Origin of the sequence: Cytobacillus citreus (assembly GCF_018343665.1) — a bacterium.
GTDB lineage: Bacteria > Bacillota > Bacilli > Bacillales > Cytobacillaceae > Cytobacillus > Cytobacillus citreus.
The window spans coordinates 265,924-727,296 of the sequence record NZ_JAGYPM010000001.1 but is presented as its reverse complement, the minus strand read 5'-3'; the positions used below and the strand labels follow the sequence as shown (position 1 = coordinate 727,296).

439 protein-coding genes, 2 tRNA genes, 6 pseudogenes and 1 riboswitch (1 of these 448 only partly in view) are annotated in these 461,373 nt (G+C 36.0%); of the genes and pseudogenes, 83 read left to right on the top strand and 364 right to left on the bottom strand.

What is annotated here, in order from left to right:
- Window positions 1-281: 281 nt before the first annotated feature.
- The 131 genes from KHA94_RS03635 to KHA94_RS02985 form a co-directional block, all read right to left on the bottom strand.
- Window positions 282-836 (bottom strand): outer spore coat protein CotE, encoded by a 555-nt coding sequence (locus KHA94_RS03635; RefSeq protein ID WP_213100768.1) that lies wholly within the window; start codon window positions 834-836, stop codon window positions 282-284.
- A 378-nt stretch (window positions 837-1,214) separates the two neighbouring features.
- The gene (locus KHA94_RS03630; RefSeq protein ID WP_213100767.1) at window positions 1,215-1,643 is read right to left on the bottom strand and encodes a YlbF/YmcA family competence regulator; all 429 of its coding nucleotides are present in this window, start codon (window positions 1,641-1,643) and stop codon (window positions 1,215-1,217) included.
- Window positions 1,644-3,188, bottom strand: coding sequence for a tRNA (N6-isopentenyl adenosine(37)-C2)-methylthiotransferase MiaB (miaB, locus tag KHA94_RS03625; protein ID WP_213100766.1), 1,545 nt, complete (start codon window positions 3,186-3,188; stop codon window positions 1,644-1,646).
- A 464-nt stretch (window positions 3,189-3,652) separates the two neighbouring features.
- Complete coding sequence (locus tag KHA94_RS03620; protein ID WP_213100765.1) at window positions 3,653-4,519, bottom strand: 2-oxoacid:ferredoxin oxidoreductase subunit beta; 867 nt, start codon at window positions 4,517-4,519, stop codon at window positions 3,653-3,655.
- Window positions 4,520-6,256: a 2-oxoacid:acceptor oxidoreductase subunit alpha gene (locus KHA94_RS03615; protein ID WP_213100764.1), complete on the bottom strand. Its 1,737-nt coding sequence runs from the start codon at window positions 6,254-6,256 to the stop codon at window positions 4,520-4,522.
- A 300-nt stretch (window positions 6,257-6,556) separates the two neighbouring features.
- Window positions 6,557-6,817 (bottom strand): stage V sporulation protein SpoVS, encoded by a 261-nt coding sequence (gene spoVS / locus KHA94_RS03610; protein WP_009791522.1) that lies wholly within the window; start codon window positions 6,815-6,817, stop codon window positions 6,557-6,559.
- A 585-nt stretch (window positions 6,818-7,402) separates the two neighbouring features.
- Window positions 7,403-8,200: a TIGR00282 family metallophosphoesterase gene (locus tag KHA94_RS03605; RefSeq protein ID WP_213100763.1), complete on the bottom strand. Its 798-nt coding sequence runs from the start codon at window positions 8,198-8,200 to the stop codon at window positions 7,403-7,405.
- Between the two features lie 101 nt (window positions 8,201-8,301).
- Entirely contained in the window at window positions 8,302-9,870 is a 1,569-nt protein-coding gene (gene rny / locus KHA94_RS03600; RefSeq protein WP_213101277.1) for a ribonuclease Y, read from the bottom strand.
- A gap of 319 nt (window positions 9,871-10,189) precedes the next feature.
- Window positions 10,190-11,230, bottom strand: a complete 1,041-nt coding sequence (gene recA / locus KHA94_RS03595; RefSeq protein ID WP_213100762.1) for a recombinase RecA — start codon at window positions 11,228-11,230, stop codon at window positions 10,190-10,192.
- Window positions 11,231-11,766: 536 nt separating this feature from the next.
- Window positions 11,767-13,020 (bottom strand): competence/damage-inducible protein A, encoded by a 1,254-nt coding sequence (locus tag KHA94_RS03590; protein ID WP_213100761.1) that lies wholly within the window; start codon window positions 13,018-13,020, stop codon window positions 11,767-11,769.
- Window positions 13,021-13,097: 77 nt separating this feature from the next.
- Window positions 13,098-13,676 carry a CDP-diacylglycerol--glycerol-3-phosphate 3-phosphatidyltransferase gene (gene pgsA, locus KHA94_RS03585; RefSeq protein WP_213100760.1) on the bottom strand — a complete coding sequence of 193 codons (579 nt, stop codon included), beginning with the start codon at window positions 13,674-13,676 and terminating at the stop codon, window positions 13,098-13,100.
- Window positions 13,677-13,917: 241 nt separating this feature from the next.
- Entirely contained in the window at window positions 13,918-14,823 is a 906-nt protein-coding gene (locus tag KHA94_RS03580; RefSeq protein ID WP_213100759.1) for a helix-turn-helix domain-containing protein, read from the bottom strand.
- Window positions 14,824-14,841: 18 nt separating this feature from the next.
- Window positions 14,842-15,636, bottom strand: a complete 795-nt coding sequence (locus tag KHA94_RS03575; RefSeq protein WP_213100758.1) for a DUF3388 domain-containing protein — start codon at window positions 15,634-15,636, stop codon at window positions 14,842-14,844.
- Window positions 15,637-15,840: 204 nt separating this feature from the next.
- Window positions 15,841-16,101, bottom strand: a complete 261-nt coding sequence (locus KHA94_RS03570; protein ID WP_213100757.1) for a DUF3243 domain-containing protein — start codon at window positions 16,099-16,101, stop codon at window positions 15,841-15,843.
- Window positions 16,102-16,204: 103 nt separating this feature from the next.
- Window positions 16,205-16,927 (bottom strand): elongation factor P 5-aminopentanone reductase, encoded by a 723-nt coding sequence (gene ymfI / locus KHA94_RS03565; RefSeq protein ID WP_213100756.1) that lies wholly within the window; start codon window positions 16,925-16,927, stop codon window positions 16,205-16,207.
- A gap of 227 nt (window positions 16,928-17,154) precedes the next feature.
- On the bottom strand, window positions 17,155-18,444 hold the full coding sequence (gene yfmH / locus KHA94_RS03560; protein WP_213100755.1) for an EF-P 5-aminopentanol modification-associated protein YfmH: 1,290 nt from the start codon (window positions 18,442-18,444) through the stop codon (window positions 17,155-17,157).
- Window positions 18,445-19,722 carry an EF-P 5-aminopentanol modification-associated protein YfmF gene (gene yfmF / locus KHA94_RS03555; RefSeq protein WP_213100754.1) on the bottom strand — a complete coding sequence of 426 codons (1,278 nt, stop codon included), beginning with the start codon at window positions 19,720-19,722 and terminating at the stop codon, window positions 18,445-18,447.
- A gap of 363 nt (window positions 19,723-20,085) precedes the next feature.
- Window positions 20,086-21,036, bottom strand: coding sequence for an ABC transporter permease (locus KHA94_RS03550; RefSeq protein WP_249365360.1), 951 nt, complete (start codon window positions 21,034-21,036; stop codon window positions 20,086-20,088).
- Between the two features lie 9 nt (window positions 21,037-21,045).
- Window positions 21,046-22,095 carry an ABC transporter permease gene (locus KHA94_RS03545; RefSeq protein ID WP_213100752.1) on the bottom strand — a complete coding sequence of 350 codons (1,050 nt, stop codon included), beginning with the start codon at window positions 22,093-22,095 and terminating at the stop codon, window positions 21,046-21,048.
- Window positions 22,088-23,623: an ABC transporter ATP-binding protein gene (locus tag KHA94_RS03540; RefSeq protein ID WP_213100751.1), complete on the bottom strand. Its 1,536-nt coding sequence runs from the start codon at window positions 23,621-23,623 to the stop codon at window positions 22,088-22,090. The genes KHA94_RS03545 and KHA94_RS03540 overlap by 8 nt, the downstream gene beginning before the upstream one ends.
- A 291-nt stretch (window positions 23,624-23,914) precedes the next feature.
- Window positions 23,915-25,021 carry a BMP family lipoprotein gene (locus tag KHA94_RS03535; RefSeq protein ID WP_213100750.1) on the bottom strand — a complete coding sequence of 369 codons (1,107 nt, stop codon included), beginning with the start codon at window positions 25,019-25,021 and terminating at the stop codon, window positions 23,915-23,917.
- A gap of 76 nt (window positions 25,022-25,097) precedes the next feature.
- Window positions 25,098-25,823 carry a GntR family transcriptional regulator gene (locus tag KHA94_RS03530; protein WP_213100749.1) on the bottom strand — a complete coding sequence of 242 codons (726 nt, stop codon included), beginning with the start codon at window positions 25,821-25,823 and terminating at the stop codon, window positions 25,098-25,100.
- Between the two features lie 484 nt (window positions 25,824-26,307).
- Window positions 26,308-28,647, bottom strand: coding sequence for an FtsK/SpoIIIE family DNA translocase (locus KHA94_RS03525; protein ID WP_213100748.1), 2,340 nt, complete (start codon window positions 28,645-28,647; stop codon window positions 26,308-26,310).
- A 154-nt stretch (window positions 28,648-28,801) separates the two neighbouring features.
- The gene (locus KHA94_RS03520; protein WP_213100747.1) at window positions 28,802-29,014 is read right to left on the bottom strand and encodes a YlzJ-like family protein; all 213 of its coding nucleotides are present in this window, start codon (window positions 29,012-29,014) and stop codon (window positions 28,802-28,804) included.
- Window positions 29,011-29,760, bottom strand: a complete 750-nt coding sequence (locus KHA94_RS03515; RefSeq protein ID WP_213100746.1) for a ClpP family protease — start codon at window positions 29,758-29,760, stop codon at window positions 29,011-29,013. The genes KHA94_RS03520 and KHA94_RS03515 overlap by 4 nt, the downstream gene beginning before the upstream one ends.
- A 342-nt stretch (window positions 29,761-30,102) precedes the next feature.
- Complete coding sequence (locus KHA94_RS03510) at window positions 30,103-31,770, bottom strand: ribonuclease J (protein WP_275950855.1); 1,668 nt, start codon at window positions 31,768-31,770, stop codon at window positions 30,103-30,105.
- 417 nt (window positions 31,771-32,187) lie between these two features.
- Window positions 32,188-33,054 carry a 4-hydroxy-tetrahydrodipicolinate synthase gene (gene dapA / locus KHA94_RS03505; protein WP_213100744.1) on the bottom strand — a complete coding sequence of 289 codons (867 nt, stop codon included), beginning with the start codon at window positions 33,052-33,054 and terminating at the stop codon, window positions 32,188-32,190.
- A gap of 23 nt (window positions 33,055-33,077) precedes the next feature.
- Window positions 33,078-34,322, bottom strand: coding sequence for an aspartate kinase (gene dapG, locus KHA94_RS03500; protein ID WP_213100743.1), 1,245 nt, complete (start codon window positions 34,320-34,322; stop codon window positions 33,078-33,080).
- Window positions 34,323-34,496: 174 nt separating this feature from the next.
- On the bottom strand, window positions 34,497-35,546 hold the full coding sequence (asd, locus tag KHA94_RS03495) for an aspartate-semialdehyde dehydrogenase (protein WP_213100742.1): 1,050 nt from the start codon (window positions 35,544-35,546) through the stop codon (window positions 34,497-34,499).
- 136 nt (window positions 35,547-35,682) lie between these two features.
- Window positions 35,683-36,282 (bottom strand): dipicolinate synthase subunit B, encoded by a 600-nt coding sequence (gene dpaB / locus KHA94_RS03490; protein ID WP_213100741.1) that lies wholly within the window; start codon window positions 36,280-36,282, stop codon window positions 35,683-35,685.
- Window positions 36,279-37,181, bottom strand: coding sequence for a dipicolinic acid synthetase subunit A (gene dpaA / locus KHA94_RS03485; RefSeq protein WP_213100740.1), 903 nt, complete (start codon window positions 37,179-37,181; stop codon window positions 36,279-36,281). The genes dpaB and dpaA overlap by 4 nt, the downstream gene beginning before the upstream one ends.
- A 187-nt stretch (window positions 37,182-37,368) precedes the next feature.
- A complete protein-coding gene (locus tag KHA94_RS03480) occupies window positions 37,369-37,611 on the bottom strand; it encodes a YlmC/YmxH family sporulation protein (RefSeq protein ID WP_213100739.1) in 243 nt (80 codons plus the stop codon).
- A 513-nt stretch (window positions 37,612-38,124) separates the two neighbouring features.
- Entirely contained in the window at window positions 38,125-39,360 is a 1,236-nt protein-coding gene (locus KHA94_RS03475) for a M16 family metallopeptidase (RefSeq protein ID WP_213100738.1), read from the bottom strand.
- Between the two features lie 39 nt (window positions 39,361-39,399).
- Complete coding sequence (locus tag KHA94_RS03470) at window positions 39,400-40,383, bottom strand: polysaccharide deacetylase family protein (RefSeq protein ID WP_213100737.1); 984 nt, start codon at window positions 40,381-40,383, stop codon at window positions 39,400-39,402.
- Between the two features lie 161 nt (window positions 40,384-40,544).
- Window positions 40,545-42,665 carry a polyribonucleotide nucleotidyltransferase gene (pnp, locus tag KHA94_RS03465; protein WP_213100736.1) on the bottom strand — a complete coding sequence of 707 codons (2,121 nt, stop codon included), beginning with the start codon at window positions 42,663-42,665 and terminating at the stop codon, window positions 40,545-40,547.
- Between the two features lie 234 nt (window positions 42,666-42,899).
- Window positions 42,900-43,169 carry a 30S ribosomal protein S15 gene (rpsO, locus tag KHA94_RS03460; protein WP_057769914.1) on the bottom strand — a complete coding sequence of 90 codons (270 nt, stop codon included), beginning with the start codon at window positions 43,167-43,169 and terminating at the stop codon, window positions 42,900-42,902.
- Between the two features lie 120 nt (window positions 43,170-43,289).
- Entirely contained in the window at window positions 43,290-44,243 is a 954-nt protein-coding gene (ribF, locus tag KHA94_RS03455) for a bifunctional riboflavin kinase/FAD synthetase (RefSeq protein WP_213100735.1), read from the bottom strand.
- A gap of 34 nt (window positions 44,244-44,277) precedes the next feature.
- Complete coding sequence (gene truB, locus KHA94_RS03450) at window positions 44,278-45,195, bottom strand: tRNA pseudouridine(55) synthase TruB (protein ID WP_213100734.1); 918 nt, start codon at window positions 45,193-45,195, stop codon at window positions 44,278-44,280.
- A 72-nt stretch (window positions 45,196-45,267) separates the two neighbouring features.
- Window positions 45,268-45,633: a 30S ribosome-binding factor RbfA gene (gene rbfA, locus KHA94_RS03445; protein WP_213100733.1), complete on the bottom strand. Its 366-nt coding sequence runs from the start codon at window positions 45,631-45,633 to the stop codon at window positions 45,268-45,270.
- Window positions 45,634-45,650: 17 nt separating this feature from the next.
- Window positions 45,651-45,932, bottom strand: coding sequence for a DUF503 domain-containing protein (locus tag KHA94_RS03440; protein WP_082625184.1), 282 nt, complete (start codon window positions 45,930-45,932; stop codon window positions 45,651-45,653).
- Window positions 45,929-48,133 (bottom strand): translation initiation factor IF-2, encoded by a 2,205-nt coding sequence (gene infB / locus KHA94_RS03435; RefSeq protein WP_213100732.1) that lies wholly within the window; start codon window positions 48,131-48,133, stop codon window positions 45,929-45,931. Before infB ends, KHA94_RS03440 begins: the two co-directional genes overlap by 4 nt.
- A gap of 19 nt (window positions 48,134-48,152) precedes the next feature.
- A complete protein-coding gene (locus tag KHA94_RS03430) occupies window positions 48,153-48,455 on the bottom strand; it encodes a YlxQ family RNA-binding protein (protein ID WP_213100731.1) in 303 nt (100 codons plus the stop codon).
- Window positions 48,452-48,736 (bottom strand): RNase P modulator RnpM, encoded by a 285-nt coding sequence (rnpM, locus tag KHA94_RS03425; protein ID WP_213100730.1) that lies wholly within the window; start codon window positions 48,734-48,736, stop codon window positions 48,452-48,454. The genes KHA94_RS03430 and rnpM overlap by 4 nt, the downstream gene beginning before the upstream one ends.
- Before the next feature lie 15 nt (window positions 48,737-48,751).
- Window positions 48,752-49,882 carry a transcription termination factor NusA gene (gene nusA, locus KHA94_RS03420; protein ID WP_213100729.1) on the bottom strand — a complete coding sequence of 377 codons (1,131 nt, stop codon included), beginning with the start codon at window positions 49,880-49,882 and terminating at the stop codon, window positions 48,752-48,754.
- Between the two features lie 70 nt (window positions 49,883-49,952).
- Window positions 49,953-50,426, bottom strand: a complete 474-nt coding sequence (rimP, locus tag KHA94_RS03415) for a ribosome maturation factor RimP (protein WP_213101276.1) — start codon at window positions 50,424-50,426, stop codon at window positions 49,953-49,955.
- 349 nt (window positions 50,427-50,775) lie between these two features.
- Complete coding sequence (locus KHA94_RS03410; RefSeq protein ID WP_213100728.1) at window positions 50,776-55,098, bottom strand: PolC-type DNA polymerase III; 4,323 nt, start codon at window positions 55,096-55,098, stop codon at window positions 50,776-50,778.
- A gap of 272 nt (window positions 55,099-55,370) precedes the next feature.
- Window positions 55,371-57,074, bottom strand: a complete 1,704-nt coding sequence (locus KHA94_RS03405; RefSeq protein ID WP_213100727.1) for a proline--tRNA ligase — start codon at window positions 57,072-57,074, stop codon at window positions 55,371-55,373.
- A gap of 147 nt (window positions 57,075-57,221) precedes the next feature.
- Complete coding sequence (gene rseP / locus KHA94_RS03400) at window positions 57,222-58,499, bottom strand: RIP metalloprotease RseP (protein ID WP_213100726.1); 1,278 nt, start codon at window positions 58,497-58,499, stop codon at window positions 57,222-57,224.
- Between the two features lie 292 nt (window positions 58,500-58,791).
- Entirely contained in the window at window positions 58,792-59,934 is a 1,143-nt protein-coding gene (locus tag KHA94_RS03395) for a 1-deoxy-D-xylulose-5-phosphate reductoisomerase (protein WP_213100725.1), read from the bottom strand.
- A gap of 66 nt (window positions 59,935-60,000) precedes the next feature.
- Window positions 60,001-60,789, bottom strand: a complete 789-nt coding sequence (locus tag KHA94_RS03390) for a phosphatidate cytidylyltransferase (protein WP_213100724.1) — start codon at window positions 60,787-60,789, stop codon at window positions 60,001-60,003.
- Window positions 60,790-60,809: 20 nt separating this feature from the next.
- Window positions 60,810-61,586 carry an isoprenyl transferase gene (locus tag KHA94_RS03385; RefSeq protein ID WP_213100723.1) on the bottom strand — a complete coding sequence of 259 codons (777 nt, stop codon included), beginning with the start codon at window positions 61,584-61,586 and terminating at the stop codon, window positions 60,810-60,812.
- A 345-nt stretch (window positions 61,587-61,931) separates the two neighbouring features.
- The gene (gene frr / locus KHA94_RS03380; protein WP_213100722.1) at window positions 61,932-62,489 is read right to left on the bottom strand and encodes a ribosome recycling factor; all 558 of its coding nucleotides are present in this window, start codon (window positions 62,487-62,489) and stop codon (window positions 61,932-61,934) included.
- On the bottom strand, window positions 62,489-63,214 hold the full coding sequence (pyrH, locus tag KHA94_RS03375; RefSeq protein ID WP_213100721.1) for a UMP kinase: 726 nt from the start codon (window positions 63,212-63,214) through the stop codon (window positions 62,489-62,491). The genes frr and pyrH overlap by 1 nt, the downstream gene beginning before the upstream one ends.
- Before the next feature lie 179 nt (window positions 63,215-63,393).
- Complete coding sequence (tsf, locus tag KHA94_RS03370) at window positions 63,394-64,275, bottom strand: translation elongation factor Ts (protein WP_213100720.1); 882 nt, start codon at window positions 64,273-64,275, stop codon at window positions 63,394-63,396.
- Window positions 64,276-64,469: 194 nt separating this feature from the next.
- Window positions 64,470-65,171 carry a 30S ribosomal protein S2 gene (gene rpsB, locus KHA94_RS03365; protein WP_213100719.1) on the bottom strand — a complete coding sequence of 234 codons (702 nt, stop codon included), beginning with the start codon at window positions 65,169-65,171 and terminating at the stop codon, window positions 64,470-64,472.
- A gap of 146 nt (window positions 65,172-65,317) precedes the next feature.
- Complete coding sequence (locus KHA94_RS03360; protein WP_213100718.1) at window positions 65,318-65,938, bottom strand: hypothetical protein; 621 nt, start codon at window positions 65,936-65,938, stop codon at window positions 65,318-65,320.
- 9 nt (window positions 65,939-65,947) lie between these two features.
- A complete protein-coding gene (locus KHA94_RS03355; protein ID WP_213100717.1) occupies window positions 65,948-66,265 on the bottom strand; it encodes a hypothetical protein in 318 nt (105 codons plus the stop codon).
- A gap of 36 nt (window positions 66,266-66,301) precedes the next feature.
- Complete coding sequence (locus KHA94_RS03350) at window positions 66,302-67,657, bottom strand: DUF342 domain-containing protein (RefSeq protein WP_213100716.1); 1,356 nt, start codon at window positions 67,655-67,657, stop codon at window positions 66,302-66,304.
- 33 nt (window positions 67,658-67,690) lie between these two features.
- Entirely contained in the window at window positions 67,691-68,452 is a 762-nt protein-coding gene (locus KHA94_RS03345; protein WP_213100715.1) for a FliA/WhiG family RNA polymerase sigma factor, read from the bottom strand.
- Window positions 68,453-68,569: 117 nt separating this feature from the next.
- A complete protein-coding gene (locus tag KHA94_RS03340) occupies window positions 68,570-69,067 on the bottom strand; it encodes a chemotaxis protein CheD (RefSeq protein WP_213100714.1) in 498 nt (165 codons plus the stop codon).
- Window positions 69,060-69,701 (bottom strand): chemotaxis protein CheC, encoded by a 642-nt coding sequence (locus KHA94_RS03335; protein ID WP_213100713.1) that lies wholly within the window; start codon window positions 69,699-69,701, stop codon window positions 69,060-69,062. Before KHA94_RS03335 ends, KHA94_RS03340 begins: the two co-directional genes overlap by 8 nt.
- 4 nt (window positions 69,702-69,705) lie before the next feature.
- On the bottom strand, window positions 69,706-70,176 hold the full coding sequence (locus tag KHA94_RS03330; RefSeq protein ID WP_213100712.1) for a chemotaxis protein CheW: 471 nt from the start codon (window positions 70,174-70,176) through the stop codon (window positions 69,706-69,708).
- 48 nt (window positions 70,177-70,224) lie between these two features.
- Entirely contained in the window at window positions 70,225-72,285 is a 2,061-nt protein-coding gene (locus tag KHA94_RS03325) for a chemotaxis protein CheA (RefSeq protein ID WP_213100711.1), read from the bottom strand.
- Between the two features lie 20 nt (window positions 72,286-72,305).
- Complete coding sequence (locus KHA94_RS03320; protein ID WP_213100710.1) at window positions 72,306-73,397, bottom strand: protein-glutamate methylesterase/protein-glutamine glutaminase; 1,092 nt, start codon at window positions 73,395-73,397, stop codon at window positions 72,306-72,308.
- Between the two features lie 8 nt (window positions 73,398-73,405).
- Window positions 73,406-74,272: a MinD/ParA family protein gene (locus KHA94_RS03315; protein WP_213100709.1), complete on the bottom strand. Its 867-nt coding sequence runs from the start codon at window positions 74,270-74,272 to the stop codon at window positions 73,406-73,408.
- A 1-nt stretch (window position 74,273) separates the two neighbouring features.
- The gene (flhF, locus tag KHA94_RS03310; protein WP_213100708.1) at window positions 74,274-75,419 is read right to left on the bottom strand and encodes a flagellar biosynthesis GTPase FlhF; all 1,146 of its coding nucleotides are present in this window, start codon (window positions 75,417-75,419) and stop codon (window positions 74,274-74,276) included.
- Window positions 75,416-77,452, bottom strand: coding sequence for a flagellar biosynthesis protein FlhA (gene flhA, locus KHA94_RS03305; protein ID WP_213100707.1), 2,037 nt, complete (start codon window positions 77,450-77,452; stop codon window positions 75,416-75,418). The genes flhF and flhA overlap by 4 nt, the downstream gene beginning before the upstream one ends.
- Before the next feature lie 271 nt (window positions 77,453-77,723).
- Window positions 77,724-78,809 carry a flagellar biosynthesis protein FlhB gene (gene flhB / locus KHA94_RS03300; protein WP_213100706.1) on the bottom strand — a complete coding sequence of 362 codons (1,086 nt, stop codon included), beginning with the start codon at window positions 78,807-78,809 and terminating at the stop codon, window positions 77,724-77,726.
- 3 nt (window positions 78,810-78,812) lie between these two features.
- Window positions 78,813-79,589, bottom strand: coding sequence for a flagellar biosynthetic protein FliR (gene fliR, locus KHA94_RS03295; protein ID WP_213100705.1), 777 nt, complete (start codon window positions 79,587-79,589; stop codon window positions 78,813-78,815).
- 4 nt (window positions 79,590-79,593) lie between these two features.
- A complete protein-coding gene (fliQ, locus tag KHA94_RS03290; RefSeq protein ID WP_213100704.1) occupies window positions 79,594-79,863 on the bottom strand; it encodes a flagellar biosynthesis protein FliQ in 270 nt (89 codons plus the stop codon).
- A gap of 17 nt (window positions 79,864-79,880) precedes the next feature.
- Window positions 79,881-80,546, bottom strand: coding sequence for a flagellar type III secretion system pore protein FliP (fliP, locus tag KHA94_RS03285; protein WP_213100703.1), 666 nt, complete (start codon window positions 80,544-80,546; stop codon window positions 79,881-79,883).
- Window positions 80,543-81,199, bottom strand: coding sequence for a flagellar biosynthetic protein FliO (locus tag KHA94_RS03280; RefSeq protein ID WP_249365283.1), 657 nt, complete (start codon window positions 81,197-81,199; stop codon window positions 80,543-80,545). The genes fliP and KHA94_RS03280 overlap by 4 nt, the downstream gene beginning before the upstream one ends.
- Before the next feature lie 28 nt (window positions 81,200-81,227).
- A complete protein-coding gene (locus KHA94_RS03275; protein WP_213100702.1) occupies window positions 81,228-81,590 on the bottom strand; it encodes a response regulator in 363 nt (120 codons plus the stop codon).
- A 21-nt stretch (window positions 81,591-81,611) separates the two neighbouring features.
- Complete coding sequence (gene fliY / locus KHA94_RS03270; protein WP_213100701.1) at window positions 81,612-82,880, bottom strand: flagellar motor switch phosphatase FliY; 1,269 nt, start codon at window positions 82,878-82,880, stop codon at window positions 81,612-81,614.
- Entirely contained in the window at window positions 82,867-83,868 is a 1,002-nt protein-coding gene (gene fliM, locus KHA94_RS03265) for a flagellar motor switch protein FliM (protein WP_213100700.1), read from the bottom strand. The genes fliY and fliM overlap by 14 nt, the downstream gene beginning before the upstream one ends.
- Before the next feature lie 46 nt (window positions 83,869-83,914).
- Window positions 83,915-84,340, bottom strand: coding sequence for a flagellar basal body-associated protein FliL (gene fliL / locus KHA94_RS03260; RefSeq protein WP_213100699.1), 426 nt, complete (start codon window positions 84,338-84,340; stop codon window positions 83,915-83,917).
- On the bottom strand, window positions 84,327-84,548 hold the full coding sequence (locus KHA94_RS03255; RefSeq protein WP_213101274.1) for a flagellar FlbD family protein: 222 nt from the start codon (window positions 84,546-84,548) through the stop codon (window positions 84,327-84,329). Before KHA94_RS03255 ends, fliL begins: the two co-directional genes overlap by 14 nt.
- A 53-nt stretch (window positions 84,549-84,601) precedes the next feature.
- Window positions 84,602-85,807, bottom strand: a complete 1,206-nt coding sequence (locus KHA94_RS03250) for a flagellar hook protein FlgE (protein ID WP_213100698.1) — start codon at window positions 85,805-85,807, stop codon at window positions 84,602-84,604.
- A 74-nt stretch (window positions 85,808-85,881) separates the two neighbouring features.
- Complete coding sequence (locus KHA94_RS03245; RefSeq protein WP_213100697.1) at window positions 85,882-86,271, bottom strand: TIGR02530 family flagellar biosynthesis protein; 390 nt, start codon at window positions 86,269-86,271, stop codon at window positions 85,882-85,884.
- A gap of 15 nt (window positions 86,272-86,286) precedes the next feature.
- Window positions 86,287-86,925, bottom strand: coding sequence for a flagellar hook assembly protein FlgD (gene flgD / locus KHA94_RS03240; protein WP_213100696.1), 639 nt, complete (start codon window positions 86,923-86,925; stop codon window positions 86,287-86,289).
- Window positions 86,926-86,937: 12 nt separating this feature from the next.
- Window positions 86,938-88,230 carry a flagellar hook-length control protein FliK gene (locus KHA94_RS26445; RefSeq protein WP_213100695.1) on the bottom strand — a complete coding sequence of 431 codons (1,293 nt, stop codon included), beginning with the start codon at window positions 88,228-88,230 and terminating at the stop codon, window positions 86,938-86,940.
- A gap of 28 nt (window positions 88,231-88,258) precedes the next feature.
- On the bottom strand, window positions 88,259-88,870 hold the full coding sequence (locus KHA94_RS03230; RefSeq protein ID WP_213100694.1) for a MotE family protein: 612 nt from the start codon (window positions 88,868-88,870) through the stop codon (window positions 88,259-88,261).
- Between the two features lie 8 nt (window positions 88,871-88,878).
- Window positions 88,879-89,322, bottom strand: a complete 444-nt coding sequence (fliJ, locus tag KHA94_RS03225) for a flagellar export protein FliJ (protein ID WP_213100693.1) — start codon at window positions 89,320-89,322, stop codon at window positions 88,879-88,881.
- A gap of 5 nt (window positions 89,323-89,327) precedes the next feature.
- Window positions 89,328-90,647 carry a flagellar protein export ATPase FliI gene (fliI, locus tag KHA94_RS03220; protein WP_213100692.1) on the bottom strand — a complete coding sequence of 440 codons (1,320 nt, stop codon included), beginning with the start codon at window positions 90,645-90,647 and terminating at the stop codon, window positions 89,328-89,330.
- Window positions 90,648-90,649: 2 nt separating this feature from the next.
- Complete coding sequence (gene fliH, locus KHA94_RS03215; RefSeq protein ID WP_213100691.1) at window positions 90,650-91,432, bottom strand: flagellar assembly protein FliH; 783 nt, start codon at window positions 91,430-91,432, stop codon at window positions 90,650-90,652.
- The gene (gene fliG, locus KHA94_RS03210) at window positions 91,416-92,432 is read right to left on the bottom strand and encodes a flagellar motor switch protein FliG (RefSeq protein ID WP_213100690.1); all 1,017 of its coding nucleotides are present in this window, start codon (window positions 92,430-92,432) and stop codon (window positions 91,416-91,418) included. The genes fliH and fliG overlap by 17 nt, the downstream gene beginning before the upstream one ends.
- A gap of 12 nt (window positions 92,433-92,444) precedes the next feature.
- Window positions 92,445-94,037, bottom strand: coding sequence for a flagellar basal-body MS-ring/collar protein FliF (gene fliF / locus KHA94_RS03205; RefSeq protein ID WP_213100689.1), 1,593 nt, complete (start codon window positions 94,035-94,037; stop codon window positions 92,445-92,447).
- 347 nt (window positions 94,038-94,384) lie between these two features.
- Complete coding sequence (gene fliE / locus KHA94_RS03200; RefSeq protein WP_213100688.1) at window positions 94,385-94,693, bottom strand: flagellar hook-basal body complex protein FliE; 309 nt, start codon at window positions 94,691-94,693, stop codon at window positions 94,385-94,387.
- A 13-nt stretch (window positions 94,694-94,706) separates the two neighbouring features.
- A complete protein-coding gene (gene flgC, locus KHA94_RS03195) occupies window positions 94,707-95,165 on the bottom strand; it encodes a flagellar basal body rod protein FlgC (protein ID WP_213100687.1) in 459 nt (152 codons plus the stop codon).
- Between the two features lie 2 nt (window positions 95,166-95,167).
- Window positions 95,168-95,563, bottom strand: coding sequence for a flagellar basal body rod protein FlgB (gene flgB / locus KHA94_RS03190; protein ID WP_213100686.1), 396 nt, complete (start codon window positions 95,561-95,563; stop codon window positions 95,168-95,170).
- Between the two features lie 401 nt (window positions 95,564-95,964).
- Window positions 95,965-96,744: a GTP-sensing pleiotropic transcriptional regulator CodY gene (gene codY, locus KHA94_RS03185; protein WP_213100685.1), complete on the bottom strand. Its 780-nt coding sequence runs from the start codon at window positions 96,742-96,744 to the stop codon at window positions 95,965-95,967.
- A 100-nt stretch (window positions 96,745-96,844) separates the two neighbouring features.
- Window positions 96,845-98,254 (bottom strand): HslU--HslV peptidase ATPase subunit, encoded by a 1,410-nt coding sequence (gene hslU, locus KHA94_RS03180; RefSeq protein WP_213100684.1) that lies wholly within the window; start codon window positions 98,252-98,254, stop codon window positions 96,845-96,847.
- Between the two features lie 18 nt (window positions 98,255-98,272).
- Entirely contained in the window at window positions 98,273-98,815 is a 543-nt protein-coding gene (gene hslV, locus KHA94_RS03175; protein WP_213100683.1) for an ATP-dependent protease subunit HslV, read from the bottom strand.
- Between the two features lie 173 nt (window positions 98,816-98,988).
- Window positions 98,989-99,891 carry a tyrosine recombinase XerC gene (xerC, locus tag KHA94_RS03170; protein WP_213101273.1) on the bottom strand — a complete coding sequence of 301 codons (903 nt, stop codon included), beginning with the start codon at window positions 99,889-99,891 and terminating at the stop codon, window positions 98,989-98,991.
- Between the two features lie 55 nt (window positions 99,892-99,946).
- Complete coding sequence (gene trmFO, locus KHA94_RS03165; RefSeq protein ID WP_213100682.1) at window positions 99,947-101,260, bottom strand: FADH(2)-oxidizing methylenetetrahydrofolate--tRNA-(uracil(54)-C(5))-methyltransferase TrmFO; 1,314 nt, start codon at window positions 101,258-101,260, stop codon at window positions 99,947-99,949.
- A 171-nt stretch (window positions 101,261-101,431) separates the two neighbouring features.
- Window positions 101,432-103,507, bottom strand: coding sequence for a type I DNA topoisomerase (gene topA / locus KHA94_RS03160; RefSeq protein ID WP_213100681.1), 2,076 nt, complete (start codon window positions 103,505-103,507; stop codon window positions 101,432-101,434).
- An 858-nt stretch (window positions 103,508-104,365) separates the two neighbouring features.
- On the bottom strand, window positions 104,366-105,235 hold the full coding sequence (dprA, locus tag KHA94_RS03155) for a DNA-processing protein DprA (RefSeq protein WP_213100680.1): 870 nt from the start codon (window positions 105,233-105,235) through the stop codon (window positions 104,366-104,368).
- A gap of 90 nt (window positions 105,236-105,325) precedes the next feature.
- A complete protein-coding gene (sucD, locus tag KHA94_RS03150; RefSeq protein WP_213100679.1) occupies window positions 105,326-106,228 on the bottom strand; it encodes a succinate--CoA ligase subunit alpha in 903 nt (300 codons plus the stop codon).
- A 23-nt stretch (window positions 106,229-106,251) separates the two neighbouring features.
- Window positions 106,252-107,412: an ADP-forming succinate--CoA ligase subunit beta gene (gene sucC / locus KHA94_RS03145; RefSeq protein WP_213100678.1), complete on the bottom strand. Its 1,161-nt coding sequence runs from the start codon at window positions 107,410-107,412 to the stop codon at window positions 106,252-106,254.
- A 250-nt stretch (window positions 107,413-107,662) separates the two neighbouring features.
- On the bottom strand, window positions 107,663-107,950 hold the full coding sequence (locus tag KHA94_RS03140) for an EscU/YscU/HrcU family type III secretion system export apparatus switch protein (protein ID WP_213100677.1): 288 nt from the start codon (window positions 107,948-107,950) through the stop codon (window positions 107,663-107,665).
- Entirely contained in the window at window positions 107,947-109,611 is a 1,665-nt protein-coding gene (locus tag KHA94_RS03135; RefSeq protein WP_213100676.1) for a hypothetical protein, read from the bottom strand. Before KHA94_RS03135 ends, KHA94_RS03140 begins: the two co-directional genes overlap by 4 nt.
- A 12-nt stretch (window positions 109,612-109,623) precedes the next feature.
- Entirely contained in the window at window positions 109,624-110,403 is a 780-nt protein-coding gene (locus tag KHA94_RS03130; RefSeq protein WP_213100675.1) for a ribonuclease HII, read from the bottom strand.
- Window positions 110,404-110,602: 199 nt separating this feature from the next.
- Window positions 110,603-111,469 (bottom strand): ribosome biogenesis GTPase YlqF, encoded by an 867-nt coding sequence (ylqF, locus tag KHA94_RS03125; protein WP_213100674.1) that lies wholly within the window; start codon window positions 111,467-111,469, stop codon window positions 110,603-110,605.
- Between the two features lie 48 nt (window positions 111,470-111,517).
- Entirely contained in the window at window positions 111,518-112,069 is a 552-nt protein-coding gene (gene lepB, locus KHA94_RS03120) for a signal peptidase I (protein ID WP_213100673.1), read from the bottom strand.
- 359 nt (window positions 112,070-112,428) lie between these two features.
- On the bottom strand, window positions 112,429-112,773 hold the full coding sequence (gene rplS / locus KHA94_RS03115) for a 50S ribosomal protein L19 (RefSeq protein WP_057769817.1): 345 nt from the start codon (window positions 112,771-112,773) through the stop codon (window positions 112,429-112,431).
- Window positions 112,774-112,913: 140 nt separating this feature from the next.
- Window positions 112,914-113,654 (bottom strand): tRNA (guanosine(37)-N1)-methyltransferase TrmD, encoded by a 741-nt coding sequence (gene trmD, locus KHA94_RS03110; RefSeq protein ID WP_249365281.1) that lies wholly within the window; start codon window positions 113,652-113,654, stop codon window positions 112,914-112,916.
- Window positions 113,651-114,169, bottom strand: a complete 519-nt coding sequence (gene rimM / locus KHA94_RS03105; protein WP_213100672.1) for a ribosome maturation factor RimM — start codon at window positions 114,167-114,169, stop codon at window positions 113,651-113,653. The genes trmD and rimM overlap by 4 nt, the downstream gene beginning before the upstream one ends.
- A 12-nt stretch (window positions 114,170-114,181) precedes the next feature.
- Window positions 114,182-114,568, bottom strand: coding sequence for a YlqD family protein (locus tag KHA94_RS03100; RefSeq protein WP_213100671.1), 387 nt, complete (start codon window positions 114,566-114,568; stop codon window positions 114,182-114,184).
- 152 nt (window positions 114,569-114,720) lie between these two features.
- The gene (locus KHA94_RS03095; RefSeq protein ID WP_057769809.1) at window positions 114,721-114,951 is read right to left on the bottom strand and encodes a KH domain-containing protein; all 231 of its coding nucleotides are present in this window, start codon (window positions 114,949-114,951) and stop codon (window positions 114,721-114,723) included.
- An 11-nt stretch (window positions 114,952-114,962) separates the two neighbouring features.
- Window positions 114,963-115,235 (bottom strand): 30S ribosomal protein S16, encoded by a 273-nt coding sequence (rpsP, locus tag KHA94_RS03090; RefSeq protein WP_066289128.1) that lies wholly within the window; start codon window positions 115,233-115,235, stop codon window positions 114,963-114,965.
- Between the two features lie 109 nt (window positions 115,236-115,344).
- The gene (gene ffh / locus KHA94_RS03085; protein WP_213100670.1) at window positions 115,345-116,706 is read right to left on the bottom strand and encodes a signal recognition particle protein; all 1,362 of its coding nucleotides are present in this window, start codon (window positions 116,704-116,706) and stop codon (window positions 115,345-115,347) included.
- An 11-nt stretch (window positions 116,707-116,717) separates the two neighbouring features.
- Window positions 116,718-117,050, bottom strand: a complete 333-nt coding sequence (locus KHA94_RS03080; protein ID WP_213100669.1) for a putative DNA-binding protein — start codon at window positions 117,048-117,050, stop codon at window positions 116,718-116,720.
- A 147-nt stretch (window positions 117,051-117,197) separates the two neighbouring features.
- The gene (locus KHA94_RS03075) at window positions 117,198-119,984 is read right to left on the bottom strand and encodes a VWA domain-containing protein (protein ID WP_213100668.1); all 2,787 of its coding nucleotides are present in this window, start codon (window positions 119,982-119,984) and stop codon (window positions 117,198-117,200) included.
- Entirely contained in the window at window positions 119,968-121,734 is a 1,767-nt protein-coding gene (locus tag KHA94_RS03070; RefSeq protein ID WP_213100667.1) for a vWA domain-containing protein, read from the bottom strand. The genes KHA94_RS03075 and KHA94_RS03070 overlap by 17 nt, the downstream gene beginning before the upstream one ends.
- A 9-nt stretch (window positions 121,735-121,743) precedes the next feature.
- Complete coding sequence (locus KHA94_RS03065) at window positions 121,744-122,610, bottom strand: DUF58 domain-containing protein (RefSeq protein WP_213100666.1); 867 nt, start codon at window positions 122,608-122,610, stop codon at window positions 121,744-121,746.
- On the bottom strand, window positions 122,610-123,614 hold the full coding sequence (locus tag KHA94_RS03060; protein ID WP_213100665.1) for an AAA family ATPase: 1,005 nt from the start codon (window positions 123,612-123,614) through the stop codon (window positions 122,610-122,612). Before KHA94_RS03060 ends, KHA94_RS03065 begins: the two co-directional genes overlap by 1 nt.
- A 5-nt stretch (window positions 123,615-123,619) precedes the next feature.
- Window positions 123,620-125,188: an AAA family ATPase gene (locus tag KHA94_RS03055; protein ID WP_213100664.1), complete on the bottom strand. Its 1,569-nt coding sequence runs from the start codon at window positions 125,186-125,188 to the stop codon at window positions 123,620-123,622.
- A 4-nt stretch (window positions 125,189-125,192) separates the two neighbouring features.
- The gene (locus KHA94_RS03050) at window positions 125,193-126,038 is read right to left on the bottom strand and encodes an ABC transporter permease (protein ID WP_213100663.1); all 846 of its coding nucleotides are present in this window, start codon (window positions 126,036-126,038) and stop codon (window positions 125,193-125,195) included.
- Window positions 126,035-126,970, bottom strand: a complete 936-nt coding sequence (locus KHA94_RS03045) for an ABC transporter ATP-binding protein (protein WP_213100662.1) — start codon at window positions 126,968-126,970, stop codon at window positions 126,035-126,037. The genes KHA94_RS03050 and KHA94_RS03045 overlap by 4 nt, the downstream gene beginning before the upstream one ends.
- Complete coding sequence (locus tag KHA94_RS03040) at window positions 126,967-129,354, bottom strand: hypothetical protein (protein ID WP_213100661.1); 2,388 nt, start codon at window positions 129,352-129,354, stop codon at window positions 126,967-126,969. The genes KHA94_RS03045 and KHA94_RS03040 overlap by 4 nt, the downstream gene beginning before the upstream one ends.
- A gap of 194 nt (window positions 129,355-129,548) precedes the next feature.
- On the bottom strand, window positions 129,549-130,538 hold the full coding sequence (gene ftsY / locus KHA94_RS03035; RefSeq protein WP_213100660.1) for a signal recognition particle-docking protein FtsY: 990 nt from the start codon (window positions 130,536-130,538) through the stop codon (window positions 129,549-129,551).
- Between the two features lie 104 nt (window positions 130,539-130,642).
- On the bottom strand, window positions 130,643-134,209 hold the full coding sequence (gene smc / locus KHA94_RS03030) for a chromosome segregation protein SMC (protein WP_213100659.1): 3,567 nt from the start codon (window positions 134,207-134,209) through the stop codon (window positions 130,643-130,645).
- 53 nt (window positions 134,210-134,262) lie between these two features.
- Window positions 134,263-135,003, bottom strand: coding sequence for a ribonuclease III (gene rnc / locus KHA94_RS03025; protein ID WP_213100658.1), 741 nt, complete (start codon window positions 135,001-135,003; stop codon window positions 134,263-134,265).
- Between the two features lie 535 nt (window positions 135,004-135,538).
- Window positions 135,539-135,772, bottom strand: a complete 234-nt coding sequence (locus tag KHA94_RS03020; protein ID WP_213100657.1) for an acyl carrier protein — start codon at window positions 135,770-135,772, stop codon at window positions 135,539-135,541.
- A 169-nt stretch (window positions 135,773-135,941) separates the two neighbouring features.
- Complete coding sequence (gene fabG, locus KHA94_RS03015) at window positions 135,942-136,685, bottom strand: 3-oxoacyl-[acyl-carrier-protein] reductase (RefSeq protein ID WP_213100656.1); 744 nt, start codon at window positions 136,683-136,685, stop codon at window positions 135,942-135,944.
- Window positions 136,682-137,629, bottom strand: coding sequence for an ACP S-malonyltransferase (gene fabD / locus KHA94_RS03010; RefSeq protein ID WP_213100655.1), 948 nt, complete (start codon window positions 137,627-137,629; stop codon window positions 136,682-136,684). The genes fabG and fabD overlap by 4 nt, the downstream gene beginning before the upstream one ends.
- 37 nt (window positions 137,630-137,666) lie before the next feature.
- Window positions 137,667-138,659: a phosphate acyltransferase PlsX gene (gene plsX / locus KHA94_RS03005; protein ID WP_213100654.1), complete on the bottom strand. Its 993-nt coding sequence runs from the start codon at window positions 138,657-138,659 to the stop codon at window positions 137,667-137,669.
- Window positions 138,643-139,245, bottom strand: a complete 603-nt coding sequence (gene fapR, locus KHA94_RS03000; protein ID WP_213100653.1) for a transcription factor FapR — start codon at window positions 139,243-139,245, stop codon at window positions 138,643-138,645. Before fapR ends, plsX begins: the two co-directional genes overlap by 17 nt.
- A 472-nt stretch (window positions 139,246-139,717) precedes the next feature.
- Window positions 139,718-141,751: an ATP-dependent DNA helicase RecG gene (gene recG, locus KHA94_RS02995; protein ID WP_420828141.1), complete on the bottom strand. Its 2,034-nt coding sequence runs from the start codon at window positions 141,749-141,751 to the stop codon at window positions 139,718-139,720.
- Window positions 141,752-141,873: 122 nt separating this feature from the next.
- On the bottom strand, window positions 141,874-143,556 hold the full coding sequence (locus KHA94_RS02990) for a DAK2 domain-containing protein (protein WP_213100652.1): 1,683 nt from the start codon (window positions 143,554-143,556) through the stop codon (window positions 141,874-141,876).
- Between the two features lie 18 nt (window positions 143,557-143,574).
- On the bottom strand, window positions 143,575-143,937 hold the full coding sequence (locus KHA94_RS02985; protein ID WP_213100651.1) for an Asp23/Gls24 family envelope stress response protein: 363 nt from the start codon (window positions 143,935-143,937) through the stop codon (window positions 143,575-143,577).
- Between the two features lie 300 nt (window positions 143,938-144,237).
- On the opposite strand from KHA94_RS02985, the gene rpmB reads away from it, so the two are divergent.
- Window positions 144,238-144,426 (top strand): 50S ribosomal protein L28, encoded by a 189-nt coding sequence (rpmB, locus tag KHA94_RS02980; protein WP_057769765.1) that lies wholly within the window; start codon window positions 144,238-144,240, stop codon window positions 144,424-144,426.
- Between the two features lie 252 nt (window positions 144,427-144,678).
- Here rpmB and spoVM read toward each other — a convergent pair whose 3' ends face one another.
- From spoVM to KHA94_RS02895, 17 genes are all read right to left on the bottom strand, one after another.
- On the bottom strand, window positions 144,679-144,759 hold the full coding sequence (spoVM, locus tag KHA94_RS02975) for a stage V sporulation protein SpoVM (RefSeq protein WP_057769763.1): 81 nt from the start codon (window positions 144,757-144,759) through the stop codon (window positions 144,679-144,681).
- A gap of 97 nt (window positions 144,760-144,856) precedes the next feature.
- The gene (locus tag KHA94_RS02970) at window positions 144,857-145,504 is read right to left on the bottom strand and encodes a thiamine diphosphokinase (protein WP_213100650.1); all 648 of its coding nucleotides are present in this window, start codon (window positions 145,502-145,504) and stop codon (window positions 144,857-144,859) included.
- Window positions 145,505-145,630: 126 nt separating this feature from the next.
- Window positions 145,631-146,290: a ribulose-phosphate 3-epimerase gene (gene rpe / locus KHA94_RS02965; protein ID WP_213100649.1), complete on the bottom strand. Its 660-nt coding sequence runs from the start codon at window positions 146,288-146,290 to the stop codon at window positions 145,631-145,633.
- 2 nt (window positions 146,291-146,292) lie between these two features.
- Window positions 146,293-147,174 carry a ribosome small subunit-dependent GTPase A gene (rsgA, locus tag KHA94_RS02960; protein WP_213100648.1) on the bottom strand — a complete coding sequence of 294 codons (882 nt, stop codon included), beginning with the start codon at window positions 147,172-147,174 and terminating at the stop codon, window positions 146,293-146,295.
- 48 nt (window positions 147,175-147,222) lie between these two features.
- The gene (pknB, locus tag KHA94_RS02955; RefSeq protein WP_213100647.1) at window positions 147,223-149,172 is read right to left on the bottom strand and encodes a Stk1 family PASTA domain-containing Ser/Thr kinase; all 1,950 of its coding nucleotides are present in this window, start codon (window positions 149,170-149,172) and stop codon (window positions 147,223-147,225) included.
- Window positions 149,169-149,924, bottom strand: a complete 756-nt coding sequence (locus tag KHA94_RS02950) for a Stp1/IreP family PP2C-type Ser/Thr phosphatase (protein ID WP_213100646.1) — start codon at window positions 149,922-149,924, stop codon at window positions 149,169-149,171. Before KHA94_RS02950 ends, pknB begins: the two co-directional genes overlap by 4 nt.
- 4 nt (window positions 149,925-149,928) lie before the next feature.
- The gene (gene rlmN / locus KHA94_RS02945) at window positions 149,929-151,014 is read right to left on the bottom strand and encodes a dual-specificity RNA methyltransferase RlmN (RefSeq protein WP_213100645.1); all 1,086 of its coding nucleotides are present in this window, start codon (window positions 151,012-151,014) and stop codon (window positions 149,929-149,931) included.
- A gap of 3 nt (window positions 151,015-151,017) precedes the next feature.
- On the bottom strand, window positions 151,018-152,364 hold the full coding sequence (gene rsmB / locus KHA94_RS02940; RefSeq protein ID WP_213101270.1) for a 16S rRNA (cytosine(967)-C(5))-methyltransferase RsmB: 1,347 nt from the start codon (window positions 152,362-152,364) through the stop codon (window positions 151,018-151,020).
- A 2-nt stretch (window positions 152,365-152,366) separates the two neighbouring features.
- A complete protein-coding gene (gene fmt / locus KHA94_RS02935) occupies window positions 152,367-153,317 on the bottom strand; it encodes a methionyl-tRNA formyltransferase (protein WP_213100644.1) in 951 nt (316 codons plus the stop codon).
- Entirely contained in the window at window positions 153,314-153,799 is a 486-nt protein-coding gene (def, locus tag KHA94_RS02930; protein ID WP_213100643.1) for a peptide deformylase, read from the bottom strand. Before def (KHA94_RS02930) ends, fmt begins: the two co-directional genes overlap by 4 nt.
- A 128-nt stretch (window positions 153,800-153,927) precedes the next feature.
- Window positions 153,928-156,342 (bottom strand): primosomal protein N', encoded by a 2,415-nt coding sequence (priA, locus tag KHA94_RS02925; protein WP_213100642.1) that lies wholly within the window; start codon window positions 156,340-156,342, stop codon window positions 153,928-153,930.
- Entirely contained in the window at window positions 156,339-157,547 is a 1,209-nt protein-coding gene (coaBC, locus tag KHA94_RS02920) for a bifunctional phosphopantothenoylcysteine decarboxylase/phosphopantothenate--cysteine ligase CoaBC (RefSeq protein ID WP_213100641.1), read from the bottom strand. Before coaBC ends, priA begins: the two co-directional genes overlap by 4 nt.
- A gap of 337 nt (window positions 157,548-157,884) precedes the next feature.
- Window positions 157,885-158,106, bottom strand: coding sequence for a DNA-directed RNA polymerase subunit omega (gene rpoZ / locus KHA94_RS02915; RefSeq protein WP_057769741.1), 222 nt, complete (start codon window positions 158,104-158,106; stop codon window positions 157,885-157,887).
- 3 nt (window positions 158,107-158,109) lie between these two features.
- Window positions 158,110-158,724, bottom strand: coding sequence for a guanylate kinase (gmk, locus tag KHA94_RS02910; protein ID WP_213100640.1), 615 nt, complete (start codon window positions 158,722-158,724; stop codon window positions 158,110-158,112).
- Between the two features lie 9 nt (window positions 158,725-158,733).
- Window positions 158,734-158,997: an extracellular matrix/biofilm regulator RemA gene (gene remA, locus KHA94_RS02905; protein WP_213100639.1), complete on the bottom strand. Its 264-nt coding sequence runs from the start codon at window positions 158,995-158,997 to the stop codon at window positions 158,734-158,736.
- Window positions 158,998-159,057: 60 nt separating this feature from the next.
- A complete protein-coding gene (locus tag KHA94_RS02900) occupies window positions 159,058-159,930 on the bottom strand; it encodes a YicC/YloC family endoribonuclease (protein WP_213100638.1) in 873 nt (290 codons plus the stop codon).
- Between the two features lie 183 nt (window positions 159,931-160,113).
- On the bottom strand, window positions 160,114-162,792 hold the full coding sequence (locus tag KHA94_RS02895) for a calcium-translocating P-type ATPase, SERCA-type (RefSeq protein WP_213100637.1): 2,679 nt from the start codon (window positions 162,790-162,792) through the stop codon (window positions 160,114-160,116).
- Between the two features lie 261 nt (window positions 162,793-163,053).
- Here KHA94_RS02895 and KHA94_RS02890 point away from each other — a divergent pair, with 261 nt between their 5' ends.
- On the top strand, window positions 163,054-164,766 hold the full coding sequence (locus KHA94_RS02890; RefSeq protein ID WP_213100636.1) for an Rqc2 family fibronectin-binding protein: 1,713 nt from the start codon (window positions 163,054-163,056) through the stop codon (window positions 164,764-164,766).
- 429 nt (window positions 164,767-165,195) lie between these two features.
- On the opposite strand, the gene pyrE is transcribed toward KHA94_RS02890, so the two are convergent.
- From pyrE to spoIIGA, 24 genes are all read right to left on the bottom strand, one after another.
- A complete protein-coding gene (pyrE, locus tag KHA94_RS02885) occupies window positions 165,196-165,834 on the bottom strand; it encodes an orotate phosphoribosyltransferase (RefSeq protein WP_213100635.1) in 639 nt (212 codons plus the stop codon).
- Entirely contained in the window at window positions 165,831-166,547 is a 717-nt protein-coding gene (gene pyrF / locus KHA94_RS02880) for an orotidine-5'-phosphate decarboxylase (protein ID WP_213100634.1), read from the bottom strand. The genes pyrE and pyrF overlap by 4 nt, the downstream gene beginning before the upstream one ends.
- A gap of 2 nt (window positions 166,548-166,549) precedes the next feature.
- The gene (locus tag KHA94_RS02875) at window positions 166,550-167,461 is read right to left on the bottom strand and encodes a dihydroorotate dehydrogenase (protein ID WP_213100633.1); all 912 of its coding nucleotides are present in this window, start codon (window positions 167,459-167,461) and stop codon (window positions 166,550-166,552) included.
- The gene (locus KHA94_RS02870; protein ID WP_213100632.1) at window positions 167,458-168,237 is read right to left on the bottom strand and encodes a dihydroorotate dehydrogenase electron transfer subunit; all 780 of its coding nucleotides are present in this window, start codon (window positions 168,235-168,237) and stop codon (window positions 167,458-167,460) included. Before KHA94_RS02870 ends, KHA94_RS02875 begins: the two co-directional genes overlap by 4 nt.
- Entirely contained in the window at window positions 168,234-171,446 is a 3,213-nt protein-coding gene (gene carB / locus KHA94_RS02865) for a carbamoyl-phosphate synthase large subunit (protein ID WP_213100631.1), read from the bottom strand. The genes KHA94_RS02870 and carB overlap by 4 nt, the downstream gene beginning before the upstream one ends.
- Complete coding sequence (locus KHA94_RS02860) at window positions 171,425-172,531, bottom strand: carbamoyl phosphate synthase small subunit (protein ID WP_213100630.1); 1,107 nt, start codon at window positions 172,529-172,531, stop codon at window positions 171,425-171,427. The genes carB and KHA94_RS02860 overlap by 22 nt, the downstream gene beginning before the upstream one ends.
- Window positions 172,528-173,814: a dihydroorotase gene (locus KHA94_RS02855; RefSeq protein ID WP_213100629.1), complete on the bottom strand. Its 1,287-nt coding sequence runs from the start codon at window positions 173,812-173,814 to the stop codon at window positions 172,528-172,530. The genes KHA94_RS02860 and KHA94_RS02855 overlap by 4 nt, the downstream gene beginning before the upstream one ends.
- Complete coding sequence (locus tag KHA94_RS02850) at window positions 173,777-174,715, bottom strand: aspartate carbamoyltransferase catalytic subunit (RefSeq protein ID WP_213100628.1); 939 nt, start codon at window positions 174,713-174,715, stop codon at window positions 173,777-173,779. Before KHA94_RS02850 ends, KHA94_RS02855 begins: the two co-directional genes overlap by 38 nt.
- A gap of 164 nt (window positions 174,716-174,879) precedes the next feature.
- Entirely contained in the window at window positions 174,880-176,172 is a 1,293-nt protein-coding gene (locus KHA94_RS02845) for a solute carrier family 23 protein (RefSeq protein ID WP_213100627.1), read from the bottom strand.
- A 223-nt stretch (window positions 176,173-176,395) separates the two neighbouring features.
- A complete protein-coding gene (gene pyrR, locus KHA94_RS02840) occupies window positions 176,396-176,938 on the bottom strand; it encodes a bifunctional pyr operon transcriptional regulator/uracil phosphoribosyltransferase PyrR (protein WP_213101269.1) in 543 nt (180 codons plus the stop codon).
- Window positions 176,939-177,174: 236 nt separating this feature from the next.
- Complete coding sequence (locus KHA94_RS02835) at window positions 177,175-178,080, bottom strand: RluA family pseudouridine synthase (RefSeq protein ID WP_213100626.1); 906 nt, start codon at window positions 178,078-178,080, stop codon at window positions 177,175-177,177.
- Window positions 178,052-178,585 (bottom strand): signal peptidase II, encoded by a 534-nt coding sequence (gene lspA, locus KHA94_RS02830; RefSeq protein WP_213100625.1) that lies wholly within the window; start codon window positions 178,583-178,585, stop codon window positions 178,052-178,054. The genes KHA94_RS02835 and lspA overlap by 29 nt, the downstream gene beginning before the upstream one ends.
- Window positions 178,586-178,676: 91 nt before the next feature.
- Window positions 178,677-178,964 carry a hypothetical protein gene (locus KHA94_RS02825; protein ID WP_213100624.1) on the bottom strand — a complete coding sequence of 96 codons (288 nt, stop codon included), beginning with the start codon at window positions 178,962-178,964 and terminating at the stop codon, window positions 178,677-178,679.
- 197 nt (window positions 178,965-179,161) lie between these two features.
- Window positions 179,162-181,933, bottom strand: a complete 2,772-nt coding sequence (ileS, locus tag KHA94_RS02820) for an isoleucine--tRNA ligase (RefSeq protein ID WP_213100623.1) — start codon at window positions 181,931-181,933, stop codon at window positions 179,162-179,164.
- A 615-nt stretch (window positions 181,934-182,548) separates the two neighbouring features.
- Window positions 182,549-183,064 carry a DivIVA domain-containing protein gene (locus tag KHA94_RS02815; protein WP_213101268.1) on the bottom strand — a complete coding sequence of 172 codons (516 nt, stop codon included), beginning with the start codon at window positions 183,062-183,064 and terminating at the stop codon, window positions 182,549-182,551.
- A gap of 114 nt (window positions 183,065-183,178) precedes the next feature.
- On the bottom strand, window positions 183,179-183,952 hold the full coding sequence (locus KHA94_RS02810; protein WP_213100622.1) for a YlmH family RNA-binding protein: 774 nt from the start codon (window positions 183,950-183,952) through the stop codon (window positions 183,179-183,181).
- A 108-nt stretch (window positions 183,953-184,060) separates the two neighbouring features.
- On the bottom strand, window positions 184,061-184,324 hold the full coding sequence (locus KHA94_RS02805) for a YggT family protein (RefSeq protein WP_213100621.1): 264 nt from the start codon (window positions 184,322-184,324) through the stop codon (window positions 184,061-184,063).
- A 6-nt stretch (window positions 184,325-184,330) separates the two neighbouring features.
- Complete coding sequence (locus KHA94_RS02800; protein ID WP_213100620.1) at window positions 184,331-184,786, bottom strand: cell division protein SepF; 456 nt, start codon at window positions 184,784-184,786, stop codon at window positions 184,331-184,333.
- 19 nt (window positions 184,787-184,805) lie between these two features.
- Window positions 184,806-185,483: a YggS family pyridoxal phosphate-dependent enzyme gene (locus KHA94_RS02795; protein WP_213100619.1), complete on the bottom strand. Its 678-nt coding sequence runs from the start codon at window positions 185,481-185,483 to the stop codon at window positions 184,806-184,808.
- Window positions 185,484-186,311 (bottom strand): peptidoglycan editing factor PgeF, encoded by an 828-nt coding sequence (pgeF, locus tag KHA94_RS02790; protein ID WP_213100618.1) that lies wholly within the window; start codon window positions 186,309-186,311, stop codon window positions 185,484-185,486.
- A gap of 165 nt (window positions 186,312-186,476) precedes the next feature.
- Window positions 186,477-186,737 carry a YlmC/YmxH family sporulation protein gene (locus tag KHA94_RS02785; RefSeq protein WP_213100617.1) on the bottom strand — a complete coding sequence of 87 codons (261 nt, stop codon included), beginning with the start codon at window positions 186,735-186,737 and terminating at the stop codon, window positions 186,477-186,479.
- Window positions 186,738-186,922: 185 nt separating this feature from the next.
- The gene (sigG, locus tag KHA94_RS02780; protein WP_213100616.1) at window positions 186,923-187,702 is read right to left on the bottom strand and encodes an RNA polymerase sporulation sigma factor SigG; all 780 of its coding nucleotides are present in this window, start codon (window positions 187,700-187,702) and stop codon (window positions 186,923-186,925) included.
- A 553-nt stretch (window positions 187,703-188,255) separates the two neighbouring features.
- Window positions 188,256-188,975 (bottom strand): RNA polymerase sporulation sigma factor SigE, encoded by a 720-nt coding sequence (gene sigE, locus KHA94_RS02775; protein ID WP_057769686.1) that lies wholly within the window; start codon window positions 188,973-188,975, stop codon window positions 188,256-188,258.
- A 72-nt stretch (window positions 188,976-189,047) separates the two neighbouring features.
- Window positions 189,048-189,992: a sigma-E processing peptidase SpoIIGA gene (gene spoIIGA / locus KHA94_RS02770; protein WP_213100615.1), complete on the bottom strand. Its 945-nt coding sequence runs from the start codon at window positions 189,990-189,992 to the stop codon at window positions 189,048-189,050.
- 312 nt (window positions 189,993-190,304) lie between these two features.
- Here spoIIGA and hmpA point away from each other — a divergent pair, with 312 nt between their 5' ends.
- Entirely contained in the window at window positions 190,305-191,534 is a 1,230-nt protein-coding gene (hmpA, locus tag KHA94_RS02765) for an NO-inducible flavohemoprotein (RefSeq protein ID WP_213100614.1), read from the top strand.
- Window positions 191,535-191,595: 61 nt separating this feature from the next.
- Here the strand turns inward: hmpA and ftsZ are convergent, their stop codons facing one another.
- The 24 genes from ftsZ to KHA94_RS02645 all read right to left on the bottom strand — a co-directional run bounded on the left by ftsZ (window position 191,596) and on the right by KHA94_RS02645 (window position 218,126).
- Window positions 191,596-192,735, bottom strand: coding sequence for a cell division protein FtsZ (gene ftsZ / locus KHA94_RS02760; protein WP_213100613.1), 1,140 nt, complete (start codon window positions 192,733-192,735; stop codon window positions 191,596-191,598).
- Window positions 192,736-192,822: 87 nt separating this feature from the next.
- Window positions 192,823-194,112, bottom strand: coding sequence for a cell division protein FtsA (gene ftsA, locus KHA94_RS02755; RefSeq protein ID WP_213100612.1), 1,290 nt, complete (start codon window positions 194,110-194,112; stop codon window positions 192,823-192,825).
- Between the two features lie 167 nt (window positions 194,113-194,279).
- Window positions 194,280-194,642 carry a small basic family protein gene (locus tag KHA94_RS02750; protein ID WP_213100611.1) on the bottom strand — a complete coding sequence of 121 codons (363 nt, stop codon included), beginning with the start codon at window positions 194,640-194,642 and terminating at the stop codon, window positions 194,280-194,282.
- Complete coding sequence (locus tag KHA94_RS02745) at window positions 194,642-195,376, bottom strand: DUF881 domain-containing protein (protein WP_213100610.1); 735 nt, start codon at window positions 195,374-195,376, stop codon at window positions 194,642-194,644. The genes KHA94_RS02750 and KHA94_RS02745 overlap by 1 nt, the downstream gene beginning before the upstream one ends.
- A 61-nt stretch (window positions 195,377-195,437) precedes the next feature.
- Entirely contained in the window at window positions 195,438-196,172 is a 735-nt protein-coding gene (locus tag KHA94_RS02740) for a DUF881 domain-containing protein (protein ID WP_213100609.1), read from the bottom strand.
- Window positions 196,120-196,911 (bottom strand): cell division protein FtsQ/DivIB, encoded by a 792-nt coding sequence (locus tag KHA94_RS02735; protein ID WP_213100608.1) that lies wholly within the window; start codon window positions 196,909-196,911, stop codon window positions 196,120-196,122. The genes KHA94_RS02740 and KHA94_RS02735 overlap by 53 nt, the downstream gene beginning before the upstream one ends.
- A gap of 375 nt (window positions 196,912-197,286) precedes the next feature.
- The gene (gene murB, locus KHA94_RS02730; protein ID WP_213100607.1) at window positions 197,287-198,195 is read right to left on the bottom strand and encodes a UDP-N-acetylmuramate dehydrogenase; all 909 of its coding nucleotides are present in this window, start codon (window positions 198,193-198,195) and stop codon (window positions 197,287-197,289) included.
- 66 nt (window positions 198,196-198,261) lie between these two features.
- Window positions 198,262-199,365, bottom strand: a complete 1,104-nt coding sequence (murG, locus tag KHA94_RS02725; RefSeq protein WP_213100606.1) for an undecaprenyldiphospho-muramoylpentapeptide beta-N-acetylglucosaminyltransferase — start codon at window positions 199,363-199,365, stop codon at window positions 198,262-198,264.
- A 255-nt stretch (window positions 199,366-199,620) separates the two neighbouring features.
- Window positions 199,621-200,721, bottom strand: coding sequence for a stage V sporulation protein E (gene spoVE, locus KHA94_RS02720; RefSeq protein WP_213100605.1), 1,101 nt, complete (start codon window positions 200,719-200,721; stop codon window positions 199,621-199,623).
- Between the two features lie 104 nt (window positions 200,722-200,825).
- Window positions 200,826-202,178 (bottom strand): UDP-N-acetylmuramoyl-L-alanine--D-glutamate ligase, encoded by a 1,353-nt coding sequence (gene murD, locus KHA94_RS02715; RefSeq protein WP_213100604.1) that lies wholly within the window; start codon window positions 202,176-202,178, stop codon window positions 200,826-200,828.
- A complete protein-coding gene (mraY, locus tag KHA94_RS02710; RefSeq protein ID WP_213100603.1) occupies window positions 202,179-203,153 on the bottom strand; it encodes a phospho-N-acetylmuramoyl-pentapeptide-transferase in 975 nt (324 codons plus the stop codon).
- Window positions 203,150-203,611, bottom strand: coding sequence for a hypothetical protein (locus tag KHA94_RS02705; RefSeq protein WP_213100602.1), 462 nt, complete (start codon window positions 203,609-203,611; stop codon window positions 203,150-203,152). Before KHA94_RS02705 ends, mraY begins: the two co-directional genes overlap by 4 nt.
- 1 nt (window position 203,612) lies before the next feature.
- The gene (locus tag KHA94_RS02700) at window positions 203,613-205,073 is read right to left on the bottom strand and encodes a UDP-N-acetylmuramoyl-L-alanyl-D-glutamate--2,6-diaminopimelate ligase (RefSeq protein ID WP_213100601.1); all 1,461 of its coding nucleotides are present in this window, start codon (window positions 205,071-205,073) and stop codon (window positions 203,613-203,615) included.
- 198 nt (window positions 205,074-205,271) lie between these two features.
- A complete protein-coding gene (locus KHA94_RS02695) occupies window positions 205,272-207,188 on the bottom strand; it encodes a stage V sporulation protein D (RefSeq protein ID WP_213100600.1) in 1,917 nt (638 codons plus the stop codon).
- Window positions 207,189-207,377: 189 nt separating this feature from the next.
- Window positions 207,378-209,621, bottom strand: a complete 2,244-nt coding sequence (locus KHA94_RS02690; RefSeq protein ID WP_213100599.1) for a penicillin-binding protein — start codon at window positions 209,619-209,621, stop codon at window positions 207,378-207,380.
- Window positions 209,621-209,986: a cell division protein FtsL gene (ftsL, locus tag KHA94_RS02685; RefSeq protein ID WP_213100598.1), complete on the bottom strand. Its 366-nt coding sequence runs from the start codon at window positions 209,984-209,986 to the stop codon at window positions 209,621-209,623. The genes KHA94_RS02690 and ftsL overlap by 1 nt, the downstream gene beginning before the upstream one ends.
- A gap of 41 nt (window positions 209,987-210,027) precedes the next feature.
- Entirely contained in the window at window positions 210,028-210,960 is a 933-nt protein-coding gene (gene rsmH / locus KHA94_RS02680; RefSeq protein WP_213100597.1) for a 16S rRNA (cytosine(1402)-N(4))-methyltransferase RsmH, read from the bottom strand.
- A 30-nt stretch (window positions 210,961-210,990) separates the two neighbouring features.
- Window positions 210,991-211,422, bottom strand: a complete 432-nt coding sequence (gene mraZ, locus KHA94_RS02675; RefSeq protein WP_213101267.1) for a division/cell wall cluster transcriptional repressor MraZ — start codon at window positions 211,420-211,422, stop codon at window positions 210,991-210,993.
- Window positions 211,423-211,772: 350 nt separating this feature from the next.
- Window positions 211,773-213,407 (bottom strand): bacillithiol biosynthesis cysteine-adding enzyme BshC, encoded by a 1,635-nt coding sequence (bshC, locus tag KHA94_RS02670; RefSeq protein WP_213100596.1) that lies wholly within the window; start codon window positions 213,405-213,407, stop codon window positions 211,773-211,775.
- A gap of 154 nt (window positions 213,408-213,561) precedes the next feature.
- On the bottom strand, window positions 213,562-213,957 hold the full coding sequence (locus KHA94_RS02665) for a DUF3397 domain-containing protein (protein ID WP_213100595.1): 396 nt from the start codon (window positions 213,955-213,957) through the stop codon (window positions 213,562-213,564).
- A gap of 2 nt (window positions 213,958-213,959) precedes the next feature.
- Window positions 213,960-214,865, bottom strand: a complete 906-nt coding sequence (locus tag KHA94_RS02660) for a 2-dehydropantoate 2-reductase (protein WP_213100594.1) — start codon at window positions 214,863-214,865, stop codon at window positions 213,960-213,962.
- Window positions 214,866-215,003: 138 nt separating this feature from the next.
- Window positions 215,004-216,545 (bottom strand): acyl-CoA carboxylase subunit beta, encoded by a 1,542-nt coding sequence (locus KHA94_RS02655; RefSeq protein ID WP_213100593.1) that lies wholly within the window; start codon window positions 216,543-216,545, stop codon window positions 215,004-215,006.
- Between the two features lie 12 nt (window positions 216,546-216,557).
- Entirely contained in the window at window positions 216,558-216,770 is a 213-nt protein-coding gene (locus KHA94_RS02650) for a biotin/lipoyl-containing protein (RefSeq protein ID WP_213100592.1), read from the bottom strand.
- 12 nt (window positions 216,771-216,782) lie between these two features.
- Complete coding sequence (locus tag KHA94_RS02645) at window positions 216,783-218,126, bottom strand: acetyl-CoA carboxylase biotin carboxylase subunit (RefSeq protein ID WP_213100591.1); 1,344 nt, start codon at window positions 218,124-218,126, stop codon at window positions 216,783-216,785.
- 323 nt (window positions 218,127-218,449) lie between these two features.
- Between KHA94_RS02645 and KHA94_RS02640 the strand changes: the two genes are divergently transcribed.
- Window positions 218,450-218,923: an N-acetyltransferase gene (locus tag KHA94_RS02640; RefSeq protein ID WP_213100590.1), complete on the top strand. Its 474-nt coding sequence runs from the start codon at window positions 218,450-218,452 to the stop codon at window positions 218,921-218,923.
- A gap of 84 nt (window positions 218,924-219,007) precedes the next feature.
- Here the strand turns inward: KHA94_RS02640 and KHA94_RS02635 are convergent, their stop codons facing one another.
- From KHA94_RS02635 to KHA94_RS02620, 4 genes are all read right to left on the bottom strand, one after another.
- Window positions 219,008-219,601, bottom strand: coding sequence for an RsfA family transcriptional regulator (locus KHA94_RS02635; protein WP_213100589.1), 594 nt, complete (start codon window positions 219,599-219,601; stop codon window positions 219,008-219,010).
- 101 nt (window positions 219,602-219,702) lie between these two features.
- The gene (locus KHA94_RS02630) at window positions 219,703-220,461 is read right to left on the bottom strand and encodes an enoyl-CoA hydratase/isomerase family protein (RefSeq protein WP_213100588.1); all 759 of its coding nucleotides are present in this window, start codon (window positions 220,459-220,461) and stop codon (window positions 219,703-219,705) included.
- Between the two features lie 265 nt (window positions 220,462-220,726).
- A complete protein-coding gene (gene rpmF / locus KHA94_RS02625) occupies window positions 220,727-220,900 on the bottom strand; it encodes a 50S ribosomal protein L32 (protein ID WP_003348855.1) in 174 nt (57 codons plus the stop codon).
- Window positions 220,901-221,037: 137 nt separating this feature from the next.
- On the bottom strand, window positions 221,038-221,562 hold the full coding sequence (locus tag KHA94_RS02620; RefSeq protein WP_213100587.1) for a YceD family protein: 525 nt from the start codon (window positions 221,560-221,562) through the stop codon (window positions 221,038-221,040).
- Window positions 221,563-221,744: 182 nt separating this feature from the next.
- Between KHA94_RS02620 and KHA94_RS02615 the strand changes: the two genes are divergently transcribed.
- Window positions 221,745-222,959: a nucleotidyltransferase gene (locus tag KHA94_RS02615; protein ID WP_213100586.1), complete on the top strand. Its 1,215-nt coding sequence runs from the start codon at window positions 221,745-221,747 to the stop codon at window positions 222,957-222,959.
- A gap of 254 nt (window positions 222,960-223,213) precedes the next feature.
- Here KHA94_RS02615 and KHA94_RS02610 read toward each other — a convergent pair whose 3' ends face one another.
- Window positions 223,214-224,230 carry a SepM family pheromone-processing serine protease gene (locus KHA94_RS02610; RefSeq protein WP_213100585.1) on the bottom strand — a complete coding sequence of 339 codons (1,017 nt, stop codon included), beginning with the start codon at window positions 224,228-224,230 and terminating at the stop codon, window positions 223,214-223,216.
- Window positions 224,227-225,018 carry a patatin-like phospholipase family protein gene (locus tag KHA94_RS02605; RefSeq protein WP_213100584.1) on the bottom strand — a complete coding sequence of 264 codons (792 nt, stop codon included), beginning with the start codon at window positions 225,016-225,018 and terminating at the stop codon, window positions 224,227-224,229. Before KHA94_RS02605 ends, KHA94_RS02610 begins: the two co-directional genes overlap by 4 nt.
- Before the next feature lie 340 nt (window positions 225,019-225,358).
- On the opposite strand from KHA94_RS02605, the gene ylbJ reads away from it, so the two are divergent.
- On the top strand, window positions 225,359-226,582 hold the full coding sequence (gene ylbJ / locus KHA94_RS02600) for a sporulation integral membrane protein YlbJ (protein WP_213100583.1): 1,224 nt from the start codon (window positions 225,359-225,361) through the stop codon (window positions 226,580-226,582).
- A gap of 188 nt (window positions 226,583-226,770) precedes the next feature.
- On the opposite strand, the gene coaD is transcribed toward ylbJ, so the two are convergent.
- The 3 genes from coaD to KHA94_RS02585 form a co-directional block, all read right to left on the bottom strand.
- Entirely contained in the window at window positions 226,771-227,253 is a 483-nt protein-coding gene (gene coaD / locus KHA94_RS02595; protein ID WP_213100582.1) for a pantetheine-phosphate adenylyltransferase, read from the bottom strand.
- An 11-nt stretch (window positions 227,254-227,264) separates the two neighbouring features.
- Window positions 227,265-227,813 carry a 16S rRNA (guanine(966)-N(2))-methyltransferase RsmD gene (rsmD, locus tag KHA94_RS02590; protein ID WP_213100581.1) on the bottom strand — a complete coding sequence of 183 codons (549 nt, stop codon included), beginning with the start codon at window positions 227,811-227,813 and terminating at the stop codon, window positions 227,265-227,267.
- Between the two features lie 375 nt (window positions 227,814-228,188).
- Window positions 228,189-229,610 (bottom strand): stalk domain-containing protein, encoded by a 1,422-nt coding sequence (locus KHA94_RS02585; RefSeq protein WP_213100580.1) that lies wholly within the window; start codon window positions 229,608-229,610, stop codon window positions 228,189-228,191.
- Window positions 229,611-229,827: 217 nt separating this feature from the next.
- Here KHA94_RS02585 and KHA94_RS02580 point away from each other — a divergent pair, with 217 nt between their 5' ends.
- Entirely contained in the window at window positions 229,828-230,217 is a 390-nt protein-coding gene (locus KHA94_RS02580; protein ID WP_213100579.1) for a DUF7147 family protein, read from the top strand.
- Between the two features lie 281 nt (window positions 230,218-230,498).
- Here the strand turns inward: KHA94_RS02580 and KHA94_RS02575 are convergent, their stop codons facing one another.
- From KHA94_RS02575 to KHA94_RS02555, 5 genes are all read right to left on the bottom strand, one after another.
- Window positions 230,499-230,774 carry a YlbG family protein gene (locus KHA94_RS02575; RefSeq protein WP_213100578.1) on the bottom strand — a complete coding sequence of 92 codons (276 nt, stop codon included), beginning with the start codon at window positions 230,772-230,774 and terminating at the stop codon, window positions 230,499-230,501.
- 447 nt (window positions 230,775-231,221) lie between these two features.
- Window positions 231,222-231,665 (bottom strand): YlbF/YmcA family competence regulator, encoded by a 444-nt coding sequence (locus KHA94_RS02570; RefSeq protein ID WP_275950854.1) that lies wholly within the window; start codon window positions 231,663-231,665, stop codon window positions 231,222-231,224.
- Between the two features lie 53 nt (window positions 231,666-231,718).
- Window positions 231,719-232,150, bottom strand: coding sequence for a carbohydrate-binding protein (locus KHA94_RS02565; RefSeq protein ID WP_213100576.1), 432 nt, complete (start codon window positions 232,148-232,150; stop codon window positions 231,719-231,721).
- Between the two features lie 388 nt (window positions 232,151-232,538).
- Entirely contained in the window at window positions 232,539-232,778 is a 240-nt protein-coding gene (locus tag KHA94_RS02560; RefSeq protein WP_213100575.1) for a YlbE-like family protein, read from the bottom strand.
- 21 nt (window positions 232,779-232,799) lie between these two features.
- A complete protein-coding gene (locus KHA94_RS02555) occupies window positions 232,800-233,201 on the bottom strand; it encodes a YlbD family protein (protein ID WP_213100574.1) in 402 nt (133 codons plus the stop codon).
- A 164-nt stretch (window positions 233,202-233,365) separates the two neighbouring features.
- On the opposite strand from KHA94_RS02555, the gene KHA94_RS02550 reads away from it, so the two are divergent.
- Together KHA94_RS02550 and KHA94_RS02545 are read left to right on the top strand one after the other, a co-directional pair.
- Entirely contained in the window at window positions 233,366-233,857 is a 492-nt protein-coding gene (locus KHA94_RS02550; protein ID WP_213100573.1) for a PaaI family thioesterase, read from the top strand.
- Window positions 233,858-233,872: 15 nt separating this feature from the next.
- A complete protein-coding gene (locus KHA94_RS02545) occupies window positions 233,873-234,229 on the top strand; it encodes a hypothetical protein (RefSeq protein WP_213100572.1) in 357 nt (118 codons plus the stop codon).
- A gap of 69 nt (window positions 234,230-234,298) precedes the next feature.
- Here the strand turns inward: KHA94_RS02545 and KHA94_RS02540 are convergent, their stop codons facing one another.
- The 3 genes from KHA94_RS02540 to KHA94_RS02530 form a co-directional block, all read right to left on the bottom strand.
- Complete coding sequence (locus tag KHA94_RS02540; protein WP_249365278.1) at window positions 234,299-235,216, bottom strand: CAP domain-containing protein; 918 nt, start codon at window positions 235,214-235,216, stop codon at window positions 234,299-234,301.
- 451 nt (window positions 235,217-235,667) lie between these two features.
- A complete protein-coding gene (locus KHA94_RS02535) occupies window positions 235,668-236,099 on the bottom strand; it encodes a CBS domain-containing protein (protein WP_213100571.1) in 432 nt (143 codons plus the stop codon).
- Between the two features lie 4 nt (window positions 236,100-236,103).
- Window positions 236,104-236,751, bottom strand: coding sequence for a CAP domain-containing protein (locus tag KHA94_RS02530; protein WP_213100570.1), 648 nt, complete (start codon window positions 236,749-236,751; stop codon window positions 236,104-236,106).
- Between the two features lie 243 nt (window positions 236,752-236,994).
- Between KHA94_RS02530 and KHA94_RS02525 the strand changes: the two genes are divergently transcribed.
- The gene (locus KHA94_RS02525) at window positions 236,995-237,354 is read left to right on the top strand and encodes a YugN family protein (protein WP_213100569.1); all 360 of its coding nucleotides are present in this window, start codon (window positions 236,995-236,997) and stop codon (window positions 237,352-237,354) included.
- Between the two features lie 523 nt (window positions 237,355-237,877).
- On the opposite strand, the gene KHA94_RS02520 is transcribed toward KHA94_RS02525, so the two are convergent.
- The 7 genes from KHA94_RS02520 to cyoE all read right to left on the bottom strand — a co-directional run bounded on the left by KHA94_RS02520 (window position 237,878) and on the right by cyoE (window position 244,812).
- Window positions 237,878-238,345 (bottom strand): DUF420 domain-containing protein, encoded by a 468-nt coding sequence (locus KHA94_RS02520; RefSeq protein WP_213100568.1) that lies wholly within the window; start codon window positions 238,343-238,345, stop codon window positions 237,878-237,880.
- 250 nt (window positions 238,346-238,595) lie between these two features.
- Entirely contained in the window at window positions 238,596-239,501 is a 906-nt protein-coding gene (gene ctaG, locus KHA94_RS02515; protein WP_213100567.1) for a cytochrome c oxidase assembly factor CtaG, read from the bottom strand.
- Between the two features lie 173 nt (window positions 239,502-239,674).
- The gene (ctaF, locus tag KHA94_RS02510) at window positions 239,675-240,010 is read right to left on the bottom strand and encodes a cytochrome c oxidase subunit IVB (RefSeq protein ID WP_213100566.1); all 336 of its coding nucleotides are present in this window, start codon (window positions 240,008-240,010) and stop codon (window positions 239,675-239,677) included.
- Between the two features lie 4 nt (window positions 240,011-240,014).
- On the bottom strand, window positions 240,015-240,644 hold the full coding sequence (locus KHA94_RS02505; RefSeq protein ID WP_213100565.1) for a cytochrome (ubi)quinol oxidase subunit III: 630 nt from the start codon (window positions 240,642-240,644) through the stop codon (window positions 240,015-240,017).
- A complete protein-coding gene (ctaD, locus tag KHA94_RS02500) occupies window positions 240,644-242,518 on the bottom strand; it encodes a cytochrome c oxidase subunit I (RefSeq protein WP_338030682.1) in 1,875 nt (624 codons plus the stop codon). The genes KHA94_RS02505 and ctaD overlap by 1 nt, the downstream gene beginning before the upstream one ends.
- A gap of 26 nt (window positions 242,519-242,544) precedes the next feature.
- Window positions 242,545-243,624, bottom strand: a complete 1,080-nt coding sequence (gene coxB, locus KHA94_RS02495; RefSeq protein WP_213100564.1) for a cytochrome c oxidase subunit II — start codon at window positions 243,622-243,624, stop codon at window positions 242,545-242,547.
- A 249-nt stretch (window positions 243,625-243,873) separates the two neighbouring features.
- On the bottom strand, window positions 243,874-244,812 hold the full coding sequence (gene cyoE, locus KHA94_RS02490; RefSeq protein WP_213100563.1) for a heme o synthase: 939 nt from the start codon (window positions 244,810-244,812) through the stop codon (window positions 243,874-243,876).
- 616 nt (window positions 244,813-245,428) lie between these two features.
- Between cyoE and KHA94_RS02485 the strand changes: the two genes are divergently transcribed.
- The gene (locus KHA94_RS02485; protein WP_213100562.1) at window positions 245,429-246,406 is read left to right on the top strand and encodes a COX15/CtaA family protein; all 978 of its coding nucleotides are present in this window, start codon (window positions 245,429-245,431) and stop codon (window positions 246,404-246,406) included.
- 351 nt (window positions 246,407-246,757) lie between these two features.
- Here the strand turns inward: KHA94_RS02485 and pyc are convergent, their stop codons facing one another.
- The 4 genes from pyc to glsA all read right to left on the bottom strand — a co-directional run bounded on the left by pyc (window position 246,758) and on the right by glsA (window position 253,295).
- Window positions 246,758-250,198: a pyruvate carboxylase gene (gene pyc / locus KHA94_RS02480; protein ID WP_213100561.1), complete on the bottom strand. Its 3,441-nt coding sequence runs from the start codon at window positions 250,196-250,198 to the stop codon at window positions 246,758-246,760.
- A gap of 192 nt (window positions 250,199-250,390) precedes the next feature.
- The gene (locus KHA94_RS02475; protein WP_213100560.1) at window positions 250,391-251,593 is read right to left on the bottom strand and encodes an FtsW/RodA/SpoVE family cell cycle protein; all 1,203 of its coding nucleotides are present in this window, start codon (window positions 251,591-251,593) and stop codon (window positions 250,391-250,393) included.
- Window positions 251,594-251,990: 397 nt separating this feature from the next.
- Entirely contained in the window at window positions 251,991-252,272 is a 282-nt protein-coding gene (locus tag KHA94_RS02470) for an Fpa/YlaN family protein (RefSeq protein WP_213100559.1), read from the bottom strand.
- A gap of 93 nt (window positions 252,273-252,365) precedes the next feature.
- Window positions 252,366-253,295 carry a glutaminase A gene (glsA, locus tag KHA94_RS02465; protein ID WP_213100558.1) on the bottom strand — a complete coding sequence of 310 codons (930 nt, stop codon included), beginning with the start codon at window positions 253,293-253,295 and terminating at the stop codon, window positions 252,366-252,368.
- Between the two features lie 129 nt (window positions 253,296-253,424).
- Between glsA and KHA94_RS02460 the strand changes: the two genes are divergently transcribed.
- The gene (locus KHA94_RS02460; protein WP_213100557.1) at window positions 253,425-253,922 is read left to right on the top strand and encodes a peptidyl-prolyl cis-trans isomerase; all 498 of its coding nucleotides are present in this window, start codon (window positions 253,425-253,427) and stop codon (window positions 253,920-253,922) included.
- A gap of 87 nt (window positions 253,923-254,009) precedes the next feature.
- On the opposite strand, the gene KHA94_RS02455 is transcribed toward KHA94_RS02460, so the two are convergent.
- A complete protein-coding gene (locus KHA94_RS02455) occupies window positions 254,010-255,338 on the bottom strand; it encodes a PhoH family protein (protein WP_213100556.1) in 1,329 nt (442 codons plus the stop codon).
- 195 nt (window positions 255,339-255,533) lie between these two features.
- On the opposite strand from KHA94_RS02455, the gene KHA94_RS02450 reads away from it, so the two are divergent.
- Window positions 255,534-256,133, top strand: a complete 600-nt coding sequence (locus KHA94_RS02450; RefSeq protein ID WP_420828131.1) for a YhcN/YlaJ family sporulation lipoprotein — start codon at window positions 255,534-255,536, stop codon at window positions 256,131-256,133.
- Between the two features lie 59 nt (window positions 256,134-256,192).
- On the opposite strand, the gene KHA94_RS02445 is transcribed toward KHA94_RS02450, so the two are convergent.
- Window positions 256,193-256,648: a pyridoxamine 5'-phosphate oxidase family protein gene (locus KHA94_RS02445; RefSeq protein WP_213100555.1), complete on the bottom strand. Its 456-nt coding sequence runs from the start codon at window positions 256,646-256,648 to the stop codon at window positions 256,193-256,195.
- 185 nt (window positions 256,649-256,833) lie between these two features.
- On the opposite strand from KHA94_RS02445, the gene KHA94_RS02440 reads away from it, so the two are divergent.
- The gene (locus KHA94_RS02440) at window positions 256,834-257,034 is read left to right on the top strand and encodes a YlaI family protein (RefSeq protein WP_213100554.1); all 201 of its coding nucleotides are present in this window, start codon (window positions 256,834-256,836) and stop codon (window positions 257,032-257,034) included.
- 189 nt (window positions 257,035-257,223) lie between these two features.
- Here KHA94_RS02440 and KHA94_RS02435 read toward each other — a convergent pair whose 3' ends face one another.
- The 3 genes from KHA94_RS02435 to typA are packed head-to-tail and all read right to left on the bottom strand — an operon-like array spanning window position 257,224 to window position 259,717.
- A complete protein-coding gene (locus KHA94_RS02435; RefSeq protein WP_213100553.1) occupies window positions 257,224-257,514 on the bottom strand; it encodes a hypothetical protein in 291 nt (96 codons plus the stop codon).
- Between the two features lie 15 nt (window positions 257,515-257,529).
- Window positions 257,530-257,850, bottom strand: a complete 321-nt coding sequence (locus tag KHA94_RS02430; protein ID WP_213100552.1) for a YlaH-like family protein — start codon at window positions 257,848-257,850, stop codon at window positions 257,530-257,532.
- 28 nt (window positions 257,851-257,878) lie between these two features.
- Window positions 257,879-259,717 (bottom strand): translational GTPase TypA, encoded by a 1,839-nt coding sequence (gene typA, locus KHA94_RS02425; protein ID WP_213100551.1) that lies wholly within the window; start codon window positions 259,715-259,717, stop codon window positions 257,879-257,881.
- Window positions 259,718-259,898: 181 nt separating this feature from the next.
- Between typA and KHA94_RS02420 the strand changes: the two genes are divergently transcribed.
- A complete protein-coding gene (locus KHA94_RS02420; RefSeq protein WP_213100550.1) occupies window positions 259,899-260,084 on the top strand; it encodes a YlaF family protein in 186 nt (61 codons plus the stop codon).
- 47 nt (window positions 260,085-260,131) lie between these two features.
- On the opposite strand, the gene KHA94_RS02415 is transcribed toward KHA94_RS02420, so the two are convergent.
- Both KHA94_RS02415 and KHA94_RS02410 read right to left on the bottom strand, forming a co-directional pair.
- Window positions 260,132-260,932 carry an inositol monophosphatase family protein gene (locus tag KHA94_RS02415; protein WP_213100549.1) on the bottom strand — a complete coding sequence of 267 codons (801 nt, stop codon included), beginning with the start codon at window positions 260,930-260,932 and terminating at the stop codon, window positions 260,132-260,134.
- A 309-nt stretch (window positions 260,933-261,241) separates the two neighbouring features.
- Window positions 261,242-261,436: a hypothetical protein gene (locus KHA94_RS02410; RefSeq protein ID WP_213100548.1), complete on the bottom strand. Its 195-nt coding sequence runs from the start codon at window positions 261,434-261,436 to the stop codon at window positions 261,242-261,244.
- A gap of 196 nt (window positions 261,437-261,632) precedes the next feature.
- On the opposite strand from KHA94_RS02410, the gene KHA94_RS02405 reads away from it, so the two are divergent.
- On the top strand, window positions 261,633-262,253 hold the full coding sequence (locus tag KHA94_RS02405) for a YktB family protein (protein ID WP_213100547.1): 621 nt from the start codon (window positions 261,633-261,635) through the stop codon (window positions 262,251-262,253).
- 167 nt (window positions 262,254-262,420) lie between these two features.
- Here KHA94_RS02405 and KHA94_RS02400 read toward each other — a convergent pair whose 3' ends face one another.
- The gene (locus KHA94_RS02400; RefSeq protein ID WP_213100546.1) at window positions 262,421-262,690 is read right to left on the bottom strand and encodes a UPF0223 family protein; all 270 of its coding nucleotides are present in this window, start codon (window positions 262,688-262,690) and stop codon (window positions 262,421-262,423) included.
- Between the two features lie 38 nt (window positions 262,691-262,728).
- Window positions 262,729-263,688 carry an NAD(P)H-dependent flavin oxidoreductase gene (locus KHA94_RS02395; RefSeq protein ID WP_213100545.1) on the bottom strand — a complete coding sequence of 320 codons (960 nt, stop codon included), beginning with the start codon at window positions 263,686-263,688 and terminating at the stop codon, window positions 262,729-262,731.
- A 407-nt stretch (window positions 263,689-264,095) separates the two neighbouring features.
- Here KHA94_RS02395 and KHA94_RS02390 point away from each other — a divergent pair, with 407 nt between their 5' ends.
- On the top strand, window positions 264,096-265,565 hold the full coding sequence (locus KHA94_RS02390; protein ID WP_213100544.1) for an aminotransferase class I/II-fold pyridoxal phosphate-dependent enzyme: 1,470 nt from the start codon (window positions 264,096-264,098) through the stop codon (window positions 265,563-265,565).
- Between the two features lie 197 nt (window positions 265,566-265,762).
- Here the strand turns inward: KHA94_RS02390 and KHA94_RS02385 are convergent, their stop codons facing one another.
- Entirely contained in the window at window positions 265,763-265,903 is a 141-nt protein-coding gene (locus KHA94_RS02385) for a GapA-binding peptide SR1P (protein WP_213100543.1), read from the bottom strand.
- Between the two features lie 240 nt (window positions 265,904-266,143).
- Complete coding sequence (locus tag KHA94_RS02380) at window positions 266,144-266,443, bottom strand: DUF3055 domain-containing protein (RefSeq protein ID WP_213100542.1); 300 nt, start codon at window positions 266,441-266,443, stop codon at window positions 266,144-266,146.
- A gap of 154 nt (window positions 266,444-266,597) precedes the next feature.
- Here KHA94_RS02380 and KHA94_RS02375 point away from each other — a divergent pair, with 154 nt between their 5' ends.
- Both KHA94_RS02375 and KHA94_RS02370 read left to right on the top strand, forming a co-directional pair.
- Window positions 266,598-267,035 (top strand): DUF1885 family protein, encoded by a 438-nt coding sequence (locus KHA94_RS02375; RefSeq protein ID WP_249365276.1) that lies wholly within the window; start codon window positions 266,598-266,600, stop codon window positions 267,033-267,035.
- Window positions 267,036-267,126: 91 nt separating this feature from the next.
- Entirely contained in the window at window positions 267,127-267,468 is a 342-nt protein-coding gene (locus KHA94_RS02370) for a hypothetical protein (protein ID WP_213100541.1), read from the top strand.
- 38 nt (window positions 267,469-267,506) lie between these two features.
- Here KHA94_RS02370 and KHA94_RS02365 read toward each other — a convergent pair whose 3' ends face one another.
- The 6 genes from KHA94_RS02365 to KHA94_RS02340 all read right to left on the bottom strand — a co-directional run bounded on the left by KHA94_RS02365 (window position 267,507) and on the right by KHA94_RS02340 (window position 274,835).
- Entirely contained in the window at window positions 267,507-267,749 is a 243-nt protein-coding gene (locus KHA94_RS02365) for a hypothetical protein (protein ID WP_213100540.1), read from the bottom strand.
- A 314-nt stretch (window positions 267,750-268,063) separates the two neighbouring features.
- Window positions 268,064-269,473: a dihydrolipoyl dehydrogenase gene (gene lpdA / locus KHA94_RS02360; protein WP_213100539.1), complete on the bottom strand. Its 1,410-nt coding sequence runs from the start codon at window positions 269,471-269,473 to the stop codon at window positions 268,064-268,066.
- Between the two features lie 3 nt (window positions 269,474-269,476).
- Window positions 269,477-270,778, bottom strand: a complete 1,302-nt coding sequence (locus KHA94_RS02355) for a dihydrolipoamide acetyltransferase family protein (protein WP_213100538.1) — start codon at window positions 270,776-270,778, stop codon at window positions 269,477-269,479.
- Window positions 270,779-270,906: 128 nt separating this feature from the next.
- A complete protein-coding gene (locus KHA94_RS02350) occupies window positions 270,907-271,884 on the bottom strand; it encodes an alpha-ketoacid dehydrogenase subunit beta (protein ID WP_213100537.1) in 978 nt (325 codons plus the stop codon).
- 3 nt (window positions 271,885-271,887) lie between these two features.
- Window positions 271,888-273,003, bottom strand: a complete 1,116-nt coding sequence (gene pdhA, locus KHA94_RS02345) for a pyruvate dehydrogenase (acetyl-transferring) E1 component subunit alpha (RefSeq protein ID WP_213100536.1) — start codon at window positions 273,001-273,003, stop codon at window positions 271,888-271,890.
- A gap of 1,166 nt (window positions 273,004-274,169) precedes the next feature.
- Window positions 274,170-274,835, bottom strand: a complete 666-nt coding sequence (locus KHA94_RS02340; protein ID WP_213100535.1) for a YkyA family protein — start codon at window positions 274,833-274,835, stop codon at window positions 274,170-274,172.
- Window positions 274,836-275,065: 230 nt separating this feature from the next.
- On the opposite strand from KHA94_RS02340, the gene KHA94_RS02335 reads away from it, so the two are divergent.
- Window positions 275,066-275,218, top strand: a complete 153-nt coding sequence (locus KHA94_RS02335) for a YjcZ family sporulation protein (protein ID WP_213100534.1) — start codon at window positions 275,066-275,068, stop codon at window positions 275,216-275,218.
- Between the two features lie 566 nt (window positions 275,219-275,784).
- Complete coding sequence (gene def / locus KHA94_RS02330; protein ID WP_213100533.1) at window positions 275,785-276,339, top strand: peptide deformylase; 555 nt, start codon at window positions 275,785-275,787, stop codon at window positions 276,337-276,339.
- 66 nt (window positions 276,340-276,405) lie between these two features.
- On the opposite strand, the gene KHA94_RS02325 is transcribed toward def (KHA94_RS02330), so the two are convergent.
- Both KHA94_RS02325 and KHA94_RS02320 read right to left on the bottom strand, forming a co-directional pair.
- Window positions 276,406-277,176: a Cof-type HAD-IIB family hydrolase gene (locus tag KHA94_RS02325; RefSeq protein ID WP_213100532.1), complete on the bottom strand. Its 771-nt coding sequence runs from the start codon at window positions 277,174-277,176 to the stop codon at window positions 276,406-276,408.
- Window positions 277,177-277,210: 34 nt separating this feature from the next.
- Complete coding sequence (locus tag KHA94_RS02320; protein ID WP_213100531.1) at window positions 277,211-278,104, bottom strand: DMT family transporter; 894 nt, start codon at window positions 278,102-278,104, stop codon at window positions 277,211-277,213.
- Window positions 278,105-278,588: 484 nt separating this feature from the next.
- Between KHA94_RS02320 and KHA94_RS02315 the strand changes: the two genes are divergently transcribed.
- Window positions 278,589-278,801 (top strand): DNA-dependent RNA polymerase subunit epsilon, encoded by a 213-nt coding sequence (locus KHA94_RS02315; RefSeq protein ID WP_213100530.1) that lies wholly within the window; start codon window positions 278,589-278,591, stop codon window positions 278,799-278,801.
- A 3-nt stretch (window positions 278,802-278,804) separates the two neighbouring features.
- Window positions 278,805-280,472: a ribonuclease J1 gene (gene rnjA / locus KHA94_RS02310; RefSeq protein ID WP_213100529.1), complete on the top strand. Its 1,668-nt coding sequence runs from the start codon at window positions 278,805-278,807 to the stop codon at window positions 280,470-280,472.
- Between the two features lie 166 nt (window positions 280,473-280,638).
- Here the strand turns inward: rnjA and KHA94_RS02305 are convergent, their stop codons facing one another.
- The 11 genes from KHA94_RS02305 to KHA94_RS02255 form a co-directional block, all read right to left on the bottom strand.
- The gene (locus KHA94_RS02305; RefSeq protein WP_213100528.1) at window positions 280,639-281,298 is read right to left on the bottom strand and encodes a potassium channel family protein; all 660 of its coding nucleotides are present in this window, start codon (window positions 281,296-281,298) and stop codon (window positions 280,639-280,641) included.
- Between the two features lie 242 nt (window positions 281,299-281,540).
- A complete protein-coding gene (locus KHA94_RS02300; protein ID WP_213100527.1) occupies window positions 281,541-281,732 on the bottom strand; it encodes a hypothetical protein in 192 nt (63 codons plus the stop codon).
- A 13-nt stretch (window positions 281,733-281,745) separates the two neighbouring features.
- Window positions 281,746-282,984 (bottom strand): LL-diaminopimelate aminotransferase, encoded by a 1,239-nt coding sequence (locus KHA94_RS02295; RefSeq protein WP_213100526.1) that lies wholly within the window; start codon window positions 282,982-282,984, stop codon window positions 281,746-281,748.
- Between the two features lie 284 nt (window positions 282,985-283,268).
- Complete coding sequence (locus KHA94_RS02290; protein WP_213101262.1) at window positions 283,269-283,508, bottom strand: helix-turn-helix domain-containing protein; 240 nt, start codon at window positions 283,506-283,508, stop codon at window positions 283,269-283,271.
- The gene (locus KHA94_RS02285; RefSeq protein ID WP_213100525.1) at window positions 283,509-285,329 is read right to left on the bottom strand and encodes an ABC transporter ATP-binding protein; all 1,821 of its coding nucleotides are present in this window, start codon (window positions 285,327-285,329) and stop codon (window positions 283,509-283,511) included. It abuts the gene before it with no gap.
- A gap of 11 nt (window positions 285,330-285,340) precedes the next feature.
- The gene (locus KHA94_RS02280; RefSeq protein ID WP_213100524.1) at window positions 285,341-287,095 is read right to left on the bottom strand and encodes an ABC transporter ATP-binding protein; all 1,755 of its coding nucleotides are present in this window, start codon (window positions 287,093-287,095) and stop codon (window positions 285,341-285,343) included.
- A gap of 165 nt (window positions 287,096-287,260) precedes the next feature.
- On the bottom strand, window positions 287,261-287,716 hold the full coding sequence (locus KHA94_RS02275) for a TlpA family protein disulfide reductase (RefSeq protein ID WP_213100523.1): 456 nt from the start codon (window positions 287,714-287,716) through the stop codon (window positions 287,261-287,263).
- An 89-nt stretch (window positions 287,717-287,805) separates the two neighbouring features.
- A complete protein-coding gene (locus KHA94_RS02270) occupies window positions 287,806-288,354 on the bottom strand; it encodes a peroxiredoxin (RefSeq protein ID WP_213100522.1) in 549 nt (182 codons plus the stop codon).
- 555 nt (window positions 288,355-288,909) lie between these two features.
- Complete coding sequence (locus KHA94_RS02265) at window positions 288,910-289,815, bottom strand: LysR family transcriptional regulator (RefSeq protein WP_213100521.1); 906 nt, start codon at window positions 289,813-289,815, stop codon at window positions 288,910-288,912.
- Window positions 289,816-289,992: 177 nt separating this feature from the next.
- The gene (gene cbpB, locus KHA94_RS02260) at window positions 289,993-290,439 is read right to left on the bottom strand and encodes a cyclic-di-AMP-binding protein CbpB (RefSeq protein WP_213100520.1); all 447 of its coding nucleotides are present in this window, start codon (window positions 290,437-290,439) and stop codon (window positions 289,993-289,995) included.
- Between the two features lie 575 nt (window positions 290,440-291,014).
- A complete protein-coding gene (locus tag KHA94_RS02255) occupies window positions 291,015-291,251 on the bottom strand; it encodes a YkuJ family protein (protein WP_213100519.1) in 237 nt (78 codons plus the stop codon).
- Between the two features lie 244 nt (window positions 291,252-291,495).
- Between KHA94_RS02255 and KHA94_RS02250 the strand changes: the two genes are divergently transcribed.
- The gene (locus tag KHA94_RS02250) at window positions 291,496-291,732 is read left to right on the top strand and encodes a glutaredoxin family protein (protein ID WP_213100518.1); all 237 of its coding nucleotides are present in this window, start codon (window positions 291,496-291,498) and stop codon (window positions 291,730-291,732) included.
- Window positions 291,733-291,800: 68 nt separating this feature from the next.
- Here KHA94_RS02250 and KHA94_RS02245 read toward each other — a convergent pair whose 3' ends face one another.
- The 4 genes from KHA94_RS02245 to fadH form a co-directional block, all read right to left on the bottom strand.
- On the bottom strand, window positions 291,801-292,445 hold the full coding sequence (locus tag KHA94_RS02245; protein WP_213100517.1) for a DUF3993 domain-containing protein: 645 nt from the start codon (window positions 292,443-292,445) through the stop codon (window positions 291,801-291,803).
- Window positions 292,446-292,895: 450 nt separating this feature from the next.
- Window positions 292,896-294,113, bottom strand: coding sequence for an EAL domain-containing protein (locus KHA94_RS02240; RefSeq protein WP_213100516.1), 1,218 nt, complete (start codon window positions 294,111-294,113; stop codon window positions 292,896-292,898).
- Between the two features lie 272 nt (window positions 294,114-294,385).
- On the bottom strand, window positions 294,386-295,804 hold the full coding sequence (gene aspA, locus KHA94_RS02235) for an aspartate ammonia-lyase (protein ID WP_213100515.1): 1,419 nt from the start codon (window positions 295,802-295,804) through the stop codon (window positions 294,386-294,388).
- A gap of 198 nt (window positions 295,805-296,002) precedes the next feature.
- Window positions 296,003-296,767: a 2,4-dienoyl-CoA reductase gene (gene fadH / locus KHA94_RS02230; RefSeq protein WP_213100514.1), complete on the bottom strand. Its 765-nt coding sequence runs from the start codon at window positions 296,765-296,767 to the stop codon at window positions 296,003-296,005.
- 310 nt (window positions 296,768-297,077) lie between these two features.
- Here fadH and KHA94_RS02225 point away from each other — a divergent pair, with 310 nt between their 5' ends.
- Entirely contained in the window at window positions 297,078-297,944 is an 867-nt protein-coding gene (locus KHA94_RS02225; RefSeq protein ID WP_213100513.1) for a metallophosphoesterase, read from the top strand.
- Window positions 297,945-298,148: 204 nt separating this feature from the next.
- Here the strand turns inward: KHA94_RS02225 and KHA94_RS02220 are convergent, their stop codons facing one another.
- Both KHA94_RS02220 and KHA94_RS25825 read right to left on the bottom strand, forming a co-directional pair.
- A complete protein-coding gene (locus KHA94_RS02220) occupies window positions 298,149-299,828 on the bottom strand; it encodes an EAL domain-containing protein (protein WP_249365274.1) in 1,680 nt (559 codons plus the stop codon).
- Complete coding sequence (locus tag KHA94_RS25825; RefSeq protein ID WP_249365273.1) at window positions 299,828-300,271, bottom strand: PAS domain-containing protein; 444 nt, start codon at window positions 300,269-300,271, stop codon at window positions 299,828-299,830. The genes KHA94_RS02220 and KHA94_RS25825 overlap by 1 nt, the downstream gene beginning before the upstream one ends.
- A 295-nt stretch (window positions 300,272-300,566) precedes the next feature.
- Here KHA94_RS25825 and KHA94_RS02215 point away from each other — a divergent pair, with 295 nt between their 5' ends.
- Window positions 300,567-301,031: a YkyB family protein gene (locus tag KHA94_RS02215; protein ID WP_213101261.1), complete on the top strand. Its 465-nt coding sequence runs from the start codon at window positions 300,567-300,569 to the stop codon at window positions 301,029-301,031.
- A 56-nt stretch (window positions 301,032-301,087) separates the two neighbouring features.
- Here the strand turns inward: KHA94_RS02215 and KHA94_RS02210 are convergent, their stop codons facing one another.
- The 3 genes from KHA94_RS02210 to KHA94_RS02200 form a co-directional block, all read right to left on the bottom strand.
- The gene (locus KHA94_RS02210) at window positions 301,088-301,993 is read right to left on the bottom strand and encodes a chemotaxis protein (RefSeq protein ID WP_213100512.1); all 906 of its coding nucleotides are present in this window, start codon (window positions 301,991-301,993) and stop codon (window positions 301,088-301,090) included.
- A 119-nt stretch (window positions 301,994-302,112) separates the two neighbouring features.
- Entirely contained in the window at window positions 302,113-302,586 is a 474-nt protein-coding gene (locus KHA94_RS02205) for a DinB family protein (RefSeq protein WP_213100511.1), read from the bottom strand.
- 156 nt (window positions 302,587-302,742) lie between these two features.
- A complete protein-coding gene (locus KHA94_RS02200; RefSeq protein ID WP_213100510.1) occupies window positions 302,743-303,279 on the bottom strand; it encodes an RDD family protein in 537 nt (178 codons plus the stop codon).
- Window positions 303,280-303,649: 370 nt separating this feature from the next.
- On the opposite strand from KHA94_RS02200, the gene KHA94_RS02195 reads away from it, so the two are divergent.
- Window positions 303,650-303,853, top strand: coding sequence for a hypothetical protein (locus KHA94_RS02195; protein WP_213100509.1), 204 nt, complete (start codon window positions 303,650-303,652; stop codon window positions 303,851-303,853).
- Window positions 303,854-303,913: 60 nt separating this feature from the next.
- On the opposite strand, the gene KHA94_RS02190 is transcribed toward KHA94_RS02195, so the two are convergent.
- The 6 genes and pseudogenes from KHA94_RS02190 to KHA94_RS26195 all read right to left on the bottom strand — a co-directional run bounded on the left by KHA94_RS02190 (window position 303,914) and on the right by KHA94_RS26195 (window position 306,942).
- Window positions 303,914-304,090, bottom strand: coding sequence for a hypothetical protein (locus KHA94_RS02190; RefSeq protein WP_213100508.1), 177 nt, complete (start codon window positions 304,088-304,090; stop codon window positions 303,914-303,916).
- A gap of 59 nt (window positions 304,091-304,149) precedes the next feature.
- On the bottom strand, window positions 304,150-305,028 hold the full coding sequence (locus KHA94_RS02185; protein WP_213100507.1) for an NAD(P)-dependent oxidoreductase: 879 nt from the start codon (window positions 305,026-305,028) through the stop codon (window positions 304,150-304,152).
- A 546-nt stretch (window positions 305,029-305,574) separates the two neighbouring features.
- Window positions 305,575-306,039, bottom strand: coding sequence for a hypothetical protein (locus KHA94_RS02180; RefSeq protein ID WP_213100506.1), 465 nt, complete (start codon window positions 306,037-306,039; stop codon window positions 305,575-305,577).
- Window positions 306,040-306,266: 227 nt separating this feature from the next.
- A pseudogene (locus KHA94_RS02175) lies at window positions 306,267-306,467 on the bottom strand (hypothetical protein); the annotation flags it as partial.
- A 146-nt stretch (window positions 306,468-306,613) separates the two neighbouring features.
- Window positions 306,614-306,784, bottom strand: a complete 171-nt coding sequence (locus KHA94_RS02170) for a hypothetical protein (protein ID WP_213100504.1) — start codon at window positions 306,782-306,784, stop codon at window positions 306,614-306,616.
- A gap of 32 nt (window positions 306,785-306,816) precedes the next feature.
- On the bottom strand, window positions 306,817-306,942 hold the full coding sequence (locus KHA94_RS26195; protein ID WP_275950853.1) for a hypothetical protein: 126 nt from the start codon (window positions 306,940-306,942) through the stop codon (window positions 306,817-306,819).
- A 145-nt stretch (window positions 306,943-307,087) separates the two neighbouring features.
- On the opposite strand from KHA94_RS26195, the gene KHA94_RS02165 reads away from it, so the two are divergent.
- Window positions 307,088-307,471, top strand: a complete 384-nt coding sequence (locus tag KHA94_RS02165; protein ID WP_213100503.1) for a hypothetical protein — start codon at window positions 307,088-307,090, stop codon at window positions 307,469-307,471.
- Between the two features lie 51 nt (window positions 307,472-307,522).
- On the opposite strand, the gene KHA94_RS02160 is transcribed toward KHA94_RS02165, so the two are convergent.
- Both KHA94_RS02160 and KHA94_RS02155 read right to left on the bottom strand, forming a co-directional pair.
- On the bottom strand, window positions 307,523-307,897 hold the full coding sequence (locus KHA94_RS02160) for a cbb3-type cytochrome c oxidase subunit I (protein ID WP_213100502.1): 375 nt from the start codon (window positions 307,895-307,897) through the stop codon (window positions 307,523-307,525).
- 152 nt (window positions 307,898-308,049) lie between these two features.
- Window positions 308,050-308,244, bottom strand: coding sequence for a hypothetical protein (locus tag KHA94_RS02155; RefSeq protein ID WP_213100501.1), 195 nt, complete (start codon window positions 308,242-308,244; stop codon window positions 308,050-308,052).
- 356 nt (window positions 308,245-308,600) lie between these two features.
- Here KHA94_RS02155 and KHA94_RS02150 point away from each other — a divergent pair, with 356 nt between their 5' ends.
- Complete coding sequence (locus tag KHA94_RS02150; RefSeq protein WP_057774006.1) at window positions 308,601-308,789, top strand: YkvS family protein; 189 nt, start codon at window positions 308,601-308,603, stop codon at window positions 308,787-308,789.
- 267 nt (window positions 308,790-309,056) lie between these two features.
- Here the strand turns inward: KHA94_RS02150 and KHA94_RS25820 are convergent, their stop codons facing one another.
- Window positions 309,057-309,167: a DUF6254 family protein gene (locus KHA94_RS25820; RefSeq protein WP_338030681.1), complete on the bottom strand. Its 111-nt coding sequence runs from the start codon at window positions 309,165-309,167 to the stop codon at window positions 309,057-309,059.
- Window positions 309,168-309,320: 153 nt separating this feature from the next.
- Here KHA94_RS25820 and KHA94_RS02145 point away from each other — a divergent pair, with 153 nt between their 5' ends.
- Window positions 309,321-309,932 (top strand): CPBP family intramembrane glutamic endopeptidase, encoded by a 612-nt coding sequence (locus KHA94_RS02145; protein WP_213100500.1) that lies wholly within the window; start codon window positions 309,321-309,323, stop codon window positions 309,930-309,932.
- A gap of 163 nt (window positions 309,933-310,095) precedes the next feature.
- Complete coding sequence (locus KHA94_RS02140) at window positions 310,096-310,782, top strand: hypothetical protein (RefSeq protein WP_213100499.1); 687 nt, start codon at window positions 310,096-310,098, stop codon at window positions 310,780-310,782.
- Window positions 310,783-310,931: 149 nt separating this feature from the next.
- Here KHA94_RS02140 and KHA94_RS02135 read toward each other — a convergent pair whose 3' ends face one another.
- On the bottom strand, window positions 310,932-311,975 hold the full coding sequence (locus KHA94_RS02135) for a YkvI family membrane protein (protein WP_213100498.1): 1,044 nt from the start codon (window positions 311,973-311,975) through the stop codon (window positions 310,932-310,934).
- A 215-nt stretch (window positions 311,976-312,190) separates the two neighbouring features.
- Between KHA94_RS02135 and KHA94_RS02130 the strand changes: the two genes are divergently transcribed.
- A complete protein-coding gene (locus KHA94_RS02130; protein ID WP_213100497.1) occupies window positions 312,191-314,341 on the top strand; it encodes an ATP-dependent Clp protease ATP-binding subunit in 2,151 nt (716 codons plus the stop codon).
- Window positions 314,342-314,440: 99 nt separating this feature from the next.
- Here the strand turns inward: KHA94_RS02130 and KHA94_RS02125 are convergent, their stop codons facing one another.
- Both KHA94_RS02125 and KHA94_RS02120 read right to left on the bottom strand, forming a co-directional pair.
- A complete protein-coding gene (locus tag KHA94_RS02125; RefSeq protein WP_213100496.1) occupies window positions 314,441-316,135 on the bottom strand; it encodes a M3 family oligoendopeptidase in 1,695 nt (564 codons plus the stop codon).
- Window positions 316,136-316,261: 126 nt separating this feature from the next.
- Entirely contained in the window at window positions 316,262-316,711 is a 450-nt protein-coding gene (locus KHA94_RS02120) for a MarR family winged helix-turn-helix transcriptional regulator (protein ID WP_213100495.1), read from the bottom strand.
- A 201-nt stretch (window positions 316,712-316,912) separates the two neighbouring features.
- On the opposite strand from KHA94_RS02120, the gene KHA94_RS02115 reads away from it, so the two are divergent.
- The 3 genes from KHA94_RS02115 to KHA94_RS02105 all read left to right on the top strand — a co-directional run bounded on the left by KHA94_RS02115 (window position 316,913) and on the right by KHA94_RS02105 (window position 320,456).
- Entirely contained in the window at window positions 316,913-318,412 is a 1,500-nt protein-coding gene (locus KHA94_RS02115; protein WP_213100494.1) for an ATP-binding protein, read from the top strand.
- 310 nt (window positions 318,413-318,722) lie between these two features.
- Window positions 318,723-319,955 (top strand): MFS transporter, encoded by a 1,233-nt coding sequence (locus tag KHA94_RS02110; RefSeq protein WP_213100493.1) that lies wholly within the window; start codon window positions 318,723-318,725, stop codon window positions 319,953-319,955.
- Window positions 319,956-320,111: 156 nt separating this feature from the next.
- Complete coding sequence (locus KHA94_RS02105) at window positions 320,112-320,456, top strand: hypothetical protein (RefSeq protein WP_213100492.1); 345 nt, start codon at window positions 320,112-320,114, stop codon at window positions 320,454-320,456.
- 193 nt (window positions 320,457-320,649) lie between these two features.
- Here the strand turns inward: KHA94_RS02105 and KHA94_RS02100 are convergent, their stop codons facing one another.
- Window positions 320,650-320,934, bottom strand: a complete 285-nt coding sequence (locus tag KHA94_RS02100) for a ferredoxin family protein (RefSeq protein ID WP_213100491.1) — start codon at window positions 320,932-320,934, stop codon at window positions 320,650-320,652.
- 409 nt (window positions 320,935-321,343) lie between these two features.
- A complete protein-coding gene (locus tag KHA94_RS02095) occupies window positions 321,344-321,541 on the bottom strand; it encodes a hypothetical protein (RefSeq protein ID WP_213100490.1) in 198 nt (65 codons plus the stop codon).
- Window positions 321,542-321,653: 112 nt separating this feature from the next.
- Between KHA94_RS02095 and KHA94_RS02090 the strand changes: the two genes are divergently transcribed.
- Window positions 321,654-321,965, top strand: a complete 312-nt coding sequence (locus tag KHA94_RS02090; protein ID WP_213100489.1) for a hypothetical protein — start codon at window positions 321,654-321,656, stop codon at window positions 321,963-321,965.
- 103 nt (window positions 321,966-322,068) lie between these two features.
- The gene (locus KHA94_RS26190; RefSeq protein WP_275950852.1) at window positions 322,069-322,215 is read left to right on the top strand and encodes a helix-turn-helix domain-containing protein; all 147 of its coding nucleotides are present in this window, start codon (window positions 322,069-322,071) and stop codon (window positions 322,213-322,215) included.
- 216 nt (window positions 322,216-322,431) lie between these two features.
- On the opposite strand, the gene KHA94_RS02080 is transcribed toward KHA94_RS26190, so the two are convergent.
- Genes KHA94_RS02080 through KHA94_RS02065 form a run of 4 tightly spaced genes read right to left on the bottom strand, consistent with a single transcriptional unit; the run spans window position 322,432 to window position 325,885 of the window.
- Complete coding sequence (locus KHA94_RS02080) at window positions 322,432-322,716, bottom strand: ferredoxin family protein (protein WP_057774024.1); 285 nt, start codon at window positions 322,714-322,716, stop codon at window positions 322,432-322,434.
- Window positions 322,716-324,011: an FAD-dependent oxidoreductase gene (locus KHA94_RS02075; protein WP_213100488.1), complete on the bottom strand. Its 1,296-nt coding sequence runs from the start codon at window positions 324,009-324,011 to the stop codon at window positions 322,716-322,718. Before KHA94_RS02075 ends, KHA94_RS02080 begins: the two co-directional genes overlap by 1 nt.
- Entirely contained in the window at window positions 324,004-325,032 is a 1,029-nt protein-coding gene (locus tag KHA94_RS02070) for an electron transfer flavoprotein subunit alpha/FixB family protein (RefSeq protein WP_213100487.1), read from the bottom strand. Before KHA94_RS02070 ends, KHA94_RS02075 begins: the two co-directional genes overlap by 8 nt.
- A gap of 31 nt (window positions 325,033-325,063) precedes the next feature.
- Complete coding sequence (locus KHA94_RS02065) at window positions 325,064-325,885, bottom strand: electron transfer flavoprotein subunit beta/FixA family protein (RefSeq protein ID WP_213100486.1); 822 nt, start codon at window positions 325,883-325,885, stop codon at window positions 325,064-325,066.
- 436 nt (window positions 325,886-326,321) lie between these two features.
- Between KHA94_RS02065 and KHA94_RS02060 the strand changes: the two genes are divergently transcribed.
- On the top strand, window positions 326,322-327,056 hold the full coding sequence (locus tag KHA94_RS02060; RefSeq protein WP_213100485.1) for a ZIP family metal transporter: 735 nt from the start codon (window positions 326,322-326,324) through the stop codon (window positions 327,054-327,056).
- A 471-nt stretch (window positions 327,057-327,527) separates the two neighbouring features.
- Here KHA94_RS02060 and KHA94_RS02055 read toward each other — a convergent pair whose 3' ends face one another.
- The 5 genes and pseudogenes from KHA94_RS02055 to KHA94_RS02035 form a co-directional block, all read right to left on the bottom strand.
- Window positions 327,528-327,785, bottom strand: coding sequence for an aspartyl-phosphate phosphatase Spo0E family protein (locus KHA94_RS02055; RefSeq protein ID WP_249365271.1), 258 nt, complete (start codon window positions 327,783-327,785; stop codon window positions 327,528-327,530).
- A 268-nt stretch (window positions 327,786-328,053) separates the two neighbouring features.
- Window positions 328,054-329,907: a PAS domain-containing sensor histidine kinase gene (locus KHA94_RS02050; protein WP_213100484.1), complete on the bottom strand. Its 1,854-nt coding sequence runs from the start codon at window positions 329,905-329,907 to the stop codon at window positions 328,054-328,056.
- A 223-nt stretch (window positions 329,908-330,130) separates the two neighbouring features.
- Window positions 330,131-331,927: a methyl-accepting chemotaxis protein gene (locus KHA94_RS02045; protein ID WP_213100483.1), complete on the bottom strand. Its 1,797-nt coding sequence runs from the start codon at window positions 331,925-331,927 to the stop codon at window positions 330,131-330,133.
- 342 nt (window positions 331,928-332,269) lie between these two features.
- Window positions 332,270-334,564 (bottom strand): thiamine pyrophosphate-dependent enzyme, encoded by a 2,295-nt coding sequence (locus KHA94_RS02040; RefSeq protein WP_213100482.1) that lies wholly within the window; start codon window positions 334,562-334,564, stop codon window positions 332,270-332,272.
- Window positions 334,564-335,566, bottom strand: a pseudogene (locus KHA94_RS02035) (2-oxoacid:acceptor oxidoreductase family protein). The gene KHA94_RS02040 and the pseudogene KHA94_RS02035 overlap by 1 nt, the downstream one beginning before the upstream one ends.
- Window positions 335,567-335,921: 355 nt before the next feature.
- Between KHA94_RS02035 and KHA94_RS02030 the strand changes: the two are divergent.
- Window positions 335,922-336,962: an acyltransferase family protein gene (locus KHA94_RS02030; RefSeq protein ID WP_213100481.1), complete on the top strand. Its 1,041-nt coding sequence runs from the start codon at window positions 335,922-335,924 to the stop codon at window positions 336,960-336,962.
- Window positions 336,963-337,056: 94 nt separating this feature from the next.
- A tRNA-Arg gene (locus KHA94_RS02025) sits at window positions 337,057-337,130 on the top strand.
- 72 nt (window positions 337,131-337,202) lie between these two features.
- Here KHA94_RS02025 and KHA94_RS02020 read toward each other — a convergent pair.
- Window positions 337,203-337,391 carry a hypothetical protein gene (locus KHA94_RS02020; RefSeq protein ID WP_213100480.1) on the bottom strand — a complete coding sequence of 63 codons (189 nt, stop codon included), beginning with the start codon at window positions 337,389-337,391 and terminating at the stop codon, window positions 337,203-337,205.
- Between the two features lie 779 nt (window positions 337,392-338,170).
- Between KHA94_RS02020 and KHA94_RS02015 the strand changes: the two genes are divergently transcribed.
- The 5 genes from KHA94_RS02015 to KHA94_RS01995 all read left to right on the top strand — a co-directional run bounded on the left by KHA94_RS02015 (window position 338,171) and on the right by KHA94_RS01995 (window position 340,578).
- Window positions 338,171-338,359, top strand: a complete 189-nt coding sequence (locus KHA94_RS02015; protein WP_213100479.1) for a hypothetical protein — start codon at window positions 338,171-338,173, stop codon at window positions 338,357-338,359.
- Between the two features lie 238 nt (window positions 338,360-338,597).
- On the top strand, window positions 338,598-339,149 hold the full coding sequence (locus KHA94_RS02010) for a putative glycolipid-binding domain-containing protein (protein WP_213100478.1): 552 nt from the start codon (window positions 338,598-338,600) through the stop codon (window positions 339,147-339,149).
- 122 nt (window positions 339,150-339,271) lie between these two features.
- Window positions 339,272-339,427 (top strand): hypothetical protein, encoded by a 156-nt coding sequence (locus KHA94_RS02005; RefSeq protein WP_213100477.1) that lies wholly within the window; start codon window positions 339,272-339,274, stop codon window positions 339,425-339,427.
- 217 nt (window positions 339,428-339,644) lie between these two features.
- On the top strand, window positions 339,645-340,154 hold the full coding sequence (locus KHA94_RS02000) for a GNAT family N-acetyltransferase (RefSeq protein ID WP_213100476.1): 510 nt from the start codon (window positions 339,645-339,647) through the stop codon (window positions 340,152-340,154).
- A gap of 88 nt (window positions 340,155-340,242) precedes the next feature.
- Window positions 340,243-340,578 (top strand): L,D-transpeptidase, encoded by a 336-nt coding sequence (locus tag KHA94_RS01995; RefSeq protein ID WP_057774044.1) that lies wholly within the window; start codon window positions 340,243-340,245, stop codon window positions 340,576-340,578.
- A gap of 162 nt (window positions 340,579-340,740) precedes the next feature.
- Here the strand turns inward: KHA94_RS01995 and KHA94_RS01990 are convergent, their stop codons facing one another.
- The 3 genes from KHA94_RS01990 to KHA94_RS01980 are packed head-to-tail and all read right to left on the bottom strand — an operon-like array spanning window position 340,741 to window position 343,646.
- Window positions 340,741-341,460 carry a LutC/YkgG family protein gene (locus KHA94_RS01990; protein ID WP_213100475.1) on the bottom strand — a complete coding sequence of 240 codons (720 nt, stop codon included), beginning with the start codon at window positions 341,458-341,460 and terminating at the stop codon, window positions 340,741-340,743.
- A complete protein-coding gene (locus KHA94_RS01985) occupies window positions 341,457-342,887 on the bottom strand; it encodes a LutB/LldF family L-lactate oxidation iron-sulfur protein (RefSeq protein ID WP_213101258.1) in 1,431 nt (476 codons plus the stop codon). The genes KHA94_RS01990 and KHA94_RS01985 overlap by 4 nt, the downstream gene beginning before the upstream one ends.
- Before the next feature lie 42 nt (window positions 342,888-342,929).
- The gene (locus tag KHA94_RS01980; protein ID WP_213100474.1) at window positions 342,930-343,646 is read right to left on the bottom strand and encodes a (Fe-S)-binding protein; all 717 of its coding nucleotides are present in this window, start codon (window positions 343,644-343,646) and stop codon (window positions 342,930-342,932) included.
- A gap of 204 nt (window positions 343,647-343,850) precedes the next feature.
- Here KHA94_RS01980 and KHA94_RS01975 point away from each other — a divergent pair, with 204 nt between their 5' ends.
- Complete coding sequence (locus KHA94_RS01975) at window positions 343,851-345,611, top strand: B12-binding domain-containing radical SAM protein (RefSeq protein ID WP_213100473.1); 1,761 nt, start codon at window positions 343,851-343,853, stop codon at window positions 345,609-345,611.
- 24 nt (window positions 345,612-345,635) lie between these two features.
- Here the strand turns inward: KHA94_RS01975 and KHA94_RS01970 are convergent, their stop codons facing one another.
- Both KHA94_RS01970 and KHA94_RS01965 read right to left on the bottom strand, forming a co-directional pair.
- Entirely contained in the window at window positions 345,636-345,779 is a 144-nt protein-coding gene (locus tag KHA94_RS01970) for a hypothetical protein (protein ID WP_213100472.1), read from the bottom strand.
- Window positions 345,776-345,940 (bottom strand): hypothetical protein, encoded by a 165-nt coding sequence (locus tag KHA94_RS01965; RefSeq protein ID WP_213100471.1) that lies wholly within the window; start codon window positions 345,938-345,940, stop codon window positions 345,776-345,778. Before KHA94_RS01965 ends, KHA94_RS01970 begins: the two co-directional genes overlap by 4 nt.
- A gap of 164 nt (window positions 345,941-346,104) precedes the next feature.
- Here KHA94_RS01965 and KHA94_RS01960 point away from each other — a divergent pair, with 164 nt between their 5' ends.
- Window positions 346,105-346,461, top strand: coding sequence for a DUF3905 domain-containing protein (locus KHA94_RS01960; RefSeq protein WP_420828140.1), 357 nt, complete (start codon window positions 346,105-346,107; stop codon window positions 346,459-346,461).
- Between the two features lie 131 nt (window positions 346,462-346,592).
- Here the strand turns inward: KHA94_RS01960 and KHA94_RS01955 are convergent, their stop codons facing one another.
- Window positions 346,593-347,960, bottom strand: a complete 1,368-nt coding sequence (locus tag KHA94_RS01955) for a TrkH family potassium uptake protein (RefSeq protein WP_213100469.1) — start codon at window positions 347,958-347,960, stop codon at window positions 346,593-346,595.
- A 229-nt stretch (window positions 347,961-348,189) separates the two neighbouring features.
- On the opposite strand from KHA94_RS01955, the gene KHA94_RS01950 reads away from it, so the two are divergent.
- The gene (locus tag KHA94_RS01950; RefSeq protein WP_213100468.1) at window positions 348,190-348,390 is read left to right on the top strand and encodes an alpha/beta-type small acid-soluble spore protein; all 201 of its coding nucleotides are present in this window, start codon (window positions 348,190-348,192) and stop codon (window positions 348,388-348,390) included.
- Between the two features lie 87 nt (window positions 348,391-348,477).
- Here the strand turns inward: KHA94_RS01950 and KHA94_RS01945 are convergent, their stop codons facing one another.
- The 6 genes from KHA94_RS01945 to KHA94_RS01920 form a co-directional block, all read right to left on the bottom strand.
- Complete coding sequence (locus KHA94_RS01945; protein ID WP_213100467.1) at window positions 348,478-349,644, bottom strand: anti-sigma-I factor RsgI family protein; 1,167 nt, start codon at window positions 349,642-349,644, stop codon at window positions 348,478-348,480.
- Window positions 349,641-350,387, bottom strand: a complete 747-nt coding sequence (sigI, locus tag KHA94_RS01940; protein ID WP_213100466.1) for an RNA polymerase sigma factor SigI — start codon at window positions 350,385-350,387, stop codon at window positions 349,641-349,643. Before sigI ends, KHA94_RS01945 begins: the two co-directional genes overlap by 4 nt.
- Before the next feature lie 299 nt (window positions 350,388-350,686).
- Window positions 350,687-351,925, bottom strand: a complete 1,239-nt coding sequence (locus tag KHA94_RS01935) for a DUF5667 domain-containing protein (protein WP_213100465.1) — start codon at window positions 351,923-351,925, stop codon at window positions 350,687-350,689.
- A 365-nt stretch (window positions 351,926-352,290) separates the two neighbouring features.
- Window positions 352,291-355,566, bottom strand: coding sequence for an efflux RND transporter permease subunit (locus KHA94_RS01930; RefSeq protein WP_213100464.1), 3,276 nt, complete (start codon window positions 355,564-355,566; stop codon window positions 352,291-352,293).
- 360 nt (window positions 355,567-355,926) lie between these two features.
- A complete protein-coding gene (nhaC, locus tag KHA94_RS01925; RefSeq protein ID WP_213100463.1) occupies window positions 355,927-357,324 on the bottom strand; it encodes a Na+/H+ antiporter NhaC in 1,398 nt (465 codons plus the stop codon).
- 266 nt (window positions 357,325-357,590) lie between these two features.
- Window positions 357,591-359,171, bottom strand: a complete 1,581-nt coding sequence (locus tag KHA94_RS01920; protein WP_213100462.1) for a peptide chain release factor 3 — start codon at window positions 359,169-359,171, stop codon at window positions 357,591-357,593.
- 176 nt (window positions 359,172-359,347) lie between these two features.
- Between KHA94_RS01920 and KHA94_RS01915 the strand changes: the two are divergent.
- Window positions 359,348-359,565 (top strand): annotated as a pseudogene (locus KHA94_RS01915) (metal-dependent hydrolase); the annotation flags it as partial.
- A 109-nt stretch (window positions 359,566-359,674) separates the two neighbouring features.
- Complete coding sequence (locus KHA94_RS01910; protein WP_249365269.1) at window positions 359,675-360,082, top strand: YkvA family protein; 408 nt, start codon at window positions 359,675-359,677, stop codon at window positions 360,080-360,082.
- Between the two features lie 219 nt (window positions 360,083-360,301).
- Here the strand turns inward: KHA94_RS01910 and KHA94_RS01905 are convergent, their stop codons facing one another.
- Window positions 360,302-360,868, bottom strand: coding sequence for a cell wall hydrolase (locus KHA94_RS01905; protein ID WP_213101257.1), 567 nt, complete (start codon window positions 360,866-360,868; stop codon window positions 360,302-360,304).
- A gap of 345 nt (window positions 360,869-361,213) precedes the next feature.
- Between KHA94_RS01905 and KHA94_RS01900 the strand changes: the two genes are divergently transcribed.
- Window positions 361,214-361,549: a hypothetical protein gene (locus tag KHA94_RS01900; RefSeq protein ID WP_213100460.1), complete on the top strand. Its 336-nt coding sequence runs from the start codon at window positions 361,214-361,216 to the stop codon at window positions 361,547-361,549.
- Window positions 361,550-361,609: 60 nt separating this feature from the next.
- Here the strand turns inward: KHA94_RS01900 and KHA94_RS01895 are convergent, their stop codons facing one another.
- Both KHA94_RS01895 and KHA94_RS01890 read right to left on the bottom strand, forming a co-directional pair.
- A complete protein-coding gene (locus KHA94_RS01895; RefSeq protein ID WP_213100459.1) occupies window positions 361,610-362,221 on the bottom strand; it encodes a hypothetical protein in 612 nt (203 codons plus the stop codon).
- Window positions 362,205-362,732: an RNA polymerase sigma factor gene (locus KHA94_RS01890; protein ID WP_213100458.1), complete on the bottom strand. Its 528-nt coding sequence runs from the start codon at window positions 362,730-362,732 to the stop codon at window positions 362,205-362,207. Before KHA94_RS01890 ends, KHA94_RS01895 begins: the two co-directional genes overlap by 17 nt.
- A gap of 819 nt (window positions 362,733-363,551) precedes the next feature.
- On the opposite strand from KHA94_RS01890, the gene KHA94_RS01885 reads away from it, so the two are divergent.
- Window positions 363,552-367,907, top strand: coding sequence for a S8 family peptidase (locus KHA94_RS01885; RefSeq protein ID WP_249365267.1), 4,356 nt, complete (start codon window positions 363,552-363,554; stop codon window positions 367,905-367,907).
- Between the two features lie 144 nt (window positions 367,908-368,051).
- On the opposite strand, the gene KHA94_RS01880 is transcribed toward KHA94_RS01885, so the two are convergent.
- From KHA94_RS01880 to KHA94_RS26185, 5 genes are all read right to left on the bottom strand, one after another.
- Window positions 368,052-368,180 carry a YjcZ family sporulation protein gene (locus KHA94_RS01880; RefSeq protein WP_213100457.1) on the bottom strand — a complete coding sequence of 43 codons (129 nt, stop codon included), beginning with the start codon at window positions 368,178-368,180 and terminating at the stop codon, window positions 368,052-368,054.
- Window positions 368,181-368,217: 37 nt separating this feature from the next.
- The gene (locus KHA94_RS01875; RefSeq protein WP_213100456.1) at window positions 368,218-368,328 is read right to left on the bottom strand and encodes a YjcZ family sporulation protein; all 111 of its coding nucleotides are present in this window, start codon (window positions 368,326-368,328) and stop codon (window positions 368,218-368,220) included.
- Window positions 368,329-368,888: 560 nt separating this feature from the next.
- Window positions 368,889-370,418, bottom strand: coding sequence for a flotillin family protein (locus tag KHA94_RS01870; protein WP_213100455.1), 1,530 nt, complete (start codon window positions 370,416-370,418; stop codon window positions 368,889-368,891).
- A gap of 15 nt (window positions 370,419-370,433) precedes the next feature.
- Window positions 370,434-370,958 (bottom strand): NfeD family protein, encoded by a 525-nt coding sequence (locus tag KHA94_RS01865; protein WP_213100454.1) that lies wholly within the window; start codon window positions 370,956-370,958, stop codon window positions 370,434-370,436.
- Between the two features lie 2 nt (window positions 370,959-370,960).
- On the bottom strand, window positions 370,961-371,095 hold the full coding sequence (locus KHA94_RS26185) for a hypothetical protein (RefSeq protein ID WP_275950851.1): 135 nt from the start codon (window positions 371,093-371,095) through the stop codon (window positions 370,961-370,963).
- Between the two features lie 224 nt (window positions 371,096-371,319).
- Here KHA94_RS26185 and KHA94_RS01860 point away from each other — a divergent pair, with 224 nt between their 5' ends.
- Complete coding sequence (locus KHA94_RS01860) at window positions 371,320-371,625, top strand: hypothetical protein (protein ID WP_213100453.1); 306 nt, start codon at window positions 371,320-371,322, stop codon at window positions 371,623-371,625.
- A gap of 413 nt (window positions 371,626-372,038) precedes the next feature.
- Here KHA94_RS01860 and KHA94_RS01855 read toward each other — a convergent pair whose 3' ends face one another.
- The gene (locus KHA94_RS01855) at window positions 372,039-372,773 is read right to left on the bottom strand and encodes a protein-glutamine gamma-glutamyltransferase (protein ID WP_213100452.1); all 735 of its coding nucleotides are present in this window, start codon (window positions 372,771-372,773) and stop codon (window positions 372,039-372,041) included.
- 184 nt (window positions 372,774-372,957) lie between these two features.
- Between KHA94_RS01855 and KHA94_RS01850 the strand changes: the two genes are divergently transcribed.
- The 3 genes from KHA94_RS01850 to KHA94_RS01840 all read left to right on the top strand — a co-directional run bounded on the left by KHA94_RS01850 (window position 372,958) and on the right by KHA94_RS01840 (window position 374,073).
- The gene (locus KHA94_RS01850) at window positions 372,958-373,194 is read left to right on the top strand and encodes a helix-turn-helix domain-containing protein (protein WP_213101255.1); all 237 of its coding nucleotides are present in this window, start codon (window positions 372,958-372,960) and stop codon (window positions 373,192-373,194) included.
- Window positions 373,195-373,350: 156 nt separating this feature from the next.
- Complete coding sequence (locus KHA94_RS01845; RefSeq protein WP_213100451.1) at window positions 373,351-373,716, top strand: hypothetical protein; 366 nt, start codon at window positions 373,351-373,353, stop codon at window positions 373,714-373,716.
- Window positions 373,717-373,878: 162 nt separating this feature from the next.
- Window positions 373,879-374,073 carry an alpha/beta-type small acid-soluble spore protein gene (locus KHA94_RS01840; RefSeq protein WP_213100450.1) on the top strand — a complete coding sequence of 65 codons (195 nt, stop codon included), beginning with the start codon at window positions 373,879-373,881 and terminating at the stop codon, window positions 374,071-374,073.
- Window positions 374,074-374,220: 147 nt separating this feature from the next.
- Here the strand turns inward: KHA94_RS01840 and KHA94_RS01835 are convergent, their stop codons facing one another.
- Window positions 374,221-375,618: an FMN-binding glutamate synthase family protein gene (locus KHA94_RS01835; protein ID WP_213100449.1), complete on the bottom strand. Its 1,398-nt coding sequence runs from the start codon at window positions 375,616-375,618 to the stop codon at window positions 374,221-374,223.
- 158 nt (window positions 375,619-375,776) lie between these two features.
- Here KHA94_RS01835 and KHA94_RS01830 point away from each other — a divergent pair, with 158 nt between their 5' ends.
- The 5 genes from KHA94_RS01830 (at window position 375,777) to KHA94_RS01810 (ending at window position 381,058) form a co-directional block, all read left to right on the top strand.
- Window positions 375,777-376,520: a YqjF family protein gene (locus KHA94_RS01830; RefSeq protein WP_213100448.1), complete on the top strand. Its 744-nt coding sequence runs from the start codon at window positions 375,777-375,779 to the stop codon at window positions 376,518-376,520.
- A 240-nt stretch (window positions 376,521-376,760) separates the two neighbouring features.
- Complete coding sequence (locus KHA94_RS01825) at window positions 376,761-378,299, top strand: spore germination protein (protein WP_213101254.1); 1,539 nt, start codon at window positions 376,761-376,763, stop codon at window positions 378,297-378,299.
- A gap of 28 nt (window positions 378,300-378,327) precedes the next feature.
- Window positions 378,328-379,539, top strand: coding sequence for a Ger(x)C family spore germination protein (locus tag KHA94_RS01820; RefSeq protein WP_213100447.1), 1,212 nt, complete (start codon window positions 378,328-378,330; stop codon window positions 379,537-379,539).
- Window positions 379,539-379,760 (top strand): hypothetical protein, encoded by a 222-nt coding sequence (locus KHA94_RS01815; protein WP_213100446.1) that lies wholly within the window; start codon window positions 379,539-379,541, stop codon window positions 379,758-379,760. The genes KHA94_RS01820 and KHA94_RS01815 overlap by 1 nt, the downstream gene beginning before the upstream one ends.
- A 176-nt stretch (window positions 379,761-379,936) precedes the next feature.
- On the top strand, window positions 379,937-381,058 hold the full coding sequence (locus KHA94_RS01810; RefSeq protein WP_213100445.1) for a GerAB/ArcD/ProY family transporter: 1,122 nt from the start codon (window positions 379,937-379,939) through the stop codon (window positions 381,056-381,058).
- Window positions 381,059-381,226: 168 nt separating this feature from the next.
- Here the strand turns inward: KHA94_RS01810 and KHA94_RS01805 are convergent, their stop codons facing one another.
- From KHA94_RS01805 to KHA94_RS01795, 3 genes are all read right to left on the bottom strand, one after another.
- On the bottom strand, window positions 381,227-382,366 hold the full coding sequence (locus tag KHA94_RS01805) for an amidohydrolase (RefSeq protein ID WP_338030678.1): 1,140 nt from the start codon (window positions 382,364-382,366) through the stop codon (window positions 381,227-381,229).
- Between the two features lie 361 nt (window positions 382,367-382,727).
- On the bottom strand, window positions 382,728-383,162 hold the full coding sequence (locus tag KHA94_RS01800; protein ID WP_213100443.1) for a hypothetical protein: 435 nt from the start codon (window positions 383,160-383,162) through the stop codon (window positions 382,728-382,730).
- Between the two features lie 75 nt (window positions 383,163-383,237).
- Entirely contained in the window at window positions 383,238-384,215 is a 978-nt protein-coding gene (locus KHA94_RS01795; RefSeq protein WP_213100442.1) for an amidase domain-containing protein, read from the bottom strand.
- Between the two features lie 457 nt (window positions 384,216-384,672).
- On the opposite strand from KHA94_RS01795, the pseudogene KHA94_RS25815 reads away from it, so the two are divergent.
- Both KHA94_RS25815 and KHA94_RS01785 read left to right on the top strand, forming a co-directional pair.
- Window positions 384,673-384,732: pseudogene (locus KHA94_RS25815) on the top strand (hypothetical protein); the annotation flags it as partial.
- A gap of 2 nt (window positions 384,733-384,734) precedes the next feature.
- Window positions 384,735-384,977, top strand: coding sequence for a hypothetical protein (locus KHA94_RS01785; RefSeq protein WP_213100440.1), 243 nt, complete (start codon window positions 384,735-384,737; stop codon window positions 384,975-384,977).
- A 56-nt stretch (window positions 384,978-385,033) separates the two neighbouring features.
- On the opposite strand, the gene KHA94_RS01780 is transcribed toward KHA94_RS01785, so the two are convergent.
- The 7 genes and pseudogenes from KHA94_RS01780 to KHA94_RS01750 form a co-directional block, all read right to left on the bottom strand.
- Window positions 385,034-386,215, bottom strand: coding sequence for an NAD(P)/FAD-dependent oxidoreductase (locus KHA94_RS01780; RefSeq protein WP_213100439.1), 1,182 nt, complete (start codon window positions 386,213-386,215; stop codon window positions 385,034-385,036).
- A gap of 40 nt (window positions 386,216-386,255) precedes the next feature.
- On the bottom strand, window positions 386,256-386,699 hold the full coding sequence (locus KHA94_RS01775) for a helical membrane plugin domain-containing protein (RefSeq protein ID WP_213100438.1): 444 nt from the start codon (window positions 386,697-386,699) through the stop codon (window positions 386,256-386,258).
- A 351-nt stretch (window positions 386,700-387,050) separates the two neighbouring features.
- Window positions 387,051-388,337, bottom strand: a complete 1,287-nt coding sequence (locus tag KHA94_RS01770) for an MFS transporter (RefSeq protein ID WP_213100437.1) — start codon at window positions 388,335-388,337, stop codon at window positions 387,051-387,053.
- Window positions 388,337-389,686 carry an alkaline phosphatase family protein gene (locus tag KHA94_RS01765; protein WP_213100436.1) on the bottom strand — a complete coding sequence of 450 codons (1,350 nt, stop codon included), beginning with the start codon at window positions 389,684-389,686 and terminating at the stop codon, window positions 388,337-388,339. Before KHA94_RS01765 ends, KHA94_RS01770 begins: the two co-directional genes overlap by 1 nt.
- A gap of 174 nt (window positions 389,687-389,860) precedes the next feature.
- Entirely contained in the window at window positions 389,861-390,487 is a 627-nt protein-coding gene (gene nadD / locus KHA94_RS01760) for a nicotinate (nicotinamide) nucleotide adenylyltransferase (RefSeq protein WP_213100435.1), read from the bottom strand.
- Window positions 390,488-390,547: 60 nt separating this feature from the next.
- Window positions 390,548-390,892, bottom strand: a pseudogene (locus KHA94_RS01755) (nicotinate phosphoribosyltransferase); the annotation flags it as partial.
- A 76-nt stretch (window positions 390,893-390,968) separates the two neighbouring features.
- Complete coding sequence (locus tag KHA94_RS01750; protein ID WP_213100434.1) at window positions 390,969-391,520, bottom strand: cysteine hydrolase family protein; 552 nt, start codon at window positions 391,518-391,520, stop codon at window positions 390,969-390,971.
- Window positions 391,521-391,829: 309 nt separating this feature from the next.
- Here KHA94_RS01750 and KHA94_RS01745 point away from each other — a divergent pair, with 309 nt between their 5' ends.
- The gene (locus tag KHA94_RS01745) at window positions 391,830-392,654 is read left to right on the top strand and encodes an aldo/keto reductase (RefSeq protein WP_213100433.1); all 825 of its coding nucleotides are present in this window, start codon (window positions 391,830-391,832) and stop codon (window positions 392,652-392,654) included.
- Between the two features lie 116 nt (window positions 392,655-392,770).
- On the opposite strand, the pseudogene KHA94_RS01740 reads toward KHA94_RS01745, so the two are convergent.
- The 4 genes and pseudogenes from KHA94_RS01740 to KHA94_RS01725 all read right to left on the bottom strand — a co-directional run bounded on the left by KHA94_RS01740 (window position 392,771) and on the right by KHA94_RS01725 (window position 398,573).
- A pseudogene (locus KHA94_RS01740) lies at window positions 392,771-395,354 on the bottom strand (efflux RND transporter permease subunit).
- A gap of 602 nt (window positions 395,355-395,956) precedes the next feature.
- Window positions 395,957-396,691 carry an amino acid ABC transporter ATP-binding protein gene (locus KHA94_RS01735; RefSeq protein WP_213100432.1) on the bottom strand — a complete coding sequence of 245 codons (735 nt, stop codon included), beginning with the start codon at window positions 396,689-396,691 and terminating at the stop codon, window positions 395,957-395,959.
- An 18-nt stretch (window positions 396,692-396,709) separates the two neighbouring features.
- Window positions 396,710-397,477: an amino acid ABC transporter permease gene (locus KHA94_RS01730; protein WP_213100431.1), complete on the bottom strand. Its 768-nt coding sequence runs from the start codon at window positions 397,475-397,477 to the stop codon at window positions 396,710-396,712.
- Window positions 397,478-397,724: 247 nt separating this feature from the next.
- Window positions 397,725-398,573, bottom strand: a complete 849-nt coding sequence (locus KHA94_RS01725; protein WP_213100430.1) for a transporter substrate-binding domain-containing protein — start codon at window positions 398,571-398,573, stop codon at window positions 397,725-397,727.
- 182 nt (window positions 398,574-398,755) lie between these two features.
- Window positions 398,756-398,937, bottom strand: a riboswitch (Lysine riboswitch).
- A gap of 482 nt (window positions 398,938-399,419) precedes the next feature.
- Here KHA94_RS01725 and KHA94_RS01720 point away from each other — a divergent pair.
- The gene (locus KHA94_RS01720; protein ID WP_213100429.1) at window positions 399,420-400,652 is read left to right on the top strand and encodes a benzoate/H(+) symporter BenE family transporter; all 1,233 of its coding nucleotides are present in this window, start codon (window positions 399,420-399,422) and stop codon (window positions 400,650-400,652) included.
- Window positions 400,653-401,095: 443 nt separating this feature from the next.
- Here the strand turns inward: KHA94_RS01720 and deoC are convergent, their stop codons facing one another.
- The 5 genes from deoC to KHA94_RS01695 form a co-directional block, all read right to left on the bottom strand.
- Window positions 401,096-401,746, bottom strand: coding sequence for a deoxyribose-phosphate aldolase (gene deoC / locus KHA94_RS01715; protein WP_213100428.1), 651 nt, complete (start codon window positions 401,744-401,746; stop codon window positions 401,096-401,098).
- Window positions 401,747-401,814: 68 nt separating this feature from the next.
- Window positions 401,815-403,290: an aminotransferase class I/II-fold pyridoxal phosphate-dependent enzyme gene (locus KHA94_RS01710; RefSeq protein ID WP_213101252.1), complete on the bottom strand. Its 1,476-nt coding sequence runs from the start codon at window positions 403,288-403,290 to the stop codon at window positions 401,815-401,817.
- A gap of 40 nt (window positions 403,291-403,330) precedes the next feature.
- Entirely contained in the window at window positions 403,331-404,074 is a 744-nt protein-coding gene (gene hemQ, locus KHA94_RS01705; RefSeq protein WP_213100427.1) for a hydrogen peroxide-dependent heme synthase, read from the bottom strand.
- Window positions 404,075-404,531: 457 nt separating this feature from the next.
- The gene (gene pdxR, locus KHA94_RS01700) at window positions 404,532-405,989 is read right to left on the bottom strand and encodes a MocR-like pyridoxine biosynthesis transcription factor PdxR (protein ID WP_213100426.1); all 1,458 of its coding nucleotides are present in this window, start codon (window positions 405,987-405,989) and stop codon (window positions 404,532-404,534) included.
- A 144-nt stretch (window positions 405,990-406,133) separates the two neighbouring features.
- Window positions 406,134-406,328, bottom strand: coding sequence for a hypothetical protein (locus KHA94_RS01695; RefSeq protein WP_213100425.1), 195 nt, complete (start codon window positions 406,326-406,328; stop codon window positions 406,134-406,136).
- 431 nt (window positions 406,329-406,759) lie between these two features.
- Here KHA94_RS01695 and qoxA point away from each other — a divergent pair, with 431 nt between their 5' ends.
- The 4 genes from qoxA to qoxD all read left to right on the top strand — a co-directional run bounded on the left by qoxA (window position 406,760) and on the right by qoxD (window position 410,567).
- A complete protein-coding gene (qoxA, locus tag KHA94_RS01690; protein WP_213100424.1) occupies window positions 406,760-407,671 on the top strand; it encodes a cytochrome aa3 quinol oxidase subunit II in 912 nt (303 codons plus the stop codon).
- Window positions 407,672-407,739: 68 nt separating this feature from the next.
- Complete coding sequence (gene qoxB, locus KHA94_RS01685; protein WP_213100423.1) at window positions 407,740-409,680, top strand: cytochrome aa3 quinol oxidase subunit I; 1,941 nt, start codon at window positions 407,740-407,742, stop codon at window positions 409,678-409,680.
- A gap of 3 nt (window positions 409,681-409,683) precedes the next feature.
- Entirely contained in the window at window positions 409,684-410,280 is a 597-nt protein-coding gene (locus tag KHA94_RS01680) for a cytochrome (ubi)quinol oxidase subunit III (protein ID WP_213100422.1), read from the top strand.
- 2 nt (window positions 410,281-410,282) lie between these two features.
- Window positions 410,283-410,567 carry a cytochrome aa3 quinol oxidase subunit IV gene (gene qoxD, locus KHA94_RS01675; protein ID WP_213100421.1) on the top strand — a complete coding sequence of 95 codons (285 nt, stop codon included), beginning with the start codon at window positions 410,283-410,285 and terminating at the stop codon, window positions 410,565-410,567.
- Window positions 410,568-410,603: 36 nt separating this feature from the next.
- Here the strand turns inward: qoxD and KHA94_RS01670 are convergent, their stop codons facing one another.
- Window positions 410,604-410,849, bottom strand: coding sequence for a hypothetical protein (locus KHA94_RS01670; protein ID WP_213100420.1), 246 nt, complete (start codon window positions 410,847-410,849; stop codon window positions 410,604-410,606).
- 816 nt (window positions 410,850-411,665) lie between these two features.
- Here KHA94_RS01670 and KHA94_RS01665 point away from each other — a divergent pair.
- Complete coding sequence (locus KHA94_RS01665) at window positions 411,666-413,618, top strand: N-acyl-D-amino-acid deacylase family protein (RefSeq protein WP_213100419.1); 1,953 nt, start codon at window positions 411,666-411,668, stop codon at window positions 413,616-413,618.
- 210 nt (window positions 413,619-413,828) lie between these two features.
- On the opposite strand, the gene KHA94_RS25810 is transcribed toward KHA94_RS01665, so the two are convergent.
- Entirely contained in the window at window positions 413,829-414,182 is a 354-nt protein-coding gene (locus KHA94_RS25810; RefSeq protein WP_249365266.1) for a DUF6597 domain-containing transcriptional factor, read from the bottom strand.
- Between the two features lie 145 nt (window positions 414,183-414,327).
- Here KHA94_RS25810 and KHA94_RS01655 point away from each other — a divergent pair, with 145 nt between their 5' ends.
- Window positions 414,328-414,741 carry a VOC family protein gene (locus KHA94_RS01655; RefSeq protein WP_420828130.1) on the top strand — a complete coding sequence of 138 codons (414 nt, stop codon included), beginning with the start codon at window positions 414,328-414,330 and terminating at the stop codon, window positions 414,739-414,741.
- A gap of 283 nt (window positions 414,742-415,024) precedes the next feature.
- Here the strand turns inward: KHA94_RS01655 and KHA94_RS01650 are convergent, their stop codons facing one another.
- On the bottom strand, window positions 415,025-415,396 hold the full coding sequence (locus KHA94_RS01650; protein ID WP_213100418.1) for a hypothetical protein: 372 nt from the start codon (window positions 415,394-415,396) through the stop codon (window positions 415,025-415,027).
- A gap of 149 nt (window positions 415,397-415,545) precedes the next feature.
- Window positions 415,546-416,466, bottom strand: a complete 921-nt coding sequence (locus KHA94_RS01645) for a c-type cytochrome (RefSeq protein WP_213100417.1) — start codon at window positions 416,464-416,466, stop codon at window positions 415,546-415,548.
- Between the two features lie 653 nt (window positions 416,467-417,119).
- Here KHA94_RS01645 and KHA94_RS01640 point away from each other — a divergent pair.
- The gene (locus KHA94_RS01640; RefSeq protein ID WP_213100416.1) at window positions 417,120-417,869 is read left to right on the top strand and encodes a tyrosine-type recombinase/integrase; all 750 of its coding nucleotides are present in this window, start codon (window positions 417,120-417,122) and stop codon (window positions 417,867-417,869) included.
- Window positions 417,870-418,008: 139 nt separating this feature from the next.
- Here KHA94_RS01640 and KHA94_RS01635 read toward each other — a convergent pair.
- From KHA94_RS01635 to KHA94_RS01610, 6 genes are all read right to left on the bottom strand, one after another.
- Window positions 418,009-418,080: transfer RNA gene (locus KHA94_RS01635), tRNA-Val, on the bottom strand.
- 56 nt (window positions 418,081-418,136) lie between these two features.
- Window positions 418,137-418,841 carry a hypothetical protein gene (locus KHA94_RS01630; protein ID WP_213100415.1) on the bottom strand — a complete coding sequence of 235 codons (705 nt, stop codon included), beginning with the start codon at window positions 418,839-418,841 and terminating at the stop codon, window positions 418,137-418,139.
- Window positions 418,842-418,845: 4 nt separating this feature from the next.
- A complete protein-coding gene (locus KHA94_RS01625) occupies window positions 418,846-419,661 on the bottom strand; it encodes an ATP-binding cassette domain-containing protein (protein WP_213100414.1) in 816 nt (271 codons plus the stop codon).
- Window positions 419,662-419,828: 167 nt separating this feature from the next.
- The gene (locus KHA94_RS01620; protein WP_213100413.1) at window positions 419,829-421,784 is read right to left on the bottom strand and encodes a TRAP transporter permease; all 1,956 of its coding nucleotides are present in this window, start codon (window positions 421,782-421,784) and stop codon (window positions 419,829-419,831) included.
- Entirely contained in the window at window positions 421,771-422,304 is a 534-nt protein-coding gene (locus tag KHA94_RS01615; RefSeq protein ID WP_338030675.1) for a DUF1850 domain-containing protein, read from the bottom strand. The genes KHA94_RS01620 and KHA94_RS01615 overlap by 14 nt, the downstream gene beginning before the upstream one ends.
- 257 nt (window positions 422,305-422,561) lie before the next feature.
- Window positions 422,562-423,575 carry a TAXI family TRAP transporter solute-binding subunit gene (locus tag KHA94_RS01610; RefSeq protein WP_213100412.1) on the bottom strand — a complete coding sequence of 338 codons (1,014 nt, stop codon included), beginning with the start codon at window positions 423,573-423,575 and terminating at the stop codon, window positions 422,562-422,564.
- Window positions 423,576-423,960: 385 nt separating this feature from the next.
- Here KHA94_RS01610 and KHA94_RS01605 point away from each other — a divergent pair, with 385 nt between their 5' ends.
- The 3 genes from KHA94_RS01605 to KHA94_RS01595 all read left to right on the top strand — a co-directional run bounded on the left by KHA94_RS01605 (window position 423,961) and on the right by KHA94_RS01595 (window position 425,904).
- Window positions 423,961-424,686 carry an alpha/beta hydrolase gene (locus KHA94_RS01605; protein ID WP_213100411.1) on the top strand — a complete coding sequence of 242 codons (726 nt, stop codon included), beginning with the start codon at window positions 423,961-423,963 and terminating at the stop codon, window positions 424,684-424,686.
- A 276-nt stretch (window positions 424,687-424,962) separates the two neighbouring features.
- The gene (locus KHA94_RS01600; protein WP_213100410.1) at window positions 424,963-425,475 is read left to right on the top strand and encodes a YjcG family protein; all 513 of its coding nucleotides are present in this window, start codon (window positions 424,963-424,965) and stop codon (window positions 425,473-425,475) included.
- Window positions 425,476-425,481: 6 nt separating this feature from the next.
- Window positions 425,482-425,904 (top strand): GNAT family N-acetyltransferase, encoded by a 423-nt coding sequence (locus tag KHA94_RS01595; RefSeq protein ID WP_213100409.1) that lies wholly within the window; start codon window positions 425,482-425,484, stop codon window positions 425,902-425,904.
- Window positions 425,905-426,140: 236 nt separating this feature from the next.
- Here KHA94_RS01595 and KHA94_RS01590 read toward each other — a convergent pair whose 3' ends face one another.
- On the bottom strand, window positions 426,141-426,416 hold the full coding sequence (locus KHA94_RS01590; RefSeq protein WP_213100408.1) for a hypothetical protein: 276 nt from the start codon (window positions 426,414-426,416) through the stop codon (window positions 426,141-426,143).
- Window positions 426,417-426,570: 154 nt separating this feature from the next.
- Here KHA94_RS01590 and KHA94_RS01585 point away from each other — a divergent pair, with 154 nt between their 5' ends.
- Window positions 426,571-428,874, top strand: coding sequence for a UvrD-helicase domain-containing protein (locus KHA94_RS01585; protein WP_213101250.1), 2,304 nt, complete (start codon window positions 426,571-426,573; stop codon window positions 428,872-428,874).
- 327 nt (window positions 428,875-429,201) lie between these two features.
- On the opposite strand, the gene spoVIF is transcribed toward KHA94_RS01585, so the two are convergent.
- The 6 genes from spoVIF to KHA94_RS01555 all read right to left on the bottom strand — a co-directional run bounded on the left by spoVIF (window position 429,202) and on the right by KHA94_RS01555 (window position 433,366).
- Entirely contained in the window at window positions 429,202-429,456 is a 255-nt protein-coding gene (spoVIF, locus tag KHA94_RS01580) for a sporulation-specific transcription regulator SpoVIF (RefSeq protein WP_213101249.1), read from the bottom strand.
- Window positions 429,457-429,913: 457 nt separating this feature from the next.
- Window positions 429,914-430,270: a stage V sporulation protein AE gene (gene spoVAE / locus KHA94_RS01575; protein WP_213100407.1), complete on the bottom strand. Its 357-nt coding sequence runs from the start codon at window positions 430,268-430,270 to the stop codon at window positions 429,914-429,916.
- 19 nt (window positions 430,271-430,289) lie between these two features.
- Window positions 430,290-431,306 carry a stage V sporulation protein AD gene (gene spoVAD / locus KHA94_RS01570; protein ID WP_213100406.1) on the bottom strand — a complete coding sequence of 339 codons (1,017 nt, stop codon included), beginning with the start codon at window positions 431,304-431,306 and terminating at the stop codon, window positions 430,290-430,292.
- Window positions 431,306-431,782 carry a stage V sporulation protein AC gene (spoVAC, locus tag KHA94_RS01565; protein ID WP_213100405.1) on the bottom strand — a complete coding sequence of 159 codons (477 nt, stop codon included), beginning with the start codon at window positions 431,780-431,782 and terminating at the stop codon, window positions 431,306-431,308. Before spoVAC ends, spoVAD begins: the two co-directional genes overlap by 1 nt.
- Before the next feature lie 15 nt (window positions 431,783-431,797).
- Complete coding sequence (locus KHA94_RS01560; protein WP_213100404.1) at window positions 431,798-432,271, bottom strand: sporulation protein; 474 nt, start codon at window positions 432,269-432,271, stop codon at window positions 431,798-431,800.
- A gap of 738 nt (window positions 432,272-433,009) precedes the next feature.
- Window positions 433,010-433,366 (bottom strand): DUF1360 domain-containing protein, encoded by a 357-nt coding sequence (locus KHA94_RS01555; protein ID WP_213100403.1) that lies wholly within the window; start codon window positions 433,364-433,366, stop codon window positions 433,010-433,012.
- 129 nt (window positions 433,367-433,495) lie between these two features.
- Between KHA94_RS01555 and KHA94_RS01550 the strand changes: the two genes are divergently transcribed.
- Window positions 433,496-433,996, top strand: a complete 501-nt coding sequence (locus tag KHA94_RS01550) for a CotY/CotZ family spore coat protein (RefSeq protein WP_213100402.1) — start codon at window positions 433,496-433,498, stop codon at window positions 433,994-433,996.
- 105 nt (window positions 433,997-434,101) lie between these two features.
- Here KHA94_RS01550 and KHA94_RS01545 read toward each other — a convergent pair whose 3' ends face one another.
- The 4 genes from KHA94_RS01545 to mgtE form a co-directional block, all read right to left on the bottom strand.
- Window positions 434,102-434,689: a CotO family spore coat protein gene (locus KHA94_RS01545; RefSeq protein WP_213100401.1), complete on the bottom strand. Its 588-nt coding sequence runs from the start codon at window positions 434,687-434,689 to the stop codon at window positions 434,102-434,104.
- A 136-nt stretch (window positions 434,690-434,825) separates the two neighbouring features.
- Complete coding sequence (fabI, locus tag KHA94_RS01540; RefSeq protein ID WP_213100400.1) at window positions 434,826-435,596, bottom strand: enoyl-ACP reductase FabI; 771 nt, start codon at window positions 435,594-435,596, stop codon at window positions 434,826-434,828.
- A 135-nt stretch (window positions 435,597-435,731) separates the two neighbouring features.
- Entirely contained in the window at window positions 435,732-437,594 is a 1,863-nt protein-coding gene (locus KHA94_RS01535; protein WP_213100399.1) for a monovalent cation:proton antiporter family protein, read from the bottom strand.
- Window positions 437,595-437,663: 69 nt separating this feature from the next.
- Window positions 437,664-439,007, bottom strand: coding sequence for a magnesium transporter (mgtE, locus tag KHA94_RS01530; protein ID WP_420828139.1), 1,344 nt, complete (start codon window positions 439,005-439,007; stop codon window positions 437,664-437,666).
- A 472-nt stretch (window positions 439,008-439,479) separates the two neighbouring features.
- Here mgtE and prpE point away from each other — a divergent pair, with 472 nt between their 5' ends.
- Window positions 439,480-440,214: a bis(5'-nucleosyl)-tetraphosphatase PrpE gene (gene prpE, locus KHA94_RS01525; RefSeq protein WP_213100398.1), complete on the top strand. Its 735-nt coding sequence runs from the start codon at window positions 439,480-439,482 to the stop codon at window positions 440,212-440,214.
- A gap of 98 nt (window positions 440,215-440,312) precedes the next feature.
- Here prpE and KHA94_RS01520 read toward each other — a convergent pair whose 3' ends face one another.
- From KHA94_RS01520 to KHA94_RS01505, 4 genes are all read right to left on the bottom strand, one after another.
- Window positions 440,313-441,197: an RluA family pseudouridine synthase gene (locus KHA94_RS01520; RefSeq protein WP_213100397.1), complete on the bottom strand. Its 885-nt coding sequence runs from the start codon at window positions 441,195-441,197 to the stop codon at window positions 440,313-440,315.
- A gap of 20 nt (window positions 441,198-441,217) precedes the next feature.
- Entirely contained in the window at window positions 441,218-442,012 is a 795-nt protein-coding gene (locus KHA94_RS01515; protein WP_213100396.1) for an NAD kinase, read from the bottom strand.
- Between the two features lie 41 nt (window positions 442,013-442,053).
- A complete protein-coding gene (gene yjbM / locus KHA94_RS01510) occupies window positions 442,054-442,683 on the bottom strand; it encodes a GTP diphosphokinase (protein WP_213100395.1) in 630 nt (209 codons plus the stop codon).
- A gap of 556 nt (window positions 442,684-443,239) precedes the next feature.
- Window positions 443,240-443,611 carry a UPF0738 family protein gene (locus KHA94_RS01505; RefSeq protein WP_213100394.1) on the bottom strand — a complete coding sequence of 124 codons (372 nt, stop codon included), beginning with the start codon at window positions 443,609-443,611 and terminating at the stop codon, window positions 443,240-443,242.
- 181 nt (window positions 443,612-443,792) lie between these two features.
- Between KHA94_RS01505 and KHA94_RS01500 the strand changes: the two genes are divergently transcribed.
- The 4 genes from KHA94_RS01500 to KHA94_RS01485 all read left to right on the top strand — a co-directional run bounded on the left by KHA94_RS01500 (window position 443,793) and on the right by KHA94_RS01485 (window position 446,732).
- On the top strand, window positions 443,793-444,383 hold the full coding sequence (locus tag KHA94_RS01500) for a CYTH domain-containing protein (RefSeq protein WP_213100393.1): 591 nt from the start codon (window positions 443,793-443,795) through the stop codon (window positions 444,381-444,383).
- A 15-nt stretch (window positions 444,384-444,398) separates the two neighbouring features.
- Window positions 444,399-445,037 carry a lytic transglycosylase domain-containing protein gene (locus KHA94_RS01495; protein WP_213100392.1) on the top strand — a complete coding sequence of 213 codons (639 nt, stop codon included), beginning with the start codon at window positions 444,399-444,401 and terminating at the stop codon, window positions 445,035-445,037.
- A gap of 403 nt (window positions 445,038-445,440) precedes the next feature.
- Window positions 445,441-445,848 carry a globin domain-containing protein gene (locus KHA94_RS01490; RefSeq protein WP_213100391.1) on the top strand — a complete coding sequence of 136 codons (408 nt, stop codon included), beginning with the start codon at window positions 445,441-445,443 and terminating at the stop codon, window positions 445,846-445,848.
- A complete protein-coding gene (locus tag KHA94_RS01485) occupies window positions 445,845-446,732 on the top strand; it encodes a ClpXP adapter SpxH family protein (RefSeq protein ID WP_338030673.1) in 888 nt (295 codons plus the stop codon). The genes KHA94_RS01490 and KHA94_RS01485 overlap by 4 nt, the downstream gene beginning before the upstream one ends.
- A 485-nt stretch (window positions 446,733-447,217) precedes the next feature.
- Here the strand turns inward: KHA94_RS01485 and pepF are convergent, their stop codons facing one another.
- The 6 genes from pepF to KHA94_RS01455 form a co-directional block, all read right to left on the bottom strand.
- A complete protein-coding gene (pepF, locus tag KHA94_RS01480) occupies window positions 447,218-449,035 on the bottom strand; it encodes an oligoendopeptidase F (RefSeq protein WP_213100390.1) in 1,818 nt (605 codons plus the stop codon).
- A gap of 155 nt (window positions 449,036-449,190) precedes the next feature.
- The gene (locus KHA94_RS01475; protein WP_213100389.1) at window positions 449,191-450,384 is read right to left on the bottom strand and encodes a competence protein CoiA; all 1,194 of its coding nucleotides are present in this window, start codon (window positions 450,382-450,384) and stop codon (window positions 449,191-449,193) included.
- 134 nt (window positions 450,385-450,518) lie between these two features.
- Window positions 450,519-452,036 (bottom strand): cardiolipin synthase, encoded by a 1,518-nt coding sequence (cls, locus tag KHA94_RS01470; RefSeq protein ID WP_213100388.1) that lies wholly within the window; start codon window positions 452,034-452,036, stop codon window positions 450,519-450,521.
- A 104-nt stretch (window positions 452,037-452,140) separates the two neighbouring features.
- Window positions 452,141-452,806, bottom strand: a complete 666-nt coding sequence (mecA, locus tag KHA94_RS01465; RefSeq protein ID WP_213100387.1) for an adaptor protein MecA — start codon at window positions 452,804-452,806, stop codon at window positions 452,141-452,143.
- A 505-nt stretch (window positions 452,807-453,311) separates the two neighbouring features.
- The gene (gene spxA / locus KHA94_RS01460; RefSeq protein ID WP_213100386.1) at window positions 453,312-453,707 is read right to left on the bottom strand and encodes a transcriptional regulator SpxA; all 396 of its coding nucleotides are present in this window, start codon (window positions 453,705-453,707) and stop codon (window positions 453,312-453,314) included.
- Between the two features lie 711 nt (window positions 453,708-454,418).
- A complete protein-coding gene (locus KHA94_RS01455) occupies window positions 454,419-454,994 on the bottom strand; it encodes a GNAT family N-acetyltransferase (RefSeq protein WP_213100385.1) in 576 nt (191 codons plus the stop codon).
- Window positions 454,995-455,151: 157 nt separating this feature from the next.
- Here KHA94_RS01455 and KHA94_RS01450 point away from each other — a divergent pair, with 157 nt between their 5' ends.
- On the top strand, window positions 455,152-455,337 hold the full coding sequence (locus KHA94_RS01450) for a hypothetical protein (protein ID WP_213101246.1): 186 nt from the start codon (window positions 455,152-455,154) through the stop codon (window positions 455,335-455,337).
- Window positions 455,338-455,616: 279 nt separating this feature from the next.
- Here the strand turns inward: KHA94_RS01450 and KHA94_RS01445 are convergent, their stop codons facing one another.
- The 5 genes from KHA94_RS01445 to KHA94_RS01425 all read right to left on the bottom strand — a co-directional run.
- A complete protein-coding gene (locus KHA94_RS01445; RefSeq protein WP_213100384.1) occupies window positions 455,617-456,552 on the bottom strand; it encodes an ABC transporter ATP-binding protein in 936 nt (311 codons plus the stop codon).
- Between the two features lie 2 nt (window positions 456,553-456,554).
- Window positions 456,555-457,622, bottom strand: coding sequence for an ABC transporter ATP-binding protein (locus KHA94_RS01440; RefSeq protein ID WP_213100383.1), 1,068 nt, complete (start codon window positions 457,620-457,622; stop codon window positions 456,555-456,557).
- A 201-nt stretch (window positions 457,623-457,823) separates the two neighbouring features.
- Window positions 457,824-458,741 (bottom strand): ABC transporter permease, encoded by a 918-nt coding sequence (locus KHA94_RS01435; RefSeq protein WP_420828138.1) that lies wholly within the window; start codon window positions 458,739-458,741, stop codon window positions 457,824-457,826.
- 3 nt (window positions 458,742-458,744) lie between these two features.
- Window positions 458,745-459,680, bottom strand: coding sequence for an ABC transporter permease (locus KHA94_RS01430; RefSeq protein ID WP_213100381.1), 936 nt, complete (start codon window positions 459,678-459,680; stop codon window positions 458,745-458,747).
- Between the two features lie 92 nt (window positions 459,681-459,772).
- On the bottom strand, window positions 459,773-461,373 hold the 3' portion of the coding sequence (locus tag KHA94_RS01425; protein WP_213100380.1) for a peptide ABC transporter substrate-binding protein. 46 nt of this gene lie beyond the right edge of the window; 1,601 of the gene's 1,647 nt are visible here — the last part of the coding sequence; its start codon lies beyond the right edge, outside the window — the gene reads right to left on this strand; its stop codon occupies window positions 459,773-459,775.

The window sequence follows — 461,373 nt, the reverse complement described above, 5'->3', positions numbered from 1 at the left end:
CTAGACATTCGTCCCTAGGAGCCGCAACTAGCCAAGCTTGTGACCTCGAGGTCGACAAAAGCGCGACGTCCTCCCAAAAGCTTCTCTTTTGGTCGTGCGATGTGTCGCTTACGAAGCTTTCCTTGTCCTTTCGCATTGTCGACACTAGTACGTCTTGTACGTCGGAGGTAGGCCCTGGAGCTGAACGTAGATAAACTATATCTCAAGTTATCAACAGATAGCGAAAATTATAATTTCCTATACAACAAAGAAAAAACTAGGAAGCAAACCTCCTAGTTTTTCTATTCCTCTTCGTCTCCAACTAAGAAATCAGGATTCAAATCTTCAAATTCCTCATCATCGACATCTAATCCCCACTCATCATCATCATCATCATCACAATCGCATTTTCCATGATGAACAGACACGCATACCTTTGTTTCTCCGATGACTTCAACGAGGAATTCTCTCTCTACATGAACGATGATTTTATTTCCGTTAGGGGAAATGACACATTCACTGCAGTTTGGCTGTTGTAATACGCGTGCGATTACCTCATGATCATCTAAACAATCCGGGTCACGGTATTTTAGTTTAATGACATCTTTATATTCAACACGTTCAGTAACAACTTCTGTTTTTGTGTTATTGTCTAAGGAATACCAAACGTTAATGTCATAAGTGCCGCAAACTTCGACTGTTTTCCCGACCTTTTTCGCCTCGTACTTATGGTTTATTATCCAGCAGCCAAGAATGCTTGAAGGATTGTGTTTAGGGCAAATCGTATGATTGGACTGCGTAAACTTCCGTCCTTTCGCTACGACCGCTTTGGTTATAATCTCTCTGTATTCTCCCATTGCGAGCGAACCTCCTCATTCATTTTCATTTCATCCTATGCGGGATATTAGACTAGTGTGCGATAATTCTTGATGAATGTTAGGTAAATGTATTAGCATAATTCATAATATGCATTTTCAGGGCAATTGTTCCGGTCTGTAGGTTACTGTCCTTTATTACATTTTAAAATGGTATTCAAAGTATTAAAGAGTTCGTAAAAATATGTGTTTGTCCTAAATCAAATGCCGATACAGCTCGGCCACTTATAAATATAATAAAATTAGAAATAAAATATGGCCTCCACAACCCAAACCAAGGCCACATTACCTCCTTTTTTATATATTAAAAGAACCCTGGGACTGATCATCAGTCCCAGGGTTCTTTTATTAATTATTCTTTTAATGATGTGAACAGCTGCTATTTTTTATTTGTGATCCCGTTTCTCCGCTCAATAAGTTTCCAGCTGTAGAAGTAATGATTTCATCTGTTACCGCGTTTGAAATTGCAGATGCTACTAATTGCAGCAATTCATTTACTTCTAATTGAGATTGTTTAAATTCCTGAACAACTGGAATTTCATCTAATTCATTTTGGAGTGCTTCAATTTTATCTTCTGTCTTTTTTAATGCTTCTTGTTTTCCAAAATGCTGCAGGTTTACAGCTTGCTTTTGTAATCCCTTAATATTAGAAATAGTTGAACGAACCTTCTCGTTTTCTTGAATTTGAGCTTCAGCACGTTTAAAAAAATCTACTTCTTCCGTTTCAGCAATCATTTGTGCAAGCTCCTTTGCACCGGCAACGATATCGTCCTTTGTATACTTAGCCATCTACTCCACCTCTACAGCATCTAATTCTTCAATCATTTCTCCGTTTAATGACCATGTTTTAGCATCAGTAATTTTTACTTTTACAATCTTTCCAATTGCAGATTTCGGTCCAATGAAGTTTACAAGCTTATTTTTTCTAGTATAGCCTGCTAACACTTCAGGATTATTTTTACTTTCACCTTCTACTAATACTTCTACGGTTTTATCTTGATATTTCTTCATTGCCTCAGCAGAAAGCTCATTAACAATAGCATTCAGTCGCTGTAAACGTTCCTTCTTCACTTCCATTGGAACATTGTCCTGCATTTTAGCTGCTGGTGTACCCTCACGTGGAGAATAAATGAATGTATAGGCAGATTCATAGCCTACCTCACGATATAGTGACAGCGTTTCTTCGAATTGTTCCTCTGTTTCATTTGGATAGCCGACAATAATATCTGTTGTAAATGACGCATTTGGAATCGCAGCCTTGATTTTTCTAACAAGTTCTAAATATTGCTCTCTTGTGTATTTACGTGCCATGATTTTTAGAATATCAGTAGAGCCTGATTGAACTGGCAGGTGAATATGCTCCAATAGATTGCCGCCTTTAGCTAATACTTCAATAAGGTGATCATCAAAATCACGTGGATGGCTCGTAGTAAAACGAATTCGAGGGATATCAATCTTACGAATCTCATCCATTAAATCACCAAGACCATACTTCATATCTTCAATGTCTTTTCCATATGCATTCACATTTTGACCTAGAAGAGTTATTTCTTGATAGCCTTGAGCTGCTAATTGTCTTACCTCTTGAATAATATCTTCTGGCCTGCGGCTCCGCTCTTTACCGCGTGTATATGGAACAATACAGTACGTACAGAACTTATCGCAGCCATACATAATATTAACCCATGCCTTAATATTACCTCGACGTACCTTTGGAAGATTTTCTATAACATCTCCCTCTTTTGACCATACTTCAACGACCATTTCTTTCGACAAATAGGCTTCATGTAAAATATTTGGCAAACGGTGAATATTATGAGTTCCAAAAATCATATCTACTTGAGTGTAAGTTTTTAATATTTTATTAACAACCGATTCTTCTTGTGACATACAACCACAAACACCTATTAATAGGTCTGGTCTTTCTCTCTTCAAATGCTTTAAATGGCCGAGCTCTCCAAATACCTTATTCTCGGCATTTTCACGAATCGCACATGTATTTAATAAAATGACATTTGCATCGTCTACCGTATCTGTAAGCTCATAGCCAAGTGCTAAAAAGATACCAGCCATTACTTCAGTATCATGTTCATTCATTTGACAGCCATATGTGCGGATATAAAATTTGCGTTTATTTCCCATACCTCGGAATTCTTCTGGGATATTAAAATCTTTCTGATACTTCACTTCTTCTTTTCCGCGTTTTTTCGCGTCTTTTAATGAAGGTGGTGTATAAACCGATTCAAAATATTTACTGTAATCCTTTTCGGATTTTTTGTCCGATGGATTTGCAGTAGTCACTTGTTGTCCTTCAACTCTTTGTTTTTCATTCATATTTTGATCCCCTTTCTTTATTAATGGCCTAAGAGAATAAACATATATATTCACTTTTTTTATTAAAGTTCGTTATTGGGAGAAGAAAGTTATACACATTATAATAGTATATAGCCTTTACGCTTTTAAAACAATAGAAAACCTGTTACAAAGCCTCTAAACAGTCCCTTTTACTTCTTTTTCTAAACAACCCACAATTCATAAGCTTATAAGAACTTTATCGTTTTGTACGTGATAACAATCACTCTACTAAAAAGATCACAAAAGAAAATTATACATTAGAAAAACTTGGCGAATGCCTTAGTTTTCCTTATGCGATCTTATTAGCGGATATTTAATTGAACACACACTTCACTTTAGTACGTTAATAAACTTAAACATTCCTATTAGCTAAAAAGAAGAAGCCTAAAATTGAGGCTTCTTCTCATAGTATTTCATGCACCGTTAGGACGGAGCACAATTTCTTACATAAATTCTTCCACTAATTTATCAAAGTATGTTTGATCTAATTTAAGATCAGCTTGAGTTAATGGCGTTTCTGAATAACCTTTTAACAGTTCTTGATATGATTTACGCTCAGTATCTTGATAAATTAATCCTGTTACTAAGCCGTTATGCTTCATTAATGTTTGCATTGCCATTGCACGGTTAGAAGAATCATACCCTTCAATATCGCTAAGCTTAGTTAAATTCTCTTTAAACCAATCATATGTATTAACTTTATTGTAAGTTACACATGGACTGAAAACATTAATTAAAGAGAATCCGTCATGTTTTATCCCTTCTTCAATTAATGCTGTTAAATCCTTAAGATCAGTAGAGAAACTTTGAGCTACAAAGGTCGCACCTGCTGTTAATGCCATTTCCATTGGGGCAATTGCTTGCTCAACTGAACCTTCAGGAGTTGATTTTGTTTTGAAACCAGCTGCTGACCGAGGTGAAGTTTGACCTTTTGTTAATCCATAAATTTGGTTATCCATTACGATATAAGTAATATTCACATTACGACGAATCGCATGAATTGTATGACCCATACCAATTGCAAATCCATCACCATCACCACCAGAAGCGATAACAGTTAAATCACGATTTGCCATTTTCACTCCTTGAGCAATTGGAAGAGAACGGCCATGAATACCATGTAAGCCATATGAATTAATATAACCGGAAATACGTCCTGAACATCCGATACCTGAAATCACAGCTAGATTGTCAGGCTCTAGACCAACATTTGCAGCCGCACGCTGGATTGCCGCTTGCACAGAGAAGTCTCCACAGCCAGGGCACCAGTTTGGTTTTACATTATTTCGAAAATCTTTAAATGTTGCCATTTAGAACAACTCCTTGCAATTTGTGTAAATTTCTTGTGGCAAGAATGGATTTCCGTCGTACTTTAATAATTTTTGAATCTTCTCAGCATGTCCGACATTCATCTTCATAATATTTGCCAATTGCCCAGTTGCGTTGTTTTCAACAACAACAATCTTTTTAGCAGATTTTACGAGCGGCAGTAATTCTTCCGTTGGGAACGGATGAATTAAACGTACTTGTGCATGGTTAACTTTTAATCCATCTTTTTCAAGTCGACCTACAGCTTCCTCTATTGCACCACGTGTTGAGTTGAAGCCAACAATTAATATATCTGACTCTTCATGTGGAGCATTTTTATAAACCGGTGTATTGAATTTAATATTTTCAATCTTACGGAATCGCTTATCCATTTGTGCTTTACGGTTTGCAGCAGATTCTGATGGCTTTCCTGTTTCATCATGCTCAACACCTGTTACATGGTGAATTCCATTTTTCATACCAGGAATTACTCGTGGAGATATGCCATCTTCTGTTACTTCATAACGCTTAAAGTAGCCCTTATTTTCAACTTCTGGTAATTCACCTGTTAAAAGCTTACCACGGCGAATTTCAATTTGATCAAATTCTAGCGGCTCAACAGTTTGCTTACCTAAAGAAAGCTGAAGGTCAGATAGGACAATGACAGGACATTGATACTCTTCTGCAAGGTTAAATGCTTCTGCTGTATCATAGAATGCTTCTTGAACAGTACTTGGTGCTAAAACAATCTTTGGAATTTCACCATGAGTACCGTAAATCATTGCCATTAAGTCAGATTGCTCCTGCTTTGTCGGCATTCCTGTTGAAGGACCGCCACGCTGTGTATCAACTATTACTAATGGAGTTTCTGTGATACCAGATAAGCCTATTGCCTCCATTTTCAATGATAAACCAGGTCCTGCCGATGCAGTTAGAGCACGTACTCCACCATAGTTTGCTCCAATTGCCATTGTAACTGCAGCAATTTCATCTTCAGTCTGAATGACTGCTCCGCCCAGTGGAGGCAGCTTTGCAATTAAATATTCCATGATTTCTGAAGCTGGTGTAATAGGATATGCAGCCATGAAACGGCAACCTCCAGCAAGAGCACCTAAAGCAATTGCATCGTTACCAATCATGAACAAGCGTTGCTTGCCATCCGCTTTTTCAAGCTCCATTAATTCTGCAGTATCTCCAAGATTTTCTTTCATAAAATCAAAGCCCGCTTTTACGGCTTCCATATTTTTATCAACAACTTGTTGTCCTTTTTTGCCAAATATCTCTTGAACTACTTCTTCAAATACGCTAATATCTAAGTTCAGCACTGCGCAAGTTGCACCAACAGCAACCATGTTTTTCATAAGGGATGTCCCGAGTTCAGTTGCTAAATCTGTAAATGGAACTGCATACATTTTAGCCTCTGTATCTTCAGACTTAATAGGACTGAATTTTGCATCAGCAATGATAACACCTTTATCATGAAGTTCCTTATAATTTAAATCGATTGTTTCTTGATCAAATGCTACCAAAATATCAAGGTCGTCTGAGATGGACCTAACTTGAGTAGTGCTTACACGGATCTTATTGTTTGTATGACCGCCTTTAATACGAGATGAGAAATGGCGGTATCCATACAAGTAGTAGCCTAACCGGTTTAACGCGATAGAGAATATTTCTCCAGTGCTTTCTATACCTTCACCTTGCTGCCCGCCAACTTTCCACGAAAGTTGATTGATCATGACTTACACCCCTTTGGATACGTTAAAAAGATATGTAAAAACGTTTAATTTAAATAAGTGTAGCACTCATTCAAAATAATAAAAAAGGCAATATGTAAAAATTTTGATTGGGTACTAAACGCTTTCAATTCTAGACCTAAGTCTTAAAAAAAGCAACCCTTTCCGACTAATTATTGGCGAAAATGTGAATATTTTATGTTTAATAAAAATATAATAATTAAGTTGACTATAATTGTTCCTATCTAAAAAAAACCTGTTTGCTATATTTGCAAACAGGCCCCTATTAATCATCTCATTACATCATCTAGGTTCCACAATCAGCTTTATTGCTGTTCGTTCTTCCCCATCAATTTTAATATCTGTAAATGCTGGGATACAAATCAAATCCACTCCGCTAGGCGCTACAAATCCTCTTGCGATAGCTACTGCCTTTACCGCCTGGTTTAATGCACCTGCACCAATCGCCTGGATCTCAGCTCCGCCTCTTTCGCGCAAAACACCTGCAAGCGCACCTGCTACAGAATTAGGATTAGATTTTGCTGAAACTTTTAATATTTCCATTCCTAGCTCCTCCTTGTTTTATCCCTCCCGCATGTTCATAACCTAGCCGCTCCCTTTCCTTTGATTTGCAGACTACAATGCAACAAAGAAATAAACTGAAAACCACAGGCAAAGGTAACAAGCAACTTTGTATAGCTTTTTTGGAAATGAACATATTAGGTATATATCATTCCATTGCTACTATATTCAGTTTTTTATTCACATATTCCGGCTTGGACAAAATAAAGGAGGAAACATAAAAAAAGCCTAAAAGCTTTCGGATAATATAAGGACAATTGCTTTTGCGATAATTATTCCCAGAAGCTTTCCTTTGTGCTCAGCCTCTGGCAACAAAAAAAGTCTAAAAGGTGTTCTTTACCTTGCAAGGAGGCTTGATCGAAATGTGTAGAAGAATGATTAGCGTGACAGCAAAAGACGTGCCCTGTAAGAAGACGTTCTTTGTCTTCTGGAAGAGATGGCTAGACTTTCGTCGCTAGTGGGGGATAAGGGCGTCCTATGGCAACGTCTATAGGAAGACCTGTACATCGGCCCCCACTGATTAAAGTTTCACTTTATCATTTTCGACAAATGGACTTTTCTGTTCTTTTATGAATAAAATGGATGGTCTTCATTAATTAATATTCGTTCTATTCTTTTTGCTTTACCTGTTTTATTGTCTATATCTATTAATGCAGCACTCAATTGTGCACGGCCCTCTTTAGGGACTTCAAACCTCACAGGCATACTCGTTAAGAATCTTTTTATCACAGCATCTCTTTCAACACCCAGAATCCCATCATACGGACCTGTCATGCCTACATCAGACATAAAAGCTGTACCCTCTGGCAAAATACGATTGTCGGCTGTTTGAACATGCGTGTGCGTTCCAACTACTGCAGATACTTTACCATCCAGATACCATCCCATTGCCTGCTTCTCGCTTGTAGCTTCAGCATGGAAGTCTACAAAAATAAAAGGCGTTCTTTTTCTCGCTTCTTGTACCAATTCCTCTGCTTTTCTGAAAGGACAATCGATAGCAGGTAAAAAAGTTCGTCCTTGAAGACTAATAACGGCAATTTCTTCTGCATTGTATTTTAAATATACAATTCCCTTCCCAGGATTTCCTTCCGGGAAGTTAGCGGGGCGAACTAAATATTTAGCTTCATCTATAAATTCAAATATTTCCTTATTATCCCAAGTGTGATTACCTAATGTTACAGCTTGAGCACCAGTTTCTAAAAAGCCTCGATAAATCTTTTCCGTTATTCCCTTTCCACCTGCAGCATTTTCCCCATTAATGATCGTAATTTGAGGACGATACTTTTCCTTTAGCTTTGGAACATATTCCTTGACCATATCACGACCCATGGAGCCTACTACATCTCCTACAAATAATATATTCATGTGTTTTTCCCTTCATCGTTTATTTCTTGATTGTTTCATACACCCATTAATTATTTTATTTCCTTTACTCAAAAAAATAAAGCGATGCTCAGTGCACCGCTTTATTTTGCATATTCCACTGCTCGTGTCTCACGAATAACCGTTACTTTAATATGTCCTGGATAATCAAGCTCTTCTTCTATCTTTTTCCTTATATCTCTTGCTAGACGATGTGCTTCAAGATCATCGATTTGCTCTGGTTTTACTAAGATACGAATTTCTCGGCCAGCTTGAATAGCAAATGATTTTTCTACACCCTCATAAGATTCAGAAATTTCCTCAAGCTTTTCAAGGCGTCGAATATAGTTTTCAAGAGTCTCTCTTCTTGCTCCAGGTCTCGCTGCAGACAGTGCATCAGCTGCAGCTACTAAAACTGCAATAATTGAAGTCGGCTCAGTGTCCCCATGATGTGAAGCAATACTGTTAATGACAACTGGGTGCTCTTTATACTTCGTCGCAAGCTCAACCCCGATCTCAACATGGCTTCCTTCGACTTCATGGTCGATCGCTTTTCCAATATCATGGAGTAAGCCTGCACGACGTGCTAACGTTTCATCTTGTCCCAATTCAGCAGCAAGAAGTCCCGATAATTGAGCTACTTCCATTGAATGCTTTAATACATTCTGGCCATAACTTGTTCTAAATTTAAGTCGACCTAGAATTTTAATGAGATCTGGATGAAGTCCATGAACACCAACTTCAAATGTTGTCTGTTCCCCAATTTCACGGATATGCTCATCTACTTCTCGACGGGCTTTATCAACCATTTCTTCAATCCGCGCAGGATGAATACGTCCGTCCTGAACAAGCTTGTCTAAAGCTAAGCGGGCAGTTTCTCTGCGAATTGGATCAAATCCAGATAAGATGACTGCTTCTGGAGTATCGTCAATAATGAGATCAATTCCTGTTAGTGTTTCTAGCGTTCGGATATTTCGGCCTTCTCTCCCGATGATCCGACCTTTCATCTCATCATTAGGAAGATTGACAACTGAAACGGTTGTCTCCGCAACATGATCCGCTGCGCATCGTTGGATTGCCAGTGACAAAATATCTTTCGCCTTCTTATCGGCTTCCTCTTTCGCTCTAATTTCACTCTCTTTGATCATTAACGCGACATCATGAGCCACTTCCTGCTCGACTCGCTCCAAAATGATGGACTTTGCCTCTTCACGAGTTAAGCCCGAGATGCGTTCCAGCTCAGCTTGTTGTGCTCGTACCATCTCGTCCACTTTGCTTTCCATCTCTTCAATATGCTGTTGTCTTTTGTTAAGAGAATCGTCCCTCTTCTCTAAAAGTGTTTCACGTTTATCTAACGTTTCATCTTTACGATCAAGATTTTCTTCTTTTTGTAGTAAACGATTTTCTTGTTTTTGAAGTTCATTTCTTCGATCACGAATTTCACGCTCCGCTTCAGAACGAAGCTTGTGAATCTCATCCTTTGCCTCTAGCAAAGCTTCTTTCTTTAAAGCTTCTGCTTCACGGTTTGCATCGTCCAAAATATAATCTGCAGAATCTTTGGCTCCTGCAATCTTTGCTTGAGCAATGGACTTACTAACAAAATAACTAACAACTGCACCGACGAATAGGCCAAGCAAACTGGAGATGATGATTGCTAATATTAACTCATCCATCATTTCACCTCCTCTTGCTATGAACTTGTTTGTATTACGTTTCTAAAGTGTCGGCATGTATATTGTCCTTTCAACATACAGCGCAAAGGCTTTTCAACGTTTTTTCATTCATTATAAAATGTAAAATATACATTTTTAATTGTAAAGGTGTGGAATTTCATTGTCAAGGCTTTGTCGATTTAAGCATTGCTATATGACATGTTTCCTTTAAATAGTTTAAGTTAAGCAACTCTAATCGATAAAGGTCTAATCCCAGTTACGCAAAAGTCAAATAAAAAAGCAAAGCTGCTTCTCAATTGCGGCTTTGCTTTAATCTCAATTAATCAATAAGTTTAAATTCCTCTTGCTCTTCATCACCGCTAATAACCATTTCACCATCAAGGCCATAGTGATCACGAATTTGCTTTTGAATTTGTAAGCGAATCTCAGGGTTTTCCTTAAGAAACTGCTTTGCATTTTCACGCCCTTGACCTAGGCGCTCTTCATTGTAGGAATACCACGAACCGCTCTTTTGAACGATGTCTAATTCAGATCCTAAATCAATAATTTCGCCTTCCTTAGAAACTCCCTCACCGTACATAATATCCACTTCAGCTACACGGAATGGAGGAGCAACCTTGTTCTTGACAACTTTAATCTTCGTTTTATTACCTACCATTTCAGTACCTTGCTTTAATGCTTCTGCACGGCGCACTTCAAGACGGATTGTAGAATAGAATTTAAGCGCACGTCCCCCTGGCGTTGTTTCTGGATTGCCAAACATAACTCCTACTTTTTCACGAATCTGGTTAATAAAAATAGCAATCGTTTTTGATTTATTAATAGCTCCTGATAGTTTTCGAAGGGCTTGTGACATAAGACGTGCCTGTAAACCGACATGAGAGTCACCCATTTCCCCTTCAATCTCTGCCTTAGGCACGAGAGCCGCAACAGAGTCAATGACAAGAATATCTACTGCACCGCTTCTTACTAGTGCTTCCGCTATCTCTAAAGCTTGTTCACCTGTATCAGGTTGAGAAAGCAATAATTCATCAATATTTACGCCAAGCTTTTGGGCGTATACCGGATCAAGTGCATGTTCAGCATCGATAAATGCAGCTTGTCCACCTGATACTTGAACTTCTGCAATGGCATGTAAGGCAACGGTTGTCTTACCTGAGCTCTCTGGGCCATAAATTTCAATTATACGGCCTCTTGGATAACCCCCAACTCCTAGTGCAGCATCTAGTGCAAGAGAGCCACTTGGAATGGTGGAGATTTTCCGATCCGTTTGTTCTCCAAGCTTCATAATTGAGCCTTTACCGAATTGTTTCTCTATTTGTTTTAACGCCATTTCAAGTGCGGCTTGACGATCACTCATTAATTCTTCCTCCTTTATAATAACCAAAACCTCTTTGATAACTTTTGGTCTCAATTCCTAACTTAACTATAACTGTTTTTATCTTGTTTGTCGAGAATAAATTCGAACATTCATTCGTCTTTTTTTATCTAATAAAGAACCAAAAATATAAAAATCTCTATGAAAAATGGTATTTTTAAAGAAGAATGTTTTTAAATAATAACAAATCCATTTAAAATCTGAAAACGGGAAATGATCAAAGGAATATATTATTAGAAAAACTTGGCATTCGCCAAGTCCTTTTTGGCAAATGCCTTAGTTTTACTTATGCGATCTTATTAGCAGATATTTAATTAAAAACACACTTCACTTTAGTACGTTAATACACTTTAACCTTCCTATTAGCTTAGAAAAACTTGGTGTTCGCCAAGTCCTTTTTGGCGAATGCCTTAGTTTTACTTATGCGATCTTATTAGCATATATTTAATTGAACACACACTTTACTTTAGTACGTTAATAAACTTAAACTTTCCCATTAGCTAAAAAATCAGAATGCCTTATTTCGCACTCTGATTTCTTTTCAAACTCTTAATTAAAAGGTAGCATCCATATTTTACACTTCTTGTACGAATGGATTCTCTCGTCCCACCAAAATGAAGTTCTTCTACCTGAACCGTTTGCCCTTTCATGAAAATTCCGATATAAACAGTTCCTATAGTCTTTCCTTCGATTTGATCTGGTCCTGCAACCCCAGTAAAGCTAATGCCGATATCAGAATTCATTAATTTGGAAACTTTTTCTGCTAATTCTAAAGCACACTGTGCGCTTACGACGCCTTCTTCCTTAATTGTCTTTTCAGAGACATTTAGAACATTTGCCTTTACTTCATTCGTATAGCAAACAACTCCGCCCTTGAGAATAGCACTTGCACCTGGTATAGATGTAAATTCCTGCTGAAACATTCCTCCCGTTAAACTTTCCGCACAACTAATCGTTAGTCCTTGGTCATTTAATAATTTTATGGTCTCATTCATGAGGGATGTATCATCATAACCATAAAAATAATTACCGACACGGGATAGAATTGCTTCCTCTGTTTCATCTAATAACTGCAGTGCAGTTTCCATTTGATTATGTTTAGCAGTCAATCTTAGGGTAACCTCTCCATCCGAAGCAAGAGGTGCAATGGTTGGATTGCTTTGAGAATCTATCAAATCCTCAATTTCCGTTTCCAACATCGCTTCACCTATACCGAAAAATCTTAATACCCTAGAAACAATTACATCCTCATCATGAAGCTTTGTACGAAGGATGGAATAGCCATATTTTAAAAACATCGGTTCCATTTCTTTAGGCGGCCCTGGAAGAAGCATATACAAAAGATTATCAGCATCTAGCAGCATCCCTGGGGCCATACCATGCTCATTTGGCAACACTTGCGAATCTTCTAAAATAATTGCTTGCTTCTTATTATTCTCTGTCATTATTCTATTGGAACGTTCAAAATAAAGTTCAATTTGCTGTAATGCTTGTTCATCCATTATAAGTTGCTTGTTTAAATGGCGAGCAATTGTTTCTTTTGTCAAATCATCCTTTGTTGGACCTAATCCTCCAGTGAAAATAATAAGATTAGAACGACTTTCAGCAATTTCTATGGTGTCCTTAAGACGTTGGGGATTATCTCCAACAACTGTATGATAGTAAACATTTATCCCTAGTTCAGCAAGCTGTTGTGATAGAAAACGCGCATTTGTATTGACGATCTGGCCTAGTAATAATTCAGAACCAACAGCAATGATTTCTGCATTCATCGATACGCCACCTTACTAAAAATTGATTATTACTCATGATCAAAACTTGATCGAGACAGAAATGACTTAAACTATATTTATTTTGAATTAACGAAAACTTGCTTATTTTTCACAAAATAATCCCAGCCAGACCATATGGTAAAGAACATCGCAATCCAAAGGGCAATATCTGCAAATGGGATTGAAAACATTTCGAAAATAATATTATGTAATAGCAGTGCAGAAATGGCAACAATTTGTGCCCATGTTTTAATTTTCCCTAACATATTAGCGGCAACTACCTCGCCACCTTCTGCAAGGAGAAGACGCAGTCCAGTTACAGCAAATTCTCGGCTAATGATAATGATAACGATCCAAGATGGTGCAGACCCTAACTCAACAAGGACAATCAATGCTGCTGAAACAAGCAGTTTATCAGCAAGTGGATCAAGAAACTTTCCGAAGTTTGTAACAAGGTTAAGCTTCCTTGCGTAATGGCCATCGACCCAATCTGTTGCAGCAGCAAAAATGAAAATTATAGCTCCAACCAGATGTGTAACAGGAAGAGTAGTACCTAATAATGAAATCTCTCCCCAATTAAAAGGAACGAGCATCACAATCAAAAAAAGCGGGATTAAGCAAATTCTTGAGATAGTTATTTTATTTGGCAAATTCATGATTTTCCTCCGTATTCGTTTAAAGTGAAACTTCAGCCAGTGCAGGTTTTCCTCACAAAGGACATGATATTGGCGACTTCGTGTAATTTTATGTCTTCATTCTCACTGGATGCTAGTTGAACTATTTAGGCCATTATGTGTTGTTGACCTCTACTGGGAATTTTTGTTCTCTCAATTTCTTGATGTAAATCTTACAGCCGGTTAATCTGCGATAAAGCGAAAATAGTCATCAAAATGATGACTATTCATTGCTCGGTAAGTAGCGAATGGTAATTTCCTGTGTGACAGATTGAGCCGGATCGATGGCAAACTTAATTTTTTCTTCATTAATATAAATTTCGGTCTCAGTCGATTTACCAACTTTAATAACGGCTTCAGTTTCATTCGAAAAATCAAAGGTTTGACTCTCATTGCCACCTTTAGTTAGCGTTCCTTGAAAGAATGATGCACCCTTTTCGTTAGCAATGCTAACCCATGTTTCACCTGTCGACGCTACTTTTAATTCGAACTTATCAGCATTTCCTAATTCATAGACGGTTTTTCTTCCGCTTGATTCTGCAACCGATATTTCCTGTTTAGGAGGTTCTACTTCAGTTTCCTCTGTAACTTCATCTTTTGAACTATTATCTTCTTCGATTGTTTCATTTTCTTTAGTCTTTTTATCGGAATCTTTAGCGAAGTCTTTCGATACTTCTATTTTTACTTCTTCGTTCCCTTTATTATCAGAAGTGTCTATTCCAGAATCATTGCTATCTTTCTGGATGTAAAAATACCATAATGCAGCGGCAGCACCAATGACAAAGAGTGCAATTAATAATTTCGGAAGAATATCAAATACTTTCGAATTACCTGAAGAAATATTTTTCCGAGATTGAACTCTTGAAATCTTTTCTGGAATATCCTCATTAATCGTTGACGGAATATCAGATTTATATTGTTCAAAAATCTCTTCTGGCTGCAATCCTACCGCTTCTGCGTATTGTTTAATAAATGCCCGTACGTAGAATTGCCCAGGCATCATACTATAGTTTCCTTCTTCAATGCCAATTAAATAACGTTTTTGTATCTTTGTAGCAACTTGCAAGTCATCAAGACTCATATTTTTAGCCAATCGGGCTTCTTTTAGCCGATTACCGAGTTCTGTCAATTTATAACACCTTCCAACTCACGAAAAATCAAAGCCTCCAAAATCAGACTCGGAGAGCATTCTTGTTTTATCAACAATATCATATTTTATTTCTTCTTCAGGGTCATTGCGTAGTTCAATAATATAATCAAAATCTTCAATAGAATACTCCGTATTTTCAACAAAAATATCAGGGTGTTCTACTACTTTCACAGCATTCATATGCATAATTTCACGAATAAGCTGCCAATGACGTTCATTTGCTCGTCTTGAAGATACTATTCCATCAATTATGAACAAATTGTTCTCATTATACTCATCATGAATCAATTGGCTGCGAATCGTCTGTTTTAAAAGAGTGGAAGAAACAAACAACCATCTCTTATTTGCACATACACTTGAAGCGACAATCGATTCTGTTTTTCCGACACGAGGCATTCCTCTTATTCCTATTAGTTTGTGTCCTTCTTGCTTAAATAATTCTGCCATAAAGTCAACTAATAGTCCAAGCTCGTCCCTTACAAATCTGAATGTTTTCTTATCATCTGCATCTCTTTGTATGTATCTTCCATGACGAACAGCAAGGCGATCCCTCAATTTTGGTTCACGCAATTTAATTAATTTTATTGTATCCATTGTCTGTAAAATAGACTCTAAACGAACGATTTGTTCATTGTTTTTTGCTAGTATAAGCAATCCCCTTCGGCCTTCATCGACACCATTAATTGTTACTATGTTAATTGAAAGCATTCCTAAAAGGGAAGAAATATCACCAAGCAAACCAGGTCGGTTCTTTTGAATTTCGTACTCTAAATACCACTCTGTTTTACCCAATAAACCCCACCCCTTTAGTTCCGTTCTTCTTTAGCTTTTTTACTTCAATAGAACCAACGAATTGACCTCAATATAAATACCACTTTTATAATATATGATTTCATAAAAAGATGAAAGGAAAAACAGTCTCGATAACGTAAAAAAGTAAATTATTCATATTCAACTGAAAAAAGAGAGGGGCTTCCTCTCTTTTTCTTTCCTATATTATTGTTGTATACCGTTGTTCTCGACAAGTTTTACCATTACACTTGCAATTGCCATTTGTTCATCTTTATCCGCAACGGACCATAGATCAGAAAGAACTCTTTGTTGTTCATTTTTCGGATCCACTTGCTTGGCTAAGTAATCACCGATTTGATAAGCAAGTTGATTAACTATTTCTTTATTCATTCCTTGCTGCTGTCCCTGATCTAAACGATCACCAAGGAAGTCTTTCCACTGCTGCCAATTATCAACTACAGACATGAATTATCCTCCTTTAAAAAACTGTGTTGTACACCACTGTACATAGTTATTTTGTTTATTAGAGAGAAAAATATTCATGCTTTATATTTGCTATATGTCTATTTTATGTATACCATCCACCGTTAACAGCAAGTACTTGACCAGTTATATACGATGATTTTTCCGATAAAAGAAATGATACGGAATCAGCTATATTCTCAGGAGAGGCAAGTCTGCCCATTGGTATTTCGTTCTTAATCATGTCTAACTCCTCAAATGAAAAGCCCTTCATCATTGCTGTTTGTACCGCACCAGGAGCAACAGCATTCACTCTAATACCATTAAAGGCCAGCTCCTTGCTTAGCGCCTTAACAAACGCAATTTGAGCCCCTTTAACAGTTGAGTATGCCACTTCACAAGCAGCTCCTGTTTGCCCCCATATGGAGGAAATAACGATAACATTGCCACTCCCTTTTGACAACAATTTTGGGATGAGCTGCTTCGTAAGTAGCAGCGGGGTCGAAACATGTAGATTAATTAAAGATTCAGCTACATCATCCTCAAGTTCATATAAAAGACCATAGTGACTTACTCCGCTATTATGAATAATTGCATCAAGAGAAAAAATATTTTTTACTACCTTTTTATATCCTTTTTTGGAAGACAAATCTGCTTGAATTGGTATATATTCTCCTCCAAAAGGTTCAAGGCGTACCAAGAGATCCTCTATAGCCTTGTTATTCTCGTGATAATGTAGATACAAATGATAACCTTCCTCCGCTAATTTAACTGCAATTGCTCCCCCTATTCCACCGCTCGCTCCAGTTATTAATACATGTTTCTTCATATCTCCCACTCCATTTTTCAATTGACTAAGAAATGCGCGAACATTCAAGGAAAATTACCCCTTCGTTGAGAACTCGCATAAGCTTTCCTTATGGTGCTATTCAATATCCAACTCAAGAAAAGCTATTCTTAGTTTTAAAGAAATAAAGCGCCATAAAAGGCGCTGTTCATTTTTAGCAATTTGTATAAGAATAACTTAGCCAAACGCAAAGTTTTTTTATTTACATTTTATCTTTTAGGCACAACTTGACAAACCGTAAATCTGTTTTCAGATAAAAGCTCATTTGCAGCGACTTCAATATCTTCTAACGTTATTCCTTCTAGAGTTGGAACAACATCAAATAAATTCATTTCATTAAAAGCATATCTTGTAAACTGGTTAGCAATGTATTCAGGAGAATTAATGGCGCGAAGGAAAGCACCAATTTTTTTCTTTTTTGTTCTCTCTAAACTTTCATTCGTAATAACACCATTCTCTTTCCCTTTTAATAGGATACACTTTAGAGAATCTGCTAATCGGTCAGGATCACCAGTGTCTCCACCGACCATTGCAAAACCAAAGCCAGCTTCCTGGGTATAATCGTACGAAAACGAGTCGTCAATTAATCCTTCATTATATAAGAAGCTATAATGATCAGAGCTTTTTCCAAACAATATATCAAGCATAACATTTAAACAAAGTTCCGTCTTCAGCATTTCGTCTCCAGTTTGATTAACATTCTGCGCCTTTACACCTACTAAACATTTTGATGTTTGGACATTCATTTGCAGGACTTGTTTTTCCTCTGCAACGACTACTGGCTCTTCTTCAAAAAGGCGTTTGATTTCAGGCAATTCCTTATATTCCTTTTTCGCTTGGTTACCCTTAACAAGATTCATTATTTGAACTGGTTCGATTGGCCCGACGATAAATAATAGCATATTGCTCGGATGATAAAACGTATGGTAGCACTCATAGAGCATATCTTTCGTAATATGAGAAATCGAATCAATCGTCCCAGCAATATCAATTTTCACAGGATGATTTTTATACATGTTTTGAATCAATCCAAAATACAGTCTCCAGTCCGGATTGTCGTCATACATTGTGATTTCTTGCCCAATGATTCCTTTTTCCTTCTCAACCGTTTTTTCTGTAAAATATGGCTCTTGAACAAAATCAATTAAAGTTTCAAGATTTTTTTCTACATTCGATGTACTTGAAAATAAATACGCCGTTCTCGTAAAGGAAGTAAATGCATTCGCAGATGCACCTTGCTTACTAAACTGCTGGAAAACATCACCATCTGCCTTTTCAAAAAGCTTATGCTCTAGAAAGTGAGCGATTCCATCAGGAACCTTTACATTTTCTTCCTTACCCGGTGGGAGGAAATGATTATCGATCGAACCATATTTTGTTGTAAAGGTCGCATATGTTTTGTTAAAGCCAGCTTTCGGAAGAATATACACATCTAGACCATTTTCAAGGTTTTCATAATACAATTCTTCCTGCAGCTGATCGAAAGTGATTTTTTCCATTTATTTATCCTCCTTTCCAGTTAAAAAGTAAATGGTATCTAAAGTTACTTTACTTGCAACTGCAACAATTTCGTCCTTGGTAGCGCTATCCATTTTCTCCATCCAATCATTGATGGTTACATCTTTCTTGGAAACTACATTATGATATAGAATTTCTACTATCCCTCTAGCCGTATCAATCGTCTCAAGCAGCTGATTTTTAATAACTGCTTTTGTCTGCACAATTTCATTCTCTGTAAAGTCCCCATTCTTCATTGCTTCCATTTGCGCATTGATAATACTTATAGCCTGATCATAATTTTTATTCTCAATGCCAGACATAACCATCATTAATCCTTTATGGCTCTCTAGTCTACTTGAAGCATAATAGGCGAGACTTGCTTTTTCCCTTACATTAATAAAAAGCTTTGAATGAGAGAACCCTCCAAATATTCCATTGAATACTTGTAATGCAAAGTAATCTTCGTCTCCATATACCACATTTGTACGATACCCAATATTAAGTTTTCCTTGCTTAACATCCTGCTCTTCTTTCACTTCATGAACATTATTTTTCCTACTGTAGTTTGAGGAGCTGATACTTTGAGGACTACGATTATTAAACTGCAAAAGCTCCTGAGCAAAAGACTCAACTTCCTTTTCATCTACATCCCCGATGACATAAAGATCCAATTCATCTTGATTTAAAGCATTTTTAAAATATTGATACAGATTTTCAGCGGTGATATGATCAACTGAATCCTTGTCACCATGTACATGTAGAGAATAGGGTTCCTCTTCACACATTTCTTGAATTAGACGAAAGTTTGAGTAACGCATTTTATCGTCAAAAACGGACTGAATTCTTTGCTTTAATGTTCTTTTTTCCTTCTCCACCGTCTCTAAATCAAATGAATCCCCTTGAACATTAGGCTTTGTTAAAATTTCCGCTAAAAACTGAAATGCTTTTTTCAACAGAGCTGTAGTGTCAGCTAAAAACTTTTCGTTTGCTACTTCCATTGAAAAACTGATAATATGATACTCGCCTTTTTTTGCTAAATCCACAAAAAGAGTTGCTCCATAAAGCTCATCTAAATACGATCTAAGCTTTCCAGTAGTTGGATAGCTTTCACTATTGCTTTGTAAAACATAGGGTAATAAGGCTCTTAAGGTTACCGTTTCTTTATTTAATGGCGCTTTCATTTTCCAAACAAGTGTATTCGTTTTATATTTATCCGTATTAACAACATGGAGCTTATAACCATTCATTGATTTAACAGATTCTGATAATAAATCCATTTTCTATCCTCCCTGCAATATACGTATTTTATGTAACGTCTTCAAAGGTTATTGTCTACAATCTCCTTTGAATTAATCATATTCTAACTATAACCTGCCCTATTTCTTATTTTCAAGTTAAGAACTGGAATGAAAGAACAAATGCGCAAGCGCCTTGCTCACCTCCGACAAGCACAAGACGAGCCTCACGGAAAGGTGTTCTTTACCTTTCTGGGAGGATTGGCTTGTGACCTCGAGGAGGTAGGCGCTGGAGCTGAACGTAGATAAACTATATCTCAAGTTTTCAACAGATAGCGAAAATTATAATTTCCTATACAATAACAAAAAAGACCTCTATTGTATTTTAGAGGTCTTTTTTGACAATTACCTATTCCCTTTTATATACGGAGCGCCTAATGCTTTAGGTGCATCCGCACGTCCGATAAATCCTGTTAATGCAAGAATAGTCAGGACATATGGTGCAATCAATAAATAAAAATTCGGTATATTTTCTAAGAATGGTAAGCTTGAACCAATAATACTTAAGCTTTGTGCGAATCCGAAGAACAATGCAGCCCCCATCGCACCTAGAGGATGCCATTTACCGAAAATCATAGCTGCAAGTGCCATAAATCCTTGTCCGCTAATCGTCGCGTGGCTGAAATCAGAAGTAATGGATTGAGCATAAACTCCGCCACCAATACCGCCAAGTGCACCAGATAGAATAACTGCAATATAACGAATCTTTGTTACATTAATTCCCATTGTGTCAGCTGCCATTGGGTGTTCCCCAACTGCACGTAACCTTAATCCGAATGGTGTTTTAAAAATAACATACCAAACAATAAAAGCTACAATAATTGCCACAAAGGACGTATAATACGTGTTTGAAAAGAATATTTCCCCAATTACTGGGATATCACTTAAAAAAGGAATATCAACCTTGTGAAAAGATTTTTGAATTGCATCTGTTTGACCTTTTCCATAAATAAATTTGACAAGGAATAAGGACAATCCAAGCGCTAATAAGTTAATAGCTACCCCAGAAACAACCTGATCAGCTCTAAATGTTATAGATGCCACAGCGTGAAGAGCAGACAAGAGAGCTCCTACAACCATGGCTGCTAATAATGAAATCCATGGGGTTAAGTCTCCGAAAGTATCTGCAAAGGTTAAATTAAAAACAATTGCAGTAAAAGCGCCAATAACCATTAACCCTTCCAAACCAATGTTAACAACTCCGGAACGCTCTGAAAAGGTTCCTCCTAATGCAGTGAAAATAAGTGGTGCAGCCCAAAGCATTGTTGAAGATACGATGATAATCAGAAGGTTCATGATGTCCACTTATTTCACCCCCTTCTTCTTGCTAAGTCGTTCTATAAAAATACGGATCATATAGCTTGCTCCAACGAAGAATACGATTAAAGCAATGATAATATCGACAAGCTCATTTGGAACACCTGCTTCAAGTGGCATGTTTAAAGCTCCCACTTTTAAAGAACCAAAAAGGAGTGCAGCCAATACAATTCCGATAGGAGCACTACCACCCAATAGGGCGACTGCTATTCCATCGAATCCAACCCCAGTAAATCCGCCCCTAACCGGTGAATATCCAAATGTCCCCAAGCCTTCCATAGCACCGGCAAGTCCAGCGAATGCACCAGAAATGACCATTGATAGAATAATATTTTTTCGAACATTCATACCAGCATATTCAGAAGCATGCTGATTAAAACCAACTGCCTTTAATTCATAGCCCAGTGTTGTTTTTTGCAGAATAAACCACATGATAAATACACAGATGAGCGCGATAACGATTCCCCAGTGTAAACGAGAATAATCTGTCAATCCTTCAAGAAAAGGTGATCTTAATGAAGCTGTATCATGAATGTTTGGTGTTCTGTCACTCTTATCTGATAATACGGTTCTTATGAGATAATTTGATAAATGTAAAGCGACATAGTTAAGCATAATCGTTACGATAACTTCATGAACTCTGAACCTAGCTTTCAAAAAGCCAGGAATAAATGCCCAAAGTGCTCCAGCCGCAGCACCAGCTAATACAGCTAATGGCAAGTGAATGATTTTCGGAAGATCGAAGGCAACTCCGACCCATACCGACGCAAGCCAGCCAACAATAAGTTGACCTTCTACTCCTATATTAAATAGTCCAGTTTTAAATGCAAACCCTACAGCAAGTCCAGCAAGAATATACGGTGTTACCTGTCGAATGGTTTCGCCAATATAGTAAATATCACCAAATGCTCCTTCAATAAGGGCGACAAATGCTGCACCAGCATCATAACCCGTTACAAGCATGATAATTGTACCGACAAGCATACCGAGCACAACTGCAAGAACAGGAACAATGAGATTTTTAAAACGATTAGACATTTGCTTCTTCACCTGCTTCCTTCCGTTGAGAACCGGCCATTAATAACCCTAATTCTTGCTCGGTCGTTTGTTTTGGATCTAAAATAGCTACTATTTCACCTTCGTAAATAACAGCAATACGATCGCTTACATTCATGATCTCATCAAGCTCAAAGGATAAAAGCAATACAGCTTTTCCATGATCACGCTGCTCAATTAGACGTTTATGAATAAATTCAATGGCTCCAACGTCAAGTCCACGAGTTGGCTGTGCAGCAATTAACAAGTCAGGATCTCGATCAACCTCACGACCTATTATCGCCTTTTGCTGATTCCCACCCGATAACGCTCTTGCTAAAGTGAATTCACTCGGAGTTCGAACATCAAATTCTTTAATTAGGCTATTCGCTTTCTTATAAATTTCCTTGAAATTCAAGACACCTTTATTTGAAAATGGCTTTTGATAATAAGTTTGCAAAACCATATTTTCTCCAATTGGAAAATCAAGCACTAGTCCATGCTTATGACGGTCTTGTGGAATATGCCCCACTCCAGATTCAGTTACTTTTCTAGGTGAGATATTTCGTATATCCTTTCCATTGATCGTAATTGAACCGCTTTCAGATTTACGCAACCCTGTAATCGCTTCTAATAATTCAGTCTGACCATTTCCATCTATCCCTGCAATACCAACGATTTCTCCAGCCCTAATTTGGAGATTAAGTCCTTTTATTGCAGGCAAGCCTCTGGAGTCTTTAACATGAAGATCTTGAATATTTAGAACATTTTGTTTCGGATCTGCTGGTATTTTTTCAGTTTTGAATGTAACTTCTCGACCAACCATCAAGCTTGCTAACTCATTTGGATTTGTTTCACTAACATTTACTGTACCAATCCCAACACCTTTACGAATAACCGTCACTCGATCACACACTTCCATAATTTCTTTTAACTTATGTGTAATCAGAATGATGGATTTACCTTCATTAATTAATGTCTTCATGATTTGAATGAGTTCATGTATTTCCTGAGGTGTTAATACAGCAGTTGGTTCATCGAATATTAATATTTCAGCACCGCGGTAAAGAGTTTTTAGTATTTCTACTCTTTGCTGCATTCCAACAGATATGTCTGAAATTTTTGCATGAGGATCAACAGCAAGTCCATATTTCTCAGAAATTTCATGAACCTTTTTCTCTGCTTTTTTAATATCAATTTTTCCGCCACTCGTTGTCTCTTTTCCTAAAATAATGTTCTCAGTAACTGTAAATGGCTCAACTAGCATAAAATGCTGATGCACCATTCCAATTCCTAAATCGTTAGCAATATTAGGATTCGTAATTTTAACTGATTCGCCCTTTACACGAATTTCCCCGTTTTCCGGCTGGTATAAACCGAAAAGAACATTCATCAATGTTGATTTACCCGCACCATTTTCACCTAATAATGCATGAATTTCACCTTTTTTCAGTTGCAGGGTAATGTTATCGTTTGCAACAATCCCCGGAAACTCCTTACGGATATTGAGCATCTCAATTACATATTCCATCTTTTTTCACTCCTAGCTCAAAATAAAAGGAAACATTTAGCAGTAAGATGTCAGACCTTTATGATAATTAAAACTTAGTAATAAACAAAGTAGTTAAGCTTTAAATAAAACGGTCTTAATTGCGTGACCCTTATTTCATTATTTAAATAAAATCCTAAGTGAAATGCAGAACGTATTCTACATTTCAATTAAGTTTTTATTTACCAAATTATAATCAGCTAAATTTCTAATGTAAAAAAAGGAATAAGGGGCCGGTTTATCAAACCCGCTTATTCCTTTATTCATTTCTTATTATTCAGCTTTGAAGCTTTTTAGTTCTTCTTTTGTTCCAGGAACAGTGATATCTCCGTTCTTGATCTTCTCTGTCCACTCATTTACAGCTTTTTCAATGTCAGACTTATTACCAACCTCTTCATTTAGAGGGGCTAAGCTAACACCATCTTCAGCCAAACCATAAGTCAATGTTTCTCCGCCAGGGAAGTTACCAGCCTTAGATTTTTCTGAAACATCGACTACTGCTGTTTTTACACCCTTCATTGCAGAAGTTAAGATTACATTATGTTTTTTGCCATCGACTTCAACTACACCTTCAGTAGATTGGTCTGAATCAACACCAATTGCCCAAATTTCTCTAGAAGGATCTTTTTTCTTAAGATCTTTTGCTTCTGTAAATAATCCATTTCCAGTTCCGCCAGCAGCATGGAAGATTACGTCTACACCAGAAGAATACATTTGTGCAGCAGTTGTTTTACCAAGCTCAGCTTTATCAAATGCACCTGTATATTTAACATTTACTTTAATATCAGGATTTACTGCTTGAACTCCAGCAAGGAAACCACTTTCAAAACGCTCAATAACTGGAATTTCCATTCCGCCAATGAAACCAATTTTATTTGTTTTGGTTGCTTTAGCAGCGGCAACACCTGCTAGGAATGAAGCTTCCTGCTCTTTAAACATAATACTAACAACGTTTGGCTGATCTACAACACCATCGATGATACCGAATTGAGTATCTTTTTGCTGACCAGCAATTTTATTAATATCTTCTTCCATTAGGAAGCCAACACCAAATACTAGATTAAAGTCTTCGCGTGAAAGTTTGTTTAAGTTAGTAGAATAGTCAGCATCAGATTTAGATTGAAGATAATCAAAGCCGCCTTTTCCTTTTTCCATTCCATTGTTCTTACCAAACTCTTGAATACCTTCCCATGCAGATTGGTTAAATGATTTATCATCAACCCCACCTACATCTGTAACCATGGCAACAGAGAATTTACTTTCTTTGTCTCCTCCGTCAGCCGTACCTCCTTCTTTCTCTTCGCCCTTTCCACAAGCTCCTAAAATCGTTCCAGCAGCTAGCACAAGTGACAGCGCTAAACCAAATTTACGCTTTTTCAAAATATGTACCCCCTAAGTTTTTTATCATTTTAGTAGAAATCCTTTAAGAGTCTTTTTGTCTAGTTCCATGAACTTTTTATATTCTTTTTCTTAAGACATGGAAGCTGAACTTATCGGCTCTAAAGTAGTTGACCGAATAAAGAATGGCCTCATCCGTTTCGTCGAAATGCATTTGCTTTAATACAAGCAATGCCGTTTCAGGATCACATTCCAGAATTGGGGAAACTTTTTCATGGTAGCCAATTGGCACAATTTGGGCAATAGCATAGGTGATTTTTCGATTTGCTTTGACTTTAAGAATATCGAATATTGATTCCTGTTCTCTAGAAAATGTATCAGCAAGAATTCGATTTGGGATTTTATCGATACAATAAACAACAGGCTCACCATTTGCAGTTCTTACCCTTTCGATTACTACGATTTCCTCATCCGTGGAGCATGAAAAACGGCGGATATCCTCTTCGGTCGGAGCCATTGTTGCTGAGCTCAAGAAAATGGTCCCAGGTTTCATACCTGCTTGCAATATCATGTCAGTGACACTATTTAATTGCTCGATACCTGATGAAAATAAAGGCCTAGCATTCACAAATGTTCCAACACCATGGCGGCGAATGATAACGTTTTCTTCTTCAAGAATACGAAGGGCCTCCCTAAGAGTTGCTCTGCTTACTCCTAGCTGTTTAGCAAGATCAAATTCTGAAGGGAGTTTCTCTTTTTCTTTATAAACACCTTTCTCTATATCTTGCTTTAAACGATCGATCACTTGTAAATATAAATGTCTGTTATCTGACTTTATTGACATGCAGGTTCCTCCAACTAATTTTCTCAGAGACATCAGACCTCTGATGTTCAATCATTCCTACTAATCGAAAATACTATACCATTTTTCACTCAATAATGAAATAGTATTTATCGAAAAGTACCAAAAACGTAAGAAGAATTCGATAAAAATTTGAATCATTATACCTATTAATTATTATTCCTTCATTCATCTAGAACTAGGATTCTTTATTATTTTCATCAAACTTTTGGTCGTGCGATGTATCTCTGACGAAGCTTTCCTTATCCTGTGGCATTCTCCCGACTAGGACATCCTCGTAAAAGCTATCGCTTTTCCTTCGTGCGATGTTAATCGCTATCGAAGCCTTCCTTGTCCTGTCCGTCGTACTTAATTCCTAAAATTGACAACTAATCGGATCATCTTCTGTGCTGGCAATTTATACTTTCTTAACGTGAAATGAAAGACCCATCCTAAGACGGGTCTAATGAATAAATATTCATCCAAATTAAGAACTTGCTTCTTCAGAAGGTTTTCCTAATAAAACAGCTCTTGGCTTGCTGCCTTCATAAGGGCCAACAATTCCCCTAGCCTCCATCTCGTCAATAAGCCTTGCTGCTCTTGTATAACCAATTCTAAATCTACGCTGAAGCATGGAAACAGAGGCAGTTTGCATTTCCAAAATGAGTTCCACCGCTCCATCGTAAAGATCGTCATCCACTTCAGTCATCGTTTCCGGAATATCATCAGGGATCATTTCTTCTTGATATTGTGCTTTTTGCTGATCAATAACAAAATTTACGATCTCTTCAACTTCCTCATCTGACAAAAATGCCCCTTGAATCCGAACAGGTTTGGACGCACCCACTGGGAGAAATAACATATCCCCTCTTCCGAGTAATTTTTCAGCTCCTCCCATGTCTAGAATGGTTCTAGAATCAGTTGCAGAGGATACAGCAAAGGCAATTCGGGATGGAATATTAGCTTTAATGACTCCAGTAATTACGTCCACAGATGGACGTTGTGTGGCGATGATTAAATGAATTCCAGCTGCACGAGCCATTTGTGCTAATCTAGTAATAGCGTCTTCAACATCTGAGGATGCTACCATCATTAAGTCAGCTAGCTCATCTACGATTACGACAATAAAAGGCAATAGCGGCTGCTGGCCATCCTCTGTTTCATTATGCCTTTTCACATATTCATTATAGCCTTCAATATTTCTAGTCCCAGTATGAGAGAATAATTCATATCGTCTTTCCATTTCATTTACAACTTTTTTTAATGCTTGTGAGGCTTTTTTAGGATCGGTTACAACAGGTGCTAATAAGTGAGGGACACCATTATAAACATTTAATTCTACCATTTTGGGATCAATCATCATTAATTTGACCTCATGTGGCTTAGCCCTCATTAAAATACTTGTGATAATGCCGTTAATACATACACTTTTTCCACTTCCTGTCGCACCGGCAACTAGGAGATGCGGCATTTTATTTAATTCTGCAAGTACAGATTCACCCGTAATATCACGTCCGAGTCCAATCAATAATTTCGAGTCAGGTTTTTCATATTGAGTCGCCTCAATAACTTCCCTTAAAGAAACCATTGCTACCTCTGAATTTGGAACTTCAATTCCAATTGCTGATTTTCCAGGAATCGGTGCTTCTATACGAATGTCCTTTGCCGCTAGTGCTAATGCTAAGTCATCATGTAAACTGACAATTCTACTAACCTTAACCCCAACATCAGGATGAACCTCATATTTAGTAACGGCAGGTCCAAGGTGGACCTGAGTTACTCTAGCTTTCACGCCAAAACTATGAAAAGTTCTTTCTAACTTTGCTGCATTAGCATGAATCAACTCATATTCTCCACTTTGGTCTGTTTTCCGCGGAAGCTTTAATAAACTAATAGGTGGCAATTCATAATCTATGTTTTCAATTTCAGTAAATGTTATTGGTGGTTCTGAATCAGATTCCACATCAGTTTTCTTTGCTACTTTCGTTCGATTTACAGACTCACCCTGACTTGATTCATGGTAAGCTTTCTCAGCAAAACTAGATATGATTGGCTCATGCTTTTGTTCTTCGATTTCTTCACTAGCTCTATTTATTTTAATAACAGGTTCCGTTTGATTCTCTTCCACTGCTTTAATTCGTGGTTCTTCAAGCCGGGCTTGTCTATTAGATTTTTTTTCCTTTCTATTTCCTTTCCACTCTGTTAAATCATTTTTAAATCCAGTCCATTGCCTTTTACAAAAATTCCAAGTTGAACTTAGTATTTTACCTAATGCCTCACCAAATGTTTTTCCAGTTAACAGGATAAACCCTATAATAATGAGAACCATTGAAATAATTTTTGTTCCCGCGGCATCAAATAAATAATAAAATAATGCAAACAAAATGGCCCCGATCATCCCGCCGCCTAAATCCTTTGTACTTGTTTCCCCATTTACCTCCATCCAGAACAGCTCCCATGTGTTTGCAACCACACTGGGATCTTGAAATTTCCCTCCGTTAGACAGCAATTGAAAGAGTGTTACATGGCTTAGTAATAGTAATGAACTTACAATAAGATAGATCCCAATTAATTTAGTGCTAAGAAAAAAGGGAACCGTTCTTTTCCACATTAAATAGACTGCAAAAACAACTACACCCACTAAGCCCAACATGTACCATTCTCCCAAGAAAAAACGGAAGAAAAACACCGCGGCTTTCCCAACAGCACCTAGCTCTGCCATTGCAATAGCAGCAAAAGCAATGAGCGCGAGTCCAAGTAACTCATACTTTATTGTTGTCTTAATATTTTCTTTTTTCCTAGATTGTCTTCTCTTTTTTTTGGCCATTTAATCACCTTTAATTATCTGCTTATTCCCATCTTAAACAAAAGATGAACGAAACATGCATTTGAATTTGAATAATGATTATCGAAAGAATAAAGCAGCCATATTTTGGCTGCCTGGAAGTTATGTCTATTATAACACATTGCATGTAGCACTGTTATGCTAATGTAATTTTTGCACCTGGAAAACATGTTGCACTCATAAAGTGAACTGGATTGCTGCTCATTACACGAATGACTGTACAGGTTTGCCCCTCATCCATTTGTACTAATAGTGGAATCCCTTCATAAGTTATCAGCTTCTGTCTATTAAATTCACTTGGTTCAGTTTGGTAAATCAGCTCTTGTGGCATCATTGTATAAAGAATCATTGGACGATCCCTTCATTATTCTTCTTATTAATTTCTATCAGTTCATTTAACTTTTTCATTGCTGGACCGATTCCCCCAACACTATCAATTAAGCCAAACTCTACAGCATCTTTGCCAACAACGTTCGTTCCAATATCTCTTGTTAAATTTCCTTTAGCAAACATTAATTCTTTAAAAACTTCTTCAGAAATATTAGAGTTCTTTGTGACGAAATTAATGACCCTTTCTTGCATTTTATCTAAGTATTCAAATGTTTGTGGAACACCAATGACTAGGCCAGTAAGCCTTATAGGATGAATAGTCATTGTTGCGGTTTCTGCGATAAAGGAATAGTTACAGGAAACAGCGATTGGAACACCGATCGAGTGCCCTCCCCCTAATACAATCGAAACGGCTGGTTTTGATAAAGATGAAAGCATTTCCGAAATCGCTAATCCTGCCTCTACATCACCACCAACTGTATTTAATATGACTAATAACCCTTCTATGTTTGGGTTTTGTTCGATTGCAACAATTTGTGGAATTAAATGCTCATATTTCGTCGTTTTATTTTGAGGAGGCAGCTGAAGATGTCCTTCTATTTGGCCAACAATTGTTAAACAGTGTATTTTCGAATCCTGAGAAAGCTGGGGGACATTCGTTTGACCTAGCTGCTGAATCTTATCAATTAAACTTGATGATTGCCCTTCCTTTGGCTTTTCCTGCTCTTCATTCTCAGAGCCGTTTTGTCTTAAATCATCATTCATTGCTGGATGCTCCCTTCAAGCCATATTTACCTCATAGGCAATAATAATAATTACCGGGAAGATATATCCCATTTGGATCACGCTTTTCTCACTTCATTTATAAAATCTAAACCATAAAAAGCCATATAAAATTAGTATGAGTCTTCTTGAGCATTTTCATTCGGAAAGTCATTTTATTAAGAAAAAGGCACGCGCCTTTGGGTACAATCAAAGAACAAATTGTCCCAGAAGTTTTAATTGTGGAGATTACATCTCTTCTCACTTAATAAAAAATATCCTTTATCCCTGTAAAAATCAAAAAAAAAACAGAACAGCTAGTAGCTGTTCTATTTTTGAGCAATTTTATACTTCCATAATGATTGGAAGTATCATTGGTCTACGCTTTGTTTTATCAAATAAATATTGATTTAAATCATCTCTCATATCCTGCTTAATACAAGACCAATCAAATGACTCTTTAGTAATACTTCTTTCTACAATTTCACGAACTCTTTTCGTTGCCTCCACAAGAAGTTCTTCTGATTCTCTAACATATACAAAGCCCCTTGAAATTATTTCAGGCCCTGCTGATATTTTCTTTTCTTTTTTACTCAAAGTTACTACAACTAGCAGGATACCATCTTGCGAAAGAAGCTTCCTATCCCTTAAAACAATATTTCCTACATCCCCTACACCACTGCCATCGATAAGGATATTTCCAGAAGGAATTCTGCCAGATGGACGGATCCTTCCATCCTTAATTTCTGCAGCTTCACCTTTTTCTAGAATGAATATTTGATCCGCAGATAAACCACATTCTTTTGCTATCTTTGCATGGGCTTTTAACATCCGAAATTCTCCATGAACCGGTATGAAGAATTTTGGATTCATTAAATTAATCATAAATTTCAGTTCTTCCTGACTGCCATGGCTTGATGTATTAAATGTACCTTTTCCAGAAATAACTGATGCCCCTGCACGATACAGCTTATCAACTGTCTTAAAAATAAGAACCTCACTGCCTCTAAGAGGTGTTCCTGCTAATATGACCGTATCCCCGTTCTTAATATTAACTTGTTTATGTGTCTGCTTAGCCATTTTTTGTAAAACTTCAATTGGTTCCCCTTGCGATCCAGTTGTCAATATAACGATTTCATCGTCGGGATATTGATTAATTTCTGAGATTGGGATAACTAGATCTTCAGGTACATGCAAGTAACCCAGTTGAAGAGCTATGTCATATGCCGTTTGTGAAAATTTCCCGACCACTGCTACCTTCCTGCGACTTTTATAGGCAGAATCAAATATATGCTGAATTCTTATTAAATCAGATGCAAAGGATGCAGCAATTATTCTTCCAGCTGCATGACAAAATGCATCTGTGACTTGACTCACTACTTTGGCTTCAGATTGAGTATATCCTGGCTTTTCCGCTTCAGTACTATCAGATAGTAAACAGAGAACACCTTCTTCCCCAATTCGAGCCATCTTGCCTATTTCAGGTTTATAATTAGAGGTAGCTGCTTGATCAAATTTAAAATCACCTGTGTATACGATAATTCCTTCAGAAGTATGTATACAAATACCAACACTATCAGGAATACTATGCGTTGTGTGAAAAAAAGACACTTGTGTAGATTGAAATGAAATATTCGAATCAGAATTAACTTCGATTAAATTTGCTTGTCCTTTAAATTCTTGCTCCTTCATTTTTGCTTTTGCTAAAGCAAGTGTTAATTTCGTGCCATAGACAGGAACATGAAGTTCTCTTAAAATATATGATAATGCTCCAATATGATCTTCATGACCATGTGTCAAAAAGATACCTTTTACCTTATCTTTATTTTGAGTAAGATACGTGAAATCAGGTATCACGATATCAATTCCGAACATTTCGTTTTCTGGGATCATAAGTCCTGCATCTAAAACAAATATGTCCCCATCTACTTCCACAAGGTACATATTTTTGCCGAACTCTCCTACTCCCCCCAGTGCCATTAACTTGATGCTTTCGTTCTTTCTATTGTTCAATTTTAATTTCCTCCTACATTCAGTTGGGCCGACCATAGATCAGTTACCAATATTATACTTGAAGGAAGAAAACCATGACAAGAAGAAAAGCGGAAGCGCCTCGCTCACCCTCGACAAGCATAAGACGAGTCGGCTAGAAGGTTGCTTTTTAACCTTCTGGACGAATTGGCTTATGACCTCGAGGGGGTAGGCGCTGAAGCTGTTCAAGAAGAAAAGCGGATGGGGCCTGCTTATCGGCGACAAGCATAAGACGAGCCTCTCAGAAAGGTGTTCTTTTCCTTTCTGGGAGGATTGGCTTATGACCTCGAGCCGATGGCACCAGAAGCTGGTCAAGAAGAAAAGCGGATGGGCCCAGCAATCAGCTACATGGAAAAGCCAATCAGAACTAAAACTGATTGGCTCCATTGAATTCTTTTTCTAAATAATAAGTGCTGATAAAGTTTTTCTTTCATCCTCTGTTAACGGAACTAATGGTAAACGGACTGAACCAACATCAAATCCTTTAAGTTGAAGAGCTGTTTTAATTGGTGCTGGGTTAGGTGCTGTGAAAAGGCCTTCCATGATTGGTAAAAGCTTCTGATGCAGTTTTGCAGCTTTATCAGTTTGACCTTCCAAAAATGCCTGAACCATTTCTAGAAGCTCATTTCCTATTACATGAGAAGCAACAGAAACTACACCTTTTCCACCTATTGCCATAACCGGAATCGTTAATCCATCATCACCGCTGTATAAAAGGAAATGGTCTTCCGTTTCTGCGATAATTTTTGCCATTGTATTCAAGTCGCCGCTTGCTTCCTTGACAGCAATAATATTGGGAATTTTAGAAAGTCGAATAATCGTCTCTGGGGAAATATTAACTGCAGTCCTCCCAGGAATATTATAAACCATTATTGGCAGTTTGGTATTTACAGCAATTTCCTTAAAGTGCTGATATAGCCCTTCTTGATTTGGCTTATTGTAGTAAGGTGCAACAACCATAATCGCGTCAACACCAATTTGTTCTGCCTTTTTCGTTAATTCAATTGAAGCGTATGTGTCATTGCTGCCTGTTCCTGCTATAACTGGAATTCTATTATCAACTATTTTCACAACATGCTTAAATAATGCCAATTTTTCCTCTTTCGATAAAGTAGGAGATTCACCAGTTGTTCCTGCAACAACAAGGGACTCAGTTCCATTTTCAATTAAATAATTTATTAGCTGTGTCGTTTTTGGAAAATCAATATGTCCCTTTTTATCAAATGGGGTAACCATCGCAGTTGAAATCCGGCCAAATTGAATCATTACTACACTCCCTTTACTTAACTTTATATATCAGTTTTCTCGTACAAGGAATGATCTTTTTCTAATTGAAATGTATCATGTAAAGCATTTACCGCTTTAATTAGATCATTTTGCTTTACTAGCACCCAAATGGTAGTATGACTATCTGCAGATTGTAAAATTCTTATTTCTTGTTCAGATAATGCTGTTACAATTTTGGATGCCACTCCTGGTACACCTTGCATGCCAGCGCCAACTACTGAAACCTTTGCACACTCCTTCTCTACTAATGGATTATGGCCTAAGTCTTTCAAAATTTCAATTGCTCTATCCGTCATTTCTTCAGTTACTGTATAATTAACACCATTCGGATAAATATTGATAAAGTCCACGCTAATTCCTTCATTTGCCATTGCTTTAAATACTTCTGCCTGCAAATTATATTGATCCTTTTTGGCCTGAACCTTAATTTGTGTGATGTTGGAAAGATGGGCAATTCCTGTTACAATTCGTTCTCTAAAATCTATCCCTCTTCGTTCTTTATTTAATGTTGTAACGAGAGTACCTAAGTGATCACTATAAGTTGAACGAATTCGAATTGGGATCTTCGCCTGCATAGCCATCTCCACTGCACGTGGATGAATAACCTTTGCCCCCTGATAGGCCATATTGCACACTTCTGTGTAAGTAACAACAGATAAAGGACGGGCATTTTCTGCAATACGAGGATCAGCTGTCATGATACCATCAACATCCGTAAATATATCAATCCATTCTGCATTTAATGCAGCACCTAGAGCTGCGGCAGAAGTATCACTTCCACCTCTCCCTATCGTCGTCACATCCCCATTTTTGGCAATCCCCTGAAATCCCGCAACAACAATGACATCATATACTTCAAGCTCTTTAAATAACCGATCACATTTCATATCAATAATTTTTGCATTTGTATGCTCATTATTAGTCCGAAAGCCTGCCTGTGCGCCAGTTAAAGCTGTAGCATGAATCCCATTTTCTAAAAGCATATTCGTAAAAACAATACTAGAAATGACTTCTCCACAAGATAGTAAAAGATCACTTTCTCTTTTATTGATCATCGTTTTTTTTGTTTCAATCAAGGATAGAAAAGTATCAGTTGCATAAGGATCACCTTTTCTACCCATGGCTGATACAACAACTACTACCTTACCCCCATCAGACAATGCTTTTTTAATATGCTTTAATGCATATGCTCGACTTGCCGCATCACGAACAGACGTGCCCCCATATTTTTGTACAATTATTTTCATTGCTACACCTCTATAAAAATCTCTTCTTTGTAATAAATGAAGGGGCGGAGCTTTGCTATATATAATAAACGCATCGAATAATTCTGATTAAAAGGTAGCTTAGATATTGTTAATTACTGCTTGGCTACGCTCACACCACCAAAGAAATTGTATGCTTAAATGGAACCTATCATCTTACTTTACTAAACCAAGATTAATTAAACTCTCTGCAATTTGAACAGAGTTCCATGCTGCTCCTTTCAGTAGATTGTCAGATACGACCCACATGTGAAATCCTTTTGAATTATCTAAATCCTTACGAATCCGACCAACAAAAACATCACATTTTCCTACACAATCTGCGGGCATTGGATATATTTGATTTTCTGGATCATCCTGTAAAACAATTCCTGGTGCATTTTTTAACAATTCTTTAATTTCTTGAGAGCTCACTCCTTCTTCATTCACTTCAAAATAGATTGATTCGGAGTGACCAGTTGCAACAGGTAATCGAACACAAGTAGCGGCTACCTGAAGTTCAGGAAGATGCATGATTTTCTTCGTTTCATTAATCATTTTCATCTCTTCAAAAGTAAATCCGTTCTCGTCGAATTTATCAATTTGTGGAATAGCATTAAATGCTATTTGATAATGTTTTTTATCTCCTTTTACAGGAAGAATGGCTGGTTCATATGGCTCTTCATTTAATATCGCTTTTGATTGCTCTTTGAGTTCTTCAACTGCAGCAGCACCTGATCCTGACACAGCTTGATAAGTAGAAACAATCACTTTTTCAAGACCGAATTTTTGACGGATAGGCTCTAGTGCAACGACCATTTGTATGGTCGAACAGTTAGGATTCGCGATGATTCCTTTATGATTATGGATATCTCCTTCATTCACTTCAGAAACTACAAGAGGAACATTTTCATCCATTCTGAAAGCACTCGTATTATCGACAACAATGGCTCCATGTGCAACCGCATGCCGTGCAAATTCTTTAGATACACTTCCTCCAGCACTGAATAGAGCAATATCCACGTCTGCAAAACTTTCAGACGTTGCTTCCTGTACGGTTAGCTTTTCACCTTTATATCGAACTGTATTTCCTGCTGAACGGGCAGAGGAAAGTAATGTTAACCTCGAAATAGGGAAATCCTTTTTCTCTAATGATTGTATCATTTGTTGACCAACTGCACCTGTAGCGCCTAATACTGCAATATGATATCCTTTTTTCTGTTCCATTAATACATTCCCCTCTCAATTAAATATATTTTTCTAGCAAAAAGCACAATAAAAAACTTAATGAATTTTCTTATAATAGAATCCATTTTAACATATTCGTTCTTTAAAGTAATAAACTTTTGCTAGAAAACAGGGGTTACATTTCGTCTTTATATTTTTCAACAATAACTGGCTGTAACTGCCTGCCATTAATGGCTGATTCAATTGTTTCAGTGAGTGCAGTCATCCTTGCAACCATAGAATTCGGCTTCTTTACAGGGTCATCTTGGCCAAACGGAATAAAGTAAATGTTTTTTGTTGCCATTAGTCTCATTAAATTTACTCCATTTAATCCAAGCGCATCATTTGTTGACATTCCTAAAACAACAGGCCTCTGATTTCTTAATGTTGCTTTAGCTGCCATTAAAACCGGGGAATCTGTCATGGCATTAGCAAATTTACTCATGGAATTACCTGTTAATGGTGCAATGACCATACAATCCAATGGTATTTTTGGACCTAGAGGCTCTGCTTTGACAATCGAGTCAATCACTTTATTCCCTGTCAAATCTTCAATTCTTTGAACCCAATCCTCACCTTTTCCAAATCTTGTTTCTGTACTTTTCACTGTAAACGTTACAACCGGAAGTACCTCAGCTCCTGACTGAACAAGCTTCTCAATTTCTGGGAACACCTCATCATACGTACAATGTGACCCTGTTAGACCAAAGCCGATACGTTTTCCTTTTAAACTCATTTTTTATTCCCCTTTCGGATCTTCATATCATCTTGTATTAGCTGAGAAAGAACTTTCGCTAATATTTTCCCTGCTGTTTTCGGAGCAACAATTCCAGGTAATCCAGGGGCAAGCAGAGCCTTGATTCCCCTTTTTTCTGCATATCTGAAATCTGTTCCCCCAGGCTTTGAGGCTAGATCGATAATTAATGTATGAACAGGCATCTTTGCAATAACAGAGGACGTAAAAACCAAATGAGGAATGGTATTAATGCAAATATCTGCGTCTTTAATTTCATTTTCTAAATCATTCAAATGAAAAGGGTTCAGCCCCATTTCAGTTATCCTTGCAATATGTTCCGTTTTCCTTGCACCTACTTTTACTTTTGCTCCGAGTGCATCAAAGATTCTAGCCACACTCATTCCTACTCTTCCTAAGCCAAGAACTGTAATGTTTGATCCATGGATGGTTATATCAGTATGCTGAATAGCCATCATAATAGTTCCTTCTACTGTTGGAATTGAATTATAGATAGCAACATCATCACGTTCAAATAGATTAACGAGTCGCCTATTTGCTTGTTTTGTAATACTATCTAAATATGAATTGCTAATACCAGAGTAAATTGTACAATGTGGAGGTGTTTCCAATAGCATCTCTTTTCTCAATATCACCTTTTCATTTGAAAATATCGTTTCTATTTGACCATCTAGACTTGTACCCGGCACTGGTAATATAACAACATCTTTATTTGAAAACTCCACTTCATCTATTTTTTCTTTGACAGCCCCTGTAAAGGCATGGTCTAATTGTTCAAAGCCAATTAATGAAAGCTTGGCATCCAATTCGGTTAAATTCCGAATGATTTCTAACTGCCTCGCATCACCGCCGATGACAGCGATTTGTACGTCTGTTAGCATGAAACCCTCACCTTCTTCTAAAGAATGAACAGGTATTGTTTTTATTAACTACTTCAACATCTTATGTATGTTAGCGTAATTCGGTGAGCTTTCCACAAAAAGAAAAGGGATGCCTCAAAGTCATTAAATAGACTTGCGAGACAGCCCAAAACGGATTATCTATTCAATTAAGGATTAATATAATTGATTACTCCTCCTCCGGCATATCTAAAATAATCATATCTGATCCAATTTTTTTTATATGACTCCAAGGTACTCTTATTTCTTCACCCTGTCTCTTGAGTCCAAACCATTTTAAAGATGGGATGACTAATGATTGTATTTGTCCACTTTTTTCATTAATTTCAAGGTCAGTCTGACCCAAAACCCCTAATCTTTCTGCTCTCTTTACATCGACGATTTCTTTTCCGCTTAGTTCGCTAAGTCTCATCCTTATCCCCTCCATTCCTCCTCCTCTATATATTCATATCATTGAAAAAAAGCTTTTATACTAAGAAAAACATAATCTCCTTCGGAACAATCTAAGTTCAGATTGTTACTGCGAAGATTATTCACAGCACTTTCCTTAGCGGTCACACATTCGTCCTGTACGTCGTAGCTAGATATTTCCCATACTAGGGAAAAGATATACTTTAAATTTAGGCAATGTTAAACTTCTCTGTTGATTTCCGTTTCAGGCACTAAAGCGTAGCGTGCGGTCCGGAAGCCTCCTCGTCGCTATCGCTCCTGCGGGGTCTCCCTTTGACTCGCTTCTCCCGCAGGACGTTGAATAATCGACCCCGAATAAACACCGCACGAAGGAAATGCGAATGCATTTTCGAGGATCTCGCGCCTGCAGCGAGAATCAACAACAAAATAGCATTATCAACACTACGCTTTAACACATCCTAAATTTAAAAATAAAAACAGCCTATAAAATCATATAGACTGTTTCAATTTATATTTATATATTTTTCGGTAATTCTCCATTAGGACTAATAAGGGCAATTGAATAGTTTTCTGTAAATATTGAATTTGCCACTTTATCCACACCTTGTTTCGTAACTGTATCGATTTGTTCAAGAATTTCATCTAAAGATCGATGTCTTCCAAGTAGAAGCTCATTTTTCCCGTTTCTGCTCATTCTGCTATTTGTACTTTCCAAACTTAGCATAAGACTTCCTTTTAGCTGCTCTTTACTATTTTTTAATTCTTTTTCTGTAATGCCTTCTTTTTTCAAAATTCTTAGTGTTTCCTGCATTGTGTCGAATAAAACATCTAATTGCTTAGCTCCTGTTCCACCGTAAAGAGTCACCATCCCAGTATCTTTGTAAGCTGAGTGGTAAGAAAAAACAGAATACGCGAGACCTCTTTGCTCCCTGACATCTTGGAATAAACGACTACTCATACTGCCGCCAAGGATATTATTCAAAATAATTAAGTTATACATATTATCATGTCCAACTTGAAGACCCTCGAAACCAATACATAAATGAGCTTGCTCTGTTTCTTTTTTTCGAACAATGCGATTAGCGTGGAATGTAGGGTTTTGTGCTACGTTTTCGTGTTTTCCACCCTCATAAGAACCAAAATATTTATCAACTTCACGAATGAAGGAATCGGAAATATTCCCAGCAATTGAAACGACCACTTTATCAGGCGTGTACATATTATGAACATATTCCTTAAGTTTATCTCCATTAAATGTATCTAATGTTTCTTCAGTACCTAAAATAGGGTAACCGAGAGGATGATTTTCATAGACCGCCTTACTAAGTAGATCATGTACTATATCATCAGGAGTGTCCTCATACATTTTTATTTCTTCAAAGACGACATTTTTCTCTTTATTTAATTCTTCTTTTACAAAGGTAGAATTAAAAAACATATCGGCTAATACTTCAAGTGCAAAATCTGCATGAGTATCAAGAACTTTTGCATAATAACAAGTATATTCCTTTGATGTAAAAGCATTCACTTGACCGCCAATGCTGTCAAATGATTCGGCAATCTCTCTAGCAGTCCTTGTTTTAGTACCTTTAAAAAACATATGTTCAAGAAAATGAGAAATCCCGTTATTCTTAAGATTCTCATCGCGAGACCCCGTCCCAATCCACACACCAATCGCGACAGAACGAACGGTTGGTATATTTTCTAATACGACTCTTACTCCATTTGGGCATGTATATTTCTTAATCAAATAATTTCCTCCTGTTCCTATCACAAAGCGAGAATCTAGTTAGTTTCTTTCATTATTACCTTTTCCCAAATTATAATAATCTATCGTTCTTTCGGAGCTTAAAAGTTCCGATACGGTTCCGATTTGTAAATTTCTTTGCTTTAGCAGCAAAATTAATTGATCTAATGATTTTGCTGTAGGATCTGTTGGGTGCATTAAGATCATGGACCCATTGTCAACCTTACTCATGACACGATTCAATAATTGTTCAGGAGTTGGCTTTCTCCAATCTACTGTATCTACTGTCCACATCACTGTTCCTAGGTTTTCCTCAGCTGCAATTTGGACGGTTTCATTTCTATAACTTCCACTTGGGGGAGCAAACCACTTTATTGGTTTTTCAGTTATTGCCTTAATCACTTCATTTGTTTTCTGTATTTCTTCCCTTGTTTTGCTAGACGATATTATCTCCATATTTGGGTGTGTAAAGGAATGGTTGCCAATTTCATGTCCAGCAGCCTCAATCATTCTTGCTAATTCGGGGTTATTTTGAGCCCATCTTCCTTCTAAGAAGAAGCTAGCAGAAACATTATGTTTTTTCAGCGTTGCTAACATATCCGTTAAATATTCATTTCCCCATGCAACATTTATTAAAAAACTAACCATTTGTTTTTCTGGATGACCTTTATATATCGGATTAGGCGGCAAATCGCTTAAATTAATTTTTGGTTTTACTTGCTGAAAAACCAATTTTTCCTCATTAAATATCCCATTTTGCTTCATTTTTTTATAAGAAGCATCTATATCTACTTGTAATCCATTAAGTCCGGGAATCGCTTTCCAGACTCGATCAATTTTTGCATCTTGGGGTGGAATATAATAATCTTCAGATTTATTTTCAATTTCTTTGTATAATACATCTTTTTCCTTCATTACAAAAACAGAATCTGACTTTAATCCTAGTACATATTGGTTCGTAAACGGATTATTGACAAGAAAAATTGCAAATATAAAAATAATGCTGAAACTCGTTATTTTCTTCATCTAACATGCCTCCTTCACTAAACAATATGTTTAGTGAGGACAAGGTAGAACGAGCCACTTTTAGCAAAATCCTTGTTTTTTAGTATGTATATGGAAAGAGTCAGGAGGGACCCCCCTGACTCTGCATTTCATATCATATTAAATTAATTGGGCTTTTTATCTTACTGCCCGGCTTTTTCCTTTTGCTCACGCTGTTCACGAAGAACGACTTTACGAGATAAATTTACACGGCCTTGCTTATCAATTTCAGTTACTTTCACAAGCAATTCATCACCAATTGATACTACATCCTCAACTTTTCCAACACGTTCTTCGGCAAGCTCAGATATATGCACAAGTCCATCCTTGCCATTGAATATTTCTACAAATGCACCGAATTTTTCAATTCGTTTTACTTTTCCAAGATACATTTGTCCAACTTCAACCTCACGAATAATGTCTTCAATAATCTTCTTAGCCTTTTGGTTCATTTCCTCATTTGTTGAAGAAATGAAAACTGTACCATCTTGCTCAATATCAATTTTTACACCAGTTTCTTCGATTATCTTGTTAATTTGCTTTCCACTTGGCCCAATGACATCGCGAATCTTATCTGGATTAATTTTCATTGTTAAAATTTTCGGAGCATATTTAGAAAGCTCCACTCTCGGCTTGGCAAGTGTACTTAGCATAGAATCTAGAATTTGCATGCGGCCTTTTTTAGCCTGCTGAAGTGCTTCTTCTAATATTTCACGAGAAAGACCTTCGATTTTTATATCCATCTGAAGTGCCGTAACTCCATTTGACGTACCAGCAACCTTAAAGTCCATATCTCCCAAATGGTCTTCCATACCTTGAATGTCAGTTAAGATAGAATAGTGCTCACCAGATTTGATAAGACCCATAGCAATACCCGCTACTGGAGCTTTAATTGGAACACCAGCATCCATCATTGCAAGAGTACTTGCACAAATACTTGCCTGTGATGTAGACCCATTAGACTCTAAAACTTCGGAAACTAGACGTACTGTATAAGGAAAATCCTTTTCAGATGGAATTACCGGCTCTAATGCACGTTCCCCCAAAGCACCATGGCCAATTTCGCGGCGGCCAGGTCCTCTCATAGGTCCAGTTTCACCAACGCTAAAATTAGGAAAATTATAATGATGCATGAACCGCTTTTCCTCTTCAATTCCTAATCCATCCAGAATCTGAACATCACCCAGCGCTCCTAAAGTACACACGCTTAGAGCTTGTGTTTGTCCACGAGTAAATAATCCTGAACCATGAGTACGTGCCAAAAGACCAACTTCTGAGGAAAGTGGGCGAATTACATCAAGTCCACGTCCATCTGGGCGAACCTTTTCTTCAGTGATTAATCTTCGCACTTCACCCTTCACAATCTTATCAAGAATCTGTTTCACTTGTTTCAGGTCATCATCATTTGCTTCCTGCTCTTCAAATTTAGCTATTACATCATTCTTAACTGACTTAATTGCAGCTTCACGAGCATGTTTTTCCTGAACTTGAATAGCTGTAATCATTTCTTGTTCGCAAAGAGTACGAACCTCAGCTTCCAAATCTTTATCAAGCTCATATAGTTCAATTTCAAGTTTTTCTTTACCAATTTCAGCTACAATTTCTTCTTGGAAAGCGATTAAACGCTTTATTTCCTCATGACCAAACATAATTGCTTCAAGCATTACTTCTTCAGGAACTTCATGGGCACCCGCTTCAACCATGTTAATGGCATCTTTCGTTCCTGCAACAACTAAATGGATATCACTATTTTCTGCTTGATCAACAGTTGGATTGATAATAAATTCTCCGTCTACTCGACCAACACTTACACCAGCAATCGGCCCGTCAAAAGGAATATCTGATACACATAGTGCTAAAGATGATCCAAACATTGCAGCCATTTCAGATGAACAATCTTGATCAACACTCATGACCATGCTTACTACTTGTACTTCGTTACGAAAACCATCAGCAAATAATGGACGAATAGGTCTGTCAATTAAACGGCTCGCTAAAATTGCTTTTTCACTAGGACGCCCTTCTCTCTTAATAAAACCGCCTGGAATTTTACCAACTGCATACAATCTCTCTTCATAATTTACTGTTAATGGAAAGAAATCTAAATTTTTTGGTTCTTTAGATGCTGTTGCTGTACTTAATACCGCAGTATCATTATAACGAACTAAAACAGCTCCGTTTGCTTGTTTCGCCAATTGCCCAATTTCAACGGATAACTTACGTCCAGCCCAATCTATAGAATAAATATGCTTATCTTGTCCCATATTTGTAACCCCTCTCTACCTTTTCACAATGGAGGTTTAGCGAATAGTCTTGGAACCCTAAACCTTAAACCTTAAACCTTAAACTTATCAAAAAGCATAAATGCTCTAAATATATAAATGTATGTGTATAACTAGTATGTACATTTTTATTATAAGTTAAAATCATTCTTTATGTATGTAAACAAGTGTTCTTTTTAAGCTAATAAAAAAGCGGGAAAAATCCCGCTTCTCTAATTATCGACGTAAACCTAACTTATTAATTAACACACGGTAACGTTGAACATCTTTGTTACGTAAGTAAGTTAACAGGTTACGACGTTTACCTACCATTTTCAAAAGACCGCGACGTGAGTGGTGATCTTTCTTATGAGTACGTAAATGATCGTTCAATTTATTAATTTCTTCTGTAAGGACAGCGATTTGAACCTCTGGAGAACCAGTATCATTCTCATGAGTTTTATACTCATTGATTAGCTCATTCTTACGTTCTTTAGTGATTGCCATCCGTTTCACCTCCTGATTTCTATCCCCGATTACTGAGCAAGCGTCGGTGACTCGACTTGCCAAGCAATGGTTCTTTTGATACGTTAATAAGAATACAACTTTTTATGACAAAATGCAAGGCTAAACATTATTTTTTTCAAAGTAGACAAGAGCTTTCTTTTTATCTTTTTCTATTTGAGCGATAAGTTCTTTTATTCCAGAAAATTTCTGTTCATTTCTTAAATGTAAATGCCACTCTACTGTAACTTCCTGCCCGTATATATCTTGATCAAAATTAAAAATATGCACTTCAATTGATGGTTTTTGAGCTAATTCATTATTAAAGGTAGGTTTATAACCAATATTACATACCCCTTCATTCCAAATACCATGAACGAATAAGCGAACACAATAAACGCCAACTGGAGGAATTAGATAATCACCTAATAAGTCAATATTAGCTGTTGGAAACCCGATTGTCCTTCCCCGTTTATCCCCATGAATAACAGTGCCAGTAGTCGTATAGGATCTCCCAAGTATTGACGGTATCTTTTCCATTTTTCCCTCATGGATTAAAGATCGAATCAATGTCGAGCTTATCTTTTCATCATCATTAGAAGATAATTTAGGGACAACTGTATAAGCGAATTTATTCCGAGAATGAAATAGCAATGTTTCCATTGTCCCTTTTCCCATTTTGCCATACGAATAGTCAAATCCTGCAATTACATGCTGAACATTCAATGCAATTAAATATTGATCTACAAATTCTTGCGGCAATAAATTCGCAAACTCCCGGGAGAAATTTATTATATATAAATAATCAATGCCTAAACTCGACATAATATTGATTTTATCTTTTAAAGGAGTTATGTACTCAACATGCCTTTCACTTTTTCCTAAAACCACGGATGGATGAGGATCAAAAGTCATGACAGCACTTTTATACCCTTTTTCTTCTGCAATTGCTTTTGCCTGTAAGATTACCTTTTGATGTCCTAAATGTACACCATCAAAATAACCTAATGCCATTGCTAGTTCTGGATTTTCATTTTTCTTCATTTGATGCGGATGGTTTATTGAAATAATTTCCATGCTAATTCACCTTTTTTCTATCAGAACCTAAATACTACAAGTCATTTCGTAAAACCTTAACTGGCTTCATTAAACCAGGCTTTTGCTGGTGATGTTCATATATGGCAAGTGCCAAGCCAGAATCTGTTTCGAGAACGATGGGACCTTTAACTTTTATTAAAAAATCTGGGATTTGTAAAACGGCTCCGTTTTTCACTTTCTTTGCTAATGTATCATTTATTGTATATTTCGGCAAATGAGAAAGCGCGGTTTCAAGAGGGTGAATAGATTCAGAAAGTGTTCCTTGCCCTGTCCTATTTTCAATTTCTTCAAATGTCAAACAATCTTGTACTGCAAATGCAGCAGATTGAATTCTTTCAAGGTTCGACATATGGGCTGGGTAACCAAGTTCTTCTCCGATCATGACTGCTAATGTTCTAATATATGTCCCTTTACTGCAAGCAACTCTAAAGCGAAATTGAATGGTTTCTCCAACAAAAATGTCCCGATTATCTAAAAGCTCAATTGAATAAATCGTTACCTTTCTTGTTGGCCTTTCAACCGTTATTCCTTGTCTTGCATATTCATACAGTCTTTTCCCATTCACTTTTACAGCTGAATACATTGGTGGAGTTTGTGAGATTTCACCTGTTAACTTAGCCAACACAGCTAAGATTTTTTCCCTTGAGATAGGCTGGTTTACTTTCTTTTTATCAATGATTTCACCAGAAGAATCTTCTGTAGACGTAGAATAGCCAATAGTTACTTCTCCTTCATAAGCTTTTCCTGCATCTGTTATATATTCTGCTATTTTTGTCGCTCTTCCCAAACAAATTGGCAATACTCCTGTGACATCCGGATCTAAGGTTCCAGTGTGACCAATTCTCTTCATCTTTAGGATTTTCCGAAGTTTAAAAACACAATCATGTGAAGTCATTCCCTTTGGTTTATATAGGGGCAATATTCCTTCCAAAAAATTTCCCTCCTGCCTGAAGAAATGTTCGAAAAAAATGGATAGACGATTGTCTATCCATTTTTATCCAACTTAATCTTCTTTATCTTTCGTTCGTTCTTCATCTTGGATTTGATGTAGTAAAGATTCTATACGATTGCCATAATCAATAGATTCATCAAATTCAAAGAAGATTTCTGGCGTTTTCCGTAAACGTATACGCTGACCAATCTCCGAACGAATAAATCCCTTTGCTTTTGCAAGGCCTTTAAGCGTATTTTCTCTTTGTTCCTCATTGCCAAGAACTGATATATAAACTGTTGCCTGCTGGAGATCACCTGTTACTTGAACATCCGTTACCGTTACAAATCCAACACGTGGATCCTTAATTTTTCGTCCGATAATTTCTCCAAGTTCCTTCTTCATTTGTTCTCCAACTTTATTTGCTCGTAGGCTCATATACATTCACCCTTTTCTTAAAGCCACTCAATATCGGTAATAGTTCGTTCAATTTCTGGAAACGAATCAATTAATTTTAGGGCATTTTGTAATTCATGCTCTGTTGAAACTTTGGAGGCAGATACTGCAATGATGGCTATTTTCGTACGCTGCCATAAATCTTGAAAATCTACCTCTGCGACAGATACATTATATCTTTGCTTCAGACGAGACAATATTCTTTGCAATACAGCCCGTTTTTCTTTTAAAGAATTTGTGTCATAAATAATGCATTCACAAGCTGCTAAGCCAATAATCATTTGCGCTCAATTTCTTGCATAATATATGCCTCAATAACGTCTCCTTCTTTAACGTCATTGAAGTTTTTAATCGTGACACCACATTCATATCCTTGACTCACTTCCTTAGCATCATCTTTGAAGCGTTTCAATGCATCAATTTCTCCTTCAAAGATTACAATACCATCACGGATTAGACGGACTCCGCTGTCACGTGTAATTTTTCCATCCGTCACATATGAACCAGCAATTGTTCCTACTTTAGATACTTTAAAAGTTTGACGAACCTCTGCCTGACCAATAATCTTTTCTTCAAATTCTGGATCAAGCATTCCTTTCATCGCTAATTCTATCTCTTCAATAACTTTATAAATGATTCTATGAAGACGAATTTCAACGCCTTCCGCGTCAGCCGCACGCTTAGCATTATTATCAGGGCGGACATTAAATCCAATAACAATTGCATTAAACGCTGACGCAAGTGTTATATCAGATTCATTGATAGCCCCAGCACCTGTATGAAGAATTCTTACATTTACACCTTCAACATCAATTTTTTGCAATGCTGTTGTAAGTGCTTCTGCAGATCCTTGAACATCTGCCTTTACAACAATATTAAGATCTTTCATTTCACCTTGTTTCATATGTTCAAACAAGTTATCCAAGCTAACACGTTTTTTTTCATTGCGCTGTGCTTGTAATGCTTGCTGAGCACGAGCCTCTCCAATTTGACGAGCTGTTTTCTCATCAGGCAATACAGCGAAACGATCTCCTGCCTGAGGGACATCATTTAATCCTGTAATTTCGACTGGTGTTGATGGTCCAGCATGTTTAACTCGGCGACCAAGATCATTAACCATTGCTCGTACACGTCCATAAGTGTTCCCAACAACGATTGGGTCACCTACTTTTAAAGTTCCATTCTGAACTAATAAAGTTGCCACCGAACCACGGCCCTTATCTAACTGTGCTTCGATTACCGTTCCTACAGCATTGCGGTTAGGGTTTGCTTTATATTCCTCTACTTCACTAACCAGAAGGATCATTTCAAGTAGATTGTCAATACCCTCCCCTTTTAGCGCAGAAATTGGTACAAAAATAGTATCCCCGCCCCAAGCCTCAGGAACTAAACCGTATTCTGTTAATTCTTGCATAACTCGGTCAGGATTTGCAGCTTCTTTATCCATTTTATTAACTGCGACGATAATTGGTACTTCAGCTGCTTTTGCATGATTAATTGCTTCTACTGTTTGCGGCATTACACCGTCATCTGCTGCAACTACCAAGATTGTAATGTCGGTTACTTGTGCACCGCGGGCACGCATTGTCGTAAACGCAGCATGTCCTGGAGTGTCTAAAAATGTAATTTTTTTACCATTTTCTTCTACTTGATATGCCCCGATATGCTGTGTAATTCCGCCTGCTTCACCAGCAGTTACCTTTGTGTTTCGAATAGAGTCCAATGTTGTTGTTTTTCCATGGTCAACGTGACCCATTATCGTAACTACAGCAGGACGTTCTACTAATTCCGCATCACTGTCTTCAGTGAAATATACTTCTAAATCGGTTACGTCAATATGAACTTCTTCTTCAACTTCTACACCATAGTCACTTGCAATTAATTCAATCGCATCTTTGTCAAGTTCTTGATTGATCGTTGCCATAACTCCAAGCATAAATAACTTTTTAATAATCTCTGAAGGTTCACGTTGTATCTTTTTAGCAAGCTCCGCAACAGTTAAGGATTCGCTGAAAGTAATTTTTGCTGGTAGTTCTTTCACTTTTTTAGGAGCTTGTGCAGCCTGAGTTTGCTGGATTCTCCCTTTATTATTATTTTTGTTCTTATTGTTCTTATTGTTCTTATTTTTATTAAAAGTCTTGTTTTCTTGATTTTGTTTTTTACCTTCACCTTGTTTGTTAGAAGGTTTATTCATTTTATTATTAACTATAGCAGAATCCACATTATCAGAAGATGAATGGGCTTTTGGTTTTATTTGAGCTTGTTTAGAACTTTGTTGGTTCTGAACAGGCTGCTTATTTTGTTTTTGAGGTTGCTTTTCATCTTTCTTCCCGTAAAGACTGTCTAATTTTTGTATGGCCGATGCTTCTATTGTTGTCATATGATTGGAAACCTCTATATTCATGTCTTTTAATTTTATAATAACGTCTTTACTAGATACATTATGTTTCTTTGCATATTCGTAAACGCGTATTTTACTCACACTTTCACCCCCGCTGGAATTAATCGAGCAACGACTTCAGTTTTTTTGCAAATCCATCATCTAAAACAGCCACAACAACCCGAGCATCTTTTCCTATAGCATGACCAAGCAATTCTCGATTTTCAACAAGCTTATAAGGAACTTCATAGGATTTACATTTATTTGTCACTTTTTTTGTCGTGTTAACAGAAGCGTCCGCTGATAACAATATGAGCTTCGCTTTACCGTTTCTTATTTCTTTGATAGTTAGCTCTTCACCCGAAGTAATTTTTCGTGCCCGATTCGCTAAGCCAAGCAATGACATCCATTGATTATCGTTCATTTGGATTGTCGTTTCTCCTTCTCTATGAGCTCAATTAGCTCTTCATAAATAGAATCATCTATTGAAACATCTAAATGGTTGGCTAAAATATTTTTCTTTTTTGCTAGCATTACTGCTTCCTTTTCTTTAGAAAGGTATGCGCCTCGACCAGATTTTTTTCCTGTTAGGTCAACCGACACTTCCCCTTCCTTAGAGCGAACGATGCGAACGAGTTCTTTTTTCGGTCTCATTTCACCGGTTGCAACACATTTACGCATTGGAACTTTTTTACGATTGTTCACGATCATTCACCTCTATTAATCCATATCATCTTGCAAATCAAGTTGATCTTCATCTTCAAGCTCATTATTTTCAAAATTCAACAATGTTTCCTCACGTGGATACATTCCGATTTCACGAGCTTCTGACTCCGATTTTATGTCAATTTTCCAACCGGTTAATTTAGCTGCTAATCTTGCGTTTTGCCCACGCTTTCCGATTGCCAAGGAAAGCTGATAATCAGGAACAACAACTGTAGTAGCTTTATCATTTTCATTCACAATGACATCAAGAACCTTAGAGGGACTTAAAGCATTGGCAACGAAAATAATTGGGTCTGGAGACCATTTTACAATATCGATCTTTTCACCTTTCAATTCATTCACGACTGCTTGAACACGAGTTCCTTTAGGTCCAACACATGAACCTACCGGATCGACTTCTTCATTATCAGAATGAACGGAAATTTTCGAACGATCTCCCGCTTCACGAGCAACCGATTTAATTTCTACTGTACCATCGTATATTTCTGGAACTTCGATTTCAAATAATCTTTTTAGTAGGCCAGGGTGAGTTCTTGAAACAAAAATTTGTGGTCCTTTTGTTGTTTTCTCAACCTTTGTAATAAAAACTTTAATCCTGTCATGAGGTTTATACTGCTCGTTCGGCATTTGTTCATTAGCAGGTAGAATGGCTTCAATCTTTCCAAGACTGACATAGATGAACTTGGAATCCTGACGCTGTACTATCCCTGTCATAATGTCTTCTTCACGGTCGATAAATTCAGAATAAATAATTCCTCTTTCTGCTTCTCGGACGCGTTGTGTTACGACCTGTTTTGCAGTTTGTGCTGCAATACGTCCAAAATCCTTAGGTGTAACTTCTAATTCCACAATGTCTTCAATTTGATAGTTCGGATTCATTCTTTGTGCATCTTCAACTGAAATTTCCAGTCTAGTATCAAATACTTCATCCACCACTTCTTTTCGTGCAAAAACTCTCATTGTACCGCTTCCAAGATTCAAATCAATGCGAACATTTTGAGCTTGATTAAAATTCCTGCGGTATGCGGAAACCAACGCTGCCTCTATCGCATCAATTATGACATCTCTTGAAATACCTTTTTCTTTTTCCAACAAAACTAGAGCATCCAACAATTCGCTGCTCATGAGATACTAATCCCCCTTTAATAGAAAAGCGCAAAGCGCCAATATCTTTATAAAATACTAATTATCATATTTATGAAAAAACCACTGCTAAACGTGCATTAGCCACTTTTTCATAAGGAATATCAATACTTTTCTTTCTCGTTTTTATTTTGATTTCAACTGTGGCAGTTTGGCCATCAAACTTTGTTAATATCCCTTCGAAGGTTTTTACACCGTCAATTGGCTCATATGTTTTAATAAAAACATTTTTACCTAATGCCTTTTCAAAATCCTTACCATTTTTAAGAGGGCGTTCAGCTCCAGGCGATGAAACTTCTAAGAAATAATTGTAAGGAATCGGATCAGCCTCATCAAGCTTGTCACTTAATTTCTCACTGACTTGCCCACACTCCTCAATATCAACACCTGTTTCCTTATCGATGAATACGCGAAGAAACCAATCTTTTCCTTCCTTTACATATTCAATGTCAACTAATTCTAATTTAAGCTCATCTAAAATTGGAGTGACTAATTTTTCTACTGTTTCAGTCACTTTGCTCATAATATCCCTCCTTTAGCTTCCTACTTAAGTTCGATTAGACGGGTAAAATTGTAAATTAATTGTATGATTGAAAATTTAGCGTACACAACACGAAAGAGTGGGTTGCCCCACTCTTCTTTTCGAGAGTTATCGTTAGTATTTCCACTAAAACTATACCATAACCATATTTTTAATGCAAATGGAAAAGCTTCCAATACATGGATTTCGGAATGCTTAGATAGTTTATTTATAAGAACCCAAATTGAAAAGTCTTGGCGTACAGCAAGTCCTTCAAACGAATGTTAGATTCTCTTATGCGAGTTTCTTAGCAGATAGTTAACCAATATTTCAATTTCTCTTTAGCACGTCATTCCTAAAAAAGAGAAAGCTGGTTTTGTTCAGGAAGTGATTCTAAGCATCCATGATTATCCAAATACTCAATGATTGTCTTAGATAATTTTCCTCTTTGCTGAAGATCTTCTTTGGACAAAAACTCTCCTTCTTCCCTAGCTTTAACTATATTTAAAGCAGCGTTCGTTCCAAGACCAGGAATTGAATTAAAAGGAGGAATAAGTGATTTTCCATCAATGATAAACTCGTTGGCGCTAGAGCGATATAAATCTACCTTCTTAAAGCTAAAGCCACGTTCTATCATTTCAAGTGCAAGCTCCATCACGGTTAAAAGATTTTTTTCCTTTGTAGAAGCATCTAAACCCTTTGCATTTATTTCTTCTATAACTGAACGAATGGATTGAGACCCTCTTACCATTGCACCAATATCGAAATCCTCAGCGCGAACAGAGAAATATGCTGCGTAATACAAGAGAGGATGATGAACTTTAAAATATGCAATCCTTACCGCCATCAACACATAGGCAGAAGCGTGCGCTTTAGGGAACATATATTTGATTTTTTTACAAGAATCAATATACCATTCTGGAACACTATTTTTTCTCATTTCTTCTTCCATCTCGTCTGTTAATCCTTTACCCTTACGGACTGATTCCATAATTTTAAAAGCGAATGCAGGTTCCAGCCCTTGGTAGATTAAATAGACCATTATATCATCACGACACCCGATTACTTCACTTAATGTACATATTTTATTGTGAATGAGCTCTTGAGCATTTCCAAGCCATACATCTGTTCCATGGGACAATCCTGATATTTGAACGAGTTCTGAAAAAGTTGTCGGCTTCGTATCTTCTAACATTTGCCTTACAAATCTTGTTCCAAACTCTGGAATACCAAGTGTTCCTGTTTTACACATAATTTGCTCTTCCGATACACCAAGAGATTCTGTACCGCTAAATATTTTCATTACTTCCGGATCATCTGTAGGTATTGTTTTTGGATCAATCCCGCTTAAATCTTGAAGCATACGTATAACAGTCGGATCATCATGGCCAAGAATATCGAGCTTTAATAGGTTATCATGGATGGAATGGAAATCAAAATGGGTCGTCTTCCATTCTGAATTTTTATCGTCTGCTGGAAATTGAATTGGTGAGAAATCATAAATATCCATATAATCAGGCACAACGATTATTCCTCCAGGATGCTGTCCTGTGGTCCTTTTAACTCCGGTACAGCCTGAGGCAAGCCGCTCAACTTCGGCACCTCTTAATTGAAGATTATTATCTTGTTGATAGGCTTTCACATAACCGAATGCTGTTTTATCCGCAACAGTACCAATTGTACCTGCACGGTATACATAATCTTCTCCGAATAACACTTTCGTATAATTATGGGCACGAGGCTGATATTCACCAGAGAAGTTCAAATCAATATCAGGCACTTTATCTCCCTTGAACCCCAAAAAGGTCTCAAAGGGAATATCTTGTCCATCTTTTTTATATTTAGCTCCGCACCTAGGACAATCTTTGTCAGGGAGGTCAAAACCCGAGCCAACTGAGCCATCATTAAAGAATTCAGAATGCTTGCAGTCTGGGCAAACATAATGCGGAGGAAGAGGGTTTACTTCTGTGATTTCCGTCATGGTTGCAACTAAGGACGAACCAACTGAGCCCCGAGAACCTACAAGATAGCCATCATCTAATGATTTTTTTACAAGTTTATGAGATATAAGATAGATAACGGCAAATCCATGCCCGATGATACTTTTTAATTCTTTTTCCAGACGAGCTTCAACAATTTCTGGCAGGTTATCTCCATAAATTCGTCTTGCCATTGAATAGCTCATATTGCGCATTTCATCATCTGCGCCTTCAATTTTCGGCGTATAGAGATCGTCTTTAATTGGCTTAATTACATCTATCATTTCAGCAATTTTATTCGTATTCTCTACAACAATTTGTTTTGCCTTATCTTTTCCTAGGAATGAAAATAATTCAAGCATTTCATTAGTTGTACGGAAATGAACATCTGGAAGCCGATGTCGATTTAACGGGTTCGCTCCACCTTGAGAGCTTATAAGAATTTGCCGATAAACTTTATCATTAGGCTCTAAATAATGAACATTTCCAGTCGCAGCAACCGGCAGCTCCAGCTTTTCACCAAGTTTTACAATATTACTAATGATTTCCTCAAGCGCCTTCTCATTTTTTACTAGCTCAAGTTCAATTAAATGTGCATAAACCTCTTTGGGATGAACCTCCAAATAGTCATAAAATGCGGCAATTTCTTCAACTTCTTCTGGCGACTTTTGCATCATTCCCTCAAATACTTCACCTTTATCACAACCTGAGCCTACTAGGATTCCTTCACGATGTTTTTGAAGCTGAGATCTAGGTATACGCGGGACACGATAAAAATAATTCATATGGGAAATGGACACAAGTTTAAAAAGATTTTTTAAGCCAACTTCAGTTTGAGCAAGCAATGTGCAATGTGATGGCCTTGCTCTTTGATAAGCATTTCCTTCCCCCATATGATCATTGAATTGATCGTGATATTCAATTTCTTTCTCGGCTGAATCCTTAAGCATTTTTAGTAAGAGATAGCCTGTTGCTTCGGCGTCATATATGGCTCTATGATGCTGTGTTAGTTCAACATCAAATTTCTTCGCCAATGTATTTAATCGATGATTTTTCATGTTTGGATATAGGAATCTAGCTAGCTCTAATGTATCGATGACTGGATTTTCTGCCTTTCCAAGGCCGATTTTTTTGTAACCAACATTTAAAAAACCCATATCGAAAGAAGCGTTATGAGCAACTAGGATTGCATCATTCGTCCAGTTATAAAACTTTTTTAATACTTCATCTACCTCTGGTGCATTTTCCACAAGATCATCCGTAATTCCGGTTAAGTTTATGGTTGTTGCTGAGAGGGGATGGTGCGGATTAGCAAATGATTCAAAACGATCAATTATCTCTCCGTTTTGAATTTTTACCGCAGCAAGCTCAATGATCGTATCATAGACAGCAGATAAACCGGTTGTCTCGACGTCAAAAACGACATAAGTATCATCCGTTAACTTTCGATGAGAACTGTTATATGCGATTGGGACACCATCATCTACTAAATTTACTTCAACACCGTATAATATTTTTATATCATTCTTCTTTCCTGCACCAAATGCTTCAGGAAAGGACTGTACATTTGCATGGTCAGTAACAGCTATCGCCTTATGGCCCCATTTCTTCGCCTGTCCTATAAGAGTGCTTACAGATGTGACTGCATCCATTTGACTCATCGGAGTGTGAAGATGAAGTTCTACTCTTTTTTCATCCTCTGGTGCAGTATCTTTTCTTGTGTTTGGTTTAATCTCGTTAATATCATTTCCAATCATAACAAGATCACGGACAAATGTGTCGTTTTGAATGCTGCCGCGCACTTTTAGCCACATTCCTTTTTGAACTTGTTGAAACAATGCGGCATCTTCCTTATCACGAGAAAACATTTTGACAAGAATTGAACTTGTGTAATCCGTTATCTTAAAGGTTAAAAGTGTTCTTCCACTACGAAGCTCTTTTGTTTCGGCTGCAAATACATATCCTTCAATGGCTACTCTTCGTTCTTCATCAACTATATCAATCAGCTTTCTGTAATCAGCATCATCTTTAATTGTTAATCCAATCAGAAGAGGGCCATGAGCAGGTGCAGCATCGCCAGAAGCAGATTCCGCTTCTTTCTTTTGCATGTCTATCAATGCTTGGAGACCGCGTTCTTGATCCTCCCTTTGTTTCGCTTCTAAAAATCTTTGATACTCTTCACTTGATGCTTCAGTAGAAATTTCCGTATCAATTACTAATGCAGGAAAACCAAATGTCTCAAAAATACTTGAAATAATTCCAGCATATTTTCTTTTAATAGAGAGGCCTTCAGTGTCATTTCTCACATTAATAATAAGCTTGTTTCCTTGTACAGCAGGAATTTGCTCATTTAACAACTTAATAAGCGGAGGAGCCATTCCTTCCATTTCCTGAATGCAATATTGCCAATATCCTAATATCAAATGATCATTGAAAAATTGATTCCTTACTTCAATCGAAAAAGCAATCTTTGCTATATGAGAAAAGGATTGCTCTAATTTCTTTGTAAACAAGATAAAAATATCAAATGGCAAAATATGATCAAAACTGAAAAAGAAATGCCACTTTTTAGCGCGCTTTTCAATCACTACTTTATTGATTTCAGCTTGCTGTAAATGCTGCACGATTGTATCCTCCGTAAGCTGCAGCTGTTGGAGCAAGAGTTGGAATCGCTCTTTTTTTGCATGGGCTTCCTCCATCAATCTCTCTCCCATCCATAAATATTATATTTTGATTCATCTAAACACATATACAGACGAAAACTATTATAACATGAACTCTTAATTATGGTTTTTTTATAATTGCTTTGGAAAATAATTTTAATAAGGAAACTTTGGTTTATCAAGTCTTTCTCTAGTATACTTTTTCCTTTTCAGATAATTAAGTAAAATATTTATATTTTACTTAACATACTTATAAACTTACCTTTTTTACCAAAATAAAAGGATCCCTTAAAAGGAATCCGAATTATTTAAAGGGATGTTAAAATATTTGAAATCGTATCAGCTAATTGTTCTTTATAAACTTCCTGCACTTCACCAGTTTTACGTACCTTTACTTCAACTATACCTTCTGAAGCTTTCTTTCCAACAGTTATGCGAACTGGCAATCCAATGAGATCAGCATCTGCAAATTTTACTCCAGGTCTTTCCTGACGATCATCCATTAATAAATCGTAGCCTGCTTCTTTTAATCGTGAATAAAGCTCCTCTGCAAGCGCTGACTGATCATCATCCTTCATATTCACTGCAATTAAATGTAGATCAAACGGAGCAATATTCACAGGCCAAACAATTCCGTTTTCATCATGATATTGCTCAACGATTGAGGCCATCGTACGAGAAACCCCGATTCCGTAGCACCCCATAATCATAGGCTGGTTTCTTCCATTTTCATCTAAATAAGTTGCTCCCATAGCTTCACTATACCTTGTTCCTAATTTAAATACATGCCCCACTTCAATCCCTTTTGCAAATAGGATTGTTCCATTTCCATCAGGTGATAGATCTCCTTCTTGAATGAAACGCAGGTCTGTATATTGACTGACTTGAAAATCTCGAATTGGATTTACATTCTTATAATGATAATCCTCTTCATTTGCACCACACACAGCACTCGTTATGTTTTCAATTGCATTGTCTGCTACTATATCAACATTTGAAATTCCTACTGGTCCAAGTGATCCTATAGTACAGCCAAGGATTTCCTTCGTTTCATCTGCACTAGCTAGCTCTGCATTTGCTGCTCCAAATAAATTCTTTAATTTTATGTCATTAACTTCATGATCACCGCGAACTAAAACTAATACATATTTATCATCCACTTTAAATAGTAAAGATTTAATACATTGCTCTGCAGAAACATGAAGGAAGGATGAAACTTCTTCAATCGTTTTTTTATTTTCTGTTTTAACCTTTTCTAATTCCTCTATTTTTTCGCTGGTTTTTTCATACTTCGTAATGACTGGAGCCATTTCGATATTTGCAGCATAGTTGGAAGAATCGGAATAGGCAATTGTATCTTCACCTACTTCTGATAAAACCATAAATTCATGAGTATCTTTCCCACCCATTGCGCCTGAATCAGCTATGACTGCCCTAAAGTTTAAACCACAACGAGAAAAAATATTTATGTATGCTTGGTACATTTTTTCATATATATCATCAAGGCTTTTTTGAGTAGAATGAAAGGAATAAGCATCTTTCATTATAAATTCGCGTCCGCGTAATATACCAAAGCGCGGGCGCTTTTCATCTCGAAACTTTGTTTGGATTTGATAGAGTGTGATTGGTAATTTCTTGTATGTTTTTATTTCATCACGCACTAAGCTTGTAATCACTTCTTCATGGGTAGCTCCTAAGGCAAAATCTCTTGAGTGGCGATCTTTCAATCTCATCAACTCAGGACCATACGAATACCAGCGTCCTGACTCTTGCCATAGCTCTGCAGCCTGCATAGCTGGCATTAGCAATTCCACACCCCCCGCAAGGTCCATTTCTTCACGTACAATTGCTTCAATTTTACGCAGAACTTTATGTGCAAGTGGCAGATAGCTATAGATCCCGCTTGCATTTTGCCGGATAAATCCTGCTCTTAATAGTAATTGATGGCTCTTAATGTCTGCGTCTGCAGGATTTTCCTTTATTGTTGGAATTAAAATCTTACTTTGTTTCATCTTTACACCTCTATGTATATAATTCATGTATCGAAAACCAAAAATAAAGGGTCATTCTCTTATTAATAAATTAAGCGAGAAAAACGGCGCTTCATATCTTAAAAAGAGAATGTGACCCTTTATATTATTAATTGATATTTTTCTTTTTTAAAGGAAAAATCTTTGAATATCATTCCAAGTTACAACAAGCATTAATAGCATTAATAATGCAAAGCCGATAAAATGAACCATACCCTCTTTATGACGGTCTATTGGTTTTCCTCTAACTGCTTCAACTGCAAAAAACATGAGTCTCCCGCCATCTAATGCCGGTATCGGAAGCAAGTTCATTATTCCTAGATTTAGACTCAATATTCCAGCCCATTTCATTAAATAGAAAATACCTGATTTTGCAACGGTATCAGTTGACACATATATACCAACTGGTCCTGATAAGGCATCGATTGAAAATTGACCAGTCACCAATTTTCCAACCATAATAAAAATTTCCTTTGTCCAATTATAAGTTTCAATTGCCCCATTAGTTATTGCTTTAAGGGGTGATTTCTCATAAGGACTATAAACACCAATAATTCCTATTTTTTCAACTTTTCCTTTTTCACCTTCAACCTCCTGAACTTTTGGTGTAACTGGTATTGACATTTCTTTTCCATTTCTTTCAAGGATGAAGTTGAGCTCTTTATTAGGGTTTTTGCGAATGATCTCTACGACATCAGACCAGCTTGAAGTTTCTGCCCCATTGACGCTATGGATGATATCCCCTTGCTTTAAGCCCGCTTCAATAGCAGCACCATCAGGAGTTAATTTCCCAAGCTCAGGAGCATTTGACGGAATTCCTTGTAATAATCCAATTATGACAAATATAACAAACGCAAGTATAAAATTCATCATTGGTCCAGCAAAAATAGCCATTGCTCTTTGACCAAGTGTTTTTGAAGCAAATTGTCGATCATATGGTGCAATTAATGTTTCAGTTCCATCCTCAATAAGAACAGCACTTGGACTAATTGAGAAGGACTGAAGCTTTTCATCATTTTCACCTTCAACATATCCTTTTAGAATCAAATCATGCTCAATGTCTGCATGTTCTACCTCAATTACACGCGCATCTGGATACTTATCTTTTTGATTCAAGATGATTTTATTTACTTGTTCATTCTCATTAAATAATAAACCAACTCTAAATCCTGGTTTTATTTCTACAACCTCTGGATCTTCTCCAGCCATTCGGACAAATCCGCCAATTGGTAAAAGTCTAATCGTATAGACTGTTTCTCCTTTTTTATGCGAAAAAACCTTCGGACCAAATCCAATCGCAAATTCACGGCAAAGAATACCGGCTCTTTTTGCAAATACAAAATGGCCTAATTCATGAAAAAATACAAGTGCCCCAAATATGATTATGAAGGCTATGACTGTACTCAATATTTAACCACCTTTTTTAAAAGATAAAGTTTTATCTTTTTGAGTTAGAAGATTCCGCTAGAAATGCGTCTAGAGAGCTCGCTTACTAAGAACGTAACCGTCCTACCGTACATCGGCTCTAGTACGTCCAAAACGTCAGAGCTCATAAGCCAAACCGACAAGAAGATTAAAGGACAACCTTTTTGCCAGTTTGACTTATGTTTCGTCCCTAAGTACTAAGGAAAACTCCTTAGAATAATCATCGTAGGTAACGATCAGTACTTTGATTGTTCCGAAGGCGCTCCCTCTTTTCTTATAGAAGTGAGTTAATATATTTTCTCGTTTCCTTATCTACTTCCTGTATTTCAGTGAATCCAGGATTTTTGATATTTTTGTGAATACTTAATGCTCTCTCTATAAGATCTTCTATTTGCAGGAAAGTAGTTTTACCTTCTAAGAAGGCAGCAACAGCTGCTTCATTGGCAGCGTTTAGTACAGTAGGCATTGTTCCACCTTCCTTACCTGCTTCATATGCAAACCACAAGCAACGGAAGCGGTTCATGTCCATTTTTTGAAAATGAAGATTCCCTATCTCTGATAAGCTCAGACGATTTGCCGTTGGCAGTGGCAATCTGTCTGGATAGGTTAATGCATATTGGATAGGTACTCTCATATCTGGCGTACCTAGCTGAGCAATGATGCTACTGTCATGGAATTCAATCATTGAGTGAATAATACTTTCCTTATGCAATAATACATCAATTTTGTCATAATCCATAGAAAAAAGCCAATGAGCTTCAATAACTTCTAAACCTTTATTCATCATTGTTGCTGAATCGATTGTAATTTTTGCTCCCATAGACCAATTAGGGTGGTTAAGTGCTTCTTTAACCGTTACATTTTCTAACTCTTGACGAGTCCGATCTCGAAAACTCCCGCCTGAGGCAGTCAAAATTAACTTTTCAATATTCTTATGCTGCTCTCCTTGCAATGCCTGAAAAATAGCGGAATGCTCGCTATCCACTGGGAGTAATGATACTTCATTCCTCTTCGCTTCTTCCATTACAAGATGACCTGCTGTCACAAGCGTTTCTTTATTCGCAATGGCTATCGTTTTTCTTTCTTTAATTGCTTGCAAAGTTGGAGTAAGCCCCACACTTCCACTTACTGCATTAACGAGAATTTGCGCTTTATGGTAAGCTGCTACTTCTATTAACCCTTCTTGTCCATATGTAAAAGTGATATCCGGAAATTCTGCTTCAAGAGCTTTTGCCGCTGATCTTTCTAAAGTCGATACCAGATCTGGATTGAATTCCTTGATAATTTTCCTTGTTAGATCAATATTTCTGCCAACCGATAAGGCGATAAGACGAAATTCGCCAGGATGTTCCCTTATTATATCTAGAGTCTGGGTTCCAATTGAACCAGTTGCGCCCATTAAACTAATATACTTCATTAAACTCAACTCCTGCCTGAAAAAAGCAATGCACGAAAACAATAAGCTTTTTGATTGTCTATTGACTTATAATAAATTAATAAAATGTAATAATGGCCATACGAATAATAAACTATCAAAACGATCTAATATCCCGCCATGGCCAGGTAAAATATTTCCTGAATCTTTTACTTCATAATGGCGCTTTAAAGCCGATTCAACCAAATCCCCAATTTGTCCAAAAACGGACAGAACAATTGTTGCAATGGATAATTTTAAGAAGGTTGCATCAATATCCGAAAATACAACAAATAATATGGCCACAATTATGGCGCAAACGACTCCGCCTATTGAACCTTCAATTGTTTTATTTGGACTTATTTCTGGCCAAAGCTTCTTTTTCCCGATAGCTCGGCCAATAAAATAAGCTCCAGAATCAGTTGCCCAAATAATAAAAAGTGAATAGAAAATATAAACTAGTCCTGATTCACGTGTCTCAATAAAATAATAGAAGCCTATTCCGACATATAAAGTTGCAAGTATGGAAAATGCCACATCATCAAAATTGAATCGATTTTTTGTTACCACTGTATAAGTCAAAAAAAGCAGTACCGCAATAAGAACAAATTCAATTTTCGTAAACCTTAAAGTCTCGAGTACATCTTGAAATTGTACAGGCAATAGAATAACCCATAATAACAATAATGATATGAGCCCAGGTATAGAAAAGAGACTGAGCTTTCGCATTTTTAATACTTCATATAGTGCAATAGAACCCAATAAATAAGCGAGAATAATAACTGACATTCCCCCATATATAACTACGGGTAAGAAAATTGCACCGAATATTATAGCTGTAATAATTCTTTGCTTCATCTAGGATTTCAACACCTTTTTTACACTCCTCCAAAACGTCTTTGGCGATTTTGGAATACCTCTATTGCTTCAATAAAGTGATCTTCACTAAAATCAGGCCATAGTACATCTGTAAACCAAAATTCAGTATATGCTAGCTGCCAAAGCATAAAGTTGCTTAATCGAATTTCACCGCTTGTACGGATTAATAAATCAGGATCAGTTAGATCCTTTGTCATTAAATACTTTGAAAAATTTTCTTCATTCAGCTCATTTTCGTTCATTATACCATTATTACAATCTTTCAAGAAACGCTTAACCCCATCGATAATTTCTGCCCTACTACCATAATTTAGTGCAAAGTTCAAAATTAATCCATTATTATCCTTCGTATCCTCCATTGCTTTTTCAATTGCATTCCTAGTGTGAGTAGGAAGCATTTCTTTATACCCAATCATTTGAACCTGGACATTTTCCTCTACCAGTTCAGGGAGGAATGTTCCAAGAAATTCCTCAGGAAGTTTCATTAGAAAATCCACTTCCATCTTGGGCCTTTTCCAATTCTCTGTTGAAAAAGCATAAAGAGTTAAAGTTTTGATACCAAGTTCATTAGCCAATTTCGTAATTTTTCGAACTACCTTCATTCCTTCATGATGCCCAGCTACTCTTGGGAGGGCTCTTTTTCTTGCCCATCTACCATTGCCATCCATAATAATCGCTATATGGGAAGGAACTTGGAGCTCTTTAATTTTCAAAATTCTATCTTGAAGATCAGATAAGCTATTTTGATTCCTCCATTGTTTCATTTTATTTAACATAAGACAGCTCCTTTAAGATAGGTTAACTTACCTCCGACAAGAAAAGCAATAAAGCTTCTGATAGTTAACATGTATGATAAATTTCAACTACTGATAGAAAATAATTTTTTCATTTTCGCATGGTATTATCATACCAAAAAAAATAAAAGTTATCTCTATAAAAAGAGTATGTATGGCAGATGAAATTAAGAATATGCTTTAAAGTCAATTATTAATTCTAAAGTAAAATTTATTTAATTTCTATTAAAGATTGAAAAAACCCCCTAATGATAGAGGGTCACATTTATAAATCGTTCATATCAAAAGTAGTGCGCGAGTTAACATAGTTATAACAAATAATCTCAATTACACTTCAAGGACTTCTTTTTCTTTATCTTTTGTAATTGAATCGATTTTTGCAATTTGCTCATCAGTAAGTTTTTGAATATCCTCAGAGTATCCACGCAAATCATCTTCTGTGATGTCGCCATTTTTCTCAAGTTTTTTTAAATCATCATTAGCATCACGACGGATGTTACGAACTGCAATTTTTGCTTCTTCTGATTCTTTTTTTACTTGTTTTACAAGCTCTTTACGTCGCTCTTCTGTCAGCTGTGGAATTGAAAGTCTGATAATACTTCCATCATTAGAAGGAGTTAAGCCAATATCTGATTTAAGAATTGCTTTTTCAATATCACCAAGAATTGATTTATCATATGGCTGAATGACAAGAAGACGTGCTTCTGGAACAGAAATTCCTGCTACCTGGTTAACAGGTGTTGGTGCACCATAATAGTCTACCGTAATTCTATCAAGTAAAGATGCATTAGCTCTACCCGCACGAATTGAAGCTAGTTCACGTGTATAAGCTGAAATTGCTTTTGTCATTCTTTCCTTAGTATTAGCAATAACTTGCTTTGGCATTATTTTTTCCCCCTCACAATTGTTCCAATTTTTTCACCCATAACTGCTCGATTAATGTTTCCTTGTTCCATTATCGAGAAAACAATTAACGGAATATTATTATCCATGCATAAAGATGATGCTGTTGAATCCATAACTGCTAAACCTTCTTTTAATACATCGAGATAAGACAGTTCTTCATATTTTTTGGCATTTTTATCTAAGCGCGGGTCTGCGGAATATACTCCATCTACATTGTTTTTCGCCATCAAAATAACTTCAGCTTCAATTTCAGCTGCACGCAGAGCAGCGGTAGTATCAGTTGAAAAATATGGGTTGCCAGTACCAGCAGCAAAAATGACTACTCTTTTTTTCTCTAAATGGCGAATCGCCTTTCTTCGAATATATGGTTCTGCAACTTGTCTCATTTCTATTGATGTTTGCACTCTAGTCTCTACACCTAGCTGTTCAAGACTATCTTGAAGAGCTAAAGAGTTCATCACAGTGGCGAGCATCCCCATATAATCTGCATTTGCTCTGTCCATGCCCATTTCTTCACCGATTTTTCCGCGCCAAATATTTCCACCACCAACAACTACAGCAACCTCTACCCCTAATTGAGCTAAATCTTTAACTTGTGATGCTACTGATTTAATAACGGCAGGGTTTATTCCAAAGCCTTGTTCTCCTGCTAAAGCTTCTCCACTCAATTTTAAGACTACGCGTTTGTATTTTGGGTTGCTCATAAAGACCTCCATATGTAATCTAGAAAGCCCAAGCACCTCGCTAAACCCTAAGTTATAACTTGGATAGGGTTAGATGCTCGTGCTACACTTCTATTGAATCTAATTTAATCCTTGAAAAACAGGGAACACTAAGTGTTCCCTGGAGTTATAGCTTTTCTCACTTTATTACAAATACGTTATTATTTTTTAACTTGGCTCATAACTTCTTCAGCGAAATTGTCTTCACGCTTTTCTATACCTTCTCCAACTTCAAAGCGAACAAACTCGCGAATTTTTCCACCTTTTGATTCAACAAATTTGCCAACTTTTTGATCTGGATTTTTAACAAATGCTTGATCATTTACACAAACATCTTCAAAATATTTGCTTATACGGCCTTCAACCATTTTCGCAACGATATTTTCAGGCTTGCCTTCATTTAGAGCCTGTTGTGTTAATACTTGGCGCTCACGCTCTACTTCTTCTTGTGAAACTTGGTCACGAGATACATATTTAGGGTTAAGAGCAGCAATATGCATTGATACATCTTTAGCTGCATCTCCATCAGTTGTACCTTCAAGAACTGTTAACACGCTAATACGTCCGCCCATATGCAAGTATGCACCAAAAGCATCGCTATCATTTTTTGTTTTGATTTCAAAACGACGAAGAGTAAGCTTTTCTCCGATTTTTGCAATCGCTGAATTGATGTGAGTTTCGACAGTTGCACCATTTGCCATTGTTTGTCCATTAGCTTCTTCTACAGATGCAGGCTTGTTTGCAAGTAGATGATCAGCTAATTCTTTAACAAGAACTTGGAAACCTTCGTTTTTTGCAACGAAATCTGTTTCAGAGTTCACTTCAAGAATAACAGCTTCATTTCCTTCAACCTTAATAGTTGTTAGTCCTTCAGCTGCAATACGGTCTCCCTTTTTAGCAGCCTTAGCGATACCTTTTTCACGAAGGAAGTCGATAGCTTTTTCCATATCACCATCTGTTTCTTGTAGTGCCTTTTTACAATCCATCATACCAGCGCCAGTTTTTTCACGAAGTTCTTTAACCATTTGAGCAGTAATTGCCATTATGAAATCCTCCTTATTATCCATTATGTATTTATATTTTTGCCTATTAAATATACTTACAAACAAGATACTATTTTTTTCTTAAAACCAATTCTTAAAAAAAGGTGATAAAGGATGCTCCTCTTATCACCTTCTTTATTGAGAAAAATTATTTTAGAAACGGTCAGCTTAGCGCTTCCGCTTTTCTATTAATATTAAGCAGTTGTTACTTCTTCACCTTGTTTTGCTTCAAGGATAGCATCAGCCATTTTACCTGTTAATAGTTTAACAGCACGAATAGCATCATCGTTTGCTGGAATTACAACATCAATTTCATCCGGATCACAGTTTGTATCTACAATACCTACAATTGGAATGTTTAATTTATGTGCTTCTGCAACAGCAATACGCTCTTTGCGTGGGTCAATGATAAACAAAGCGTCTGGAAGAGTCTTCATATCTTTGATTCCGCCTAAGAATTTTTCTAAGCGCTCTTGCTCTTTTTTCAATTGAACAACTTCTTTTTTAGGAAGCACTTCGAAAGTACCATCTTCTTCCATTCTTTCAATGTCTTTAAGACGTGCGATACGCTTTTGGATTGTTTCAAAGTTTGTTAAAGTACCACCTAACCAGCGTTGGTTCACATAGTACATACCTGAACGAATCGCTTCTTCCTTAACAGAATCTTGAGCTTGTTTTTTAGTACCAACGAAAAGGATTGTACCGCCGTTACCAGCAAGCTCCTTCACGAAGTTATAAGCTTCTTCAACCTTTTTAACTGTTTTTTGAAGATCGATAATATAGATGCCGTTACGCTCTGTGAAAATATATTTTTTCATTTTAGGGTTCCAACGGCGAGTTTGGTGACCAAAGTGTACACCAGCTTCAAGTAATTGCTTCATTGAGATTACTGACATTGTTTATTCCTCCTAATGGTTTGATTTCCTCCGCTTAAATCATTTCTAATCGGGAACTGATCATTTTCAGCACCATCCGACTAAATCAATAAGCGTGTGTATTAACACCATTTGTTAATATAGCATAATTCTATTGAGCAATCAAGTTATTCCTCATTTTTTTGATTAAATTTAAGTAATAATGCTATTTCTGTTTTACCTTTATTTAATTTTTTTGCAATAGATTCTTCAGAATGCCCTTGTTCTTTTAAGTGAAAAATCTGACTTAGCAATGATTGCTCTTGGAAATCATTGCTGCTATTATTGTTGATCAATTTTCCTACTTCTTTATTTGTGTTCATTTCATATGAAGGCAGCTCAACAGTTTGATCTAACAAAGGGGAATTTTCATGTTCATGTCTTAAAATAGAGGTTTTAGCATTTTGCTTATATGCGTTAGCAGCGCTATATACAGAAGCTTTTCCAATCCTGGTTTGTAAACTATTTTGATCGCTATTTATTTCTTCGTTTTTATTACTTTTGTTTATTTCGGTCAACGATGAATGCGTGGATTGTAAATCAATCTTATTTAACCTTTTAATAAAGTCCTCATTGTCTTCCTTCATTTGTACTAAATAGGCCGAGATGACCTCTTCCATTTCTAAAAACATTTTTTCTTGTTTTTTTTCTACTTCTAAAATCCGATTTTGTCGAAGAAATAATATGATAATAGCAAATAATGCTAATATATTTAGAAAAATACTTAACAAAATTAAAAATGTGGTCATAAAATCCCTCTATCCGCTGTAGTCAATAAGATTACCTTTATAAGGGTGTGTCTCTTTTTTCTTTAATATTGTCTTATTTTTATTTTCTTGATGATTGTCGTTCTCTCTAGAATTTTCATCATTTTTTCTATTATCATTAGAAAGATTTACTTTTTCTTTTTGTTCTTGTTTCGTGACAGTATTTCTATTCTGTATTTCTTCCTTTTGTATGCGCTCAGCTGCAAAATCATTCATGTTTTGTCCCCGTTGCTGCAGTTGCTCCTGGATTTTGCCTACTTCCACTGTTCGTGGTAAAGCGACCTGCATTTCAATAGACTTCAGACTCATAACACTCACCTATTTCTTATAAACTCATGGACAAATCTACCATATTGGTTCTGATACTATTTCTCCATTTAAGAAAAAAAATTTTGCAGCTGAATGCTTTTGCTGTATTTGCATTGCATATTTTCCAAAGTGCAACGTCGTATTAGGATGGATTATTTCATAAATATAAATGGTGGATTTAATTTTTTCGTTTCTTTCTTCTATATGCTCAAGTTCATCATTTATTTTAGTAAGCTGCTCATTGATATGATATTTAGTAGATCTTTGTTTTGAGATGATCGTTCTTTGCTCAGTGGAAAGTTTTCCAGTCTTTTTTTCGATTTCTTGTAGCTTTTGCTCTATACTTGATAATTTTTTGAAGCTCTCATTTAATTTAGACTTTTCCGCCTGAAGCTCACGCTCTCTTTCATCTAATGAAGAATCAATAGTAGCCTGCAAGTCTGTTTTAGTATATAAATGGTTTCCAACTTCCTTTACATGAATATCATTTGTAGCTATTAAAATCCCACCAATGACAAGTGCATTTTTGCATTGAATAGAATTACCTGCTTGTACATTGCTATGCAATATATAGTTACTGATAATGATATCTTGTCCAGCTTGCAGAAACGATTGATTAATATATGCTGCCTGAATATTACCTCCGGCAGTTAAAAAGGCTTTATTGCCGCCAGTCACTCCTCCTGAAACAATAATGTTTCCTTCAGCTTTAATCGTTACTCCTTCGACTAAACCATAAATTGAAACATCGCCACCAGCTTTAATTTCGTAACCGCTTGGAACATTACCCCGAATGATAACATTCCCTATAAATTCAATATTCCCAGTCTTTAAATCTAAATCACCATTAACTTCAAAAATTGGATTTACTGATATCATTTTGTTTGTTAAGCTTAACTGCCCCTCTGAGGTAGAATAAAAGCTTGTGCCATTTAAAATAACATTTTTCCCGGGACGGATTTTTATTGGTTTTCCGTTTTTGGAAGCAATCCTATTTTCAAATACATCGGTCCCATCGCTTCCCGGAGTCGGTGGGACAATCGTAGCAAGAATTTGACCGCTAGAGACAGATGGAATTTCTAATACTTTTCGAAAATTAAATTTCTCTCTACTTTCACTCTTATCATGATGGACTTCATTAAGAAGATATGCATCTGCTCCATCTTTATGAGGAATACCTTCGGCGATAATTACTGGGTAATTTATGGATTGTGGATCCTCGCAGATTTTACTTATCATGACTTCGTTTATACCATAAATTATTTTTTCTTGAGAAAGAAAAGTAATGATATCATTTTTTTCTATGGTAAAGTCATTTTCTAGTTTGAGAATCAAGTCTAATTTTGCTATTAATCGATCCTTGGAAATAATTATTCGATAATGCTCCTCCATTTATATTCCCCTTTTCAAGTAATAATCACTTTATTAAAAAACCTTTTTCAAAGCATTCCTCAATTTTAAAATGGCCTTTGAATGAATTTGAGAAATTCTAGATGTCGAAAGATTCATTACTTGTCCAATCTCCGTTAAGGTTAATTCTTCACTATAAAATAAACTGATTACAAGCTTCTCTTTTTCATTTAAATATGTAATCGTTTCCACCAATTCTCGGATCATTTCATCCTTTACAATTTTTTCATCAGGAATGTCTGCCCGATCATCTTTAATAATATGAGATTGACCCTCTTTTTCATCCTGGTCATTAAGTTTTTCATCTATTGATAAAATATTAGCGAAGAAATGTTCATTTATGACAGTCTGGACCTCTTCTTCGCTCATATTAAGCTCAATCGAAATCTCCTGGATACTGGCATTTCGCATCAGACGCTGCTCAAGCTTTTCAATGGCTGCATCTATTCTTTTTGCCTTCTCTCTCGTATTACGGGGCAGCCAATCCTCTTTTCTTAAACCATCTAGTATAGCACCACGAATTCGGAAGGAAGCATATGTATCAAATTTCAGATCACGGTTTGGATCAAATTTTTCCAGGGCATCATATAAACCCATCATTCCAAGGCTTCGTAAATCATCACGTGACACATTTTTTGGAAGGCCTACAGAAATCCGTTGAACATGATAACTTACAAGAGGCATATATTTTCTTACTAGAAAATCTCCTGCTTGAGCATCACGCAAGTTAACCCAATTTTGCCAATATGTTTGTTCCTCTGTCATTTGAAGCGACATATCCACCCTCCTCAATCATTACCTAATCAATAAATGAACTTCACGATCTAAAATACATTATTTTCCAAAACATAGATTAAAATGGAAAAACAGCCCTCTCATCTTGAAAGAAGCTAATTAAATTTCCCGCACTCCCTTATTAACTGTACGAATGTGCAAAAGACAAGTTTGTGGATCAAATTCTATCGTTCGGCCGCTATTCCCACCGACATCCTCCGCGACAATGCTAATTTTTAATGCTGTTAACTCAGTTTTTACAGCTTCTACATTCCTTGGACCAATGCGCATAATATCACTGCCTGAAGAAAAATGGAACATTTGTGCCCCGCCTGCAATTTTGGCTTTTAAGGAATAGGCTCTTGCACCTTTATGTATTAACTTTGATACAAGATCCTTTAAAGCTGTATCTGCATACTTTGCAATATTCAACGATCCAGCTTTAGCAAGTGTAGAATCAGGTAGCATGATATGAGCAAGTCCTGCTATTTCCTTCGATTGATCAAAAATAACCACTCCAACACATGATCCTAGTCCAGAAGTCCGAATAATATCTGGTGTTTTTACGATATTCATATCTGCTATTCCAACTTTAATAATATTTTTGCATTCAATCATTTTGTGGAACTCCCAATGATGTAAAAATCGTTTCAAACGATTCTGGATCAGGCAGTAAGAAAAAATGCCCTTTTACGGATTCTAAATCTATTCCTTCATCATCAGTTAAAGCTGTATCAATGACGATTGCATAATCACTAACTTGTGATAATTCTATCAATCCAAAGCTAATAATAGCACCTGCCATGTCAATACTTAGAGCTGGTACAGAAGGATATAATGATAAATTAGTAAAATCAGATAATGAAGACAAATATGAACCAGATAAAATATTGCCAAGTTCCTGAAATGCTGATATGCCTATTTCATTATATGGTGGCAATTCAAGACTGAAACTTTCATCACCAATCATTTCTTGAATGAAATGAGTTGCTTGTTCAACAGGTAAAACAAAGAACATATTTCCAGGTGCATCTCCTTCAATTCTTAGAAATACACCTGCAACAACATTATCTGCTCCACCCATCATATTCATCATTTCATCAAACGAAACGACACGGACGTCAGGAACTTTCATATCAATTTTTTTATTCAGCAATTTTGAAAGAGCAGTAGCCGCATGTCCGGCTCCGATATTACCTATCTCTTTCAAAATATCTAAATGCATGGATGAAATATGCTTAATAAAACTCATTTGATTATCCTTCAATCCCTTGTAAACTTGATCGTTCTTCAATCTTTAATATCTTCTCAAGATCAATTAGGATTAATAATCTTTTTCCGACCTTTGCAACGCCATTAATATATTCTGCTTCTTTTACTCCAACAACCTCTGGAGGAGGCTCGATGGAATTAACAGGAATATCAATCACATCATTTGCCAAATCTACTATAAAGCCAACTTCTAATTCATTTAAACCAACAATAATAACCCGGGTGCTGTCAGAATAACTAGATTCCTCCAGTCCAAATCTACTGCGAAGATCAATTATAGGTGTAATAACTCCTCGAAGATTTAAAACCCCTTTAACAAATTTATCAGTATGAGGTACCCTCGTAATATGTTCGACCTTTTCAATAGATCGAACTTGGTTTACAGGAATAGCATATTCTTTCGTATTAAGCTGAAAAACTATTAATTTAATTTCAGAGGCAATGGCTTCAGTCATTTCTGATTCACTCCTACATACATTATCATTACAATGATTAAGGTTTGTTTATTTAATTAAGGCATTACAATCAACGATTAATGCTACTTGGCCATCACCAAGTATAGTTGCACCTGAAATAGCAAATACATTCGTTAAATAATTTCCTAATGATTTTAAAACAACTTCCTGTTGTCCGATAAAAGAGTCAACCACAAGCCCTGCCATTTTGTCACCTTTTCTAACGATCACAACAGAATAGAATTCATCCTCTTCTTCAAAAACTGGAACATCGAAAATTTCTTTTAGGAATAATAATGGAACAACTTTCCCTCTAAAATCAATGACTCTTTGATTATGGGCATTTAAAATATCTGATTTTTTAACAATTGCTGTCTCGATAATCGAAGAAAGTGGAATAGCGTATTTTTCTTTTTGTATTTCTGTAAGCATTACGGAAATAATCGATAATGTCAGCGGTAATTGAATAGAAAAAATCGAGCCATTTCCATGAGTAGAATCAATAGTTATGGATCCACCCAATGATTCAATTGTACTCTTAACAACATCAAGCCCAACACCACGTCCAGATACATCCGAAATCTTCTCCGCAGTGGAGAAACCAGAAGCAAGAATTAATTCAAACACTTGCTTATCACTCATAGATGCAGCAGACTGCTCCGTAACAATTCCATTTTTAATTGCTTTTGCTAACACTTTTTCTCTACTTATTCCAGCACCATCATCTTCTATTTCAATAAATACATGGTTTCCGCTATGATAAGCCTTTAATATAACAGTACCTTCTTCGCTTTTTCCGTTTGCTTTTCTAATTTCAGGAGTTTCAATTCCATGATCCAATGCATTTCTGATTAAATGTACTAATGGATCTCCGATTTCATCTATTACCGTCCTGTCAAGTTCTGTTTCCGCTCCTATTATTTCAAGGTTTATCTGCTTATTTAAATCACGCGCTAACTGGCGTACCATGCGTGGGAATCGATTAAATACTGTTTCAACAGGTACCATTCTCATATTTAAAATAATATTTTGTAAATCACCAGATACTCTTGTCATGCGTTCCACAGTTTCATGAAGCTCTTGATTATTTAAATCACGGGAAATTTGTTCAAGACGGCCTCGGTCTATAACTAATTCTTCGAATAAATTCATTAAAATATCAAGTCTATCAATATTTACCCTAATAGTCTTGCTGCTTTGTTTCGAAGAAGATGAGGAGGTTGCAGCCTTTTTCTCCTCCAGCTTCTTAGACTCACTATTTTCTTGAATTTCCTTTTCAGGAATATGTACATTATTAGGTAGCTTATCTTCGATAGGTTCATTTTCAGATTGCCGAAGATCTTCCATCGTTAGCAGATTTACCTCTACGCTATCAACCTCAGAAACCTTCATTACCTTCTTTTGAATATCATCCTTAATTTCCTTTGAGATAACGGTAACTGTAAATTCACGATCAAATTGTTCCTCCTCCAATTGCTCCACGGAAGGGGTAGATTTAATGACTTCTCCAACTTTTTCTAGAATTTCGAAAACCATAAATACTCTTGCTGCTTTTAATAAGCAATCTTCCCTTAATGAAACGGTTATTTCGTATGTTTCGAAACCTTGTTCTTTTGACTGTTGGAGGACTGTTAGTTCAAATTCGTCATAAACACTTTTGATATTCTTCTGAACTGGATCAGCGATGGTAGCTGCTACCTCTGATTTGGCTGATGTTTGGCTAGGGTTCTCCCCTTTTTCAATTAATAATAGTTTTTCGACGACATCTGATACATCTCTTTTCCCATCGCCACCTTCTGCAATAGACTGAACCATTGCTTCTAAATCATCAACAGCTAGGAAAACAACATCCAGAATTTCAGGATTAAATTTAATTTTGTGATTACGAATTGCATCAAGAACATTTTCCATTTGATGTGTAAGCTTAGCGAGGTCTTCATAACCCATTGTTGCAGACATTCCTTTTAACGTATGGGCTGAACGAAAAATTTCATTTACAATGGTAAAATCCTCTGGATTCTTCTCCAACTCTAAAAGCTGCTCATTACATGCTTGTAAATGTTCTTTGCTTTCTTCAATAAATACTTCTAAATATTGGTTCATATCCATTAGCCCTGCACCCCTCGGCATTATACATATTTCAAAATAGATTCAGCGATTTTATCAACATCTTGAACTTCATCAATTAATCTTGTTGCGATAGCAGCTTTAGGCATCCCGAAAATGATCGATGTTTCTTCTGATTCAGCAATTGCTTTTACTGTCCCATTATTTTTTAAAGCAATGAGCCCCTGTGTTCCATCTGATCCCATTCCAGTCATAATCACTGCTACTTTCAAATACTCTTTAATTTCACTTACAGATTCGAACAATACATCTACTGATGGTCTGTGACCGTTACGCGGCTCAGATTTATCTAGCTTTATTAAAAGGTTCAAGCCAGATTCCACAACTTTTAAATGTTGACCTCCAGGAGCAATATAAGCAGTCCCCTTTTGTACAATTTCACCATCAGCAGCTTCTTTCACAGAAATACTGCTAATTGAATTTAATCTAATTGCTAAAGATTTTGTAAATCCAGCAGGCATATGTTGAACAATAAGAATTCCAGCACCAATATCCGCAGGCAGATTCGTAAGAACATTTTGAAGCGCCCTAGGCCCTCCAGTAGAAGTTCCAATACAAACTATCTTTTTTGTATATGAATTGCTTCTATTAAATGCCTTATTTACTATTTTATTTGGTTGTCTTAGTTCTATTTTACTATAACTATCTTCTTGTGTAGTAGTCTTTGGTGACATATTTATCAAATTTTTACGGTTAACTTTACTTGCTGAAATAACCTTAAGTATTAGTTCTTCCTTGATTTTATGAAGATCGAGAGAAATTGCTCCAGACGGTTTTGCAATAAAATCGATTGCACCATTATGGATTGCGGTTAACGTATTCTCTGCCCCTTCCTTTGTTGTACTTGACAGCATTACGACTGGAGTAGGGTGTTCGAGCATAATCTGCTTTACCGCATCTAATCCGTTCAATAATGGCATTTCTACATCCATCGTTACAACATCTGGTTTTAATTCTTTTACTTTTTTCAGTCCTTCTTTACCATTTCTTGCAGTTCCAACTACTTCAATTTTAGAATCTTCAGCAAGGAATTCTGAAATAAGCTTTCTCATAAAGGCTGAATCATCAACTATAAGCACTCTTATTTTCTCCATGCAGATTCCTACCTTTCAAAGAGGAGCTTCTTTAATTTTGATATAAACGGAAAGGCATTTGATTCTGTCGTTCCACTAAAATGCTTTTTCATATAGCGTTCTGTCATTTCTGATAAAGATTTTGATGCTGGAGATTTATTATTATTAAGAATAAAAGGAATTTGCCGCCTAACTGCTTGTTGAATAGATCGATCATCAGGAACAACACCAAGAAAATAAGAATCCCTACCAAGAAAGCTATTTAATACCTTAGAAATACGACTAAATGTCTGAATTCCTTCCTTTTCACTTTGCACTCGATTGATGACAACATAAAATGGAATGGATGAATCCATCAAATGGATATGTTTCAAGATCGAATATGCATCCGTAATTGCTGTAGGTTCTGGGGTTGTAATCGCAATAATTTCTTGAACTGAAAGAATAAATTTAATTGATTCATTTGTAACACCTGCACCCATATCAAAAATTACATAATCGTAATCCTGAATTAATTGTGATAACTCGATTGTATATTTCTCAATTATTTCTTCTTCTAGCTTTACTAATTGAGAAAGCCCGGAACCGCCTGCAATATATTTAATGCCTGCAGGGCCATTCATAATCGTATCTTTTAATGTTACAGTGCCATTAAAAAAGTCAACAATCGAATATACAGATGTTTTCCCCATTAATATATCGAGGTTACCCATTCCTACATCCATGTCAAAAAGCAATACGGAAAACCCTTTTTGGGAGAGTGAAATAGAAAAATTTAAAGAAATATTAGACTTTCCTACTCCTCCCTTCCCACTTACAACTGCCAACGTCTTCGGATTTTTCTTACTTGCTAGCCTTTTCAGTTTTATTCGTAAATCTTCTGCTTGGTCTTTCATATTATTCGACCCCAATAATTGTTTTTGCTATGATACTTGGTTGCGCTGCGATCATATCGTCCGGAACATTTTGACCATTTGTTATGTAAGCAACACCCTTGTTGTATTTATTGATCAAATTATACATAGCACCGTAACTCGATGTTTCATCAGCTTTAGTAAAAATAAATTTATCAATTTCAATAATTGAAAACTGGTCAAAAATGTCTTCCATATCCCTCTGTTTTGCCGTAAGAGAGAGAACAAGGAATGTTTCACATTCATTATCAAAATCGATTACCTGTTTTAAATCTTCAACATACTGCTTATTTCTAAAATTCCTTCCAGCTGTATCAATAAGTACAAGGTCGAATTCATTAAAAGACTCTGCAGCTTTATTAAAATCTTCAATCGTATAACAAACTTCCATTGGAATATTTAATATTTTTGCATATGTTTTTAATTGATCAATAGCTGCAATTCTATATGTATCTGTCGTAATAAAAGCAACTTTTTTCTTATGATTAATAACACCCTCGGCAGCAATTTTTGCAAGTGTTGTCGTCTTCCCAACACCTGTTGGTCCTACAACATTTATATACTTTTTCTTGAAGGAGATCCCTCCAAATGGAATGTCAGAAATTCTATCAACTAATTCTTTTTCCAGCCATGAATATACGACATCAATTGAAGCATTTGCTCCCTCAACATACCATTTTTCTGTAAGAGAATTTAAGATCGATTCTTGGCTTGAAGAATCAATTTCTTGATTCATTAATAAAGTGTGCAATAATTTTATTGGATCAGGATAGGATGGTCCAAAAGCTCCAGTTGGTACAGATAATTGTGAAATGACCTTTTTAAGTTCAGTCATTTCATTTATTAAATCTTCATTAGAATTATAATCATTTTGTTTACCGAACTTTTCCAGCGCAGGATTTAAAACTGACATACTACTAAACTTTTGTTTTGTTGTAGGTACATTCTGTTGTTTCATCTGTTCATCAATAGCTGCAATCACTTCGATATTACTTTTTTTAAAAAGCCCTAGAAAACCGCCAGTTTGCACTTCCCTTGAATTCAATATTACAGCGTCACTTCCAAGTTCAGCACGAATATTCTTCATTGCTTCTGCCATAGAGGATGCAATATATTTTTTTACCTTCAATCAATATTCACCACCCCAACGCTCTGTACTCCAACATTTGCTTCAAGTTCGTTATAAGATAAAATTGGTATTTGCGGAAAATACCTTTCTGTTAATTGCCTAACATACATTCTTACCGCAGGTGAGCATAAAACAATTGGTGTTTGTTCAATTAAAGATAATTGCTCAACTTGTGAAGCTATTGATTCTAAAATACCTTGTGACATGCTCGGATCAATGGATAAATAATTTCCGTGTTCCGTTTGTTGTATTCCATCTGCAATTAGTTTCTCTACTTTTCCAGAAAGCGTTACGACTTTTAATGAATCATTAGCTTGCGAAAATTGATTTGTAATTTGACGAGCTAAGGCTTGACGTACATATTCCGTTAATAAGTCTGTATCACTTGTGACCTTACCAAAATCAGCAAGTGTTTCAAAAATGATTGGCAAATTACGAATTGAGACATTTTCCTTTAATAGCTTAGCCAATACTTTTTGCACTTCTCCAACTGAAAGAGGATTTGGAGTAACCTCTTCAACAAGAATTGGATAGCTTTCATTTAGGTGATCAATTAATTGTTTCGTTTCTTGACGTCCTATTAATTCATGAGCATTTCCTTTTATTACCTCTGTAATATGTGTTGAAACAACAGATGGTGGATCTACGACTGTATATCCAAATATTTCTGCTTGCTCTTTCATTTCTTCCGTTATCCATTTAGCTGGAAGACCAAAGGAAGGTTCAATTGTATCAATTCCTTCGATTGAATCATCATCAATTCCAGGACTCATCGCAAGATAATGATCTAGCAGCAGCTCTCCTCGAGCCATCTCATTACCTTTAATCTTGAGACGATATTCATTTGGCTGCAATTGAATATTATCTCGTATCCTAACGACTGGAATAACTAAACCGAGCTCAATTGCGAGCTGTCTACGTATCATGACAATACGATCAAGCAGATCACCGCCTTGGTTAGCATCAGCTAAAGGAATGAGTCCGTATCCAAATTCAAATTCAATTGGATCCACATTCAATAAACTAACGACACTTTCAGGACTTTTCATTTCACCTGTTTCAAGCTCTTCCTCTGCTTCCGGCAACAATTCTTTTCCTGTTTCTTGGTTTTTGGAAATCATATATCCTCCAAAACCAAGAAGTAATGCAATAGGAATCGTAAGTAAATTGCTAATTGGTGTAAATAAACCTAATAAGAATATCGTGCCTCCAGTAACATAGAGCATTTTCGGAAACGCAAATAATTGTGTTGTAATATCTTTTCCAAGATTTCCATCTGAAGCAGCACGTGTTACAACAATACCTGTTGCAGTTGAAATAAGTAGAGCAGGAATTTGGCTTACGAGTCCATCCCCTACAGTTAAAAGAGAAAATTTTGCCGCAGAATCAGCTACCGATAAGTCAAGCTGCATGACGCCTATAACTATTCCAAAGATTAAGTTGATCAAAACAATGATAATCCCCGCAATAGCATCTCCTTTAACAAATTTACTCGCACCGTCCATTGAACCATAAAAATCTGCTTCTCTACTTACCTTTTCACGGCGCTCACGGGCTTCTTGTTCTGAAATAATACCAGCATTTAAATCTGCATCAATACTCATTTGCTTCCCAGGCATTGCATCGAGTGTAAATCTTGCAGCTACTTCAGAGACACGCTCTGCTCCTTTTGTAATTACGATAAATTGAATAATGATCAAAATTAAAAACACTACAAGACCAACTACAATATTTCCACCGACAACGAAGGTACCAAATGTATGTACAACCCCACCCGCATCACCAGTAGATAAAATCGAGCGTGTTGTCGAAACATTTAAACCTAATCGGAAAAGTGTCAATAATAGCAATAATGAAGGAAAAATTGAAAATTGAAGTGGCTCACTCATATTCATTGTCGTCAATAGTACAATAAGTGCCAATGTAATATTAATTAGAATGAGTATACTTAGTAGCCATGGTGGAAAAGGGATAATAAGCATAGCCACAATTAAGATTACAGCTAGTAATACAGATAAGTCTTTTCCTGACATAAACTTCCTCTCCTAATTAGAAAGCGCAAGAGCCTTCGGAACAATCAAAGGATAAATTGTTCCTGCGATGACTTTTCACAGAAGCTTTCCTTTGTGATCACCCTCAGGGATTGCACAAGGCGAGCCACACTAAAAGGTGTTCTTTACCTTTCTGGAGGTTGGACTTGTGACCCTGAAGGGGTTTGTGCTTGTCGACTACATCATGTAGAATTGCCGACTCTAGTACGTCCTGTACTTTGGAGCTAGACAGTTATCTTACTCGAACAAAAAATTATATTTTCTTTTTTGTCCGGTATACATAGGCAAGAATTTCTGCGACCGCCTTAAAAAACTCTTCTGGGATCGCGTCGCCAATTTCTGACTGGCTATATAAAGCTCTCGCAAGAGGCCTATTTTCAACAGTTATTATTTCTTGTTCTTTCGCAATCATTTTTATCTTTTGAGCGACAAAGTCAACACCTTTTGCAACAACATAAGGTGCATCTAATTTCGTCTCATCATATTTCAATGCTACTGCATAGTGAGTGGGATTTGTAATGACTACATCTGCATTAGGAACTTCTTGCATCATCCTTCGCATCGCCATTTCCCGTTGTCTCTGTTTAATTTTTGATTTAATTAGGGGGTCCCCTTCAATATTTTTATACTCATCTTTAATATCCTGTTTAGACATTCGGATGTTTTTTTCAAAATCATATTTTTGATACAAATAATCCAATAATGATAAGAACAGCAGAGCACCAGAAGCAAACAATCCCATTTGCACAGTTAAGCTTCCGATCGTGACCATTGCGGCACCTACTGATTTTTGTGATAGGATAAGGATTTCATCGATTCTGTTCCATAGAACCATAAAAGTAACAAGTCCAACAAAACTGATTTTTAAAATTGATTTTAATAGCTCGACAATAGCTCTAACAGAAAAAATTCGTTTAAATCCCTTTATAGGGTCGAGTTTTTCTAATTTTGGTTGAATCGCTTCAGTCGAAAATAAAAAGCCGACCTGCATATAATTTGCAATAATTCCTCCGACCATCGCTACAAGCATGATTGGTCCAAGTAATAAAACGAGCTCTTTTAAGATTGCCAAAAATAACATTTGAATATTTGCTTCAGTCAATTCCATCAGCATATACTCTTGTAAAGTATGACTCATGATATATATAACAATATCTTTTAAATATGAGCCACCGATTAATAGGAACAAAAAGACTCCTAAAAGAACAATAGCTGTGTTCACATCTTGACTTTTCGCTACTTGACCTTTTTTTCTCGCATCCTGCCTTTTCTTTGGAGTTGCCTTTTCAGTCTTTTCTCCAGCAAAATATTGTAAATCTAAAGTGATTAATCGTTTCATCCTCTACGTTCCCCCAATAATATCCATAAGGCCGCGCATCGTATATAGCATCGTTTCAAATAACTGTGATACAACAACTAGCATAATACTCATAACAGCTATTAGGACGATGAAACTTACTCCAATTTTCACTGGAAGTCCTACTACAAAAACATTAAGCTGGGGAACCGTCCGTGCAACAATTCCTAATGCAATATCGACTAAAAATAAACAGCCGACAATTGGAATGGACATTTGGAACGCTATCACAAACATTGAATTAAATGCTTTAATAATATAATCGGCCATATCCTCATTACCAAAAGGAATCCAAGGTTTATCCAATGGGATAAACTGATAGCTATAAAATATCCCGTCTAACATAAGATGATGACCGTTAACAGTTAGTAAAAAGAATAGAGCAATTGTATATAAATATTGACCCATAAGTGGACTTTGCGCACCCGTTTGCGGATCAATTACGTTTGCAATAGCAAATCCCATTTGAAAGTCAATAAAGCCACCTGCTATCTGAATAGCTGATAAAATTAAATAGGCAATAAATCCAATAAGCAGCCCTATCAGTGCTTCTTTCATTACTAATAAAAAATAATGACTATCAATTGAAATCTCTGGAATATCAATTGTAAACATCATAATCAAAGCCATAAAAAAGCCTAAGCCAATTTTTGCAGCTGTTGGGATAGACCGATATGAAAAAAGGGGCATCATCAGGAAAAAAGATGTTACCCTCACAAAAATAAGTAAAAAAACTGGAAACTGGATGCTTAAATCTATCATATAATCATCCTACAAACCTCGTTAAATTTGAAAAAATTTCACCTGCATATGAGAGCATATGACTAAGCATCCAAGGACCGAAGAATACAATCCCAGCTAATACAGCGACGATTTTTGGAATGAATGCTAGTGTCTGTTCTTGGATTTGTGTCGTTGCTTGAAAAATACTTACAATCAAACCTACAACAAGAGCAAGGAGCAATAAAGGCCCGCATATCATTAAAACAGTTATTATGCCTTGTTCAGCGATTGTTATTACTGCTTCGGGAGTCATACTATACATTCACCTGCTTAGAAACTTTGTAAAAGAGATTTAACAACGAGATACCAACCATCTACTAATACAAATAATAATATTTTAAATGGAAGTGAAATCATGACAGGCGGTAACATCATCATCCCCATTGACATGAGAACACTCGCAACAACCATATCAATGACAAGAAAAGGGATAAAGATCATAAATCCAATTTGGAACGCGGTCTTTATTTCACTAATTGCAAATGCAGGCACAAGTGCTGTTAAAGGTATATCTTCAATCGATTCAGGAGTTTCTGCTTTAGAATATTCAAGGAATAGGGCTAAATCCTGCTGCCTTGTGTGGGCACTCATAAACTCTTTAAAGGGAACCGATGCCTTTTCATAAGCCTGTTCTAAATTAATCTCTTCATTAAATAACGGTGTTAATGCTTCCTCATTTACCTGTTGAAATGTAGGCGCCATGATAAAAAAAGTAAGAAATAATGCCAAGCCAATAATTACTTGATTAGGTGGCATTTGCTGCGTAGCAAGCGCCGTTCTGACAAAGGAGAGAACAATTACTATTCTTGTAAAACATGTCATCAAGATAAGAATACTAGGAGCAAGTGACAAAACTGTCAGCAATAATAATAGCTTGACTGACATTGAAACATTTTCGGGCGAACTGTTGTTAAAAAACTCCATAAATTCATTCATCGTTCGTCCGTTCCTTTCTTCTCAATCTCTTCGTACAATTTTTTTCTGTCTTTTGAAATATCATCTAGCTGTTGTTTAAGTAATGATTGAAAATGGTTCCCTTTTCTATCATCCTGCTGAACATTTTTTCGTCTTTGAAGTACCTTTGTCACAATATCGCTTGGTTGTATAAGTTGTTCCGTTTTTTCATTATACTCTTTGATTAATTGGCCATACTCTTCTTTATCTTCAATTTCTTTCAACAACTGTATATTTTCACCCACACCTACGACCAAGATACGATTTCCGACCTTGATCAATTGAACAGATCTATTGGTACCGAGTGAAGTACCGCCTAAATTTTCAACAAGCTGAGAGCTTTTATAAGTTTTGCTTTTTTTATTAATTAATTTAAGCAAGAAGTAAAGGAGAGCTACTACAAAGATTGTCGCAAAGACCATTTTTATAATATCCCATGTATTCAGCCCTACCTTAGCAGGTTCATTCTTATGTATTTCCTTTTCCTTTGAAGGCTGATCTTGTTTACATGTATCACGATGTTCAATACAATCTTTCACACTATTCATTTGCTCTGCATAGGCTGGTGCATTCAAGCCCAGCAGAGCAATACCTATTAATAGAAGCGAAAGAATTGTTCGTTTTACAAATTGCAATATCCTGCACCCTCTAAATTAATATTTATTATCCTAAAGTTTTGGAAATCGCTTCAATAACACGGTCAGCTTGGAATGGTTTAACAATAAAATCCTTGGCACCTGCTTGGATAGCATCAATTACCATCGCTTGCTGTCCCATTGCTGAACACATGATCACTTTCGCATTAGGATTGATTTTTTTGATTTCCTTTAAGGCAGTAATCCCATCCATCTCAGGCATTGTAATATCCATTGTTACTAAATCAGGCTGAGATTCTTTATACTTTTCTACTGCCTGCGCTCCATCAGCAGCTTCTCCAACAACCTCAAACCCATTTTTTGTGAGTATATCTTTAATCATCATTCTCATAAATGCTGCATCATCAACAATCAAAATTTTTTGTGCCATTATTCTGTTAACCCCCGTGCGTTATTTAAGTTTCTTAATTCGGTCACTTTGACTGATAATATCTGTTACACGTACTCCAAAGTTCTCATCAATTACTACTACCTCTCCTTGAGCAATTAGACGATTATTGACAAGAATATCAACTGGTTCCCCAGCTAGCTTATCAAGTTCTATTATTGAACCGGCAGACAATTCAAGAATTTCTTTGACAGAACGTTTTGTCCTTCCGAGTTCCACCGTTACTTGAAGAGGAATATCCAGCAGCATATTTAAATTTTTTGATTCATTCTCCTGAAGCGGATATGGTTCAAAATTTGAAAATACTGCAGGCTGAACATTAGGCCCAGCTCCTCCAGGAAATGCAGAACCAAAATGCTGAGGCGCATTATGCTGTACAGGCTGGTTAAAAGCTTGTGATGCTTGCTGCCATTCTCCTTGCGTGGCAACAGCTTCTCTTTCTGGAAGTGGTGATTGTGTGTAAGCAAATTCCTGTACATTTGATTCTGGTATTTGCATTTCATTCGTATTTTCTGAATGTCCTGCAAATGACGGTAATGAACTTTGATCTTTTTCACTATTACCTGAATTTGATCCAGTCATTTCACTTGGATTTAATAATTCCTTGACTAAACTTTTCGCAAACTTCAATGGTAATAGCTGCATGATATTTGAATCTATTAAATCTCCTATTTTTAATCGAAAGGATATTTTAGCTAGAATATCATCACTTGGAATTCTGTCAGTACCTTCACCTAGCGAAACATCTAATAAATCGATAGATGGTGGAGAGATATCAACTTTCTTGCTAAAAATCGTTGACATGGATGTTGCGGCAGAACCCATCATTTGATTCATCGCTTCTTGAACAGCACTTAACTGAATTTCTCCCATCATGTCAGAAGGATTCTTTCCATCCCCACCAAGCATTAAATCTGCAATAATTGCAGCATCAGTTTGCTTTATCACTAATAAATTACTTCCTGAAAACCCTTCTGTATAGCTAACATGAATCGCTACATATGGATGTGGAAACTCCTCAGGTAATTTACTTTTTTGTATGATTAAAACAGTTGGTGTTGTAATTTCTACTTTTTGACTCAGTAATGTGGACAATGCCGTTGCGGAGCTTCCAAACGAAATATTCCCAATTTCCCCCAGTGCATCTTTCTCCATTGGCGAAAAATAATCTTCTACGTTAAAGGTTTCGTCCGAAAGATCAAGCTCCTCATCATCCCCTCCACGTAAAAGCGCATCGATTTCATCTTGTGAAAGCATATCATCGCTCATCATCGTCATCTCCCCCTTTCACATTGTCTAATACTTGTATAGCAATTTTTTTGTTCACTTTCCCTGGCTGTCCAATAAATTTAGGGATACCACCTACTTTTAAAACGAGAGGTTCGTCAATTGGTTTATTTAACTCAATAACATCCCCGATACCTAGCATTAGAAAATCTTGAATACTAATTTCTGATGAACCAAGTTCACCCACTATAGAAATATCAGCTCGCTGAATATGCATTTCTAGTCGGCCGATTTCTTCTGGTTTTCTTTCCTTCTTTTCTGACTGCATCCAATAATGAACTGATAATTTAGGAATAATTGGCTCGAGAACAACATGAGGAATACAAATATTCATCATTCCACTTGTTTCTCCAATGGTTGTATTTAATGAAATAACAACAACAGTTTCATTAGGTGAAACCATTTGTAAAAATTGCGGGTTCACTTCAAAATCCATAAGCTGTGGATCAATTTCGACAATGTTATTCCATGCTTCCATATAATTTTCAAATGCATGCTCAAACGTGTTTGACATTATTTTTGTTTCAATCTCTGTAAGATTATCTATTTTATTAATACTCGATCCTCTTCCGCCCATCATTCTGTCCATCAATGCATAAGCAATATTAGGATTGACCTCCATCAGAATTCTTCCATCTAATGGCGGTACCTCAAACACATTTAAAATCGTCATTTTCGGTATCGACCGAATAAACTCCTCATATGGAATTTGATCCGCTGAAGCAACAGTAATTTGCACATATGTTCTTAGTTGGGCTGAGAAAAATGTTGTAAGTAACCGAGCAAAATTTTCATGTATTCGCGTTAAGCTTCTAATTTGATCTTTAGAAAATCGCAGAGCTCTTTTAAAATCATAGACCTTAACTTTTTTCTCTAATTGCTCTTTTTTTAGTTCATCTGCATCCATTTCACCTGTTGACAATGCAGACAATAACGCATCTATTTCATTTTGTGATAATACTTCTCCCGACATGAAATCTCACCTCCATTTATTTAGCAAAATAATATGTATAATAATATCATTGGAGGAGATTTTCGGTAATATAAACCTGTTCAACTTGACCTTTTTGCATAATCTCATTTATTTTTGTCTTTAAGTCTTCTTTTAGCTTGTTTTGCCCCTCTTTACCCTGAATATCTTTAGCTTCCATTTCGGATAATTCTTGAATAATAATGTCCTTTACTTGAAAATCTCTTTTCTCTAATTCCTTTTTTGCATTCTTGCTATCTGTTTGAATTTTAAAAGAAATACGAACAAAATCATTGCTAGCTAAATTTGTTGTTATTTGAGGTATATCAACGGATGACTCTAGTACTTCATCGATCGTTGGCTCTTTCGTTCCGGAGCTATTTAGTTCCTTTACCACAATTACCGCAACTGCTCCTACTAGGGTAATGGCAACAAGCAATATTATCATGATCATTAGCAGCTTATTTTTCTTCACTTTCATTTTCCCCCAATTGTTGCCCTAGAAGGCTGACAGATTGATAGAATTCCTTTACAAGCATATAAACAGTATCTTCCGACTCCCTTACAACATATTTACGTCCATTCGTTAACGTAATTGTAGTATCAGGAAAAGATTCTATTGTTTCGATATACACAGCATTTATCATAAATGCTTTCCCATTAAGTCTCGTAACCTTAATCAATGTTATTTTCAGGGCTAAAAGCATTAAGCTTTCAACCCTGTCCCTCCCTTAACTTATCGTTTTAAGTTAACTAATTCTTGTAAAATTTCATCAGAAGTTGTGATAATACGAGTGTTTGCTTGGAAACCACGTTGGGCTGTGATCATTTCTGTAAATTCTTCAGATAAGTCGACATTGGACATTTCAAGAGTTCCTGCAGCAACGACACCACGACCATCTCCTGGCAAACCAATATTCGGTGTTCCGGAGTTAATTGAAGCTTGGAATAAATTATTACCCGCTTTTGTTAGACCGGAAGTATTACTAAATTTTGCTAACGCTAGGACACCTAAAGTTTTTACTTGGCCATTTGAGTAGACACCGTTTATTTCACCCATAGCCCCGATGTTAAAGCTTTCCAACATACCTTCAACATTTCCATCTGGATTTACTAGCGCTGTTGTTGCACCTTTGTTTTGCGTTAACTTCGAAAAGTCAAATTTAACTGTCGAAGATCCCCAATCTCCAACATCTGGAGTCCAATCAAAATCACCTGCGGTTAATTTCCCATCTACATCAAAAGAGAGACTCGAATCAGGTGAAGGTGCAGGAGTAGCATTCGGGTCTTTGTTTACAAATACATCCCATCCTGCAGTAGTTTTTTTGAAATGGACGTCGATTTTATGTTCTACACCTTTTTCATCAACCATTTTTATTTGCTGTGTATAAATTGAGTCTTCCGTTGCATCAGCTGATAAATTTTCCGTTACATTTATAATCCCAGTTTTCATAGCAGGCAAGACAGCATTAACATTGACAGCAACATCTCCATAGATATTCGTTGGTTTCCCAGTTGTCGGGTCAATTTTATAAGCTTGTACTTTCAAGCCATCAGCATTAACTAAATTTCCTTGATCGTCTAAATAGAAGTTTCCTGCACGAGAATAATATTCGGCATTTCCCTGTTTGACGACAAAATATCCATCCCCGTCAATTCCGAGATCAAGTGCACGTCCTGTAGACTGTAAGCTTGATCCGGTATGAATCGTATCAATTGTTGCAAGTGTAGATCCAAGTCCAACTTGCATCGGATTTTTCCCCCCACGATTTTCACCAGCGGCACTTGCACCGGAAACCATTTGGTTCATTGTATCTTTAAAAGTAACACGACCTTTTTTATAGCCGAAAGTATTGACGTTAGCGATGTTGTTACCAATTACGTCTAATTTTGTTTGGAAGTTTTTCATTCCGCTAATTCCAGAGTACATTGAACGTAGCATTAATATTTGCTCCTTTCTTTATGGCTGCTTCAATCAATCCGCAAGCCTCGGCTTCCTTTTTAGGTCCAGCCGTTTTATTGGTCCAAAATGATGGTGCCATTGATATTTGTAAATATTTGTGTACGGGCTTCTTCCCGATCCATTGCCGTAATTACTGTATTGTTCTTTGCACTGACAATTAATGCTGCATCTTTAAGTAATACGAGCGATTCCTTTACACCCTTGTTTTTTGCTTCTTGAACTTTTTCCTCTATCTGATTCCATTGCGCTTCATTAATATGTATTCCTCTTTGTAGTAGGCGCTCTTTGGCATGCTTGCTAACCGTTAATTTACTGTCAGATTGTAGTGCATTCTGGAAATGAACAGAGAAGCTATTGTTGGGTTTAAGTTCTCGATTGGCCGATTTTGTTTTTGTGCCGATGACGGCCTTTGAATGAATCGGATGAAACATCATTTTATCCATCCAATCACCCTCTAATTATTCAATTTTTATAATTTGTGATGATGTGATCGATGTCATATTTTCATCATCTAGCTGGAATAAAATTTTCCCGTCTTTAAATGAAACGGATATTATTTTTGCTTCCTTCTCTGCCTCGTCTTCTAAATAGGTAATTTTCCTTCCTATCATCATACTAGCTTGAACCATAGCATTATCTTTCGAAATTTCATTGATTTGCGAAATATTCCCAGGTTCTAATTTCGTACCATCTTCCAACACAAACAAAACTGAATTATCCTTAAATTGAACAGACGCTACTCTACCTGTTCCTTCTTCTATAACAGGCACATCTCCAGGATTTTTAGCTTCAGTTATTTTATGCCATGTAATATCCTTGCCAACGAACTGACTGTAGGCAATTAATTGACTTTGCTCCTGTACTTTGACAAACTTTTCCATCGTACTTCCCATATTGGTTATTTGCTCTAGAATAGAAAAGGTCGCCATTTGAGCAATAAAGTCTTTATCCTCCAACGGACTCAAGGGATCCTGGTTTTGCAGCTGAACCATTAATATTTTTAGAAAATCATCTTTACCTAATATATCTGATCCAGTTTTTCGCTGCTCTTGTTGATATTTTGATAGCATTAATGATGAATCAATTGTATTTGTCATTCATTTTCACACCTAAGCTTCAGTATTGAGGAGTGCCTCTTCAAATGAGCTAGTAAATTCTCCGTTTGTTTGCTGCTCATGCTGCTCTTGCCGATGCTGCTCTTGTCTTTCCTGTCCATTCTGCTGCTCACGATTAAAGCTCCGATCCTGCTGTGTAAACTGCTGAGAGATTTCTACTCTTTCCACCTGAATATTTTGAGAATGAAAAGCTTGTTTTAATCCATTTAATTGGGATTCCATCATTTCCTTCGCTGTTGAAGTAGACGTAAGAATTCGAGCAATAATCGCTGAATCCTTTTGAATCAGTTCAACTCTAAGCGCCCCTAAATGTTCAGGGTTTAACTTAATAAAAAGTCTTTGCGTCCCGCCATTCTTCAGGAAATGACTTCTTGAAAGTATTGATTGAAATTGTTCTATCAATTGTTCAGCAGATACAGGTCTATTTGCTGGCTGAGAGAATAAAGTAAGCTGCTCAGGTTTTGATAATTGTTGAAAATGGATAAACCCATGCTGATGAACCTGTTCTGATTTATTTAGAACTTTTGTAACGTTATCACCATTAGTCTCACTTTTCACATTGCTTTTACCATTCAATTCATCGACTAGGTTTGTAAAGGTTTTCTGTAAAAGCTCATCTCTATTTGAACGAACCGAGTCATTTAAAAGGATATCTAGCTTTTCGTTAATGCTTTTCATAAATTCTCTCATTTTTATTTGGTTACTGTGAGAATCTTGATGTGCAGATAAGAGTTCAAATAGCTTTAAAACCTTCATTGCTTGTCCAAACTCTTTATCAGGTGTCAATTGCATATCTTTCAATTGAATAGATGCAATTGACTGAATAAGTGACAAAATGATATCTGCTTGGTTTTCATCCGTTTTATCTTGTTGAGTGTGATTTGGATCAATAAGGGTAGGCCCCTTCTCTTCAGTCTTGTTAGAAAGTAATTTAGTATAGAAACTACTTAATAACTGAACAAGCTCTTCTGAAGACAAATTCAACTCTTCTTCAATTATATTAATGATATCTGAATTACTTTGAAATGCGACCTTACCAAGAAGCTCCATCCCATTTTCGAGCTCGAGAATATCATTTGTTTGTAATAATTGAAGCAGCCCTGACAGTACCTCACTTGAAAAATCACCAGTATTCTCACTTGCAGCTTGCAAGTTTAGTGTATTAACCGGTTTCGGCAACAGATTTGCAAAAAGTGAAGAAAATCCGGATTCGCCTTTTCCTGAAGATCCCGTTTTAATATCCTGAGAGATTAATGTATTGATTGCTCCTAAAATACCTATTTCCACTTTTTCACCCCCTTTCGTTATTACAAAATCATTGGATTTCTGAATTGCTATCTACCTCAGCAGTTAATAACTCCGTATACTTTGCAGCTAATTCAGGCTCCATTTTTTCCATAATGCCGGCAAGTGTATCGGCTTTAACATTAGAAAGGATTTTTAATGCTTCTTCCTCGCTCATATTAGATATGATTGGAGCTGCTTTTTTTGCTGATATCGTTTCATACGTTTTAACGATATCCTTGAACGCACGTTTATTTTCTTCCTTTATAGCTGTCAATTCTAATATTTCTTCTTCAAGACGTTCTTTTTCCAATTGTACTTTAGAAATCTCTTCATCTTTACTTTCTAATTGTGATTCTAGCTGTGAAATCTTTGCTTCACGATCCTTAATTTCAGCTTCCAGCTCTATACTCTTTGTTTCAAGTTTTTCAAGAGACTGTGAATTATCCTCTTCAAAAACAGAAGAAACAAAAGGAATTTTCTGTCCATATTCCTTTGCTAGTTCAAAGACGTTATGTCCAAGAATTGTCATAACAATTAGGGCAATTGTTATTGCAAATAACAGCGGAATTAAGACTAAATAAATAAAGCCTTGGAACCTTGAAGATTTCTTCGATTCTTTTTCTTCTGATAACTTGTCCACTTTACCACCTAATTTCCCCGATTCATAAAATGCTGGATCGAGATATCATCCATTTGCTTGCCCTCAAGCTGCTTTACACTTTCAGCATAATTAGTTAAATCTTTTTCTTTCATGATTTCAAATTTTTTTACTTCGATATTTCTCTCTTGAAGTTTTTCTTGCTGGAAATTCATATAGTTTCTTGCATTCATTACTATTTGCTGATAATGTTCAATCGTTTTCTCTAAATTATGTATAAAATGCTGATGATGTCTAATTTCTTGTACAGGTATACCATTTACAAGCCTAGAGGATTGATAGTCTTCTAAATCCTCTTTTTTCTTAAGTAGTTCATATAATTTTTCTGCAGCCTTCTCAAATCTTTTCACTGCCTGATTATAAACATTAATTGCTTCATCCTTTTCTCTCTCTTTTATCGTAAGGATTTTTTCGAACTTGAATTGGTATTGCATGGAAACTATTCTCCCTTCCCTACGAGGTCAAATAATTGCTGAACAGCTTCTTCAAAAGTTACTTTTTCCTGTGTTCCTTGCTTTAAGAAAGATATGATATTAGGATAAAGCCTGATTGCTTCATCGATATCAATTGAAGAGCCTCTTTTATAGGCACCAATGTTTATTAAATCTTCAGAATTTATATACGTACTTAAGGTTTCTCTTAATTTCTCTGAAGCATTTACATGATCGGGTGGAACGATATTATTCATCACCCGGCTAATGCTTTTTAAGACATTCACAGCTGGATATTGGCCCTTATTTGCTAAAGCACGATCAAGGACAAAGTGTCCGTCTAAAATTCCTCTGACTGTATCAGCAATTGGTTCGTTCATATCATCGCCATCAACTAACACAGTATAAAATGCAGTAATTGATCCTTGTTCATTTGTCCCTGTTCGTTCAAGGAGCTTAGGCAGGAGCGCAAATACAGAAGGTGTATATCCTTTTGTTGTAGGAGGTTCTCCAATAGCCAACCCAACCTCCCTTTGCGCCATCGCTACCCTCGTAACTGAGTCCATCATCAGCATGACATTTAACCCTTTATCACGAAAATATTCAGCTATTGCTGTTGCTGTAAAGGCACCTTTTATTCTCATCAAGGCTGGCTGGTCAGATGTTGCTACAATGACGATAGACCGACTTAAGCCCTCAGGCCCTAAATCTCTCTCGATAAATTCCCGTACCTCTCTTCCGCGCTCACCAATAAGTGCAATTACATTCAAATCTGCTGTTGTATTTCTGGCAATCATTCCTAGTAATGTACTTTTCCCGACACCACTACCTGCAAAAATCCCGACGCGCTGACCATTTCCTACTGTTAATAGGCTATCAATCATACGAACACCAACTTCAATAGCTGAAGAAATTGGCGGTCTTCTCAAGGGATTAGGCGGTTCTTGATCGGTTGGCACCGAAGTCAAGCCTTTAGGCAAAGGAGTTCCATCAAGCGGCTGACCAAGAGAGTCGATAACTGATCCAACTAAATTGGAACCGACTCTAATCTCTAGAGGCTTCGAGGTCGCCTCTACAAAACTTCCAGGAGAAATATCATTGGTAGATGTATAAGGCATTAAAATGACTTCTTCATTTTTGAACCCAACAACCTCGGCATGTATTGTTCTTTTCCGTTTAGTTCCAACATGGATATAGCAAACGTCTCCAATTGAGCTTTCAGGAGGGCCTTGCGATTCAATCATTAGTCCTACTACTCTTTTAACTCGACCATATCGTTTAAAAGAATCTAATTGATCAATCTGATCAATTATTTCGGAAAGGTTCATTCCTATTCACCCTCTAGCATTTCAATTAGCTTACGTTTTACTTCTTCGAGTTGACTATCAATACTGGCGTCTATCCTTCCATTAGCGGATTCGATTATACAGCTTGACTCTGTCAAATCATCGTCTGGATAGATGAACATATCAACTTCCCTAGGGAAAAGCATTATTAATTCCTCTTTATTCAAGAGAAGGAACTCATAATGGTTAGGATGTACATGAAGCTGAATTTCTTGATTTTCTCTCGCTTCTTTTAATGCTCGTTTCACAATAAATAGAAATTCTTCTTCATTATCATCTATTGTTTTCCCTAAGATTTTCTGCGCGACCTTTAATCCGATTTCTAAGATCGCTTTTTCAGATGATTCTACATGCGAAAGGTAATCCTTTTTTGCTGAATCTATGACCGCTTTTGCAGACTGAATTAGTTGACTGCATTCTGAATATCCTTCTTTACGTCCTTCTTCTAATCCAGAAGCAAATCCAGATGCCTTAGCTTGTTCTGTTAATGCAGCCATTTCTATTTCAAACGACTGGCGTTTCTCATCTAGTTGCTGTCGAACCTCATCAGCCCCAAGCCTAGCCTTATTTAAAATAGCCTCAGCTTCATGTTGAGCTTGTTCTAAAATATTTTTTGTATGCTCTTCTAGAATTAATGGAACAGTAGCTTCATCATCAGGTTCTTGCTTAAATTGCTCTAATATTTTTATCGAGATTACTCTTTTTTCGACCTGAACTGGATCAGATATATTTGGAGTCCATTTTATTAATCTAGACAATAATATCATCTCCCCCGCCACGGGCGACGACGATTTCTCCAGCTTCCTCTAAACGACGAATGATAGCAACAATTCTCGATTGAGCCTCTTCCACATCACGAAGTCTGACTGGACCCATGTATTCCATCTCGTCTTTAAAGGTTTCAACCATACGATTAGACATATTTTTGAAAATAATTTCTTTTACTTCTTCACTTGAAACTTTAAGTGAGAGCATTAAATCCTCACTTTCACAATCACGAATAACACGTTGTATTGCACGGCTATCAAGTGTAACAATATCTTCGAATACGAACATTCTTTTCTTGATTTCTTCTGCAAGCTCAGGATCTTGAATTTCTAATGCATCCAAAATAGTTCGCTCAGTAGATCGATCAACCCCATTTAAAACATCAACAACTGCTTCAATTCCACCTGTTTGAGTATAATCCTGAGTAACTGTTGCTGAAAGCTTTCTTTCAAGAATTTGTTCCACTTCATTAATGATTTCAGGAGCAGTGCTATCCATTACAGCAATTCTCCTTGCAATATCTGCTTGCATTTCTTGAGGAAGCTCAGATAGAATTTGCCCCGCTTGCGCAGCATCAAGATACGATAAAATTAATGCAATTGTTTGTGGATGCTCATTTTGAATAAAGTTTAAAATCTGTGCTGGCTCAGCTTTTCTTGCGAAATCAAATGGTCTAACTTGTAAGGAAGATGTAAGCCTGTTAATGATAATTGCAGCTTGTTCATTTCCAAGAGCCTTTTCCAAGACTGTTTTCGCATAGCCGATCCCACCCTGTGATATATAATCCTGTGCTAAAGCAATATGGTGAAATTCTTCAAGGATTTCTTCTTTTGCATGTGAATCTACTTTCTTCACACCTGAAATTTCTAATGTTAATTTCTCAATTTCTTCCTCACTCAAATGTTTATATACCGTAGATGCGACATCTGGACCAAGAGATATTAGAAGTATGGCTGCCTTTTGTTTACCTGATAATCCCTTTTGTTCTCTTTTTGACATTATCCATACCCCCTAATCTTCAGCAATCCATGTGCGTAATAATTTTGCGAAGTCTTCTGGTTTTTCTTTTGCCATTTTCTCAAGCTGCTTCTTACGCAATGTATTTTCTGTTTCTAGTGTCTCATTAACATCAGGGACAATAAGTGGTTCTTGCATATCCATGATTTCTTCTTCTTCACTATGTTTTCTTTTTGCTCTAATAAATAGGAAAATTAAGACTGCGATAATCGCAAGAAGGATTCCACCTACAATATAAACCCAAAGAGGTATGACTGATTTTACATCATCAGGGAACTTAACCTTTCCATTAAATGGTTGAACCGAAACAACGATTTTATCATTAATAGCCTCATCAGTTAATTCCTCTGCACCTGCATTCTTATCTATGGTCGTACGAACAATAGTAGATAAAATTTTCGTAATGTCATCGACTCTTTCTTGCGGGAGAGAGTTTGGATTATCTGGTTCAGGTGGCTCAACCATCACTTGAATTCCAAGATCCCTAACCTTGTAAGGACTTTCAACAATTTCTTTTCGTATTTTATTTACTTCATTATTGATTGTTTCTTCAATTTTCTCGTAATCACCATTTGACCCGTTACCTTCTAAGTAGGATGAACCAGGTACATCCGCAGGGTCGCCAGGAGCAGTTAATCCGCCTGCTTGATCCGCATTACCAGTGAAGGTTTCCGTGATTTTTTGGGCACTAATAGCGATTCCTTCCATATTTTCTTCATCAACAGGGGTTACAAGGTTTTCTTCCCGATTTTCTTGGGTAAAATCAACATCAGCCGTTACAGATACAACAACCTTATCCTGTCCCATCAAAGTACCGAGCATGCCTTGTACTTGTCGCTGAACATCTCTTTCAATTTGCTTTTTGATCTCATGCTGTTCAGCAAAAGATGATCCCGGCGTAGAATTTTGATTCTTTTTCAAATCAAAGTACTCAAAATTTTGGTTCATTATGACGATATTATCTGTAGGTAGGTTTGGAACACTTTTAGATACCAAATGATATAATGCTTGAATTTGAGATTCCTCAAACTGATAGCCTGGCTTTGTATTAAGAACGATGGATGCCGATGCTTCTTCCGATGGATCATTAACAAAAATCCCTTTTTCCGGAAGATTAATCATTACCTTTGCATCTTTTACGCCCTCAATACCTTTAATTAAATTGGCTAATTCCGTTTGCATTGCATCAATTTTTATCATTTTGAATTCATTCTCAGTTGTACCTATTCCAGCGTTTTGGCTAAAAAATGAATAGTCGATATTTCCGGATTTAGGAATACCTTCAGCAGCAAGTTCCACTTTAAGCGTGTCTACTACTTCTTCTGGCACTTTTATCGTTGCTCCACCATCTGTTATCTCAGATTTAATTCCTCTACCATCTAAGCTTTCTTTAATCGTTCCAGTTTCTGATGGTGTTAAATTGCTATATAAAGGAACTAGAGTTGTTCTAGTAGTTAATAAAGATACAGAAGTTATTATAATAATAAATAAAAGCGCGGAACCAACGAGCAAAACCTTTTGTTTTTTGGTTCGGCTTATCCAAAATTCTTTAATATTATCGATATATTTTCGAAACGATTCCTTCATTTTTAATCCCCCGGTTATTCTGTCTCATTCTTTGGCAGCTAATAACCGCAAATTACTAGTTTTTAGCCTTTAATTAATATAAAGAAGTAATATTTTGAGATTTAAGAGCTCTCTAGCTTCAGAGTGTATAAGCTCACCTGCTAAGAACGAAACGTGCTCCCCAAACTGCGCTTTTGGCCTTGCATGTATTGCAACGAAGCCTTCCTTTCCCTGTTGCAAATTCGGCACTAGTGCGTCCTGTTAGGTTTGAGATCATAATCCAATCCGTCCAAGAAGGATAAAGAACAACCTTCTTGAACGCTCAACTTATGCTTCTCGCCCCAGAATAAGTGACTTCCGTATTTCTATTAAACTTGCATTCTCATTACTTCTTGATAAGCCTCAATTACTTTATTACGAATTTCTATAGTTGCTTGTAAAGAAATGCTAGCTTTTTGTGAGGCGATCATAACTTGATGCAAATCTACATTTTCCCCTCTTACAAGTTTTTCAGTCATTTTATCGGAGTTTATTTGCAGTTCATTTACATTATTAATTGACTCCTTCAAAACGGACGCAAAACTCTTATGTGCTTCGTATGGTGTATATGTATGAGTCTTTTTATTTTCTTGAGGCTTAAGTACATGGCTAACGGATGGGAGTCCAACATTATTCATTTCTTATTCTCCTTTATTTCCCAATTTCTAATGCTTTCATCATCATGCTTTTAGAAGCGTTGAAAACAGTAACATTGGCTTCATATGATCTAGTTGCACTTATTAAATCGACCATCTCTTTCAACGGATCAACATTCGGTAGTTCAACATACCCTTCATCATTTGCATCAGGATGCTCAGGATTATATACAAGCTTAAAAGGAGTCTGATCTTCAACAATACTTGTCACCTTTACACCATTTCCAACCGTTTGCGAATCTGACCGATTCATTGCCTTGTTTAAGAAGTTTGAGAACTGACCTTCTTTCGGCTCAAGTACTACCGCTTTACGTCTGTACGGCTGCCATTCGCCATTTTCTATTTTTGATCGCGTTGAATCAATATTTGCCATATTTGAAGAAATGACGTCCATTCTAAGCCTCTGTGCGGACAAGGCGGAGGCAGTGTTATTCATACTATGAAATATGGACATGATTATTTACCCCCTCTTATCACATTTTGTAAGCTAGAAAATTTCCCATTCAGCCTTTCAACCAAAGCATTGTAATAAATTTGGTTACCAGCTAAATCTGTCATCTCATTATCGATATCAACACTATTACCATTATGATTGTAAGACACATTTTTACGATTAATAATCCCCGATGTTGAAGGTGAGATTCCTTTGAAATCAAAATGCCTTTCATCTGTTCGTTTTGCACCTACCGATTGATTTACTGCAGATTGCAATGTGTCTTTAAAGCTTACATCCTTAGCTTTATAGCCTGGTGTTGCTTCATTTGCAATATTTTGTGAGATCACTTTTTGTTTTAGAGATGAATAGTTTAAACCCTTTTCAATGGTGTCGATCGTATTTGAAAACAACTTCATTAAACGCACCTCGTTTTTTTCTTTCCTGATAAATTCTACTAGTTATGTAGAAATTTGTTGATAAAGGAAATATAATGTCGTCTAAAATATATTGTAATGAATATGAAATAATATGTCTATGTAAGTAGAGTTACTTTTAACATGACCTTATACCCATTTTTTATTATAAAATGTAAAACTTTGTGAAGAAACAGTAAACAGCTGTAAATAATTACAAATTTACGAACATTATTCGATTCGCGTTATTTTTCCGCTAGTATAAAAAACCTATTAATCATTATCGATTATTGAAAAACATTCATCGCAAACGTTATTTTAATATTATTTTTGTAACAAACAAATAACAAAAAAAAACACACTTCTTGTCGAAAGAAGTGTGTTTCTTTGAAAAAAGCATACACTTAATTTGATTTAAGTTTATCCAATTCAAATAAAAACTTATCGTTCAATACTTTAATATACGTTCCCTTCATGCCTAATGATCTAGACTCAATTACACCAGCACTTTCTAATTTCCTTAAAGCATTTACAATAACGGATCTTGTTATTCCTACGCGATCTGCAATTTTTGATGCTACTAGCAAGCCTTCATTTCCATTTAATTCTTCGAAAATATGTTCAATCGCCTCAAGTTCACTATAAGAAAGGGAACTGATTGCCATTTGAACGACAGCTTTACTTCTAGCTTCCTCTTCAATTTCTTCGGATTTTTCACGTAGAATTTCCATCCCTACTACTGTTGCTCCATATTCAGCAAGAATTAAGTCATCATCATGGAACTGTTCATTTAATCTCGCAAGGATAAGCGTACCTAGACGCTCCCCACCACCAATAATTGGAACGATGGTTGTTAATCCTGTGCTGAAAAGCTCTTTATTTTCAACAGGGAATGCAGAATAATCACTTTCCACCCCTAAGTTAGGTGAAGTTTCTTTTATATTAAAGAGATTATTTGTATATTCTTCTGGGAATTGACGATCTGCAAGCATTTGTTTCATACGGTCATTTTCAATTTGTTGATTAACTGCAAATCCTAATAACTTCCCACGACGGCTAACAACAAAAGTATTGGCTGTAATTACATCACTTAATGTTTCTGCCATTTCTTTAAAGTTTACTGGTTTCCCAGCTGCTCTTTGAAGCATTGCATTAATTTTTCTTGTTCTTGTTAATAAGTCCATTGATTTTTCCTCCAATTTGCTTAACATAATAGCTGTTTATTTTATCTTGATACCCGGAGTCTAGTTTGTCTATCCATTCACAAATAATTTAACACAAATTTTACAAAATAAATTGGCTCAAATCTTTGTTACGAGATATAGCTCCTAATTTTTCCTCAACATACTGAGGGGTAATCATAATTTTCTCCATTGTAATCTCTGGAGCTTCAAAAGATAAGTCTTCCAGTAATTTTTCCATAATTGTGTGCAGACGACGTGCTCCAATATTATCTGTATTTTGATTTACATCAAACGCAAATTCAGCAATCCTACGAATAGCATCGTCAGAAAATTCAATTTGTATACCTTCAGTTTCCAATAATGCTTGATATTGTTTAATTAAAGCATTATCCGGCTCAACTAAAATATTAAAAAAGTCTTCTACAGTTAGCTTTGTCAATTCTACACGGATTGGAAAACGCCCTTGTAATTCAGGAATTAAATCTGATGGCTTTGCCATATGAAATGCACCTGCAGCCATAAACAGAACATGATCTGTTTTTACTGTACCGTATTTAGTTACTACAGTAGAGCCCTCCACGACTGGAAGTATGTCTCTCTGTACACCTTCGCGAGATACATCAGCAGATGATCCGCCACTATTTTTGCTTGCTATTTTATCGATCTCATCAATAAAGATGATTCCGGACTGTTCTGCTCGAAAAACAGCTTCTTGTGTCACTTCATCCATATCGATAAGTTTTTGTGCCTCTTCATTGGTTAGAACTATTCTTGCTTCACTTACAGTTAGTTTTCTTTTCTTCCTGCGTTTAGGAATTAATCCACCAAGGGCATCTTGCATATTCATTCCCATTTGTTCCATCCCAGAACCTTGAAGCATATCAAACATTGAAGGCTGCTGTTCTTCAAGCTCTACTGTAATAAATTCATTTTCAAGCTCACCAAGTGCTAGTTTCTCTTTCACAACTTTACGTTTAGCTTGAATTCCCATGTCATCTGATGCAGACGATTCTTGTTCTGAGTGATCATTATTGCCACCGCCAAAAAGCATTTCAAGCGGATTTTTATAGTTTCCTGTCTTCTTATTAGACGGTACTAATAATTCCACTATTATGCGATTTGCACTTTCTTCAGCACGTTCTTTTACGCTAGTCATTTTCTCTTCTTTTACCAAGCGTACTGATGTTTCAACAAGGTCTCTGACCATTGATTCAACATCTCTTCCAACATACCCTACCTCTGTAAACTTTGTAGCTTCAACCTTAACAAAGGGAGCCCCTACCAACTTTGCCATTCGACGCGCAATCTCAGTTTTCCCGACACCAGTAGGACCTATCATCAATATATTTTTGGGACTGATTTCATCACGAAGCTTTTCATCAAGTAGGCCGCGTCGATATCTATTTCTTAGTGCAACCGCAACTGCTTTTTTGGCATCTTTTTGACCAATAATGAATTGATTAAGCTTTTCAACGATTTGACGGGGTGTTAAATTCGTACCTTTAACCATCGATCAGCACACCTTCCCTTAAAGTTCTTCAACAATAATATTGTGATTTGTATAAACACATATTTCGGCTGCCATTTCTAATGAAGCCTTGGCAATCTCTTTGGCAGTTAAATGATCTCCAGCATATCGTTTTAACGACCTGCCTGCAGCCAACGCATAATTACCTCCAGAACCAATTGCTAAAACTCCATCATCTGGTTCAATAACCTCACCTGTTCCGGAAATAAGAAGCAAGTTTTCCGAATTCATTACAATTAACATAGCTTCTAACTTACGCAAAACCTTATCGCTTCTCCATTGCTTAGCTAGCTCAACTGCTGCTCTTTGCAAATTACCATTATATTCTTCAAGTTTTCCCTCAAACATTTCAAATAAAGTGAAGGCATCTGCCACTGAACCCGCAAAACCAGCAAGCACTTTTCCTTTAAAAAGCTTTCGGACTTTACGTGCTGTATGCTTCATTACCACTGCATTTCCAAATGTAACTTGACCGTCTCCAGCCATTGCACAATTTCCTTTATGGTGGACCGCAAAAATAGTAGTTGCATGGAATTGAGACATAAATTATTCCTCCTTTTGCAGTTAATATAAAACACCAACCTTGTTAGATCAATAGAATAAGAAAAGTTCATGGCGCCTCCTCCTAAAAGCTTCGCTTTTAGTCGTACGATGTATTTTCTGACGCAGCTTTCCTTGTGAAGCTAGACATTTCTCAAACTCGAGAAATGTCTAGCCTATGCTCTTGGATGGTGTGCCATATATGATTTTCTTAAATATTCACTTGTAACATGTGTATATACTTGTGTCGATGACAAAAAAGCATGACCTAACAACTCCTGAACCGTTCTCATATCCGCTCCATTTGCTAATAAATGCGTAGCAAACGAATGCCTAAGCATATGAGGATGAATACGACCATTCAATGCAGATTGCTCAATTAACTTATTGAGAATATGCCTAATACCTCGAGGTGTTAATGGACCTCCACGATAATTTAAAAACAAGTAATCATTTGGTGTATTCTTTGCAAGCAAGCTTTTTCGACCATTTTGTATGTATACGAATAATGCGTCGTGTGCAAAGCTTCCAAACGGTATATACCTTTGCTTGTTACCCTTCCCATGAACCAAAACAGTTGATAGTTGCATATCAATGTCCCTCATTCGAATTTGACTGCATTCGCTCACACGAATTCCAGTAGCATATAAAAGCTCTAATAATGCTTTATCTCTTTGCCCTAATAGAGTTTCCGATTCACATGCATTAAATAACTCTTTCATTTCCTCTTCATAAAAAAATTCCGGAAGCTTTTTTTCAGCCTTAGGAATTGAAGCGAGAGCAAAGGGATTTTCACTTACAATTTTCTCTCTAACGAGGAATTTAAAGAAACTTCTTAAGCATGAGATTTTTCGGGCAACAGTTTTTCTAGCAAATTTCTCTTCATAAAGCCTTGTTAAATAAAGACGGACATCAATATACTTGACATCTTCTAAATTTTTTATTGCTTGTTCAAATGTGAACATAAAGAATTCTTGAATATCATGTTGATAATGCTCAATGGTATATTGTGAATAATTTTTTTCAATTTGTAAATATTCAATAAACAATTTTAACGAATTGTTCACATTTTGGTCCATCATTATCACCTCACAAGGGCTACTAAATAGTAACACATTTTAGAAGCCCTTGCAATTAAATACCCTTATTTTTCGCAAAGTTCTGAATTGTTTCCAGCGCTCTGTTAGCATGTTGTTCATTTCGTTCTTTCTTCCCTTTAATTTTTTCAGGAAGATCTGGCAGTAAGCCGAAATTAGCATTCATTGGCTGAAAGCTTTTTTGATTTGCTGAAGTTATATAACGCGCCATACTTCCAATGGTTGATTCATGAGGAAATTCGAGTAATTCTTCTCCTGTAGCAAGTCTAGCTGCGTTTATTCCAGCCACCAATCCACTTGCTGCTGATTCTACATATCCTTCAACACCAGTCATTTGCCCTGCAAAAAATAAATTTTCACGGTTGTGGAATTGATAGGTTGATTTCAACACCTTTGGAGAGTTAATGAATGTATTGCGGTGCATAACACCATATCGAACAATTTCTGTATTTTCTAAACCCGGAATCAATTGAATAACTTCTTTTTGCGGGCCCCATTTTAAATGAGTCTGGAATCCAACGATATTATATAAGGTTCCTGCTGCATCATCTTGCCGCAGCTGAACAACTGCATATGGTCTTTTTCCAGTCTTAGGATCCTCTAAACCGACAGGCTTCATAGGGCCGAACAGCATCGTTTTCTTACCTCTGTTGGCCATGACCTCAATCGGCATACAACCTTCAAAAAAGATTTCTTTTTCAAATTCTTTTAATGGTACTGTTTCAGCATCTACTAATGCATCATAAAATATATTGAATTCTTCCTCTGTCATTGGACAATTTAAATATGCAGCTTCACCTTTATCATATCGTGATTTTAAATAAACCTTATCCATATTGATGGATTCTTTTTCAATTATGGGTGCTGCTGCATCATAAAAATATAAATATTCTTCACCTGATAATTCTTTTAATTTTGAAGAAAGTGCCTCACTCGTTAAAGGCCCAGTAGCAACGATTGTCGTTCCCTCTGGAATCTCAGTTACCTCTTCATGAATAACCGTTACATTCGGATGGTTTTTTACCTTTTCAGTAACAAGTGCTGCAAACTCATGACGATCTACAGCTAAAGCTCCTCCTGCTGGAACTGAGCATGCATCTGCCGAATTAATAATAACTGAATTTAACATTCTCATTTCTTCTTTAAGAACACCTACAGCATTCGTAAGCGTATTGGCACGTAAGGAGTTGCTACATACCAGCTCAGCGAATTTATCGGTATGATGAGCAGGCGTTTGTTTAACTGGTCTCATCTCATAAAGCCGTACAGAAATGCCCCGATTAGCGATTTGCCACGCTGCTTCACTTCCAGCTAGGCCGGCTCCAATGACATTTACAACGATATCTTTCATTTATTAAACCTCCAAATATGCATCTTATTATGATCAAAACTTTCGCTCATAATAAAATAATGCTCTATTACTTTACCTTTATCATGCTCAATTTGCAATCAATACAAATTTAATTAATATAATTTTTACTTTACCACTAGAAAAGAGTGAGCCAAATAAGCCCACCCTTTTTTAACTTTGCTTCTCTTCCTTGTAATCACATTCAATACATTGAACCTGGACGCCTTTTTTCAACTTCTTTTCAATCAAAAGGTTATCACATTTTGGACAACTGCGCGGTAAAGGCTTATCCCAAGAAATAAAGTCACATTCAGGGAACCGATCACATCCGTAAAAAATCCTTCGTTTCTTACTTTTTCTTTCAATTATATTACCTTCATGACACTTCGAACATTTTACTCCAATATCTTTAACAATCGGTTTCGTGTTTCGGCAATCTGGGAAGTTGCTGCAGGCCATAAACTTGCCATAACGTCCCATTTTAAAGACCATAGGATTCCCACATTGCTCACAATCCTCACCAGCTGGTTCATCCTTGATTTCCACTTCTTGCATTTCCTTTTCTGCCTTTTCTAGATGCTTCTCAAAATCACCATAAAAATCATCAATGATTTGAACCCAATTTACTTTTCCTTCTTCAACATAGTCCAAATCTTTTTCCATCTTTGCGGTAAATTCAACGTCAAGAATATCTGGGAAAAATTCAAGAATCAACTCTAAGACGATTTCTCCCAATTCAGTTGGTATAAACCTTTTATTATCCAAAGCTACATAACCACGTTTTTGAATGGTGTCTAAAGTTGGTGCAAATGTTGATGGACGTCCAATACCTAGCTCTTCTAATGTTTTAACAAGTCGAGCTTCAGTATATCTTGGAGGAGGCTGTGTAAAATGCTGTTTTGGATCAATATCTTTTTTTAGAACTTCGTCACCTTCTTTAAGATCCGGTAGCATTCTATCCTTTTCCTCAGCTTGATCGTCTGATCCCTCTACATAGACCTTCATAAAACCAGGGAATTTTACTTTTGAACCAGCTGCTCTAAAAATAACATCCCCATTTTTTAAATCAACACTCATTGTATCCATGATTGCAGAAGCCATTTGACTTGCTACGAAGCGTTCCCAAATGAGCCTATATAAACGCAGTTGATCTCTAGATAGAAATTCTTTAAGGCTTGACGGCTCTCTCATAACACTTGTAGGACGAATAGCTTCATGAGCGTCCTGTGTGTTTGATTTTTTCTTTTCTTTTTTCTTTTCAACTTGCAAAAATTCTTGCCCGTAAGTTTTATTAATAAATTGTGTTGCTTCTCCTTGGGCTATTTCCGAAATCCTGGTAGAATCCGTTCTCATATAAGTTATTAATCCGACAGTTCCTTCTTTTCCAAGATCAATTCCTTCATAAAGCTGCTGTGCAAGCATCATCGTTTTTTTGGCTCGGAAATTTAACTTTCTTGCAGCTTCTTGTTGAAGTGATGAAGTTATAAAAGGAGCAGCAGGATTTCTTTTCCGTTCTTTTTTTGTGACCGTAGAAACCTTAAATTTGTTCCCCTTCATCTTGCTTAATATTTCTTGAACTTCTTGATTAGAATTTAATTCTACCTTTTCATTCCCTATCCCATAAAAGGATGCCTCGAAGCTGTCTTTGCCTTTTAAAAAGTCACCTTCAATGGACCAGTACTCTTCAGGAACGAAGGCTTTGATTTCTTTTTCTCTATCTATTATTAGGCGTACAGCTACAGACTGTACCCTGCCTGCACTCAAGCCCTTTTTTACTTTTTTCCATAATAAAGGACTGATATTATACCCTACCAATCGATCGAGAAGTCTCCTTGCTTGTTGAGCATCAACGAGATCCATATTAATTGGCCTTGGATGTTTAAATGATTCCTTGATTGCTTCCTTCGTAATTTCATTAAAAACAACCCGGCAATCTGAGGTTATATCCATATTTAGACTATGAGCCAAGTGCCAAGCAATAGCTTCACCTTCACGATCCGGGTCAGCTGCGAGATAAATCTTTTTTGCCTTTTTAGCCGCAGTCTTTAATTCCTTTAAAACAGGCCCTTTACCACGGATCGTAATATACTTAGGCTCAAAATGATTTTCAACATCAACACCCATTTGGCTTTTCGGCAAATCCCTGACATGGCCCATAGATGCTTTAACTTTATATTTTTTTCCAAGATAACGCTCAATCGTTTTTGCCTTTGCAGGAGACTCAACGATTACTAAAAACTCTGACATCAATAGTCCTCCTTGAGAGGGGATTTTATTATAAAAGCGTAAGCTCCTTCGGTACAATCAAAGGTCAGATTGTTCTTGAGATGATCAATCAACGTTGCTATCCTTGTCCTGTCACTTTGTCGACACTAGTACGTACTTCGGAGCTAGACAATTCTCAAACTCGAGAAAAGATATTTTTTTCATTAAGGCTATGTTATAATTTCCTGTTGATTTCCGCTGCAGGCACTCGCCTTCCGCTTCAATCAACAACAAATTAGCATTATCCACACTGAGCTTTAACACAGCCTTTTTTTTAAATAGACTTCTTCTATATTAAATCGCTTAGTGAAGAAAACGTCCGTTTTTGATAAATATTTTACATGAAATTATTTATTATATAAAAATAACCCCGTAAATAAAAATTGCCACGGATTAAATGATAATTGAAAACTTTAATGATTTTTTCATTTTCATGAAATATCCATATTATTGTACAAGTCTTTCACCTTTGTCAAACATTATCTTGTTATTTTTAAAGAGTGCATTTCTAATTTATCCAATAAAATGTTATGACTCATTCATATTTCGAACACACGTTGCCCAATATATAACAGTTTTGCAATAATTTCAACCCTTTGAACAATTTTATTAAAAAACATTCGTTCTCAATGTCTATTTTTGGGCAATTGCTAGGTTGTCTTATCTATATTCTGAACAAGAACCTATTTCTAAAAGATAATTTACTTTAGCGATCAATAACTTAAAAACATAATAGCTAATCATTACCTCATTTCATACTCTAGGATTTTTCGCCTTATTCCGAATTTTTGTGTTTTTTAAGAATTATACATCAAATCATTAAGAAAAATACATAAATGATCAAAATATTAATTCTTGCAGTATATCTTCAGGAGAATTGATGAGCTTTGCTCCCTGTTGGATAAGTTCATTAGTGCCAATTGAGTAAGAACTAAAAATATTGCCAGGGAGAGCAAATACTTCCCTTCCTTCTTGAACAGCATAATTGGCAGTAATTAGAGAGCCGCTTTTACTTTTTGCCTGGACTATTAATACCCCTTTACAAATGCCGCTTATTATACGATTTCTCATTGGAAATTGCCATCTTGAAGGACGTATATTTGGAGGATATTCTGAAATAATTAACTGATTTTCCATCATTTCTGAGGCAAGTTTCTGATTAGTTTGAGGGTAAATATGAAAGAGGCCACCTGCTATTACAGCAATTGTATTTCCTCCATTCATAATTGCAGAATGGTGAGCGATTGTATCAATTCCTGAAGCAAGTCCACTTACTATAACAATTCCTTTTTCAATCAATTTTGGGAATAAATAATTTATGGCATTTTCTCCATACTCTGTATGCTGCCTTGCACCTACAACTGCTAGATGAATATTTTTTTTTAGTAAGGTTATATCACCTTTAGCATATAATATCCAAGGCGGTTGGTATGTTTCTTTTAATAATGTAGGATATTCATCATCAAAAATTGTAATAGCATTTATTCCATTTATTTTATATTGACGGATTTGATCATGAATTAATCCTGATTGAAGATCATGGAGAATAGAAGAAGATGAGGGAATAGGGTTTTGAGTGAAAAAGTTACTATGGGAAAGTTGATAAAGATTTTTAAGCTCGGGGTCACCTTTTAATATTTGAAAAATTGTTTTCCACCCAACTCCCCTACAGTGATGAAGATGTGTAAGTCTTAGTTTAAATTCGTCCATTTATATCCTCCTTTTTTTGGGTTTGTTTAAATAAGAGAATGCAGAATAGTCCCCCCTGTAAAAGGGGGACTAACTATTCAACTATAGCAATTAATGCGTTTTACATTGTTCGTAAAGGCCTTTTTCTTTAAGAACCTTTATTAAAGTTTCACCCATTACAGAAGGTGTATCTGCTACTTCAATTCCACAAGCATTCATAACGCGGATCTTTTCATCAGCTGTGCCTTTTCCGCCTGAAATGATCGCTCCAGCATGTCCCATGCGTTTTCCTGGAGGTGCAGTACGTCCACCAATAAAGCCGACTACAGGCTTCGTCATATTAGCTTTCACCCATTCAGCTGCTTCTTCTTCAGCTGTTCCTCCAATTTCACCAATCATAATAACTGCATATGTTTCTGGGTCTTCATTAAAGGCCTTTAATACATCAATGAAGTTTGTCCCATTAACAGGGTCGCCACCAATTCCTACTGCAGTTGTTTGACCAATTCCAGCTTGAGTTAATTGATGAACTGCCTCGTAAGTTAATGTTCCAGAGCGAGATACAACTCCAACATGACCCTTCTTGTGGATGTATCCAGGCATAATACCTATCTTACACTCATCGGCAGTAATGACTCCAGGACAGTTAGGACCTACTAGACGAGTCTTCTTGCCTTCCATATAGCGTTTTACTTTAACCATATCCAATACCGGGATATGCTCAGTAATACAAATAGCTAAATCCAATTCAGCATCCACTGCCTCAATAATTGAATCTGCAGCAAATGGTGCTGGAACATAAATAACAGATGCATTGGCACCAGTTGCTTCTACAGCTTCTTTTACAGTATTGAATACTGGTACACCTTCAACTTCTTGACCGCCCTTGCCTGGTGAGGTACCGCCTACAATATTAGTACCGTATTCAAGCATTTGTTTTGTATGGAAACGGGCTGTTCCACCTGTTATTCCTTGCACAATAACTTTCGTATCTTTATTAATAAAAACGCTCACGTTAATTCCCCTTTCTCTAGATCCTATTTCACTAATGAAACAATTTTTTGTGCGCCGTCAGCCATGGATTCAGCAGCAGTAATATTAAGGCCAGACTCGGATAGGATTTTCTTACCTAAATCCACGTTTGTTCCTTCCAAACGAACGACAAGAGGAATACTAAGTCCAACCTGTTTCGCTGCTTCAACTACACCCTCTGCAATAACATCACACTTCATGATTCCACCAAAGATATTAACAAAAATACCTTTTACATTTGGATCTGAAAGGATAATTTTAAATGCTTCTGTAACTTTTTCTGCAGTCGCGCCGCCCCCAACATCAAGGAAGTTGGCAGGTTCACCGCCATAATGTTTAACGATATCCATTGTTGCCATTGCAAGACCTGCACCATTAACCATACAACCGATGTTTCCATCTAATGCTATATAGCTTAAATCATATATTGAAGCCTCAATTTCTTTTGGATCTTCTTCTTCTAGATCACGATATTCTAAAATATCTTTTTGACGATAAAGTGCATTAGAGTCAAAATTTAATTTTGCATCCAATGCCATGACTTTTCCATCACCAGTAACAACTAACGGATTAATTTCAGCAATAGAGCAATCCTTGTCAATATAAGCGTTGTATAAACCAGTCATGAACTTCACAGCTTGATTCACTAATTCTTTTGGAATATTGATATTGAATGCAAGACGTCGTGCTTGGTATTGCATTAGACCAAGAACTGGGTCAATTTGTTCTTTAAAAATCTTCTCTGGGGTCTTCTCAGCTACCTCTTCAATTTCAGTACCGCCTTCTTCAGATCCCATTAGTACAACTTGTGAAGTAGCGCGATCTAATACTAAACCAATATAGTATTCCTTTTTTATATCACAGCCTTCTTCGATTAAAAGGCGCTTAACCTCTTTTCCTTCAGGTCCTGTTTGATGTGTAACAAGCGTTTTTCCTAAAATTTCATTCGCATATGTACGTACTTCATCTAAATTCTTGGCTACCTTTACACCGCCAGCTTTTCCCCGGCCGCCAGCATGAATTTGTGCCTTAACAACACAAACCCCAGTGCCTAGTTCTTTTGCAGCTTCAACTGCTTCCTCAACTGTAAAAGCCACTTTTCCATTTGGAACTGCTACCCCATATTTTCTGAGGACCTCTTTTCCTTGGTACTCATGTATATTCATTTCCATCCTCCTATCAAACTCTTCAAAAAGTAGACTGCGATTTCATTTTATTAGATGACACTAACCTTGTCCACCTTTATTAGGGAAATATTATTTTTCTTTTAATATTTCTAAATTCATTATGTAAGATCAGCCAATGAATAGCTCATCATTTTCATTTTAATTTAATGGCTATATTAAATTCCCCTGCTAATTTCCGCTCCAATCAACAACAAAATAGCATCACTGCTAATTAAATATTACCGTCTTGTTATTTTTTCCCTCCTGCCAATTGATCAGTTTTGTATACAAATGCGAAAACCTCTGCTACTGCTTGATAAAGCTCTTCAGGAATCTGCTCATTAATATTCAGTTTTCCTAACAGCTCTATTAATGATGGATCTTCTTGTATAGGAATATTATGCTCTTTTGCTCGTTCAAGTATGTTTTCAGCAATAAAACCTTTCCCTTTAGCAGAAATGTAAGGGGCATCTTTTCCGTTTCTATCATAGGTTAAGGCTATCGCCTCTTTACTCAATTTATATTCCCGCGTATTCATATTCGAAAATCCACCCCATTGTATGTATTAGGTACAATAATAGTAGACGTATTGGTGAATTGCTCACTAACCTTTCCATTTATCGCCTTTTTGCTCTCAGTGGTTCTGTTATACGTAACGGAAGACAAATGATAATTTAGTACTGCCAAGCTCTCTTTTAATTGAGCGACAAACGGTGAAGCAATAGCCTTTAAATCATTTCGATCATTAGTAATAAATATATTTATGACTCTGTTTTGGACTTGTAAATCAACAATCGTTTCTTTCAAATGATCAAGATTTAAATAAAACAGCACTCGGCAATAATTAGGGTCTATCTTTCCCTCTTTCGATTTCCTGCCACTCCACTGCATCGTCATATCCAATTTTTTATCCCAAAATGTAATTGGGAGCTGGAAAACATATTGTTGAACAGGCCCCACTTCCTGTGAGAGAACCTGATATCCTGTTATATTTAACAAAAGCTTTTCGGCTGCGTCTTTGATTGGAGCAGTTGGTTCATCTTTTAAAAGCTGCATAAGAATTGGCTTAAGCATCTCTATTTTATTTATCTCTTCTTGATTTTGATTATTTATTAACTTTGCAGCTTCACGTTCATAAGAAAAGCCAATTTTTTGAATTAAATTTTTTAATTGATCTTTTACCACATGTGCATCAACAGGTTTTATACTCTCGAGAACTTCTCTCTTAATGCTTGTTAGCAAATCCTGCTCCTTAGCAGAAAGCTTTATTGCAGCTTCAGATTCTTCCAACGATAGAAGCTGAGCAAACTTCACTATAGCTTCACGATTTTTACTTAGGGTAGACAATAAGAATGGGACTTCAGTTTGTAGTTCTTCGCTAGCAATTAGAATATTGTTGTTATTTTCAAGCTGCCCTGCACTAAATATCCGAACCTCTTTTGAGGTCGTTTCCTTTAAAAAAAATCCAAGGTCCTGTAAAAGCTTCAATGCTGTTTCGGATTTTACTGGATCTTGTATTCCTTGTGCCTCTTTAATAAGAGTTGTGAGAGCCAAATTGATTGTTCGTTCTTTTTCAGTCATACTCATTTCATTAATAATCGATAAAAGTCTTGTACTAGTATCATTAGTAGTGTTATCTTTTAATAACGTTTGAAGGTTTTCTAACAATGATAAAAATGAATCATTTTTGATTATTGATGTAATAGATTGGAAAACATCTTTAGTAAAAGGCAATTGTTTGGAATAAAGTGCACTTATTGCTTGGAGGCTATCTTGAATGGATTGACTGCCTTTTACCCACTCAGCAGCAGTTTTGATTGTTTCTTTCGTGATTGGAAGCCGTTCCTTTACAAAATGTTGCAAAAGAGTTATATTCTCCTTTGTTTCAGGAAGAGAAAACAGTTTTAACAGATCCCCAACCAAAAGCTGCTTTTCGTTAGTACCCTGTGTATCTAAAACCTTTAAGTGAACCTTTCCTTCAACTGATTCAACTTGAAACCAATGGTTTTCATTTACTGATAAGGGGATTTCTAATTGCGCAAGCACCTTATGAGAACCAACTAGCACTTCAGCAATTTGATTTGGAAAAAGCTTTAATACCTTTCCGCTAAAAATCTGTCCGGCTCTAAAAGTCAAAGCTTTATTATCACTTATATAATTATGCTTTAGCAGAGATTGTATAATGTTCGATAGCTGCACAATATCACCTTCTTACTTAACTTCTATTATGAATTCCTTTATGGGAGCAAAGCTTTTTCGATGGTGGGGGGTTATACCAAACTCTTTAATTGCGTTCAGATGTTCCTTCGTACCATACCCCATGTTTTGAGAGAATCCGTATTGGGGAAATTCCTTTGCTAGTTGAATCAACATCCGGTCACGTGTAACTTTTGCCACTATTGAAGCAGCGGCAATCGAAATGCTTTTTCCGTCACCTTTTATAATTGCTTCCTGTGGATAAGGAGTCATGAGCTTGACTGCATCAATAAGGAGGAAATCCGGCTTGGTTTTAAGCCCCGCTATTGCGGTAAGCATGGCTTTTTTCGATGCTTCCAAAATATTTATTCGATCGATCTCCTTTACACTAATGATACCTATGCTTACAGATAATGCCTCTCGTTTAATGATCTCAAAAAATGCATTTCTTTTTTGTTCCGATAGCTTTTTAGAATCATCTAAACCAGGCAAATAAAAAGTGGGTGGTAAGATAACAGCTGCAGCAACGACAGGTCCTGCAAGCGGTCCTCTTCCAACCTCATCTATTCCAGCAATGTTTTCGTAGCCCTGACTTCTGTAATCATGCTCATACTGTATCATTTCCAAATGTTTTTCATATGCCTTCTTCTCTAATTCTTGTTGAGAATACCACTTTTTTAAAAGCTGCTGAACGCCTTTTCTCTCATCTTTTTCTATAAATCTAATAAAATCGCTATTTCGATCTTTTACTAAAGAAAGATTTTGTTCAATCTCTCGAATTGTTTGTTTTTCCATGTTGTTTCTCCCTCAATTCCATAGTCTATGTATCGGCTTGTTTAAAAAAATATTTAGAGGATGACTCTGGTTAGCTCTAGCCCTTCTCTACATATACTGTGTATTTTGGATATTGATTAAATCCAATTTACAATATATTGCTTTGGGTTAATGCTTCCATTTGAGTCATCCTCTATGGAGTTTGATTTATTTACTTTTCTTATTCAGTAATTGTGATCAAATCTTCAGGTTTTTCCAATGTAATTGGTCCTAATTTTTCCGTTCGAAAATCCCTAATAATGAGTTCAGTTACTTTATCGTAATCTATTTCTCCTCTACCCATTAAACAGCCACGAAGTTTTCCAATCTCATCAAATAATTCTACAATATCTTCTGGAATAACTTCTAGACTATAACGATCCTTCATACGTTCAGGATAGCTTTTTTCAAGGAATCGAAGAGCATATATAGCTATATCTTGTAAATTTAATATTGTATCTTTAATCGCACCCGTAAGTGCAAGCTTTAAGCCAACCTCTTGATCTTCAAACTTTGGCCAAAGAATTCCTGGCGTATCGAGAAGTTCCAATTCTTTTCCTACCTTAATCCATTGCTGTGCCTTTGTGACTCCAGGTGTATTTCCGGTTTTTGCCAAATTCCTTTTCGCTAGCCTATTAATGAGTGTTGACTTTCCTGCATTCGGAATACCTACTATCATCGCACGAATAGCTCTAGGTTTTACCCCTTTTGACTTCATTCGATCAAATTTTTCCTTTAGAATTTCTTGAGATGCAGCTACAATTTCTTTCATTCCTTGTCCTGCCTGCGAATTAATAGCTATAGCCTTTAATCCTTGTTCATTAAAATATTTTACCCATTGCTTTGTCTTTTCCTTATCGGCCATATCAGCCTTATTTAAAAGAATGATTCGTGGTTTATGCTGAATGATTTCATCAATCATCGGATTGCGAGAAGAATAGGGAATTCTTGCATCCACCAATTCATAGATAATATCTACTAGCTTTAGTTTTTCTGTAACTTGCCTTCTGGCCTTTGCCATGTGCCCGGGAAACCATTGAATAGTCATAGCTGTCACCTCCCAATGCGACGTAATTATTATTAAGTAAAAAAATCTTTATTTTACAATTTGAATATCTTCAATTGGCCAATAAATAATGCTAGTGTTTCCTAGTACTTTATCCATAGGAACAGTGCCAATATGACGGCTATCCTTACTGAATCTCCTATTATCTCCCATAACGAAAAGATGGCCCTCAGGTACGGTTTCCTGACCGATTTTTTCCTCAAGAGTAAATGGTTCAGTTAATGGACCGTCTATGACTTCTTTCTTATATTCATCTAAATATGGCTCATCGTACGCCTTGCCATTAACATATAGGATGTCATCTTTATATTCAATTCGATCTCCTGGCAAACCAATTATCCTTTTTATGTAATCCTTATTTTCAGGTGCATGAAAAACGATAATATCGAACCTTTCAGGCTTTCCTATTTTATAACTAAACTTATTTACGATCATGCGATCCTGATCATGCAAAGTTGGCATCATAGAAAGCCCATCAACCACAATCGGCGCGAATAAAAAGTAACGAATAATAGCTGCTAATAATACTGCAATAATAAGGGCTTTTGACCATTCCCATAATTCATTTTTCTTTTTTGTCATTTATTCCTCCACCAATCTTCCGTAAAATAATTGCTTTCAGCTAAAGGATTAGTATTATCAAGCTTGTTAATACAGTCTTTCAAATACATATGTATACTCTTGCAATATTAATTGTACAAAAATCAATCAAAACAGTCATGGTTGGAGCCTTATGTATTTATTATTTAACAATTATGTAATATTATTAGCTAAGAAAAAGGAGCTTGTAGAACAAGCTCCTTTCTTTTTTCATATTGTCCAGCTACAACACCTAGCCCCTCGAGGTCATAAGCCAGTCCAACAAGAAGGTTAAAGAACAACCTTCCCGCCGGCCTGTATTATGCTTGTCGGGGCTGAACAAGGCGTTTTCGCTTTTCGATTTATCGAATTTCTTTAATACGAGCTTTTTTACCACGTAGGTTACGTAAGTAGTAAAGTTTCGCACGGCGTACTTTACCGCGGCGAAGTACTTCAAGCTTCGCAATCTTTGGTGTGTTAACAGGGAATGTACGCTCAACGCCTACACCATAAGAAATCTTACGAACTGTAAAAGTTTCGCTGATACCACCACCACGACGCTTGATCACAACTCCTTCGTATACCTGGATTCGCTCACGAGTTCCCTCAACAATACTCACGTGTACACGTACAGTATCACCAGGACGGAACGCAGGCATATCAGTACGAAGTTGTTCTTTTGTGATCTCTTCGATTAATTTATGCATCGTTTTCAACTCCTTCCAACAGATGCTCATGCACATACTTTCCTCTAATTGCAGCGGAACATCTTAATAAGACAAAAACTGCAAAAATCCAGCCTTTGTCACAAAAAGTATTTTATCATATTGAGGATATAACTTCAATGCTATTTCTGTTCATTTTTAATCTCTTCCAACCATTTTTTTTGAACATCGGATAATTCAACATGTTCGAATAAATCTGGCCTGCGAAAAAAAGTCCTTCTCAATGATTCTTTTGTTCGCCACTCTTCAATTAAGCGATGATTACCCGACAAAAGAACATCAGGGACTTTCATTCCCCTGAAATCGGCTGGACGAGTATAATGCGGGTGTTCAAGGAGGCCTGTGCTAAAAGAGTCTTTACGATGTGATTCCTCATTGCCAAGAACACCTGGCAGAAGACGAACAACACTATCTATCACAACCATTGCCCCAAGCTCTCCCCCTGTTAAAACAAAATCACCAATCGAAATTTCGTCAGTCACGATATGCTTACGAATTCTTTCATCGTAACCTTCATAATGTCCACAAACAAAAATAAGATGATCTGATTTTGCTAGCTCCTCTGCTTTCCTCTGGTTATACCTTTCACCTTGAGGGCATAAAAGTATGACTCTTGGTGAAGATATTCCTTTTTCGCGCAAATCAGCTACTGCATCAAAAATCGGCTGTGGCTTTAGCACCATTCCCGCTCCACCACCATATGGATAGTCATCAACGGTATGATGCTTATTGTCAGCATAATCTCTAAAATTCACGACATTGTATTCAACAGCTCTATTGTCTGCAGCTTTTTTTAAAATTGAATGGCCAAATACCCCAGCAAACATTTCAGGAAAAAGTGTAAGGACATCAATTTTCATCATGAAAGAAGACCTTCAATCGGATCAATGATAACAGATTTTTCTTTAATGTTTACTTCTTTTACTACATCTTCAATATAAGGGATTAAGATCTCCTTGCCACCCTTCCCTTTTATTACCCAAACATCATTAGCTCCCGGTGAAAGAATTTCACGGATTTTCCCTAACTCATCACCATCCAAAGTCGTGACTGTACAGCCAATAATTTCATGGTAGTAATACTCATCTTGATTCAATTCACCAAGCTGACTCTCAGGTACCTTAAGGATTCCCCCTTTAAATTTTTCGATTTGATTTATATTATCGTAGCCTTCAAAAGTGACTAAATCAAAATTCTTATGAGTACGATGTGATTTCACAATTAATTCAAGTGGCAAATTTGAATCAGGCATAAATAAAAACAGTTTATTCCCAGACTTATATCTATCAGCTGCAAAATCAGTCTTTGAGATTATTCTTGCCTCTCCTCTAATGCCATGAGTATTTACGATTTTTCCAACATTAAACCATTTTTCCAATAGCTCTCACCTCTAGCGAATTTCCTTAACAATCCCGTCCTGAATGATGATCGTTCTGCCGCTTTGAACATCTTCCCAGCGATCTCCTTCTTCAATCTCAATAATCGCCTTTACTTCTTTTTCTTTTAGTTCGCTGCCTAATGGTAGCATATGTAATTGTTCAATTTGAAAATCGAGAAGCTTGATTTTTTCTTGCCTCATTTGAATTTCTTTTTCATAATGCTTATTTAAACTAATCTGCTGAAACTTTTTTGTTTTTTCAAGCTTTTTCATTTCAAATCTCAGCTGATCACATTCCTTTTGGAGTTGCTGCTTATTCGACCTATATTTATCTAATAGTTCACTTTTACTATTTTCCGTTAGAACTTGTTTTACCACGACAGATTGAAGTATTTTCATCTATTTATGCCTCCTAAGGCTATAATCGTGCCAGTTCTTAAAATATAATAATTTGAAAAAAGGAGGGGACAATGCCCCTCCTTTCCGATGACAAGCTTGGCTCAAATGAGTCATTGCTTTCATATGTTTCAGCTCAGCACTTTGTTAAATGCTCATTCACTGATTTCTAAAAAGATTTTTTTCTGCTGTGATGATCCTGCTGCATAAACAACAGTTCGAATTGCTTTCGCAACGCGCCCTTGCTTCCCAATTACTTTCCCCATGTCATTCTTGTTGACAGAAAGCTGATAGGTTACGCGGTTTTCTTCTTCAAGTACTTTCACTAGTACTTCTTCCGGAAAATCAACAAGGGGCTTTACAATCGTTTCGATAAGCTCTTTCATATTTATAAAAATTACTTACCGTTTTTAGCGTTATGGAATTTTTCCATAATACCTTGTTTTGAGAATAGATTACGAACTGTATCAGATGGCTTTGCACCAGTTTGAAGCCATTTAAGAGCTAATTCTTCATTAATATCCACGATAGCTGGTTCTGCAACCGGATTGTAAGTTCCAACTGTTTCAATGAAACGTCCATCACGAGGAGAACGAGAATCAGCTACAACGATACGATAAAAAGGAGATTTTTTTGCTCCCATACGTTTTAAACGAATTTTTACTGCCATAATTTAAAGCACCTCCGAATAGTTTCACACAAGATAGTATAATATCAGATTCCTAATAAGTTTGTAAAGGGTTTTTTCTTTACAGTCTAGAAAAAACTTTCTAATTGGGTTAAAAAGGGTTAAACGGAAACTTAAATCCGCCTTTTTTCTTTCCTTTTGCCCCTTTTGGTGACATTCCTGTCATTTGTTTCATCATTTTCTTCATATCTTCAAATTGCTTTAATAAGCGATTTACTTCCGGGACCGATGTACCGCTCCCTTTCGCAATCCTCTTGCGTCGGCTTGCATTAATCAATTCAGGATGTATTTTCTCTTCCTTTGTCATAGATTGGATGATAGCTTCAACATGAGTGATTTGCTTCTCATCAATTTGAAGATTGTTCAGCCCTTTAATTTTGTTCGCACCAGGCATCATTTTTAAAATGTCTTCAAGTGGTCCCATTTTACGAACTTGACCGAGTTGGTCCAAAAAGTCGTCAAATGTAAAATTTGCCGTCCGAATCTTCTGCTGAAGTTCCTTAGCCTTCTCTTCATCCACATTTGCTTGTGCTTTTTCAATGAGGGTTAAAACATCCCCCATCCCTAAAATTCTTGAGGCCATTCTTTCAGGGTGAAAAGGCTCTAAGGCATCCATTTTTTCTCCAAGACCAACAAACTTAATTGGTGTATTTGTAACAGAGCGAATGGAGAGGGCTGCTCCTCCACGGGTATCACCATCAAGCTTTGTCAGCACGACACCCGTTAATCCTAATTGCTCATTAAAGCTCTCGGCAACATTAACTGCGTCTTGACCTGTCATTGCATCAACTACAAGGAAGATTTCATCCGGATTAGATAGCTCTTTAATCTGCTTCAGCTCATCCATCAACGCTTCATCAACATGTAATCGACCAGCTGTATCAATTAAAACGTAATCATTATGATCTTCTTTAGCCTTTGCGATTGCCTGTTTGGCTATTTCAACAGGGCTGACTTGATCACCTAGTGAAAATACTGGCATACTTAGTTGTTTTCCAAGGGTTTCAAGCTGTTTTATCGCCGCTGGACGATAAATATCAGCTGCGACAAGCAATGGGCTTCGGTTGTAATTCTTTCTCAGCAAGTTGGCAAGCTTTCCAGTTGTCGTTGTTTTACCGGCACCTTGTAAACCAACCATCATAATGACTGTTGGTGGGCGGTTTGAAACAGCAATCTTGCTTTGCTCTCCACCCATTAAGTCGGTTAATTCTTCTTTAACAACCTTAACAACCTGCTGTCCAGGTGTTAAGCTCTTTAACACTTCCTGTCCAACAGCTCGTTCACTAACCTTCTTGACAAATTCTCTAACGACCTTAAAGTTAACGTCTGCTTCAAGTAATGCAAGTTTTACATCTCGCATCATTTCTTTTACATCCGCTTCATTTACCTTCCCCTTGCCGCGGATCTTCTGGATTGTATTCTGCAGTCGGTCGGCTAATCCTTCAAATGCCATGTTGCCGCCTCCTAATCTAATTTCTCAAGCTCAGCTAAAGCAGAAAATATTTCCATGTTTTTTTCAGGGTTTTCGTTAAGAATTTCCTTCAAACTTGAAATGAGCTTGCTTCGCTTTTGAAATTTATAAAATAATAACAGCTTTTCTTCGTACTCTTCAAGCATTGCTTCTGTTCGTTTAATATTGTCGTAAACTGCTTGGCGACTAACATCGTATTCTTCTGCAATCTCTCCAAGCGAAAAATCATCCAGGTAATAAAGGGACATATAGCTTCGCTGCTTTGGAGTCAACAACGATTGATAAAAATCATATAGATAATTCATTCTCGTTGTCTTTTCTAACATCCCTACCCCCCCTTGTTAAGTGAAAAGCCTTTACAAAACCTAGTTTACATAGGTCTCAAAAATATGTCAAGAAATTATCTTTACATTCTGGAATTGAAGGAAAATGTAAGATTTGAATTAGAGGAAACAGCCATTTAGCCGATTTCCTTAATTCTTCCGTTTTTTTGCATCAAGAAGCCTTTTCATTCTCTCCGCACGTTCCTCTGGTGTCACTTGGATTTCCTGTCTCTTAGCTGCTTTTTTCTTCTTAATCTGCTTTTCTTCTTCTTTTGCTGCAGGCTTTTCATTTTTCGTTTCAATGGATTGTATTTCTTTAGTGGTCGATCTTTTAACACTTCTCTGCTGCAACTGTTCGATACTTTGTGCCTTATTCACCACATCAGCATTTTTTGTACTTTTTTTCTTTAATGAATGCCCAATTAAAGCAATTAATCCAAAACGACGGATAGCAATTTCTATAAAGAAAAGCAAAAATGCAGCTAAAATTAACCATTGGCTTATCGGCTGTTCATTATACGTTTTATTTTTTAAAGATCGAAATGATTCCTTTTCGGAAACAAGTGCTTTTCCTTCTGTTTTTTTCGCTAGTTCCTTAAGCAGAACTTCATTGGGGCCATTTAATAAGTACTCATCAGAATAAGGAATTGTAAACCCTGTTTGATAAGTATGGATAGCTCCATTTTGGTCATTTTGCTTCACACTAAGAAAATACATTCCCGAATGATTCGGCAATTTAAGCTCATATTTTCCTGGTGCCACAAGTTTTGGAGTTACTTTTATTTCCTCTCCACTCTCAGAGACAAGAGTAGCTTCGATAGGAAGTGACTTATTTCTTGTCGATTCTAATATTAAAAGAGGAGTACCGCTTTCCTTTGTTAATGTCATGTTGTAAGGCTCACTCTCATATTGCGGAAGGGTTTTCGTAATAAGATGATTAATGAAAGTTGGCCACATATCCCATCGTGCCCAGTCCCCTGACCATTTTCCTGAAAAGTCTGAAGTAAAGGCAATCGTATGACCTAAGCCATACTGCCATTCTGCAAGGATCGGATCTTCCTTTTCACTTAGAATGGCTGACTGTGCCCGTGGCTTTGGTGTTGTGGCTATATAGGCATTCATCTTTGGCACTCCAGCCTGGAACAAGTTTGCCCAATCGGGATAAGGCTGAATCACCGGATAGAAAGGATTATCTTCTATATATGTTCTGGTGGCCATTACTGTCTCACGAGAAAGTATACTCGGGATTACAGATGAATCCGTAACATCATAAAACCTTCCTGAACCCATATTCGCTAAGTCTTCTAGTAGAACGCGATCTGCATCACTCCCCAATGCCACCGTAGACAAAGTAATATTTTTTTCTTTTCCCTCTTCAATTAATCCTTCATAGTCACCTCCAGGGGCCTGACCATCTGTGAGTAGAATAATATGTTTTCTCTGCAGCTTTAGGTCCTCTAACTCCTGAAATGCTAGTTCTAACGATGAATATATTTCAGTTCCACCACCAGGAGTTACCGATCGAATTTTATCGGCCGCTTCCTTTTTATCCTTTAATGGTGCTGTTTCCACAATGGTCCATGGACGATCATCAAATGCAATGAATCCAAGCGTGTCCTCTTCACGTAATAGCTCGACTGATCTGGCAGCAGCTTCTTTGGCAAGTTCAAGCTTAGAACCAGCCATACTTCCAGACCTATCCATAACAATAACAAGGCCAAGAGAAGGCATCTCTTTTTCCCCTTTTATGTCCATATCTACTGGCAAAAGCTTTTCGATCGGGGTTTTAAAATACCCTCCAAGCCCAAAGCTTTCTTCTCCACCTGCCATAATAAAGCCTGTTCCAAATTCTTTTACTGCCTTTTCAATCATATTCATTTGATTTTCGCTGATGACAGTTGCAGGTACATTATTAAAAATAATCGATTGATATTGAATAAAGCTAGATAGCTCTGTCGGAAGCTTTTCGGGTGGGATCGTTTCTGCATCAACACCAGAGTCTTCAATTATGGGTTCAAGATTTCCCCCATCTTTCCCTTGAACAATTAGGATCTTCGGAGTTCCTTTTACATTGGCAACTGAATGCAATGTATTATTTTCTATAAATGTATCATTTTCTGCGGCAATTTCACCTTTAAAAACAGCAAGACCTGAAACATCTGCTGTATGTGTAAAAGTGTAGATATTCTTTCCTTCCTTTACTTGTACAATCTCCTTTAATACTTCTTGATTATTCACTGAAAGGCGAATGATCGCCTCTTTATTTACATTGCTATTAATAGTAAATGAGACAGAAGCCTTCTCCCCTTTATAAAGGGAAGGAGGAACTTTTAGTTCGGACAAAGACATATCTTCCCCGACTTTATTTTTTAAAAGAACATAATCAAGCTCAATATTTCGGTTTTTTAGAAGATTCGCTACATCAAGACTATTTCCTACCGTTTCATTTCCATCAGAGAGCAATACGATTCGACCACTTGATTTTCTTGGTATTAATGTGGAAGCAAATTGCAATCCTGCTTCTAAATTTGTTTCAGCATCGTTAATCTTACTGCTAAATTGATTTATTGCATTCTTTTGAAGCCCTAAGTTCTGTTCCATTGAAACATTTTCTCCAAAAGTGACAACTGCGAATGAATCCTCTTTCTGTTTATGCTCCACACTTTTTTCTATCCAGTCCAGAATTTGATTTTCCGCAGTATTCACACTTGCTGAACGGTCGGCAAGAAAAATCACCGTTTCACCTTTCATAGGGAGCAATATTTGTGGAATCGTCAATGCAGTAATTAATAGTACAAACACGGTAAATCTTATTCCAGCAATACAATAAACTTCAATGGATTTCATTTGTTTTTTTTGTCTAATAAAAAGATAAATCATAAATGCTGCTGGTATAATTAACAAAAATAGAATGGGAAACTTAAACTCTATGCCCACGCCTATATACCTCCCATTCCAAAGCGATAAATACTAAAGCGAAGACAGCGAACCATATCCACAGCTTGTCATTGGAACTTTTCTTATTCCCTTTTTCATACACTTGAAGCTCATTCCATGTAAATGCTGTCTCAACTTTCGCTTGCTTTTCCCGATCATCAAGCAGCACAGAAAAATAATAAATTTTATCTCCTGAAACCGCCTGATAGGTCCCAGGAATTATAGGTGCTCTAAAGCTTTCTTTTGTCAAATCGAAGGAATATAAGTTCTCATCTTGTTGATTGAAAACCTCCCATTTTTGTTTGCCCTCATTAATATTGATCCACTTCTCCTCACCCGGACTAAAATAGCCGAGAAAACCGGTTTGCTGTGAAAGCCATTGATAAGAGTTATATAGAAAAATAGGAAATCCTGGCTGAAGTGGCCAGTCAGAATCTGATAGTGAAAAGTTTACTATTATAATAGGTTCTCCATTTACTTGTCCTTTTTGGACTAATGGATTGTCGCCGCTTCTTAATATCGTTTCCCAATCACCTTCTATCGCCTTCACAGCGGAATCAATATATATCTTTTCATAATCAACATATTGAAGCAGTTGATCTTCCTTAGCAGTTAACTTCTCTTTCAGTTTAACCTTTTCCTTATTGTTATTAAAAAAAATGATCGGCTGCCTAGGTAAATCATTTATGTCGCTGCCTTCAACAACAAGAATTCCGTTTTCATTTAATTTTTTTCCGTTATTGGTTTGAAGTAATTCTGCCCCAATCGTTTGAAATCCTTTTACTGCAAAGGAGTTTACTTCACCGATTGTGTAAACCTTTGGATTTGATTCAGTAAAAATAGAGGTTGCCTGGTTATCAGCTGCATAACCATCCTCATTTGAAATGAGAGCCTCATAATAAGGCTTTTCAGGAAGTGAAGGGATCTGTATAACTAGCTGCTGCCCTCCAGCAATGGAAACTTTTTGTTCAAAGAACTTTTCTTCTTCAGCTTTCACTACAATATTTATTTCCTTTTCTTCAGAAGCTTGATTCTCTATGACAGCAATACCTGTAATCTGATTTTCAAAAGAGGCTACACCAAAGGAAATCAATGATAGATTACCAGAGTCTTCACCGATATTATGTACCTCAACATAATGCTCTTTCATATTTTTACTAACCATTTCTTTTGTAACTCCGTCTGAATAAATATGGATGGCAGTATCCTTATTAGAAGCAAGTGAAACAGCTAAATTCATTGCTTTTTCCATCTGTTCATGTTCATAAGTTAGCTGTAAGTTGTTTATTTGCTTCCGTATAGCGGTTAAGTCACTTTCCTGATTTAAAAGGATCTCAGGCTTTTCACCCGCTTTAATCAAAGTTACTTCTTGCTCACCTAGTCGATCAACCAGTGTAAGCATTTCCTTTTTTGCTGTTTCAAAGCGGCTGCTATTTTCAAATTTTGCAGACATAGTGGCTGAAGGGTCAATAACCAAGATGATATGCTCTCCCTTTACCGCATTCTCATACCAAAACGGACGTACAAGTGAAAACATTAAAAGCAGCAACGCCAAAAGCTGCAGCCAAAATAACAGGTTTTGCTGCAACTTCTTTAACCACGGAGATGCTTGCCACTCATTTAATACTTGTTCCCAAAAAAAGTTAGAGGAAATCGTTTTCTCCACATACTGCTTCCGGAAAAAGTAAAACAAAATAACGGCAGCTATAAAAATACTTAATAGAAAAAACCACGGATTCAAAAAATACATAGGCTCACCTCAATTGATTAACCCTTTTCCGGAAAAATCATGAAATAATATTGATTGAACATCTCGATTATCACATGCAAACAAGTAGTGTCCACCAAATCGCCTGCAGATCATTTCTAATTTTCGATTATGCTCCTGGATACGTTTCTCATATTCTGCTATTATTGTCGGGCTCATACTAACATTCACAATAGCTTCTGTCTCACTATCAACTAATTTCATATCCCCTGAAAAACGGGGAGATAATTCTTCTGTACTTAACACTTGAATAAACCAAATCTCTTGTTTTAAAGCAGCCAATTTTTTGAGAAGATTTTCAATTTCGTCTAGATGCTCCAATCCATCCGTTATAATAATGGAAAGCTGCTGTTTCTTTACAATTGTTCTCTTTAAATGTTTTATAAATTCTCCAGCCCGCTCTGCTTCATCCAATTGGAGAATTTCCAAAAAGGTTTTCCTGCTATAGATTGAGCCTTTCCTTTTTACAGGCTGTACACCTGCTGAAGAAACGGCTGAAAAAAACAATCGATCTTCACTATTTAATATGATGTAGCTAAAAGCAGCAGCTAGTAGTTTTGCTAGATTCCATTTTGATTCAATTTTTCTCATAGAAGATGTAGCATCAAGGTATATGGCGATAGATAATTCCTGCTCATCTAAAAACCTTTTAATATAATGCTTTTGTGTTCTTCCATATACGTTCCAATCAATTTGCCGTACATCGTCTCCAGGTTGATACGTCCTAAAATCCGAGAATTCTAGTGAGGAGCCAAACCTGCTCGACTGCCTAGACCCTTTATGAAATCCTCTCTTTTTTGTTTTGACCATCAGTCTCTTTTTCTGTAGTTTACCTATTAAAGCCTGCTGGTTGTTCATTACCCTTTTGCTCCTCGTTCAGGTTCACTAAGAAGTTGATCAATAATTTTATCTGCAGTTATTCCATTAGCCTCTCCTTCGAAGTTTAAGATGAGACGATGCCTTAATACTGGTTTAGCCACATGTTTTATATCACCAATAGAAATATGATATCTTCCTACTGTAAGAGCTCTCGCCTTAGCCATTCCAATTAGGCTTTGAAGACCACGAGGTCCGCTTCCATATTGAACATACTGCTTTACGATATCTGGAGCTTCCTCAGAATCCGGATGTGTAGCTGAAATAAGACTCACTGCAAAATCAATGATATCATCTGAAACCAAGATTTCTTTTGCAAGCCTTTGCAGTGCTATAACATCCTGAAGGGATGCCATTTTTTCTAATTGTATAGATTGTGGACCTGTAGTTCTAAACACAATTTCTCTTAATTCCTCTTTTGTTGGGTAATGTACATGAACTTTACAGATAAAACGATCTGTTTGCGCCTCTGGAAGCGGATAGGTTCCTTCCATATCAATTGGGTTTTGGGTAGCTAATACAAAAAATGGGTTTTCCATCGATTTTGTTTCGCCCATGATTGTAACCGTTTTTTCACCCATTGCCTCCAGAAGAGCACTTTGTGTTTTTGGAGTAGCCCTGTTTATTTCATCCGCTAATATAATATTGGCAAACAATGGACCTTTGTGAAAAACAAAATTCTGTCTTCCAGCCTCATCTGGTTGTAATAGCATTGTTCCAGTAATATCTGAAGGCATAATATCTGGTGTAAACTGGATTCGTGAAAATTTCAAATCGAGACATTCAGAAATCGTTTTTATTAACATTGTTTTTCCTAGTCCCGGCAAACCTTCCAATAGCACATGCCCTCCAGCTAAAATGCTCCATAATACTTGATCAATGACTTCGTGTTGGCCGACGATAAAAGACTGAATTTCTTTTTTAACTTTTGATATCGTGTCTGAAGCAGTTATAAATTGCTGTTCCTTTTCTGTTGTTGCTGACATATATGTCACTCCTTGTTAGGATCTATATTGGTAAAATAATTTTTTACGATCTCTTCTAAATCTGACGGCAGCTTATAGCGATCCGTACTTTGTCTATATGCTTTTTCGTATGTTCCAAAAACCTCACTATATGGCCTAATCGTTCCTTTAAGAACTGGTCCTGTTCCTTCTGATTGCTCAGCAGAATTTCCTTCCCCTAGATGGCCTTGATCTGTTTCTATATTTGTTTGGCCTTCTAAATGATTAGGAATGGTTAATAGTTCCCGTGAACCTTGACCCTTACCAGCTGCGGAACCTCCTAATCCTTGGCCATTTCCTGAACCTGAACCTGATCCGCTACCGCTTCCAGCTCCTGTTCCATTTCCATTTCCGTTTCCATTACCTGAGTTGTTCCCGTTTCCTTTATTTGGATTTTGATTATTTTGTCCTTGCTGCTGTCCATTGCTATTACTTGCACCTTGCTGCCCGCTTGCACCTGATCCTTGTTGACTAGATTGACCAGGGGGAGTAAAGGCAAGCTGGCCGGGCGGTAATCCGTTTGCAGCCATCTGATTTTGCATGGCTAATCCTACATTTCGCAGAGCTTGCTGAGCTGCTGCAAGCTGCGCTAGGAATTCTTCAGATTCAAGGGCATTTTCAATCTGATCCATTAATTTTTCAAGTTCTTCCTCCGTTAATTGTCCTTCATTTTCCGCCAATTGTTTGAAGGCATTCTTTTGTTCTTCATTTAACTCATTCCATTTTTCATTTAATTTAGCTAGCTCTTTTTCAATAGCAGCCAAGTTTTTCTGATTCAGCATTTTTTCCAGATCGGTTAATCCATTATTTTTCAATTCTTGCTTCCAATTTTCTAAAGCCAATTGTTTTTCTTTTTCCTTTAAAGCCTTTAATTCCAGCTCTTTTTTCTGTTTCGCTAGCTCTTTTAGAGCTTCTTCAGCCGACTTCTGTTCTGCAACTTTTTCCAGTGCATCCTTTAATGCTTTTTTTACATTTGGATCTTTTTCTTTTTTTATTTCTTCCTTAAGTTTTTTTTCAGTTTCCGCAACAAGCTTTATTTCCTTTTCTTGCTTTTTTGCTAAATTTATTTTTTCATTTGGTGAAAAAAATAGAAGCACAGCTCCTGATGTGAGGACAAGAAAAATAAGCAGCCATTTAGGATATAAATATTTTTTCTTTCTTTTTCGAACGATATCTTGTGATTTTTTCATATTTTTTACTGCATCTGCGAGCTGCAATTCAGCCACAATACTATCTGTTTTAAGGAAATTAAAAGCTGTAACAACTCTGTCATCTGGTACAAACTGATTGTAAATAGAAACTGCATTCTGCATATTCGGAAGGTTTTTCCAAATACGTATGATAAAAATAGCCAACAAAACAATAATCAGCAATATGAAATAATATTTTAGAAAAGGAATGACCAGAATCCGAGCGATTAAAAGTAATAAAAAGGAAGTTACTCCTGCAAATATTAGCAAGAGCTGCATCTCCTTAAAAATCAGCTGGAAAAGGAGCTGTCTCTGAATGGGTTTTATCAGCTTTTCAAATTGGTGGCGATCCTCCATTTGTTTCATTCCCTTACCCTTTTTTCATGTTCGGTCGCAACTTTTTTATGCTTAGTAGAATTGCTGCTATAAAAATGACTGTGTAGGATATTAAATATGAAATCCATAACGGAAATTTTATTCCCGTATTCGTTGTTAATTCCCTAATAAAATCCGGCTCAAAAGTACTGAAAAGGATAATAGCCGGGTTAAGCATAGCTGTAAAATACGGAAGCGGGTTTGTTGAAGGAGTGGCTGAATATCCATATCGATTAGCAAACTGCATAAAAATAATGGTTAAAAAAGCTGTCCCCCCCGCTAAAAACAATGTCACCCCATATGTCGTTACCATCGATACAATCGTTTTCCTAATGAGTGTTGAGAAAAGCACGCCTAAGCTTCCAAAAACAAGCATTGTAAACATATAAAAAGAAATCGTTATCAATACTTGGCCAGGAGAAATCCCGCCAAATAAAAAGACAAAGCTATAAAGCGGTAAACTCGCAACAATCAATAATAGTAAGTAGGATAAAGATGAAATTAGCTTGCTTAGAACAATGCTTGCTGAGCTTTGTGTTGTTGTCAGCAGAATATTCAATGTCTGCCTTTCACGCTCACTGCTAATGACACCAGCTGTTAATCCCGGTGTAATAAATAAGATTAATGCCAGCTGGAGAAAGGAAAGCATAATAAATATCGTTCGACTTTGGTCTGGCTTAAAAAATCCTGTTGTGTTTGATAATGACTCAATAAAAACGAAACCGACAATTATGAGCCCCAGAGCAAGCAAATAAAAGAGAATGCCGAGGAAGCTTTTAAAAGAACGGAAGCGAAGCTTAAACTCCTTATTCAAAACAGGATTGATGACAAAATTTTTCACGATAGCTCTACCCCCTTTGTAATTTCCATAAAGACATCTTCCAGATCGGTTTCAATTTCAGAAAAGCTTGTAATAGCAATGTCATTTATTATAGCTTTTTTAAGTAATACTGATTGTTCTTGATCTGAGCCCTTATAAACAAACCTTAGTGTTTGTTCTTCATCTCCTATTTTTAATTTTGATACATTCGGATCATCTTCAAAGAAGGAAACGCCCTTTTCGATATCTCTATATGTTTTAACAATTATTAGCCTTTCACCTTTTAACTGTGCTTGGATTTCTGTTACTGATCCTTCAGCAACGAGCTTACCTTGATCAATAATGCCAATTGTGTCGCACATTTCCGCAAGTTCTGGCAAAATATGCGACGAAATCAAAATTGTTTTCCCCATATTCTTTAATTCCTTTAATATTTCCCTCATTTCTACACGAGCTCTCGGATCCAAGCCTGAAGCAGGTTCATCAAGGATTAGAACTTCTGGATCATGTATTAAGCTTCTTGCAAGGCATAAGCGCTGCTTCATACCTCTCGAAAGTAAATCCACATAAGAATCCTTTTTATGCGCCAAATTGACGAGATCCAGTAATTGTGGAATAAGTTTTTCCCTTTCTGCTAAAGGGATTCCGTAACTCGCACCATAAAAATGTAAATATTCAATTGCCTTTAACTGATCATAAACGCCAAAGAAATCAGGCATATAGCCAAGCTGACGTCTAACCATTTTTGGCTCCTTTTGGATATTATAACCATTAATATAGGCTGTCCCAGAAGTTGGTGCCAGCAAGGTAGCCAAAATTGAAAAGGTGGTGGATTTTCCTGCACCGTTCTGACCAACAAACCCAAATACACTTCCCTTTTCAATTTGCAGATTTAAAGAATTAAGTGCTGTAAAATTTCCGTATCGTTTTGATAAATCAATAATTTCAATCACGGTGTCACTTCCCCCTTTATTGTGATATTCGGTAATTGAACATAAGGATCACCCTTAGCATTTTTTATTAGCTTAATCTTAATTTCTCCTTCTTTTGTTACAAATTGTTGAATATGATTTGTTTCATTCATTGTGAAACTAGGTTTATCCGTATCAATAGAAAGCCATTCTCCAGTCACACTGTTAAAAACTGAGTATTGAATGAATTGATTATTCGTCTTGATCGTCAGTTCATTTAACTTCGTCGGATTTTCTACTAATTGCTTTGGCAACAGGACAATATATTCATATTCTCCATCTTCAATCATGATTTCCCGATTGGATCCATTGATCATATTTTCAGCAATACGTCCACTTATCACATTAATATTTGTACTAAGCATTTCATTTTTAAGAGTAAATTCACCAGAAAATTCTTGCTCTGCATTAAATGATTCGAGAATTAGATTTGTATTATCCTGTTTTTCCTTTTTACCTAACATTTTTACGTCTACAATTGCATCTTTAGTAAAGCCGCCAATTATTGGCTCATTTTCTTTATTGCTATTAAAAATAAAATTTGAAGCAACATACTCTAAACGTTCACGCTTCATTTTGTCAATATCTGTATTTTGATAGGAAAAGTTTGGTCCTCCAGATGCATAAGGCTTTGTAAGCAGTGAGAGATTAATTTTTTTATTAACCTGAATTTTCTCACCTTTCTTTAATTTCCCGAGCTTTATTTTTTCTTTGCCTGACCAAATAAAGACTTCCTCAAAATCATAGTCAAAACCATTTTGGATCGTTCCAGTCAATTGGCTATTCTTTAGTTTAAGATCTGAAACAAACCCACCATCCACTTTCTGATGAGCCTTCCCGTAAATAGTTTTAGACGACCAGTATCCGACTTCTGGGAACACGATGTCAGTGTTTTTACGCTTTTCCTCATAAATTGCTCCGCTCATTTGGTCAAGGCTTCTCATATTCTGTGTACTAGTCACGGCATTGAATTGACCTTTTGGAATTGAAAGTGTATATTGACCACTTTTATTCGATAATAGTGTTGATGCTTGCAGCCCAGTTAAGTGCTGATCTTCAGCCATATAGACACCTAATTGATTGAGCTGCGGCTTCGAAATCCGGTCTTTTGCTCCGATACCAAACACAATTGCAGCCATAATAATCGATAATGAAGGGATAATCCACCATGAATGCTCCCGCTTATCCAGTTTCTTTAGGACAAAATATAGCACAGGAACAATTATGATAATGTATCCGCCTAATAAACCAATGAGCTGTCCGATTGAAAAGTTACTCGCAGGAAAAAATTCATTTGTCTCGACAAACTCCCAATAAAGTGAACCATAAAAATCAGGACCATACTTCATACTGTTAAGCTTCGATACTTCTGCCTCGTTAATAAAATTTGCAAACCATGTGCTATAGCCCTTCCATGATGAGAGAGGCTCATCTCCAATGGAAAAGCCGGTTTGTAAAATCATGCCTTCTCCGAAGTTTTTCTTTACTGTTGTTGGAATATTGCCGTTTTTATCAACTATAATAGCATCTTCATTCAATGGACCAGTAAATATTTTTAATTCACTGAACTCAGGTTTCTTCCCATTATCTTTAGTTAGCAGAAAGTCCGCAGAAACTGAAACCTCTTCCTCCATTTTCATTGGCAGCAAAGAGTATAATTGCCCATATGATTGACTGCCATTAGGCGATGCACCCGCAACTAGAACTCCCCCTGCTTCAATCCATTCCTTTATTGCCAATTGCTGTTCTTCGTCTAATTGAGATATTGCATATTCATCAATAAGCAAATAATCTAGCATTTCGAGACCTAAAGTTTGCTTCGGTAGCTCTTCTTTTTTCAGCTCAATCAATTGCACCTGTGTATTAGGTAGAATTCTTAGCTCTTTTAAACGGTCAAAGTTTTCGCTTAACACACCAATAACATTCTCATTCATATCTATATATTTCGGCTTTATCTTATCTTCGCCTTTAAATTTAACCGTTTTCCCTTTTCTCCAGTCCCCTTTATAAAGCTGAACAGTTGGAATATTCTGATATGAATAGGGATGATCCTCCGTTAATCCCGGCATTGAGATTTGATAAGTTTTTGAATTATTGGCAGGCAGATCAACTTTTATTGAAATAGCACCACCAGTGTTCCATGACGGATTAAAATTGATTAATAGATTCCCGCTAAATGCCTCTCCGCTGTTATCAAGCTTAATCGTCAGAGGGAATCCTTTTCCCATCTTAATCTTTCCATTAAAACCTTCCTCAAGTGTGATGTTAATGTTCTCCCCATCTGCTTTAGCAATGGGGAGGAACAAGTTAATCGATAAGATTAAACTTAAAATTAGGATGATGACAAACCTACTAATTTTGTGCATCTAAATCTCCTCCCGGCAAATAATTTCCATGTTAATAGACGAAATGAATTGGAAAAAGTTTTGGAATTTATTAAGCTTTTATAGAAATAGATATAAGTTATCATATATTTAGACGTTCTAGAAATAAAAAACCCTTCATTAAATATAAAAAACAGCCGAAAAAATTAATTTTTCAGCTGTTTTTATATTTTTGCTTAATCTTCTTCTTTTTCAACTAGATCTGCAAAGAGTCCATAGACGTATTGCTCTGCATCAAACTCCTGCAGATCATCCATTTTTTCTCCAAGTCCAATAAATTTAACAGGAATATCCAATTCATTCCTAATGGCCAGCACAATACCTCCTTTTGCTGTTCCATCAAGCTTTGTTAACACAATGCCACTAACATCTGTAGCTTCCTTAAAGGTTTTTGCTTGAATCATCGCATTTTGCCCAGTTGTGGCATCAAGTACAAGCAGGACTTCATGTGGGGCTCCTGGCACTTCTCGTTCAATAACCCTCTTTACCTTTTCAAGCTCCTTCATTAGATTGACTTTATTTTGCAAGCGTCCGGCTGTATCACATATTAATATATCAGCTTTTCTGGATTTTGCTGCTTGAATCGCGTCGAACATGACAGCTGCAGGATCTGACCCAGCACCTTGTTTGATAACATCCACTCCGACTCTTTCTCCCCAAACCTCAAGCTGTTCAATCGCTCCCGCTCGAAATGTATCTCCCGCTGCCATTAGCACATTCTTGCCTTCACTTTTGAATTTATGGGCAAGCTTTCCGATCGTTGTCGTTTTTCCTACTCCATTAACCCCCACAAACAGAATAACTGTCAAAGAATCTGATTGAATATTCAGTTCAGAAGATGACTTTCCTCCAGCTTGATAGATTTCTACAAGCTTTTCTGAAATCACACTTTGCACTTCATGTGGATCTTGGATATTTTTCTTTTTTACCTCAAGCTTTAACTCTTCCACTAGCTTCATTACTGTATCAAAACCAACATCCGCTTGAATTAAGATTTCCTCCAACTCTTCGAAGAAATCCTCATCCACTTTACGGTATCTAGCAACTAAATCATTTACTTTATTAGAGAAATTGTCTCTCGTCTTTGCTAGACCTTCTTTAAATTTTTCAGTTACACTATCAGACTGTTTCGTAATTTTTTCTTTTAATTTTTTAAAAAAGCTCATCTCTTCACTTCCTACATATTCAATCTTTATGTATCAGAAGCTAACAGTAAAACTGCCAGCTCCCTTTATTTTTGAAATGTTGATTTCGTTTATACCTATTAGGATTATTGAGTCACAAGCTCTTTTGTTTCTTCTAAACGAACTGAGACCATTTTAGAAACACCAGATTCTTGCATTGTCACCCCATACAATACATCGGCTTCCTCCATCGTTCCTTTTCGATGGGTAATAACGATAAATTGAGTTTCAGAACTATATCTCTTCAAGTATTGGCTAAAACGAGAAACATTTGCTTCATCAAGAGCCGCTTCAACCTCATCTAGAATACAGAAAGGCACAGGTCGTACTTTCAAAATGGAAAATAGGAGAGCAATAGCTGTCAAAGCCCTCTCACCACCTGATAAAAGTCCTAAATTTTGAAGTTTCTTCCCTGGAGGCTGCGCAACAATGTCTACACCTGTGTTCAATAAATCTTCGGGATCGGTTAGCTTTAAATCCGCTCTCCCTCCACCAAATAATGATTGAAAAACAGACTCAAAGTGAAAGCGAACTCCCTCAAAAGTGTGCTGAAATCTTTTCTTCATTTCGGTATCCATTTCATCAATAACCTGAAATAGCGTATCCTTTGCTTCTTGTAAATCATTTTTTTGCTCAAGCAGGAATTCATATCTTTCTGATACACGTTCATATTCCTCAATAGCACCAAGGTTTACTGTTCCGAGCTCTTCAATGGCAAGCTTAATGAGTTTTACCTTTTTCCTTGCTTCATCTACATGGATCATTAATGGATATTCTTCTTTTGCAGCTTCATAGGAAAGCAAATACACTTCTCTCAAATGGTTTAACCGATTTTCTAGCTCAACATCAAGTCGATTTAGTTTAACTTCTTCATCCTTTAATGCTTCAATCATTCCTTTGTGCTGACGCTTTAGTTCCTTTGCTTCAACCTCTAAATCTTCTAATGATGTTTGAAGCTTCATGCGCTCTTCTCTTCTTGAAGAGATTAAGCTTAATGTTACTGTTTTATCTTGAAGCTTTTTATTCGCCGCATCCTCTAGCATCTGCTCGCCAGAAAAATTATTTGTCATTTCAGATGATAAGAGCTCTAAATCCTCTTCTATTACTGTTAACTTTTCATTTATACTTGTCAATTCTACAACAATTGCTTCGTATTTGTCTTTCGCATGATTAAACTGCTCACTTTTCGAAGCAAAAATAACTTTAAGCTCATTTATAGCTGATAAAAGACTTTCTTTTGAAGTTTGTTGAATGTTTTTTTGATCAGTTAGCATCGTAATATTTTTATCAAATTCATTGATTTGCAGCTGATAATCCGAAAGTAAAGCTGATAGCTCTGATTTTCTTAATAATAGTTTTTCTCTATCTTCCGAAAATTGAGCTTTATCTATATCATACAGAGATAACCGCTCATTCATACTTTTTTCTTCAAATTCTACTTCGCGAAGATCGCCTTTTACCGCCTGTTCCTTTAACCTTAGCTCTTCTCCCTTTTTTCTATGCTCATCAATCGCAGCTTCTAACGTCTTAATATCTTCCTTGAGCAATTTAACTTGGGTTTCCAAGCTAGAGGTTTTTGATTCCATATCCACTATTCTTACTTTTAATTCTTCAAGCTCACCTTTTCTGCTTAAAATGGAAGAATTCTTTTGTTTTAGAGCTCCTCCTGTCATTGAACCTCCTGGATTCACAACATCTCCATCAATAGTAACAAGTCGTACACGATATTGCAGTAGCTTTGCTAATTCATTTGCACCCTTTAAATCCTTAGCAATGACAACATTACCTAGTAAGTTTTCCATTGATCCCTTATACTTGTAGCCATATTGAATTAATTTTGCTGCTTCACCGACAAAAGAAGGATGCTGTTGAATTGATTGGAGCTGACTAGTGCTTAGACTCTTGCCTTTTATTACATTTAACGGAAGGAATGTAGCCCGTCCGTATGAGTTCTTTTTTAAATATTGAATGGCATTTCGCGCGTCATGCTCAGTTCCAACAATAATATGCTGCATAGCACCGCCTAACGCCGTTTCAATTGCTGTTTCAAATTCCTTTGGAACTTGAATTAATTCAGCAACTGCACCTTCAATTCCTTGAAGATTATCTCCGCGAGCCTTTAATACCTCTTTAACTCCTTGAAAAAATCCTGAAAAGTCATCTTCCATTTCCTCAAGCATTTCTTGTCTAGATTTTGCCTTTTGCAAGTATTGATAAGCTTGGTATAATGTCTTTTCTTGCTTTTGATAGTTTTCCTTTGCTGATTCTAGCCTTCTCTGATCATCGCGAAATAATGTTACTTGATCATCTAACTCTTTTTGAGCGGTTAAAAGAAGTGATTCTATCTTTTGCTTCCGTTCAATAATACTTTTCCGATTACGAATAAAATTATCATTTTCTTGCTCGAGCTTCCCGCTTCTCATTTCTAACTGATTAAGCTGTTGATCAATATTTTGAAGTTCATTTTTAGAGGCAGCTTGTTTATTTAATACTTCAATATAATCACTTTTAAGCGATTCAATCTTTTCTTCTGTATTTATATTAAAAAGATTAAGTTGATCTTGTTTTTCCTTTAGCTCGTTTTTAAGCTGATTAGCCTCTTCCTCTAACTGCTTTTGAATCAAATACTGATGATCCTTTTGAGCATTTAATTCAATCTTTTTTTCTTTGTATTCTTCTAAATTTTTTTGAAGCTGCCCCTTATTTTGTGCAGCGTTTTTCTTTCTTTCCTTTAAGACTTCTTTTCTGCCTTCTAGCTTTTCAAGCTCTTCACTTGCATGCAGCAATACATTTTGCAAATCATTTATTGATTCATCTAAAGCTGATGCTTGGTCTCTTAATTCTTCAATTTTTGCTTCCTTATTATGAAGACTTGCAGAAAGCTTTATTTCTTTTTCTTTATTATTCTCAAGGTCTTGTGATAACTGCTCCCATTTTAAATGCAAATCCTCAATTTCATATACAGTTACAGCTACTTCGATTTTTTCAAGTTCTTCCTTTTGTTCTAAATAATCCTTTGCAATTGAAGCTTGAATTTTTAAAGGCTCGACCTGACTTTCAAGTTCATATACAATATCATTCACTCGATTTAAATTTTCTTGCGTTTCCGTCAGCTTACTTTCTGCCTTTTTCTTCCTTGTCTTATATTTAAGAACACCTGCTGCTTCTTCAAAGATCGTTCTCCGCTCTTCTGCTTTACTATTAAGAATCTCTTCAACTCTTCCTTGGCTTATGATTGAAAAGGCTTCCCTGCCTAAACCAGAATCCATAAATAAATCTACAATATCTTTAAGTCTGCAGGACTGTTTATTTATTAAAAATTCACTTTCGCCTGATCGATATACGCGGCGCGTTACACTAACCTCGTTATAATCAATGGGCAGACCTTGATCCTCATTATCTAAAGTGAGCGTTACCTCTGCATAGTTCAACGACTTCCGCGAGTCACTTCCAGAAAAAATAATATCCTCCATTTTTGCGCCTCGTAATGATTTAGCTGACTGCTCTCCTAATACCCAGCGGATGGCATCTGTAATATTGCTTTTTCCACTACCATTTGGACCTACAACAGCAGTAACACCAGGCACAAAATCAACCAATATTCTTTCGGCAAACGATTTAAATCCAACAACATCCAACCGTTTTAAAAACAACCGCTGCTCCCCCTAATCTAAGAGTGTTTTATATCTATTCGACAACATTTTACTTACAAATGGCTTTTTAAAATCTCGAGAGCCAATTGAGCCGCATGCTGCTCTGCTTCCTTTTTTGAGCGTCCTGTACCTATCCCCAGCTCTTTTCCATTCATTGACACTCTTGAAACAAATTCCCGATTATGGGCAGGACCCTTTTCCTGTAAAATTTTATATTCAATTACCCCAGCTCCATCACGTTGGACTAATTCCTGAAGTTGGCTTTTAAAATCCATGACATGTGAAAAAGCTCCTGAATCAATTTTAGGAAAAACGATCTTTTCAAGAAATTCAATAACTGTATCGAGCCCTTTATCTAAGTAAAGAGCACCAATAAACGATTCAAAAACATCTGCAAGCAAGGCAGGCCTTTCCCTTCCACCTGTCATCTCTTCTCCCTTTCCAAGCAAAACTAGATTTCCGAACGATAATTCATGGGCAAAAGAAACTAAAGAAGGCTCACAGACAACTGCAGCTCTTAATTTTGTTAATTCTCCTTCACTCATCATTGGGTATTTTATGAAAAGAAATTTTGAAACAGTTAATTCGAGTACGGCATCTCCTAAGAATTCAAGTCTTTCATTATCTTCATTTGGTTTTCTACGATGCTCATTCACATAAGATGAGTGAGTAAATGCTTGCTTTAATAGCTTTTCATTTTTAAATTCAATGCCGAGCTTTTTCTGAAAGTCCTTAAATTGCTTATCTATTGAACGCATTATCTTCTTATCCTTGTCTTTACTTATACTGTGCATTTTCCTCACCTTTTAAAAGTAATTGTGCTAAACCCAAAAAATATGTGTGTTACTCGAATTCGAGTTTACTTAAAAAAAATTAAATATGCAATATAGTGAAACTTCCATCAGTGGGAGTTTTCCGAAGCACAGGATGTGCTAGTGCAGACGTTACGACAGGACGTCGTGTCTTTAGTCTGCGTTCATCCCCACTGATGGTTAGTTGCGGCCCACAGGAAGTGGGTCAGGCAGACGTTGCCACACGATGTGGCGCTTTTAGTCTGTGTTCATTTTATGGGCCTTTACGGGCAGTCGATCCCCCACTTAGGCTTCTTTGATTCTCTCGCAAACTTGAAGTGGGGGTCTTACTCCCGTTAATCTGCGATAAAGCAGAAGAAAGCCCCGTTTTTGAACGGAGCTTAAATTTAATACGTATTTACTGTCCGTCACCACCTAATTCCTATCAAGTAATAACGGACAAGAAATACGTTAACAATCATATACAGTGAGGGTATAACCCTCACTGAAAAAGTTTGGTTTAATAGTATCTGATGGATTATTGCTTCGCTTGTATGTAATTAACAGCGTCACCAACTGTAGCAATCTTTTCAGCGTCATCATCAGAAATCTCCATATCAAACTCATCTTCTAATTCCATAACTAGTTCTACTACATCAAGGGAATCAGCGCCAAGATCATCTTTGAATGATGCTTCTAAAGTAACTTCAGACTCTTCAACACCAAGACGGTCAACGATAATCTTTGTTACGCGTTCTAATACTTCTGCCATTCTTGTTCACCTCCCCTCAAGATATTATAAATTATTTTTGATCATTAATAAATGTTCTTATTAATAATTTTTATTAAACTATTTTAAAACCTCATCTTTATTAGGTGAAAAATGAATATGATAGAACTGGTAACTCGTCGATTTCTCTATCCGCACACACCTCTTTAGCTTACATGACCATGCCGCCATCTACATGAAGTGTTTGCCCTGTCATATATCGGCTATCATCAGATGCAAGAAACACAACGACATTCGCGATATCAGCAGGCTCACCAAATCGTGACAATGGAATTTGCTTCAACATCTGCTCCTTTACTTCCTCATTAAGCTTATCTGTCATATCTGTTGTAATAAATCCCGGTGCAACAGCATTAACAGTTATTCCACGTGATGAGAGTTCCTTAGCAGATGTTTTCGTCAACCCAATGACTCCAGACTTAGCTGCAACATAATTAGCTTGCCCTGGATTTCCGCTTACACCTACAATCGATGAAATATTAATAATACGTCCGCTTCTTTGCTTCATCATTTGTCTAGTTACTGCTTTTGTACATAGGAAGACACCTTTAAGATTAATATTTATGACATCATCCCATTCATCTTCCTTCATTCTCATAAGAAGATTATCTTTCGTTATCCCTGCATTATTTACAAGAATATCAAGCTTACCAAATGTATCGATCGTTTCCTTAACCATAGTGGCTACAGAATCACTATTCGATACATCACATTGCACAGCGATAGCGTTTCGTCCCATTTCCTTAATTTCAGCAACTACATGATTGGCTCTTTCTTCACTTCCGGAATAATTGACTACAACGTCAGCACCTTGTCTTGCTAATTCAAGGGCGATTTCCCTGCCAATGCCTCGAGAAGCACCTGTAATAAGAGCTATTTTCCCCTCAAGCTTCATTGTATTTCCTCCTTTAAGGACTCAATTACGGCCATACATGTCTCATAATCTGAAACAGAATATGTTCGTACAGTTTTATCAATCTTCTTAACTAGACCTGTTAAAACCTTACCTGGTCCTATTTCTATGAACGTATCTACCCCTAAGGAAATCATCTTTTGTACAGAATCTTCCCATAAGACTGGTGAGTAAAGCTGGGCGATTAATTTTTCCTTAATATCATTTGCAGAGGTCATTTCATCCGCTGAAACGTTAGCAATAACTGGTATTTCTGCATTATTTATTTCCATTTCATTAAGTACGTTTTTAAATTTTTCTGCAGCTGGTTGCATTAGCTGAGAATGGAAAGGACCACTTACAACAAGGGGCATAACTCTCTTAGCACCAGCTTCCTTTGCTTTAACAGAAGCGTTTTCTACTCCTAATTTTGATCCAGATATGACAATTTGGCCAGGGCAATTTAAGTTTGCTAATTGGACTGGATTTCCTTCTTTTGTGACCTCATCTGTAACAGACTGAAGCTCGTCGCGTCCCAATCCTAGTACCGCTGCCATAGTCCCTACCCCATTCGGAACAGCTTCTTCCATAAATTCGCCTCTTTTTCTAACAGCGTAAACACCATCTTCAAAAGAAAAGGCACCTGCGGCCACGAGAGCTGTATATTCTCCAAGACTATGTCCTGCTACATAATCTGGCTTAATATTGGATTGCTTAAAAAACTCCAAAATAGCAATGCTAGTCGTAAGTAATGCCGGCTGTGCATTCGTCGTTAATGTCAATTCTTCCTGTGGCCCTTCAAAAATTAACTTTGAAAGTGAGAAATTTAGTCTCTCATCTGCCTTTTCAAAAAAGGATTTTACATTTTTATCTGCTTCTGCCAGCGTTTTCCCCATCCCAACAATTTGAGAGCCCTGACCAGGGAATAAAAAAGCAATTTTACCCATTTGCACTCCTCCTTCTTCGTTCAAAAAAACCAATCATCTAGTTTACACTAGCATTTTCTACGGCCTCTTTTATCGTATGTGAAACATTATGTTCAATCATATTGCGCGTCTGCCTTACTGCACTAAATAATGCGTTTGCATCAGAAGAACCATGCGCTTTAATAACTGGAGCTTTTAAACCAAATAATCCTGCTCCACCATATTCTGAGTAATCCATTTTCGATTTTAACTGTACTAAATCGGGCTTAAGTACCGCTGCAGCTACTTTACTTTTAAAGCTGCCTGTTAAGGCGGATTTCAACATTTTAAAAACAGACATGGCCGTTCCTTCAATTGTTTTTAATACCATATTTCCAGTAAATCCATCAGTCACGACTACATCAGCAGCCCCCTCAAGCAAATCACGTGCCTCTACATTACCTATAAAGTTCAAATTTGCCTTTTGCAGTAATTCGAAAGTATTTTTAGCAAGCTCATTTCCCTTTTTCTCTTCAGTACCAATATTAAGAAGACCTACTCTTGGGTTTTTAATACCTCGTACTTTTTCAGAATAAATCGAGCCCATAATAGCATATTGCAATAAATGATCAGGCTTAGCATCTACGTTTGCACCTACATCAAGGAGTAAAAAGCCTTCCCCGCCAATTGTTGGCAATGTTGGGGATAAGGCAGGACGCTCTATTCCTTCAATTCGTCCAACTACAAAAAGACCTGTTGCCATTAAGGCTCCTGTATTTCCAGCTGAAATACAGGCATCCGCTTGACCATCCGTAACAAGTTGTGCGGCAAGAACCATAGAAGAATTCTTTTTCCTACGAACAGCCCTAACTGGCTCATCCGTTGGCAAAATAACTTCTTCTGTATGTACAATATTAATTCGATCATCATTAGTTAAATACTCTTTAATTTTGCCTTCATCACCAACAAGGGTAATTTGAATATCCTTAAATTCTGCAACAGCTTTCATCGCTCCTAAAACGATTTCTTTAGGAGCATGGTCGCCTCCCATTGCATCAATTGCTATCTTCATGTTGATTTTCATCCTTTATTGAATTATTGTGAGATCGATACATATCGAATTCACCTTTAAAAACTAATTCATTGTTTACAAAGCTAGAAACTTCAACGATGGTTCTACCATTATCGGAGTCGATACTTACAACTTTTGCTTTTGCGATTACACGTTCATTTCTCTTTACCGATCGAGTAAATTGAATATTTGCTTTCGCCGTTAATGCGAGTTCATCATTTATTAATGCTACCGCAAGCGAATTCGCTTGTGCAAATAAGTGATGTCCTCTGGCAATATTGTTTCGCTTAAATACATGCTCTTCTATAATATCTAAAATTGAAATCGCTGTTCTATCAAGTTCAATATCAATGATCTCACCAATTACTTCATCAATTGGCAAGGAACGCACTTCATCCTCAAACCGTTTTTCAGCTACATGCTTGATCCGTTCACGTAATTCAGGAATGGATAATTCAAGTCTGTCCAACCGAATCGTTTGCACACTAACTGAAAACTTCTCTGCAAGCTCTTCATCTGTAATAAAAGGATTTTCCTTTATTGTTGATGTTAATAATGCTTGCCTTTCCTTTTTATTTATTCTCATTGATCACACCGTCCGAGATATTAAGACTAGGTACTAATAGTAGTATATAATCAAAAAAAACAGATTGCAAGTAGAAAAGCGCAGACGACTTGTCCACCCCCGACAAGCATAAGACAGGCCGACGAGAAGGTTGTACTTTAACCTTCTTGGCGGACTGGCTTATGACCTCGAGGGGGTTAGTCGTCGGAGCTAGACAATGAAAAGCGCAGGCGCCTTGTTCAGGGGCGACAAGCATAAGACGAGACGGCATGAAGGTTGTATTTTACCTTCATGACGGATTGGCTTATGACCTCCGACGTACAGGACGTTCTAGTGCCGACGTTGCAACAGGACGTTGCGATCTTAGTCGGCGAGCCCCTAGGCGCCGGAACTAGACAATGAAAAGTGGAGACGCCTTGTTCATGAGCTTGAAAAAGAAAAGCTCTATCGCACTGATAATGCGTTAGAGCTAAACCATTTTCCCTTTAAAGTTCTAATCAAGTTTTTCTCCTTCTAATACACCTGATTCCTTTAAATAATTTCTTAATGTCATGTATTCAGGCGCGCTCCAAAATTCATTTGTTTGAATAAGTTGAGCTGCATCATTTCTTGCGGTCTCTAATGCACGATAATCATGAACCATGTCCGCTACCTTGAATTCTGGCAAGCCGCTTTGTTTTTTTCCAAAGAAATCACCAGGTCCCCTTAGCTCAAGATCCTTTTCACTTAGTAGAAATCCGTCGTTTGTCTCAGTCATAATTTTCATTCTTTCTTTTCCAACTTCAGACTTCGGATCAGCGAGAAGAATACAATACGATTGATCGCTTCCACGTCCAACTCTCCCCCTTAGCTGGTGAAGTTGGGCAAGTCCAAATCGTTCAGCATCATAAATGACCATCATTGTAGCATTCGGAACATTTACCCCAACCTCTACAACTGTTGTAGAAACAAGGACTTGAATTTCATTTCTACTAAACGCCTTCATAACTGATTCTTTTTCATCCGGATGCAATCTGCCATGCATTAAACCAATTTGATAGCGATCAAAAAAATAGTGAGTTAATTGACTATGTACATCAATGGCATTCTGAACATCCAATTTATCAGATTCCTCTATAAGCGGACAAATGACATAGGCTTGATGACCGGCTCTTAGTTCCTTTTCAATAAAGCCAAGGACCCGATCTAGCATATTCGGTTTCGCCCAATATGTTTCTATTAATTTTCTTCCTGCGGGCATTTCATCAATGATCGAGACATCCATCTCACCAAAAACAGTAATAGCTAATGTTCGAGGAATTGGCGTTGCAGTCATAAATAATACATCAGGGCTTTCTCCTTTTTCTCTAAGGACCCTGCGTTGTTCAACACCGAAACGATGCTGTTCATCAGTAATAACCAGTCCCAAGTGATGAAACTCTACCTCATCCTGTATTAATGCGTGAGTCCCAATTAATATATCAATTTCCCCAGCCTTTAGCAGCTGTAAAATTTCTCTTCTGCTTTTCCCCTTTACCGAGCTTGTTAAAAGTTCACATTTTATTTGAAAGGGTTCTAGCAATAATTTCAATGATTCAGCATGCTGTTCCGCCAATATTTCTGTCGGCACCATTAAAGCTCCTTGATAGCCTGCTGTACAGCTTGCATAAAGGGCAATCGCTGCAACTGCTGTTTTTCCTGAGCCGACATCCCCCTGTAAAAGACGGTTCATCCTAAATGGTGATTTCATATCGGTGAGAATTTCATTTACAACTCGTTTTTGTGCATTTGTTAATGAAAAAGGCAAAGAGTGAAGGAATGCCTTTATTTTCTCAAGCTGATAAGCTTGAATGATACCTTTTGATTGCTCTCTCTCAATCTTTCTTAATGCTTGCATTTTTAATTGAAAATAAAAGAACTCTTCATATACAAATCTTCTTCTTGCCTGCTTAAGTTCGTTCTGATCAGTAGGAAAATGCATAATACGAAGTGCTGACAATCTATTCATTAGTTTATATTTCACTAAAAAATATTCTGGCAAGATTTCTTCAATATTCGATCCGAATTGTGAAAATGCAAGATTAATAAATCGTCTTAAACCTTTTACAGTTATTTTCCCTTTCACAGCATATACTGGTTCAAAATCTTTACTAATAGATTGAGCGCCCAAATGTACTTCATTTGCTGTAATCGTCTGGCGATGCTGATCCCATTTCCCTGTAACAGATACAGTATCATTAATAGAGATTTTACTTTTCATATAGGGCTGATTAAACAAAACGACTTGAATTAGATATCTTCCGACAAGCACTCTTAATGTTAATCTCGAACGCTTCTTCCCATAATAGACTAGAGACGGCTCACTGTGCACCTTTCCTTCAACAGTTACCCTCTCCTCATTCTTTACCTCTGCTAAATCCTTCAAGCGATAGTCTTCATAGCGATATGGGAAATATTCAAGTAAATCGTTAACTGTTAAAATATTCATTTCTGCTAGAGCCTCTGCAGTTTCAGCACCTATTCCTTTGATAGAAGTAATAGGCTCAATGCAAAATTGATTTTTTTGGATTGACAAAGTTCTTCACATCCTATAAGTCAAAAAAGAAGGGTTTCCCCTTCTAATTTTTCACATTGTATAGCTCGAGTGTATTGGCACTTAAGTTTATCTTATTATTCAATTGCAAAAATGAATGCGTACAATGGCTGCTCTCCATTATGCAATTCAATTTCTACCTCATCATATTCTTCTTCAATAAAGCGAACAATGTTTTCTACATCTTCCTCAGAAGCATCTTCACCTTTTAGAATTGTTAAAATTTCAGTATCAGCATCAATCATTTTTGCTAATAAATCTTTAGCTAATTGAACTTTATCCTTGTTTTTAACAATTATTTTCCCTTCAGCAATTCCCATGAAGTCGTCTTTTTCAATTTCAAGGCCATCTATGCTCGTATCTCTTACAGCAAAGGTAACTTGTCCTGTTTTAACCTGCTGAAGTGCTGTAGACATATTTTCTTTATTCTGTTCTAAATTTGCACTCGGGTTGAAAGCAAGCAATGCAGACATCCCTTGTGGAACAGTTTTGGAAGGAATTACAATGACTTCCTGATTGGAAACTTCTGCCGCTTGCTGGGCAGCCATGATAATGTTCTTATTATTAGGAAGTATAAACACTTTTTTAGCGTTAACTTCCTGAATGGCCTTAACAATGTCTTCTGTACTTGGGTTCATCGTTTGGCCGCCTTCAATCACTGCATGAGCGCCAATACTGCGGAATAAATCAGCAATGCCGCTTCCCATTGAGACAGTAACAATACCATATTCCTTTAATTGTTTGGGTTTAGATTCATTTTCGGAAACGAGTTTCGTTTCGGTTCCATCAACTAAGTTTGAATGCTGCTGACGCATATTTTCAATCTTCATATTGATTAAGCTTCCATACCGTTGTCCATATGTTAAGCATTCTCCAGGCTGCTCGGAATGAATATGTACCTTAACAAGCTCCTCATCAGCAATGACTAATAATGAATCGCCGTATTTACTTAAATCTTGTCGGAAGCTTTCTTCAGAAAATGGATTTTTTAATAGCTTTGTACTTTCGAATTTCACCATAAACTCTGTACAATAACCAAATTCAATATCCTCGGTATTCATAAAGCTATGTACATTTTTATGATGCTCAGCACTTACTAGGTCCTCCATTTTCGGAAATGCTGTTGGAGAATCTGGAAGCGCTTCACCTTTTAATTCTGAAAGGAAACCTTCATATACGAAAACAAGCCCTTGTCCACCGCTATCCACTACTCCTACTTCCTTGAGGACTGGAAGTAAATCAGGGGTACGGTTAAGAGATGCTTTCGCTTCCTTCAGTACTTCTTCCATTAAAGCAATCAAATTGTCTTCGTTTTTAGCAACTTGAACAGCTCTTCTAGCCGAATCTTTAGCAACTGTTAAAATCGTTCCTTCAACAGGTTTCATTACCGCTTTATAGGCCGTTTCAACTCCACTTTGTAGTGCTGCGGCGAATTCTTTGCTATTTATTTCAGCCTTCTGCTCAATCGCTTTTGAAAATCCGCGAAATAGCTGTGATAAAATAACTCCAGAGTTCCCACGCGCACCCATAAGCAAACCTTTCGAAAGTGCTAAACCAACCTTCCCGATATGTCCCTGCACATTATTCTTAACTTCCTTTGCACCAGAAGTCATGGATAAATTCATATTCGTTCCTGTATCACCATCAGGAACAGGGAAAACATTCAATGAATCAACAAATTTGGCATTGGAGGATAAATGGTTAGCCCCCTTTATAACCATTTCTGCAAATAGTTTCCCATCTAATACATTTATTGACACAAGTCTTTCCTCCTCATCCTACGGATTCGTAACACGAACCCCTTGAACGTAAATATTTACCGAGTCAACGGCAAGTCCAACAGTTTTATCTAAGGTGTATTTTACTTTCGATTGCACGTTATGAGCAATCTCGGAAATTTTCGTTCCATAACCAACAATTATATACATATCGATATGTACTTCGTCGTTCTCTTGTCTAACAATGACACCTTTCGTAAAGTTTTCTTTACGCAGAATATCAGTTAGACCATCCTTTAGTTGATTTTTAGAGGCCATACCTACAATTCCATAACAGTCAACAGCTGCACCGCCAGCAATTGTTGCAATAACATCATTCGAGATATCAATTTGTCCGAATTTTGTTCTAAGTTCGATGGACATTATTATTCCCCCTCCTGAAAATGCTTATTGGATAAAAAATATTTTACTATAAGCTCAAACATTTTGAAAGTCGTACTTCCCCTCTTTATTATAGCTTATCAAGCTATAGTGTATGTCAAGGATTTTTTCTTGAAACACGGCTATTGCAATATAGAGGGTTGTATGATAAATTATTAAAGTATCTTTTAATGTCTAAACAATGACAATCTGTTTTTGACATTAATTCAAAATGGTCATCTAACATGGCAAATGAAAGCATGAAAAATAGCTTCAGCTTATGTGTTAAGGAGGGAAATCAATATGCCACGTAAATGTGTTGTAACTGGTAGAAAAACAACTACAGGTAATGCACGTTCCCATGCAATGAATGCAAACAAGCGTACATGGGGTGCTAACCTTCAAAAAGTACGTATTCTTGTAGACGGTAAACCAAAACGTGTTTGGGTATCAACAAGAGCACTTCGTTCTGGTAAAGTTGAACGCGTATAATAATGTGTAAGGACATCCAAATTCGGATGTCTTTTTCTATGAATAGCTGTATTAAAGCTCAGAACTGATAATGCTATTTTGTTGTGGCGAGTCGAAGGAAACCACGCAGGAGCGATAGCGACGAGGAGGCTTCCGGACGGCAGGCGATCGCTTAGTGCCTGGAGAGGAAGTCAACAAAGAAATTTAATATATCCTTATGAAAAATAAATAAAGCACCTATTTAAAGGTGCTCTCTACCTAGATTGTATTCTATCAGCTTTTTTTGAAAGCTCCTAGCATCGCACGTACGATTCCACCTAAAAACCTAGGTAGTTTAATTGTATAAAATCTCATATCTCGTGTCCCTCCTCACGATCTAACCCATCCAACTTATCCTTCGCCATTATCATCTTATTCAAAAAAATGAGATAAGTACTTATAATTTTGAAACTTAATCATTACTTCTTACAACCATTATTATGCCTTTGGAAAATGAAAAATTCCCATAATCATTAATAAGTTCATTACTAATACATAATGTTGACCCTAATGGAATATTCCTATCATTTAGAGGATATTTAAAACCTAATAATGTAAGGTTTTCTACTTCCATTGTTATTGGGATGAAAGAAATATATTTAAGTTGAGGGTTTTTCATGATTGAAAACTTTCCTGGTCCTTTTAAATACACTATATTTTTTTGATCAATTACTTCAATTTGGATCATTTTTCTCGCCAGTATTGGTTTTATTAGCAAGTGTATATTGGCAAAAAAATGGTCGAGTCTTCCTCCAGTTGCGCCAAAAATACGAATTAAATCAACTTCCTGTTTTAATGACCAGTTTAAAGCTAATTCCATGTCTGTTTCATCTTTTTCTGGAATAAATTTCTTTAATTCCTTTATATTTTCTTTGATTATTTCCAATTCATCTTCAGTGACTGAATCAAAATCTCCAAATGCGACGGCAGGCTGTATCTTATGGGAGAGAAGTGTAAGAACACCCTTATCAACTCCTACCCAAATGTCATCAATTGATCGGTAATTTGAAAGATTAGGCAGCAAATCTGTTGGGCCGCCAGCTAGTATATTAATATTCATAACAACCTCCAATTTATTAGAAAAACTTGGATATTTTATTGAAAACACACATTGCTTTAGTGCGTTAATAATCTTAACTTCCAATTAGCTAAAGAAAGTCAGCAGGGAACCCCCGCTGACTTCTTGTTATTTAACTATAGTATTGCCTCTTATGGCAGCGATGGCTTTTGCTCGATCTTGTTGATTATATACAGCAGAGCCAGCAACAAGCACATTTGCACCAGCTTCAATGCATAGCTTAGCCGTTTTTTCATTAACACCGCCATCTACTTCAATTTCTATATCTAAGCCTTTTGCATCTGCCATTTCTTTCACTGCTGTTATTTTTGGCAGAACAGATGAGATAAATTTTTGGCCGCCAAAGCCTGGATTGACAGTCATGAGTAACACCATATCAATATCATCTATGACATGCTCAATTGTACTTACAGAAGTTGCTGGATTTAAGACCACACCAGCCTTCACACCAAAGGATTTTATAAGATGAATTGTCCGGTGTAAATGACGGCAGGCTTCAACATGAACAGTAATATAATCTGCTCCAGCTTTTGCAAATGCTTCAATATATTGATCAGGATTTTCGATCATTAGATGGACATCTAACGGAAGCTTCGTTACCGGTCGAATGGCTTCAACAATAAGTGGCCCAATCGTAATATTCGGAACAAAATGGCCGTCCATTACATCCACATGAATATAATCCGCTCCTCCTTTTTCCACATCTTTAATTTCCTCACCAAGCTTGGAAAAATCAGCAGATAAAATCGATGGTGCAATCTTCACCATATTTAATACCTCGGCTTTCTATCTTTAATTTCTTGTAAAAATGATTTATAGTGCTCATATCTATAGCTAGGTATTTCTTGATTCTGTATAGCATCCTTCACCGCACATTTGGGTTCTGCCATATGAAGACAGCCCCTAAATTTGCATTCCTCGCTTTTTCTTTGAATATCCGGAAAGCAAAAATTTAAATCTTCCATTTCAATATCAATAAATTCAAGAGAGCTAAAACCGGGAGTATCCGCAACATAACCGTTTCCAACTTTAATTAGTTCAACATGTCTTGTCGTATGTTTTCCTCGGCCTAAATGAGAAGAAATATCGTTTGTTCGCAAGCACAAATCAGGTCTTAAAACATTAAGTAAAGAAGATTTCCCAACCCCCGATTGTCCTGCAAAAACAGAAATTTCCCCTTCCAAAAAGGGGTATAAATCTTTAATGCCCTCTTCTGTTTCAGAAGAAGTTAATAATACTTCATAGCCTGCCTTTCGGTAATCATCAGCATAAGATTGAATTTCCTTATATTGATCACAATTTGTTAAATCTATTTTCGTGATGCAGATAATAGGCTTAATATGATTAAATTCTACCAATACAAGAAACCGATCAAGTAGTGCTGTACTGAAATCTGGTTCTACTGCTGAAAAAACAAGTATAGCCTGATCTACATTTGCGATAGGCGGACGAACAAGTTCATTTTTTCGGTCTTTCACTTCTAAAATATAGCCTTCTTTATCATTTTCCGCTTGAAAAACAACCTCGTCACCGACTAGAGGGGTCACTTTATTTTTCCGAAAAACCCCTCGTCCACGGCACTGGACAGTTTCCTTCCCACTTAATACATAATAAAAACCGCTTAATGCCTTTATGATTTTGCCCTCAGGCATAGCAACACTCCTTACTATCGTTTTTTTGATCTTAGTCATAGTGAACATTTATTCCACTACTTGTTGATCAATAATTGTATTGTCTCTTCTTACTTGATAAACAGCTTTTTGTCCGTGTGCAATCCGCAATTCAATTCTAAACGTCTTATTTTCGGTAATATACTCAGTTAGAAAAGGATCATCCATATCTCTTTCCATATCACCAATATAAATTTGTACTTCCTGTGGTTGTCCATCTTCAGTAGGTTCATACGGCACAAATATTTCCTTAGGAACAGTTTTAGGCGGTATTTCCTTTTTACCTTTAGAAAGAACAACCCTTACTTTATCTCCTCTAACTAATTGGGCTCCTGGAGAAGGAGTTTGGCTAATCACAAGACCTTCTGGAACTTCATTAGAATAATCCTCTGCTATTTCAATGAATAAACCAGTTGATTCCTCATATACTTCCAAGCCTTTCTTATTATTTCCCTTTAAATCTTTCAATGTAATCGGTGCTGGGCCTTTACTAACCGTTAACACAATTTCCGTTTCCTCAGGAATAACAGATTCTCCTGCTAAGATGCTTTGCTCGATTATCGTTCCAGGTCCTACCGTTTCGTTATTTAATTCCTTCTTAGTAACCTTGAATTTTTCCTTATCTAACAATCGGAAGACTACATCGTATTGTTGTCCTACATAATTTGAAAGCTCAAACTCTTCCTTACCTAAGCTTTCATATATATCGATATTGGAGCCTTCTTTCACGGTTTTACCTGCTTTAGGATTAGTCTTAATGACGAATCCTTTTTCCACTTCCTCATCAGTCAATCGTATTGTTTCATTGACCTTAAAACCTTTAGCTTCTAATTCCGCAATCGCTTTATCGATTTCTTTACCTGTTACTTCCGGTACTAAAACATCTTTTGGCCCAAATATATCTGGCAGGACAGTAATCGCAAGTATGCCAAAAAGAATTAAACCAAAAAAAGTAGATACTAATATGATCGGCCATTTTTTTCTTTTTTTCTTTTCCTTTGGTTGGTTTGGTTTTATTTTATTATTTTCTTGTTTTCCTTCTTTGCCGTGGACGACTGTTTCATCCAAATTTTGAAACTGATGCTCATTTGTAATAATCGGAATGGCTTTCGTCGCATCATTGTCGACAGGAATCAAAAATCTTTCTTCATTTATGCGTTCAGGCTCCAATGCAGTACTTAAATCTTCTTCCATTTCTTCGGCATTATTATATCGATGAAATGGATCCTTGGCCGTTGCTTTGAACACAATATTTTCTACACTTTGCGGAATGGATGGATTCCATCTTCTTAAAGAAGGTGTTTCCGACTGTAAATGCTTCAAAGCTATCGAAACAGCTGATTCTCCAGAAAAGGGCAGTCTGCCAGTAAGAAGTTCAAACATAACAATCCCTAATGAATAAATATCAGACTTTCGATTAGCCATTCCGCCTCTTGCTTGCTCTGGTGACAAATAATGAACAGAACCTAATACTGAATTTGTTTGTGTAATACTCGTTGCACTCATAGCCATCGCAATTCCAAAATCAGTGATTTTTACATTACCATGTCGATCTATTAATATATTATGTGGTTTAATATCCCGATGAATAATATGATTTTGGTGTGCATGTGCGATTGCTGATGTCAACTGCTTCATAATTTCGATAACATTTTCTACTCTAATAGGGCTTTCTTGTTGTATGTATTGTTTTAATGTCTGACCTTCAACATATTCCATGACAATATAATAAATAGAATCTTCCTCGCCAACATCGTAAATACTTACAATATTCGGGTGCGCAAGACTAGTCGCCGATTGGGCTTCACGATGAAAGCGACGAATAAATTCTTCATCATTTGCAAAATCAAGCCGAAGCATCTTAAGAGCTACATCACGATCAAGAATCATATCATGGGCTAAATATACATTAGCCATGCCCCCGCCGCCGATAGTTTCAAGAATTTTATATCTGCCGCTAATTCTTTTTCCTATCATCATACGCGATCACCTGAATCACTATTTAAGTATTCGACGATGACAATTGTTATGTTATCCTCGCCACCATTATTATTCGCGAGTTCTATGAGTGTAGATGCTTTTTCTTCCAAGCTTTGATTACTTTTAAGAATTTCTATCATTTCTATTTCCTGAACTTTATTGGAAAGACCATCAGAGCATAGTAATAATAAATCTTCGTCTTCAAAAATAATTGTTTTAAGATCCATATTTACTGTCATTTCTGTCCCTAATGCTCGTAAAACAACATTTTTCATTGGATGATGTTCAGCATCTTCCTTTGATATCTGCCCTGAACGAACTAGTTCATTAACAAGAGAATGATCCTCCGTCAATTGCTGAAAGCCATTTTCATTAAGGATATAACAGCGACTATCCCCAATATTTGCAATGCTTACAAAAAGATTCGTACAAATGGCAGCAACAAGTGTTGTGCCCATCCCTTCACATTCAGTTGTCGTTTTTGCATGTTCATAGAGAGCTGTATTCCCTTTTTCTATATTAATTTTTAGCCATTCTTCTGCTTCATCTGCTGTTTTAATCTCTTCTGTTTCTGCCCATATCTTTTGCAAATTGGATAATGCCATTTCACTAGCAACATCACCTGCACGGTGACCGCCCATGCCATCTGCAACAATGGCAAGGCGCTGACCGCTGCGATTTAGAAAAATTCCACCACTATCTTCATTATGTTGACGAATTCTGCCCCGGTCTGTTTTAAAAACAGCTTTCATATCGTTACCTCGTCTCCTCTTTTCGCTCCTTCGCACGAAGTTGTCCACATGCTGCATCAATATCATGACCTTGCTCTCTGCGAATCGTTACATTAACGCCGTATTTTTTTAAGGTTTTTTCAAATTTGAAAATCTGTTCCTTCGGTGTTCTTACATAATCTCTTTCTGGTACATAATTAACGGGAATTAAGTTAATATGGCATTTTATCCCTTTAACTAACTTTGCTAACTCTTCGGCATGCTCAACTTGATCATTTACACCTCCGAAAAGACCGTATTCAAAGCTGACGCGTCTGCCTGTTTTATTCACATAGTAGCGAATAGCCTCCATTAAATCTGGCAGCTTATATGCTCTGTTAATAGGCATGAGCCGACTTCTTAGCTCTGAATTTGGTGCATGAAGAGATAGAGCAAAATTTATTTGTAAATTTTCATCTGCAAATTGATAAATTTTTGGAATAATGCCGCTTGTGGAAACAGTGATATGTCTTGCACCAATATTTAAGCCTTTGTCATGATTAACAATTTTCAAAAATGAAAGCATTTGATCATAATTATCAAACGGCTCGCCAATACCCATAATCACGATTGAACTTACGCGCTCATTTGTTTCGTCAAGTGCTTGTTGTACTTTTACGACCTGTGCAACAATTTCTCCTGCCTCTAAGTTTCTCTTCAAGCCGCCTAAAGTAGATGCACAAAACGTACAGCCAATTCTGCAGCCTACCTGTGTCGTAACACATACAGAGTTTCCATATTCATGTCTCATTAAAACGGTTTCAATCGAAAAGCCATCGTGGAGTTCAAATAAAAATTTTATTGTTCCATCTGAAGACTGCTGCTGAATAAGTGTTTTCAATGTTGTTAATGAAAAAGACTTTTCTAGCAGCTCTCTTAACCCTTTTGAAAGATTTGTCATTTCGTCAAAGGATGAAATCCTTTTCGTATACAACCAGTCAAAAATTTGCTCTGCTCGGAACGCCTTTTCATTCATTTCTACTAGCCAGTCTTTTAACTCATTCAGCTGTAAAGAATAAATGGACGGTTTTTGATCTGTGTTTTTTTTTTTCGTAGTCGATGCTTGTTCCATTCATTACCCCTTCTTTCTTAGACAGGCTATATAAAACCCATCCGATCCAAAATCCTGTGGCAATATTTGAAGATCATAATCATTTATTAGCGGCCGAATCGCATTCGGCATTCTTTCTTTTAAGGAAGAATCCCCTTCAAACTCACCATTCTCACTAAGGAACTCTTTCACAATATCATGGTTTTCTTCTCTATCTATAGTACAAGTACTATAAACTAGAATACCACCTTTTTTTAATAAAGGGGAAACTGCCATTAATAAGTTCCTTTGAACCTTTGCAAGCTGAGTTACATCTTCTTCTTTTTTTGTATATTTCATATCTGGTTTTCTTCGCATAACGCCAAGCCCAGAGCAAGGAGCATCTAATAAAATACGGTCAAAAGATTCCTTTTCAAAGCGTTCTTGTACCTTTCGACTGTCTAGTGCTGAGGCTTTTATATTGGTTAAGCCCAATCTTGCTGCATTTTCATTAATGAGCTTAACTTTGTGTTCATGCAAATCAAGGGATATGACTTGACCAGTATTATGAAGTTTCTCTGCAATATGTGTTGATTTACCACCTGGCGCCGCACACGCATCTAAAACCCTGTCATTTTCAGTAACACCCAATGCATATGCAGAAAGCATTGAACTTTCATCCTGAATGGTAATTAGTCCTTCTTTAAATACATTTGAATTGGCAAGATTTCCTCGATAGCATTTAATTGCTTCAGGAATCACTTGGCTTTGCTCAACCTGAAAACCTTCTTCTTCTAAAAATTTTAAGCAATTTGCTACAGTTGTCTTAGCTTCATTTACTCTTGCTGTCTGCAAAGGCGCCGTTAAATTGAGCTCACACATTTGCTTCGTTTTTTCAAATCCAAGCTGATTTACCCATCTATTAACGAGCCATAATTGATGGCTCGTTGCTATAGCAAGCTTTTCATTCGGGTCTTTTACATCTTCTATTGAAGGTAGACCCTGTCTTTGGATATTTCGGAGAATGCCATTGACCATTCCAGAAATCCCTCTATGGCCACGGCTTTTTGCAATTTCAACAGCCTCATAAATTGCCGCCCGATCAGGGATTTTATCTAAATAAATCATTTGATATAAAGTAAGACGTAATAATTGAATAACCCAGCTTTCAATTTTTTTATTATCTCGTAAAAAGGGCTTTAGGAAGTAGTCAAGGCTCATTCTTCTCTGTAATGTTCCATACGTTAGCTCAGTCAGTAATCCGATATCCTTCTGATTAATTTTGTTTTTATTAATGGCAGTATTAAGTAGAAGATTACTGTATGACTGATTTTTTTCAATTGATTCTAATAAGTCCATTGCTGTTTCACGGACGTTCTTCTTCTTTTCCATTTTCATTGGCCTTCACCAAATCGTTCCCCAACGGATACTTGAGAGCCAGCACCTCGTAAAAATTGCTCAGCTGTCATTTTCTTCTTTCCAGATGGTTGAAGCTCTAATATTTTTATCGCCGTGCTATTGCCGGTTGAAACAATAAGAGCTTGATCTTCAATTTTAATAATTGTTCCTGGAGGCTCTTGTGAGTCACTATTTACTTTTTCAGTCCACCATACCTTTATTACTGTATCGTTTAATATTGTATAAGCAACCGGCCAAGGGTTTAAGCCACGTACATGGTTATAGATTTCCTCACCTGATTTAATCCAGTCAATTTTTTCTTGCTCTCTTTTAATATTTGAAGCAAAAGTTGCATCTGCATCATTTTGTGGTATTGATTTCAATTGACCATTCAGCAACTTAGGCAAAGTTTCTGATAAGAGTTTGGAACCTGCTTCACTTAACTTATCGTGAAGGGTACCAACTGTATCGGTCTCAACTATAGGCACTTCTACTTGAGTTAATATATCTCCTGCATCTAGCTTCTCTGCCATATACATGATTGTAATACCCGTCTTTTCTTTTCCCTGAATGATCGAATAATGAATCGGTGCTCCGCCTCTAAGTTCTGGAAGCAAGGAGGCGTGAACATTAATGCATCCATATTTCGGAGACTCTAGCAGCTCTTTCGGTAAAATTTGACCGAATGCCGCTGTTACAATTAAATCCGCGTTTAAAGCTAGAATCTCGTAAAGATCTTCTTTTACCCGGATTTTTTCCGGCTGATAAACAGGAATTCCATGCTTTTTTGCCTCTACTTTAACAGGAGGTGGTGTTAATATCCTTTTCCTTCCCACTGGTCGATCTGGTTGAGTTACAACGGCAATTACTTCATAACCATCTTTCAGAATTTGCTGAAGGACAGGGACAGAAAAATCAGGCGTTCCCATAAAAATAATTTTTGTCATTCGATCTCCTCTCCTTCCACTTCGGATTCTTCTAAATATCTGCTTACTTTCGATGTAAATAGAACTCCATGAAGATGATCAATCTCATGTAATATAGCCCTTGCTAAAAAATCTTCCGCTTCAAAGATATAGAGTTTTCCTTTTCGATCTTGCGCTTTTATTTTCACATAAAAAGGTCTATTTACTTCCCCATACAATCCTGGGAAACTTAAGCAGCCTTCAGGTCCTATTTGCTCTCCGCTTGTTTCTAGTATTTCAGGATTAATCATTTCGATCGTTCCATGTTCATCATCAATATCAACGATTGCTATTTGCTGATCGAGGCCAATCTGTGGGGCAGCAAGGCCAACTCCATCAAATTCAATCATTGTATCATACATATCGTTTAAAATTTTTGTAAGCTTTTTATCAAATATTTTAACAGGTTTACACTCTATCTCTAATATCTCTGCAGGATAGGTGACGATTTTTCTAACTGACAATCTATTTCCTCCAATGACTTCTTTATTTATCGTAAAATAACTGGCTCTAGGACCCCAACTGATTGAAGATTCACTTTTTCTATTTTCAACCAATTTCTATTTCTTCATAACAATACATCGAGTTTTCCCTACATAAGAATAAAGGGATTCACATCTACAGAAATTTGAAGTCCGCCGGAAATTATTTCTTGCTGATAGTTATCAAGCATCTTCTTTAAAGACTTGTTAAGCTCAGGTTCCCGTTTGTATTTTATCAAGCACTGATATCTGTATCTATTATTTATCCTAGGAATAGGCGAAGCAACAGGCCCTAAACAAATCGAATCCTTTGAAAGCTTGGATTGTATATAAGCAGTAATCTTTTCTGTGACGGAAACAGCCTTTAACAATTCTTCGTGGCTGACTGTGATTAAAGAAATATAATAAAAGGGCGGGTACTTATGAATTTTTCTTACGATCATTTCTTGTGCATAAAACTTGCGGTAATCTTGCTCTCCAGCTAACTCAACACTATAATGTTCGGGAGTATAGGTTTGGATAACTACCTCCCCTTCAAGTTCGTGTCTCCCAGCACGTCCACTGACTTGTGTTAGTAATTGGAAGGTTTTCTCTGAAGAACGAAAGTCAGGCAGATGAAGCATAGTGTCCGCAGACAGTACTCCTACTAATGTAATATTTGGAAAATCAAGACCTTTCGCAATCATTTGTGTTCCTAGAAGGATATCCGCTTGTCCTTCCTGAAATTGATCTAAAAGTTTTTCATGAGAACCTTTTCGACTTGTCGTATCTACATCCATCCGAATTACTTTTGCTTCGGGCAAAATTTTCGAAAGCTCTTCTTCTACCTTTTGTGTTCCTGTTCCAAAATATCGAATATGCTCACTATTACATTCAGGGCAATGTTTCGGTGCGGCTGCCTCATAGCCGCAATAATGACATTTCATAAGCTGATTAAAACGATGATAGGTTAGAGATATATCGCAATTATGACAATTTACAACATAGCCGCAGTCTCTACACATGACGAATGACGAATGACCTCTTTTGTTTAAAAATAGGACGATTTGTTCCTTTTTTTCTAATCTATCCTTTATTTTTTCAAGAAGTGTCCGAGAAAACATGGAGCGGTTTCCATCTCTCAACTCTTCTCGCATATCAATGATTTCCACAGCAGGGAGAGATTGGTTATTCATCCTTTTTGGCATTGCTAAAAGCTTGTACACGCCTTTTTGTGCTCTTGCATAGGAATCAAGTGATGGAGTTGCACTCCCGAGAACGACTGGACAATTATGCTTTATGGACCTTTGTATCGCGACATCGCGTGCATGATATTTTGGATTTTCTTCTTGTTTATAGCTGGTTTCATGCTCTTCATCGATAATAATGATGCCGAGGTTTTGAAATGGAGCAAAAATGGCCGATCTTGCTCCAACCACTACTTTAACTTCCTGTCTTTGAATTTTTCTCCATTCATCATATTTTTCTCCAACTGAAAGTCCGCTATGAAGTACCGCAACTTGATCACCAAATCTCCCTTTAAATCTTCTAACCATTTGCGGAGTCAAGGAAATTTCAGGAACAAGGACTATCGCTTCCTTCCCATCCTGAAGAACCTTTTGTATGGATTGCAAATAAACCTCAGTCTTGCCGCTCCCAGTCACACCGTAAAGTAAAAAGGTTTCATTCTTATTTTCCTCAATAGAAGCTAGAATAGGCCTTATCGAATTTTCTTGATCCTCTGTAAGCGGCAAAGGCTCTGTTCTTGTGAAATTTCTGTCTTCATAAGGATCTCGGTACACTTCTATTTCCATTTCAGCTAATATTTTTTTCTGAATTAATCCTTTAATAACAGAAGTGGTGACTCCTAAAGCAGATAGAAGTTCACGCATTTCTACGGGTGAATCCGAATGTAAAAAGAAGTCTATGACTTTTTTTTGTTTTACGACATGTGCTGGCAAATTTTCTTTTTCAAAAGATAATTGCTCTTTACTTAGCAAGGAATAAATAGCTTTTAGCTTCTTCTTCTTCACTCTATCTTTCACTATATATTGGATTTCAATATTTCCTTCTGCTGCTTCCTTTTGGAGAAATGACAAGCTGCTTAGTTTTACAGCTTCCTCCCAAGAAACAGTATCTTGATTATTGAAAATCGATTGTATATCAAATGGCAATTCTTCAAGATTTGCCGTGCTTGATAATTTAAGCTTTTTTTCATATTTTGCTTTTAGAGCGGGTGGAATCATGACTTGGTAGGCAGAAATCTTATAGCAGAGAGTAGTTTCAGTAAGCCAGTCTCCTAATGCTAATAGTTCATTATTTAGCACAGGTGTTAAATCCATTGGTTCAATTAGTGCTTTTAATTGTTTGTAATCAGATGTTTCCTTTAATCCAGTTACAAATCCTTGTATTTTTCTTGGACCAAAAGGGACGATCACTCTCATACCAGGTTGGATTACCCCAATTAAATGATCTGGTATTAGGTAATCAAAAGGTTTATCAATTTGTCTTGCTGGAACATCGACAACAATACTTGCAATGTTCATTGGAGCTCATCCCTTAATAAATTAGCTGCCTCTTCAAGAATTTTTACTGCTACTTCCTTCTTTGACATTAATGGAAGCTCAATAGATACACCATTACGTTTAATTAACGTAACAATATTTGTATCTGTTCCAAAACCTGCTCCATCAGATTTCACATTATTCGCCACGATCATATCGGCATTTTTTTTCATTAATTTTATTTGAGCATATTCGGCAACATGTTCTGTCTCCGCTGCAAAGCCAATTAGGATTTGATCTTTCTTCTCTTTTCCAAGCTCATAAAGAATATCCTTAGTCCTTTCAAGTTCTAACGCTTGTTCTCCAGGCTGTTTCTTCACTTTATGTTCATGGATTATTTTTGGACGATAATCAGCGACAGCAGCCGTTTTTATCACGACATGAGCATTCGTATATTCCTTCATTACCGCATGATACATTTCTTCTGCGCTTTCCACATTAATTAGTCTTACACCTTTTGGTGCCTGTAATGATACAGGACCTGAAATTAGCACAACCTCAGCTCCTGTTCGGACTGCTTCCTCTGCAATGGCATAGCCCATTTTTCCTGAGGAATGATTTGTAATATATCTTACTGGATCTATTTTTTCTCTTGTGGGCCCAGCTGTTATGACTATTTTTTTTCCAGAAAAATTTGTCTCGCTAGTTTGGAAAAAACTCATTATATTCTCCGTGATTTTCTCCGGCTCTTCTAATCTGCCTTTTCCAACATAGCCGCAAGCAAGATAGCCCTCACCAGGTTCAATAAACTGGTAACCGAAGCTATGTAAAGTCGAAATATTTTTCTGAACAGCAGGATGACTGTACATATGAACATTCATTGCTGGTGCTATCCACACTGGTGCAGTGGCAGCTAAGAGTGTAGTTGAGATCATATTATCGGCAATGCCGTTTGCCAGCTTTCCGATCACATTGGCAGTTGCCGGAGCCACTAAAATTAAATCAGCCCAATCTGCGAGATCAATATGAGCAATCACCTTTGAATCTTTTTCATCAAATGTATCTGTATAGACATCATTTCTTGATAATGACTGAAATGTTAACGGTGCAACAAACTTCTCAGCGGATTCACTTAATATAACTTTCACATCTGCACCTGCCTGAGTAAGCTTACTAGTTAAAGCAGCTGCTTTATAAACAGCAATGCCTCCAGTCACACATAATAGAATTTTTTTTCCGTGCAGCATTTTTGGACCTCCATCCACCTACAAATTCTATCTTTATTATGCAAGAAGAACCATTTTTTTTCATCCTAAAAGAAAAAATTTGAATACTTTGGACCTAATAGTTTTAAAGAACAAATGCGCAAGCGCCTTGCTCACCTCCGACAAGCACAAGACGAGCCTCACGGAAAGGTGTTCTTTACCTTTCTGGGAGGATTGGCTTGTGACCTCGAGGAGGTAGGCGCTGGAGCTGAACGTAGATAAACTATATCTCAAGTTATCAACAGATAGCGAAAATTATAATTTCCTATACAATAAAAGAAAAATAACAACCTGATATGAAGGTTGTTATTTTTGCAGGTTATTCGTAAGCTTCATCCTTTTGCTTAGTTGCAAGACGGTAATGAAGCTGATCAGCATGAATCTCCTCTAAAGCTTTACCCACATTTTTATGGGAAACATACTTTTCAAGCTGTGGCTTTGCATTAACTTGTAGCTTTCGTGCACGCTTTGCAGCAACGGATACAAGAGAGTATTTGGAATCAATTTTTGTCATCAATGAATCAATAGAAGGATAAAGCATCTTTTATTCTACCTCCAGCATTTTAATATATCTTGGTTCAACTCGTTCTCTGCGGCAATGTTCAGCAACAACTATGGCTTTAATTCTTTCACACGCCAAATCAATTTGATCATTTTCAACAACATAATCGTATAAGTTCATCATTTCAATTTCTTCTTTTGCCACTGACATACGATTATTAATTACATCTTCTGTTTCAGTGCCTCTTGTTACAATTCTGTTTTTCAATTCAGACAAGCTCGGCGGAACAAGAAAAATAAATAAGCCGTCAGGGAACTTCTTCCTGACTTGCCTAGCACCCTGAACTTCAATTTCAAGGAAAACATCTTTTCCTTTTTCGAGTGTTTCTTTTACATAGTCTACTGGTGTACCATAATAATTCCCAACAAATTCTGCATACTCAAGCAGCTTTTCTTGCTCGATTAATGCTTCAAATTCTTCACGAGATTTGAAAAAATAGTCAACGCCATTTACCTCGCCATCTCTTGGTGCTCTTGTTGTCATAGAGATCGAATACTCAAAAGAAGTATCCGGCTGTGAAAAAATTTCCTTTCTTACTGTTCCCTTCCCAACACCAGAAGGTCCGGATAAAACAATTAATAAACCTTTTTCCTTCATCAAACAATCCTACCCTTCATCAATAGTCTCATCCCGGTCGTTTAAGCGGTGGGCAACTGTTTCTGGCTGTACGGCAGAAAGGATAACATGATCACTATCCATAACAATAACAGCTCTCGTTCTCCTTCCAAATGTTGCGTCAATTAAAGATCCGCGATCACGAGCATCTTGAATAATTCTTTTAATTGGTGCTGATTCGGGGCTAACAATAGAAATAATTCGATTTGCCGATACAATATTACCAAAGCCTATATTTATTAATTTGATCGCCATTTGCTTCCTCCAAGCATCAGTTATATATTTTGACCCCGCGAGCCTCATTCTAAACAAATTCTATTCAACATTCTGAACTTGTTCTTTCATTTTTTCCAATAGGCTCTTCATTTCTACTACTTCAGAAGCAATCTTATAATCATTTGCTTTTGATCCTATTGTATTGGTCTCCCTGTTCATTTCCTGAAGAATAAAGTCAAGTTTCCTTCCTATCGCCTCGTTCACTAATAAGGTTTGTGTAAATTGTTTTATATGACTATTAAGGCGTGTCAGTTCTTCGTTAATATCTACCTTATCCGCGAAGATAGCAACTTCGGTAAGAATTCTTCCTTCATCAAATTGGCTACTTACTAAATCGGTCATCCGTTTAGCTAATTTTTCCTGATATTGCTGTACGACATTAGGGGCATAATCCTTTAATAGGATTACATGTTCTTTTAACTGATTTAATTGATGGCTTAAATCTTTTTCAAGTACTGCACCCTCCATTTTTCGCATTTGGCGCAATTGGATACAAGCCTCATCAACTGCTGAGAGCACAATTTTTTCCAGATTTTCACTGCCTGCTTCCTTTTCTTCTATATAAATGAGCTCTTCCCTCGTTAAATCCCGAATGGATATTTCCTTATCAATTGCATACCTGTCCTTTATTTTCCTTATGTATTGATAATACTCATCTAGTAGCGCCCAATCTATATGCACATTTCGGCTTAATACACCCTGTCCTTCAATCGTAATAAAGACTTCCGTTCTGCCTCTATGAATAAATGCATTTAACTGCTTCTTTATCTTATCCTCTAAATAAAGAAGCTGTCTAGGCATTCTAATTTGGTATTCAGCAAAACGATGGTTTACCGTTTTTACTTCAACTAATGCAGAAAAAGAACCTTCATTCTTATTGCTTCTACCAAAGCCAGTCATACTAACAACCATTTTAAACACGTCCTGCCTATAAGGTTGACTAAACTAATTAATATTAACTAAAGCAATTAGTTCGTATTTTATCATAATTGGTGGGAAATGTATTAAAAAAATTTATCACTAAGCTTTAATATTGAAAAGCATTAGAAAAGGTAATAGAGATCCTCTCTATTACCTTTTGGATTATAACATACTTTACTTTCTTTTTCTTGCCAAAAATGATCCAGCTAGTAAAAAAGTTGGCACTGCTGCTAGTCCAGAAATCATAAACCAGTCTTTTAATTCTACTGGTACTGTATGGAAGATCGGTTGAAGAGGCGGATAATAAATAACAATGAATAATAACAGCAATGATGAAATGACCGCCCAAACTAAATACTTATTCCCAAATGGATTTCTGGCAAATACGGATTTCTCACTTCGGCAATCAAATACATGAATAAGCTGTGCTAGCACTAAAGTTGAAAAAGCAATAGTTTGTGCATACTTAAGATTATCTGGATTTGCTTTATAGACAATAATGAATGCAATTAAAGTAACAATACCGATTAAAAAACCACGTGAGACTACCTTCCATCCAAGCCCCCTTGCAAAGACGCCTTCTCTTGGATTTCTTGGTTTTCGTTTCATTACATCATCTTCAGGCTGATCTAGCCCTAATGCCATCGCAGGCAATCCATCGGTCACCAAATTCACCCATAGTATTTGAATTGGGATTAATGGAAGTGGATAACCAAGCAGCATGGCAAATAACATAACAAGTATTTCGCCAACATTGGAAGCGAGCAAATATCTTATAAATTTCCTAATATTCTCGTAAATATTTCTTCCTTCTTTTATCGCTGCTTTAATGGTTGCAAAATTATCGTCAAGAAGAACAAGTGCTGAAGCTTCTTTCGCTACATCTGTTCCCGTAATCCCCATCGCTACACCAATATCTGCTGCTTTAATGGCTGGTGCATCATTTACTCCATCCCCAGTCATCGCTACAATATGACCTTTGTTCTGCAAAGCTTTGACAATTTTTAATTTGTGTTCTGGAGATACACGAGCAAATACAGACACACCATCCACCACTTTTTCAAGCTCATCTATTGTCATTTCAGAAAGTGCCTTGCCATCCAAAACTTTAGAAGTATTCGTTAATATCCCCAACTGCTTTGCAATCGCTTTTGCAGTAATAACATGATCTCCAGTAATCATAATTGTTTTTATTCCTGCTTCCTTACACTCCTGCACGGCAACCTTCACTTCAGGACGCGGAGGGTCAATCATCCCTTGTAGACCAATAAAGGTAAGATCCTTCTCTGCTTCTTTTTCATGTAGGATAATTGTGTTTGCTGGTATTTCTTTAAATCCAATGGCAATTGTCCTTAAAGCCTGAGAGGCTAACCCTTCAATTGCTGATAGTATTTTACTGGCTATTTCACTAGACATATACTGACGCTTTTCATCCCAAAGTATGTTTCCACAAACTCCGGCCAGTACATCGGGTGCCCCTTTTGTAACAACAAATTGTTTCCCATGCTTGTCTTTTACTACAATGCTCATCATTTTTCTAATAGAATCGAATGGGAATTCCTTAATAATTTGGTATTGGCTTAATAGAGCACTTCGATTATATCCTGCTTTCATAGCAGCAACTAGTAATGCTCCTTCAGTTGGATCACCATCTATGAAATATTCATTATCTTTTTGTTTAATCTCTGCATGATTACAGAGCATACCAAACATCAATAATTGCTGAAGCGGCTTTTCATTTTTCAACTCAACTTGATACTCATTTCGAAAAAAATTCCCACGGGGTTCATAACCCACCCCGTCAACAAGCCACTCTTTACCACCACTCCAGAGATGTGTAACAGTCATTTTGTTTTGCGTCATTGTTCCAGTTTTATCAGAGCAAATGACAGAAGCACACCCAAGAGTTTCAACAGCTGGCAGCTTCCTTACAATTGCTTTCTGCTTGATCATTCTTTGTACGCCAAGTGATAAAGCCACTGTAACGATCGCAGGCAATCCTTCAGGTATAGCCGCAACAGCTAAAGAAACTCCGGCAAGAAACATTGTATATAGATCATGCCCTTGCAATACTCCAACGACTACTACTAATATAGTTAAAAGTAATGCAACTGTTATAAGTATTTTTCCAAGCTGTTCCAGCCTTCGCTGTAACGGAGTTGTCATTGTTTCCGCTTTTTGCAGTAAATCAGCAATTTGTCCCATCGCTGTCTTCATACCTATTGCGACAACAACACCTACCCCACTTCCTCTTGTGACCAATGTACCCATAAAGGCCATGTTTTCCAAATCGCCAATCCCGATATTAGCTGATCTTATCAAAGAAGTTGTCTTTGAAACAGGCAATGATTCACCTGTAAGAGCAGATTCTTCAACTTCTAGACTATTTGATTCTATTATTCTTACATCTGCACCTATCCTGTCCCCACTAGTAAACTTTATAATATCTCCAACAACTACTTCTTTAGATGGGGTTTTCATCCATTCCCCATCCCTTAATACATTGACTTGAGGTGAAGATAATTCATTTAATGCCGCTAAGGATTTCTCCGCTTTCCTCTCTTGAAAAAATCCTAGTAATCCATTAATAATGACGATAGCTATTATGGCAATAGCATCGATGTATTCTCCAAGTAAACCTGAAATGAGAGTTGCAGCTAGTAATACAAGGACCATGAAATCCTTAAATTGACTAAAAAACAAAAGTAAGGCGGATTGCTTCTCACCCTCTTCAAGTTCATTATAGCCATATTTTTTTCTCCGTTTGTTTACTTCATCTGTCGTTAAACCGGCCTTTGAATCTGTATTAAGAACCTGCTCAACCTCTGCTTCATTCATTTCATGAAATTTCATCCAAACATCACACTTCCTCCTTATTGTCCAGCTGCGGCTCCTAACTAGCATCACTATTCATCTAAAGAAAGCTTATTCATCCTTGTCCAAAAAAATGCTATTATTATTAGAAAAGGAAAGAGTGCTTAGCTTTCGGCGACAAGCATAAGAAAAGCCGGCAGGAAAATTGCTACTTACCTTCTTGACGGATTGTTTTAGACCAGAGAGCCGATGGCACTCTGTGCTGGATAATAGAAAAGCAAACAGAAAAGGATGTTCCATATGTCATTTGATGGTTTATTTTCAAGGGCTATGACAAAAGAGCTTGCCCGAGAGTTAAAAGGTGGGAGAATTAATAAAATCCATCAGCCTTTTAAAAACGAAATAATTATAATTGTAAGAGCAAACGGAAAGAATCATAAGCTTCTGCTTTCGGCACACCCTAGCTATGCAAGAGTACAGCTAACCAATGAATCTCACGATAACCCTTCAGAACCGCCAATGTTTTGCATGTTATTAAGAAAACATTTGGAAGGATTTTTCCTTGAAGACATTCATCAAGTTGATTTAGACAGAATTATTATTTTCGAGGTAAAAGGAAGGAATGAAATTGGCGATACTTCCTACAAACAATTAATTGTGGAAATAATGGGCCGTCACAGCAATATTACTTTAGTGGATAAATCGAGAAATATGATTCTTGATAGTATTAAACATGTTTCATTCGCAGTAAATAGCCACCGAGCCCTATTGCCAGGTCAGGAGTATATTCTGCCACCTAAGCAGGACAAATTTAATCCGTTTGAAGCAAATGAATCCGAAGTATTAAGACGAATTGATTTTAATAGCGGTAAGATTGATAAACAGCTAGTCACTGCATTTGCGGGAATATCTCCACTTTTTGCAAAAGAAGTGCTTTTTCATGCAGGCTTGGCTAATCGGTCTACTATTCCTAAAACCTTCTTATCTTTAATCCAAGAAGTTCATCATCATCAAAAAAAGCCGGCTATTACTATGAATGGGATGAAAGAAAGTTTTTATCTTTTCCCATTAGAGCATTTACAAGGAGAGTCTAGAGAATTCCAATCCCTAAGTGAAATGCTGGACCGTTTTTATTTTGGTAAAGCTGAACGGGATCGTGTCAAGCAGCAAGCGAATGATCTCGAACGATTTATTATTAATGAAAAAGAGAAAAATGAAAAGAAAATTAACAAACTCTACACCACTTTAAAGGAAGCTGAGAACGCAGACATCCATCAGCTTTACGGAGAGCTTATTACTGCAAACATCTATGCCATTCAAAAAGGAATGAAGGAAATAGAAGTTGTCAATTATTATGATGAAAATGGAGCAACAATTTCCATCTCATTGGAGCCGCAAAAAACACCATCTGAGAATGCTCAAAGATATTTTATTAAATATCAAAAAGCTAAAAACGCAATTGATATAGTAAAAGAACAAATAGAATTAGCTAAGGAAGAGCTTTCCTATTTCGAAACCTTGCTTCAACAGGTTGAAACGGCTTCACCTAAGGATATTGAAGAAATTCGAGAGGAACTAATCGAAGGCGGATATATAAGAGAAAAACAAAAGCGCAAAAATAAAAAGACTCAAAACACGAAGCCATCTCTTGATCATTATACTTCTTCAGATGGAGTCGAAATTATTGTCGGCAAAAATAATAAACAAAATGATTACTTAACAAATAAGCTTGCAGGCAGAGATGAAATTTGGCTTCATACAAAGGATATTCCAGGATCCCATGTCGTCATTCGCAGCAAGAATCCATCTGAAGATACGATATTAGAAGCGGCGTCTCTTGCTGCATATTTCAGTAAGGCTCGTAATTCTAGCTCCGTACCTGTCGACTTCACGCAAATCAGGCATGTGAAAAAACCTAGCGGTGCAAAGCCAGGCTTCGTTATTTATGATAATCAGCAAACAGTATATGTGACACCTGATGAAGAAACCGTTCTGGCATTGAAAAACAAATAAAGAAAACTCGCCGATTGGCGAGCCATAGAAAGGAGAAGACAGAGGCGTAGTTGCACTTATCGCGCTCATACATGCCACGTCCTCCCAAAAGCTTCTCTTTTGGCATGGCGATGTATCTCTGACGAAACTTTCCTTATCCTGTGGCATTCGCCCGACTAGGACATCCTCGTAAAAGCTATCGCTTTTCCTTCGTGCGATGTGAATGCTAATGAAGCCTTCCTTGTCCTGTCAGTCGTACTTAATTCCTAAAATTGGCAAATGCGTCGGATCGTCTTCTGCGCTGGCAATTTATACTTTAACGTTTAAAAAAGCAAAGGCAAGCATTATTAACCTGCTTGCCTTTCTTTTATACAGTTATTCTCCATTTAGTGTAATTCCTTGCTGCTAATGATAATATTTGGGCATTTTCCCTCCTAAAATCGGGCAGAATTACAATTTATCAGCCACTTTTCCCCACTCTATCGGATTCTTTCTCCATTCAGCAAGCTTTTTCATGTCTTCTTCTTGAATATATCCTTTTTCTCTCGCAATTTCTGATAAAGTTTCAAAATCAGTCAATGTATAGGCTGTAATATTAGCGTTCTCCAGTAATTCCTTCCCTTTTTCAAGCTGATAGGAAAAAATAGCTACTACTCCTAATACCTCACATCCTGCTTGCCTCAATGCTTCAACAGCAGTAATAACGCTCCCGCCTGTTGAAATTAAATCCTCTACGACAACAACCTTTTGTCCTTGCTCTGCTTTGCCTTCAATTTGATTTCCTTGTCCATGGCCTTTCGGCTTTGAACGAACATAGCACATAGGAAGATCGATTAAGTCACTCACCCATGCAGCATGAGGGATGCCTGCTGTAGCTGTACCAGCAATAAGTTCTGCGCCTGGGAATTTCGCTAAGATCGTTTCCTTTAGCCCGATTGCGATTTCTTTACGAACGGAAGGGTATGATAATGTAAGACGATTATCACAATAAATTGGTGCAAGCAGACCTGATGACCAAGTAAAAGGATTGTTTGGCTTTAATGCGACTGCTTTAATATCTAATAAACTTTCTGCTATTTTGCGATTCATGAAAAAACACCTTCCCAACTTCGTTTAAATGTTAAATATTTTTCCAGCGGTTGATCAGATTGTGTGATTGAACGTCCTACAACAATGGTTGAAACACCTTCAGACTTGGCATATTCAGGAGTTGCTACACGCTTTTGATCCTGTACGTTGTCCGTTTTCAAACGAATGCCAGGAGCAACGGTAAGAAAGGAAGACCCAAGTGATTGATGAATAGATCTAGCTTCAAAGGTAGAACATACAACACCGTCCAATTTTGCTTTACTAGCCAATGCTGCATAGTGAAGAACTGATTCTTCTAATGGAACTTGAATGAGCTGTTCTTTTTTCATTTGCTCTTCTGAAGTACTTGTTAATTGTGTAACAGCTATACAAGCTGGTCTCTTATTGCCAGCTATGGTACCCGCTTCTAACCCTTCTAATGCTGATTCCATCATTTCAAATCCGCCAGCAGCATGAACATTTACAAGATCACAATTAAGTCGGGCAAGGCCTTTCATTGCACTTTTTACAGTGTTTGGAATATCATGAAGCTTTAGATCAAGAAAAATCTTATGTCCTTGTTCTTTTAAATCATGGATAATACTAGGTCCTTCCTGGTAAAAAAGCTCCATACCTACTTTTAGAAAAAGCTTTTCGTTTTCAAAAGCTTTTAGGAAATTCGAAACTTCATTCTTATTTGCAAAATCAAGCGCGATTATGAGTGAATTTTTCAACGTTATTTCCAGCTCCTTCCCGTACATTCAGAGATATGTTCAAAGCCAAGGCTTCTTATTAGCTCTGGCAATTCTTCAATGATCGTTGGGCATACAAATGGATCTACAAAGTTAGCAGTCCCTACAGCGACCGCACTGGCGCCAGCATAATAATATTCCATGACATCCTCTGCAGATTGAACACCACTCATACCAATAATCGGCAAATGAACGTGCTGGCTTACTTCATGAATCATTCGAATCGCAACAGGTTTAATGGCTGGTCCTGATAGTCCGCCAGTCTTGTTAGCCAAAATAGGGTTGCCAGTTTTGATATCAATTTTCATGCCAATAAGAGTATTGATCATTGTTAACCCATCAGCACCGCCGTCTTCAACAGCTTTTGCCATTTCAACTATATTCGTAACATTAGGTGAAAGCTTTACATAAACAGGAACTTCAGATACTTCCTTTACTTTTTTCGTTAAGTTTTTTGCTACTTCAGGAATTGTGCCGAAAGCAATTCCCCCTGTTTTTACATTTGGACAGGAAATATTTAATTCAAGTGCATGTACATTAGGGGCTTTAGAAATTTCTTTTGCTACTGCAATATAGTCTTCTTCCAGTGATCCTGCAACATTTGCAATAATTGGCACATCAAATTGTTCCAGCCAACGAAGCTCTTCGTTTATTACTTTTTCTAAACCAGGATTTTGAAGCCCAATTGCATTCAGCATTCCTGCAGATGTTTCTGCTACTCGTGGCGTTTGATTTCCAAATCGAGGTTCAAAAGTCGTTGCTTTAATCATAATGGCACCTAATAAGCTAAGATCAAAGAGCTCGCTAAATTCACGGCCAAATCCGAAACAACCTGATGCTGGCATAATCGGATTTTTTAATTCCAATCCTGGTAAGCTAACTTGTAATGATTTCATAGTACAACCTCCCCCGCTTTAAAAACAGGACCGTCACTGCATACCTTTTTATACGTATAACCAGTTGGATCATCCCCAGTATGGCAAACACATGCGAAGCAAGCACCAATGCCGCAGCCCATTCGTTCTTCCAAAGAGAGATACACCTTCTTTTGTTTATAAGCTTGTTCAAGTGCTTTAAGCATTGGGGTTGGACCACAGGAATAGAGGATGTTAAAATCAATTTTTTCACTTTCAATTACATCTGTAACAAATCCATTTACTCCATAACTGCCATCAACTGTTGCAATATAGGTTTCACCAAGTTGTGTGAATTTTTCATGATAGAAAACTACGTTAGAGGATTGAAAGCCAAGTACATGGATAACCTTTACACCTCTATTTACGAGCTGCTTAGATAATTCATATAAAGGTGGAACACCGATACCTCCGCCAACTAAAAGAGCTGTTTCACCTGGCTGTATCTCGTTTATTGGAAATCCATGCCCTAATGGTCCTAAAACATCAATAAATTCCCCGGATTTTTTCTTAGATAACAAAACGGTTCCTTTTCCTTCGGCACGGTAAATCATTGTAAATTGTTGTTGATTTTTATTAATGTTAGATATACTTATTGGTCTCCTTAATAGTGGGTCAAGATGATCAGATACTTTTAAATGAACAAATTGCCCCGGCTCATCCATTTCGTAGACAAGCTCACCTTGTAAGGTGAGCTCGAAAATGCGTTCCGCTATTTCTTTTTGTGAAACGACTTTACATAATTCCTTTTTGATCATGCCAAGACTTCCTCCTTGATATCCGCAGATTTCTCCATTGCATCTGCAGAGAAATTCATGGACTCAATTACCTGTAGAATAGCATCAGCTGTATCGAGAGAAGTTAAGCATGGAACACCATTTTCTACAGCTTCCCGACGAATGCGGAATCCATCTCTTTCAGGCTGTTTTCCTTTTGTTAAAGTGTTAATGATAATTTGTGCTTCTCCGTTTTTGATTACATCAAGGAGAGTTGGACCTTCAGAACCAATTTTATCGACAGTTTTTACAGGTATTCCTGCTGATTGTAGATATTTCGCAGTTCCGTTTGTGGCCATTAACCGATAGCCACTTGATACGAAGCGTTTCGCAAGTGATAAAGCTTCTTCTTTATCCTTATCAGATACAGTCATAAGGACTGAACCAAATTTATGAATTTTCATACCAGATGCGACCAAACCCTTATATAATGCTTTTTCTAATGTGCTATCTTTCCCCATTACTTCTCCAGTGGATTTCATTTCAGGTCCTAAGGTAATATCCACTCTTCTTAATTTGGCAAAAGAGAAAACTGGAACTTTAACAAAAACCCCACATTTTTCAGGTACAAGCCCAGTTTTGTAGCCTTGCTGCGCAAGTGTTTGTCCAAGTATAACCTTTGTTGCAATTTTAGCCATTGGGACATTTGTAATTTTGCTTAAAAAAGGTACTGTTCGGCTGGATCTTGGGTTAACCTCAATCACATATACCTCTTCATTAGCGACTACATATTGGATATTTAATAATCCGATGATTCCTAATCCCTTTGCAAGCTTCTCCGTATAATCAATTATTTTTGATTTTACTTCGTCTGAAATGCTTTGAGGAGGATATACGGCAATAGAGTCACCAGAATGGACACCTGCTCGTTCAATATGCTCCATTATTCCTGGAATTAATATTCCTTCGCCATCAGAGATTGCATCTACTTCAATTTCTTTTCCTGTCAAATAACGATCAATCAATACTGGATGCTCAGGGTTAATTTTTACGGCATTTTTCATATAATGCAGCAGTTCTTCCTCTATATAAACAATTTCCATAGCACGGCCGCCAAGAACATATGATGGGCGAACAAGTACTGGATAGCCAATTTCGTTAGCAATGGAAACAGCCTCTTCTACAGATAGCGCCGTCTTACCTTTTGGCTGAGGAATATTTAATTTTGCCAACGCATGTTCAAATTTGTCTCTATCCTCTGCACGATCAAGGTTTTCAAGTGGAGTGCCAAGTATTTTTACTCCTCTTTCAACTAGACTTGCTGCTAGATTAATCGCAGTTTGCCCTCCAAATTGGACAACTACACCTTCAGGTTTTTCGAGGTCAATAATATGCATAACATCCTCAATTGTCAGCGGCTCAAAATATAGCTTGTCTGAGATGCTAAAATCTGTAGAAACAGTCTCAGGGTTATTATTAATGATTATTGCTTCATAGCCAGCTTCCTTGATTGCCCATACAGAGTGTACTGTTGCATAGTCAAATTCCACACCTTGGCCAATTCGAATTGGGCCTGAGCCAAGTACAACAACACTTTTACGATCTGTCACAACCGATTCATTTTCCTCTTCATATGTGCCATAGTAATATGGTGTTTCTGATTCAAATTCGGCTGCACAAGTATCAACCATTTTATAAACTGGAATGATACTAAACTCAGTTCTCCAGTTGTATACTTCTTGTTCCGAAGCTCCCCAAAGCTGAGCAATCACAATATCCGCAAAGCCCATTTCCTTTGCTTTCTTAGCAATTTCTCTGTTGTAGGGATACTTTGATATTTCTTTTTCAAAAGCTACGATTTTTTCCATTTTATGAAGGAAAAATAAGTCGATTTGACTCCACTCATGAAGGGTATCAATACTTACCCCTCTTCTAAGAGCTTCACCGATATAAAATAAGCGTTCATCTCCAGCTTTTCGGATTCTCTTCTCGATCAGATCATCGTCTGCTTCATGTCCATTATTTAGACCAAGATGATATACATTTGCTTCAAGAGAACGGACTGCTTTTAATAAAGATTCTTCAAGTGTCCGGCCGATAGCCATGACTTCTCCAGTCGCTTTCATTTGCGTGCCCAAGGAACGGTTTGCTGATTCAAATTTATCAAAGGGCCAACGCGGGATTTTTGTCACGATATAATCTAATGCAGGCTCGAAACAAGCATATGTTTTCCCAGTAACGGGGTTCATCATTTCATCCAAAGTTAATCCAACAGCAATTTTTGCTGCTAATTTTGCGATAGGATACCCTGTCGCTTTCGAAGCCAGAGCTGAAGAACGGCTTACCCTTGGATTTACTTCAATAATATAGTAGTTAAAGCTGTATGGGTCGAGAGCTAGCTGAACATTACATCCGCCTTCGATTTCTAATGCACGAATGATTTTTAAAGATGTATTTCTTAAAAGCTGGTACTCACGGTCACTGAGTGTTTGACTCGGTGCAACTACAATTGAGTCGCCAGTATGGATACCGACTGGATCAATATTTTCCATGTTACAGACAACGATGGCGTTATCGTTCGAATCTCTCATCACTTCGTATTCAATTTCTTTATATCCGGCAATGCTTTTTTCTAATAAACATTGTGTAACAGGACTGTGCTTTAATCCACTTGTTACAATTTCGATTAACTCTTCCTCATTATGACATATTCCTCCGCCTGTTCCACCAAGGGTGAATGCTGGGCGAACGATAACGGGATAGCCAATTTTATTTACAAATTCATATGCTTCCTCTAATGAATGAATAATTTCACTTTCTGGAACAGGCTCACCTAATTCATTCATTAAGCTTCTGAAAAGATCGCGGTCCTCTGCTTTCTCAATTGCAGAAAGTTTTGTACCTAAAATTTCTACCCCGCATTCATCAAGGACGCCTGATTTAGCCAACTCGACAGCAAGGTTTAATCCGGTCTGACCTCCAAGGGTCGGTACAAGGGCATCTGGACGCTCCTTTCTAATAATCCGGCTTACAAATTCCAAGGTTAGCGGTTCGATATACACCGCATCAGCAATCTCTGTATCCGTCATAATTGTTGCAGGGTTTGAGTTGATTAAAATGACGCGATAACCTTCTTCCTTTAAGGCAATACACGCTTGAGTTCCTGCATAATCAAACTCTGCTGCCTGACCAATAACGATAGGACCTGATCCGATGACTAAAATACTTTTTATATCTGTACGTTTTGGCATTTGTAAGCACCTTCCTGTTCTTCAGATTCAATCATTTGCAAGAATTGTTCGAATAGACCATTGGCGTCCTCTGGTCCAGGGGAAGCTTCTGGATGATATTGGACAGTAAATGCCGGAAAATCTTTATGCAGTAATCCTTCGATTGTTCCATCATTTAATGCTATATGAGTTACTTCAAGTCTAGTATTTTCGATAGAGCTATCCTCTACCGTATATCCATGATTTTGTGAAGTCAGTGCAACTTTCCCAGTTTTTAAATCTTTTACAGGGTGATTAGAGCCTCTGTGACCAAATTTCATTTTTTCTGTATTAGCACCGCATGCTAGAGCGAATAGCTGGTGACCTAAACATATTCCAAAGAGCGGAATCTTACCTAATAGCTCTTTAATTATGTCAATTGCTTCTGGCACATCTTTGGGGTCCCCTGGTCCATTTGATAACATGACCCCATCTGGGCTTAAGTTTAATATTTCAATTGCTGATGTGTTATAAGGAACAACAATGACATCACAATCCCGTTTATTTAACTCTCTTAAAATTCCATGCTTCATTCCAAAGTCTACTAAGACCACTCTTTTTCCACGACCCGGACTAGGATAAGCCGTTTTTGTAGAAACTTGCTTTACTTGATCCTGACGAAGCTTTGTAGCCCGCAATTTTTCTAAAACTGACTCTACATTATCGTCTATACTACAAATTGCACCTTTTAATGTTCCATATTGGCGTATGATTCTAGTAAGTTTTCGCGTGTCAATTCCTACAATTCCAGAAATATTTTTGATTTTGAAATATTCATGAAGCGTCTTTTCACTTCTCCAATTAGATGGATAGCTGGCAGCTTCCTTTACGATAAAGCCTTGTATAGCAGGTGTAATCGCTTCAAAATCGTCTCGATTTATTCCGTAATTCCCTACGAGTGGATAAGTTAGCGTGACAATTTGTCCGCAATACGAAGGATCTGATAGTACCTCCTGGTAGCCAGTCATACCTGTATTAAAGACAACCTCACCAATTGTGTGCGTATCACTCCCAAAGCCTTCTCCAATAAACACAGTGCCATCTTCTAAAATGAGCTGTTTTTTCATGCTGTCACACTCTCCTTATTCCAAACGATTTTTCCATTTACGATTGTTAATACTGGCCAGCCTTTGCATTCCCAGCCAGCAAAAGGTGTATTTCGTCCTTTTGAAGCAAATTGTTCCGGATTAATCTTTTCAGAATGATTTAAGTCAAGTAATACGATATCCGCATTTGCTCCCACCTCAATTCTTCCTGAAGAAAGTCCAAATGCTTTAGCAGGTTTTTCTGTTAAAAAGTCAATTAATTGTTTTAAAGTAAATATTCCTTTTTCAACAAAATGAGTGTAGAGAAGCGGGAAAGCTGTTTCCAATCCTACTATTCCGAATGGAGCAAGCTGCATACCTTCTGATTTCTCCTCTGCTGTATGTGGTGCATGATCTGTAGCAATAAAGTCGATTGTCCCATCTAGTATTCCTTCAATGAGTGCTTCTTTATCTGCTGCGCCTCTAAGTGGAGGATTCATTTTATAATTTGCATCATGACCCGGAATATCCTCGTCACAGAGCAGGAGGTGATGAGGTGTCACCTCTGCAGTAACCTTAATTCCTGCTTTCTTCGCATCACGAACAACTCTTATAGATTCCTTTGTGCTTATATGACATACATGATAGTGGCAATCTGCAGCTTCTGCGAGCAGAACATCTCTTGCAATATGAACGGATTCACAAACTGATGGAATTCCATTTAATCCATGCTTCTTTGAAAATACTCCCTCATGTACCGAACCTTTGTTGATAAGAGTATTTTCTTCACAATGAGCTACAATTGGCATATTGATTTCCGCAGCTTTTTTCATAGCAGCTAGCATCATCGCAGCGGATTGAACTCCAACTCCGTCATCTGTGAAGGCAAATGCTCCTGCTTCCTTCAAACTTTGAAAATCAGTCAGTTCTTCACCTAATTCACGTATCGTAATGGATGCATACGGAAGTACACGGACAGATGCGGTTTCTTCAATTCGTTTATTAAGCTTCTCCAATTGCTCCTTTGAGTCTGGAACTGGTCTTGTGTTCGGCATGGCTGCAACAGTTGTGAATCCACCTTTTGCTGCAGCTCTTGTACCTGATTCAATCGTTTCCTTCTTTTCACCGCCTGGCTCGCGTAAATGAACATGGAGATCAATAAATCCAGGAGCAATCAACAAATTGCTTGCATCAATTGTTTCATCCGCTTCTCTAACCATTCCTTCGCCAATTTCCACAATTTTTCCTGAGTCGATAAAAATATTGGTTCTTTTCAACTCACCCTCATTAGTTAGCAACTGGCCATTTTTTATTAGTGTTGACATTGTTATCGCTCCCTTCAGATTGTTCAATTGCTCTTTTTAGTGCTGCCATTCGGACATACACACCATTTTGCATTTGCTTAAATATTCTCGAACGTTCGCATTCTACTAAACTATCTGCAATTTCCACATTACGGTTGACAGGCGCTGGATGCATGATGATGCTGCCAGGCTTCATTTGTCGTTCTCTTTCTTCTGTCAAACCGTATGCTTTGTGATATTCTTCAACTGTCCTTTTACCCTTAACTTCATGGCGCTCATGCTGTATCCTCAAGAGCATGACCACGTCAGATGTTTGTATTGCTGTATCGATGTTTTCATAGTCACCATTTTCAAGAAGTTCATAATCAAACCACTCCTCAGGTCCGGAAAAAACAACCTTTGCACCAAGTCTCACTAGAACATCGGCATTGGATCTTGCTACACGGCTATGTCTTATATCACCAATAATCGCGACCTTTAGACCTTCAAAGCTGCCAAACTCCTGCTTGATTGTTAATAAATCAAGTAATGACTGTGTTGGATGATGCCCACAGCCATCACCTGCATTAATAATGGAAACGTTTGATATTCCTTTTAGTTCGTCAAAATACCGATCTTTGCTATGGCGAATGACAACTGCATTTGCGCCAATCGCTTCAAGCGTTTTAACCGTATCATAAAGAGATTCTCCTTTAGAAACACTCGATGTACTAACCTCAAATGGAATGATATCAATACCTAGTCTTCTTTCTGCTACTTCAAAACTGCATTTCGTTCTTGTGCTGTATTCAAAGAAAAGATTGGCCACAAATATATTCTCTTTCGGTGTCCATGTACCACCATCTAAAAAATACTGTGCATCTACTAGAATCTCTTTCAATTCCTCGATTTTTAAGTCCGTTGTGGTAAGTAAATGTTTCAATTAAATCCCTCCCCTTAATATAGAAAAACACCCTAACTTTTTTGTTAGGGTGTTGAAAAACTTCATAGCAAGGCTCAGCAAATAAATATAGCAACTCTTATATGCTAAGCTTTAGCTTTCAACACCCTTTTAAATCTCTCTGGACTTACTTAAAAGGCGTTATCTTATTCTGTTTCTAATTCATTTTCGAACATGTTTTCCTGTGCTTTTACTCTTCCAGGTAATAATAGGTTTAATAATACCCCTGCAATTGCTGCTAATGCCATTCCTTGGATCTGTACTTTACCTATATCAATATGTGCACCGCCAATTCCAATGACTAGAATAACAGATGCGATAACTAGATTACGTTTGTCGCCGAAATCAACCTTGCTATCTACAAGCATTCTCAAACCTGATGATGCGATAATTCCGAACAAAAGGATTGATACGCCGCCCATTACCGGTGTTGGGATTGAGCTGATTAGTGCTGATATTTTCCCTATAAATCCAAAGATAATCGCGATAATTGCTGCTCCAGCTAATACATAAACACTATAAATCTTTGTAATGGCGAGTACACCGATGTTTTCTCCATATGTGGTCTTTGGAGGACCACCCATGATAGCTGAAATCATCGTAGCCATTCCATCTCCTAGGATCGAGCGATGCAGTCCTGGATCCTTAATATAATCTTTACTTACCACTTTTCCAAGTACAAGCTGGTGGCCGATATGCTCAGATATCGTCACGATTGCAACTGGAACCATCAAGAGGATAATATCTACTGTTATTTTTAAATCATAATCGACAAATGGGAAGACAAAATTCGGAACTGCTACCCAATCAGCCTCAATTACTCCAGTAAAATCTACAACTCCTACGATTACGGCATATATATAACCAATGATTATTCCAGCAAGTATTGGGATCATGCTGAGCATTCCCTTGAAGTATATAGAGAAAATGATCGTTACTGCTAATGTTACGAGTGCAACCGAGAAGTGCACCATACTGTATTTTTCTGTTACTGGGTCGTTCATCGCCATACCAACTGCTGTCCCTGATAATGCTAATCCGATAACCATAATAACAGGTCCGACAACGATCGGTGGCAAGAGGTTCATGAGCCAGCGATATCCACCTTTTTTAATAATAAGGGCTACGAATCCATAAAGAAGTCCAACCATAAAGCTTCCTATCATCATTGCCCCAATTCCACCTTCGGCATTAGCCACTTGCAGGGGAATGATATAGGCAAATGATGAGCCTAAATAGGCTGGGACTTTCCATTGGGTAATGATTAGAAAGGCAAGTGTCCCTAAGCCGCTCGAAATTAAAGCAATCGCAGGATCCAAATCTACTAAGAAAGGAACTAATACAGTTGCACCAAACATAGCGAATAAATGCTGTAAGCTTAATGTTAACCAATGAATAGGTGTTGGTACGTCTTTAATATCTAAAATGGGTTTGCTCATTATTTATTTTCTCCCTATTAGATTTTGCAGGTGCCGGTTCTAGAAAAAATTCTTCATAAGCACCTGCTGCTATATATTCTTCTGCGTTTTATCGTATTTTCACAAAAATACCCTCTTCTGCCGATCGGCACAAAGAGGGTATAAAAGTAAGGCAAAAGAAAAATTGCTTTTGCTTGCTTCCCCCTTTGTCAGCCTCACGGGACTGCTTTTAAAAAAGGGCTATTTAGTTATTATGAATACTTACTTGGTCGACATTGTCAACTTCTTTTAGTTCCACTACAATTTTTTCTGAACTTGATGTCGGAATATTTTTCCCAACAAAGTCAGCACGAATCGGCAGTTCTCGATGTCCGCGATCGACTAATACTGCAAGCTGAATTGACGAAGGTCTGCCAATATCAATAATTGCATCTAAAGCAGCTCTAACAGTTCTTCCTGTGTATAAAACATCATCAATAAGGATAACCTTTTGATCATTAACATCTGTCGGTAAATCTGAGCCTTTTACAAGCGGTTCTTGATTCTCTGTTTTTTTTGTCAGATCATCTCGATAAAGAGTAATGTCTATCTCCCCGACTGAAACCTTAGTTCCTTCAATTTGCTCAATTCGTTCCGCTAGACGGTTTGCGAGGTAGATGCCTCTTGTTCGAATGCCTACAAGAATACAGCCTTCAATTCCTTTATTCTTTTCAATTATTTCATGAGCGATTCTAGTCAGTGCTCTTCTTATTGCTTGTTCGTCCAAAACGACAGCTTTTTGTGAAATGATGATCACCTCATTTTGAATGCTGAAACAAACTAAATTCATTTACTTGAGAAAAATTATTCTAATATAAAAAACTCTCGCCGATTTGGCGAGAGGGTAAACGACTGTTCTATAAATCAAGGTATAGTTCAATACACTTGACCATAATCCGCTTCCTTCCCAGCCTCACGGGACTGCTATTAAAGGACTTATTTAACTATAGCAATCTTATTGCATATTTAGCCGCTTGTCAATGGTTATTTTTTTAACTGCTCGAGTAGTTGATCAAAATAAGCCGGCAAAGGTGCCTCAAATTCCAAATAGTCTCCTGATCGCGGATGTACGAAGCCTAATACGCCTGCATGTAAGGCTTGTCCACCTAATTCTAGGGTTTTTCTTGGACCGTATTTTGGATCTCCCACTAGGGGGTAACCGATATATTTCATATGTACACGAATTTGATGTGTTCGACCCGTTTCTAGTTGGCATTCAACAAAAGTAAAATCATTAAAACGCTCGAGAACTTGAAAATGAGTTACGGCTTTTTTTCCATTGTCAGATACTGCCATGCTCTGTCTATCCTTTTGATCACGTGCGATTGGTGCATCTATTGTTCCATAGTCATGTGGAATCACACCATGTACAATTGCTTTGTATTTTCTTGTTACTGATTTTTCGACTAATTGATTGACAAGACTCTCATGAGCAAGATCATTTTTTGCAACCATTAATAGTCCTGAAGTATCCTTGTCAATCCGATGAACGATGCCAGGTCTCATGACTCCATTAATACCAGATAAATCTTTACAATGTGTCATCAATCCATTAACAAGTGTCCCAGTTAAATGACCTGGAGCGGGATGAACAACCATCCCTTTTGGTTTGTTTACAACTAAAACATCATGATCCTCATAATATATATCTAAATTCATTTCTTCCGGAACTACATCTAATTCTTCCGGTTCAGGAATATCGATAACTATATGATCATTGATGCTGCATTTATAATTGGTTTTAATTTTTTGTCCATTAACGAGAACATACTCGTCTTTAATCCACTGCTGAACTTGAGTTCTAGACCATTCCTCATTCAATGCTGAGAGGACTTTATCTATTCTTTCACCCGCTTGTTCCTCAGGAATGATGTGTTCCATTTTCTCCATGTGATTTCTCCTTTTTCAACGCTCTCTCTTCCAGCAGCATTTGTATCATCAGCATTGCCACACCGATGACTAAAGCAGAGTCAGCAATATTAAAGATAGGGAAATTATAGCCAAATGGATAGGTGTCAATAAAATCTACTACTTCTTGACGATAAACCCGATCAATAAAATTACCAATGGCTCCTCCAAGCATGAAGCCTAAAGAGACACCTAAAAGCCACTTGCCCTTCGCTGCCTTCTGAATATAATAAATAATCCCAATAACAACAATAATAGTAATGATATAAAAGAACCACATTCGTCCTTCTAATATTCCCCAGGCTGCACCCTTATTACGATGGGATGTAATATAAAGGAAGTTATTAATCACTTCAATGCTTTCGCCTAATTCTAAATTCTTTACGATTAGCCATTTAGTAAATTGGTCTAGAGCAATAATAAATAAGGCAATTATGTAAAAAAACACAAAGGTAACCTCCAAACTCTTCATTATATACCTTTGCATTTTAGCACATTCTATTTAAAAAACACAGTTTTACGAAAAACAGTTGCGATTATAATTATGAAAAAAGTAAAATCTAATGATAAGCCCTAACTTAATCAAATAATGCCTTTCGAAAATAACCGTCCATTTTGAAGCAATCATCTATAGTTTTTATTGTTGGCACCATTTCTAATAATTCTTCAGGTATTAGTTCTCCTGATATTTCACATTTACCATAAAGACCCATCTCAATTTTATTTAATGTGTCTTCAATATCTGAAAGCTCTTCTTTAATAATTGGTCTGATAAGTGATGATGCATTTTTATTTTCTAGTCTTTCAATAAGTTCCTGTCTAATATTACGGAGTTCTGAATATAGGGCTTCTGCTTTTGCATCCATCTAAGATCCTCCGTTCTTATTTGTTTCTAACTATTGTCTCCCTATACTTTAATTAAAATCTGAGTAAGTTTTGACAACGGGAACAACTATTTACGGACATGGAAAGAACAAAAAATCAAACTCCTTGACCATCCCGACAAGGTTTAGAAGTCTCAAAAAAAAATAAACCCCTGCAAAAAGTACAGGGGCTACGCTTATTAAACCAAGTGACTGTAATGATTTTTTACAACGTCTGCACAACGTGGACATAAAGTTTCAAATTCATCAACTTGACCCACTTCAGGTGTAACAATCCAGCATCGCTCACATGTTTCTCCTTCAGCTTTTGAAATAACGATAGCAGTATTTTCGAACTTCAGTGCATCCTCAGGTGCATCTTCATATTTGCCCGCAACTTCAAAGCCAGAAATAATAAACAACTGCTGAACATTTTCATCAATAGAATCAAGTAAGTTTTTAGCTTTTTCATTCACATACATCGTTACTTTTGCAGTTAACGATTTACCAATAACCTTTTCATTACGTGCTTCTTCCAAAGCTTTTAATACATCATCACGAAGCCTCATGAAGGAAGTCCATTTCTCTTCGATCTCTTTTGCTTTTGGAAGTTCTTTAAATTCAGGCATATCTGTAAGCTGAACACTTTCATCTGTCACAGATGGGATTGAGCTCCAAACCTCATCAGCTGTATGAGATAGAATCGGCGCAACTAGTTTAGTTAATGAAATTAAACATTCATACAGAACCGTTTGAATTGCACGGCGATCAGCATGATCTTTGCCTTCGATATATAGAATATCCTTTGCAAAATCCAGGTAAAACGCACTTAAATCAAGTGTACAGAAGTTGTTTACGGCATGGTAAATATCAGAGAATGCATAATTTTCATATGCATTGCGAACTTGTTTTATTAATTTATTTAATTTGACAAGCATAAATTGGTCAACTTGACGTAAACTCTCGTAAGCGACTATATCTTTTGCAGGATCAAAATCTGCAAGATTTCCAAGCAAGAAACGGAAAGTATTTCGGATTTTACGATAGACCTCAGCTACTTGCTTTAAAATGGCATCAGAAACGCGAACATCCGCTTGGTAATCTACAGATGAAACCCATAATCTTAAGATGTCTGCACCGAGCTGCCCCATCACTTTAGCAGGCACAACGACATTCCCAATTGATTTACTCATCTTTCTGCCTTCCCCATCTAAAACAAAGCCATGACTTAAGATACCTTTATATGGTGCTTTTCCTGTGACTGCAACTGCTGTAGAAATAGAGGAGTTAAACCATCCTCGATATTGATCAGACCCCTCTAAATAAATATCAGCAGGTCTCTGCAGATCATCACGCTCTAATAATACAGCTTGATGGGAAGACCCAGAATCAAACCAAACGTCCATAATATCCGTTTCCTTTGTAAACTTGCCGTTTGGACTGCCTGGATGTGTAAAACCTTCTGGAAGTAGATCTTTTGCATCCTTTTCAAACCAAATATTAGATCCATGTTCACGGAATAGGCTAGAAATATGATCAATAGTTTCTTCTGTAATAATTGGCTCTCCATTTTCTGCATAAAAGACTGGAATTGGTACACCCCATGCACGCTGGCGGGAAATACACCAATCACCGCGGTCACGAATCATATTAAAGAGTCTTGTTTCTCCCCATGCAGGGACAAATTTTGTCTCATTAACTGCTTCAAGAAGTTCTTTACGGAAATCCTTAATAGATGCAAACCATTGTGCGGTTGCACGGTAAATAACTGGCTTCTTCGTTCTCCAATCATGCGGGTAGGAGTGGGTAATAAATGAAAGCTTTAATAACGCACCGGCTTCTTCTAGTTTTTGAGTAATTGGTTTATTGGCTGCATCATAGAATAGACCTTCAAATCCTACAGCCTCTTTCGTCATATGTCCACGATCATCAACTGGACATAATACTTCTAAACCATATTTTTGCCCTACATAGAAGTCGTCTTCCCCATGACCAGGCGCAGTATGAACACAGCCAGTACCAGCATCAGTTGTAACATGTTCTCCAAGAACAACAAGCGAATCACGATCATAAAGAGGATGTCTTGCTTGAATAAATTCAAGCTCAGTACCCTTTACTGTTTTCAAAACTTGTGGATGTTCCCAGCCGATTTCTTTAGATACAGTCCCTAATAACTCCTCAACTACTACATATTTTTGACCGTTCTCTTCAACTACCACATAAGTTAGGTCAGGGTGAACAGCAATACCTAGGTTAGCTGGAATTGTCCAAGGAGTAGTTGTCCAGATAATAATTTGTGTATCATTTTCAAGTACACCTTTACCATCCTTTACTTTAAAACCTACATAAATGGAAGGTGATTTCTTATCTTTATATTCGATCTCTGCTTCCGCTAAAGCAGATTCAGATGAAGGAGACCAGTATACTGGCTTTAACCCTTTATAAATATATCCTTTTGTAGCCATTTCTCCAAAAACTTTAATTTGTTGTGCTTCATATTCTGGCTTTAATGTAATATATGGATTTTCCCAATTTCCTCTTACACCCAGGCGTTTAAATTGTGAACGCTGACTATCAATTTGCTCGTAAGCATACTCTTCACAAAGCTTACGGAACTCAGCAACAGTCATTTCTTTACGATTTACTCCCTTATTTGTAAGTGCCTGTTCAATTGGGAGACCATGTGTATCCCAACCAGGAACATACGGAGCATTGAAGCCAGTCATCGATTTATGACGGACAATAATATCCTTTAAAATTTTATTTAAAGCATGGCCAATATGAATATCACCATTTGCATACGGTGGTCCATCATGTAATACAAACATCGGACGGCCTTCTGTCCGTGCCTGTACTTTTTCGTAAATATTCATTTCTTCCCATTTCGACTGAATTTCAGGCTCGCGCTTCGGTAAATTTCCTCGCATCGGAAACTCTGTTTGTGGCATTAATAAGGTATCTTTGTAATCCATTCCAAATTCCTCCCGATTGTTTCACTAGCTTCATGATAGCCATTTTTCTAGTACATAAAACTTAAATGGTTTTTTTTAAAATGGCTATGTTAATTTCCGCTGCAGGCACTCGCTTTCCGCGGGCGATCCGGAAGCCTCCTCGTCGCTATCGCTCCTGCGGGGTCTTCCTTTGACTCGCTTCTCCCGCAGGAGTCTCGCGCCTTCCGCTCCAATTAACAACAAAATAGAATTATCAACATTGTGCTTTAACACAGCTAAAAAAATAAAAAAACCTTCTCATCCCAAAAAGGGACGAGAAGGTTTATATTTCCCGCGGTACCACCCTTGTAGATAGAAAGACTTAAAACATATTTCTATCCGCTTTAAACATTCATAACGTGAATGATTCGCCTTTATCTAATAATCCAAATAAGGATGTTCAATAAGGAACTCGAGGGTGATCTTCCAAGTTTTCAGCTTATTTCGGGCTTTCACTATCCCCGTTTCGCTAACAATGCATATTTCTTGAATACCGCATTGGTTAATAAGCTTATAGAAAAATGTACTGTCCCTCTCACAGTTACAATTCTTAATTAACTTTGTTTTTAAAATTATATTCGATGTATTCAGCTTTCGTCAAGCTAATGAATCTTCTTCCTGTGCAGATTTTAACTCAGTTGCATCAAGCTTATATGCAAGTAAATGATCCCAATCATCATTATTCAATAAATCTAACTGAGCCTCAATCAGCATTTTAAATCGTGTTCTGAACACCTTCGATTGCTTTTTCAGCTCTTCAATTTCAAGAGCGATTTTTCGAGCTTTTGATAAAGACTCATTTACAATGCGATCTGCATTCTTTTCAGCTTCTTTTATAATTAGCTTCGCTTCTTTTTGCGCATTTCTTTTTACTTCTTCAGCTGCTTCTTGTGCCACAACAATTGATTTATTTAGCGTTTCTTCAATATTATTAAAATGGCCAATTCGTTCATTTTGATCATTTAATTTTTCTTCTAATTCCTTTTTTTCACGAATTAAAATTTCATAATCTTTTATCACTTGGTCAAGAAATTCATTTACTTCGTCTTCATCATATCCGCGAAATCCTTTGCTGAATTCTTTGTTATGAATATCTAACGGTGTTAATGGCATCATGGCCACCTCCCAAAATCAATGTTCAATTATTTATGTATATTATAAAATAAAAAATTTAAACTTACATTCAACAATTCGACAACTTGCACCAAATTCCTGCAATATTAATTATTATTTTTGTTTTCCAGCAGCTATTTTCCATTTATCTTTTTTCGTTTTTCCTTCAATTCCAATAATCTTTGTTCGGCCAAATCCTCTAACAGAAATAATATCACTTTTTCTGCATTCAAATGCTGAATTTTCAATACTTGTCCAATTGACCTTAACGAGACCATGTTGAATCAGGCTTTGAGATTTCTGCCTTGAAATATTGAAAACAGCTGATATTACTGTATCTAACCGGAGAGATGATATTACTATAGATAATTCCAGCCAATGATCAGTTTGTTGAATTGCATTAATTAATGGCGATTTTTTCAAATTCACATTTGCTCTGCCTATTGATTCTAATTGAATACATAAGTACTCTTCAATTTCCTGAGTGACAAAAAATTGGATTCGATCTTCCTGAAAAAGAATGTCACCAAACTTTCCCCGTATTAATCCAGTCGACATTAAACTTCCAAGCACTTGTGGATGCTCTATCGTAATAAATTTCTTTGGGTAGATCACTTCATATAGAGATATATTAAAATCTTGTTCTTCACATTGAAAATATTCAGGGAAAATAAGGGCTCTCTTCCTTTCGGCTAAGCTAGTTCCGCCGAACAGGTTCACTTTCACATCATGATTAATTCCAATGATGTTATTTACAATTTCCTGTTCCCTCGGGTCTAGAAAATCCGTGAGCTTTGGAGCGTAATCAGCTTCCACTGTATTCTTCCAATTAAGAACCTGATCAATAAATTCCTTTTCTTCAGGACGATAATGCTGATAAATAGACATTCTAATATTCCCCTTCAAAAAAGCTTAGCGAATATTTCCATGAAATTAGCTCAATACATTAAAAAAAACAAAAAGGGGCCTAATAAAAAGCCCTCTTATGTTCGCAAATTATGCAATCCAAAGAAATAATTGTCTTAATCCACCTGTCGCTAATCTAAGAACTAAGATCGCAACGATAGGAGAAAAATCGATCATACCAATTGGAGGAATAATTTTTCTAAACGGTTCTAAATATGGCTCACATATTCGTGCTAAAAACTGACCAAATCCGGATTCTCTTGAATTTGGGAACCAGGACAAAAGAATATAAATGATTAAAGCCCAGGAATATATAGAAATGAGTGAAGACAACACTTGATATAAAAGTACCATTAAATATTACCACCTTGTATTTTCAAAATCTTGTTCTTGCATAATTTGAGAGATATTACCTGAAACTTCAATATTATCAGGTGTACAGAGAAATATATCTATTCCAACTTTTTGGATATCTCCACCAATTGCATAAACAGTACCGCTTAAAAAGTCAACAATTCTTTTTGCTTGATCCTTATCAATTCTTTGTAAATTTACAACTACTGCACGTCTATTTTTTAATTGATCTGCAATATCTTGAGCCTCTGCATATACCCGCGGCTCTACTAATACTACTTTCGAAGACTTTTGAACACTTTGCAGACTGACAATATTATTCTTCTGTGCCTGTTGTTTTTGATGAATTTGAGTTTGCTGTTTATTTTGCTCTGTTTCTTCTTCGATCATTTCTTCTTCCCTATCTTCATAATCATCATCATCTAGGAAGAAAAATGTTTTGAATTTTGATTTAATACTCATATCTATTTACCTCCAATTCCTAGATTTCCTCACCTACTAATGCTGTTCCAATACGGACCATAGTAGCTCCTTCTTCAATCGCTATACTATAATCATTTGACATCCCCATCGAAAGCTCGTTACACGGCGCATAATCAAGTTTTAGGTTTTGGATCTCAATTTGCAATTCTTTAAGCTTTCGAAAACATGAGCGTATAACTTTTTCATCAGAAGTTAACGGAGCCATTGTCATCAACCCGCAAACATGTATATTCGGGTATTCAATAAGCTTGGATATAAATTCATTCACTTCATGAGGCTGTAATCCATGCTTCGATTCTTCACCGGAAACATTCACTTGAACTAAACATTTTATTTGTTTCTCAGTTCGCTTATTAATTTCATTTGCAAGTGATATTCTATCCAAAGAGTGAATATATTCAACTTTATCTATTATATTTTTCACTTTCCGTGTTTGTAGTGATCCAATATAATGCCATACAGGCTTGTCCTTTAACTCTTCCCATTTTTCCAATAGCCCATCATCTCTATTTTCTCCTAAATGAACAACACCTGCATTAAGAGCTTCTAATGCTCTGCTAGTTGAGACATATTTAGTTACTGCAATTATTTTTATATCTTCTATATTACGTTCAGACTTTTCACATGCTTCTTTTATTTTTAATTGGATTTCTTTCAGATTCTCTACTACTTTCATTTAAGACTGTAAATCCTCCTTCCAGCCAATAAAACTCATCATTCTTCCAGTTTTCCCTTTATCTCTTCGGTGTGAGAAAAAATGGTCATTTTGACAGCTGGTGCATAAATTTGATACTTTTATGTTTTTTTCAAAGACTCCAGATTGAATAAGGATTTCTTTATTTAATTGTTTTAGGTCAAGATAATATTGATTCTCTTCAATTTGATTATATGGTTTATTATCAATATCTTCTAGTCTATTTTCGATTATTGATATAACATGATCATCAACTATATAACAGTTTCTGCAAATTGAAGGACCGATCACCACATGAAGGTCTTCTAAATCCATTCCTTCATTTTTAAATAAATTTACCATTTCTCTTGCAATGCCATTTACAGTCCCTTTCCAGCCTGCATGAGCAGCACCAATTGCTCCTGTACTTTCATGACAAAAGTAGAGAGGAACACAATCAGCATAGCATAAAGTTAATAATAGGCCTTTTTCGAAAGTAAAAAAACCATCCGTTCCATTGAAAGACTCCTCATAATCAACCGAGCCTTTACCACCATAGACTTTTGATACCTTTTGAATGTGAATCTCATGTGTTTGTTCAGCCCCAACCCATGTATCAAGCGGAAATTTTAATATTTTTGCTATTGATTCACGATTTTTCCTAACGGATTCTGATGAATCCTTTACATGGAGACCAAGGTTCATGGAAGAAAAATGATTTTTGCTAAATCCACCATTTTTACTTGTAAAGCCTGCCAATAAACCGGGAAATATTTCAGTCCATTCTTTTATGACAAAATATTCGCTTCTATTCAAAATAAATGGGTCCATTTAACAATCCTCAACTTGTCTAGCGCAAGCAGCCATCCTCTAAGTACAAGACGTTGCAGGTATTAGTTTACGTTCCTCTTTCAATTAGCTTGCGCACTTCTCATTTTTCTATAGTTTACCACACACGAAGATGTCTTCACAGTTAAATGAAATTTTTTTACACCCTTATTCGACGTCCTTCATCACACTTTCATCCTTGAATCTTACTAATATGACATCTTCCCCAATTTTTAATATATTTTTCCACGGGATAATGATATCTTCTTCACGACCAAAAAAACCTAACACTTTGCCAGTTCCGCCAATAATAACTGCATTTATTTCTCCCGTCTGAACATTAATATCAATATCTCCTATATTTCCAAGCTTCTTTCCATTTGCCACGTTAATGACATCTTTTTGTTGGAATTCTGAAATTTTGATCATTGCCTCCCACCTCCACCTTTTTGTCCCTGATTTATATATATGAATTTATTTAATAAATTATTGTTATATGCAGAAAGAAAAAGCTGGATACTCATTACGTATTGTTAAACCTCAATCAGTTGAGATTTTACAGCCCGTTAATTAGGGATAAAAATATACAAAGCTAAAGCTGCCAAATGGCAGCTTTAGCTTTGTATATTTTTATTCATTTGTTTTATTGCGGCTTTTTCAAGTCTTGATACTTGGGCTTGAGAAATGCCAATTTCCTCCGCAACTTCCATTTGGGTTTTCCCTTGAAAAAAACGCTTTCTTAAAATGAGCTTTTCCCGCTCGTTTAACCTTCTCATCCCTTCTTTTAACGCTATTTCCTCAATCCATTGAATATCCTTGTTTTTTTCATCGCTTAGTTGGTCCATCACATAAATCGGATCTCCGCCATCATTGTAGATAGGTTCAAACAAAGAAACTGGATCCTGAATAGCATCTAAAGCAAAAACAATTTCCTCATGCGGTACATCTAGTTCCTTCGCGATCTCCGCTGCTGTTGGTTCTTTTGATGTTTTACTCATCAAGCGTTCTCTCACTTGCAATGCTTTGTACGCAATATCCCTTAATGAACGAGAGACTCGAATTGGATTATTATCCCGCAAATACCTTCTAATCTCTCCGATAATCATGGGAACAGCATAGGTGGAAAACTTTACGTTTTGACTTAGATCAAAATTATCAATAGATTTCATAAGACCGATACAGCCGACCTGGAATAGGTCATCGACAAATTCACCCCTATTATTAAAACGCTGAATAACACTGAGAACAAGGCGTAAATTACCATTGACGAGTTTTTCCCGTGCGGTTATATCACCCTTATGCATTTGCTTGAAGAGCTCTCTCATTTCTTCGTTTTTCAAAACTGGAAGCTTTGAAGTATCAACACCGCAAATTTCTACTTTATTTCGAGTCAATCTTTTCCCTCCTCACAGGAGCTGCTGTACAAAAAACAGTATTTCCTTGGGGAGGAAAATTATGCACCTTCATTCAAGCAACTAATACGAGAAAAAAAGCCAAACTCCATAAAAGCTAGCCTTATTTAGCTATTTTATATGTAAAAAATTTTTAAATAAAAAAATAATGCAAATAAAAAAACTGTGGAAAAGCGTACAATTTGTTTTCTTAAAGATAGAGAAAACAATTTGTACGCATAACTCCACAGTCATTTGTTTTATTTTCTATATAGTTATGTTAAATTTCTCTGTTGATTTCCGCTACAGGCACTAAAGCGTAGCGGGCGGTCCGGAAGCCTCCTCGTCGCTATCGCTCCTGCGGGGTCTCCCTTTGACTAGCTTCTCCCGCAGGACGTTGAATAATCTTCCCCGAATAAACACCGCACGAAGGAAATGCGAATGCATTTTCAAGGATCTCGAGCCTTCCGCTCCAATCAACAACAAAATAGCATTATCAACACTGAACTTTAACACAGCCTTCTAAATAACAACCTTTTACAAAGATTGTACAACCCTATACCATTTTATTAAATTCTTTCTTTAACCTTTTAATAATTCTCTTTTCTAACCTAGAGATATACGATTGTGAAATACCAAGCATATCAGCTACATCCTTTTGCGTTTTTTCCTCTCCTGTTCCAAGACCAAACCTAAGTTCCATAATTTGCTTCTCACGATCAGATAATTGATGCAAAGCTTTTGATAATAACTTCTTGTCTACATTCGCTTCTAGATCCTTTGTAATAATGTCTTCTTCCGTTCCTAGAACATCAGAAAGCAAAAGCTCATTTCCATCCCAATCAATATTTAAAGGCTCGTCAAATGAAACTTCTGAACGAATTTTGTTATTTCTTCTTAAATACATTAATATTTCGTTCTCTATGCACCTTGATGCATAAGTGGCAAGTTTTATTTTCTTCTCTGGATTAAAGGTATTAACTGCCTTGATAAGCCCGATTGTGCCAATGCTAATTAAATCTTCAATATTAATTCCCGTATTTTCAAACTTTCTTGCAATATAAACTACTAGCCTTAAATTTCTTTCAATTAAAATAGATCTTGCTGCTTTATCCCCGTTTGGAAGCTTTTCTAATAAAAGCTCTTCCTCCTCTTTACTTAAAGGAGGAGGCAGTGCTTCGCTTCCACCAATATAGTATACTTCATCTGATTTAAGGCCAAGTTTCATTAATAATTTATACCAATAGTATGATAAGCGAAGTTTTATGCGTTTCAAGATTTGTCCTCCCTCTAAATTTCTATTTCAAAAAGATTAAAACTACGAGTAATAAGCCCCTTTATAATTCAGTCATGCATGTTTTACAAGAATATCACTTTTCACCTTCTTTATTGTAGTTAGCATTTTAGGATGGACAATACATTGGAAGGCGTTTTCTGCAGATAGCTGCTGCAACGAAAATGATACAAGACCTCTCTCCACTTTATAAAGTTCATTCTCTTTTTCTATAATAATTTCATCTGGTTTTACTGCTATAATAAGCTGGTGTTCTTGTCCAACGACTTTGTATGGAATAACCCTCATTTTATGAACCCATTCTGAAGCTATCTGCTCTTCTCCATTTATAAAATTTTCGGGACTTTGAGCTACTTTTACTAATTCTTCCGGAAAATTTTCTTTCAGACCTTTTATTGAAATAAACATCACAGGCATTTTTGTAATAGGGTCATAAAGCTGATTCCCACTATCTACTAACCCTTTAAATGAGTATGATTCTCCATTGATTGTAACAATCACTTTGATTAAGGAATCATACTGTATTTTTGTCATTTCAATTTCTTCCATTTTTCGCTTTGAAAAATGCCATACAATTGGAAATCCGAGAAGAACAAACAACCAGCTAATTGGGTCACCAAACCCTTTTACACTTGCAAGAAAAACAGAGGATGTTAGCTGGGAATCAAATTTAATAAAATAATGAACACCTATCAGAGATCCACCTACTAAAAAAGTCATTAAATAAAAAGTCGTAAGCACTTTAATAAAATATCGAAATCTTTTATATCCAAATGCTATTAATATCATGAAAATAGAAAATAATAATTTTGTTAATGGATGGCCCGAATAGGTATTTAAAGGGGTTACAGATAATAATATAATTACTGAACCAACTAAGCCTCCTGCAAATAGTCTCCAGATTTTTAAATTCCTTTTTAATATTAACGCCGTTAAATAAAGAAGTAGGCTATCAAATAATAAATTTAATACCCAAATAATATCCAAATAGACCTCCAATCTTCATCCTCCTTATCGATTGGTAGGAACATAATTAGAGCATAGGGAACCGATAGAATAATAAGAATTATTACTAGCTTTTTAAGCCTATCAATCTGTTAAAAAAAGTATAGCGTATACCATTGTATAAAGTGTGTCACTTTCTGGAACGAAAACTTTAGAAATTTCCACTATTCTTTTCGTATTTTGTCATTATTTATCTTTTGTTGTTTAAATTCTCCTTTGCTAGTAAATGTGTGATTTAAATCACAATCCAACTTTTTTAAATCACCTATAATTATAGTGACAATAAAGCAAAGGAGTTTGGACATCATGTTAGATCAAAAAACAATTGATATTATTAAAAGCACAGTACCAGTCCTAGAACAACATGGAGAAAAAATTACAAAGAGATTTTATGAAATAATGTTCAACAACCATCCTGAGTTATTAAATATTTTTAATCATGCAAACCAAAAACTAAGCCGTCAGCAAAAAGCATTAGCAAACGCTGTATATGCAGCGGCAAAATATATTGACCAGCTTGAAACGATTATTCCAGTCGTTACACAAATTGGACATAAGCATCGATCATTAGGGATCAAGCCGGAACACTACCCAATTGTCGGTGAGCATTTGCTCTTAGTAATTAAAGATGTTTTAGGGAATGCAGCAACAGATGAAATTATCAATGCATGGGCTAAAGCATATGAAGTAATTGCAAATGCGTTTATTCATGTAGAAAAAAATTTATATGACTCTGCAGAAAATCAGCATGGAGGATGGAAGGATTTCAGAGAATTCAAAGTGGAAAAAGTCGTTAAAGAAAGTGATGTTATTACATCGTTTTACTTTAAGCCTATAGATGATAAACCGATCGCAGAATTTATTCCAGGTCAATATATAAGCATTAAATTGTCCACTATACCTAACGAACAATATACACATATTCGTCAATATAGCTTATCCCAATCACAAGATAAATCTTACTATCGAATTTCTGTAAAAAGGGAAGATCTTATGGATGAAAAGCCTGCGGGGATCGTTTCAAACTATTTGCATAATTATGTCAAAGCTGGGGATATCATCGAAATCAGTGCACCTGCTGGAGAATTTGTTTTAGAGGAACAAGCAGACAAGCCAACCATTCTTCTTAGTGGAGGAGTCGGAATCACACCTATGCTTTGTATGCTTCACCAATTAGCTAATAAACAACAAGAAACAACTTTTATCCATGCAGCAATCAATGGTAATGTCCATGCTTTTGTTGATGAAGTAAAGCAAATTGTAGAGAAGAACGATTTAGTAAAAAGCTATTATTGCTATGAAAAATCAACGGAAACTGATATAGAAGCAGCTATATTCGATAAAGAAGGCTTTATTACTTCAGAATGGTTAAATAAGATCGTAAAAAATAAAGAATCCATTGTCTATATGTGTGGACCAGTCAGCTTTATGCAAGCTATGTATGAAGTATTAGTAGAATCAGGCTTTAAAAAGGAAAATATTCGTTATGAGTTCTTTGGACCTGCCATGGAACTTAAAGAACCTCAAACAGTTTAATATGCATAAACAGAGGCATGACTATAAAATAGTCATGCCTCTGTTTCAGTTTCTCTTCTAATTATTTTCTCCGATTTCTGTTGCGAAGGAATGTTGGTATATCAAGTGTATCTTCGCCTTGTTGAGAAAAATTAGTTCTAACTGGTTCTTGTGTAACCTCTTCTCTTTTTGGTTCACGATTAACAGTATTCATTGACGGTTTTTGCTGCTGACCAAAACTTGGTCTTGTCACTTTTGCATGAGTACTTTCTTCATTAAATCCAGTTGCAATGACAGTAACAACTATTTCATCATTTAAATTCTCGTTAATAACTGAACCAAAGATCATATTTACATCTTGATCAGATGCAGAAGCTACAATATCAGCAGCCTCTTGAACCTCATAAAGGCTGATATTTGTTCCGCCAGTGATATTCATTAGAACTCCCTGAGCTCCATCAATCGATGTTTCTAATAATGGTGATGAAATCGCTTTTTTCGCTGCTTCTGTGGCACGATTTTCTCCAGAAGCTACACCAATACCCATTAATGCAGAACCTTTGCTTGACATAATCGTTTTAACATCGGCAAAGTCAAGATTAATTAAACCAGGTTTTGCGATTAAATCTGATATACCTTGGACACCTTGACGAAGAACATTATCAGCTTCACGGAATGCTTCAAGCATTGGCGTGCTTTTATCAACAATTTCTAATAAACGATCATTAGGAATAACGATTAAGGTATCTACTGCCTCCTTCATAGAAGCAATACCTCCAGCAGCTTGGGTTTGGCGCTTACGTCCTTCAAAGGTAAAAGGACGAGTAACTACTCCAACTGTTAATGCTCCTAAGTCTCTGGCAATTTGAGCAATTACCGGAGCCGCACCAGTACCTGTTCCTCCACCCATACCGGCTGTAACGAATACCATATCAGCACCTCTGAGTGCTTCTTCAATTTGTTCTTTGCTTTCTTCAGCAGCCTTTTTCCCTACTTCTGGATTAGCTCCTGCACCAAGGCCGCGCGTAAGTTTGCCTCCAATTTGCATTCTTACTTCAGCCTTTGATAGATTCAGTGCTTGGGCATCTGTATTGACTGCAATAAATTCTACTCCTTGTACACCATGCTCAATCATACGGTTAACAGCGTTGTTACCGCCGCCGCCAACGCCGATGACTTTAATTGTTGCTAATGAATCTAAATTAGTATCAAATTCCAACATGACAAATCCTCCTAATTCGTCGATATCCCAAAGAATACCTTTATTTGATTGCTTTTTCTTTCAGGCAATATCCTTCCTCTGAAATAGCTATTCAAAAAAGTATCCGAGGAACTTCTTCACTCTTGATGTTATTTTTTCTTCCGGTTGTTTTTCCGGCTTTTTTGGTTGCGGTTGTTTTGGTACTCGTTTTTCTTTTATTTCTGGAGTATGAACAGGGGCCCCTTCCCCCGCAACTTTCCTACCTTGCACTTTCGCATTTTTATACGCAAATTTTATTAAACCTACTGCTGTTGTAAACTGAGGCTCCCGAACACCAATATAATCTGGAATAGCAATCCGGACTCGATTTTGAAATATTACTTGAGCTAATTCAAGTATTCCTTGTGTATTAGCAACCCCACCTGTTAATACAAATCCACCTGGCAAGTCTTGGGAACCTAATCTTCTCACTTCATTTTGAATAAGATCAAATATTTCTTCCATACGAGCTTCGATAATATCTGATATTTCCAACTGGTTGAATTGCTGATGCTGGTCGCTTCCAATAATCGGTACACTGAAAACTTCTTCTTCAGATGCATGATCATAAAAAGCGTACCCATATTTCATTTTTATTTTTTCTGCATCTTCTGTTGATGTTCGAAGGCCTATAGAGAGATCTTTCGTAATATGATCTCCTCCAACAGGCAGGACACTCGTTGCTATCAGGTTTCCGTGATCAAATAATGCAATAGTGGTGGAGCCTCCTCCAATATCAACGAGGGCCACTCCAAGATTCTTTTCATCCTTTGAAAGGGCGTATGCACCGGCAGCCAGTGGCTGCAGAGTTATATCAATAATCTCAAGTCCTGCTCGCTCAACACATCGTAATGTATTATGTAAAATTGTTTTCGATCCTGTAATAATGGTGCCTTCCATTTCAAGGCGAACACCTATCATACCTCGAGGATCACTTATTTCATCTAATCCATCAACAATGAATTGCTTTGGAATGACATCGATAATATCTCTTTCGGGAGGAATCGAAACCACTTGGGCGGCATCAATGACTCGAGCAACATCATCATTCGTTATCTCTCTATTTTCGCTTGAAACAGCCACAACTCCATGACAAGGCTGAAGCATTACATGGTTGCCAGTAATGCCTACTATCACACTAGTAATTTCCATTCCTATCATTCTTTCAGCCTGTTCAATTGCCTTTCTAATTGAATGAACGGTTTCATCAATATCGACTATAGCTCCTTTTTTTAAGCCATCGGATCGTACACTGCCGACACCAATAATATTTAAAGAGTCATTGACCATTTCACCTATGATAACTTTTACATTGGATGTACCGATGTCAAGACTTACATAGATTTCATTGTTGTTCATTCTTTGGCACCTCCCTTTGCTCATCCTTAAAAAATTGATCGAGCTATTTCTTATAAAAAAGATTAAAACTTGTCATTGCTTCATTCAAACACTATAATGTCAATTTTCACTTACAAAGTTACTACTAAAATTATTCGTCAAAATTAACAATTTCCCTTTAGAAAAAATTAATTTTTTTCAGTTTTTTCACGAATCACTGACCATTTTGTCAATAAAATCCTTCTAATCACTGCAATATTTTGGAATAATCTCACTCCAAATGCAAATACAGCAGCTAAGTATAAGTCTACACCAAGATGGACACCTAGAAAAGCTAAACTTGCAGCGAGCAAAATATTGAAAAAGAAACCTGAAACAAAGACTCTTTCATCATAAATATTTTGAAGCTGGGCGCGGATTCCACCGAATAAAGTATCAAGTGCTGCTAAAACAGCAATTGATAAATAATTCGAATATTCATCAGGAATTTTTATTTCTGTTAGCAGACCGAGAATGACACCTATGATCAATCCTAGTACAGGAAGCCACATTATGAATTGCCTCCTTTTTCAGAATCCATAGGCTTCATATCCCTTATTCTAATTGTATTTTGATAAGCTGGTATTTCTATCATTTCATCTGGTTTAACTACTTTTACTCTTAGGTTATCAACAAAAAATTCATCAGCTGATTTTGAAACTTGCATTCGTTTAAATAGCTTGTCCGCTGATTTTGCATTTTCAGCAATTACTTTAATTTCGATGGGAAATCCATTTAAGGAATGACCATCAATTTTTGTTTCTCCATTAATATCCCTGATTACGGTTGTATTAATAATACGCTGGTTATCAATTGATATTTGCATCGCACCATACATATTTAATTCGTTTACAAGCCTTTTTAATAAATCTGGCGAAACAGTTGAAACGGCTGTACCAAGTAATAATTCTTCATAGATTGGCTCAATTATTAGTATGATGCCATTTCCATTCACATCTGTTAATCCTGCTTCAGCTTTTAATTCACCGAGTGTATCACGAAGAACCTGTTCTTTACTTTGTTTTAGTTCAGTTTCGTATTTGGAAATTTTCTCCTCATTCGAACGTACTTCACGAATTAGTTTTAGTTGGAGTTCATTTTCTTTAATCAAATCTTCCCTCAATTGCCATGTATCTCGTGTATCACGTACAACTGGCTCTTTAACCGTTCGAAATTGTATAGCAAGCATAAAGCCAATAATGACGGTTATGAGGGTGAAACTAATATTTTTTTTATATTTGTCCACGTTTTCCCACCTTACTTTCCAACTAATCTAAACTGTGGACGATTTAGGAGGATTATTGCAGCTAGCTCCCTAATAAAGGCTCCATAATAATTTCAGGTTTTTCCTCAAGAGTAAACTGAATATTATCATTTACTAATGAGTCCTTTACACCTCCTGTCAAGTTCAGTGCAGATGATAACACTTCCGAATCTCCAATAGCAGTAATGACAAAAGGTGCAGGATGTTGATAGCCATCAATCTCAATTACAGGTCCATTGCAAAGGATATAAGAATTATGAGAAAGCCTCTGTCCATTAATTGCAATAGCAGATGCACCTGATATATATAACTCATTAATAACTTTAAACACATGGTGCTCATGAACAATATAATTATTTACATTTTCTTCATCCGGATTATAAGCTCCATCCGCAAGAGTTACTTCAACACCTTGGCCCTTAACTTTAACTTTTCCTAAATACATTCTATACTTCTCAGTGTCTTCAGCAAGATTAAAATAAATTTGAGCTTCTTGTGACAATTCCTTTTCAATTTCCCGAACTCTTTCTTGTTTTTCATTTAATTCCTTCTGTAATGAACGATTTTTTTCCTCAAGTTCAACTAATTGATTACGAAGCTCTATGTCTCTTTCCCATTGTTTACTTGTTATCGTTGAATTATTATTATCACTTTGTTGGGTCAGGTGATAAGAAAAAGCAATCATATAACCAAGTACAAGAAACACTAAAGAAAAAATAACATGATTACCCTTCACTTTCATCTTCTTCTTCAACTTGATCAGCTCCCTCTTGTTCATAAGCTTTAAAATAAGAGCCGACTTCCAAATCGATAATACCCTTTTTGTCTGGGTCCAGTTGGCTAACAATTGAAGGATAATGAGTCATTTTCTCAGCAAAGCTTCTAACTGTAGCACTGACTTCAAAACCATCATTCATATAAAGTGTTATATGGAAAGAATCAGTTTTTTTGGGAGTATGATATATTTCAGAAATTGAATTTAAGACTACTTCAGGCAATTCTTCAAGTTCTTTAATCATTCCATCTAATTCTTTACCTTCTGAAAAACCAATAAGAATAGGGGCAGATGCAGGAATTTCTGCTGTTTTACTATTTTTTAGTACTTGTCCATTTTCCAAAACAGGAAGATAATTTTTATCTTTCATTATGTATGCAATTCGTTTGTATTCCTGAATAGATATTTCAACAGTATTCGGTAAATGGATTTGAACTTTTGCAGATTTTACTTCAGTTAACTTCTCTAAATTACTCTTAATGACCTTTTCTTCTACCTGCCAAATATTTGTTTTCTCGCTAATCCCTGATAAGGCAATTAATTCATCATTACTGTAAATAGAGTTTCCTGAAATATGAATTTTATTAACATGACTTAATGGTGACTGGAAATAAATGATTAATGAGATAAGCGTAAAAAATATTAGCAGTAAAACAATTAGCCGTCTATTCGCTTTTTTTCGCCTCTGCTGTTTTAGCTTAGGAATACGGTCCTCTAGAGAAACAACCTTTCCTTTTTCCATTCCCATACACCTCTTTAAAAAACACTCATAACTTTCTAATGGCAATCTTTGGAAAAATTTGACGTTCGCCAAGCGAGTTCCTTAGTTTTCCAAATCCGTTAGCAGAGCCGTCATCTATATTTCAATATCACTTTAGTATGCTAATAAACTTAAACCTTTCGATTACTTAAGAAAAATTGTGTTCGCTAAGTTCTGGCTGCGAAGATAAGTTTAAGTTAAGCAATCACCCGAATAGGTCTTTTATATCATTTTTCTGAAAAAAGAGAAACAACGGCACGAATTTACATGCCGTCTTTTAAGAGAAAAAGACTAAAAACCACTGTCTCAATGAAATATTATATCACAGCAAATGGAATAAGTAAGGATTAATTCCCGTTACTTTCGACCGATTATTTCAACCTCAGTTTCAATATTTATAGTGTACAATTCATAAATTGTTTTTTTAATATATTTAATCAGCGCTAATACATCTTCAGCTTTTGCATTTCCTGTATTAACAATAAAATTTCCGTGCATGTCAGATATTTTTGCCCCGCCAATTGAGTAACCCTTTAATCCAGCAGCCTCAATCAATTTCCCAGCATAATTTGGTAATGGATTTCTAAAAATACTGCCTGCACAAGGGAAATTCCATGGCTGTGTTTCTTTTCTATAGTCTTTATTTCTTTGCATTTCTGCAGAAATAGAATCCTTATCGCCTTCTTTTAAATCAAAAACAGCTTCTAATACAATACCAGGACGTTTTTTCTGTAGAATAGAAGTTCTATAAGAAAATTCCATTTCTTCATTTGTCAACCAAGCTACTTCTCCATCCTCGAATAGAACATGTGATTTTGTAATAATCTTGGAGATATCAGATCCATGTGCACCTGCATTCATATAAACTGCCCCTCCAATGGATCCTGGTATCCCACTAGCAAACTCTAGACCTGAAAGCCCTTTTCTGCTTAGTTGAGTCGAAAGACTTACAAGAGAGTAACCTCCGCCAACCTTTACCTTGTTTCCAATCAACTCCATGTTTGATACTCCTACACCGAGCTTGATCACAGCCCCTGCAATACCAGCATCAGAAATAAGCAGGTTTGAACCTCTCCCAATGGCTGTCCATTCCACTTTATATTCACGTAAAATCTCCATTGTCTTTATTAAGTTTTCAATGGACGTGGGCTCTATAAACAAATCCGCAGGTCCACCTATTTTCATTGTTGAATGATTGGATAATGGTTCATTTTCCTTTATTTTCCCAATATCTAGCTCATTTAGCTTCGTAATTATTTCGTTCATAAAAACCTCCCTTTCTATTCGAAAAGTAAGAATTGATATTAGTTTATGCACTTTCACTCACGAGGGCTACTGCCCTCTTTTTTCTACGAGTTCCTCCATTAGACGGAAAAGTCTCTTAGCGGCATCTGGAATACCTAATTTTTTTGCATCCTTTTTCATTTCTGATAATCTCTTATCATCTAATAAAATTAAGTCCATAAGCTCAACAAGTTTTTTTCCTGTTAAATCTTTTTCTAATAGTATTTCTGCAGCACCGTGCTCGCTCAAGGACCTTGCGTTCTTTTCCTGATGGTTATTTGTCACATATGGGCTCGGAATGAGAATGCTTGGAATTCCTAGTGAGGTTAACTCTGCTAAAGTGGTAGCGCCTGCTCTAGCTACCGTTAAATCCGTTCCTGCAAGAACTTCAGGCATATTATGAATAAAAGGTTTAATGATAACATTTTCTGAGCTGCCAACTAATTGCACCTCTTTTAGAACTTCTTCATAATGCACATCACCTGTCACATATAATATTTGATACGGTTTTTCACCAAGTTCTGCCAAGGATTTAAGAACAGCTTCATTAATTGGCCTCGCTCCCCTGCTCCCCCCAAAAATAAGAACAACAGGGATATCCGTCTTTAAACCAATAGAAAGTCTTCCTTTTATTCCATCCTTACCAAGCACCTCAGACGCACGAGGATTACCAGTTAATACAACTTTTTCTTGCGGAAAGAACGAGCTAGCTTCTTCAAAACAAACTGCTATCCGGTCAACATATTTACTAAGAAATTTATTTGTCAAACCTGGAACACTATTTTGCTCATGAATTATCGTTGGAATACCCAATTTACTTGCGGCGTAAACAACTGGACCGCAAACATAACCGCCTGTCCCAATAACAACATCAGCGTTAAATTCCTTTATTATTTTTTTGCTTTCTCTTACACCTTTCAAAAAACGGAAAACTGTTTTAATGTTTTCTAATGACAGCTTTCTTTTAAAGCCCGTTATATGTATTGATTTAAATGGTATATTTTCTCTAGGGACAAGATTGCTTTCCAGCCCTTTTTCAGTTCCTATATATAAAAATTCTGCATCCTTTTTCTCTTTTTGTATTTCTCTTATAAGGGCCAGTGCCGGATAAATATGTCCACCAGTCCCTCCACCACTTACTACTACTTTCATTTTTTCACCTCAAAGCAGGGTATAAACATTTGTGCATAATAAATGTGGTATTAGCACACCTGCACTTTCCCCTATTCTACTATATAAAAACCACTGATTAGAAATGGAAAACATATTGACACGTAAATGTAATATTTATTAGTAAAAATATCTTCATTTTTATATCTAAGTAATGCTGTTATAACAAAAAGAAACCCTGTATCCCAGGGTCAAACATTTATGATTAAATTTAACTTTTCTCCAGTTAGAGAATGTCTAGTACCTTGAATATCTGCTTATATTCAAAAGGACACCCACAGCCATTAACATGAGGGTTAAAGAAGATCCCCCATAGCTTAAAAAGGGAAGTGTTATCCCTGTTACAGGCATTAGCCCAATAACTACACCTATATTAATCATGACTTGGATGGCAATCATGGCAATAATCCCTACAGCTAAAAAACTGCCGAAAAGATCAGGTGCTCCTAAAGCTATTCTTATTCCTCTCCATAACAAAAGAGAAAATAATAAAATGACGAAGGAACCACCGATAAATCCAAGCTCTTCTGAAAGAATAGCAAAAATAAAGTCCGTTTGCGGTTCAGGTAAATAGAAGAATTTTTGTCTGCTTTGACCGAGTCCTAATCCGAATAATCCTCCAGGTCCAATCGCAAATAACGATTGTATAATCTGAAATCCACTACCTAAAGGGTCTTCCCAAGGATCTAAAAAAGATGTAATTCGTTTAATCCGATATGGAGCAGATAAAATCAATCCTACAAATCCTAATAGACCGATAAGACCTAAAACGATAAAATGACTAATCCTAGCCCCAGCAATAAAAATCATAACTATACAAGTTCCAACCATTACAGTTCCTGTACCAAGATCAGGTTGAAGCATAATTAATCCAAATGCTAAAAACACGAGCCCTAATGAAGGTGCTAACCCTTTCGTAAAAGAGGTTATAAGTTTTTGTCGTTCAGATAAAAACTTTGCAAGAAAAATAATCATCGCAATCTTCATAAATTCTGAAGGCTGAATGGAGAAAGCACCAACACCTATCCAGCTTCTCGAACCATTTCTTTCAATCCCAATACCAGGAATTAGAACTACGAGCAATAACACAAAACAAATGATGATTATCACTTTTGCCCAAGTTCTCCAAGCCCAATAATCGACATTCATAATAAAAAACATCGCTACTATCCCAATAACAGCAAAGAGCATCTGTCTTTTTGCAAAAAAGAATGAATCATTAAATTTATACTCTGCCCATACAGCACTTGCACTGTAAACCATTGTTAATCCTACTGCAAGCAAAGTTAAGGTAACAATGAATAGAATAAGATCGGGAGTCGTTCTTTTTGTTGGCAATACAAAACACCTCGAATGCAAGTTTTAGGGCTTTGTAAATTACGCTTCTTCAGCGAAAAAGATGACTCCCATTGTTGTTTTTACTGTTTTTCGCGTACAAGCCCTCACTTAAGCATATGCACCGCTTGAATAAAAATGTCTCCCCTTACCTCAAAAGTTTTATATTGATCCCAGCTTGCACAAGCTGGAGATAATAAAATAACGTCACCTTGTTCAGATAACTCATAGGCTACGGGAACAGCTTTTTCCACATTATCGACATGTATAATTGTTTTTATTCCTGCTGCTTTGGCCGCACGTTCTATTTTTTCAGCAGTTTGACCAAAGGTAACAACTGCCTTTACATTTTTCAAATATGGGATTAACTCATCAAATTCATTCCCTCTATCTAAGCCTCCTGCTAAAAGAACAACAGGCTCAGTAAAGGCTGCAAGAGCATTTTGTGTTGCCAGCATATTTGTTGCCTTAGAATCATTATAAAATTTTCTACCATTATGTTCCGTTACAACTTGCAGACGATGCTTCACTCCTTGGAATGAATTAAGCACTTTAAAAATAGCATCGTTATCAACATTTGATAGTTTGGCAGCAGCGATGGCTGCTAAAATATTTTCAAGGTTATGAGTTCCTGGCAATGCAATATTTTTTAAGGCAATTATTTTTTCATTATTGAAATAGATCCATCCTTCATGTGAATAGGCACCTGATGAAAGTTTATTTTTAGCTGAAAAAGGAATAATGTTCGCCTTTGAATTGTTTGCAATTTCCATCACTTCAGACTGCTCTGCATTTACTATTAAAAAATCATTTTCTGTTTGATTTTTTGTAATATTCGCTTTCGCTTTCACGTATTCATATCTTGTTCCATGATAATCTAGATGAGCATCATAAAGATTTGTTAATATTGCAATTCTAGGATTAAATGATTCTATGCCCATTAATTGAAAGGAAGAGAGCTCAATAACGATCGTATTCTCTGTCGTTGCCTCCTGTGCTACTTCCGAAGCAACAATACCAATATTTCCAGCTAGTAACGGTTGCTTTTCCCCTATTTTTAACATTTCAAAAACAAGTGTTGTTGTCGTTGTTTTTCCGTTCGTCCCTGTAATAGCAATTAGTGGGGCTTCCGAAATCCGGTAAGCAAGCTCAACCTCGGTAATAACAGGTATTCCCTTTTCGATAGCCCCTGTAATCATTGGATTATGATATGGGATTCCTGGATTTTTAACAATTAATTCAAACCCTTCCTCAAGAAGCCCTAATGGGTGTTCCCCGCAAATGACTGTTATTCCCTGTTCAAGAAGCCCTTGCGCTTCAAGATTCTCAGATAATGGCTTGTAATCATTGACTGTAACAAATGCTCCAAGCTTATGTAGGAGAGAGGCTGCGGCAACTCCACTTTTTGCTAGTCCTATTACTAATATTTTCTTATGATGATAGTGATTGATCTGTTTCAATTACATCCACACCTCGATATAAATTCCAAGTATTGCACAAAGTAAGCCAACTGCCCAAAAAGTAACAACTACTCTCCATTCTGACCATCCTACTAATTCGTAATGATGATGTAATGGACTCATTTTGAATATTCTTTTTCCCGTCGTTTTAAAGGATATTACTTGTAATATTACCGACAAAGTTTCTATTACAAACACGCCGCCGATAATAATTAAGATAATTTCAAGTTTCGTTAATATAGCAATAGTAGCAATGGCTCCGCCTAAAGCAAGGGAACCAGTGTCTCCCATAAAAACTTTTGCAGGATGTGCATTAAAGACTAAAAATCCAAGTAAAGCGCCCGTCACTGCCACAGAGAAAATCGAGATTTCAAATTGTGATAAATTCCAAGCTAAAACTGCAAAAGCCCCAAAAGCGATCGCAGCAGTCCCAGATAATAAGCCATCCAATCCATCAGTTAGATTGACAGCATTTGAAAATCCTACAAGCCAAAAAATGATGAAGAACACATACATCCAGCCTAAATCATAGGAAAAATCAGTAAAAGGGATATGAATAACGGTTGAAAAATCATTTTGTTGAAATACAAAATAAAAAATAATTGAAATGATTATTTGTCCAACCAGCTTTTGTATAGAAGTAAGTCCGAGATTCCTCTTCATGGCTACCTTAATAAAATCATCAAGAAATCCAAGTAGTCCAAATCCTAACGTCACTAATAAAAGCAGATACGTCTTAACAGTAGGCTCAGAAAACTTACTTGTCATGATTAATGTGGTAATGGTTATGGACAAGAGGATCATTATCCCGCCCATAGTTGGTGTTCCAGATTTCTTTAAATGTGACTTTGGACCTTCTTCCCGAATACTTTGCCCAAACTTCAATCTTCTCAAGAAGGGAATAAAAATGGGAGAAAGTAATACCGTAACTAAGAAACCCATAAGAATTGTGAAAAAGATAACTTTCTCCATCATTTTGCTCCCTCCTTTCCTTGTCGGAGCTGTTCTAATAATTTACTTATTTTGTCTGCTATTTCTGCATTATCATATGTAGTTTTATTTTTATTAAGAAGCAATTCTCTTGAAAAAAGGAAATTAGTCACTTCTTTTCGTTTTATTTCGGTTTGATTTATTTTTTCTATATATAGTTCCATCATGTCCTTTAAGCCTTTCAATATGTCATTTGTAAAAAATATTGGAAAATGATTTGGTGTATATTGCGGAATCTCATCCCCTTCTTTCCATAGGGCAGCAATTGCTCCATTTTCAATGGCGGTTTTCAATTCCCCTGAATTCTCTTCGAAAGGGATAAAGATTCCTTTATACTGTGGTACATTTGAAATCGTTGTGACCGTATGAAAAAAGAGCTCATCATCCTGTATTCCTTTGTTTTTTGGAAACAGATTCGCTAAATCACCATACGTCAAAAACATTTTATCGCTCCTCTATTGCCTCTTTTGCAACTTGACGGTCATCAAAATTAATAACCTGATCTCCAATCAGTTGATAGGTTTCATGGCCTTTTCCAGCAATTAATATAACATCTTCTTCCTGAGCCTCGTGGATTGCAGATCGAATTGCTTCTCTACGGTCAACTATTATCTTAAAATCCTTTCCTATTACCCCTGCTTCCATATCATTTAATATTTGGATAGGGTTTTCACTTCGAGGGTTATCTGAAGTAAATATTGGATTTGAACTATATCTGCAAGCTATTTCAGCCATTAGTGGCCGCTTTGAACGATCTCTATCCCCACCACAGCCTACAATAACGAAAACACGTTTTTTTGCAAACTGCTTAACGGTCAATAGTACATTCTCTAAACTATCAGGAGTATGCGCATAATCAACAATCACTGAAAAATTTTGCCCGGCATCTACTGTCTCGAATCGTCCCGAAACTCCTTTAACTTCTTCAATTGATTTTATTATTTTTTCAATGGGAATATCTGAAACGATTCCAACTCCAATACTAGCAAGTACATTATAAACGCTAAATTTACCAATCAGTTGCATAGATATTTGATGTTTACCAAATGGACTGTGTAATTCAAATGTAGTTCCATACGCAGTCATTTGAATATTTATAGCTTGTAAATCTGCTGATTGATCTATCCCATATGTTAGTACATGTGCTGCTGTCGCTTTAATAAATACATTTGATGCTTGATCATCCATATTGATAATGGCGTATTTCTTACGCTCATGCTGAAATGCACTTCCGAGCTGAGCAAACAAGAGGCATTTAGCATTTCTATACTCATCCATCGTTTTATGATAATCTAAGTGATCTTGTGTAAGATTAGTGAATACAGCAATGTCAAAATCACAGCCATGAATTCTTCCTTCATCAAGGGCATGTGATGAAACCTCCATTACTGTAGTTTTTACACCTTTATCAACCATTTCTTTAAAAATACGCTGTAATGTAAGGGAATCTGGAGTTGTATTTTTTACTTCAGATTTTTCTTCACCAATTTTTGTATACATTGTACCTATTAAGCCTGTTTTTTTTCCAACATCCGAGAAAATTTTTTCAATCAAATGACTTGTTGTTGTTTTTCCATTCGTTCCTGTAATACCAATTAAATAGAGATTCTTACTTGGCTGCTCGAAAAAGGCATCAGCTAGTACAGCCATTGATCGTCGAGTATTTTGTACGACAACGACGGGAACAGGCAGGTCTATATCAATTTCTGATAGAACAGCAGCTGCCCCTTGCTGTACAGCATTGGACACAAAATCATGACCATCAACAGTAAAACCTTTTATACAAATAAATAGACTTCCCGGTTGAACATTGCGACTATCGTTTTCTATTGAAGTGATCATAGGATTTTCACCGCTAAACACCCTATATGGCTGCAAATAAGAAATAAGCGTATGTAATTCCATTTCGTCCATCCCCTCATAAACAAACTTTACATACATACAACCTATAGCAATTTTGAAAAACAGCCAAAACTCATCGCGGTTTTCATTTTACATGAAAACGTGAGTTTTAGCTATTTGTTTTATATATCCGAAAATTTTGGAGAAATTAAAGGCAGCATTTCTTTGTACCGTCTTTTGCTTTACTTTGCCCAATTTTCATTATTCATTATCAAAATAAAGTCTAATGGTTGACCCCTCTTTTAATTTTATTCCAGGTTCTGGAGTTTGTTTAACAACTGTATTTCCTTCCCCACTCGCATCAATTTTTAAATTAATATATAATTCGCCGAGTTCTTTTTTCGTAATTCCGACTAGGTCCGGAACTTCAATCAACGGAACATCCGGCCATTTTAGCTTTTTATCAATTTGACCCTTTCGTGGTTGAATACCCATTGACCGCAGACTATCTTCCATAATTTTCCCTACAATTGGAGCAGCAACTGTTCCTCCAAATTGTAAAGTGCCTTTCGGGTTATCTACGGCAACATAAACAACGAGCTCAGGATCATCTGCTGGTGCAAAACCAATAAATGAAACAATATGGTTGTTTTCAAGATATCTTCCACCTTGAGCTTTTTGAGCGGTCCCTGTTTTTCCTCCCATTCTGTATCCATCGATAAACGCTTTTCCCCCAGTACCCTGGGCAACAACACTTTCAAGAGCATTCCTTATTTGGTCTGACGTTTCTATTGAAATTACTTTCCTTTTCGCGGAAGGTGTTTTTCTCATAACCACTTCACCAGTCCTTGGATCGATCAGCTCCTTAGCTACATAAGGTGTATATAATGTCCCACCATTAATCGCAGCGGATATAGCAGCAACCTGTTGAATCGGGGTAACCGAAACCCCCTGCCCAAAAGCGGTTGTTGCCTGTTCAACAGGTCCTACTCGATCAAGATTAAAAAGTATTCCAGTTCCTTCTCCTTGAAGGTCAATTCCAGTTTTTTCACCAAAACCGAAATCTCTGATGTATTTGAAAAGTGTTTCTTTTCCTAATCTCTCTCCAAGTTCAACAAAGCCAGGGTTACAGGAGTTTTGAACGACCTCAAGAAATGACTGGCTCCCATGTCCGCCCTTTTTCCAGCACCTTAACCGCGCTCCGCCTACCTTGACATAACCAGGATCATGAAAATGATCCTTTTTTAGATCTACCTTACCTTCTTCAAGTGCAGCGGCTAATGTAATAATCTTAAAGGTTGAACCTGGCTCGAAAGTACTCCAAATTGGAAGATTACGATTGTAAATTTCTGGAGCAACCTTTCCAAAGTCTGCAGGGTCAAAAGTCGGTCTGCTTGACATGGCCAATATTTCACCATTATTTGGATTCATTGCAATAGCAATAATTCCATCAGGATTATATTCAGCTTGAGCAATATCTAATTCTCTCTCCATAATGGTCTGAACTTTTGAATCAATCGTCAGCTTTAAATCCATTCCATCAACTGGGGGCTCGTAATCATCAGCCATATCATTCATACGTTCACCTTTAGCATTGGCATAAAACTTTACAGAGCCTTTCTTGCCTTTTAACTCCTTATCGTAATACAATTCAAGCCCCATTAATCCTTGATTATCGATCCCAGCAAATCCAAGAACATGAGATAAATAATTGCCAAAAGGATAATGCCGCTTTGAATCTTCTGCGATATAAACGCCTTTTAAGTTCATCGCTCTTAATTCTTTTGCTTTTTCATGGGAAATTTTTCTGCCTTTTTTCAATGTTACAATACTCTTGATTTGAGTGATTTCTTTTTTTACTTGTTCCTTTGAGGTATTTAATAATGCAGCTAACTTTTCTGCAGTACCATCTGGATCTTTTACTTGTCTTGGAACAACATAAACCGTTGGGGCACTTATGTTAGTAGCTAGTGGAACTCCATTTCTGTCTACAATTTCTCCTCTTTCTGGCTCAAATGGAATATCCCTGCTCCATAACTCCTTTGCTCCATCAGTTAAAGTGTTACCTAAAAAGAATTGAACATATCCAAGTCGAATATCAATTACAAAAAAAATTAATATACCTACGACTAAAGCTACCGTTAACCTTTTTCTCACTGTTACATTTGAAACACGCATATAAGAACGAACCTCCTTAGATTATGGCTCGTTCCAATATATGCTTGTACTTTTTTAATTAGAATGAAAAAGGTTATATGAATATCAGAGCTTTTCACCGATATTTCTAATAATTATGCCTCTTTAAAGATTACTCACTTTTAATTATTGATATGCGATTTATTGTGACATTAATATTATTTGTGCTAATTAATCCTTTACTTCGATCGTCTCTTCTTCTCCTTCCCCTTTTTCCTCTTCTTCATCATTCTTATCATTCTTTTTAGGATGCTCTAGTTCAACAATTAAATATTCTCCCTCTTTAAATTGAGTGCCTGGCTTTAAGTTTTGTTTCACTACATAACCATTTCCAACTGTGTTCAACTGTAAGTTTCCTAGCTCTGCAATTTTCATAACATCACGTCTAGACCATCCAGTCATATCAGGAATTGTTAAATCTCCCTCTGTTCTTAGTATTACTTTTTCTCCATTAATCAGGTCGGAATCTTTAATAGGCATTTGGCTTACAATCGATTTTCCTTTACCTAAAACGATAGGAACTAGGTTTTTGCTGCTAATTTGTTTAATCGCTTCATCAGTTGATTTCCCTGTAACATCCGGGATTTTTGTTGACAGAGATGTGGTTTGCTCTACAGGCTCGATATTCAAATATTGGAGACTACTTTTCATAACTGGGTTAAAAATCTCCGCAACCGGAGTGGAGCCACTAGTGTTATTATCTATTTCAGGCTGTTGAACAGCTACATAAACAATTAACTCAGGATCATCCGCTGGTGCCATACCTAGAAACGAAAACACATAGTTTTGACGGCCAGTTAAGTAACCTCCGCTTGGTTTAGGAATTTGAGCTGTCCCCGTTTTCCCTGCAACTTCATACCCTTCGATTCTATGATAATTAAAGCCGGTTCCTTTAGGTGATGAAACAACTGTCTCTAATATATCTCTAGTTTGTTTTGCTGTATTCGCAGAGATTGGATTACCTACTACCTCTGGTTTTGTTTTCTTTACTACCTTATCGTCCTTATTTGGATCAACAATTTCACTAATGATATGGGGTTTCATCATTTCCCCATCATTGGCTATTGCTGTAGATGCCTGGACTTGCTGTATTGGCGTGATTGCCGTTCCTTGTCCAAAACCAGTCGTTATTTTTTCTAATGGCCAGTCATATACGATTTTACCGCTTGTTTCATTCGGTAGTTCAATTCCTGTTTTCTGATCAAAACCAAATTTAGTTAAATAAGTTCGGTATGTTTCATAGCCCAACTTTTCTTTTACAAGCTTTGCGAAAGCAACATTTGAAGATCGCTGAACTCCTTCTAGGTACGTAATCGTTCCCCAGCCCCGGCCTTCATTCCAATCTCGAATCGGCCTAGACTTCTTATCTACTGCATATTGACCCGATTTAAACGTTTCATCCGGATTAAAGACTCCTTCTTCGATAGCAGCAGCTAATGTAAAAATCTTCATTGTAGATCCAGGCTCAAAAGAATTTTCTATTACTTCATTATGCCAGCCTTTCTCAATTCCTTCTTTTGTTGCCGGATGGAAAGAAGGTCTTTGCCCCATTCCGAGAATATCTCCCGTTTTTGGATCTGCAACGACAGCAACAATCTTCTTTGGCTTGTATTTTTCTTGCACCTTATTCATGGAATCTTCTAGAAAAGTTTGGATTTTTTTATCAAGAGTTAAATAAACATCTTGTCCGTCAACAGCGGGAGTGACGTGCTCCTTACTGTCAGATAATAGATATCCCCAAATATCGCTTTCATACTTAACCTTGCCATTCTTTCCTGTAAGAATATCGTTCAGGCTTTTTTCCAAACCTAGCATACCAACTGTTTCTGTTTTGTTATTTCCAGTTTCCTTCTTTTCTACATAACCGATTACATGGGAAGCAAAAACTCCATTTGGATAAAATCTTTTTGTGTCTTTTATAAACGTGATGCCGGGTAATTTTAATTCCTCTATTTCTCTTTTCTTTTGATTCGGTAAATCGCGGCCTGCTTTACCAAACTCTACTTGAAACGGCTTTTTACCATCTTCATCTACTTTCGTTAAGGTTTTATAAATCTCTGATTCTTCCATATCGATAACTTTTGCAAGCTCTCTTGCGGTTTTATCAGGATCGACTACATGGCGGGGCTTGTCTTTATTTGTAGTCATTTTTTCATCCAAAATGGCTACAAGCTTGTATGAATTCGTATCAGTGGCAATGACTTCACCATTTCGATCGTAAATAGTTCCTCGTTTAGCTTCAATGGTCTTTTCTTTTTCATATTTTTGCTGTGCCTCTGCTGCCAGAACATGTCCTTTAATTTCTCCAGATACTTGAATCGATAAAAATCGGTAAACTAAGGCAAAAAAGAGCAGGCTAAATATTACAAAAAATATCGCTGCTCCTAAATTTATATTCGGCTGTTTTTTTTTCATTAATCCTGCACAACCTTAACATTATTTTCGTTCAACTTTAACCCAAGTTCCTTTGCTTTTTCCCAAATCCGCTCATATGTGCTGAGTTCACTTACTTGCATTTCAAGGTCCCCATTAACTCTCTCTTGTTCTTGAATTGATACTTTTGTATCTTGTATAGCCTTATTCAATCCATATATTTCCGCTTGGTTTGAAACAATGTTAACTGCTCCGAAACATACGATTCCAGCAAAAGCTAATCCTAATAATTTCTCTCCGGGTGAAAGCCATGGATTTCTAGCCTTAGCTTTTTTTGGCGTTTGTACAATTTGTTTTTGCGGTTGATTTCTGTGCTCTTGCTGAAGCTTTCGTGCTAAATTCCCCATTGTATCCCTCCTATAATTTGATCTTTATTAGTGACGGAAACTTATAGCTTTTCAGCGATTCGCAGCTTTGCTGATCTCGCTCTGTTATTTATTTCCAATTCGTTTTCTGATGGGACGATTGGCTTCCTAGTGATTAGTTTAATAACCGGTTTATACTCGTCTGGAATTATTGGTAATCCAGGGGGGAGGTTTGGAGTCTCACTTGCTTTTTTAAAGGCTACCTTACATATTCTATCCTCTAAAGAGTGGAAGGTTATGACACTAATTCTACCACCCGGCTTTAATAAATTGATTGCTTGATGCAAAGACCTTTCAAAAACCCCCAGCTCATCATTTACAGCAATACGAATTGCCTGAAAGACTCTTTTTGCGGGATGCCCACCTTTTCTTCTTGCTGGGGCAGGAATAGCCTCTTTTATTAATTCAACAAGCTGACCAGTCGTTTCAATCGGTGTAATCATTCTCGCAGCTTCAATTTTCCTTGCTATTTGCTTTGAAAATTTCTCTTCACCGTATTTAAAGAATATTTTAACTAAATCAGCGTAGTCCCAATTATTCACAACATCATAAGCAGAAAAACTAGCCTCCATATCCATTCTCATATCGAGAGGAGCATCATGATGGTAACTGAAACCTCGTTCTGCTGTATCTAATTGTGGAGATGAAACACCAAGATCATATAGAACTCCATCTACTTCACTTACTCCCAATTTCTCCAATTCCTCTTCAAGAAATTGAAAATTGCTTTTTATAATAGAAATTCTTTCTCCGTATTCAGAAAGTTTTTCTTTTGCATGCAAAATCGCAGTTTCATCTTGATCAAAGGCATATAACTTACCTTTTTCAGAGAGCTGTGACAGGATAAATTCACTATGCCCTGCACCTCCTAACGTGCAGTCAACGTAAACTCCGTCAGGATGAATATTTAATCCTTCAACTGTTTCTTTTAATAATACTGTTTTATGTTCAAACATGTTGTCCACCTCTTTTTTAAAGAGTTTTTATTAAATATCAAACCCAATCATATTCTCTGCAATTTCGGCAAAAGATTCTTCTGAATCTGAAAAATAATCTTCCCAAAGATTTTTGCTCCATATTTCAATCCGATTGGAAACACCTAATACGACACACTCTTTTTCTAATTTTGCATATGCCATCAGCGGAGAAGTTATATTTATTCTTCCTTGCTTATCGATTTCGCATTCTGTGGCACCTGAAAAGAAAAAACGGGTAAATGCACGGGCATCTTTTTTCGTCAATGGTAAGCCTTTAAGCTTTTCTTCAAGCAACTTCCATTCATTAAGTGGGTAACCAAACAAACATTGATCCAGTCCGCGTGTCAATACAAAATTTTCACCTAAGTCATCACGGAATTTGGCAGGTACAATTAATCGGCCCTTATTATCAACGTTATGATGGTATTCACCCATGAACATGCCCACTAACCCCACTTTCTTACTCCAATGTACCACATTCCCCCACTTTCCTCCACATATTTTTTAATTTCTAGAAATTATTCATAAATCCTTTAGAAAAAATAAAATTTTTCTCATTATTCGTTCGTCTTTTCCCTACAATAATTAGCACCAGATTAAAAGCATCTCTCTTTTTCAACAAAAAAAGACTTCATCCTTGAAGATAAAGTCTCTTTTTGGCTATTAGAAATGTTTAAGATTAATGACACCTAAAGGAAAATCGAAATATCTATTATATATCAACTTTAAAGTTTGCATATAAAACTAAGCATTCGTCAGATATCTTTACGAACGCTTAGTTTTAACAAAGATTATATTCTTATTAACTTGTGCGTACCATCAAAAGTGAATGTATTTTCTAAAAGATCGTCTATAAAATTAAAACCGTATAGATTAATAAAATATAAACCATTTATGATTCTTTCTTGAGGAGATCCTAACGGTCTAAGTGCATTTCCCACTTTATTATATTTATTTATCACAACTTCATTTTTTAAATGTACAGAATCCTCAAGCTTTGATTCCATGAAGTCTAATTGCTTTAATAATAATTTTTCATTCTTTTTTAATAAAGGAATAAGGCCTCTGTCCTCAATCTGTAAATACACTTCCAGCTGCTCATAATTTTTCTGTAACTCTAGCTTTGTGTTATTAAAAATTTTCTCCAAATGCAGAACTTTTAATGATTGAAGGAATTCTTCCTTTTTCTTTTCAATACCAAAGGTTAGCGTTTCTTGTAAATCTAGATCAAGCTCCTTCAAATCTCTTTCAATCGAACGATCAAGAATAGTAATATTTAAGCGAGGAACGATAGGAGGCATCTTTAGGCTAAATAGTTCAAATGCCTTTTTAAGTTCTGCCCAATAAGCAATTTCTCCAGGACCAGCAATAAATGCAAGCGTTGGAAATAGCCATTCCTGCATGATTGGTCTTGTAACAACATTGTTGCTAAGCTTATCTGGGAATTCTCCAGCTAACTCTAACATCTTCTCCATTGAGAATTGAATGAGGCCGTCTTTTCCATAGAATACTTCCTTTGTTTCATCATATTCAAGAAGTATTCTTTCATTATGTTCATTATCGTAATAAAAAAGATTGACCGCGTTATTGCTCATTTCAATCGCAGAAGGGAAATCACTTTTATTTAGTTCAACTTGTTGATCCTTCACAGATTTTGTTATTTCTTTAAAATTATTAATTTGTTTAATAAAAAATTCTCTTTCTAGTGTGCGAAGCTTGTTATCCCCTGAATCAATGATTAAAAGTCCTGATTCTTTAAACAGCTGCATAATAATATGGGCAAAGAAGTCAACAAATGAATTAGATTTTCTGATGGCCGATTCCAAACAATCTAATAATTTCTTAGTATGCTCGGTTTCTCCAAATGATTGGATAATTTCTTCCACCCAAGTTAAGCACTGATCATGATCTAACGAAATGTATGAGACCATCCGTTTGTCACGTACCTTTTCTGGATAAATCTTTTTTTCTAGCTTATGATCTTTATCAACATACACATGATTAACTTCTTGGTAATCATGGTCCTCACCTGCAATCCAAAATACAGGAACTACTGGTGTGTTTAATTCCTGTTCCTTCTGTTTTGCTAGAGCAATGATTGAAATAATTTTATGTATAGAATAAAGTGGTCCTGTTAGGATACCAGCCTGCTGACCACCGATTACGACCGTACTATTTGATTGTCTTAACTTTTTTAGTGAAGCTCGAACTTGATTAGAGGTTGGGAAATTCTCCATATATTGTTCAATATGGTTAGCAAGTTCCGATCTCATAAATGACCGACCCATTAGTTCATTAAGTCGCTTCTCGTATTCTAATTGATCATCATAGCGGTAATGAAAATTCCGCTGAACATCCGCTGTACACGTTAAATATTCTGTAGCAAATCGGTTAGTAGCAGGTAAGGAGAGATTTACAATCTCCATGTAAGACTTCCTTTCTTATCAACAATTTTCATTCGTTTCAATACAGTAAATGCTAAGGATTTTTTTCTTTGAATTCCATCGCTCACTACACAATAGTATATCATCGTCTGTAATGAAATGAAAAAACTTTGCTTTCATTGTTTTTGTTTACTTTTTAAGTCCTTGCAATAAACGAACTAACACTTTGTATTAATCCGATTACTGTTAGCACAATATAAGCTGTAAAAAAAAGAAGAAAATTAAAACGCCAATATCCTTTAAAGACGCGTGAGACATTTATTTCTTGCTTTATTTTCCAATGTATCAGAACAAAGATAATGGCAATGACAAGCATAGAAAGAATTATTACCCATAAAAACGATTGATTCCAAATCGTAACAATTAAATAATGTACCGAAATAACAAACAATAAAGTGCTGACATCTAAAGCCAAATGAACTGACTTTTTGTGTTTTTTTGTCACTTGCTTACTAATAATGAAAACTAATAAATATCCTAATAATGGAATTGTTACAAAAGTCGCGATTATGGAAGAAAAAATAGAACTCAACCTTACCCCTCTTCTCTTTTATACTCCCTTCCTTTTATCAGATGAAAAAAAACTTCTGTAAGAGGAGCATTTTTTTCATTTTCTCTCGATTTTTCAAGAACATAACCAAGAATAGCATCTACTTCAGTTGGACGTTCTTCATCTATATCTTTAAGCATGGATGATCGATTTGCAGATGTTTTTCTACATATATTTTCAATATAGGATAATGCACCCTTTTTATCTTCAATATTTAGAACACAACAAATTTCTTCAAATAACTCTTTAAAAGTATGATAGTAATGCGGATTACTCAAAAGATCACCATTTCTTACATTTAATACTGCTGTTAAAGGATTAATAACCGCATTGACAATCAGTTTCCTCTGCAGCATTTCTATATAATCAGCTTCAAAAGTAAACGGAAACTCATCTAGGAGAGGTTGTATCATTTCTTTTATTACAGATTGTTCTTGTCCTTTAAAATAGGCCAACTTCGTTATACCGTTACCAGTATGTATAACGTGATTTAAATTCACCTTATTCGCACCATGTTCAACAGATCCGATATAAATATTTCTTGCTTTTATTATCTCAAGCCATTTTAAGTGACCCATACCATTTTGTAGAAACAATAAAGTCCCCGTATAGAAAGGAACAACTTTCATCATGGCTGTTAAAACCGATTGCAAATGGTATTGCTTTACAGCAATAATCGTTATATCTTCATCGCCCTTCCAATTAGAAAATTCAGTTGTCTGAAAAGAATCAAACCACTTGCTATCATTCTTCTCAAAAATTAAGCCTTCTGATGATATTTTAATCTTCTGCTCTTTTGTTCGTACATATAAAAAAACCCGATGAAATTTACTAAGATAATGAGCGTACAGTAGGCCAATTGAACCCCCGCCAATAATTGCAATTTTCATAATAGCCTCTTTGAATTAATGTATTTAGTCATATTTTAACAGAAAAATAATTAAAGTTGGTAAGAAAGGAAACAATAAGTAAAAAAAATGAAGGAAATAAGACTCCCTTCCTCGAAATCGAAAAAGGGAGTGATGAATTTAAACTGGGTATACTGGATGTTTACGAACACTAAAGATCAGGTCCTTCGTCTCATATAATTCATATCTCTGAATAAGAACATCTCTTAATTCTTGAGGTGACACGATATCATCAACAATTAGCTCAGATGCCAGTTTGTATATATCAATATGCTCACTGTATTCTCTCTGTTTTTCTTGTACGAATGCGATTTTCTCTTTCGGATCCTCGATTTCATTTATTTTATTCGAATAAACTGCATTTACTGCCGCTTCCGGTCCCATAACAGCGATTTGAGCCGATGGAAGAGCAATACAGCAATCAGGTTCAAATGCCGGACCTGCCATTGCATAAAGTCCAGCACCATAAGCTTTTCTAACGACTACCGAAATTTTTGGAACTGTTGCCGAGCTCATAGCAGCTATCATTTTTGCTCCATGTCGAATAATACCAGCTCTCTCTACCTTTGTACCAATCATAAAGCCAGGAACATCAGCAAGGAACAATAAAGGAATATGGAAAGCATCACATAGCTGAATAAACTTTGCTGCTTTGTCGGCAGAATCCACAAATAATACCCCGCCTTTTACTCTCGGCTGATTTGCAATAATACCTACTGCTCTTCCTCCAATTCTTGCAAGTCCAGTTATTAATTCTGCAGCAAATAGTTTTTTTATTTCAAAGAAGCTGCCTTCATCTATTAATGTATCAATACATTCATACATATCAAATGGGGCATTTTGATTTTTAGGAATGATTTCCTCTAAATCACGACCTTCTCTCGGCTGTGTTACTGCAAGTTTCTTTGGTTTCTCCTTAAAGCTAGCAGGGAAATACGTAAGGTATTTTCTCGCTGTTTCGATTGCTTCCTCTTCACTTAATGCAAGTATATCCCCACACCCACTAACCGTACAATGCATATGGGCTCCGCCCATTTCCTCCAATGTTACTTTTTCACCTATTACCTTTTCCGCCATTCGTGGTGATCCTAAATACATGGATGCATTTTTATCAACCATAATGACAATATCGCAAAAAGCCGGAATATATGCTCCACCAGCAGCAGAAGGACCAAATAACAAACAAATTTGTGGTATCATACCAGAAAGCTTGACTTGATTATAGAAAATCCTTCCAGCCCCTCTTCTATTCGGAAACATTTCAAGCTGATCAGTAATTCTCGCACCAGCAGAATCAACTAAATACAATAATGGCACTTTTAGTTTTTCAGCTGTCTCTTGAATACGAATAATTTTTTCTACTGTTCTTGCTCCCCAAGATCCAGCTTTAACAGTAGAATCATTCGCCATGACACAAACAGTTTCTCCATTTATTTTTCCAATGGCTGTGACAACTCCATCAGCAGGCAAATCTTTCTCCATACAGTTTGCAAATTTACCATCCTCTTCATAATTACCGTTATCAAAAAGGATTTCTAATCTTTTTCTTACAAAAAGTTTATTTTGACTTTGGAGCTTTTCATGATACTTCTGATGTCCGCCAGCTTCAATTTCCCTGCTTTTTTCTTTCAACTTTTCAACTAAAGTATGTGTAGCTGTCATTCCTTCTCCCCCCTATTCAAGTACTACTAGTACGTCGCCTTCATTTACAAAATCCCCAATATTTACTTTAATCCCCATAACTTTACCAGCACCTTGACTTTCCACTGGTATTTCCATTTTCATTGACTCCAACATACAAACCTCTTGTCCAACAGTAACTACATCTCCCGCTTCAACCATTACATTTAAAACTGTTCCTGCCATTGATGATATAATTTCTTTCATTATCTTTTCCTCCTAGTTTTTCGTAAAAGATTTTTGTGTTAAGAAGCTTGTAGAATAATTGCCTTTTTGAAATTCAGGGTCCTTCAAAACTTCATTAAAAAGTAGGGCATTTGTTTTTATTCCTTCTATTTTTAGCTCGTTAAAAAATTTACTAGCCTTCGTGATTGCATCCTCCCTTGTTTCACCGTGTATAATACATTTGGCAATCATTGGGTCATAATAAGGAGTCACAATGGAGCCTGACTCATAACCAGGATCAACACGTACCCCATGAAAGCTATTCCATTCAAACAATTCAATTTTTCCTGGTGAAGGTAGAAAGCTTTTTGGATCTTCTGCATACAATCTAAATTCGATTGAATGACCTGAGCTTCTAATATCTGTTTGAAGCAGTGGCAACTTTTCACCTCGGGCCACAAGAATTTGCCATTTCACAAGGTCAAGACCAGTAATCTGTTCTGTAACTGGATGCTCTACTTGAAGCCTAGTATTCATTTCTAAAAAGTAGAAGTTTTCCTTTTCATCAACAATGAATTCAATCGTTCCTGCATTTTTATAGTTAACAGCTGAAGCTGCTTGAAAAGCTGTCTCAAACATTTTTCTCTTCCCATCCTCTGACAGGAATGGGGAAGGAGATTCTTCAACCACCTTTTGATGTCGTCTTTGTATTGAGCAGTCTCTTTCAAACAAATGAACGATCTGGCCATGATGATCTCCAAAGATTTGAACCTCAACATGTCTAGCGTTTTCGATATATTTCTCAATAAAAACTTCTTCTGAACCAAAATAGGCTTTAGCACGGGCTTTTGTAGATTCATAGGACTTGGCGAGCGCTTGCTCATTTTCACAGCGCACCATACCAATTCCTCCACCTCCACCACTCGCTTTCAGCATTACTGGGTATCCCATCAACTCCGCAAGTCTGCTTGCCTCTTCAAATGTAGATGCACCTTCCTCACTTCCAGGTACTACAGGTACACCAGCAGCCATCATTGTTCTCCTTGAAACAATTTTATCACCCATTAATTCAATTGTTTCAGGATCTGGACCAATAAAGGTGATTCCTGCTTCCTTCACAGCCCTTGCAAAATCTGCATTTTCAGAATTAAAACCATAGCCAGGATGGATGCCATCAACCTCTTCTTTTTTAGCGATTTCCAGAATCACATCTGTTTTTAAATAAGATTTACTTACAGGCGCTTCTCCGATACAAAACGCGTAAGTTGCCTTTTTAACAAAAAGTGAATCCTTATCTGCTTCAGAATATACAGCAACTGTTTCAATTCCCATTTCATGGCATGTATTTATGATCCTTAAAGCAATTTCTCCCCTATTTGCAATTAATATTTTCCGCACGCTCTCTCCCCTTTCTATACTCTTGATGTAAAAGTTGTTCAAAAAATCTTAAACTTCTTAATTGCACTTACATTTTAATATATTTCTACAATCTTCTGTCTTTTTCCTTCTTAATTTGTAAACGCTTCCGAATTTTTTATAACGCACAACACATCATTCAAAAAAAATATCGGTAAAGGACTGATTTTTAATTACATGCAGAATTATTAGTTTTTTTGTTATATAATAAGTTTATAGAAATAACTCACCTACATTTTTTTGTTAGAACAAATATATATTAGGATAGTAACATTATTAAAGATCTCAGCGGAGGAGGAATACAAATGGACTATAAAGTTGAAAAGCTAATTGTAAATTACAAAACACTGGAAGAGTTTAAAAAGTTCAAAGAATACGGTTTACAAGAGCTATCAATGCTCGAAGACCTCGAAGCCAATATAATTGAAAACGATAGTAAATCTCCCTTTTACGGAATTTACTTTGGAGATAAATTAGTTGCAAGAATGAGTCTTTATCAAGTGGAAAAAAATTTTGACAGATATTTCGATCCTTCACAGGATTATTTAGAGTTATGGAAGCTTGAGGTTATTCCTGATTATCAGTATAAAGGCTATGGAAGTGCGCTCGTAGAATTTGCAAAAAGTTTCGGTCTGCCAATAAAGACAAATCCAAGAGTAAAATCAGCTGATTTTTGGATCAAAATGGGCTTTTCCTCCGTTCATTATGATATGGAACGTGACCGGGGGGAAAATCCTCTTGTTTGGATTCCTGAAGGTGTTACGGAACAGTCACATTAGTTCATTAATAAATTTGACATCCCTAAAAGCTTAGAAAAGCGGACAAAAATTTTTGTCCGCTTTCTTTCATTACTCCCCATAGAATTAAACCTTAGCTTGAGTATCGTCATTTCTTAATCCAACCATTTTCCTTGCTCTTTCCATTATTTCTATTAATGCTTTATAATCCTTCTCAATAGCGTTTAATTCTTTTATCAACTTTTCATTTTCTGATGCAAGATAGTACAATTGCTTTTCGAGTTGTTGAATTCGCTTTTCATATGATGTAATATCTTCGCTTTGCAAACCATATTTTTCAGCTCTTTCGTAAAGCACCTTTAAATAGCTGACCAAATCTTCAAATCCCAATATTTTTTTATTTTCATCATTATAAGCCGGAGGAACTTCAAGAGTTAATGATGCGTGATCAGATTCTACATGCTCCTCCGAATTATCCATTTGATGATTATATTTTCTTTCTTTTCGCTGTTTTTTTGCGAGTTCAATGCCTGATTTATATTGTTTTCTTACATAAGAATTCCAGCGAAAACCACAAGCTGCGGCAGTTCTCGAAAGCTTTTTCCCTACCATTTCAAATGCTTGCAGTTGTGTTCCCCCTTCTCTAATATGACGAAGCACCAATTCAGCAAGCAGCAAATCTTCATCATTAGACCAAGCATCCTGACGAGTTGAAGACATCGGAATATCCCTCCTATTGTTTTTTATTTATACATATGCTTATGCTAGAAAAGATAGACTGATATCCTGCTTGAATCTTTACAAAGAATTGCAAATTTCCTTTACTTTATACCTAAAAATTTAGCAACCTGCTTATGATGTGCTTCATCTTCCCATAATTCAGAGCATCTGCGAACTTCTTCCTTAACTCTCTCTTTAAGACCAGCTTTTTCCCATTTATTTATAAACATCATTTTATATGCCTTTAAAACATTTACATCTAAACGAAGCATTTTTTCTAAAAAATGCTTACTGCTTTCCAGTAAATCACCATCGGCAATCATTTGCACAAATCCAAGATCCTCTAATTGTTTAGTATCATATAGTGATGCTTCCATTAACATCTTCATAGCATTTGCTGGCAATAGCTTCTCAGATACAAAAGTTCCTCCTCCCCATCCTGTAGTAATAGCTAAAGTTCCTTGGATAAACCCTGCCTTCACATTCTTTCTTGCAATCCGAAAATCACAAGCAGAAGCTAGCTCACAACCACCACCAACAGCTGTCCCGTTTAGTAGGGCAACCGTTGGCTTTTGCAAATAGAATAGCTTGACTAGTAAATCGGACATTCTATTTAACATCTCAAAGGCTTCATCTTCAGTTCTTAAGCAATGAAAAGCCGATAAATCACCACCTGAACAAAATGCCAGATCTCCTGCACCTGTGATAGCAAACACTTTAACCTTTTTGTTATTTGCCAAATTAAGTGCATGCTCCAAACCATCCATAATTTCATAATTTACCGCATTCCTTTTTTCCGGTCTGTTAATAGTAAACAATAATATTCCATTAGAAAATTCTTCCACTATATACGGTTTCATAACTTCCTCCATTTAATCATTTTTTTCCTCCGCTTTATTCTATCATCTTCATAGTAACAAAAATTAACATAACCCAATAAAGTTATTCTTCCATTAGCGTGGTTTTTCTTTATCCCCAACTTAAACATCCTTTATTATTCTGAGTATTGAAGCAGGGTCTTATTGCCAGTTAATCTGCGATAAACGTCGAGTCAATTCTAAATTAGTGTAAAAAACGATAAAAGCACAAGAACCTATTGTTCTTGTGCTTTTATCAATATGGAATTTAGTTGTTAACAACTTCTTTTCCTTTGTATGTTCCGCAAGCCTTACATACGCGGTGAGCAAGTTTCATTTCACCACAGTTAGGGCATTCTACCATACCCGGAACCTGTAATTTAAAATGGGTACGACGCTTTCTCTTCGCAGTTTTAGAAGTTCTTCTAAAAGGTACAGCCATTCTTCCCACCTCCTTAATGAAAATAAGTGATATTATTCAAAAAGTCTTTACTTCCTTTTTAAACACTCACTACTAAGAAAGTTATGAAGGCCAGAGCATGCTCTAGTTCTTCAATTGCTTCTTTGTTTTTCCTCCAATTATGAATCGGAAGAAGGATCACTTTGATCAAAATAACGAGCAAGTCCGGCAAGACGAGGATCGATGGTATCCTTTTTATCTTGCTCTTGAATGACCTCCCAATCATGTCCAGATTGAGGAGCTCCTTCTTCGCTGCTACCTTCGCAGAACACTTGCATTGGAACCTCGAGTAGCAGGATTTCCTGAATGACCGGCATTAGGTCAATTAGATCACCTTTTACTTGGTGAATTTCCTCTTCTGTTTCGAAATCGAAACTCTTTAAGAGAAATGTTTCAGTAGTTTCTACATTAATTGGAAAATTTACGTCAACTAAAGTACGAGAGCAAGGTAGGGTTAAATGACCAATTATTTTTAAATGAAAGGTCACTTTAGCAGAATCAATATCCGCTCTTCCAGTAATTTTCATCGGTGAAGCATCTCTGATTGTCGAATCAATTGCTTTAATATCCGCAACCTCAACAATTTCATCGATGAGAAATTCCTTGTTTCGATTTTTTTGTAACTGACTTAAAGTCCATTTCATATGAATCACCCCAAGGCAACAAAGGTAATTATAGCTTTCAAATAATTATTTGTCAATAAAATTTCTTTACAGTATAATGTGATCATTATCAGATTATTTTAACCCTTTTATCCTTTTTCAACCATCCTTTTTTATCCTTCACCTCCTCTCTTCTTTTTAAACTAAAATAAGGAGATAAATTAATGAATGCAGTTGGCGTAATTGTAGAATATAATCCTTTCCATAATGGGCATGCCTTTCATCTGTATGGAGCAAAAGAACAGGCAAATGCAGATATTGTTATTGCGGCAATGAGCGGCAATTTCCTTCAGCGCGGTGAACCTGCTTTAGTATCAAAATGGAAACGGACTGAAATGGCTTTAAAAGCTGGAGCAGATATCGTTTTTGAACTGCCATATACTTTTGCTACACAACAGGCTGATTCATTTGCAAGCGGTGCTGTATCAATTCTAGCAGCATCTGGATGCAATTCCTTATGCTTTGGCAGTGAATCAGGAAATATTGACAGCTTCTATCGAACCATTGATTTTCTCAAAAATAATAACGAACTTTTTCAACAAAAAGTAAAATACCATATTGCACAAGGCAATAGTTATCCAAAAGCAACATCTCTAGCCTTTCTTGATCTTATGCCAAATGAAGACATGCTTGATTTGTCTAAGCCAAATAATATTTTAGGTTACCAGTACATACTTTCTGTACAAAAACAACAGGCTTCTATTAATGTTTTTACTGTCTCAAGAAAAAGTGCTGATTACCATGATGCATATTTTTCATCAGAGACGATTGCGAGTGCAACGAGCATTAGAAAGGCGTTATTCTCTGAAAATGGGGATATTTCTTCCGTTAGGCAATATTTGCCTGATACATCATATAATAGCCTACTTGAGTATAAAGCAGAATACGGTCACTTCCATGACTGGGAACAGTATTTTCCATTATTAAAATTCCGGTTAATTCAGACAACACCAGCTCAGCTAAAAAACATTTACGAAGTTGAAGAAGGACTGGAGAATCGATTGATCTCAACTGCTCTAGAGTCTTATACATTCAAACAATTTATGGAAAAACTTAAAACAAAACGCTATACATGGACGAGATTACAAAGGACATGTGTTCACATATTAACGAATACTACTAAAAATGAAATGGATAGGAAGGTTGAAAAAGCATCCTATTTAAGATTGTTAGGAATGACAAGTAAAGGCAGAGAGTATCTAAACAAACATAAAGCGCAGCTAGGCTTACCTTTAATTTCAAAGCTTACCCTGGAGCAAAATGAACAGCTTATGCTTGATATCAGAGCATCTAGAATATATGCATTAGGTACAACAGGAAAAAATCAACAACGCTTGCTTGAAATGGAATTCAAACAGCCGCCTCTCATTTTAAATTAATTTTCTCCAAATAAAGAAAACTCGTTGATTGGTGAGCCTTGGAAAGGCGAAGACAAAGGCGTAGTTGCACTTATCTTGCTCATACATGCCACGTCCTCCCAAAAGGTTCTCTTTTGGTCGTGCGATGTTAATCACTATCGAAGCCTTCCTTGTCCTGTCCGTCGCACTTAATTCCTAAAATCGGCAACTACGTCGAATCATCTTCTACGCTGGCAATTTATACTTTAATGTGCAAAAAAAGCGGCGTTTCGCCGCTATTTTGATTTTAACTCTTGCAAATATTCAATTGCTTCATCAAATGTATCTACTGGCACAATTTTCATATCTGACTTTATGTCTTTTGCCGTTTTTACTGCAGCTTGGTAGTTTGAGTCATTAGCCCCATTTTCATTTGGAGCAAAAAAGATTTCAGCACCCGTTTTATCTGCAGCAACAATTTTTTGTTCAATCCCTCCAATTTCCCCCACATTCCCATTCGAATCAATTGTTCCAGTTCCGGCAATTTGATAGCCTCTAGTTAAATCTTCTTCAACTAGTTGATTATATATTTCTAATGAGAACATAAAACCAGCAGATGGACCGCCAATTTCTTCAGTATTAATGGTTACATCTGGCGTAACCTCAATTTCTTTATCGTCAACTAACGCAATTCCAACACCTATTTTTTCGGTTTCTGGAATTTTTGCTACAGGAATTTTAACTTCTTTAATTTCTTTAAGCCGTTCTATTGTAAATATAACTTCATCGCCTTCATTTTTTCCAGAAACATATTTAATAAATTGCTCCGAAGATTCGAATTCCTGACCATCAACTTTAAAAATACGATCTCCTGCTTTTAGCTTCCCATCAGCAGGCATATCCGGATATACATTTAATACAAAAATACCATTATAATGATATTTAATTGGAATTCCTGCTTTTTTATAAGCGGTTTCGATAGCAGCTTGTTTAGAAGTGGCCATTAAATGCAGCTGGCGGACATTATATTCCTCTTCCGTTTCATCCTCTCTTCTTATTGCTTTTATAGGAAAAATTTCCTGATATTTGCTTAGCTTCGCTATTGCATATGAATAAATATTCGCCTTTCCCATTCTCACTGTTGTAAGCATGAAACTTCCTTGTTCCTCATACCCATTCTCAACCTGTATTATCGGTTCGAGCTCTTTAGCCAAACCTGGTTTTGAAACATAGTATGGTAAATAGTAGAATGAGCTTAACATTAGGATAATTGCTGCAAATACGAAGGAACGCAAAAAATATTTATTTTTCATTTATTAGGAAACTCCTTCCATTCATTCATTAGTTCTTTTATTTTTTCAATATGCTTGCGAGTTTCCTCTTCTCCAATTCGAATAATATCTTCAATATTGGTAAATGCTCTTGAACTATACATTTCAACTCTTGGTCTAATCATTATATCAGACTCTATTTCCCTATGTGAAACTAATTCCATTTGCATGATGTCCAGACTTTGCATGATTACATCATAAATAGTGGTGATTTCTGTATTTATTTTTACATGGGAAACATCTATTGCAATGATAATATCTGCTCCCATTTCCTTTACAACAGATACAGGAACTCGATCAACAACTCCCCCATCAACTAAAAGACGGCCATTTAGCTTTTCAGGAACAAAAATGCCAGGAATGGAAATGCTTGCTCTAACCGCATCTGCAATCAATCCCTTCGTAAATACTACCTTTTCTCCTGTCATTAAATCTGTCGCAACCACACTTACGGGTAGTTCCAATTGTTCCAGTGTCTTTCCATGTGTAAATACTCGAATAAGCTCCTTAACCCTTTTCCCTGCAATAAATCCCATTTTTGGAATGGTGAAATCCAGATAATACTTTCGTTTAAATGCCTTTGACAATTTATAAAGACGATCAATATTAAGACCAGCTCCGTAAAAACAGCCGACCATTGCCCCCATACTGCTGCCAGCAATTAAATCAATTGGAATTCCTTCTTCCTTCAATATCTTAATAACTCCTAAATGAGCGAAGCCGCGAGCTCCACCTGATCCGAGTGCCAATCCTATTCTCGGCCGCTGCAAAAAGAATTCCTCCTCCCAAATCATAGAACATATTTTTTATCTGCTTATTCAATTTTAGAATAATACCCTGCTAGTGAGTAGCTAGATGTTCATCCAATTGCTGATACTTATCATGTTTCAATCTTATGGTCTATTTTAATATTCTATGAGTATATTGATTTATAGAGGACAAAGCTGACAAGTAGTGCAGATAATTTTGGCATTATTACTAATCACCTTTTTTACAAATATTTTTTAACATATGCAGTTCGAAAATTACATAAATGGGGCACTTCATATTAATGTGTTTTTCGAAGAGCTGTCAAAAAAGTTAGTTCATCTTTTGAGGGAGGCTTTGCCTGTGTTTCGTTCCAAATTAAAAACAATCATTCTTGCACTTTCCGTTACGATGATGGCTATTGCACTCATATCTTTTCCTCAAGAGTCAGTTGATGCTTCAATTAGAGGTCTAAATATGTGGTGGGAAATTGTATTTCCTTCCCTATTACCTTTTTTCATCGTTTCAGAAATGCTAATTGGATTCGGAGTAGTAAGGTTTATAGGTGTCCTACTCGAGCCACTTATGCGCCCATTATTCAGAGTTCCTGGAGTAGGCGGATTTGTCTGGGCCATGGGTATGGCTTCTGGTTACCCAGCAGGTGCAAAATTAACAGCAAGACTAAGACAAGAAAACCAAATAACAAAAACGGAAGCTGAACGACTGGTTTCCTTTACCAATTGCTCTAATCCATTATTCATTTTTGGAGCTGTTTCTGTTGGCTTTTTTAATAATGCTAAACTAGGAATTATTCTTGCATTAGCTCATTATCTTGGCAATTTTACGGTAGGACTAACCATGAGATTTTATGGACGAAAAAAAGAAGAAAGTAATCAAGAACAAAAAAGAAAACCATCTTTAAAACATGCATTGTCAGTACTTCACCGCACAAGAATTAATGATAATCGGCCAATTGGAAAGCTGCTTGGGGATGCGGTTATGTCCTCCATTCGAACATTGCTTATGATTGGAGGATTTATTATTCTATTTTCTGTAATAAATAAATTATTATTCCACCTCGGAATTACTGCTTTTTTAGCGAGTGGATTAGAAGTCATTTTATTAGCTTTTCGCTTACCTGTTGAATTAAGCACCCCTTTTATTTCGGGGATTTTCGAAATAACACTTGGCAGTCAAATGACTAGCCAAGTTCAAGAAGCCACATTAATGCAGCAAGCAGTCATTACTAGTTTCATATTAGCTTTCAGTGGGTTTAGTGTTCAAGCGCAAGTAGCAAGTATACTTGCCCAAACAGATATTGATTTTAAACCATTCTTTATTGCGAGAATCTTTCATGGTTTATTTGCAGCAATATATACAGCTATCCTCTGGAACCAAGTTTTCGAGCGTTTTTATAATTCTGAACAACCTTCTAAGGCTATCCCTGTTTTCTTAATAGGTGAAAATTCTTGGCTGCAAAGATGGTTTGCTTTCTTGACCGAGATTGGTCCTCTTTTTACAATTTTTGCACTATTAGCCTATACCATTTTACTTTCCAGCCGAATAGGAAAAGTCAACAAGTACTAAAACAACTGTATTTGATTGTTTTAGAAAAACTTGACGTTCGCCAAGACCTTTTTGGAAAATGCCTTAGTTTTCTTATGCGATCTTATTAGCAGATTTTAAATTGAAAACACACCTTACTTTAGTACATTAATAAACTTAAACTTTCCTGTTAGCTAAAAACAAACGAGCACAAAATGTGCTCGTTCATTTTAATCCTGAAATTTATTTTTCAATGCCTTTTCAACAGTCGGAGGCACTAGCTCAGAAATTTTACCATTATATTTAGCAACTTCTTTTACAATACTAGAGCTTAAGAAAGAGTATTGGTTATTAGTCATAATAAAAAAGGTTTCTATTGTATCATTTAATACTCGATTCATTGAAGTAATTTGCATTTCATATTCAAAATCAGAAACTGCTCTAAGCCCACGAATAATGGCACTTGCTTTCACATTGCTGGCATAATCGACAAGCAATCCTTGAAAAGAGGCAACCGTAACATTTGGAATATCCTTTGTTACATCCTTTATCAACTCTAATCTTTCGTCAACAGTGAATAGCGGATTTTTTGAAGAATTGTTTAGTACAACAACATGAATTTGCTCAAATACCTTTGCCCCTCTTCGAATGATATCTACATGTCCGTATGTAATCGGGTCAAAACTCCCAGGGCAAACCGCGATACCGCCCATAAAAATCCCCCTTAAAATTTATATATGGTTATAGCAATAATTCCATAAGTCTCGTGTTTTTGTTTGAATAATTTTCCTACATTATCAGGTAACAGTATTTCAGAGCCATGCTCACAAACGATGGTACCAGATTCACTAAGTAGGTTATTTTCGTTAATTAATTCAAGAAGCTTTAAGAGCTGCTGCTTTTTATAAGGAGGATCCAAAAAAATAATATCAAAAGCTAGTTCCCTTTTTATTAACGCCTTAATCGCTCTTTCTGCTTCATTTCGATAAATTTCAACTTTATCTTCAAATTCACAAGTTTTTACATTTTCGCGAATAGTCTGAATTGCTTTTCCATCCATATCCACAAAAATAACCTTTTCTGCCCCTCTACTTAATGCCTCAATCCCGAGACCTCCACTTCCGGCAAATAAATCCAGTCCCATTCCACCGTCAAAATAGGGTCCGATAATATTAAAAATTGCTTCTTTCACTTTATCTGTGGTTGGCCTAGTTGAATTACCTGGTACTACCTTCAATGTTTTCCCTTTACGTGTCCCTGAAACTACTCTCATTTTCATCACCACTATCAATTGAACAAATTCATTTTTTCCTTCCTATCCTATCATAATTTTTTCCCAATCGCCAACTTGTTTTACCTCGTATTTTCCTAATCTAAAACAAAATGCTCGATGTTTATAATTCAGATTCATATTGATTTTGTTGATGGAAAAAATTATCCTTTATCGTGTATATCAAAAGCTATTGTGGAGATAATGTTAGTAACAGCATCTATTCGAGGATGTTGTTGCCAACCGCGGAGAAGACTTACGTTTCCCCATAAGTTCTTCCTCCGGTTTCTCCTCTCCCTTTGCCTTCTATCCTATAAAAGGATATAGAAGGACCCTGCAGAATTCTGCAGGGTTTTTTCTTTCCAGCCTATTTGTGTTTTACAAAGAAATATTAATTTCCTCATTACCTACTTCTATATTTACCTTAAATAGTGTTTCAATCCACTCTTTATTCATATAGATATTACCATTTACATTTAATAATGGACTCTCTAATAAACCATAATCCTCTTCATTATAAATAAATATGTTTCGATTCAAAAAGAATCTATAGCTGTTACTCCCTTTTGCTAAGAGAATCGTTTCCTTATCAGACAGAATTTGCACATCGTATCCAAGAGCTTTCATTGTTTGAACAAATGGAAATAATCTCTTATCTTGTTCAATAACAACCTCAATATCCTTTTCCTCTTTACCAGATACGATAACTTTTCTAAAATCATAAAAGTAAAGAGGAATAATAGATTCTGTACTTTCTCCATTTGAAACGAAAAACTTTGATTTCCACCCTTTAAGCTCGCTTAAGTAATGATCCAATTGCTTCAGAGTTAATATTTCTGAACTTTCACTAGCTTTTTTGAAAAAAGAATTTAATTCCTCTTCGGAAAGCTTGTTACCCAATTCCTCAATTATTGCTTTGCCTTTTGCAGTCTTTGCTGCTTGATTTGTCGTATATGAGGTAAAAACATCTATTATCCAGTTTTGATCACTAGAAATATCCTTAAATTTTTTTTCGAAATAATAATTGATTAATTTTTGATTAAGTTCATCTTCATTTGTTTTAGGGCTTACTATCATGATTCCTTTTCCGTTCTCTTCACGATATTGGTCAGTAAAAACAACAGAAACAAAAGGAATTCCTTTTAATCTTTTCATTTCTTGAATATGATTCATATTTTCTAATCCTTGGCCGCCATAGTAAAAAACCTTCTCCATATTACTCTGCTTCATTTGAATTGGTTTAGGCTGCCAATACAAGGAAGATGCGTTACCAATTCCTTCAAAGTAATAATAATCGATTAAATCCATTTCTTTGAAACCTTTTATCGGAGCACCTGCTATCCAAGTCCCTCCTCTTCTCGCATTATCGATAATTTCTATTGAAGAGCTAGTAATAACCAGATCAGGTATACTTGTTACCCATTCATTTAGTAAAAAGGCCGACCCATTCGTTTGTACGGGTATCGTGTATTCAAATACTAACTCATTTTGATTCGCTTTAAAGGTATAAGGATTTTCATCCCCCGAATCGCATGGTTTCCCTTTCTTATCCTTACAGGACCAACGGAAAAGCGAATCAGGCTTTGAAACCTTGTATTCCTTTCCTGACATAAGCCCACTTATTTTTTGCGAAATTTGCAGTTCCTTTTCATTAGAATAAACAGTAATTTCTTGAATCGCTCTTTCAGAAGATTCACTATTTAAATCATTTTGCTTAGAATATGCTTTCCATTGCCATAACAACATTCCTCCAATGAATGTAGTCATAGCAATCAATACAAGTAAAATTGATTTCCACATTGGCATTCACCTTCATTATCAATCTAACATAACCATAACAAATCCCTCGACAACAGTCACATAAATTTTGCAAAAATAGACAAAAAATCGCTATTTATTTACAATATGGTGATTATATATTTAGTAATTATGCTTCAATTTCTTCTTTGGAAATGATAAAGTATGGATGGATAGTGACTATGTATGTATTTCCCTTTTCTAAAGGAGGAGTTTTGACTTGATTCAAAGATTTATCGAGCTTGGGGAAGGCTATTCAGATATTTATGAATTGATTGAAATTGCAAAGACAAACAAACATCGACTTTCTCACATGATGGCCTTTCACACAGTCATTGAAAACAAAAATATGACTTCCCTTGCAGTCATTTTAACCCCTAATTTACCTGGCAGCTTTCAACCACTATATGTATGCAGAGAAGGAATCCCAAATCCTAATTTTTTACCTAACAAGAGGTATGATTTATTTGCATCTGCAGCATTAGATCTCAATAAGAAAGTAATGCAAATTGATATTAAACCATCAACACATTTTGCAGATAAAGAGTTATTTTATCAATATTTAATCGGAATATTAAGACTGAACCATTATATTCCTCCATTACAATAAGACTCTGTTGAAGCTTAATGGTAATATTTACACTTGTTGATTGTAGCGGAAGGCGCGAGATCCTCGAAAACGCATTCGCATTTCCTTCGTGCGATGTTTATTCGGGGGAGATTATTCAACGTCCTGCGGGAAATGCGTGTCCAGGGGAGACTCCGCAAGAGCGCTCTTCGACGAGGAGACTCCCCGACCGATCGCGATCGCTGAGCGCCTGCAGTAGAAATCAACAACAACGTTTAACAAAGCCTACAATAAAAAGATGAGAGGTTTTTCCTCTCATCTTTTTATATTCCCATTTTATAATCGTATTCTTTTGCCTTATCAGGTTTTGAATTCTCGAATTCCATTTTTAAAAATGGCTTGTAAGAAGGCTCAACCAATTTAACAAAAGAATAAGAACTAATTTTAGACATTATGTCATCAGTATCAACAAGATCACAATATAAAACCACATATTTCAGACGTTTAGAAACATAATGAACATTACCAAATCTTCTTAACATTTTTGCCTGTTTCAATGAATAAAGCCAGACAATGATTCCTTGCCGTTGACCCAGCATATTTACTTCCCCTTCAATACAATTATTATTATTAGTCTAGCATACAAAAACAATAATTTTCAATGGGCTTTAAAAAGATCAATATCAGAATAATGAGTTATATTTATTTGTGATTAGAAAAACTTGGCGAATGCCTTAGATCTTCTTATGCGATCTTTTTTAGCAGATATTTAATTTGGGCACACACTTTACTTTACCTATTAGGTAATGAATACTCACTGATTGATGAGCCATAGCGCGGTGAAAACAGAGGCGTATTTGCACTTTCGCGCTCATACATGCCACGTCCTCCCAAAAGCTTCTCTTTTGGACTGCGATGTATCTCTGACGAAGCTTTCCTTATCCTGTGGCATTCGCCCGATTAGGACATCCTATCCATCTGTGCTAACAATTTATGATTTCTTAACATGTAAAAAACGGCATGGAAAACACTCCCATGCCAGATCATTAAGAACAACCACAGCTTCCTCCCGTTCCACAGCCTCCTCCACAGCTAGATAAACTATCGAAAAAGGGATTTCCAGTTGGAACCTTTATTTGCTCTGAAACTGAGCGACCGATTAAAATGCTCACTTCATCTAAAATACTTTGCAGTTCATTTTCAGCCTTTCTAAATTCAGCAACATACTCATCCATATCCATTTCTCTTTTTAATTCTCGGATCGATTTCATAACAGTTTTATATTCTGGATGGTATTTCCCGAATCGCTGAACTTCTTCATATAGCTCCTTTATTTTCACAAAGGCACTTATTTTACGTTGTGTTTCTTTGCTATTCATTAATCTATCTAAGCAATGGCGGTAAAAATCCGCCTCTACTGAGTTAATTATCATATTCGCAATTTTATTAGCTGTATCCAATATTTCAACTCTTTCAGTTGTCGCAAGCAAAGTTACGCTCACCTCCGACTCATATTTTACCATGAAACACTGGAATTCAAAAGCTATGGTATCGTTACAAAAAATTCTTTATTCATAAATGGAGATGAATTTTCCCCTTTTACAACCTCTAGTTTTAGACGATGTGTCCCTGCTGATAAATCTTTAACAATGAATGCTGCTGTTGAAAATTCCTCTCTTTTTTTACCATCAATATATAAAATTATTTTTCCCTTATCTGTTGAACTTGATTCTCTGAAGGTTACCCCATTTACAATACATTCAATCAGAACATCCTTCCCTTTGACTTGATGCTTTACAAAAAAAGGTGTATTAATAGGAGCTACAGCACCAATAACTGGAATCTCATTATTAAGTTTGATAAATTGAACATGTTGAGAGACAATTTTCGTCTCTGGCTTAGGCTTGTCCCTATGACAGCCTGAAACTATCAGTAACAAGGATGAAATTATATATAAATAAGCGAAATTTTTCATTTGCAAACTCTCCTTATCTGTAAAGTACACTAATGTATGTAAATATTGTTTACCTTGTTTGCAAATTTTACTCAATATGAATAGATACGTTTGAATGAAAGTTTGTACACTATTAATAATTAATGTGTTTAACTTCCCTGTTGATTTTGCAGGCACTAAAGCGTAGCGGGCGGGCGGAAGCCTCCTCGTCGCTATCGCTCCTGCGGGGTCTCCCTTTGACTCGCTTCTCCCGCAGGACGTTGAATAATCTTCCCCGAATAAAAATGCGAATGCATTTTCGAGGATCTCGCGCCTGCAGCGAAAATCAATAACAAAATAGCATTATCTACACTGGGCTTTAACATATCCAATAAATAAAAAGCTCTCTCATATGTAGAGAAAGCTTTCGTTAAGATTTTGTATTCATCGCTTGAAACATACTCATCATCATAGTGGCCATTTGCACACCATTTGTGAACTTCTCAACCTTATGAGGTATTGTTTTCCTATAGTAATTTAACGAAGTAACTTCGAGTGCTTGAAGATCATATGGATTACGTGACAACCTTCGATACCACTGAGGCTGCTCCCTAATAAAACTCTGTAATTCTTGATTTCTTTCAAGATAATCAATAATTTCTCTTCTCATAGTTACATGTCTTCCCCTTTACTAATCTTTATTAAACACAAAAGGATTTTTCGGCTTCTGATCTATACTTTTTGGCTGATTGATTTGACCTCCTCCTTGAAATTGTGAAATAACGCCTTGAACTGTTGATAAAGCCTTACTTACATTTTGAATATATCCCTCCATTTGGTTTGGATCCATTTTCTTTAATGAATCCATAATATTTGTCATCCAGTCCGATTTTTTTTCTTCAGAAAGCGTTTCTTTATGATTCTCATTTCTGAAAGTATCCCATCTAGAGTCATCCTCTCCAAGCAGGTACCAATCTTCAAATAATTCCTGCAAAGTATGTTTGCCTGATCTTACCTCTTGAATAATTTTCGGATTATTCTTTACAAATCCCTTAAATTGCTCAATAGATGGATGAAGCTTCTTCTTAGTCATTTGCTTTCTTCACCTCGGTTTGTTACAAATGCCTATAATATTTTATGAAGGATTATGAAAAAGGTGAAATTTTCTTGATTAAACTAAAAAAAAAACCAAATTTAAAAAATAGTGATTTTAATGGTACTATAAATGCAGACTATTTCTGAAAGGTGAAATCAAAAATGAATAATCAGCTTAATGAGCTTATCAAGGCGTGTATAGAAAATGCAACAGAAGAAGAATTAGAAGTACTCACTACCATTCTTTCTGGATTTCAAAAAAAACAAAAACAAATAAACAGTTCTTACGTAGGCGGTTTACTTCATATGGAAAGAACGATTCAGGATGAAATTTGTGAATTAACAGTGCCTCTTAGCCCTTTTCTTCATAATTCTTTAGGTATCGTCCACGGAGGAATGACAGCTACTATTATTGATTCTGCCATGGGAACATTAGCTAACAGCTTGCTACCAGACGGCTTTAGTGCTGTTACAACTCAACTTAATATTCATTATTTATCTATTGGAAATGGGGATTATCTACAATGTAAAGCACATATTGATCATAAAGGAACAAAGACAATGGTCATTTCTGCAGATGTATATCGATCTGATAAAAAGAAAGTAGCCCAAGCAACTGGCAGCTTTTTTATTATTAAGAATAAAAAACAATAATTTGGTGATGTGGATATGGTAACTGCTATAGTAATACCTTTAATTTGTATTTATTTTTACTGGCTTACCAAAAAGGAAATGCGTGATAGTCATCAAAAGTGGTTACTATTAAAGAATGTTGCTGAAGAGGCAATGATTTCAGGTGAAATCGTGCATATTAGCGGACAAAAACAGAGATTTTCCTATCATCGTTTTGTTTATGTACATGAACTAACCATCCAATCTGAACTTAAAAAATGGAAAGTGAAAAAAATAATCCCCATTGAAAAGGGTTTTCAAATTTCTCATTTAAAAATAGGAACAATCGTCCGAATTTATGGTAATTGGAAAAAAGATTATTTCGTTGTTAGCAGAATTCAAAATATGAAATAAAAAAGAGCTTGTACAACATATGTGCAAGCTCTTTAAAGTAAAGATAAGATATGATATAAAAATAATAAATTATTCCTGCCATTTTTCAATAAAATTTTGCGTGTAATGCTTTTTATATACACCAACCCCAAGGTGAGTAAATTGTTCATTTAACAAGCTTTCCCTATGACCCTTACTATTCAGCCAACCTTCAACCACAGCAGCTGCATCCATATAGTTTGCTGCAATGTTCTCACCTGCAATTTGATAAAATACACTTCCAGCTTCTAAACGATCTGACAGATCGCCGAATTCTTCTGATATGTGAGAGAAATTCTTACTTTCAAACATATCTTTACTATGAGCTAACGCTACAGCTGCTGTTTGTTCATCCCATTCTAAAGGATTTAAATCGTTTCGGACACGGATAACATTTGTAATATCAAATATCTGCCTTTCCTTCCCTCTTACTACTTCTTCCTCATTAACTGGCATTTCATCATTTGCATCAAGCAATTCGCCTCTATATACCATTTCATAAGGGTGTTGCTTTATTAAAGTCGCGGTATCCAAGACTCTTATACTTGATAAAGTTCCACTAAATTTATCTAAATAGAGCTGAGCGAAAATATCACCGATCTTAATAAGAGGACGAGTATTCAAATCATCCTCGGATAATTCAAATTTATAAGAACTATTGTCATAATCAATACTAATAGTTGTTTCAAGTATAGTGGCAGAATAAATATCTGCGATTGGCTGGCCAATCTTAAAAGGAGGAATGTGACTATCTGAACCAGTCGCGTAAATAGTTACTATTTTATCATCATTTACTCCAACCTGAACATAATTATTCTGATTTATTGGATAAATCCACCACTCATACCCGTAAAGAGATGGATCTTTTCTTGTTGGATTTCCCATAATATTAATTAAATGATTGGTAGATTTCCCAATAATACTAATTAAACCTTCTTCTGGCATTTTAATTGTTGCTGCATTAAGCAAGGAATCATTTTCCTCAAGGTCATCGTCCACTTTTGGATTTGAAACAACCCCATTTATTAATACATCTTCTTTTTTGTGCGATCCAATATTAAAATATAGACCAATTATCAGTAAACTTGAGATGATTATTAATATTCGAATAAGAATCCTCAGAATTCTGCCTCCTTTCTATCATTTTATTATATATATATGTTCACTTCTTGATATTAGTATATCATTATCAAAATTCTTTTTAATAGAAAGACCAGAAAATTCTAATAAGATTTTACCTTGACTCTTTTAAATATAAAGTCGAAAGACCTACATTCAACTAATACAATTATACACAAAAAGAACACCAGTAAGGTGTCCTTTTTGTGTATAATTGTATTTTAATGTTCCTATCTTTCTAAAATAAAACATAAAACGTTTACAAAAGTTTCTAAACTTTACGAACGCTATACTTTTCACATCAATGTTGAATTTGATTGTTTGCCTCTGAAATATCTGAAAGAGCCTCTCCTGCTTTTTCATCAGTTAATTTGTGAAGTGCAAAATCACCAAGTGATACGATTCCTATTAATTTTTCACCATCAACTACTGGTAAGCGTCGAATTTGATGCTTTGCCATTAGACTAGCAGCTTCATGTGCATCAGTATCTTTAGTGACAGTAACGAGTTCCTTACTCATAATATCTTCAACTTTGGAAGAAGGGGGATTCTTATCTGCAACACATCGTATAACGATATCACGATCTGTTATCATTCCAACAAGCTTTTCATTATCCACGATTGGAATTGCTCCAACATTTAATTCCTTCATTTTCACAGCAACTTCATATATATTATCTAATAAAGAGCAACAATCAACATCATTAGTCATAATATCCTGTATTTTATCCATTTACTTAATTTCCTCCTTCAATTCTTTGAATAATAAAAATGGTCCAATAATGGCCATGAATACCACCTTCTGCATAGCCAATACCTATATGTGTAGCCCTATTATCTAACACATTTGCTTTGTTCACAGTAGAATCCATCCAAGAAAGATGTATTTCTTCAGCAGATGAATATCCGGCCCCAATATTTTCTTTTACCTGCTTAAAAGGGATCTTAAAAGCCTTTAACATTAATGTAGAATCCCCAAATGTTGGTGAATTATGCGAAACATATTCTTTTTTCAGCATATCAATGGATTTCTGTCTAGCAAGATAGGATAAAGTAGAGTCAATAATTAATGGCTTTAATCCATATCTCTGTCTCTCACTATTAGTTAGCAAAAATAGTTTTTTTTCCTTCTGACTAAGAGTTATTTCTTCTCTTGAAACATAACTTCTAGGAATAATTATGGTTTGTCCTGGAAATATTAGATCTGGGTTTTTAACATGTGGATTACTTTTTATTATACTTTCAAGTTTTAAATCGTGATTTAATGCTATACTCCAAAGTGTATCTCCTTTAATTACGAAATATGTAGACTTTGCTGATACACTATTTGCAATAGATATAAACAGTAAGAAACTAATAATATATGGTACTCTCCTATTCATCATTCCCTCCTTCCACTCTCTATATTATGGTTTCCAAAATCGGTGAAAACTTGAAGGAAATTCAAATCATTATTTTTCAAAAACAAAATGTTTAAATAATTTCACTGAACAAACCGCCTTTCTTTCATGAATCCGTTGCATCTTCTGCTTATTTCAACTATTATAAGATTTGGATAGCTATTGTTAAGAATTCACATTATTTAACTGTGTACAGTTAATAATGGACTGTTTTTAGGAGGGACAAAAATGAAGTTTGAAAATACGGGGATTGAGAAGAAAAAAGCTGATTTAGTTCGGTTAGATGAAGTAATGCTTTCCAAGGGGCTTGTTCGTGAAGGCCAATGGGATTATGAAAGAGTTACATATGATCGCAAATTTCAATTTAAGGAAGGCATTTACTATTTAAGAGTATTTGGCTATGCTATTGAAGGAGAGGTAGATACTCATAAAGCAGTGATTCAATTAATGACTCCTGTATTAGGAAAACATTATTACCCTCATGGTGTTGAATATGGAGAGGATGAAGTTTTCCCGAAAACACTTGTAAGCCAATGCGAAAAAATTCTAGGAGAACTTAACTCAGAAATCGAAAAGTTTGCAAAATAAATTAGAAAAGCGTAAGCGCCTTGCTCAGCCCCGACAAGCATAAGACAGGTCGACGGGAAAGTTGTTCTTTAACTTTCTTGGCGGACTGGCTTATGACCTCGAGGGGGTAGGCGCTGGAGCTAGACAATTCTCAAACTCGAAAAAGTTATACTTTCTTATTTTAAAAATACAAGCCAAGCCTAATTGAAGTTCTTTAAAGGCTTGGCTTGTATTTTTTACGTATAAAAAAGAATGCCGCTTTTTTAAACGGCATCCTTTTTTATTAGGATATGTTTAAACTTCCCTGTTGATTTCCGCTACAGCCTCTACAGGCAAAGCGTAGTGGACGGTACGGAAGCCTCCTCGTCGCTATCGCTCCTGCGTGGTCTCCCGTTGACTCGCTTCTCCGGTAGGACATTGAATAAACTTCCTTGATCAAACACCGCACGAAAAAATGACAATGCATTTTTGAGGATTTCGCGCCTTCAGCTCCAATCAGCAACAAAATAGCACTTTCAATACTGAGCTTAAACTCAACCTTTCATTAAAAACCTAAGATTGCTTTAATTGCTGAAGTTGTTTCTCCACCTTGATAAAATACATATAACAATAGATAGACTAAAACACCTGTTATTGCTGTAAAAAACCAAATGATACTTGTTATTGGTCCTAATTTTCTATGCTTTGTGAGATTGTTTTTGTAGCCAGTAATTAAAGTTACAATCCCGAACACTGCTCCCGTAGTTGCTAAAGTTATATGAAAGATTAGAAAAATTGTATAATATATTTTAATATTATCGGGTCCACCAAACGCTGTGTTTCCAATAAATACAGTTCTGCTAACATAAATGATAAAGAATATGAGTGCAAATACTGCAGCCAGCATCATTGTTTTCTTATGAGCTTCTATTTTTCTTTGACGAATCTGTCCCCATCCGATTGCAACGGTAATGGCACTTAAAACAATAAAAAATGTACTTATCGTTGGTAAAATTGGCAACGTAAAATTCATTATAACTCCCTCTTTCATCTATTCTCATACACATCATTTTATTAATCAATATTAAGGTGCTATAAACAAGAATGATGCACAAACTTTATTCTATTAGAGAACAATAATTTTAGCAATAAACAAAGCTCTCTTTTTGCAAAAGTTCCTAAATTGTTCAAATAATATATATAAAATGTGATATTTTATATAGCAAATCTTATTTCTTTGTGCCATAAAATGAAAACCTCATCCTTTTTGGATGAGGTTCCTATTAATCAATTGGCTGAGGATTTATTTGATACTGCTTATCAATTTCCTTCTGTTCTTCTTGTTCCTTACGATACCAACTAAAGAATACTTTGGCTAATGCAATACCATACACTACTTCTTGAATGATTTTCATGATAATTCCGCCAAGCTGTTGATCGTATACCACTGAAAGAGAGCTGAACATTTCAGGACCACTCAAGGTTAATCCAGAAAGCGTAGCAGCTGGAACACAAAGTTCTAATGATTTTGACCAAGCTTCAGGATCTGAGTACGTAGCATAAAGAGGAACATCTGCAAAAATGATTAATCCGCAGGCTGGCAATAACAATGCGCCACCAGCAAAAATATATCCAACCTTTTTTAAGCCGTTAAAAGATTTATTTTCCTCTACCTCATTAATTAGAGGCCACCAAAAAATAATTGACATTAAAAACAATAAACCCGTATATGCTGCATGTAGAAACATGTCCGTTTTTACAAAGTCAAAAACTAATGGAATATGATAAATGGAGAAAATCCCATTAAATAGAACCAACGCTATGACTGGCTTAGTTAGAAAAGAAAAAATCTTTTTAATGATATTGTTTTTTAGAAGAGAACGCCAAATCCATGGGGGAATCCCTAAAATAAAAAATTGTGGAATCACTAAGCAAAGAATCGCCATTTGAATCATATGTGCATAAAACATCAGATGACCCATTAAGTCAATAGGAGAACCCTTCACAATATATAATACAATAATCCCTAAGGAAAAATAGATCCCTTGCCTAATCGTTAATGGTTCACTATTTGAAAATCTCTTTCTATATTTAACAGTTACCAGAAAAAAACATATTAGAATTAATGATAAGACAATAAAAAATAATGGGCTCCATAATGCTCGAAAACCAAAAATTTGTATAGCCATTGCATAATCACCCCTAAATTATTACCAATTGAATTTACATTAATAATCACAGTAAAATAACTTGAAATTAATCCTATTATACACTCTTCCATGCACAATAAAGGTATTCAAATATTATTAATATTCCGTCTACATAAAAAGAAAACCGGCTAGACAGCCGATTTTCCTGTTTTTTACCACCAAATAATTGTCATATAGCAAATAATTGTCACGAATCCAACAACCATGCCAGAGTACATGAACAATTTTGGTGCTTCGTGTCCTTCATTACTCATATGCATGAAATAATAAAGCTGAAAAATAACTTGAACAACAGCAAGAATTAAAATAAAAGGAACAATAAACCATCCTGAAAAACCTTCATATGCTACTGCAACGAATGCAACTAATGTTAAGAAAATCATCAAGGCAAATGAAATGACTTGATGTTTCATCTCCTCAGCATTCTTTTTACGGCGATATTCAATGTCTACCCGAGGGTTACCTGAATTTAATTGTTCATTTGTCATCAGTTTATCCCACCATTCCCATTAAATATACTACTGTAAAGATAAATACCCATACAACATCGATAAAGTGCCAATAAAGACTGGCAATATAAAATTTCGGAGCATTGTAAAGGTTTAATCCACGTTTATTGTTTCTAATCACTAAAGCAAGTATCCAAGCTAAACCGAAAGCAACGTGAGCTCCGTGGAACCCAACTAATGTATAGAACGCAGAACTAAATGCACTACTTGTAAATGTATGACCAAATTCATGCACATAATGATTGAACTCGTAAATTTCTAGACCTAAGAAAGATAATCCAAGCAAAACTGTAATCACAAGCCATAATTGCATTTTCTTGAAATTAAAGTTTTTCATATGATACATAGCATATACACTTGTTAAAGAACTTGTTAAAAGTATCATTGTCATCGTAAAAACAAGTGGAATCTCAAATAGATCTTTAGCAAGTGGCATATCACTATTAGGAACTGAATCCTTTAAAGCAAGATAGGTTGCAAAGAGAGAGGCGAAAAGAACCGTCTCTCCTCCTAAGAATAACCAAAAACCTACAAATTTATTTTTTCCCTCGAGGGTTTGTTTTTCAGGCGAAGCAGGCCATTTTTCTAAAGTCATTTTTTCTTCTGCGTGCATTATGCCTTAACCCCCTTATCATTATCATCCATTAAATCTTCTTTATGAATATGATAGCCATGATCATCTCTTAAAGAACGAGCAAGCATTGAACCAAAGGTAATAGCCAATCCTAGTATTATTACTGGAATACCCCAAGTATTTCCTTCATCAGCTTGATACATTACACCAAATGCAGCGATAAAGAGTCCTAATGAGATCACAAAAGGAACAAATGAATTATTAGGCATATGAACATCACCTAATGGTTCAGCAGGAATCATGCCTTTTTTACCTTCCATTTTCTCAATCCAGTATGCATCAAGTCCACGAACAAGTGGTAACTGTTTAAAGTTATAGAATGGTGGTGGTGATGAGATTGCCCACTCAAGAGTACGGCCGTCACCCCAAGGATCATTACCTACCTTTTCATTTTTCACGCTTGTCATAATAATGTTAATTAATATAACAATTACCCCAGCAGCCATTAAAAATGCACCAATCGTACTCACAAAGTTCCCTGTATCAAGACCTTGGCCAGGAAGGTATGTGAAAATACGTCGTGGCATTCCCCATAATCCAAGGAAATGCTGAATAAAGAATGTCAAATGGAATCCAATGAAAAATAATACGAATGTAATTTTTCCTAAAAATTCATTTAACATAGTACCAAACATTTTCGGCCAATAGTAATGTGTTGCAGCAAATAAAGAGAATACAACTCCACCTACAATAACATAGTGGAAGTGAGCAACAACGAAATAAGTATCATGATATTGATAATCTGCTGCTGCAGCTCCAAGCATAACTCCTGTTACTCCACCCATTAGGAATGATGGAATGAAGCCAATTCCCCAAAGCATTGGTGTTGTAAATTTGATACTTCCGCCCCATAACGTAAATAGCCAGTTGAATATTTTTATACCTGTTGGGACGGCAATTGCCATCGTTGCTACAGCAAAAATAGCGTTAGCAATTGGTCCTAATCCTGTTGTAAACATATGGTGCGCCCACACCATGAATCCTAAGAAACCAATTAATACAGTCGCAAACACCATTGAAGAATATCCAAAAAGTCTCTTTCTTGAGAATACAGCAAATATCTCAGAGAAAATACCAAAAGCAGGTAAAATTAAGATATATACTTCTGGATGTCCAAATATCCAGAAAAAGTGTTCCCAAATTATTGTGTTTCCACCCATAGAAGCATCAAAGAAGTTAGAACCGAACAAACGGTCAAACATCATCATGAAAATACTTACAGTTAATGGCGGGAAAGCAAAAAGAATTAAAGATGATGCAACGAATGTTGTCCATGTAAATAACGGCATCCGCATATAAGTCATTCCTGGAGCACGCATATTAATGATCGTTACGAGGAAGTTAATTCCTCCCATCAGCGTACCAAAACCTGAAATCTGCAACCCTAGTACATAAAAATCTATTCCGTGTCCTTCTGATGCAAGTGATAATGAAGCATATGAAGTCCAACCAGCATCTGGAGCACCGCCTAAAAACCATGAAAGGTTTAAGAATACTCCCCCAAAGAAGAATAACCAAAATCCTAAGGAATTTAGGAAAGGGAATGCTACGTCACGTGCACCAATTTGGAGTGGCATAATAGCATTCATAAAGCCTAGCAAAAGTGGCATCGCAGCCAAGAAAATCATTGTTGTTCCGTGCATTGTTAACATTTCATTGAATAAACCAGCACTAACAAAATCATTATTTGGTTTTATAAGCTGAATACGGATAATCATAGCCTCTATCCCACCGAGGATAAAGAAGAATCCACCAGCAAAAAGATAAAGGTGTGCAATTTTCTTATGATCTACTGTTGTAAGATATTCCCAAAGAACTGCACCGAACCCTCTTTTTTGAGCAATGGTACTCACAATTTTACCTCCCTTTTGCAATTACACTATTTACCTTGTACTTTTAAGCCCATTAAGTATTCTGTTAAGGCATCAAGCTGATCTGGAGTAAGTTCACCATAAGTTCCAGACATTTTGTTTCCTGGCTTATATTTCTCAGGATCAGACAACCAATTCTTTAAATCTTGTTCAGTATGATCTAAAACTCCAGCAATCTTTTCACGTTCACCAAAATTAGTTAAGTTTGGTGCTTGTCTAGCTGCTTCTGGAGTTGTGTTATCAGGAGTAACAGCATGACATCCGATACAGCTTTGATTAAAGATTTCTTGACCTTGGCTAGCTAAATCAGAAGTTGCCTTCTTTGGTTCTTTAACACTTTGCATATCACTTACCCACTGATCAAAATCAGCTCGAGAAATTGCTTTCACCTTAAAATCCATTAGAGCATGTGAAGGACCGCAAAGCTCAGCACATTTCCCATAAAACACATTATTAACTTCATCTGAATCTGATTTTTCCTCATCAAATTCTAGCCAGAATTTATTAACGTTTTCTGTATTCGTATCCATTTTCCCACCTACTGCTGGAATCCAGAACGAGTGTTTAACATCAGAAGCAATAAGGTTGAAATATACTTTTTCACCTGTCGGGACTACAAGATCCTGGCTTGTAATGATTTCTTCATTAGGGTATTCAAATTCCCACCAGTATAGATTTGCACGTACGTTAACTACGAGTGCATCTGTTTTTCCATCAGCATTCTTCTTATCCATAGCAGAAACATCAGCAAATTTGAAAGTTGCCATAACTGTTGGAACAGCAAGAACAAGTACTAATAATATTGGAATTACGGTCCAAATAATTTCTAATGCATGACTTCCTTCTACTTGTTTTGGTATTTTTTCATCCTTACGACGGAATCTCACCAGAACAATAATAAAAATCACTGCCACTACTGCAATTACCCCTACCATGATAGAAGTACTTAGAACCATTAAATCATATTGATCTTGTGCTACTTCACCTGAAGGCTGTAACGCAGATAAATACGGTTTTCCACAAGCAGAAAGAATGAGCGTCAAAAGTGAAAACAACAGTAAATGACGCCATTTTGCAAGCCTTTTCATAGCTTAATCAAACCCCTCTTTCGTATAATTTCTTTTTGCAATGTTTGATCGAAAAAATTATTTATAAATTCTTTCTAAAATTTAGGAAAAGAAAGAAATTCCTAACAAAGTTTGTTATGTAGTGCAAACATTCAGTTAAATATGTAGATAAATAAATAATTTATGTATCTATCTCTTTATCTAAGGATGGACAAAGGTTGAAATATTGATTATTCTTTCCTTCACATTCGATGCCCATCCTAAATAATTTTAAATAAGAGTGATAATTACCATAGCTACAAACATAATCGTCAGATATTGTAGAGAGTATACAAACATTAAAGTTGCCCACTTAATATCATCATTAAATTTTCTAGCATAAATCCCTGTTACTACCCACCCAATATTTAATAAAGATGCAAGAATTAAAAATGGCATTCCTAATTCAGGAAGTAAAAATGGGAGAGGGAATAATGCTGCTATCCACAAATAAATTGAAATTTTCGTTCTTTTAAATCCTTTTACAACTGGAAGCATTGGTATATTTGCAGATCGGTACTCCTCAGCCCTTCTCATGGCTAGTGCATAAAAGTGTGGAGGTTGCCATGCAAACATAATTAAAAATAATGCCCAAGCCATTACATCAAGGTTTGCATCTACAGCTGCCCATCCGATAAGTGGTGGAACTGCTCCAGAAATACTACCAATAATAGTATTAGAAACATATCTGCGTTTCGACCAAATTGTGTAAAGAACGATATAACTAAATACTCCAATTAACCCTATTAATGCAGCAGTTACAGTTGTTAACAGAAGAAATATTGTACCTGCTCCTATTAGTAAGGCGCTTAACATTGCTACTCTAATTGGAGTAACCCTTCCAGTAACAGTTGGTCTATTCTTGGTTCTTTCCATAAAAGGATCAATATCACGATCAATATAATTGTTCAGTGAACAAGATCCCGCAATTACTAAAGACGACCCAATCACAGTATAAAATACGATATCTAGATTATTTAAAAAGCTCTGACCTGTAAAATGAAGCGCAAGCCACAGTCCTGTGAACGTAGTAATTAGATTGGAATTTACAATCCCAATCTTAATTAAGGATAAAAAATCCTTCCACACTGTTGTCCTCGACACATCATTTTGTAGGCTTTCATCGCTTTTTTTTATTCCAGCATCCATGAAGGCCCTTGAGTTAGACATACTATTTCCTCCTTTATCCCTTATCACAAATACGACAATAACACTAAAACCAATATAAAGCATCCTAGCTAATAATGCTATATTTGCAATAAAAAACGAAGAGCTTTCCCTAGAATATTACATCGATTGTTTTCTACTATTTCAAGTGTAATAATACTATTAATAAACGATATATAAAACAATCTTCCTCTGTATATTAAATCACACTTTTAACCCTTTTTGTGAATTTTTTTCGAATAAATTATGAATAATTTGTGTCACAGCATTATTTTTCTTAAAGAATTGTTGTTTTTCTGCCATAATATAAGCTATGAATGTACAATCCGTTCATCCAAACTATCTACATTAAATAAATATTTCTTTTTTTAATATTAAGAATAAAAATTTAATATTTTTGCAAACAATTTATTTAATAATATTGATACAGTAAATATCATAATAATTATGGTAAAATATTTTCTTACATAAGAATCTGAATAGAATCTCATGTTACACTGTTCTTTTCTTCTATTTTTCGATATGATGGAATCGGAATATTTAGAAAGGCATTTTTATTATACTAGTCAATAACTTGATAATACAATTTAATGAATTATTTAGGAGAAGGTGAAAGATTTTGCAACGAACATTAAAATGGTTCGCTGTTTTTACGACAATTGGAATGTTATTCATTTTGTTGGGCGGAGCACTTGTTACAAAAACTGACTCAGGAATGGGCTGTGGAAGATCTTGGCCTCTTTGCAATGGAGAGTTACTTCCTAAAGACATTACACCAGAATTAATTATTGAACTTGCTCATCGGGTTGTCTCTGGTGCTGTCGGCATTATGGTGCTAATACTTTCAATATGGACATGGCGCTCAATTGGACATATTAGAGAAACTAAGTTTTTATCCATTACCTCATTTTTATTCCTTGTTCTTCAAGGATTAATAGGAGCCGCAGCCGTAATTTGGGGGCAATCTGATTTTGTTCTTGCACTTCATTTTGGCATTTCATTAATTTCATTTGCCACTGTACTGCTGCTTACACTTCTAATTTTCGAAGTTGATAAAAAATTCGATGCTGAAAAAATAATTTTGGATCGGAGAATGAAAAGGCATATAATTGGAGTTTCCATTTATAGCTATATGGTGGTTTATTCAGGAGCTCTTGTCCGTCATGTTGATGCAAGTTTAGTCTGTAGAGATTGGCCTCTATGTATAAATGGCACTTTTTCTCTTCCAAGTAATATGCATGAGTGGGTACAAATGGGACATCGTGCAGCAGCAGGCTTAATTTTTATTTGGATTGGATATATCACCCTTCTTACGATAAAGTACTACAAAAATCAAAAAGTCATTTATTGGGGATGGATCATATCCTTTATATTAGTATCTCTTCAAGTGATTGCAGGAGCCTTCATAGTCATTTCAAGATTGAATTTGTATATAGCTCTTGCTCATGCATTTTTTATTTCGTGTTTATTCGGTGTATTAAGTTATCTAATTTTACTTACATCTAGAAGTAGGAAAAACGAACAATTATTAAGTGAGGAAATTGAGATAAAAGAAGAAAACAAAATACAATCTCCTCCTCCAGTTACAGCACAGTAAAAACTAAGCGTTCACCAAGCACCTTTGGCGAACGCTTAGTTTTTCTATGCGATCTCTTAAACAGAAACTTTCACGATATTTCAATTTCACTTTAAATAGCTAAAAAGTTGATCATTTTACTAGGAACAAATGCGCAAGCGCCTTGCTCACCTCCGACAAGCACAAGACGAGCCTCACGGAAAGGTGTTCTTTACCTTTCTGGGAGGATTGGCTTGTGACCTCGAGGAGGTAGGCGCTGGAGCTGAACGTAGATAAACTATATCTCAAGTTATCAACAGATAGCGAAAATTATAATTTCCTATATAGCAAAAAAAGTTGCAGTCTATTACTGCAACTTTTTTTGTAAACCATTTACTTTGTTAATTCAATTAATAAATCTCCTGTTTGAATTGCTTCGCCATTTGAAACAAATAAATCTTTAATGATACCAGAGAAAGGTGCTTGAACAGTCGTTTCCATTTTCATTGCTTCTGTAATCATTAAATGATCACCTTTCTCCACTTTCTCGCCTTTTTCTACTAATATCTTAATAACCGTTCCTGGCATGGAAGCTCCAATATGATTTTCATTATGGGGATCAGCCTTTATTTTTGTTGCAACAGTAGATTTAATGCTTTCATCTTTGATGACTACTTCTCTCGGTTGACCATTTAATTCAAAATAAATTACTCGATTGCCATCCGCTTGTGGTTGTCCGATGGAAACAAGCTTGACTATTAAAGTTTTTCCTGTTTCAATTTCGATTTCTATTTCCTCTCCTAGTCTCATACCAAATAAGAAGGTCGGAGTATCTAAAACTGAAACATCACCAAATTGCTGTACCGTTTTTACATATTCCATAAAAACCTTCGGATATAGAGCATATGCCAGCTTATCAAAACTTGTTACTTGTCTTCCTAACTCTTTAAAAAGCTTTTCTCCCATTTTCTCAAAATCAACATTTTCTAATAGTTCTCCTGGACGGACAGTGATAGGTTCTTTGTTTTTCAAAATAACTTTTTGAAGCTCTTTTGGAAAACCGCCATATGGTTGTCCTAAATATCCTTCAAATAGCTCAACAACAGAATCTGGAAAATCAAGTGAATTTCCTTTGCTGATAACATCTTCTTCCGTTAATTGATTTTGAACCATATAAAGTGCCATATCTCCTACGACTTTTGAAGATGGAGTTACTTTAACAATATCTCCAAACATCTGGTTTACACGAGAATACATTTCCTTAACATCATCCCATTTTTCACCAAGACCTACGCCCTTTGCTTGCTGCTGGAGATTGCTATATTGGCCCCCAGGCATTTCATGCTGGTATACCTCAGAATGCGGTGACATCATACCGCTTTCAAAATCTGGATAATATTTCCTTACATCTTCCCAATAATAAGATAATTGTTCTAAGGCATTAATATTAATATTTGGTTTTCGATCAGTACCCTCTAATGCATAGTATAAGGAGTTGGCACTTGGTTGTGACGTTAACCCCGCCATTGAGCTTAATGCAACATCAACGATATCTACTCCAGCTTCAATTGCTTTAGCATACGTATATATTCCATTTCCGCTTGTATCATGTGTGTGAAGATGAATTGGAATGTTGATCGTGTCTTTAAGCTCTGAAACTAATCGATATGCTGCTTGTGGCTTTAATAAACCAGCCATATCCTTAATCCCCAAAATATGCGCACCTTGATTTTCGAGTTCTTTAGCTAACTTTTTATAATAATCTATATCATATTTTGTTTTTGTTGGATCAGAAATATCACCTGTATAACAAATCGCAGCTTCTGCTATCTTGCCTGTCTGCCTAACTGCATCAATTGCTACTTCCATTCCCTTAACCCAGTTCAAGCTATCAAAAATTCTAAAAACATCAATTCCTGCATACGCTGACTTTTCTACAAATTCACGAATAACATTATCAGGATAATTCTTATATCCAACTGCGTTAGAGCCTCTTAAAAGCATTTGGAAAAGAACATTTGGCATTTTTTCTCTTAAGACAAGCAGTCTTTCCCACGGATCCTCTTTTAAGAAACGATAAGAGACATCAAATGTAGCTCCTCCCCACATTTCAAAGGAAAACATTTCAGGCAAAAGCTTAGCTGCAGGCTCTGCAATTTTTTTAATGTCATTTGTTCTTACTCGTGTCGCAAGTAATGACTGGTGCGCATCTCGAAAGGTAGTATCTGTCAGCAATACTTCTTTTTGTTCTTTTACCCATTTTACAAGACCTTCTGCTCCATGCTGATCAAGGATTTGTTTCGTACCATTTTGAAAGTCGATTTGACTATTTGTTTTCGGTAATCTAGGAAGGTCAAATACAGGTCTTTTTTTCTTTTCAATTCCTGGAAATCCGTTAACAGTAACATTTCCAATGTAGTTGAGCATTTTTGTTCCACGGTCTTTTCGTTTTGGGAATAAGAATAATTCAGGTGTCTGATCAATAAAAGATGTATCATATTCACCCTTTAAGAACTTGTGATGTTTAACTACATTTTCAAGAAATGGAATATTTGTTTTTATTCCACGAATTCTAAACTCCTGAAGATTTCGAACCATCTTCGCAGCAGCTTGATCAAATGTCATAGCATGTGTAGATAGTTTGACAAGTAATGAATCATAGAAAGGCGTGATAACCGCACCCTGAAAGCCATTTCCAGCATCAAGACGAACACCGAATCCTCCACCTGAACGGTACGCCATGATCTTTCCTGTATCAGGCATAAAGTTATTTAGCGGATCCTCCGTTGTAACACGAGACTGAATTGCGTAGCCATTCACATGGATTTTGTCTTGTGTAGGAATTCCAATCACATCACTATGGAGGGCATGTCCCTCCGCAATAAGGATTTGTGTTTGAACAATATCTACACCTGTTACCATCTCAGTTATTGTATGTTCTACTTGCACACGAGGGTTTACTTCAATGAAATAGAACTTCTCACCCGAAACTAAAAATTCAACTGTTCCCGCATTGATATAATCCACATTTTTCATCAATCTAACTGCTGCTTCACAAATTGTATCTCGTAAATTTTTCGAAATAGAAACACATGGAGCAACTTCCACTACCTTTTGGTGACGGCGTTGAACAGAACAATCTCTTTCATAAAGATGTATAATATTTCCTTGTTTATCCCCAATAATTTGAATCTCTATATGCTTAGGTCTCTCAATAAACTTTTCAACATAAACCTCGTCACTTCCGAAAGCTGCTTTCGCTTCCGATTTTGCACGATCATAAGCTTCTTTTATTTCATCATGATTTTTGACGATTCGCATCCCCCTACCGCCGCCGCCAAGAGAAGCTTTAATAATTATAGGAAAATCATGATTTTTAGCGAAATTAATGATATCCTCTAATCCTTTAACAGGGCCATTACTTCCTGGAATAACTGGGATCTCAGCAAGCTGAGCTTGTGTTCTGGCTTTCACCTTGTCACCAAACATTTCTAAATGTCGCGATTCCGGTCCAATAAAAATAATGCCTTCTTCTTCGCATCGTTTTGCAAAATGAATATTTTCAGACAAAAATCCATAGCCCGGATGGATCGCATCAACTTCACTGTTTTTGGCAATTTGAATTATTCCCTCAATATCTAAGTAAGCATCGATAGGCTTTTTTCCTTCACCAATCAAATATGCTTCATCAGCCTTATATCGATGATAAGCGCCGGTATCTTCCTTAGAATATATTGCTACTGTGCGGATATTTAATTCTGTACATGCTCGAAATATCCGGATGGCTATTTCGCCTCTGTTAGCTACTAACACTTTGTTGATGCGTCTGCTCAAGAAAAACACCCCGTCTTCTTATTATTTTGATTTTTCTGGAAAATAAAGTTATGCGACGGCCATAAATGATCCGTTCGCAGAATACTATTAATCTCTCTTTTTACAATTGTCATGTCCTATTTCAAATGAATAATATCATTTGATTATTCCTCTGGATGATTCTTTATAAAAAGTGCAGTGGAGACTGGACACTTATTTATGGTAATTATAAACTTTTCGCGAAAACTTTTGAATTTGTTCAGGTGGATCATTTTCGATATTTCTTTTATATTTTTGTTCATATTTTACAAACATAGATACATTTACAAGTATCCCCATTGCAAGTGATAGCTGTATAAATGATGAGCCCCCATAGCTTACGAATGGAAGCGGTACCCCAGTAAGCGGGATTAATCCTGATATCCCAGCAAGATTGATAAAGGATTGAATTCCAATCATACTAGATATCCCAATTGCTAATAGACTGCCAAAAGGATCTTTACATTTTAAACCAATGTATAGGCCACGAAGGACAATATATCCAAGGAGCAGTAAAACGAAACAAACCCCAAATGCTCCAAGCTCCTCAGCAATAACTGCCATAATAAAATCAGTATGAGCTTCGGGCAAGTAACCAAGCTTCTGAACACTATTGCCTAGCCCTAATCCTTTAAGCCCTCCAGAACCTAATGCAAGATAAGAATTGACGAGATGATACCCATATTCAGTATTGAACGGGTTGGCAAATGCTTCAAATCGTCCCATTCTTACGTCAGTAAAAATTTCGTCTTTCATGATCAATACAAGAGGTGCTACTATCAATATTCCTATGAAACAAAGCTTTAAGATATTTTTATAATTCATTCCTGAAGCAAAAATGATCATAGCTCCAATTAAAAAGATAATTGCAGCAGTTCCAAAATCTGGCTGTATCGCGACCATTAAACACGCTAGAAATAAATAAGCTAGTGGAGGTACAACTCCTTTATTAAACTCATTGATATATGATTGTTTCTTTGCATAAACCGCTGACAAATAGATAATGACTGTGAGCTTAACGAATTCAGCAGGTTGAATCATTCTACTCCCCACTTTAAACCAGCTTAATGCATTATTTGAAGCATATCCAAAAAGAAAGATAGCAAATAAGCCAAATAAAGAAAGAAAAACCATGGGAACAAGAATCTTGTTACTTAACATGGCTTTATAAGGAAAAAGTGCCATGAAAACAAAAGCAATTGCCCCGATAATAAGATGAACCTTTTGCTTATTATAAAAATAATCACTTTCCAATCCATAGTACTGAACAGATGTAACCATACTTGCACTAAAGATCATAATTAGGCCAAAAACTGACAATAGCGCTACTGCAATAATTAATGAATAATCATATGATTTTAAGATTTTTTTTAACATCTAGCCTCTTCCCTTATCTTCTACGTAGATTTATTTATTCGACTAAAGCATTAAAATATCCTGCACTGAAGAATAGAAAAGTTAAATCAAATGTAACACACTATTTATTAAACATCCACAATTATGTCATACTAATTTTTTATTGTGACACATTAATAACTTAACTTATCTCTTCGCACTGAAAATATATGTAAATTCCTCTAATAGCTAAAAAAACCCAAACAATCATTAATGAATGTTTGAGTTTTATTTAACTGTTTAGCTAAAGCGCCTCCTCCTGTCATTTAGGACGTCCTAGTGTTGACAATACGATATGACAAGGAAAGCTCCAACAGCGACTCATCGCAGGAACAAACTGACCTTTGATCGCTCTGAAGGCGCGTGCGCTTTTCTAATTTTATTTTCTTACTGACGCTTCATGCAGAATAGAAAGCTCTTTTTCTAATTTATCTAAAATAGCCTTCCCATCCTTCTCCTCAATTAAGCCGAGCCGGACGGCAAAATCTATTTCTCGAGACAATCCAAACATTTGTGTGTCGAGTACCTCTTCATATAAAGGACACTGTGGCATTGTAAGATTGTCCATCTGCACTTTAATTAATTTTAATATTTTATCAGCATCTGCCTTTAATAGGGCATTTGCTTTTTCTTTATGATCTATTATCATTTCAGCAGCCAACTTTCAATCCCCCCGTTTCCGAGCGATCATCCTATCTATAAATTTTATACTTATAATGAGAAAAAAGCAAGAATAATAAGGATTTCACAGGAATTAAAAAATACTAAAATCATACTGTTGAGCAAGAATTTCAAGTAGTTTTATACCTGCTATACTATTTCCTTTTTTATCAAGTGAGGGACCAAAAATACCAATCCCGTATTTTTCAGGTACCACAGCAAGTATACCTCCTGCTACACCACTTTTAGCAGGAATCCCAACCTTAATTGCAAATTCACCAGATGCATTATACATTCCACAAGTGACCATGAAGGTTTTACAGATTCTTGCGATGTGTATCGGAATCAACCTTTCCCCAGTTTCTGGGTCTAGTCCATTTAATGCAAAAACAGCACCAATTCTCGCAAGCTCAAAACAATTCATTTCAATGGCACATTGCTTAGTATAAACCATCATTAACTCTTCAATATCTCCATCAATCACATTATGCTGTTTCATAAAATAGCAAAGTGATCTATTTAGCCAGGCTGTCTCCAGCTCTGAAGCAGCAACCTCAGTGTCATAAGAAAGGTTCTTTTTATTAGATAAACATTTGACAAAACTTATAATTCGATTCCATTTTTCTGCTTCGCTTTCCCCTCTAATCATATTTGTAACTGCAAGTGCCCCAGCATTTATCATCGGATTAAGCGGTTTTGATGGTATTGAGGTTTCAAGCTTGGAAATCGAATTAAAGGGATCTCCAGTCGGCTCCATCCCGACCCTGTCAAATACATACTCTACCCCTCTATCTTGAAGGGCCAAGGCAAGAACTAACACCTTTGAAATACTTTGTAATGTGAAATTTTTTAGATAGCTGCCTGCGTATAAGCAATTATTATTGGTTTCGTAAATCGCTACTGATAAATCATTTTTCGTTGCTTTTGCTAATGCAGGGATATAATCCGCAACCATTCCTTCCTTAGTTAAAGGTCGTACCTCATTAACTATATTTTGTAATTCTTTATTTGATTTGCAAGTCATAGGATGCCCTCCAATATAATTGTTTACAGGAATTCTAGCATGTAGGGCAATATATGACAATTCCATTAATAATCTGTATACTAAGCATTGTAATGAACGATTTTTGCGCCTTTTTTAGGAGGAGTTTTAATGGAAAATATTATTTCAATAAGTGGTAATGTTAAATATTCAATAACTTTAGATCCGGGAGTGTGGATTTTCGATGACCGGAGAGTTGATTTAGATTCATTCTTTAATACGAAAACAGAACAAAGTGATGAGCTAGATGAGTATACTAAGTCCATTTCCAAGCATTGGGATAGAGAAATTATGGAGGGGGCAGTATTTCCTCCCACATTAAAAACTGAAAAAAAATTCGAAAAGGAAAAGGTTTTAATAGGAACATTCGGAATTCCATTTAAACCTTTTATACAAAATGCTGAACCAGACATAAGCGCTGAAACACTAACGATTGTTTCAGATGATGGAGAAGAACATGTACCTCTTAGTGAAGCTAGGAATTTTATATTAGGTTTTTCTTTGAAAGGAAAGCCTTTAAGAGAAGATGGGCCTGTCCATGTTTATTTTGGAGATGGACATAATAAAGATAATCCAATAAAAAGGGTAAAAGCATTTATAGTAAAGTAATTCCGATGAAGGGCGATATTTTTTTATCGCCCTTTCTTTTATCACTTAAACATCTTTTGAATTTTAGAAAATATTTTTTTATTCCTTCTACAAAAGATCGGCAGCTAATTGTGCAAGTCCAGACCTTTCCCCTTTTATCAATTTAATATGTCCAGAAATCGTTTGATCCTTAAATCTCTCCACTACGTATGTTAAGCCATTATTATAAGCATCTAAATAAGGATGATCAATTTGCTCTGGATCACCCATTAAGACTATTTTACTCCCTTCTCCGACTCGAGTAAGAATTGTTTTTACCTCGTGTTTCGTTAAATTTTGGGCTTCATCAATAATAATATATTGATCAGGAATACTTCTACCTCTAATATAGGTCAATGCTTCTACTTCAATGGACCCCATACCTGCTAAAATCGCTTCTAATTCCCCAGGCTTTTTTGTATTAAATAAATATTCTAGATTATCAAAAATGGGCTGCATCCATGGCCTAAGCTTTTCTTCCTTTTCCCCGGGAAGAAAACCAATATCTTTTCCAACAGGGACTATCGGTCTGGCAACTAAAAGTTTTTTATAATGCCCATAGTCCTCTGTTTGCAATAGTCCTGAAGCCAATGCGATTAGTGTTTTTCCTGTACCGGCCTTACCGGTTAATGTTATTAACGGCAGGTCTTTCCTTAATAAAAGCTCCATTGCAATGGTCTGCTGAACATTACGTGGCTTTATACCCCAAATATGATCATGATCAAAAATCAGTTTTTTTATTTTTTTTCTAGATTTATCAACAAAACCAAGAGCAGATGCAGACGATCCTAGCTCATCCTTCATAATCAGAAATTGATTTGGATAAACGATGGAGGATGAAACATCAGACACTGGAAGCTCTCCTCTTTCGTAAAAACGGTTTAAAGTATCTTGTGATATATAGACTTCTATAAACCCCGTATACAAATGGTCATTCTCAACGACTCTATCACTCAAAAAATCCTCGCTTATTAGACCAATGGCATCTGCTTTAACGCGAACTAGAACATCTTTACTGACTAATATTACAGTTCTGCCATTTTCCTTTGTTTCTTCTTCCAATGAAAGATTTTTTGCCACTGCTAATATTCTGTTGTCATTTGTTTTTTCAATAAAGATATCTTGGAGCTGCTGAAATGAACGATGGTTTAATTCAATTCGCAAGCTTCCGCCATTTTCAAGAGGGACTTTTTCATGAAGCTTGCCTGTTCCTCTAAAGCTGTCAATCAGACGTGATACTTGTCTTGCATTCCTGCCAATCTCGTCCATATACCGTTTCTTTGAATCCACTTCCTCTAGTACTACGGCTGGAATAACCACTTCATTTTCTTCAAATGAGAAAATCGAATAAGGGTCCTGTAACAAGACGTTGGTATCTAACACATATATTTTACTCAATCTTCTGCCTCCTGCTCTTCATAGGTATAAAAAACAGTGGAACGAATGGAACTTTGCTTAAATATATGATTTTCGGTATAAAGATAGACGAAGTTTTGCACAATAAACGGTAAAGAACCCTTTAAAAATACTGATATTTACACATTCAATTATATGAACTGCAAATATCAGTTCAAGTTTAGGAGATGGTAAAAGTTGACTAAATGGCTATCTTTAGTAATGGCTGTTGCCTTTTTAACAAGTTGTGGGCTTAATAATAATCAAGCACAGGAAAATACAAATGAAAACGTAGTTCATGTAAAAAACAGTGCTATACAGGAAGTAGACAGAACTTCAGGACAGCAAATATCAAAGCGATTGGTACATCTTGCATCAAGCATTCCAAATGTAAATGATGCAACTGCAGTTGTCTTAGGAAAGTATGCCATAGTAGGAATTGATGTTAATAAGAATCTCGAAAGATCTGAAGTCGGGTCAATTAAATATTCAGTTGCTGAAAGTTTAAAAAATGATCCATATGGCGCAAGAGCCATCATCATAGCGGATCCTGATTTAAATGCGCGACTAAAGGAAATATCAGATGATATTCAAAACGGAAAACCTATTCAAGGTATAATGAATGAATTGGCTGATATTTCAGGGAGGCTAATGCCTGAAGTACCAGCTGATATAATTGAACCAACTCCTAAAAATGCAACAGAAGAACCGAAAAAGAAATTAAATAATAAGGATGAACAAAAGTTGGAAAAACAACAAGATACACAATCTAATTATTACAAGGATAAACATGACTAATTTTTGCAGCTCAGAATAATTTCGTTTAAGATATTAAGTAGACGCTTAGCCCATCAGGACTAAGCGTTTTTCATTGCAGCCATTACTTGTTTATCTAAACGAGTAGCAGCGATCTTATCATATGTTTTATCATATTGCGGTTCGGATACGATTTTTGAGCCGTAAAACATAACATCACGAACCTCTTTAATAGCTACTTCAATTAGAGCCAACTTCAAAGGCACACCCTCTAGTTTCTCTGCTTTAACAGAAGCATTTCCGCTAATAGAATATGTAGATTCATTCGCAATCAAATTAATGACTACTTTATTATTCGCCTTTATGTTTTGAACAATTCGAGACCGATTATCAACAGCAAAATAAATAGTCTCCTCATTTTTAGCAAATACCCATGATATTGCACTTACATTTGGACCGCCATATTCAAAGTCAATCGTTGCTAGAGTACAAAATTGTTCCTGCTGTAGTTTATCCAATAAAGCTTTGATCAATTTTGGTTCTACTTGATTAGCCATAATGATACCTCCTTTATAAAATTATCATATTATGACAAAGATTAATTTTCAACTTATTCATTTTTAATGAAAGTAAGTCGATATGAATCGTTACATATTATATAATTAAACAATAACAGGAAAAGAATGAATTTATGTTCAAAATATTTGAAAAGACTAATATAAAATTTAATAGAGGTGTCCATATGAGAGTAAAATGTGTTCTATGTGATAAAATCGAATCGATTGAAGATGAGTCCCTTCAAGCAAAAAGGCTACGAAACCGCCCAATCCATACTTATATGTGTAAAGATTGCGAAGCAAGAATAACGACTAAAACTCAAAAAAGAATTGAAACAGGAAGCTTTAAACTATACCAAAGTAAAGTGAAAGAAGAGGAATGGTGATATAAATTGCGCTACAAAAACGCCACTTCCTTCCAAAGCTTCTCTAAGGTTTTACGATGAATGCGATATTAAAGCCTTCCTTTTATAGCTAGACTTTGCTCTAGCTCGAGAAAACTTTTATTTTTATCTAAATAAAAGAGCCGCTCATTTAAAAATACGAGCGGCTTTTCTAATATAAACAGTAGAACCTTAGTCTTCTGGGTAATTCACGTACTTTTCAGGCTCTAAATTGATTTGATTTAACATAACTTCTATTAACTCTCTAGGGAATCGTGATTTTTTTCTTTCCCCGTTCTGATCATAATGTACATAATACATGATCTCATCTTTTTCTATTTCAATATTAGATAATCCATGTTCATCAATAAGCATACCTATAAACATTTTTTCAGTTTCAGCAGCCGCAGTGTCACTAGGCCGGTCATTGATAACAATTTTAATGGTAAGCCAATTATATAAAGCATCCTGCAAAGATTTCATGAAACCATCTCCAAGTTAAATCTCTTTCCCCTCTTGCTTTTTTGATTGATAAAGACGGATTTTGTAGACAATTAAAATTAATGCAGCTACAACTAATCCTTCTGCAATTGGGAGGAACACTGCGAAAAAGGTTAATAATGTACATCCTAATAATAGAAAAAGATAAATAATTATTGATTTTCCAATTGGCAATTTTTGTGCAAACCCTAGCTTAAAAACAATAATACATAAAACGACAATCGTTAAATAAAGAAGCCACATACCTAATGTTGGGTTTTCTTGCACTTTAAATAAAGCGGCGAAAAAAGACAGATGTTCATTTATATCAACACCCATTTTCTCCCTCCTTTTTGAGTATCATTTCTTAGCTCATTTCAGCATATTTTTTCTTCTTAGACGATCTCTCACGTTCATTTTTATCAAGGATTTTTTTACGTAAACGGATAGATTCAGGTGTGACTTCGCAATACTCATCTTCATTTAAATATTCTAATGCTTCTTCAAGAGTCATAATGCGAGGTTTTTTCATAGTTGCTGTTTGATCTTTCGTAGCAGACCGGACATTGGTTGCTTGTTTTACTTTTGTAATATTTACAGTAAGATCATTTTCACGATTATGCTCACCAACAATCATACCCTCATAGATCTCTGTACCTGGTTCAACGAAAATTGTTCCGCGATCCTCTACTTGCATAATACCATATGTTGAAGCTTTTCCACTCTCCATTGAAACAAGTACACCTTCGCGTCTTCCTCCAACCTGTCCCTGTGTCATTGGCTGGTAGCTATCAAACGTGTGGTTAATGATTCCGTATCCACGAGTTAAAGTTAGAAATTCAGTCGTGTAGCCGATTAATCCACGTGCAGGTACATTAAAAATCAAGCGAACTTGACCCGTTCCATTATTGATCATATCAAGCATTTCACCTTTTCGAGCACCGATTGATTCCATAATAGCTCCTGTATGTTCTTCAGGTACATCAATTTGTACTCTCTCAACAGGTTCACAGCGTACTCCGTCAATTTCCCTTACAATTACTTCTGGCTTAGAAACTTGCAGTTCAAAGCCTTCGCGGCGCATATTCTCAATTAATATTGATAAATGCAATTCTCCACGTCCAGAAACAATCCATGCATCCGGGGAATCTGTATTATCAACTCGTAAACTAACGTCTGTTTGCAGTTGAGCTCGTAATCTCTCCTCAACCTTTCTGGCAGTTAAATATTTTCCTTCTCTACCAGCAAATGGACTGTTATTTACAAGGAAGGTCATTTGTAATGTTGGTTCGTCAATTCGAAGAATCGGCAATGCTTCTTGGTGTTCAACTGGACATACAGTCTCACCGACATTAATATCTTCCATGCCTGATAAAGCGATTAAATCCCCAGCACATGCTTCTTCAATTTCTTGGCGCTTTAGTCCAAAGAACCCAAAAATTTTCGTTACACGAAATTGCTTAACTGTACCATCTAGTTTCATTAATGCGACTTGTTGTCCAACCTGAATAGTACCGCGGAAAACTCTTCCAATCCCAATTCTACCAACATAATCATTATAATCAAGTAAAGCTACTTGGAATTGTAAAGGTTCTTCACGATTATCTATTGGGGCCGGTATACGGTTCACGATTGCATCATAAAGCGCCTGCATGTTCTTATCTTGTTTAGTAGGATCAGTACTTGCAGTACCGTTAATTCCTGATGCATAAATAACTGGGAATTCAAGCTGCTCCTCATTCGCTTCTAGCTCGATAAATAAATCAAGTACCTCATCAATTACTTCCTCAGGTCGAGCAAAATCACGATCAATTTTGTTTACAACGACAATTGGGGTTAAATTTTGCTCTAATGCTTTTTTTAGAACGAAGCGGGTTTGCGGCATACAGCCTTCATATGCATCCACAATCAGCAATACTCCGTCAACCATTTTCATAATTCGCTCAACTTCGCCACCGAAATCAGCATGTCCTGGTGTATCAAGAATATTAATTCTTGTATCCTTGTATTGAATCGCAGTGTTTTTTGCTAAAATCGTAATTCCGCGTTCTCTTTCAATGTCATTAGAATCCATCGCACGCTCTTCTACATGCTCGTTTGATCTAAATGTCCCAGCCTGTTTCAGAAGCTGATCAACCATTGTTGTTTTACCATGATCGACGTGAGCGATAATGGCAATATTACGTATATCTTCTCTTAATTTCAAGGAAGTTCCTCCTACCTATATTTAGGGATTATAATCAAATTTAAAAATTGCTTATCTACAACTGAGATATTATAACACAAATAAAGTGGAAACCTAATAGCTTTTTGTGTAAAATAATAAAAGCATTGTAAAATTTTTTTAAATTAACTTATTACACACCCAGAATGGGAGGTTACATATTATGAAACAAATAAAGTGGCCATTATTAGCTTTTGCGATTGCTGCTGCACTATGCATCATGGGAATCGGCATTGCTATTGCAGAAGAAAGTATTATTGGGATATTAGGATCAATTATCGCATTAGTTCTAGTGATGGGATTTGGCTTTAAGACAAAAAAGAAAATGAGGGAAAATGGATTACTATAATAAAGAAAAAGAAAACCGTTTTTAAGCGACGGTTTTCTTTTTACACTTTACCATTTTCCATTTTTTAAATACTTTTCCAATATTTCTTGATGAAGTCCTGGCCTCGATATGAAAACCGAATTATTATTTAAAAGATTTAATGGTTCACCCTTCAAGGTTGTCGCCACTCCGCCTAATTCTTCTATCATAATAATTCCTGCTGCAATATCCCATGGTGCAAGACGTAAAGTAATGTAAGCATCCAGTCTGCTCGAAGCAATATAAGCCATTTCCAATGCAGCAGATCCGTATGAACGTGTTCCCCGTGCATGCTTTACCAGCGGAGATAACATGGAAGGATCAATTCGCGTATTTTCAGTAACCCATGTAGCGTTCATCCCAATTATTGCTTCTGAAACATTTACTTCTTTAAGAGGAGGAAGTAATAATTCATTCAGATATACACCTTGCCCTTTTTGGGTATGGTATAGCTCATCATGAACAACATCATAGATCAGGCCAATTTTTCCTATGCCATCCTCATAAATACCAATAGAGATCGCAAAATTCCTTTGCTGATGAACAAAGTTCATCGTTCCATCAATAGGGTCAATTATCCAAACAATTCCCTCGAGATTTCTTAAGTCATCACCGAAACCTTCTTCACCAAGAATTTTATGATCTGGATAAAGCGCTCTTATTTTCCCAATAAAATATTGTTCCGTCTTTTTATCAATGTTGGTTACTAAATCGTTCGCATTTGTTTTTGTTTGAATAACTAAAGTTTTATTGAAAGAATGTTTAATTTTTTCTCCTGCTTCTTTTATCCATTCCCTCGCATTGTGATTTATTTCTGACCAATTTGTCATCTTTCTGCCCTCCGAAGATACACTTAACATTCTTATTTTCCTATTATTCACAGTAAAATTCAAATTTACAATTAGATAAACTTGGCTTTCGTCGAATGCTAAGTTTTATTGTGCGATCTTTTAGCAGTGACCTACTCGAAATTTCACATTTACATTAGAATATTAATACTTCGAAAAGTTCCTTTTAGATAAAATAATAAAACGAACCCCTATATCCAACAAGGAGTTCGTTTGTTATTGGCTAAGTCTTTTTTCAATATACATTTTGTGAAAGCTTTCTCCTTTTTCTTTTCATTTTAGAACATTCGATTAAAGTGCATGCAGCTTTAGCAGCTCTTGCCTAATTCCTTCAAGCTTTTGTTTACTTTTCATTTTTAAATCTTCATTTTGTTCATTCATAGCATCAAATAATGTAGCAAGTTCATAATCAAGTTCTAACCGGAGAACGGCTGTCCTTTCTCTTTCTCCTTCTTTATTTTTCACTGAATTCATAAGTTGTTTCATAGAAAATACACCCCTTCCAAAAAATAAAAAAATTCTGATTATTTTTACTAATATAATATGAGGAATTTAGTACTTATGCAACAAATTTGTGTGATTACCTAATTTTACATCTTATATTCCGCAAAAATGCAAGATTGTTTTTGTTTTTTCTACCTTATGCTACAATATTTGACATAGGATTTAGGAGGTTTATGATATGACATTTTCAGGTTTTACTGATACAGATTTTGATGTTTTTAAAATTAACGGACTTGATGAACGAATGAAGGCATTAATCACTCATATTAGGCCAAAGCTTGAGGGTTTAGGACATTACTTTGCGCCAATTCTTTCCCTTGAGACTGGGGATGAAATATTTCCTCATGTAGCAAAGCATGCCCGGCGGACAAAAAACCCTCCTCAAGATACTTGGGTTGCCTTTGCAAGTAATCCAAGAGGCTATAAAATGCTTCCCCATTTTCAAATAGGTTTATGGGAAACACATGTATTTATCTGGTTTGCACTCATTTATGAGGCACCTAATAAAGAGATATTTGGTAAGAAATTAGAAGCAAATATTAATAAAATATATAAACAAACACCGAAGAATTTTGTTTGGTCAGTTGATCACACAAAACCAGAGGCAAAGGTACACGGAAATTTATCAAAGGAAGAGCTTCATTCAATGTTTGTTCGCTTACAAAAGGTAAAAAAAGCAGAAATTTTATGTGGCTTGCATATTTCAAAGGAAGAAGCCATTCGAATGTCACCTGAGAATTTTCTACAACAAGCTGAATCTGTTTTTAAAACTTTATTACCGCTATACAAGCTGGCCTAAACTTGTAAATAAAATCTTCTATTTGCTTGGGGTTTTATTTACTCTATTTTGTTCTTTTGAAAATGAGCCCCTCCCTCCTCTATGCGTTAGCAATAGTGGGATATTCTAATCAGGTAGGGTATAATCCCCACCTGATTTAACTAATGTAAAGAGTACAATTTCAATCATTATATCTTTATTGTTTTACCAGTTTCTGTTTCCTTTACAGTCTTTAAAATCCTATAGGATGAGAATCCACTTACTTCTTCAAACTCATCACAAATCTTTCGTTCTTGAGCTTTACCTGGGACAATTTCTTTAAATCTTCTATAAGCTTCGAGAAATTTTTCTCGATCAACACCTTTTCCATATGCTTCTTCAATTTGTTGAAAGTAATGAATGACATCAATAATTTCTTCTGTCGTCCAATCATGCTCAATCGGGTATTGGTATTCCATAATAAATCACCTCTTTATTCTTCACTCATGTAATTGCTTTAATTTGCCCACCTTTTACGAATGCTTTCACTTTCAGCTATCATTCGGTCAAAAAGTTCCTGAACCGTTGGGACATCTTTAATTAACCCCATAACTTGTCCTGCCCAAGCGAACCCCTCCTCTGCCTTCCCATTATGAATATAATTTTTATTAGCCTTCCCGCTAATAAAGTCTTTTAATTGTTCGTAGCCCCCATTTGCTTTCTCAATTTCTAATATTTGATCTGTCCATGAATTAGATATAACTCTCGCAGGAGTACCTATCGATCTTTTAATAACAACTGTATCATTTTCATTCCCTCCCACAAGTTGTTTTTTATAAATATCTGAGGCATGGATGCATTCCTTCGTAGCTATGAATCTTGTACCCATTTCAATCCCTTCAGCCCCTAGACTTAAAGCAGCCATAAGTCCTCTTCCATCCCCGATTCCACCCGAAGCAATTACAGGGATCGAAACAGCATCTACGACTTGAGGTGTTAAAACAAAAGTACCAATATCATCTCTTCCTAAATGGCCTCCCCCTTCTTGACCTACAACCATAACTGCATCTGCACCAAGCTCTTCAGCTTTTATTGCCTGCCTTTTAGCAGCTACTAATACAAGCTTCTTAACCTTTACTCCCTTTAATTGATCAAATATCGGTGCAGGATTTCCCCCAGTCATCGTGATAACAGGGACCCCTTCGTCAATTGCAACATCTAAATAATGAGAAAAAGCTCTCCCATGCTGTCCTATTGCAAAATTTACACCATATGGTTTAGTAGTCAATGTTTTTACTCTTTTAATTTCTTCTCTCAATTCTTCAGGGCTTTCAAGTGACATTGCCGTGACTTGTCCTAACCCTCCAGCATTTGATACAGCAGCTGCTAAATCTGAGTAGGCGAGATGAGCAAGTCCTCCTTGAATAATTGGGTATTCGATATTTAATAATTCTGTTATTCTTGTATTCCATTTCATTTTAAAGTCCTCCTAAACCATTCATCTTCTACATACTTCTATTTTAATGTTATATTTTCCTGTCTACATCTAAAACTAATAAAGTGAAACTTCCATCAGTGGGGGTTTTCCGAAGCACAGGATGTGCTAGTGCAGACGTTGCCACACTATGTGGCGCTTTTAGTCTGTGTTCATTTTATGGGCCTTTACGGGCAGTTGATCCCCACTTATGTTTCTTTGATTCTCTCGCAAACTTGAAGTGGGGGTTTTACTGCCCGTTAATCTGCGATAAAAAGTCACTTCATTAGACTGAAAAAATGTACTTTCGTATGTATCGAATTTTCTATGCAAGGATAAAGAAAAGTGCTATAATTCAAATGTTTTATGACCTTTTTTGACAAAATAATTTAAAGAGGTGTGGAAGTAAATTGTCACAATTCGAAACACCGTTATTTAGCGGATTACTGGCACATGCGAAAAAAAATCCTATCCAATTTCATATACCTGGGCATAAAAAAGGCAACGGAATCGATCCTGAATTTAGAGAATTTATTGGAAATAATGCTCTTGCAATTGACCTGATCAATATAGGACCACTTGATGATCTTCATCAGCCAAAGGGAATTATTAAAGAAGCTCAGGATTTGGCTGCAGAAGCATTTGGAGCAGACAGAACATTCTTCTCTGTTCAAGGAACAAGTGGAGCAATAATGACTATGGTAATGGCAGTTTGTGGTCCTGGTGAAAAAATTATTGTTCCCAGAAATGTTCATAAATCTGTTATGTCTGCTATTGTTTTTTCTGGAGCAACCCCGATCTTTATCCATCCAGAAATAGATAAAAATCTTGGAATTTCTCATGGGATAACGACTGACTCTGTAGCAAGGGCCCTCGAACAACATCCTGATGCAAAAGGAATTCTTGTCATTAACCCAACATATTTCGGGATCTCTGCTGATTTAAAAAAAATCGTTGAAGTTGCCCATTCCTATAATGTCCCTGTTTTAGTTGACGAGGCTCATGGGGCTCATATTCATTTTCACGATGATTTACCTATGTCCGCCATGCAAGCAGGTGCAGATTTAGCCGCTACAAGTGTTCATAAGCTTGGTGGTTCAATGACACAAAGCTCAATCTTAAATATGAAGGGAAATCTTGTTTCAGCTAAAAGAGTGCAATCCATTCTTAGCATGTTGACCACTACTTCAACATCATATTTACTTCTGGCCTCTCTAGATGTGGCAAGAAAACGTCTCGCTACAGAAGGTAAAGAGTTAATCGACAAATCGATAACCCTTGCTCAGTCAATTCGCAGACGAATTAATGAAATTGAGAATATTTATTGTGTCGGAGATGAAATATTAGAAACGGATGCTGCACATGGTTTTGATCCTACCAAATTAATAATCTCAGTAAAGGATTTGGGGTTAAATGGATTTGATGTAGAAAAATGGCTCCGCGAAAACTATAATATCGAAGTTGAAATGTCCGATCTATATAATATCCTTTGCATCATTACGCCAGGAGATACAGATTATGAAGCAGATACGTTAATTAAGGCATTAACAGAGTTATCTGCAGAAAGACATGGACTCACCGAAAAGCTAGAAACACAAGTGTTATTGCCGGACATTCCAGTATTATCACTTTCACCACGAGATGCCTTTTATGCAGAGACAGAACTAGTGCCCTTTGATGGATCTGAAGGGAGAATCATTGCTGAATTTATCATGGTATATCCTCCAGGTATCCCTATTTTCATACCTGGAGAAATCATTACACAAGAAAATCTTCGATATATAAAAACAAATATGGATGCTGGTCTACCTGTACAAGGTCCCGAGGATTATGATTTTAAATATCTTCGTGTAATAAAAGAATTCAAAGCAATAAGATAAAAAATATCATTAGAAAACCTGGGCGCTTGCCAAGTCCTTTTTGGCGAATACCCAGGTTTTACTTATTCGATCTTATTAGCAGGGAAATTATTTATTTACATATATACTTTGGATCTAAATAAACTTTTTGCTTCCTAATTATCAAAAGAAAGAACCTTCCCCTTTAGGAAGGCCTTATATATAATAGAATAGAAATATTAATTATTTGCTGCTTTCATATGTTTTTTATGCTCTCCATCACATGAAGTACATTCACACTTGGAATATAAAACTGTTACTTTTTCATCCTCGAAATAATCTATCGTAGAATTACACGCTTGGCATACAATTGTACCCATCTTTCATTCTCCTTTATATATAAAATAGCTTGAAAACGCTTTAATAACCTTAATTACATAATAATATAACACAATTATTTTTTCAAGGGTAAATTGTATAACCTATTAGAAACTCTACATTCAAAATATATAGATATTTGACAGGATTCTTCTTCCAATTAGTATGACACAATAGCTATATTGCTACAAAGTTTTTATTATACAGTTATGTACAGCAGGCAAAAAAACTGCCTGCTTTAATTATTCATACTGAGTTTGAAAACTGGATCCAGGGATGGCATTTTTGAAGAATTCGCATAAGTCTTCTACTTGCTTTCGATTATCCATCTTAAAGGCTTTTTGTAAAAATTCAATGTCTTCGAGGTCCTTAGGATCGAGGAGTGTTGAGCGGCTAGTTTGCATACAGACGACTAGAGGTTTTCCGAAAAATAAATTGGTATAAACAATCCCAAAATCATATCTTGTTTGTTCAGTTGTAAAGCCAACGAATCGAACCTTTACATTTTCGTGCTCATCATAGAGCTTCTCAAAAAGATCCATTTTACCCCTCCTTATTCTAATATTTAGAATATTATTATAATTCACTATTTAGAATTTTACAAGGATTTTATGAAAATTCTTTGTTTAAGTTGTCATACGATTTTGATCAATGCTAGAATGGAATGGATAGTATATAAGGAATATGGGGGGATGGATGTTGGCTAACAATGCATACATAAAACTTGTGCCTTCATCAAATAAAGAAAGCATAACGACTGATGAAGTTAAAGAACTATTTCAATACTTTAAAGAAATAACCTCAAAAACAGGTGACCAAGTGGATTGGAAATACAATGAAGCTGCCTTTCCATATGAAATAAAAGAAACACATGAGGGCAAAGGTAAGTGGTTCTACCTTCATTCAGACAATGATCGTTACAATGCAATTCTACTTGGAATAGATCAAGAAATAATCCATGATGAAGATGGATCTGAACGTCAACAATCATATATTCAATTAACTTTACCTGAAACAGCTACATTTGGGGATAAAGGTAAAGCTAATGAATTCTGTCGATATTTAGCCAAAAAGCTAAAAGGAGAACTGCACTTATTTAACGGAAGAATCATGTACTTTTATCCAAGAAAATAAATGAAGCAGAAGAACAGCAAAGTGCTGTTCTTTTGCTTCATTTCATACTGCTACACACTTTTCAACGAAAAATTCTATGAGGTGGATATTTTTGTTAAGAAAAAAACTGCTTATTTTTGGGATTTTAAGCCTAGCAATTACTATTATGACTCCCTTTATGTTTTATTCCTATTTTGAGAAAAAACCTGATTCACTGCAACAAAATATTACATTCGGTGGACCATTTCCTTTCGCTGAACAAACGGTTACTCTACCTGCTGATAAAAAATCATATCCATTAGAAGTAAAATTTGAGTCTCCATTTGAAAAGCAAACAAAATATAAAATTACCCCTTTTCTATTTTCTTTTATTTGTTTTTATTTATTTTCGTTTGCACTATTTAGTATTGTTACGAGATTTTTCAGTAGCAGAGAAATAAAAGAGCCTGAGTAATGGCTCTTTTTGTCTTTTTCATCCCCAACATCCCCGAATTAGCCACCAATTAAAGACATTGTAAAGTGGAATGAACCATACAAGGATAGACTAAGAGCTGTAACAAAAAATGTTTTTTTCACTGATTTCATGATGTAGTTTCCAATGATGATCGCTAAATATAAAAATACGAAAAACATCAGTACTTTAAACATTAGCTGATCATATTTAGATAACCATTCAATAAAGGTGTATCCACTCCAAATAATAAGCTGTAGAAGAAGTACAGTATATACCTTCATGATCTCACCACCAGATTGTCAATATCCATAAAATAGACCTGTTTTATGTAATATATGTAGAATATACCATTCTTATTTTTCAATTCTATAACAATTAGGTGACAAGCCATGTTTTCTAATTTATTATGAGAAAACACTCATTAATATGAGAAAAAACAAATTTCCCCATTGAATAATATAAGCAAAAATTGAGTGAGGAATAAATAGAAAATGATAGGTTTCAATATTCGCTTTTACCTTAGAACGATAATAATCTTATATGTACTTCTTAGGCAAAAAAAAGCCCCTTTCCAATTGGAAAAGGACTTTTCATTCTACTTAACAATATGAATAGGAGTGCCTAGAGCAACTTCAGCCGCTTCCATTGTAATTTCTCCTAATGTTGGATGTGCATGAATCGTCATTGCTAAGTCTTCTGCCGTCATTCCTGCTTCAATTGCAAGGCCCAGCTCAGAGATCATATCTGATGCACTCGCACCCGCAATTTGTGCACCAATGACTAAGCCATCTTCTTTTCGAGTTATGAGCTTTACGAAGCCGTCTGTTGCATCTAAGGCAAGAGCACGACCGTTAGCCGCAAACGGGAATTTTGCTGCAGTCACTTCGATTCCCTCTTCCTTGGCTTGTTGTTCTGTATATCCTACAGAAGCAAGTTCAGGATCAGAGAAAACAACTGCCGGGATACCTAGATAGTCGATTTCTGACTGATGTCCAGAAATAACCTCAGCCGCAATTTTACCCTCATAGGATGCTTTATGTGCAAGTGGAGGCCCTTCAATAACATCTCCAATCGCAAAAATATTACTTATATTTGTACGACACTGCTTATCTGTTTTAATAATTCCACGATCAGTCATTTCTATTCCCACTTGCTCTAATCCAAGCTCGTCGGTATTTGGACGACGGCCAACCATGACGAATACATAATCAGCTTCAATGGACTTTCCTTCGCCTTTTACCTCATATTTTACAATCACGCCATTCTCATTTTCCTCTACACCTTTTGCAAGTGCTTTTGTAATGATTTCAGCGCCTTTTTTCTTTAAATTGCGTTTTACTAAAGCGGACATTTGTTTTTCAAATCCGCCAAGAATCTCATCAGATCCTTCAAGAATAGTGACTTGAGTTCCGAAATTAGCGTAAGCTCCACCTAATTCTGTACCAATATATCCTCCGCCTATGACGACAATTCTTTCAGGGATTTCCTGTAGAGAAAGAGCACCTGTTGAATCTAGGACTCTTTTTGAATATTTAAATGCAGGAATTTCAATTGGTCTAGAGCCTGTAGCGATGATAGCATTTTTAAAGGTATAAGTTTGTGCTGAATTTTCATCCATAACGCGAAGTGTATTTGCATCAACAAAATAAGCTTCACCGCGGACAATTTCAACCTTATTGCCTTTTAATAATCCTTCAACACCGCCTGTTAATTTCTTTACAACTCCACTTTTCCATTCCTGAACCTTTGAAAAATCGACAGTTACATTCTCAGCTGTAATCCCGATTGAATCAGAATGCTTAGCGGTTTCATAACGGTGCCCAGCAGCAATTAATGCCTTTGATGGAATACATCCAACATTTAAACAAACACCGCCTAAATTTGCTTTTTCTACGATGGTTACTTTTTGGCCAAGCTGTGCTGCACGAATAGCAGCTACATAGCCCCCAGGGCCTGAGCCTATGACAAGTGTATCAGTTTCGATCGGGAAATCTCCAACTACCATTTTCTACGCCTCCATTAGCAAAAGTTCTGGATCGTTCAGTAAACGCTTAATATGATTCAGCGCATTCTGCGCTGTAGCACCATCAATTATACGATGGTCAAAGCTTAATGACAATGCAAGTACTGGTGCTGCTATAATTTCGCCATCTCTTACAATTGGCTTTTCAGCAATACGACCAATCCCGAGTATCGCTACTTCTGGGTGATTAATTACTGGAGTAAACCATTGTCCGCCTGCTGAGCCAATATTCGTGATTGTGCATGAAGCTCCTTTCATTTCATCTGGAGCAAGCTTACCCTCACGCGCTTTCGTAGCCAATTCGTTGATTTCATTTGAAATGGCAAAAGTTGATTTTCGATCAGCGTCTTTAATAACAGGAACTAGTAGACCTTTATCTGTATCTGCTGCAATTCCAATATTGTAATAATGTTTTTGGATGATTTCAGATGTAGCATCATCAATGGATGTATTCAATACTGGGAATTCACGTAAAGCACTTGTTAAAGCTTTTACCACATACGGAAGGAATGTTAGCTTAATTCCCTTGCTTGCGGCGATTTCTTTAAACTTTTTACGATGGGCAACAAGTTTAGTCACATCAATTTCATCCATTAATGTAACATGTGGAGCTGTATGCTTTGAATTTACCATCGCTTTTGCGATTGCTTTACGGATGCCGCTCATTTTTTCACGCGTTTCCGGATACTGTCCTTGTGGAACAGCTTTTACAGCTGCTGTAGCGGCTGTTGTTTCTTGTGGCGCAGCAACTTCTTTCTCAATTGCTGTTTCTGTTTGAATTTGTGTTCCACCATTAATAAAGGCATCTATATCAGTTTTCAATATACGGCCATTATTCCCGCTGCCTAAAATCTGCCTAATATCAATCCCTTTATCACGTGCATATTTTCGAACAGAAGGCATTGCAATGATTCGACGGTCATGATTTACATTTGTTTGAGTTTTAGCAGCACTATCATTAGAAGGCTCTTCTTTACTCGCTGGCGCTTGTGTTTGAGATTCTTGTTGCTCCTCATGCTCGTCGCCCTTAAACTTTAGATTTTCATAACCAGGTGCATCAAATGTAATTAGAACTTGTCCGACAGTAGCAACAGTTCCCTCTCCGACTAAAACTTCTTTAACTGTTCCTGCAACTGGAGAAGGGATTTCAACAACAGCTTTATCATTTTGTACTTCACATAAAACGTCATCTTCTTGGACCTTATCTCCTGGTTTTACGAACCATTTGACAATTTCTCCTTCATGAATCCCCTCACCTATGTCAGGCAATTTAAATTGAAATGACACTTGGAATCATCCTCCTAAGCTAGACTAGATGAGAAAGGTCGGAATTTGGCTTAAAGAAATCTTAAAAAATAAACTGATTTCCTTCTATTTCCGCCTTTCAACATTTAATAAAGTTACTTTTAATCGATTTAGAAAGTTAATACTTTTTTGCCTGTTTCAATAATATCCTTGTAATTTGGAAGCCATACTGTTTCAGCTTGCGGGAACGCAAAAACTGTGTCAGGTGCTGCCACACGGAGAACAGGTGCTTCTAAGCTTAAGATTGCACGGTCATTGATTTCAGCAACTACATTAGCTGCGATACCAGCTTGCTTTTGTGCTTCTTGGACAACAATAGCGCGACCAGTTTTTTCAACTGATGCAATGATTGTTTCAATATCAATTGGAGATACTGTACGTAAATCAATGACTTCTGCAGAAAAGCCTTCTTTTTCTAGCTCCTCAGCAGCTTTTAATGCTTCATGAACCATAGCTCCATAAGTAATAATTGAAAGATCAGAACCTTCTCGTTTTACTTCTGCTTTTCCAAGCGGAATTGTATATTCTCCCTCAGGTACCTCTTGACGGAAGGAGCGGTATAATTTCATATGCTCTAAGAAAATAACTGGATCATTATCACGAATGCTCGAGATAAGCAATCCTTTAGCATCGTAAGGAGTAGATGGAATGACAACCTTTAATCCTGGTTGTTGTGCCATTAACCCCTCTAAGCTGTCTGCATGCATCTCAGGAGTATGTACTCCTCCACCAAAAGGTGAGCGAATTGTAACAGGCGCATTGTATCTGCCTCCTGAACGGTAGCGCATACGTGCGAGCTGTCCGGAAATGGAGTCCATAACTTCATATACAAATCCAAAGAATTGTATTTCAGGAACAGGACGGAATCCTTGTAAGCTTAGACCAACCGCAAGTCCACCGATTCCAGATTCAGCTAAAGGAGTATCAAATACACGATCTTCGCCGAATTCAGAGTGAAGGCCCTCAGTGGCACGGAATACACCACCGTTTACGCCTACATCTTCTCCGAATACTAATACATTCGGATCGTTTCGCAATTCTGTACGTAATGCATCAGTAATTGCTTGAATCATTGTCATTTGCGCCATGGCTTACTTCGACTCCTTTTCTTTATAAATTTCATATTGTTCTTTTAAGTTATAAGGCAATTCTTCCTGCATAATGGATATTAAATCTGTTACCTTTTGCTTTGGTGTATCATCAGCCTGTTTAATTGCTACTTTAATATCTTCTTTAGCCTTTTCAATTGTTTCATTTTCCATTTCTTCATTCCATATTCCTTTATCCTCCAAGAACTTACGGAAGCGGACAAGTGGGTCTTTCTTTTCCCATTCATTATCAAGATCGGATGTACGATAACGAGTTGGATCGTCACCTGCCATTGTGTGTGGACCATATCGGTATGTTAATGTCTCAATTAAGGTAGGACCTTCTCCATTTATTGCGCGCTCACGAGCTTCACGAACTGCAACATAAACCGCAAGCGGATCCATTCCATCAACTTGGATACCCGGAATCCCTGCTGATACAGCTTTTTGAGCAAGTGTCTTCGCTGCTGACTGCAATGCAACAGGAGTTGAAATAGCAAATCTATTATTTTGAACAATGAAAATAGCCGGAGCTTTAAAAGCACCTGCAAAGTTGATTCCTTCGTAGAAATCACCTTGAGATGTTCCTCCATCACCTGTGTAAGTAATAGCAACAGTCTTAGTTCCACGTTTTTTCATTCCTAATGCAACACCAGCAGCTTGGATAAATTGTGCTCCAATTATGATTTGTGGTGCAATTACATTGACTCCTTCAGGAATATTTCCGCCTTCAAAATGACCTCTAGACCATAAAAAAGCTTGTGATAATGGAAGTCCATGCCAAATCACTTGTGGAACATCACGGTATCCTGGAAGAATGAAGTCTTCCTTCTCTAAAGCAAATTGAGAAGCCAATTGGGATGCTTCTTGCCCTGCAGTAGGTGCATAGAAGCCTAGTCTCCCTTGTCTATTTAATGAGATTGAACGCTGATCAAGGATACGTGTATAAACCATACGTCGCATTAATTCTTGAAGCTGCTCATCGCTTAAATCCGGCATTGCAGATTCGTTTACAACCTTACCTTCCTCATTCAGAATTTGGAATGTCTGAAACTGTTCTTCAACTTTTTCAAGCTGCATTTTGGCATCAAATTGTGCCGTTTTTGTTTTAGAAGCCATATGAGTCACCCTTTCATTTCTTGTAAAAGACGTTTATTAATATGAGTTAAGTACAAATCTATGTTGCCCAATCCTAAGTTAAAATAGAAAATCTTAATTTTATGAATATCTCATTATCAAACGTCTGTTTTTGATTATCCATTTCTATCTTATTCTGTATCAATTAATTTTGCAACCAAGTTGATACACAATGATACTAATTTTTTTAAGTTTAATTCACCAATCCACTACCGTAAACCTCTTTATATTGCGTTTTTACATCATTTTCACAATATTTATATCTTTTCTCTTTTTTATAACTGTATTATAAAATACTCAAAACTGTTCTATAAGAAAATGAATATTATTTAGATGTGTTATAACACATATTGAATATTCTTAATCATCATTATATTAGTAAAATCAATTATTTTAATAAATATGAGGATATGTTAAAACTTCCCTGTTGATTTCCGCTGCAGGCACTAAAGCGTAGCGGGCGGTCCGGAAGCCTCCTTGTCGCTATCTCTCCTGCCGGGTCTCCCTTTGACTCACTTCTCCCGCAGGACGTTGAATAATCATCCCTGAATAAAGTGAAACTTCAATCAGTTGGGGTTTTCTTCATCCCCCACTGATTGTTAGTTGAACTAATCGGTCTTATTATCTCCCACCTATACTTCTTTGTATTTCTCAAGTTTTGAGGTGGGAGACTTACAGCTCGTTAATGCTGGATAAACACCGCATGAAGAAAATGCGAATGCATTTTCGAGGATCTCGCGCCTGCAGCGAAAATCAACAACAAAATAGCATTTTCAACACTGAGCTTTAACACAGCTAATTATTAAATAAGAAAAGCGCAAGCGCCTTGATCACCCCCGACAGGCATAAGCCAATCCTCTCGGAAAGGTGTTCTTTACCTTTCTGGGAGGATTGGCTTATGACCTCGAGGTCGACAAAAACGCGACGTCCTCCCAAAAGCTTCTCTTTTGGTCGTGCGATGTGTCGCTGACGTAGCTTTCTTTGTCCTGTCGCATTGTCGACACTAGTACGTCCTGTAAGTCGGAGGTAGGCGCTGGAGCTGAACGTAGATAAACTATATCTTAAGTTATCAACAGATAGCGAAAATTATAATTTCCTGGTATACAATAAAAAAAAGCAACATTCACAGAGAATGTCACTCTTTCAAATTATTCCTTTACTTTTACCTCAAGCCCCGATTCTTTATAGAGGGATAATTTCATATCGTTATATCGCTTTGTCTTTTCGTTAAATTTTTCATTCGCTTCTAATACTTTACCATAAATTTCATTTATTTTCGTAATTTGATCCTCCAGCTGGTCCAATTGGATATTTTCATTTTTAAACATTGCATATAACTCTCTATCCAATTCAATTGCTTTCGAATAGTATAAATATAATTCACTGTGAATTTTATATCTTTCAATCATAATTTCGTATAATTGAAGTGATTTTTCCTTGAGAGCTGGATTTTTCAAATCTTCAATGATGGGTTTTAATGCTTTAAATTCTTTTTCAGAGGCTTTAATACTTTCCTCTTCCTTCTCTATATGGGTTTTTCGTTGATCAACAATCTCGGATGCTTCATTTGATAGTTTGGTAACTTCTTCAAATTCCTTCATGCCAAGAGAAATAATTTTATCATAAATTTCCTTTTCTTTTTTCTCTAATTCGACAAGAGGATCTTGCTGTGCTTCAAATGCTTCTTCAGAAGCAACGACATTTTCCAGTACTTTATACATTTTTTCGACTGGTGTCTGTTGTTTTAGGCAACCTGTTAACAATAGAACTCCAGCAAGATAAACTAATATTATATAGCTTTTTCGGATTACCAACTCATTGAAACCTCCTTAAATATAACAATTTTACTATATCTGTTGCTTGATCATTTGACAATACATGTGAGGTTTGTCCATTTATAAAATCTATTCAAAACACTTTTCATTTATGACTTAGGCATAGGCCTACACAAATTACTCGATTTTTACATAGGCTATATTAATCGTCCGATATGGGACTATATGTAATGTGGACGATAATCTAACTTTTAGGGAGGTTATCCTTCGTGTACGGATATGGTGGATATGGTGGATTCGGTTACGGATATGGCTGTGGTTATCCAGGATTTGTAGGCGGAGCTTGCTGTGGCAGAGGCTTTGCATTAATTGTAGTATTATTCATTCTTCTTATCATCGTTGGCTGCTCTTGCTTGGGATAGGTTACCTTTTGAGAAGGTACAAAATGTGCCTTCTCTTTTATTAACTTTTTACATATACTCTGATAGACTATTAAGATAAAGAAAACTCGCCGATTGGCGAGCCTTGGAAAGGCGAAGACAGAGGCGTAGTTGCACTTATCGCGCTCATACATGCCACGTCCTGTGGCATTCGCCCGACTAGGACATCCTGTCCGTCGTACTTAATTCCTAAAATTGGCAACTACGTCGGATCATCTTCTGCGCTGGCAATCTATACTTTAACGTATAAGATAGCCCGACTAGAAGGCAGTACTTTAACCTTCTTGGCGGAATAGTTAAGACCCAAGAGAACGACATCAGCTTCTGTTTTAGTCGCGAGATGTAAATACAGCCGTGGTTTTCCTTGTGCAGCTAGACATTTCTCTAACTTGAATAAAGTTACACTTTCTTTAATCTTCAAGAAAAAGCGCAATAGGTAAAATTAGACACATCTGTTTAAATGCTAGCGTAAAATAATTGGTATTTACATCAAAGTTTCGATTCTATTCTTTTATTATATATATTTAATCACAGGAGTGAATGATCCAATGTTAACAATGAATGATATTATCCGTGATGGTCACCCTACACTAAGAAACATTGCTAAAGAAGTTCCACTTCCACCAACAAATGAAAATATACAAATTTTAGAAAACTTATTGGAATTTGTTATTAACAGTCAAAATCCTGAAGTTGCTGAAAAATATGGACTTCGACCTGGTATTGGTTTAGCAGCTCCGCAAATAAATGTTGCAAAAAGAATGATTGCCGTTCATTTAAAAGATGAAAAAGGGGTGCTTCACAGTTACGCTTTATTTAATCCAAAAATCAAAAGCCATTCAGTCGAAAAAACCTATTTATTGGCCGGAGAAGGTTGTTTATCAGTTGATGAAGCAATTCCTGGATATGTTCCAAGATATTCACGAATAACCGTTCAAGGTACAACTATAGATGGCGTTGAAGTTAAGCTGAGATTAAAAGGCATGATTGCAATTGTATTTCAGCACGAAATTGATCATCTTAATGGCATTATGTTCTATGACCATATTAATCAAAACGACCCATTTAAGCCTATTGAAAATGCAGTACCTCTTGAAAGATAGGAGATTAACATATAAAAGACTGAACCTTGAAGGTTCAGTCTTTTATATGACTTTATATCGAAAAACTTAAATTAATGCTAAATCTTTTAATCCATTCCAAATTCCATCATTATCAACAGAAGTTGTTGTTCGGTTAGCTGATTTTTTCACTTCATCTAGAGCATTACCCATAGCAACTCCAGTTCCGACCGCTTGAAGCATTTCAATATCATTTAAGCCATCACCAAATGCATAAACGTCCTCCATATTAAAGCCAAGTCGGTTGATCATCTTTTTAATTCCTTCTGCCTTCGATCCTCCTGCAGGTAAAACATCTGTTGAATACCTATGCCAGCGAATAAAACGGAAGTTTGAAAAATCCTGTTGGTAAACGATATCCTCTTTTTCTTCAAAAAATAAAAGTGCTTGAAAGATTTCATTGGCTTTATAGAAATCAGAATCTAAAGCTGGATAAGGAAATTTTAAACTCCCGATACTTTCTTCTATAAAATCATTTTCCAAAACAGATGCTTTCATTGATTTTTCATTTAAAAATACTAAAGGGTGGTTTTTCTTATTTGAATAATTCATTAATCTCTCAACTTCCCCTGTTGGCAATGAGTTTTTGTAAATAACTTCATTTTCAAAAACAACATATTGACCGTTAAAGCTAACATAGGATTCAATTTCAAGCTCTGCGCGTAATTTTTCAAACATAAATGGAGCTCTGCCTGTAGCTATGGCAACGTATACACCATTTTGCTTTAATTTTTCTACTGCTTTTCTTGTATTATCAGGCAGCTTTTTTTCACTATCTAATAAAGTCCCATCTATATCAAAAAATACGATTTTTTTCATTGATAAATTCCCAACCTTTCTTTATTCAAAAAAACTAAGCTGCAGCTTTTTTCTCTTTTTTCTTCTCTTTAATCGAAGTAACATATACTCCTATAAAAATAATTAGAAGTCCAATGATCATTGTAAAATGGATTTCTTCACCTAATAGAAATGCTCCCCACATTATAGCAGATGCTGGTACTAAATAGGTTACTAAAGAAGCAAACTCTGGGCTCCCCTCTTTAACTAAATAATAATAGAGTAAATACGCTATTCCCGATCCTAAAGATCCTAGGCCAATCAATGAAAAAATGATATTCGATTCTGTAAAGGCATAAACTGATTCTGGTGCTGACACCATCATCATGATAAAACTTAAAACAGTAGCTGCGAGAAGAGTAAATAATGATATATGTAAGGTCGATACATTTCCTAAATATTTCTTTGTTAAATGAGTACCAGTCCCATAACAAATGGCAGCTCCTAACATGAAAAGTACCCCAGTGAAATGACCAGACAAAATATCACCTGATTTTAAGTTTGAGATAATAAATATACCGATAAAACCAATTGCAATCCCTATCCATTGATTTCTTCTTAGAACGGAGCCAAAGAAAATCGAGCCGATTATTAGTGTCCAAATCGGAGTTGTAGCATTGATAATGGAGGCTAAACTTGAAGTAATTTTTGTTTGTCCAGTAGATATTAGAAGCCAAGGTAAAGCATTATTTAAAAAGCCGACAATAACAAGTTTTAAATAGGGAAGTTCTTTATATGGAATATTATTTTGTTTCACTAAGCTGAAAAAAGCAAGTGTGATGAATCCAAAAAGACATCTTCCAAAAACAATTGCTGAAGGCTCTAAATCTACCAGCAATATTTTAATAAATAAAAAAGAAGTGCCCCAAATAATGCTTAACAAAAGCAATGCACTATATAGCTTCCTCATTTAATCCTCATCCTATCTATTTTCGACTTTTGTAATAAAACACTAAGCTTATATGATAAAATTGTCAATTTAGTAATTTTAATAATAAATATTAAAAAAACCATAATTATCCACGGAAGATAATCTCATTTCGTCATATAATAAAAATAAAAACAGTATTTATTCTTTAAACATCCTTGTTCGCTTTTACTTTGGACAAGTATCGTTTAAAATAGAAAGTAAGGAGTTGATCCACGATGTTAAAGAAGCTAAGAAAGAAGCTTTTAAAACAGTGGAGAGATATGCTTCGAAAAAAATCAATTGCTTAAAACTCTTTTGGGCCCTTCATGCTTGAGAAGGGCTCCTTCCTTATTATCATTTGAAATACCTTAATATGCCCTATATACATAAAATGTATAATTCAACTTAAATAAGAAAAAACATGAAAATCATGTTATTTTTATATATAATAGAAAAAGTTATTCGGAATAAGGAGAGATATTAGATGATATTTAAAGTTTTTTATCAAGAGTCAAACAAGGAAGTACCAGTTCGGGAAAAAACACAAACAATTTATATGGAAGCAGAATCCGAAAGAGATGTACGGCTAAAATTAGCAGATAGACCATATAATATTGAGTTTATTACAGAGCTTAAAGGGGATTTTTTAGAATTTGAAAAACAACGAGAAGACTTTAATGTATTGGAGATTAGATAAATTATGAAATTTGTTAAGAACGATCAAACAGCCGTTTTCGCCCTTGGTGGACTAGGAGAAATCGGAAAAAACACGTATGCTGTTCAATTCCAAGATGAGATCATCTTAATTGATGCTGGGATCAAATTCCCCGAGGATGAACTACTGGGTATTGATTATGTAATTCCCGACTACACTTATTTAGTAAAAAATGAAGAAAAGATTAAAGGCCTATTTATCACGCACGGACATGAAGATCATATAGGGGGAATTCCTTATCTTTTACGGGAAGTAAATATCCCTATTTACGGCGGAAAACTTGCTCTCGGCTTACTTCGAAATAAATTAGAAGAACATGGTTTACTACGACAAACGAAAATGCATGAAATTATAGAAGATGATGTAATTAAATTTAGAAAGACTTCCGTTTCCTTTTTTCGAACAACGCATAGTATTCCTGATTCATACGGGATTGTTGTTAAAACTCCTCCGGGACAAATTGTGCATACAGGTGATTTTAAGTTTGATTTCACCCCTGTCGGTGAACCAGCAAACTTAACTAAAATGGCTGAGATCGGTAAAGAAGGCGTTCTTTGCTTATTGTCAGACAGTACAAACAGTGAAATCCCTGAATTTACAATGTCAGAACGGAGAGTCGGGGAAAGTATTAATGACATATTTCGCAAAGTCGAAGGTCGGGTTATTTTTGCTACATTTGCCTCAAATATACATAGGCTTCAGCAAGTAACTGAGGCAGCTGTATTAAATGGCAGAAAGATTGCCGTTTTCGGCCGCAGTATGGAAGCAGCCATTAATATCGGACAAGATCTTGGCTATATCCATGCGCCAAAAGATACATTTATCGACGCCCAACAGATCAATCGCTTGCCTGCAAACCAGGTCACAATCCTTTGTACTGGAAGTCAAGGAGAGCCGATGGCAGCATTATCTAGAATTGCTAATGGAACACACCGCCAAATACAAATCAATCCTGGCGATACGGTTGTTTTTTCGTCTTCTCCTATTCCAGGAAATACAATTAGCGTTAGCAGAACGATTGATATGCTTTCCCGTGCAGGCGCAGAAGTTATTTATGGCAAGTTAAGCGATATTCATACCTCCGGCCATGGAGGTCAGGAAGAACAAAAATTAATGCTTAGACTTATAAAGCCAAAATTCTTTATGCCTATCCATGGAGAATATAGAATGCAAAAAATGCACTCAAAATTAGCTGTAGACTGTGGTGTGATGGAAGAAAACTGCTTTATTATGGATAACGGTGAAGTGCTCGCATTAAGCGAAGATTCAGCACAAATTGCAGGTAAAATCCCTTCTGGCTCTGTTTATATTGACGGAAGCGGGATTGGTGATATCGGTAACATTGTATTAAGAGATCGCCGTATTCTTTCTGAAGAAGGGCTAGTGGTTGTTGTAGTCAGCATTAATATGAAGGATTTCAAAATCGCTGCAGGGCCTGATCTTATTTCACGCGGGTTCGTCTATATGAGAGAATCAGGAGATTTAATTAATGATGCTCAATCACTAATTACAAAGCATTTGAACAAAGTAATGGAAAGAAGAACAACACAATGGTCAGAAATAAAAAATGAAATCACTGACACTCTTGCGCCATTCTTATATGAAAAAACAAAACGCCGTCCAATGATTTTACCAATCATTATGGAAGTTTAGAAAAGCGGAAGCGCCTTGCTCACCCCCGACAAGCATAAGACAGGCCGACGAGAGGGTTGTTCTTTTAACCTTCTTGGCGGACTGACTTATGACCTCGAGGGGGTAGGCGCTGGAGCTAGACATAGAAAAGGCTGTAAATCACAAATGTGATTTACAGCCTTTTTAGTTATCCCATTACTTTTTTCTCAAATCGAACAATATCTACATCTGCTCCGATAACAATTAAAATATCATTTGTTTGGATTTCTTCATGTGCCAATGGGGAAACAATGATATCATTTTTTCTCTTAATAGCAACAATATTAATGCCATATTTTGCACGAATGTCTAAATCGATAAGTGTATGTCCACTAAGCTTCTCATTAGCTACGATTTCAACAATACTATGCTCATCTGAAAGCTCAAGATAATCTAATACATTATTTGAGGAAATATTATGAGCAATTCTTCGGCCCATATCGCGCTCTGGATGAACTACATGGTCTGCCCCAATCTTTCTTAAAACCTTCTCATGATAATCATTTTGGGCTTTAACAGTAATTTTATTTACTCCTAATTCTTTTAATATTAATGTCGTTAAAATACTTGCCTGAATATTATCACCAATTGCTACAATAACATGGTCAAAGTTTCTAATTCCTAGGCTTTTAATAACTGATTCATCCGTCGTATCCCCAACAACAGCATGGGAGGCAATCATAGAAAATTCGTTCACACGATCCTCATCAACATCTATTGCCATGACTTCCATTCCCTCTTCAGCAAGTGCACGGCAGATACTTCCACCAAAACGTCCAAGCCCAATCACAGCAAATTCCTTTTTCACCAATCATTCCTCCAGATTATTACAAACTAAATAATTTAGATTATATTCTAACACATTGATTGAAATAATCTAGTTCCCAGATTAGCATGCCTAATTTCAGTTGTCTATAATATTAATGTTGTATTTTTTTAGCCAAGTGTTGATTTGTATTAGATGAGCAATAAGTTGAGGGCCTGTCATTAACTGACCAAACCCTACCCAATGTTTCAATAGTAAAACTCGGATTTGTGATATACATGTGATCAAATAGATATTTGGCTGTACAACGCAATCCATTGCCACAGTTTTTTGCTTCCGACCCATCTGATCCAATTCAAAGTTAAAATTGGAACTTTTTTAGATAGCTCTGCCAAATCTTGACTCTTCAATGAATACTCTAATAAATTGAAAAAAATATAATTATTCCTTAATCCATGCATTTTCGTAAACTCCATGATAACACTCCTCTCAATATATAAATTTCTTCTTGCTTAATCTCGATTTGATTTCTTCTATAACATTCTTTTCCGCTTGTAATCCATCCGCCTGAAATGTAACAGAAAATCTAACATATGATCCTGCATCATCCCATGGGACAGTAGAAATTAAATGTTCCTTAATTAAATAATTGCTAAATTCCTCTGCAGTATGGAACTCTCGGCCACCTTCTACAGCTTTTGGTGCTTTTGTATATAAGAAAAAAGATCCTTTAGACTTTTTAGCATAAATGCCGCATTCTCTTAATGCCTTTGACAATAATTCCTGTCGCCTTGAATATTTAGCAGATGTTCGTTCCGTAATTTCAGGATGAGAGAGAGCATAAGCTGCTGCTTTTTGAATTGCCATGAATTGACCCGAATCATTATTGTCTTTTACGGTAGCAAATGCGTTGATGAGCTTCGAATTTCCAGCGATAAATCCTATTCTCCATCCGGTCATATTGAAAGATTTTGATAATGAATGAAGCTCTACTCCAACGTCCTTTGCTCCTGGAACTGAGAGAAAGCTAAGCGGTTTTTCATTGTCAAAAACGAGGGCTGCATAGGCAGCATCATGGACAACAATTATATTATTTTTCTTAGCGAATTGAACGACTTCTTCAAAAAATTCTGCATTAGCAATTGCACCTGTTGGATTATTCGGATAGTTCAAATATAGGAGCTTTGCTTTTTGTAAAACACTATTATTTATTTTATCTAGCTCTGGCAAAAATAAATTTTCTTCAGAGATTGGTAAATGAACAATTTCTCCTCCATAGTATTTTGTAAGAGTCGCTAATACTGGATAGCTCGGCGAGGGCATCAGCGTAATATCACCAGGATTTATGAAGACTGCTGGCAGCATGGCTAAAGCAGATTTCGAGCCAATCACATGGTTTATTTCTTTATCGGGATCAAGTCCTTTTACATGGAAGACCCTTTCCATATACTCGGAAGCTGCTTGATTAAATTCAATTAGCCCATTATCAGCATAAAAGCGATTTTCTGGCTTATTTGCTTGTATCGCTAATATTTTTACAACTTCTTCGTCTGCCATAGAATCAGGTTCACCGACTCCTAAATCTATCAATTGAATGTGTGGGTTAGCGAGAATTGCTGCTCTTTTTGCTCTTTTTATTTTCTCAAATTTAAAGATTTCTTGAGATAAACCGAATTTGGAACCGCCTATTCGATCGGCAAATAACTGTTGAATAAAATCATTTGACATAATAATTCCTCCTTCAAAATAGCTATGGGCATATAGCTCCCTTTCAACCTTTAACTATCTTAATTAATTCTACCCAATAATATTTTTATATTTATCGACTTTAACGCCGCTTATTTATTCGATAAAATAATTGTTTTTAATCATAGCACTATATTTTTTTATTTTATTTAGACTTTTCCTTTAAATATTTTCACTTTTCTTATACTCTCAAAAAAAATTAAAACAAAATCGCCAGGTAAGATAGTACCTGACGAATAGTTTTGTTTTTACAAATTTTATATTGATTATCGAATTTTGGAGGGTATTTTTCCTGTATATTTTTTAAATTGCCTGCTAAAGAAATGGAGACTATTATAGCCAAGGGCTTCAGCAGCCTCTGTCACCCTCATTCCTGTGTAATGAAGCAAATGCTCTGCTCGTTCAATTCGTGTACGAATAATAAAAGAGCGAACAGTCTGACCAATAATTTGTTTAAACTTTTGAGAAAAATAATAAACATGGCATCTGAGACTCCCTATGCTTATTTATCCAGCACTCAACATATTGAATTGAGCCTTTACGAGTTGATAATATTCTCCTTGAAGGTCCATTAATTCATCATGATTTCCTTGCTCGATAATATTACCATGGTCAAGTACAAAAATATGATCTGCATCACGTATGGTAGATAGACGATGCGCAATGATTATAGCTGTACGTCCTTTTAAAAGCGCCTTTAAGGCTTTTTGGATTTTGACCTCTGTTTCAGTATCAATGCTTGCTGTCGCTTCATCAAGAATTAAGATTCGCGGATCGGCAAGCAATGCTCTAGCAAAGGAAAGAAGCTGTCTCTCTCCGACAGAAAGAATATTTCCTCGTTCCTCTACCTCCGTTTCATACCCGTTTGGCAGATTTTCTATAAATGCGTGTGCCCCAACTGCTTTTGCAGCCTCCATTACCTCTTCAATACTACCATCTGGTCGGCCAAAGCGAATATTGTCGCTAATGGTTCCAGAAAAAATAAATGTATCCTGTAAGACAACACTAATTTGATTTCTAAGGCTTGCTAAGGTCACCTCTCGTAAATCTTTGTCATCTATTTTAACTTTACCTGCTGTTGGATCATAAAACCTGCTGATTAAGTTTGCAATGGTCGTCTTCCCTGAACCTGTATGACCAACTAAGGCAACCGTCTGCCCTGCTTGCATTTCCAAATTAATCTTGCGTAATGCTGGACGTCTTTCATCATATGAAAATTCAACATCTTCAAAATTAATTTTTCCAATAATATTATCCAATTGGATAGCATCCTTTTTCTCATCAACATTTGGCTTTTCATCCAAAAATTCAAATATTCTTTCAGATGAGGCCATCCCTATTAACAATTGATTATAAACCATACCTAAGCGAGATATCGGCTCCCAGAACATCCCAAGATAAAAGGCGAAAGAAACAAAGTAACCTATTGTAATTGTTTCATTTTGGATTAAACTCGCTCCATACCAAATTAATACTGCTGTCCCCAATGCATTTGTTATTTCGACTAAAGGTCTGAACATCGCGTTTTTCTGTGAAGCCACACGCCAGCTTTCGAAATTTTCTGTATTCACACCATCGAAAAATGTCATGTTTTCTTTTTCTTGTGTAAATGATTGTGTAATTCTTATGCCTTGAATACTTTCATTCAAATGAGAATTTAATTTAGACTGTTTTAAACGAACAACCTGCCATGATCGTCGGATATTTCTCCTTAAAGAGGTAGAAATAAAAAACATAATCGGCAATATTATCATAATTGCTAATGTCAGTTGGGGACTTAATGAGAATAATATGATAAAAATGCCAACAAGAAGAATCATATCCATTAATAAATTGATGACCCCATTCGTAAATAACTCTTGAAGAGAATTAATATCATTCATAATTCGTACTAAAATGGAGCCAGCCGAGCGCTGATCAAAAAATCGATGAGATAGTGTTTGCACATGGGTAAATAAGTGCTTTCTTAAATCATAAATAACACTTTGACCAAGCATATTCATCCATTTGATCCGAAAAAAATTAGCTACAAAATTTATTAAATATAGAATTGTAATTAGTACAACTAATATCGTTAGCAGCTTTCCATCCTTTTCAATTAATGCCTTATCAAGGGTGTAGACACCTATTAAAATCGGTATTAGTAATTTAACACCTGTATTAAGTAATACCATCATTATTGAGAAAGGGAGAAGATCTTTTCGATATGGTTTCATATAGCTAAAAAGTCTTAACATTTGCTTCCAGTTAAAAGGCTTTTCAATGACATCATCTGATGAGTATTGAAATCTTGATAATACTTTTTTATTTTCTATTTTCTTTTTCATCCTTCCACCTCTTACCCTGCATGAGATCCAATCACTCTGCCAATATCTCGGTATTGAATATCATAAATGCGCTGATAGGGACCGTTTTGTTTTAATAAATTTTCGTGAATCCCTCTTTCGACGATATGCCCATTTTCAAGAACAAGAATTTCATCAGCATGCTTTAATGAAGAAATCCTGTGAGCAATTATAAATGTCGTTCTCCCCTCCATAACTTCCTTTAAAGACTTTTGGATTTGGAATTCTGTCTCCATATCAACAGCACTTGTCGCATCATCTAATATTAAAATACTTGGGTTAATACAAAATGCTCTGGCAATTGCAATTCGCTGTTTTTGTCCGCCTGAAAGTCCCATACCTCTTTCACCAAGCATGGTGTCGTAACCATCTGGAAGCTCCATTATGAAGTCATGGGCTTGAGCTCTCTTGGCAGCGTCAATAATTTCTTCCATTGTTGCATTCGGTTTCCCATAAGAAATATTTGCTTTAATGGAGGATGAGAATAAAAATGATTCTTGAAGAACGAAGCCGATATTCCTCCTTAAGGAATGCAATGAATACTCTTCCACATTTATACCATCCATTTTCACTTCCCCATCAACAGGCTCGTAAAATCTTGTCATTAGTTGAGTTAAGGAAGTTTTTCCTGAACCTGTGGATCCAATTAGTCCGATTACCTTTCCAGGATGAGCATAGAAATTAATATTATAAAGGGCATCCTTATCTTCGTCCGAATAACGGAAAGTCACATTACGAAATTCCACCTCGCCTTGTAAGCGTTCTGCACTCATGGCCGATGGTTTATCTTCAATCTCATTTTCCGCGTCGAGGATTTCTAATAATCTTTCTCCAGATGCTTTCGATTGTGAAAATAGATTGACAATAAAACCGAGGTTCATAATTGGCCACATGATATACCAGACTAAGCTATAAAAGGCTACTAGCTCTCCTAACAATAGGTCACCGTTCATCACTAGGTATCCACCATAGGCTAATAATAAGACAACACTAATGTTTCCTAATAATTCCATTAAAGGAAAAAATCTAGCCCATATATCGGCTGTAAATATATATTTATCTTTATAATCACCATTTGAATCATTGAATTTATGAATCTCGAAATCTTCTCTCGATAAGGATTTAACAGTATTGATGCCACTAATATTTTCCTGTACCTTAGTATTTAATTTTCCAAAGGATTTTCGAATACTTCTAAACGCTGGATGAACCGCTTTATCAAATTTAAATGTAACGACTGCAAGGAAAGGTAAAGTAATTAAAGTAACAATAGTTAATGATATGGAGTAGTAAAACATGACAGAAAAGCTAATGCCAATTAAGAGGATAAAGCGAATCAACTCGGAAAAGCCTATCGACAAAAAAAAGCGAAACCCTTCGACATCAGCAGTTAATCGTGACATTAAGTCACCTGTCTTTGCATTGTCATAATATCGGAAAGGTAAAAATTGAAGTTTATGATATAAAGCATTTCTTAGTTTATAAACAGATGTAATCCCAAAGAGATCTCCGGTATATTGATGAATAAATGTCGCTACCCCTTTAACGATCATTATTCCGATAAATCCTAAAGCTAGATAAGGAATCCACTCATATTTTCCTCCTATTACTACCTCATCAATCGTAATTTGGAGAATCATTGGATAGACTACCGTTACCGCTGTTACAATTAGTAAAAAGCCGATTGACCAAAAGAAATAGCCTTTATAAGGCCAATAATACATTTTCAATTTCCTGAATACTTCCAAACCATTTCCCCCTTTCACCCTATTACAAAAAATTCATAGAATTTTTAAAGCGTAATATTAAATATAACGGTTTTCGAAATATAATTCCACCCTTTTATTAGAATTTTTTGTTTTTTATGAAATTCTTTTCTAATAAAAAAAGATCAAGCTAGGCTTGATCTTTTTTTATTCAGCTTTATTCATTTCATCTAATACACGATTTACACGCTTTTCTAACATTTTCATACCGCTTCCACCTGCTTGAAAGTGACGAAGGTTGCCATCTTTATCAAATACATAATAAGCTGGAACATATTGATTCTCAAACGCTTCATTTAGCTTATGCTCACTGTCAACGTATATTGGCTGAGAGATTCCATGCTCTGCTGCGACCTGTTTAATCAATTCTAAATTAAGATCGTCCTCAGAACGAGGCATATGAACGGCAATTACATTTAATTTATCCTTATAATCATCTCTGAATTTATTAACCTGAGGCATTGCTTCTTTGCACAAATGACAGCTAACAGACCAAAAATGAATTAAAGTTGGCTTTTCTCCTACAAGCTGCTCTCTTGTAACTTCTCCATTTAACCATTCAGTAGCACCTTTAAGTTCAGGCATTGGTTCACGTAATTTCATTTTTATCCCCCTTTAAGTAAGGTTATTGTAGAAAGAATCATTACTTCAAGAAAAGACCTAACTAACGTTAGGCCTTTTCAAAATTTCAATTATACATTTAATGTATTTTGTCCAGGTTTCCAGTTTGCAGGGCAAAGTCCGCCAGTTTGAAGAGCTTGTAGAACACGTAATGTTTCATCAACATCACGGCCAATGTTGTTATGATTAACAACAGAATACATTAATTCGCCTTCAGGGTTAATGATGTATAGTCCACGAAGTGCAATACCTTCTTCTTCGATAAGGACACCATAATCGCGAGATACAATATGGTTAGTATCTGCAGCAAGTGGATATTTCAAATCACCAAGACCATTGTTCTTGCGATCAGTATTAATCCAAGCTAAGTGTGTATGAATAGTATCAGTAGATACTCCAATCACTTCTGCATCAAGGTCTTCAAACTCATCGTATCGATCTGAAAGAGCAGTGATTTCTGTTGGACATACAAATGTGAAGTCCATTGGATAGAAGAAAAGAACAGTCCACTTATCATTTTTCATATTTTCTTCAAGACTAACCTTTCCAAACTCCTTGTTTGGTAATACTGCATCCATTTCAAATCGTGGTGCTTGTTTACCTACCATACGTTCTGGCATATGTAATCCCTCCATTAACTTTTTCAAATGAGAATTCATTATAGTATTTCTCATTTGAGTTTTTGTTCACAAATACAATTATAGACTCATAAAGATTTTAAGTCAATATTAAATTGTAATTAATTTAATTAAACATCAATTACAATTAATTCATTCATTTTTAAAAGGCAATGTTAAACTTCCCTGTTGATTTCCGCTTCAGGCACTAAAGCGTAGAGGGCGGTCCGGAAGCCTCCTCGTCGCTATCGATCCTGCGGGTCTGCTGTTTACTCGCTTCTCCCGCAGGACATTGAATAAGCTTCCTAGAATAATCATCGCACGAAGGAAATGCGTTCGCATTTTCGAGGAGCTCGCGCTTTCCGCTCCAATCAACAACAAAATAGCATGAGCAACACTGAGCTATAACACAGCCAAATAAAAAGAAATCCATTACATGTTTTGCCCTTTATCTGTAAGATTTAATCAAAATAAATCTAGGGTCTTCTAACAGTTTTTTTCATTCCCAGTTTATCAAAGTAGTTATACAGAATAAAACAATTTGCTTTCAATACTAAATTAAAGCAAAGAGTCCATCCCTCTATTTTCCTCGTCTCGAATATATTCCTTTATTAATTCAACAAAGGCCTGAACTTGCTTTAGCTGAAATGCAGATTCATACCCAAGGAGCCAAGTATCACGCTTTAACGGGAGATTATTTTCATCTAACAATGGGACTTTAAAAATATTCTTTTCTACTCCATTAAGTGTTATTTCAGGTAATATCGCATATCCAATTCCATTGAAAGTCATTTGCTTACATGTTTCGATCTGATCAACGACAATTGTTCTCTTAGGTGGCGTTTTGAATTTTCTTAGCCACCAGTCTTGAATTTCCTGATAATAATTTGAATCGCTTTTAAACTGAATAAACGGCCTGTCCGTATTAAGAACTTGCTCAGGACTTGTGATTTCAGTATCTACTAGGCAGAGCGGATCCTCGAACAGATGAATTTTTACACCTTTCCAATCCGGTGTTCCTCGAATTATCCCAATATGAACATGATCTTCGTATAATGATTTTAAAATTTCGCTGCTCCAGCCTGTCAAAAGGGAAATTTTTGCTTGTGGATAACGGGTTACATATTTCTTAAGTACTTGCGGAAGCCAATTTTGGCCCACAATAGAAGCAACCGCAATCTTTAATGTTCCATAAACTTCAGCATTCAAAGCATGAATTGATTCTTTAACCTTTTCTTCTTTCGTAATAACATCGTTAATAAATTTAATTACTAACTCTCCAGCAGGAGTTAATGATAGTCCCTTTTGAGAGCGGACAAACAGCTTTTCACCCCACTCCTTTTCAATCGTTTGTAGGCGTTGTGATAAAGCAGGCTGGGAGACAAACAGCCTTTCAGCAGCTTTTCTCATATTCATTTCCTGAGCTAGAACTGAAAGAAAGTGAAACTCTGAGAGAGAAGACATTCAATCCCTCCATTTTAGTCTTTTCTTTTACTATAACGTACAAATTAATAAATTTCATTTTTTATCAACTAAAAATAAACATTTGCTCTGTCCTCATTACCTTGAGAAAAAAGACTCTGCCTTAATCGACAGAGCCTTTGCTTTTAATCATACTCCTAAGCAGGGAGCAAAAGAAAATTAATTTTTATTTAACTTATGTTTATGCTTATTTAACTCAATCAATACAGTCCTGCGTGTAAATATCCCTTCGAAATAACCATCCTCATTTTCAATACACAAGAAAGGATTATCAATGAGAAAAGGGATCGAATCCTGAATGGATGAATTGATATTTAATCTTGGAATTTTTCTGTTCATAACTTCTTCTACACGTTTTTTTTCAAGCTGCTCAAATTCAATTCTTTCAAGGCCTAGAATAGAGTCCATAATAATCGGGGTGCTTATTAAGCCATGAAGTTTATAATACGGATCTAGTACAGGAATGGCCGTGTAGCCGCTTTTGGTTAACACTAATAAAGCATGCTCTAGATTATTGCCTATTTGAACATGTGCTACCCGTTCCGATGGTATCATAAAATTACGAATATTATTATCTAAATATTCCCCGCTGTGAAGACTTATCATCGCCGTAACTCCTCAATAGTAGTTTTATCTATTTTAGTTTATCACAGTTTTCGGTTCGGTGCCCGTATTAACTTTTAACCCTTGCTCGTGTGAATGTCCTTCATTTCAAAATTACAACGAGGACATGTAAAAATTACATTTTGATTCGATTGGGCAGTTAAAACTAAAGTAATTTCTGTCTCGATTAAACATTTTGGACATTTTACTGTTGGTTGCATAAATTCTCACCTCAATACTTATAATTTACCATTTTTGAAGCAGAATTCATTAGAAAAACTTGGCATTCGCCAAGTCCTTTTTGGCGAATGCCTTAGTGTTTCTTATGCGATCTTATTAACAGATATTTAATTGAAAACACACTTTACTTTAGTATGTTAATAAACTTAAAATTTCCTATTAGCTTAGAAAAACTTGGCGTTCGCCAAGTCCTTTTTGGCGAATGCCTTAGTGTTTCTTATGCGATCTTATTAGCAGATAGTTTATTGAAAACACATTTTACTTGAATACGTTAATAAATGTAAACTTCCCATTAGCTTTAGCTAAAAAAAGGAACCATTACGGTTCCTATCTAGGTTTTATTGAATTAAGTCAAATATCTCAATCGTGATCATATCGATATTATCAAATTGATACCTTTTTGGTTTTTCCTTATCATAATAAACTTCCAACTCAAACATTTCACTTTTTGGCTGATAAGTTACCTGACATTTCCTTTCTCCATTTACCTCGAAAAATCTTTGCATCGGCTCTCCGCCGTTTGATTGCTCCTGTAAATTTTTTAAACGTGTTAATATTCCTTGAAGCTGTGACATGTTCCCTCTCCTTTCACAAAAACCTATATTCTTACTTTTAGGTTTCTCTATTGGCATGTTTCTATCCTTAAGGATTGAATTCAGAAAATTCAACGATAAATCCCTTTCATACCAATATTAACAGCATAAAATAATGGTACACTTTTGTACAAGAAAAAAATAATGAAATATGCAATTTTTTTTTGAGATTGAAATATTATTTTCTTTTCCCTATCATAAAAAGAGGTGAAAGCGAGGAGATTACATGTCAAAAATTACCGTTTATACACAACCAGATTGTCCGCCTTGTGAAATCACAAAAAAATTCTTAACCGAATTTGGATTTCATTTTGAAGTTAAAAATATTAAAACTAATGATAAAGCTAAAAGGGATTTAGTCTATAAATATCAATCCTATTCTACCCCAACAATAGTAATTGATGAAACGGTCATTACAGGCTTTGATCTCGAAAAATTAAAAGAAGTATTGAATATTGAATAATGAAAAAACTTGGCAATCACCAAGTTTTTCTCATTATTCTAACCCTTGAAAGATAAAAACTTTTCTGGTTAATAAAGGAAATAGATAAAGAATATTGGATTCAAACGGAGATAAGAATAACCCCAAATATACGGAAGACTTAAAAAATTTTTTTGAAGAAAATACTCTTTGGTTGATATATTTGCTGCATGTTTTTGTTGATCTATTCCATTGAATTGCTGAATAATTTGGTCAGGCATGTCATCATTATAGATTCCGGATACCTTCCAGCTATTATCGATTTTTTCAAGCGATACCCCTTCATAATGATTGTCATATGAAACTGGACCTTCATCATTTTCGCTAAAAAACTCAATCACATATATTTTTTCATGATCCCAAACAATCTTCGTTTTATCAGAATAGGAGAAAAAAGGAATATAAAAAAGAGGAAAATCTGTCCCATAAGTAATATATCGATCATCTACTGAATGAAGATTTTCATTTAAAAAGAGCTTTTGATATTCTTTAGTTAAATATGGAGATAATAATTCATTAATCTCTTTAATCGTTCTTGGTTGTTCACTCAATTCCACCTGCGCCTGAAATGCCGCTTGTACAAAGTTTATAACTTCTTTTTCATTAGAAAAATCTGATTCTGCCATTATTTTTGACGGAAATATCAGTGATATTAAAACCATATATGACAAAAAACGAAAGACAATTTTCTTCATTTCACCCTCCCTTTCCTTCTCTAGCTAATAATTCTCATTTTACCAACAAACAATTTTGACATATAGATATATCGTTCGTAAAATAACTGCAGATTTTGACAATAAAACTGTCATTAAATGTTGCAGAAGAAAACTATATAAGATAATTTAACAAATTTTATCACTTTTTAGATATACTGTGTTGAATCTCAGCGTTGATAATGCTGTGTTGTTGATTTTCGCTGCAGGCGCGAGATCCTCGAAAATGCATTCGCATTTCCTTCGTGCTGGGTATATTCGGGGAAGATTATAATTGCCTTTAGATAAGAAAAGCACAAGGGCCTTTGGAACATCCAAGTTTAGAATATTCCTGAGATACTAAAACCTTCCTTGTAGATCTAGACATTTATCAATTTCGAAAAACTAATCTTATTCTTATAAAAAAAGGCCTCAATTGAGACCTTCCAATCACTATAATAAACCATCACGTTCATATAAATAGCTATAAGAAATATCAACAAACAAATAATCATTTGAGTTTAATGGATAAGAAAAGGTTCGTATCGTTTCTCCTGTTTCCATATCACAGTATAAATCAGATAGTATCCCTTTCTTTTCCCTTCTCATTTTCATAATATTTTCTAGAAAATATGGGCGCCAGCTCCAGTTTTTATGTAAATACTCATGCTGAATACGCCAACCACTTTCTTGTTTAAAGATATTAGCAGACTTTTGAAAGCCATTTTCATCACAAATATATAAACGGAAAGCAACATCGTCTAGATAGAGGGAAAGTACTTTAATTAGCTCTTCATATTCTAGCGATTTACGATTTTTGACTTGAAGATATTGATGAAGCTTTTCATTAAATTCCTCTGTTACAAGGTACAATGCTTCAAGTTTCTTCTTCTCATAAGAAATAAATTGATAGCATTTATCCTTTAACTTTTCTTTCTGAACATCCCGATCTCCGAAGTCCTCTGCAGGTCTATGTAAATAATAGCCTTGATAATATCTTCCCCCATTTCTCCAAGCAAATTGAAGCTGGTACACCATTTCGATATTTTTAAAAAGCAAGGTAGCCCCAATTTTTCTTGCTAATAAGGATATCGAGAATAAAATATCATGAAGAACATGTGCTGAGGCTGTAGAACGGAGCTCATTCAAATCAACCTTTAAAATATTGGGTGAAATTTGACCTATTCTATCTAATTGGCTTCTTTCATTACCGTTATTATCAATCGCTATTTTAATACCATACGTTCGTATATAGTTTAATAAGTGATCTAATTGCTCTAAATCGCCATTATAAACCCGTTCTGTTGATTCTAAAACAATTCGATCTAGCCTAATACCTTTCTCTTTAAATTCAAGCAATAAGGCTAAAAATGATTCAGCATTATCAAACATTAATAAATCTGCATCTTTATTAATAAATAAAAGAATATCTTCCTCAAGAGATAAGGATTTTTCCAATGCCTTTTTTAACACAGTGTGATCAACTTCAAGTCTGTATTCTTCCGGAATACTTTCGTCAAGAAAAAAAGGTCCTAGGCTAACGATCCCATGCTCACTTCTATATCTTCCTAAAATCTCGTAGCCTATGACTCGATGTTCATCAGCACTGAATATCGGTTGAAAGAACGGAATTACATTATCCAGATCTGTTAGGATTTCCAGTGCATCCATACTCATTTCCCTCCTGATTTTTTTAGAAAAGCACAAGAGCCTTTAGGTCAACCTAAATGGAGATTGTTTCTGCAACGATTTTCGGAGTAATTCTTTCCTTAGTGCTCAGCCTTAGGCATTGTATAAAACGAGCCTCCCACAAACGTGTTTATTCTTTTTCTGGAAGGTTCGACCATAATAAAAAGTAAAGTTTTTCATTCCTTTATAAACAAGATACCGATATTCCTACCGGTATCTTATTATAAACTTTCATTTACGTGTCTTTTCGACTTTTACTTTTCAAGTAAAGATGCTCCTGCGATTCCTGGCTTTGTCATCTCGTACGGATCTAAAATAAGATCAAGTTCTTCTTCACTAAGAACATCGTATTGCAAACATAATTCACGAATTGACTTTCCATTTACGATCGATTCTCTTGCTATGTCGGAAGCAACATTATAACCAATATGAGGATTTACTGCGGTTAATAAACCTACACTTTTTTCGACATAGTCTTTTAAACGATCCACATTGGCTGTAATGCCGGAAACACAGAAGTCAGTGAACACACGGAAACCATTGTTCATAATAGAAGTCGATTGCAATAAATTAAATAATAATACAGGTTCCATTACATTTAACTCGAATTGGCCTGCTTCTGAAGCGAGAGAAATTGTATGATCATTTCCAATAACCTGAAAAGCAATTTGATTAATGACTTCAGGCATGACAGGGTTTACTTTTCCAGGCATAATTGATGAACCTGGCTGTCTTGCTGGTAAATTGATCTCATACAATCCTGCTCTAGGGCCAGATGCCATTAATCGAAGGTCATTAGCGATTTTGGACATATTCACCATGCATATTTTCAAAGCAGCAGATACTTCAGTATATGTATCAGTGTTTTGCGTTGCATCAACTAAATTCTTTGCTGGTACAACTGGAATTCCAGAAATCTCAGCTAAATATTGAACAACTTTTTCTATATAACGAGGATCAGCATTTAACCCTGTTCCCACAGCAGTTGCTCCCATATTAACTTCTAATAAATTTTCCTTCGAATTTTCAATCCTTTTTATATCGCGTTCAATTACATTTGTGTATGCTCGAAATTCTTGACCTAATCGAATAGGTACAGCATCTTGCAAATGAGTTCTGCCCATTTTAATAACGGAATCAAACTCGATTGCCTTTTCATTGAATGCATCCTTCATTTTATTCATTGTATTGATTAATGACTCAAGTGCTTTAAATACAGCAAGATGGATTGCTGTAGGAAATGCATCATTTGTCGATTGTGCCATATTCACATCAATATTAGGATTTAAATGAAAGTATTCGCCTTTTTCTTTCCCTAAAAGCTCTAAGCCTCTATTCGCAATTACTTCATTCGTATTCATGTTAATTGATGTTCCTGCTCCACCTTGGATAGGATCAACAATAAAATGATCATGCCATTTTCCAGAAATAATCTCATCGGCTGCCTCACAAATCACATTTGCTTTGCCTGTGTATAAACGACCAATATCAGAATTGGCAAGGGCAGCCGCTTTTTTCACTATAGCCATCGCGATGATAAAATCTTTGTTTAATTTATAGCCTGTTATGGGGAAATTCTCTACAGCTCTTAAGGTCTGTATCCCATAATATGCCTCAATAGGAACATGCTTTTCTCCTAAAAAATCCTTTTCAACTCGAAATGAACTCACCATAAACACTCCTAATTACATTAATTAATGAAATGAATGAGAAGTTAACTGCTCCCCACGGCTATAGTATACTACTAATTCTGAACTTTTTCCGTTAGTTTTTCACATCCTTATAATTTTTGAATAGTAAAAGAATACTAAATATTCCTCAAAGTAATGGACATTAAAAAACCTACGAAGCAAGTCCGCAGGTTTTCAATACTAGAATGGAAATTGATTCAACCATTGTCCTCCATCCATTGTAATACATTCTCCATTGATATAAGCTGCATGGTTGGATAATAAGAAATAAGCTAATTCAGCTATTTCCTCTGGCTTTCCAAGTCTTCCTAATGGAATACTATTGATTGTCCTAACTGCCGCCTCTTCAGATTCCCAAAGTCTATCAGCACCACCAGTACGCTCTATTGGACCAGGTGCAATAGCATTTACTCTTATACCGTATTTTCTTCCCCATTCTACCGCTAAAGTTCTTGTCATTGACAATACACCAGCTTTTGCTGCAGCTGAATGAATGACACCAGCGCCCGCATCCCATGCATATGTAGCAACCATATTGATGATACTTCCCTTAATTCCATTTTCAATCCAATATTTTCCCACTTCACTTGAGCAATAAAATGATCCATTCAAGACAATATTTATCACAGAATTCCAACCATTTGCACTTAGTTTTTCAGCTGGACAAATAAAATTCCCTGCAGCATTATTAATAAGATAATCTATACGCCCAAATGTGCGCATGGTTTCTGCAACCATATGCTTTACGTGTTCTATTTCTCTTACATCCATTTGAACTGTCAACACTTGACCTGGGTATGCTTCAATTTCTTTTTTGGCTTCTTCTAAGCGTTCAATTGTTCTTCCAGTTATGACTACTGATGCATTTGCTTCGGCAAAACGCTTTGCCATGTATTTTCCCATGCCGCTTGAACCACCAGTAACAATGACAACTTTACCTTCCATGAATATCGCCTCCTAATATGAATGACTATTCATTTCTTATTTTATCATCTTTTCATGAATATTCGAATAATTATTTTTATTACCATAAAAAGAATTTCACTTTCATTAGAAAAACTTGGCGTTCGCCAAGTTAGTTTTTCTTATGCGATCTTATTTGCAGATATTTAATTGAAAACACATTTTACTTTAGTACGTTAATAAACTTAACCTTTCCTATTAGCTAAAAATTCTATAATACTTTCCCTTCTTTTTAGGTTCAGAGTTTGATAGTATTATAAGGTATTTATTAATAGATAGGTTGGTAATAACTATGGCAAAAAAAGTGACTAGAAGATCCTTTTTAAAAAGAGTATTCGGCTCGCTTTTTACAGTGACTGGAGTGGGAACTGGAGGCTATTATTATGCTGGTCACATTGAGCCGAAGCTTTTAGATATAAACCATCATACAATAGACAAGAAAACAATCCCCAAAAGCTTTAATGACTTCAAAATCGTTCAGTTCAGTGATACACATTTAGGGTTCCAATATGATAAACATCAATTAATTGAGCTTATCGAAAAAATAAATAAATTAAAGCCTGATATTATTTTCTTTACTGGTGATTTAATGGATGCACCGAATAAGTACCCAGAAGGAAATCAATTAATTCCTTTACTCAAAAAACTGCATGCACCTTTCGGTAAATTCGCTATTTATGGAAATCACGATCATGGAGGATACGGATCAGATATATATAAATCGATTATGGAACAAGCAGAGTTTAAGCTGCTCCAAAATAGCAATCAGCAAATTTCACTACTTGATGGAAGTGCTATTTATATAATTGGAATTGATGACGCAATGCTTGGAAGACCTGATCTTGAGGCAGCATTAAATGGAGTTCCAGAAGATTCTTTCAAAATTCTCTTATCACATGCCCCTGATTTAGCAGACGCGGCTTCCGCTTTTAATATCCAGTTTCAGTTGAGCGGCCATAGCCATGGAGGACAAATAAAAATGCCATTTATTGGTGCCCTCGTAAAACCTCCATTTGCAGAAATTTATCATGAAGGCTTTTACGAAATTGGAGATACACCACTGACTCTTTATGTCAACAGAGGTATTGGCACCACCCGCTTGCCTTTTAGATTTTTATCTAAGCCTGAGCTAACTGTTTTTACGCTATCGGCTGAATAGAGGGAAAAATCAAAGTTAAAAGCCACATCCATTAAAAATAGATGTGGTTTAACTACTTTTTATTATTTTTTAAAAAATTATCACTATGACCATTGGAAAATAATAGACGGTTCGAATTGGTATACCGCAAGCAATCTCAATCATTTTCGTTTTAGAACGAAAAAGGAAAAACAACTTCTTAGCTGCTTTTCCTTTTTTAAAATTTTAATATTCAATATCCTGTAGTCTGGACGAAATAAATTTTTTTTCAATTTCCTCTGCTGGTAGAGGTTTCGAGTACAAGAAACCTTGTGCTTTAAAGCAGTTAGCAGTCATTAAAAATTTTGCCTGCTCTTCCGTTTCAACACCTTCAGCAATGACTTCCATTCCTAAGCTTTTCCCAAGATGTATGATCGTGGTGGTGATTGCTGCGTCCTTATCGTTAGATAGTATATCTCTAACAAAGGATTGATCAATCTTCAAAACATCAATTGGGAATTTCTTTAAATAATTCAATGATGAATAGCCCGTACCAAAATCATCAACAGATATGGATACTCCAAGTTCTTTTAATCCAGATAGGATAGGAGCCGTGTCCTTTGTATCCTGCATAGCACCCTCAGTAATTTCAATCTCTAATAATTTTGGATTAATACAATGTTTTTCAATGGCCCTTTGAATAATACTAAGTAAACTATGCTGTTGAAATTGTTTTGGTGAGATATTAATTGCTATCCTATACTCCTCAGTTCCTTTTTCTGACCAATCACGAATCTGTTTACATGCAGTGTCAATTACCCAGTTACCAATTGGAATGATTAAACCGGTATCCTCAGCTAGCGGAATAAAATCTGATGGAGGGATATTGCCAATCGTAGTATTGTTCCAACGTAGTAACGCTTCAAAACTATTTATTTTCATCGTCGTTAAATCGATCTGAGGCTGATAGTGAAGCGACAATTCTTCACGCTCAACAGCTTTTCTTAAAAGAGTTTCCAGTTCTACCACATTCTTGAATACGGAATTCATATCAGAACGGTAAAACTGGAAATGGGCTTTTCCTTTTTCTTTTACTCGGAATAATGCCTCATCTGCATTTTTTATTAGAGTCTCGGCATCCTTGCCATCATTTGGAAACATGCTAATACCAATACTCGGTGAAATATAATATTCTTGAGAGCTCAAATAAAAGGAACTCGAAAATTTCGATAATATATTTTGAGCAAATTTACTTGCTTTTTGCCGGTCTGTTTCACGCAGAAGGATTATGAATTCGTCTCCTCCCTGACGGTATACTGTGCAATTGTTAGGACTAATTTCAGAAAGTCTTTCGGCCACTTTAATTAATATTTTATCACCCAAAATATGACCTAGAGTATCATTTAAGTACTTAAATCGATCTATATCAATCGAAAGGAGTGCGAATTCTCTTTTAGCATTTTTTGCTTCAATAATATAGTCTTCCAAATCTCTCAATAGAGCTCTTCTATTTAATAACCCTGTAAGCTGGTCATGAAATGCCATAAACTTTATAGTCTCCGCATTTTTTGATTGCTCCGAAATATCTCGAATGATCACATAAATGCCAACTATTTCAGAATTAATGACAATGGGTGCTGTCTTTAAATGAATAGTTATATTATTACCTTTCCTATGAGTAAAACGGCAGTCAAGAGATTCGGTTGGAAAGCCATCCCTTGTCTTTTGAAAAAGTGCTTTAAAATCTTCCACTTCTTGATCGGGAATTAAATCAAAGATTGAACGGTTGGTCAGCTGCTTACGAGTAAAACCGGTAAACATGCTTGCAGCAGGGTTAACCTCAAGGATGACTCCTTTTAAACTAACTGTTAAAATGCCGTCTAAATTATGGTCCACAATTGAACGATATTTTTGCTCACTCTCCATTAGGCGTTTCTTTCAATTAAAGTGCTTGTAATATCCCTTGTGACCGAAACGACGTAGCGAACCTCATTATTTTCATCGAACACAGGAGTTAAAAATGATTCACCTGCAATCTTACTTCCATCAGGTAAAGAAATTTCATCAAAAAATTTCACTGTTTCTTTAGATTCAATAATTTTTTCATATTCCTTCTGTAAAGGATAAGCAATCTCGAATGGCAGGACTTCTTCAAGCGTTTTTCCGATGAAGTCAAATGTTAAATTTGCATGCTTTAATCCTGGCTCATTTGCAAAAAGATAACTAAATTTTTTTCCTGATTCAACCTTCATAATAAAGACCATATCTTTTATATGATTAAGAATAATATCAAAGATAATTCCTTCAATCTTCTTTGATGTATGAACACTATTTAATTCAGTAGTTAATAGTTCCGGTAACTTTTCCATCTAATCATCCTTATTCGAAATCAGCACCATAAGAACGATCCCATGATTTAATGTCAAAGGGTGCCTTGAATGATTTCTTAATTAAGAGTACTATTTACAAACAATACGTGTTATTTACAAAATCCCCCTATTTTTTTCATTATAATATAAAATGAATAAAAAGGAACCGTTTGATTTATTTAACAATTAAAGGACTAAAATGAACTGCCTCTTCTAAACTGTTTTCAATTTTGTAATAATAGGGTTATAATATTGGTATACCCCTATATTTTTGAAAGGAGTCTTACTATTGAAATTGGAAAGGAACGTTCATCCTCATTATCTACGCCCAACGGTTGAAAACCTCTCACAAGCAATCTTCACCGTTAATCGCCATGCAAAAACGGCACCAAACCCAAAGTTTTTATATAAACTAAAGCAAGATGCTTTACAAAAACTGATTAAAGAAGGAAAAGCAAAAAAAGTGGGCCTTCACTTCTCAAGTAATCCGAAATTTAGTCAGCAGCAATCTGATGTTCTTGTTGAGTGTGGAGACTATTTATTTCATTTGCCACCTTCTAAAGCTGATTTTGAGAAACTGCCACATTTAGGAAGATTAAATGAGCATGTTCGGAATCCAAAAGCCTCACTCTCCCTAAACCAAGCAAAAAAACTTTTAATGTATTATACTGGGTTAAAAGAAAGTCAAGAACACCCTGAACAAAAGAAACGCCAATATGAAAAACCCGTTTTTAAAAAGCTGGGAGAAAGCTATTTTTAAAACGGCTTTATTAAAAAAGCTAGATACCCTCGGGTAAACTAGCTTTTTTTCAAATATTAAAGTGCAATTTTGTCGATCAATAATACGAGCTCTGCTATTTCAGGTTTACTTACTTGTGCATCAGCTCCAACCATTTGTCCTTTATGTCGAAGATCATCTGTGATTAAGGAAGAGAAAATGATTACAGGAACTTTTGATAATTCACTATTATTCTTAATCCTTTTCGTTAAGTGATGACCATCCATTTGTGGCATCTCGATATCCGTTATAATAATCTGTACTTCCTGCTCAACTTTCTTACCTGACTGAACGATGTTCTCTAAATAATGTAATGCATCGCGGCCATTTTCGAAAAACTCAACACTTTGAAAGCCAGCTTCCTTCAATGTATCATGTAATAATTTTCTTAATAATGGTGAGTCTTCTGCCACAACAAGTCGTTTATTAGAGCGCTCACGTTTTCCCAGCTTCTGAACCTGTTGAACATTAATACCAGTTTCCGGATTTATTTCTACTACAATCTTTTCAAAATCCAATAATAAAATCATTTCTCCATGAAGCTTTATCACGCCGATGATTTGACTTTCAGGTCCTTGGTACATCTCTGAAGGCTTTTCAATCTGATCCCATGAAATTCGATGAATTTGAGTTACGCTATGTACATGAAAAACAATTTTCTGCTTATTAAACTCAGCTACAATAAATTTGTCTAGCTGAGGATTTTCAGATGGAGGGAAACCAAGTGCAGCTGCAACATTAACAACTGGCAATACTTCTCCTCTCAGTTCAATAATTCCTTCGACATTTTTATGTGCATGCGGTACTTGAATAATTTGAACAGGATTGATAATTTCCTTTACCTTAATAACATTAATCCCAAACTTATTATTCCCAATCCCAAATTCAACAATTTCTAATTCATTTGTACCACTTTCTAATAGTATCCCTTTTTTGTGTTCCACTCAAATTTCGCCCTTCCTATTTAAGAAATGATCATATATACCTATTACTATATCACGAATGAATATTTTTACCTAAAATCATTTTGAAAGATTTGGTGAAATCTATACCTTCTTGTGGTTTAATTCTTCGCTGCCATTGTTTCAATAGCTTGAATCACTTGTTTTTGATGGTGAATATCATGTTCTACAAAATCTACAAAATAATCTTTAATTGATAGCTCATGATCCCCTATGAAAAAGGATGTTTCTAGTTTTTCTTCAGTTATTTCACTTAGCATTGACAAATATTGATTTCTGATTTTTAGAAGTTCATCAATCAGTTCATTCTTTGAAACTTTTTTAGCATATTCCTCTGCTTTATCATTAACAGATTGAAAGTCTGGAAACCGATCAAGCCTTGCACCTTCATCGAAATAAGGAAAGCGTTTTTCTATAGAGTATTTATCCCAAAAGAGAAAATGCGATATGACTGCTCCAATTGACCAATTCCCTTCATCTAGAGGCTGTGACCAATACCCAATTTCTAACTGCTTTAAGGACTGTAACCATTCAGAAAATAATTCATAATGGTTTCTGATTTCTTGAATTTTCATATTCTTCAAACCTCCCATTCTACTTTTTTATATTCAACAATTGTAATCTTTAATCCTTTTTTAGAAATTAGATAATATACGTATCAGACTAAGCTAATACGTAAAAAGCCGCACAACTAATTTATGTGCAGCTTTTCAGGAAAATAGGTAAAATTATTATTTTTTTACAACAACTGTCCCTGCAATGAGATCATGGAGTGCTTGCTTTTTTTCTGTAAATGCTGCAATAATAAAACCGATCAGTAAGATTCCTGATAAGAAAGCTAATGATAAATACCTTCCTAATGCTCTCCAAAAAGAAATACGATTGCCGTTTAAATCCGTAACTTTTAATCCCAAAAGTTTTTTTCCAACCGTCGCCTGCCATTTTGATGAATGCAATCCTGCATAATAAGCAATAACTCCTGCCATATTAATTAAAAATGCTATTGCAAATGCCCCAAAATATGATCCAAGTAATGCTAATGCTTGCTCATCAGTTATATCTGCATAAGGATCTGCTAGGATTAACTCAAAAGTACCGAATGCCCCAAAAAAGAGAGTAAAAATGAGCAACGTAATGATCCCTAATGGTATTCCAAGTATGATAGAATCAATTAAATATGCTGCAAAGCGAAGCCAAAATCCACCGTATTCCTTTTTTTCTTCATAGTCCCCTTCACCATAGGACTTTTTATCTAAAACTGTTTCCACTGTAATACCTCCAAAGTGTAAAAAAGTAATAAAAATGATAATAAAAGCGGTAAAAAGAGTAATAAATATACGATCTTTTTACTATAAATACTTCTACTATTATACTTAATAATTTCGAACTTTTAACACGACTAAAATACTATTTTATTGGATTTTATGAAATAATAAGGTAAATTTCCAGGAATGACAATTATTTTTATACTTAAAATCCCAGCAAGTCCAAAAATAAATAATTCAATTAAAAAAATGATCTTTTTGTGAACATTTTCACAAAATGTAGACAGTCTTATAAATACTGGATACAATTAAGCTATAAACGGAAAACAATTTACGATGTTTTCATAATAAAATAAAGAGGTGCGATTAACCGATGAAGGGCACAGCAATCCTTTACCAGGAAAATCAAAAAGTAACCGTAATTGAAAATGTGGAATATTCTGTTTTCGAAGAGATTAAAGCGCAATGTGGTTGTAACCATTGTAACTGTAAGATTGAAAATAAAGTCATTAACTTTGGATCCGTTTCTCCTGTTTTCTGGCATGAAGAAGAAGTCGACTGGGATTATGGATATTAAATGATTATAGATAAATTGACCATATTATAAAAAGGTGAGCGCTTTTGGCTCACCTTTTTTCTATCCTTTATATTCTCCAATATTTTTTCCGGATTTTTCTTTTTTTGCTTTATCTTTATGAATCTTATTCGTGTCGGTACTTCCGAACTCATGAGCAAATTCTGAATCCAGTACGGCCGAATCAAACCCTTTTTTATTCTTTTGTTCTGCATCATTTTTTTTCGTTCTCTTTGCCATGTATTTGCCCCCTTCTTTCAATCATCTTTATTATTGATTTATGGAGGCTGCTTTATTCGTTATTTTTTCCAATATTTATATAGCGCTTGTGTACCACTATTTTCTTCGCCTGTATCAGCAAGGTCTGCATACATTTTTTGGGCAAGTGCTAACCCCGGAGTTTCCATTCCCATATCTTTAGCCTCTTGCAGTGCAATATTCATATCTTTAATAAAATGCTTTATGTAAAATCCAGGCTCAAAATTATCGTTTATCATCCTTGGAGCCAAATTGGATAAAGACCAACTGCCAGCAGCACCTAATGAAATACTCTTAAGTACAGTTTCTGCGTTTAGTCCAGCTTTTTCAGCATATATAATTGCCTCGCAAACACCAATCATATTACTAGCGATAGCAATTTGATTACACATTTTTGTGTGCTGTCCAGACCCTGCTTTCCCCTGATAAACAATATTCGTTCCAAGGAGACCTAATATTGGCGCCATTTCTTTAAAGCTTGCTTCATCTCCGCCAACCATGATAGAGAGCTTCGCCTCTCTTGCTCCAATATCCCCACCTGATACTGGTGCATCTAGAGCAAACATTTCTTTTTTTCTTGCTTCCTCGTGGATTTTTTTTGCAAGAGTTGGAGTTGATGTAGTCATATCAATGACATAAGTATTTTTTCTACCATTTGTAATGACCCCATTCTCGCCTAAATAAACCTCTTCCACATCAGCAGGATAACCTACCATTGTAATAATAACATTTGCCTTTTCAGCAATCTCTTTTGGAGAATTCGTCCACACTGCTCCTTTGGCAATTAGATCTTCCGCTTTTGTTCTTGTTCTAGAATAGATAACAACTGGATAGCCAGCATGAAGGAGATGTCCAGCCATACTATTCCCCATCACTCCTGTACCAATAAATCCAATGACCGTATCTTCACGTAAATGCAAATCCATACTCCCCTCTCAAAAATAATATAGTTTATAAAAAAATTACTTAAATGGCATCGTCCTTATTTAATTAGTTAACCTTACCATTCAGCAAATCCTTTTGACGAATGCTTAGTTTTTTTTATGCATTATCTTAGAAGTGACTTAATAGATATTTCGATTTATCATTAGCACTATAACAAACTAAATATTTCTCATTATCCAAAGAAATCTGAATACTATCTTTTATTCTAGCACTCTTATTTAAATATTTTAATTATTAAATTGTAAACTCATTTTTTCTTTACTGGCGATGTTCGTCTTGCCATAAAAAACAATTAGAAAAACGTTGCTTACTCCAAGCTTTTCGGCGAATGCATTAGTTTTACTGATACGATCATTTTTAGCAAAGACCTTCTGAAACATCACATCTAATTTCGTGCGTTAATCCCCATAAACTTTCCTAATAGCAAAAGATAAGACTAGGCAAGTCACCTAGTCTTCCCCAATTTTATGCACTCTTTCATTATACCCCAAAACATTAGAAGTCTCATATTGATTGGTTTGTTAAAACTGTGTAGAAAAATTTGTTAAAAACGCCTTAGCAATTACTTCTTTATCATTAAAAACTACAACAGATACAGCTTCCTCATTAATAATCATGTCTTTAATTTCAAACACATGCAAATCCTTCAACAATGGAATTGGCTCCATATAAATGAAATTTTCTTTATTACTAATTACTTCAATATATTCTCCTTCAATATTAACATTTGCTCCGTAAATAATTTCATTTGTCCCTAAAGCTGAAGCAAGCTTCACATTATGTATTGACACTTTAACTTTGTACATATCTTTTCCACTTAATATTTTGTCATTTATTTTAAACCTAAATTGAAGCTCATTGTTTTTCGTCAGAAGTGCATCGGCATGTCTATTTACAATTGAATGGTTTGCGCCAACTTGTATACAACCGGTTAATGATAGTGAAAAAAGGATACAGTATATTATTTTCGATCTTTTACGATGCATTGCAGTTTCCTCCTTTTCCCTACCATTGCCTATTTCAAATATTTATAAACACTAGAAAAACTAAACAGAAACTTAATTGATATCTCACGTTACTTAAATACTTTAATAAATCATCCTAATAACGAAAAAACCGACCTGATGATAGGCCGGTCCATAAAGAGAGAAATAGAATGAGCAACTAAACAAGCTCGTGCATTTTCACCTTTCCCCTTATTCTATATTTGAAACTAAAATAATATTACTATTACTTTAAAATTTTTTGCGTTTTTGATAGACTGAACAACATCCTCAGTGGATTTCAATTGCAATGCAGCATTTGCGAGCTTTACAATATCTGTTTTATTAAGCTTGGCAATTTGGCTACGTGCTTTTAGAATTGAAGTAGAACTCATAGAAAATTCATCAAGACCAAGACCAAGAAGTAATGGATTTGTTTTTCTACTATTTTAGACCATGCTCCTCCTTTCATTTTTCCTCTCCTATTTTTGCCTTAGAAAAATTATTCATGTATGGAACTGAAAAAAGCATTTTCTTGCAGTTAAGAAAATGCTTCGAATTTTTATGGAAAATTACATTATTTCAGCTTTTTTAGCTCTTTATTTATTTCCTTTAATTCCATTTTTTTATGCTGAATCTTCTGTTTTATCAATTCTTCTTCATCGGCTGTCCAAGAGCCAGTCCCATACCTTACTCTCTCGTAAATAAAATTAATGTCATCCATACCTATCATTTCAATTCGATTCATCCAATCAGAAAAAGACTCAAAAGGATGTCTTCCTAATCGAAGCTTTTGTGCAAACCTTTCGAAAGCATATATTTCCTTTCGAATCGAATTGCTGGGAGGCTTTCCTTTCCAATTATCACCTTTCCTATTTCAGCTTGAAGCATCTTTAATTCTTTCATATTGCCTCCTGTATGGATTGAATTTAATAGTTTTTCCATTATAATAAATATATAGTAAAATCTTCTATATTGAAAATTTTCGATTTATAATATACAGAAAAATCAGCAAAATAAATCTTATTCTATTTAATTGGAGAGTATAGACATGAGATACAAACGAGAAGAGGCATTTCGCTTCCAATTTCGGGAACCGCTTACTGGTTCTCTAAAAATAATTAGTATAAATGGAAAAAGAGAAGATTTTTATAGCGATTCGATTGAAATTATGGATGTTAGTCCCAATGGTCTAAAATTCAATACTCCATTAAATCTATCAATAAATGATAATAAATATTTTCTGGAGGTTACATTTATCATTGAAGGCAGGACCATTCGAGTATTAGGAGTTCCAGCATGGAAAAAAACGGAGGGCTCTATTTTTGCCTATGGCTTTAATGGGATTAAGGATGAGAAAACGAATCAGGAAATTATTCAAGCTTTAAAGGAGTACTCAAAAAAGGTATACAATGAGCAAAAGAATCGGAGATAGGATAGTCATACGCCCGCTACAATTTTGTAACGGGCGTATCTTCTTAATAGATTATTTATGTGGTTTAAGGTTTTTCAATATATTATAAACAAAAATTAATATACCGATACTTGTTATAGTAGCGCCAATGGCTGTTCCCTTTTGCAGTGCACCATTCTCTGTCGTAATTAATAACGCTAAAGAAAGCATCATGATCGGCAAGCCAATATTATGAAGCCAAAAATGCCATTTCCCTAGCTTTGAAGCTGCAAGATTCGGAAATAAATGATAAAGTATCCCTGCTAGTGTTAATGAAGTCCATCCAAGAAGATTAATGTGAACATGCACTGGTGTTAAAATATAAGAATGAGTACTTGACATATAATACCCCAGTAATATCCCTATTGCAAAATAAATGGATGAAATTTTTATTAGTCTAATTCCCACCTTTAATCCCTCCTCTCTAAATGTCATAATGATGTTAAAGAATATGTGCATCAATCCTCATTTAGAATATTGGGCTTTTGCAATTTCATAATTTTTTATTATAAAGAAAAGACACTTGAGGCATTCTCAAGTGTCTTTCTATAAGGTCGATATTAACTTCTAGGATTCTCTAAATATTGGTAAATAATATCCCCTCCACGCTGTGCAATACCACGAAAATACCTAAAATCACTCCTCTTAACGATTACACTGCGAATTTGAAAAAAATCTAACTTTGTCACATAGTATTCCGTCAATTCACCACTTTTTAACTTTTCAAGAATCTCTTGAATATGCTCTTCTTCCATCTTCATACACCTACACTTAAATATTTTTTCATAATGATTAGTTTAAATGAATATTGCTCAAGTTGCCATTCATTAGAAAAACTTTGCGTTTGCCAAGTCCTTTATGACGAATGCCTCAGTTTTTCAAATGCGATCTAATTAGCAGATATTTAATTGAACACACACTTTACTTTAGTACGTTAATAAACTTAAATTCTCCTATTAATAACAAAGATTTAAAAATCCTGTAAAAGGATAAAGTTGATAAATATAGGCAAATTCGTGAAATAATAACATATTTCTTTACGAAATACAAAATTTAGTGCAAACTGTTATTAATCTTTTAATTTAATCTTTATAGAAAAGGAGCGAGATATTTGAAAAGGGCAGAAGTGGGTAATGTAATTGAATTTCGCGATGGATTAAAAGGTATTGTCGAAAAAGTAAACGAAAACTCTGTTATAGTCGATTTATCCTATATGGGTAATTATCGTGATCTAGATTTAGAACAAAGGACCGTTGTTAATCATAAAAACTATAAAGTTATTAAAGAATCAGTATTATAAAAACTATCTTAAACAGAAATAATAACATATAAAAAGCAGCATATTGCTGCTTTTTATATGTTATTATTCATTTTCATTATGCATTACATGTAATTCCAATAAAGTGAAACTTCCATCAGTGGGGGTTTTTCGACGCACAGGACGTGCTAGTGTCGACGTTGCCACAGGACGTGGCGTTCTTAGTCGGCCTTCATCCCCCACTTAGGTTTCTTTAATTCTCTAGCAACCTTGAAGTGGGGGTCTTACTGCCCGTTAATCTGCGATAAATTATTCTTTTTCTTGGGAAAGCTCCTTTAAAGATTTTACTTTTCCATGTGGGTTCTGATCCTGCTTTCTTACCGTCCACGCACGCTCTTTTTCTCGTTTTGATTTTGTCACAATATCCCTCCTTTCTTTCACATCTTAGGATAATCAATTTTGTCCATTTTATTTCAAAATAACAGGAAAGTAATTGGTAAGGATATCTTTTCATTACAATTCTAGAACTCTTTTGTTAAAATAGAATTGTTTGTTAGAAAGGAGTTTGTACGCTTGAAAAATTTAATAACCGATTTACGACTGATAATCGGACTTTTACTCGCACATTTACTAATGTATTTCACTTTTCAAGATAAAGCTGTTTTTTGGTACATCTTTTCAGCTACCATGTTAATTTTGATTAGTTATTCCATTCGCAATGAGGAATTGGAGGATAAATCCTCTTTTATGTCCTATATATTGTATGGGACTCTCTCAGGTTTTATACTATTCGGGGTATTTTGGATTGGTTACAATCTAATTGAACTATTAAATCTCCCATTGACAAAAAACATTTCAAAATTATATGGGCACCTTTCACCGTCTTTACTTTGGCACTACATTGTCCTTATGTTAATTATTATCCCCGGAGAAGAAATTTTTTGGCGTGGGTTTGTTCAAAAAAGAATATTAAAATACATAAATATCCCTGCAGGTATCATTCTTTCGTCGATTTTATATGCATCCGTACATTTTTACTCGTCTCAATGGATTCTTGCTTTTGCGGCATTAGTTGCTGGCCTTTTCTGGGGATGGCTATATGCATGGAAACAAAGCATGCCACTAATAATCGTGTCTCATTTGATTTTTGATTTACTCTTATTTGTTTTCCTGCCCTTTAGTTAATAGGTACCATTTATTAAAAAAATAGTATTTATTAATCATTTCTTATAATATGTTGAAGGTTAGAATTAGAAATGGTAATGTATGAATAATTATGTAACTCCATTTTTTTTATTTCGTCTAATTAATTACAATAGTTTATTGCAACTACAGGAGGAATAACTAAATGAAATTTTTGACAAAATGGATACTCACCTTCGGATTACTTAGTTTAATCCTTGCAGGATGTGGAACTAGTGAAAATGCTAATGACAAAACAAACGGATCCACAACTGCCCAGAATGAAAATCAAGACTCGCAAAAGCACGATGAACATGGAACTGACAATGGACAAGGTGAAGAAGAAGCAAATAACAAGGAAAAAAATAATGAGGAAAAAGGATCCGATCGGATCCTTGAACAAAAACTTCAGTATAAAATTAATGATGAAATTAAAGAAGAAACTGCTTTTCTAAAATCTAGCGACAATCAGCCTTACTCCATGTATGTGTTACCAGGATTTGAATTAACAGCGGAGGAGCCTAATAAAGATGTCCTATATCTATCCGAAAATGATCATATCTTTATGCGCATTGAACTCCTCCCAGTTGATACTGATTGGAAAACATTAGAGGATGGTACAAAGGCACAGCTACAATCAGTAAATGATGATGTTCAAACAATTGAAGCACCAAGCGAAGACTTCTTTAAAGACTCGATTGCCTTGGAAGCTAGTAATGATGAAGATGTCATAACTGCGTATCTAATTAAAAGCCAGGAACAACCTATAAAATTTACCATTTTTACGAAAAAGGAATTAAATAATAAAGATGCTTTTGTCCAAATGGGAAAAACGATTTTGATTGAAAAGTAAATATACAAAAACATAGAAAAGCGCATCGCACGACCAAAAGCTTCTCTTTTGAATGTGCGATGCATATGCTGTCGAAGCCTACCTTGTGGAGCTAGACATTTCTCTAAATCGAGAAAAAATAAAAAGATCTGGTCGATGCCAGGTCTTTTTTAGTTTCTCTCCGCTAAAGGCTTCATCCATAGTAATATGATAAAAATAATACTTAAATATCCAAAGATCGGGTATAAATAAGCTAATAGTTTACCGTAATTTATTAAACTAATGAAGAAACAAATAATAAAAATGATACTAACTGTAATAATACTTGGAAGGGCTATATATTTACTCACCTGTCGTTCAATTCCGAAAACATTTCCAATAACTGATGTAAAAATTTCACCATATATTACGAACACATAAATCCAAAAGAATGAAGAAGCAATCGTTCTCATTATCACCGCCATCGGTATTTGATAAGATTCAAGATTAGGAAGCATTACTAGCGTAAAATGGCTTGAAATAAGAATAATAGTTAAGGCTGTTCCTCCTAATACTCCTCCCCATCTAATCGTTTGTTCATCCTTGATTTCAGCTGCAATTGGCACTAAAACAGCTTGAGCTAAGCTTAAATTCATAGCAGCATAAGAAAATGGTGCAACAACAGCCTTCCAACCGTCTTCAGCAAATGGAATAAACAAAACTTGATTAGCAAAGTTAGGAAGTGATATAGAAATAATCATTAAGAGAAAACTAAATGCAATCATCATCGGGACAACGAATGTATTGACTGCAAAAATACCTTTTGTTCCTAGTATCATAACTAAAATGGAAAGGCCGATTGTGATTAATATTCCCGTATATTTTGATAATCCAATTTGTTCTTCAAATACAGCTCCTGCCCCGGAAAGCATCACTGCACATACTCCAAGCAACATCAAAAGCATTAATAGATTGATAACTGAGCCAAATAGCTTTCCAAACAAATATTCATTCAATTCTTGATAAGATGCTGCTTCAATTCGAGCAGCAATCACCATTAATTTAGAACCAAGAAAAATAAATATGTAACCGCTCATTAATATTGAAATGAATCCAATAAATCCAAAGCGAGAGAAAAACTCAACTATTTCACGACCGGTTGCAAATCCAGCCCCAACTACGGTTCCCACATATACTGCAGCAATTTGAAAGGCTGCCCCCCAGTTTGTTTTCACTTGATCTCCTCCTTCCCTTTCAATATATGAATCAATGTCCAATCTAAGACGAGCTATTATATGAAATCATGTAACATGGCTAATTTTATAAGGATAGAGGTAAGCTAAAATTTCCCTATATTTTTTTTGGCAAAACACTTGAAAGTCAAAAAAGGTCAAAGTATAATGAATTCAAAGGTCAAATATAGTCAAAGTCAAATTCAGGAGGTAGTCATATGCTTTGTGAAAAATGTCAACAAAAAGAAGCAAATGTGCAATTTAAAGTAAATATAAACGGAAATGAAAAAAACCTTATCCTTTGTCAAAGCTGTTATCAACATGAAAAAGCAAAAATTGGTTCCTCCTTTGGTTCAAACGGATTTCCAGGTTTTAATCAACTTCCATTTGATGAATTATTCAAACATATTGATTCAAGTAAGCAACCATTTCAAAAACAATCATTTACACAAAATACGGAACATAAAAAATCCGCTGGCGGATTTATTGATCAATTCGGCAGAAATCTAACTCAATTAGCAAATGCTGGACTCATTGATCCTGTTATAGGAAGAGATGAGGAGGTAAACCGTGTCATTGAAATTTTAAATCGAAGAAATAAAAACAACCCTGTATTAATTGGTGAACCTGGCGTAGGTAAAACAGCAATAGCTGAAGGACTTGCTACGATGATTTTAGAGGGTAAAGTACCGAAAAAGCTTCTAAATAAAGATGTTTTCTTGTTAGATGTCGCTTCACTAGTAGCAAATACTGGAATTAGAGGCCAATTTGAAGAAAGAATGAAACAATTAATAAGTGAATTACAGGAACGAAAAAACATTATTCTATTTATTGATGAAATACACCTACTTGTTGGTGCTGGTTCAGCAGAAGGATCAATGGATGCAGGAAATATTCTAAAACCAGCATTAGCTAGGGGTGAACTGCAATTAGTTGGTGCAACAACATTAAAGGAATACCGTCAGATTGAAAAAGATCCAGCACTTGAACGCCGCTTTCAGCCTGTTTATGTACTAGAGCCAACAGAAGATGAAGCTCTTGAAATTCTTAGAGGCCTAAAGTCTAAATATGAAGACTATCATGAGGTTACTATTTCCGAAGAAGCAATTAAAGCATGTGTTCAATTATCAAGCCGTTATATCCATGATCGCTATCTCCCAGATAAAGCGATTGATTTAATGGATGAAGCGGGATCTAAAATTAATTTAAAATCAGACTATACACCTTCCGAGCAGATTAATAACCGCATAGAGGAAATTAGCAAACAAAAAGAAAAAGTATTAAAAGAGGAAAATTATGAAGCAGCAGCAAAGCTTCGTGAAGAGGAAATTAAGCTAGAAAAAGCACTTAACAATAATAATCTCTCTTCACGTCCTATCGTCGAAGTCTATCATATTCATGAAATAATTGAGAAGAAAACTGGAATCCCAGTCGGCAAGCTCATTGAAAATGAGCAGGTAAAAATGAAGAATCTTGAAGCAAACCTATCTCAAAAGGTTATTGGACAAGATGAGGCTGTACAAAAGGTCGCTAAGGCAATTCGCAGAAGCAGAGCTGGACTTAAAGCGAAAAATCGTCCAATTGGTTCATTTCTATTCGTTGGAGCAACTGGTGTTGGTAAAACCGAACTATCAAAAACTCTTGCCCAAGAATTATTTGGCTCAAAAGAAGCAATGATTCGTCTTGATATGAGTGAATATATGGAAAAGCATAGTGTCTCAAAAATTATCGGCTCTCCTCCTGGATATGTTGGCCACGAGGAAGCAGGTCAATTAACTGAAAAGGTACGCCGTAACCCATATAGCATTATTTTGCTTGATGAAATTGAAAAGGCACACCCTGATGTTCAGCATATATTTCTACAAATCTTAGAGGACGGACGCTTGACTGATAGCCAAGGCCGAACAGTTAGCTTTAATGATACAGTGATTATTATGACAAGTAATGCAGGTGTTCAGAACAAAGAAATTCACGTTGGTTTTGAAACAAATGTAGTGTTGAAGGAAGCAAGCGTTTTAGATTCACTTGGTTCTTTCTTTAAACCAGAGTTTTTAAACCGTTTTGATAGTATAATTGAGTTTAAATCTCTTGAAAAAGGACATTTACTTGAGATTGTCGAGATTATGCTAAAAGACCTGCAAGAAAATCTAAAAGAGCAAAACATCGATCTTACCATTTCTGATCAAGTAAAAGAAAAACTTGCAGAAACCGGATATCATCCAGCGTTTGGAGCTCGACCATTAAGAAGAGTCATCCAAGATCAGCTTGAAGATAAGCTAGCAGATTTCATTATCGATCATTCAGGTTATCGCGACCTACATGCACAATTAGAAAACGAGGAAATTGTAATTAGTATGAACAATAAATAGTGAAACAAAAAAGGACCGGAAGAACTGCACTTCGCTGTTAGTTAAGTCTAACAAATTGGGTCGCAGTTTAAAATGACCCGGTCCTTTCTTATTTATTTTTTACAAGCTCTTATCATTAACGGTGTTTAGCCAGCTTTCAATTTCTCCAACAACTGATTCAACACAGCCATCCTCAAATGGAGAAATTAAATTTGCTTCAGCAACTAATCCAGTAAATGCCTTGCTGCCTCCTAAACTGCAAAGATGCACATAATCTTTCCATGCAACCTCTTGATTTTCTCTTGAACGCTTCCAAAATTGAAAAGCGCAAATCTGCGCCAGCGTGTAATCAATATAATAAAAAGGCGAATTATAAATATGAGCTTGACGCTGCCAGAAGCCGCCATTTTCTAAATACTCATTACCATCATAGTCTTTATGCGGTAAATATTTCTTTTCTATTTCTCTCCAAGCTTGTTTTCGTTCCTTAGGAGTTGCAGTAGGATTTTCATAAACCCAATGCTGGAATTCGTCAACTGATACACCGTAAGGCAAGAACAATAATGCACCGCTTAAATGAGTAAATTTATATTTCTCTGTATCTTCTTTAAAGAATTTTTCCATCCAAGGCCATGTAAAGAATTCCATACTCATTGAATGAATTTCACATGCTTCATACGTTGGCCAATAATACTCAGGAATTTCAAAATTACGGCTAGAATAAATCTGGAATGCATGTCCTGCCTCATGGGTAAGAACATCTATATCACCTGAAGTCCCATTAAAGTTTGAAAAAATAAATGGAGACTTGTAATTCTCTATGTATGAGCAATAACCGCCCCCTGCTTTCCCTTTCTTAGCAACAAGATCCATGAGCTGCTCATCTCTCATATAAGAGAAAAATTCCCCAGTTTCTTTTGAAAGCTCATCATACATCGTCTGACCGTTTTCGATAATCCAATCTGGGCTTCCTTTAGGCACAGCATTACCAGATTTAAAATTAAAGCCTTCATCAAAATATTTAAGCTGATCGACGCCAATGCGCTCTCTTTGACGTTCTTTTAGCTTTGTTGCAATTGGAACGATAAATTCTTTTACTTGATCTCGGAACTTGGAAACCATTTCAGCATTATAATCTGTTCGCTGCATTCGTAAATAAGCCAGCTCAACAAAATTTTTGTAACCTAATTTATGAGCAATTTCAGCTCTAACTTTGACCAATTCATCATAGATTCTGTCAAGCTCATTCTCATTTTCAGCAAAAAATCCGAACCGTGCTTCACTAGCTTTTTTACGAATTTCTCTATCAGTTGACTCTGTAAAGGGTTCTATTTGTGCAAGAGTGAGCTCTTCCCCTTCAAAATCAATTTTGGCTGATGCTATTAACTTTGTATATTCAGATGAAAGCTTATTTTCATTTTGCAATAACGGTACAATCTCGGGAGAAAAGACTTTCAATTGTGCTTCCGCTAATGCAAATAGCTGTTTTCCCCACTTCTCTTCAAGCTCAGAGCGAAAATCAGAATTCACAAGGGCTTCATAATATTTCGTTACAAGCCCTTCCACCTCTGGTTGAATTTCATCTATATAATCCTGTTCAGCTTTATAAAATTCATCATTTGTATCCACAGAGTGGCGGATATAACATAGATTGAACATTGTTCCGACATCATTTCGCAAATCATTGATTTCATTCATAGCTATATTTTGCTCTTCAGAAGTTTTTGCATTTTTAAACTTTTGCAAAGCAATTTCAAACTTCTTACTTAATTCTTCTAAATTTGGACGAGAATATGTATATTTTTCAAAACTCATGCCAATTCCCCCTTTTAATTAACTTCCTTTAAGGCACTTTATTATTTCGACAATTATATATATAAATCCTCTAAATAATATGACGATCCATTTGGATCGTCATATTATTAGGTATATTAAATTGAATTAGTTGGTATGTCTGTTAATCTGTGATAATCCAAGTTTCTTTAACAGATTTATCGCTGTATCCTTTTCTTCCTCAGAAAGCTCCGACATTAACGTATGAATTTGCTTTTCATGGTCAGGAAAGATATCCTCGATAAAGGCTTTACCAGCTTCTGTAATTTGCCCGTAAGTAACCCTTCTATCTTTCGGACATGCTGCTCTTCTTATAAACCCTTTTTGCTCCAATTTGTCTACAACATAAGTAATACTGCCACTCGCTAACAATATTTTTCCACCGATTTGCTGTAAGGGCTGGTCTCCTTTATGATAAAGAAGCTCCAGAACTGCAAATTCAGTTGGGTTAAGCCCATATGTTTGAATAAGTTTATTAACATTCTCATTAATAGATCGATACGCTCTTGAAAGTACAATAAATAATTTTAATGATTGTTTTATTTGTTCAGAACTCACTTTTATCCAATCCTTTTTTAATATAAATTATCTTGAAATCTAAGTAAATTATAAAAAATCAATCGTTTAATGTCAATTTACACCTACTTTCCATATTATTAGAAAACCTTTTTTTGTATTTTGCATTTAGTTGTGAGCTTCATCTGGTTTAAAATGGTATACTATATACTGAAATAATTATCTTAAACGGAGTCAAAATTGATGAAAAGTAGAAAAAGTAATTATCTTTTATATATGATCCTTGTCATCATCCCGATATTTATTGCATTTATTTACCATATGTATGATGAAATTAATCGCGATTTCATTCAGCGAAAAGAAAAAGCCATTTGGATAGCCACCATACACCAAAAAAGCTTGGATCAGTTTATTGCCGAAACCATAACAACACTTGACATTCTCGCACTAACTGCTGAAACAGAATTAGATTCAATCGATAAGCTTCATCCTCTCTTGAAAAAAACCCACAGCAAAGATCCAAGATACGGGGGAATCTATTTACTTGATCCAAATGGAAAAGTCATTACGGGTTCAAACTCACTATTAACCAATACAAATTTATCAAATCAAGAATATATTAAGGAAATTACTCGTACAAAAGATATCGTTATTTCCAATAATCTTGAAACACTAAAAAATGGTCAAAAAGTTATTGGGATAGGAGAACCTGTTTTAAATGATGAGGGACAAATAGTATCAATCATAATCGCCCATTTAAGAATTGATTATGTACAAAACATAATGAGATTATTAACTCCAGATACAAAGCTTTCGGTAACAAATTCAAATGGATCGGTCATCGTCGACATTAATATGAATGGCTCTACTGAATTTTCTCACAAAAACTCTATCTCCTTACCAATTGATCGACTACCATGGAGTATTAAGGTAGAAATCCCGAAAAGAGATTTGGGTAAAATTTCAAAAAAGGTTTCCCTCGTTATGGTTCCTTTTATATTTATTTGCCACATTTTGTTTTTATTGATTAAGTATTTTATGCTTAAAAAACAAACAGCAAGAGAGAAAAAAGAAAATGAACTTCAAAAGCTAGAACTTGTTGGAACTTTGGCAGCAAGTACCGCACACGAAATAAGGAATCCTTTAACAGGAATAAAAGGGCTAGTTCAGCTTTTAAGTGAAAAATATACTAATACAGATGATCAATATTATTTTTCTGTCATAAATGATGAAATAAGCAGAATAAATGAAATCGTTAGTGAGTTTCTTATACTTGGAAAACCGACAGCGCAGAAAACTGAAATCATTGATACTAGAAAAATAATTATAGATTTGGAGCCACTCATAATATCAGAAGCTAATTTAAATACTGTTCAATACGAGTCATCCCTTCCTTTTTCACCAGTTTATGTAGATTGTACGAAAGATCAGCTAAAACAAGTAATTCTTAATATTACGAAAAATGCATTGGAATCTATGCCAAAGGGTGGTAAACTAACAATTACACTCATTGAACTGCCCTTTAGGTGCCAAATTCAAGTATCAGACACAGGTTCCGGAATTCCTGAAGGAGAAATCGAAAAAATATTCCAGCCTTTCTATACTTCTAAAGATTTAGGTACAGGACTCGGTCTCGTTGTTTGTAAAAGAATCCTCCAATCATTTGGTGGGGAAATTCAAATTTCAAGTAAAGTAAATAAAGGAACAATTGTTGATATCTTTCTACCGATAAAAGAAAAATAAATAAAAGAGCCGTTTTTGGCTCTTTTATTTATGATAAGTGGCATATCGGTTTTTTGTTCTATTCTGGCTTAATCTCTTCAAACATTTGATTCACGCGCTCATTTCGAACCTCAGGTGCTATTTTTTATTCAGCGCTGACTAGATTAATATGGTTAATTGACCAACTTAATTGAACAATCAAAATTTTTTCGTTTTATTGTACAATTAATGATGAATAGAAAAAACCATTTGATATCCTTCATCATCTAGTATTATATTTATTTAGTAATACTAAATTTATTAAAACATTATTTCCAAAGGAGTCCTGATAATGAGTAACACAGCAGCAGCGGCCCAGACAATTTCAAGAAGCAATGAAACGTCTTTTAAAATATTGATCATCATAGGCCTCTGTCATTTATTGAATGATTCAATCCAAGCGATTATCCCTGCAATGTTTCCAATCTTGGAAAACTCAATGGGTCTTTCCTTCACCCAGCTTGGAATTATTGGATTTGCACTAAATATTGTTGCTTCAGTCTTACAGCCAATAGTCGGTATGGCAACTGATAAAAAACCAATGCCCTATGCTTTACCAATTGGATTAACTTCCAGCATGATTGGTGTACTTGGATTAGCATTAGCTCCAAGCTTCGAATATATCGTGATATCAGTCGTATTCATTGGACTAGGATCAGCTGTATTTCATCCTGAAGGCTCCAGGGTAGCATATATGGCAGCTGGTTCTAAGCGCGGACTTGCCCAATCTATTTACCAAGTAGGGGGAAATAGTGGACAGGCAATGGCACCACTTATTACCGCATTAATCCTTGTACCTCTTGGCCAAATAGGAGCAGCATGGTTCACAGGTGTTGCCGCTATTGCTGTTGTGCTTTTAACTTATATTGCCATTTGGTACGCTAGAAATCTTCGAATTGAGCAGAGCATGCTTAATAAAAAAAGTAAATCAACCATTGAAAACCAAAAAGGAATATCAAAAGGTGTTAAATTTGCTCTCGTTCTTATATTGGTTCTAATTTTTGCTCGATCTTGGTACATTTCTGGTATGACAAATTATTATGCTTTTTACACTATTGAGAATTACTCTTTCTCTATAAGACAAGCTCAAATCTTTTTATTCGCCTTTTTAGTGGCAGGTGCTCTTGGAACTTTATTTGGCGGGCCACTTGCAGATCGATTTGGTAAAAAGCTAGTCATCTTCCTTTCAATGATTGTATCTGCACCATTAACAATTTTGATTCCAATTGTACCACCAGTTGCTGCATTTTGTTTGCTCACAATTACAGGTTTTATACTTATGTCAAGCTTCTCAGTAACAGTGGTATACGCACAAGAGCTAGTTCCAGGTAAAATTGGTACAATGGCTGGATTAACAGTCGGTCTTGCATTTGGAATGGGTGCAATTGGGTCAATGGTAATCGGCTATTTAGCAGATATTATCGGTATTACAAACACGATGATTCTAACTGCTTTTTTACCGCTAATTGGGTTACTAACTCTCCTTCTCCCTTCTGATCAAAAACTAAATGAATGGAATTCATAAGAAACTGTGGAGCCCCATTAAATGAGGCTCCCTTTTCTTTCTAAGTTTGAATTTAATAAAAAATTTATTAAATATTGTGAAAATTAATCATTGAATACCATATAATAAATACATGAACTTAATAAATTCATATCAATTAGATTGGAGGGTGAAAATATGTGTCCGCCAAATTATAAAGATTTTTATCAAAAGGCATTAGTTCCAATCGGCACAAATGATTTCAAGTGTCTTAATGATTTAGATGAGGTTGATAAACTTAAACATTCTCATTGGCTTATTGCTCTTGAAGGAGAAATCAGGAACCTAGATAAAGAATATTACACATGGAAGATTACGATTTATCCATCAGATTCCAATGGAAACTTTTCTTGGAATACCCTCTACTATTCATCTCCGATCTTTGATTCCTTCCATCTTGCATATGAACATGCAAAAAACTTAGAAAAATACAGTGTTAACGACAAGTTATTTTCTGCAAAAATACGAGAAAGCGCTAGTTAAGCCCTCCCATCTACAACTTTTGCTTTTCCTTTTTACCCGCATATGTGAAAATACATACAAATTCAACATAGTGGATTAACCCATTTCTTTACGATAAAGAAAAGACGATGCTTATTCATGCACCGTCTTAATCGATTAATTACTAACTATTTTTCAATCCATTTACATACAAAAAAATCAATGTGACCCCTTATTATGCCAGCCTAAAAACAATCCCGTGTCCACCCTTCGGATACTCCCATTTAATATTTTGATACAGACAGCCAATCCTGCAGCTTCCGCATTCATGACATCCTTCGTATCCAACCTGCATTCTTAACCCTTCCCATTTGTACACCTCTGCTGGGCAAAAAATCGTACATATTTTACTAGGACATTTTGTCATGCAAATATCGTGGTCTAGAACGGTTAAATGCGACTTCGTATCTGCTTTAAAACGAATTAAATATTGTTTTTCTTCAATATTTTTCGTTGACATTATTTCACCGCCTTCTATGCACGATACATCAAAATGCCTGAAAAACATTGATTTTTCAACACCAATATTGTAATTGGTCACGGATTGCGGTCACAATTTTTAATTTATAATAACCATTTGATCCAACTGTTCCGCTACTTGCTGTTGCATACTTGGGAGAACATGACTATAAATGTCTAATGTAATTCCTATCCTTGCATGTCCTAACCGTTCTTGGATTAATATATTTTCTAGAATCATTCATTGATTCTTTTAAACATTTTAATCCTTGGTCTATGAGTATCACCTACCTTTATAAGACAATAAAAAAAGACAGTCAGATTAAGTGACCGTCTAAAGCCTTCCCTCGTATTCTTTTACTTGTTTATAGAATGTGGATTTTTTAATTTCAAACAGAGAGTAATATGGTTTAGATGCTTTTATCAAAGTTTGTAACACTCTTATATTCATTTATTGCTTGCTGCAATCCATCTGTTTTAAAGAACATAGCGAAAGTTCTATCCGTTTCAGGATGCTTTGCAACTATAAGATAATCTATTCCCTTTACATCTTTAATAAAGGTAAATAATCGTTTGTTGTAGCAGAAGAATACATTTGACTTGTTCATTCCTTCTCACCCCCTTTCAAGTAATCAAAATGTAAAAGGCTTGTAATTGTATTGCCCTTGATGTTAGTACTCTATACGTTTAAACTTTATCTACTGTTAAGGAGTGATAAAGTTGAAAGAAGTAACTGCAAGCCAACTAGCATTCAAGAAAAATTTATCGATAATTGAACAAATGACATTAAAAAATATCATATTTAACTGGATTGGTAGACCAGATAATGGGCTAAATGATGTTCTTCCACTTGAGTATACGGAAACTGTTTTTGCGAAGATGGAGTCACCATTGGATACAAACTTTATAATCGAAAATACTAAAACCTTCAGATTTGTAACTCTAACTGAAGAGAATCAGATAGTTATAGGATTTTTAGATTCCAATTTCGAATTAAAGATTAGAATCTTATCCCTAGAAGAGCGTTTGTAAGTATAAGCACTGTTACAAGTGCTTTCAGATTGTCGACAAAAGGGGTTCGGAATGGTCTCATTCCGAACCCCTTTTGAGTGTTTTTCTACATTTTTAATCTATTTTGCACCTCTCAACTGACGGTATCAAATTTGATACTTTAAATAAACTTTGCAAAGCCCTCAACTGTAGTGTGGGTGATTCAATTGAATATGTTAATGAAGAGGACAAACTTAGGTCTTGCGTGCTATGTCTTTTTGAGTTTTTCTAGACATGAATTATTCGGATTAACCTCCTTTCTATATTGATTCCCTCTATTACCTTCTTCTATTGAACACAAAAAAGGACGATGCCTTTATATAAGCATCACCCTTTTAAATTCTATATACAAACAGCCGAGAGCAATATTTTTACTGGTCACATTTTTGGTCACACTGGACACATTTTTCAATCCATTTACATAAGAAAAAATCAATGCGACCCTTTATTATGCCAGCCTAAAAACAATCCCGTGTCCGCCCTTCGGATACTCCCATTTAATATTTTGATAAGGACAGCCAATCCTGCAGCTTCCGCATTCATGACATCCTTCGTATCCAACCTGCATTCTTAACCCTTCCCATTTGTATACCTCAGCTGGGCAAAAAATCGTACATATTTTATCAGGACATTTTGTCATGCAAATATCGTGGTCTAGAACGGTTAAATGCGACTTCGTATCTGCTTTAAAACGAATTAAATATTGTTTTTCTTCAATATTTTTCGTTGACATTATTTCACCGCCTTCCATGCACGAAACATGTCTTGAATAACCTTGAGTTTGCCACGTTCTCCAGTAATGCTGCGCATAATTTGTTTTTGCTTATCCTTTTTAGAAGTTCCGTCTACCGTAAAGAACTTACTAGCGGCACGATTGATCATCGGAACATACTCATTAAAATATTGTGGATAATGCTCAAATACATGTGCTGCATCTTTATATTTTTCTAAATCCTTCATAATAAAACTATCATATAAGGCTTCCCTGTATTTATTCAAACTAGACTCGCTAAAGTCATTTCGATTTTTTGCTTCAATAATGGCTTCAGCTGCCATTTTTCCAGATTTCATAGCCATATTCGAACCTTCTCTATGGATGGCATTTACTAGCTGTGCGGCATCTCCAACTAATAAAACCCCATTACCTGCAACCTTTGGAACTGAATGATATCCTCCTTCTGGGATAAGATGGGCTAAATATTCAAGGGATTCTCCGCCTTCCATAAGCGGTCTAACCATTGGATGAGTCTTCAAATAATCTAAGAGATCATATGGCTTAAGTTTTGCCTTTATCATACTTGAAAGTGTCGTTCCTACTCCGATATTTATGCTTTCTTTATTTGTATAAATAAAAGCTGTTCCTAAATTTCCTTTTGTTGAGTCTCCAAATATTTCAATTGTACAGCCCTGATTCTCCTCCAAATTAAAGCGATCATTAATTTTGTCTTTTGAGAGATTGATTACTTCCATTACTGTTAGGGCTACTTCGTCCGGTCTGAACTCCTTATGAAAACCAAGCTGTTTTCCAAGAAGGGAGTTTACCCCATCTGCCAATACGACAACATCAGCATAAACTTCACCATCTGGGCGATCCGTTCTAACTCCGACTACCTTCCCATTTTCCACAATACATTCGAGGACAACTGTTTCATTTACAAGCAATACACCTTGTTCGACACCTTTCTTCGCAAACCATTGGTCGAAAGGAGCACGGAGAACAGTAAAGTTATTATAAGGCTCCATCCCCCATTCAAGCCCTTTATAGCCAAAGGTAACAGCAGATTCTTTGTCCATCATCCAAAATCGCTGCTCAATTACGGGTCTTTCTAATGGAGCTTCTTTCCAAAACTCAGGTATAATTTCCTCCATTTGCTGCCTGTAGAGTACACCGCCCATTACATTTTTGCTGCCGGGATATTCTCCCCTCTCAATTTGTAATACTTTCAATCCATTTTTTGCACATGTATAAGCACATGATGTACCTGCAGGGCCTGCTCCAACTACAATGACATCAAATTTCTCAGACATAACTAACTTCACCACCCTTTTCTTTCTGCAGCACCTTGAACTGCTCAATTAATCTTGGGACTATTTCCATTGCATCCCCTACAATTCCATAGGTGGCTACATCGAAAATCGGTGCATTTGGATCTTTGTTAATCGCAATGATAAATTCAGAATTTTTCATCCCTACAATATGTTGAATTGCACCCGAGATACCTATCGCAAAATATATTTTTGGGGTAATCGTTTCCCCGGTTTGCCCTACTTGTTGCTCATGTGGAAGCCACCCCGCCTCAACGACATCCCTGGTCCCTCCAACTGTTGCTCCAATCGTTTCAGCTAATTCATGAATAAGCTGAAATCCTTGTAAGTCTCCCATTCCTTTTCCCCCTGCAACCACTACATGTGCATCCGTTAAACGTGCTTTTTTTGTGACATCCTTCACAATTTTAAGCACTTTTGTTCGCATATCTTCTTCTTGTAAGAAAATTTCCTCTTCTATTATTTTTCCAATTCTACTATTATCCTTTTCTAGTGCTTTCATCACCTTTGGGCGAACAGTACCCATTTGTGGGCGATGTTTTTTACATAAAATTGTTGCCATAATATTTCCGCCGAATGCAGGTCTGCTTGCTTCAAGTAATCTATTATCTAAATCTACGTCCAGCATCGTTGTATCTGCTGTTAAGCCTGTGCTCAAATCTGTGGCTACCGCACTTGCAAGGTCCTTCCCATTCGGAGTTGCCCCGTAGAGAAAAATTTCTGGCTTATATTTTTCAGCAAGTAGAATAACACCCTTCATATATGACTCTGTTCGATAATCCTTTAGTACAGCGTGGTCAACTACAAATACTTGATCTGCACCATAAGAAATAATTTCAGGACATAATTCCTTGATTTCAAGCCCTAATAATACTCCGGATAATGGCACTGAAAGCTTATCAGCAAGCTTCCTTCCAGCTCCCAGGAGTTCTAAAGACACTCCTTCAATTTCTCCTTCATTCTGTTCAATAAAAACCCAAACTCCCCGATAATCCTCAAACATTTAGCCCACTCCTTTCCCATTAAAAAAAAGGTTAATGATTAGCGAATAATAATTCTTTTTTGTCTTCTAATAAAGCGATTAATTGAGCGACTTGTTCGTCTGCATTTCCATCCAGCTTCTTACCGCCTTCTGGCTTCGGAGGAGTGAACATTTTTCCTACAATTGTTGGCGAGCCTTTAAGCCCTAATTGTGGACGATCGACATTTTCAAGATCATTTACAGTCCATATGATTGGTTCGTACCTAGCTGCTTTAATCATGTTTGGCATTGGAGAATATTCGATTTCATTAATTTCTTTGCCAACTGTCAGTAAACAAGGATATTGAGCTTCAATCAGCTGATATCCATTCGCAATTTTTCTTTTCAGGAGCACTGTTTTCTCTTTTTTATTAAATTCTGTTACTTCAATTACATTCGTTATTGGCGGAATATCCAATCTCCTTGCAATTCCTGGACCTACTTGTCCAGTATCCCCATCGATTGCATGAAGCCCGCAAATAACGAGATCTATTTTCTGTTCTTTCGAGATTCGTTCCAATGCTTTTGATAATGCATAGCTTGTTGCTAGTGTATCTGCACCAGCAAATGCCCTGTCCGATATTAAATACCCTCTATCGGCTCCAATTTCAATGCTCTTCTTTATAACTGCAGTCGCTTGCGGGGGGCCCATTGATAAAACTGATATCGTGCCCTCTCCAATCATTTTCTTAATCTTGACGGCTTCTTGCACTGCATGTGCATCATATGGATTTAAGATTGCTGGTGCGCTTCTTCGATCAAGTGTGTTTGTTTTGGGATTAATTTTTATTATTTTTGTATCTGGTACTTGCTTCACACAAACGACAATATGCATAAATGATTTTCCCTCCTTATCCTCGAAAACGCTTTCCTTTTTTGCATATTAAAAAAGATATGTATTAACGATATATGAATCGCAACACATGCATAGTACTAACAAAATAAACTTCCATATAAAGATTGTTATTTCTTTAAAAGAAACTATTGATTTAAGAATTGTTCATGTAGAAATAGTAATGTTTATTCTAGAATATTTTTCGAACACATCATGGGCTTTTATTTAGAAAATATTATTTCGGTCAGGGGCATAGAGGCAAAAAATAGAAGTAAATACAAGGTATAATATTCTAATAAACATTTTATTCAAAATAATTGGAAATATCTGTGATAAAACTCACAAGTTCTTTTTTGATCTTAATTGAATTTAATATTTGTCACCATTTGGGTTTCACTTTTATAATAAAGTTATACATAGAAATGAGGAAAGAATAATGAGTGAAGTAATTTTCGGAAGCGTTCTCTCAGCGTTATCAACAGGTCTCGGTGCTTTTATTATTCTTTTTATGTCCGAAACTGTTACCCATAGGTGGCGCGATAATTTACTCGCTTTCACTGCTGGAATAATGATGGCCGCTTCTACACTAGGCCTTATACCGGAAGCACTAAAAACTGGAGGTTTTATACAACTTTCAATCGGGATATTTCTTGGAGTATTAGTCCTTACTCTTATGGAGAAAAATATTCCTCACATTGATCTTAAGCATTCTAAAATGGGTATTGAGTTTGACGAAAAAGCAATGTTAATTATTGCAGCAATTACTCTCCATAATATCCCTGAAGGGCTTTCAGTAGGGGTTAGCTACGCATCACATATACAAGATACTGGAAACTTAATTGCCTTTGCAATTGGGTTGCAAAATGCTCCAGAAGGCTTTCTAGTTGCTCTTTTTTTAGTAAATCAAAAGATTAATAAATTTAAAGCATTTATAATAGCCACAATGACTGGAGCAATTGAGATTGTCATGGGATTATTAGGCTTTTATTTAACCTCATATGTAGATTTTCTTGTCCCTTATGGTTTGGCATTCGCGGCAGGTGCAATGTTATTTATTATTTATAAAGAACTTATCCCTGAAAGCCATGGGGATGGAAATGAACGGACTTCAACCTATTCCTTTATCATCGGGCTGTTATTCATGGTATTGCTCATAGATGTTTTTGCTTAATATATATGCAATATCGATCGTTTCCTTGATTTAACCCAAAACCCCAATGACGAAGACGGGCGCCATTGGGGTTTTTTTATTGTATAGGAAATTATAATTTTCGCTATCTGTTGATTACTTGAGATATAGTTCATCTACGTTCAGCTCCAGCGCCTACCTCCGACGTACAGGACGTACTAGTGTCGACAATGCGACAGGACAAGGAAAGCTACGTCAGCGACACATTGCACGACCAAAAGAGAAGCTTTTGGGAGGACGCCGCGTTTTTGTCGACCTCGAGGTCACAAGCTTGGCTAGTTGCGGCTCCTAGGGACTCGTGTCATAAGCCAATCCCAGCCAGAAGACAAAGAACGTCTTCTAGCTGAGCTCGTCTTGTGAAAACCCTTGAGCTGTCCACTAAGGAAAGTTACTTCAGATAATCACATTGGAAACAATCTGAACTTTTATTGTTCCGTATACGCCTCCGCTTTTCTATGTATACATTTCTTGTTTTGTTATATCTAATTGATTATGTACTGCAAAAACCATTTTTCTTATAGGAAAATGAACATTAACTTTTTGTTTTTTATTTAAATGAAGAGACCGTTGATACTCGTAAATTAATTCATCCAATTCTTGACTGCAGCGAATTGTGTCCTCGCTTGTAAATCCTTTATTCTTTGCTGTATCTATCATTTTATCTCTTTTTTCTTGAATTTGAAGCAATATTTTTTTGCCTTTCAGTTCCAAACCAGTCACCCATCCTATTATTCATAGTACAAATGTCTATCTCTATCTAATAATACTACTTCTAGCATTATTGCAATAATCTATTAAAAAGTAAATAGATTCGCAAAATTAGACAAATTTCCCTATAAATTATTTTTTTGCCATTATTCTAATATGTTTTTATAGGAATTTCGACATGATTCTTGCACCTTCATTAACCTTCATCACTCATTTTTCAGAAAAAACCCACCTTTTTTAATCCGTCTATTTACCTAATGAAATAGATAGTCTAATTCTTCCTGCTAATCTCTTTTTTCATTAAAGGTAAATAAATATGAAAAACTGTCCCAACCCCTAATTCACTTTCAACCTCAATCGTCCCCTCATGCTCTTCGACAATTTTATAGGTTACCATTAAACCTAAACCAGTCCCTCTTTCTTTAGTTGTATAAAAGGGTTGTCCTAGCTTATTTATTTTATCCTTAGGAATTCCGCAGCCTTCATCTTGAATGGAGATATGAATTCTTTCATCAGTGGCAGAATTCATTGTAATTGTAACAAATCCTCCTTTTGGCATAACCTCAATCGCATTTTTTATAAGATTGATAAAAACCTTTTTCATTTGATTTTGTTCACAATAGATAGGCGGTAAATCTTTCTCATAATATGTTAGAAACTGAACATTATGTAATACTGCTTGTGCACTTAAAAATTCAACTGTTTCTTTCATTATCTGGGTAATATCTCTTTCAATAAACTTAACTGCTTGTGGCTTTGCTAAAATCAAAAATTCGTTAATGATTGAATCGATTCTTTGCAATTCAGATGTAATAATATTAAAGTACATGGAATAGTCTTCTACTATGTTATCTTCTAATAATTGAATAAACCCTTTAAGAGCCGTCATCGGATTTCGGATTTCGTGGGCTATTCCAGCCGCAAGCTCACCAATAACATGCAATGTATCTGATTTTCGCAGTTTGACATCCATCTCAAGTTTTTCAGTTATATCTTTAAAGGTTATTAAACTAAATTGAGAGAAAACATTATACTTAGCTGCAAATTCAATAAATTTTATTTCATCTGATCCTAAAATGACTTCAACAGTCCCCGTTGCTTTACCTTTTCTTATCAAATCAGACGAATAACCTTCAATTTCATCATCACTTAATTGAAACTCTCTTAAAATTTTAGTAAATGAATGACCAACCAAGGTTTTTTTCAGATTCTTTAACAATTTTTCTCCTGCTTGGTTGATATCTATTATTTTAAAATCATTATTCAAAATAATGATACCCTCTATGGCTCCTTCAAACACTTTACGAAATTTTAATTCACTTTCCCTTAGCTCTTTTTCCATTCTGCGAGTGTCACTTACATTCCGTAAAATAGTCAAATGATATCCTTCTACTGCATGTAACTTTGTCGTAAATTCTAATGACTTTTTTTGACCATTTGGCATAAGAAACACGAGTTCGTCCCTAATTTCTCCATGTTCAAAAAGATTTTTATACATTTTCTTAAATTTTTCATCTTTAGCATATATAAAATCCACGATGTTTTTGGATACAAGATCGTCGTAACTGCTTTCAAAAATCCTGCAGGCAGACTCATTTGCATTAACAATTTTCCCCTTCTCTGTCCAAAAAATAATTCCATCGAGAGCCTCAGCAAATAAATCCTTATACAACTCCTCATTTTTTCTTACTTTTTGCTCTAGCTTCCTCTTTTCTGTTATATCTCGATAAATAGACATAAAAAGGGTATCTTTTTGTAAAGTACTTGTTGTGAACTCAAAGTAAGAGAGACTTTCCTTAACTAATATTGGAAGAACTCCCCTTACACTGTTTTTTTCTTTTAATATTTTTGCTTGCTTTTCTAACTTAAAATGCATTTCAAATGGCACTAACTTTTCCATTGTTAATCCAATCAAATCGTTTCGATTCCTATGCACACTTGTACAAAAAGAGGGATTTACTTCAAGAATTATTCCCGATTCATCAAATATGACCATCCCATCTGCTGCGTTTAAAAAAATCCCCTCAATAAATTGTCCATTTAGAAAGTTTGAATTGCTCTTGTATAAAGATTTTTTCTCGAGATTATCTGCATCATACCTGTTGATTTTCTTATTCAAAGTCACTTCTCTATACCCTCCCTATTGGGATTTACATTATACATTATTCTACAAATTAACTGGATTTCCTTTCTAGAAAAGGAAAATGGAGTTGTTAATTTTAAATAAAGATATTGAAAGGAAAAATATTAAATCGTCGTTCTTTCATATTGATTAGTTAATGTAAAACAAAAAGATAACGAAAAGGTGTCCTTCATATTATTAAAGGACACCTAAGCTTAAAAGATAATTACAGTTTAAATTTAGAAATCATTTCATTTAATTTGTCAGCTTGTACTGATAAGGATTGGGCATTTTCAGAGATTTCTTCTATTGAAATGTTGGTTTGCGACATACTTGCGCTCGTTTGCTCAATTCCAGCAGCTGACTCCTCTGAAATAGAGGCGATAATTTCAATCGACTGATTCATTTGTGAGGAACCTTCAGAAACCTTTTCTAGATTTAATGATATTTCATTCACATTATCCGTCATCAAATTAATAGCTTGATAAATTTTATTAAATGTTTCACTGGTTAATTGAATTTGGTCAGTTCCTTTTTCCACTTGAGTATATCCTTCTTGTAAGGAGGCAACCACATTATTCGATTCATTTTGGATGCCTTTCACTATAGTCGTGATATCAGCAACAGAATGAGATACTTGCTCAGCAAGCTTTCTTACTTCATCCGCTACTACTGCAAATCCCCTTCCATGTTCACCTGCTCTTGCTGCCTCAATGGCTGCATTCAATGCAAGCAAATTCGTTTGATTTGCGATATCGTGAATGACTTGAACCAGTTTAGAAATTAGCTTCGTCTGTTCATCTAGGCCATTCACTCGATCAACGGATGTTTGCATAATTTCATTTATTATAGCCATTTGCTCTTGAGATTCTCTCATCAATGATACACCATTTTTTGTCATTGTTAATACTTCATTTGAGGTGTTTTTAATCACAAAACCACTTTCGGTGGCTTTCTGAACCTTTACTAAGTAATCGTCCATCATACTAGCTAATCCAGTGGTCGAATCGGCCTGTTCAGTTGCTCCTACTGAAAGCTCTTGCATTGTTGAAGCTCCTTGCTGACTTGCAGCACTCACTTCATTTGCAGCAATATTAAGTTCTCCACTCTTCTCTGTAACAAAACTAGAAACAGCAGAAATTTCCTGAATCATGGCCTGAAGTCTTTCTTTCATTGCATTCGTTGCCTTGCTTAATTCAGCAATTTCGTCTGTACCTTCATATTGGACTAATTCGACACTTAAATTTCCTGTAGCAACCTCATTAGAAAGATGTACAATTTGACCGAGTTTGTTTGAAATGATTTTCCCAATGACTAGGATACTAGCAATACCTAACGCAGCAGAAATAACTATAGAAATGACAAGTACAACTAACGTAAGAGTTATTTCAGACTTAGCTGTATTTACTGCGCTTCTTTGCTCTTCTATCAACATATCACTTAAGCTTTCTAGCTTAACGACTGTTTCCGAAATAATATTATCTGCTTTCAATTTCGCAAGCCGGTATTCTCTTTCATGCTGAAGCTTAACTTTAGGTTTGATCGTAAAATGAAACAAGTTTGAAATTTCTTTATCACTTTTAATGATCTCTGAAAATAATTTTTTCGTTTCTGAAGTTGATAATGTAGGTTGAATATCTTTCTTTAATTGATTAAATTCCTTAGATAATTCATCAAATGTCCTTAAATGCTTTGGATTTGAATCTATAATATAGTTCCCAATAGTACTTCCTTTCTGATGAAAAATAGCAGTTGCTGCAGAGATCATAATGGCCCTTTCACCGGTATCTTTAACTGTTTCCATTTTGGAATTAGCTATCGTTAATAGGACAAATGTAATTAAGGTAGAAATAGTAAAGAGTCCAATCGTTACAAATAATGCGACTCCGTATTTTTGACCAAGCTTTAATTTCTTCCATAAAGGAATATTAGCGAATAAATTTACTAATCTATTTTCCTTTTTTTGTTTGATCTTTTTCTTTTTACCTACCTTCTTAATTCGTGTTTTTTTTACCCCTTTCATCCTAGGTCCTCCTCCTTTGTCTAACCATAGTTGCTTTGGAATAATCTAAAAGTTATGTAAAATATGAAACATTTTTACTATTGCATTATTTTATTATAATGCAAATTATTTAAATTTTGAAGGAATAGTTTTCATTTGTGGGAAAATTAAAATAAATTATATAATTATTTCCATTTTTTAATAAAAGGCTATGATAAACTCCCCTGTTGATTTCATTTTCAACACCTATGCTTTAACACAGACTAATAAGAAAAAAAGAGCAAAGTACAAATATTGCACTTTGCTCTTTAAAAAAGTGAAACTTTATTTAATAATATTCTAAGAAAAATGAAAGAGATTTACTTACAAATATGGATTTTCATGCTTGGCAAGCAGACGTTGCCAGCGATTTTCGATTTCCTCTTCCAATTCTGTTAGCATTTCACGATTTTCTTCTTTTAACAAATGTTTTGTCTTCCCCATATATTTTAGCCATTCAGACAATTCGACCCTCTTCTTTTTCTCAACTGGATTATAAGTGATCGTTGTTAAGCCTTCCTCAACCTCGTAAAGTGGGAAGAAGCATGTATTTACAGCTGCCTCAATAATTTTCTCACCATATCGATCCTCTGATTTCCAGTTTAATGGACAGGTAATAAGGATCTTCCCATATACTGTTCCTACATTTTGTGCGTACCACTGTGCTTTAGCAGCTTTTTTTATTAAATCCTGTGGGAAAGCCTCTGCTCCAGTAAAAACGTATGGAATATTCGTTGAAGCCATTATTTGTGCTGTATCCTTATGATGAAAAGTTTTACCCTTTTGCGCACGTCCAACATTACTAGTACTAGTCATATGACCTTTTGGAGTAGAATAGGACAATTGTGACCCTGTATTCATGTATCCTTCATTATCATACTCTAGCATAATTAGTTTGTGATTCCTTAAAGCCGTTCCTATACTTGAGCCCATACCGATATCCATGCCACCGTCACCTGTGATCATAACAAATGTTGCATCATCAGAGACTTCGATTTCACCACGATCCTTTAATTCTAAAAAGGCTTCAACGGTTCCAGATAGTGTTGCAGCTCCATTTTGGAACAAATTATGAATCATTGTTTGTTTATGTGAGGAATAAGGATATGAAGTAGTTGTTACATATGCACATCCAGTTTGGAATAATATCACGACATCTCCTTCAATTCCCTTAAAAAATAACTCAAGCCCAGTAAAAATACCACAACCAGGGCATGCTCCATGTCCAGAGGCTAAACGCTTTGGTTTTGTAGTAAGGGAACGCAAAGGCGGAATCTTCACCTTTAATTTTTTGGTTTCAGGATCCTTCTCTACATGGATTAATCCAGAATTATACACGTCTCCAAACTGGGGAGAAATGACTGGTTTCAATGCCTGATCTTTATTCCCCGGAATATGACCATAATACTCAAATGGAATATTTGCATATCCTTTTTCCATTGCATCTATTGCTTCGTCAAAGAAATGTTCTGCATCATCTGCATAAAAGTCCTTACCGCCAAGACCAAACACCCTGCTCAAAACGATTGTTTTATTATCTTTATCATCCTGTAATGCTGACTTCACTTCATGAGTTAAATTCGGACCGTTTCCACCATAAGAATCTGCTCTTTCACCAATTAGCAATGCATTTACATTCTTCAATACTACGCGGATTTCTTTTGCAGGGAATGGACGGATTATATTTGGACTAATAACACCAGCCTTTATTCCTTTTTCTCTAAGATGGTCCAAGACATCCTTAGCTGTTTCTGCAGCAGAATTTAATAAGAATAAAGCAACCTCAGCATCTTCCATTTTATAGAGATCAAGTACAGGATATTCGCGGCCAGAAATTTTTGAGTATTCCGCTGCTACTTCTTTAAAGACTTCACCTGCAGCATACATCGCTTCTGATTGCTGGTAATGATTATTTATTATATCTTCGCCATTCATATGTGCGCCTATTGTTACAGGCCTTTTCGGGTCCCTTGCAAAATGATAATCAGTCGGACATTCACCAACAAAGTGCTGAACAATTTCGCGATCCTTGAAATATTTAACCTTTCTTTTTTGATGAGACGTAAAGAAGCCATCATAAGCTACCATTACAGGCAAGCGAACTTTTGCATGCTCAGCAATTTTCAACGCCATAATATTCATGTCATACACGGCTTGAGGTGTTCTTGCAGTCAATATAACCCAACCGGTATTTAATGCAAAATACAAATCAGAATGATCTCCACGAATATCTAATGGGCCACTGATAGAACGAGTAACTAGGTTCATGACCATTGGGAAACGGGTTCCAGATTGAACGGGAAGCTGCTCAATCATGTACATGAGTCCATTTGCACTCGTTGCATTAAAGACCCTTGCACCAGTTGCAGCAGCACCATAACATATCCCCGCAGATCCGTGTTCCCCATCTGCTGGGATTAACTTAATATTATGTTCCCCTCTCGCTTTCATTTGATCTAAATATTGAGCAACTTCTGTTGAAGGCGTAATAGGGAAATAGCCCATGATATGATAATTTATTTGTGCGGCAGCCATTGCCGCCATTTCGTTGCCGCTTTCAAAGGTTGTCAGTTGCTCTGCGCTTTTTAATACTTTTAGTTCTTCTTCCACCATTGCCATTATGAAATACCTCCTACTAAATAAGGAAAGCTTTGTTTGACCCAGCGTGATTCAGCATAGCCGATCGATTCTCGTAATTCGCTTAATGCAGTCGTTGGACAAGCTTCAACACATTTCAAACAGCCTTTGCAGTATTGATAATCGATTCCTTTAAGGAACATTTGCTTCCTTCCCCGTTTGTCTTCTCCTTCTTCCCATACAAAACAATAATCTGGACAAACGGTATCACATGCTGCACAGTTAATACATTGTTCTTGTTCGAACTTAGGAAGAAACCCTTGTCTCGAACCGCTAAGATCCTTCAAAATGCTGTTTGCCTGAGCAGTAATGACCCCGCCAATTTCCTGAGTTTCAAATCCGAGTTGAGGCAATGGACGTGAGAATTCTTTTCCAATGGCATCTTCAGGTGTTTCATACGTTTTAAATCGAACTTCGTTATATCCACGTTCAAAGGTTCTAATATTTGGTTCTACTAGATGTGGATATTTCTTTTCAAAAGTGCTGCGGATTACATTCTTCATTGATTCTGGGTCAAGGAAGTCACAAATACGGAATAACGCCCCGAGCATAGCTGTATTTACTTTTGACAGCAATTTGCAATGCATCAACGATTGCTAACGTGCCATATTCTAATTTCAAATCTTTTTTAATATCATCAAAACTCCTAATTGAATTGACTAATAGAATTCCATCCGGCATAAGGCCGCTAACTACATCGACAGTTTTATATAATGCTTCGTGAAAAACACCGATCACATGAGGCTGCTCGATTGGGCTATGTGCGCGTATTTCTACATCATTATCACAAAAGCGGATAAAGCTTTTCACAGGAGAACCTTTTTTTTCAGATCCATAGGAAGAAAAGTTTGATCCGTTCAGGCCAAGCCCTAATACACCAGCTTCCGCCAGCATTTTCCCAGCCAAATTGGCACCTAGTCCGCCAATTGACTCCAGTCTAATTTCAAAAAATCCAAGTTCATTTTTCTTTGGTAAAATTGACATATTCACCCTCCCAATATTCTTCATGTCGTTTGCTAATTAGCAAACATTAACAATCCCCCTAAAGTTATTGTATTTGAAAGGTTTGTGAACTGCTGTGACAAAAGTCAAACATTCCATCTTTTATGATTGGAACAGAATTATATTTCTGTCTAAAACCCTATTAAATAAACTTTGAAACCGCATGCACAATTATATAACAGATGTTTTTATGTATTATAACAGAAGAATGATAGCTGTATATTACTTTTATTGGGAATCCATCCATTCATTCAAATGTATATATTGGTTTTATTCATGATAGGGTGGGTGTATAATAAAAGAATCTTTTTAGGGGGTCTAAAAAGAGGAGGAAAAAATGCAAAAGCGTGAATATTATTTTGATAACGCAAAATTCATTTTAATTTTTTTAGTTGTATTTGGACATTTTCTACGGTCTTATATTTCAGAAAATGAGACTGTTTATACATTATATAAGCTGATTTACACCTTTCATATGCCTGCTTTTATATTAATATCTGGTTTTTTTGCTAAAGGCTTTAATAAGCAAGGTTATATAGCTAAAATTTCAAAAAAATTAATACTTCCTTATATAATATTTCAGCTTATTTATTCTTTATTTTATTATTTTCTATACAATGAGCAGTCAATTCAGGTTGATCCACTTACACCGCATTGGTCCTTATGGTTTTTGATCAGTTTATTTTCCTGGAACATAATGCTTATTCTATTCACAAAAATAAAGCCCATAATCTCAATCATTGTCGCTTTTGCTATTGGATTAATGGTGGGATATGCTGATTGGATTACTGATTTTTTAAGCTTATCAAGAACTTTTGTGTTTTTCCCGCTTTTTTTAATTGGATACTATTTAAAGAAAGAGCATTTTTCTTTAATCGTGTCACCTAAAGCAAAGATTGCTTCAATATCCATTTTTATTATCGTTTTTACTGGTTTTTATTTATTTCCGGATTTGAACCATGAATGGCTCCTTGGATCGAAACCCTATACGGAGATGCGCGTAGCTTCCATTACAGCTGTTTTTGCTCGGCTTGCCTTCTATATATTAAGCCTAATTATGGTTTTCAGTTTTTTCTCTCTTGTTCCAAGGAAACAATATTTCTTTACAACTGTAGGTAAAAATACTCTTTATGTTTATTTACTTCATGGTTTCTTTGTACGTCTGTTTAGGGAAAGCAATATTCAATACTATTTTACTGATCCAGAAAACTTTCTTTTGCTAGCAGGAATATCTTTAGTTCTTACCCTGCTATTATCGAGTAAAATGACAATTTCATTTGCACAGCCTCTAATCGAATTAAGTACATCAAGGCTCAAAATTTTGCAAACAAGAGCAGCTACTATTCTTAAGTATTATAGAAAAAAACTATTAAACTAAAGCAAAGGGCGATTGGCATGTCCATTCGCCCTTTTTCATTCGAAACAATTGACTGCACTGGAAAATTGGGTTTATAATATAAATCTAATGTAATGTCCCAGTAGCTCAGTAGGATAGAGCGACAGCCTCCTAAGCTGTAGGTCGTAGGTTCGATTCCTATCTGGGACGTATAAATTAAAAGTCATCAAATCCTTTTGTAAAAAAAGGATTGATGACTTTTTTGTTTTAAAATAGATGTTCTTATATGATCTTTGAAAATAGATTTGTCGGAGAATTTGTAGGTTTATCAAAATCATCCCTGATTACAAGGAAAGCTTTTGCCAGCTTCGTTACGTTCCCATCCTCGCCACCTTCGAAAACCTTTTCTACACCATCAGGAGCATAACAACCTTTATTTTCATTCGATTCAAATGCAATTGCTTTAATCATTCCTCATTCTCTCCTTATCAAATTTGATTCTCCACATATGTATTTGGTAATATATTGGTGATAACCAGACAGGATGTGCTATTTATGGATTTTCTTATTCAAGTTGCTGCAGGAGCAGGTATATTCATTTTAATCCTCGCGGCTGCTGCTATTAAAACTCATATGGATATTAAATACAGGAATAATAAGAAGTAAACTTTCCTTCCAACGAGTTTAATAAATAATTTGTACTGTCATAAGAGATAAAAAAATAAACATAGGTCAGTTCCAATTGTTGTATTATTTAGGCAAGAACTTCAAGCAACAATCAGATCTCTACATGTCATATTTGAAAATATTTCCCCATTAACTATTAAAAAATATATGACTACACAAAAAAAATTTACAAGAACTTGTAGAGATGGAGGACTAGTTTTTAACAATACAGTATACAGCATCTTATAAAAAAGATGCTATTTTTTTGTGATATGCAGTTTTGACTATAACGATACTCGCTTCTTTATTTGATTCTAACAATCTCCACTTATAATTATTTCTATAATAACTTTTTTTATAATACACTGTACAAAAATCAGTTGGAGGATTTTCGAATGAAAAAACCTGCACTGTTGTTATTTTTTTCCTTTATATTCACATTTACACTTATTGGCATATTCTTCATAATTAATCCGTTTGTATTTGCAGGGCTTTTTCCTGGGCTTTTTACTAAATGAAGACTATTGAAACCTATTTGTATAAAAAACGTAATAAGAATTAATACAAATATTTGAGGTGCTGGTATGAATAAACAGAATCAAACCTGCATTGTTTGTGGGAGTAAAAAATTTACTCAAGGTAGATTAGATGGTTATGCAAAGGTGAGACCAATTAACAAAACATTTTCTTTAGGATCTAATTTAATTCTTACTTTTTGCAAAGATTGTGGTGAAGTATCTTCTATTAAGGTAGAAAAACCGAGTAAGTTCTGAGATTGAGTAAAAAGGGATCATCACCTTTCACATTGAAATGTCCAAATAATTCATCCATCAAAGAACTTGCAAATGATTATACGAGGACATCAATGTCATAACTAACAACAATTTGCTTCTTATCTTCAGATAACTTTGCCAACATAATTAACTCTTCTTACCTATTGTTTACTAAATATCCAATTCTATGTTTGTTTGATAAAATATATTATTATATTAGTAAAGGCGATGATAGATTATGAACAAGGTTGCAATTTGGGAAAACCTTAAGTCCTACGGTACGGAATTTTTAGAAATTATTACTTCTGATACTTTGTCGAAAGTAAACAGTACAGTTATTTCTATGGAAAATGGTTTTCCTAACAAAATAGACTACACAATAGAATTAAATGATTGGTTCATTAAAAATCTAAGTATAGAAATACCTAACACCGGAAAATCCCTTTACATTGAAACTAACTCAGATCGACAATGGTTTGACCAAAAAGGGAACGAAATCAAAGAACTTTACGGAGCAATAGATATCGACATATCCTGTACTCCTTTTACAAACTCATTGCCCATTAATCGGACAAAATGGATAATAAGTGAACCTCAGATTTTCAAAATGGTTTTTATTACAATCCCTGAACTGAGCATTAAGAAAGTAGAGCAAATCTACACACTTATTAATGTGGGAAATGATTATCGAATGTTCCATTATAAGAGTGGTTCATTTGAGTCTATGATCAAAGTCGCTAGTGATGGTTTAGTAATTAATTACCCAAAACTATTCATACGAAAGTATTGACTTCCAAGCTCGGATAATCGCCAAGCTTTTTTACATAACTCTTATTTTGTTTCAAAATCACAACAAAATGTAAAAATTGTCCTTTTTGTTTATAATTAACAAACGAAAGAAGAGGTTTTTTCTTGCCACAATACAAAGTAATTAAAGAACATATTTCTAATTATCCTGACCCGATAGTATTAAAAAAGGGGTTAGAGGTTTTGTATGGAAATGAAAATACACAGTTTCCCAATTGGGTATTTTATGAATCAATTTCTACAAATAAGGTAGTAATTTAACCCTAAATTTTCACAGCCCCTCTTCAAGCGAGAAGAGCTCTTTTTATCAACAGTACTTTCAATTCCCCAATTATAAACATCGGACTAGGTTGACGCTTTGATAACCTTCCTGAAAGTACTTCACTATCCTTAAAGTTTAAGATAAAATGAGGCATATGATAAAATAGAATCACAAATTCTCGCTAGGATAAAATTCTGAGAGGCTGGTGTATTTCCTTTGAAAATTCTTGAAACAGAGCGGCTTATCCTCCGCTTACAAACAACTGACGATGCAGCATTTATCTTAGAGCTTTTGAATGACCCCTCTTGGTTGCAATTCATAGGCGATCGCGGTGTGAGAACACTAGAAGACGCACAAGCTTATATACTGAATGGAGCAGTTCGCTCGTATGAGCAATTCGGTTTCTGTTTCTATTTGGTGGAGCGCAAAGAAGATCATGTTCCGATTGGAATCTGTGGTCTAGTAAAAAGGGATACATTGGAAGATGTCGATCTTGGATATGCCTTTCTACCAAAGTATTGGGGAAAAGGATACGCCTATGAAGCAGCCTCTGCTGTAATGGCATATGGAAAAGATACGTTGGGGTTGAATCGCATTGTGGCGATCACCGCTCAAGACAATCACACTTCAGCCAAACTACTTGAAAAAGTGGGATTACAGTTTGAACGACTGATTCAACTCCCTAATGATTCTGAAGAACTTAAGCTATTTGCATTTGAAGCTTAAAAGCCCTTACTCATCGAGTAAGGGTCTTTTTCTATTAACAATTGCCAGTATTCATCATACAATGATCAAAAATATGGAGTTGATCTTCGTGGCGAGATGGATTGACGTATCTACTTCAAAACATCAATTAAAGCTTTTTGATGGAAATAGGCTAATAAAAACTTACCCCATTGCAGTAGGTAAAATACTATCACCAACACCTTCCGGGACATACAAAATCATCAATAAACAACCTAATCCCGGCGGACCATTTGGTGTGCTTTGGATGGGATTGTCACAACCTCATTACGGTATACACGGAACAAATAACCCAGCATCAATCGGAAAGGATGTCTCACATGGATGTATTAGAATGTTTAATCAAGATGTTCTAGATTTATCATCTAAAGTTCCGGTTGGTACTAGTGTTTATATTCATAGATGACTTTTTTTGTCATTAAAAATACTAGAAAAAATCGGTTTTACATATAAAGGAACAAAATGGTTTGACGATACTGAGCAAGAAGTGCCTTATTACCAATATATAGTTTAGCCATAACTATATTTTCCAAGTAGATTCTTAATCTACTTTTTTATTTGAATTACTTTATACATCCTCAACAACAATATAAGCAGCTTTCACTGGCCCATGTACACCGACAACTAAATTCATTTCAATATCTGCCGAGTTGCTTGGACCTGTAATTAAATTTATGCAGGAGGAAAGATGCTCACCTTTTTTTATTTTGTCCCTTAGGAGTCTAGCTGCCTGAGTCATACGAGGGACAATCGAGCTTTTCGGAATAATTATGACTGACGCTGAAGGTAAGAAATTAATGCTTCTTCCTCTATCCTTGCTGCTGAAAAGAACTGTTGTTCCTGATTCGGCTAAAGTAATGTCACTGATGGTTATCCCTATGCTTGCCTTCTCTGCATTTTTGATATTCACATCATCTTTAGTGGAGTCCCACTCATGAATGTCGATATTTTCATTCGGCCATACTTGATTAAAAAGGGATGATAGTCCGTATTCTTCAAACCGAGGGTCCTTCCCTCTTACAATCGATCCTCCGCCAAACTCATTTACAATATTTTTTAATACTTCAGATAACCCTGCTTTATTGGTAACAAAAATGTTTGTGTGAATACTTTTACATTGCTTTATCAGTACCTCAAGTAATTCATCTGTGCTTGCACCCTTTAAGACTGTATCCTGTGGATGATAGTTCCATGTTGGTCTTTCTACATCTTTAGCCACTTGATTTCTACCTAAACGTTGAGCAATTTTATCAAGGAATACATCTCTGTTTTGAACTTTGCCATTCACTGTTTATTTCCCCCTTTATCCCGATTTTTAAACCAGTCTCGAAATCTTTCTTTATTTGGCGCTGGAAAATCACGAATTTCTGTCCAAGCCTTTAGCGGACCTGGCCCTTTAGATATCTTATCTCCAACAGTAAAGGGATTCATTGCAGTTGGTGCAAGCTTTGATCCAATTTTATATATTGATGATGACGCTGCCCCTAGACCAAATGCTTTCATAGCCATTTTTTCTGAGATTGGCGCTTTTCCCTCTCGCTCGACTATTACTTGGCGGTGCTTATGAAGAAGCTCGTGTAATGGAATTTTCACAGGGCATGCGTCTGTACAGGCGCCACATAATGTCGAGGCATAAGGAAGCTCCTTATAATCTTCATACCCTCCTAATAATGGAGATAACACGGCGCCGATCGGACCAGAGTAAATAGATCCATAAGAATGCCCGCCTACATGACGATATACAGGACAAACATTCACACAAGCTGCACAACGAATGCATTGCAGAATAGAATGGAATTCTCCACCAAGTATTTGAGACCTTCCATTATCTACGATTACTAAATGAAAATCTTCTGGACCATCTACTTCTTCTTCACCCTTAGGTCCAGTCAAAACCGTGATATAACTTGTCAGCTTTTGACCAACTGCACTCCTTGTTAATAAACTTACAAGAACTTCCATTTCTTCAAATGTTGGAACAAGTCTTTCCATTCCCATTACAGTAATTTGCGTTTTCGGGAGAGCTGTTACAAGATCTGCATTGCCTTCATTTGTTACTAGTGTAATTGAACCTGTCTCTGCTACAGCAAAATTGCAGCCTGTAATCCCTACATCAGCAGTCAAAAACTCCTTCCGAAGCATCTTCCGGGCATGTGCTGCTAATTCTTCTGGTTTCTCTGTCTTTTCATAGCTTAATTTTTTTGAGAAAATATCCCTAATTTGCTCTTTATTCTTATGAATGGCAGGGGCAACTATATGTGAAGGCGGATCATGATCATCAAGCTGTAATATGTATTCGCCTAAATCGGTTTCTATCACTTCACAACCTATTTCCTCTAGACAGGCATTTAAATGAATTTCTTCGGTAACCATTGACTTTGATTTCACGATCTTGTGCGCGTTTTTCATTTCAATAACATCTCGAATATATTGTCTTGCTTCTTCTGCTGTTTCCGCAAAAAATACATGTCCACCTCTATTCGCCACATTCTCACTTAACTGAAATAAATAGAAATCTAAGTTTTCAAGAACATGCTGCCTGATTTCTTCTCCAAGTGAGCGCCATTCCTCCCAATTCCCTAGCTCCTCAGCAGCCAAAAGCCGCCTAGTCTGAAGCCTTTCTTGACCTAAAGAAACAGCTCCTCTCATAAAGGCATTGTTAATTCCAGCATCGACTCTCTCATTAAAATGATCATTACCTATTTTCATAGCCATCATTTTGACCCCCTTTATGAAAAAATTTAGTTTTCATCCTTCTTAACGGCTATTTAGCACTTCAGCAATATGCATTACTTTAATTGTTTTTTCTTTCCTAGCGATACGTCCCCCAATGTTCATTAGGCAACCTCCATCAGCACCTATTAAGAAATCGGCCATCGTTTCTTCTACATAATGAACCTTTTCATCTACCATTTGCTCAGATATTTGTGCCATTTTCACAGAGAATGTTCCTCCAAACCCACAACAATAATGCTTACCAGGCAGTTCAGTGAATTCAAGTCCTTCTACATGACTTAATAGTTTCATTGGTGCCTCTTTCACTCCTAATAATCTCGTCATATGACAGGAGGTATGGAAGGTAGCTCTCCCTTCTAATCGTGCTCCAACATCTTCGACTTTCATGACATCAACGATAAATTGTGTTAATTCATATGTTTTTTCTGCAAGTGCCTTCGCCTTTTGTTCCCAAATCGGGTCTCCTTTGAAAATTTTGGGATATTCATGTAACATATAAGCGCACGATCCTGAAGGTGCAACGACATACTTTGAATCTTTGAAAGCCTCAATCATTCTCTTCATCGCTTCCGTTGATTCCTTTACATAGCCGCTATTAAAGCTAGGCTGGCCACAGCAAACCTGAGATTCTGGAAAATCAATCTCGCATCCAAGCCGCTCTAATACTTCCACAGTTGCTTTTCCAACTTTACTTTGGAACATATCAACTAAACATGTAGCAAATAGACTTACTTTCATATGGCTATCTTCTCCTTATATAAATTTCTTCTTGTTGCTTTTTTTGAATATTCTTTATTTTATTCTAATTCTTCTTAATCATTAATTAAAGGAAGATTTCACTTTATTTTGGATCGAGTTGCATGGTTTCTCTTCTATCTATTTGGTCAACAATAAGTTATAATAATATGTTGTTGTTTCATTACTCTTAAAGGAGTTTCAAAAATGAAGATTATTTGCTCGACCTTGAATGCTAAATACATTCATACTAATATTGCGATTCGTTATTTGAAAGCTTATGCTCAGCCCGATTTTGATATTGAACTTACCGAATATACGATTAAAGATCCTGTTATGAATATTGTGACAGATTTAATTCAAAAAAAGCCTGATGTGATTGGCTTTAGCTGTTATATCTGGAATATGGAAGAAACGATTAAAGTGATCAATATGATCAAAAAGATAAACCCTGCTATCCAAATCATAGTAGGAGGACCTGAGGTATCTTACGATGTTTTAGAATGGATGGAAAAGGTCAAAGATTTTGACTTTATTGTTATTGGCGAAGGGGAAGAAACATTCAAGCAACTGCTTACTGAGCTTAGCGGAGAATTAAAGCTTGAAAATGTTCATGGCATTGCTTTTCGCGAAGATAGCCAAATAAAAATAAATCCTCAGCGCAACAAGCTGGATCTTCGTGAGCTGCCTTCTCCTTTCAGATTTGAAGAGGATATTCCTCACCTTTCAAAGCGGGTTACTTATATCGAGACCAGCCGCGGCTGCCCTTTTAGCTGCCAATTCTGCCTCTCATCTATTGAAGTAGGCGTTCGATACTTTGATCGGGAAAAAATTAAAGAGGATATTCGCTATTTAATGCAAAATGGAGCGAAGACGATTAAGTTTGTCGACCGGACATTTAATATTAGCAGAAGCTATGCAATGGAAATGTTTCAATTTCTTATTGATGAACATTTGCCAGGTACTGTATTCCAGTTTGAGATTACAGCTGATATTATGAGGCCAGAGGTTATTGAGTTTCTAAATAATGAAGCCCCTGCTGGTTTATTCCGATTCGAAATTGGAGTTCAATCTACAAATGATTACACGAATGAGCTTGTAATGAGAAAACAGAACTTTGAAAAGCTTACTCGAACAGTCACAATGGTGAAAAATGGAGGAAAAATCGATCAGCATCTCGATCTAATCGCTGGACTTCCTGAAGAAGATTATCATTCCTTTAGGAAGACATTCAATGATGTATTTGCCATGAGACCAGAAGAGCTACAGCTTGGCTTCCTAAAGCTTTTGAGAGGAACAGGACTGCGCTTACGGGCTGAACAACACCAATACATTTATATGGACCACTCACCATACGAAATGCTTGGGAATAATGTACTCTCATTTGATGATATTATCCGTATTAAACAAGTTGAGGATGTTCTAGAGAAATATTGGAATGATCATCGCATGGATTTTACCATCGAATATCTTGTTACAAAAACATTCCCATCTTCATTTGATTTCTTTCAGGATTTCGGCAGCTTTTGGGAGGAAAAAGGCTGGTCAAGAATTGGCCACCAATTAGAGGATCTATTCAAACGCCTTTATGAATTTCTTCAAGATAAAAATATTGCCAGCATAGATATTGCTGAAGGACTAATGAAATATGATTATCTTTCTAGGCAAAAATATAAGCCAAGAAAGCCATGGTGGGAAACCTCCTACAGCTATGAAAAATCGCAAAGGTCTTCTATATATCAGAATATCTTAACAAATCCTGCACGATTGGGTCCTGAGTTTCTGAAGCTAGACCTTAATGAAAAGGAATTATACAAACACACATTAATTGAAAAGCTTTCATTTAATTTAGATAAATACTTGACCACCGGAGAGATCGAAAAAAAGGATACAACCCTCCTAATCTATTTTGATCCCTCAAATGAAAAAACAGTTATATTCTCTGCAGATGACAAATGGAATGAATAAATAAAACCGGCGAGGAGGCCGGTTTTATTTATTTTTATTCTTTTTCTTTCCTTTTTCCTCATTCATAAATGGAACCTCGTATTGTTTACTTGCATTTATGTCTCCAAATTCCATACCTATTTCGAGATTAGTCGTTTCATTTGCCTTCATGTTTTTATTTTTTTTCATTTAGATCTCCCCTTTCTTCCCTGCTTAGAGTTACGGTTAGCCCCTTTCATCGGATTTTCTCCTTGACTAAATTCTGCCGAGAATTCTGTTTCCTGTAAATTCCTCTTCGGAGTTTTCGTATGTTTTTCAGCTGCATCAAATTGGGCTTTTCTCTTAGCCATTTTTTGCATCCTCCTAAAAAAATTATTCCTTTATATTTTCTACCCACTAGCATTTTTTATTCATTAAATACTCGTCCTAAAAACTCAAATTGAAAATACTCATAAAATGATCCTTAAAGTAAAACCTAATAGTATATTTTGACAAGCCCCATAGAAAGGAAGGAATATATTTGAAAGGGAAAAAGGAAGTTAAGTTAACAAAATTAGGAATAGATGAAACCATTCCACATCAGATTGAAGCTCCAAGCTTCAAGGGAACAGGCATTCAAATGAAGCCACCTTTCGAAAACTCTCAAGGTGTCATAATTGGGGACAGCTTCTATGCTTCTGAAAATTCTCCCTTGGAAAATTGGAATGATGAAACTGATCCATCCATTATGGCAGGTGATGAGTGGGTGCATCCAACAAATGATATTGGCTGGAATACAGCTGAGAACAAAGAATTATTGGAACAAAATATACGTCCACAAGCAAGCCCTTTTATGCACCCTACACATGATGTTAGTAAAGGAACTGATTAAGACTTCGTACTTTTAATAATCAGAAGTTAGAGATTGGATTAAATAGAAATTCTAATCAAAAAATCCGGAATCGCCACTTCGATCCCGGATTTTTTGATACATGTTTTTATATTCATATAAAAATGTAAAGTTTATCCTGTAGTCACTCGTTCTTTCGGATAATGATAATTTGCTTTCTTCTCTTTTCCTCCGATAATAAACAAGAAGGAAGTTAACCCGATTCTGCCGATAAACATCAAAATCATTAATATACATTTTCCAAAAACACTAAGATCTGGAGTGATCCCCATTGATAAGCCTGTAGTACCAAAAGCAGAGCAAACTTCGAGGACTATGGCAATAAGCTCATGCTGACCGTCAGAAATGGATAATAGAACTACAGAGGTAAAGCACATCACGATCGCCAATAGTGTAATGGCTAGTGATTTTAAAATATCATCCTGATGAAGCTCTCTATTAAAAATTTTGATATCACGATTTCCTTTAGCAAAGTGATATATAAATAATATGTTTAAAGCAAAAGTTGTTGTACGTATACCACCTCCTACAGAACTTGGAGAGGCACCGATAAACATGAGTATACTCAAAACCAATAATGTTGGCATGGAAAATTCACTAATATCCATTGTTGAAAGTCCAGCACTTCTTGTTGAGGCTGATTGAAAAAATGCGTAGAAAAAGCTTTTATGCCATGTCATTCCTTTAAAATAATGCTGAAATTCTAAAAGCAAAATTAACACTGTCCCTAGGATAAGGAGACCAGCATATGTGATGGTTGTTATTTTTGTAAACAAAGAAAAGCGAAATTGGACACCCTCTATTTCAGTTTTCTTTCTAAATAAATATTCTTTAACTTCAATTAAGACAGGGAAACCAATAGCTCCAAGTATTATTAATAGAATATTAATTAATTGTACAAAATAATCACCAGCAAATGGAACAAGGGATGCTCCTCTAATATCCATTCCCGCATTTGTTGTCGCACTAACAGAAGCAAATAATCCATGAAGAAATGCTTCTTCCCAGGTTGGATAATATTTCAAAAAATGAAAACCTAAGATGAGCGCACCTATCATTTCAATAAGCAGCATAATTTTAATAATTTCTCTAATCAAATGAACTAGCCCTGATAAAGTGATTTGATTATGATCAGCCATAATTAGACGGCGGCTTCTCAGACCAATTTTCCTGCCAAATAACATCCAAAAAAAGGTGCCAAGCGCCATAATTCCAAGACCACCAAATTGCAATATGGCCATAATAACAAAATAACCAAAGACACTATACGTTTGTGATATATCAACTACTGTCAAACCTGTAACACTCACAGCGCTTACAGCAGTAAATACCGTATCAATAAAATCAACTTCCACACCTGGCTTATGTACATATGGAATACTTAAAAGCAAAACTGAAACCGTTACCGCAAGTAAATAATAACTTGTAATTACTTGAGCCGGAGATAATTTACCTAATCGGACTCTTACCCTTCTCCACATGAATTACAATTCCTTTCATTTTTTCATATCCTCTATCATAATGAAAAACTCTACATTATGAAAGACATATATGCTTTTTTTCATTAAAGCATTTGTAAAAAATATTAAACATCTATAAACTATACTGCTTAAGGAAAAATATTTCACTTATTAAAATGCCATTTTTAATCATACTACATTTACAGAGAAAAATATCCTCTGTTAATAAATTTGATTGGAGTTGAAAAAAATGGCAAATAGCAGAAATAAGCTATTAGTTCCTGGAATAGAGCAATATTTAGATCAAGTTAAATATGAAATTGCCCAAGAGTTTGGTGTCCATTTAGGTTCTGATACTGTCTCTCGTGCCAATGGTTCCGTAGGCGGAGAAATTACTAAGAGATTAGTTCAGCAAGCTCAAGCACAAATGAATGGTATTAATAATAAATGAATGAAAAAAAGTGCCTCATGCGGCACTTTTTTCATTCTTAACTGTTTTAGAATATTTACTCTTATCAAGAATTAATCACAATTTATGTTAATCATCACTATCTTGATGTTTTTGTTTTTCTTCCTTTATTTTTTGCTTTTCATTTTCTTTATTTTCTTTTTCAAGTTCTTTTTGTTTTTTTATTCCTTCTCTATCTAAACGCTGTTCCTGTTCATCATTTTCTTTTTCCATTTGTTTTTCTTTATTTTCTTTTTTTATTTCCTTTTCTCGTTCTTTATTTTCTTTCTCTATTTGCTTTTTACTTTCTCTATTTTCCTTCTCTGTTTGCTTTTCACTTTCCCTAATTACTTTTTCGATTTGTTTATCTCTTGCTTTATTTTCTTTTTCTAATTGCTTTTCCTTTTCTCTAATTTCCTTCTCTGCTTGCTTATGCATTTCTCTATTATCTTTCTCTACTCGTTCTTCTTTTTTACTAATTTCGTTCTCTCTCTGCTGATCACTATCTTCATTATTTAACACTTTTTGTTTTACTTTTTCTTCATTGACTTTATTATCTTGTTCTAATCGCATTTCTTTTTCTTGATTTTCTTTTTCTTTATAAAGGCCCATTGTAAGCCCCATTTCTTTCGCTTTATTCCTATCTTCAATTGAGCCTTTAACAATTTTCAATTCAAGGTTTTCAGTTTTTAATTCATTTCTAATTTCAGCAATTTCTTTCTCCCACTGCTGATTTTCTACTTTTTGTTGACCCTTTTTTTCATACGCAGTCCCAATCACGATTTCATGATTATTTTTTGTATATCCTTGCGCTTTAATTTCCTGAATAATTTCATTTGTTAATTCTTGGATGTTTTTCTTTTTCCAATCATGTAATTGATTAACTATTTCTTTTCCTTCTTCATTATATGGATGGATTTTTATGACTTGGAAATTTTTATTGACACCAAGTTCAATACTTGGGTTAATATCGATTGACATATAGGCGTATACATTATTATTACCGAAGAAAGGGAGTAATGTTACACTCATTATCATGAATATTAAAGTAGCTGCAAAAGCAGTTTTTGCTTTAAAGCTATTGAAAATAGAAAAAAATGATTTCTTTTTTGCTTCCTCTTGATTGATAGGAAAAAAATCAATTTCCTGCCCAATTTGATAATCTCTATCAAGCTTTCGCGCACGTAGAAATTCACCATCTGGGGTTAATAGCGTTAAAAAACGTTCATTTACTTCCATAATAATTCCTGTTTTCACGTTTCCAACACCCCTTTGATATAATCCTGTAAATAAACATAATCGCTAATTAATATGATGGAAATTGCAATTATGTACTTTCTATTTCTTTCTATCGTCTTTCTGCTAACCGAAACATGTTCTTCAAGCTGTTTTATAGGTAGTCTTTTCTTTTCAAGTAAAACCTGTCTAAGTCCTTCATTTTCACAAATAATTCTAGCTATGTTCATCGCATTTTTTCTTGCATCTGCATGCTTAGGTGATTGTTCAATCAAATCTGAAAAGGATAAATCATATTGGCGGAGGATTTCAGTAAACTGAAGAATTTCTTCTCTTCGCGATTCTTCTTCTGTCTTTCTATTATATTGTTCAATGGAGAGTTCGTTTTCAATAGTGGCTGCAATTTGATCTTCTTCACCTTGACCTACATCAATATCTAATTTTAGGTTCTGGTATTTTACCTGCTTACGAATATAATCAATAACCCTTCTTTTGATAATGACTTCAGCAAAGCTAATTAATGAACTCCCTTTATCATGACTGTATTTTTGAATAGCTTCATTAAATGCAATAAGTCCAATGCTAAATTCATCGTCAGATTCATGTATGTATCTTTTGCATACTGAAGAGACTGTTTTAGCAATAAATGGCTTATATGATTGGATTAGGTCATTTTGAAGTGCTGTATCACCCTGCTGTATTAAAATAACTGTTTCTTCTAGTGTTTTTTTTCTCTTTTTTGCAACAAACAAAAAACTTAGCATTAGCTCACCTCTTCATCCAACACATTATACCATACGATAATTAGTTAGATTTTATAAGGGTATGCTATTTTTTAAGCAAAGAAAGCCTATGACAGGCTTTCAGACTGTTGACAAACGCTCGCTTTCTTCGTTAATCACCTTCCTGCGGTGCTCATTACCTATTCATGGTAATTCCGCGCTCCTCGTAAGGATTCGTGCCTCGAAAGACAAGTGTTTTCAATCAACCTGAAAAGGTATTATACTTTGTCTACACTCTGAAAACTATGACAGTCTTTCTTTCCTACTTTTCAAGTTGTAAATTATTTGTTACCTTTATTCCCTTTTTCGTCATGATTTTCTTGGTGATTCTCTTGTTGCTCATCCTGAATAGAAGCTTTTTTCTCTTTTTGGATCTCTTTCTGCTGCTTTACAGTGTTCTTTGATTCTTTCCACTCACTTTTCGCTTCTTCACGTACTTGTTTTTCTTTATTTTTTTCTACAATTCGTTCCTGCTTTTCCTGCAATTTCGCTGCTTCTTTTGCTTGCTTTGTTTCGATTTTTTCTAACTCTTTTGCCTGTTTAGCTTCTTCCTTTACAGCTTCTTTTGCTTTCTTATTTTCTTCTCTTACTTGAGCAGCCTTTTCTTTATTTTCCTCTTTTACTTCGCTTTTTGTTTCCTTCTTTTCCTTATTAACTACGACCATATCAGTTGATGTTGAATCTAAGTTCTCATTCTCCAAAGATGGAATATCTTCTTTGTCTTCATTCTTTTCAGGCTCTTGATTGCTTCCATACTTTTTATCCAATTTCTCTATCTTTTTTGCTAATTTAGCATAGCTTTTATCAATATTCTTTTGTAATGCGGCTTTAGCGACTGGATTTTTCACTTTTTCCATTGCAGCCTTAAGAGCAATAATATTTTGTGAAATGAGTTCGTTTATCTCATCAATTGCATCTTCTTCAGTCCCTTTATCTTCTACAGTGACTTCATCTATTGATTGATCATTATTGGCAATATTCTGATCTTTTGAAGATGCCCCCTCAGTCTTTCCATCTTCATTTTCTTGCTTAGGATTTTTATTTTCATCAGCGATATTATCCGCATTTTCTATATTTTCAAGGGCTTTTTCTATGACTTTTATCGCTTCATCCTCTTTGCCTTTAGCAAAAAGGGCATCCGCTTCCGCTAAACGCTCTGATGCAAATTTTGCTAATAGCTCCGCTTCCTTTTCTTGATCAAATGTTAGAGCCAATTGTATTTTTTCTAAAGTAATTTTAGCAAAATATAAAAAGTTTCCAGGCACAAGAGATGGTGTTTCTTTATCGCTTTCTTCTTGCTGTATCAATGATTCTTTCACATTTGAAGAATCAACTTTAGCAGATACATCTGTTGATGCACTAGGAGGAGTTAATTTTTGTAAATCGACAGATTCATATTTTTCTTGATTATTTTCTTCTGCTGATGCAATAGTCGTTGAAAAAGTGAATCCTCCTGCAATAACTAATGCTAAAGTGCTTTTTGCGATTTTGATCATTTCTTTGTTAGATAAAAACTTCAATTTCTTCACCTCTTTATTTTTCACAAGCGGCCGCTTTGTTCATTACATCTGTACGGATAAAACTCAGAGGTTTTGGGGGTGTACATTAAAAAATTACTAAAATTAAAATACCAAATTTTTTAAATCAAAAAGCCTTAACAGGATTTTGTGTTAAAAAAGGATAGAGTTAGACAAGCTTTTTTTCTTCACCAACCAAACTTCTATATAACTATTTTGCACAATGAATGGTACAAATATTTTTTATTCCCAAATATATTCCAATTATTTTCCTGCAGCATTCAACACAAACTTTGTACCTATTTAAAGGAGAATATCTGAAAACCCCCACTAGATGTAGAGGGGGTTAGGTTCAATATATCCATGAACTACTCTTCTGAATTATGGTGATTATTCTTATTCTGATCGTCTTCTTTAACAATTTTCAACAGTTCTTCGAGCATTTGAGCCATTTCATTCCTGCTGAAATTTTGAGAATTTTTTGCTGGAGGCATTGGATTCTCAATATCCTCCTCTTTAACTGTTTCTACACGTTCGTCTAATAAATAGGCTGGGATCAAATGCCCCTCTGGTGTTGCATACATTTTATTCATTCTTCTCGTATCTTTATCGAAAAAACTATATACAACCGGAATAACAAATAAAGTTAAGAATGTGCTGCTGATTAAACCTCCAATTACTGTAATTCCCATTGGCTGATTGATCTCTGATCCTTCCCCGATTCCTAGCGCAAGGGGAATAAGCCCTAGAATAGTTGTTAAAGCAGTCATCAGAATAGGCCTAGCACGGTCTTTAACTGATGTGATAATTGCATCATACGATTTAAGACCATTTTCTTTCCTTTGATTGATATAGTCTACAATAACGATTGCATTGTTTACCACGATTCCTGCTAGGACAATAATACCAATAATCGCCGTAATCCCTATCGGAGTTCTTGTTGCTGTAAGTGCAATTGAAACGCCAATTACCATTAGAGGAACAGTAATCATGATAACTAATGGATATTTTAAAGATTCGAATTGAGCCGCCATTACGAGATAAATGAAAATAATCGCTAATACAAACGCCATAATCATATCATCAATAGATGACTCTAATAGCTCACGGTCACCACTAAAAACAATTTCTGTATCATCGGGTAAATCTAGATCTGCAATTTTTTTGTCCACTTCTTTAGAAATAGCGCCTAAATTTGTGGTTGATTTATATTTCAGTGTAAATTGCACAGCATTTTGTTGATTAATTCGTTGAATTCTTACTGGACCCTCACCTTGTTCAATATTTGTAACTTGATCAAGATATATATAACTTCCATCAGGTTTTTTAATTAGTAATGTTTTCAGTTTTTCAAGGTTCTGCGTAACAGTTTGATCATATTCTACAATAACTCCATATATATTTGATTGATCATCAGCCAATTGTGTAGCCTGATTTCCACGTGTTACATCATTCACGATCATAGCAATCTGTGCAGGAGTAAGGCCCTGATCGAATGCTTTATCCCGATCAACAGTAATTTGAATCTCTTCCACTGTATCCATTAGATCAGTAGACAACTCCGTTACATCATCAATATTTTGTAGTGCCTGATAAATTTTTTCTACTTGCTGATTCAACCTGCCTTTATCCGTATCTCTAACACTAAAAGTAAGGGTATTGGGAGAAGTCCCTGAAGAAGAATGCATATTAAAGGAAATTTCTGCACTTTGATTTGTTTTTTTAGCCGTTCTTTCCAGCTTCTTCTTAACATCATCTACAAATTCAAATGTAGATCTTTCCCTTTTATCTAACTCTTTCATTTTCACATATATCTCTGCAATATTTGCATTTTTTGATCCTCGAAAAGAACCTTCCTGGGTTGTGCCAATAAGACTAACATAGGTCTCGATATCCTCTTCTGCTTGTAGATTTTGCTCCAGTGCAGTAATAACCTTTTCCGTTTCAGTTAAGGCAGATCCGTTTTCTAGCTCAACTCGAAGTGTGAAGAATCCTTCGTCAGTATTAGGGAGAAATTGTGTACCTACTGTTGTTAATCCATATGCACCACCCCCAAGAAGCAGTAATGCGATGATAATAACAGCAGCCCGGTGACGTAATGACCATTTTATTGATTTTTCAAGTAAAAGCATCCAACTTGATTGTTGTCTTTTTGTTTCTAAGTTTTTCTTCGGCGCCTTTAATAAGCGGCTAGCGAGCATCGGAACAACTGTTAAAGCAACTATTAATGAAGCAAATAAACTAAAAGATATTGTTAATGCGAATTCAGTGAATAACTCCCCAATAATACCTGTGATAAATACAACAGGTAAGAAAACGGCAACTGTTGTTAATGTTGAGGCTGTTATGGCAGTTCCTACCTCCTTGGTACCGTCTATAGCCGCCGTTTTTGAATCCTTCCCCATATTTAAATGACGATTTATATTTTCAATCACAACAATTGCATTATCAACAAGCATTCCAATCCCGAGAGCAAGGCCGCCCAAAGTCATGATATTAAGAGTAAAATCAGAAAAGTACATTAGTACAAACGTAAAAATGACAGAATACGGAATTGAAATTCCAATAATTAGCGGACTTTTCACATTTCTTAGGAAGAAAAACAGAATAACCATGGCAAAAAGACCGCCAAGGATTAAGGAATTAGAAATATTCCCGATTGCAAGCTGTATATAATCACCCTGATCAAACAATATATCATACTCAATATCTTTGAATTTCTCTTTTTCCAGAAGTTTATCCAGTTGATGCTTAAACTCCTTTGAGACCTCTGCTGTATTTGCATCAGATTGTTGAAGTACACTTAGTAAAACAGATGGTGATTGATTTGTTCTTGTAATGGTTCGGTCATCCTGATTCACCATTTCAACTCTACTAACATCCTGTAGAGAAATTTTCTCCCCATTAACTGGGTTGACTGTTACAGTTAAATTTTTTAAAGTATCAACCGAATCAATGGTACTTATAATTCTTGTTGTCAACTCTTTTCCATTCGTTAAAATTGCATCACCGGGCAGCGAAACATTGTGAGCTTGAATGATATTAACGATATCCTCTTGACTAAGTTGGAATTCCTTTAGTTTGTCTTGATCAAGCTCAACACGAACTTCTTTAATAGCTGTCCCCGAAAGGTTTACACTTGCTACGCCGTTAACCTTTGTAAGCTCCAGTTTCAGCTGATCTGCAATTTGTCTTAAAGTTTGTTTGTCTTCATCTCCACTTAGTGATAATTGAATGATTGGAAATTGTGATGGATCAAATTTTAAGAAACGCGGTCTTTCCACTCCATCAGGCATTGGTGTTTGATCCAACCGCTGGATTACTTCGTTTTGAATTTCGTCAATGTCCGTCGTCCAAGAAAACTCCAAAAGAATGAGATTAGCACTTTCTTGGGAGGAGCTTGTCATTGTTTTTATTCCTGGTAGAGTGGCAAGATTTGCCTCCAAAGGCTTCGTCACTTTCTCAACTACTTCCTCAGGACTTGCACCCGGGTAAGAAGTGACAATAACCCCCACTGGAGGATTAATATCTGGAATAAGCTTCATTGGGATATTTAGGAGAGAAACAATCCCTAATATTAGTACTAAAAACATAGTAACCAAAGTGAAAATCGGTCTTTTTATAGAAAAATTGCTTATTTTCATTCAAGATTCTCCTTTCAAAAATATAATCGGCTTATGTAACTGTGAAATATGTATAAAGTAATCTTCAATCATTTTTTCGACTTCCGTCCACTAATAGGTGATATTTTCTTATAATCCCAATTATTTCAATACACTCTTACTATATTAGAGGCCATTTGCTGATGCAAGTCTTCACATATAAGAAAATGTGGCAATTGCATGATTAATAATTCTTTGCGTTCGCCAAGTCCTTCCGGCCAATGCTTAATTTTTATTATATGATATCCCATGCATAGACCTTATCGAAATTCCAATACTACTTTAGTAGGTTAATAACTTAAAATTTTCTATTTAGCCGAAAAAAAGGAGAAAAAGCAGCCATCAAACAGCTGTTTTTTCTCCTTTTTTCGTAATGGTAAATCCTGTAATCCCATAAACTATTGTTAGTATAGGCGATAGAAGACAGAAAAAGGTGAATGGTAAATAATCAATTGTTTCAACACCTAAAACCTCTGTCAAAAATACACCACATACTCCCCAAGGCACTAGAGGGTTAATAACCGTTCCCGCATCCTCTAATACTCGTGAAAGATTTTTTGGATGCAATCCTGCTTTTTCATATGATTCTTGAAATGTATTCCCTGTCAATAAGATTGAAAGATATTGTTCTCCGAGAAGGAAGTTGATTCCTATTGCCGTTCCTGCAGTGGAGGCAATCAAGGCTGGAACCTTTTGCAAAAACTTCTTCATTCCTTCTAGTAATGAAGGGATAATTCCCAATTTAAAAAGAAGTCCCCCCATAGAAAGAGCTAACAGGACTAATGAAATGGAAAAAAACATACTTTCCATTCCACCTCTTGATAAAAGAGAATCCACCTCTTTTACACCACTATTTGATTTAAAGCCATAAAATAATAGATTCAACATTTTGATAATACCAAAATCCTTTTGAACAATGAAACCAATCAGTAAAGCGGATAAAACACTGGCTGATAGGGTGATCAGGGCAGAAACTTTTTTTATTGCCAAATATGTTAGTAGTAGAAAAGGGATTAGTGAGTACCAATGAACATAACCCTGTTCGATAAGAGTATTTTTTAGAATTTCTATTTTAGAAAAATCAGATGCAGCTTCTTCAGGTGATAAAATGGCAAATAGGATAAAAGAAATAATGAAAGCAGGTCCTGTTGTCCAAGCCATATTTTTAATATGTTCAAATAAATCCACCTTTACAATCATTGATGCAAGGTTCGTTGTATCTGAGAGTGGAGACATTTTATCTCCAAAAAAAGCACCTGAAATAACAGCTCCTGCAGTCAATGCTTCTGATAAGCCGAGAGCTGTCGAGACGCTCATAAATGCAACTCCAATTGTCGCTGCTGTTGTAAGAGAACTACCAACACTCACCCCAATGATAGATGATACGACAAAGGCAATAGCATAAAAGTATTTCCCGTTCACTACGTCTAATGCAAGATAAATAAAAGTAGGTATTGTTCCGCTTGCCATCCAGCTGCTAATTAACATTCCGATAAAGAAAAAGATAAACACTGACCCAAGGCCAGATTTCGCACCATCCGTAAGACCTTGCTCCAATTCTTTTATACTCACTTTCTTCACTAAGCCAAGTCCTAATAAAAACATTATTGAAATGACAATGGGAATATGAGGTACAACACCGCCAAAAATCATTGCCGTGCCGATGCCCCCCAAAAGAACTATTGTAATTAGAAAAGCCTCCATCGGCTTAAAAGTAAAATTTAATTGTTCCTGCTTCATGAAGCCACCCTTTCATTTGCTTTGCAGGGATAATTCTTTGAAAAATAAAATTTATCCAATCCCTCTATCTTACTTAGACGCTTTTTCGCGTTAAAGTAAAAATATATAATATTAATATATTATTCTTTGAAAACTATGTCAAGAACCATTTGGATTTTAATAGGAAAATATTGAAATCTACTTGTATGTTTGACACTAAAAGAATACTTAAAAACGGTTCCCCAGAAGGAAACCGTTTTTATATATGAGATAAAAAATTGATTGGCTTAATGCTCTGAATCCATTGGATTATATAATTTTACATCTGGATTTTTTTCTTGGAACCAACGCAGGGCGAAATCATTTTCGAATAAAAATACTTTCTTTTCAAAACGATCATGAACGAGAATACTTCTTGCACTTGAAAGGTTTTCATTTACTTCATCGCCTTCAATCCAACGGACTATTTTGGAACCGATTCGTTCCATTATCACTTCAGTATTGTATTCATTTTTCATGCGATGCTCAAATACCTCGAATTGCAGCTGTCCAACAGCTCCAAGCAATAAGTCCTCTGTTTTAACAGTCTTATAAAGCTGAATAGCCCCTTCTTGAACAAGCTGTTGAATTCCTTTATGAAAATGCTTTTGCTTCATAACATTTTTTGCATAAACTTTTACAAAGAGCTCAGGTGTAAACTGTGGTAGACCATCAAATTGAAAATTATCTTTTCCAGATGTAAGAGTATCCCCAATTTGATATGTTCCTGTATCGTATATTCCTATAATATCTCCACTAACTGCTTCATCAACTGTACTGCGATCATCTGCCAAAAACTGAGTAGATTGTGCTAGCTTAATTTGCTTGCCAATTCTCGGAATGTTCACAGACATGCCTCTTTCAAACCGACCTGAACAAATTCTTAAGAAAGCGATTCTATCCCTATGGGCTGGATTCATATTTGCTTGAATTTTGAAAATAAATCCTGAAAATCCCTCAGAGAGAGGATCAATTTTACCTATAGTAGAATTTCGAGATTGTGGCGGAGGGGCAAACTGTAAATATGATTCTAAAAAAGTCTGAACTCCAAAATTAGTTAAGGCACTTCCGAAGAAGACGGGCGTTAACTCACCTTTTTTTACCTTATCAACTGAAAACTCATTTCCCGCCTCATTTAAAAGCATAATCTCTTCTATTGTTTGATCATAAAGACCAGAATCCTTTAGTTTATGATCACCTTCAATTTCCCCATCTTCATTTAAGGGAATAAAGCGACTTTCTTCATCGACACGAAATTGCTCAATTCGCTTATTGAATCGATCATATATTCCAAGAAACTCCTTCCCCATCCCTATTGGCCAGTTCATTGGATATGATTCAATTTCCATTACTTCCTCTAGCTCAGCAAGAAGTTCTAAAGGAGTTTTTCCTTGCCGATCAAGTTTGTTAATAAAGGTAAAGATCGGAATTCCTCTCATACGGCAAACTTTAAAGAGCTTTAATGTTTGTTCTTCGATCCCCTTCGCTGAATCAATAATCATAACAGCACTATCAACAGCTGTTAAAGTACGATAAGTATCCTCACTAAAATCTTGGTGGCCCGGTGTATCAAGTATATTTACTCTTGAACCATTGTAATCGAATTGCATCACACTGGAAGTAACTGAGATTCCGCGTTGTTTCTCAATTTCCATCCAGTCACTTGTCGCATATTTCCCTGTCTTCTTGCCTTTAACAGTACCTGCATCCCGAATAGCTCCTCCGAATAAAAGCAGCTTCTCTGTTAAGGTTGTTTTACCTGCATCCGGGTGGGATATGATTGCAAATGTTCTACGTGATAATACTTCATCTCTAAAATTCGTTCCCATCTTGTTTCCTCACTGACTATCAAATTTAATCATAATTTTAATTTTATATCGCTGAAAAACAGATTGCAAGGCTCCTTCAATATGATTTTTCTTCTATTTATTACATTAAAACGAAATAATGACTATAATTAACTTAAAATTAACACCTATTACTATGCTTCATGGAGGTGTTCTAAATGGATTCAATTACACATACTTTTTTTGGACTTGCTTTGTACGGCACGATAAATAAGAAAGATTTAGACAAAAATCATAAAAGAGCATATCTTCTAACTTCAGTAGGTGCCAGTCTTATTTTCTGACATTGATGTTATTTCCCGCCTGTGGGATACAGAAGCCCTTTACCAAATGTGGCATAGAGGGATTGCACTCGGTTTTCCTAACACCATTCTATAAAACACGGTAACACTTTTAGTGTTTAATAAAAAAATAATACGTGTTTTGATTATAATTTGTAAATAATAAATAATATTGTTAGGGAATTTATTAAAGGGGTGAGAAAAATGGCGAAAAAAAAATATGGGAAATCAGGCTATAAGATTTTTGAGTCAGCTGCAAAGGATTATGCTGATCATCCAGAAAAAACTGCGGGCCTTATAGAGAAAACAATCAGAAAAGCAAACAGAAATAAAACGTCACTAAAAAATATATGGGAAAAGCTCCATCTTCTCATTGATTTAATAAAAGCATGGTCTAGAGGTGATTATAAAAATATTTCTAAGAAGTCGATTGTTTTCATCATTGCTTCGATATTATATTTTGTTTCTCCAATAGATATTGTTCCTGACTTTATTGTTGGCTTTGGAATTTTAGATGATGCCGCAGTCTTATCATTTGCAATAAAACAACTTTCGAGTGAATTGAAAAAATTTAATGAATGGAAGAAGAGCGAGCCAATAGAGTTAAAATAATTAGGAGGAATCTTAAATCAGTGTGGGTAAATTGCCTTTAACCTACGCTAAGAAAAACTGGGCGTTTGATAGCCTCTTCGGCTAATGCCATTGTTATACTGTTGCGATATTTTTGCAGAGACATTATCCAAACCACATACTCTTTAATACGCAAAGATAACTTAATTTTTTTCCTGTAAATATAAAATACACCTCCAATATTATGGAGGTGTATGGGCTTTACTTTGCAAATCGGTGGTTGCCAATGACAGTTGTGACCGTTTTAGATCTTAGCCAAGTACTGCTTGTTTTATCTGGATTAAAGAAATAGACTGAATCATTTCCCTGACCTTGTATAGCAAGTGCTTCCATAACTGCTTTTTGTGATTGTTGATCTGCAGGCTGATTGATCGATCCATTTTCTACCGGTTGAAATTGTCTTTTTTCATATATAACATTTTTGATTGTATCCGGGAATCGATCATCTTCTACTCGGTTTAATACTACTAATGCAACAGCTACCTTCCCCTCATATGGTTCTCCCTTGGCTTCTGCATGAACTAGTCTTGCAAGAAGATCCTTTTCTTCTTTTGTAATAGACTTAGGTAGAATGAGCTTCTCACCTGGATGAATTTTATCCGTTTTTTTATGGTTAATCTTTTTTAATTCAAGCACAGATACTCCGTACTTCATTCCAATTTCTAAAAGAGAATCATCTTTCTTAACAGTATATATATCAACATTATCTAATGTTTCCGCATAGGTGCGATGATGATTTAATTGAACAAATTGGAATGAGAGCATCATGATACCTGCTATAAAAGCTGCAAGCATTTTCATTATATCTCCTCCTGTATTAGCGGTTTGTCAGAGCAAGCAAGGATTAAATTGGTCATTTCAGATCGCCTGAATTCATTTTCCTCTGCCTCGACAACATATTTAACCGTAACATAGATCATCTAGACACTCCACACCTCAATCTTTACCATGGATTTCGAGGAATTAATAGGAAGGATTCCTCACTATCCTTTATTCTTAATATTCAGAATAGATAGTAAGTACTATGATAATATAAGCGTTATGAATCATTTAATAATTGGAAAAATAAGTTATTCTATTAATGGAATTAGTAATAAATTTAGGGGGATTAAAATGAAAAGGACCGTTTTTATGTTGCTTGTTTTCCTATTAGTAATTTCTAGTCAAGCCTTTGCATCACCGAAAAATAACATTCAAACGAATGAAGAGAAAGTTGAGGTTGCCGAAATAACCGAAGTAACTGATGTAAATGAAGTTACGGAGGAAACGGAGTTAGAACAAATCCTTAAACTAGAGCTTGAATGGTCGGGAGAATTATCAAATAGTCTTGATGAGGATAATTCGTCAAATGCCGATAAACTCTGCTGGGTATGTACAAAAATGATAGTTAATGAAGATTTCTCTATATGTATTGATGGATATTGGAGTAAATATTGCATAATTAAATAAAAGGAAAAATCGGCTTAGCCTAGCGCTTTGCCGATTTTTTTAAGGATTTTAATTAGCGTGTTATTTTGGCTTTTCAATATAATGATATAATGAATTTACATACTTAAAAAAATCTTCGCTTTTTTCCTTTGAAACATAATAATATTCATCTTCACTCAGTTCTTTTATATAAAGATCTCCTTCTTCTTCCCAAACCTTTATTTTCAATATATCAGGGCCTTCTAGTTTGATCATCAAGTCATAAGATGGATCAAATACTGGTTTGATAGTACTTATTTCTGCATTTTTTATCATATCAAACACCAATTTTCTCGAATTATCATTTTTTATTTTTAAAAAATTTTTCTGTCTATCCTCTTCAATTGGTATAAAGGAAGTTTCCGACTTCGAAAAAGCTAAACCCATTTGGACAATTTCTTTCCCTTCAATACTCGTTATCAAACTTGCACCACTATTGAGGTTCGTTTCGGTAAAAATGATAAATCCAAATAGAAAGCACGCTGAGAGCGAGACAATACCTGTTAAAATTTTCGGCAGTAATAGCCTCTTAGTTTCAGGCTCTCTACTTAACTCATGCATAATTTTTTGAAAGGTTTGCTGTTTTTGCCGGCTTGAACGAGGACTTTCATTCAAATCCTGAAATGACAGCTCACATTCAGATAAACTCTTCATTACTTTCCCTCCTTTTCATTAATTCTTTTTTTAATGCTGCTACTGCTCTTGTCGTTGTAATTTTTACTTTGTTTTCATTCCAATTTAATATTTCAGCCGTTTCCTTTATGGATAGCTCTTTGATTTTCCTTAATATAAGTACTTCCTGATAGCTTAGTTTTAGTTTACATATTGCCTCGTATAAGATGGTCGTTGCTTCACCTTTCATAACAATCTCTAAAGGCGTCTGTTGATCAGACTCAAATTGGTACTTTTCTATCGAAAAAAACTTTAACAAACGCTTTTTCCGTAAATAATCGATCGTCACATTTCTGGAAATACGGAAGAGCCATGTAAATAAATGAGATTCGCAATTAAATTGATTTAAATTTTTATAAGCCTTAATAAAGGTATCCTGAGTTAAATCTTCAGCCACCTCTCTGTCGTTAACTAGGAGGAAGATATAACCGAATATTTTATCGCTATATTCATTGTATAGTTGTTCAAAAGCATCTGAAGAAACTTTTTCCATTTCCTCCGCTCCCCTCAAGCATATTGTTAGACGAATAAGATTGAAAAAGGAAACACATTATGAACAGTTTTTTTGAGAAATGTCTAGCTCCACAAGGAAAGCTTCGGCAGCAACACATCGCAGGAAGGCAATTAGTGCATTAATAATACCGATGGCATTTGCTCAATTCTTATGTAATATTGTCTACAATAGCAATCATTAGAAATAGTTACCAGTACCATTTTTCCTTTTATTCGTGCTGGTATAAGGTGTCTATTTCTATCTTCCTATACATGCTTGGAATGTAGGAAAATGGAATCTTTTTCTGTAAATTTTGGTAAATAATCCTTTAAGTCTGTTACTTTTATCATTTTACTTATTATTCTATATTTTTAAAAAAGTTACATAACTTTTTTACTATTTCTATTTAATAATTTTTAATGAATTTTTTATTAGATCAAAAGACTTAGGGTCTAAAGATCTCTTCCATTTTCACCATGAGACTTTAATGAAAAAATGCCTCTCCATTCCTTCTTCTTATTTTTTCCAGAATTGTTATTCAATTAATAATTTTCTTTCGTAAATAGAGTATTTTTAGCTAAGAGATTGATATATTCCTGAATCTTTTAGACTATATGACTTTTTCACTTCTAATTCATTCCTATCATTTTAATCTAATACACTTTTTCTTCGTGAATATTCGACAACCTTCTCTTTTTTCATTAGTTAAAGTTTCTATTAACAAAGGGGTTACTTTTTACCCTAACTGGAGGTGGTTATTTTCTAACAATGGATACCATTAATTGTCTGTATTTATTAAACTGATGAGGAGGAATTTTTTTGAAGAAAAAAAGAAAAGCAAGATTCCGTTGGCTGCCTATCATGTTGATCGCATTTTTGATTCTCCCACTCATGTTTCCAAATATGGGGCATGCAGAAACAAATGGTTCACCGCACACCTCTTTAAAAAAATCATCACCTGAATCAACCAAAAACAAAATTAGCAGCAAATTACAAGATGAATTCGATAAGCAAGATCAAGTTACTTTCTTAATTAAATTTAAGGAACAAGCTGATCCTGCAGCTGCAGCAAAAAATGCTGAAAAAAATGCATTAAATCAAAACCTTACTCCCGCAAAAACAAAATACATGAAGCGATCAGCAGTCCTTTCTTCACTTAGATCAGCTGCTATTGAAACACAAGGCTCTGTAGCAGATTTCCTCCAAAAGCAGGAAAAAGAAGGTAAGGCAAAAGATATTCAATCCTTCTATATTGTCAATGCTATTGCAGTTACTGCAACGAAAGATGTTATGGAACAAGTAGCTGCCTACCCTGAGGTTGAAAAAGTACTTCCAAACGAAATTAGACAACTTCATACCCCAGTGAAAGTTGATGAAAAATCATCTATGCAGCTTGGAAAAGAACCTAAAGCTAATACAAACTCGATTGAATGGAATATCGAACGAGTTGGTGCTCCAGCTGTTTGGGCAATGGGTATTGATGGATCAGGTACAGTTGTAGCTTCTATTGATACAGGTGTACAGTGGGATCATCCAGCATTGAAAGAAAAATATCGCGGCTATAATCCAGCCAATCCAAATTCTCCTTCACATGAATTCAACTGGTTCGATGCTACTGCAGGAAGAGCAGCAGCATATGACGATCTTGGTCATGGAACACATGTAACAGGAACAATGGTCGGTTCTGAGCCAGATGGTGCTAACCAAATCGGGGTAGCTCCTGGTGCAAAATGGATTGCTGTGAAAGCGTTTACAGCTAATGGCGGAACTGATAGAGACCTACTTGCTGCAGGCGAATGGATTTTAGCACCAAAGGATGCTGCTGGAAATCCTCATCCTGAAAAAGCACCAGATGTTGTTAATAACTCTTGGGGTGGAGGTCCAGGTCTTGATGAATGGTATCGTCCAATGGTTCAAGCTTGGAAGGCTGCCGAAATCTTTCCAGAATTCTCTGCTGGAAACACTAGAGCAGGAAATCCTGGTGGACCAGGCTCCATTGCCAACCCTGCTAACTACCCAGAGTCCTTTGCTACAGGTGCAACTGATATAAATAATGGATTAGGAAACTTCTCACTTCAAGGCCCATCACCATATGGAGAAATCAAACCTGATATCGCTGCACCAGGTGTAAATATTCGTTCATCTGTCCCTGGAAGCAACTATGAAGGCGGCTGGAATGGTACTTCAATGGCCGGACCACATGTTTCTGCAGTTGCAGCTATGCTTCGCCAAGTTGACTCCAGCCTAACCGTGGATGAAATCGAAGAGATTTTAATGGCAACAGCTACACCGTTAACTAATGGAACATATCCTGAATCACCAAATAATGGCTTCGGATCTGGTCTTGTTAATGCTTTCGATGCTGTTTCATCTGTTATTTCCGGTCTTGGAAAAATCAAAGGCCAAGTGGCAAAAGAAGGAAATGATAGTGAAGCTCCACTAGTGGAACACAATGCACCTCAGGAAACATACGCAGGAATGGACCTGCCTCTAGAATTGAAGGCAACTGACAATGTTAGTGTATTGAATGTTGTCCTCGAATACTTAAAAGCAGACGGCAGCTGGACTGCTGTTCAAGCAAATAGAATGTCTGGAGATTACCGAGATGGAACCTATGAGGCTGTAATCCCTGGAGATGATATTGCTGTTCCATCTTTATCATACAAATGGAAAGTCAATGATTTCGGAGGAAACGAAGTTGTAACAGATACGTACAGAATTTCCGTAAAGCCTGGAATCACAATCGGATATACTCAAGATTTTGAATCTAATCCAACTGGTTGGACATCATATGGGGAAAATAACAGCTGGCAATGGGGAGTTCCAACTTCGGGACCTGAAAATGCCTTTTCTGGAGAAAAAGTATTTGCTACGAATCTTTCAGGAAATTATGACAGCAGAGCAAACATGACTTTACTAATGCCTCCGATTGACCTGCCAGAGGGTAATGCATACTTACAATTTAAACAATGGCATAACCTTGAAAGAAATTATGATTTTGGTCATGTCTTCGTTTCAACTGATATGGTAAATTGGACGCAAAAGCTTCGAGTTCATGATATTTCTTCTGGCTGGATAGATGGCCAAGTAGATTTAAGCGAATATGCGGGCCAAAGAATCTATGTTAGTTTTAACGTAACAACTGATGGTTCTGTAGTTAGACCAGGCTGGTATATTGATGATGTTAAGTTGGCCAGCACTCCTCTTCAGGCTTCTAATAAAGCACAGCTTGGCATCACAAAACCAGATACTGCTACAAATGACTCTAAAGACACTTTAAAGGATGAAAAAGTAGATCCAAACAAAATTGTACCTGCGAAGGATGCAATCGTGAAGGATGAAGGCAGCCAAAAGCAGCCTGCACCTGCTCTACTACCATTAACAGCTGAAGTAAGTATTTTAGAATCTGGCAGATCTGTATTCACAAAGCCTCAAGATGGAACATATGAATTTACACATGCGGCTGGAAACTTCACTGTTCAGGCGGAAGCATACGGCTATCGTTCACAATCTCAGACAGTAAATATTCCGCAAGATGGTGAAGTTACTGCTAACTTTGTACTCGAAGAAATTCCTCAAGGAGCAGTTACTGGTACCGTTACAAACAAGGCTACTGGTCAACCAATTACAAACGCTACACTTCTTTTAGTTGAGGATGCAGCTGTTCAACCGGTAGAAACAAATGCAAACGGCGAATATTCATTAACAGCTTATGAAGGCACCTATACATTAAAAGTAATGGCACCGTCTTACTATAATCAAGAAATCGAAATTACAATTAGTGAAGGCTCAATAGAACAAAATGTACAGTTAAAGCCATTTATTGGATACCCTGGTGAAATTGGCTATGATGACGGAACAGCCGAAAATGCACGTGCATTCTACGATGCCGGCAATGGCTGGGCTGTTAAAATGTCGCTGGCAGCAGGACATAAAAACGCCATGGTTACAGGTGGATTATTCCGTTTCTGGGATACTGAATGGCCAGTTCCAGGCGGTACTGCATTCAAGGTTGAAGTATATGATGCAAGCGGTCCAGATGGAGCACCTGGTAAGAAACTTGCCGGACCATTTGATGCAACCGCTCTAAGAAACGGTGAATGGACACATGTTGATCTAAGCGAACACGGTATCATGGTAAACGGTGATTTTTACATGGTTTACATCCAAAGTGCACCAAATCCAAATGCACCAGGACTTGGAACAGATGAAGATGGAACAAACGCGAAGCGAAGCTGGCAGCTTGTCGGAGGAGCTTGGTCCCCATCACCTGTGGCAGAAGGAAACTATATGATCCGTTCCACAGTTAATTATGAAGTTACAGCACCAGTTATTACTTCACCTAAAGACGGATCTTATACTAATGAAGGAAAAGTAACGGTTGAAGGTACCTCGACACCTAAGACAACGATTAAGCTCTTCAATAATGGTGAAGAAATTGCCACTACAGAAACAACTGAAGCGGGAACCTTCTCTGCTGAGGTTACATTAACAGAAGAGGAGAATATCTTAACTGCAAAAGTGACTACAGATTTAGGATCAACTGATGCTTCTAATCCTGTAAAAGTCATTTTCGACCAAACGAATCCTGAGCTAGAAATTACCTCACCAGAAGATAAGTCTAAAACGAACAAGGAAACAGTAACAGTTGAAGGAACTGTTTCTGACGAGCATTTAGACTCTGTTAAAGTAAATGGACAAAATGCAAATATTAAAGATGGCAAATTCTCTCTTCGTATCATTCTAAATGAAGGTGAAAACATTATCTCAGTTGTAGCTCAAGATAAAGCTGGAAATAAAGTGGAGAAAGCAGTAACAATTCATGCTACCTACACAGCCCCAGCAATTGAAAATCTTGTTCCAACAGAAGATAAAGAACTTAAGAAGGGTGAGTCTGTAAAAATTGAATTTGACAGCGCGCCTGGTCTCAAAGCAACCTTTGCAATTAGAATGCCATTAACAAATGCTGGAGATCTTGCTAATGCAACAGAGCTCCCTATGACGGAAACTGCTCCGGGACATTATGTAGGCTACTATACAGTCACTTCAAATGTAAAATCTGCTGGAGCTGAGATTGAAGTAAAAGTAACTGATGATTTCGGCAATGAAACACGTAAAGTCGCTGAAGGAAAACTGTATCTTAACGAAAAGAAAAAGAAGGAAAAAACTAACTAAGACGACAATAAAAACGAAGCTGAAAACCGAGATAGTCTTATTAAGTAATCTGCGATAGGCCCATTTTTCCCATAATGGGTCTGTTTTTTTAACTTAAAAGAAAAAAGCAGGAAAGCTTTCCCTCCTGCTTCAATGATTAATTATCTAAAAACTAAAACAAGCTGCGCCTACGATAATAAGAAGAATAAACAATACAACAATTAACGCAAAACCTCCGCCAAAGCCGCATGCTCCGAAACCGTAGCCGCCATAACCATAGCCGCCGAACCCCATAATCCTATTCCTCCTAACATTTTAAAATTTTGTACTACTAAAAACCGTATCCACCGTAACCCCAAGATGCGCCAATGATGATTAACAAGATAAATAATACAACTAGTAGAGCGAAACCTCCACCTATTCCGCAGCATCCATCTGACATATCCAAATACCTCCTTTGTTTGGTTCTATATATCCTATTCAATAAAGGTAGATTGTGCGATAGACGAACACACAATTTTTGGGTTCTTTCATTAGTACAAGCTTCTTAAGAAAAGCGCAAGTGTCTTCGGAACAATCCGTTTCTCTAACTCAAAAAAGTTTTAATGTTTTATTTTAATGGCCATGTTAAACTTCCCTGTTGATTTCCACTGCAGGCACTAAAGCGTGGCAGGCGATATGGAAGCCTCCTCGTCGCTATCGCTTCTGCGGGGCTCCTTTTGACTCGCTTCTCCCGCAGGATATTGAATTAGATTCCTTGAATTATCAATCTTGTACTCAATGCCAGATTGCATCAATGCAGGCCAAGAAAAGCGAGTGTATGCCCATTCTGAATCAAGAAGATGGCACCTGTTTCATAAAACTTGGTTAATTGTTACTTGTAAAAAAAAGAAATTACAGTAAGCGTGTTTGAGTTACTCTAAAACTTGAAAAAAGTATTTGACATTGTACGCTATACAATAAAAAAAGGCGCCAATCATAGATTTGGCGCCTTTCAAAGGTTTATTCGTCTTTTCCTTCTATTTCTTTCTTATCCTTTAATTCATTTGTTAGCTCGTTTATACTTTGACGAATATTACCTTTTCCAGAGAAATTTTCTAATAACTCCTTCAAGTCAATGCCAGAAGATGCTTTTAAGCTTTCCTGCATCGTTGACATAAGATTCGTTGCATAGCCAGTTATTTTATTTGCTCCGCCATTTGCTCCATCACTGCCAGTATCGACCACTGTAATCTTATCAATATTAGAAAGCGGGCTTGCCACTTGCTTCGCATATTCTGGAAGCATTTTCAAGACCATATCCATGATGGCTGCTTGGCCATATTGTTCAAATGCTTCTGCAATTTTCCTCTTCGCCTCAGCTTCCGCAAGACCTTTTAGACGAATGATATCAGCTTCTGATTCCCCTTGTGCACGCTGAGATTCTGCATTCGCTAAACCATCCACTCTAACTCTCTCTGCCTCTGCACGAGCTTGAGACTCGATACGATATTTGTTAGCATCCGCTTCTGCAAATTGCTTCTTCTTTTCCGCTTCAGCTGCCTGCTCAACAGCATAACGATCAGCATCCGCCTTCTTCTTTACTTCAGAATCATATTGACGTTCTCTTCTTAATATCTCTTTTTCCTCTAATTCAATTTGCTTTTGACGCTCAATAATTTTAATTTGCATTTCCTGCTCAGTTACTTCCTGTTTGGAACGCGCCGTTTCGAGATCATAGGCTTGGTCAGCACGAGCCTTTGCGACATCTTGCTCTCTGCGATAATCCGCTATTTTCATTTGGTTTTCTTTCTCTGCTTCTGCAATTTCTGTTGCTCTTTCAAGCTCAGCCTTTTGCGCATCCTTATCAGCTTCAGCACGTTTAATGCGCGTTTCTTTCTCTGCTTCAGCAGTAGCAATATCTGCATCCCGTTTCACTTGGGCAATTCTTGGTTTACCTAATGAATCTAAATAACCGTTTTTATCACGAACATCTTTAATGGTAAATGAAACGATGATAAGTCCCATTTTTGCCAGATCTTGAGATGCAACCCTTTGAACCTCTTGAGAAAATTTATCCCTATTCTTGTAGATTTCTTCAACTGTCATTGAACCTAATATCGATCTCAAATGACCCTCGAGTACCTCTTTCGCTTCATTTTCTCGGTCTTCCTTCGATTTTCCAAGAAATTGTTCAGCCGCAGTTGCAATTTCCCCGATTGAGCCGCCAATTTTAATAATGGCTGTTCCATCCGCCATAACTGGAACACCTTGCTCTGTATAAACTTCTGGTGTAGAAACTTCTAGTTTACTAGATAATAAGCTTAAAGGTTCCGCTTGCTGGAATACAGGCAGGACAAACGTACCTCCACCGCGAATAATTTTTATTTTGTTGCCAGATTCATCTACATGTACATTTTTACTTCCTAAATAGCTGCCTGTTACGATTAAAGCCTCGTCGGGTCCTGCCGTTTTATACTTTGTAATAAAGACACCCAATAAAGCAATTAATAAAAATGCAACAATTCCTATCACTATCCATATTGTGAGCATATACTCTCCTCCAATCTAAAATTGGCTATGTGGCACCACATATAGAACTCCATCCCTAACATCGATCACAAGAACTTTTTTACCTTCCTCAATCTCTTTATTTTCAAAACTAGCAGCTGGCTTAGAAATCCTTCCGCTAATACTCTCAATCAAAACCTCACCAAATCCATTCTCAGGTATCGGGATGATGACCACAGCTATTCTTCCTTTTAAAGAATCCTCCGTATATACAAGTGATTCTTCTGCATTTGCTAATGGTATAAGAACAAAAACATTAAGTAAGGTGTCTAATATCAATGAGGCAATGCTAGAGATGACAATAATAAGTACACTGCTGAGACCAGTGAAAGCTTCGAGTAAATAGCCTATGGCAGACATAAAGGTTAAAAAAGCAAGAACTAGTACAGGATTAAGAAATCCCGTCGCTTCTGATATTCCCTCAACAACATCTCCTAAAAATAGGTAAATGATTATTAAACTTCCTGAGATGATTAGCGTATATAGATAAATGGTCTGAATTGGAATTCCGAATAATTCCATCGCTAACCAATCCTTTTCCTCAAATTGTAAATAATAAAGTTTGAATTCACTTTTTGATTACATTCATCAATATAAAATAGCTTTTTAACATACTGAATCCCATTACTTGATATCCATCTTTTTTCAATGGCACTCACCTATCTTCCCCCCTTATTAGAATTCTTTTATTTCTGCCACAATATATTTACGATCGAAATGATAAAATGTTTCAAATTTTAAATATTTTATATCAAATTATTTTTCACCTAAATATTGTTAATAAACAGCCTCTTTCTGTCATTTATTTCAATATTTGTGCATACGATACTCAAAGATTAAATAAGAAAGGCATTAATATTTTGGGAGGTAGTAAGGAGTTGCTATGACAAGGTCAGAAAAGCATATCGAAAGACAAAGGCCTTCTTTCAAAAAAAGGTTATTCATTTTCTTTTTCATTTGTATTTCTACTTTTGCCGTATTATCTTTTTATTTAAAAAGCACCATTAAAATAGAGGCTCCCCCAAAAGACCTTGGACAAAAAATTATCATTCAACTTCCATCTGGAGATCATATATATACTTACGAAAATTTAATTGTAAAAGAAAATGGACGGCTTTATTACAAAGGAGATAGGAGCACACTTGACTTAACAGGTGGGATTATACTTTATGAAGAATGGGATGATTAAAAAAGGATTAATTTATACTTTGTCTACACTCTGAAAGCTCTGCACAATAATGCAGAGCTTTTCCGTACTATGATTATTAACAACATCCATAAGGATATGGTGGAAAATAAGGATAAGGCTGATAAAGTGGATAATAGGGGTACCCGAAACCACCGCCAAGAGCTGCACCTAAATCCAGACCCAAATGGACGAATCCTTTCATCATTTTCATGAATTGCATAAGGCATAAAATTTATATCCAATTTCTAACCTCCTCCTTATTTTTCATGATATTATTAACACCCATTAAATAGTAGGTAAGCATTAGTCTATATGGATGAGTATTAACCTAGAAAGAGGTAACTTTGTCAATTCATCAAAATTTTATGACTTCAGTATAGATGTTAAATAAAAATTATTATCGGTTCGATCCATTAAAACAATGTCTGTCTTGCAAACTGTGATAAGTAGCGAGTATTTAACCTGCTATACTGTGAAATTAAATAAGCTGATCTTGTTGCGTTTTTTTTTCTTAATTTGTTTAATTCTTGAATCATCCCTTCTTCGGTCCTAATCCCTATCCCATGACCAAAATATAACCCATTTCCCAAATAAACCGTATTCTCTCCGCTCCACACAGGATGATCATAATCAGGGTTATAAAAATATACGACATCTCCTGGAATAAAATCTCTACCTTCCTTAGTGATGATGCCTAAATCTTTATCATAGTTCCAATCCCAAACAAGAAGACGTTGAAATAGCATATTGAAATAGCTTGTTGAAATCGAATTGAGCACAGCTTTATAATAAATAATTACAATAGCAGTCGTACATTCAAATGCATATTCCTTACCATTTTCAAAAATATCCTTTATTGCATCTGAAGGTAATACAGAAGGGTCAAGTAAATAACCATATCTAATTTTCTTCCATATACGAGGGTTAAATTTAGATGTCACAAATGGGGCAAATGCTACTTGGCTTTCATTAAGTTTTCTTGCAGCTAAGATAATGTTTTCCCTTAATTGTAAATCAAATAGAAATTCATGAAGAGAATGATATCGGTGAACTTCCGGGCTATCCTCTAAGGCGATAAAAATCTCTCTTTGAACCCCATGAAACCGATTTACAGTTGGCTTCGCCCCAAAATCTTCTATATAAATCATTCTTCTCCCTACTTCCAATACGTTCTTAGTTTACCTTATGGGTTTTCTTGTAGGTGTGTTCCATTTTCCTATACTTAACTTTTCGTTATCCAATATTTAGTACTAACAATTTACTTTACAAAAGGAGCCCTTCAGTGCTAAGTTTAAAAAAAATGTGATTTTCCAAGGGGGTATGAGTATGCGAATGAATAAAGAAATAATTAAATTCATACGAAAAAGTTATGAGATGAATCAACGTGATTTCGCAAAGATTGTCAGTTGTAGTTTCTCACTTATCGCCTTAGTAGAAGTCGGGAAAAGAAGGGTAACAGCCAATCTAGAAAATAAAATAAAAACAGCTTTTGATTTAGATGATCAACAGCTACAATCAATCGCTTCTCTCGTATCAGAAATCAGTAAAGGAGTACCACCCTTTATGTAAAAAGGCGTTTTCGTCTCTCTTTTACGTTTATACATATTCACCATTTCACCTTCTATCGCATAACCATGGCTTAGTTAGGCTATGGCCGTGTCACTCCGCAGCAGCCTACATAGATTATAGGGAAACATTACCATTGAATAAAAGAGATTTGTCCCTATGTATCCTAATGATTTTTATTATGGATTAGCTCCACAACATTTCGGATCTTACATGCCATCACAGGTCACTGACCCACATGAGCAAAATGATCTTTACAGGCAACAACCGCAACAGGTTCGGGAATTGGAAAGAAGGGTTAACACCCTTGAGAGGCAAAATGAAGAGCAGATTACAGGACTAACGAGATTAAATAATGAAATTCGAAGGCTAAATCGTGAAATTATCCGAATAAATCAGGAAATAAACAGATTAAATCAAAATGATGAACGCACTTTTAGAAGATTAAATCGACTAAATCAAAGACTAAGAACAGTTGAAAACCGATTAACAATCCCATTTCATGCTACAGAAGATGGCTTTTGATCTGACCAATATAGAGCCATTCTATCATATTGAAAGATAATCTTTCTCCAGGAAATCATTATATATTAACTATTTGAATCAATCTTCTCATAATCGGTTATGTTAAATCCGAGCAATTGAATAATAAATTGCTCAAAATAATCGTGGTGGGAGTGATGTATCATGGCAAGAAACAAACTTTTAGTACCCGGTGCTGAAAATGTTCTAGATCAAATGAAGAATGAAATTGCGGGTGAGTTTGGAGTTCAACTTGGTGCTGATACAACCGCACGAGCAAATGGTTCTGTCGGAGGCGAAATGACGAAACGTCTAGTTGCCATGGGACAGGAACAGCTAAAAAATCAGCAGGGAAAGTAAGCTGATTTTTGTGAAGGGGACCTTATTCGAGGGTCCCCTTTCCACATTTAAGAATAAAGTTTTTTTCATTAAATTGAGTAATGCCTAACTCCACAAGGGGAGGCTTGTCCGTATATATACCGCACGACCAAAGGGGCTTGTGCTTTTCTAAATTTCCCGAGGCTCAAATGAGAATGGAATTCCAATCATTCTTGCAGTCAATTCATCATTAGAAACTAAATCCTTTTTAGACAACTCCTTTAATGAGAGTTTCCCCATTGCTCTTAAAGCCATTTTCATTTCTTCAGTACTAGAGGTTAAGAATTTTTCAGCCGTTTTTACTCCAGTTTCTTTATCAAATTGATCCTTGAATTTCCCTTGATTCCAAACAACTTGTGTTGGCGGTTCAAAAGGGAGGGCATTTAATACTTGATGATGTGAAACAACAAATAACATAGCAGAACCAACATAAACTGCATCAGCACCAAGGGCAAGAACCTTTAAAAAATGTCCAGGTGTAAATAAACCGCCTGAAGCGATTAAACTAATTTGCCCTTTCATTTTCCTCTTTTCTAAATGTTTATTAGCTCGGAAAATAGCATGCAAAGTAGGAATTCCAAAGTCATCAGAAAGAATAGGCGCAGCTCCATGTGTCGCCGCTTGTCCTCCATCAATTGCTATATAATCAACACCTGTCTCAATTACATGGTCAATGTCTTCTTCAATTTTTCCCCCTGCCCCCATTTTTACTCCAATGGGTACTCCTCCAGATATTTTTCGAAGCTCATCCACAAGTCCTTTTAAATCCTTTAATGTTTGATTTTCAAAAAAATTATCATAAATTACAGCAGTTTCATTTTCTTTGAGACCCATGATTTCACGAGCACGACCTGTTAAATTATCTGGAGAAATTCTTCCGCCTACAGCAAATAATGCACCTTGCCCAAGCTTAATTTCAATTGCATTTGCCCGCTTAAATAAATTTTCTTCTTTTGACCATTCTGTTTTGGAAAACTGAACAATATAATTCCCTGCTGCATTTAATTCTTCTGGCATGATTCCTCCTTCTCCTGAATTAATGGCTGTACCTGTGTTATTCGCTGCCTCTGCCAAAGAAAGCCTTACTTCCTCGCTAAGTGCAATCCCATAGGCCATTCCACTTATCATAAGTGGGATTTTTATATTCATTGGCTTTTTTGCTTTTGGTCCAATTGTTACCTTCACATCTACATCTTCATCACCACTAATAGCAAATGGTGTTGTTTGTGCAGGAATAAATGTAATCGGGTCTAAATGGGGCCATTTTTTAGATGAACCAAGTGGACGATGAAGGACATCTCCACTTTCTGCCCGCAAGCTATTTTCTAATATATTTTGAATACCTATATGTCGGAGACCCGGCATTAACTCCATAATATTTTCTTGATAACTGTCGGTTAAAATAATTTTCCCCATCTTTTTTACGATTTTTTTCATTATCCAACGCCAGCCAACAAGTGTAAATAAAAGAACGACAAATATTATTACAATCATCGCAAAAGTAATATATGCTAAAATGTTTGTCATATTTCTTCTCCAATAGCTTTTGAATTAATGATTTTAACACTCCTTATTATTTCCTAAAAAGTAAAGTTATACTATCCAATAGATTTCCCCACAGTATTAATTTTTCATTTGAAGAAAAGACTATAGAAAATGTGGAAAATGAAAAGGAGATCATTTTAATGAAATTAATAAATGATACCGCTCACCGCCCTTTTCTATTAACTTCAGAAAACTGGATAATGCGTCAGACTTGGCGAAATTTACTGTTTGTTCATTGGCCAATTTCTCCAGAAACAATTCGTGAGCATATTCATCCTTCTTTGCAAATTGACACCTTTAACGGAGTAGCTTGGCTGGGTATCGTAGTATTTGAATTGGAAGGTATCTATCCACGTGGTTTTCCGCCTATATCCATACTTCCACCATTTCCAGAAATCAATGTACGCACATATGTTCAATACAATGGAAAACCTGGAGTTTATTTCTTGTCCCTTGATGTTAGCGACTGGGCGTCCTACACATTAGCAAAAAGATGGTTTCACTTGCCTTATCACTCTGCGAATATTTCTATTAAACAAAAAGACCTTAGTTTTCATTTCGAAAGTATACGAAAAAAAAGCAAAATATATCCTATTCTTTGTAAAGGAACATTTTCTCCTCTTCCAGAGGTTTATTTTCCGAAAGAAGGAACGCTGGATCATTGGCTTACGGAAAGATATTGTCTATTTAGTACAAATAATAAAGGAAGAATCTTTTGCGGTGAAATACATCATCGTCCCTGGCCCTTACAAAAAGCTAATTCAGAAATTTATAAGAATAACCTGTTTTCTCCATTTAAAATTGACCTTTCTGGAGTACAACCAATCTCTCACTTCTCAAAAGGTGTTGATTCCCTTATTTGGAATATTAGAAAAGCTTATTAGCAGATATTTAATTGAAAACACACGTTACTTTAGTGCGTTAATAAACTTAAACTTACCTATTACCTAAAAAAATCATCCATGTAGATGAAATTACTCGATATTACTTCCACCAAACCATATTTAGGTCATCCTGTATAAAATATCCTAAATGAAGAATCATAGAAATAGGAGTTCGATTCATCCATAAAAAATTGGGGGAACACAAGTGTGATTCGTAATATAAAAAAATTATTATGGAATATGAATGAAAAGCATAAACAAATTCAAAAGAATCTCCAAGAACCTAAGTCAGAGAGTTCCCTTCATTTAAGTTATCACCAAAATATCGAAGCACTTCGTTCCGTCTACAATAATTGTTCAGATGTCATTTTTCGAGAATTTTTACTTCTAGGAAAAAAGAAAGCAATGATTATTTATATGGAAGGTCTTTCTGACACTATGGGAATCGAGAAACATGTACTTTCCCCTCTAATGCAAGAAACTAAAAATGAATCACTAACAGTTAATGAAATGATTGAACACAAACTAATAATCTCAAATTGGAATTCAGTATATTCCTTGCCTGAGTGCATTGAATCAATATCCTCTGGGAATCCAATTCTTCTTTGTGAAGGAGAAAATGTCGGTTTTTCTTTAGGATTATCCAAATGGGAAAAACGCAGTATAGAAGAACCAGAGGCTGAAGTATCGATAAGAGGACCACGTGAAGGATTTATTGAATCAATTAGGGTTAATATCTCATTATTAAGAAGAATTATTAAAAGTCCTGCACTTAAAATCAAAACCATGAAAATAGGAACTTATACACAAACGACCATAGCACTTGCGTATGTTGAAGGTATAGCCGATAAGACTCTTATTGAAGAAGTTACGAATAGGCTTAATCGGATTAACATCGATGGAATCTTAGATAGTGAGTATATTGAAGAAATGATTGAGGACAACCCCTACTCACCTTTTCCTCAAATCTTGTCAACTGAGAGACCTGATATTGCTTGTGCAAATTTACTAGAGGGACGGCTAGTCATTTTAGTGGAGGGTTCCCCTTTTACTTTAATTGCTCCAATCTCGTTTTTTTCATTACTCCAAGCACAGGAAGATTATTATCAACGCTTTATGATAAGCACTTTTATTCGTTGGCTGCGCTATGTATTCCTTGGAGTTTCTCTTTTGCTTCCTTCTTTTTACGTAGCTGTTACAACATTTCATCAAGAAATGGTGCCAAGCGCACTGCTTCTGAGTATAGCAGCCGCCAGGGAATTCGTCCCTTTTCCAGCTATAATAGAGGTTCTGCTCATGGAAATTACTTTTGAAGCGTTGCGTGAGGCAGGAGTTCGATTACCAAGACAGGTCGGAGCCGCTGTCAGCATAGTAGGGGCATTAGTAATTGGTCAAGCTGCCGTACAAGCTGGATTGGTTTCCGCACCGATGGTCATTGTTGTAGCGATAACCGGAATTGCTTCTTTTATGATTCCTCGCTATGTAGCTGGAATAGCTATTAGATTAATCCGTTTTCCAATTATTTTTCTTGCCGGGACTTTAGGATTACTTGGAATTATGCTGGGAATTCTTGCAATTGTTATTCACCTATGCAGTTTACGTTCCTTCGGTGAGCCATATTTAGCACCACTTGCGCCTTTAAAAACAAAGGAATTGAAAGATATGCTTTGGAGATCCCCATTATGGATGATGGATACTCGGCCTCACTTAACTGGTGAGGCCAACCTATATAAACAAACCTCTGATCAGAAACCTGGTCCAAATAAAGGAGGAGATTAGGAAAATTAGCGAAAGTAGGGAATCAATAATGCCTAAAAGGAGAAGTCATTTCATTAAAAAATTTCTTATTTTCATCTCCTTTATTGGATCAATATTCTTATTAAGTGGTTGTTGGGACCGGTGGGAAACTAATGACATCGCTATTGTAACGGCAACTGCAATTGATAAAAAGGGAGATAATCAAATTGAACTAAGCCTCCAGATCTTTATACCTAAAGCATTTGGTATGAGCAGTAGTCCAAGCGGAGGAGCTGGTGGAGGAGCTGTCAAGGAGCTTACTTTTGTCATTTCTCAAAAAGGAGTCAACATGGCAGATGCACTCTCGAAGCTCCAAGCCGAACTGCCTCGTAAAATCTTTTGGGGTCAATGTAAGGTGTTTATTTTTGGCGAAAAGATTGCAAAAGAAGGAATACAAGATCATTTAGATTTCCTTCTCCGTCATCCACAGCCAAGAGAAAGAGCATATATGTTTGTTAGTAAAGGAAAAGCAAAACATATTCTTGAACTTCAATCAAGACTTGAAAGAAGTTCAGCGGAAACAATGAGAGAGCTAGTTGATTTAGAGATTGGATTGAAAGTCACTTTAAAAGATTTGAACGAAATGCTAACTAGCGAAGCCCAAGCTGCTGCCCTTCCATACCTTAAGACCATGACAGAAAAAGGGAAAAAGAAGTCCTTTCAATTCCCTAAGATTTTTGGATCAGCCGTAATTAAAAAAGATCAAATGGTTGGATATATTTCTCAAAGGGAAACGAGAGGAATCCTATGGATAAGGGATGAAATAAAGAGTTACACCGTCACCTTTGAACCTGAAGAAAAAAAGGGGAATATCTCTTTAAATCCAGTAACCGCCAAGGTGGATTTGATTCCACAAATTAATGGTGTAAACTGGAGCATGCTTGTAAAAATCCAAACTGAAGGCACTGTCATACAAAACAATTCGAGCTTAGACACTTCAAATTTAAGTAATTTAAAAGTAGTTGAAAAAGCATTTCAAGATGGTATAAGAAAACGAGTCGAATTTGTAATTGAGAAAGTACAGAATGAACTGAGAGCTGATATTCTCGGTTTTGCTAAGGAATTTCATCGAGAATATCCGAAACAGTGGAGGAAAGTAGAAAACCGGTGGGATGAAGTGTTTCCAAAGGTAAAAATAAAATACGATATTAAAGCTCATATTCGCAAAGAAGGATATATTAATAAGCCAATGAAATTTAGAATTGAAGAGGAGAAAGAATAATGAAATGGGGGAACTTTCTTGCTACAGCTTTTATCATTTTGATCATCATTTTGTTGCAATGGCCAAAAATGAAACAAAAGCCAAAAAAGGAGAAAAGTGCATTCATCGTGCTCCTTCTCATCGGGTTATTCCTGTCTATGTTCGATCTTCCTTATATAGGTGGGCCAGCTAAGTGGATTGAATATGTCTTCAATCCATTCGGGGAAATTTTAGAAAAATGATTTTATTGCGATAAGAAGGAGAATGATTTTCATTATGATGGAAAGCGTCAAGTTTTCATCCCTGCAGATGGCGATGTTAATATGCCTAGCAATTATCGCTTCCGCAATCCTTTCAGTACCTAGTATCACTGCAAATTTTGCCAAACAAGATCTATGGCTCAAAAAGGAGATAGCTTATGAAGACTGTCAAAATTTCTTCCCTTCAGATGGCCATGTTAATGTACCCAACGATTGTGGCTACCGCTATTCTTTCAGTACCAAATTTAACAGCAACTTATGCCAATCAGGACCTTTGGATTTCTCCTATTTTTGCGTCCATTATAGGATTTTTAACAGTCTTTATTTCTGTCCGGTTACACAAGCTTTACCCGGAGAAAACAGTTATTCAATTTAGTGAACAGATTATTGGTCGAATTCCAGGAAAGATCCTCGGACTTGCCTTCTTATTTTTCTATATCCAATCTACTGGAGGGATTACTAGATCTTACGCCGAATTTATCGTTAGCTCTTTTCTTTTTCAAACACCGATAATTGTTGTAATTGTTTCAATGGTGCTCCTTTGTGCTTTTGCCGTTTATGGAGGTTTAGAGGTACTAGGGCGAATAACGCAGGTGCTTTTCCCGCTTTTTTTCGTACCACTCTTTTTATTGATTATATTATTGAGCCCAGAATATGAGTTTAGTAATATTTTTCCAATTTTAGAAAGAGGGCTCCTTCCTCCTATCAAGGGTGCCGTAGTGCCAGGCGGATGGTTCTCAGAATTTTTTATCACTATTTTTTTACTGCCTTTTTTAGCTGATAAGAAAAAAGGCAGTAAATACGGGATATTAACAGTTTTTGCTGTAATGATTACATTAGTTGTTGTGAACTTAATTGTTTTGTTTATATTAGGAAATACTACTTCTTCAAAGACTTACCCACTGATGAATATTAGCCGGTATATTAGTATTGCTGATTTTTTTGAAAATCTTGAATCAGTCACAATGGCTATTTGGATTTTAGGAACATTTGTAAAGATTTCAGTGTTTTTCTATGTGGTTGTTTTAGGTACAGCTCAGTGGCTAAATATTGAGGATTATCGGCCACTTGTCTGGCCTATTGGAATTTTGATCGTAGAATTTAGTTTTTGGGCAGTCCCTAGTTCAATGGCCTTTATTCATTATGAAATCACAGCATTCCCTTTTTATTCGGTTACTATTCAAACGATTATTCCCCTGTTTTTATTAGGAATTGCGTTTTTCAGAAATAAAAATAGAAATAGAAATAAAAAGAAGGAAACAAATTCAGTCTATAAATAATTTGGTTTTTCTTATCTAATGAATTTTTGCAGTCAGCCTAATAAGAATGCAATACCTACTAGTAGGGTGAAGACCTCCTTGTGTAAATAATGGAGGTCTTTAAAAGCGGTTTATTAACAATTAATAACTGAATGAAAATACTAATTATGTATATCTTGAATTCTAATTTTACCATTGCTCCTGATCTGCTTCTAACAAAAGGCTTGTTAATATTTTCGTTCCGTACACTAACGCTTCTTGATTAAAATTCATTTTTGGATGATGAAGGCCAGGCTTTAAATCACATCCTAAACCGATCATTGTAGCTGAAATTTCCGGTTTTTTTAACGAATAAAAATGGAAATCTTCCGCCCCTGGTGAAGGACATTCTTGAACATAATTTTCTTCCCCAAGGATAGAAATAATGGCTTTTTTCCCAAGCTCCATTGCTTTAGGATTGCGTACAGCTGCGGGTGAATATTCCCCAAGACTAGACTCAATTACTGTTTCTGTCAGTTCAGAAATTTTTTGTATCGTTTGTTCTGCTTTCAATATAAGCTTGTTCATCGTTTCATTCGTTTCAGCTCTTAAATCGAATGTAAAATGAACTGTTTCCGGAATTAAATTCGATGCCTCTCCACCGTGCAGCTCTGTTATTTTAATAGAGTATTTATGAGCATCCTTCAATTGGATCTGGCGAATAGCCTGAATTAAAAAGGCAGCTGCTTCAAGCGGGTTATTTCCTTCCTCTGGTCTTGCCGCATGTGCTGGAACACCCTTTATTACCCCTTGAATAATTGCCGTAGATCCATGAAGGATAACAGGTGCTGCCTTTTGAAAAGGAATTTCTAAAGCTGGTCGTACATGAATCCCTCCAAGAAATTTTACATTTTCTAATGCACCTGCTTCAATCATTTTCAGTGCACCTTCCGCTTTCTCTTCAGCAGGCTGGAAAATAACACGAAAAGTATGTTTAAACGAGTGCTCCGAATTCGCAATTGCGAGCGCTGTAAAAAGGGCCATAGTACTATGTCCATCATGACCACATGAATGATTTGCACGAACCTCGCCATCGACTTCCTGAACTAAGGCATCCATATCTGCACGTAGGGCGATGACATCATTTAATTCTCCTTTCATCTCTACAACCAAACCAAAATGTTCTTCATACGTTTTTACACTTAACCCTGCTCGTATTAGTTTCTCACGAATATAGGCAGATGTTTTTTCCTCTTGCCAGCTTGGCTCTGCAAGCTGATGAAGCTCTTGATACGTTTGTAGAATTTGTTCTCGGTTATGTTCAATAAATTGAATAAGATCTTTTTTCACTATGTATATCCCCTTTGCAGAAAAAATTTTGATCATTTCGATTTAAATATTCAATAATTATATAACAACTTCGATTTGGAATGTCAATTTTTCAACGGTTTAGTATTTGGCATAAATTATGGAATAATATGGTGAAAGCTACAGTAGTGATTGTGAATATCATTCGACTTTTCGAAGAGAAGGGCAGAATTTAATGAAAAAGTAGAAAAAGCTGCAAGCCATAAATTGTTTGCAGCTTTTTTCTCTTTATAAGCCAGAAGACTATATTAATGTTTGTAGTGAAATAACCTAATAGTTTTTGAGTAAAGCTACACAACGGATGATAGTGGAGAAAACGCAGTACATGTGCTAATAGGTCTTTTTAACGCTTGTAAAAATTAGGAATCACCAACAGTCGCTTTTTCTTTTTTAATTGTATTGTATCCTGAAGTTCATTTTGACCTTCTTTCCAAGAGATAGATAAACTATATGTTTCCTTTTCTGAAGGTGGGGAACCATACGTTACAAATTCAAAAGATTCATTTTCACTAAGTATCTCAACTTTGTTTTCTTCAAAGTCAGCAGCTACTTGTGTACCTATTTTATACTCCACTGAAGTAACATTAACTTCATATTCACCTCTCCATATCAATCTTCCCATCCAAGTATCTTTAGGGGATTTTTCAGGTGTATATTCAACATTCCATTTCCCATCACTGCTTGTACCTTTAAGGATAGGCGGTTGAAAATAAGAGTAAATGAACCAAATTAATAACATAGAGATAAAAATGCTTAGTCCTACTATTATTTTTCTCACATAACCACTACCTGACCTTGTTTATTATCACTTCTATAAGAATTATTTGTTGCAGTCGAATAATACAGAATATTATTAGAATTTTATTACTCTGAAACTATCAGCAGTAATATTATTAATAGATTTGTTTAAAGTATCATTTGTATGACCAGATAAATAAATAGTCCCATTTGCTTTTTTAGTGACAATCATTGAATGAAACCATCTTCCATCACTTGACCTCTTTAACTGGACTACATCTCCAAGATTTGCATTATTTATAATACTGGTTTTCGAGGAAGACACTACGGTAGCTTGAGTTCTGCTCCAATATGAATAAAAGTCAACAACTCTAATCCAAGATGTAGATTCTCTATAACCGTAATTATAGGCAGGCAAAGAATATCTTTCACTATACCAATAAGAAGTTGTTTCCAAAATACCTCCAGGTCTTACAGTTGGTTTCGTCATTGATTTTCCACCAGCAAATACTGCTTGGGAAACGAAATTTGTACAATCTAGAGTATGCCTATTGTATTGGGAGTTTCTTTTGTTATACCATTCAACTGCATAATTGACTGCTGCTGTTCGATTATATGTTGACTCCAATTGATACACATGAGGATGGGCTGCTTTGTAATCTTGTATTTCCTTTTCTACTAGCATTTCTTCAGAAGCTATTTCTTTTTTTATATCACCAACAGATTTATTTTGCAACTGGCTTAAATCTATTTCCTTGATTTCTTCTTCACTTGCAATAAGTTCAGATTGTTGCTTTTCAACTTCATGAACATATTCTGATGCATAAAAAAGTATTAAATCATATTTTGGATGTTTTGCTAACTCTTCATCCTTATCCTCAATTAATACAGAAATCAAATACTCCAAAAATTCTGAAGAACCCAATTCATAATTGATATCGTTTTCTTGAAAATAATCAAATAAAATCTCCTGAATTTCACCAATAGTATACTCATTTTCGAGTTTACTCACTACTTCATTAGCTGATACTTGTCCAACGCTAAATGTAGAGTACAACAGAATGGAAAATAAAAACACTAATACTTTTCTCAAATTATTCACTCCTATAGGAAATTTTATAGAACACTTTCATTATACCAATTAAATTACTATTTTGTTATAAATTTACTAAAAACGTATTTTAGTCACGAACAGATTAGTTTTAATAACGAATATAATGATAAAAGCCATCCTTAATTACTATTAGGACCAAATTTGTTTAGTATCTTCGCTTCATTTTTACATGTATTCTTTTTTAGAATTTAAGTGATTTCTTTTTCACAATGTCAAGATTTAGTAATAATTATCTATTCATTACATTGCAAAATTATTTTTCCACTTGTGAACTAGGAATATTTTATTTAGTTCAAAATCATGATTTAATACTTCTTTGAAATTAAACAATAATGTTTTAAAAAATAAAGGTTTAATATAACCGATTCCTTTGTAAAATCACTATTACAAATTTAAAAATCCGCGATTATTTCTTACATCTGGAGTGCTGGGAACAATGGGATATGGACTTCCTGCAGCCATTGGAGCATCAATAGCAAACAAGGAAAAAGCTGTGTTATGTATAAGTGGAGATGGCAGCTTTCAAATGAATTATCAAGAATTAATAACAGTAGCCAAGTAGCAGAGTCTTATGGAATACAAGCAGAAAGAGCCAATAACCTTAACGATGCTGAATTAATAATAAAAGAAGCTTTCAGTCATTCAAATCCAGCCATATTGGAAGTCGATATTACCGAAGAAGAAAATGTCTTCCCCATTATTCCACCAGGAGGCAGCAATTTAGAAGCCATTTTGAAATGAAATGAATAAAAAGACCTTTGCAAATAATAAGCAAAGGTCTTTCAAAAAAACTCCGATTAGTAAGCCAAACTAAACAATCCTTTAATATGTGTCAAATAGCGCACATTACTTGCTTCTTTCATTAAGGAAGCTGGTAGTCCTTTAAGTGATGTACCATTAGCCCCGATAGAAGCAACGCTATCTTTACGGCCAAGACTTGCAAGTGTACCTGAATTTACAGGAGCAAACTTTTCAAATGCTTTGTCTTGAAGATATGCAAATAGGTTGTAGCCAACTAGCTCGCCCATTTGCCAAGCGTTTTGTGCTGTTGGTGCATAAGGACGACCGCCTTCTTCTGGGAATGCAACAGCACTGTCACCGACAACAAACACATCAGGATGTGTTGCTGATTGAAGGAATTCATTAACTGTTGCACGGCCACGGTCGCAAGCAAGTCCTGACTGTTCAACAATAGGAAGAGCTTGGATACCGCCTGTCCAGACAAAAGTATTCGCAATAATTTTCGTACCGTCTTTAAGATCGATTTCATTGCCGCTTACATTTGTGACAGGAAGACCAGTTAAGAATTCTACTCCACGAGCTTCTAAGCTAGTTGTTGCACGTTCAATTAAATGGTCTGGTAAAACAGGAAGAATTTTCGGACCTGCTTCAACTAGCTTTATTTTCAATTCTTTAGGATCAACGCCATAGCTCTTAGCAACTTGAGGCATGTTATCAACAATTTCTCCAACTAACTCAACGCCAGTTAAGCCGCCGCCGCCAATAACAATGGTTGCATCTGCTTCATTTTTCGTTTTTGCGTATTCACGAATTCTGCCAACGATATGATTGTAAATATTATTTGCATCATCAACAGATTTTAACACCATGCTGTTTTCTTCAAGCCCTGGAATACCAAAGTAACCAGTTTTACTTCCTAAACTAACAACAAGAGCATCATAAGTTAAAGTAGAACCATCATTAAGCTTTACTTCTTTTTTATCTACAGAAAAAGAGTCAACCTTAGCAATTTTCAGGTCGATATCCTTACCTTTGAATAATTTTTCTAAAGGCATAGATATTGCTTTTTCAGAGATTGTTCCACCTGCTAGACGGTGAAGTTCAGTGATGATTTGGTGTGTTGGATATTGGTTTACTACAGTTACATAAGCTTCATCTCTATTTAAATATTGACGAACAGTTAAAGCTGAAAGAAGTCCGCCATAACCTGCACCTAAGATAACAATATGTTTTGACATGATTTATCCCGTCCTTACTAGTTGTATTAAATGAACAATACTATTTTTGACTATTTTTTTCTTCTGTGATTTGCAGATAAGCATTTACGAAACGGAAAAGCTTCTGTGCTTGCGGATCTTTTAGCATTTTTAAAATACCGAAAAGACCAATCACTTCATGGCTTGAATCCGCACGGTCTTTAGCTTCAATCGTTGTAGCTGCAATATTTTTCACAGTATCTTTAACTGGATCTACCATTTCTTTAATAGCGCCAATTGTATCATTCTTTAATACTTCATCAGTAGCAACTGATTGAGCAAAGTCATATGACTTATTTAAGATCGAAACAAGCTCAGTTAATTTAGGGAGTTGTTCTACTAATGTTGTTAAGGATTCCTGTACCTCAGGTTTTAATAGCTGGTCAAGTATATCTTGTCTTTCCTGATTAAATGACACATCAAGATTTTCTTGGTCTGGCCTTGGTTGAGTAAGCGTTGCAGTCATATCCTCTTCCCCTTTACAAGTAAATAATAATTTATTAAAAAACTATTAACTGAAGGGTGATTCTAATTTGTGTGATATTTCACAAAAGTAAATATATCAATCTAAATATAAAAATTATTATATATACAAATATAATAATTTAATGTTCTATTAAACTAAATTTTATCCCTTCAGTTACCCCTCAATAACTATACGCCTATTTAATTGTAATTTCAATGATATTTTTATATTATCATCACCTATAAGGTATTAATGGGGTGATTGATAGAAATTATCTTTTTTTGGATGACTTTAACTTTTTCCTTGAAATGAAAAAGTCTGCAATCCCAATGTAGAGAATGCAGACTTAACTTACCTGCTAATTTGATTAGCAGCAGATTGCTCCGCAGAGTACACGACTTGATTTGGAACCCGCAAGAGAAGGAAAGCGCCAAAGAGAAATAATACGATCAAGCTAAAGACTCCACTGCTCGTATTTCCTGTTAGTTGAGCTGTTATACCCATTAGCGTTGGGCCAGCTATTGCTGCAATCTTTCCGAAAATATTGTAAAAGCCAAAGAATTCATTGGAAGATTCTTTTGGAATGAGCTTAGCAAAATAGGAACGACTTAAAGCCTGAATTCCACCTTGGACAGTTGCCACAAGCATAGCTAAAATCCAAAAGTCAATGGCTGTTTTTAAGAAATAGGCATAAATACAAATAATAATATAAACAATGATGGCCACAAAGATCATTTTCTTTTCACTAAATTTCTGCCCTAGCTTACTAAACATAATCGTGAATGGCGCAGCCACAACCTGGACTAAAAACAATACGATTAACAATGTTGAAGCACTAATGCCTAAGTCTGATCCATAAGCAGTAGACATAGTTAAAATCGTATGAACACCATCAATGTAAAAGAAATAAGCAAGTAAGAATAGAAATAGAGCACGATATGCTTTAATATTTTTCAAAGTGGCAAACAGTTTTTTAAAGCTTGTTGCAACAGGATTAGGAACTCGCTCTACATAGTAATTCTGCTCCACATTTTTTAACATCGGGATTGTGAAAAGTCCCCACCATAGAGCAGTAATCACAAACGCAATTTGACTTGCTACCCCTACAGATAATGGGATGATTTCCTGCTGAGCCAAAATAATTATTGCAATTGAAATGATAAATGGGATTGTACTCCCAATATAACCAAGCGCAAATCCATTTGAAGAGATGCGGTTCATTCGATCTTCACTCGTTACGTCTACTAAAAAAGCATCATAAAAAATATTTGCTCCTGCAAACCCAACGGAAGTTAAAACAAAAAATCCTAACAATATCAACCATTGATCATTTGGTACAACCGCTAATAGAAGTGTAAAAATAACTCCTAATGACGCAAAAAAAGTAAAAAATCTCTTTTTAAAGCCTCTAAAATCAGCAATTGTACCAAGCAATGGGGCCAATATGGAAACGATCAGTGTAGCAAATGAGTTTGCATAACCCCAGTAGGCTGTTGATGTAGTTGCAGAAATTCCGGCTTCTGTTGCTGCAGATTTAAAATATAAAGGAAAAATAGCAGTAACGACAACAATAGAATACGCGGAATTTGCCCAATCATAAAAGGCCCAGCTTCGTTCCGGTTTAGTCATTTTCCCCATTATACTACCCCCTTTGTTAAATTATTTTTTGTATCAATAGTTAAAAAATCCTCGATAACTTCTCCATCCGTTTGCCCTAAATCCAACCCTAGTAATCTTGCTAATGTTGGACCAATATCAATAAGACGCATAGATGGAATAACTTCATTTTGCCGAATCCCTCTACCAGAGGCTAGAAAAATTGTCTTGTATTCCTGTTTTTCAGGCGAATAGCCGTGTGAAGCAAATGTGTATTTTTTGCTAGGCAGAACATCTTCATTTGTAATTTGATGAATAAATTCACCAAGATGCTCCTCATGAAAATAAAATCCGTTCCTTGCCTCAATCATAAAAGCACAAGCCGGATCTGCTCCTTTTTTACCAGCCTCCTCTCCTGTTATCAAGCTTTCAATTCCATTGGTAGGATCCACTATTAATTCTTCTAATATGCTCCTCACAAATTGATTTGTTTCAACATCATCTTTGTTTTTTAAATAAATATATGCAGAGCCATCACAGCTTTTGCAATATGCCTTCCAATCAATAATTTTTCCATTTGCATTTACTGAAATTAGGTTCTTTTCCTTAAATATAACGTTTAGCTGCACAGCTTTATTCTCATCAAGAGCACTATGATCACCAAGCACTATAATGGTAGTGTCAGAAAGTCTTCCACATTCCTCAAGAGCATCTAATATACGCCCAAGCCTTGTATCATGACGATGAATGGCTTCAATTGCCTCATTAGAAAATACACCATGGTAATGGCGCTGAGTATCCAAATCAGTAAAATGAACTAGTAACAAATTTGGGCTTCTCGTTAAAATCGTGTGAACAGCTGACTCTAACACAAAGTCATCTAATTCAGGCTGGCTTAAACCACTTCGAATATGACCAAAGCGATTATTAAGCTCCCATTGATAGTAAGGTGTTCCACTCAAAAGCGATACGAGGATTTGATTTTGCCATTTCCTATTTGGAAAAATTTCTGGAAGATTATATTGTATACTTTTTGCTTTCCCAGTAACTGGCCAAAGAAGTGCGGCCGTTGTAAGATTTGCTTTACTAGCCTCATCATATAAGGTTGTACCTTTTATGGAGCTTCGATACCAATTCCAATCAGGTGAAGCCACCCCAGGCTGCAAAAGAGTATTATTTATTATCCCATGGTTTTTCGGATATTTCCCGGTAACAATGGTTGTATGACAAGGGTATGTTAAGGACGGATAAATCGTATCTACATGGCGAGCATATGAACCTTTCTGCAAAACTCTCTGGAAATTTGGAAGCGTACGAAGAAGTGCAAAATCTAATGCAGACAGACAATCAAAAGAGATAATGACCATGTTTTTAGTTAGTGCTTTATTCATCAAAATCCTCCATTGAAAATAAATCCTTATTTATATTGTACACTTTATGGGTAGAGTAGTAGTATTATTTTTTCGTAAATATTTAATTTTTCAATTTCTTTTAGTCAGAAAAAGACTGTAACCTATCAAAAGGAATACAGTCTTTAACCTAAATGCATTATTCATTCTTAAAAATCATCTCTCGTATTTGCAATATAAATTATGTTCCTTTATATAGTTATAGCATGAAATCGGCAATAAATATTTCGGTTCACCGCCCATCGCAAATTCTTCACGAATATAGGTAGAGCTAATCTCCATTGCTAAGCCTTTATCAATTAAATGAAACGTGTTTCCATCATCATTATTTCTTAATATAGGAGAACGGGAAATCGTCGTCAGCATGTCAATTCCATCACGTGCCATAACAATAAATTTATTCTCCGCAACTAGTTTGTCTCCTTTAGACCATTTACCTGCACCAATATCTACAAGCAAATCAGCCCCCATTATAAAATACACTTCATCATTTGGAAATTTCTTTTTAAAGTGCTCCATCGTATCATAGGTAAAAATCTTCCACGCATCCTGCTCCATCTCATGGTCATCTGCAATGAAGCGTTCATCGTCTTCAATTGCCATTAAAATCATTTTCCACCGGTGTTCATCCTCTGTTTTCATTCGCTTATCTTTTCTTTTGTTTGAACATGGCAGGAAAATAACTTTATCTAAATTGCAACGATGGGCAACCGTGCTTGCCGTCCATAAATGAACATTAGTAATTGGATCAAATGAAGAACCATAAATACCGATTTTCCCCATAAGAAATACCTCATCTCAATTCTAATTTTTCCACAGAAGGAATAAAAATTGCTTAATTTCCTAAGGCACCATATTCTGTAGATTTTCCTGTATCTCATTAATACAATTCATTTTGTTATCCCAACAAGATTGGCTTAAATCAACCGGAAATTCCTCTGGATTAAGCAGCCGCTTATATTTATCCCATAAAAGATTGAGATTTCCTTCTACAAATCTTCGAATGTCTTGAAGTGTTGGCAGCACATATACTAGCTTACAATCTACGAAAATATCTTCATGTAGTTCTCGCGCTGTAAAATTAGTAACAAACTTACTAATATAGGTATGAACTGGATGAAACATCTTTAATCTCTCTTCTTCCTGAGGATTTTCATGTTCTAATGCGATATAATCCCCATCAGCATGAGGCTATCATCTGAATACAACATTATTATTCCCCCACTCTAGTATCAAAAACAAAGTGTTGAATCATCTAAATATCTTAAATTATAGTAGCGCCTAGAGTATGTTCAAAATGACTTAATGCCCATTCATGTCCTGCCTTATTAAACGAAGCAACTGCATCTTTATAAATGACAATTTTGAATCCTTTATTGTATGCATCGACAGCAGTGTGAAGAACGCATATATCTGTACAGACCCCGACTAAATGAACCTCAGTAATTCCACGTTCCCGTAATTTAATTTCCAAATCCGTTCCTGCAAATGCAGAATATCTCGTTTTATCCATGTAGAATACATTTTCCGCTTCTTTATTATCCTCATACACATCCTTTAATGCCCCATATAAATCTCTTCCTTTAGTGCCTCGAATATTATGAGGAGGAAATAACTTCGCTTCTGGATGATACTGGTCCCCTTTATCATGGACATCAATAGCAAATACGATAAAATCACCATCAGCTATAAATTTCTTTGTAATCTCTGCTATTTTTTGTTCTAATGCCTGCCCAGGTTCCCCGCAAGTTAGTGCACCGTCATTTGCAACAAAATCCACTGTGTAATCAACATTGATTAACGCTTTCTTTTCCATGACTTCAAACTCCTTAAAATTTTATTTTGTAATTATTAAATTACATTCTTGAAAAATAATCATGAAAGATGCACTTTCCTAATGATAGATAGACTCCACAATTTCAAAATTATTAAAACGATATAGCTGAGAGGGTCTGAATTAATTTCTACTTGTTTTCATTGGTTTTCCCTGTTCATCAATAATTCTATTAAAAACTATAATTATTTTCAAAAAATTAAAAAAATCTAATCATTTGATAATTAATTTGTGTATTGTTATCCTTATTTAAGATTTACATAGAAAAATTAATGATAGGAGTAATGCCATATGAATTTTGTTGTTTTAAATAATGGTTTAAAAATGCCTCAGCTCGGTTTCGGTGTTTGGCGTGTGGAAGATGAAAAAGCAGAAATTGCTGTCGCAAAGGCACTTGAAGTTGGCTATAGATCCATTGATACGGCAATGATATACAATAACGAAAATGGTGTCGGGAATGCACTAAAAAAATCATCTATTCCACGTGAGGAAATTTTCATAACAACAAAGGTGTGGAACAGTGATCAAGGCTATGAAAATACATTGAAAGCGTATGAGGAAAGCTTGGAAAAACTAGGTCTAGAATATGTTGATTTATATTTGGTTCACTGGCCAACTCCTCAATATGATCAATATGTTGAAACTTACAAAGCACTGGAGAAGCTTTATCATGATGGACGCGTAAAAGCGATTGGCGTCTGCAATTTTGATATTGATCATCTTGAGCGTCTTATACAGGAATGTGATGTGAAGCCAGTATTAAATCAAATTGAATGCCATCCATATCTGGTTCAAACTGAATTAAAAGAGTTTTGTGCCAAACATGATATCTTTATAGAAGCTTGGAGTCCTTTACAACAAGGCGGCGAAGTATTGAACCATGAGGTCATCCAAAAAATCGCTAAACAACATAGTAAGACAACCGCTCAGGTTGTCTTACGCTGGCACCTGCAAAATAATACAATCGTTATTCCTAAATCAGTAACTCCAGCACGTATTGAAGAGAATTTTAATGTATTTGATTTTGAACTTTCAGCAGAAGAAATGACTGAGATCAATAAACTTGACCGTAATGAACGAAAAGGTCCAAATCCTAGTGAATTCAATTTGAGATAAGTAGATTTTCTTCCAAAAATGAAGGCCAGACCCATATTCGATGAAATTCGAATTGGGTCTGGCCTTTTTTACTCTAATTTATTTGGATTTTTATTAACTCATGAAAAGAATTATTTTTATAAAGATATATTTTGATCTGTAGATTGGCTTGCCCGCTGTTTCTTAGATTTTCTAAAATAAAGCAGCTCATAAATACACGGGATGACGATTAGTGTTAAAAGTGTTGCCATGGCTAGACCACCAATGACAACTATTGCTAAGCTTTGTGAGACTAAGCTTCCGGTTTCTGTTTCTTTCAATAGTAGTGGAAGCATTGCACAGATTGTGGCGGTCGCAGTCATGAAGATCGGCCTCATTCTAGTGGCTGTTGCTTCAATAAGCGCTTCTCGAATCGTCATTTTTTGTTCATTTTGTTTAACGCGATCTAAAAGAACAATGGCATTTGTCACTACAATTCCTATAAGCATGTAATGAAGCAATTGACGATACTGGTACGAGACCGGCATCCGTCATAACTGGAATTTTGTCAAGGTCTTCATATGTTTTGATGTCAAAAACGGGTTCTAAAACGACGGTTGTTTGTTTATCATCTAAGCTGACTGTCCCGATTGGTGTTTGATTTATCATCACTCCAAGTTGCCCAGCTATTTGTTCAGCATTTCCTTTCTTAGGGTCAACTGTAAAGGAATAAACGGTTTTCTTTTCATCTTGATTGGTTGTTACTTCTTCAACTCCGTCAATTTTTTCCACTTTTTCTTTAATATTATTCGCTGTTTTTTCAAGATCTAATATATTTTCCCCAGTGACATCTATGGTAATATTAGTTCTAGCTCCTCCCATCATGAAAGACGCAGCACTTACCTCTAACTGAGCGTCATGATATTGATCCTTTTTCTTTTCTACCTCTTCTATTATTTTATCCGGATTCGCTTTATCCTTTAACAAAATACTGAAGGTCGCTTCTGTAGGTGACCCTACATATCCAAATCGAGCTGCTTCAGTGGGAGATCCCACTTGTGATATAACATATTTTACGTCAGCTATTTCTCTTATCGAAGTTTCAAGTTCGATTGTTTTTTTCTTTACATCTTCGATTGGCGTATCATTCGGGTAACTTAGTGTGGCAACAACATAGTCAGCCGAAGAGTTGTCAACTGCACCCTTAGGAATGACAAAATATGTCCCTATAGAACCTGCAAAAAGCAAGAGTGCAATAGAGAATACAATCCATTTATGATTTAAAGACCAAGTGACCATTTTGGGAAATCTAACAGCTGGTTTATGTTCAGGTGATTTTGTATTCTTCAATAATCCAGCACTCATTAACGGAACAACAGTTAAAGCAACAATTAAAGATGCGAGCAAGGAATAAGTGACTGTTAATGCGAACGGCAGTAGAAATTCTTGAAGGCCACCATTCAACAAACTCATAGGTAAGAATACAGCTACTGTCGTTAATGTAGAGGAAGTAATCGCTACTCCTACTTGTTTTGTTGCATCGATAATCATTTGAACAGAGAATTTTTCTGTCTGCATTTTTCGGAAAATATTTTCAATAACAACAATACTATCATCAACTAGACGTCCAACAGCAACCGCTACTCCGCCGAGTGTTAAAATATTCAATGTGATGCCAGACCATGACAACAAGAATAATGTAAAGCAAAGTGATAATGGAATTGAAACGATGGTAATAAAAGTCGACCGGATATTTCGCAAAAATATCATTATGACGATGGTTGCGAATAATGCGCCAAGAAGAACTTCTTTTATCATTGTTTGGACTGAAGTCTGCACCATATCAGCAGAAGCAATGTAAACGACTGATTCCTGCTGATCATACAATTTATTTATTTCCTTTGTGACTCTTTCTACCTCTTTACTTATTGCCACAGCATTCGATTGGCTGTCCTTTGTGATGCTAATATCTAGACTATCTCTCCCATTAAAACGGCTAATGAAATTCGAATTTTTAGTTTCATCAATCGTTGCAATATCTCCAAGCGTAACATCTGGAGATACGATAAAACCTTCGAGTTTATCTAAACTAGTTACATCACCAAATACCTTAATATTACTTGTTTTTCCATCAATAATTTTTTCCCCGATGGCTAAGGCTGTGTTTTGCCCTTGAAGAACACCCATAACAGCTTGAAGTGAAACTTGTTTTTCCGCTAATTTTTCATTATCAATTTTGACGGAAATGACGGAATCTGTTATCCCATAAACATCGACACTGGATACCCCTTTAATATCTTGATACAATGGCTGGAGTTTTTCCCGTACTAATGCCATATTTTCTGCAGTCATTCCATCTTTGAAGGTTACAGCTATATTTGCAATGGGAATCATAGAAGTATTAAGCTGTGAAACGATTGGCTTTGATATGTACGGAGGTAATATTACGTTATTTAATGCATCTTGAACTTCTTGTTTTGCTTGCTTCATATCGGATCCAGCTTCAAAAAATAGATCAATTTTTGAAAATCCGTCCCCTGTTGTAGAGTAGACAGAAGTTTTTCCATTTACGCCAGTAACTGCTCTTTCTACCGGAATGGTTACCTCTGATTCCATCGTTTTCGAATCTGCCCCTTGACCCATAGCAATAATGGTTACTTGCGGATTATCAGCAGATGGCAAAAACTCCATAGGCAGCCTAAAATAACTAACAACTCCAATAATTAAAATTAATATGGTCATTAATGTAACAGCAGCCTTATTGCCAAATGCTCACTTTGTTATGAACGACATTCTTTGTTTCTCCTCTCAAAAATAAAATAAATACCGAAAAATCGTACCATAAATTCCCTTAATTTCTGTTAAATATTATTTGTTTTATAAAAAAATTACATTTTTACATTTATTTCATTAATATACCTCTTTTCTACCATTTATTTTGCATCTTCATTTTAGAAAATGAGGACTTTAAATGCATTGAGCCACAGGATTATATTTTTCTAAGACTTGAGATGTATTGACTTTTGGAAAGTATTTCCTCTGATTGCTTGCAGCACGATAAAAAACGGTTAAAGCCTTACTACCAAAGCGCACATAATGCTGACTATCAATTAGTCAGGAGCTAAGAATTCCTTCTTAGATTGCCAATTTTCCCCTTTTGATACAAAAAGCATTTTCCGTTGTGAAACAACGGAAATATGACTTTTGTTTGGATCAAGTTTATGTTCCCTACAGTGGCGAACATCTCAATAAAACAATAAAGACCTATTCCCTCTAAATAGGTAATAGGCCTTTCCCAATTCATATAAGCAAAATATATTTTTTCCCACTTGATCCACTTACGCCTAATTCAATGTCCTCTTCAAAAACTCCCTAGTCCGTTCCTGTGCAGGTTGATTAAAAATTTGCTCTGGGCTACCTTCCTCGGCGATAACGCCCTTGTCCATAAAGACGACACGATCCGATACTTCCTTAGCAAACCCCATTTCGTGGGTGACAATTAACATCGTAAGACCACTATCTGCGAGTTCTTTCATGACCTTCAGAACTTCTCCTACCATTTCAGGATCTAGAGCTGATGTTGGTTCGTCGAACAGCATAACATCTGGTTCCATGGAAAGTGCACGTGCAATAGCGACACGCTGCTTCTGTCCACCTGATAATTGCTTTGGCTTTGCGTTCACATATTGATCCATTCCAACAACTTTCAAATATTTCATCGCGACTTCTTCGGCTTCTTGGCGGGAGCGCTTTAATACTTTCATTTGGCCGACGGTACAATTCTTTAACACATTGTGGTTATTAAATAAATTAAATTGCTGGAAAACCATTCCTAACTTGGTACGGTACGCGGAAATATCATGCTTGTTATCCAAAATATTTTCCCCGTTATAAATGATTTTGCCTCCACTCGGCTTTTCTAATAAATTTACACAGCGCAGAAGAGTTGATTTCCCTGACCCTGAAGAGCCGATGATACAGACAACCTCGCCCTTATTGACCGAAAAATTAATGTCCTTCAACACTTCATGTGTTCCAAAAGCTTTATTTAAATGTTGAATCTCAATAACTGCTTCCATTCTTATGCCCTCCTTCGCCTAATGATTATCCTTTTTTCGCAGCAAATCCTCCGGTGTCTCTACTTGCATTTGATTAGCATACATCGTGTAATTCTCAGGACCATCTAATCTCTTTTCGATGTAGCGCAGAATTCTTGTAACAGTAAAGGTCATTATAAAGTAAAGAATACATGCTACGAAAAATGATTCGAAATATCTGAAGTTATTACCAGCGATTGATTTTGTTTGGAAAAATAATTCAGAGACCGAAATAACGTTAAGCACTGAAGTATCCTTTATATTGATAACGAATTCATTGCCTGTTGCTGGTAAAATATTGCGGATGGCTTGTGGCAAGACAACATTCTTCATCGTTTGAAAATGGTTCATCCCTATTGCTTGTGCTGCTTCATATTGTCCTTTATCAATAGAAAGAATACCACCTCGAATGATTTCTGACATATATGCCCCTGTATTAATTGATACAATTAGGAATGCTGCGTTTAATCGGTCCATATCAACACCGAACGCTAAAGCAGACCCGTAATAAATAACCATTGCTTGGACAATCATAGGAGTTCCACGGAATATTTCGATATAAATAGAAAGTATAGCATTAATCACTTTAAGAAAGATTCTCTTTGCCTTACGATCTGGTGTAGGAATGGTTCGGATTACGCCAATTAATAAACCAATGATAAAGCCTAATATCGTACCAACCATTGAAATTAAAAGCGTAACACCAGCGCCACGAATAAACATTGGCCAATTATTTGAAATGATTTCAACTACCCACTCAAAACTCATAGTTCTCCCCCTTTAAGAAAAGCGCAAGCGCCTTGATCACCCCCGACAAGCATAAGACAGGCCGACGAGAAGGTTGTTCTTTAACCTTCTTGGCGGACTGGCTTATGACCTCGAGGTCGACAAAAACGCGACGTCCTGTCGCATTGTCGACACTAGTACGTCCTGTACGTCGGGGGTGGCTGCTTCCGCTAGACAAGTAGAAAAGCGAAACCGACTGCATGATAATGCACCCGGTTTCATATAATCATTAATTGGCTGCTGGTTGATTCTTAATAGCAGCATCCATAATGCTTGTACGTTCCTCCTCAGAGATGCCTGCCAAGATTTTATTGATTTCTTTAGTTAAGTCACTGCCCTTTGCAACACCTACTGCGATTGCTGTATCATCATCTGAAGTTTCGAATCCGTCTGAAAATTCAATCACCTTAAAGTTTTCGTTCGCAGATTCAGCACTTACTCCTTCTGGGCGTTCTGAAACATATCCATCAATTACTCCTGATTCAAGTGCAACCCTCATTGCTGGGAAGTTATCCATAGCAGGCTGTTTGCTCACACCGTTAATTTGGTCGATAACAGAATAATGAAACGTATTTAATTGAGCAGACACTTTTGCACCATTAAAATCTTGGATAGAAGTAGCTCCATCATATTTTCCGCCTTTTTTAACAACCATAACTAAATTCGATTTATAGTAGACGTCTGAAAAGTCAATCGTCTTTTTACGTTTAGCTGTTGGTGACATCCCTGCGATAATAGCGTCAATTTTTCCAGAATTTAACGCTGGGACAAGACCATCCCATTCTGTTTTAACGATCACTAATTTTTTTCCTAAACCGTCAGCAATTTTTTTTGCGATTTCTACATCGTATCCACCTGCATATTCTGCACTTCCGTCAATTTTTACACCACCATTAGCATCATCCATTTGCGTCCAGTTGAATGGAGCATATCCAGCTTCAAGCCCCACTTTAAATGTTCCATTCTCAGACTCTCCTTCACCACCGGTTTTTTCAGAATCACTGCTTGTACCACACCCTGCCAAAAGCAAAATCATAGATAAAGACATTGCTATTAAAAATGATAATTTTCTCCTCATGAGGCTTCTCCCCTTTTGTTATGATAGTTTAATATATTTCCATAATCGGAAAGGTATGCATGCCACTCAATTACAAAAGTCGCATTATTCCATTTATTCGGTCAATTCACACAATAAAAAGAGACCTGAGGTAAACTCAGGTCTCGCATTGTACATTTGCCCTAAAGTCCTCTTCTTTCCCTAAATGAGATAGCACAACTCAATAAACCGGGATGTTTATTGAGACAGTCCTGCAGTTCTTAACTGCAGACCCAGCAAGTAATACTGAGAATATTACAAGCTTCGGCGACATTTCCTTCTCAATAGCATCATAGCTTCTCAAGCTCCGCTAAAGACTGTTAAATATCGCGCCTCTACCTCACTAGTAAAAAGTGAGGTCTTATTAAATTGTTACATGTAGTCTACAATAATCGATATATTCTGTCAACCTTCTATGAGGAAAAAGTCACAGCAAATTATTATTCCAGTATTATATTAATTAATGGATGGTTGAAAAAGTTTTGAATTGGAGGGTCAATAAATTTCTAAATATTCTAATATAAAAGAATAAAGTGAAACTTCCGTCAGTGGGGGTTTTTTCCATCCCCCACTGATGGTTAGTTGAACCAATCACGCTCAAAACGCCACGTCCTGTGGCTTTCGCCTGACTAGGACATCGTGTCCGTCGTCGGGCTTTTACGGGCAGTTGTCTCCCACCTATCTTCCTCGCTTCTCTCTCAATCTTGAGGTGGGGGTCTTACTGACCGTTAATCTGCGATAAATTCCATTCCGTCTATCTCATCCGAGGGATAAATACGAATTATACGATAGAATTACAATTTCATATCGAAAAAAGGGGAGTCAAGCATGAATAGTAGTCAAGAAAATCATAAATGGAGGAGGAATCCTTACAAAGATTTAAATCATAAAAATATAGCAGCAGGAATTGTTGCGGGAATATTCATTATTACTGGACCAAGTGCTCTTATTTTGGAATCATCATCAAATGGAAACTTTACCATGGCACAAACAGTGCTATGGATATTTGCAGTCTACGTGTTTGGAGGGTTATTCGGGATAATCCTGCCTTTATATTATCGGATACCGATCGTTGGCGGGCATTCGCTCACCGGAGTTGCATTTCTAGCAACTATGACATCCCAGTTTACCTTTAATGAATTAATTGGTGCATATATCGTTTCAGGGATTTTAATGTTACTCATTGGACTTCAAGGTTTTTTCTCTAAATTAATGAATTTCGTACCGAAGGAAATTATATCGGCCATGCTGGCTGGGATGATTACGAAGTATATGGTGAATTTTATTATTTCCATAAACCAATTATTGATCGTTGGATTCCTTTCTCTAGTCACTTTTTTTATTTTTAGTAGATGGAGGACAAAGATTCCACCTGTGATTGCAGCGATTGTAATTGGATTTATTGTATTAATGCTGTTCTATCCATTGAATAGCGGTGAATGGTCATCAGGTGGGATTATACCGCAAATTCAGGTACCTGAATTCAATAAGGTGAGTTTCCTTTCTATTTCTATCCCTCTTGCCCTAATCATTTTAAGTAATGATGCAGCTGTTGCGGTTGGTGCATTGGAACAAAATAATTTTCGAACTCCTGTAAATAAAATTATTACTTTAAGTGGATTGTTTTCAATAATAACAAGCTTTTTTGGTGGTCAATCGGCAAATATTGCTGGAATGGCAACTGTAATTTGTTCAGATGAGGAAGCAGGGCCGAAGGAAAAAAGGTATATGGGGGCAGTTGTCACTGGTATTCTCCTTCTCGTATTCGGAATTTTTTCGTGGAAACTCGTTCCCCTTATTCAGGCCTTACCGAAAGAGTTCATTTCGATCATTGTTGGGTTTTCCCTTCTTAGTGTTTTCAGCAATAGTTTGCATCAAAGTTTCTCAAGACACTCTATTAAAATAAGTGCAGCATTTGCCTTTATTATTGCCTTGTCCAATATTACTATCCTAAATGTAAGTGCTCCAGTTTGGTCATTATTGGTGGGTGCTTTTATTGCTCGATATATTGAAACTGACGCGATGAAAAATATGGAGAAAAAGGGAAAGAAAACGGCTTAATGGAATCAAAAAAAGCCAATTTCCAAATCAAAAGGAAATCAGCTTCAATTTATTAAAGAATCTTTGTCATTGACTAAGGAAAATTTGAGCTCAATCCCCTTTTCCCAAAACGATCCATTCTACTGTAATAGGTAATTATCGATGTATTCCTATTGGGAGATCCAACAGGTTTAATAAATACTGCTAACAGTCAAGAGTTCAGCTACTTTTACTAAGTATACAGTAGCTTTTCTAATTTGATCCGAGCTTATCCTAGTTCAGGTATTGAGTTCCCAAGTATCAATGCCAGTCTTTCCTTCTATCTTCCGAACCTTACCCTATTATTCTACCAATGATAGACCTATAGGATAAGCTAGGATAAACACTTCTGATAATTTAACATTTTTCTTACATAATAATTAATTTTAGTAATATGTTTTTTATTCTAGTTTCTCAACTTGGCTTCACTTGCTATCCGAAAAAATTTTTACAGCTGAACTAGTACCTATTCTTGTTGCTCCAGCTTCGACAATTGCTTTAATATCATCAATGTTCCGGACGCCCCCAGAGGCTTTAACCCCAATTGCTTGTCCTACAGCTTTTCTCATTAATGATACATCCTCAACAGTTGCTCCATGCAAAGAAAATCCTGTTGAGGTTTTGACATAATCTGCACCGGATTTCACTGATATCGCACATGCCCTTATGATCTCTTCATCCGTTAATAGACATGCCTCTATGATAACCTTCACTAATGCCTTTCCTTTTGCAGCATCCACAACAGTACGGATACCATGTTCAACAAGTGCATTATTTTTATCTTTCAAAGCACCAATATTAATAACCATATCTACTTCTGTTGCTCCATTTCCAATGGCGTTTTTTGTTTCAAAGGCTTTCGTTTCAGGAGTATTGGCACCTAATGGAAACCCTATAACTGTACAAATATTTACATTTGTTTTTTGTAAGTGCTCTGCTACTAGGCTTACCCATACAGGATTGACAACTACTGATGCAAATCCAAATTGCCTTGCCTCTTTACATAGCTGTATAATGTCTGCTTTCTCTGTTTCGGGATTAAGCAAAGTATGATCAATCAATTTTGCATAGTCCAACTGCATCGCCACCTTAAAAGTATTTATATAAGTTAAGTCTTATCTCCCTAGTACAAGATGATTTATTCTCATTTAATAGCAAAATGTTCTTTTATCACACGAATTGTTTTTAATTCAGCATCTTCTGCACCTTGCACTGGAAGACCGGCTTCAATATTTTTTCTTGTATACATTAAATTATCTTCCGTAATTATTTCACCAGGAATAAAGATCGGAATCCCAGGAGGATATACCATAACAAACTCTGCTATTATCCTTCCTGCAGACTGATCAAAAGGAATCACTTCCGTTTCTGCATAAAAAGCATCGCGTGGTGTTAGAGCCAAAGGAGGAATTTCAGGCAATAAAACAGAAGTGTCTATATTTTGATCCGCATGATTTTTAAACTCATGTGAAAGCTCGGTTAAAGCTTGTACAAGTATCAACAAATCCTTCTTAGAATCGCCAGGTGTGACAATACAAAGAATGTTATAAAGGTCAGTTAATTCAACCTCAATATTAAATCGCGTTCGTAGCCACTTTTCAACCTCATATCCTGTAATACCAAGCTCTTTTACACTTATTAGTAGCTTTGTTGGATCCATAGATATTGCAGCACTAGATTCCAAAATTTCACTGCCTATACAATAAAAATAGTCAATTTCGTTAATTTTTGAACGTGTTTCTTCTGCTTTTCGAATTGTGTCTTCTAGTAATGCTTGACCTACAGTTGCTAATGATTTTCTAGCAACATCTAAAGAAGACAGTAATAAATATGAGGTAGAAGTTGTCGTCAGCATACTTAACACAGATTGGACACGCTTAGGAGAAACAAGATTCCCACGCAAATTCAAAATAGAACTTTGTGTCAAGGAACCTCCTAATTTATGCACACTTGTTGCAGCTAAATCAGCCCCTGCCTCCATCGCAGAAAGCGGCAGCTCTTTGTGAAAATGGATATGAGCTCCATGTGCCTCATCAACAAGTACAGGAATTTCGCTGGAATGAGCAATTTTTACAATTTTCTTTAAGTCTCCTGAGATACCATAATAGGTTGGATTAATAACAAGCACAGCTCTTGTATCAGGATGTTGTGCTAGTGCCCTTTCAATAGAATCAGGTGTAATCCCATGCGAAATACCGAGAGTCGAATCAACTTCTGGATGAATAAATATAGGGATAGCACCTGAAAATACAATCGCACTCATGATCGATTTGTGCACATTGCGCGGAACTAAAATTTTATCTCCTGATCCGCAAACAGACATAATCATAGCCATAATCGCCCCGCTTGTTCCCTGTACGGAGAAGAAAGTATAATCCGCTCCAAAAGCTTTAGCCGCTAATTCCTGCGACTCTTTTATAATTCCTTTCGGAAGATGTAAATCATCTAAAGGTCCTATATTTATTAAATCTATAGATAGAGCTTTTTCACCAATAAATTCTCTAAACTCAGGATCCATACCATTCCCTTTTTTGTGGCCGGGAATATGAAATTGGATCGGTTCTTTTTCAGCATGTTTTTTTAAAGCTGTAAATAATGGAGTATCAAATTGAGATACCAATTTTTTCAAACACCCTTTCTCCTCTGCAAAATGTAGGTAATCATAGCTGTAAAAGACGATTAAAGTGTTCTTTCGTTAAATGACTGCCGATATAAAAAGAACCAAATTCTCCAAAACGTGCACTGACTTCATCAAAACGCATCTCGTAAATTAGTTTTTTAAATTGAACAGGATCATTCGCAAATAATGCCACACCCCATTCATAATCGTCGAACCCAACTGATCCTAGGATAATTTGTTTCACTTTCCCAGCATATTTTCGGCCAATTAAACTATGGCTCCTCATCATTTGATTACGATCTTCGTGAGGTAACATATACCAGTTATCTTGACCTTGACGCAGTTTATTCATCGGATAAAAACAAAAATAGTCTGTTTCAGGAATCTTTGGATATAATCTTGCTCTTATTTCTGGTTTACGATAAGGATCTTCCCCTTTCGGAAGATAATTACTTAGCTCCACAACAGACACATAAGAAGTGGTTTGCATTGTATATTCAGCGAATTTTGTTTTATTAAATGCTGTTTCAATGAGAGTTAACTCTTTTAAGGTTGGTCGCAGGAACATTAGCATAATATCTGCTTTATGACCAATAATTTGAAACAGTGCATGGCTTCCTTCCACTTTCTCTTCGCTAATTGTCCATTGATTCCATACTTCAAAAATCTCTTCAATTGCTTCTTGACGCTGTTTGATTGATAAGGTTTTCCATCTTGTCCAGTCTATTTTGCGAAAATCATTTAAACAGTACCAACCTTCAAGTGTTTCAGCTGCATTAGACATAACATCATTCTCCTTTTATTAGAAAAACTTGGCCTTCGCCAAGTCCTTTTTGGCGAATGCCTTAGTTTTCCTTATGCGATCTTATTAGCAGATATTTAATTGAACACACACTTTACTTTAGTACGTTAATAAACTTAAATTTTCCTTTTAGCTTAATTCATTTTATTCATAGTCCATCCTCTCTTTTCGATTTAGCATTATTACTTTTTCACTAAAAATGAACTATAAAAATTTTCGAAATTTATCCGTATGATAATTCTCATAGTAAAGAGTTAATTGTGAATCATTCACCACTTTTTAACCAATACATCCTCATTATTTTTGCTATTTTAGTAAATGGTGAATAAATCTCACTATTTAATAATAAATTGATTTACTTTTTTTATAACCATCCACTTATACTCTTTTTTAACCATCCATTTACTTTTAAATAAATAAAAAAAAGATCATGAAAATTTCATGATCCTCGGTTTAAATAATTATTATTCACTGCATTAAGTGCTTCGGCAAATCTCTTTATTCCTTCATTTATAGATTCTTCATTTTCCCTTGCAAAAGTAAAGCGGACGAATCCCTTTTTGGATCCCATTGTGGTTCCAGGTAGATAGATAACCCCTCTTTTGATTGACTCTTCCAGCAATTGTACTTCATTAAAATCTTTATTTAACTTGCACCAAATATGGATTCCACCCTGCGGTATATTAAAGTCAACTTGATCCTGTAAATAAAATCTAAGACTCTTGACAATTTGATCTCTTCGCTTCTCTAACTGTTTGACTAATTTTTTGATATGAGAATGAAATTCTTCCGATTCCAAAAAATCATTAGAAATCCATTGAGTAAAGCTAGCATGCCCAAAATCTATTTGCTGTTTTGCATCTGATAATCTTTCAATAACGGGTCTTGGTCCAATTATCCAACCAATTCGCAGTCCTGAGGCAACGATTTTCGATAAAGAGCTTATATATAAAACATTTCCATTGACATCCATCGATTTTAGAGTTGAGATCTCTTCTCCTGAAAAGGACGTTAAACTATATGGATCATCTTCAACAACAGGAATCCCATATTCAGAAGATATTTCTAAAACGGTTTTCCGCCGATTATTGTGAAGTAATGCCCCTGTAGGATTTTGAAAAATCGGATTTAAAAATATCATCCGAATTCGATGTTTTTTATGTAATGACACCAAATCATCAGGGTTTATTCCATCTTTATCCACTGGTAAATAATATATTTTGAGCCCTGCCGATTTAAAAACAGGGAGATTGTAATGGTAAGATGGCTCTTCAATGGCAATTGCATCTCCCGGCTTTAACAGGCATTGAACGACTAAATGTAAGGCTTGTTGGGCTCCGGATGTAATAAGTATAGATGCTGGATTTGTTTCAATTCTTCGAAATTGTTTAACGTGTTTTGTAATGGTTTCTCTTAATATTACATTGCCTTGTGGATGGTCATATCCTAAGCTTCCAATAAAAGTTCTAGTAGAAGTAATCTTTCTTAAGGAATCCATAGGAAAAAGATCCTCCGACAATTCCCCGCTTGCTAAATCGATCAATTTATGTTCTGCCATTTCTTTGCGAATTTTTTGAGTCACAGGTAAATTAGGCAAAAAGGATCCTGCCTCAATATACCTATTCCAGCTCGGTATACGTTTCTTGGTAATCCCCCAAATATCTTTGCTTATGGTCGTACCGCTTCCTCTAGTTCTTTGAACGAGCCCATTGGATTCCAATTCGTCATATGCGGCAACAACTGTGCTTCTATTGATGTTAAGCTCCTTAGCTAAGTATCTTTCGGAAGGTAGTGGTTTATCAGGTGGAAAAGTACCATCTGCTATGCCATTTTCGATATATTCTGCAAGCTGTTTATATATAGCTTTTTTCGCTTTTCGATCTGGTTTCCAATCCATATATTACATTCCTCATTACTTTGTTTAGCCCTTTATACTAATTATTGTATTCATATTTCTTTATTTATTCAAACTTAATAAAGATCATTTTTCCATATTACCTATTGCACCTTTACTTCGATAGGTTAAATGACAGTATCGGTGTTAAGCAAAAAAAGAAATATATACTCCAAGAGCAATTATTGAAAGGATGATAATTACCCCATAAATTAAAGATAAATTTTTATTATTTCTTCTTGTTGAGCTACTATAATTTTCGTCGCCTTTACGAGTTACTAATAGCGTTAAGGCAATTGAGATTAATAAGATACAGAAAACTAAAGCATACATAATCTTCATGTTACACCTCTTAAGACATTTTAGATTCAAACTAAAATTAAACTAGGATAAAAAAATAACTATAAAAGTAAAATCGTTTAAGATACTTTTTAAACACTTTTATTGAATAAACTATTAATCTTTTAGGATACTATTTTTCCAAATAATAATAGTATACGATATGTCACACAATTATATACCATCCATTTTGGCAGAAATTTAACCAACCACTTTTGTAAAAGCGACTTGATTAAAGGATTCATTATCATATAAGAAAAGGTTGATATACCAATATTTACTAGTGTAATTTCGAACATTTTGTGACACTGTTCACATTTTCTTGCCTTTCATAATTAGAGCGACTAATATAAAAATCAAATTGTAAATCATGAAACATGTTAAATCATTTTTTGCGCTATGAAACTACAAGAAAAAATGGAAGGGGTTATTCCATGATAAAAAAATGGTCTATTTTATCAATAGTTTTCACTATTGTCACTGTGCTAACAGGATGCGAACCGCTATTGGTTTTGGATCCTAAAGGGCCACAAGCTGAAAGGCAAGCAAGTGACATCATGTTATCGATTGGAATTATGTCGATAATTGTCCTTGCTGTTTTCGTAATTTTATTTATTATGCTAGTAAAATATCGTGCTTCAAAACAAAGTGAAGATTACGAACCACCTCACATTAAAGCAAATATATGGGTTGAAATAATTTGTGTGGGGATTCCAGTTTTAATCGTCGCTTACCTTTCCTTTGTATCCGTTCAAAGTAACAATATCGTAGAGTCAGCACCGAAAGGGTATGAAGATAAAGAGCCTTTAATTGTATATGCTTCAACATCTAACTGGAAGTGGCATTTTAGTTACCCAGAAGAGAATATCGAAACAGTTAATTACTTGTATATTCCAACAGATCGGGCACTTGAATTTAAACTCTATTCATTCGGACCAATCACGAGCTTCTGGATTCCACAGCTCGGTGGACAAAAATACGCAATGTCTGACATGGTAAATACATTGCATTTAGCAGCTGACGTTCCAGGAGAATACATGGGACGAAATGCCAACTTTAGTGGGGAAGGATTTGCTGAAAATACCTTCAATGTCAAAGCGATGCCTGAAGAAGAATTTGATGATTGGGTTAAGGAAGTGAAAAAAGCAGCGGAACCTCTTACTGAAGAGAAATTCGATGAATTATTAAAACCAGGTCATGTTGGGCAGTCCACTTACACTGGAACTCACTTGGAATTCATGCCTCCTCCAGAAGGTGAAAATGGTGGACATCATCACGGATCATCTAAATCAGAAAAATCAGTCGATGATTCACATGAAGAACATTCTAATCAAAACCACCACTAGGTTTAACGAACGCTAAAACAAAAAGCTAGTTTTATATATCAAGAATTCCTGAAAGGAGTCACAAATGTATGGATTACTTTGATCGATTTGCCGTACCACATCCAAGTCCTGCTATTTATGTATCGATGGTTGCCATTGGACTTACAGTTATCGCAATTATCGCTGGCTTGACCTATTTTAAAAAATGGGGCTATTTATGGCGTGAATGGTTAACAACAGTTGACCATAAACGTATTGGTATTATGTATTTAATATCTGCTTTATTAATGCTATTCCGCGGTGGCGCAGATGCAATTATGATGCGTGCTCAACTAGCAGTACCTGAAAACACGCTGCTAGATGCTCAGCACTATAATGAAATATTCACTACACATGGGATCGTTATGATCATCTTTATGGCCATGCCCTTCATTATGGCCTTCATGAACTTCGTCGTTCCATTACAAATTGGTGCTCGTGACGTAGCTTTCCCAAGACTAAACGCGCTGAGCTTTTGGTTATTTTTTATGGGAGCGATGTTATTAAACATCTCTTTCGTCGTTGGTGGTTCTCCTGATGCAGGTTGGACTTCTTATTTTCCACTTGCAGGTAATGAATTTAGTGAATCTGTAGGAACAAACTATTATATGCTTGCTCTTCAGATTGCTGGTCTTGGTACATTAATGACAGGGATTAACTTTATCACTACTATTTTAAAAATGAGAGCACCTGGCATGACACTAATGAAAATGCCAATGTTCACATGGTCTGCTTTAGTTACGAACGCTATTATCGTTTTTGCTTTCCCGGTATTAACCGTAGCACTTCTCATGGGCACGATGGACCGTTTGTTTGCAACAAACTTCTTTACTACAGCAAATGGTGGTATGGATATGCTTTGGGCGAACTTCTTCTGGGTTTGGGGACATCCTGAAGTGTACATTTTAATTCTACCGGCATTTGGTATTTATAGTGAGATTATCTCAACCTTTTCACGCCGCAATCTATATGGCTATAAATCAATGGTTGGCTCAATGGTCATAATCTCTCTATTATCATTCTTAGTTTGGACACATCATTTCTTTACAATGGGCCAAGGGGCTTTAACGAACAGTATCTTCTCGATTACAACAATGGCGATTGCTGTTCCAACAGGAGTTAAGATATTCAACTGGTTATTTACTCTTTGGAAAGGTAAAATTGTCATTACCACTCCAATGCTTTATTCATTATTGTTCATTCCGATTTTCACAATCGGTGGGGTTACTGGGGTAATGCTTGGAATGTCAGCTGCCGACTACCAATACCATAATACGATGTTTTTAGTCGCTCACTTCCACATGGTTATTATTCCTGGTGTCGTGTTCGCCATGCTTGCTGCTCTCCATTACTACTGGCCAAAAATGTTTGGTTTCAAGTTGAATGAAAAAATAGGAAAAGTAGGAGCATGGGTTATCTCCATGAGCACTCTCTTAGCATTCATGCCAATGTTTTTCTCTGGATTAGACGGTCAAGCACGTCGTATGTACACTTACTCTGAATCAACTGGATTTGGATTTTTGAATATGCTTTCGTTCATTGGAGCAATTGGATTTGCTATCGGTTTCTGTTTAATCGTGTACAATATTTACTACAGCACTCGTTACGCTTCAAGAGATATTAGTTCAGATCCATGGGATGCACGTTCTCTTGAGTGGGCTACACATAGTCCAGTGCCAGAATATAACTTTGCTATTACGCCTCAAGTTAATTCAGCTGAAGCATTCTGGGATGCTAAGAAACATGGTCATGAACTATTCACTGGTGAATATGAAAAAATTCATATGCCAAATAACAGCGGCGTTCCTTTCATTATGGGCTGTATCTTCTTTGCATGGGGATTCTCATTTATATTCGGAATGTGGATTCCTGTCATCATATCAACAATTGGGATTTTTGCTTGTATGGCTCTTCGTTCCTTTGAGAAAGATCACGGACGTTACATCTCTGTTAATGAAATTAAAAAAACTGAAACATCGCGAGGTGCTTAATTAATGAAAATAGATAACTCGCTGCCTCTTGAATATAGTACAGGGCAAAATCAAATAAATATTTTAGGATTCTGGATTTTTATTGGCGCCGAAATTATGCTGTTTGGTACCCTTTTCGCCGCATATTTCACATTAGTGGATCGTACAGGTAACGGTCCTACTGGAGCTGATATTTTTGAAATAGCACCATTACTGATTGAAACATTTGTACTTTTAACTAGTAGCTTTACGATTGGATTAGCAATTCATGCCATGCGTCTCGGCAAACAGAAGGCCATGATGACATTTTTTGGGATTACCCTACTTCTTGGTCTAGTATTCTTAAGCGTCGAGATTTTTGAGTTTAATCACTTTTATCACGTCGGTGCCGGACTACAAACTAGTGCATTTACAGCGATCCTATTAACAACATTAGGGACTCATGGAGCGCATGTTACATTTGGTTTATTTTGGGGATTATCCATCGTCCTTCAAGTTAGGAAGCGTGGATTGACTCCTGAAACTGCCAATAAATCTTTTATTTTCTCACTTTATTGGCATTTCCTAGACGTTGTTTGGATCTTCATTTTCAGCTTCATCTACTTGAAAGGACTGATGTAAACATGAGTGAATTATTCCCGCGTAAACAAGTAATGGGTTTTGTATTTTCACTAATCCTTACAGCAGTAGCTCTTTTGGTTTACTTCTTAGACATGCCATTCACAACAGGCATGACAGTTCTTCTAATTACAGCATTCATACAAGCGGCTCTACAATTAGTTGTATTTATGCACGCTGGGGAAACTGGAGATAGAGGCTCGATCTACACGAACCTATATTACGCAATTTTCATAGCACTAGTTACCGTTTTTGGTACACTGCTTACTATGATCTGGGGTTATATTTAAAAAGATGTCTTAATAGGAGTGTCCATCATGGCGCTCCTATTTTATTTTGATTGGAGCAATGGCAATTCCTTTATCAATTTTCTCAAGCATCTCTTCCGTCGCCACAAAAAACACACCCATTAAAAAGATGAAAATAGCTCCCATAACTGTTCCGATGCCAATTGGAGTTAGCACACTGGAACCTTTTTCAAAAAAACCAAGTAAAAATGTAATGATTCCCATTGTCAGTACGATTCCACCCACATATTTTATTGCATTTAATATTTTCGCATTCGATTTCATAACACTTAACCTCCTTTACATATATTATTTAACTAAGTTCACTAAATTGTCAAATTATTTTGTTATTTTTTCTTCTAGATATTGACATTTAGAAAATATTCCAATCTTTTTATGCCCTTCACTTCCAGCATTGAAAATGGAAGTAATCATCTTAACTTACCCTCATTTTTTTGAATTATCCAAGCATAAAAAAGGACACAATTCATAAATGAAAAAAAGAGAGCTGGAATAAAATTAATGCTATATCGTATAGTTTGAAAACGCATGGGTTCATTAGAAAAGACTATTTTAGCGGTCGTAATCATTTATTAATTAAATACTAAAATGTTATTCCCCTTTTTCGGGGGATGTGCAAAAATACCCATATACGATTTCTTTACTATCTTCAATATCTTCATTTCCATCAAATATTTCATAAAAACCCATAAGCTGACCATCTTGTTCAGTCTAAACGTTTCCTTCTACGTAAAAGGTAACACCAATAACTGCCCCATCATATAAGCACTTGTAATAGATACATCTATCCCCTTATTGCTTGCTGTTTCATTCAATTGAGTTATCAATTGTTGTGATAATAAATTTCATCCAACTAAGTCATTAAAGTTTACATATAATATCCCTAATACTAGGCCAATTAAGTTTAATGAAAACTTTAGGAGAAAAGGCATTTGCATAATAGTAATATTTAATCAAAATAGACAGAAACATTAGAGAAATCAGTAAATTATGATAATATGATTTTGTCTATTTATCTGTTGCTTAAGAAGGTGGAAAGCATTATTCAGTAATTTAAATGATAATAAAGGAGGCACTAAGATGAAAAGGTTAAGCAAAAGTTTTTTTTCGGTATTAGTAGTTGTTGCATTACTTTTGGGAATTTCACTTGCAGGATACCCTAAAACTGAACAATCAAAGGCGAAAACAAAGCAGGAATTTGATCTTATCCTACATGATGGAATGATTATTGATGGTACTGGATCAAAACGCTACACAGCAGATATTGGTATTTCCGACGGGTATATCCTATCCATTGGTAACCTGGACAAAGCTTCTGGAAAAACAGAAATCAATGTAGATGGGAAAATAGTTTCTCCAGGATTTATTGATATTCATAGTCATGCGGATACCGAAGTCCTTTCGACGGCAAAAAGTTCATTAACTCAAGGGGTTACGACCGAATTGATAAGTCCGGATGGAGGAGGGCCAGTTGACCTTTCGTATATGTCGGAGCTTGAAGACAAAGGACTTGCTATCAACATCGGAAGTTATATTGGATTTAATTCGGTCTGGGAAGAGGTTGTAGGGTATGACGATCGCCGTGCCACTTCTGATGAAATCTTTGAGATGAGATCCCTTGTAGAAAAAGCCCTACAAGACGGAGCCTGGGGAATTTCTGCGGGCCTATTCTACGCCCCAGGTAATTATGCACAAATGCAAGAAGTCATAAATGTTGTCAGCGTTGCAGAAAAATGGAGGACAAACTTCCCTAATCATATCAGGAATGAAAATAATCATGTACTGGAAGCAACAGCTGAAACCATCGAAATAGGCGAAAGTGCAGGCATTGTGCCCGTTATTACCCATATGAAGGTCATGGGACCCGATAACTGGGGGAAATCTGTAGAGACTGTTAAGTTGATTCAAGAGGCAAATAATCGGGGTATATTTGCAGCAGCTGATCAGTATCCTTATTTGGCAAGCCAAACGGGATTGACTGCCATTGTCCCACAGTGGGTTCAAGATGGTGGACGGGAAGAAATGCTTAAACGTTTTGCTGATCCTAGTATGCGCGGACAGATTGAAGAAGAAATTCATCAAACCATTCAAAGCCGAGTAAAGGATGCCAATGATGTCTATTTCCCAACAAAGCAAACTACCTTACAGGATATTGCTACAGAGAGTGGTGTTTCACCTGGAGAAGCTACCATGCAAATTCTCGAAAAAGAAGGTAGTCTAAGAACAATTTATTTCTTTGGTTCTCAAGAAGATTTTGAACGAATTTTAATGAATTCCACTACCGCAATCGCTTCTGATGGAGGAGCTACAGAGTCAAGCAGTACACACCCTAGAAGATATGGAACGCAGCCTCGAGTTTTAGGAAAGCTTGTTAGAAAAGACAGATTATTGTCCCTGGAAGAAGCTGTGAAGAAAATGACTGGACTCCCTGCCAGCATTATTGGAATGGTGGATCGAGGATTTATTGCTGAAGGAATGGCAGCAGATATTACTATATTTGATGCTAATACGGTAATTGATAAAGCTACTTTTGATAATCCAAAGCAGTATGCGGAGGGCATTTATCATGTCATCGTTAATGGGCAATTTGCAGTAAAGGACAGTAAGTTAACCAATATACAAGCTGGACAAGCTTTAAAACGCAAGTATGATATGCCTAGCCGGCCATTAAATAAGAAAGAAAATAAAATTTCTGCTAAGGGACAGCTAGTGAATGAAAATCAAGGAAAAGCACAGATCGACATTTATATAGAGCAGAAAGCAGGTCATGCACGATCAAAAGCAAAAGTTCAATTTATTGATAAAGAAAACGATATTCATATAAAACTCGAAGAAATTGGTGTGATTCAAACCTATAAAGGGTGGGCAAGTTTTACAGGTACAACCAAATTGAAGAACTCACAAAAATCCATACCAATCCTTGTTACTATGGATAAGAAAGATCCATTCACTGGAAAAGCAACGATCAGCATCAAAATTGGCAATGAATATCACTACAGAGGTACCCTAAAAGGGGATATAGAAGTCAATTAATTAAAAGTGCCTTATCCTCAAAGCGCTAACGTTGTGGAGTATTCAAGCAGGGTGTTAGATTAAAAAGTCTAGCACCCTATTTTTTTTCTCAAAACATCCCAATGGAGTTTAATCTATTAAGACTTAATCGATTTCTTTTGAATATCTCATATGACTTGTCTCAAAAGTCTTATCGTTGTGAAATCTTCCATTTTTAACATTACAAGTTGCTTAGCGTTGTAAATCCGCACTTTCGGGACGTGCCCCCTTTAAGAACACTGAAATCGTTTCATTATGCAATCCAGCCAGCGACCCGCGCCAAAAAGTACGGAACGCGCCTGGCAGAAGTCGGGCTCCAATAATTCTGCCGTTCTCGGCCGCTAAATAATCTCGTTTGTCCCGGAATGTAAATTGAATGCCCGAATCATGCTTGGAAACATAGATGTCCACGTAAGGGCGATGCATAACTTGTTCCAAAATATAAGGTTGTTGACTGGCGCGATTCCAACTCAGGTTCCAAAAATGGCCAATGAATGGCGTAAGACTGGCAGGTGGTATATAGGTTTGAAAGCTGATATGTTGCATGAATCCGGTAGGATCCAAGCGCCCGTCAACTTAAAAATTTTCTGCGGATTTTTGTAACACAGTTTTCATGTCATCACCTACAATAAAAGTAACATAAATCCTTTTGTAGATGTTCATACATTAACCAAAGTGGAGGTTGATATCGATGACAATTGCACCAATTTTACGCGGTATGGCATATGTTAGTTTCTGGGCAGAGGATCTGAAGGTAGCAAGAGAATGGTATACAAAACTTTTAGGAGTAGAGCCTTACTTCCAGCGCCCGAATGCCGAGAACCCTGCTTACCTTGAATTTCGGATTGGTGACTTCCAAGACGAGCTCGGCATTATAGATAAGAAATATGCCTCCAAGGCAGCCAGCTTAACAGGTGTAGGAGGAGCAATTCTGTATTGGCATGTGGATAACGTTGTCGGAATGCTAGAAAAACTAAAGGGGCTGGGAGCCATTGAATATGACCCCCTCACCGAGCGTGGAACTGATTGGATTACTGCATCGGTGGTGGAACTGATTGGATTACTGCATCGGTGGTGGATCCGTATGGAAACATCATTGGTCTGATACACAACCCGTATTATAAAGAAATTCGGAATTCAATTCATAAAGCTTAAATATACAGCTTTTTTTAGAGGTTAGGCTGCATTTTGTTATTGACAACCGGTTTAGGCGCCCATAATTTGTCACTACGATGTGTTGACACTCCACACTCCACGTGGCTGAAGTGCTTAATATTGCGATATAAACTATTTTGATTGTAAGGCGGTTCCCCCATACAATATAGAACTTCCGTGGGTCACTATTTGTTTATGGTAAAGCAGACAATTACTTTTCTAATAAGATAATGTTACAAGTTAACTATAGCTGCTAAATGAATTACCACACCTGCCAAGAATATAACCAGCAGTATTTGATGCACCCTTTTCTTCAGATTAAAAAGCATGATTTGCAAAATAGTTCTCATAATCCAAAATAGCAATACCCCATATCTAATCGCTTTACCTATTGATGTAGTACCCATTTCGTCCGTATGAAAAATATACAAATAGGCAATTAAAAAAAACGTAAATGTCAAACACAAATTCAACGTCTGCATAACCGCTCTATTATTTGGTGACACCCGCTTTAATTCAACTTTCCATACGAGTAATTTCCAGAAAATTAAATGAAAGACGCCAAACACCAAGTTATAGATAGCGCAAAGCATGAACCAAATCATGACGAATTTCCACCCTCAAAATACTAGTTTGTAATCGAAAATCTTCGCTTTACCATTTGTGATACGGCTCATCGTAACGGGTCTAACGGCGAAAATCTGAGAGCGTGGGATTAAAACCACGCTCCAAAATTTTTTATCATAATATTATTTTATTTTTTATCTCCCTTATGCCCAGCTAATGTTTCATATGCAGCATCATCTGGTGCATCACCATTTGGCCAATCATAAATTTTTTCAGGTAAGTTCGGCCGCCCCATTGATAGAATATAGGCAGCAATATCCATGGCTTCCTGTTCCGACAATGAACCTGGTTCACGTCCACCAACAGGCACTTTTGGCATATATCCTTTAATGAAACCGGCTGTTGTTCTAATCCTGTTCATGCCGGCCCCATCATTAAAAGAATTTTCACCCCAAACAGCTAAATCGTTCCACCCATTGCCATTTCCATCTTCACCATGGCAGACAATACATGACTCATTAAAAATTTCTCTTCCTTTATCAACATTAACTTTTGTAATATCACCTTTAGGTTTATCTAGCTTTGCCCATGGTCGATCTTTTGTCCCGTCTGGAACATTCTGCGAAATATAGGTATAATACGCAACAAATGCTTTCATTTCTTTACTGTCTAATGGAAGGGGTGTTCCATTCAAGCTTCGTTTAAAACAACCGTTAATACGATCTTCGATAGTCATTACTTTTCCAGCTCTTGAATTATACTGTGGATAGGTTTTCGTTACACCTACTATATCTAAAGAAGATCTTACTCCCCCGTTTGCATGACAACTTCCGCAGCTTAATGTACTTTTATCATATCCATCTAAAACCGTACTTGTCTCTTCATGTTGTTTGTAACCCAGTCTAATAAGATCGCCTTCCTCGCCTGCAGGTACCTCATCCATACTTGGAGGCAAATATGGATGATCTTTTATAATTCCGGGCGGCAACGCGGCTGCTTTTTGGGCAGTTTTAATGGCTTCGGATTTCGCAACATGAGAAATGGAAAATCCTAGAATAGTTATAATAATCACTATAGACCCTACACCAATTAATAATCTCTTAATCAAAATAATCCCCCTTCTCTTCATACTTCATCATCTAGATTTCCAAAAAGATAAATGTTAATAAATGATTTTAGAAATGAATTATTAATACTTAGTTACAGTAGGGGGCGGAATCTAGCTGATATTCGCTGCTTTCAGGTAACTTTTTTAGAAACGCAAGTGTTACTTCTTTTGCTTTTTCTTTCGTTACTTTTTCTGGAAACAAAGCCTCTACCACGTTATTAGGCTTCTCATTTCCCAATGATGCATTAAGTACATTTGAGCCAGAATTCAATTGATAGACCAGTAGACAATGTTAAAATTCAGAGTTTCCTATAGTTCCCCTAAATATCCCTCCTAATATTTAGCAGTCATTCTAATTATATGTTGAATTATCAGAATTATAGAACAAATTTATATTAGAAAATCCCACCACAGTTATATAATAATGTAAATGGAGGCTCGGGTTGCTCCCCAGCATTGCCCTATCCCCCTGGTAGGCCTAGTCACAGGGTTGCTGCTCTAGTCCGTCAGGCGCTAATGTAGAAGTAACTACTGCTGAATCTCGTGAATACCTTGTTAATAAACATTTAGTTTCTGGATTTGGTGTAAGGAGGATAAGTGAGATTGATAGCTTAACGATTGATGAATTTTTCGAAAGTAAATTAGAAGATGATTTGTCACCAGCATATATTCGCATTATGTATTCTCTGTTAAATCAAGCTTTTGATAAAGCACTTAAATGGAAGTTAATTAAGCATAATCCTGTACTTGATTCTTCTCCTCCTGTAGTTAAAAACAATAAGAAAAAAAGCTTATGGACTCTCCAAGAAAAGAAAAATTTTATCGATCTAGTTAAAAAAAAGGGGATAGAAGCACCATACATTACTACCATTTTCACTGGAATGCGCCGTGGAGAAGTACTCGGACTGAAATGGTCGGATATAGATTTTAATGGTGGTACAATTCATGTTCAGAGAAGCTTAACTCGTACGAGAAAAAATGGAATTATTTTAAAAGAGGTTAAAACAGAATCATCTAATCGAATAATTGCAATTTCAGATTTTCTAGTAAATATCTTAAGAGAACATCAAAATAATCAAGCAATTAACAGAAAAAAGTTTGGAAAGCTATATTCTGTAAATGATTTTGTATTTTGCACACTAGATGGAAAGTCAATTGAGCCGCGAAATCTGTTACGCCAATTTCAACATCAAATTGAGGAAGCTAAAATATCTAAAATAACTTTTCACGATTTACGTCATTTACACGCCACTACTTTTATGGCTCTAGGTGAAAATCCAAAAATTGTTGCTGATAGATTAGGACATAGTCGTGTTCAAGTTACACTGGATTTCTATTCACACGTTAGTCCCGACTTACAAAGGAAAATTGCTGAAAAGTTTGAAAAAGCCTTATTTAGATAACCTACAATAATAAATGTGCAATAAATGTGGATTTTACAAAAAAGAATAAATCAAACATAGAAAAAGACCGCCTTCAAAAAAGCGGTCTTTTGTACGGAAACCCTTTGTTCCGAAGGGTTTCTACGGGTTTGGCACCCAATGATCTGAGAGGGATTTGAACCCCCGACCCCTACCCTGTCAAGGTAGTGTTCTCCCGCTGAACTATCAGATCCAATATTAAGTACATATTTAATTATATGTAAATAACGGAAAAAGTCAATAAATATTTTACTGTTCCTTTTTCAAAAAAAGCAAAATAGCCATCATTATTCCTATAATTAAGTAAAGGAGCACATGTAATGTATCAAACCAAAACACTTGATTAACAATCAATTGATCTCCTGCGCTCATATAGTCAATAACTTCAAAAACCGGGGGAAAAACCCATAAGCCCCATTTCAATAATGAAACCGTCTCAATCAATGATTTTGAAGCAAGGGATACGACTAAGACAAAGACAGCAGAGAGCCACGAATATTTCTTCATCGCAAAGGTTGTGGCTGAAAAAAGTGTACCTATTAAAATACCAAACATCCCGAATATAATATGACTATAGAAAGCCATGGCATAAAGGCTAACCGTCATACTTCCTTTGAAACTACTGGCTAAAAGAGGATAAAAAATCGCAAAAAATGCGAGAGGAATCATGAAAGCTAGCACTGCAAACCATTTACCTATAAGGTATTTTTGCTTACCGCCAACATGTGTAAAAAGAATATGCTTTTCACTATCTTCTTCCATCGTAAATATTGCCATAGAAATCCAAGTCATTGTCATGTAAAGGGCAATTGATGATGCACCATAGCTGCTTAAAATCGGAACGTTCTTATAGGCATATAATATAAATACCCACGTTAAATAAATGATAACTGGAGGAATAAATTTCAATGAACGAATAAAGCTGATTAATTGGTAACGAACAAAGGTTAACAACTTTCTACCTCTTTTCTCTTAACTCTAAAATGAAATAATCTTGCTCAAGGAGCTCTTTTAGTAATTTATTTGAATCCGCGGACAAAACCGTCATTTCAACAATGTTTTCATCCATAAATTCATAACTAATACACGGAAGCCCTTGGACTTGTAAGTGTTTAGGGATCACCGCTTTTATAACCATTTGTTTTTCTTTTTTAGTCATTATACTATCATCAACAATTCTACCATTCTTAATCGTTAGCACTCGATCCGCTAACCGATCAATTAGCATGGATTCGTGAACTGTAAAAATAATCGTATTGTTTCCCATCTTTGACTCTAGCTGATTTACTAATTCCAGCTGAGCCATCTCATCTAATCCTGTCAATGGCTCGTCCAATAATAATAATTCTGGATCCATAAGCAAAGCTTGAATAATACCAGCTTTCTGCTTTGTTCCTTTTGAGCAATTTTTTAAAGGTGTATGTAAGAATTCTTCAATATCAAAACTTTTCGCATAAGCTGAGATTTGTTTCGACAACTCGTCACCTTGCCCTCCAGACATTTTACCCATTAATAATAAATACTCCTGCATTTTAAAACGGATATTTTCCGGGAAGTGTTCTGGCACATAGGCAGTTTTAATCTTCGCTCGTTTTATATCGCCACTAGAATACTCAAAAATTCCTCCAATGAGCTTTAAAAGGCTGCTTTTTCCTGACCCGTTATGACCGATTATGGCAACCTTTTCCCCTTGATTAATACTTATTGAGATATCATGTAACAAAAAGTTTCCATTCATTTGTTTTCCAGCAACATTAGCTTCGATTATTTTCATAAATAACCCTCTAGTTTTTTCTTTATTTTACCATTTACTCTTCTGTAATTCATCTAATGTCCTACCATGAAAGAACGTAATCATCTTTCATTCTCTGTGGTGAATTTTGATTCATGGATGACTAATAAGAAAAGGGAGCGTCCTTTTTCAGGTGCTCCCTTCCATTATCAAGCAGTTTGTTGATGTTTTGTCATATTATCACGCTTGAAAATAAACTGCAACGCGATCACAGCGACAAATAAACCTATTCCGATCATATCTGTAATTCCATTTGGATCAATTAACAGAAGTCCACCAGCTAACGCTAGAATTCTCTCATACCATACAAGTTTTCTAAACCAATATCCGATTACCCCTGCTCCAATTGCAGTCATACCGGCTAATGCTGTACAAACCACCCAAATTAAGGTATACCAATTTGTATCAATCATTAATAATTCCGGTGAAAGGACGAACATATACGGAATGATGAAAGCTGCAATGGCTAGCTTAGCTGAGCTGACCCCGGTCTTAATTGGATCGCCCCCAGATACCCCAGCGGCAGCAAATGCTGCTAAAGCAACTGGTGGTGTAATATCTGCAATGATACCGAAGTAGAATACGAATAAATGTGCAGGCAAATCTGGAACACCTAATAGAATGATAGCTGGTGCTGCAATCGTTGATGTAATAACATAATTTGCTGTAGTAGGTGAACCCATTCCTAGAACAAGAGCTGCTAGCATTGTTAACATTAAGGTTGGAATTAAGGCGCCGCCAGCAAGATCAAGCAAGCCGTTAGCAAGCTTTAACCCTAAGCCAGTTTTAGTTACTACCCCAACGATTATTCCAGCTGCCGCTGTAGCTGAAGCTACACCTAGAGCTGTACGTGCACCTTCTACAAGTGCGTCAATTGCATCCTTAAAGCTGATTCGTGTTTCTTTACGAATCGCACTCACTGCAATTGTTATCACAATTGACCATAATGCAGCACGTATTACACTCATTCCGCTCATTAAAAGAATAATAACACCAAGAATCGGTAAGAGCAGGTATATATTCTTTAAAACTTCTTTACGATCTGGCATTTCTTCGTCTTTCAATCCACTTAAACCTACACGCTTTGCTTCAAAGTGGGTCATAATCCAAATGCCAGTAAAATATAGCAACGCAGGAATTGCTGCAGCTTTTGCAACTTCCCAGTAAGTAATACCACCAATAAATTCTACCATTAAGAAAGCAGCAGCGCCCATTATTGGAGGCATAAGCTGTCCACCTGTAGAAGCAGCTGCCTCTACTCCCCCAGCAAATTCTTTCTTATAGCCTAGCTTTTTCATCATTGGGATCGTAAATGATCCTGATGTAACTACGTTTGCAACAGAGCTTCCACTTATTGTTCCTTGTAAAGCACTGGAGAAAATAGCTACTTTTGCAGGTCCTCCAATTCTCTTTCCTGCTATTGACAAGGCTAAGTCATTGAAATACTGTCCAACCCCAGTTTTTACAAGAAATGATCCAAACAGTAGGAATAAGAAAATAAAAGTCGACGATACCCCTAAAGGCGTACCGAGAATCCCTTCTGTCGTATAAAACATCGTTTGCACAAGTCTTTCCAAATCTAATCCACGATGGGCCAAGAAGCCTGGCATATAAGGTCCATAGACTGCGTACGCCAAAAAGAGACCCGCTATAATTGTTATCGGAAGGCCAACTGCTCTTCGAGTAGCTTCCAATACGAGGATGATCGCCATTAAACCAATAATAAAGTCAAGAGTCGTTAGTCTGCCGACCCTCATGACAAGCTCGTCAATCATAAGCGGCCAGTATGCCCCGACTGCTACAGATGCAAGAGAAAGTATATAATCATACCAAGCTGGCTTATTCTTGATACCGCGATCTTTTTTTCTAGCAGGGAATAATAAGAAAATGAGTGCCAGTGCAAATCCTAAATGAATGGATCTTTGCAGCTGAGCAGTAAGCATTCCAAAAATAGCCGTGTAAAGCTGGAATAAAGAGAATGATAATAAACCAATAAAAACAACCTTTCCCATTATTCCTTTGAGTTTTCTCGTTCCAGCTTCTGGGTCATATTTTTCAAGTAATTCCTGTTGTTGTTCTTGAGATAAAGTTTCATGTTGACTCAAGGATGTTCACTCCTTTCAATTGCTGGAAAATATTGATTTTTTTGAATTTAATTCTGATCCATGTTCCTGGTTCAATATATTTAGACAGCTGATACTCTTCATTCATAAATATTACTCTGTGGTTAGCTCTAACTTTTCCGATACGCAGGTCAAATGAAGGAAAAATACGGTTCATATTTTTCAAAAAATACTTTCCATCTTTTTGTTCAAAAATCTCGCCTTCTGAAGCATTTTCTGGCATACCGATCGAAAAATCTTCATACATCAGCTCATATTGCTGAATATAACCTTTTTCTGTTATCTTATAGCTTTCTACCACATCAGATAAATGAATAGAATGAGTATATTTAATTTTAAATGTCTCTTCCTTTGAGAAAGGGATATAGGCAAGTGGTCTTCCAGTATCCTGAAATTCAAATACAAGTGCTTGCCTAAATGGAATGAAAAACATAATTACAATGGATGAAATGATGAGGAACAGCAGAAAGATAGGTTTTCTGACTGACTTTCTTTTTTCCACATTGATCCCGCCTAAAAATGTATATGTAAAGGGATTCGGTGAAACGACGATTGATATCGTACCACATCTGACCTCTACCAAAAGAGGAATAAACCTTGTAAAGCAATCATTATTTTAATAGAAACCTAGATACCGAAGGGAAGGAATACTTTACCTTAGCTGATAATATGTACCATACACTCTACAAAAAGAGAATTTGACCGGCAGTTTTACCTTCATGAGAGGTTAATACTACCGGCCAACCTTCTTCCATCTAATTATTTTGCTTTTACGCCTTTTTCATCGAAATATTTTTGTGCACCAGGGTGTACATCAATTCCAACTCCAGTTAAAGCGTTTTCGACCTTAATTAATTTTCCTTTAGCATGTTGTACTTTATCTAAATTTTCGAAAATAGCTTTTGTAATATCATAAACTACCTCGTCAGATAGATCATTGCTAGCTACAAGCATTGCTTGAACAGCTACTGTTAGGACAGGATCAGCTAGCTTGTATGTTCCCGCTGGAATTTCTTCTTTAGCATAGTATGGATATTTTTCAACTAATGCATCGATTTTATCTTGAGCGATTGGAACGATGATTACATCTTCAGTTGCAGAAAGTCCTTCAACAGCACCAGTAGGAGTTCCAGCTGTTACGAAGGCAGCATCGATTGTTCCATCTTGAATACCTGCAGTGGATTCATCAAATGAAAGGTCCTGCTTCTTAATATCATCGAAAGTGATTCCGTGTACTTCAAGAATTTGCTCAGCATTTGCAGCTGTACCAGATCCTGGTGCACCAACAGATACCTTTTTGCCTTTTAAATCCTCTACAGATTTAATACCTGATTTAGCAGTCGTTACAATTTGGATTGTTTCAGGATAAAGTGTACCAATTGCGCTTACATTATCAATTGATTCACCGTCAAACATTAGTTTTCCGTCTTTTGCATATGAAGCAATATCCGTTTGAGTAAATGCAATTTCAGCATCTCCAGCTTTTAAAGTGGTCATATTCTCTGCCGATGCACCTGAAGTCTCAGCATTAGCCTTTATACCAGTTTCATCAGTAATGATACCAGCAAACGATCCGCCAAGTGGGAAGTATGTTCCGCCAGTTCCACCTGTTAAGATGCTAATATATTCTGGTTTTTCAGCAGTGGAATCCCCACCCTTACCGCCTTCAGTTTTTTCTCCGTCTACTTCCTTTGAACCACCGCCACAAGCAGCTAGAATCATAGAAAGCGCTAACAGTAATACTGTCGCCAGTAAAAAACTTTTCTTTTTCACAACATTTCCCCCTTTTTATAGATTCCAAGTTTTCAGAATATATTCTATCACAATACTAAACATAATTGTCAATAACTACTCTTATATTTCCCAAAATTTTCAACGCATAATATCGATAGTAAATATAAGTGAATTCATTGATATTTAACTTTATTAGTTCCTTTTTAATATCTGAAAAAAAAGTAGATTGATTTCACTTTTCAGCATGATTTTCAAAAAAATAACCATATTATAACAGACATCCTAATTTTTGATCTATTCAACTTCGATCATTACGGTCGCTATCAGTTAAATAGCATTTTTTAAATTTGAAAAAAAGCTTTTCTACTATTCATATGTTAAAATATCAAGAAGAGCTTTACATTTTTATATGGAGGAGACAGCTATGGAAAACACTAGAGGAACAATAAAAGATTTCACATTTTCAAGCAAAGAATTAGGGGAGGATATTGAGCTTCTGGTCTACTTACCAGCTACATATACACCTTTATATAAATATTCCATCATTATTGCCATGGACGGAAAGGATTACTTTCAGTTAGGGAGACTGGGCCGTACTGCAGATGAATTATTGGAAAAACAAGAAATTGAAAATATTATCGTGGTTGGAATTCCTTATAAAAACATTGAGGATCGCAGAAGAAAGTACCATCCTGATGGTGAGCAGCATCAAGCGTTCATTCGCTTCCTTGCTCATGAACTTGTACCCTATATAGACCAAGAATATCCTACTTATCAAATGGGTATGGGACGAGCACTATTAGGAGATTCTCTAGCTGCTACTGTATCATTAATGACTGCGATTCAGTATCCACACACTTTTGGAAAAGTTTTGCTGCAATCACCAATGGTGGATGAAAAAGTAATGAATGCAGTTGAAGGATTTAGTCAGCCGCATTTATTAACTATTTATCATGTTATTGGCAAAGAAGAAACAAATGTTAAAACAACGCTCAAAGTTGAAAAGGATTTTTTATCGCCAAATCGCGAGCTCTCGAAGCTGTTTGCTGATAAAAAATTTCCATATTTCTACGACGAATTCGATGGTGATCACACTTGGACTCATTGGCAGCCAGATCTTAAACGCGCATTGAAAAAAATGTTTTCTTAATGTTTGATTTAGCCTGAGGGTCAATTTGGTTTTTAGTTCAATACGCATAGAAACCATTCCCTCAGGCGAATAGAAGTTTTTTGAAATAACAAATCGATCAAATTTAGACGATAATCATATTATGTTTTCAGCCTTTATACTCATTTTTTATTGTTTTTCCCAATAAAATGAGTTTACTATACTTTATATTTAGAAAATTTGTTATAATAATAAAAATATTTGCAGTCCGTTCTTTCTAATACTATTATCTCAAATAATGAATATGGAGGTCAAAATATGAAATTAGGTATCGTTATTTTTCCATCGAAAAAAATACAGGATTTTGCAAATTCGTATCGAAAACGGTATGATCCAAATTATTCGTTAATTCCTCCACATCTAACATTAAAACCTGCATTCGAAGCATCTGAAGAAGAAATTAAACACTTAACTGCAACATTAGACAAAATATCAAACCACTACAAGCCCTTTCAAATAAAATCAACAAAAATCAGTTCATTCAAGCCTGTTAACAATGTTATTTATTTAAAAATTGAAACATCTGAAGAATTGAACGAACTTCATAAAGTAATAAATGAGAAAATTTCAGAAGAAGTATTAGAATATGCATTTGTCCCTCATATTACAGTTGGACAAAAACTTTCAAATGATGAGCACTCAGATGTTTATGGCTCCTTAAGCTTAAATCAATTTAACTACGAAGGCACAGTAGATCGGTTCCATCTACTCTATCAGCTTGAAAATGGCTCATGGACCGTTTATGAAACATTTCGTCTTGGAAGGGATTAGTGAGGAATGATTGTAAAAATCGTATCAAATGAACATGAACTGCAAGATGCTTTTTCTATCCGTAAAATCGTATTTATAGACGAACAACAAGTTCCAGAGGAAGAAGAAATTGACCAGTATGAAGATTCATCTGTTCACTTTATTGCCTATGAAGGTGACACGCCGATTGGAGCTGGCAGATTCCGCTCGATTGAAGGCATTGGAAAAGTAGAAAGAATTTGTGTCTTGAAGGAACACCGAAAATCCGGTGCTGGAAAAGCTATTATGGAAGAAATTGAAAACTGTGCTAAAAGAAAAGGATTCAATAAATTAAAACTAAACGCTCAGACACACGCAATTCCATTTTATAGTGGATTAGGTTACGAAATTGCTTCTAAAGAGTTTTTAGATGCTGGAATTCCTCACAGAACAATGCAAAAAAGGTTATAAAGAAAACTCGCCGATTGGCGAGCCTTGGAAAGGCGAAGACTGAGGCGTAGTTGCACTTATCGCGCTCATACATGCCACGTCCTGTGGCATTCGCCCGACTAGGACATCCTGTCCGTCGTACTTAATTCCTAAAATTGGCAACTACGTCGGATCATCTTCTGCGCTGGCAATTTATACTTTCTTAACGTGTAAACAAACTTCTGTCACTTTAGACAGAAGTTTTTTTTCATGATTTGCTATGCAAAAGTATTAAAATATCTGCCCTTCCCGGTTATTTCTCCAAATACTCTTTCTATTTCACTATTTTCCAAATGGCTGTGCTGATTACCTCTTAGAAGTTTTTTCGGTACTGTGGAAAAATGCGGTCGATTTTTTTGCTCATATTCAGGAGGATTTGTAGTTGATTTTATTGGTCGGATTGGTACAAATCGATATGGATCATACCTTTTGGAGATATCTCTCTCCGCATACTGGTTATATTCATAAAGTGTAACTGGTGCGATTATGCCCATGGTCACTTCACCCCCTTTTAAAAAACTTATATATGATAGATATACGAGAATGGCATAAGGTTTTTGTACCATTTTTAGAGAAAATCTTTTGTAAGTACAGTTGATTTGTTATGATAGAGTTTGTCTAATGAAAGGCAAAGAAGAGGAAAAAATGATGAAAACTACGATACTGCATAATAAAATGATTCACCTTGATAGAATTGAAAGAGAAACGTTTCAATCCATTTATGAAAATGGAAAAAAGGGACTACTTGTTTGTCCTGCATGTGGAGAAAAGGTTAGGTTCTACATTGGAATTGAAAAAGAGCCTCACTTTTATCATATTATTGATACAGACAAGGAGTGCAAAGATTCAACTCTGTTCGAAACTTCCCCTACCCATGAAGACAGTGAATACTCGGAAATCAACGGATTTAGAATACCTGTATCACGCACCATTACATCAGTGAAGGAATCAGAAATAACTTATAAAAACGCTCAAGCTGTTAAAAATATCCCTCCCTTCACACCGATTAAACAAATGGATGCCAACTTTTCTAATAAGTACATACAGGCTCTAGGGGAATCTGGTATCATGCTTGATCCTGCTCAATCTGGTGCTGTTTCCTGTATCGATGGCCCCCTCCTTGTACTTGCTGGTGCAGGCAGCGGGAAAACAAGAGTATTAACAACGAGAACGGCATTTATGATCTGTGAAAGAAAAATTGACCCTAAATCGATTATGCTAGTAACTTTTACAGCAAAAGCAGCTGCTGAAATGAAGAAAAGACTAAAAATGTATCCTCAAATGGGAGAAATAAGTATTCAGCAAATTGTATCTGGTACTTTCCATAGCATTTTTTATCGAATTTTAGTCTTTCACAATCCAGAAAAATGGGCTTCTCACAAACTATTAAGCAAAGGCTGGCAGCGTGAGCAGCTAATCAAGCAAGTTGGCAGATCATTAAATTTAGATGAAAAGGAATTTGCTTTTGATCTTGCACTCCAACAGATTAGCTATTGGAAAAATTCGCTTATCCCTCCATTAAAGGTTAAAACTGAATCAGCTTGGGAAGAGCGTGCTGCCCTTTTATATGAACAATACGAACAACTTAAAGAAAACGAAGGATACTTTGATTTCGATGATATGCTTGTAGGCTGTTATGTACTATTTCAAAACGAGCCATCAGTTTTGAAAAAATACCAAGATCGCTTTCAATATTTATTAATTGATGAGTTTCAAGATATTAATAAAGTGCAGTACGAACTTATGAAAATGATATCGGATAAAACGAAAAATATATGCGCTGTAGGTGATGATGATCAATCTATCTATGCATTTCGCGGCAGCGACCCGAAATACCTTCTAGATTTTGAAAAAGATTTCCCTGGTGCTAATATTATGAAGTTAAATCAAAACTACCGTTCGGCCCATGAAATTGTTGCTTCAGCAAATCAAGTAATTGTTCAAAATAAACTACGGCATAGCAAGAAAATGAGTGCTCAGTTTTTAGGTAAAAACCTGCCAATCCTCTTTTTTCCATATGATGAGGAAGAAGAAGCAACCTCAATTGTAACTGACATTCAAGATAAAATAGCACTTGGCTTTGAACCACAAAATTTTGCTATTCTTTTCAGGACAAATTCAGGAAGTCGAGCAATATTCGAACGCTTAGCTAATTCAAGCCTCCCTTTTAAAATTGAACAGGATGCTGTGTCCTTTTATGACCGCTTTATTGTAAAGAGCATGCTTTCATTTTTACAATTATCCATCAATGAAGAGGATCAAAATGCGATTACAAATATTCTCCCTGCCTTATTTGTAAAGCATACAGCCTCTAAGGATTTAATTGCTGAAAGTATTTTAAAGGATTGCTCTTTGCTTGAATGTTTGAAATACATTAAAACAGGCTTTTCTTTCCAAGAGAAAAAATTGAGAAAGGTCATACCAGTCATCCGATCCATATCAAAGTTGTCACCTTTATTAGCCATTACAACGATTGAAAAAGAACTTGGCTATCAGGACTTTATTAAAAAGCGGGGAAATGAAGGCAATAAAATGGAAAGGGGTTCTGATGATCTAAAGGACCTTAAGGTAGCAGCAAAAAATTTCACAACAATCCAAGAGTTTTTAGACCATGTGGAACATATGAGAGCAATGAATAATGAAATAAAGCAAATGAGTAAAAAAAATCATAATGCGATTACCTTAAGTACAATACATCGAGCTAAAGGACTTGAATATAAGGTTGTATATATTATTGGGGCTAATGAAGGAATACTCCCCCATGAATATGCTTTAGAATCGTATCGTAACGGAGATTATTCTCCAATTGAAGAGGAACGTCGGCTTATGTATGTCGCGATGACAAGGGCGATGGAGTATTTATACATTTCAATCCCTGAAAAAAATCGCGGCAAAAAATCCTATCCTTCAAGATTTCTATCACCCATTACAAATATTCATAGGATTAAATAAAGTGAAACTTCCATCAGTGGGGGTTTTTCGACGCACAGGACGTGCTAGTGCCGACGTTGCCACAGGACGTGGCGTTCTTAGTCTGCTTTCATCCCCCACTGATGGTTAGTTGCGGCCCACAGGAAGTGGGTCACGCAGACGTTGCCACACGATGTGGCGCTTTTAGTCTGTGTTCATTTTATGGGCCTTTACGGGCAGTTGATCCCCCACTTAGGTTTCTTTGATTCTCTCGCAACCTTGTAGTGGAGGGTCTTACTGCCCGTTAATCTGCGATAAACAACAAGGGCCTGGATATCAATCTCACCAGGTCCCTCTTAATGAATTTCATTATTTTTTATTTATCATTTGTGATAGCGTTCCAAAATCAAGCTGTTTGCCTTCAGTGACAATTGACTCGACAATTTTATCCTCTGTTTCTTTTGATACTTCCCGATTGGCAATTTGAGATACTCTCCGAATAACACTTCTTACTGTTTTTTCATCTTTAAAGTTTGCATTCTGTAAAGAGCTTGCTAAATCAAAAACATCCTTCATATTAACGCCTGTTTTCTTTTCAATATTTTTGAAGAAATTATTATCCATCCTTTTAGTCACGCCCCTTCCTAAACTACTGTATATAGTATGAACATGGGCAAAAAAGGTGAATGAGTTAGACACTTTTTCCATTTTATAATAAGAAATACTCAAAAAATAATTTTATATTACTTTTTCGAAGTATAAAGGGACCGAAATTTGACTTCAATGAACACTTAGGAAAAGGCTATGTTTAAATTTCCCTCTTGAGTTCTACTGCAGGCACTCAGCGATAGCGGTGCTGGAAGCCACCTGATCCTGGGCGGTCTCCCTTTGACTTAAAAAACTTAGCGCTTTGCCAAGTTTTTTGTGCGAATGATTAGATTTTCTTTTGTGATATTCTAAGCAGAAACTTTATCTATTAGCTATGTAAAACAGCTTAAGATTATGGACAAGCACCTAAAACTGTCATTTCTAGATAAATTTCAAAGAAATCAATCGATTATAGGAAAACAAATACAGATGTTTATCCCTTTGGTTTAAAAAGCAATGCACCAATAAAAGCAAAAATGATCGCTGCTGATATTCCAGAGCTTGTTACTTCAAACATTCCAGTTAGTACACCTACAATCCCATGCTGTTCCGCTTCTTGCAATGCCCCATGAACAAGAGAGTTACCAAAACTTGTAATAGGAATTGTAGCCCCTGCCCCAGCAAAATCAATTAATGGCTCATAAAGTCCAAAGCCATCTAATACTGAACCAATTACAACTAGCAGGCTTAATGTATGTCCTGGTGTTAATTTCGCAACATCAAACAGTAATTGGCCAATTACACAAATGAGACCCCCAACAATAAATGCCCATATAAACATTGGCAGCATGTACATATCCCCCATTCATTTAGTTATTCATCTCAATAGAAACAGCATGAGCAATACATGGAATCGTTTCGTTTTGCTGAAAGGTAAGCGGTGACAAAAGAGCGCCAGTCGCTACGACAAGAATTCTTTTGTAAGCTCCTTGCTTCATTTGATTCAGTAAATGCCCATATAATACGGTTGAAGAGCACCCTGCTCCGCTCCCACCCGCATTTACGGGCTGATCCTCTTTAAAGATCATTAATCCACAATCTTGAAATTTCCCCTTATCAATCCTAAGTCCAGCGTTTGTTAATAATTCATATGTTGTACTATGACCAATCTTCCCTAAATCTCCTGTGACAATAAGATCATAGTAGGAAGGATCTACTTGCATATCTTTAAAATGAGCGGTAATTGTATCAGCCGCCGCTGGAGCCATTGCCCCTCCCATATTAAACGGATCAGTTAACCCCATATCAACGACCTTACCAATTGTCGCTGAAGTTGTAACAGGTAAATTTTGGCTTCCTGAATTTTCTTTAATGATAGCTACACCTGCACCGGTAATCGTCCATTGGGCGGTCGGCGGCTTCTGGCCCCCGTACTCAGTTGGATATCTAAACTGCTTTTCAACTGATGCATAGTGGCTTGATGCACCTGTAAGAATATATTTTGCCCCTTTGTTATTAATAATGAAAGATGAAAGAGCAAGTCCCTCCATTGAAGTAGAACATGCCCCAAATATTCCAAAGTATGGAATCTGATTTGTTCTTGCACTAAGGCTTGTTGGGGTAATTTGATTAATTAAATCCCCTGCTATAAAAAAATGAATATCCTCTTTCAATATATTTTCTTTTTTTAATGCAGATTGACAAGCTTCTTCTATTAATACTCGATGTGCCTTTTCATAGGAATCCTGTCCCATCCATAGATCATCGTGAAGAATATCAAAATCCTCCGCAAGCCTACCATTTGCCTCAAAAGGACCTCCAGAAACTCCAGTTGCAGCGATAACAGGCCGATTTTGAAATACCCAGGATTGCTTTCCTTTCAGCATTACAAAACCCCCCATTGAATTAAGATTGTTTTAATTAAAGCAACTACAAATGCTGAAAACACACCAAATAGGATGACGGAACCTGCGAGTTTAAACATATTCCCACCTACACCTAGGACAAATCCTTCGGTACGATGCTCAATTGCTGCAGAAATAACCGCATTTCCAAAGCCCGTTACAGGTACAGCTGTACCTGCTCCGCCAAATTGAGCTAAATGATCATATATTCCAAATCCTGTTAACAGCATAGAAAGAAACACCATCGTCGCTACAGTAGGGTTTCCTGCAGTTTGCTCTGTGAAATTAAAGAAGTATATATAAAAATAAGTAATAGCCTGTCCAACCGTACAAATGAGGCCACCCACCCAAAAGGCTCTAATACAATTTTTAATAATTGGCCTTTTAATCTCATGTTTCTGTTGAAGTACTTGATATTTTTGTTGCTCAGGTGTCAAATTCTTTTTATCCTTCCCCATTATGGTTCTCCTTTCTTATGTCAACTCTTGCTTTAGCTTTATAATTTTTTTTAACTCTTTATTTGCTTTTTCTTGAGAAAAATTAGGATCCTTCATTTTTTCATTTAACTTAACTGCCTCGAGAAAAATTTTATAATCACTTGAAACGGTAAAGTTCTCATCTGGGTATTTTTTCTCTAGCATTTCATTCATTTTTTTCTCAATCTTTTTCATTTGAAAACGATAAAAATGTTTTACTTTGTAAGCGACTAGAGTGTCTTTCTTTCCTTTTACAATTGCTACATCATATAACTCCTTCATGGACGCAATATCATGTTTGATGCTCTCAACTAAATCAAGGTCTTCTTTCGTGTTTTTTTCAATCAATGCAGGACTCGGATTCGTTGTTTTGATCAGAGCAAGCTCACTATCCTTTGAATCTTCACCCATCCCACAACCAGTTAATCCTAATAATATAATTGGAGTCATTATGAAATGTTTTGTCCTCATAAACGGTCCCTTCTCTAAATAAAATCATTGTTTCCGAATAAAAATATTCGTGCTCTCACGTAAAAGTATTTCTGTAAGTATATTGTCCTCGAAATCCTGTGAAATTATGAATAAACGGATAAGTACATATAAAGCCAAATAATGTAAATAAAAAACAATCGCATTCAGGTCAATTAAAGGACAATTATTCCTGAAATGTTAAATCGTAAGCTTTTTTTTGTCGAGCTAGACATAAAGAAAACTCGCCGATTGGCGAGCCTTGGAAAGGCGAAGACAAAGGCGTAGTTGCACTTATCGCGCTCATACATGCCACGTCATGTGGTATTCGCCCGACTAGGACATCCTCGTAAAAGCTATCGCTTTTCCTTCGTGCGATGTTAATCGCTATCGAAGCCTTCCATGTCCTGCCCGTTGTAATTAATTCCTAAAATTAGAAACTTCGTCGAATCCTCTTCTGAGCTAACAATCTATTCTTAACGTGTAAAAAAACCGAGGTCTCCGGCAATAAATTAAGTATTCTTTTTTGTTTTCTTTCCACATCCACACCCTTTTTTCTTCTTTGGTGATTGTTGTATTGGAGTTTTCAGCGGCTGTGAATTTTCCTTTAACATAAAGTTATCCTCCTTTTTATTATTTCTGTAAAACCATCCTCTCATATACTTTATGAAAAACCGATGAGCTTGTGTAAAGAAGCAGCCTAATAAAGTTTTTTTTTACATTATATTCATACGGACTAATTTATTCATTTAACAATTTTTGGACAATTGTTTCGATTATCGCTGCAAGGCCTGCAACGGCCAAAACGATCATTATTGGGACAGCAATTGTATAAAAGAAAAAATATAAAAAATACAAAATAACAGAAGTCCATACACCAGTACACCAATAACAGCTGAGCAATTCTCCGAAAAATCTGCGAATGCCCCTATCTTTTGGAATGATATATACTTCCATGTCACCTACTTCATTCTTCTCCTCTCTTTCATCAAAAAATGGCCTTCTAATAAATTCAGTAATTTTGTCATATACCATTAACCTTGTCAGGCGAAAGCTTGCTAAGGCTAAAATCATAAGTTCCATAAATGATAAATCCAAATTTATTCCACCTTCCTTAAAAAAACACCTATTTTTTTATAAAACAAGGCGTTTGTCCGTTACCCATAGGGCACTTTAGCAATATGTTATTAGTGTAGTATCACAAGAATCAAACAAGGAGGAAATAAAATGGGTTGTGGAAAAAAAGACGACTTCAAAGGCAATAGCTGTGTATGTGAAGTAGTTCGTGCGATAAAAGATATTCAAGATAATGCAGAAGAAGTATGTGAATGTCCTTCTAACTGTTTTCTAGAACCACTTGGAGCTATCTCACCTTCTGCTAATAGAAAAAATTCTCACCCAGATACACGTGTTTTTGTTCTAAAGACAGCAGATGGTTCGCCATTCCATGCGTTCTTCAAAGGAAATGACTGTGCATGTGTCTCAATCTTTTTCCGTGTAGAAGATGTATTTGACAACTGCTGTGCAGTGCTGCGAGTTCTAGAACCAATAAATCGGAAGCCTGGGCCAGATAAAACGGTTAATTTAGCGGATGATTGCTGCATTGATTTGAAAAAAGTCTGTGAAGTTGACAATTTCCGTAGTACAAATGACTGTGTAACAGTTGATTTGAAGTGCTTCTGCGCTGTTCAATGTATTGCCGACGTAGATTTAGATGTATGTGAGTAATGTTGAAACAAAAAAGAAGCCAGTCGTCCCTATACGGCTGGCAATTTTTTGTCAACAAAGAAGTTCACTCTACATAGCCGCCAATTCCCTGGAATTTTTTGGGTATTATCTTCTTAACCCTACCATTCTTATTTCTTTTAAGGCTTGAATTTCAATAGATTGGCTTTTCCCATCAAACAGTTTTATTTCTATTGTTTCATCGTTTTTTCCAACGAAAGTTCCTCTCCAAGAATTCTGTTCTGTTTCAAAAATACAAGGGACAGGCGGCAATTGCTTTGGAAACTCATTTAAATAATCAATTCGCTCTAAATTATTCATTTCTTTGAAGCTTTTTAGTCGTTTAAAAGAAGGAGTAAGCTTCATTTTAGGCTTCGATTCAAATGAAGAAGAGCTGATATTTTTGCTGTTTTTTTCTTCAATTGATTCAATTGATTCAATTACTTCATGAACCATATCACTATCCTTGATCTCCATTTCAGCTTTTTTCAATTCACTTACTTCTATTTCGTTACTTAAAATCTCTTCCTTTGACGAAGGGAGACTTGTATTTACTCCTATTGGATGAGCGGCGGACATCTCCAATTGATTTTCAGCTCTTTTACTTGAATAAATTTCCTGCATATTTCTTACTGGTAATTGTGTTACAGGCTGCTGAATATAAAATAAGGGAGCTTTTTGTTTCTTTTTTAGCATCTTCCTCAACCTCCACATACAAATGGGTTCACACTATATGTATGCAAAACATAGGATTTCGTTTCCAGCAACTATAGAAAATTAAAAACAAAAAACCGCCTCACGATTCGGAAGCGGCTTAATAATTTCTTCAGTATTAAAGAATATGATATCCTGAATCAACGTGAATATTTTCACCTGTAATACCACGTGACATATCACTGAATAGGAAAACAGCTGTATCTCCAACCTCTTCTGGAGTTGTTGTTCTACGAAGTGGAGAGTGTTCTTCGATTTCCTTTAAGATAGAGTTGAAATCACTAACTCCTTTTGCAGAAAGCGTGCGAATTGGACCTGCAGAGATGGAATTGACACGGATACCCTCTTTTCCTAGGTCGCTCGCTAAGTATTTAACACTTGCATCAAGTGAAGCTTTTGCAACACCCATAACATTATAGTTTTTGATCGCACGTTCACCACCAAGATATGTTAAGGTAACAATGCTTCCACCCTCTGTCATTAAATCCTTTGCTTCCTTCGCTACAGCAGTTAATGAATAAGAACTAATATTGTGAGCTAGTAAAAAGCCATCTCTCGTTGTATTCATATAATCGCCCTGCAATTCTTCCTTATTAGCAAAAGCAATACAATGTGCAACACCTTGTATCGTACCAGCCTGCTCTTTAATCTCTGCAAAGCATTTTTTAATATCTTCGTCACTTGTTACATCGCATGGCAAAATAAGTGAATTGGCATCTTCTAGAGATTCAGCTAATTCACGTACACTACTCTCCAGACGCTCGCCTGCATATGTAAAAATTAATCGTGCACCTGCATGATGAAGCGATCTCGCAATTCCCCATGCAATACTTCTTTTATTCGCAACACCCATTACAACATAAGTTTTTCCTTTTAATGAAAGAGTCATATCAAATAGCCTCCTAAATTATCACATGTTATTAGTACCTAGTACTAATTTTACTATAAATAATTTAAAAAGAAAAGGATATTTAAAAAGGTCAAACCCAGCTCTCATGATAATTAGCTGATTTGACCTTCTTTTTTAACAGTTTTCACAAAACTCAAGTTCCCGTTTCAATTCATCAGCATATTCTTTAGTACCAGTAACGATCAGCCTATCATTCATCTGCAGCTCTGTATCCCCATGAGGAACAATTGAGTCATGACCTCTAAAAATTCTTACAAAAATAACATCCCCAGTAAAAGGGAACTCCCTTAAAGTCATCCCTTTAAATTGATCATTTAATAATTCAATTTCATACAAAGCATGTTCTTGATTGGTTAATATATTCATGATGCTTGGAGATTCAATTAATGCTCTAAGCAATGTTTTCTGTGACAATAATACTGAGAACACTTCTATATCAAATTCTTTCATACTTTCCTGTAAATCAGGGCTTTCAAGCCGGCAAATGACACGCTCGACACCTTTTTCTTTAAAAGCAATTGCTAGCGTTGCGTTCATTTCTTCATCACCAGTAGAGATGACCACGATATCTGTTTTAATTAAATCTTTTTCTTCAAGATTTTCGAAAGAATAATTATCTAATTCGATAATTTCGAATAAAGAATCGGCAATATTTTTATCAGCCTTCTCCTGTTTTTTATGATATAGAGTCGCTTCATAATGGTTTGAGTTGAGCTCCCGATAAACAGGCAGCGTCAACTGATTCGCACCGATAAAAGCTACCTTTATTGTCTTCTCGGCATTAGCCTCTCTTGGAAATAACTTTTTAAAAACCACAGGTGTAAAAACACTAGTAATAACCGCAACAAGAATTAATGTTCCACTCATTTCAGCTGTAATAACCCCTAATCTTTCTCCTATTGTTGCAGAGGCAATTACGAGCGACAATGTAGAGGTTAATAAAAACCCGGAAGCAATAACGGTTTTCATGTCATACCATCTCTTTAGGAAATAAACAGGAATTATCTTGGACAAAAGTAACCCGATAAGCAAAAGCGGTATAAGCATCAATAATTTTTTATCACTAAATAAGGACCAAATGTTTAAATCTACCCCAACCATGACAAAGAATATTGGGATTAAAAAACCGTAGCCAAACGAATCTAGCTTATGGACCATTTCTTGATTCGGTGCTAGTAGCGAAACAAGAACACCTGCTAGAAAAGCACCTAAAATATTTTCTGCTCCTACTGATTCAGATAGAGCCACGAGTAAGATGATAAGTGTAAATACAGCTCTTGTTCCGATTTGAACAGTACCAGCCCGCATAGATTCAACAAATTTGCGATTTTTAAACCTTCTGCCGACAAAATAGAGCAGCACTCCTGCTGCAAAAAGGATAAGCAGCAGCCATACGTTTCCTTCACCGCCATCATATAATGAAGCAAATACAGCTAATAAAATCATCGTAACAAGATCCGCGATAACCGCAATTAACAAAATGATTTGTCCAATGCCAGTTTTCATTAGATGAGCTTCTTTTAAGGTAGGGACAACAACCCCTAATGATATTGTAGAAATAATTAACGTCATTAAAAAGGCATTGTCAATAAATCCAGCCAATACAAACAAATAAGATAAGCCTAATGAAATAAGAAAAATGCCTCCAAAAATAATTGACGAAACCAAAAAGGAATTCGGTTCTAATTTTCCACTTGGCAACATCTCGCGCTTTTTATTGCCAGTGAATGCAGAAAAGTCAATTTCTAAGCCGCTAAGAAACATTAGAAAAATAAAACCTAATGTACTTAGGGTTTCAAGCCACATATCTGGATGTACAATATCGAATCCGCTCTTACCTATCACAAGACCCATTATTATTTCAGCAACAACAACAGGGATAAAATTCAGCTTAAAACGATGCAATATAATTGGTGTTAGAAAAGCAATGCTAATAACAATGACAAGAGAAGCAACAGAAACTCCTTGTTCTTCCATCAAATTCCTCCCTTTCAGCATTTTCAAAAAGACAATACGGCTTTACGTTCGCAAGTGGGTCATTACACCCTACTTTGGTAAAAAGTTCAAAAATAAATTTGCGATGCTAAAGTAAATTAAAATACTTATAATATCATTAATTGTTGTGATAAATGGACCTGATGCAACCGCTGGATCAATTTTGAATTTATGCATAGCTAATGGAATAATGGCTCCAGCTAAAGTTGCAATAATTAAAGTACAAAAAATCGAAATTCCTACTAGAATTCCCAGAAATATATTACCTTTCCAAATAAAAATGGTGATCGTAACAAGAATTCCACATATCGTACCAGTAATTAGCCCTGTACCAGCTTCTCTAAGAATTAATTTGAGCCTACTTTCTTTTTCTAAATCACCAGTAGCGATTCCACGGACAACAACAGCTAACGCTTGTGTACCAGTATTACCAGCCATGCCAGCAATTAGCGTAATAAACGCACCTAAAATAGCCGCTTTTTCTAATGTCGCTTCAAATCGGGCAGCAAGGCTTGCTGTTCCCATCCCAAGATATAGTAATATTATCAACCATGGCAGACGCTTTTTTGCAGCCGATAGAGGACTGCGGTCAATCGTATCCATGTCTGAAACCGCAGCAAGCTTCGAGTAGTCATCTGATGCTTCTTCTTCCATAACATCCATTACATCATCAACGGTAATAATTCCCAAAAGATGGTTTTGAAAATCAACAACAGGAAGCGCGAGAAAATTATAATCCTTAATTTTCCTGGCAACTTCCTCTTGGTCATCTCCTACAGATACAGAAACAATACGATCATTCGTAATTTCTGAAATCATCGTATCATCATCATTAACAATTAAATCTCTTAGCGAAATAACACCAGCCAATCTTTTTTCATCATCTAAAACATAAATATAATAAATAGTTTCTGCTTTTGGCGCTTCTTTTTTTAGAATATACATCGCAGATCGGACCGTTTGATTGGCAGAAATCGATATGAAATCTGTTGTCATTATACTTCCAGCTGTATATTCCTCATAGTGAAGAAGCTCCTTTATTTCCTGTGCCGCCTCTTCATCCATAATCGTTAAATAGCTGACAACCTGATCTTTTTCAAGTTCATTTAAAACGTCAACTGCATCATCAACGTACATTTTAGAAATCATTTCTGCTGCATAATTTGGAGTCATTTCTGCCAGGACATCTTGATAGTTGTCATCGCCCATTTCTAGATTCTCAAACAGTGTTGCCATCTCTTCAGGAGAAAGATAATGATAAATCCTTTCCCTTGTTTCCTCATCCAATTCCTTAAAAAATGAAGCTTGATCATAAGGGTGTAAATCTAAAAATTCATCTCGAAATTTTTCCATATCTTCATTTTGTAAAGAATCGATTAATAAATCCTTATCCATATGATGGACATCCTTTTCATTCACTGCCTCTTCCATCATTATTACCTCCTCTCCTACAAATACAATACTTCATAATACTAGCAAATCTTAAATTAATTGTCGCTCCATTTTAATATTCTTTTCTAATCAAATGTTCCTTTTATATAGAAAAACATTGAGTTTTCCAAGTCAATTCAGTAAATGTAATAGTTATATTTATGCGAACATATTTGTACATGCTTTATCAAATCTTCTCATCCACTTTTGTACGTAAATAAATTTAAACTCTCCTGTTAGCAAAAAAATATTATCTTTATTTTCCCAAATCCCCTTTAACATCAATTAATAACTTCTCCTTTATACAGGATAAAACATTTATAAATTGTTATGATAATAAAAAATGCATAAATTCTCAACTAAAATCTTGAAGAATATTTTCAATTAGCACATGAATTTTGTTCCATTTTCTACTAACGAAAAAAGGAGTATTTTAATGAAGCTTGATATTATCGGTGATATCCATGGCTGCTTTGATGAATTTCAGGAACTCACCATTCTACTTGGCTATGATTGGAAAAAGGGATATCCCATACATCAAGATACTAGAAAATTAGCCTTTGTAGGTGATTTAACAGATCGTGGTCCCCAATCACTAAAGGTAACTGAAATCGTTTGGAAGCTTGTCAAAGAATCATTAGCCTATTACGTACCAGGTAACCATTGCAATAAGCTTTACCGTTTCTTTTTAGGGAATAAAGTAAAGCTGACCCATGGATTAGAAACGACAGCTGCTGAGTATGATTCATTGGATGAAAAAAGCAAACAGACAATCCGTAAAAATTTTATGAATCTATATGAAAATGCGTCTCTTTATGAGGTTCTAGATGATGGCAAGCTGGTAATTGCCCATGCAGGCATAAGGCAAGATTATATTGGTCAGCACTCTGCTAAAGTAAAAACCTTTGTTCTTTATGGAGATATAACTGGAGAAAAAAATCCAGACGGCTCCCCAGTTCGTCGTGACTGGGCTAAGCAATACAATGGGGATGCTGTTATTGTGTATGGTCATACTCCTGTAGAGGAAGTTCGTATTGTTAATAATACGTATAATATCGATACAGGAGCCGTTTTCGGCAATAAATTAACCGCTCTAAAGTATCCTGAAATGGAATTTGTATCAGTTTCATCAAGTATGCCATTTGTGGAGGAGAAATTTCGTATATTTTAATATCTTTCCGAGGAAAATTAAAGACTTCGATTAACGATGTTAATTGATAATTAGCGTACAAATGAAAGAAAAGCCGGGATCACCGGCTTTTGTTTGTTTCAAAGCAATTGCATCATATCGATTGGCAGTTCTTGCTTGAAAAATATATTTTTCTCTAAAAATGGGTGATAAAACGAAAGCATACAGCAGTGCAAAGCCTGTCGAGTAAGCAAGTCTACATCTCCCCCATATAGGTCGTCACCAATTAAAGGATGTCCTATATGAGACAAATGAACACGAATTTGATGAGTACGTCCTGTTTCAAGCTTCAATCTTACATGGGTATACGAATCCAAACGGCGAATTACCTTAAAGCGTGTACAAGCATACTGACCAGTTTGACTGACTTCTCGTTGAATAATACTATCACTTTTTCGAGCAATTGGCTGCTCGATTACACCATGATCGGCTAATATTAAGCCCTCAGCTAATGCTTCGTACTCCCTATTTATTCTACCGCGTCTTTGCTGCTCACTTAAAAGGTGATGAACATGACGATGTTTGGCTACAAGGACAATTCCAGATGTATCACGATCAAGTCTTGTCACAATATGAGTTGTTGCCTTTAACCCAATTTGTTCGTAATATCCGATTAAAGCATTTGCTAGGCTGCCTGTTGGATGCTCCCTTGAAGGAATCGTACTCATACATGCTTGTTTATTTACAACGATAACGTAATCATCTTCATACAAAATATCTAATGGAATTTTCTCGCCTTTTACTCCCTCACTCGGCATTTCCTCAGGGAACTTAATAACTAAAACGTCACCTCGTTTTAGAGTGTATCTTACCGTTTCTTCTTTTTCATTTACGGAAATACTACCACCTTTAAATTTAATATCCGTCAAAGCTGTTTTTGAAATCTCTTTTTCTTTCAAAAAGTCTTTAATGAGCTTATTTTCATCATTGGAGGTAATTTTCCACTTCAATTGAAATCTTGACATCCGATCTATTCACCTTTTCATTAATCTGCAACGAATGAGTCATGGACTCTTTTCCAGAATGGAAATGGACGGAAGCGCGCGAATCGGATTTTTTCATCGGCCACTCGGAATTGGATAGATTTCACATCTTTATGGAGCAGAGTTAGATGATCGATCGTTATTTGAAAGTCTGGCTGGTTCACCGGCTTTAGCATACAAGTATGGTGCGCTGGAAGAACTAGAGGAGATCCGACTGTCCGGAAGACTTTATTATTGATAGAAGCCATTTCAGCAATTTGAATGGCAGATAGGGATGGATGCAAAATCGCTCCTCCTAATGCTTTATTATAAGCAGTACTTCCAGAAGGAGTTGAAACGCAAAGTCCATCTCCTCTAAACCGTTCAAAATGTTGACTGCGAATTTCTACATCCATTACAAGGGTGGCGTCTACTGCTTTTACAGTTGATTCATTCAAAGCTAGATATCTAGTTTCTCTACCCCCATGCTCGTATCTAATAATAACCTCAAGCAGCGGGTATTCACTTACCTGAAAGGGGGTTTTCGCGATAGCAATGACAAGCTTTTCAATTTCTTCTGGTACCCAATCCGCATAAAACCCAAGATGTCCTGTATGTATCCCGACAAACGCCGTTTTGTCCAGCCGGCCAGTATAGCGGTGAAAGGCGTACAATAAAGTACCATCCCCGCCAATAGAGACGACAATATCAGGCTGCTCTTCATCATAAATAAGATCAAAATCCAATAAATAAGTTTTCATTTTATGCATGAGTGCATTTGATTTATTATCGCCTTTTGAGGTAATGGCAAATTTCATCGTACTTGAGCTCCTTTTGAATTATTACTGTGATTAATGTATTATTCATGCTGGCTTTCTTTATTTCTCGTAAAGAAGGCCTGTGCTTCCTGGATTTCTCCCCGAATAAGTGACATCTCTTCATCAAGCCTAAAAGCCGCTTCTGCTGCCCGTTGAAGTCTCATCTGAATATCTTCAGGGAACTGTCCTTTATATTTATAATTTAAAGAATGCTCGATTGTTGCCCAAAAATTCATCGCTAAAGTGCGGATTTGGATTTCTACTAAAATCTTCTTTTCCCCTTTTATCGTTTGGACTGGATAGCGAATGACAACATGATAGGAGCGGTAGCCGCTAACCTTTTTATGAGAAATGTAATCCCTTTCCTCCACAATCTCAAAGTCATTACGATTCCTTAGTAACTCTACTACCATTTTAATATCATCCACAAACTGGCACATCATCCGTAAACCTGCAATATCCTGCATCTCAGTATCTAGCTTATCTAATGAAATACCTTTTTGATTTGCCTTATCCAAAATACTTGCACACGGCTTGACCCTTCCAGTAACAAATTCTATTGGAGAATGACATGCATCTTGCTCAAATTGTTTTCTCATTCCCTTTAACTTAACCTTTAGTTCCTCGACCGCCTGTTTATATGGAGCTAAAAATTCATCCCAATTCTTCACGTCATACAACACCTCATCTTAGAAAAGCGCAAGCGCTTCCGAACAATCAAATGACAATTGTTCGTGTGTTAATTATTCATAGCCTTTGTGCTCAGCCTTAGGTATAGCACAAGACGAGCCTCTCGGAAAGGAGTTCTTTACCTTTCTTGGAGGATTGACCGAAATGTGTAGGTGACTGTTCAGGGACGACCGCATAAGGCTAGCCCTTATGGAAGGCTCTCTTTACCTTCAAAAAGGTGTTGGCTAGACTTTTGTCCCTAGGAGTCGCAATTAGACAAGCTTGTGACCTTGAGGTCTACAAAAACGCGACCTCCTCTTAAAAAGCTTTCCTTGTCCTGTCGCATTGTCTACATTAGTACGTCCTATACGTCGGAGCGGCTGCTTGCGCTAAACATTTCTCTAACTCGAAAAAGTTTTATCTTTCCTATTCTCAAATAACTTGGCTTTCGCCAAATCCATTTGATGAATGCCTAGTTTTACTTATGCGACCTTCTTAGAAGAGGCTTCATCGAAACTTCACATCCACTATAGGATGATAATAAGCTTTCCTATTTACTTAGAAAATGCTTTCTACTTTTTCGACCATTGTCTCTCCGTAATTACTATTTCCTTTTATATTCTCAATCAAATAGCTTAATTCCTCAATAAACCCCGGAAGATGGATACGTTCATGTCGATTACTCAAAAATACAGACATATTTAAGTCGATGGCCCTCTTTAGCTGAACCCAAATAATATCAGGAATTGATACATATGTATAATCATCATTCTGATCTGTTATGTAAATAAACGAAAGGTTATCTGAATCAACTAACATTTGCTCCATAGGCTTTAAATCTTTAATGGAGCAGCCATCTTCCGCCATAAGTTCAACCTCATTTTGATTCTCATTATATACAATATCAATAATTAACATTTTCTTTTTCATCTTTTCAACCTCCAAACTCTTAATTTATTTTATCGCAGATTTAATTTTCAAGCCAACTAAAATTGCTGTATTCTCGAAAAAGCTGTGATGAACTGGATGAACTGCCCTGATTATTGCATTGCGACAATTAAGTAAGAAAGAGATAATAAGAGTAATGGCCATAGCGAAAGGATGAAGAATTTTGTCTCAAAACTTAGAAATAGAGTTTAAAAATATCATTACTAAACAGGAATTCGAAAAGTTAAAAAACTATTTTCAATTAAAGAATGATCACTTTTTTACCCAAGAAAATCATTATTTTGATACTAAAGAATTTGCTTTAAAGCAACGCGGCTGTGCTCTAAGAATTAGGCAAAAAGATAATAAATATGAACTAACATTAAAGCAGCCTTATCAGGATGGGCTTTTAGAAACAAATGAATGGATTGATCCTTTATCTGTAGAAAAAATGTTTCAAACGGGAGAAGTAATAAATATGCCAATTCGAAGCCTAATAAAAAAAATGAATATTGATCTAAGTCAAATTCAATATTTTGGTTCATTAACAACAAATCGAGCTGAACGAGTATATGAGCACGGATTAATTGTATTAGATCATAGTTACTATTTAAATAAAGAAGATTTTGAGATAGAATATGAAGTAAGTAATAGAAAAAAAGGACAAAACACCTTTTTTACCCTACTAAAACAGTTAAATATACCTATTCGTGAAACTGAAAATAAAATTAAGCGTTTTTACAATGAAAAATATAATCAACAAACTCAATTTTAAAGGAGAAGCACGATCATGAATGTTGAGCAATTAAAAGTAATGTTTGAACTGCAGGCATTAAAAAACTTTGGCAGTTCACCAGCATCAGGAAATCAAAGTCTATTATTTCAGGAGCTGCTGACGAGTTTATTAGGAAATCAAACTCTTCCTACAGAATCCATACAAGATGAAACAGCATTAGTAGACGAAGATTTTGACTTTAATTTAAATAAGCCACTTTATTCACTGAATGGACAGGCTTTACCTCCTGCAAGTATGACAAAAATTTCAGGATCTAATCAAAATTTTGATGAAATAATAGAGCAAGCTTCAGCGCTTTATCAGATACCAACCAAGCTGTTAAAATCCGTTATTAAGCAAGAATCGAACTTTAATCCAAATGCTATTAGTCATACTGGGGCATCAGGTCTTATGCAATTAATGCCAGAGACGGCAAAATCCCTTGGGGTTAAAAACATTTTTGATCCAAAAGAAAACATTTTTGGCGGTGCGAAATATTTACGCCAAATGCTTAATAAATATGATGAAAATATTGATTTAGCATTAGCTGCCTATAATGCTGGACCTGGAAATGTTGATAAGCATGGCGGCATTCCCCCTTTTAAAGAAACAAAGAACTATGTTCAAAAAATAAAAAATTCCTTTTTAGCATAGAAAAACGGAATTGCCTTCGAAAATTAAAAAACAGCTTGTTCCTTCGATGTGTATTCACTGAAGCGTTCCTAAGTGAACATGCCAACAGTAGGAGAATCCTGTACATCGGGGTAGGCGCTCCTCCTAAAAGCTGCAGCTTTTAGTCGTGTGATGCATTTGCTGCCGAACTTTATTTTGTAGAGCTAGATATTTCATTAACTCAAAAAGTTATATTATTCCAATAGTCCATTATATAAAATGGACTTTTTTTTTGCTACTCAAAATAGCTTATTTAAGCCATCTCGATTTTTTGAGAGCTATTTGTTTGAGATATAAATCGCACATTGATAGAATGTAAGAGATTCCAGATTATTTGAAGCTGGAGAAATTGATTATTATAACGCATATAAGGGAGAATTTATTAATGGTCGAGAAAATGCCTACACCTTTCGACGCGATCGGAGTGGAAACACTTCATCTTATTGTAGAAAAATTTTATCATCGCGTGGGACAACATCCTGATCTCGCTCCAATTTTTCCAAGTGACTTAACGGAAACTGCCAGAAAGCAAAAACAATTTTTGACTCAGTATCTGGGAGGACCGCCTTTATATACATCTGAGCATGGCCATCCCATGCTACGTGCCCGACATATGCCTTTTGAAATAACAGAGACGAGAGCAAGAGCATGGCTTCTATGTATGAAAGAAGCAATGGATGAAGTTGGACTTGTAGGGCAAGTTAGAGAAGACTTTTATTCCAGACTCTTTTTAACAGCACAGCATATGATTAACACATCTGAAAATGAATTGATGAAAGGTGAGAATTTGTGAACAATCAGGAATCATTCGAATTAAAGCCGACATCACCTCATTGTCATGGCAGTGAAAAAAAGCCGCTTGAATTGTACATGTTCATTGACCCTCTTTGTCCAGATTGCTGGGCTCTAGAACCCATTATCAAAAAGCTTATGATTGAGTATGGGCGGTATTTTACCCTTAAACATGTCTTAAGTGGAAGACTGGCAACATTAAATATCGGCAGAAAGCAAAGCTATGATAGCATTGCTGAGCTTTGGGAAAAAACCGCGAGCCGCTCTGGAATGTCTTGTGATGGCAGTCTTTGGTTTGAAAATCCAATTTCTTCTCCTCATCTTGCTTCTGTTGCCATAAAGGCAGCTGAATTACAAGGTAGAAGAGCTGGAATCCGCTTTTTAAGAAAATTACAAGAAGTATTATTTCTAGAAAAGCAAAATGTATCTACCTTTGAAGTTTTAAAGGAATGTGCAATAAGTATTGGTTTAGATGTAGCAGAATTTATCACTGATATCCATTCTGATAGTGCCGCAAAAGCCTTACAATGTGACTTGAAAATCACTTCTGAAATGGATGTTCACGAAATTCCTACACTCGTCTTTTTTAACGAAAATATAGAAGAAGAAGGAATAAAAATTACAGGGTATTATCCATATGAAGTTTATGTACAAATTTTAGAAGAAATGCTTACGGAAAAGCCAGAACGATCCTCTCCACCACCTTTAGAAATATTTCTTCAACATTTTAAATTTGTTGCATCAAAAGAAATTGCTGTCGTTTATAATATGACCTTAAATGAAGTTGACCTGGAAATGAAGAAGCTGCAATTAAAACAAGTAGTAGAACAGATCCCAGTAAAGTATGGCGTTTTTTGGAGATATAATCCTTCCGTATTGACTTGAACTTATTTTTTATTCATAAATAGAAAAGACCATGCTACGATTAAATAGCATGGTCTTTCTTCTATACACGAAAAAAAAGGGGATGGGAGAAATTTTTCACGGTCAAACAAGGGGTAAGTGTTTGTTTGTGATCAACTTCATGTTTGTAATATAACATGAATAAATATTACGGACAATAAGTTTGTGTGTTATTTCACAATATTGTCAAATACGAAACATATCAACGAAAAAAATGAATATAATGATGTAAAGTAATCATTTCGGAGGATATTCAAGTGCATAGGCTTCCTTTTATTCTTATGCTAATCTTTATCGTTTTCTCCTTTATTCTAAATTTCTTTGCACTAATGGACATTTTTCCAATCATAATTAGTTCTCCACTATTGTTTCTTTCACTATTAATTTTTATTATTTCAGTAAATGACAGGAAAAAATTTAAGGGATTTTAAAAGGAGAACGGAATAAGTTCCATTCTCCACTCTTTCTTATCCTAACAGTTTTTCCATTTCATCAAGCTTTTCTTCAAATACTTTACATGCATCCTCAATTGGCTTAGAGCTTGTCATATCGACTCCTGCTTTCTTTAACACTTCAATTGGATAATCAGAGCTGCCGGATTTCAGGAATTCAATATAACGGTCAACTGCAGGCTGCCCTTCTTCTAAAATTTGTTGACTTAACGCAGTTGCGGCACTAAAGCCTGTTGCATATTGATAAACATAATAGTTGTAATAGAAATGAGGAATTCTAGACCATTCTAAGCCAATTTCTTTATCAATAACGAGATTCTCTTCACCAAAATACTTCTTATTAAGCTCATAATAGTCATTTGTTAATGCTTCAGCGGTTATAGCTTCATTATTCTGTGCCTTTTGATGGATCATATGCTCAAATTCCGCAAACATAGTTTGACGGAAAACTGTACCTCTAAAGCCTTCTAGGTAATGGTTTAATAAAAATAATCTCTTTTTACTGTCATCAATGGTTTTCAATAAATAATCATTTAAAAGTGATTCATTGCATGTTGAGGCAACCTCTGCAACGAAAATTGAATAATTCCCATACGGGTAAGGTTGAAACTTACGTGTGTAATAGCTATGCACGGAATGACCAAATTCATGAGCAAGGGTGAAAAGATTATTAACATTATCCTGCCAGTTCATTAATATAAATGGATTTGTTCCATAAGCACCTGATGAATATGCTCCGCTTCGCTTCCCTTTGTTTTCATGAACATCTACCCAACGGTTCTCAAAGCCTTCTTTTAAAACATTTAAATAATCCTCGCCAAGCGGTGCCAAACCTTTTAGTATAATATCCTTCGCTACTTCATATTTAATTTCCATTTTGACATCTTTTACAAGAGGCGTATAAAGATCATACATGTGAAGTTCTTGTAAACCGAGTACTTTTTTGCGAAGTTTTATATATCGGTGCAATAAATGCAAATGATCATTTACTGTTTTCACAAGGTTATCATACACTGATTCAGGAATATTGTTTGCCGATAATGCTGAATGGCGAGCAGATTGGTAGTTCCTAATTTTTGCATTAAAATTATTCTTTTTTACGTTTCCGCCTAATGTACTAGCAAATGTATTGCGAAAATTCCCGTATGTGTCATATACAGCTTTGAAAGCATCATGTCGTACTCTTTGGTCATCACTTTCAAGGAATCTACTGTAACGGCCATGAGTAACTTCTACTTCCTCTCCATTCTCATCCTTAATAGATGGGAATTCAAGATCAGCATTATTGAGCATTCCAAATGTATTGCTTGAAGCATCAAATACTTCAGAAGCTTGAGCAAGCAAAGCCTCCAGTTCAGCAGATAGCACATGCGGACGCTGCAGATTAATTTCCTCTAATGACTGCTTGTATAGCTTTAACTCATTCTTTTCTTCTAGAAAGCTCTTAATCCTCTCTTCATCTACAGCAAGAATTTCTGGCACAATATAGGCTAAACTACTTGCTGCCTGTGAGTATAAATTTTTTATCCGGCTATCCATCCCTTGGTAAAAAGAATTCGTCGTGTCTTGATCATATCTCATATGAGCATATGTATAGAGCTTACCAAGACGTTCTAATAGATGATCTTGATATTGTAGTGCTTCAAATAATAAATCACCACTTTCCCCAAGCTTGCCCTGAAATTCTTTTGCGCCTGGAATTAACCCATTCACATCATTATATTCTTTTTCCCAAGCTTCATCGTTCGAAAATATATCCTCAAGCCTCCATGTATCCTCAACGGCGATTTCACTTCTGCTTGGAAGTTTTTTAACTGCTGTTTCATTTCCCATTCCTTCATCCTCCAATAAACAATTTCGAAATTCGAACAAATCATACATACTTATTCGATATTTTATGTTTTTTTCCTTCTAAATTAAGACAATTTTTTACTTCCTCTTTATCATACCCAAGCTTCTAATGTAATACTATTGCCCTGTAAAGTTCGTTATTTTAAGTTTTCCATTATTATTTTTCCATATCTCTGATAAAAATCTCTTTCCATTTCAAATTGCTTCACTTGATTTTCTTGTATCGTTATAGGAATATCCATTTTGAAAAAATCGTGATTTACAGCAATCAGCCTATCTGTTTTTACGAGCAATTCGATATACTCCTTGACAGCTGCAAGTGCATCACAATTTCGATATAGAGGGAGATTTCTTATTTTTACATCCCTTCTATTCACTCTTTTTAAAAATGAATGACGGATTTCATGTAGAGAAAAGCACTGTTTATGCCTTAGCAAATCCATATACAAGTAACTTTGCCACACAATTGCGGGTGTTTCTATTAAGGGTGCATGTTTAACAGGTAAGCCAATTTCTGGTGGGAGAAGAGAAGGGATTAAAGAATGAGTATAAAGCTCTTGGAGGAATTTATTCTGTTGAGATCCATAGAGGGATAAAGTAATATTCTTCGCTTTTCTAATTTCTTTTTGCCAATCCTCAAGATAAAATAATTGGCTACATTTAGGTTGAATTAAATTAGCTAAAGAGGCGGTTTTCATATCGGTAACAGAAAATTGGGCAATAGAGTTTTTTACTGAAATGGGTAGGATATGATTTACGATTATAAGGGTATTCGTAACGGGGCAAAATGCGGGTAGCATCCATTTTTCTGAATCGCTCTTTGATAAAAATAAATAATCAAAACCTGTTAGCTCTGCACGATAATTCCCTTTTCGTTTTATATTTTTTCCTGCCATGATCCATATAGGTGAAATATCTACTTTATAATAATTTTCAGTTCTTTTGACAAATAATTCTTCTGGAATAACCGAGCATTGAAATTCTATGGCATAAAGGACTCCATTGTGCACGAATCCAATATCCGGCCGCTGGGATATCTCTTTAAAAAATGGCTCAAGTTGAGGTATAAGCCCAAGTGAAATCAGCCATTCAAACAATTTGAGTTTCCCTTTTAAATGATATTCTGATTCTCTCTCATAACTTTCAGAGCAACTGGCATCTTTCTTATGAGCAAAATGCGGTATTCTTTTGGAGCCGATTTTAAGAATGACTTCCTCTTCGCATTCTGGACAATAAAAGCTTTCCTTGTTCCTTATTTCTTTTAATCTTTCTTGGTTTCGAATACTTGTTAAACTAAACCAATCTCCTTGCTTCGTTTTTGATACAAGCAAAAAATCATCTCCTTTCATACAATGTGTATTTCGCCATAAACAATAATAATCCTTTATTTTTCAGTACAATTAATTTCAATAAGTACCAGTACTAATTATTATACTAAAAAACCTAGCCTGCATGAGACTAGGTTCTATAAGAATGGCGAAAAAAGTCTTGAAGTAGATTCGATAAGCCGATAACCAATATGTCTTTCCTTAAATTTCTCTAATTCAATTTGCTTGGAATTTTGAAGATCATTCATATATTCTTTTACGAGCTTCTGAGTACTTCTTGTCCGATATAAGAACGCATTTACCTCAAAATTCAAATGAAAGCTTCTCATATCCATATTTGACGTTCCGATTGATGCAAATTCTTCATCCACAATGATAATTTTGCTATGCATAAATCCTTTTTCATACTCATAAATTTTCACACCTGCTTCTAGCATCTCGGGAAAATAGGAACGTGATGCATAAAAGACAATTTTCTTATCTGGTCTTTGCGGCATTAACAGCTTAACATCGATTCCACTAAGAGCGGCAATTTTTAAGGCAGAGAAAATGTCTTCATCTGGAATAAAATATGGGGATGCAATCCAAACAGATTTTTCGGCTGAATTTATCATTGAAAAGAAAATATTCTTAATGACGCTCCATTCAGTATCTGGACCTCCAGCAATTAATTGAACTCCGCCATGATTGTTTTCCTCCAAATCTGGAGATAAATATTCTGCTGTTAATATATGTTCGTCAGTCATATAGAACCAGTCTTGAAGAAAAATGAGCTGAAGGGTCCTTACTGCTTCCCCTTTCACTTCCATATGTGTATCTCTCCAGAAGCCGAAGCTTTCATCCCTGCCTAAGTATTCATCACCAATATTTAAACCGCCGACAAATCCTACGCTTCCATCAATGACAATGATTTTGCGATGATTTCGAAAATTGATCTTACTGCTAAGAAAAGGAAGCCGAACAGGGCCAAATGGAATAATATCTACCCCAGCTTGCCTTAGCTCAGTAATATATTTCTTCGACAGCTGCCAAGATCCTACCGCATCATATAGGAATCTCACCTTTACTCCATCTTTTGCCTTTTGAATTAAAATATCCTTTATTTCATGACCGATATCATCATGTCGAACAATATAGTATTCTAAGTGTATATGATGGCTTGCTTTTTTTAATGCTTCTAAAATATGTTGAAAGGTCTCTTCCCCATCTGTTAAAACCTTTGTTTGAGTTGCAAAGGATATTGGGCTATTTCCTAAATTCTCTGCCAAATTATACAGTTTCCAATGATGGTCGCCCATTTGAGAAATTTTTTCCTCGTTTGCAGGATCAATCTCACCCTCTATTCTCAGAAAAGTCTGTTTATCAAGAAAAAATTTACGCCTAAACATTTTTTCTTTCCTATAATTTCGGCCAAATAAAAGATAGAAAATAAACCCTACTATAGGCAAACTCCCTAAAACGACGATCCATGTTAATGTCTGAGCTGGATGGCGATTTTCAAGAAAAATGACAAAACCAATAAAAATCACCGACAATGTCATTAATATACTTAAAAATCCTAAATAATCACTTGTTAACATCGTAAAATGGTCGTAAAGATAAATAACTCCGGCCATTAAGAAGATAAAAATAATAATTCTGACTGTATTTTTCACACTTTCACCTGCCACTTTGGCTACCCTTATGATTTTCTTTAAGACGATTTGAATCGTTTCATTTTTCCATAGAAAATCCGATTTCAACACTGAAATCGGATTTTTTAATTAAAATAAGTTCTTAATTTTTCAAATACGTCCTCAGCGATGATTAAGTTTCCATATTCCTCAACACGATGGATCGTAACTTGTGTTTCAATTCCATATTCCAATAATATCGATAATAAATTATCAATATCCTCTTCAGCAAATAGCTCTTCTGGAAATTCAACAAATAGATAATATTTTCCCTCAAAAGAAAATAATTTGGTTGGAATATTGTCTAATCCATGTTGTTTTGATAATAAGATGAGGTCTTCAAAATCCTTAAAGGTTAAAAGGAAGTCAAGATCTTCCTCATAATCTAATTCATTATCCTCTGATTCAGGATTGAAATGCTGATCTAGCAGCTCCTCAATACGCTCATCGACAGGAATATCTTTTAGTTTTTCATTAGGAACAGGCAGCTCGAATTTATTTCCATCCTTGGAAAGCTGAGCCTTCGTAACCAAGATTTCTAACCCTTTATCTAGTGCCTGAACCTGTATCCAAAGAGGTCCTTCCACAGTGAATTCCTCTTCATCGTGGACCTCCTCCATCATTTCCCAGAAAAGCTCTTCGCTTCGTTCGCGGTTATACCAGATTTCATCGCGCTCAAAGCCTCGTTCTTCTATATCAACGTAAGAAATATAAAACTTAACTGTGTTATCATTGATTCTTTCTATTTCCATTTTACACCTCTCCTTTCTGGAGTTGGTTGAAGGGACAAATTTACCCTTATTTTTTATATCTGTCTATGATTCCAAATAAATAACAGTATATTCCTTAAATTGAAAAGGTAATTGATATTGTACCTTGTACTTTTATTTTATGACAAAATGACAATAAAGGGAATTAAAATGTCATAACTTTAAAAAAACCATTATTTGCCTATGCAGATTTCCTTTAACAAACGGAAAGTTTGAGTTTAATACCGTGTAAATATTGGTATCTATATATAGTTCGCTAAAGAAAAAATAAGGCATATGCCGTATTGCCACATGCCAAGTTTTTCTAATATCTTATCAAAGTTCCTTCTTTTATACAAACAATATTCAATACGAATATTAGACTTTTTTATCATTATTAACAAATTAATGGAATATTAAATTCCAAGTGTTTGAAGTTTCACGTAATTGGTAAACAGATTCAAATTTAAAAAGACCCTCTTCCAAAAAGAAAGAAGGTCTTTCTATTTTAATTAACTAAGCGCTGAGCTTCAAGAAGTTGAAATGTACGAACTTTCCTTGGAAGAAATCTTCGAATTTCATCTTCGTTATAGCCAACTTGTAACCTCTTCTCATCAATAATGATTGGGCGACGAAGTAAGCCAGGATTTTTTTTGATTAACTCAAATAAATCTTGAAGTGGCATAGATTCCAGATTTACATCAAGTTTTTGAAAAATTTTTGAGCGAGTAGAAATAATCTCATCTGTACCATCTTCCGTCATACGTAGAATTGCTTTTATTTCATCGATTGTCAAAGGTTCAGAAAATATATTTCTTTCTTTATAGGCAATTTCATGTTCTTCCAACCATAATCTTGCTTTTCTGCATGAAGTACAACTTGGTGAAGTGTATAATGTAACCATCTTACAAATTCACTCCCTTTAAATTTAGACATATAATCAAATCTTTTGATTTTTATTTGTTTAAATATGAACATATGAGCTAATCTTAAATTAAAATTACTATAAATAAGTAATTTATATTCATGATTATACACCAAGAAAAGCTGTTTTGGTATATTTTTTTATAATAGATTAAAGCCTTAAATATTCATTAAACAAATGATACTTTTGGCAACTCTAGTATATAAGACGAATGAAACCATGAAAAGTTTCATAAAATCATTAATATTTTTTTGATTCACAAATTGTTCACATTATACTCCCTTTTTAATTTCAGAGTACCTATTATATAAAGAGTCCATAATCCATTTATTATAACAATATCGCCCTTTTGGTTATTCCTATTCCTATTTTTATTCTCAATTATTATTATGTTATTGAAAAAATCTATAAAGTGAAACTTCCATCAGTGGGGGTTTTTCGACGCACAGGACGTGCTAGTGCCGACGTTGCCACAGGACGTGGCGTTCTTAGTCGGCTTTCATCCCCGACTGATGGTTAGTTGAACCAATCACGCTCAAAACGCCACGTCCTGTGGCTTTCGCCTGACTAGGACATCGTTTCCGTCGTCGGGCCTTTACGGGCAGTTGATCCACCACTTAGATTTCTTCGATTCTCACGCAACCTTGAAGCGGGGGTCTTACTGCCCGTTAATCTGCGATAAAAACCCTATTACAGTTGATCTAGTATATTTTGATTATTATTGTCCTCATCATAAGTAAGTACTTCCTCTACAGGCTGATAAGCTTCCCCATAAAAATGGACATCACGGTATGTGTGAATAGATTCATAAGTTTTTTTCATTGCTGTAAATATTAATTCTTCACTTTCATTATTTGGTGCCCAATAAAGTATTTCCATTTCAGATATTTCTTTTGTAGCAAGAGAACGCCTTCTGTACCCAATTGACTGAGCATGCTCAAATCCTTCTCGTTTATAAAAGTGGAGTCTTTTTTCTGTATCTGTGTCTTCATAATTAATAGGCTCAACTTCCAATATGATTGGTTTTTCCTTTTTCTTCAGCTTATCAATCAATTTATGCCCTAATCCTTGACCTCTCGATTCTTTTGAGACGAATAAATAATCTATAAAAATAAAATAATCAAACTCGGCATACATGAGAACATGATAAGGACCTTCATCTTTTTGATAAATACCTGGCCGTTCCTTTAATAATGTCTCCATATGTTCTTTTGATTTCATTTCCTCAATTGGAAAATATTGATTTAATTTTTCATACCAGTGCATAGGTGACTTCTCCTTCTTCATCCAATATTAAAAAAGTTCTGTTTAATTAAGTATTTCGCTGATTTCCCCTTTTAATACATGATAACTTCTAATACAATAGGATATGGGGATTGCTTCTGAATCATAATTTTTTGTAAAAAAGAAAGTGGGGGTTATGATGAAAGAATACATATTTGATCTTACGGTTGTTGCATTGCTTGTTATTGGTTTTACAGCTACATTGGGAGTTTTTACAAATGGTCTTGGTGAAAGGCTTTTTGGTGGTAAAAAGAAGACTGAATTTGTTGATCAATCTGCAAGATTTCAAACCGGATGGAAATCTGTTGGCGGAAAAAAGAAATAATATTGAATGAAACCAAAGAGGCTGGAATATGTCAGTCTCTTTTTTATATGAATTTATATTATTTTTCAATACTCAGAAAAATAATATTAGTAGAAATTTTTATAGAAATTTCATTTTAGATAGTGTATTATATTAAAAGAGTAATACGTTATCGCGCAAAAGTATAGATTAGTTTTTTCAACATGGATCTTCCTCTTCTAATACTAAAGAAAAAGAAGCTTTTTATTCATCATTTGATCCAAAATTGAAAAAACGATCTCATTCAAGAGATCGTTTTTATTATTTAACGTATTGCGCTTTGTATTGATTTGCTTCCTTTTCTGAACAATAAACAAAATGCCCTGGTGCAATTTCACGCATTTCAACCTTGTCCTTTTCACTGTAATTGTGAACCTTTGGATCATAAGATTTACGCTTACGTGTTCGTTCTGTATCAGGATCTGGAAGAGGAATAGCTGATAACAGCGATTGGGTATATGGGTGCATTGGATTATTATATAGATCTTCTGCTGTTGCAAGCTCAACTAGTTTACCAAAGTACATTACCCCAATTCGATCACTAATATACTTAACCATTGATAAGTCATGGGCAATAAAGAGATAGGTTAACCCTTTTTCACGCTGCAGCTTTTTCAACAAGTTAACTACCTGAGCCTGAATAGAAACGTCTAGTGCAGAAATCGGCTCATCTGCAATGATGAAATCAGGTTCAACAGCAAGTGCACGTGCTATGCCGATACGCTGTCTTTGACCACCTGAAAACTCATGCGGGTAACGGTTAGCATGCTCTTTATTTAATCCGACTGTTTCCAAGAGCTGATAAACTCTTTCCATTCGATCTTTTTTGCTATTCGCTAAACCGTGAATATCAATGCCTTCAGCAATAATATCCGCTACTGTCATACGGGGGTTAAGTGATGCATAAGGATCTTGGAAAATCATTTGCATTTTACGATTGAAATTCTTTAATTCTTTAGATGATTTCTTGCCATGTACGTCTTCCCCGCTGAAAAGGACTTGGCCGTCAGTCGCATCATATAGTCTAATGATTGTCCGTCCAGTTGTCGATTTTCCACATCCCGATTCACCAACAAGGCCCAGTGTCTCACCTTTATAAATATCAAAAGTAATTCCATCAACAGCTTTTACCAAATTCGGCTTTCCAATATTGAAATGCTGTTTTAAATTTTTTATTTCTAATAATTTTTTAGCCATGTTTAGTTACCCTCCTTTACAAGTACTGGTTGCTTGAACGCAGAGGATAATTGACGCATCCGTTTTTTAACCGCATCTGGAGGCTCTACCTTTGGTGCATCCGGATGAAGAAGCCATGTTTTTGCAAAATGTGTTTCAGAAATTTGGTACATTGGCGGCTCTTCTTCAAAGTCAATTGCCAAAGCATAATTATTTCTCGCTGCAAATGCATCTCCCTTCGGAGGATTCGTTAAGTCTGGCGGTGTTCCAGGGATCGCAGCAAGCTCTGCTTTGTCATCGTTGTCTAAGCTTGGCATGGATGCAAGAAGCCCCCATGTGTAAGGATGACGCGGATCATAGAAGATTTCATCAACTGTACCCATTTCAACAATTTGTCCAGCGTACATAACAGCTACACGATCTGCAACATTTGCTACAACACCTAGATCATGAGTAATAAAGATAATAGAAGTATCCATTTTGCTCTGTAAATCTTTCATTAAATCAAGAATTTGTGCTTGAATCGTTACATCAAGAGCTGTTGTTGGCTCATCAGCAATTAATAGCTTTGGATTTGCTGCTAACGCTATGGCAATCATTACACGCTGTCTCATTCCACCTGAAAATTCATGTGGATATTGATTTACGCGCCTTTCAGGCATTGGAATACCAACAAGACTAAGCAGTTCTATCGCACGAGCTTTCGCAGCCTGCTTTGACATATTTTGGTGTTTTATCAGAACTTCCATAATCTGATAACCCACTTTCATAGTTGGATTCAAAGATGTCATTGGATCTTGGAAAATCATACTAATTTCTTTTCCTCGGATTTTCTGCATTTGTTTATCCGTCTTTGGAACAATATCTTCTCCGTTAAAAAGAATTTGACCGCCAGTGATTTTACCAGGTGGCATTGGAATTAATTTCATGATCGTCTGAGAAGTAACACTCTTACCTGATCCTGATTCACCAACAATGGCAAGTGTCTCACCCTTATGAAGGTCAAAGCTTACACCACGAACTGCTTTAACAGATCCTCCATATGTTTGGAATGAGACTTCTAAATCCTTTACTTCGAGTATTTTTTCCATATTCTCACTCCTTTGTCTAGCTACGGCGGCTAGGGTCTCGAGGTCTTAAGTCAATCTGTAAGAGGACTAGAAGACAGTCTTCACGCAAGTTCGCCTTAAGCTTGAGGCCCACAGGATGTGGGTCATGCAGATTATTGCCACAGGACGTGGTGTTTTTAATCTGCGTTCCTCGCCCTGAACAAGCCGCCTCCGCTTTTCTACTTATTTACGAAGTCTTGGGTCTAAAGCATCACGTAATCCGTCTCCAACGACATTAAATGCAAAAATAGTTAAACAGATAAATGTTGCTGGGAAGAATAGACGCCAAGGATAATAGCGTAGTGCTGGAAGTCCGTCACTAGCCATTGAACCCCAGCTGGCAAGAGGCGGATTTAATCCTAACCCTAAATAACTTAAAAAAGCTTCTGTGAAAATTGCACTTGGGATTGTTAAAGTCATGGTAACAAGAATTGGAGCCATTGCATTTGGAATTAAGTGCTTTGCCATAATTCTGCTAGTATTTGCACCTAAAGTTTTGGAAGCAAGAACATATTCTTGGTTTTTTAATGATAATACTTGACCACGTACAATCCGTGACATATTGATCCATCCTGTAATGGTCATGGCAAGAATCATAGTTCCAAGCCCTTGACCTAATACAACCATTAATAAGATAACAAGTAATAAATAAGGTACACCGTAGAGAACGTCCGCAAAACGCATCATCATTTCATCAGTACGACCGCCTTTGTAGCCAGCAATACCACCCCATAGTACGCCAATGAATAAATCAATTAACGCAGCAGCAACACCGATAAAAATTGAAATTCGAGCACCTTCCCAAGTACGTGTGAAGACATCACGACCCAGATCGTCAGTACCAAACCAATGTTCGGATGAAGGAGGTTGATTTTTATTTGTTAAATCATTTGTACGATAATCATATCCTGTCAGATGTGGTCCAATGATCGCCATAATGATTAATAAAATGAGCAGAACTAATCCAAATAGGGCGAGCTTATTCTTTCGGAAGCGGATAAAAACGTCTTTCCAGAACGAAAGACTAGGCTTTGAAATTTTTTCAGCGTCTTCATATTTTGATCCGACGAGTTGAAATTTATCTTTCGAAATCTGCATGATTCATTACTCTCCTTTCTTCCCACCGGCAAGTTTAATACGTGGGTCGATGAATCCGTATGCTATATCAACAAGGAGAATAGATACGAGCAATAGAATACTATAGAAAACGGTTACTCCCATTATTACCGTATAGTCACGATTATTAATACTTGTAACAAAATGAGCACCTAGACCAGGAATCCCAAAAATATTTTCAATTACAAAGCTTCCTGTTAATATTCCAGCCGTTAATGGACCCATATAAGTGACAACTGGTAAAAGTGCATTACGGATTGCGTGCTTAACCGTAATTACGCCTTGACTTAATCCTTTTGCTTTTGCTGTTTTAATATAATCATTACTTAAAACTTCCAGCATACTTGAACGAGTTAAACGAGCGATAAATGCCATTGGAGTTGCAGCCAGAGCTAGAGCTGGAAGAATAGTATGCATGAAAGTCTCCCACCGTGCTACCGGGAATAGTCCCATTTTAATGGCAAGGAAATATTGCAAGAAGGTAGCCATGATAAAGGATGGTACCGAAATTCCTAATACTGCTATAATCATTGCCGTGTAATCAGGCCATCTATTATGCTTTAATGCGGCGATAATTCCTAGAAGTACTCCGAAAGCAACAGCTAATAATAAAGCCTCTGCTCCAAGCATGGCTGATACTGGGAAGCCTTCATTGATTATGTCATTAACTGTTTGTGATTTATATTTAAATGACGGGCCAAAATCCCAGTTTAATATTCTTACAAGATAATCCCAATATTGAGCATACCACGGCTGATCTAAACCAAAGTGAGCATTTAAATTCGCTTCAATTTCGGGAGGCAGCTTTTTCTCAGAAGTAAACGGGTTTCCTGGTGCAATGCGCATGAAAAAAAACGTTGCTGTTACAATTAACCATAAGGAAATTAGCATATACAGCAAGCGCTTGCCAATATATTTCACCATTGTCAAACACCTCCAATTAATACATCTCTAAAGCAGAAACGAAGGTATACAGGAGGGCCTGCCCCCTATATACCTTTCGTCTTCAAGATTTCTTATTCAAAATGTGCCCATTTGTATTGAACATCACCAAGACCAGTTACAACTACATCTTTTAAGCTATCATCTTTTACCCAGTTTTGAGTATAGAAGTAGATTGGCATTACTGGCATATCTTCCATTAATACCTTCTCTGCATCTTTAAGGATTTGTTGACGTGCTTCGGGATCAGCTTCAGTAGAAGATTTAGCTAGTAAGTCTTGGAACTCTTTGCTTTCCCATCCAGTATCGTTATTTCCGCCATCAGCATCACGGTACATTTCAAGGAAGTTAATAGGATCGTTAAAGTCACCTAACCAACCCATACGTCCAACTTGATAATCAAGTGAATGCATTTTGTCGATAAATACTGCCCATTCTGAGTTTTCAAGTGTTACTTCAACACCAAGATTTGTTTTCCACATATCTTGGATTGCTTGTGCAATCTTTTGATGTCCTTCAGACGTATTGTAAGAAAGAGAAATAGGAGGAAGCTCAGAAACATCTTTAAGACCCATTTCTTCTAAACCTTTTTGTAAATATTCTTGTGCTTTTTCAACATCGTTATCAGGGAAATAGCCTTTTTCGCTCTCAGGGAACATGGATGGAGGTACGATCGCCATGGCTGGAAGCTGTTCACCTTGAGTCACGTTGTCAATAATTTCTTGACGGTTAATTGCATGAGCAAATGCTTTACGGATATTTACGTTATTGAATGGCTCAACAGTTGTGTTGAATTTGTAGTTATAAATACCAGCAATTGATTGAGTTGTTAAACGACCTTCATCTTTAAGAGCTTGCATTGCGTCTTGTGGTAATTCACCTGATGGAGCACCTGCCCAATCAAGTTCGCCATTATCAAGCATTGATAACTCTGTGTTTGGATCGTTAATCATAAACATTTCAATTGAAGTTAATTTTACTGTATCAGCATCCCAGTATTTTTCATTCTTTTCTAGGACGATTTTATCACTATGAGACCATTCCTTCATTACGAAAGGTCCGTTAGAAGTGTAGTTTTCACCAGCATCATTTGCCCACTCTTTATTTGCTTCAGCAACTTTGCTATTGATTGGAAGATAAGTATAGAAAGCAGTTAACTCTAGGAAGAATGGAGTTGGGTTTTCAAGTGTAACTTCAAGTGTTTTGTCGTCTAAAACTTTAATTCCAACATCATCCAATGAACCTTTGCCAGTGTTTGCAGCTTCTCCACCTTTAATATAATAAAGTTGGTATGCATACTCAGATTGGTTATTTGGATCTAAAGCCCATTTCCAAGCATATTCAAAGTCTTTTGCAGTAACTGGATCACCATTTGACCACTGTGCATCACGAAGTGTAAATGTATAAACTGTTTGATCATCTGAAACCTTGATTTCTTCTGCTGCAGCCTTATGTGGCTTTCCATCAGCTTCAATACGTGTTAAACCTTCGAAGGTTTGACGAAGAACTGTTCCAGAAGTAGCATCCTTCGCTAATCCTGGATGTAAAGATGGTGGTTCAGTATTAATATTTACTCGTAATTCTTGCGGTACATCAGACTTTCCTTTGTCTTTATCTCCGCCTTTGTCACCGCTGTTAGCATTGTCTTTGCCGCCACAAGCTGCAAGGAACATGC

What these genes read in the sequence shown, in the direction of transcription:
- KHA94_RS03635 (WP_213100768.1), bottom strand. Translation starts at nt 836, where the DNA reads ATGGGAGAATACAGAGAGATTATAACCAAAGCGGTCGTAGCGAAAGGA.
- KHA94_RS03630 (WP_213100767.1), bottom strand. Translation starts at nt 1,643, where the DNA reads ATGGCTAAGTATACAAAGGACGATATCGTTGCCGGTGCAAAGGAGCTT.
- miaB (WP_213100766.1), bottom strand. Translation starts at nt 3,188, where the DNA reads ATGAATGAAAAACAAAGAGTTGAAGGACAACAAGTGACTACTGCAAAT.
- KHA94_RS03620 (WP_213100765.1), bottom strand. Translation starts at nt 4,519, where the DNA reads ATGGCAACATTTAAAGATTTTCGAAATAATGTAAAACCAAACTGGTGC.
- KHA94_RS03615 (WP_213100764.1), bottom strand. Translation starts at nt 6,256, where the DNA reads ATGATCAATCAACTTTCGTGGAAAGTTGGCGGGCAGCAAGGTGAAGGT.
- spoVS (WP_009791522.1), bottom strand. Translation starts at nt 6,817, where the DNA reads ATGGAAATATTAAAAGTTTCAGCAAAATCTAATCCTAATTCTGTAGCA.
- KHA94_RS03605 (WP_213100763.1), bottom strand. Translation starts at nt 8,200, where the DNA reads ATGAATATATTATTTGTAGGAGATGTAGTAGGCTCCATGGGTCGTGAT.
- rny (WP_213101277.1), bottom strand. Translation starts at nt 9,870, where the DNA reads ATGGATGAGTTAATATTAGCAATCATCATCTCCAGTTTGCTTGGCCTA.
- recA (WP_213100762.1), bottom strand. Translation starts at nt 11,230, where the DNA reads ATGAGTGATCGTCAAGCCGCACTTGAAATGGCGTTAAAACAAATAGAG.
- KHA94_RS03590 (WP_213100761.1), bottom strand. Translation starts at nt 13,020, where the DNA reads ATGAATGCAGAAATCATTGCTGTTGGTTCTGAATTATTACTAGGCCAG.
- pgsA (WP_213100760.1), bottom strand. Translation starts at nt 13,676, where the DNA reads ATGAATTTGCCAAATAAAATAACTATCTCAAGAATTTGCTTAATCCCG.
- KHA94_RS03570 (WP_213100757.1), bottom strand. Translation starts at nt 16,101, where the DNA reads ATGTCTGTAGTTGATAATTGGCAGCAGTGGAAAGACTTCCTTGGTGAT.
- ymfI (WP_213100756.1), bottom strand. Translation starts at nt 16,927, where the DNA reads ATGAAGAAACATGTATTAATAACTGGAGCGAGCGGTGGAATAGGGGGA.
- yfmH (WP_213100755.1), bottom strand. Translation starts at nt 18,444, where the DNA reads ATGGAAAAAATCACTTTCGATCAGCTGCAGGAAGAATTGTATTATGAA.
- yfmF (WP_213100754.1), bottom strand. Translation starts at nt 19,722, where the DNA reads ATGGATTTATTATCAGAATCTGTTAAATCAATGAATGGTTATAAGCTC.
- KHA94_RS03550 (WP_249365360.1), bottom strand. Translation starts at nt 21,036, where the DNA reads ATGAACCTTCTGATTATCATCGTATCTTCAACAATGCTTTGGGCTGCA.
- KHA94_RS03545 (WP_213100752.1), bottom strand. Translation starts at nt 22,095, where the DNA reads ATGTCTAATCGTTTTAAAAATCTCATTGTTCCTGTTCTTGCAGTTGTG.
- KHA94_RS03540 (WP_213100751.1), bottom strand. Translation starts at nt 23,623, where the DNA reads ATGGAATATGTAATTGAGATGCTCAATATCCGTAAGGAGTTTCCGGGG.
- KHA94_RS03530 (WP_213100749.1), bottom strand. Translation starts at nt 25,823, where the DNA reads ATGTCAATAAAGTCAGATAACAGACATTTATATTTACAAGTGATCGAT.
- KHA94_RS03525 (WP_213100748.1), bottom strand. Translation starts at nt 28,647, where the DNA reads ATGGCCAAAAAAAAGAGAAGACAATCTAGGAAAAAAGAAAATATTAAG.
- KHA94_RS03520 (WP_213100747.1), bottom strand. Translation starts at nt 29,014, where the DNA reads ATGATTCTTTATACAATGATGCCACAAGAGCTGATTTACCAAACTGAA.
- KHA94_RS03515 (WP_213100746.1), bottom strand. Translation starts at nt 29,760, where the DNA reads ATGAATGATGATTTAAGACAAAACGGCTCTGAGAATGAAGAGCAGGAA.
- dapA (WP_213100744.1), bottom strand. Translation starts at nt 33,054, where the DNA reads ATGATTCAATTTGGCCGGATTTCAACTGCGATGGTTACCCCATTTGAT.
- dapG (WP_213100743.1), bottom strand. Translation starts at nt 34,322, where the DNA reads ATGAAAATAATTGTACAAAAATATGGGGGCACGTCTGTTCGTGATGCG.
- asd (WP_213100742.1), bottom strand. Translation starts at nt 35,546, where the DNA reads ATGGAACAGAAAAAAGGATATCATATTGCAGTATTAGGCGCTACAGGT.
- dpaB (WP_213100741.1), bottom strand. Translation starts at nt 36,282, where the DNA reads ATGAGTTTAAAAGGAAAACGTATCGGCTTTGGTCTAACAGGGTCACAT.
- dpaA (WP_213100740.1), bottom strand. Translation starts at nt 37,181, where the DNA reads ATGCTAACAGACGTACAAATCGCTGTCATCGGCGGTGATGCGAGGCAG.
- KHA94_RS03480 (WP_213100739.1), bottom strand. Translation starts at nt 37,611, where the DNA reads ATGAGACTTAGCGAACTAAGCGGAAAAGAAATCGTCGATGTAAAGAGA.
- KHA94_RS03470 (WP_213100737.1), bottom strand. Translation starts at nt 40,383, where the DNA reads ATGAAGAAAATAACGAGTTTCAGCATTATTTTTATATTTGCAATTTTT.
- pnp (WP_213100736.1), bottom strand. Translation starts at nt 42,665, where the DNA reads ATGGGACAAGATAAGCATATTTATTCTATAGATTGGGCTGGACGTAAG.
- rpsO (WP_057769914.1), bottom strand. Translation starts at nt 43,169, where the DNA reads ATGGCAATCACTAAAGAACGTAAGAATGAGCTAATCAATGAGTATAAA.
- ribF (WP_213100735.1), bottom strand. Translation starts at nt 44,243, where the DNA reads ATGGAAATTATTTCAATAAACCATCCGCATCAAATGAAGAAAAATGAA.
- rbfA (WP_213100733.1), bottom strand. Translation starts at nt 45,633, where the DNA reads ATGAGCCTACGAGCAAATAAAGTTGGAGAACAAATGAAGAAGGAACTT.
- KHA94_RS03440 (WP_082625184.1), bottom strand. Translation starts at nt 45,932, where the DNA reads ATGATTATTGGCTTAGCAGCTTGTGAATGCATTATTTATGACACAAAT.
- KHA94_RS03430 (WP_213100731.1), bottom strand. Translation starts at nt 48,455, where the DNA reads ATGAACGATAATCAATGGATGTCATTGCTTGGCTTAGCGAATCGGGCA.
- nusA (WP_213100729.1), bottom strand. Translation starts at nt 49,882, where the DNA reads ATGAGCAGCGAATTGTTGGATGCTCTAGTTTTGTTGGAAAAAGAAAAA.
- KHA94_RS03410 (WP_213100728.1), bottom strand. Translation starts at nt 55,098, where the DNA reads ATGGAGGAAGCCCATGCAAAAAAAGAGCGATTCCAACTCTTGCTCCAA.
- KHA94_RS03405 (WP_213100727.1), bottom strand. Translation starts at nt 57,074, where the DNA reads ATGAAACAAAGTAAGATTTTAATTCCAACAATAAAGGAAAATCCTGCA.
- KHA94_RS03395 (WP_213100725.1), bottom strand. Translation starts at nt 59,934, where the DNA reads ATGAAGTATATTAGTTTAATGGGCGCAACTGGTTCAATTGGAACCCAG.
- KHA94_RS03390 (WP_213100724.1), bottom strand. Translation starts at nt 60,789, where the DNA reads ATGAAGCAAAGAATTATTACAGCTATAATATTCGGTGCAATTTTCTTA.
- KHA94_RS03385 (WP_213100723.1), bottom strand. Translation starts at nt 61,586, where the DNA reads ATGTTAAATAAAATGAAACAATGGAGGAATCAAAATAGCTTATCTGAT.
- frr (WP_213100722.1), bottom strand. Translation starts at nt 62,489, where the DNA reads ATGCCAAAGCAAGTTATTGCTAATACTAAGGAAAGAATGACAAAAGCA.
- pyrH (WP_213100721.1), bottom strand. Translation starts at nt 63,214, where the DNA reads ATGAGCAACCCAAAATACAAACGCGTAGTCTTAAAATTGAGTGGAGAA.
- tsf (WP_213100720.1), bottom strand. Translation starts at nt 64,275, where the DNA reads ATGGCAATTACTGCTCAAATGGTTAAAGAACTTCGTGAAAAAACTGGC.
- rpsB (WP_213100719.1), bottom strand. Translation starts at nt 65,171, where the DNA reads ATGTCAGTAATCTCAATGAAGCAATTACTTGAAGCTGGTGTACACTTT.
- KHA94_RS03360 (WP_213100718.1), bottom strand. Translation starts at nt 65,938, where the DNA reads ATGACCACATTTTTAATTTTGTTAAGTATTTTTCTAAATATATTAGCA.
- KHA94_RS03355 (WP_213100717.1), bottom strand. Translation starts at nt 66,265, where the DNA reads ATGAGTCTGAAGTCTATTGAAATGCAGGTCGCTTTACCACGAACAGTG.
- KHA94_RS03350 (WP_213100716.1), bottom strand. Translation starts at nt 67,657, where the DNA reads ATGGAGGAGCATTATCGAATAATTATTTCCAAGGATCGATTAATAGCA.
- KHA94_RS03345 (WP_213100715.1), bottom strand. Translation starts at nt 68,452, where the DNA reads ATGTCGCTTCAAATGACAGAGGAACAAACATATTGGCAAAATTGGGTT.
- KHA94_RS03340 (WP_213100714.1), bottom strand. Translation starts at nt 69,067, where the DNA reads ATGATTGAATGCAAAAATATTATTAAAGTTGGAATAGCAGATATGAAT.
- KHA94_RS03335 (WP_213100713.1), bottom strand. Translation starts at nt 69,701, where the DNA reads ATGAGTTTTATTAAGCATATTTCATCCATGCATTTAGATATTTTGAAA.
- KHA94_RS03330 (WP_213100712.1), bottom strand. Translation starts at nt 70,176, where the DNA reads ATGACTGAAGCCATTGCCTCTGAAATTAAATTAATAGTTTTTCAGCTT.
- KHA94_RS03325 (WP_213100711.1), bottom strand. Translation starts at nt 72,285, where the DNA reads ATGGATATGAACCAATATTTAGAAGTATTTATTGAAGAAAGCAAAGAA.
- KHA94_RS03320 (WP_213100710.1), bottom strand. Translation starts at nt 73,397, where the DNA reads ATGGAGAAAATAAGAGTGCTTATAGTTGATGATTCAGCCTTTATGAGA.
- KHA94_RS03315 (WP_213100709.1), bottom strand. Translation starts at nt 74,272, where the DNA reads ATGAAAGACCAAGCAGAAGATTTACGAATAAAACTGAAAAGGCTAGCA.
- flhA (WP_213100707.1), bottom strand. Translation starts at nt 77,452, where the DNA reads ATGTCAGGAAAAGACTTATCTGTATTACTAGCTGTAATCTTAATTGTG.
- flhB (WP_213100706.1), bottom strand. Translation starts at nt 78,809, where the DNA reads ATGAAACGATTAATCACTTTAGATTTACAATATTTTGCTGGAGAAAAG.
- fliR (WP_213100705.1), bottom strand. Translation starts at nt 79,589, where the DNA reads ATGATAGATTTAAGCATCCAGTTTCCAGTTTTTTTACTTATTTTTGTG.
- fliQ (WP_213100704.1), bottom strand. Translation starts at nt 79,863, where the DNA reads ATGACTCCCGAAGCAGTAATAACAATCGCTGAACAAGGCATAATAACT.
- fliP (WP_213100703.1), bottom strand. Translation starts at nt 80,546, where the DNA reads ATGAATGAATTTATGGAGTTTTTTAACAACAGTTCGCCCGAAAATGTT.
- KHA94_RS03275 (WP_213100702.1), bottom strand. Translation starts at nt 81,590, where the DNA reads ATGGCACAAAAAATTTTGATTGTTGATGATGCAGCATTTATGAGAATG.
- fliY (WP_213100701.1), bottom strand. Translation starts at nt 82,880, where the DNA reads ATGATGAGCGATGATATGCTTTCACAAGATGAAATCGATGCGCTTTTA.
- fliM (WP_213100700.1), bottom strand. Translation starts at nt 83,868, where the DNA reads ATGTCGGGAGAAGTATTATCACAAAATGAAATAGATGCGTTATTGTCT.
- KHA94_RS03250 (WP_213100698.1), bottom strand. Translation starts at nt 85,807, where the DNA reads ATGCTACGTTCAATGTACTCTGGAATTAGCGGAATGAAAAACTTCCAA.
- KHA94_RS03245 (WP_213100697.1), bottom strand. Translation starts at nt 86,271, where the DNA reads ATGGATAAAATGATGTTTCATCCGATTCATTCAAAGGCCGTCATCGGC.
- flgD (WP_213100696.1), bottom strand. Translation starts at nt 86,925, where the DNA reads ATGACAAATACAATTGATTCATCATTAATGCTATCAAAATATCAACAA.
- fliJ (WP_213100693.1), bottom strand. Translation starts at nt 89,322, where the DNA reads ATGCAATACCAATTCAAGTTCGAAAAAATCCTTACGATAAAAGAGAGA.
- fliI (WP_213100692.1), bottom strand. Translation starts at nt 90,647, where the DNA reads ATGAACCTTTCCGAAATAATTGATCAGATTGATCAATTAGATTCTTTT.
- fliH (WP_213100691.1), bottom strand. Translation starts at nt 91,432, where the DNA reads ATGATATTATTGTCTAGATTAATAAAATGGACTCCAAATATATCTGAT.
- fliG (WP_213100690.1), bottom strand. Translation starts at nt 92,432, where the DNA reads ATGTCAAAAAGAGAACAAAAGGGATTATCAGGTAAACAAAAGGCAGCC.
- fliF (WP_213100689.1), bottom strand. Translation starts at nt 94,037, where the DNA reads ATGAAGGAATCGTTTCGAAAATATATCGATAATATTAAAGAATTTTGG.
- fliE (WP_213100688.1), bottom strand. Translation starts at nt 94,693, where the DNA reads ATGAATAATGTTGGACTCCCATCCGTTAGCCATGTACTTAAGCCTCAA.
- flgC (WP_213100687.1), bottom strand. Translation starts at nt 95,165, where the DNA reads ATGTCCATATTTCATAGTATGAATAACACTGCCTCCGCCTTGTCCGCA.
- flgB (WP_213100686.1), bottom strand. Translation starts at nt 95,563, where the DNA reads ATGAAGTTGTTTTCAAATACGATCGACACCATTGAAAAGGGTTTAAAC.
- codY (WP_213100685.1), bottom strand. Translation starts at nt 96,744, where the DNA reads ATGGACTTATTAACAAGAACAAGAAAAATTAATGCAATGCTTCAAAGA.
- hslU (WP_213100684.1), bottom strand. Translation starts at nt 98,254, where the DNA reads ATGGTTAAAGGTACGAATTTAACACCCCGTCAAATCGTTGAAAAGCTT.
- hslV (WP_213100683.1), bottom strand. Translation starts at nt 98,815, where the DNA reads ATGTCTCAATTCCATGCAACTACTATTTTTGCGGTCCACCATAAAGGA.
- xerC (WP_213101273.1), bottom strand. Translation starts at nt 99,891, where the DNA reads ATGGACCAAAATGTGAACAATTCGTTAAAATTGTTTATTGAATATTTA.
- trmFO (WP_213100682.1), bottom strand. Translation starts at nt 101,260, where the DNA reads ATGAAAGATATCGTTGTAAATGTCATTGGAGCCGGCCTAGCTGGAAGT.
- topA (WP_213100681.1), bottom strand. Translation starts at nt 103,507, where the DNA reads ATGTCAGAGTTTTTAGTAATCGTTGAGTCTCCTGCAAAGGCAAAAACG.
- dprA (WP_213100680.1), bottom strand. Translation starts at nt 105,235, where the DNA reads ATGGACGAATTTAAACTAAGACTTACACATCTTCATCACTGTAGGGGA.
- sucC (WP_213100678.1), bottom strand. Translation starts at nt 107,412, where the DNA reads ATGAATATACATGAGTACCAAGGAAAAGAGGTCCTCAGAAAATATGGG.
- KHA94_RS03140 (WP_213100677.1), bottom strand. Translation starts at nt 107,950, where the DNA reads ATGAATACGCGGGAATATAAATTGAGTAAAGAGGCGATAGCCTTAACC.
- KHA94_RS03130 (WP_213100675.1), bottom strand. Translation starts at nt 110,403, where the DNA reads ATGGAAAAACAAACAATTCGAGAGATTGAACAAAATCTTTCTTTAGTA.
- ylqF (WP_213100674.1), bottom strand. Translation starts at nt 111,469, where the DNA reads ATGACTATTCAATGGTTTCCCGGGCACATGGCAAAGGCCAGAAGGCAA.
- lepB (WP_213100673.1), bottom strand. Translation starts at nt 112,069, where the DNA reads ATGACAAAAAAGAAAAATGAATTATGGGAATGGTCAAAAGCCCTTATT.
- rplS (WP_057769817.1), bottom strand. Translation starts at nt 112,773, where the DNA reads ATGCATAAATTAATCGAAGAGATCACAAAAGAACAACTTCGTACTGAT.
- trmD (WP_249365281.1), bottom strand. Translation starts at nt 113,654, where the DNA reads ATGATGAAAATTGATGTCCTTACACTTTTTCCTGAAATGTTTGCTGGG.
- KHA94_RS03100 (WP_213100671.1), bottom strand. Translation starts at nt 114,568, where the DNA reads ATGAAAATACTTCAATCTGTCGTGGTAAAACAAGTTCTAACGGAAAAT.
- KHA94_RS03095 (WP_057769809.1), bottom strand. Translation starts at nt 114,951, where the DNA reads ATGAAAGAGCTTATCGAAACGATTGTAAAGCCCCTTGTTGATTTTCCG.
- rpsP (WP_066289128.1), bottom strand. Translation starts at nt 115,235, where the DNA reads ATGGCAGTAAAAATTCGTTTAAAACGTATGGGAGCAAAAAAATCTCCT.
- ffh (WP_213100670.1), bottom strand. Translation starts at nt 116,706, where the DNA reads ATGGCATTTGAAGGATTAGCCGACCGACTGCAGAATACAATCCAGAAG.
- KHA94_RS03080 (WP_213100669.1), bottom strand. Translation starts at nt 117,050, where the DNA reads ATGTTAGAAAAGACAACGAGAATGAATTATCTATATGATTTTTATCAA.
- KHA94_RS03070 (WP_213100667.1), bottom strand. Translation starts at nt 121,734, where the DNA reads ATGTATTTTTTGAATCCGTGGTTTTTTCTATTAAGTATTTTTATAGCT.
- KHA94_RS03065 (WP_213100666.1), bottom strand. Translation starts at nt 122,610, where the DNA reads ATGAACAACCAGCAGGCTTTAATAGGTAAACTACAGAAAAAGAGACTG.
- KHA94_RS03060 (WP_213100665.1), bottom strand. Translation starts at nt 123,614, where the DNA reads ATGTCAGCAACAACAGAAAAGGAACAGCAATTTATAACTGCTTCAGAC.
- KHA94_RS03055 (WP_213100664.1), bottom strand. Translation starts at nt 125,188, where the DNA reads ATGAAACAAATGGAGGATCGCCACCAATTTGAAAAGCTGATAAAACCC.
- KHA94_RS03040 (WP_213100661.1), bottom strand. Translation starts at nt 129,354, where the DNA reads ATGCACAAAATTAGTAGGTTTGTCATCATCCTAATTTTAAGTTTAATC.
- ftsY (WP_213100660.1), bottom strand. Translation starts at nt 130,538, where the DNA reads ATGAGCTTTTTTAAAAAATTAAAAGAAAAAATTACGAAACAGTCTGAT.
- rnc (WP_213100658.1), bottom strand. Translation starts at nt 135,003, where the DNA reads ATGCACAGTATAAGTAAAGACAAGGATAAGAAGATAATGCGTTCAATA.
- KHA94_RS03020 (WP_213100657.1), bottom strand. Translation starts at nt 135,772, where the DNA reads ATGGCAGAAGTATTAGAACGCGTAACAAAGATTATCGTTGACCGTCTT.
- fabG (WP_213100656.1), bottom strand. Translation starts at nt 136,685, where the DNA reads ATGAAGCTTGAGGGGAAAATAGCTCTTATTACAGGTGCTTCTCGAGGC.
- fabD (WP_213100655.1), bottom strand. Translation starts at nt 137,629, where the DNA reads ATGGGTAAAATTGCTTTTTTATTCCCTGGTCAGGGCTCTCAAATTGTT.
- plsX (WP_213100654.1), bottom strand. Translation starts at nt 138,659, where the DNA reads ATGAAGATAGCAATTGATGCAATGGGAGGCGACCATGCTCCTAAAGAA.
- fapR (WP_213100653.1), bottom strand. Translation starts at nt 139,245, where the DNA reads ATGAGAATAAATAAAAAGGAAAGGCAAGCATTATTAACATCAACAATA.
- KHA94_RS02985 (WP_213100651.1), bottom strand. Translation starts at nt 143,937, where the DNA reads ATGTCCATCGAACTTAGAACAAAATTCGGACAAATTGATATCTCGAAT.
- rpmB (WP_057769765.1), top strand. Translation starts at nt 144,238, where the DNA reads ATGCCACGTAAATGTGTTGTAACTGGTAGAAAAACAACTACAGGTAAT.
- spoVM (WP_057769763.1), bottom strand. Translation starts at nt 144,759, where the DNA reads ATGAGATTTTATACAATTAAACTACCTAGGTTTTTAGGTGGAATCGTA.
- KHA94_RS02970 (WP_213100650.1), bottom strand. Translation starts at nt 145,504, where the DNA reads ATGAATATTAATATACTAGCTGGCGGCCCAACAGATTTGCTGCCTAAT.
- rpe (WP_213100649.1), bottom strand. Translation starts at nt 146,290, where the DNA reads ATGGTGAAGATTGCACCATCGATTTTATCTGCTGATTTTTCCAAGCTT.
- rsgA (WP_213100648.1), bottom strand. Translation starts at nt 147,174, where the DNA reads ATGCCTGAGGGCAAAATCATAAAGGCATTAAGCGGTTTTTATTATGTA.
- pknB (WP_213100647.1), bottom strand. Translation starts at nt 149,172, where the DNA reads ATGATGATAGGAAAAAGAATTAGCGGCAGATATAAAATTCTTGAAACT.
- KHA94_RS02950 (WP_213100646.1), bottom strand. Translation starts at nt 149,924, where the DNA reads ATGAAAGCTGTTTTTAAAACAGACCGGGGCAGAATTCGTCAACATAAT.
- rlmN (WP_213100645.1), bottom strand. Translation starts at nt 151,014, where the DNA reads ATGGAACAAGCATCGACTACGAAAAAAAAAAACACAGATCAAAAACCG.
- rsmB (WP_213101270.1), bottom strand. Translation starts at nt 152,364, where the DNA reads ATGGAAAAGAAGAAGAACGTCCGTGAAACAGCAATGGACTTATTAGAA.
- fmt (WP_213100644.1), bottom strand. Translation starts at nt 153,317, where the DNA reads ATGACAAAAATTATTTTTATGGGAACGCCTGATTTTTCTGTCCCTGTC.
- priA (WP_213100642.1), bottom strand. Translation starts at nt 156,342, where the DNA reads ATGAACATTGCAAGTATTGTTGTCGATGTTCCAGCAAGACAAATTGAT.
- coaBC (WP_213100641.1), bottom strand. Translation starts at nt 157,547, where the DNA reads ATGCTGCACGGAAAAAAAATTCTATTATGTGTGACTGGAGGCATTGCT.
- rpoZ (WP_057769741.1), bottom strand. Translation starts at nt 158,106, where the DNA reads ATGCTTTATCCTTCTATTGATTCATTGATGACAAAAATTGATTCCAAA.
- gmk (WP_213100640.1), bottom strand. Translation starts at nt 158,724, where the DNA reads ATGAAGGAAAAAGGTTTATTAATTGTTTTATCCGGACCTTCTGGTGTT.
- remA (WP_213100639.1), bottom strand. Translation starts at nt 158,997, where the DNA reads ATGGCGATCAAATTAATAAATATAGGCTTTGGTAATATTGTATCGGCA.
- KHA94_RS02900 (WP_213100638.1), bottom strand. Translation starts at nt 159,930, where the DNA reads ATGGTTGTTAGTATGACTGGCTTTGGTAGAAGCAATAAGAATGAAGGT.
- KHA94_RS02895 (WP_213100637.1), bottom strand. Translation starts at nt 162,792, where the DNA reads ATGAAATTTCATGAAATGAATGAAGCAGAGGTTGAGCAGGTTCTTAAT.
- KHA94_RS02890 (WP_213100636.1), top strand. Translation starts at nt 163,054, where the DNA reads ATGTCATTTGATGGTTTATTTTCAAGGGCTATGACAAAAGAGCTTGCC.
- pyrE (WP_213100635.1), bottom strand. Translation starts at nt 165,834, where the DNA reads ATGAATCGCAAAATAGCAGAAAGTTTATTAGATATTAAAGCAGTCGCA.
- KHA94_RS02875 (WP_213100633.1), bottom strand. Translation starts at nt 167,461, where the DNA reads ATGAAATCATTACAAGTTAGCTTACCAGGATTGGAATTAAAAAATCCG.
- KHA94_RS02870 (WP_213100632.1), bottom strand. Translation starts at nt 168,237, where the DNA reads ATGATCAAAAAGGAATTATGTAAAGTCGTTTCACAAAAAGAAATAGCG.
- carB (WP_213100631.1), bottom strand. Translation starts at nt 171,446, where the DNA reads ATGCCAAAACGTACAGATATAAAAAGTATTTTAGTCATCGGATCAGGT.
- KHA94_RS02860 (WP_213100630.1), bottom strand. Translation starts at nt 172,531, where the DNA reads ATGAAAAAACAGCTCATTTTAGAAGATGGCACTGTGTTTATTGGAGAA.
- KHA94_RS02855 (WP_213100629.1), bottom strand. Translation starts at nt 173,814, where the DNA reads ATGTCAACACTAATAAAAAATGGCCAGTTGCTAACTAATGAGGGTGAG.
- KHA94_RS02845 (WP_213100627.1), bottom strand. Translation starts at nt 176,172, where the DNA reads ATGAGCAAACCCATTTTAGATATTAAAGACGTACCAACACCTATTCAT.
- KHA94_RS02835 (WP_213100626.1), bottom strand. Translation starts at nt 178,080, where the DNA reads ATGGAGAAAATGGAACACATCATTCCTGAGGAACAAGCGGGTGAAAGA.
- lspA (WP_213100625.1), bottom strand. Translation starts at nt 178,585, where the DNA reads ATGCAAAGGTATATAATGAAGAGTTTGGAGGTTACCTTTGTGTTTTTT.
- KHA94_RS02825 (WP_213100624.1), bottom strand. Translation starts at nt 178,964, where the DNA reads ATGGATGCAAAAGCAGAAGCCCTATATTCAGAACTCCGTAATATTAGA.
- ileS (WP_213100623.1), bottom strand. Translation starts at nt 181,933, where the DNA reads ATGGATTACAAAGATACCTTATTAATGCCACAAACAGAGTTTCCGATG.
- KHA94_RS02815 (WP_213101268.1), bottom strand. Translation starts at nt 183,064, where the DNA reads ATGCCATTAACACCGTTAGATATTCATAACAAAGAATTCAGCAAAGGA.
- KHA94_RS02810 (WP_213100622.1), bottom strand. Translation starts at nt 183,952, where the DNA reads ATGTCTATTTATCAGCATTATCGTCCTGAAGAAAAGGAATTTATTGAT.
- KHA94_RS02805 (WP_213100621.1), bottom strand. Translation starts at nt 184,324, where the DNA reads ATGGTACTTTTATATCAAGTGTTGTCTTCACTCATTTCTATATATTCC.
- KHA94_RS02800 (WP_213100620.1), bottom strand. Translation starts at nt 184,786, where the DNA reads ATGAGTATTAAATCAAAATTCAAAACATTTTTCTTCCTAGATGATGAT.
- KHA94_RS02795 (WP_213100619.1), bottom strand. Translation starts at nt 185,483, where the DNA reads ATGAAAGTAGTAGAGAATCTGAAAGAAATCCAATTAAAAATAAAAGAA.
- pgeF (WP_213100618.1), bottom strand. Translation starts at nt 186,311, where the DNA reads ATGGACCCATTTATTTTGAATAGAAGCGAATATTTTGTCATAAAAGAA.
- KHA94_RS02785 (WP_213100617.1), bottom strand. Translation starts at nt 186,737, where the DNA reads ATGATCAAAATTTCAGAATTCCAACAAAAAGATGTCATTAACGTGGCA.
- hmpA (WP_213100614.1), top strand. Translation starts at nt 190,305, where the DNA reads ATGTTAGATCAAAAAACAATTGATATTATTAAAAGCACAGTACCAGTC.
- ftsZ (WP_213100613.1), bottom strand. Translation starts at nt 192,735, where the DNA reads ATGTTGGAATTTGATACTAATTTAGATTCATTAGCAACAATTAAAGTC.
- ftsA (WP_213100612.1), bottom strand. Translation starts at nt 194,112, where the DNA reads ATGAACAACAATGAAATCTATGTAAGTCTTGACATCGGTACATCCAAT.
- KHA94_RS02750 (WP_213100611.1), bottom strand. Translation starts at nt 194,642, where the DNA reads ATGTGGCTTCCTGTACTAGGATTGATCATAGGTGTCATTCTCGGTCTG.
- KHA94_RS02740 (WP_213100609.1), bottom strand. Translation starts at nt 196,172, where the DNA reads ATGAACAAGAGGGAGCTGATCAAGTTGAAGAAGAAGATGAAAGTGAAG.
- KHA94_RS02735 (WP_213100608.1), bottom strand. Translation starts at nt 196,911, where the DNA reads ATGGAAAAAGGAAAGGTTGTTTCTCTAGAGGACCGTATTCCTAAGCTA.
- murB (WP_213100607.1), bottom strand. Translation starts at nt 198,195, where the DNA reads ATGAACGAAATAATTACGAAGCTAAATGAGCTAGATATTGGGAAAATA.
- murG (WP_213100606.1), bottom strand. Translation starts at nt 199,365, where the DNA reads ATGAAAGTAGTAGTAAGTGGTGGAGGGACTGGTGGACATATTTATCCG.
- mraY (WP_213100603.1), bottom strand. Translation starts at nt 203,153, where the DNA reads ATGATGGAGAAAGTTATCTTTTTCACAATTCTTATGGGTTTCTTAGTT.
- KHA94_RS02705 (WP_213100602.1), bottom strand. Translation starts at nt 203,611, where the DNA reads ATGTTTTTGACGTATGGTGATTTAGCGAATCTGTTTCCAAAAAACAAA.
- KHA94_RS02700 (WP_213100601.1), bottom strand. Translation starts at nt 205,073, where the DNA reads ATGGAATTACATACGCTTATTTCTTATTTGCAGCCATATAGGGTGTTT.
- KHA94_RS02695 (WP_213100600.1), bottom strand. Translation starts at nt 207,188, where the DNA reads ATGCGTGTTTCAAATGTAACAGTGAGAAAAAGGTTAACGGTAGCTTTA.
- KHA94_RS02690 (WP_213100599.1), bottom strand. Translation starts at nt 209,621, where the DNA reads ATGAAAAAAAAACAGCCGAATATAAATTTAGGAGCAGCGATATTTTTT.
- ftsL (WP_213100598.1), bottom strand. Translation starts at nt 209,986, where the DNA reads ATGGGGAATTTAGCACGAAAGCTTCAGCAAGAGCACAGAAATCAACCG.
- rsmH (WP_213100597.1), bottom strand. Translation starts at nt 210,960, where the DNA reads ATGTTTGAACATAAAACAGTATTATTAAAAGAAACAGTTGAAGGATTA.
- mraZ (WP_213101267.1), bottom strand. Translation starts at nt 211,422, where the DNA reads ATGTTCATGGGTGAATACCATCATAACGTTGATAATAAGGGCCGATTA.
- bshC (WP_213100596.1), bottom strand. Translation starts at nt 213,407, where the DNA reads ATGGAGATTGTAAATCTCTCCTTACCTGCTACTAACCGATTTGCTACA.
- KHA94_RS02660 (WP_213100594.1), bottom strand. Translation starts at nt 214,865, where the DNA reads ATGAAAATTGCAATTATTGGCGGGGGTTCAATTGGCCTACTGTACGCT.
- KHA94_RS02655 (WP_213100593.1), bottom strand. Translation starts at nt 216,545, where the DNA reads ATGACAGCTACACATACTTTAGTTGAAAAGTTGAAAGAAAAAAGCAGG.
- KHA94_RS02650 (WP_213100592.1), bottom strand. Translation starts at nt 216,770, where the DNA reads ATGAAAGAAATTATATCATCAATGGCAGGAACAGTTTTAAATGTAATG.
- KHA94_RS02640 (WP_213100590.1), top strand. Translation starts at nt 218,450, where the DNA reads ATGGACTATAAAGTTGAAAAGCTAATTGTAAATTACAAAACACTGGAA.
- KHA94_RS02635 (WP_213100589.1), bottom strand. Translation starts at nt 219,601, where the DNA reads ATGTCTTCAACTCGTCAGGATGCTTGGTCTAATGATGAAGATTTGCTG.
- KHA94_RS02630 (WP_213100588.1), bottom strand. Translation starts at nt 220,461, where the DNA reads ATGAAACCGTATATAGTGGAAGAATTTTCTAATGGAATATTATTGTTT.
- rpmF (WP_003348855.1), bottom strand. Translation starts at nt 220,900, where the DNA reads ATGGCTGTACCTTTTAGAAGAACTTCTAAAACTGCGAAGAGAAAGCGT.
- KHA94_RS02620 (WP_213100587.1), bottom strand. Translation starts at nt 221,562, where the DNA reads ATGAAATGGACTTTAAGTCAGTTACAAAAAAATCGAAACAAGGAATTT.
- KHA94_RS02615 (WP_213100586.1), top strand. Translation starts at nt 221,745, where the DNA reads ATGAATGCAGTTGGCGTAATTGTAGAATATAATCCTTTCCATAATGGG.
- KHA94_RS02610 (WP_213100585.1), bottom strand. Translation starts at nt 224,230, where the DNA reads ATGAAAAATAAATATTTTTTGCGTTCCTTCGTATTTGCAGCAATTATC.
- coaD (WP_213100582.1), bottom strand. Translation starts at nt 227,253, where the DNA reads ATGGGCGGTATCGCGGTTTGCCCTGGGAGTTTTGACCCGATTACATAC.
- rsmD (WP_213100581.1), bottom strand. Translation starts at nt 227,813, where the DNA reads ATGAGAGTAGTTTCAGGGACACGTAAAGGGAAAACATTGAAGGTAGTA.
- KHA94_RS02585 (WP_213100580.1), bottom strand. Translation starts at nt 229,610, where the DNA reads ATGTGGAAATCAATTTTACTTGTATTGATTGCTATGACTACATTCATT.
- KHA94_RS02575 (WP_213100578.1), bottom strand. Translation starts at nt 230,774, where the DNA reads ATGCTGGGTCAACGGCAAGGAATCATTGTCTGGCTTTATTCATTGAAA.
- KHA94_RS02565 (WP_213100576.1), bottom strand. Translation starts at nt 232,150, where the DNA reads ATGAAAAATTTCGCTTATTTATATATAATTTCATCCTTGTTACTGATA.
- KHA94_RS02560 (WP_213100575.1), bottom strand. Translation starts at nt 232,778, where the DNA reads ATGAGAAGAGAAATTATTGATTATCTTGAAAGAAATCAAGAATTACAG.
- KHA94_RS02555 (WP_213100574.1), bottom strand. Translation starts at nt 233,201, where the DNA reads ATGACTAAGAAGAAGCTTCATCCATCTATTGAGCAATTTAAGGGATTT.
- KHA94_RS02550 (WP_213100573.1), top strand. Translation starts at nt 233,366, where the DNA reads ATGAATAATCAGCTTAATGAGCTTATCAAGGCGTGTATAGAAAATGCA.
- KHA94_RS02545 (WP_213100572.1), top strand. Translation starts at nt 233,873, where the DNA reads ATGGTAACTGCTATAGTAATACCTTTAATTTGTATTTATTTTTACTGG.
- KHA94_RS02535 (WP_213100571.1), bottom strand. Translation starts at nt 236,099, where the DNA reads ATGGATAAAATACAGGATATTATGACTAATGATGTTGATTGTTGCTCT.
- KHA94_RS02530 (WP_213100570.1), bottom strand. Translation starts at nt 236,751, where the DNA reads ATGATGAATAGGAGAGTACCATATATTATTAGTTTCTTACTGTTTATA.
- KHA94_RS02525 (WP_213100569.1), top strand. Translation starts at nt 236,995, where the DNA reads ATGAAGTTTGAAAATACGGGGATTGAGAAGAAAAAAGCTGATTTAGTT.
- KHA94_RS02520 (WP_213100568.1), bottom strand. Translation starts at nt 238,345, where the DNA reads ATGAATTTTACGTTGCCAATTTTACCAACGATAAGTACATTTTTTATT.
- ctaG (WP_213100567.1), bottom strand. Translation starts at nt 239,501, where the DNA reads ATGGCTATACAAATTTTTGGTTTTCGAGCATTATGGAGCCCATTATTT.
- ctaF (WP_213100566.1), bottom strand. Translation starts at nt 240,010, where the DNA reads ATGACAAATGAACAATTAAATTCAGGTAACCCTCGGGTAGACATTGAA.
- KHA94_RS02505 (WP_213100565.1), bottom strand. Translation starts at nt 240,644, where the DNA reads ATGCACGCAGAAGAAAAAATGACTTTAGAAAAATGGCCTGCTTCGCCT.
- coxB (WP_213100564.1), bottom strand. Translation starts at nt 243,624, where the DNA reads ATGAAAAGGCTTGCAAAATGGCGTCATTTACTGTTGTTTTCACTTTTG.
- cyoE (WP_213100563.1), bottom strand. Translation starts at nt 244,812, where the DNA reads ATGTCTAACTCAAGGGCCTTCATGGATGCTGGAATAAAAAAAAGCGAT.
- KHA94_RS02475 (WP_213100560.1), bottom strand. Translation starts at nt 251,593, where the DNA reads ATGTTAAAAAAAATCTTAAAATCATATGATTATTCATTAATTATTGCA.
- glsA (WP_213100558.1), bottom strand. Translation starts at nt 253,295, where the DNA reads ATGACTTGCAAATCAAATAAAGAATTACAAAATATAGTTAATGAGGTA.
- KHA94_RS02460 (WP_213100557.1), top strand. Translation starts at nt 253,425, where the DNA reads ATGGAAAATATTATTTCAATAAGTGGTAATGTTAAATATTCAATAACT.
- KHA94_RS02445 (WP_213100555.1), bottom strand. Translation starts at nt 256,648, where the DNA reads ATGGCTAATCAAGTAGAACCAAAATTGATCAAAGCTTTATTGGATAAA.
- KHA94_RS02440 (WP_213100554.1), top strand. Translation starts at nt 256,834, where the DNA reads ATGAGAGTAAAATGTGTTCTATGTGATAAAATCGAATCGATTGAAGAT.
- KHA94_RS02435 (WP_213100553.1), bottom strand. Translation starts at nt 257,514, where the DNA reads ATGAAATCTTTGCAGGATGCTTTATATAATTGGCTTACCATTAAAATT.
- KHA94_RS02430 (WP_213100552.1), bottom strand. Translation starts at nt 257,850, where the DNA reads ATGGGTGTTGATATAAATGAACATCTGTCTTTTTTCGCCGCTTTATTT.
- KHA94_RS02420 (WP_213100550.1), top strand. Translation starts at nt 259,899, where the DNA reads ATGAAACAAATAAAGTGGCCATTATTAGCTTTTGCGATTGCTGCTGCA.
- KHA94_RS02415 (WP_213100549.1), bottom strand. Translation starts at nt 260,932, where the DNA reads ATGACAAATTGGTCAGAAATAAATCACAATGCGAGGGAATGGATAAAA.
- KHA94_RS02410 (WP_213100548.1), bottom strand. Translation starts at nt 261,436, where the DNA reads ATGAAACAACTTATGAATTCAGTGAAAAATAAAGAAGGAGAAAGAGAA.
- KHA94_RS02405 (WP_213100547.1), top strand. Translation starts at nt 261,633, where the DNA reads ATGACATTTTCAGGTTTTACTGATACAGATTTTGATGTTTTTAAAATT.
- KHA94_RS02400 (WP_213100546.1), bottom strand. Translation starts at nt 262,690, where the DNA reads ATGGAATACCAATACCCGATTGAGCATGATTGGACGACAGAAGAAATT.
- KHA94_RS02395 (WP_213100545.1), bottom strand. Translation starts at nt 263,688, where the DNA reads ATGAAATGGAATACAAGAATAACAGAATTATTAAATATCGAATACCCA.
- KHA94_RS02385 (WP_213100543.1), bottom strand. Translation starts at nt 265,903, where the DNA reads ATGGGTACAATTGTATGCCAAGCGTGTAATTCTACGATAGATTATTTC.
- KHA94_RS02380 (WP_213100542.1), bottom strand. Translation starts at nt 266,443, where the DNA reads ATGGATCTTTTTGAGAAGCTCTATGATGAGCACGAAAATGTAAAGGTT.
- KHA94_RS02375 (WP_249365276.1), top strand. Translation starts at nt 266,598, where the DNA reads ATGTTGGCTAACAATGCATACATAAAACTTGTGCCTTCATCAAATAAA.
- KHA94_RS02365 (WP_213100540.1), bottom strand. Translation starts at nt 267,749, where the DNA reads ATGAAGGTATATACTGTACTTCTTCTACAGCTTATTATTTGGAGTGGA.
- lpdA (WP_213100539.1), bottom strand. Translation starts at nt 269,473, where the DNA reads ATGGTAGTTGGAGATTTCCCGATCGAAACTGATACACTTGTCATAGGC.
- KHA94_RS02350 (WP_213100537.1), bottom strand. Translation starts at nt 271,884, where the DNA reads ATGGCGCAAATGACAATGATTCAAGCAATTACTGATGCATTACGTACA.
- pdhA (WP_213100536.1), bottom strand. Translation starts at nt 273,003, where the DNA reads ATGGCTTCTAAAACAAAAACGGCACAATTTGATGCCAAAATGCAGCTT.
- def (WP_213100533.1), top strand. Translation starts at nt 275,785, where the DNA reads ATGTTAACAATGAATGATATTATCCGTGATGGTCACCCTACACTAAGA.
- KHA94_RS02325 (WP_213100532.1), bottom strand. Translation starts at nt 277,176, where the DNA reads ATGAAAAAAATCGTATTTTTTGATATAGATGGGACTTTATTAGATAGT.
- KHA94_RS02320 (WP_213100531.1), bottom strand. Translation starts at nt 278,104, where the DNA reads ATGAGGAAGCTATATAGTGCATTGCTTTTGTTAAGCATTATTTGGGGC.
- KHA94_RS02315 (WP_213100530.1), top strand. Translation starts at nt 278,589, where the DNA reads ATGATATTTAAAGTTTTTTATCAAGAGTCAAACAAGGAAGTACCAGTT.
- rnjA (WP_213100529.1), top strand. Translation starts at nt 278,805, where the DNA reads ATGAAATTTGTTAAGAACGATCAAACAGCCGTTTTCGCCCTTGGTGGA.
- KHA94_RS02300 (WP_213100527.1), bottom strand. Translation starts at nt 281,732, where the DNA reads ATGGAGTTTACGAAAATGCATGGATTAAGGAATAATTATATTTTTTTC.
- KHA94_RS02295 (WP_213100526.1), bottom strand. Translation starts at nt 282,984, where the DNA reads ATGTCAAATGATTTTATTCAACAGTTATTTGCCGATCGAATAGGCGGT.
- KHA94_RS02285 (WP_213100525.1), bottom strand. Translation starts at nt 285,329, where the DNA reads ATGAAAAAGAAAATAGAAAATAAAAAAGTATTATCAAGATTTCAATAC.
- KHA94_RS02275 (WP_213100523.1), bottom strand. Translation starts at nt 287,716, where the DNA reads ATGAAATTACGTGAACCAATGCCTGAACTTAAAGGTGCTACTGAATGG.
- KHA94_RS02270 (WP_213100522.1), bottom strand. Translation starts at nt 288,354, where the DNA reads ATGCCAGAACGTATGGTAGGTAAACAAGCACCACGATTTGAAATGGAT.
- KHA94_RS02265 (WP_213100521.1), bottom strand. Translation starts at nt 289,815, where the DNA reads ATGTCTTCTCTCTCAGAGTTTCACTTTCTTTCAGTTCTAGCTCAGGAA.
- cbpB (WP_213100520.1), bottom strand. Translation starts at nt 290,439, where the DNA reads ATGATAAGTCTTCACAGCGGGGAATATTTAGATAATAATATTCGTAAT.
- KHA94_RS02255 (WP_213100519.1), bottom strand. Translation starts at nt 291,251, where the DNA reads ATGTCACAGCTTCAAGGAATATTAACACGTTTAAAAAATTTACAGGAG.
- KHA94_RS02250 (WP_213100518.1), top strand. Translation starts at nt 291,496, where the DNA reads ATGTCAAAAATTACCGTTTATACACAACCAGATTGTCCGCCTTGTGAA.
- KHA94_RS02245 (WP_213100517.1), bottom strand. Translation starts at nt 292,445, where the DNA reads ATGAAGAAAATTGTCTTTCGTTTTTTGTCATATATGGTTTTAATATCA.
- KHA94_RS02240 (WP_213100516.1), bottom strand. Translation starts at nt 294,113, where the DNA reads ATGGATGCACTGGAAATCCTAACAGATCTGGATAATGTAATTCCGTTC.
- aspA (WP_213100515.1), bottom strand. Translation starts at nt 295,804, where the DNA reads ATGGTGAGTTCATTTCGAGTTGAAAAGGATTTTTTAGGAGAAAAGCAT.
- fadH (WP_213100514.1), bottom strand. Translation starts at nt 296,767, where the DNA reads ATGGAAGGTAAAGTTGTCATTGTTACTGGTGGTTCAAGCGGCATGGGA.
- KHA94_RS02225 (WP_213100513.1), top strand. Translation starts at nt 297,078, where the DNA reads ATGGCAAAAAAAGTGACTAGAAGATCCTTTTTAAAAAGAGTATTCGGC.
- KHA94_RS02220 (WP_249365274.1), bottom strand. Translation starts at nt 299,828, where the DNA reads ATGGAGAGTGAGCAAAAATATCGTTCAATTGTGGACCATAATTTAGAC.
- KHA94_RS25825 (WP_249365273.1), bottom strand. Translation starts at nt 300,271, where the DNA reads ATGGAAAAGTTACCGGAACTATTAACTACTGAATTAAATAGTGTTCAT.
- KHA94_RS02205 (WP_213100511.1), bottom strand. Translation starts at nt 302,586, where the DNA reads ATGAAAATTCAAGAAATCAGAAACCATTATGAATTATTTTCTGAATGG.
- KHA94_RS02195 (WP_213100509.1), top strand. Translation starts at nt 303,650, where the DNA reads ATGAAGGGCACAGCAATCCTTTACCAGGAAAATCAAAAAGTAACCGTA.
- KHA94_RS02190 (WP_213100508.1), bottom strand. Translation starts at nt 304,090, where the DNA reads ATGGCAAAGAGAACGAAAAAAAATGATGCAGAACAAAAGAATAAAAAA.
- KHA94_RS02180 (WP_213100506.1), bottom strand. Translation starts at nt 306,039, where the DNA reads ATGCATCGTAAAAGATCGAAAATAATATACTGTATCCTTTTTTCACTA.
- KHA94_RS02170 (WP_213100504.1), bottom strand. Translation starts at nt 306,784, where the DNA reads ATGAATCGAATTGAAATGATAGGTATGGATGACATTAATTTTATTTAC.
- KHA94_RS26195 (WP_275950853.1), bottom strand. Translation starts at nt 306,942, where the DNA reads ATGAAAGAATTAAAGATGCTTCAAGCTGAAATAGGAAAGGTGATAATT.
- KHA94_RS02165 (WP_213100503.1), top strand. Translation starts at nt 307,088, where the DNA reads ATGAGATACAAACGAGAAGAGGCATTTCGCTTCCAATTTCGGGAACCG.
- KHA94_RS02155 (WP_213100501.1), bottom strand. Translation starts at nt 308,244, where the DNA reads ATGGAAGAAGAGCATATTCAAGAGATTCTTGAAAAGTTAAAAAGTGGT.
- KHA94_RS02140 (WP_213100499.1), top strand. Translation starts at nt 310,096, where the DNA reads ATGAAATTTTTGACAAAATGGATACTCACCTTCGGATTACTTAGTTTA.
- KHA94_RS02130 (WP_213100497.1), top strand. Translation starts at nt 312,191, where the DNA reads ATGCTTTGTGAAAAATGTCAACAAAAAGAAGCAAATGTGCAATTTAAA.
- KHA94_RS02125 (WP_213100496.1), bottom strand. Translation starts at nt 316,135, where the DNA reads ATGAGTTTTGAAAAATATACATATTCTCGTCCAAATTTAGAAGAATTA.
- KHA94_RS02115 (WP_213100494.1), top strand. Translation starts at nt 316,913, where the DNA reads ATGAAAAGTAGAAAAAGTAATTATCTTTTATATATGATCCTTGTCATC.
- KHA94_RS02110 (WP_213100493.1), top strand. Translation starts at nt 318,723, where the DNA reads ATGAGTAACACAGCAGCAGCGGCCCAGACAATTTCAAGAAGCAATGAA.
- KHA94_RS02105 (WP_213100492.1), top strand. Translation starts at nt 320,112, where the DNA reads ATGTGTCCGCCAAATTATAAAGATTTTTATCAAAAGGCATTAGTTCCA.
- KHA94_RS02100 (WP_213100491.1), bottom strand. Translation starts at nt 320,934, where the DNA reads ATGTCAACGAAAAATATTGAAGAAAAACAATATTTAATTCGTTTTAAA.
- KHA94_RS02095 (WP_213100490.1), bottom strand. Translation starts at nt 321,541, where the DNA reads ATGAACAAGTCAAATGTATTCTTCTGCTACAACAAACGATTATTTACC.
- KHA94_RS02080 (WP_057774024.1), bottom strand. Translation starts at nt 322,716, where the DNA reads ATGTCAACGAAAAATATTGAAGAAAAACAATATTTAATTCGTTTTAAA.
- KHA94_RS02075 (WP_213100488.1), bottom strand. Translation starts at nt 324,011, where the DNA reads ATGTCTGAGAAATTTGATGTCATTGTAGTTGGAGCAGGCCCTGCAGGT.
- KHA94_RS02070 (WP_213100487.1), bottom strand. Translation starts at nt 325,032, where the DNA reads ATGTTTGAGGATTATCGGGGAGTTTGGGTTTTTATTGAACAGAATGAA.
- KHA94_RS02065 (WP_213100486.1), bottom strand. Translation starts at nt 325,885, where the DNA reads ATGCATATTGTCGTTTGTGTGAAGCAAGTACCAGATACAAAAATAATA.
- KHA94_RS02060 (WP_213100485.1), top strand. Translation starts at nt 326,322, where the DNA reads ATGAGTGAAGTAATTTTCGGAAGCGTTCTCTCAGCGTTATCAACAGGT.
- KHA94_RS02045 (WP_213100483.1), bottom strand. Translation starts at nt 331,927, where the DNA reads ATGAAAGGGGTAAAAAAAACACGAATTAAGAAGGTAGGTAAAAAGAAA.
- KHA94_RS02040 (WP_213100482.1), bottom strand. Translation starts at nt 334,564, where the DNA reads ATGGCAATGGTGGAAGAAGAACTAAAAGTATTAAAAAGCGCAGAGCAA.
- KHA94_RS02030 (WP_213100481.1), top strand. Translation starts at nt 335,922, where the DNA reads ATGCAAAAGCGTGAATATTATTTTGATAACGCAAAATTCATTTTAATT.
- KHA94_RS02020 (WP_213100480.1), bottom strand. Translation starts at nt 337,391, where the DNA reads ATGATTAAAGCAATTGCATTTGAATCGAATGAAAATAAAGGTTGTTAT.
- KHA94_RS02015 (WP_213100479.1), top strand. Translation starts at nt 338,171, where the DNA reads ATGAATAAACAGAATCAAACCTGCATTGTTTGTGGGAGTAAAAAATTT.
- KHA94_RS02010 (WP_213100478.1), top strand. Translation starts at nt 338,598, where the DNA reads ATGAACAAGGTTGCAATTTGGGAAAACCTTAAGTCCTACGGTACGGAA.
- KHA94_RS01985 (WP_213101258.1), bottom strand. Translation starts at nt 342,887, where the DNA reads ATGGCTATGAAAATAGGTAATGATCATTTTAATGAGAGAGTCGATGCT.
- KHA94_RS01980 (WP_213100474.1), bottom strand. Translation starts at nt 343,646, where the DNA reads ATGAAAGTAAGTCTATTTGCTACATGTTTAGTTGATATGTTCCAAAGT.
- KHA94_RS01975 (WP_213100473.1), top strand. Translation starts at nt 343,851, where the DNA reads ATGAAGATTATTTGCTCGACCTTGAATGCTAAATACATTCATACTAAT.
- KHA94_RS01970 (WP_213100472.1), bottom strand. Translation starts at nt 345,779, where the DNA reads ATGAAAAAAAATAAAAACATGAAGGCAAATGAAACGACTAATCTCGAA.
- KHA94_RS01965 (WP_213100471.1), bottom strand. Translation starts at nt 345,940, where the DNA reads ATGGCTAAGAGAAAAGCCCAATTTGATGCAGCTGAAAAACATACGAAA.
- KHA94_RS01955 (WP_213100469.1), bottom strand. Translation starts at nt 347,960, where the DNA reads ATGTGGAGAAGGGTAAGAGTCCGATTAGGTAAATTATCTCCGGCTCAA.
- KHA94_RS01950 (WP_213100468.1), top strand. Translation starts at nt 348,190, where the DNA reads ATGGCAAATAGCAGAAATAAGCTATTAGTTCCTGGAATAGAGCAATAT.
- sigI (WP_213100466.1), bottom strand. Translation starts at nt 350,387, where the DNA reads ATGCTAAGTTTTTTGTTTGTTGCAAAAAAGAGAAAAAAAACACTAGAA.
- KHA94_RS01930 (WP_213100464.1), bottom strand. Translation starts at nt 355,566, where the DNA reads ATGAAAATAAGCAATTTTTCTATAAAAAGACCGATTTTCACTTTGGTT.
- nhaC (WP_213100463.1), bottom strand. Translation starts at nt 357,324, where the DNA reads ATGAAGCAGGAACAATTAAATTTTACTTTTAAGCCGATGGAGGCTTTT.
- KHA94_RS01920 (WP_213100462.1), bottom strand. Translation starts at nt 359,171, where the DNA reads ATGGGAACGAATTTTAGAGATGAAGTATTATCACGTAGAACATTTGCA.
- KHA94_RS01910 (WP_249365269.1), top strand. Translation starts at nt 359,675, where the DNA reads ATGGCGAAAAAAAAATATGGGAAATCAGGCTATAAGATTTTTGAGTCA.
- KHA94_RS01905 (WP_213101257.1), bottom strand. Translation starts at nt 360,868, where the DNA reads ATGATGCTCTCATTCCAATTTGTTCAATTAAATCATCATCGCACCTAT.
- KHA94_RS01900 (WP_213100460.1), top strand. Translation starts at nt 361,214, where the DNA reads ATGAAAAGGACCGTTTTTATGTTGCTTGTTTTCCTATTAGTAATTTCT.
- KHA94_RS01895 (WP_213100459.1), bottom strand. Translation starts at nt 362,221, where the DNA reads ATGAAGAGTTTATCTGAATGTGAGCTGTCATTTCAGGATTTGAATGAA.
- KHA94_RS01890 (WP_213100458.1), bottom strand. Translation starts at nt 362,732, where the DNA reads ATGGAAAAAGTTTCTTCAGATGCTTTTGAACAACTATACAATGAATAT.
- KHA94_RS01880 (WP_213100457.1), bottom strand. Translation starts at nt 368,180, where the DNA reads ATGGGGTTCGGCGGCTATGGTTATGGCGGCTACGGTTTCGGAGCATGC.
- KHA94_RS01875 (WP_213100456.1), bottom strand. Translation starts at nt 368,328, where the DNA reads ATGTCAGATGGATGCTGCGGAATAGGTGGAGGTTTCGCTCTACTAGTT.
- KHA94_RS01870 (WP_213100455.1), bottom strand. Translation starts at nt 370,418, where the DNA reads ATGCTCACAATATGGATAGTGATAGGAATTGTTGCATTTTTATTAATT.
- KHA94_RS01865 (WP_213100454.1), bottom strand. Translation starts at nt 370,958, where the DNA reads ATGGAATTATTCGGAATTCCAATTCAGACCATTTATCTATATACGCTA.
- KHA94_RS01860 (WP_213100453.1), top strand. Translation starts at nt 371,320, where the DNA reads ATGACAAGGTCAGAAAAGCATATCGAAAGACAAAGGCCTTCTTTCAAA.
- KHA94_RS01855 (WP_213100452.1), bottom strand. Translation starts at nt 372,773, where the DNA reads ATGATTTATATAGAAGATTTTGGGGCGAAGCCAACTGTAAATCGGTTT.
- KHA94_RS01850 (WP_213101255.1), top strand. Translation starts at nt 372,958, where the DNA reads ATGAATAAAGAAATAATTAAATTCATACGAAAAAGTTATGAGATGAAT.
- KHA94_RS01845 (WP_213100451.1), top strand. Translation starts at nt 373,351, where the DNA reads ATGTATCCTAATGATTTTTATTATGGATTAGCTCCACAACATTTCGGA.
- KHA94_RS01840 (WP_213100450.1), top strand. Translation starts at nt 373,879, where the DNA reads ATGGCAAGAAACAAACTTTTAGTACCCGGTGCTGAAAATGTTCTAGAT.
- KHA94_RS01835 (WP_213100449.1), bottom strand. Translation starts at nt 375,618, where the DNA reads ATGACAAACATTTTAGCATATATTACTTTTGCGATGATTGTAATAATA.
- KHA94_RS01830 (WP_213100448.1), top strand. Translation starts at nt 375,777, where the DNA reads ATGAAATTAATAAATGATACCGCTCACCGCCCTTTTCTATTAACTTCA.
- KHA94_RS01825 (WP_213101254.1), top strand. Translation starts at nt 376,761, where the DNA reads ATGAATGAAAAGCATAAACAAATTCAAAAGAATCTCCAAGAACCTAAG.
- KHA94_RS01820 (WP_213100447.1), top strand. Translation starts at nt 378,328, where the DNA reads ATGCCTAAAAGGAGAAGTCATTTCATTAAAAAATTTCTTATTTTCATC.
- KHA94_RS01815 (WP_213100446.1), top strand. Translation starts at nt 379,539, where the DNA reads ATGAAATGGGGGAACTTTCTTGCTACAGCTTTTATCATTTTGATCATC.
- KHA94_RS01810 (WP_213100445.1), top strand. Translation starts at nt 379,937, where the DNA reads ATGAAGACTGTCAAAATTTCTTCCCTTCAGATGGCCATGTTAATGTAC.
- KHA94_RS01785 (WP_213100440.1), top strand. Translation starts at nt 384,735, where the DNA reads ATGTATAAGTGGAGATGGCAGCTTTCAAATGAATTATCAAGAATTAAT.
- KHA94_RS01780 (WP_213100439.1), bottom strand. Translation starts at nt 386,215, where the DNA reads ATGTCAAAACATATTGTTATCTTAGGTGCAGGTTATGGCGGACTTCTT.
- KHA94_RS01775 (WP_213100438.1), bottom strand. Translation starts at nt 386,699, where the DNA reads ATGACTGCAACGCTTACTCAACCAAGGCCAGACCAAGAAAATCTTGAT.
- KHA94_RS01770 (WP_213100437.1), bottom strand. Translation starts at nt 388,337, where the DNA reads ATGGGGAAAATGACTAAACCGGAACGAAGCTGGGCCTTTTATGATTGG.
- KHA94_RS01765 (WP_213100436.1), bottom strand. Translation starts at nt 389,686, where the DNA reads ATGAATAAAGCACTAACTAAAAACATGGTCATTATCTCTTTTGATTGT.
- nadD (WP_213100435.1), bottom strand. Translation starts at nt 390,487, where the DNA reads ATGGGGAAAATCGGTATTTATGGTTCTTCATTTGATCCAATTACTAAT.
- KHA94_RS01750 (WP_213100434.1), bottom strand. Translation starts at nt 391,520, where the DNA reads ATGGAAAAGAAAGCGTTAATCAATGTTGATTACACAGTGGATTTTGTT.
- KHA94_RS01745 (WP_213100433.1), top strand. Translation starts at nt 391,830, where the DNA reads ATGAATTTTGTTGTTTTAAATAATGGTTTAAAAATGCCTCAGCTCGGT.
- KHA94_RS01735 (WP_213100432.1), bottom strand. Translation starts at nt 396,691, where the DNA reads ATGGAAGCAGTTATTGAGATTCAACATTTAAATAAAGCTTTTGGAACA.
- KHA94_RS01730 (WP_213100431.1), bottom strand. Translation starts at nt 397,477, where the DNA reads ATGAGTTTTGAGTGGGTAGTTGAAATCATTTCAAATAATTGGCCAATG.
- KHA94_RS01725 (WP_213100430.1), bottom strand. Translation starts at nt 398,573, where the DNA reads ATGAGGAGAAAATTATCATTTTTAATAGCAATGTCTTTATCTATGATT.
- KHA94_RS01720 (WP_213100429.1), top strand. Translation starts at nt 399,420, where the DNA reads ATGAATAGTAGTCAAGAAAATCATAAATGGAGGAGGAATCCTTACAAA.
- hemQ (WP_213100427.1), bottom strand. Translation starts at nt 404,074, where the DNA reads ATGTCTAATGCAGCTGAAACACTTGAAGGTTGGTACTGTTTAAATGAT.
- pdxR (WP_213100426.1), bottom strand. Translation starts at nt 405,989, where the DNA reads ATGGATTGGAAACCAGATCGAAAAGCGAAAAAAGCTATATATAAACAG.
- KHA94_RS01695 (WP_213100425.1), bottom strand. Translation starts at nt 406,328, where the DNA reads ATGAAGATTATGTATGCTTTAGTTTTCTGTATCTTATTAATCTCAATT.
- qoxA (WP_213100424.1), top strand. Translation starts at nt 406,760, where the DNA reads ATGATAAAAAAATGGTCTATTTTATCAATAGTTTTCACTATTGTCACT.
- qoxB (WP_213100423.1), top strand. Translation starts at nt 407,740, where the DNA reads ATGGATTACTTTGATCGATTTGCCGTACCACATCCAAGTCCTGCTATT.
- KHA94_RS01680 (WP_213100422.1), top strand. Translation starts at nt 409,684, where the DNA reads ATGAAAATAGATAACTCGCTGCCTCTTGAATATAGTACAGGGCAAAAT.
- qoxD (WP_213100421.1), top strand. Translation starts at nt 410,283, where the DNA reads ATGAGTGAATTATTCCCGCGTAAACAAGTAATGGGTTTTGTATTTTCA.
- KHA94_RS01670 (WP_213100420.1), bottom strand. Translation starts at nt 410,849, where the DNA reads ATGAAATCGAATGCGAAAATATTAAATGCAATAAAATATGTGGGTGGA.
- KHA94_RS01665 (WP_213100419.1), top strand. Translation starts at nt 411,666, where the DNA reads ATGAAAAGGTTAAGCAAAAGTTTTTTTTCGGTATTAGTAGTTGTTGCA.
- KHA94_RS25810 (WP_249365266.1), bottom strand. Translation starts at nt 414,182, where the DNA reads ATGCAACATATCAGCTTTCAAACCTATATACCACCTGCCAGTCTTACG.
- KHA94_RS01655 (WP_420828130.1), top strand. Translation starts at nt 414,328, where the DNA reads ATGACAATTGCACCAATTTTACGCGGTATGGCATATGTTAGTTTCTGG.
- KHA94_RS01650 (WP_213100418.1), bottom strand. Translation starts at nt 415,396, where the DNA reads ATGATTTGGTTCATGCTTTGCGCTATCTATAACTTGGTGTTTGGCGTC.
- KHA94_RS01625 (WP_213100414.1), bottom strand. Translation starts at nt 419,661, where the DNA reads ATGAAAATAATCGAAGCTAATGTTGCTGGAAAACAAATGAATGGAAAC.
- KHA94_RS01605 (WP_213100411.1), top strand. Translation starts at nt 423,961, where the DNA reads ATGGAAAACACTAGAGGAACAATAAAAGATTTCACATTTTCAAGCAAA.
- KHA94_RS01600 (WP_213100410.1), top strand. Translation starts at nt 424,963, where the DNA reads ATGAAATTAGGTATCGTTATTTTTCCATCGAAAAAAATACAGGATTTT.
- KHA94_RS01595 (WP_213100409.1), top strand. Translation starts at nt 425,482, where the DNA reads ATGATTGTAAAAATCGTATCAAATGAACATGAACTGCAAGATGCTTTT.
- KHA94_RS01590 (WP_213100408.1), bottom strand. Translation starts at nt 426,416, where the DNA reads ATGGGCATAATCGCACCAGTTACACTTTATGAATATAACCAGTATGCG.
- KHA94_RS01585 (WP_213101250.1), top strand. Translation starts at nt 426,571, where the DNA reads ATGAAAACTACGATACTGCATAATAAAATGATTCACCTTGATAGAATT.
- spoVIF (WP_213101249.1), bottom strand. Translation starts at nt 429,456, where the DNA reads ATGGATAATAATTTCTTCAAAAATATTGAAAAGAAAACAGGCGTTAAT.
- spoVAE (WP_213100407.1), bottom strand. Translation starts at nt 430,270, where the DNA reads ATGCTGCCAATGTTTATATGGGCATTTATTGTTGGGGGTCTCATTTGT.
- spoVAD (WP_213100406.1), bottom strand. Translation starts at nt 431,306, where the DNA reads ATGCTGAAAGGAAAGCAATCCTGGGTATTTCAAAATCGGCCTGTTATC.
- spoVAC (WP_213100405.1), bottom strand. Translation starts at nt 431,782, where the DNA reads ATGGGGAAGGATAAAAAGAATTTGACACCTGAGCAACAAAAATATCAA.
- KHA94_RS01560 (WP_213100404.1), bottom strand. Translation starts at nt 432,271, where the DNA reads ATGAGGACAAAACATTTCATAATGACTCCAATTATATTATTAGGATTA.
- KHA94_RS01550 (WP_213100402.1), top strand. Translation starts at nt 433,496, where the DNA reads ATGGGTTGTGGAAAAAAAGACGACTTCAAAGGCAATAGCTGTGTATGT.
- KHA94_RS01545 (WP_213100401.1), bottom strand. Translation starts at nt 434,689, where the DNA reads ATGCTAAAAAAGAAACAAAAAGCTCCCTTATTTTATATTCAGCAGCCT.
- fabI (WP_213100400.1), bottom strand. Translation starts at nt 435,596, where the DNA reads ATGACTCTTTCATTAAAAGGAAAAACTTATGTTGTAATGGGTGTTGCG.
- KHA94_RS01535 (WP_213100399.1), bottom strand. Translation starts at nt 437,594, where the DNA reads ATGGAAGAACAAGGAGTTTCTGTTGCTTCTCTTGTCATTGTTATTAGC.
- mgtE (WP_420828139.1), bottom strand. Translation starts at nt 439,007, where the DNA reads ATGGATAAGGATTTATTAATCGATTCTTTACAAAATGAAGATATGGAA.
- prpE (WP_213100398.1), top strand. Translation starts at nt 439,480, where the DNA reads ATGAAGCTTGATATTATCGGTGATATCCATGGCTGCTTTGATGAATTT.
- KHA94_RS01520 (WP_213100397.1), bottom strand. Translation starts at nt 441,197, where the DNA reads ATGTCAAGATTTCAATTGAAGTGGAAAATTACCTCCAATGATGAAAAT.
- KHA94_RS01515 (WP_213100396.1), bottom strand. Translation starts at nt 442,012, where the DNA reads ATGAAATTTGCCATTACCTCAAAAGGCGATAATAAATCAAATGCACTC.
- KHA94_RS01505 (WP_213100394.1), bottom strand. Translation starts at nt 443,611, where the DNA reads ATGAAAAAGAAAATGTTAATTATTGATATTGTATATAATGAGAATCAA.
- KHA94_RS01495 (WP_213100392.1), top strand. Translation starts at nt 444,399, where the DNA reads ATGAATGTTGAGCAATTAAAAGTAATGTTTGAACTGCAGGCATTAAAA.
- KHA94_RS01490 (WP_213100391.1), top strand. Translation starts at nt 445,441, where the DNA reads ATGGTCGAGAAAATGCCTACACCTTTCGACGCGATCGGAGTGGAAACA.
- pepF (WP_213100390.1), bottom strand. Translation starts at nt 449,035, where the DNA reads ATGGGAAATGAAACAGCAGTTAAAAAACTTCCAAGCAGAAGTGAAATC.
- mecA (WP_213100387.1), bottom strand. Translation starts at nt 452,806, where the DNA reads ATGGAAATAGAAAGAATCAATGATAACACAGTTAAGTTTTATATTTCT.
- spxA (WP_213100386.1), bottom strand. Translation starts at nt 453,707, where the DNA reads ATGGTTACATTATACACTTCACCAAGTTGTACTTCATGCAGAAAAGCA.
- KHA94_RS01455 (WP_213100385.1), bottom strand. Translation starts at nt 454,994, where the DNA reads ATGCACTGGTATGAAAAATTAAATCAATATTTTCCAATTGAGGAAATG.
- KHA94_RS01450 (WP_213101246.1), top strand. Translation starts at nt 455,152, where the DNA reads ATGAAAGAATACATATTTGATCTTACGGTTGTTGCATTGCTTGTTATT.
- KHA94_RS01445 (WP_213100384.1), bottom strand. Translation starts at nt 456,552, where the DNA reads ATGGCTAAAAAATTATTAGAAATAAAAAATTTAAAACAGCATTTCAAT.
- KHA94_RS01440 (WP_213100383.1), bottom strand. Translation starts at nt 457,622, where the DNA reads ATGGAAAAAATACTCGAAGTAAAGGATTTAGAAGTCTCATTCCAAACA.
- KHA94_RS01430 (WP_213100381.1), bottom strand. Translation starts at nt 459,680, where the DNA reads ATGGTGAAATATATTGGCAAGCGCTTGCTGTATATGCTAATTTCCTTA.